Here is a 389,837-nt window from a genome sequence, read left to right on the forward strand (position 1 = left end):
CGCGACACCACTCAAGCATCGCTCACGCACCTCCCGTCATTTGGGAGACACGCCCTAGTCCCCCGTTCGCCGGACCCGGATCGGGCCCCGGGCGCGGCGGCGGTGGTGTGAACGGGTAGAAAACGCGGCATGGCCTTTCGGTTGACGCCTCACGAACGCGGCTTCTACCCGTTGTTCACCCGCGCCGCGGAGAACATCGTGGTCGCCGCGGACCAGCTGGCGGCCATGGTCGAGGCCGTGCCCGCGGACCGCCCCGCCATCGCCAAGCGGGTCAAGGAGGCGGAGAACGCCGGGGACGAGCTCACCCACGAGATCATGGTGAAGCTCAACTCGGTCTTCGTCACGCCCTTCGACCGCGAGGACATCTACCGGCTCGCCTCCTCCCTGGACGACTGCGTCGACCACATCGAGGAGGCCGCCGACCGGATCGTGCTGTACCGGCTCGAGCGGCTGCCCGCAGGCATCACCATGCAGGTGGACGTGCTGCGCCGCGCCGCAGCCGCGACCGCCGAGGCCATGCCGCGGCTGGAGCGGATGGCCGCGCTGCAGGACTACTGGATCCACGTGAACTCCCTCGAGGACGAGGCGGACGAGGCCTACCACGCCGTCCTCGCCGGCCTGCTCTCCCCCGCCGAGACCCCCACGGACCCGGCCGCGGTGCTGGAGATCATCAAGCTCAAGGAGGTCGTGGACACCCTGGAGGAGGCCGCGGACGCCTTCGAGACGGTGGCCAACACGGTTGAGAGCATCGCCGTGAAGGAAGCCTGATGCTCCTCGCGGCGGTCATCGTCGTGATCGCGGTGGCGGTGGTGTTCGACTACACCAACGGCTTCCACGACGCGGCGAACGCCATCGCCACCTCGGTGGCCACCCGGGCGCTCTCGCCCCGGGTCGCGCTGCTGATGGCGGCGGTGATGAACCTGATCGGGGCGTTCCTCGGCACCGAGGTGGCCTCCACCGTCGGCAGCGGGATCATCGAGGCGCCCCAGGGCATGGAGGGCCTGGCCGTGGTGCTCGCCGCACTCCTCGGGGCCATCGCGTGGAACCTGGTGACCTGGTGGTTCGGGCTGCCCAGCTCGTCGTCGCACGCCCTGATCGGCGGGCTCGTCGGGGCGGCCACCGCCTCGGCGGGCACCGTGAAGTGGGGCGGGGTCGTCGACAAGGTGCTGATCCCGATGGTGCTGTCCCCGGTCGTCGGGTTCGTGCTGGCCGGGCTGGTCATGATCGCGATCCTGTGGATCTTCAAGGACCGGCGGCCCGCCAAGCTGACCCGCGGGTTCCGCGTCGCCCAGACCGTGTCGGCCGCAGCCATGGCGCTGGGCCACGGCCTGCAGGACGCCCAGAAGACGATGGGCGTCATCGTGCTGGCGCTCATCGTCGGTGGCTTCCACCAGGGCACCGACGTCCCGTGGTGGGTCGTGCTGATCTCGGCGGGCGCCCTGTCCGCGGGCACCTACGCGGGCGGGTGGCGGATCATGCGCACCCTGGGCCGCCGGATCATCGACCTGGACCCGCCGCGCGGGTTCGCCGCCGAGCTCACGGCCTCCGCGGTGCTCTACACGACCGCCTTCGCGTTCGCGGCGCCGATCTCGACCACGCAGACGATCACGTCGTCCATCCTGGGGGTCGGCGCCACGAAGCGGCTCTCCGCCGTGCGCTGGAACGTCGCGGCCAACATCGCCGTGGCCTGGGTGGTCACCCTGCCCGCCGCCGCGCTGTGCGCGGCGCTGGCCTTCTGGGCGATCCACCCGCTGTTCACCTGACTCAGCGCACGACGGACTCCTTCAGCAGCGCCCGCTGCTCCTCCACGTCGAAGTCCGGCGCCGGGAAGACCGGGGCCATGTCCGCCAGGGTCTCGGCCAGGATCGCCGCGACGGCCCAGTTCCGGTACCACTTGCGGTCGCTCGGGATGACGTACCAGGGCGCGACGTCGGCGTCGCACCGCTCCAGGGCGGCCTCGTAGGCCTCCCGGTAGGCGGGCCACTTGGCGCGCGAGTCGAGGTCGCCGGGGTTGTACTTCCAGCGCTTCGCGGGCTCGTCCAGCCGGGCCAGCAGGCGCTCGGCCTGCTCCTCGGGCGAGATGTGCAGCATGCACTTGACGACCGTGACGCCCTGCTCCGAGAGCTCCCGCTCGAACGCGGAGATCCGGTCGTAGCGCGCCTCCCACACGTCCGGGGCCACGAGCGAGTCCACCCTGGCGACGAGGACGTCCTCGTAGTGCGACCGGTCGAACACGCCGATGCGGCCCGCGGGCGGCACCTGCCTGCGGATGCGCCACAGGAAGTCGTGCGCGAGCTCCTCGGCCGTGGGCCGCTTGAAGGAGGCGATGTGCACGCCCTGGGGGTTCACCAGCCCCACGACGTGCCCGATGACCCCGCCCTTGCCCGAGGTGTCCATGCCCTGCAGCACGAGCAGCAGGGAGCGGCGCCCGCCACCGGTGCCCTCGGCGTAGAGGGCCTCCTGCAGCGTGTCCAACCGGACGGCCAGCTCCGCCATCGCCTCCTCGGCCGCGTCCTTGTCCTTCGGCCCGGTCGGCCGGTCCCGCGGGTCGATCCCCGTCAGCTCGACGGGGCCCGCAGGCACCCGGAAGGTCTCGCGCACGTCATGGTCGGACGACATGCGCGAGACCATATCGATCAGTGCGGGCGGTCGGGGCCCGCGTTCTCCCCCTCCGCACCGAAGTCGAGGTCGCGGCGGTCGAGGGTGCCCACGACCACCCCCCGCAGCGCCTCGACGACGGCGAGCGCCGACCCGTCGATCAGGCGGTAGAACACCGCGGGCCCCTCCCGGCGCACGGTGACCAGGTCGGCATGGCGCAGCACCGCGAGGTGCGACGACAGCGTGGAGGCCACCTGCCCCGTACACGTCCGCAGGTCGGCGACGGACCGTTCGCCGTCCGCCAGCAGCTGCAGGATCCAGATGCGGTCCGGATGCGCCAGCGCCTTCGCGACGTCCGCCAGCACCCGGCGTGACCGTCCCGACGGCTCCGGGCCCACCTCGTGGAGCGACCCGACCTGCGGGATCACACGCACCACCTCACGTCGACTCCCCCTCTCGTGGACCGGGCCCGCATGGTGATAGTCATCACTCTGGTTTCCGAATCAACGAATTCGAGTAGGTCCGCCTCCGCTTTTTCGACGGCAGGCCCGTTCCATCCCCTGGCGCGGCGAGTGTATAACGACCCGTGCGCTCCGGAATGACCCGGTGACACACCGATACCGGTTCACGACGTTTCTCGAATCAGCGAATCGAGCCGGCATCGACCACGTGAATCCGGTTCGTCCACCGTGGAGGCCGTTTCCGGTCGAGCACCGCCCGAACCACGCCGGGTTCGGCTCTCCGCCGTGTCCCCTCGTCGTCGCCACGAATTCCGCCAGGGCCACCGAGGGGCAATGGGGGCTATTCAGTCCCTCTAGGACTACGTCGAACGGGGTAATCACCACCGGCACGGGTCGGTGGCGCCGTCCCCATCCTCCCCGTCCGCGCCGATCGGCGACCAGTCCCGGGGTCGCGAATCAACGGTCTCGACGGGTGCCGATCGGGACCACCATCGGCGTTCCGGCGACGGGGTCCGGGACGACCTTCGCCTCGAGCCCGAAGACCTCGCGGAGCAGCGGTTCGGTGACGACGTCCGCCGGGCGGCCCTGCGCCATGATCGCGCCGTTCTTCATCGCGACGAGCCGGTCGGCGTAGCGGGCGGCCAGGTTGAGGTCGTGCAGGACCATGACGACGGTGCGGCCGCGCTCGGTGTTCAGCCGGGTCACCAGCTCCAGCACCTCGACCTGGTGGGACAGGTCCAGGAAGGTGGTGGGCTCGTCCAGCAGCAGCAGCTCCGTGCCCTGGGCCAGGGCCATCGAGATCCACGCCCGCTGGCGCTGGCCGCCGGACAGCTCGTCCACCGGGCGCTCGGCCAGGTCCGCGATGCCCGTCCAGTCGAGGGCCTCGGCGACGGCCTCCTCGTCGTCCGCCGACCACTGCCGGTACCAGGCCTGGTGCGGGTGCCTGCCGCGGGCGACCAGGTCGCCGACGGTCAGTCCCTCCGGAGCCGTGGGGGCCTGCGGGAGCAGACCCAGCACCGCCGCGACCTCCTTCGTCGGCATCCGGTCGATGCGCTTGCCGTCCAGCAGCACCTGCCCCTTCGCGGGCGCCAGCAGCCGACCCAGCGCGCGCAGCAGCGTGGACTTGCCGCAGCCGTTGGGCCCGATGACCGCGGTGACCGTGCCCTGCACGATCTCCAGGTCCAGGTCGTCCACGATCGTCCGCTCGCCGTAGCCGAGCCGCACGGACTCCGCCGCGAGCCGCACCCGGCCCGCCTGCGCACCAGTCTCGGCGGGCTGGATGTCGGAGCGGGTCGTCATGCGCGGGCCTCCTGGCCTTGTCTGATCAGCAGGTAGAGCAGGTACGGGGCGCCGAGCACGGCGGTCACCACCCCGACGGGCAGCTCGACGGCGCCGAACGCCGTGCGGGCGATGACGTCCGAGATCACCGTCAGGGCGGCCCCGACCACCAGCGAGGCCCCGATCTGCGGGCGCGCCGAGCCCACCAGCCGCTGGGCGATCTGGGGCGACACCAGCGCCACGAAGGCGATCGGCCCGGCGCCCGCGGTGGCGACGGCGGCGAGGGCCACGCCGACGAGCAGCAGCGCGCTGCGCGCCGCGTTCACGCGCACGCCGAGGCCGGTCGCGGTGTCGTCCCCGTACTGCAGCGCGCCCATCACGAACGACAGCACCAGCGCCGCCGGGACCAGGACCACCAGCGCGATGCCCACCGGGACCACGTGCTCCCAGCCGCGGGCGTTGAGGCTGCCGTTGAGCCAGACCTGCGCCCGCGCGGCTTCGTAGACCTGCGCGACGATCAGCAGCCAGTTGACCAGCGCGGCGAGCATCGCGTTGATCCCGATGCCGACCAGCACCAGCCGGAAGCCCTGGATGCCCTTGCGCCAGGCCAGCGCGTAGATCAGGACCGCTGTGACGAGCCCGCCCACCAGCGCCGCGATCGGCAGCCCGACGGCGGCGAGCGAGCCCACCAGACCGGATCCGCCGAGCACGATCAGCGTCACGGCCGCCGCGCTCGCCCCCCAGGTGATCCCGATGATGTCCGGGCTGGCCAGCGGGTTGCGCGCGATCGACTGCATGATCGCCCCGGCGACCGCGAGCGCCCCGCCGACCAGCACGCCGGTCAGCGACCGCGGCAGCCGCAGCTCCAGCACGATGAACTGCTGCCCGGCGTCCCCGCCGCCGACGAGCACCGCCAGCACCTCGGGGATCGAGATCGGGAACTCGCCGCGGCCGATGTTCACCGCGAGCGCGAGCACCAGCACGACCAGCCCGCCGACGATCACCGCGGCGTTGCGCGGCCGCCAGACGCCGGAGACCGGGCCGCGACGCAGCGGACGCCGACCGGCGACCTTGACGGCGGGCGCGGCGGTGGCCGTCATCAGACCGCCGCCATCGTGCGGCGGCGCACCAGCGCGATGAAGAACGGCGCCCCGACGAACGCGAGCACGATCCCGACCTGCAGCTCGCCCGGCCGGGCGACGAGCCTGCCGACGACGTCCGCGGCGAGCAGCAGCACAGCGCCCAGCAGCCCGGACGCGGGCAGCAGCCAGCGGTGGTCCGGCCCGGTGAAGGTCCGGGCCACGTGCGGCACCACCAGACCGACGAAGCCGATCGGCCCGCACGCCGCGGTCGCCCCGCCCGCGAGCAGCGTGATGGCGACGATGCCCAGCGCGCGCGTGCGCCGGACGTCCTGCCCGAGCGAGCGGGCGACGTCCTCGCCGAGGGACAGCGCGTTGAGCGCGGGGGCACCGGCCAGCGCGATCAGCACCCCGGCCACGAGGAAGGGCGCGACCTGCCCCGCGACGGCCGCGTCCCGGCCCGCGAGCGAGCCCACGTTCCAGAAGCGGTAGGCGTCGAGTGTGTCCGTGTCGATCAGGATGATCGCCGAGACCAGGCCGCTGAGCAGGAAGGTCAGCGCGGCGCCCGCGAGCGCCAGGGTGACCGGTGTGGCGCCGCCGCGACCGCCCGCCGACCCGAGCAGGAACACCGCCGCGCTCGCCACCATCGCGCCGACGAAGGCGAACCAGACGTAGCCGAACAGCGTGGTCACGCCGAAGACGTAGATCCCGACGACCACGAGGAACGAGGCGCCCATGTTGACCCCCAGCAGGCCGGGATCGGCGAGCGGGTTGCGCGTGTGCCCCTGGATGAGCGCGCCTGCGAGACCGAGCGCGACGCCGACCAGGACGCCGAGGACCGTGCGCGGAATCCGCAGCGACCGGATGACGATGTCGTCCTCGGTGCCGGTGGGCGTCCACAGTGCGCTCCACACGTTCGCGAACGGGATCACCTTGGTACCCAGCGCGATGCTCGCGAACACCACGAGGACCAGGAGCACCGCGAGCAGGGTCAGCCCGGTGAGCCGGCGGGTGCGCATCGATCGGCCCCCCGGTGGTCGTCGCCGGGGCGCCCGCCCCACCTGCGCCGATCCCACCGCCACGCGCCACCTCCGCCGGGAAGAGAGGCGAGCCTGTGCGAAGTATGGGCCGCCTCGGTCCGGGTGAGGCTAACCTCAGCATCGGCGAGCCGAAACCCCTGTCGGATCACAGGACGTGCTGGGATGGGGCCCGTGCGCCGCCTGCTGCCCCCCGGACCGGACCTCTCCGACGACGACCTCCCGGGCGTCTACGCCTACCCCCCCGCGCTCGACCGGCCCTGGGTGCGGGTCAACTTCGTGTCCAGCCTGGACGGGGCGGTGTCCGTCGACGGGGCGTCCGCGGGTCTGGGCACCCCGGCCGACAAGGCCGTCTTCGGCGTGCTGCGCCGGCTGGCGGACGTGATCCTCGTCGGCTCCGGCACCGCCCGCGCCGAGCGCTACCGCGGGGCCCGCACGCCGACGATCGGCCGCGACGCTCCGCCGCCGATCGCCGTCGTCACCGGGTCGGCCGCGCTCGAGACCGATCTGGGGCTGTTCACCGACACGGCCGTGCCGACGATCGTGCTCACCACGGCCGAGGCCCCCGCGGACCGGCGGGCGGCGCTGCGCGAGGCGGGCGGGGACGTCGTCGAGCTCCCGGACCTGGAGCCGGCCACGATCCTGGGCGAGCTGGAGCGGCGGGGGCTGCGGCGGGTGCTCTGCGAGGGCGGGCCCGGGCTGCACGGCGACCTCGTGGCCGCGGGGGCGGTCGACGAGCTCTGTCTCACCCTCTCCCCGCTCCTCGCGGCGGGCGACGCGGGCCGGATCGCGCGCTCCGCCGGGGGCCACGACCCCGAGAGGATGGGGCTCGACCAGGTCCTCGAGTCCGACGGGACCCTCCTGCTGCGCTACCGCAACGGTGCCTGATGGTCTGCTCCGCACGCTCCGCATCCGTGCCCATGGTCTGCTCCGCACGCTCCGCATCCGTGCCCATGGTCTGCTCCGCACGCTCCGCATCCGCCGATCGGGTGAACGTCCGTGAGGCACGGCGGGGTCGGAGCGTCGGATCATGTGTACGGCGCCGGCGATCCGGCGCACGCGAGCTCCGAGGAGTACCCATGACCAGCAGCACCCCCGTCTCCACCTCCGCCGCGGCCACCACGACGGCGGCCACCGCCACCGGCACCGCGGGCAGCCCGGCCCGGCTCGCGGAGGAGACCACGCAGGGCAAGACCACCATCGCGGCCTCGGTCGTGCAGAAGATCGCAGGCATCGCGGCCCGCGAGATCTCCGGTGTGCACTCGATGGGCGGCGGCATCTCCCGCACCTTCGGCGCCATCCGCGAGCGGATCCCCGGCGGCGGCACCGGCGCGTCGAACATCGCGGGCGTGCAGGTCGAGGTCGGCGAGAAGCAGGCCGCCGTGGACCTGGACATCGTCGTCGAGTACGGCGCGTCCATCGTGGACCTGGCCCGCGCCGTGCGGCGCAACGTGATCACCGCCGTCGAGCGGATGACCGGGCTCGAGGTGATCGAGGTCAACATCGCCGTCAACGACATCCACCTGCCGGAGGAGGACGACCAGCCCACCCCGTCCCCGGCCGCGGTCCCGGCACCCTCGCGCGTCGAGTGAGCACTCCCTCCGACGACGACCTCGCCCGCACCCTGGTCGACGTGGTGACCGCGGACCCCGCGGTCGCCCGGCTGGACGCGGGCCTCTACGGGGCCGTCGCCACCCTGCTGCCCGGCGGGCGGCTGGTCGGGGTCCGGGTGGACCCCGACCCGGCCCGGCCCGTCGAGGTCGCGGTGGTGCTGTACCTGGGCGCGCCCATCCCCACGGTGGTCGCGGGCCTGCGGGCTCGGCTCGCCCGGGTGCTGGGCGACCGGCCGGTGGACCTCACGGTGGCCGACGTCGTCGCCGGACCGGTCGACGTCCAGGTGGAGATCTGAGTGACCCCCGAGGAGCGTGCGGAGTTCCGGGCCTTCGTCCGCGAACACCACCCGGACCGTGGTGGGGACCCCGAGGTCTTCGCCAGGGGTCTCGCACGGCTCCGCGCCTCCTCCCCCACCCCCCGGGAGGACGACCGGCGGTACGACGCCCCGGTCTCCTTCGTCGACCTGCCACCCCTGCCGGTCCGGATCGTCCTCGCGGCGGTCCGGACGGCGCGCCGCCGGGCACGCACCCGCGTCGACCGGCCCCATCCGTAGTTCCTGAGTAGTGGAGTGACCATGACTGCCACCCAGACCGGCCTGCTGGCCGGGCTCCTGTTGGGCCTCGCAGCCGCCTTCGGCGGGTTCGTCGCCTTCGTGATCGTGCTCGTCCTGGGCGCGCTCGGACTCGCCGTCGGCCGGTTCCTCGACGGGCAGCTCGACCTGTCCGGCGTCCTCGGCCGGGCCCGGGACAAGTGATCCCGCCCGCTCCGGCGTCGCGGTCGGCCGCCGAGGTCGCCCGGCCCGCCTGGGCGCCCGACGCCGACGACCGCGGCGCGCTGGACGTCGATCCCGTCGTGCTGCGCAAGATCGTGGAGTACGTCAGCGACCAGACCCCGGGGACCCTGCACCGCGAGCGCCGGGTCGCCGGGCTCGACGTCGGCGACGCGGGCCCGCGGGCCCGGGTCAGCGCGACCGTCGGCGAGAACCCGTCGGTCGACGTCCGCCTCGACCTCACCTGCGCCTATCCCACCCCGGTGCGGACCACGGTCGCCGCGGTGAAGGAGCGGATCACCACGGAGCTGGACCGGCTCGCCGGGTACCAGGTCCGCTCGCTCGCCGTCACCGTCTCCGGGCTCCGCCCTCCCACCGGGCCGGTCAAGCCCAGAATCCAGTAGGGAGACCGCCGTGCGCGTGTTGCTCCGCACCCTCTCGCCGCTGCTGGGGCTGGCCCTGGCCGCGGCCGGGGTGCTGCTCGTGATCGAGGTCGTGGCCGCCTGGGTGCGCCCCGGTGCCACCTCCGGCCTGGTCGTGCCCTGGCCGTCCTGGCAGGCCGCGCTCAGCGACCTCACCTGGTCGGACGGCCCCGTGCTGGTCGTGTCGGTCTGCGTGGGCGTGCTCGGGCTGCTCCTGCTGCTCGTCGCGCTGCTGGCCCGCCGCCACGACGTGGCGCTGACCTCCCCCACCCCCGCGATGACCGTGGCCACCACGCCGCGGGTGCTCGCCCGGATCGTCGGCAGGCACGTCCGGGAGTCCGACGACGTCGCCGCCGCCACCGTGTCCGCCTCGGCCCGCAAGGTCGTCGTCCGGGCGGAGGGCTGGCCCGAGTCCGACGGCGGGACCGGCTCGCTGCGCACCGACGTCCGCGCCCGCACCGAGGAGCTGCTGAGCACGCTGCCGCTCGCCCGCACCCCCCGCCTCGCCGTGACCACCCGCGGCCGGAAGGACCCCCGATGACCGCCCTCGAGACCGCGGCCCCGCCGAAGCGGGTCGTGCGGCGTTCCCGCAAGGCCGTCGCCCGCTCGGCGTTCGGCGACCGCAGCAGGCTGGCGCTGCTGGGACTCGTGCTGCTCGCCGCGGGCACCCTCGCGGCGCTGCTCGGCGCAGGCGTCTTCGGCAGCGGCCGGGCCGACCGTCCGCTGCTGGACCCGATGATCGTCGAAGCGCTGCGCGCGCAGCCGCTGCTCTGGCGGTGGGTCGCGATCGGGGTCGGCGTGGTGCTGGTCGTCGTCGGGCTCGTGTGGGCGGCGCGCTCGCTGCGCCCCGAACGCCGCCCCGACCTGCTGCTCGAGACCGCCCAGGACACGACGCTGCTGGTCACCGCAACCGCGGCCGCCGAGGCGGTCGCCGACCGGGCCGCCGAGCTGCCCGGGGTGTCCCGCGCCCGCGGCCGGATGGTGGGCAGGGACGACGATCCCGCCCTCCGGCTGACCGTGTGGCTCACCGACGAGGCGGACGTGGTCGCCGTCTGCCGGGCACTGGACGAGGAGATCGTCACCGAGGCCCGGGAGGCCCTGGGGGTGGCCCACCTGCCGGTCGCGGTGCGGCTGGAGCTGGACTCGGCCACCCACAGGCCCCGCGTGGCCTGAGAACCCTGTGCGCCCGCCCACGATCCCGTGGGTGGGCGGAGTCCCCACGGCCTAACCTCCACCCATGACGCTCTCCGGGAAGACCGCGCTGGTGACCGGTGCGGCCAGTGGGATCGGCGCGGCCATGGCGCGCAGGCTGGCCTCCGACGGGGCGAAGGTCTACGCCGTCGACGTGTCCGAGGCCGTGCACGAGCTGGCCGCCGATGTGCCCGGGGTCGAGGGCCTGACCTGCGATCTCACCGACCTCGCCGCCGTGGACGCGCTGCCGGGCGACGTGGACGTGCTCGTCAACAACGCGGGCCGCCAGCACGTCTCGCCCCTCGAGGACTTCGATCCGGCGCTGTTCCACCAGATCCTCACGATCATGCTCGAGGCGCCGTTCCGGCTGGTCCGACGGGTGCTGCCGCACATGTACGCGCAGGGGTGGGGGCGGATCGTCAACGTCTCCAGCGCGCACGGGCTGCGCGCCTCGCCGTTCAAGTCCGCCTACGTCTCCGCCAAGCACGGGCTCGAGGGACTGTCCAAGGTCACCGCGCTGGAGGGCGCCGCGCACGGGGTGACCAGCAACTGCGTCAACCCCGCGTACGTCCGGACACCGCTGGTGGAGAAGCAGATCGCCGACCAGGCCCGCACCCACGGCATCGGCGAGGACGAGGTCATCGAGAAGATCATGCTCACCCCCGTCGCGGTGAAGCGCCTGATCGAGCCCGCGGAGGTCGCGGAGTTCGCCTCCGTGCTCTGGGGACCGGCGTCGGCGTCGATCACCGGGGTCTCGCTGGTGCAGGACGGCGGCTGGACGGCCCACTAGGTCTTCACCCGGCGTCGGTCAGACTGTGCGGGTGGGGGTGTTCTGGCGGTCCGTCGTGCTCGGGGTGGTCGGCGTGCTCGTGCTCGCAGGCTGCGCGCTCGGGCCGTCCCAGCGCCCGCCGGTCGCCGTGCGCGGGGCCGCGGCCGCCGCCCCCGCGACCAGCGCGGCCGCCGCGCCCGCCGACCCGAACGCACTGCCCGCACCGGAGCCGCAGAACCCGCTGATCGAGTACTCGGACTGCACCGCGGACACCCTGGAGACCGTGGGGGCCGCCGGGTTCCCCGTCCCCGCGGGCCGGGTGCTGTCCGCGAGCTGCGGTCAGCTGGAGGTCGACAGCGACCCGCTGCGCCCGGCCGCCCGGACCACCCGGATCGGTGTGCTGCGGGTCTCCGCGGCGGACGCGCCGCGCAACCGGCCCGCGCTCGTCGTCGTCGGGGACAGTGCGGCGGGAGGCTCCGCGCGCCTCGCCGCCCGGCTCGCCACCCTGGTGTCCGACCCGGTGCTGGCGACCTACCAGCTCGTGGGGCTCGACCGGCGCGGGTCCGGTGCGGACCTGCTCGACTGCGCACCGCCGGAGTCCCGCACCGCCCTCACCGACACCCCGCCCGCGGCGGACGCCGTGATGCTGGACGGGGTCCTGGAGGACGCCCGCGCGGTCGTCCAGGACTGCTACCTGTTGCTGGACAGCGACATCGGGACCTACCGCACCGCCGCGACCGCCGCGGACCTGGAGACCCTGCGCACGCAGCTGCGGGTGACCCGGCTGAACGTCCTGGGCCTCGGCGACGGCGCCACCGCGGCGGCCGAGTGGGCGGCCGCGCACCCGCGCTCGGTCGGACGGCTGGTGCTGGACTCCCCCGTCGACCTCGCCTCCGCCGAGCCGGACCGCACCGAGGCCCGGACGGCCGCGGTGGAGGCCACGTTCGACGCCTTCGCCGCCGCCTGCCTCGCCCGGGGGAACTGCCCACTCGGTCCCGATCCGCGCGGGGCGGTCACCGCCGTCGTCGGGGGGTTGGGGCAGCGGCCGCTGGCGTCCGCCGACGGGGACCGGCTCACCGCGGGCGGGGCGCTGGCCGCGGTGCGCGCCGGGCTGCCCGAACCCGCGCGCTGGCCCGCGCTCGCGGCGGGGCTGGCCGCGGCGGGGGCGGGCGACCCGTCCGGGCTGATCACCTTCCTGGCCTCCGTGCTGGGGCCGGGCGGGACCTTCGACGGCGCGCTGGCCACCGCCTGCAACGACTCCGCCCAGCGCCTCGCGCCCCCGCAGGTGGCCCAGCTCGCCCAGCGCTGGGGCACGCGGTACCCGCTGTTCGGGGCCGCGGCGGCGCACGGCCTGCTGTCGTGCGGGCCCTGGCCCACCGCGCCGAGCGATCCGCCGATCGTGGCGCTGCCGCCCGAGACCCCGCCGGTGCTGGTGCTGGGCACGGCCGCGGACCCGCGCGCCCCGCTCACGGGTGCGCAGCGGGTCGCGCAGCTGTTGGGCCGCAGCGCCTTCGTCTCGTGGCAGGGGGCGGGCCAGGGCGCCTACCCCCGCAACGCCTGCGTCATCGCGCTGGTGGAGCAGACGGTGATCGGCGGCACCCTCCCGCGGGACGGCACCGTCTGCCCCGCGTGAGCCGACCGCCCGGGGCCCGGGCGGTCAGGCGGTGTCCGCGCCGATGAAGCCCTTCTCGACCATCCAGTCGCGGGCGACGATGCCGGGGTCCTCGCCGTCGACGTCCACCCGCTTGCCGAGCTCGATCATCTCCTTGTTGTTCAGCGCCTGCGCCACCGGCTGCACGACCTGCTCGATCTCCGGGTGCAGGCGGGCGAAGTCCTCGCGCAGCACCACCGAGATGTTGTACTGCGGGAAGAACTTCTTGTCGTCCTCGAGCACCCGCAGGTTCAGCCCGGCGATGCGGCCGTCCGTCGTGAAGATCTCGCCGAAGTTGCAGGTGCCGTTGGCGACGCCGGCGTAGATCGCGCCGGTGCCGAAGGTCTTCACGTCCGTCGTCGGGAAGCCGTAGGTCTTCTGGACCCCGGGCAGGCCGTCCTGACGGCTGGCGAACTCGGTCTCCACACAGAACACGGCCTGGTCGGGGTTCTGCAGCAGGAACCGCGTCATGTCCGAGGTCGTCTTCAGGCCGTGCTGTTGCGCGTAGGCCTCGGTGACGCCGAACGCGTAGGTGTTGTTCAGCTCCGAGTAGGGCAGCCAGCGGATCCCGTTCTGGGCCAGGTCCTCGTCCCGCACCGCCTCGTACTGGCCCTTCTCGTCCGGGATCGGGTCCGTGTGCCCGAGGTAGTTGATCCAGCCCGTGCCGGAGTACTCCCAGGTCAGGTCGATGTCCCCGGTCTTGAGGGCCAGGCGGGAGTTCGACGAGCCCTGGATGTTCGTGAGGTCCCGGACGTCCGCCCCCGCCGCGGACAGGGCCAGCTCGGCCATGTATCCGACGAGGATCTGCTCGGTGAAGTCCTTGGACCCCACCGTGATCGTGACACCCTCCAGCCCCGGGACGGGCGTGATCGAGCCGGGGGTGACGGTGAACGGGACGGCCGTGTTCGTCGAGAGGCCGCAGCCGGCGAGCAGGAGGGCGCCGGCGAGCAGCGCGGCGGCGAGCCGTGCCGAGGATCGGCTCACCATGCTCCGCCCCCGCCTCATCACTCGGCTCCCTTGGGGGCGAGCCACACCTCGGCCATGCCGCCGAGCCAGTCGACCAGCAGCGCCAACCCGATCGCCAGCACCGCTCCGACGTACATCACCGAGTTGAGCTGCAGCTTGTAACCGGTGTCGATCAGCTCGCCGAGCCCGCCGCCGTTGACGAAGAACGCCAATGTCGCGGTCCCGACCGCCAGCACCAGCGCCGTGCGCAGACCCGCCAGGATGAGCGGCACGGCGAGCGGCAGCTCCACCCGGAACAGCACGCCCGCGGCCGACATCCCGATGCCGCGGCCCGCGTCGATCAGCGACCTGTCGACCTGCTGGATGCCGACCATCGTGTTCCGCAGGACCGGCAGCAGCGTGTAGAAGATCAGCGGGATCGCCACGGCCCACAGGCCCTCGATGCCCGACCACAGGAAGAACAGCACGATCACGCCGAGCGCGGGCGCGGCCTGGCCGACGTTGGCGATGGCCAGGAAGACCGGGCTGAGCCACTTGAGCCCGGGCCGGGTCAGCGCGACGCCCAACGGCACCGCGATCGCCACCACCAGCACGCTCACCACCAGCGTGATCAGGATGTGCTGACCGGTGAGGGTCAGGATCGTCGGCAGGTTGAGGGTCTCCTGCTCGTTGGCGTTGAGGTTGCCGGACAGCACCCAGATGAGCACCGCCGCGACGATCACGACCACCGCGATGGGCTGGATGAACAGCCGGAGCCGGTCCGACCGGCGCGCGACGCTCGGGCGCTCCTGGACCGACCGGGTCCCGCTGACGCCCGCGAGGCCCTCCGCGACGGCCGTCATTCGGCGTGCTCCTCACGGACGGAGGCGATCACGCCCGTCACCGTGCCGATGTCGATGGTGCCCAGCAGCTCACCGCGCTGCCCGGTGACGACGGCGCGGCCGCCCTCGGTGAGGATCGCCTCGAGCGCGTCCTGCAGCGTCGACGCGGTGGACACCGAGTCCCCGACGGGCTTGCCGACGGTCGCCAGGTCCTGCCGTCCCGCCAGCTCGCGGATGTGCACCCACCGCTGCGGGCGGTTGCGCGCGTCGAGCACCAGCGCGAAGACCCGGCCCGACTTCTCCAGCTTCTCCGCGACGGCCGCGGGCCGCTCGTGGTCGCCGACCGCGAGCACCTCGTCGGTGTCGTACTCGACGTCCCGGACCCGCATCAGGGTGAGCTGCTTGAGGCTCGCGCCCGCGCCCACGAAACCGGCGACGGTGTCGTTGGCCGGGTTGGCGAGGATGGCGTCGGGGGTGTCGTACTGCTGGATGGACGACCGGTCCCCCAGCACGGCGATCTTGTCGCCGAGCTTCACAGCCTCGTCGAAGTCGTGGGTGACGAACACGATCGTCTTGCCCAGCTCGGACTGCAGGCGGAGCAGCTCGTCCTGCAGGTTGCCGCGGGTGATGGGGTCGACGGCGCCGAAGGGCTCGTCCATGAGCAGCACCGGCGGGTCCGCGGCGAGCGCCCGGGCCACCCCGACGCGCTGCTGCTGGCCGCCGGAGAGCTGGCGCGGCAGCCGGTGGGCGAAGGTGCCCGGGTCCAGGCCGACGAGGTCCATCATCTCCTCGACGCGGGCGTCGATCCGCTTCCTGTCCCACTTGAGCAGCCCGGGGACCACGGCGATGTTCTGCGCGACGGTGTAGTGCGGGAACAGGCCCGCCTGCTGGATCGCGTAGCCGATACCCCGGCGGAGCTCGTCCGGGTCCAGCTTGAGGGCGTCCTCGCCGCCGATGGTGATCACGCCGGAGGTCGGCTCGACCATCCGGTTGATCATCCGCATCGTCGTCGTCTTGCCGCAGCCGGACGGGCCGACGAACACCACGACCTTCCCCGCGGGGATGGTCATCGTGAACTCCTCGACCGCCGGGGCGGCGGTGTTCGGGTACTTCTTCGTCACCCGCTCGAGCTGGATCTCGGCGCCGGAGACGCTCTGTCCGGTGGGCTGGGAGATGGTCTCAGTCACGGATCCCCCTCGGGACGGTCAGACGGGAGATCAGCACGAAGATCCCGTCGAGGATCAGGGCCAGAATGACCACACCGAGGGTCCCGGCGAGCGCCTGGTTGAGCGAGTTGGCCGACCCGGCGCGGGTCAGGCCGGAGAAGACCTCGGAGCCGAGCCCGAAGCCCTTGGCGTAGGCGGCGATGACGGCGATGCCCATCAGCATCTGGGCCGACACCCGCATCCCCGTGAGGATCGCGGGCCAGGCCAGCCGCAGCTCGACGCGGGTCAGCACACCGGCGCGGCTCATCCCGATGCCCTTCGCGGCGTCGGAGACGGCCGGATCGACCCCGGCCAGCCCGACGATGGTGTTCCGCACGATCGGGAGCAGGCCGTAGAGGGTCAGCGCGATCACGCTGGGGGTCACCCCCAGTCCGACGATCGGGATCAGCAGACCCAGCAGGGCGAACGACGGGATCGTCAGGATCGTGCTGGACAGGGCCGTGGCGATGGCCGATCCCGCCGAGCTGCGGTAGACCAGGATCCCGACGCCCACCCCGATGATCGCGGCCAGGATGGTGCACTGCACGACCCCGCTGACGTGCAGCCATGCCTGCAGGGACAACCGGTCCCACCGTTCGGCGACGTACTGCCAGAGGCTCACCCTCGACCTCCTTCCCACCCGAACGCCCGCCGCGGATGGCTGAGCGGTTCGGGCGACCCTACGGGGGGTCGCAGCCCACCGCCCGCTCTACGGACGATCTCCCGCTCAGTCCTGGCTCCGCGCCCGGCTGGGCTGAACGCGCATCGGCTCGCCCGGCATCTTCGGGGTGCCGAGGGTCGAAACACTGTGCCTACCTGCGAGAACGCAGCTCCCGAGGAACCGTCTGTGCGCTGGTTATCAGGCGAATACAGGCGGCCCCGGAGGCATAGGAGGTGCCCCCGGGGCCCGGACGGAATCGAGGTCCGCCCATGTCCATCCTGCACCACGACTACCGACCCCGCGGGCGTATCGTCGCCCGCCGCCCCGGTGTCGACCCTGACGTCCTGCTGTCGTGCCCGCAGTGCGCCGCGGTGGTCGTCGAGGGCGACCAGCCGGTGCACGACGCGCACCACGAGCTGATCAACCGGACGCTTCGCGTCCTGACCGGGGAGGCGTGATGATGATCGACCACGACTCACCGCTGTGGCCGCGCGCTTGGGCCGCCCACCGCTGCTACGGGTGGCGGGGTGAGGTCCACCTGCGCCCGGCGGGGATCGAGCGCATGGCCGAGGGTTCACTCGGCCTGACCCCGGCGCAGCTCACGGCGCTCGCGGAGTTGGAGAACAGCCTCGACGTGAGCGAGAGCAGAGCGTCAGACTGACCCCGTTCACGGGCTGGACAGGCCCCGGAACGACCGAGACCCCCGACCGCCGGACAGGCGGATCGGGGGTCTCTTCGTTGTCCAGCAGTGCCCGTCAGCTCGGGGTCGGTACCGCGCTGGGATCAGAGACGTACTTGCGGAGAGCCACCATGTCGACGTGTCCGCGGTCCAGCTCCGGAAGCATGGCTCCGATGGCGTCGTAAGTGCTCCCCGGCACGGCGTCGGCCGCCACGGCGCGGTAGTCATGAAGGGCGTCGATCACGTTGCGGATGCTCCCCACGGCGACGTCCAGAGCGGCGACGAAGGCGAGGCGGTGTTCCTCGGTCGGATCCTGCTTCCATCGGGTGCCCGCATTGGTCGCGTCGAGGGCAATGTCGCGGTGCGCGAGATCGAGCCGCGTGAACTTCTCCTCGGCGGCTGCCAGCCGCGCGTTCGGAATGGACATGCCGCGGAGCCTACGAAGGGTCACCGACGAGTTCCGTCGACACCCTTCGGAGGGTAACCCTGAGTCGGTCCCACGCGGCGGATCGGATGATCTACAGGAACTCTCCGCGGCCATCGAGCAGCCACGCGCGGAACGCCTCGATAGCGGCGCCGAGCGCGGCTTCCGCCTCGGCAGTGTCCGTCTCGGACAAGCCGTGGGCGGCCAGGGCCTCGCGCTCGGCGTGAGCGCGCCCCTGCCAGCCCCCGTAGCCGGGGTGCTCGGCGTACCACTCGGTGCGGGCGAGATTCACCGCGGCGAGCCGGTCGCGGACCCGGGGGTCCGGGTCGAACTGTGCCGTCACGCCCTCGCCGGTGCGGCCTGCGAGGACCACGAACAGCGGGAGAGCGTCGGCGACGTCGCCGGGCTCGTCCGGCTCGCCGTCGAGCCACTCGATCATCCGCTCATACCCCAGCGGGCGTTGGCCGCCTTGCGGGCGTGCTCCGCCCGGTGCCGCTGCTCCGGAGTCTGCGGGCCGTTCTGCGTCGCCTTGGGCGGCGTCGTGAGCAGCGCCGTCAGCCTCGCGACCGCGAGCTGAGTCGCCCGCAGCTCCGCGACGGCTGGGTGTACCCGAGGCTGGCCCATGCTTCCTCGGGTCATCGTGCCTTCCGCCTCGATCACCTCGGCCAGCCGGTCAGCGAGGTCCAACGCGCGGCACAGCTCTAGCGCGATCTCCTCCGCCAGCGGGTTCAGCCGCGCCCTCGTGTGCAGCGTGGTCCACATCGCGGCGCCGCGCTTGCCCAGTCCCTCGGGGACCTCGGCGTTACTCTGCGTCATCAGCCCTCCTCGGGCCCTAGGTGAAAATCATGATCAGAATGCATGCCCGGTCTCGGAGCCCTCCCCAGCGGTCCCGCGCGAGGCTCGGAGGGGGTACCCCCCACCCCTCATGATCCACTGGCGTGGGGCGAGGTGACGCTGAGTAGCGGCCAACGGTGGTCGTTCCACGCGACCTGTAGCGCTGGCCGAGGCGTGCGCGATGATCAGAGCGTGATGCGCTTCGTACGACGTTGTGTGCTCGGTGTCCTGCTGGTCCCGCTCGCCCTGTCCGCCTGTGGTGGTACCTCGTCTTCGTATTCAGAGGGGTACACAGACGGCGCCTCACCTGCCGCGACAGCGCAAGCACCCGAGGCGTTGACCACGCAAGAGGCTGCGTTCGTGACGCAGGCTCGTGCGATCGCACCGCGCATCGTGGGGGATGACGAACGGCTGGCCGCTCGTGCGTCGAACACGTGCTCGTCGCTCACCGATGGGAAGTCGGACAGTCAGATCACGGACGTCGCCGTCGAGCGGTTCAGCTCGGGGTCGTATCAGGTCACCCGCACCGAGGCCGAGCAGCTCGTCGAGGCTGCTCGAACCACGGTGTGTGCGGCCGGGTGATCAGGTGTCGCCGGGGCGGTCCTGGCTCACGACCCGGACCTCGTAGTGGGTACCCGTGTCGCTGCTGGTCGTGACCGCCAGCACGGGCAGCCGCTTGCCGATGATCCACGCGTCGTCGGACGCGGTGACGACCACGGTGCCGTCCACGCGCACCGGGTCGTTCGCGCTGGCCTGGGCCCACGGTAGTTCCACGACCAGCTCACCGACTATCAGCTCACGCTCACCGGAGTCGGGGTCTCGGTACGCGCTGCCGGGCTGCTTGACCCGGCAGCGGCCTTCGTAGACCACGGCCTCATCCGGGGTCGTGTACTCCCCGGTGGCGGGGTCGAACACCGGGTCTCCGCCTGGGCGGAGGATGCGGCAGGTGGACCGCATGAGCTGCTCACGCTGCCGTCGCGCTCGGCGGAGGATGCTGTCGACGGTCATGGCTTGACCTCCGCGGCGTTGGCTTCGCGGCAGTGCCGCATTCCGGACCAAGTGGCGAGCTGGGCGGTGAGGGTCACTCCGCCTTCCCACGGGCAGGTCTGGCAGACGGCGCGGTACTGCTCCCCACCGCTGCGGTAGCGCTGGGCAGCGGTCCTGCCGACCGGGATGACCGGCAGGACCGTGAACGGGTGCTCCGCCATCATGGACGGCCGTGCGCGGCCTCGTGGGCCTCGCGGGCGATGGCCTTTCGGTAGGTCTCGCCCTGCTGGTCGTAGGACAGCGGACGACCGTTCGCGTCGACCCTGGGTCGCTTGTCCAGCTCCGACATGATCGAGGCGTGCACGGCGTTGCGGTGAGCGGCGACGTCGCCCGCGATAGACAGTTCCATGATCAGGATCCGATCTTCTCGGCGAGCGCAGCGAGCGCGCGGGCGACGATCTCGGTCGGGACGTCCCGCATGTGGGCGTGCTGCCCGACGGTCCCGATGCCGAGGGGGACGATGCCGGGGACGACCTCGGCCGGGTGGATGGTCGGCTCGTCGAGCGCGGGCATGCCCGCCGTCCGCACCCACTCGAAGGTCGAGCGGCGGGTCAGTTCGGCGGCCACCGCCTCACGGATCGAGGTCACCGCCTCGGTGGCCTTCGTCGTGATCACCGCGGCGGCGGCCTTGCGGTTCTCGTCCTCGGTCGCCTCCAGCGCGTGCTGGTGGGCGATGCGCAGTTCGTCGACGGCCCCGGCTGCCTCGGCGAGCGCGGCGGCGTAGGCGGCTGCCTCGCGGTTGGCCTTCTCGCGGTCGGCGGCGAGCTTCGGGACCGCGGTCGCAGCGGGGATGGGCTTGCCCTCGGTGGCTGCCTTCGCCGCTGCCTCACGGTCGGCGCGTTCGGCCATCGCGTCGGCGGACTGGTCGGCGAGGTTGCGCGCTGTGCTGTCGGCCAGGACCGCCTTCGCGAACAGCTCGTCGTGCTTGGCCAGCGCCTCGGCGATGTCGGCGGGCAGCTCGGTCGGGCGACGGCGCTGCGGCGGGTACGTGGTGGTGATCATGATCAGTCCTTTGTGGTGTCCCGCTCGGCCTTCGCGAACGGTGGAGTGGGGCCCCGGGGAGCGCGCGTGGAAGGCGGCACGGCGCTCTCCCGGGGGGATCGAGGGTCGGTCAGAGACCGGCGCCGCCGATTGCGAACTCAGTGCGCTGGTTGAACATGTCGACGTCGACCGCGGAGTCGAAGTGGTTCTCGTTGTCGATATTGACCGTCTTGCCGAGTAGGCCGTCGTTCGCGGCCTGCACGAGCCCGCGCTGTACGGCGGCTGCGAGGTCGCCGTCACGCCGTCCCTGGACGGGACGGGGACGCGCGAGGGTGTCGACCAGCGTCTCGAACGACCGGGTCTGCCGGGGGTCGAGGACGCGCTCCGCCTTGCCCGAGAGATTGGTCGCGGACATGCCGTGCCCGAGCACACCGCCGCGGTCGGCAACGAAGTGGTACCGCTCGTTGAACATGCGGTGCCCGGCGCCGACCGGCCCACCGACGCGGAAGCCGACGCCCCCGGCGGACTCGACGTTCACGCCGTTGATCGTCGCGGCCATGTGGCCCGGGTTGCCGCGGAACGACCCGATGTTGATCCCGGGACCGAATCCACGCTGGACGCCCGGCCAGGGCATCGAGCCGGTGCCGCCACGACGGCGGTAGGGGTTGAGTCCCTGGGCGACGTTGAGCAGCGCGGCGACCGCGCCCGAGCAGTCGTAGCCAGCGGGGCCACTGCCACCCCAGATGTATGGACGTCCGATCTGAGTCCGGGCCCAGGCCAACGCTCCGGCGGCCCCCGCTCCGCCGCCCCAGTTGCCCGCGTCGCCCGCGGCGGCCTGGGCCGCCTGGTAGCTCTTGATCCGCTCGGTGATCCTCGGCGCCATCTGCTCGGCGAGGCGTCCGGCGACGCTGCCGTGCAGGTCGGTGGCGATCCGCGGGTACGGGATCGTGCCTGCCTGGAACACTCCGCCGCTGCGGAACGCTGCGGCGTCACCGCGGCGTCCCTCGCCCGCGCGGACCCGGTATGCGTCGAGCACGCGAGCGGCGGCCGAGGTGCCGCCGGTGCGGGCGGCCCGGTTGATGGCGTCCACTCCGGCGATCCCGAGCGCACGGGTCGCCTCGGGACGGAGGATGGCCTCCCCTCCGGACAGGTGCAGTGCGCCCGCCGTCGGTGACCAGAAGTGGTGATCATCAACCCCGGGCGACCAGCCAGGCAGCACGCCGCCAGCGGCGCGCGTGACGCCGCCGCCGCCGATACGGGGGTCGATGTTGCGCACCACGCCGGAGCCGTCGGTCCAGGTGATGGTCCCGACCTTCCCCTCGCCCGTGACGGTGAAGTTGCCGTCCGGCAGGGTGCTCACCCGGTCGGCGAGGTTGATCAGCTCGGTGCGGAGCGGGTCCTTCGTTCGTGCCGCGAGCTCCAGGTACGTGTCCCGCTGAGCTCGTGCGGAGGCTGCCGCGCCGTCGGAGCGCCCGGCCGCCGTGGCGTCGGCCTCGGCCTTCTGACCGGCAGCCTCGGCGGCTCGCACCGCTGCCTCTCGCACCGAGAGGATGGCGTCGCGGCCTTCGAGCGATGATGCGCTGTGCGTGCGGAGGGTTTCGGTCGCGCGGGCGACGGCCTGGTCGTACGTGAGCTTCGCGCGCTGCGCCGCCATGTCGGCCGACACAGCGCCGTTCATCACGTCGTTCTGGTAGGTGACCGAGGCGGTCATGCGGTCCACGCCGTCGCGCGCCATGATCTGCGCGATCTCGACCTCGCGGGTAGCCGTCTGGTAGCGGCCGAGAGCGCCGACCGCCGCGTCGCTGGTGGCGCCGTGGCGTGCGACCTCACGCGTGTAGTCCTGCTGGGCGAGGTAGGCCTGTGCGGTAGCTCGCGTAACGGGATCGGTGGCCCACGTCTGAGCGAGGATCTTGCTGGTGACGTTGGCGACCGCCTCGGCGTGCTTGTCCGCCTCGCGGGCCCCGCTCGTCTCGGCCTCGATCTTGTCCAGCAGGGCGTCCCGGGACTCGCCGGAGGCCTCGCTCCGCTTGCGCTCGGCTGCCGTCCACTCGTCGATGGCACCGATCCATGCGGACTGCCGGTTCTGGAGCTGAGTCTGCTCCTCGCGGACCGCGTCCTCGAAGGTCTTCGAGCCCGCCACGACCGAGGTCGCGAGGTCGTCGGCCTTGGACTTCATCCTGTCGTACGCGGTTGCGCCGATCGCCAGCGCGGCCACCGCGCCGACCACGGCGGGATGGATACCGGCGAGGGCGCCGACAACGCCCCTCGTGCCCTTCTCCGCGCCGTTCGCGGCCTTCCCGATCCCGGTCAGCGCGGCGACCGCGGGCGCCGCGGAGACGGCGGTCAGGCCCTTGATCGCCAGGTTCACGGCTCCGAGCGTGGCGACCAGCGCCATCAGCGGAGTCCCGACCGGGCTGTTGGCGATCGCCGCGAGAACGTCGGCCAGGGTGCGGAGGATCGCCAGGGTCGGCCCCCCGAGCGGGGCTGCCGCCTCGGCCACCTCGATCAGCGCGCCCGCGATGGCGCCGATCGTCGCGAGCACCTGCGGGCCCATCTCCCGGCTGTAGGTGACGAACTCGCGGAACCCTCGGGTGTCGTCGAGCGTCTCGGCCCACCGAGCGAACCGATCGGTCATGCCGTCGAGCCCCGAAATCATGTCGCGGGCCAGCGGGTTGAACGCCATCTGGAGACCTGCGAAGCCGCGGGCGATGTTCCCGACCGAGGATCCCAGGTCGTCGATCGTGGCGCGGGCGTTCGCGCGCAGGAACGCGAAGTACCGGTTCCACGTGGGGTCGTCGAGCGCCGTCGCGCCCCGGTCGACCAGGTCACCGAGGGCGTCGGCCACCTCGTTGATCAGCGGGCCGACCGTCGGGGCCAGGGCCTTGAGCTGTCGCAGGCCGCGCTCCACACCCGGGAGCATCGCGTCCTGTGCGCCGTGCCGGAGGCGTTCCAGCGCCGGGTCCATCTCGCGGTTCCAGAACGTGACGAACGCGCGACCACTCGCAGACAGCTCGTCCAACGCGGCCTTCGCGGCCTTCGCGTTGGCCTTGGTCGGGTCCTCGGCGGCCTTCTGAGTCTTCTCGATCGCGTCGCCGATCCCAGTCAGAGCCAAAGCGGCCACACCCACTCCGGCCACCACGGTGCCCGCGGTCGCCCCGAGGGCACCGAGCGCGCCGACCCCGACCGCCGAGGCGGCCACCGCGGCCGGACCGAGTGCCGTGATGCTGGAAGCCAGCACGCGGATGTCACGCCCGGCGGTGTCGGTGTCGATCCGGGCCTGTGCCGTGGCGGTGGTCCGGTCGAACTTCGCGAGCCTGCGTTCGAGCTGCTCGATCTTCGCGGTTGCGGCCTTGTCGCCGGTTACGCCGATCTTGCCCTCGGCCTTCGTGCGATCGAACCGCTCGGCCTTGTTGCGCAGCTTGTCGGTGGCGTCCGCGGCCCGCTCGGCACCTCGCACGTAGTCGCGCGAGTCCATCTTGAGCTTCGTGTTGATGGTCCTATCGGCCACGGTTCACCACCCGACCCGCCCGACGGTCGATGCCGTCGTGCGATGACCGGCGGACCGGGAGGATCGCAACCTCGTCGAGGTCGATCACCATGCCGTCGTCGTCGAGGCGCACGAGCCCGACGGCGACCGCGGCGCGCACCTCCTCGAGTGGAAGGGCGAGGGCTCGAGCGGCGTGCTCGATCGAGCACGGGCTCGAGGTCTCGAGAGTGCGACGGATGACCGGCGACGGTGGCCGGTCGTCGAGGCAGGGGATGCGCATGAGTGGTGCTCCGTGATGTTCGTGGCGGTGGCGGTTACGTGCGAGCGGTGATCGGTTTCGTTGCCGTGCTGGGTCGTGCTGGTCGGTCAGGCTGGGTCGGGCACTTGAGCGGCGGCGCGTCGTCGAGCGCGCCATCCGCGGGTGTAGTGCCGCTGGTACTCGCGGTTCGCGATCGTGCAGTGCGCACACCGGCAGCGATGGCCGACGTAGTGCGAGCGGGTGCCGTGCGGCAGCTCGGCCGAGGGCTGGATCATGAGGGGGTCCCGGGAGTCGCGAGGGGATGGGGGCGCGGTGGCGGGCCCGGGGCGCGACCTCGGCGGTGGTGGCCCGCCGGGGGGAGAGGTCCCGGCGGGCCGAGGGCCGCCACAGCCGCGCATCGTCGGGGAGGAACCCGACTAGTTGACATGTTACTAGCGACCATTGACATGTCGTCAGGTCGCGTGCTAATAGGCTAGCTGTGCCGCGTGCACGAGCCCGCGGTGACGGGCTCGGCGAACAGGTCCAGCGACCGGCCGTCGCTGATCGAGATGCCGCCGCCGGCGGGCGAGCCGGGGACGGTCGTGATCATGAACCACGTCACCGCGCAACGCTCAGCCCACGCATCCGGCGTCCCCCAGCCCGCACGGCGCGCCACGGTGCCGGGGTCGGTGGCGGCCTCCAGGACGGCCAAGCGCCGCTCCACGAGCCAGCGCCAGGCATCCCGGGGGTCGTCGGCAGAGCCCACCTCCCGCACGGCCGCCCATCGGTCGCGGGAGTAGCGCCGCGGGTCGCCGGTGGCGTGCTCGTCGGCGACCAGGTGCCAGTGATCCACCCCGGCTGCGCGCCAGCGGCCGGGGTCGTCGAGCACGAGGCCGGGGACCTCGGTGGGGATGTAGGTGGTGGTCGTCGTCACGCGCGGATGGTGCCGCGAGGCACCGACAGTTCCGGGGTGCCAGCTAAGCGGCCCGGCCAGCCCACGGGGCCCCGCCAGGGAAGATGGCCTCGATCACGAGGCGAACGTCGCCGCCGTGCGGGTGTAGCTCCACGAGGTGTGTGCGGCTGACCGTGCCGTTCTCGAACAGCGGGGCATAGAGCCACTCGCCATCCATCGCGTCGTCCACGTGGCGGACCTCGGCGCCGCCACGACGCCACACCCGCCACGTCGGCGTGCCGTCCTCCTCGCGGAACCAGAAGGGCTCAACCGGTGGTGCGAGCACCTGGCGGCTTTCGGGGGGTGCCGGGCGGCGCGCTGCACCAGCGGGCGCGCCGGGCCGGGGTCGGATCGGCCGGGGTGCTGTCGCGGCCGGATCGGATGCGGCCCCCGGCCTCGCGGCCGGCGACGCCGCACGCGGCTTGCCGGGGTAGTCGATATCGGCCGCTGACCGGGGCCGTCCATTCGGCGGCCCCGGGTTGGTGATCAGTCGCCGGGGTCGGGTCGGAGCCTTGGCCGAAATGATCATGTCGTCCTCCCCGTCGTCAGGGTCGGCCGGGCCCGCCCCGAGCGGGGCCCGGTCCGTACCCTCCGCTTCGTCGTTCACCCCGGCATCGCGCGCGTGCGCGCGTTCGGAACGTTCGATCGGTACCGACTCGGTGGTGCCTCGTCGGTACGACTCGTCGGTACGGGGTCCCAGTTCGGGACCCCCGAGGGTCCCACTTCGGGACCCCTCTGACGCTGAATCGGGACCCCCGACGTCTCGGATCGGGACCCCGGCATCCGACCCCGCAGGGGTCCCACTTCGGGACCCCCCGCGGTCGCGGAGTCGGGCGTGTATCGCCCTCTCCTGGGCTACGAGTCGGGCGTCGTCGAGCGCCACCGGTGGCACGGCGAGGAAGTACACCTTGCACCCGCCCCGGGTCGCGCCGGTCGGCGCGAGGAACCCGGCGTCCACTAGCTCACGCCGAGCTACCTTGACGTGGTTGATGCCCTTGCCGACCTCCACCGCGATTGTCTCGGCGGAGAGGAAGATCGTGGCGTCGCGGGAGTGCGAGCGCAGGTGGATCGCGACGGCGACCGCGAGCACACGTGCCCTCTGCGGGAACCTGCGAACCACCGCCCGCAACCACTCGTCACGCCATGCGAGCCCGTGATTCACGTCTGCCGCCTCTCGGCACGCCAGGCGATCTCCGGCTCCCTACACCAGTACCCCTCCGTGAACCACCGCGGGATGCTCAGGAAAAGCTCGTCACCCGACGACGCGAGGAGTCCGGCGTCGTCTCGGAGCGACCGCAGGGCCGACCGGACCGCGGCGACCTGGACGCGCAGGCGGCGCGAGAGCGCGAGCTCGTCGAGCTTCACGCGGCCCGCGGCATCGGCCCCGGCGATGATCGCCCGCGCGGCCTCGATCGTGACCGCGGCCTCGGGGTGGCCGCGGTCGATGGCGAGGTTCGCGGCGTCGCGCCACGCGGTGTGAAGGGACCGCGCGGCGGCTCCCGGCCTGGTGATCATGGCGTCTCCTACCGTCAGTCGTCGGCGAGCAGGTCGCGCATGAACGCGGGCGCGACCATCGCGAGCAGCGGGCGGAGCGCGGCCTCCGGCGCGAGCTGCGCCAGCGCCTCGCCCGCGTCGGCGGCCGACACCGAGTTGTCAAACGGCCGGATGGCCGCGGTGATCGCCCGGTCGATGAGGATCATGGCCTCGGTGCGTGTGATCACGCCGCACCGCCGTCGCGACGCCTGCGGCGCGCCTGGGCGGAGCGCAGCGCCATCCGGGTCATGTGGGCGCGCCGGTAGTTCTCGACGGCGCGAGCCCGGTCCTGCGGGCTCATGACGCCGTCGGGGTCGACCCGGTCCTCGATCCGGCTGTCTCGTGCGGCGCGAGCTGCTGCGGTGGCTTCGGTCCGGTTCGGGCAGCGGGCCCATCGGGCGTGTGCGGCGGCGCGGGCCCGTAGGCTCCGCTCGGCCGGGGTGGAATCTGCTGGCATGCGTACAGCGTCCGAGGCCCCGGCGACGTGTCGTCACGCCGCGACACGTTCGCCTGACCAGCCGCAAGGCGTCTACGCAGGACGCGCCGCGGATTCGTGTCGCCCCCGGCGTGTCGCGCCACACGGCGACGCGCTGACAGCTACACCCGGTCGCCTCGGCGGAGCCGTTTGGCCGCCTCGCGGGCGCGCATGTCCGCGGCGGCCGACCCGTAGCGCTCCAGCATCGCATCCGACGACCACCCGGCAAGCCGCTTGAGGTCCCGTTCCTGGCCCCCGTTGAGGAGGAAGTCATGGGCGAAGGAGTGCCGGAACCGGTGCGGGTGAAGGTCAGGCACCCCGGCGGCCCTCCCCCGTACCGTCACCAGCTCACGCACCCCGTCCGGAGTGAGCGCGCCGCGCTCGCCGAGGAAGAACGCGTCGAGATGCGCCCACCGATGACGGCGGCGCTCACGCAGCCACCGGTCGAGCGCCCGCCCGGTGCGGGCGGCGAAGTACACCGGCCTGATCTTGCGGCCCTTGCCGAGGACCATCGCCATCTCGTGGTCGAGATCCACGTCGGCCACCGCGAGCCCGGTCAGCTCGGACACTCGGCACCCGGTGTCCAGCAGGAAGCGGATCACCGCCTCGTCGCGGCGCTCGTACCACCGGGTGCCCGCGCATGCCTTGAGCACCGCAGCGAGCTGATCATCGGTGAGGATCGGTACCGGCTTATCCGGCACCGCCGGCACGGCGAGGCCGTCCATCGGGTGCGCCGACAGCTCCCCCTCGGCCACCAACCACGTGCAGAACCGGTGCAGACCCTTCCATCGGGTCCGCACCGTGCCGGGGGCCTTGCCGGAGTCGACCAGCGCCGCGAGCCACTCACGGATGGCCACGCGGTTCAGCTCGTCGAGAGTGGCCGGTCTCCCCTGCTCGTCGAGCCACCGGGCGTAGAAGGTGACCGACTGCCCGTAGAGGCGGAGCGTCGAGTCACTCTTCCCCTCGGCGCGCAGATGCCGCCGGAAGCTGGACTCAAGATCGGAAAGTCGCTCGGCCACAGGTCTAGGTTATCGGGCGAGCATCCCTTATGCTAGACCGGCGCACAGCACCTCACGGGGCGTTGTCGCTGGTAGGACGCCGAGCCCGGCTCGGCTGGACCCGCATCGGCTCGCCGGGCATCTTCGGGTACTCGGGCGGGTAGGGCATCTCGCCCAGGCCGTCCTCCTCGTACCACTCCAGCGCGGTCCCGCAGCCGCCGCGCTCCGCGGTGTGCATCGCCGCGTGGGCGTCCCCCCGCTCGGCGAGCAGGCCGGGGACGGTGCGCAGGGTGAAGTCGTCCGGCTCGGCGCCCGCGAGATCGTCCCAGCTCAGCGGCATCGAGACGGTGGCGCGGGGCAGCCCGCGCACGGACCAGGCGCTGGCGATCGTGCGGTCCCGGGCGGCCTGGTTGAAGTCGAGGAACACGCGCTCGCCGCGCTCCTCCTTCCACCACGCGACCGTCGCCTTCTCCGGGATCCGGGCCGCCACCCGGCGCGCGATGGAGATCACCGCGCGGCGCACCTGGATGAAGTCCCACTCCGGGCGGATCGGCGCGAAGACGTGCAGCCCGCGCCCGCCCGAGGTCTTGGGCCACCCGGTCAGCCCGGCCTCGGTCAGCACCTCGCGCAGGACGCCCGCGACCGCCACCGCGTCGGCGAAGTCGGTGCCCGGCTGGGGGTCGAGGTCGATGCGGAGCTCGTCCGGGTGGTCGGTGTCCGGGCGGCGGACCGGCCACGGGTGGAAGTCCAGCGTGCCCATGTTGGCCGCCCATGCGATCGACGCGGGCTCGGTGGGGCAGAACGTGTCCGCGGTGCGGCCGCTGGGGAAGGTGACCTTCGCGGTTTCGATGAAGTCCGGGGCGCCCTTGGGCAGCCGCTTGGCGAAGAAGGGCTCGCCGTCCACCCCGTCCGGGTAGCGCTTGAGGTTGGTCGGCCGGTCCTTCAGCACCGCCAGCATCGGCGCGGAGACGGCGACGTAGTACTCCATCACCTCGCGCTTGGTGATCCCCGGCTCCGGGAAGACGACCTTGTCCGGGCTGGTCAGACGCACCTCGCGCCCGCCGACGTCCAGCAGGATGACCGACTTCGCCGCCATGGTCACCGAACCTACTACCCTCGGCCCCATGACCGAGGGCTGGACGCGTCGCTTCGACGACGATCTCGCAGGCCTCGATCCGGCGGACCCGGAGGCGCGGGCGTTCGCCCAGCACCTGGAGCGGATGCAGAAGGACCGGCCGTCGTTCACGGTCGAGGGGTACCTGGACGGCGTCTCCGACTTCGCCGAGTCGGCCACCCGCGCGCAGGGCGGGCGGTACTGGGCGGCGGTCCTGGTCGTCGTGTTGCTGCTGGTGGGCGTGGTGTGGGTGGTGGGGAACGCGCTGGTGATCATGGTCGGGGCATGGCTGTAGGCCGCCGCGCGTTGCACCCCACGGCAACCGATGCCGGGAAGGGTTAGCGTGAGCATCATGTCTTCATCAGTGGAGCCCGCCGCCAAGGTCGTCAAGAGCGACGAGGAGTGGCGGCAGCAGCTGACTCCGGCGGAGTACCAGGTCCTGCGGCAGGCGGGGACCGAGCGGCCGTTCGTCGGGGAGTACACCGACACGAAGACGGTCGGCGTCTACCACTGTCGGGCCTGCGGCGCGGAGCTGTTCAAGTCCGAGACCAAGTTCGAGTCGCACTGCGGCTGGCCGTCGTTCTACGCGCCGGAGGACGCCGCTGTGATCGAGAAGGTGGACACCTCACTCGGCATGCGCCGGGTCGAGGTGGTGTGCGCGAACTGCCACAGCCACCTCGGGCACGTGTTCGAGGGCGAGGGCTACCCCACGCCCACGGACCTGCGGTACTGCATCAACTCGATCTCGATGACGCTGGAGCCCGCGGAGTAGGCCCTACGGCAGTGTGGACACCAGGTCGCCGACCTGGACGCGGGGCCCCGTGTAGAAGGGGATCTCCTCGCGGACGTGTCGGCGGGCCTCGGTGCCGCGCAGGTGGCGCATGAGGTCGACGATCCGATGCAGCTCGTCCGCCTCGAACGCCAGGATCCACTCGTAGTCGCCGAGGGCGAAGGCGGGGACGGTGTTGGCGCGGACGTCCGGGTAGTCACGGGCCTCCTTGCCGTGGTCGGCGAGCATCGTCCGGCGCTCGTCGTCCGGCAGGAGGTACCACTCCAGCGACCGCACGAAGGGGTACACGCAGACGTACCGCTTCGGGTCCTCGCCCGCGAGGAACGCGGGGATGTGGCTCTTGTTGAACTCCGCGGGGCGGTGCAGCGCGACCTGGCTCCACACCGGCACGCTGGCGCGGCCGAGGGTGGTCTCGCGGCGGAGGTCGGCGTAGGCGGCCTGCAGGGCCTCCAGGTTGTCCGCGTGCCACCAGATCATGTAGTCCGCGTCCGCCCGGACACCCGCGAGGTCGTAGACCCCGCGCACCACGACACCCTTGCCCTGCAGCTGCTCCACGAACTCGGTCGCCTGCGTGGCCGCCGCGGCCCGGTCCTCCCCCAGCCTCCCGGGTTCCACCCGGAACACCGACCACATGGTGTAGCGGATCGTCGCGTTCAGCTCGGCGTAGTCGAGGCGGGCCATGGCATCCATGCTGCCACGCCCGACACCGCCCCCGACCGAGACCCACCCCACCCCCGCCCGCGAGTCCGACACCCCGCCGCGCGAGTCCCCCGTTTCCGCGCGCGAGTCCCCCACCTCCGACTCGCGAGTCCGACACGGGCCGATGCCCGGGTGCGGCGTTCGCCTCAGTCGGCGAGCAGGCCCGCCGCGATCCGGTCGGCCGCGGCGCGCGCGGTCTCGACGCAGGCGGGAACACCCACGCCGTGCAGGGCCGCGCCGACGAGCTCCAGCCCGGGCAGACCCGCCACCGCGGCCTCGATCGCCGCGACCCGCTCACCGTGGCCCACCGCGTACTGCGGCAGCCCGCCACCCCAACGCTGCACGTGCACCGCGACCGGCGCGGCCGCGATCCCGTGCAGAGTCTCGAGGTCCCGACGGGCGCGGGCGACGAGCTCGTCGTCGTCCACCTGCAGGGTCGCGGCCTCGCCGAACCTGCCCATCGACACGCGGAGCCGCAGCAGTCCGTCCGGCGAGACGTGCGCCCACTTGCTCGAGGAGTGCGTGGCCGCCTTGATCGCCAACGGCTCGTCCGCCGCGACGAGGACGCCCGAGGTGGCGGGCCCCGCGACTCCCTCGTACGCCAGTGCCACCACCACGGACGACGCGAGCTCGATCCCGCTCAGCGGTAGGGCGGCCGAGGTCCCGGCCAGCAGCCTCGCCGCCGCCGGTGCAGGCACGGCGAGCACCACGGCGTCGACGTCCAGCAGCTCGGGGGCGGTGGTCGGGCCGAGCAGCAGCCGCCACCCGGTCGCCGTCCGCTCCAGCCCCCGCACGGTCACCCCGAGCCGCAGCTCCGCCTTCGCCGCGGCGAGCAGCGCGTCGAGCAGGACGTGGTACCCCCCGCGCACCGCGCCGAACACCGGGCCCGCGACCGGGCCGGACACCCGGGGGCCGCCCGACCCCGTCCCGTCCTGTCCGACACGGGCGTCGGGGGTGGGGGACTCGCGCGCCGGAACCGGGGGACTCGCGGAGGGGTGGTGTCCGACCCGGGTGGTGGGGGTGGTGGCGGTGGTGGCCGCGGCGGTCAGGGACCCTGCGCCCTCGTCCAGGGCCCGGGCGAGGGTGGGGATGGTGGCCCTCAGGCCGAGGGAGTCGACCCGGCCCGCGTAGACGCCGCCCAGGAGGGGTTCGACCAGGCGCTCGGCGACCTCGTCGCCGAAGCGGGCCCGCAGGAGCCCGCCCAGGTTCGTGTCGGAGCCCCGCTCCCACACCAACGGGCGGTCGGGCTCCGCCGCGACGGCCGCGCGGGCCGAATCGGAGAGGACCGCGGACACGTCGGACCTCGCGGTCGGGACGCCCATGAGGGTCCCGGCGGGCATGCCGACCGTGCGGGCGCCCGCGCGGATCGTGGGCTTCGCGGCGGTGGGGTGCACGATCTCGGACGCGAGGCCCAGCTCGGTGAGCAGGGCCGGGACCTCGGGGCGGCGGGCGAGGAAGGCCTCGGCACCCACGTCGAACGGCTGTCCGGCGAGGTCGACGGTGTGCAGCACCCCGCCGACGCGGTCCCGCTGCTCCAGCAGGACGATCTCGGCGGCCGGGCCCAGCACGCTCCGCAGCCGGTGCGCGGCGGCGAGCCCGGAGACCCCCGCCCCGACCACGGCGACACGCATGCTCAGAGCGAGTGCACCAGCTCGACGGTCCGGGTGATCATGTCCGGGTCCGTGCCCGGCAGCACCCCGTGGCCGAGGTTGAACACGTGCGCGGGGGCGCGCCGTGCCTCGGCCGCGATCCGCCGGGTCTCGGCCTCGACCGAGGCGAAGTCCGCGAACAGCACGGCCGGGTCCAGGTTGCCCTGCACCGGCAGCCCGCCCGCGCGGTCCGACGCGACGTCCAGCGGGGTGCGCCAGTCGACACCGATGACGTCCGCCCCGGCCTCGGCCATGGCGCCGAGCAGCGAGCCCGTGCCCACGCCGAAGTGGAACCGCGGGACCTCGGTGATCCGGTCCAGCACCGACGCCGAGTGCGGCAGCACGAACCGCCGGTAGTCCCGCTCGGACAGCGCGCCCGCCCAGGAGTCGAACAGCTGCACCGCGTCCACCCCCGCGGCGATCTGCGCCTCGAGGAACGTGGCGGTGATCTGCGCGAGGTGCGCCATCAGCGCGTGCCAGACGTCCGGCGCGGAGTACATGAGCGCCTTGGTCCGCTCGTGGTTGCGGCTGGGGCCGCCCTCGATCAGATAGGACGCCAACGTGAACGGCGCGCCCGCGAACCCGATCAGCGGGGTCTCCCCCAGCTCGCGGACCAGCAGCCGCACCGCGTCCGTGACGTCCGACACCTGTGCCGCGGCCAGCGCGGGCAGGTTCGCCACGTCCCCCGCCGTGCGCACCGGGGAGGCCACGACGGGTCCCGTCCCCGACACGATGTCGACGCCGATACCCGCCGCGTACAGCGGGACGACGATGTCCGAGAACAGGATCGCCGCGTCCACCCCGTGCCTGCGGACCGGCTGCATCGTGATCTCGCACGTGAGCTCGGGGTCGAAGCAGGCCTGGAGCATGGAGGTGTCCGTGCGCAGCGCCCGGTACTCCGGCAGGGACCGCCCCGCCTGGCGCATGAACCACACCGGGAGGCGCGCGGGGCGCTCGCCCCGGGCCGCCGCGAGGAAGGGCGCGTCCGGCAGGGTCCGGCGGGCCAGAGCGGGGGTGTCGGCGGCGGGGTTCATCCGGGCCATTCTCCCACGTCCGGGCGACGGCACGCAGATCGACCCGATCGGAGCGCGGCGCGCCTGTCGCCGAGCCCCCGGCGCCCCACCTACAGTCCCGGCTCGTGCCAGATCCGTCCGTCCCGCCACCGGCGCCCGAGCCCTTCCGCAGTGCGGTCGCCGCGCTCGCCGCGCTGCGTCCCCGCCCCGAGCTGGTGGTGCGGCCGCTGGCGGCCCCGCCCCGGCTGGCCCCCTTCAGCTGGGCCATGAGCGTGGAGGCCGACATCGTCCACCGCGGGGACGGCACGGACGACCTCGACGAGCCGGACACCTCCGGCAGGCTGATCCTGCTCCACGACCCGGCGGGCCAGGAGGCGTGGGAGAGCACCTTCCGCTTCGTCTGCTTCGTCCAGGCGCGGCTGGAGTCCGAACAGCTGGGCGACGAGATGCTGCCCGTGGTCGCCTGGTCCTGGCTCACCGAGGCGCTCGGCGGCCTCGGGGCGGGGCACCGGGCGTTGGGCGGCACCGTGACCCAGACCTCGTCGGTCCGCTTCGGTGATCTGGCGGGCCCGGCGCGGGACGACGACGTCGAGCTGCGGGCCTCCTGGAGCCCGTCGCGCGAGACGGACGACATGGCCGCGCACGGCGCCGCGTTCCACCAGCTGGTGGCCACGGCCGCGGGGTTGCCCCCGGCGGGCGTGCCGAAGCTTGCGGAGCGAAGCAATGAGCGCCGAACGGTCGCAGAGAGTTTGCGACCGTGAACGCGCTGGTCACGAACCCGTGACGCAGCGTCGATCACCCGGATGGGGGCATCAGCGCCGACAACGCTGTAACTTTCCTCCGGAGAAGTTCGATCGGATACACGACGTTAGACCGCTTGGGGGGTACAGTTCCTCCACGACACCTCCTCGGGCGGGCGAGACACAACTCTCTGTCCGTCACCGGGGTGCCGGTGTTGGTCGGGGGGCAACGACCGACTCCAGGGAGGTAGTGACGTGGCCGTAGTAGGCCAGGGCACACCCTTGCGCGGCACTTCGGGTGCCGTGCTTCAGCCCGCGATGGTTCCTCATCCGCGGGAAGAGCAGTTCTCCGTGTTGGTCGTGGACGGCCACCCGCTCCTGCGGGAGGCCATCACCGCCCGCCTGCGCTCCATGGGCGCGGGCACGGTGCACGAGGCCGCGTCGGTGGCGGAGGCGAGGGCTCGGGCGCAGGCGAACGGGCCGTGCGACCTCGCGATCCTCGACCTCGGTCTGCCGGACGGCAGCGGCCTCGATCTCGTCACGGAGCTGCGCCAGCTCGGCTGGAACCGGCTCGTGGTGCTGGCCAGCTCGGACGACCCGTACGCGGTCCGATCGGCCTTCCAGGCGGGCGCTCAGGCCTACCTGCTGAAGTCCGCGTCGCCCGCCGTGGTGACCGACGGTGTCAAGCGGGTCCTCGACGGCGGCGTCTACGCCGACCCGACGGTGGCCCCGCTGCTCGCCACCGGCACCCGCGTCCCGGGGACGGACAACACCCCGCGTGAGCTGTCGGCGCGCGAGGTCGAGGTCCTGCAGCTGGTGGCGGACGGGCAGTCGAACAAGGAGATCGGCGAGGCGCTCAACCTCTCCGCGCTCACCGTCAAGAGCCACCTGTCCCGGATAGGGCGCAAGCTCGGCACCGGTGACCGGGCCCAGATGGTCGCGTTGGCCATGCGAGCGGGAGTCATCCGCTAGGTGAGCCGGCACGGCACGGGGGGCGGGCCGGATCCGCAGCACGACGATGCGGAGTCCGGCCCCTCCGCCGTGCCCTTGTTACGCCCCGCGGACGGTCTGCCCGAGGTCGTCGGGGACCGCGCGGGGCTGGACCGGACGGTCGCGGCGCTCGCCGCCGGGACCGGTCCGATCGCGGTCGACGCCGAGCGCGCCTCGGGCTTCCGCTACTCGCAGCGCGCCTACCTGGTGCAGCTGCGCCGCGCCGGGTCCGGGTCCGCGCTGGTCGACCCGGTCCCGTTGGGCGGGGACCTGTCCGGGCTGGCGGCCGCGATGGACGGGCCGGAGTGGGTGCTCCACGCCGCGTCCCAGGACCTGCCCTGTCTGGCCGAGGCGGGGCTGCGGCCCGCGTCGCTGTTCGACACGGAGCTGGCGGGGCGCCTGGCAGGCCTCCCCCGCGTCGGGCTGGGGCCGCTGACCGAGCGCATGCTCGGGCTCGCCCTGGAGAAGGGGCACGGCGCGGCGGACTGGTCCCGGCGCCCACTGCCCGAGGACTGGCTGGTGTACGCCGCGCTGGACGTCGAGGTGCTCGTCGAGCTCCGGGACGTACTGGCGGACCTGCTGGAGGAGCAGGGCAAGCTGGCGTGGGCCTACGAGGAGTTCGAGGCGGTCCGCACCGCCGGTCCCCCGCCGCCGCGTACCGATCCGTGGCGACGGACCTCCGGGATCCACAAGGTGCGCAGGCCCCGCGCGTTGGCCGCCGTCCGGGCACTGTGGGAGGCGCGGGACAGCCTCGCCGCCGAGCGGGACGTGGCCCCCGGGCGCGTCCTACCGGACGCCGCGATCATCGACGCGGCCACGACCAACCCCACGGACGTCCGGGCGCTCGCGCAGCTGCCGGTGTTCCGCGGGCGGGCCCAGCGCAGGCTGGAGTCCTACTGGTTCGCGGCGCTGCAGTCGGCGCAGGCGCTGCCGGACTCCGAGCTCCCCCGCGCCGTGGCCGCGACCGATGGCCCTCCCCCGGTCTCCCGCTGGGCGGACCGCGACCCGGCCGCGGCGGCCCGGCTCGCCGCCGCCCGGGCCGGACTGACCGAGCTCTCCGAACACTGGTCGATCCCGATGGAGAACCTGCTCCAGCCCGACCTCATGCGCCGACTCTGCTGGGCACCCCCGTCCGACGCGGACGTGGCCGGGTTCCTGAGCGCGGGCGGGGCCCGGAACTGGCAGATCGGCCTGACCACCCCGGTGCTCGAGAAGGCCCTGGCGGCGCGCCCGAGCTGAGGCACCCGCCCGGGCACGTGTCGTGCTCCCAGCGCGGCACGATCGCCGGAACCGTGCGCTCAGCGCTGCGACGACGACGCTGTGCGCACGAAACGTGCCCTCACCGGGGCGCTACTGGACGGCGCGCTCCCGCTTCACGGAGCGGGCGGTGCGGCGGAGGGTGGTGAGGCCGCCCCTGACCTTGCGCAGCGCCTCCACCTGCGTGGCCTTGTGCAGCTGGTAGCGCCAGGCCTCCGGGTGGTCGCCGCGGCGGTCCAGCAGGGTGTAGGCGAAGCGGATCGGGTCCTGGGTGTCCAGGTAGCGGTCCACCTCCTCGAACCAGGTCATGTTGCGCAGCGCCTGCGCCTGCACCCGGCCGACGTCGGCCCGGCGGACCGCGTCGTAGTCCCGCAGGGCGGCGGGCAGGTCGGCACCGAACAGCCGCACGGACTCCGCGAGCCGCACCGCGTCCTGCACCCCCAGGACCGTGCCGGAGCCGATGCCGAAGTGCGTGGTGTGCGCGGCGTCCCCGGCGAGCACGACGTTGTCCTGCACCCAGGTCTCGTTGCGGAGGTGGCGGAAGCGCAGCCACGGCTCCGCGGTGCCCGTGCCGCCCACAGCGCCCGGGGGGCGCAGCAGCGCCGCACCGTCCAGCGGGCCGGCGAAGATCTGCTCGAGGCGGCGGATGCCCGCGTCGACGTCCCCGTCCAGCCCGAGGCCCTGCCAGACCTCCGGCCCGCACTCGACGATGCACGTGCTGGTGCCGCCGGTCGACGGGTAGGCGTAGAACCAGATCCAGCCCGCGTCCGTGTGCTCGAAGGCGAAGGTGAAGCGCGGCAGGTACTTCTCGGTGCCGAGCCAGATGTACCGGTTGCGGCCGGTGGTGACCGACGTGCCGTACTCGCCGGCGCCCCGGATCCGGCTGCCCGCCCCGTCGGAGGCGATGACCAGGTCCGCCTCCGAGCCGATCCCCGCCGGGTCGTCGACGGGGGTCTCCCACGACAGCCGCACCCCCAGCTCGGCGGCGCGCGCCACCAGTACCTCCAGCAGCGCGGCGCGGCCCATCGAGAAGCCGTACTTGCCGCCGATGTGCACCGGCTCGCACCCGCCGATCCGGACGACCTGGTCGCGCCACAGGATGGCGGCGTCCCGGATCGCCCGGCCGGACTCGGGGTCGTGGCGGTAGAGGTCGTCCAGCAGGTCCTCGCCGAACGTGATGCCCCAGCCGTGCGTGGCCCCGGGAGCGTTGCGTTCCCTGACCTCGACCTCGAGGATCGGGTCGGCCCGCTTGAGCAGGACCGCCGCCGTCAGGCCCGCAGGCCCCCCGCCGATGCACAGGACCTTCCGCACGCGATCGCCTCCCGCACCCACGTCTGTAAGAACGACCCGGGAAGCGTAATGACACGTGTGTGGCTCATCGGAATCAGGTGGGGACGAGCGGCTCCCCGCGCCGCACGGCCCGCGCGGTCCGGCGCACCCGCGTCATCCCCTGCCGCACCCTGCGCAGGCCCGGGACCTGCGTCGCGAGGTGCACGCCGTAGCGCCAGGACTCGGAGTGGTCGCCGCGACGGTCCAGCAGGTCGTAGCCGAAACGCACCGGGTCGGCCTCCTCCAGCCGTTCGGGCAGGCCCTCGAACCAGGCCATGCTGCGGGCCGCGTCGAGCTGGATGCGGTCCACCTCCCGCCCGCGGACGGCGGCGTAGCCCGCCAGCGCGCCCGCCGGGTCGTCGTGGAACAGCGCGCGGGCCTCGGCGAGGCGGATCGCGTCCTGGATCGCCAGCGTGGTCCCGGAACCGATGGCGAAGTGCGTGGTGTGCGCCGCGTCCCCGACCAGCACGACGTTCCCGTCGACCCAGGACGACGTGCGCACGTGCCGGAACGTCTGCCACGGCGAGCCGGACCGGCCCGGCGGCAGCCGCAGCGGCCGCCCGTCGAGGTGCCGGGCGAAGATCCCGGCCAGCAGCTCCAGCCCCGCAGCGGTGTCGAGGGTGTCGAGCCCGAGGCCCGCCCAGGTCTCGGGGCTGCACTCGACGATGGACGTGCTGGTGCCGCCGCTGGACGGGTAGCCGTGGAACCAGATCCAGCCCGCGTCGGTGCGCTCGAACGCGAAGGTGAACGCCGCGAGCGGGTGGTCCGTGCCCAGCCAGGCGAAGCGGTTGCGCCCCGTGGTGACCGAGGTGTCGAAGGCACCCGCCGCCCGGATCCGGCTGCCCGCCCCGTCGGCGGCGACCACGATGTCGGCCTCGGAGCGCAGCGCGGCGAGGTCCGACGCGTCCGTCCCCCAGCCGATCCGCACGCCGACGGCCTCGGCGCGGGCGGAAAGGATCTCCAGCAGCCGCGCGCGGCCCATGCTGAACCCGTAGCGCCCGCCCAGGTGCACGGGCACGGCCGCGCCCACCCTGACGACCTGTCTGCTCCACACCGTCGCGGCCTCGCGCAGCAGCCTGCCGCCCTCCGGATCGTGCCGGTGCAGGTCGTCGAGCAGGTTCTCGCCGAAGACCACTCCCCAGCCGTGGGTCGCCGCGGGCGCGGTGCGCTCCCGGACCTCGACCTCGGCCGTCGGGTCGGCGCAGGCGGCCAGGATGGCGGTGTAGAGACCGGCGGGCCCGCCTCCCACACACAGCATCTTCACGGACTGCTCCTTCGCGTTCGCGCACCGTCGTTCTGTCCAACTGTGTCTACGTGTGTGACGGTTCGTCCGGTTCGATGAACACGAGGTATCGCCCGAGCGTGCGCCCGACGTCGACCGTTCGGTGTACGGATGACGGGACAGGGCCCCCAGACGGTGACCGGACGACTGCACTACCGTCGGCGCGGTCGCTGTTCGGGGGAGGCTCCAGCGGGGCCGCAGCAGGAGGAGGGCACGTGTTCGCACGGACGATCGCCGTCGTCGGGACCGGGTACGTGGGGCTCACCACCGGTGCGTGTCTCGCGTCGCTGGGGCACCGCGTGGTCTGCGCGGACATCGACCCGGCGAAGATCGAGGCGCTCTCCCGCGGCGAGATCGACATCCGCGAACCCGGGCTCGCCGAGCTGGTCGCCGAGGGCCTCGCGGCCGGGCGGCTGTCGTTCGTCCTGGGTGCGGCGCAGGCGCTGGCCGAGCTCGTGGACGAGGGCAGGCCCGTCGAGGTGATGTTCCTCTGCGTGCCGACGCCGATGGGCGTGGGCGGCGTGGCGGACCTGTCCGCCGTCGAGGCCGTCGTCGAGGAGGTCCGGGACGCCATGCCCGCCGGCTGCGTGGTGGTCAACAAATCCACCGTGCCGGTGGGGACCGCGGACCGCACCGCCGAGCTGCTCGGCCGGTCGGACGTGCAGGTGGCCAGCAACCCGGAGTTCCTGCGCGAGGGCTCCGCGGTGCACGACTTCCTCAACCCGGACCGGATCGTCGTCGGCTCGAACTCGTCGCCGGACGCCGCCGAGCGCGTCGCCGCGCTCTACGCCCGGCTCGGCGCCCCCACCGTGCTCACCGACGCCGCGAGCGCCGAGATGATCAAGTACGCGGCGAACTGCTTCCTCGCGATGAAGCTCTCCTACGTCAACGCCCTCGCCGAGCTGTGCGAGCGGGTGGACGCGGACGTCGCGGACGTCACCGAGGGCATGGGCTACGACCGACGGATCGGCCAGGCGTTCCTCTCCCCCGGCCCCGGCTGGGGCGGGTCCTGCCTGCCCAAGGACACCCACGCGCTGCTGCAGGTCGCGGACTCGGCGGACTTCGAGTTCCGGCTGGTCCGCGCGTCGATCGACACCAACACCCGGCAGTTCCGGCGGATGGTCGACAAGGTGCGCCTCGCCGTCACCGGCTCGCGCAACGGGTCGCTGTCGAAGGTGCGGCTGGCGCTGTTCGGGCTGACCTTCAAAGCCGGCACGGACGACCTGCGGGACTCCCCCGCCCTCGGCGTCGCCGCGCTGCTGCGCCAGGCCGGTGCCGAGCTCGTCGGGTTCGACCCGGGGCTGCCGGTGGGCTCCGCCGCCGCGAGCAGGCTGGACCCCCACCTGCTCACCCTGACCGACGACCCGTACGAGGCCGCCGCGGGCGCCGAGGCGGTCGTCGTGCTGACCGAGTGGCCGGAGTTCCGCAAGCTGGACTGGGCCCGGGTCGCCGACGCGACGAAGGGCGCCACCGTCGTGGACACGCGCAACCTGTTGGATCCGGCCGTCGTCCGGCGCGCGGGTCTGACCTGGACCGGCGTCGGCAGACCGACGATCGAGGCCGCATCGCGGTGACCACGCGGATCGCCTCGCTCCGCAGGGAGCTGTCCCTCCCGCTGTTCCGCAACACCTACGCGTTGATGCTGAACACCCTGCTCAACTCCGGGTTCGGGCTGGTGTACTGGGTCGTCGCGGCGCGCGCGTACCCCGAGGCGGAGGTGGGCCGCGGCAACGCGCTCACGTCGCTGATGCTGCTGGTCTCGATCCTGACCCAGCTCAACGTGGGCCAGGCGCTGGTCCGCTTCCTGCCGCGCGCGGGCACCGGCTCGTCCCGTCTGGTGTCGTCCGCCTACGGGATCTCGACGGGCTTCGGGCTGCTCGGGGCGAGCGGGGTCGCGGCGTACTGCCACCTGTTCCGGCCGGAGGGCGATCCGCTGCACATGTCGTGGGGCTTCGGGCTGTGGTTCGTCGTCTCGACCGTGCTGTGGTCGTTGTTCACCCTGCAGGACTCGGTGCTCACCGGGCTGCGCGAGTCGATGTGGATCCCCCTGGAGAACGGGGTCTACGGCGTGGTCAAGCTCGTCGTGCTGCTCGCGGTGGCGCAGACCTCGGTGTCCGACGGTGTGTTCACCTCGTGGACGCTCCCGGTCGTCGGCTTGATCGTCCCGGTCGCCCTGCTCGTGTTCCGCAGGCTGCTGCCCCGCCACGTCGCCGCCACCCGGGACGTGGAGGAACCGGTCGACCGCCGGGCGGTCTCGCGCTACGTGGCGGGTGACTACGCGGGCCAGGTGTTCGGCCAGGCCGGCTCGTCGTTCCTGCCGGTGTTGGTCGTGGCGCTGCTCGGGCCCGCGAGCGGAGCGTGGTTCCTCCCCGCCCAGACCGTGTTCGTGGCCATCAACCTGCTCACGCTGAGCATCACGTCCTCGCTGGTGGCCGAGGCCGCCCGGGACCCGGACCACGCCCACCTGCACGCCCGGGCCATCATCCGCAGGCTGGCGGTGACGGTCCTGCCCGCCGCCCTGGTGCTCGGCCTGGCCGCCCCCTGGGTGCTGCAGCTCTACGGGGACGCGTACCGCGCGAACGCCACGCTGCTGCTGCAGCTGTTCATGATCTCGATCCTGCCGCGCGTGGTGGTGGCGCTGTTCATGACGCTCAACCGGCTGCGCAACCGCACCTGGGTCCTGGCCACGCTGCAGCTCGTGCAGGCGGCCGCCCTGATCGGCGGGGTCGCCGCGCTGCACGGCACGCTCGGGCTCGACGCGGTGGGGTGGACGACCCTCGGCGTCGAGCTCCTGCTGGCCCTGGTGGTGCTCGGGCCGGTGATCCGCTGGCTGCGCGGGACCGGTCAGCCCGCCTGAGCCGGGCGCACGAACCGCTCGGGGACCGGCGTACCGGTCCGCCACATCTCCCCCAGCGCGAGATCGAACTCCCGCGGCTGCAGACGCACCAGCCCACCGCCCGGGTTATGCGTGATCTCTCCGAAGTAGATGCGACCGTCCACGTTGTACAGGTCGATTCGCACGAAGTCGAAATCCTTGCTCAGCGCCCGCGCGACGTCCTGCATCTCGGTGTAGTTCGCCGGTTGCGGCGGAAGGTCGTCCGCGAATGCGAATCGACCGCTCACCGCAAACTCACGCCATTCCGGCGTGAGCATCGTGGACGTGTGGCCGGCGAAACGGTCCTGGTCCACCACGACCATGCCGGGCTCGCCGCCGAACATGAAGAACTTGTAGTCGGTCGGCGGCGCGCCGTCCCCGATGAACTCCTCGATCACCGCGCGTGGCCGCAGCCCCCGATAGGGGGACTCGCGCCAGCCGTGGCGGTAGAAGTCCGTCCGCAGCCAGCGGCGGACCGTCTCGCGGATCGCGGCCCGGTCCGCGACGGCCGGGTCAGGCAGCAGCACAGTCATGTCGCAGCCGTGCGTCCCCTTGATCACGCACGGCCCCGGCAGCGCATCGAAGTCCAGGTCAGCGGCATCGGTCAGCAGCGCGTGCAGCGGGATGAGGTAGCGCTCGCCCACCTTCTCCGCGACGTAGGAGCGCACGTCGTACTTGTCCGACGTGCGGTGCACCAGCTCGCTCTGCGGGCCGAGGTTCTTCGCCGCCAGGAGCTGCGACCAGGTCCGCGGGCGACGCAGCGTGGTCAGCTCACCCTGGAAGATCGCGTGCTTGGCGAGCGCGAAGGGCCGATCGGGCAGGAACCGCAGACGACGTGCGAACAACACTCGGGCATCGATCGTCATCCTGCGACGATAGCGTGGCCGTATCCGGTTCTCGGTCGCAGTACCCGGTACGACCGTGCGTGACACCAATTCCGCCGCAATTCACCCACACACGCACATTTCCGTGTTTCCGCGCGGGTCGTCGCGCGGATCATGCAGCCCATTGCTAGTGTTTCGTCCGTGTCCAGGGAACCCGCAGTGGTGTCCGTCATCACCCCTGCGTACAACGTTGCGCCATGGATCGGGCAGGCCATCGACTCGGTCCGCACGCAGACCGAGGGGCGCTTCGAGTACGTGGTGGTCGACGACGGGTCGACGGACGACACCGCCGACATCGTCCGGGCCCGCGCCGCGGTGGACCCCCGGATCCGGATGATCTCCTCGCAGAACGCAGGCTCGGGCGCGGCCCGCAACCTCGGCATCACCGACACCACCTCGCCGTACATCGCGTTCCTCGACGGGGACGACCGCTGGCACCCCGATTTCCTCCGCAGGCTGCTGCACACCTTCACCCGCACGACCGCGCCCGTGGGCGCGGCGTTCTGCCACACCCGTGTGATGCTGGAGAGCGGCCGGGTGGTGGGGCCGCGCTGGCAGCCCGCAGGCCCCTGCGACATGGACCGGTTCCTGGCCGAGAACAACCCCACGCACAACGGCAGCTCGCTGGTCATCCGGCGCAGCTGCTTCGACGAGGTGGGCGTCTTCGACACCACCATCACCAGCGCCGTCGACCTCGAGATGTGGCTGCGGATCGGCGCCTGGTCCTCGACCCCGCTGTTCTGGGGCGTCCGCCGCTACCTGGTGGACATGCGGTTGATGCGCACCGGCAGCATCAGCGCCAACCGCGGCGCGCGGTACGAGTCGCTGGACAAGCTGCTCACCGAGTACGCACCGCTGATGTCCCGGCTGCCCGCAGGCCTGGCGTACGTCCAGCCCGCCGTGTTCGCCTTCCGGGACGGGTTCGACGAGATCGCCGAGCGGTGGGCCGAGACCGCCCTCGCCGCGGGCAGCGCCCGACTGGCCCGCAGCCGCTGGGGACAGGCGCTCCTGGCCTGGCACCGGGCGGGCCCCACGGGTCGCACCCGCATGCGCCAGGCGCGCGAGACCACGCGGGCGGGCGTCTACGGCAGCGTGGCGAAGCTCCTCCCCACCACCTGACCCCCCGCGGGCGGGAGGGTGACGGTCACGGTCAGCCCCCCGCCGGGAATCGGTTCGGCCGCCACCTCGCCGCCGTGGGCCGCCACGATCGCTCGCACGATCGACAGCCCCAGTCCCGACCCCGGGGTCGCTCCCGTGCGGGGCACCGGACCCCGCCGGAAGGGCTCGAACAGCTCGTCCACCTTCTCCGGGTCGACCTCGGCGCCGCTCGAGGAGATCCGCAGCTCGCCGGGCGCGGTGGAGACCTCCACCCAGCCGCCCTCGACGTTGTGCCGCACGGCGTTCTCCAGCAGGTTGCCCGCCACCCGCTCCAGCAACGCCGGATCCCCGACGACCGGCGCGGCCGTCCCGGTGCACCGCACCCGCAGCGCCCGGCCCGCCGCCTCCGCCGCGGTGACCCGGACGGCGTGCTCCGCCGCCTCCCGCAGGTCGACCGGGCGCGGGTCGGGCAGCCCGCCCAGGCTCTCGGTCCGGGCCAGGAACAGCAGGCCTGCCACCAGGTCGTCCGCCCGCCGGGTGGCGTCCCGGACCACCCCGCCCATCCGCCGCAGCTCCCCGACGTCCGCACCCGGGTCGGCCAGGGTCACGTCCACCTCGGTCCGCAGCACGGCCAGCGGGGTGCGCAGCTCGTGGCTGGCGTTGGCGACGAACCGGCGCTGCACCTCGAAGGCCCGCTGCAGCCGGTCGAGCATCGCGTCGAAGACCGCGGCCAGCTCGGCCAGCTCCCCACGGGCCGCGGGCAGGTCGAGGCGTTGGTCCAGGGACTCGGCGGACAACCGCCGCGCCGTCGCGGTGATCGAGTGCAGCGGCGCGAGCACCCGCCCGACGAGTACCCAGCTCACCAACCCGGCCGCCGCCACGACCAGCGGGAACGCGATCAACCCTGCTCGCAGCAGCTCCGCCCGCGCGGCGTGGCGGACGGCCGAGGTGACCTGCTCGGCGGGGACGTCCAGGTCCCCGACCCGCACCAGCGTGCCCGCAGGCAGGGTGGGCACCGACGAGGCGACCCCGCCCACCAGCAGCCAGCCCAGCCACAGCAGCAGCGCGCTGACCAGGGCGACCAGCGCGGTACCCAGGAGGGTCAGCTGCCAGCGCAGCGAGAGCCTGCGCATCCCTATCCGGCCGCGGGCACCCGGTACCCCGCTCCGACGACGGTCTCGATCACCCCGGGCTCACCGAGCTTCTTGCGCAGCGTCATCACCGTCACCCGGACGGTCGTGGTGAAGGGGTCGGCGTTCTCGTCCCAGACCCGCTCCAGGAGCTCCTCGCTGGACACCACCGCGCCGCCCGCGCCCATCAGCACCTCGAGCACGCCGAACTCCTTGCGGGTCAGCTCGATCGGCGCGTCGGCCCGCTGCACCGTGCGGCGGGCCGGGTCCAGCGCCACGTCCCCGGCGCGCAGCAGCGGCGGGACCGCGGGTGAGGCCCGGCGGGCCAGCGCGCGCACCCGCGCAACGAGCTCGGGGAAGTCGAAGGGCTTGGCGAGGTAGTCGTCCGCGCCCCGGGACAGGCCGTCGACCTTGTCCTCCAGGGTGCCGCTCGCGGTCAGCATGATGACCCGGGTCGTGGCGCCGGACGCGACGATGTCCGCGCACAGCTCGTCCCCGGACATCCCGGGCAGGTCGCGGTCGAGGACCACGACGTCGTACCGGGTGATGGAGGACTTCTCCTGCCCGGAGGGCCCGTCGAACGCCAGGTCGACGGCCATGCCCTCGCGGCGCAGCCCGCGGGCGACCGCCTCGGCGAGCGGCGCCTCGTCCTCGACGACCAGGACGCGCATCAGCCGGCCTGCGACGGGGCGGGCTCCGAGACGCCGGTGCTCGCCCCGGCCACCCACTCGGTGACCCGGCGCGCGACGTCCTGCGCGGTCAGCCCGACGGTCGTCAGGACGTCCGCGCGCGAGCCGTGCTCGAGGAACTCCTGGGGCAGCGCCACGTCCCGCTGCGGCACGTCCACCTCCGCCGAGCGCAGCGTGTCCGCCAGCGCGGAGCCGAAGCCGCCGTGCCGCCCGGCGTCCGCGACCGTGACGACGAGCTGGTGCCTGCGCGCGAGGTCGACCAGCGCGGTCGGCACGGGCAGCACCCACCGGGGGTCGACCACGGTGACCGCGACCCCCTGCTGTGCCAACCGGTCCGCCGCTGCGAGGCCGAGCTCGCCGAACGCGCCGACGCACACCATGAGCACCGCGGCGTTCCGGTCCTCGCGCAGCAGGTCGACGCCCTGCTTGTCACTGCCCTGCACCCGGCGCACCGCGGGCACCGCGTCGATCACCGGGCCCTTCGGGAAGCGCAGCGCGGTGGGCCCGTCCTCGACCGCGACGGCCTCGGCGAGCTCCTCGCGCAGGGTCCCGGCGTCCCGCGGAGCGGCGACCCGGATGCCCGGCACGATCCCGAGCACGGACAGGTCCCACATGCCGTTGTGCGACGGCCCGTCGTTGCCGGTCACACCGGCCCGGTCCAGCACCAGCGTGACGGCCTCGCGGTGTAGCGCGACGTCCATCAGCAGCTGGTCGAAGGCCCGGTTGAGGAAGGTCGAGTAGAGCGCGACGACGGGGTGCATCCCGCCGCGCGCGAGCCCGGCCGCCGAGGTCAGCGCGTGCTGCTCGGCGATCCCGACGTCGATGCAGCGCTCGGGGAACTCGGCCTGGAACTTCGCCAGCCCGGTCGGGCCGAGCATGGCGGCGGTCATCGCGACGACGTCCGGCCGCTCCGCCCCGATCCGCACCAGCTCGTCCGCGAACACCGAGGTCCAGCCGGTGGTCTTGGGGCCGGTGGGCAGCCCGGTCTCCGGGTCGAAGGCGGACGGGCTGTGCATCTGCTCGGCCTCGTCGTTCTCCGCCGGGGCGTAGCCGTTGCCCTTGCGGGTCACCGCGTGCACGACCACGGGGCCGCCGAAGTGCCGGGCGCGCCGCAGCGCGGACTCCATGGCGGCGACGTCGTGCCCGTCCACCGGGCCGAAGTACTTCAGACCCAGGTCGGCGAAGAGCTCCTGCGGGCTGATCGCGTCCTTGATGCCCGCCTTGAGCGCGTGCAGCCCCGCGTACACCGCGGGCCCGACGACCGGGGTGCCGCGCAGCGTGCTCTTGCCCGCCTCCAGCAGCCGCTCGTACCCGGGCTGCAGGCGCAGGGTGGCCAGCCGGTCCGCGAGCCCGCCGATCGTGGGCGCGTAGGAGCGGCCGTTGTCGTTCACCACGATCACGACGTTGCGGTCCTTGCCCGCGGCGATGTTGTTCAGCGCCTCCCAGGCCATCCCGCCGGTGAGCGCGCCGTCCCCGATCACGGCGACGACGTGGCGCTGCTGGCCGGTCAGCGCGTAGGCCCGCGCCAGCCCGTCCGCCCAGGACAGGGACGACGACGCGTGGGACGACTCCACGTGGTCGTGCACGCTCTCGGAACGCGAGGGGTAGCCGGAGAGCCCGCCGGTCTTCTTGAGGTTCTCCCAGCCCACCTGCCGCCCGGTGAGCAGCTTGTGCACGTAGGCCTGGTGCCCGGTGTCCCAGATCAGCGTGTCCCGCGGCGAGTCGAAGACCCGGTGGACGGCGATCGTGAGCTCGATGACGCCGAGGTTGGGGCCGAGGTGCCCGCCGGTGCGGGACACGCACGCGACGAGGAAGTCCCGGATCTCCGTGGCCAGCGAGGCCAGCGCCGCGGGACCCAGGCGCTTGAGGTCCGCGGGTCCCCGGACCGACGACAGGACGGAGGGCGGCTGAACGGTCACGGTCCTCACTGTACGAGCGTCGGCCCCGGCGGGCGCGGAGGACACCGGAACGTCACGTGCCCAGCAGGTCCGCCAGGTGGGCGATCTCGTTGACGGTTCGCGGCTTGCGCACCCCGTCGCGGCGCGCGACGACCCGGGTGATCCCGGCGTAGTCCAGCGGGAACGGCAGCGCGCGGCCGATCCCGAGGACGTGCGCGAGGTAGGCGTTGATCACCCCGGCGTGGGCGAACACCGCCACGGTGTCCCGCCCGGAGTGCACGCCGACGATCGTCTCCATCGCGGCGACGACCCGGCCGGTGAAGGCGGGCGCGTCGACGTAGGACGGCAGGTCCCCCGCCACCATCCGCGCCCACTCGTCCGGCCGTTCGGCGGCGAGCAGCTCGGTGGGCAGGTAGCTCGCCTGGTCGGAGTCGAACTCGCAGAGGTCCGCGACGGCCCCCACGTCCAGCCCGCGGTCCCGGGCGAGCGGTTCGGCCGTCTGCCGCGCGCGGGCCATCGTGCTGGCGTAGATCGCGTCGACCGCATCGGCGGCCAGGGCGTCCACCACCCGTTCGGCCTGCCTGAGCCCGACGTCGGTGAGCCCCGGATCGGCCCGGATGTCCCCGTGGACCTTCTCGGGCAGCCCGTGCCGGACCAGGATCAGCCTCATGCGGGGACGTGCTCGCCGTGGCCCGCCGCGCGCAGGGCCCCGCGCAGCCGCTCGGCGATCGCGTCCTGCTCCGCGCCGTCCACCTCGCGGGCGGCGTTGCGGAAGTCGAACGCCGCCATGTCCCAGGCCGGGTAGACGTGCAGGTGCAGGTGCGGCACCTCGAACCCGGCGACCAGGAACGCCACCCGCGGCGGCTGCCACAGCTCGCGCACCACGAGGGCGATGTCGTGGGACACGGCCGTGAGGTGGGCCAGCAGCTCGGGCGAGGCGTCCACCCACTGGTCGACCTCCTCGCGCGGCACGACCAGCGTGTGACCGGGGCCCAGCGGGTTGATGGACAGGAACGCGACGCAGCGCTCGTCCGACCAGACGAACCGGCCCGGGATCTCGCCGTCGATGATCTTCGTGAACAGGGTGCTCATCACGCGGGACACTAGCCGGTCCGGGACGCACCGCCGATCCTCCGGCCCTAAGGTTCTCCCCATGCCCCGCACGATCGCCACGAACACCGACGTGGACCGCGAGGAGCTCCTGGAGTTCCTGCGGCCCCGCCACAAGGTCGTCCTGCTCACCACCCGACGGGACGGGTCCGTCGTCGGCTCCCCCGTGACCGCGGGGGTCGACGGGCAGGGCCGGATCGTGGTGGCCACCTACCCGGAGCGCGCCAAGGCCCGCAACGTGGCCCGGACCGGCACCGCGTCGGTCGTCGTGCTGTCGGACGAGTTCAACGGCCCGTGGGTGCACGTGGACGGGACGGCCGAGCTGATCACCCTGCCCGAGGCGGTCGAGCCGCTGGTGGACTACTTCCGCGCGATCTCCGGCGAGCACTCGGACTGGGCGGAGTACCGCCAGGCCATGGTCGACCAGGGCAAGGCGCTGATCCGCGTCACGCCCACCCGGTGGAGCCCCGTCGCGACCGGCGGGTTCCCCGCCCGGCTCGCCGACTGACCACCCGTTCCAGAACTGCAGAGATGGGGATCACCATGCGTCCGTGGCCGGGCAGCGCCTACCCGCTGGGGGCCAGCTACGACGGGGCGGGCACGAACTTCGCGCTGTTCTCCGAGGTCGCCACGAAGGTCGAGCTGTGCACCTTCGGCCCGCGGGACAAGGAGACGCGCTACCCGCTGACCGAGGTCGACGGGTTCGTGTGGCACTGCTACCTGCCCGGCGTCGAGCCCGGGCAGCGCTACGGCTACCGGGTGCACGGCCCGTACGACCCGGGGCAGGGCCTGCGGTGCAACCCGAACAAGCTCCTCGTCGACCCCTACACCAAGGCCCTCGACGGGCCGGTGAAGTGGGACGAGGCCGTGTTCGGCTACAACTTCGGCGACCCGCTCTCGCGCAACGACCGGGACTCGGCGGCGTTCGTGCCCAAGTCGGTGGTGGTCAACCCGTACTTCGACTGGGGCTCGGACCGTCCGCCCAAGATCCCGTACCACGAGACCGTGATCTACGAGGCGCACGTCCGCGGGCTCACCATCGCGCACCCGGAGATCCCCGAGGAGCTGCGCGGCACCTACGCGGGCCTCGCGCACCCGGTGATGATCGAGCACCTGCAGCGCCTCGGGGTGACCGCCGTGGAGCTCATGCCGGTGCACGAGTTCCTCAACGACCACCACCTGCAGGAGAAGGGTCTCTCCAACTACTGGGGCTACAACACCCTGGCCTTCCTCGCCCCGCACCACGCGTACACGATGCGCGGCAGCCGCCCCGGCTCGGCGGTGCAGGAGTTCAAGGCGATGGTCCGGGACCTGCACGAGGCGGGCATCGAGGTGATCCTCGACGTCGTCTACAACCACACGGCCGAGGGCTCGGACATGGGCCCCACGCTGTCCATGCGCGGGATCGACAACCACGCCTACTACCGGCTCGTCGAGGACGACCCGCGCTACTACATGGACTACACGGGCACCGGGAACTCGCTCAACGTCCGCAACCCGCACACCCTGCAGCTGATCATGGACTCGCTGCGGTACTGGGTCACGGAGATGCACGTCGACGGGTTCCGGTTCGACCTCGCGTCCACACTGGCCCGCGAGTTCTACGACGTGGACCGGCTCTCGGTGTTCTTCGACCTCGTGCAGCAGGACCCGGTGATCTCGCAGGTCAAGCTGATCGCCGAGCCCTGGGACGTCGGGCCCGGCGGGTACCAGGTCGGCAACTTCCCGCCCCTGTGGACGGAGTGGAACGGCAAGTACCGGGACACCGTGCGGGACTTCTGGCGCGGCGAGCCCGGCACCCTCGGCGAGTTCGCCTCGCGGCTCACCGGCAGCTCCGACCTCTACCAGGAGGACGGCCGCCGCCCGTACGCCTCGATCAACTTCGCCACCGCGCACGACGGGTTCACCCTCGCCGACCTGGTCTCCTACAACGACAAGCACAACGACGCCAACGGCGAGGGCGGCAACGACGGCGAGAGCCACAACCGCTCCTGGAACTGCGGCGTCGAGGGCCCCACGGACGACGAGTCGGTGCTGGAGCTGCGCGCCCGCCAGCAGCGCAACTTCCTCACCACGCTGATGCTGTCCCAGGGCGTGCCGATGCTGCTGCACGGAGACGAGCTGGGCCGCACCCAGGACGGCAACAACAACGTCTACTGCCAGGACAACGAGCTGGCCTGGGTGGACTGGTCGCTGCTGGGCAAGAACGCCGGTCTGGTCGGGTTCACCGCGGGCGTCGCGGCGCTGCGCCACGCCCACCCGGTGTTCCGCCGCCGCCGGTTCTTCCAGGGCCGCCCCATCGCGCCGCGGCGGCGGGACTCGCTCGCCGACATCGCCTGGTTCACCCCGGACGGCCAGGAGATGACCGAGGGCGACTGGGACTCCGGCTTCGGCAAGTGCGTGATCGCCTTCCTCAACGGCGAGGGCATCTCGGACATCGACCCCCGAGGCGAACGGGTGCGGGACGACTCGTTCCTGCTCGCCTTCAACGCACACTGGGAGGACATCGAGGTGAGGCTGCCGCACGCCGACTACGGCAAGGAGTGGGCGATCGTCGTCGACACGGCGGCGGGTGAGGTCACCACGCTGTCCTCGGCCCCGGGCGTGGTCGCGGCGGAACCGCCGATCGTGCGCGCCGCGGCGGCGCACGTCGTCCCGGCCCGGTCCCTGCTCGTGTTCCAGCGGACCGTCTGATGGCCGCGCTCCCGTCCTCGACCTACCGGATCCAGTTCTCGAAGGACCAGACCTTCCAGACCGGGGCCGAGCTCGTCGCGTACCTGGACCAGCTGGGCATCGGCACGCTCTACTCGTCCCCGCTACTGGAGTCCGGCGCCGGGTCGAACCACGGGTACGACGTCGTCAACCCCGGCTGGATCTCCGTCGAGCGCGGCGGGATCGAGGGTCTCGACGCCCTGCTCGCCCGGCTGCGCGAGGCCGGCATGACGCTGCTGATCGACATCGTGCCCAACCACGTGGGCGTCGACGTGCCGAAGGCGAACCCCTGGTGGTGGGACGTCCTGCGCAACGGCCGGGGCTCCCGCTGGGCCGGGCACTTCGACATCGACTGGTCGGCCGGGCCGCTGCTGCTGCCGATCCTGGACGCGGACGAGTCCTCGGCGCTGGAGCAGCTCTCGGTGCAGGAGGGTTCCGACGGGCCCGAGCTGCGGTACTACGAGCACGCCCTCCCGCTCGCGCCCGGCACCGGCGAGGGCACCCCGCAGGAGGTCCACGAGCGCCAGCACTACCGGCTGGTCTCGTGGAAGCGCGGCGCCGCGGAGCTGACCTACCGGCGGTTCTTCGACGTCTCCACGCTGGCCGCGGTGCGCGTCGAGCTCCCCGAGGTCTTCGACGACGCCCACCGCGAGGTGCTGCGGTGGGTGCACTCGCACCCGGAGATCGTCGGGCTGCGGGTGGACCACCCGGACGGCCTGTCCGATCCCGGCGGGTACGCCCGCAGGCTGCGGGCGGCGCTCGGCCCGGACAGGTGGCTGCTGGTCGAGAAGATCACGCACATCGGCGAGGAGCTGCCGGTCTCCTGGCCGGTGGACGGGACCTCGGGCTACGAGGCGCTGGCGGACGTGCAGGGCGTGTTCGTCGATCCCTCGGGCGCCGGGCTGCTGACGCAGTTCGCCGCCGAGCACACCGGGGTCAAGCAGTCCTCGCACACCGCCGAGTACGAGGGCAGGCGCGAGGTCGCGGACACGATCCTGGCCGCGGAGGTGCGGCGGATCGCCGCACTCGTCCCGGTGCCCGAGACGGCCCCCTCCACCGAGGAGGAGCCCGGCGAGGCCGCGAACCGCGTCCGGGACGCGGTGGCGGAGTTCCTCTGCGCCTTCCCGGTGTACCGCTCCTACCTGCCCGAGGGCAGGCACTCGCTGGACACGGCGATCTCGGTGGCCCGCACCCGGCGCCCGGACCTGGCCCCGGTGCTCGAGACGATCTACTCCGCGATGCTCGCCGAGCCGCGGGGGGAGCTCGCCACCCGGATCCAGCAGACCTCCGGGATGGTGATGGCGAAGGGTGTCGAGGACACCGCCTTCTACCGCTGGAACCGGTTCGTCGCGCTGAACGAGGTGGGTGGGGACCCGGGCCGGTTCGGTCTGTCCCCCACCGGTTTCCACGCCGCGCTGGCCGCCCGCGAGGCGGGCTCGCCGCGGACGATGACCACGCTGTCGACGCACGACACCAAGCGGTCCGAGGACGTCCGGGCGAGGCTGGCCGTGCTGGCCGAGATCCCCGGCGAGTGGACCGACCTGCTGCGGGACTGGGCCGCCCGCTACCCGCTGCCGGACCGCTCACTGGAGCTGCTGGCCTGGCAGTGCCTGGTCGGCGCGTGGCCCGCGGCCGCGGACCTGCCGTCCTTCCAGGAGCGGATGGTCTCGTACCTGGGCAAGGCGTCGAAGGAGGCCAAGCTCGTCACGTCCCACGTCGACGCGGTGCCCGAGGTGGACGCCGCCATCGCCGCCTGGCCCGGCCGGGTGCTCGGCGACGCGGCGCTCGTCGCGCAGGTCCAGGCCTTCGTCGACCGGATCGCGCAGCCCGGCTGGGCGAACTCGCTGGGCCAGAAGCTCCTGCAGCTCGCCGGACCGGGCGTCCCGGACGTCTACCAGGGCACCGAGCTGTTCGAGTACTCGCTGGTGGACCCGGACAACCGACGCCCGGTCGACTGGGACCTGCGGCGCGCCCTGCTGGCCCGGCTCGACGAGGGCTGGCTGCCGGAGGTCGACGCCGAGGGCGCCGCGAAGCTGCTGGTCACCACCACGGCCGCCCGGTTGCGCCGCTACCGCCCCGAGCTGTTCCACGGCTACCGCGAGGTCCCCGCGGAGGGCCCGGCCGCCGAGCACGCGGTCGCCTTCGCCCGCACGGACAAGCTCGTCGCGGTGGCCACGAGACTGCCCGTCGGGTTGGCCGCGAAGGGCGGCTGGGGCGACACGGTCCTCCCGCTCCCGGGCGGGGCCGAGGACTGGCACGACATCCTCACCGACACCCCGGTGGACGGCAGCGCCCCCGCCCTGGGCACCCTGCTGTCCCGCTACCCGGTCGCCCTCCTGGTCCGGCCCGCCTGATCACGACCCGGCCGGTTGGATCACATTGCGCAGCGTGTTGCGCATGACGCTGCTCACCGCTGGAACCTCTCGGTAGATCGTGACGTTGAACAGACTGATATCTCGATGATCGAGTCACAAGCGCGATATCGGGACGAACACGAGAGGAGTCCCGTGAGTGAGATCGCAGTACGACTGAGGGACGTCGTGGCCGCGTCGGACGCCTACCGGCAGACCACGGCCCGGCTCCTGGGTCTCGGCGTGCCCGAGACCACCATCCTGGTGCACCTGCTCCACGACGGGCCGCGCACGCCCACCGCGCTCGCCCGTCGGGTCGGGGTCACCCCGGCCAGCGCCACCGCCCAGCTCGACCGCCTCGAGCTCGCGGGTCACGTGGTGCGCCAGGCCAACCCGCGGGACCGGCGCAGCGTCCTGGTCACCCTGACCCCGCAGGGCCGCGCCCTGGTGTCGCGGATCTTCGCGGTGTTCAGCGCGGACGTCGCGCGCGGCACGGGGGACGCCGATCCCGCGACCGTCGCCGAGGTGGGTCGGATTCTGGACGGGGTGTCGCAGGAATTGGAACGGCGCGCCCACGACGACCGGGGCATGGCTCGCGACCTGGGACTTCATTCGTCGAACAGATAGTTCGGATACCGTAAATCTCGATTCAGCGACATTCTTCTCAGAATGCGGCTGAATGGCCGATTACGCGCCGGTTCGACTTTCCTAGAGTCGGCACCGCAACGCATACGGACCGGGGTATCCCCCCACCCCACCGGTGCTCCGTTGCCGGGATCGCCGGTCGCACTCGTGCCCCCCGACCGGCCGGCGGTCCCGACCGGTCTCCCCGCAGGACGTGACGTGACCGCCCCGAGCGGGCGCGTCGGCTCCGCTACCGGCAGGATTCACGACCGTGGCTGAGTACGCGGTGTGGGCACCGGAGAAGGACAGGCTCCGGGTCCTGGTGGACGGCGAGACCTACGCGATGCGGCGCGCGCCCGGGGGCTGGTGGCGCGCGGACGTCGAGGACAACGGACCCGGCTCGGCGTACGCCTTCCTGGTGGACGACGATCCCACCCCGCTGCCGGACCCGCGGTCGCTGTGGCAGCCGAGCGGCGTCCACTCGGCCTCGCGGCGCTACGACCAGGACGCCTTCTGGTGGACCGACCAGGCGTGGACGGGCCGCACCCTGGCCGGGAGCGTCCTCTACGAGTGCCACATCGGCACCTTCACCGCGGAGGGCACCTTCGACTCCGCGATCGAGAAGCTGGACCACCTGGTCGGGCTCGGCATCGACATGGTCGAGCTGCTCCCGGTCAACGCCGTCGACGGGCCTCGCAACTGGGGCTACGACGGCGTCGGCTGGTACGCGGTCACCGAGAACTACGGCGGGCCGGACGGGCTCAAGCGGTTCGTCGACGCCGCGCACGCCCGCGGGCTCGGCGTGGTGCTGGACGTCGTCTACAACCACCTGGGCCCCTCGGGCGCCTACCTGGACCGCTTCGCTCCGTACTTCGCGGGCGCCAACATCTGGGGGCCGTCGCTCAACCTGGACGGCGCGTGGTCGGACGAGGTGCGCCGGTTCGCCATCGACAACGCGCTGATGTGGCTGCGGGACTTCCACATCGACGGGCTGCGGATCGACGCCGTGCACGCGCTGCGGGACACCCGCGCCCAGCACGTCCTCGAGCAGCTGTCGATCGAGGTCACCGCGCTCGAGGCGCATGTCGGGCGGCCGCTGTCGCTGATCGCGGAGTCGGACCTGAACGACCCGCGCATGATCACGAGCCGGGACGGCGGCGGGCTCGGGATGACCGGGCAGTGGACCGACGACATCCACCACACCCTGCACTCCGTGCTGACCGGTGAGGGCCAGGGCTACTACTCGGACTTCGCCGAGGCCGATCTCGCGGGCCTCGCGCACGTGCTCACCCGCGGTTTCCTGCACGAGGGCACCTGGTCGAGCTTCCGCAAGCGGCTGCACGGGGCGCCGGTGGACACCACCCGGATCCCCGGCCACCGCTTCGTCACCTACCTGCAGAACCACGACCAGATCGGCAACCGCGCCACCGGGGACCGGCTCACCCAGACCCTCTCCCCCGGCATCCTGGCGTGCGGCGCGGCCATCCTGTTCACCTCGCCGTTCACCCCGATGCTGTTCATGGGCGAGGAGTGGGGCGCGCGCACGCCATGGCAGTTCTTCTCCTACTTCCCGGACCCCGGACTGCGGGAGGCCGTCCGCAAGGGCCGGACCGCGGAGTTCGCCGACCACGGCTGGGGCGCGGACGTGGAGGTACCGGACCCGAACGCCGAGTCCACGTTCCTCGACTCCAAGCTGGACTGGACCGAGCAGGAGCAGGAGCCGCACACCACCCTGCTGGCGATGTACAGGGAGCTCATCGGCCTGCGCAAGGCGTGGCCGGAGCTCTCCGACCCGTGGCTGGACGAGGTCGCCGTGGACGTCCATCCGGAGGCCCGCACGCTGGTGATCCACCGCGGCAGGCTCCGCGTGCTGGTGAACCTGGGACCCGAGGAGGTCGCCCTCGACCTGGCGGCGACGGTCACGAGGATCCTGCTGGCGAGCGAGCCCACGGCGAGCGAGGGCCCGAACATCACCCTGCCCGCCGAGTCCTTCGCCATCGCCGTGCTGGAGGACTGACCACCCGGTGGTGGTAGCCCGTTCGGGGCGCCGACCACCGGAGATCACCTTCTGCTCACCTGACCTTGCGAGAGTCCGTCCGGCCGCGGATCCGCGGCCGCTCCCCGGCTCCGTGCGAGGTCTCCGTTGGCGTCCGCGACGCTCCACGCCCCACCCGAGGCGCCGCCGCCCCCGTCCCGGCGGCGCCGTCGGTTCACCGCCCGTGACCGCAGGGACGCGCTGGTCTTCCTCGCCCTCGCGCTACCGAACCTGCTGCTCATCGCGGTGTTCACGTACCGGCCGCTGCTGGCGAACCTGTACTACTCCACGCTCGACTGGACCCTCGGCTCCCCGACGGCGCGGGCGGTCGGCCTGGACAACTACGTCCGCTTCCTCACCAGCCCCGGTGCCTGGGAGATCCTCCGCACCACCCTGGTGTTCACCGTGGTCACCGTCGGCGGCTCGATGGTGCTCGGCCTCGGGATCGCCCTCGCGCTGAACCGGCGGGTGCGCGGTGCCGGGATCGCCCGCGCCGCGGTGTTCTCGCCGTACGTGCTGTCCGGCGTGGGCGTCGGGCTCGTGTGGCTGTTCCTCTTCGACCCGACGATCGGCGTGCTCGGTGCGGTGCTGCGGGCCTTCGGCGGGAGCTCGCCGGACTGGTTCAACGACCCCACGCTCAGCCTGGTCATGCTCTGCGTGGTCTACGTCTGGAAGAACATGGGCTACGCCGCGGTGATCTACCTCGCCGGCCTGCAGACCGTCCCGCGGGACCTGCTCGAGGCCGCCGCGCTCGACGGCGCGGGTCCCTGGCGGACGTTCCGCAGCGTGGTCCTACCCCTGCTCTCCCCCACGACGTTCTTCCTGCTGATCACGAGCGTGCTCAACACGCTGCAGGCCTTCGACCTGATCCGGATCATGACACCGCTCGGCCGGGGCACCACCACGCTGATCTACGAGGCGTACCTGCAGGCCTTCGGCGGCTACAACCGCGCGGGCTACTCGGCGGCCGTCTCGACGGTCCTGTTCGTGCTGCTGGTGCTGTTCACCCTGCTGCAGCTGCGGTTCCTGGAGCGGAAGGTCCACTACCGGTGAACCGGGGATCCGGCGGCGTCGGACGCGCCGTCTCCGCCTACACCCCGATCCTGCTGGCCACCCTCGTCGTGGTGTTCCCACTGCTCTGGATGCTGCTGACGTCGATCAAGCCGAACCCGGAGATCATCACCCAGGTCCCGGCGTTCCTCCCGCGCCGGCCCACCCTGGAGCACTACGCCGAGGCGGCCGAACGCGTCCCGTTCGGGAGGCTGTTCCTCAACTCGACGATCGTCACGGTGGTCGGCGCCGCCCTCAAGGTCGCGCTGGCCATCGCCACCGCCTACGCGCTGGTGTTCGTCCGGTTCCCCGGCCGCAACGTCGTGTTCGCGCTGCTGCTGGTCACCCTCATGGTCCCGCCGCAGGTCGCCGTCCTGCCCAACTACCTGCTGGTCACCGGACTGGGCGGGGCCGACACCTACTGGGGCATCATCCTGCCCGGACTCGGCACCGCACGTTCCTGCTCCGCCAGCACTTCCGGACGCTCCCCGCGAGCATCCTCGAGGCCGCGGAGATGGACGGGGCCGGGCACTGGCGGCGGCTGGTCCGGATCGTGGTGCCGATCTCCGCGCCGACCATCGCCACCGTCGCGCTCGTGACCATCGTTTACGAGTGGAACGAGTACCTCTGGCCGCTGGTCATCACGTCGGACCCGGACATGATGGCTCCCCGTCGGCCTCACCCTGCTGTCCAACGTGGACAACAAGGCCGCGGCGTACGGCCAGCTCATGGCGGGCTCGGTGGCCGTGATCGTGCCCGTCCTCGTCGTCTTCGTCGCACTGCAGCGGCACATCATCGCCGGCCTCACCCAGGGCGCGGTCAAGGACTAGTGAAAGGCTCACGCATGAACTCGCTCGACCGACGCGGTTTCCTGAAGATCGCCTCGGCCGCGGGTGCGGCCGCGGCCCTCGCCGCCTGCGGCGGCCCCTCCACGAGCGGTGGCCCCGCCGCCGCGGCGACCGTCGACTACACCGGCGTGACCCCGGCGCCCGAGATCACCTGGTGGTCGTCCAACCCGGGTGGCTCGGAGCCCGTCTCCCGCGAGATCATCGAGGCGTTCCACCGGTCGCAGAGCGGGATCCGGGTGAACCTCGTGACCGCGGGCGCCCACTACGAGGAGATCGCCCAGCGCTTCCAGACCGCGCAGGCGGGCGGGGCCGGGAACCTGCCGGACATCGTCCTGCTGTCGGACGTGTGGTGGTTCCGCTACTACATGCAGCGCTCCATCGTCGATCTCACCCCGCTCACCGCGGCGCTGGGCTGGGACCTGAGCGACTACCGCCAGGGCCTGGTCGACGACTACAGCTACGACGGCAAGCTGTGGGCCATCCCGTGGGCCCGCTCGACCCCGCTCTTCTACTACAACAAGGCGCACTGGGCCGCCGCCGGGCTGCCGGACCGCGCCCCCGAGACCTGGGCGGAGTTCGCCGAGTGGGGCCCGCGCCTGCAGGCCGCGGGCACCGGCGTCCAGAAGGCCTTCCAGAACCCCGCGCTCGCGGACTACGCGGGCTGGTCCTTCCAGAACAACCTCTGGGGCGAGGGCGGCGGCTGGAGCTCGGACTGGACCGTCACCACGGACGCCGCGGGCTCGGTGAAGGCGCTGCAGCACCTGCAGGACGCCGTGTACACCGGCGGGTGGGCGGGCGTCGCCTCGACCGACGGCGTCACCGACCTCGGCGCCGGTGCCGTCAGCTCCACCATCGGCTCGACGGGCAGCCTGGTCACCCTGCTCAAGGCCGCGACGTTCGACGTCGGCGCGGGGTTCCTGCCGAAGGGCCCGGTCACGGGCCCGGTCTGCCCGACCGGCGGCGCGGGGGTCGGGATCCCGGCGGCGATCACCCCCGAGCGCCAGCTGGCGGCGGCCACGTTCATCCGGTTCCTCACCACGCCGGAGAACACCGTGAAGATGTCCGCGGCCACCGGGTACATGCCGGTCCGGACCTCGGCGGACATCTCCTCGCTGGTCGCGACCGCCCCGCAGCGCCAGGTCGCGATCGACCAGCTCACGGTCACCCGGGTGCAGGACCGCGCGCGGGTCTTCCTGCCCGGCGCCGACCAGGAGATCGCCAGGTCGGCGGCGAACATCCTGACCCAGCGCGCGGACGTCGCGACCGAGATGGGGACGCTCGAGAAGACGCTGGAGGGCATCTACACCACCGACGTCCAGCCCAACATCTGATGGCGACGGTCACGTTCGAGGGCGCGAGCCGCGTCTACCCGGGCGCCGACCGCCCGGCCGTCGACGCCCTCGACCTGGAGATCGGCGACGGGGAGTTCCTGGTGCTCGTCGGCCCGTCGGGGTGCGGGAAGTCGACCTCGCTGCGGATGCTCGCCGGGCTGGAGGACGTCGACGCAGGCGCCATCCGGATCGGCGAGCGGGACGTCACCGACGTGCGGCCGAAGGACCGGGACATCGCCATGGTGTTCCAGAACTACGCGCTCTACCCGCACATGTCGGTCGCGGAGAACATGGCGTTCGCGCTGTCCATCGCGGGCAGGCCGAAGTCCGAGATCCGCGAGCGGATCGCCGAGGCGGCTCGGATCCTGGACCTCACGGAGTACCTGGACCGCAAGCCCCGCGCGCTCTCCGGCGGGCAGCGGCAGCGGGTCGCGATGGGCCGGGCGATCGTGCGCGAGCCCAGCGTGTTCTGCATGGACGAACCGCTGTCCAACCTGGACGCCAAGCTGCGGGTGTCCACCCGGACGCAGATCGCCTCGCTGCAGCGGCGGCTGGGGGTGACCACCGTGTACGTCACGCACGACCAGGTCGAGGCGATGACCATGGGCGACCGGGTCGCGGTGCTCGACGGCGGGGCGTTGCAGCAGGTCGCGACCCCGCGGGAGCTCTACGACCGGCCCGCCAACGCCTTCGTGGCCGGGTTCATCGGCTCCCCCGCGATGACTCTCGCGACGCTGCCGGTGGAGGACGGGTGCGTGGCGTTCGGGGCCGCCTCGGTGCGGGCCCCCGGTGCGTCCGTGCTGCTCGGTGTGCGCCCGGAGGACCTGCGTCGGGTCCCGGTCGGCGAAGGGCTCGCTGTGGAGGTGGAGGTCGTCGAGGAGCTGGGGTCCGACGCGTTCCTCTACGGCTCCGCTCTGCTCGGGGCCGAGCGCCGGACCGTGACGGCCCGCACGGACCCGCGGAACCCGCCGTCCCGGGGCGAGGCCGTCCACCTCGCCCCGGACCCGGCGCGGGTGCACCTCTTCGACCCCGCGACGGGCCGCAGGCTCTGAACCGACGAGAGGCCCCTCGCCTGCGCGGCGAGGGGCCTCTCGGAGTCGGGGTCAGATCAGGCCGAGGCCCTTGACGGCCTCGCGCTCCTCGACCAGCTCGGCCACGGAGGCGTCGATCTTCCCGCGGGAGAAGGCGTCGATCTCCAGGCCCTGGACGATCTCGTACTTCCCGTTCCTCACCGTGACCGGGAAGGAGGAGATGATGCCCTCGGCCACGCCGTAGGACCCGTCCGACGGGATGGCCATCGAGGTCCAGTCGCCCTCGGCGGTGCCGTTCGTCCAGGTGTGGACGTGGTCGATCGCCGCGGAGGCCGCGGAGGCGGCCGACGACGCGCCCCGGGCCTCGATGATCGCCGCGCCACGCTTGGCGACGGTCGGGATGAAGGTGTCCTTCAGCCAGGCGTCCTCCACCTGCTCGGCGGCGATCTTGCCGCCGACCTCGGCGTGGTAGAGGTCCGGGTACTGGGTGGCGGAGTGGTTGCCCCAGATCGTCATCTTCTTGATCTCGGTCACCGGCACCGACAGCTTCTGCGACAGCTGCGCGAGGGCGCGGTTGTGGTCCAGGCGAGTCATGGCGGTGAAGCGCTCGGCCGGGACGTCCGGCGCCGCGGACTGGGCGATCAGCGCGTTGGTGTTCGCCGGGTTGCCGACGACCAGGACGCGGATGTCGTCCGCCGCGCCCGCGTTGATGGCCTTGCCCTGCGGGGCGAAGATGCCGCCGTTGGCCTCGAGCAGGTCGCCGCGCTCCATGCCCTTGGTGCGCGGGCGCGCACCGACGAGCAGGGCGACGTTGGCGCCGTCGAAGGCCTTGGTGGCGTCGTCGAAGATGTCGACGCCGGCGAGCAGCGGGAAGGCCCCGTCGCTCAGCTCCATCGCGGTACCCTCGGCCGCCTTGACGGCCTGGGGGATCTCCAGCAGGTTCAGCTTCACCGGGGTGTCGGACCCCAGGAGCTGCCCGGAGGCGATCCGGAAGAGCAGCGCGTAACCGATCTGGCCAGCGGCTCCGGTGACAGTGACGGTGACAGGTGTGGACACGCGGTGAGGCTATCCCCCTCGTTCGCCCTGCGCCGCGACGGGGATCACCGAGGTGGCGCAGGTCTCGCACCGGCTGCCTCGACGCCGCCGGGCACGCTCTAGGCTCGGCGGCGTGGCGAAGCAGGAGCGGGGCGCGGCACCCGAGACGGACGTCCCCTACTACCGCGCCCTCTTCGGGGCGTTGGGCTGGGGCGTCGTCGCCTTCGCGATCCTGGTGCTGTTCGGCCGCGGCGAGGGCGAGGCGGACACCACCCGGCTGCTGGTCCAGATCGGCTGGATCCTCATCGCCTGCGTGCTGGCCGCCTGGCCCACCTGGTATGCCGCCCGCCATCGCGGCTGGTCCGAGCTGTGGAAGCTGTTCCTGCTGGCCGCGCCCGCCTTCTGGGTGCTCCGCGCGCTCACGCTGATCCTGGACGCCCTGCTGTTCCGCTAGCCCGCGAACCGGGCGTGCTCGACCTTCAGGCACCGGTCCATCACGACGGCGAGCCCCGCGGCCTCGGCACGGACGGCGAGGTCCTCCGCCCAGAGCCCGACCTGCAGCCACCAGGTCCGCACGCCGCCGAGGGCGAGCACGTCGTCCAGCACCGCGGGGAGGTCCTCCCGACGGCGGAAGGTGTCGACCAGGTCCGGGACGCCGGGGCAGTCCGCCAGGGTCGGGTAGGCGGGTCGGCCCAGGACCGAGTCGGCGCGGGGGTTGACGAACCAGACCTCGTAGTCGGTCGCGGTGAGCAGGTAGCGCGCCACGCCGTGCGACGGCCGGGCGGGGTTCGGCGAGGCGCCCACCACCGCGACGGTGCGGGTCTCCCGCAGGATCCGCCGCCGCTCGACCGGACCCGGGTTCCGCCACGCGGACGGGTCCTCCCGCAGGCTGCTCTCCGGGCTCATCGCTCGCCCGCCGAGCGCGGGAACCGCACCAGACCCTCCTGCATGGTGCTCGCGACCAGCACGCCCTCGCGGGTGAAGAACCGGCCCTGCGCCAGGCCGCGGCCGCCCGAGGCCGCCGGGCTCCAGCACTCGTAGAGCAGCCACTCGTCCGCGCGGAAGGGCTCGTGGAACCACATCGCGTGGTCCAGGCTCGCCATCTGCACCTGGGTGGTCGCCAGGTCGTGGCGGGCGACGACCGACCCGAGCAGCGTGAGGTCGGACAGGTAGGTGAGCAGGCAGACGTGGCGGACCGGGTCGTCCGGCAGCACCCCGTCCGCCTTCATCCACGCCCGCACGGGTTCCTCGGTGGCCAGCCGGTCCCGGGTCCAGACCGGCTCGTCCAGCAGTCGCACGTCCAGCGAGCGGGGCATCTGGGCCAGCCAGCCGCCGCCCCCGGTGAGCACCTGCGACCCGAGGTCCGGCAGGTCCTCCGGGGCGGGCACGCCCGCGGGCAGCGGGACGGTGTGCACCGGCCCGGACTGCGCCACCTGGAAGGACGCCGACAGCGCGAAGATCGCCTGGCCGTGCTGGATCGCCATCACCCGGCGCGTGGTGAACGAGCTGCCGTCCCGGACCCGCTCGACCTGGTACACGATCGGCCGGGTGGGGTCTCCCCCGCGCAGGAAGTAGGCGTGCAGCGAGTGCACGCTGCGGTCCCGCGCCACGGTCCGGGCCGCGGCGACCAACGCCTGCGCCGCGACCTGGCCGCCGAACACCCGCACCGGCGACGCGTCGGGGCTGGTGCCGCGGAAGAGGTCGACCTCCAGCTGCTCGAGGACGAGCAGGTCCATCAGCTCGTCCAGCACGGCCTGGCCGCGGGGGACGCCGTCGACGCTGAGTTCGGTCACGGCCGGGAGCCTAGGCGTGGTCCTCCTCGCCGAGGCGGTGGACGCGGATGAGGTTCGTCGAGCCGACGGTGGACGGGGGCGAGCCCGCCACGATCACGACGAGGTCCCCGGGCTGGAACCGGCCGATGGACAGCATCGCGTGGTCGACCTGGCGGACCATGGCGTCCGTCGAGTCCACCGCCTCGACCAGGAAGGTCTCGACGCCCCAGGTCATCGCGAGCTGGCTGCGCACGTCCGCGGCGGGGGTGAACGCCAGCAGCGGGAGCCGCGTGTGCAGCCGGGCGAGCCTGCGCACGGTGTCCCCGGACTGGGAGAACGCGACCAGCGCCCGCGCCGAGAGGCGCTCGCCGATGTCCCGGGCGGCGTAGGACAGCACGCCCCGCTTGGTCCGCGGCACGTGGTTGAGCGGCGGCACGTTCGTGGGCCCCGCCTCGACGGCCTCGATGATCGTGGCCATCGTGCGCACCGTCTTGATCGGGTAGCGGCCGACGCCGGTCTCCCCGGACAGCATCAGCGCGTCCGCGCCGTCCAGCACCGCGTTCGCGACGTCCGACGCCTCGGCGCGGGTCGGCCGCGAGTTGGTGATCATCGAGTCCAGCATCTGGGTCGCGACGATCACCGGCTTGGCGTTCTCCCGGGCGATCTGGATGGCCCGCTTCTGGACCAGCGGGACGTTCTCCAGCGGCAGCTCGACGCCGAGGTCGCCGCGGGCGACCATCACGCCGTCGAACGCCAGCACGATGGCCTCGAGGTTGTCGACGGCCTCCGGCTTCTCCAGCTTGGCGACGACCGGCAGCTTGACGCCGATCTTCTCCATGATCCGGTGCACGCCGTCGATGTCCGCCGGGCTGCGCACGAAGCTCAGCGCGATGATGTCCACCGACAGCTGGAGCGCGAACTCCAGGTCCGCGATGTCCTTCTCGCTCATCGCGGGCACCGAGACGTTCATCCCCGGCAGCGAGATGCCCTTGTTGTTGCTGACGGGGCCGCCCTCGGTGACCCGGCAGACGACGTCCGTCCCGTCCACCTCGACCACGCGGAGACCGACCTTGCCGTCGTCGACGAGCAGTCGGTCCCCGGCGCGCGCGTCCTGCGCGAGGCCCTTGTAGGTGGTGGAGACGCGGTCGTGGGTGCCCGCGCAGTCGTCCACGGTGATCCGCACCTCCTCACCGGTCTGCCACTCGGTGGGGCCGTCGGCGAAGGTGCCGAGGCGGATCTTGGGGCCCTGCAGGTCGGCCAGGATGCCGACGGCGCGGCCCTCGGCGTCCGCTGCGTCTCGGACCATCTGGAACACACGCTTGTGGTCGTCTCGCGTGCCGTGGCTGAAGTTCAGTCGCGCGACGTCCATCCCCGCCGCCACCAGCTCCCGGATACGGTCGGGTGTCGCGGTGGCCGGGCCGATGGTGCAGACGATCTTGGTGCGGCGAGTCACGGCGTCCAGCCTAGCGCGCTCTCTTTAACGATCAGGTTGGAGGAAGGCGAACAGTGGGTCGGCTGTGTTTCGGCGGTGCGGTGCTGGTCAGCCTGGTGGTCCTGTTCATGCCGGCCGACGGTGTGCCGTGGGCGCCCGCCGGGGTGGACAAGCTCGTCCATCTGGGCGTGTTCGCCCTCCTGGGTGCCACCGGTCGGTGGATCCGCATCCCGCCGCTGCCGCTCGTAGTGGCCCTGACGGCCTACGCGGTGCTCTCCGAGGTCCTGCAGGGCCTCCTGCCGATCGGCCGCAGCCCCGACGTGCTGGACGTCGTGGCGGACTGCGTGGGCGTCTCCCTCGGCATCCTGGCCCACGCCCTGCTGACCCGCGGGCCTACCGGCGGGGCTGCTCGCTAGGGCCAACGTGGTCCGCGAGCCACTCCGCGAGGGGGCGGCCTGCGCGCCAGACCTTCTGCACGCGGGTGAGGCAGGTGCGCTCGTGGAGGGCGTCGTCCGGGGGCCAGCGGCGGGAGACCATCAGGCCCTTGCGACGCAGCAGGTCCAGCCGCGGGTGCTCGGGGTCGGTGCCCTTGGGGCGGGTCTTGAGCTGCTCGCCGCCGACGGTCAGGCCTGCCTTCTCGGCCGTCTCCAGGATCGTCTCGAGTGCCGCGCCGCGGCGGTCGTCGTCCACGGCGGCGCGGAAGCGGGCGAGCTGGTCGGGGGCCATGCCGTAGTAGCCCGCGGCGGCCAGCAGGCCCTCGGGGCCGACCTGCACGTAGAACGGCGGAGCGAACCCGCCGCAGTGCGTCTTGTAGGGGGTCTTGTCCTTCGAGAACCGCACGTCCCGGTACGGCCGGAACACCTTCCCCGCGCCGAACTCCGGCTCCAGGTCGGCGAGCAGCGCGAGCATCGGCGCCTTGACGTGCTCCTCGTAGAGCGCGCGCTGGTCGGTCCAGTAGGCCTTGCTGTTGTCCGCGAGCAGGCCGTCGTAGAACTCGACGGCACCGTCTCCGAAGCCGGTGAAGCTCATGGACGGTCCGGGGTGTCGCCGTTCTCCTCGGCCCCGTCGGCCTCCTCGGGCGAGCGGTCCCCGACGGTCGCGGCGGCCCTGTCGTCCGCCGGTTCCGCCCCGGGCGGCTCCACCCCGGCCAGCACGAAGGCCTCGGGCGGCACCGTCTCGCGCGGCCCGCGCACGAACGCCACGTACGCGACCGCGGCCAGGAAGATCACCGCGGACACGACGACGTTGATCCGGATGTCGCCGAACACGCGGGTCGCGGGGTCGGTGCGCATGAGCTCGATGAAGAACCGGCCGAGCGTGTAGCCCGCCACGTACAGCGCGAAGACCCGGCCGCGGCCGAGCCGGAAGCGGCGGTCCGCCCACACGATCAGCGCGGCGACGGCCAGGTTCCAGATCAGCTCGTACAGGAACGTGGGGTGCACGACCGCGATCGGGTTCGCCGTGTCCACGGCGATGCCGCCCAGCGGGTCCGACGCCCCCGTGGACGGGTCCATCCGCTCGTAGATCTCCAGGCCCCACGGCAGCGTGGTCGGCCCGCCGTAGAGCTCCTGGTTGAAATAGTTGCCGAGCCGCCCGATCGCCTGCGCGGCGACGATCCCTGGGGCGACGGCGTCCGCGAAGAAGGGCAGCGGGATCCCGCGGCGGCGGCACCCGATCCACGCTCCGACGGCGCCGAGCGCGATGGCCCCCCAGATCCCGAGGCCGCCCTCCCAGATCTTCAGCGCCGCGACCGGGTCGCCGCCGGGGCCGAAGTAGGTCCGCCAGTCCGTGGCGAGGTGGTAGAGCCGTCCCCCGACGAGCCCGAACGGCACCGCCCACACGGCCACGTCCACCACCGTGCCCGCGGGCCCGCCGCGCGCGACGAACCGCTTCTCGCCCCACCAGATCGCCACGACGATGCCGGCGATGATGCACAGCGCGTACGCCCGCAGCGGGATCGGCCCGAGGTGCCAGACGCCCCGGTCGGGGCTGGGCAGGTAGGCCAGGAAGGCGGTGCTCACGCGCCCACCGTAGCGCGGCGCCACATCCCCACGGTCGGACGACCCCGGCACCGCCGCCGCACCACTTCGCCCCGCCCGCACGCCTGCGAGCGTGCGGCGTCCTCACCGATGCGGGCAGGGCAGAGGGGTGCGGGTGAAGCGCTCAGGCCGGGACGCCCGCCCGCGCCACACCCGCGGCCAGGTCCCGCGCCAGGGCGCGGACGCCCTCGGTGCCGCCCTGCTCCGCCGCCGTGACGAACGCCGAGCCCACGATCACCGCGTCGGCGAACGCCGCGATCTCCGCGGCCTGGTCGCCGTTGCGCACGCCCAGCCCGACCCCGATCGGGAGCGAGGTGTGCGGGCGGGTGCGGGCGACGATGTCCCCGGCCGCCGAGTTGACCGAGTCCCGCGCGCCCGTGACGCCCATGACCGAGGTGGCGTAGACGAACCCGCTGGAGGCGGCCGTGGTCGAGGCGATCCGCTCCTCGGTCGAGGACGGCGCGACCAGGAAGGTCCGGGCCAGCCCGTGCTTCTCCGACGCGGCCAGCCACTCGTCCGCCTCGTCCGGGATCAGGTCCGGGGTGATCATCCCGAGACCGCCCGCCGCGGCGAGGTCCGCGGCGAACCGCTCCACCCCGTACTTCATGACCGGGTTGAAATAGGTCATGACCACGCAGTTCCCGCCGGCCGCGGTGACCCGCGAGACCGTCTCGAACACGTCCCTGAGCCGGAACCCGTTCGTCAGTGCCTCGTCCGCGGCGGCCTGGATCGTGGGGCCGTCCATCACCGGGTCCGAGTACGGGACGCCGACCTCGAGCAGGTCGCAGCCGCCCTCACTCATCGCGGTCAGCAGCGCGACGCCCTCGTCCAGCGTCGGGTAGCCGGCGGGCAGGTACCCCACCAGCGCGCCCCGGCCCTCGGCCCGGCACCGCGCGAACACCTCGTCGACGCTCCGCGCCGCCGGTTCGCTCGCGAGCTCGCTCACGCCTGGATCCCCTCGGTCTCGCTGCCGGCGTCCGCGAAGGACCCCGCGGGCTCCTTGACCACGCCCTCGGCTATCGCGGTCCCGTCCGCGGACTCCGCCGACTCGTCCGAGCCGATCATGCCGAACCACTTCGCGGCGGTGTCGACGTCCTTGTCCCCGCGCCCGGACAGGTTGACCAGGATGACCGCGTCCGGCCCGAGCTCCTTGCCCAGCCGCAGCGCACCGGCCACGGCGTGCGCGGACTCGATCGCCGGGATGATCCCCTCGGTGCGGCAGAGCAGCGCGAACGCGTCCATCGCCTCGGCGTCCGTCACCGGCTGGTACTCGGCGCGGCCGATGTCCTTGAGCAGCGAGTGCTCCGGCCCGACGCCCGGGTAGTCCAGGCCCGCGGAGATCGAGTACGACTCGGCGGTCTGCCCGTCCTCGTCCTGCAGCAGGTAGCTCATGGCGCCGTGCAGGGCGCCGGGCGAGCCCGCGGACAGGGTGGCGCCGTGCCGACCGGTCTCGACGCCGTCCCCGCCGGGCTCGAATCCGACGAGCCGGACGCCCGGGTCGTCCAGGAAGGCGTGGAAGATCCCGATGGCGTTCGACCCGCCGCCGACGCAGGCGGCGATCGCGGTGGGCAGCCGACCGGTGCGCTCCAGCACCTGCTCGCGCGCCTCCAGCCCGATGATCCGGTGGAAGTCCCGCACGAGCTGCGGGAACGGGTGCGGGCCCGCCACCGTGCCCAGCAGGTAGTGGGTGGAGTCGACGTTCGTGACCCAGTCCCGGAGCGCCTCGTTGATCGCGTCCTTCAGCGTGCGCGACCCGGTCTTCACCGGGATCACGGTGGCACCGAGCAGCCGCATGCGGGCCACGTTGAGCGCCTGCCGACGGGTGTCGACCTCGCCCATGTAGACCACGCACTCGAGGTCCAGCAGCGCGCACGCGGTCGCGGTGGCGACGCCGTGCTGGCCCGCCCCGGTCTCGGCGATGACCCGCTTCTTGCCCATCCGCTTGGTGAGCAGCGCCTGGCCCAGCACGTTGTTGATCTTGTGCGAGCCGGTGTGGTTGAGGTCCTCGCGCTTGAGCAGGATCCGCGCGCCGCCCGCGTGCTGCGACAGCTTCGGGACGTCCGTGAGCGGCGAGGGCCGCCCGGTGTAGTCCCGGTGCAGCCGGTCGAGCTCGTTCAGGAACTCCGGGTCGTGGCGGGCCTTCTCGTAGGCCGCCTCGAGCTCGTCGAGCGCGGCGACCAGGGCCTCGGGCACCCATCGGCCCCCGTAGCGGCCGAAGTGGCCGCGCTCGTCGGGTTCATGTCCCGAAGGGGTCTCGATGCCCTGACTCGCCTGAACGCTCACCGCACCATTCTGGAGCACGACGGATGGAAGCCCGCAGCCACCAGGGCCCGCACGGCGGCGCCGGGGTCCCCGCTGGTCACCAGGCCCTCGCCGACGAGCACCGCGTCGGCGCCCCAGCCGGCGTAGGTCAGCAGGTCACCGGGCCCGCGGACGCCGGACTCGGCGACCCGCAGCACGTCGTTCGGCAGGCCGGGCGCCATCCGCCCGAACACGCCGCGGTCCACCTCGAGGGTGTGCAGGTTCCGCGCGTTGACGCCGATGAGCCGGGCCCCGGCCTCCAGCGCGCGGTCCGCCTCCTCCTCGTGGTGCACCTCGACCAGGGCGGTCATCCCGAGGGACTCCACCCGATCCAGCAGCGACTCGAGGACGTTCTGCTCCAACGCCGCGACGATCAGCAGCACGAGGTCCGCGCCGTACGCCCGGGCCTCGTGGACCTGGTACGGCGTGACGATGAAGTCCTTGCGCAGGACGCAGACGTCCACGGCGGCGCGCACGGCCGCCAGGTCGTCCAGCGAGCCGCCGAACCGGCGCTGCTCGGTGAGCACCGAGATCACCCGCGCGCCGTTGTCGGCGTAGGCCTTCGCCAGCACGGCGGGATCCGGGATCTGCGCCAGCGCGCCCTTCGACGGGCTGCGCCGCTTCACCTCGGCGATCACCCCGACGCCCGGCTCCTTCATGGTGGCCATGACGTCCTTCGGCGGGGCCGCCGCCGCGGCCCGCCGCTTGATCTCCGCGAAGTCCACCGCGGCCTCCCGGACCGCGAGATCCTCGCGCACTCCGTCCACGATGGAGTCGAGCACACTCTCGCCCACGGGGCGCACTCCCCTTCGGTGCCGTTGGTCGGGGTCGCCGGCTCCCCCTCCGGATCCGGGCCTACCAGGCGTCTCCCGCACTCTAATCAGCCCGTTCCGGGCGGGAGAACGCACCCTCGGTCGTCGGGTCGACGCCGGAGTCCAGCTCGTCCCACGCGGTGCGTTCGGGGTCCCGGGGGCGCCCGGCCCCAGGGGCGTCGTACTTCGCGCCCATCCGCGGCAGTCGCCGGTCCGCCACGGCCAGGACCACTCCGCCCACCGCCACGAGCAGCCCGCCGACGAGGGCCAGCAGGGGCGCCGCGGTGGTGCTCACCGTGGCGCCGGGGACCGCAGCCGCCCCGCCCGCCGCGCTGCCGACGAGGCCGGGCAGCTCCGCCGCGGACGGCGGGTCCAGCCAGGACACCAGCGCGACGACCAGGCCGCCGAGCCCGGCCGCGGCCACGAGCACGCCGAGGATCCGCCGGGCCACCCCGGCGAGCGCGACCGCCGCGGCGACCCCGGCCACCGCGACCACCGCCAGGCCGACGAGCACGGGCGCGACCTGCGCGCCGGTCACGGCCAGCGGGACGTCCCCGACCGCGCCGTGCCCCGTCACGGCGACCCGAGTCGAGGCCCAGTCCAGCCGGGTCGCGCCCCACAGCCCGCCCGCGCCGAGCAGCAGCGCGAGGGCGACGACGCCGAACAGCCCGCCCCGCGTCACGGGCGCCTCAGCGTGGCCGCGGTGGCCACCGCCGACAGCACCGCCCGCGCCTTGTTCAGGCACTCCGTGTCCTCGGCCTCCGGGTCGGAGTCCGCGACGATCCCGCCGCCCGCCTGCACGTACGCCCGCCCGTCCCGCACCAGCGCGGTCCGGATGGCGATGGCGGTGTCGGCGTTGCCCGCGAAGTCCAGGTAGCCCACGATGCCGCCGTAGAGGCCGCGCCGGGTGGGCTCCAGCTCGTCGATCACCTGCATGGCGCGGACCTTGGGGGCACCGGACAGGGTGCCCGCCGGGAAGCAGGACAACACCGCGTCGACGGCGTTGCGGTCCGCGCGCAGCCGCCCGGTGACCGTCGAGACCAGGTGCATGACGTGGCTGTACCGCTCCACGGAGAAGAAGTTGCGCACCTTCACCGTGCCCGGCTCGCAGACCCGGCCGAGGTCGTTGCGCCCCAGGTCGACGAGCATGACGTGCTCGGAGCGCTCCTTCTCGTCGTGCCGCAGGTCCTTCTCCAGCAGCTCGTCCTCCTCGTCCGTGGCCCCGCGCCAGCGCGTCCCCGCGATCGGGTGCGTGGTCGCCTGCCCGTCGACGACGGTGACGAGCGCCTCCGGGCTGGACCCGACGATCGTGAAGGGCGTGCCGCCGGACTCGTCGGAGAGGGTGAGCAGGTACATGTACGGGCTGGGGTTGGTGGTGCGCAGCACGCGGTAGACGTCCAGCGGGTCGGCGGCGCAGTCCATCTCGAAGCGCTGCGAGACCACGATCTGGAAGCACTCCCCCGCCCGGATCTGCTCCTTGGCGATCTCCACCGCGGCGAAGTGCTCGGCCCTCGTGCGCTTGCGCTCGAACCGCGGGGCCGCGGAGCTGTAGACCGCGACCGTCGACGGCGAGGGGGCCGCCAGCTCCGCGGTCATCCGGTCCAGCCGGGCGACGGCGTCGTCGTAGGCCTCGTCGACGCGCTCGTCCGAGGCGTCCCAGTTGATCGCGTTGGCGATCAGCAGGATCGCGCCCTCGTGGTGGTCGACGGCGGCGATGTCCGTGGCCAGCAGCAGGACGAGCTCGGGGATCCGCAGGTCGTCCACCGGAGGGTTCTCGGCGGAGCCGATCCGCTCGATCCGCCGGACGATGTCGTAGCCCATGTACCCGACGAGCCCGCCGGTCAGCGGCGGCATCCCGGGCAGCTGCTCGCTGCGCAGCTCCTCGACGACCGCGCGGACGGCGGCGAGCACGTCGCCCTCCGTCGGCAGGTGGTCCGGGACCTCGCCGGTCCAGCGGATCTCCCCGTCGACGGTGGTCAGCGTGGCGGCCGACCGGGCGCCGACGAAGGACCAGCGCGACCAGGACCGGCCGTTCTCCGCGGACTCGAACAGGAAGGTCCCGGTGCGGGCCACTCCGCTGTCGGTGCAGAGCTTGCGGTACACCCCGACGGGGGTCTCGTCGTCCGCCAGGAGCCGCCGGGTCACCGGGATGACCCGGTGGTTCTCGGCGAGCGCGCGGAACTCCTCGCGGGTCGGGGTGACCGCCCCGAGCTGGGCCGTCTGCGGTGCCGACGGGGAGGCGGACGGTGCGGAGGTGCCGGCGGTCATGGGTCCATTCTCCCGCGCGGCGCCGAGCGGGTGAAGATGGGGCCGTGAGCGAACCCTCGGCACGGAGTGGCTCCGAGCCCGAGCCCCGCCGCCGCGGCAGGCGCACGTCCGGCGAGGACACCCGGGCCGCGCTGCTCGCCGCGGCGCGCGCGGAGTTCACCGAACGCGGCTTCGAGGGCGCCACGGTCCGCCGGATCGCCGAGCGCGCCAGCGTCGACCCGGCCATGGTCAACCACTGGTTCGGGGGCAAGGAGGCGCTGTTCACGGCCACCCTCGAGCTCCCCGTCGATCCCGGCCCGCTCGTCCGGGCGGCCGCCGACGGGGACCCCGCGACCCTCGGTGAGCGGATCGTCGCGCTGTTCCTGCAGGTCTGGGACGTCGGACCGGGCGGGGGCCCGATGATCGCCCTGCTGCGCAGCGTCGCAGCGCACCCCTCGGCGGTGCGGATGATCCGGGAGTTCGTCAGCAGGACGATCCTGCGGCCCTTCGTGACGCCGGTCGCCCCGGACCGGGCGGACGAGCGGGCCGCGCTCGTGGCCTCGCAGATGCTGGGGCTCGGCATGATCCGGTACGTCGTGCAGCTGGAGCCGCTGGCCTCGGCGGACCACACCACGATCGTCGCGCTGATCGGACCGACCGTGCAGCGCTACCTCACCGGGCCGCTCCCGGAGGTGCGCGGGCGGGATCAGGGACCCACGAGGCCGGACTCGTAGGCGGCGACGACGGCCCGGGTCCGGTCCCGCGACCCGTCTTGGCCGGCAGGTTCCCGACACGGGTCTCGACGGGCCTGCCGCGTCCGGTGCCCAGCGACCGGGTGGCCGGGTTCCCGCGCCGACCGCATGATGGGGAACGTGGTGGTCATGGACAGGGTCTCGGCACTCCGGGCGCGGCTCGGGGCCGACGTCTTCCAGAAGGTCGCGGGGGACGAGGGGCCGAGCAGGCGCGAGCGGATCCACGCGGCCCCCGGCCCGCGGTGGTTCGCCGAGGACCGGCCCATCCGCGTGGTGCACGGGGACGCGTCGATGTTCGTCGGCGGGTTGCGGGCGCTGCTGTTGCAGTCCCTGCATCCGTTGGCGATGGCCGGGGTCGCGGGGCACTCCGGGTTCCGCGGCGACCCGTGGGGCAGGCTCGCGCGCACCAGCTACTTCCTGGCCAGCACGACGTTCGGCCCGGACGCCGAGGCCCGCGCGACCATCGACCGGATCAAGTCGGTGCACGAGCGCGTCCGCGGTGTCGCCCCGGACGGCCGCCCCTACTCGGCCGGCGACCCGCACCTGCTGGAGTGGGTGCACATCGCGGAGATCGACAGCTTCCTGCGGGCCCACCAGCGCTACGGCTCCCACCCGCTCGACCAGGAGGGTCGCGACGGGTACGTCGCCGACACCGCCCGCGTCGCCCGCGAGCTGGGCGTGCTCGACCCGCCGGAGACGGAGGCCGAGCTGGCCGCGCGGATCGAGCGGTTCCGCCCCGAGCTGGCAGGCACCGCGGAGGCGCGGTCGGCGGCGCGGTTCCTGCTGCTGAACCCGCCCCTGGCCCTGGTCGCCCGCGCCCCCTACGCGCTGCTGGCCGCCGCGGCGGTCGGGCTGCTGCCGAAGTGGGCGCGCAGCCCCCTCCGCCTGCCCTACCTCCCGCTCGTCGAGGCGACCTTCGTGCGGGGCGCGGGCCAGGCCGTGACCAGCGGCATCCGCTGGGTCATGGCCGGCTGACTAGAACAGCGAGTCGGCGTCGAAGCAGGTGCGGTCGCCGGTGTGGCAGGCCGCCCCCTCCTGGTCCACCAGGACCAGCAGGGTGTCCCCGTCGCAGTCCAGCCGGACGTCGTGGACGTACTGGGTGTGCCCGGACGTCTCGCCCTTGACCCAGTACTCCTGCCTGCTCCGCGACCAGTACGTGCCCCTGCGGGTGGTCAGGGTGCGGTGCAGGGCCTCGTCGTCCATCCAGGCGACCATCAGGACGTCCTTGCTGGCCACGTCCTGCACGACGGCGCAGACGAGCCCGTCCGCGTCCCGCTTGAGCATGGCGGCGATGGCCGGATCCAGCGCCGAGCTCTCCACCCGGGTCACCTGACCTCCACGTGGTCCGCGCGCAGCACGTCCTTGACCTCACCGATCCGCAGCTGTCCGAAGTGGAAGACGCTGGCCGCGAGCACCGCGTCCGCCCCCGCCCGGACCGCGGGCGGGAAGTGCTCCAGCGCCCCCGCGCCGCCGGACGCGATGACCGGCACGTCCACGACCCGGCGCACCTTCTCGATCAGCTCGAGGTCGAACCCGGCGCGGGTGCCGTCCGCGTCCATCGAGTTCAGCAGGATCTCCCCGACGCCCAGCTCCTGGCCGCGCGCCGCCCACTCGACGGCGTCGATCCCGGTGCCGGTGCGCCCACCGTGGGTGGTGACCTCGAACCCCGAGCTCGTCGCCGGGCCGTCCACCACGCGCCGCGCGTCGACGGACAGCACGATGCACTGCGACCCGAACCGCCGCGCCATCTCGCCCAGCAGCTCCGGCCGCGCGATCGCCGCGGTGTTGACCGACACCTTGTCCGCGCCGGCCCGCAGCATCCGGTCGACGTCGTCCGGCGTGCGGATGCCGCCCCCGACCGTCAGGGGGATGAAGACCTGCTCGGCGGTGCGGCGGACGACGTCGATCATCGTCTCCCGCTCCCCCGACGACGCCGTGACGTCCAGGAACGTGAGCTCGTCCGCGCCCTCGGCGTCGTAGACCGCGGCCATCTCGACCGGGTCCCCGGCGTCTCGCAGCTCCTGGAAGTTGACGCCCTTGACCACCCGCCCGGCGTCCACGTCCAGGCAGGGGATCACCCGCACCGCGACGCCCACTAGCGGACCGCCGCGAGCGCCTCGGGCAGCGTGAAGCGACCCGCGTAGAGCGCCTTCCCGACGATCGACCCCTCGATCACGCCGGTCTCGGCCAGCGCGACCAGGTCCTTCAGCTCCGAGATCCCGCCGGAGGCGACCACCGGTGCCGGGGTCTTCGCGGCGACCTGCGTGAGCAGCTCGACGTTCGGGCCGGTCAGCGTCCCGTCCCGCGAGACGTCCGTGACGATGTAGCGCGAGACACCGTCGCGGTCCATCCGCGCGAGGGTCTCCCAGAGGTCACCGCCGTCCTGCGTCCAGCCGCGGGCGGCCAGCCGGTGCGCCCCATCCTTGATCTTGACGTCCAGCCCGACGGCGATCTTCTCCCCGTGCTCCGCGCACACCTTCGCGCACCACTCGGGGTTCTCCAGGGCGGCGGTGCCGAGGTTGACCCGCGCACAGCCGGTGGCCAGGGCGCGGGCGAGCGACTCGTCGTCCCGGATGCCGCCGGACAGCTCGACCTCGACGTCCAGCTCCCCCACCACGGCGGCGAGCAGCTCGGCGTTCGAGCCCTTGCCGAACGCGGCGTCCAGGTCGACGAGGTGGATCCACTCCGCGCCGTCCTCCTGCCACCTCAGCGCGGCGTCTCGCGGCGCGCCGTAGGAGGTCTCGGTTCCGGCCTCGCCCTGGACCAGGCGCACGGCCCGGCCATCGGCGACGTCCACAGCGGGGAGAAGCGTGAAACTCACCGCACGAGCCTACCCAGCGCCCCCGGTCGACACGACGACCGGCACCGGCGACGGCGGCTGTCGCTCACCACCCGGCGCTCCACTGAGGAGTACGTGGCTAGTCTCCGCAGGTGGCCACCTCCCGCACGCGCGCGCGTGACGCCGACCGCGACGCCCTGTGCCGTGCCCTCGACAAGGCCTTCGAGGAGGGGCAGCTGGACGGCGCCGAGCACCGCGAGCGCACGGCGTCGGCGCTGCGGGCGCGCACGCTGGGCGAGCTGCGCGGCCTCATCGACGACCTGCAGCTCGCGGAGGCCCCGCGGCTCTCCGAGCCCGCACCGCCGCGCGCGCCGCGCCGCGGCTCGGCCCGCTGGGTCGGGCTCGTGGTGTCACTCGCCCTGCTGGGCGGCGGGTTCGTGGTCGGGCGGATCTCCGCGCCCTCGGGGCCGACGGCGACGAACGAGCAGGTGGCGCAGGACGGCGGCCCGGTCGCGGACGTCGCGCCGACGGTGGTGCGGCTGGAGGGGCTGCACACACCGGAGGGCTTCGCCCGGTTCGTCGCGGACGTGCGGGCGCGGCTCGGCACCACGGTCGTCTCGGACGCCACGATCTACCCCGGCTACGCCGTGTTCACGACCCCGCTCGCCGGGAACGCGGGCCGCGAGGAGCGCTGGTACTACCGCGGCGGCGTCGAGGGGCCGGACGACCCGGGCACCCGCGACCGGGACAAGGCGCTGGTCGACCTCGCCCTGTTCAGCCCCGAGATCCTGATGCCGCTCGTCGCGGGCGCCCCGCAGAGCGTGCAGGTGCCGGACGGGGTGGTCAGCCACCTGATCGTCGAGGACGAGGGCAGCGGGCCGCAGGTGCGCATCTACTCGGGCAACGAGGTGGGCGAGTCCGGTTACCTGGAGGTCCGCCCGGACGGCACGACCATCACCATCCGCCCGTTCGAGCCGAGCTGAGCCGCGCGGTCTGCCGGTGCCCGGCCCCGGCACCGCCGACGGGGCATCGGCGCGCGGACGGGCAGCGGAAGGGCGAGTTCGCCCGCCGCTGATCAGACGGGGTCCGTACCGGGGGGCGCGGGTTCGGTGTCGGTCTCCGGTCCGGCGGCGTTCCCGCGGGCCTTCGCCACGAGGAAGCCCACCGCGACCACGACCACCACCAGGATCAGCAGCACCCAGCCCCACCAGGGCAGACCCAGCAGCAGCGACACGATCACGCCCGCGACCGCGGCACCGACCGCGCCGCCGAGGGTGCTCGCGGTCGAGGTCCGCCTGCGGGCGGTGGTGCGGCGTCGGGTGGTGGTGCGGCGCCGGGTGGTGGTGCGCGCGGTGGTCCTCCGCTCGGCAGGCGTGCGCTTCCTCGCCGCGGCGGGCTTGCGCGCCGCGGGCCGGGGCTCGCTCACCCCACCACGTCCCGCAGCCAGTTCTGCAGCACCTGCGCCCCGGCGTCCCCGGACTTCTCCGGGTGGAACTGGGTCGCGGACAGCGCCCCGTTCTCGACGGCGGCGACGAAGTCCTCACCGTGGTGCGCCCAGGTCACCAGCGGCGGCCGGATCGCGTGGGACTCCTCGAGCTCCCAGCGCCGCACCCCGAAGGAGTGCACGAAGTAGAAGCGGGTGTCGGCGTCCAGCCCGTTGAACAGGGTGGAGCCCGCGGGGGCCGCGACGGTGTTCCAGCCCATGTGCGGCAACACGTCCGCCTTGATCCGCTCGACGGTGCCCGGCCACTCGCCGCAGCCGTCCGCCTCGACGCCGAACTCCACGCCGCGCTCGAACAGCACCTGCATCCCGACGCAGATGCCCAGCACGGGGCGCCCGCCCGCGAGCCTGCGCCCGATGATCTGCGGCCCGCGGACCGCGTTCAGCCCCTCCATGCAGTGCGCGAACGCGCCGACACCCGGGACCACCAGACCATCCGCCTCGCACGCCTCGTCGAAGTCCGGGGTGACGGTGACGTCCGCCCCCACCCGACGCAGCGCGCGTTCGGCAGAGCGGAGGTTCCCCGACCCGTAGTCCAGCACGACGATTCGCGACACACCCCCAGCCTACCGACCAGCACCTCCGGTGCTCGTGGCACCGCAATCCTCGTGCGCCGCCGGCGGGTCGCAGGATGGGCGCGGGCCAGCCGCTGGATGCTGTACAGCGTCGCGCGTCTGCCGTTCGGCCGGAGGTTCCCGGCGAATACGCCGCCCACGGTGGCGAGCAGCTCGGCGGTGCCGCGCCGGTCCCGCGCCCCACCGGCCGACCATCGAGCTCATGCCGAACCACACCAGCCGGCCGCAGGGACGCAACGCCCGCCAGGACGTCCGCACGGTGCCACCGACCCCGTCGTAAGCGCTGTCGACCCCGCGGCCGCCGGTGAGCTCCCGGCACCGCGCGAGGACGTCCTCGTGCTCGAAGACGATCAGTGTGGCGCCGTGGGCCTGGACGTGCTCACTCCCGCTCGCGCGGTCGGTGCCGAGCACCCGGATGCCGAGCTCGCGGGCGAGCTGCAGGAACACCCTCCCCGGCCGACGACGGACGCGGTGCCGCCCGGACCAGCACCGCGCTTCGCCGCTCGAGCCCGGCCGGCTGTCGCCCCGCCGAGCAGGGCCCTCCGACCCCCGAGCGACCGCCGAGCATCGAGCTCACGCAGGACGTGAGCCCCGAGACACCGCCGGCACGTCGATCTCGACGTGTCCCGGCACCGCGAAGGCGGCTAGAGCGCGCCCTTGGTGCTCGGGATCCCCGTGATCCGGGTGTCCGGCTCGGTCGCGGCGCGCAGGGCGCGGGCGACGGCCTTGAACTCGGCCTCGGTGATGTGGTGCGGGTCCCGGCCGTCCAGGACGCGGACGTGCAGGGCGAGGTGGCCGTGGAAGGCCAGGGACTCGAAGACGTGCCGGTTGAGCACCGTGGGGTAGTGCCCGCCGACCACGAAGCCCTGCATGACCTCGGGCTCGCCGGTGTGCACGGTGTACGGGCGGCCGCTCACGTCCACGACGGCCTGGGCCAGCGCCTCGTCCATCGGGATCCAGGAGTCGCCGAAGCGACGGATGCCCTTCTTGTCCCCCAGCGCCTGGCGCAGCGCCTGGCCCAGCACGATCGCGGTGTCCTCGACGGTGTGGTGGGCGTCCAGCTCGACGTCCCCCTCCGCGGCCACGGTGAGGTCGAAGGCGCCGTGCTTGCCGAAGGCGTCCAGCATGTGGTCGAAGAACGGGACGCCGGTGGACACCGACACCTGCCCGGTCCCGTCCAGGTCGATCTCGACGACGACCTTCGACTCCTTGGTGACGCGCTCGACGCGGCCGACCCTGCTCATGAAAGCTCCGTCCTCGCGACGTTCTCGGCGGCCGCCAGGAACGCGTCGTTCTCCTCGGGGGTGCCGATCGTGACCCGCAGGTACCCGGGGATACCCACGTCCCGGATCAGGACACCGTGGTCCAGGTAGGCCCGCCAGGCACGCGGGGCGTCCGCGAAGCGGCCGTAGAGCACGAAGTTCGCGTCGCTGGTGACGCAGTGATGGCCCATGGCCTCCAGCGCGGGCACGACTCGGTCCCGCTCGGCGGCCAGCAGCGCGACCGACCCCAGGGTGGCGTCCGCGTGGCGCAGCGCGGCCCGCGCCGCGGCCTGGGTGAGCACCGACAGGTGGTACGGCAGCCGGACCAGCAGCAACGCCTCGACCACGGCAGGCGCCGCGGCCAGGTACCCGAGCCGCCCCCCGGCGAAGGCGAAGGCCTTGCTCATCGTGCGGGACACGATCAGCTTGTGCCCGTGGGTGGCCAGCAGCGTGGTCGCCGACGGGTGCGACGAGAACTCGGCGTACGCCTCGTCCACCACGACGATCCCGGGAGCCGCGTCGATCAGCAGGGCGAGGTCCGCCGGGTCCAGGGACTGGCCGGTGGGGTTGTTGGGGCTGGTCAGGAACGTGACGTCCGGGGCGCGCTCCTTGAGCAGCAGCTGCGCGGCGTCCACGTCCACGGAGAAGTCCGCGGTGCGCGGGATCTCCAGCCAGTCCGTCTGCGTGCCCGAGGAGATGATCGGGTGCATCGAGTAGCTGGGCACGAACCCCAGCGCGGTGCGGCCCGGGCCGCCGAAGGCCTGCAGGACCTGCTGCAGGATCTCGTTCGACCCGTTGGCGGCCCAGAGGTTCTCGACGCCGAGCGGCACACCGGTCTGGCGGGTGAGGTACGCCGCGAGCTCGGTGCGCAGGGCGACCGCGTCCCGGTCCGGGTAGCGGTGCAGCTCCCGCGCCGCCTCCTCGCAGCCGGCCGCGACGTCCGCCACCAGCTCGGGCGGCGGCGGGTACGGGTTCTCGTTGGTGTTGAGCCGGACCGGCACGTCCAGCTGCGGCGCCCCGTACGGGCTCCTGCCGCGCAGCGACTCCCGGAGCGGGAGGTCCTCCAGCCCGACCTCGTTCACCGGGGGGACCCCGTCCCGAACCGAGCCGTGACCGCCTGCCCGTGGGCGGGCAGGTCCTCCGCGGTGGCCAGCGTGACCACCTGGTCCGCCACCTCGCGCAGCGCCTCCTCGGTGTACTCCACGACGTGGACGCCGCGCAGGAACGTGGCCGTGGACAGCCCGCCGGAGTGCCGCGCGCAACCGCCCGTGGGCAGCACGTGGTTCGAGCCCGCGCAGTAGTCCCCCAGCGAGACCGGCGCGTAGGGGCCGATGAAGATCGCGCCCGCGTTCCGCACCCGGGCGCCGACGGCCCGCGCGTCCGCGGTCTGGATCTCCAGGTGCTCGGCGGCGTAGGCGTCCACCACCGCGATCCCGTCCGCGGTGTCCCCCACCAGGATCGTGGCGGACTGGGGGCCGGAGAGCGCGGTGCGGACCCGCTCGGTGTGCTTGGTGGCCGCGACCTGGCGCTCCAGCTCGCCGTCCACCGCGTCCGCCAGCTCCGGCGACGTGGTGACCAGCACCGACGCCGCGTTCGGGTCGTGCTCGGCCTGCGAGATCAGGTCCGCCGCGACGTGCACCGGGTCCGCCCCGCCGTCCGCCAGGATCGCGATCTCGGTGGTGCCCGCCTCGGCGTCGATCCCGACCAGGCCGCGCAGCATGCGCTTGGCGGCGGTGAGGTAGATGTTGCCGGGCCCGGTGACCATGTCGACGGGCTCCAGGTCGGCGCCGTCCGTGTCGGTCCCGCCGTAGGCCAGCAGCGCGACGCACTGCGCCCCGCCCACCGCCCACACCTCGTCCACTCCGAGCAGCGCCGCGGCGGCCAGGATCGTGGGGTGCGGCAACCCGCCGAACTCGGCCTGCGGCGGGGAGGCCACCACCAGCGACTCGACCCCCGCGGCCTGCGCGGGCACCACGTTCATGATCACCGACGACGGGTACACCGCCAGCCCGCCCGGCGCGTACAGCCCGACCCGGCGGACCGGCACGAACCGCTCGGTGACGGTGCCGCCGGGCACCACCTGCGTGACGACGTCCGCCCGGCGCTGCTCCTCGTGGACCTTGCGGGCCCGCGCGATCGAGGTCTCCAGCGCCACCCGCACCGCGGGGTCGAGGTTCGCCAGCGCCTTCTCGATCTCGGCGACGGGCACCCGCACGGACGCGGGCCGCACCCGGTCGAACCGCTCGGTGGCCTCCAGCGCCGCCTCGACGCCCCTGTCCCGCACCGCGTGCACGATCGGCCGCACGGTCTCCAGTGCCGCGTCGACGTCCACCTCCGCGCGGGGCAGCATCCCGCGCAGCACGGCAGGTCGCGGCAGGGGGTCGGCACGCAGGTCGAGGCGCCTGAGGATCGGGCTGGGCATGACCCCAGGGTACGGGGCACCCCGCCCCGCGCCGCACCGTGGCGGGCTCAGGAGGCCGAGTTGTCCACAGGTGCGCCGAGGACGGCGGCCAGCAGCCCCGGGAAGCGCTCCTCCATGTCGTCGCGGCGCACGGAGATGATCCGCGACCGGCCCTCCGCGACCGTCCGGGTCAGCCCGGACTCCCGCAGCACCTTGTAGTGGTGCGACAGCGTGGGCGCGCTGAGCCCGCTCGCCACGCTGCGGTCCAGCGTCGCGCAGTCCCGCGGGCCGTCCGACCGGTGGAGCGCGCCCATCAGCGCGCGGCGGGTCGGGTCGGCGAGCGCGGAGAGCACGGCCGTGAGCTCGATCGACTCCACGGCGGGCTCGGGCAGCCGCTGTCCCATCCGACCTCCCCGGGAAACACTTTGACGAGAGTCGAACTGTATTCGTACCGTCTCCCCCGTGACACTTCGACAGCAGTCGAACAATCGGTTGACCCTGCAGCTGAGCCTGTGGTGGCGCTCCTGGTGTTCGGGGTGGCGTTCGTGGTGGGGAACCGGCTGGTGGGGTGGGCCACGGACCGGTTCGGCCCGGTCGCGGTGCAGGCGGTGGGGCTCGCGGGACTCCTCGCCCCCGCGGCGGCCGCGGTGGCCGCGGTCGCCCTCGGCGCCGTCGTCCTGACCCGGCGGGTGGACCGGACCGCAGTGATGGTCGGCCCCGCCTGAGAACATCCCCCGGTGCTCACGATCGACGCCGCCCAGCGGCGTGCGCGGCTGGTCGCCCGCCACCGCCTGACACCCGAGACCCGGACCGACGACCTCTCGGTGCTGGTCGACGACCTGGTCTGCCTGCACTCCACCGACCCCGTCTCGGTGTACCTGAGCGCGGCCGCGCGGATGGCGACCCCGGCGCTGGAGCCCCTCCACCGAGCGCTCTACGAGGACCGCACCCTGCTGCGCCACCACGCCATGCGCCGCACCCTGTGGGTCCTCGGCCCCGAGCACGCGCGGATCGCCCACCACGCCGCGACCGCGGACGTCGCCGCCGTGCAGCACCGGAACCTGATGAGGCAGCTCGCGGCCGGGGGGTACGCCGACCCGGAGGGCACCCTGCGGGACGCGCGGGCCGAGATCCACGACCTGCTGCGCGCCGAAGGCCCCCTGCCCGCCCGCGAGGTCGGCCTGCGGCTCCCCCACCTCACGACCCCCGTCCCCATCCAGGCCGCCGAGGTGCCCCTGCACTCGCGGGTGCTGCTGGTCATGGGGTTCGACGGCGAGGTCCTGCGCGCCCGCCCGACCGGCACCTGGATCAACGGCCAGTACCGCTGGGCCGCCGCCGACACATGGGTGCCCGGGGGACTCGGCGAGCCGCTGCCCAAGCGTGCGGCCGCGGCCGGGCTCGCCCGCGCCTACCTGCGCGCCTTCGGCCCCGCGACCCGCGAGGACCTCAAGTGGTGGGCGGGGTGGACCGTGGCGACCACGAAGGCCGCGCTCGCGGACGTCGGGGCCGTCGAGACCACCGCCGGCCTCGTCCTGCCGGACGACCTCGAGCCCGTCGAGCCCCGACCCTCCGTCGTCCTCCTCCCGGGCCTCGACCCGACGACCATGGGCTGGAAGCAGCGCGAGCACTACCTCGACCCGGCACTGGTTCCGCACCTGTTCGACCGCAACGGCAACGGCGGCCCGACGATCTGGGTGGACGGGGCGGTCGTCGGCGGCTGGGCGCAGCGCAAGGACGGGACGATCGCGCTCGGGCTGCTCGCGGACGTCGGATCCGAAGCGGCGCAGGAGATCGAGGCCGCCGCGCACCGGCTGGAGGCCCTGCTCGGCGACGTCCGGTTCACCGTCCGCTTCCCCGCGCCGATGCAGGCCGACCTCATCCGCCGGACACCCTCGCGATGACCACGGACTCGTGCCGGTCCGGCCGCGTGGCCACCCGCGCCCGTACCGCTCCGCGCGACGCGCAGGCGGCACAGACGCGGGAGACCGTGCTGCCGGCGCGCGGCAGCCCGTTGCGGCGCCTGGACCGAGGTCCCGGATAGCGTTCCCGGCATGAGCGACTGGTTCCTCGCACCGGAGTCCGACGCGGACGACCTCGTCGGCGGCGAGCGGTCCCTCGACGAGTGGCCGCACCTGTCGGTCCCCCTGCGCCGCAGCGAGCTGGCCGCGCTCTACACCGCGCTGACCGACGGCCCGGCGGACGACCCGAGGGCGCCCGCCGGGCTGCTCGCCGTCGAGGCGGAGGCCGGGCTGATCGTCACCCGGGTGCCCGCGGAGGCGGTCGAGGTGTTGGCCGAGCTGACCCCGCGCACCGCGGCGCCGGTCATGGCCCGCTGGTCCGAGGCCATAGCCCACGACGAGCCGGACGCGCTCGGGGAGATCCTCTCCGAGCTCGCCGCCTTCGCCCGGGACTCGACGACCGCGGGGCGCCCGATCCTGCAGCTCGCGGCGTACTGACCGCGCCTCACGGTCCGGCGGGGGGCCCGACCGGCTGGGACAGCAGGGCCGCGAGCACGGCGCCCGCGGAGGGGGCGGCGGCGATCTCCGCCGCCAGGACGCCCGCCGCGGCACGGAACGAGCGCTCGGCCAGCAGCCTGCCGAGTGCCGCGGCGACCGCGTCCGCGTCGGTCTCGGCGGGATCGAGGGCGAGTCCCGCGCCGGTGGGCAGCAGCGCGGCGACGTTCGCGGGCTGGTCGGTGCCCTGGGGCAGGCAGAGCTGGGGCAGGCCGTGGACGGCCGCGCCGAGCATCGTCCCCGCACCGCCGTGCGACACCACCGCCGCGCAGTGCGGCAGCACCCGCGCCTGGGGCAGGAACCGGGCGGCCCGGACGTGCGCCGGGAGCGGGCCGAGCCCGGCGGGGTCGACGTCCGGCCCCGTCGTCACGATCACGTTCACGGGCAGCCGCAGGCACCCGTCGAGTACTGCGCGGAAGACCTCGGGCGCCTGGTTGGTGACGGTGCCGAGCGTGACGTAGACGGTGTCCCGGTCCGGCAGCCCGGTGAGGTCGGGGGCCGGGCCGTCGAGCTCGCCCGCGGTGGCGCGCACCGGCCGGACGTCGGTGAACGGGGTCGGCTCGGGGCCGCGCAGCGCGGGCGGGCACGGCTCCAGGTACGGCGCGGCGAACACCGCGGGCACCGGGTCCGGCAGCCCCGCGGCCGCGATCGTCTCGCCGATCGCCCGGCCGAACTCCGCGGTGCCGGGGACCGTCGGGCCGTACCCGTGGGTGAGGTGCGGGATGCCGTGGGCCTGCGCGACCGTCGGACCGCCGAGCTCCAGGGTGTCGTGCACCACGAGATCGGGCCGCCAGTCCGCCAGCAACGCGGTGATGTCCCGCGCCCGGTCCACGGCCCCCGCTCCGAAGAAGTGACGGGCCGCGGCGAGTGGCTGCTCCGCGGGCGGGAGCCGGCCGATCGCCACCGGCACCCGGGCGTAGGACTCGGCCAGGGTCAGCCCGGACTGGTGCACCCGGACCCCCAGCCGCTCCGCGGTCGGGCCGAGGTCGGCGCCGGTGGACACCACCACCTCGACGCCCCGGGCCGTCGCCGCCCGGATCAGCGGCACCATCGGCAGCAGGTGCCCGAACCCGGGCCAGGAGCAGACGAGAAGTCGCATGGGGGACAGAGCATCCGCACGCGCCCGGGGATACCTACCCGAGCACCTCCGCGGCGAACGCCGCCGCCCGCTCCCGCAGGCCGGCCCGGCGCTCGTCGACCGACAGGCCCGGCGCGGGCCGCAGCGCCGCCGTCGCCTTCTCGACGCGGACGTGGTCGGCGCAGGCGAGATCGGCGCACACGTAGGTACCCACCGTGTCTCCCCCGCGACCGCGGGCACCCTTGCGGGCAGCGCTGAACAGCGCCGTCCCGCCGGGCCCGTGGGTCGTGCGGCACAACGCACACATCGCCGCGGATCCCACGGCGTTCGACGAGCTGCGCAGAGCGATCCCCACCGGCTCGCCGTCCGCGGGCACGAGCAGCACCGCGCGGTCGGGGGCCTTCGGGTCCCGCCACCCGACGACGTCCGCCAGTGCGTCCAGGTCCAGCTCGCGGACCTGCGGGGGCAGGGTCATCCGGGTGGCCTCGCCCTTGGAGCAGTTGGCCATGGCGCGACGGATCCGCACATCGGTACTCACGGCTCCCACGCTAGGCCGGCGCCACCACCCGTTTTCCCGGCGAGAGGAACCTCCACCTCGGCGTCAGAGGTCCAGGCCCAAGTCCAACGCTGTGACCGAGTGTGTGAGGGCGCCCACCGAGAGGAAGTCGACGCCCGTCTCGGCGTACTCGCGGGCGTTCGCCAGGACCAGGCCGCCGCTGCTCTCCAGCAGCGTGCCCGCGGATCCCCTGCGCCGCACGGCCTCCGCGGTCTGGGCGGGGGTGAAGTTGTCCAGCAGGACGAGCTCCGCGTGCAGCGCCAGCACCTCGTCCAGCTGGTCCAGCGAGTCCACCTCGACCTCGCACGGCAGGTCCGGGGCGTGGGCCCGCGCGGCCTCCAGCGCCGCCGTGACCGATCCCGCGGCGGCGACGTGGTTGTCCTTGATCAGGATCGCGTCCCCCAGCCCGAGCCGGTGGTTCACCCCGCCACCGCAGCGCACGGCGTACTTCTCCAGCAGCCGCAGACCCGGCAGCGTCTTGCGGGTGTCCCGGATCCGGGCGGGCGTCCCGGCGACGGCGTCCACCCACTCGGCGGTCGCCGTGGCGATCCCGGAGAGGTGGCAGAGCAGGTTCAGCGCGGTCCGTTCCGCGGTGAGCAGGGCGCGCACCGGAGCCTCGACGACGAGCGCGGGCTCCCCCGGGACGAGTCGGGACCCGTCCGACAGTGCGCTGACCAGCGTGTACCCGGGTACGACGAGGTCCAGGACCGCCCGGGCGACCGGGACTCCGGCCAGCACCCCGGCCTTGCGCGGGGTGAACGAGCCGACGGCCACGGCGTCCGCGGGTACGGTCGCCGCCGTGGTCGCGTCCGGGCCGTAGCGGAGGTCCTCGTCCAGCGCGGTCCGCACCACGCGGGCCAGGTCCTCGGGGTCCGGGACGCCGATCTCGGTCGCCCCGCCCACTCCCGCGGCGAGCGTCATGCGGCCACCGCCTGGGCCACGGCCGGGCGCCCGGCCTCGTCGAGGGTGATCACGAGGGACTCCTTCTGCCACACGTCGTCCCGCTCGGGGAAGTCCGTGCGGACGTGGCAGCCGCGCGTCTCGCGGCGGGTGCCCGCCGCGGCCAGCACGGCCTGCGCGATCAGGGTGAGTGCGGCGTCCTCGACGCCGGTGCGGTCCAGCGGGGTGGCGAGCAGCGTGGCGCTCTCGACCACGTCCGACGCCGTGGCCAGGCCGGTCGCGTCCCGCCCGATCGCGGCGAAGGCGCTCATGGCCCGCTGCACGATGCCGCGTTGCGCCACACCGACCGCGGGGGCCGGGACGACCAGCTCGGCACTGCGCGGCAGACCGCGGTCCTCGAGCACCGAGCGCACGGCCCGCTCGCCGGTGACCAGGCCCTCCAGCAGCGAGTTCGACGCCAGCCGGTTCGCCCCGTGCAGGCCCGTCCGGGCCACCTCGCCCGCGGCGTAGAGCCCGGGGACGGCGGTGCGCCCGTCCACCCCCGCGACCACGCCGCCGCACGCGTAGTGCGCCGCGGGGGTGACCGGGATCGGGTCGCGCACGGGGTCGATGCCCGCGGCGCGGCAGGAGGCGTAGACCGTGGGGAACCGCGCGGCGAACCCGTCCAGCCCGGTCGCGTCCAGGTACATGCAGTCCGCGCCGGTCTCCGCCATCCGACGGGTGATGGCGGCGGCCACGACGTCGCGCGGCGCGAGGTCCGCGAGCGGGTGCTGTCCGACCATGAACCGGGTGCCGGTGCGGTCCCGCAGCACGGCGCCCTCGCCGCGGACGGCCTCGGTGACCAGCGGACGGCGGCCGACCGCGGGTCCGGTGTAGAGGACGGTCGGGTGGAACTGCACGAACTCCAGGTCCGCCGCGGCGGCGCCCGCACGCAGGGCAAGGGCCACACCGTCCCCGGTCGACGTCGCCGGGTTGGTGGTGCTGGCGTAGAGCTGGCCGTAGCCGCCGCTGGCGAGGAGCACGGCAGGCGCGCGGAGCAGGCCGGGGCGGCCGCGGTCGTCCAGCACCTGGAGGCCGGCGACGGCGCCCGAGACGTCCCGCACCGCGTCGACGGCGACGTGCCCGGTCAGGATCGTCAGCGACCGCGCGGCCTCGACCAGGGCCCGCTCGATCTCCGCGCCCGTGGCGTCCCCGCCCGCGTGCACGACGCGGAAGGCCGAGTGCCCGCCCTCGCGGGTGCGGTCGAGCGTCGGCGAACCGTGCCGAGGGTCGACTCCACGGGCTCCGTCTCCGTCGAAGAGCGCGCCGCGGGCCCGGAGCCGCTGCACCGCAGCGGGTCCGGCCGCGATGATCTCCGCGACGGCGGCGGCGTCGTTCAGCCCGCCGCCCGCGGCGAGGGTGTCCGCGACGTGCGCCTCGATGCTGTCCCCGGCGATGTCACCGAGCACGACCGCGACGCCGCCCTGGGCCCAGCGGGTGCTGCCCTCGGCGACCCCGTCCTTGGTCACGACGACCACGCGCAGGCCCGCCTCGGCGGCGTCCAGCGCGGCGGTGAGCCCCGCGACGCCCGTGCCGACCACCACCAGGTCGGCGCCCGCCTCCCAGCGCGCGCTCACTCGCCACCCCCGGGCTGCCCGATCGCGATCATCCGCTCGACCGCGCGCCGCCCGCGCGCCGCCAGCTCCGGGTCCACGTGCACCTCGTCGGTGCCCTCGCGGACGCTGCGCAGCAGCGCCTCCGGCGTGATCATCTTCATGTAGGTGCAGCTCGCCCGGTCGTTCACGGCGCGGAAGTCGATCTCCGGGGCGGCCTTGCGGAGCTGGTGCAGCATCCCGATCTCGGTGGCGACGAGCACCGACTTGGCGTGCGTCTCCCGGGCGGCGTCGATCATCCCGCCCGTCGAGAGGATCTTGACCTTGTCCGCGGCGACGGCGCCCGAGCCCGCGAGGTAGAGCGCCGAGGTGGCGCAGCCGCACTCGGGGTGCACGAACAGGTCCGCCTCGGGGTCCTCCTCGGCGCGCTTGGTCAGCTCGGCGCCGTTGATGCCCGCATGGACGTGGCACTCCCCCGCCCAGACGTGCATGTTCTCCCGCCCGAGGGTCCGCCGGACGTGCGCACCGAGGAACTGGTCCGGCAGGAACAGCACCTCCTCGTCGTCCGGGATCGAGGCCACGACCTCCACCGCGTTCGACGACGTGCAGCAGATGTCGGTCTCCGCCTTCACCGCGGCGGTGGTGTTGACGTAGCTGACGACGACGGCGCCGGGGTGCTCGGCCTTCCACTCCACCAGCTGCTCGACGGTGATCGAGTCGGCGAGCGAGCAACCCGCCCGCTCGTCCGGGATCAGCACGGTCTTCTCCGGCGAGAGGATCTTCGCCGTCTCGGCCATGAAGTGGACGCCGCAGAAGACGATGGTGTCCGCCTCGACCTCGGCCGCGATGCGGGACAGCGCGAGGGAGTCGCCCACGAAGTCGGCGACGTCCTGGATCGCCGGGAGCTGGTAGTTGTGCGCCAGCAGCACCGCCCCGCGCTGCCGCGCGAGCTCGCGCACCTCGTCGGCCCAGCCGGGGAACGGCACGCCGGTTCCCTGCTGCAGGTCTGCCGTCACCGTCATCGCGTCCTCCTCGGTGTTTTCGCCTGTTGGTCGAAAACAGGTCGATCGTAGCACCGCGGGTCACCCGACGACACCGTTGACGTGACCCGGAACTCACCTGTACGTAACCTGCACGTCCGATTTCCGACGGTCCGCGACGCTCTACGATCGCCCCATGCCCGCCCCGACCGGTCACGAGGTGCTCGCGGCCGTCCTGCAGATCCGGGCGGGCACGCTGCAGGTCCTGCTGTGGCAGCGCGGGCGGGAGCCGGACCGCGGCCGCTGGGCGCTGCCGGGCGGGCGGCTCGGGGACACCGAGGACGTCGAGGAGTCCGTGCGCCGCCAGCTCGCCGAGAAGGTCGACGTCCGCGAGGTCGCCCACGTCGAGCAGCTCGGCGTGTTCAGCGCGCCGGACCGGGTCCCCGGCGCGCGGCTGGTCGCGACCTCGTTCCTGGGCCTGGTGCCGTCGGACGCCGACCCGGAGATCCCCGAGGACACCGCGTGGTATCCCGTCGACGATCTCCCCGCGACCGCGTTCGACCACGCCGAGATCGTCCGGGACGCGCGGGACCGCCTGCGCGCCAAGCTCTCCTACACGAACCTCGGCTTCGCGCTGGCGCCGCGGGAGTTCACGATCTCGGCGCTGCGCGAGCTCTACGCGGCCGCGCTCGGGCACCCGGTCTCGGCGACGAACCTGCAGCGCGTGCTGACCCGGCGCGGGGTGCTCGCCGCGACCGGCGAGACCGCGGCGCCGGGGCCCGCGGGTGGACGTCCGGCGGCGGTGTTCCGGTTCACCGAGCGCGCGTTGCGCGTCACGGACGCCTCCGCCGTCCTCCGGCCGCCGGGTGTGCGCGAGGGCGAGCGCGCCGAGCCCGCCGTCGGCGGCTGAGCCGGGGCGAAGTCGGCGGGCGGGTCGGAGCGGGGCCCCGTACCGTGACGGCGTGCCCGAGTCGATCCCCCTCTTCCCCCTGGGCACCGTGCTCATGCCCGGCGCGTCGCTGCCGCTGCACATCTTCGAGCCGCGCTACCGGCAGCTGACCGTCGACCTGGTGACGGGTGCGGTGCCGGGCAGGGAGTTCGGCGTGGTCGCGGTCCGGGAGGGGTTCGACCCGGACCGGCACGGCATCGACGCGCTCGCGCCGGTCGGGTGCACGGCCCGGCTGTTGGACGTGCGGCGGCTGCCGGACGGGCGCTACGACGTGGTCACCGAGGGAGCCCGCCGCTTCCGGCTGCTCGACCTGGACGACGAGTCGAAGTCCTACCTCTGCGGCACGGTCGACTGGCTGCCGGACACCTCGACCGTGGACGAGTCGGACCCGCTCACCCGCATGCTGGCGGGCTCCGCCCGGGTGGCGCACAAGGCCTACTGCGCCGCGGCGTGGAAGTCCGCGGACTGGACCGAGCCCGCGAAGGAGGTCGGACCCGCGGAGCTGGCGCACGTCCTGGCGAGCGACTGCCTGCTCCCGCTGGCCGACCGCCAGGCGCTGCTGGAGGAGCGGAACCCGCTGGAGCGCCTGCGGGTGATCCGCCGCTACCTCGCGCGCGAGCGGGGACTGCTGCAGACGCTGCACGCCGTCCCCACCCCGATGGCGGGCTACGTCGAGGACTTCGGGCCCAACTAGCTCCAGCCGAAGCGGCTCCGCAGCTCGTCCGCGACCCGGTCGAAGCGCCGCCTGTCCAGCACGGCACCCTCGCGGCGGATGTCGTGCTCGCCCACCTCGAGCACGCGGTCGAGGCGGATGAAGGACTCGCGGCCCTCGCGGTCCCACTCCCCCGCGCCGATCGCCACCCAGTCCGGGTCGCCGTCCCGCTTCTGCCGGCTGGACAGCATGAGCCCCAACAGGTCCCCGCCCCCGCGGCCGACCACCAACAGCGGACGGTCCTTGCCCTGGGAGGGGTCCTCCTCGAACGGCACCCAGGTCCAGACGATCTCGCCGGGGTCCGCCGCGCCGTCCATCTCGGGCGCGTAGACGATCTCGCGGGCGCGGTCCGCCGTCGGGGCCGTGCGCACACCGCCATGGTTCTCCGGCGCGGGCCGCGCGGGCTGGTCGTCCGCCTGCGAGAGCAGTGTCAGCCCGACGTCCACGGCCTGCTTCAGCAGGTTGCCCCAGTCCATGCGGCACACCCTGCCACGCCGGTCGTGGCCGAGCCCGCCCGACACCGGTGTGGCACGAGCGCCCTCGGGTGACGCTCGTGCCACCCGAGCGTCAGGCCCGGTCCTGCTCCTGCTGCTTCGCGACCTCGGCGCGCACCTGGTCCATGTCGACCTCGCGCACCTTGCCGATCAGCTCCTCCAGCGCCGGGGCGGGCAGGGCGCCCGGCTCGGCGTAGAGGACCACGCCGTCCCGTACCGCCATCAGCGTGGGGATCGACGAGATCCCGAACGCCTGCGCGAGCTCGGTCTGCGCCTCGGTGTCCACCTTGCCGAACGTGATGTCCGAATGGGTCTCCGCGGCGGCGTCGAACACGGGCGCGAACTGGCGGCAGGGTCCGCACCACGACGCCCAGAAGTCGACGAGGACGGTCCCACCGCCGCTCACGACCTCGTTGAAGTTGTCGGTCGTCAGTTCCACCGTTGCCATGGTCTCGTCAACTCCCCTCCGCGCCGAGATGTTCCGTCACCGCAGGGCGGCCGGGAGCTGCGCGAACGCCCGCTCGTGGGAGTGGAAGACGCGGTCGCGCTGGTCGTAGACGAGTACGCCCGCGGACTTGATGTCGTAGAACAGCCCCATGAGCTCGGCCTCGACGCCCATGTCCCGCAACCGGTCCAGCTGCATCGCCACGTTCACCATGGCCAGGCAGTCCGCCTGCGGGAACCCGTCCCGGGAGGCCGCCCGGCCCGCCGGGTGCCCCTGGATCCAGGCCTGCATCGTGGGCTCGCCGTTGCGCAGCCAGTCGTCGAGCGGGCCGCGGCCGCGCCCGCCGCTCAGCACCGCGTTCATCGCGCCGCAGCCGGAGTGCCCGCACACCGCGATCAGCGGCACGCGCAGCACCTCCTCGGCGTACTGCACGGCGGCCAGCGTGCCGGTGCCGGAGACGAAGTTGCCCACGTTCTGCACCGTGAACAGGTCCCCCGGGCCGCTCGAGGTGATCATGCTCGGCAGCACCCGGGAGTCCGCGCAGGTCAGCAGCAGGCCCGACGGGTTCTGCCCGGAGGCGAGCTCCGCCATCGTCGGGCGGACGTGCTCGGCGGTGTCGCGGTGGTAGGCGGTCAGCCCGGCCCGCATCCGGGCTCCCCCGGCCAGGTCCTCCGCGCGCCACTGCGACCAGGTGGCGAACCGGCCGTGCGGGGCGTCCCGGCGGGCCCTGGCCTGCTGCGGCTCGACGACCTCGACGTACCCCCCGCCCGCCCGGTGCCGCTTGGACCAGGTCTCGATGTGGTCGAACGCCGTGTGGTCCAGGTAGTCCACGACCAGGTCGACGCGGACGGGCTCACCCGCGGGCACCACCTGCAGGACCCGCGACAGCGACGGCACCGACAGGAAGCTGAGCGTCCCCTCGACCACGACCCGGCGCGGGGCGCCGTCGGCAGGCTCCTCCACGCGGACGCGGGCGCGCGCGGCCCGCCAGATCATCAGGACCGCGGCCAGCACCAGGCCGAGCGCGACACCCTCGAGCAGGTTGAGGAACACCACGCCGAGCACGGTCACGACGTACAGGGCCAGCTCGCCGTGCTTGCGCGCCACCCGGATGTCCGCGGGCTTGACCAGCTGCAACCCGACGACGACGAGCAGCCCGGAGAGCCCGGCGAGCGGGATCATCTCGATCGCGGAGACGAGCACGATGCCGAACAGGGCGATCCAGCAGCCGTGCAGGATCGTCGAGAGGCGGGACCGGGCGCCGACCCGGACGTTGGCCGAGCTCCGGACGATGACGCCGGTGATCGGCAGCCCGCCGAGCAGACCGGAGACCGCGTTGCCCGCGCCCTGGCCCAGCAGCTCGCGGTCGGCGTCGGTCCGGACGCTATCCCCGTCGCGGTCCTGCGCCATCCGGTCCGTCGCGACCGCGGACAGCAGGCTCTCCACGCTGGCGACCAGCGCGACCGTCAGCATCCCGCCGAGCACGCCCGCCCACAGGCCGGACTCGGGCAGCACGGGCAGCGCGATCGACTCGACCAGGTTGCCGGGCAGGTCGACCCGTGCGACGTCCGGCCACAGCAGCGCGAGCGCGGTCGCCGCGCCGACGGCGACGAGCGCGCCAGGGACCGCCTTCTGCGGGCCGGGGATCCGCGGCCAGACCAGCATGAGCCCGATCGCCGTGAGCCCGACGACCACGGCGTGGCCGTGCAGGTTCACGACCTGCGCCGGGAGCTCGAGGATGTTGTCCAGCGCGGCGGTCTGTGCGCTGCCGCCGAGCACCACGTGCAGCTGCGCGAGTGCGATCGTGATGCCGATGCCCGCGAGCATGCCGTGCACGATCGCAGGCGGGATGGCCTGGGTGAAGCGGGAGAGCCGGGTCAGCCCGAACAACACCTGCAGCAGGCCCGCGCCCACCGTGATCAGGCAGGTGACCTGCCAGCCGAACTGGTCGACGAGGCCGGCGACGATCACCGTCAGACCGGCGGCGGGCCCGCTGACCTGCAACGGCGACCCGCCGAGCAGGCCCGCCACGATCCCGCCGACGACGCCGGCGATGAGGCCGGCCATGATCGGCGCGTTCGAGGCGAGCGCGATGCCCAGGGAGAGCGGCACGGCCACCAGGAACACCACGAGCGAGGCGCCGAAGTCGGCACGCAGGGTGCGGGGATCGAAGCGGCGGGGCGGTCCGTGGGGCTTCTCACGGGCTCCCTCGGACGGGGAGCTCGAGGTCGTGTCCAGCACGCGGGGGTCCTCCGGTCAGTGGTCTGGCTGGGGGGCGCGACGCGCGGCGGTGCGGCCGTGCGGGGTGGTGCCCTGTCAGCAAACCGGACGAATGGGAGCGCTGGTTCCCGCCCGCTCGGTCCTGTACGTCCGGTTCGACTGAATCGATCACCCAGGGTGTCGGGAGGCCGTCGGGGCCGGCCGCCGACACCGGCGCGATCGAGTGACGCCGACACCGCCCGTCGTCGGCTCGCCGGAGGGCACCCCTTCCCGTTGCGACCATCGAGTGGATCATGGTGGTCGGCGCCACATCGCCACGACCGGGTGATGGCCGTGTGAACGGGCTGTTACCTGCGCGGCAGCTCGGGACGGTGCGCGGTGGCGACTATCCTGGTCCGACCATGACGGCCGAACTCTCGGGACCCGACTTCGACGCGGCGCACCCCGCCTTGTCCCGTCGGCGCGGGCTCGGCCAGACCAGCGCCCGGTCCCTGTTGCTGACCCTGCTCGGCGAGTGCGTCCTCCCCCGCGAGGAGCCGGTCTGGACCCAGGTGCTGATCGACGTCCTCAACGGGCTCGGCGTGGAGAACAAGTCCGCCCGGCAGGCCCTGGCCCGCACCGCCGCCGAGGGGCTGGTGACCTCCGACCGGGCGGGCAGGCGGGTCCGCTGGCGGCTCACCGACTCCGGCCGCACCCTGCTGTCGGACGGTGCCGAGCGGATCTACGGCTTCGGCAGGCCCGCCCCGGCGTGGGACGGGCGGTGGCTGGTGCTGCTCGTGTCGGTCCCGGAGACCCGGCGGCGGCTGCGGCACCGGCTGCGCACCCGGTTGGCCTGGGCCGGGCTCGGCTCCCCCGCCCCCGGCGTCTGGCTCACCCCGGACCCCGCCAAGGAGGCCGAGGTCGCGGACGTCGTCGCCGACCTCGAGCTCGACGCCGTGACCAGCAGCTTCGTCGGACCCTTCGGGGCGATCGGCGAGGAGGCCGAGGTCGTGCGGCAGGCCTGGGACCTCGCGGCCGTCGAGCAGGAGTACGAGGAGTTCCTCGCGGAGTTCGCCGACGCCGACCCGCGCACCCCCGCGGACGTCCTCACCCACCAGATCCTGCTGGTGCACGGCTGGCGCCGCTTCCCGTTCCTCGATCCGGAGCTCCCCGCCGAGCTGCTCCCGCAGGAGTGGGCGGGCACCCGCGCCGCCGCCCGCTTCACCGAGCTCCACGCCCGCTGGGCCGCCGCCGCCCAGGAGCACTGGGACACCCTGGTCCGCAGCACCCCCTGAGCCGCCGCCGTCAGGCCCGGTCGGCCGCCGCCTTCCCAGGACCATCCAGTCCACGCTGAACACGGACACCGCCGCCGCGACGAGCAAGGCCGCAGAGGAGGAGGACACCGCGGCCACCGCGCCGCCGGCCTGCGGGGCGACGACCCCGGCCACGTCGAACGCGATCTGGTGGAGCGCGATCGGGGTACCCGACCGGTGTGCTCCCCGGCCGCCGTGCGTTCGCCGTCATCGCTCAGAACTCACGGAGGGTCTCCCGGAGGGTGCCGCCGCCGTACTCGGTCCGGGTGAGCCCGCGCCGCTGCAGCGCGGGGACCAGGCCCTCGGTGATCTCGTCGACGAACCGGCGGGAGATGCTGCCGGTGATCAGGAAGCCGTCGCCGCCGACCTCCGCCATGACCTCGCCCATCTCGGCGGCCACCGAGTCCGGGGTGCCGACGAACCGGACGTTCTTCATCGACCAGCCCAGCGCCGCCTCACGCGGGGTCCGGCCCGCCCGCATGAAGTCCGCGAGCGTGCTGCGGTGGCCGTTGGTCGTCAGGTCGCCGAACTCCTCGTCCAGGCCCCAGGTCGACAGGTCGTTCTCGGTCAGCGCCGAGATGTGCCCGAGGCTCGACTCGATCCGGGCGTCGACGCCGGCGAGCATCCGCTGCCGCTTCGCCTCGGCCTGCGCGACGGTCCCGGCGAGCACGGGCTGCGTGATGAACATGATCTTCAGCTCGTCCGGGTCGCGGCCGTGGGCGACCATCCGGGCCCGGATGTCGTCCCGGAACGCCTTCATCGCCTCCACGGAGTGGGTCTCCGCGGTGAGCAGCGTGTCCGCGTAGCGGGCGGCGAAGTCGCGGCCCTTCGGCGAGCCGCCCGCCTGGCACAGCACCGGGTGCCGCTGCGGCGAGGAGAGCAGGTTCAGCGGCCCGCGGGAGCGGTGGAACCGACCCTCGAAGTCGATCGTGTGCACCTTCGTGTGGTCCACGTAGGTCCCGGTCGCCGCGTCCATGACCAGTGCGTCGGGTTCCCACGAGTCCCAGAGCCGCCGGGTGAGCTCGACGAACTCCCCCGCCCGCTCGTAGCGCAGGTCGTGCTCGGGCAGCTCGTCCATGCCGTAGTTCTGCGCGGCCCGGTCCTCGCTGGAGGTGACCATGTTCCAGCCGATCCGCCCGCCGCTCAGGTGATCGAGCGTGGAGAACCGGCGAGCGAGCAGCCACGGCGGGTAGAACGACGTCGAGCAGGTCGCGATGATCCCGATGTTCCGCGTGGCGTCGGCGAGCACCGGCGCGAGCATCATCGGGTCGTGCTTGGGTGCGTAGAGCCCGTACTTGAGGTCGACGCGCGAGGAGCCCTCGTAGGCGTCGGACACCATCGAGGAGTCCTCGAGCATCACGTAGTCGAAACAGGCCCGCTCGAGCGACCGGGTGAACTCGACGTGCGCCTCGCCGTCCGGCCAGGTGGCGCCCTCGGTGCCCGCGTACGGGGCGAGCCACGGCGGGTTGGAGAAGTTGGTGAACCAGCCCAGGTGGAACATGGTGCCGCCCTTCAGAAGGCCAGGAGGTTGTCCCGCAGGTGCGGGCCTGCGTACTCGGTGCGGGCCAGGCCCCGGCGCTGCGGCTCCGGCACCAGCCCGTCGACGATCTCGGCGATGTAGCGGCGGGTGAGCTGCCCGGAGCCGCTGTAGATCAGGAAGCCCCACCGTCCTCGGCCATGACCTCGGCCCTCTGCCCGGCGACGTCGTCGGGCGTCCCGACGAGCTCGAGCGACTCGGTCTGGTCGCCACCGCCGCCTCGCGCAGCGTCCTGCCCTGCGCGCGGTCGAGGAAGGTCTGCAGGAGCATCGGGAGGTCGACGCCGGCGCGGTCCAGCCGGCGGGCCGTGTCCACGTAGAAGTCGCCGCTCGCCCAGGACCGGCCCGCGTCCCCGGACCAGGGCTTGTTCCAGGCGGGGGGATGTAGTCGGTGAACCAGCCGAGATGGAGCATCAGCTCTCCTCCGTGCCGACGGTCGACTCCGCGAGCTCCGTCTCCTGCGGGGTCCGGCCACGCAGCGCCGACACGCAGACGGCGATCAGCGACAGGACCGCCAGCACGCCGATGGTCAGCGGGAAGGCGTCCGCGAACGCGTCCAGGTGGACCGGGTCGAAGCCCGCGACGTGGCCGGCGAGTGCCTCGGCCCGCAGCGCCTCGGGCAGGCCCGCGGTGAGCAGGACGAGCGCGACGGCCGAGCCGAGCAGCGCCGCCGAGTTGTCGATCATCACCCGGAAGCCGTTCGCCATCCCCCGCTCCCACGGCCGGACCCCGATGTTGATCACGGACGCGTTGGTGGTCTGGAAGATCCCGTTGCCGAGGCCCATCACGAACAGGGCCCCCGCGACCACGAGCCCGGAACCGCCCAGGGCGAACACGGTGGCCAGCAGCACCGCTCCGACGACGGCGATGAGCGCGCCCGCCGTGGCCAGCACCCTGGCCTCCATGTGCCCGGCCCAGCGCCCGGCCGTCGGACCGACCAGGATGTTGCCGCAGGCCTGCGCGGTGATGCAGAGCCCGGCCGACAGCGCCGTCAGCCCGTGCAGGCTCTGCAGGTACAGCGACACCAGCAGCGGTCCGGCGGACAATCCCAGGTTGAGCAGGGCCGTGGTGGCGTAGGCGGCCCCGCGGAAGCGGACCAGGACCAGCCGCAGGTCCAGGATCGGGTGCGCGACCCGCCGCTCGACCAGCACGAACGCCGTGATGCCGAGCACCGCGACCACCGCGGGCAGCAGGAACGACGGCGAGCCGACACCGTCGTCGACCCGGTTCACCGCGAGGACGATCCCGCCGATGCCGACGACCGAGAGCAGGGTGCCCGCGACGTCGGCGCCCGCCCGACCCAGCGTGACCGGCCGGGTGCGCCGCAGCGCGGCGGCCGACCAGAGCGTGCCCGCCAGCGCGAGCGGCACGGTGAGCGCGAAGACCGCCCGCCAGCCGAACGCCTCGGTGAGCAGTCCGCCGAGCAGTGGACCCAGCGCCACCGCCGAGGACATGATCGTGATGTTCCAGCCGATCCCTCGGGAGACGTGGTCGGCCGGGAACGCGTCGACCAGCAGCGCGGTGGTGTTGGTGATGACGGCCGCCGCCCCGATCCCCTGCACCGCCCGGAGCGCGATCACCGGCTCGGGGGCGGTGCAGAAGCAGATCGCGAGCGTCGCGGCCGTGACCAGGCCGAGCCCGCCGACGTACATCGTGCGCCTGCCCAGCACGTCGGACAGCCGACCCAGCGGGAGCATCGACACCGCCGTGACCAGCTGGTAGGCCAGCACGAACCAGTCCGCCTGACCCGGCCCGGCGCGCAGGTCGCCGACCATGTGCGGCAGGGCCAGCGGCACCATGCTGACGCTGGAGAAGGTGACCCACATACCCAGTCCGGTCACCGACAGCACGCGCCAGGCGTAGCGCAGGTCCGCAGGCGGGGTGTCCGGCGGGGTCGTGAGTGCCATCAGAACTCGAGCAGGTTCTCGCGCAGCGTCGAGCCCGCGTACCCGTCCCGCGTCAGGCCGCGCCTGCGCAGTGCCGCGCCCAGCCCGTCGGAGATCTCGCTGACGTACCGCCGGTTCAGCGAGCCCGAGATCAGGAACCCGTCGCCGCCGACTTCGTCCATGATCTCGCCCATCTGCCCGGCCACCGAGTCCGGCGTGCCGTACAGGTCGACCGACTTGCGGGTGTCCGACGTGGCGAACTCCCGCAGCGTCTTGCCCGCGGCCAGCTTCTTGAACAGCGCGAGCGAGCTCTGCGTGGCCTCGGTCTCGATGTCGGGGAACGGGGCGTCGAGGTCGAACTGCGCGAAGTCCAGGCCGGTCGCGTAGGACATCGAGGCCAGGTTGGCCTCCACCGAACCGGCCATGGCCTTCCGACCCCGCTCGAACCGGTCCCTCGCCTCGCCCTCGGTCTCGCCCAGCACCGGCGTGACGATGTAGAGGACCTTGCACTCCTTGGGGTCCCGGCCCGCAGCGATCATCAGCTCGCTGACCTCGTCGCGGTAGGCCTTCATGTCCTCGACCCCGTTGACCTGCGCGATGATCGTGTCGACGTTCCGGGCACCGAAGGCCCGGCCCGCCTTCGAGCCGCCTGCCTGGCACAGCGCGGGACGACCCTGCGGCGGGCGGGTCACGTTGAGCGGGCCGCGGCTGCGATACCACCGGCCCTCGAAGTCGATGGGGTGCACCTTCGACCCGTCGGCGAAGATCCCCCGCTCCTCGTCGAGCACCACGGCGTCGGGCTCCCAGGAGTCCCAGAGCCTGCGCACCAGGTCGATCCACTCGTCCGCCATCGCGTAGCGCTCGTCGTGGGCGAACAGCTCGTCGTACCCGAAGTTCTGCGCGGTCCGGGTGTTGTGGCTGGTCACGAGGTTGAGTCCGAACCGGCCGTCGGTGAGGTGGTCGATCGTGGCGGCGCTGCGGGCCGCCATGTAGGGCGGGTGGAAGGACGTCGTGACGGTGGCGAAGAACCCGATGTTGCGGGTGTGCTCGCCGAGGATCGGGATGAGCGCGAGCGGGTCCTGCTTCGGCGCGGAGCGGGCCGCCGCCAGCCACCAGTCGTGGTCGCCGCCGTAGGAGTCCGGGACGAACGCGCCGTCCTCGAACATCATGTAGTCGAACCCGGCACGCTCCAGCGCCCGCGCGGAGTCGACGTAGAGCTGCGGCTTGTTCCACTCCGTGCCGCCCGCGCCGGACCACATCTGGTTCCAGGACTGCACCTGGAAGGACAGGAACCATCCGAGGTGCAGCATCAGAACGCCAGCAGGTTGTCGCGGAGCAGCCGGTGCTCGAAGTGGTCGCGGATCAGGCCGCGCCTGCGCAGGGCCGGGGACAGACCGTCGGTGACCTCGGCGACGTAGCGCCGGTGCATCGGAGTGCCGACGATCAGGAACCCGTCTCCGCCCACCTCCTGCATGATCTCGTCCATCTGTGCGGCCACGGTGACCGGCGTGCCGCAGAGGTGGACCGCGTCCGTGGCGCTGTGCGCGAGGATGCGCTCGCGCAGCGTCTGGGTGCCGTCTCCCTTGAAGTTGGCGAAGCTGCTGCGGTGCCCGTTGGAGATCAGGTCGTCGGGCAGCGGCTCGTCGAGCGGGAACCGGGAGAGGTCGATGCTCGCCAGGTGCGAGCGGCCTGCGAGCAGGCCCTCGATGTTCGACTCCTTCGCCCGGTCGCGGCGGGCCAGCTTCTCCTCGGCCTCCGCGTCCGTCTCACCGAACACCGGCGAGACCAGGTACATCACCTTGATCGAGTCCGGGTCCCGACCGTGCTCGACGGCGCGCCGCCGGATGTCCTCGCGGTACGCCTTCATCTTCTCGACGCCGGGCGGGTTGGCGATGATCGCCTCGACGTACTTGGCGGCGAGGTCCTTGCCCTTCTCCGAGCCGCCCGCCTGCAGGAACACCGGCCGTCCCTGCGGCGACGGCGTCGTGTTGAGCGGGCCGCGCGAGGAGTAGAACTTGCCCTCGAAGTCCAGTGTGTGGACCTTGGTGTGGTCCGCGTAGACCCCCTTCTCGACGTCGGCGAGGACGGCGTCGGGCTCCCAGGAGTCCCAGAGCTTGCAGGCCAGCTCCACGAACTCGTCCGCCATCTCGTAGCGCAGGTCGTGCTCGGGCATGTCGAACCCGAAGTTCTTCGCCGCGTACGTGCTGGAGCCCGTGACGATGTTCCACCCGATCCGGCCCCGCGACACGTGGTCCAGGGTGGACATCATCCGGGCCACGGTGAACGGGTGGTAGAAGGTCGTGGTCAGGGTGGCCACGATCCCGACCTGGTCGGTGAACTGGGACAGGATCCCCGCGAGCACGGCCGGGTCCTGCTTCGGCGCCGCGCTGGCCGTCCGCAGGTAGTACTCGCTCGATCCCCGGTACGCGTTCGGGATCTGGACCGAGTCCTCCATCATCAGGAAGTCGAACCCACCGCGCTCGATCGACCGCGCCAGGTCGATGTACTGGTCCGGCATCATCCAGTCGGTGGCACCCGTGCCTGCCCACTCCTGGTTCCAGGCCTGCACGCCGAACCCGTTGCCCAGGAACCAGCCCAGGTGGAACATCCGCGAAGTCATCGCGCTACTCCTGTCAGAATTCGCGCAGGTGGTCCCGCAGCTGGGCCCCCGCGTACTCGGTGCGGACCAGGCCGCGACGTTGCAGCTCGGGGACCAGCCCCTCGGTGATCTCGTGGACGTACCGCCGGTTGGTCGGCCCCATGACCAGGAAGCCGTCGCCGCCCACGAACTCCATCGCCTCCTGGAGGGTGTCCGCGGCGGTCGCCGGGCTGCCGACGACCTCGATGGCCTCGGTGCGGTAGGCGGTGAACGCCTCCCGCAGGGTGCGGCCCGCCGCGAACCTCCGGAAGGTGGACAGGGTGCTCTGGTGTCCGTTGGTCGTCGCGTCGTCGGGCAGCGGGCGGTCGAGGTCGAACCTCGAGAAGTCGATCTCCATCGTGGCGGACCAGTTGACCATCTGGGCCTTGATCCCGGCCTCGACGTTCGCGTTCATGGCGGCCTGGATCTCGCGCGCCTCGTCGTCGGTGTCGGCGAGGATGGGCGAGATGATGTACATGACCTTGATGTCGTCCGGGTCCCGGCCCGCCTTCTCGGCCAGGTCCCGGATGTCGTCGCGGTAGCGCTTCATGTCCGCCAGGCCCTTGGGCAGGGACAGCAGCACGTCGGCGTTGCCCGCGGCGAACGCCTTGCCCGCCGGGGACCCGCCCGCCTGACAGATCACCGGGTGGCCCTGGGGCGGGCGGGGCAGGTTCAGCGGGCCGCGGCTGCGGTGCCAACGGCCCTCGAAGTGGATCGGGTGCACCTTCGTGTGGTCCACGTAGGTGTTCGACTCCTCGTCCATGACGACGGCGCCGTCCTCCCAGGAGTCCCACAGCTGCGTGACCAGGTCCACGTACTCGTGGGCGCGCTCGTAGCGCTCGTCGTGCGGCGGCAGGGCGTCCATGCCGAAGTTCTGCGCCGCCCGGTTCTCGCTGGAGGTCACGCAGTTCCAGCCGAACCGGCCGCCGGAGAGGTGGTCGATGGTCGCCGACATGCGCGCCAGCAGCCACGGCGGTACGAACGTGGACGACATCGTGGCGATCACGCCGATCCGCCGCGTCTCGCTGAGCAGCATCGACGCCAGCAGGGCCGGGTCGCCCTTGGGCGCGTAGCCGCCCTGCGCCAACGACGCCTCCGCCGTCCCCGCATAGGTGTCGGACACCATCAGCGAGTCCTCGAGCATGAGGAAGTCGAACCGGGCCCGCTCCAGGGCCTGCAGGAAGTCGACGTGCGAGTCGCCGTTCATCCAGTCCCGCTCCTCCGACCCGCTCCACGTCGAGCGCCAGTCGTGCGGGGTGAAGCTCTTGAACCAGGCGAGGTGGAACCGCTGGTCGACCGGGGTCGTCATCAGAACTCCAGCAGGTTGTCGCGGAAGTGCTCGTGCCCGTACCCGGTCCGCATCAGGCCGCGCTTCTGCAGAGCGGGCACCAGGCCGTCCGCGATCTCGCCGATGTAGCGGCGGTTGTGCGGCTGGTTCCAGATCAGGAAGCCGTCACCGCCGACCTCCTCCATCGCCTCGCCCATCTGGGCCGCGACCTCGTCCGGCGTGCCGATGAGCTCCATGGACTCGGTGCGGTAGGCCACGCAGGCCTCGCGCAGGGTCCGTCCGTTCGCCCACTTGCGGAAGTTCGCCAGGGTGCTCTGGTGGCCGTTGGTCTGCACGTCGTCCGGCAGCGGCTCGTCCAGGTCGAACGTCGAGAAGTCGATCTCCATGCTGCCCGACCAGCCGATCAGCTGGCCCTCCGGGTGCGCCCGGACGGCCGCGTCCTTCTGAGCCTTGCGGTCCAGCGCGTGCTGGTGGGTCTCGCCGAGGATGGGCGACACGACGTACATGACCTTCACCGAGTCGGGGTCCCGGCCCTCCGCGGCCGCACGGGCACGGATGTCGTCTCGGTACTCCTTCATCGCCGGGACGCCCTTGGGCAGCGCCATGACCATGTCCGCGTAGCGCGACGCGAACCGCCTGCCCGCCGGACTGCCGCCTGCCTGGGTGAGCACCGGGCGACCCTGCGGCGGGCGCAGTGTGTTGAGCGGGCCGCGGCTCCTGTAGTACTTGCCCACGAAGTCGATCGGCCGGACCTTGGTGTGGTCGACGTAGACCCCGCGCTCGCGGTCCATGACCAGCGCGTCGGCGTCCCAGGAGTCCCAGAGCCGGGTCACCAGGTCGACGTACTCGTCCGCGCGGGCGTAGCGCTCGTCGTGCGGGGGCAGGGCGTCCATACCGAAGTTCTTGGCCGCCAGGTCCTCCGACGAGGTCACGATGTTCCAGCCCACTCGGCCCCGGGAGAGGTGGTCCAACGTCGCGATGGACCGAGCGAGCATCCAGGGCGGGTAGAACGACGTCGACGCGGTGATCGAGATGCCGATCCGCTCGGTTGCCCGGGCCAGGATCGGGGCCAGCGCCATCGGGTCGCCCTTGGGCGCCCAGCCGCCCCGCTTGAGGGTGGCCTCGGAGCTGCCGCCGTAGGTGTCGGAGACCATCGACGAGTCCTCGAAGAGGATGAAGTCGAAGCAGGCCCGCTCGAGCGTGCGGACCTTGTCCACGTAGAACCTGCCGTTCAGCCAGTCGGCGGCGTCCGTGCCGTCCCAGCCGCTGGTCCAGGTCGTGGGGATGAAGCTGCCGAACCACCCGAGGTGGAACATGTCGCTCATGAGTTCGCCTCGCCTCCGATGCTGACGGCCGAGTAGTCGATGCGCCGGTCGGTGCGCTGTGCGTAGCCGTGGACGTCGGCCCGCATGGAATAGGGCGACATGACGCGGGCCAGGAAGATGTTGGCGCCGCTGTTCACCAGCATGGTCTCGGCCTGGCTCCACAGCGGGCCCGCCTCCGGGCCGATGGCGTCGGTGGACGCGAGGCCCTGCTTCATCACCGCGGCGAAGGCGTCGTAGTCCGGGCCGGACCAGAACGAGGTGTTGCTGCCGCCGCCGACCTGGGTCAGCAGGTTCAGCTCGTACGGCGGGGACATGGTCACCGCGGAACCGGTGCTCATGCTCGCCTGCAGCCGTCCGGCCAGGCCGTCGGAGAACAGCTGCGCCGCGGGCACCTGGTTGATCGTGATGTCGAACCCCGCGTCCTTCGCCGCGGCGGCGAGCACCACGACCGAGTCCTGCACCGACGGCGACGCGTTGCTGACCGTCATCGTGAACGCGACCGGGGTGGTGATCCCCGCCTGCGCGAGCAGATCCTTGGCCTTGGCCGGGTCGTAGGTGTACTTCGGCAGCTTCGAGCCGTCGTAGTACGGCTGCTTGTCGTCGAGCAGGTGCTGGTAGGCGTACGCGCGGCCCTTGTAGACGTCGTCGATGATCCGGTCGTACGGCACCGCGTAGGCCAGTGCGCGGCGGACCAGCACGTTGTCGAACGGCGCCCGCCTCGTGTTGAGCGTGATGCTCTGGTAGAGGTTCGACGTGGCCGTCGGGGTGAAGATGTCGGGGTTGGACGCCAGATCGGCCTGGTCGGTGGGTCGGAGGTCCAGCGCCACGTCGGCGTCGCCCTGCACGAGCATGTTCGCGCGGGTCGCGGCGTCGGGCACCACCCGGCGGATCATCGTCTTGATCGGCAGCGGCCCGAACACGTAGTTCGGGTTCGCCACCATCACGATCTCCTGGTTCGGGGTGATGCTCTGCAGCATGTAGGGCCCGAACCCGGAGTTGCCGTTCAGCATGCTCGAGACGCCCCAGTTGATCGCGTACGGGTCGTCCGCCGAGGCGTGCTGAGTGAGGTACGTGCTGTCGTAGATCGAGCCGATGTTCTCGGCCAGGTTGCCCAGCAGGGTGAAGCCGTAGCCGGGCTGGTCGATCGTGAACGTCACCGTGTACTTGTCGACGGCGACGACCTGCTTGTCGACGTCGGTCAGCATCGGGGCGTAGTAGCCCGGCATGCCGCCGCCCTTCGACGAGAACTTGCGCTCGAAGGACCAGACCACGTCGGCCGAGGTGAGCTCGTTGCCCTGCTGGCTCTTGAGGCCCTGGCGGAGGTGGAAGGTGAAGACCTTCCCGTCCTGGCTCACGTCGTAGCTCTGCGCCAGGAACGGCTCGAAGTGGTAGAGGTCCTGGACCTGCACGTTCGCGCCCTGCTCGGCGATGTACGGCTTGCGGATCAGCTGGGCGTGGATGCTATTGGTCACCTCCTGGTTGTCCGTGCCGTTGGTGAAGCCGTAGTCGCGGACGACGTTGGAGGCCTGGTCGCCGGTGACCACGACGACGGTGTCCTTGGCGGCGCCGCCGGAGCCGGAGCCACCGGAGTCGGCGCAGCCTGCGGCCAGCAGGGAGAGGGCGACCACGGAGACGACGGTGCGCGCCAGACGACGTCCGAGGCGGGGTGGAGCGGACATGGGGCTTCCCTGGGGTGTGGAGGGCGGGTGCGGGCAGGGCGGAGCGACGGGCGGCGGCGCTGCCGCCCGGACGGAGTGCGTGGAGCGGGGGCTAGCTGGTGCGGTCGACCGTGAGCCGGTGGGTGAGGACCGAGGAGGCGGCCACGGTGACGCAGAGGGCGGCGGCGGGGAAGGCGGCGGACCACCACTTCCCGACCGCGGCGTCGCCCGCCCCGTGGGCGATCATCGAGCCCCACTCGGGCGTGGGCGGCGGCAGCCCGACACCGAGGAAGCCGAGCGAGGCGGTCAGCACGATGCTGATGCCGAGGATGACCGAGACGTTGAGCAGCGCCGGTCGGACCGAGTTCGGCAGCACGTGCCGCACGATCAGCCGCAGCTCGTGCCGGCCCGCCTGGCGGGCGGCGTCGAGGTAGGCGTCGCCGCGCACCCGGAGCACCTCGCTGCGGGTCAGCCGGGCCTGGATCGGCATCAGGATGACGGCCAACGCGACGATCATGGTCGGGGTGCTCGTGCCGAAGAACGACACCACGACCAGCCCGATGATCACCACCGGGATCGCCTGCAGGAGGTCGAGCAGCCGGGACACCCCCCGGGCGAGCACGCCGACCGGACCGCGTCGGGACTCGTTCATCCCGACGCCGAGCCCGACGGCGATGCCGAGCACGGTGGCCAGCAGGGTCGCCATCGCCGCGATGACGACGTCGATCCGGGTCCCGGCGAGCGTCCGGGAGAACACGTCCATGCCGGTCGAGTCGGTCCCGCCCCAGTGCTCGGCGCTCGGCGCGCGGGACGGGAGTCCGACGACGTCCGTCGGGTCGTACGGGGTCAGGAGCGGGCCGACCAGCGCAGCGAGGAGGACCAGCGCGAGGATGCCCGTCGCGATCCAGCTGCCCACCCCGAGCCGCCGCGTCCGGGGCGCGACCGGGTCGGCGGTCGTGGTCGGGGCCGCCTGCGGCGGCAGTGTGGTGGTCACGATCCACTCCCCTGCACTCCGGGCCTGCGTCGCGGGTCGAGTGCCATCGTCACGACGTCGGCGAGCAGAAAGACGATCATGGAGATCGCGGCGACCAGGACGAGGGTGCCCTGCAGGGCGGTGAAGTCCAGCCCGGCCACCGAGGTGACGGCGAAGGTGCCCAGACCGCCCAGGCCGAACAGCTGCTCGATGATCACCGTGCCGCCGAGCAGCGTGCCGAAGATGGTGCCGAAGACCGCGATGGTGGGCGGCAGCGCACGCCGGTAGATGCTCACGAGGACCGTCCGACGCGGGGCGCCGGTGGCGATCCGGAAGAGCGTGGAGCGGTCCTCGGCGGCCGGCGCGAGTGCGCCCAGCAGTTGCTTGAGCAGCAGCGGGGCCAGGGACGCCACCAGCACGACGATCGGGAGCAGGTAGTGACTCATGATCGACGAGGTCACCGCGAACCTCCCGGACAGGACCGAGTCCAGCAGCGGGAGGTGGGTGATCGGCTCCGGCTCGGTGAGCCCGGGCCGGGTCCGCCCGTTCGGCGCGGGCACGATCCGCAGCGTCGCGTAGAACACGAAGATCCCGATCACGCCGACCACGAAGTCCGGCACCGCGCCCGCCGCCTGCGAGTACCCGTTCACGATCCGCGCCCCGAGGCTGCGGGGCGCGACGACCACCGCCACCGACAGCAGCAGTGTGACGACCACCAGGATCGCGAAGGAGACCACGGCCAACTCCACCGTGCCGGGAAGGCGGGCCATGATCTCGTCGAACACCGGCCTGCCGTTGGCGATCGAGGCGCCGAGGTCGAGGCGCGCCAGCCCGGCGACGTAGCGGCCGAGCTGGGTCCAGATGCTGCCGTCCAGCCCGAGCTGCACGCGCACGGCCTCGTACGTCTCGGGGGTGGCGTCCGGGCCCGCGACGGCCCGGGCGGGATCGCCGGGGATCAGCCGGACCAGGAAGAACGCGATCAGCGCGAACACCAGGATGTGCACCGGCAGGACCAGCACGCGCATCACCCACCAGCGCTGGCGGCGCAGTGCGGCGAGGGCCGCGCCGGTCCCGACGCCGGTCCGGACGGCGGCCACCGCGGCGGTCACGACGCCACCGCCCGCGGCCGGGCGGTGCCCCGCGCGGCGCCGACCAGGAACCGGGTGTACTCGTGCTGCGGACGATCGATCAGGTCGTCGGTCGGGCCACGCTCGACGATCACCCCGTCCCGCATGACGATCAGCTCCTCGACCAGGTACGCGGTGGCCGGGATCCCGTGCGAGACGAAGAACAGCCCGGCGGCGTTGTCGGTCGCGTAGTCCTTCAGCAGGTTCAACACCGCGCCCTGGACCGATACGTCGAGGGCCGAGACGACCTCGTCGCACAGCAGCAACCGGGGGCGGACGACGAGGGCGCGGGCGATCGCGAACCGCTGCCGCTGCCCGCCGGAGACCTCGTGAGGACGCCGGTCGGCGAGGGCCGGGTTCACCTCCAGGGTGTCGAGCACCTCGTCCACCCGCTCGTCGGCGGCGGCCCGATCGAGGTCGCAGAGCACCATCGCCGGGGTGCGCACGGCGTCCCGCAGCGTGCGCAGCGGGTCGAACGACGAGCTGACGTCCTGGCTCACCAGCTGGACCGCGCGGCGGAAGTCCCGCCGCCCCGCCCGCGAGACGAGGTGGTTCGCCAGCGGGACGCCGTTGTAGTGCAGCTCGCCGCCGTCGGGGTGCTGCAGCCCGGAGAGCATCCGGGCGAGCGTCGACTTGCCCGAGCCCGACTCGCCGATCACCCCGATCGTGCGGTCCGACCCGATCGTCACGTCCACGGCGTCGACGGCGCGGTGCCGCGCGCGGTTCACCACGAACGTCTTGGTGAGGGCCGAGCCCGTGATCTGGACCAGCCCGCGCTCCCCCAGCGGGTCGGCGAGGGAGGTGTCCCTCCCGAGCAGCCTCATCGCCGGCCTCCTCACGCGACGCCCCGGCCTGCCAGTGCGGCGGTCTCGGTGCGCACGGAGTCCAGGGTCGGCAGCCGGTCCGCGTGCCGGGCGTCGAGGTCCGGGACGCACCGCAGCAGGCCCCGGGTGTAGTCGTGGGTCGCGGTCGCCTCGAGCTGCGCCGACGGGCCCTCGTCGACGATCGCGCCGCGGTACATCACGATCATCCGGTCGGAGAACTCCTGGCAGAGCCGGATGTCGTGGGACACGATCAGCAGCGAGGTCCCGGTCTCGGCGGCGAGGTCGCGCAGCAGCTCCATCACCGCCCGCGACAGCGAGGCGTCCAGCGCGCTGGTCGGCTCGTCCGCGATCAGTAGCCGGGGTCCGGCGGCGAGCGCCAGCGCGAGCATCGCCCGCTGCCGCATCCCCCCGGACAGTTCGTACGGGCGGCTGCGCAGCACCCGGCGGGTGTCGGTCAGCCCGACGCGGACCAGCCAGGACCGTGCGGCGTCGGTGGCCTCGGACCTCGAGCACCGCGTGGCGCTGCGGATCACGGCGCGCAGTTGGCTGCCGACCGACCAGACCGGGTCGAGCGAGGTCATCGCGTCCTGGAAGACCACCGCCATCCCCGGCGTACGGTGCGGGACCCCGGCGCCGCCTGCGCGGTCGAGCGCCGTTCCGGCGAAGCTCAGCGTCTCCGCGGTGACCCTCGCCGAGGCGGGGAGGAACCCGGCGACCGCCATCGCCAGCGACGTCTTGCCCGACCCGGACTCGCCGACCAGCGCGACCTGCTCCCCCGCCGCGACCCGCAGGGTGGCGTCGAGCACCGCCGCGGACTCGCCCGTGGCGCTCGGGTAGGTCACGGACAGGCCGCGGACGTCGAGGAGCGGCTCGGGGCCGCCGAGGCGCTTCGGGTCTTCTGTCACGTTCTCGTCCTTCTCGCGGGGGGCAGAGGCTGGGCGGGGAAATGCCGGGGTTCGAGTCCGGCCGGGCGTCGTCGGCGGGCGGTGAGGCGAAGCCTGCGGACGAGATGTTTCGCCGACAAGCACGCAGGGGGTAACCGCCTTGTTGCGCCGCCCCGGCCCCGGGCTCATCCGCAGGTCAGAAGGTTGCGCTCGACCGGAGCGGGCCGAACACCGCCGATAACGCCGTCATGATCGAGGTCACATAGGGCCTCCGCGGGGTCGCCGCTAGCCTCGAAAGAAGGCCGATCCGTCACCGTCCGTCGCCGGTACCCCTCGTCCCTCGCGGAGGTTTCACCCGTGGCCCATCCCGTCCCCGTGCGCAAGGACGACGACGAGGGCCGCCGTGCCTACCGGACGGCGCGCGGTCGGCGAGACCGTCCCGCGGACACCTCGTCCCGCCGGATCTACGAGCTCCTCCGGGCCAGCATCCGGGACGGGTCGATCGGGGCGGGCGAACAGCTGGACGAGCAGCGGCTCGTGCGGGCCTACAACGGCAGCCGCAACTCCGTACGCCGGGCGCTGCAGGCGCTGGCCGAGGAGGGTCTGCTCGACCGCACCCGGCGGATCGGCACCAGCCTGTCCCACACGATCGTGCCCATCGCCCCGACGGACGTCGGCCCGCGGGTCTACGAGGGGACCGCCCACGAGGGCAGGCTCTTCGTGGAGACGCTGGAGTGCACCCGGGTGGTCGCGGGTCGCGAGGTGGCGCGCCGGTTGCAGATCGACCCCGCGCAGGAGGTGGTCCGCCTCGAGCAGGTGGGCCACTACGAGGGCGAGCCGCTCTACGTCCGCACCGGCTACCTGGTCACGGACCTCTCGGTGGACGCCTTCCTCGCCGTGCTCGACCGATGCCACGTCGACTACCCGCCGCTGCCGGTGGTCTTCGAGCGGGTCTTCGAGCGGCCCTACGGCGCCAGCATCTACTCGGTGGAGGCCGTCGCGGTGGAGGAGCGGATCGCCGCGCTGCTCGAGGTCGCTCCGGACACACCTACCCTGCTGCGCGAGCTGACGACGACGGACGAGGACGGCAGGCACTTCGAGCTCAGCTTCACCTATTTCCGCAGCGGACGCGTGGCGCTGTCCGGGATCGGCACGTTCACCGACTCCGGCTACCGCGTGAGCTGACCCGGCTCAGCTGAGGCAACCGGGGCCCAGCAGGGCCTTGAGGTCGCCCATCAACGCCGGGGTGTTGGTGACCTTCAGCTTCTCGTCCAGCCGCAGCAGGGTGGTCTTGCTGCCGTAGACCAGCTTGAGGTGCACCTCGGAGGTGCCCGGGTGGTGGGTCAGGACCTCCTTGAGCTGCGCGACCCGCTCCGGGGTGACGAGCTCGGTGCGGAGGCTGACCCGCAGTGGCAGCCCCGCCTCCCCCGCGGCCTGCAGCTCGGGGACCGCGAGGTCGTTGGCGATCAGGGAGACGCGGTCGTCCCGCTTGTTCACCCGCGCCTTCACCAGCACGATCGCGTCCTCCGCCACGTCCACGCCCACCACCTGGTAGGCGCGCGGGAAGAACAGCACCTCGATGCCGCCCGCGAGGTCCTCGATCTGGGCGCTGGCCCAGGGTTCGCCGTTCTTGTTCACCCGGCGGTTGACGTTCGTGAGGATGCCGCCGACGGTGACCTGCGCGCCCTCGCCGACGATGCCCTCCAGGATGGCGGGGATCGGGGTGTCCGACTTGGCCGCGAGGGCCTGCTCCATGCCGTCCAGCGGATGGCCGGAGACGTAGAGGCCCAGCATCTCCCGCTCCACGGCGAGCTTGTGCTTGGTGTCCCACTCGTCCTCGGGCACCTTGACGTCGAAGATCCCGCCGATACCGGAGTCGTCGGCGTCCCCGGGGCCGTCGAGGGAGCCGAAGAGGTCGAACTGGCCCATCGACGCGGCCTTCTTGCTGCTCATGATCGCGTCGATCGCGTCCGCGTGGACGAGCAGCAGGCCCTTGCGCGAGTGGCCCAGCGAGTCGAAGGCGCCCGCCTTGATCAGCGACTCGATGACCTTCTTGTTGCAGACGACGGCGTCCACCTTGCGCAGGAAGTCCGAGAAGTCGGTGAAGTTCCCCTTCTCCTTGCGCGCGGCGACGATCGCGTCGACGACGTTGAACCCGACGTTGCGGATCGCGCCGAGGCCGAACCGGATGTCGTCCCCGACGGGGGCGAAGTTGCGGACCGACTCGTTCACGTCCGGCGCGAGGACCTTGATCCCCAGCCTGCGGCACTCGCCGAGGTAGACGGCGGCCTTGTCCTTGTCGTCCCGCACCGAGGTGAGCACCGCGGCCATGTACTCGGCCTGGTAGTTCGCCTTGAGATACGCCGTCCAGTACGACACCACGCCGTACGCGGCGGAGTGCGCGCGGTTGAAGGCGTAGTCGGAGAAGGGCAGCAGGATGTCCCAGAGGGTCTTGACCGCGGCCTCGGAGTAGCCGTTGTCCTTCATCCCCTGGGCGAACCCGGCGTACTCCTTGTCCAGGATCTCCTTCTTCTTCTTGCCCATCGCCCGGCGGAGCAGGTCCGCCTTGCCGAGCGAGTAGCCCGCCAGCTTCTGGGCGATCGCCATGACCTGTTCCTGGTAGACGATCAGGCCGTAGGTCTCGCCGAGGATGTCCTTGAGGGGCTCCGCCAGCTCCGGGTGGATCGGCGTGACCTCCTGGCGCTTGTTCTTCCGGTCCGCGTAGTCGTTGTGCGCGTTGGCGCCCATCGGACCCGGCCGGTAGAGCGCGCCGACGGCCGAGATGTCGTCGAACTCGGTGGGCGCCATGCGGCGCAGCAGGTCCCGCATCGGACCGCCGTCCAGCTGGAACACCCCGAGGGTGTCCCCGCGGGCGAGCAGGTCGTAGGTGGGCTGGTCGTCCAGCTCGACGTCTTCGATGACGAGCTTCGGCTTGCCGTTGAGCTCGATGTTCTCCAGCGCGTCGTCGATGATCGTGAGGTTGCGCAGGCCGAGGAAGTCCATCTTCAGCAGCCCGAGCGTCTCGCAGACGCCCATGTCGAACTGCGTGATGATCGCGCCGTCCGACTCGCGGCGCTGGATCGGGATGACGTCGATCAGCGGCTTGCTGGACATGATCACGCCCGCGGCGTGCACGCCCCACTGCCGCTTGAGGCCCTCGAGGCCCCGCGCGGTGTCGATGATCTCGCGGACCTGCGGGTCCGCCTCGTAGAGCGCCCGGACCTCGGTGGCCTCCGAGTACCGCTTGTGCGACGGGTCGAACACGCCGGACAGCGGGATGTCCTTGCCCATGACGGCCGGGGGCATGGCCTTGGAGATCCGGTCCGCCACGGAGTAGCCGGGCTGGCCGAACAGCACGCGCGCGGAGTCCTTGATCGCGGCCTTCGCCTTGATCGTGGAGTACGTGATGATCTGCGCGATCCGGTCCTCGCCGTACTTCTCCGTGGTGTAGCGGATCATCTCGCCACGCCGACGCTCGTCGAAGTCCATGTCGATGTCCGGCATGGAGATGCGCTCGGGGTTGAGGAACCGCTCGAAGATCAGCTTGTGCCGGATGGGGTCCAGGTCGGTGATCTCGAGCGCGTAGGCGATCAGCGAGCCCGCCGCCGAGCCACGGCCGGGGCCGCAACGGATGCCGACGGACTTGGCGTGCTGGATGAGGTCCGCCGTCACGATGAAGTAGCCGGGGAAGCCCATCTGGATGATCACGCCGAGCTCGTACTCCGCCTGCCTGCGGTACTGCTCGGTGACACCGCCCGGGAAGCGCTTGTGCAGCCCCCGCTCGACCTCCTTGATCAGCCAGGACTCCTCCGTCTCCCCCTCGGGGACGGGCGCGCGCGGCATCAGGTCCTGGCTGGCGAAGGAGATCCCGACGCGCTCGGCGACCAGCAGCGTGTTGTCGCAGGCCTCGGGGTGGATCGGGTCCCACTGGGCGCGCATCTCGGCGGCGGACTTGAGGTAGAAGTCCTGCGCGTCGAACTTGAAGCGGTTGGGGTCGGCCAGGGTCTTGCCGGTCTGCACGCAGAGCAGCACCTCGTGCGGCTTCGTGTCGTCCGGGTAGGTGTAGTGCAGGTCGTTCGTGGCGAGACCGGGGAGGTCGAGCTTCTTCTTCAGCGCGAAGAGGTCCTCCTGGACCCGCTTCTCGATCTCGATCCCGTGGTCCATCAGCTCGCAGAAGAAGTTGTCCCTGCCGAAGATGTCCCGGTAGTCGCTCGCGGCCTGGCAGGCGTCGTCGAACCGGTCCTGCTGCAGCAGCCGCGCGACCTCACCGGACGGGCAGCCGGTGGTCGCGATGATCCCCTTGCCGTAGGTCTCCAGCAGCTCGCGGTCCATGCGGGGCTTGTAGTAGTAGCCCTCGAGGCTGGCCAGGCTGGAGAGCCGGAAGAGGTTGTGCATCCCCTCGTTGTTCTCGGCGAGCAGCGTCATGTGGGTGTACATCTCACCCGGGTTGTCCTCGCTGCGGGTCTGCCCGCCGAGGGTGGCGCGCTTGCGCTCGTGCCTGCTGCCCGGGGAGAGGTAGCCCTCCATGCCGATGATCGGCTTGACCCCGGCCGCGGTGGCCTTCTTCCAGAACTCGTAGGCGCCGTAGACGTTGCCGTGGTCCGTCATCGCCAGCGCGGGCATCTCCATCCGCGCGGCCTCTTTGAACAGGTCGTCGAGGCGCGCCGCACCGTCGAGCATCGAGAACTCGGTGTGCGTGTGGAGATGGACGAAGGAATCCTTGCTGTTCCCGCTGGTCGGGGCCATGAGACTGGTGGACTCCCTTCACGCGCTCACGCGCGGTGCTGCGGTACGGCCCGCCCGGTCGCGCCCGCGCCGGGGAGAGCGCGGCGGGTCCGGGGTGCGATCAGACTAGCCCCGGCCACCGACGGTTCCGCGTGCGGTCGCGGGGTGCACGACGAAGTCCCAGCTCACCGCGCCGGGGCGTGTCGCGGGCCCTCGTGTCGCACCTCCGGGCGTGTCGCGACCCCGTGACACTCGTGTGGCACGAGCGCCACCGAGTGACGCCTGTGCCCCACGAGCAGCACGGCTCAGGCGGCCACCGGAGCCGTCTCGACGCGGCGGGCGACCCGCGCGTACACGGCCTCGAAGGCGTCCAGGGTCGCGTCCAGCGAGTGGCCCGCGACGATCTCCCGGCTCGCCGCCCCCATCCGACGCCGGGTGCCCCCGTCCGCGAGGAGGGTCCGCAGGCTCGCGGCCAGGGCTTCGACGTCCCCGGGCGGGAAGAGCAGTCCGTTGCGGCCGGGGCGGACGAGGTGCGGCAGGGCCATCGCGTCCGCGGCGACGACCGGCTTGCCGGCCGCCATCGCCTCCAGCGTCACCAGACTCTGCAGCTCCGCGATCCCCGGCATGCAGAACACCGCGCAGCGGCGGTAGGCCGCGACGAGGTCCTCCTCGCTCACGAACCCGTGCCACACCACCCGGTCGGCGATCCCGAGCTCCCCCGCGAGCCGGTGCCAGGCCTCCCGTTCGGTGCCGTCCCCGACGACCTCCAGCCGAGCGCCGGGGACCGCGGCCATCGCGCGCAGCAGCTCGTCGACCCGCTTCTCCTGGTCCAGCCGCCCGACGAACAGCACCGTCCCCGGCGTCTCGACCCCGCCCGCATAGCGCGCGGCGTCGATGCCGCAGGAGATCGCGGTGGCGGGCAGGCCCGTGGACCCGGTCAGCAGCTCCACGGCCCGCGGGGTCGGGGCCGTCACGGCCCCCGCCCGGCCGAAGACTCCCCGCAGGTCACGCCAGGCCCACCGCGACGCGGCGGCCTGCAGGAACGCGGGCACCCGGCCGTGGGCGAACAGGTTCTCCGGCATGAAGTGGTTGGTCGCCACCAGCGGGGTCCCGCTCGCGGACGCGGCCACCGCCAGCCCCCGTCCGACGACGAAGTGGGCCTGCACGTGCGCGACCGCGGGCCGCACCTCGTCCAGGATCGCCGCGGTGGCGGGCCCGGCCTGCCAGGGCAGGCAGACCCGGAAGCTCTCGTGCAGCGGGTAGCGGTGCGACCGCACGCGGTGCACCGTCACGTCCCCGAAGGCGTGTGTGCCCGCGGCCCCATCGGGCGAGGGCGCCGCGACGTGCACCTCGTGCCCGCGCCCGGCCAGCCCGGTGGCGAGCCGCTCGGTGAACCGGGCGGCACCGTTGACGTCGGGCGCGAAGGTATCGGCGCCCAGCAGGATCCTCACGTCAGAACCTCTCTCTCCTCGGGGACCGGACGGGCGTCCGGGTGGAAGCGGGCCAGCAGCGCGACCCCGCAGGCCGCGGTGGCGCCGAACAGCACGAGCAGCAGGGTCGTCGGGGCGTCCAGCCCCGCGGCCTCGCCGAGCAGCGCCGCCCCGGCCCCGACGGCGACGAGCGGGTCGGCCACGGTCAGCACCGCCACCACCACCCCGGGCGGCCCGCAGGCGAAGGCCTGCTGCACGAGCCAGCCGCCCGCGGCGAGCGCGACGGCCACTCCCGCGGCGGCCCCCAGCAGCGCCGCCGGGGTGGCCCGGCCCGCCGCGACCTGCAGCGCCGTCGCCCGCAGCACCGCCGAGACCAGGCCGAACGCGATCGCCGCACCGGTGGCGCACGCGAGGCACCGCAGCCTGCCGGTGGCGCGGGCGGCGACCCCGGCCAGGGCGAGCACCGCGGCCGCCGCCGCGGCCGAGGCCAGCAGCACGGCCTGCCGGGAGTCGCTCGGCGGGGCGGTGGGCAGCGCCGAGATCACCCGGACGACCAGCGCGACGCCGCCCACGCACAGCCCGATCCCGACGAGGACTCGCCCCCGCGGCCGTCCGAGCGCGAGCACCACCGCCACCGGCACCGCCAGCACCCCCACCGGCTGCACCACGCTCACCGGCGCGAGCACGAGCGCGCCCACGTGCAGCCCCGCGCCCGCGGCGGCCAGGGCCGTGCCCGCGAGCCAGCGGGGCCGGGCGGCGAGGGCGCGCAGTCCGGTCGGGTCCAGGCGCCGCCCGTCGATCTCGCCGTGCTGCAGGACCGCGGCGCCCCCGAAGCAGGCCGCGCCGAGGACGGCGAGCGCCAGGGCGAGAGCGGTCACGGGGCCACCCCTGTCCGGATCGAGCGTGCGGTCACGACGAGCAGCACGGCCAGCACGCCGTACAGAACCCGTTCCACCCCACCCAGCAGGGGAAATGCGGGTGAACCGAACACGACGATCGGGACATGAGCGAGGAGGAACACCCCCGCCGACGCCCCGGCCGCCACCGCGAGGCCGGTCAGCCGCCGCCGGGCCGCGGCGTGCACGGCCGGACCGCGGGCGATCAGCAGGACCGCGACGGGCAGGACCGCGAACACCCAGGCCCCGGCGTAGCGGTGGACGGCGGCGGCGACGTCGGCCGGGGTGCCCGGCGGGTTGGTCGGGAAGATCCCGGCGACCGCCATCGCGACCGCCCAGCTGCCGAGCAGGAGCACCGGCAGGCGCCCGGTCCCCCGGCGGTGGCAGGCGGTCGCGAGCGCCGCGCCCGCGAGGGCCATCGCGGCCGCCGCGATGCCGAGCACGAGGTGGCCGCCCGGCAACACGACGTAGTCGGACACGGTGTGCCGCAGGGGATCCACCGCCCCCGCCACCCCGGCCACGTGCAGCACGGCGATCGCCCACACCGCCACCCCGACCGCGGCCTGCACCACGGTCCGCACCGCGGGCGGACCCGCCGCCACCGCCGTCCCGTCCGCCCCCGACCGCCGCTCACCGGCCACCGCTCCCGGCCCGCGGAGGACCGCGCCGCCCGCCCCGTCCACCCCTCGTTCCATGCCGATCACGCTCGCAGCGCGGGCGGGCCCCGGGAATCCGGTGATCCACCCAAGTCGGACCGGGGTATCCCCTACCCGGGCCAGGGTCACCCCGACCGGGATCGCCGCGCGTGCGCGGGTCGAGCGGTGGCCGGTCGGGCCTCAGACGGGCCCGTCGTCCGGCAGCGGGGTGGCGGCGGTCGTCTGGTCCGGCAGGAGCGGGGACAGCGCCAGCTCGGGGGCGGTCACACCCACCGGCGCCGCCTCCACCGCCCGGACGACCGGGGTGCCTGCGAGGCGGTCGAGGCCGGCGCGGTCCGCCTGCACCAGCAGCGCCAGGACGCACGCGCAGGGCTGCGAGTACCCCGCCGCCTCCGCGCGGGCGACGGCGGCGGGGCGGCCGCCGTCGAGGGTCGGCTCCGCCGCCGCCGACCGGGCGGCCTCCGCCGCGGCGGCGTACCCGGCCCGCTGCCGGGCGGTGTCCAGGGCCGCCGCGAGCGGGGCACCCGCCGGGATCGACTCGAACCGCAGGGCGGTCTGGACGCGCGGCAGCGGCAGCCGCAGGACCACCTGCGCCACCGGCGCCGTCCCGACCAGCGTCGCCGCCTGCGCGGTGGTGACCTCGGGGGCGAGCTGGACCAGCGCGAACGCCCGCTCCCCCGGCGCGGGCAGGGTCGCCGGGACTCGGGCCAGGTAGCCCTCCACGGCCTCCCCCGGCTCCGGTCCGAGCCGTACCTGGCCCGCCGCGACGGGCGGGGCCGCGGCAGGGGCGCGCAGGGCCTGCACCCCGGCCCAGACCAGCAGCATCAGCATCACCACGACCGACCCGAGGACCAGCACGCGCCGGCCGCGGGCGCCGAGGAGACCGTCCGGCTCCTCAGTCACGCAGCTTCTCGAGCGCCGACTCCAGGTCCGCCGGGTACTCGCTGGTGAACTCGACCCACCGCCCGTCCGCCGGGTGGTGGAAGCCCAGGGTGCGGGCGTGCAGCCACTGCCGGGTGAGGCCGAGCCGCTTGGCCAGCGTGGGATCGGCGCCGTAGGTGATGTCCCCGACGCACGGGTGCCGCAGGGCGGAGAAGTGCACCCGGATCTGGTGCGTGCGGCCGGTCTCCAGGTGGACGTCCAGCAGCGAGGCGGAGCGGAAGGCCTCGAGGGTGTCGTAGTGGGTGACCGACGGCTTGCCGTCCGCCACCACCGCGAACCGGTAGTCGTGCTTGGGGTGCCGGTCGATGGGGGCGTCGATCGTGCCGCTGCTCGGGTCCGGGTGCCCCTGCACGATCGCGTGGTAGCGCTTCTCGACCGTGCGCTCCTTGAACGCCCGCTTCAGCACCGTGTAGGCGTGCTCGGACTTCGCGACGACCATCACCCCGGTCGTCCCCACGTCCAGCCGGTGGACGATGCCCTGCCGCTCGGCCGCACCGGACGTCGAGACCCGGATGCCGAGCGCGGCGAGCCCGCCGATGACCGTGGGCCCGGTCCACCCGGGCGACGGGTGCGCGGCCACGCCGACGGGCTTGTCCACCACGACGATGTCGTCGTCCTCGTGGAGCACGACCATGCCGCCGACCAGCTCGGGGGCCGCGGTGATCTCCGTGGGGCCCTCGGGGTCCGGCAGGGCCACCTCCAGCCACGTGCCCGCGACGAGCCGGTCCGACTTGCCCGCGGCGCGCCCGTCGACCTCGATGCGGCCGTCCTCGGCCAGCGTGGCGACGACGGTGCGGGACAGTCCGAGCAACCGGGCGAGCCCGGCGTCCACCCGCATGCCGTCCAGCCCGTCCGGGACGGGGAGCTGCCGCAGGTCACTCACCGGCCTTCTCCTTCACCGCGCGGGAGCCGTCCAGCTCGCGGCCGGTCAGCGCGAGCAGGACCAGCAGGATCCCGCCGCACACCACGCCGGAGTCGGCGAGGTTGAACACCGGGAAGAAGGAGCCGTCCGTGCGGACGATCGAGACCATGTCCACCACGTGCCCCTGCAGCACCCCGGGGGCCCGGAAGATCCGGTCCAGCAGGTTGCCGACCGCGCCGCCGAGGATCAGCCCCAGGGCGATCGCCCAGCCGACGGAGCGCAGCTTCCGCGAGATCCGGATGATCACGACGACGACGGCGAGCGCGATCAGCGAGATGATCCACGTGTAGCCGGTGGCCATGGAGAACGCGGCGCCCGGGTTCCGGACCAGGACGAGGTTCACCAGCCCGCCGAAGAGCCGCACGGGCGGCTGGTCCTCGAGGTAGGCGACGGCGAGCGTCTTGGTCAACAGGTCAAGGCCGAGCACCAGCGGCGCGATCACCGCGGTGATCCAGACGGTGCGCGCCGGTGTTCCGGGGCTCTCGGGTGTCACCCCCCGATTATGCGGGGGCACCGGGGTTGTCCCGTGCCGACCCCGGATCGCCCTCGCGCCACCGGACCAGCGCACCGCCGCGGTCCACCGCGCGCAGCCGCTCCTCGGTGCGGTCCCGGGCCTCGGCGGTCGCCACCACGAGCAGCTGGTCGTGCTCGCGCAGCCGCGTCTGCCCGTTGGGGGTGAAGGCCTTCTCCTCCCGGACGACGAGGCTGACCTGGGCCCCGACCGGCAGCCGCAGCTCCCGGACGTAGACCCCGCGCAGCCGCGAGCCCGCCGGGATGCGGACCTGCAGCAGGTTCGCGCCGAGCTCGTCCAGCGGCGCGGCGTCGACCTCGACCTCGCGGGCCTCGGCCGAGCGGACGACCCGGAGCAGCCGCGCGACCCAGGGCAGGGTGGTGCCCTGCAGCAGCGTCAGGATCACGACGAGCACGAACACCACGTCGACGAGCTGCTCGGCCCCGGGCGCGCCCTCGACCAGGGCGATCAGGGCGAGCACGATCGGCACCGCGCCGCGCAGCCCGGCCCAGGACAGGAAGGCCTGTTCGCGCCAGGGCACCTTGAACGGCGTGGCCGCGGCGAGGACCGACAGCGGCCGGGCGAGCAGCAGCAGGACCGCGGCGGCGATCAGCGCGGGGATGATCGCGTCCACCAGGCGGGCGGGGCTGACGTAGAGCCCGAGCAGCACGAACAGCCCGATCTGGGCCAGCCAGCCGGTCCCCTCGGCGAAGGACAGCACACCGCCGCGGTGCGGGAGCCGCGAGTTGCCCAGCACCAGCGCGCAGACGTAGGTGGCCAGCAGCCCCGAGGCGTGCGCGAGCTGGCCGCCGGAGAAGCCGATCACGCACACCCCGAGCGCGGCGAGCGGGTAGAGACCGGTGGACGGGAGCGCGGCCCGGCGCAGCCCCCAGGCCCCCGCGAAGCCGAGCGCCAGGCCCATCGCGGCGCCCGCGACCAGCTCGTAGACCACCAGCAGCGGGGTCAGCCAGGTCAGCGGGTCGGTCGAGGCGAGCAGCAGCACGGCGAGGACGACCGGGGCGTCGTTCATCCCGGACTCCAGCTCCAGCGCCCCCGCGAGCCGGGGCGGCACCCCGACGCCGCGCAGCACCGAGAACACCGCCGCCGCGTCCGTGGACGACAGCACCGCGCCCCAGAGGAAGGCGGTGCGCCACTCCAGGTCCAGCAGGAAGTGCAGGCTCGTCGCGGCGACCGCGATGCTCACCACGACCGCGATCGTCGACAGCCCGATCCCGACGCCCAGCGACGGCCGCACGGCCTGCCACCGGGTCGTCAGGCCGCCCTCGACCAGGATCAGCACCAGCGCGGCGAGGCCGAGGTTCTCGGTGAGGGCGGCGTCGGAGAAGTGGACGCCGAGCACGGCCTCCCCGAGCAGGATGCCGATGCCCAGGTAGAGCAGCAGCGAGGGGAGCCCGAGCCGGACGGAGACGCGCACGGCGAGGACGCCGATCAGCACGACCGCCGCGACGACGCCGAGCAGGACCTCCAGACTCATCGCTCACCCCTCGGCACCAGCGTATCGGCGCGCCGATCAGCCGTCGGGCACGGGCGCGTGCGCGGTGCACCCGGGGGGTGGCCCCACCCGACCGCGGACGCGGCCCTGCACGCCGGCACCACCGGGGGCCGGGTCACCATCCGCCCCACCTGACCCGATCCCGTCCACGACGTCGCGTCGGGCCGGAGAAGCCGCTCAGGGACGCCAGACGAGGGTCGCGGCGGTGCGGGTGCGGGGCGGGATCTCGGCGACCGCCGCCGCGACCTCGGGGGCGCGCTCGGGCGGCAGACAGAGCCGACGCGTGATCCACTCCGGGGAGTGCGGGAGGCGGAGCTCCCGGTCCCACAGGGTCACCTCGGGCGCGACGCCCCGCTCCCGGAGCACCGCCACGGCATCGTCCACTGTGGCGGACGGGGGACGGTGCAGACCGTGGAACCGCTCCCAGAGGGGGTCGAGCCAGGCCATCGGGTGCTCGGCGAGCATCTCGACGACCACGCCCCTGCCCGCCGCCGCGGTCAGCGCGTCGACGAACGGGCCGAGGTCCACCACGTTGTGCAGGACGTGATGGGACACCACGACGTCCGCGGGCCCCGCGTCGGCCGCGACGTCCGGCCACGGCCCGAGGACGGTGCGGGCGGGCACACCGCGGACGTCCGCGGCGGCCTCGAACACGTCGAGCATGTCCTGCGCGACGTCCACACCGATCGCCTCGGTCAGCGGCCCGACCAGGGCGAACGCGGCGTCGCCGCCGCCGCACCCGACGTCGAGCACGGTGCCGGCGGGGGCCAGCAGGCTCAGCGCCGCGGCGCGCGACGGGGTGTCGGCGGGCTCGTCCGGCGGTGTGAAGTCCGCGGGATCGTGGCCCCAGGGACTCACCGGCGCCCGGGCCAGGATCTCGGGCGGGATCCCCCGACCCGACTGCAGCTCACTCCACCGCGCGGCAGCACTCCCCACGGTGGATCACCCTAGCGAGACCCCGGTGGGAGGGGCCGGCGCCGGGTGGCGCCCGCCCGCTCGCTCAGGCCTTCTCGACCGTCACCGTGACCTCGGAGGGCTTGCCCTCGGGATCGATCACGGAGCCCGTCTCGCCGGTGGTCTCGGCGTAGGTCACGGTCGTCGCCAGGACCTCGCCGGACACGAACGCCTCGTGGGTGCGGACCGCCTCCACCACCGCGGGCACGGCGGACAGGGTCAGGGCGATGCGGTCCGAGACCTCCAGCCCGGCGTCCCGGCGGGCCTGCTGCACCACGCGCACGAGATCACGCGCCGTGCCCTCCGCCGCCAACGCCGCTGTGACCTCGGTGTCCAGCACGACCAGCCCGGAGTTGCCCGGCAGCGCGCTGGTCGACTGCGGGTCCGCGGCCTGCAGGCGCTCGGAGAACTCGCCCTCGACCAGCCTGATCCCGCCCGCGGTCACGGTCCCGTCCGGGTTGGCCGACCAGTCCCCCGCCTTGACGGCCCTGATCGCCGTCTGGGTCTGCTTGCCCAGGCGGGGGCCGCAGGCGCGGGCGTTGACGGTCAGCTCGAACTCGCCGTAGGTCGAGACGTCCGTGGTCAGCACGACCTCCTTGACGTTCACCTCGTCCCGCAGGACGTCGACGAACGGCGCGAGGGTCTCCGCGTCCGCCGCCGCGACCGTCATCGAGGCCAGCGGCAGCCGGACACGCAGCTTGCGCGCCTTCCGCAGCGACAGCCCGGCCGACGCCACCTGCCGCACCCGGTCCATGGCGGCGACCAGCGCGTCGTCGTGCGGGAGCTCGCCCGAGGCGGGCCAGTCCGTCAGGTGCACGGATCGACCGCCCGTCAGCCCCTGCCACAGCTGCTCCATGGTGAGCGGCAGCAGCGGCGCGGCGACGCGGGCGGTCACCTCGAGCACGGTGTGCAGGGTGTCGATGGCCTCCTGGTCGCCGTCCCAGAACCGGTCCCGGGAGCGCCGGACGTACCAGTTCGTGAGCACCTCGGCGTGGTCGCGGATCTGCTCGCAGGCCCCGGCGATGTCGTAGGTGTCCAGGGCCGTGGTGACCCCGTCGACCAGCGCCGCGGTCTTGGCCAGCACGTACCGGTCCAGCACGTTGCCCGACCGCGTGGAGTGCTTCCCGGTGACCCCCGCCGCCCCGGCGTAGAGCGACAGGAAGTACCAGGTGTTCCACAGCGGCAGGATCGCCTGCCGGACCCCCTCGCGGATGCCCTGCTCGGTGACGACGAGGTTCCCGCCGCGCAGGATCGGCGAGGCCATGAGGAACCAGCGCATGGCGTCCGAGCCGTCTCGGTCGAAGACCTCGTTGACGTCCGGGTAGTTGCGCAGGGACTTCGACATCTTCGCGCCGTCGTCTCCGAGCACGATCCCGTGCGCCACGCAGCTCTCGAACGCCGGCCGGTCGAACAGGGCCGTGGCCAGCACGTGCAGCGTGTAGAACCAGCCGCGGGACTGCCCGTTGTACTCGACGATGAAGTCGCCCGGGTAGTGGTGTTCGAACCAGTCGGCATTCTCGAACGGGTAGTGCACCTGGGCGAACGGCATCGAGCCGGACTCGAACCAGCAGTCCAGTACCTCGGGCACCCGGCGCATGACCGACTTCCCCGTGGGGTCGTCCGGGTTGGGACGGGTGAGGTCGTCGATGTAGGGCCGGTGCAGGTCCGTGGGCCGGACGCCGAAGTCCCGCTCCAGCTCGTCCAGCGAGCCGTAGACGTCCGTGCGCGGGTAGCGCGGGTCGTCCGACTGCCAGACCGGGATCGGGCTGCCCCAGAAGCGGTTGCGGGAGATGCCCCAGTCCCGGGCACCCTCGAGCCACTTGCCGAACTGCCCGTCCTTGATGTTGCCGGGCACCCAGTTGATCTGCTGGTTGAGCTCGACCATCCGGTCCCGGAACGCCGTGACCTGCACGAACCACGAGTCCACCGCACGCTGGATGAGCGCGTTGCCGCAGCGCCAGCAGTGCGGGTACGGGTGGTCGTAGGTCTCATGACGCAGCAGGATCCCGCGCGTCTTCAGATCACGGATGATCACGGGGTTGGCGTCGAAGACCTGCATGCCCGCATACGGCGGCACCTCGACGGTGAACTCGCCGCGCGAGTCCACCGGCACGACGGCCTCGATGCCCGCCGCGTCCGTGACGACCTTGTCCTCCTCACCGAACGCGGGCGCGATGTGCACGATCCCGGTGCCGTCCTCGGTGGTGACGTAGTCCGCCTCGAGGACCCGGTGCGCGTTCTCCCGGCCGACGAAGAAGTCGAACGGCGGGGTGTAGCTCAGCCCGAGCAGCTCGCGGCCGAGGTAGGTGCGCAGGACCTGCGGCTCCTCCCCCAGCTCGCGGGCGTACGCGCCGACCCGGGCGGAGGCGAGCAGGTACTTCTCCCCGTCCACGCTCAGCAGCGAGTACTCGACGTCCGCGTTGACGGCCATGGCGAGGTTCGACGGCAGCGTCCACGGCGTGGTCGTCCAGATGAGGGCGAGCGCGTCGTTCAGGTCCGGGTCCTCGCTGGTCAGCCGCAGGCCCACGGTGACGGCCGGGTCCTGGCGGTCCCGGTAGACGTCGTCCAGCTTGGTCTCGGAGTTCGACAGCGGCGTCTCGCAGCGCCAGCAGTACCAGAGCACACGGAAGCCGGAGTAGACCAGACCCTTGTCCCACAGGGTCTTGAACGCCCACATGACGCTTTCCATGTAGTCCAGGTCGAGCGTCTTGTAGTCGTGGTCGAAGTCCACCCAGCGCGCCTGGCGGGTGACGTAGTCCCGCCACTCGCCGGTGTAGCGCAACACGGAGGTGCGGCACGCCTCGTTGAACTCGGCGATGCCCATCTGCTCGATCTCGGACTTGTGCGTGATCCCGAGCTGGCGCTCGGCCTCGACCTCGGCGGGCAGGCCGTGGGTGTCCCAGCCGAACCGGCGCTCGACGTGCCTGCCGCGCATCGTCTGGTAGCGCGGCACGACGTCCTTGACGTACCCGGTCAGCAGGTGGCCGTAGTGCGGGAGGCCGTTGGCGAAGGGGGGCCCGTCGTAGAAGACGAACTCGTTGGCCCCGTTCTCGCCCGCCGGGCGCGCCTCGACGGAGGCGGCGAACGTGTCGTCCGCCTCCCAGGCCTTGAGGACCTCGCGCTCCAGCTGCGGGAAGGACGGATGGGCGGGGACCTGCGGGTAGCTCACGGATCTGCTCCTCGTGCCGGCGTGTGCTCGTGCCTGCACGGGGACGACTCGATCCTGCTGAGCCGCGGTACCACCCCGCTTGCCCGGTCACCCGGGCCACTCGTTCAGCGGCGTTGACGGGCCGCACCCGTCCGGTTCTACTCCCGCCTCACGACGGTTTCCTCCGGAGGCTCCCCGGTGATGGCCGGATCGGTGCCTGTGTGCAGAAGCGTAGCGCGGCGGCGCCGGCGCTTATTCCGCGAGGCCCCCTAGTGCGCCGCGGGCTGGTGGCGGCCTGCCATCGTGCGGTCCGGCGTGCACCACCCGCACGGGGTGAAGCCCAGCTCCACGGCCTCCTTGGCCGGCAGCGGGATCACCGGGCGGCCGGGCAGCGACCGACAGCCCGCCAGGTGGTACCGGGGCTGCTCGTCCACCACGACGACCTCGTCGTCCAGCCCGGAGACGAGCGCGGCGACCTCGGCGTCTCGGGGCTCCTCCGGCGGCTCGCCGTGGGGGCCGGGGGCGTTCCCCGCGGGCGGCTGCCCGCCGGCGACCTGACCCACCGGTACACCGGCCGGGAACTGCGCCGCGGGCGGCGCGGCGTCGGCCCGCTCCGCCTGACCGTCCCGAGGGGCCTCGGTCCCCTGCGGGCGGTCCGGGTCGGCCCGGGTGGCGGCGGCGACCGGGGTGCCACCCTCCGCGCCCGCCGTCGACGAGACCGGGTCCTGGGACCCGTCTCCCGCCGCGGCCGGTCCGTTCGCGGACCGCTCGGGTGCCTCGTGCGCGCCATGGCCGCCGTGGCCGCCGTGTGACGGCGGCACCGCGGCATCCGGCACCGCTTCATCCGGCACCGCGGCATCCGACACCGCGGCACCCGGCGCCTCGTGGGCACCGTGGGACGCGGTCGCGGCGGGGGTGGCGACGGTGGGCCCGTCCACTGACCCGCCCGACCCGCCCGACACGTCCGCCGTGGTCGCCTCCGCGGGACTCCCGGCCGAGCCTGCTGCCGCCGAGCCGCCTGCCCGGCCGGGTCCCTGCTCGTCGCGAGGGGCCGCCCCCTCGAGCTCGGCCTCGGGGGCCGCGCTCTCGGGACGTCCCTCGCCCGCCTCGTGGGCGGGGTCGGCGGTGTCCGCCTCAGCGTCGGAATCAGTCACGCTGGGTGACGAAGAACCGCTCGATCGTGTAACCGTGTCCTCAGCGCCCGACGGTCGCCCGGCTGAGCCGGACGGTTCGACCAGCGGCATCACGGAGGTGGCCTCCGCGTCCGGGCCCGCACCCGTCGACGTGGTGTCCGGACCCGTCACGCCACCGGGTGTGGCGTGGGGCACGAGCGGGATCACCTCGGTGACCGGCTCGATGTCCGGGACACCCCGGTAGCTCGCGGGCGGGCCCACGGGAGCCTGCGACGGGGCGACGGACACCCGGTCCGGTTCCGCACCCGCCTTGACCGCCGACCGGCGTTGCAGCCAGTCGACGAGCAGGGCGACCGCAGCCGCCACCGAGACCGCCACCGAGATCCAGGCCCACATGACGCTGCCCGAGAGCAGCGCCACGACCAGGAGCCCGAAGGCGATCAGGACGAGTACGAGAACCAGCAGCAGCACGATTCACCCCGAGTTCAGCGGGCGGCTGTGCCGCCGCCCACCTGTTCGCTGGGACGACGAAGGATCCGTCAGCTTCCGGCGTCGGCGCGCTGGCCGTAGCCGGAGGCCGCGTAGCCGCCGCCGTTCGCGTTCTGACGGGCGGCGTCCGACGGCGCGGCCGAGCCCCGGCCCTCGAGGTCCCGCAGCTGGGACTCGAGGTAGGTCTTGAGCCGGGTGCGGTACTCACGCTCGAACGTGCGCAGCTCGTCGATCTTCTTCTCCAGCACCGACTTGTCGCGGGTGATGGTGCCGATGATCTCGGTCTGCTTCCGCTCGGCCTCGCTGACCAGCGAGGACGCCTTGTCGCGGCTCTGCCGCTCCAAGGTCTCCGCGCGGGTGCGGGCGTCGTTGAGCATCGTCTCGGCGCGGGCCCTGGCATCGTTCACCAGACCGTCCGACTTGGACCGGGCCTCGCTCAGCAGCTGCTCGGACTTGCTCCGGGCGTCGGCCAGCATCGAGTCGGCCTCGTTCTTGGCCTCGGCGGTGAGCCGGTCGGCCATCTCCTGGGCCAGGCCCAGGACCTTCGCGGCCTGGACGTGGTGGTCACCACCCCCGGAGTCCGCGTCCGACCCGCCCATGGCGGCCATGGGCCGCTGCGGGGGCTCGGGACGCGCCTGGGGCGGCGGCTCGACGGGCCGGATCTGCTGCGTGGGCGGCGGACCCTGCGGAGCCTGCGCACGCTGCTGGCGCGCATCCTCCAGCTCGGCCTGGCTCGAGTCGAGACGCTGTTCGAGCTGGCCGACCTGCTCGCGCAGATCGTCGTTCTCCTCGATCAGTCGGGCCAGCTCGGCCTCGACCAGGTCGAGGAAGGCGTCGACCTCGTCCTCGTTGTACCCCCGCTTCCCGATCGGGGGCTTGCTGAACGCGACGTTGTGGACGTCAGCGGGCGTCAGCGGCATCGGATCACCTCATGCACTCCTCGGCGGCAAACCGGCTGGCGGGTGACTGGGGCTCACCCCACCGCCGGTCTGGCAATGCTCATCAGTATGAACAGCACCAGCAGCAGAACCATAATCGACAGGTCCAGTCCCACGCCCCCGATACGGACGACGGGGATCACTCTCCGCAACAACTTGACGGGAGGATCGGTCACGCTGAACACCACTTCGAGCGCCGCAGCGGGTCGTCCGGCGGGCACCCACTCCCGCGCGAACGAGTGCACGAGCTCCACCACGATCCGCGCGACGAGCAGGAGCCAGAAGAAGAACAGGACGTAGTAGACGACGAACTGCAGGACGATCGGCACGAGCCCATCTTGCCCCACCCGGGGTCAGTCCTGGCGGAACAGGCCCCGCTCCGCCAGCCTCCGCGCGTCGTCCGCCGAGACCTCGACGTCCGCCGGGGTGAGCAGGAAGACGCGGGAGGTCACCTTGTCGATCGAGCCGCGCAGCGCGAACGCCAGACCTGCGGCGAAGTCGACCAGACGGCGTGCGGCGGCCTCGTCGAGATCGGTCAGGTTGATGATCACCGGGACGCCGTCGCGGTAGCGCTCGCCGATCGTGCGGGCCTCGGTGAAGCTGCTCGGCTGAAGCGTCGTGATGCGCGCCAGCGCGGCCGCCCCGCGGTCTCGCTGCTCGGGCACGCTCGACGGCGCCGGAGCGGCCGCGGGCGGGTCCGGGACGGGCCGCACGACGGGCTCCTCGCGGTCCATCGCGAGCGCTCCGCGGGTGACCGGCGCACCGCCCCCGAGACCGCCCTGGAGGCCTCCGGCGACCCGGACGGGCTCCCTCACGGGGCGCGACGGGCGGACGGATTCCCGCGCCGACCGGCCCGACCAGGCGTCCCCGGGGCGCCCGTCGAGGTCCGCGTGGCGGTCCTGACGGGGTTCGTCGTACTCCGTGTAGTCGTCCCGGGTTGCCTGCCGTGCGTCGAAACGGTCGTCCGGGTCCGACCAACGGTCGTTCCGCGCGACCCGCCGGGGCTCGGGGAAGGTGTCCGGCTCGTCGACGTAGTCCATCTCCTCGGCGGGCACCATGCCGAAGTAGGCCTTGAGCCGGTACATCGCGCTCATCCGCGCTCCCCAATCATCGCCCTCGACGCAGGCCCGCCCCCGCGGACCAGCGATCACCGGGAGGTTAACGTCCGGTCCCCCACAAGGGCCGTTCCGACACGCGCGACCGTCGAACCGTGACGGATCGCCACCTCCAGATCACCGCTCATCCCGGCCGACAGCACGCTCGCCGCGGGATGTTCGGTGCGCAATGATCTTCCCGCTTCGGCTATCGCCGCAAACGACTCCTCGTCGTCCGCACCCAGAGGTGCCACGCTGAGCAACCCTTCGAGAACGAGCCCGCGCGCCTCCGTGACCTGCGCGGCGAGCTCCAGTAGCCCCTCGTCCCCCACCCCGCCGCGGGCCGGGTCACCGTCCACGCTGTACTGGATCAGGACGGGCAGCCGGGTGCCGCGCCGGGCAGCCTGCTTGTCCAGTTCCGCGGCGAGCCGGGCGGAGTCGACGGTCTCGACCCGTGTCACCCACGGGACCACCAGCCTGGCCTTGTTCCGTTGCAGAGCGCCGATGAAGTGCCACCGCAGGTCGAGGTCCGGCCGGAGCTCGCGGATGCGCTCGACCTTGGCCGCGGCCTCCTGCGCCCGGTTCTCCCCGAAGTCCCGCAGCCCCAGGTCGGCGAGGGCGATCACGTCCGCCGCGGGGATGGTCTTGGTGACGGCGAGGAGCTCGACCTCCTCCGGTGCGCGACCCGCGGCGACGCAGGCGGCGGCGATCCGCTCCCGCACCCGATGGAGACGGCGTTCGAGCTCGGCGCGGCGTTCCGGGGAGACTTCGGCAGGCACGGCCCGAGCCTAGGTCAGCCCGCGTCCAGCCAGCTGATGCCCGCGTGGCGGCCCGTGCGCTGGTCCCGGCGGTGGCTGAACAGGGCCCGGTCCTCGAGGGTGCAGCGCGGGTCCCCGCCGATCCGCCCGACGCCCATGGCCCGCAGCTGACGGTAGAGCCCCGCGCGGACGTCGATCGACGGGGTTCCCCTGCGGCTCGTCGCCGCACTGCCCGGCAGCCGCGTCTCCACCTCGGCGCGCATGGCCTCCGGCACCTCGTAGCAGAGCCCGCAGACCGCCGGGCCGAGGAGCACCTCGATGTCCGAGACCCGCGACCCCAGCGCCACCATCGCCTCGACGGTCGCGGGGACCACCCCGGCCGCCGCCCCCACCCGTCCGGCGTGGGCGGCCCCGACGACGCCCGCGACGGAGTCCCCGAACAGCACCGGCGTGCAGTCCGCGGCCAGTACGACGAGCCCGACGCCCGGTTCCGCGGTCACCGCGGCGTCGGTGTCCGCGACGTCCGGGGCGGAGCGCTTGGGCACCGTGGTGACCGTCTCCACCCGCGTGCCGTGGATCTGCTTGAGGAACACCGCGCCGCGCAGGCCCAGCTCCTTGATCAGCCGGTAGCGGTTGGCGTCGACGTTGTCGGGATGGTCGCCGACCTCGCGGGAGAGGTTGAACGAGTCGAAGGGCGCGGACGAGCGGCCCCCGGCCCGGGTGGTCATGACCCGTCGGACCCGAACGGCCGTCTGCTGCACCATGAACCTCAGCGTAGTCCCGGCCGGGACCGCCCTTTCCGTGCTCTCAGCGCGGTGCGGGCAGCGCCGAGAGCACCGAAACGCTGATCGTGCCGCGCTGCGAGCACGAAACGTGCACGGCCCCGGACACGCCACGAGCCGCGATCCCACGGGATCGCGGCTCGTGAGGAGTGTGCTCAGCGGCGCATGAAGGGCGGGACGTCGACGTCGTCCTCGGCCACCGGACGCGCCTCCGCGGTCGCCGTGGTCGACGTGGCCGCGGCGGGCTCGGGGGCCGCGGGCGGGGTGCTGATCTCGGTCATCGCCGGGTTCTGCCGCTCGACCTCCGGCGCACGCGGCGCAGGCGGGCTGTAGGGCGCGACCGGGGGCAGGGTGCCCTGCTGGTTGGCCCCCGAGCCGAAGCCCGACGCCTGCTGCTGCCCACTCCCGTTCGACGACGGCGGCGGGGACTGCGGGGCGGGCGGCGGCGTGGCGGGCCGGGCCTGCTGCTGCTCCGCCTGCGGGCTGCGGAAGACCGACGGCTCGAGCTTCTTGTGCGTGGGCTGCCCGCCCTCGAAGCCTGCGGCGATGACCGTGACCCGGACCTCGTCGCCGAGCGAGTCGTCGATCACCGTGCCGAAGATGATGTTGGCCTCGGGATGCGCGGCCTCCTGGACCAGCGACGCGGCCTCGTTGATCTCGAACAGGCCGAGGTCCGAGCCGCCCGCGATCGACAGCAGCACGCCCTGCGCACCGTCCATCGACGCCTCGAGCAGCGGCGAGTTGATCGCCGACCCGGCCGCCTGCACCGCGCGCCCCTCACCGCGCGCCGACCCTATTCCCATCAGGGCCGAGCCCGCCCCGGACATCACCGACTTGACGTCCGCGAAGTCGAGGTTGATCAGGCCGGGGGTGGTGATCAGGTTCGTGATGCCCTGGACACCGGACAGGAGCACCTCGTCCGCCGAGCGGAAGGCGTCCATCAGCGATACGCCGACGTCACCGAGCTGCAGCAGCCGGTCGTTCGGGATGACGATCAGGGTGTCGCACTCGTTGCGCAGCTGCGTGATCCCGTCCTCCGCCTGGCCCGCGCGGCGGCGGCCCTCGAAGGTGAACGGGCGGGTCACGACGCCGATGGTCAGCGCGCCGAGCTTGCGGGCGATCGAGGCGACCACGGGGGCACCGCCGGTGCCCGTGCCGCCGCCCTCGCCCGCCGTCACGAAGACCATGTCGGCCCCCTTGAGGACCTCCTCGATCTCCTCGCGGTGGTCCTCGGCGGCCTTGCGGCCCACCTCGGGGTTCGCCCCGGCGCCGAGGCCCCGGGTCAGCTCGCGGCCGATGTCCAGCTTCACGTCCGCGTCGGACATGAGCAGGGCCTGGGCGTCGGTGTTCACCGCGATGAACTCGACACCCTTCAGACCCACCTCGATCATCCGGTTGACGGCGTTCACGCCGCCGCCTCCGATGCCGACCACCTTGATCACGGCGAGGTAGTTGTGCGGGGGCGTCATGAGCGGCACCTCTCGGGTTGGATCGGATCTCCGGTCAGCTCCGTCCAGCAGGGTCTGTCCGGGCCGTTCGCAGTCGAACGCTAGGTCCGTATGCAGGCCCGGTCCAGCAGGCGCGCCGCGCGTCGGCAACACCTCGATGGGGTGGACTCCGGTTCTCGTGACCGGTCCGTGACCTGCTGTTCATGCGTCCTGACGGCCAGTGACGAGTTGAGCCGAACGGCCCAGCCGACCCCTCAGTGCCCGGGTTCGTCTCCGCAGGCTGCTCTCAGCGCGTGATAGTCGGTAGGTCCGGGCTGGACACGTCGAACACGGTTCCGTCCTGGGTCAGCAGCGGGACCAGCACGGCGACCTTCTGCGCGGCGCGGTCGGTGGAGCCGAAGCGCACCTGCCGGTCCCCCAGCCCGAGGCGCACGGTGGGCTCGGTCGCCGGGCTGTCGACGTCCACGGTGGTCACCCGCGCCCGCAGGTCCTCCGGCAGCGCGGCGAGGACCGCGAGGGCCGCACGGGTAGCCGGGTCGTCCGGCCCGACCGCGCCGAACCCGAACATCGGCAGCGTGGGCGGCACCTCGGGGGCGGGCTGGTAGGCGACGCCGGTCGCGTCGACGAGCGTGACGCCCTGCGGCGTGCGGGCCAGGGCGACGGCCCGGCGCTCGGTCACCTCGATCGCGACCGTGTGCGGCCAGCCCCGGCTGACCTGCACCGTGCCGACGCCGGGCAGCTGGGCCACCCGCTGCGCCACGGCCCCGGTGTCCACCGTCGCCAGCGGCACCCCGGTCTCGACGGCGGCCGCGGCCAGCACGGAGTCGCGCGGGACGGCGAGGGTGCCGGTCACCTCGACCTGCTCGACCTCGGCGACCCCGGTGTAGAGCAGGACGGCCCAGAAACCCCCGCCCAGGGCCACCAGCACGGCCAGGACGGCCACCGCGAGCGCGATCCGGCGGCGGAGCTTGAAGCGGAGGTCGTTGCGGCGCGGCGGCCCGTCCCGTTTCTCCGGGCGCAGCCGGTCCCGCCGTGCCGCCCGCTCCTCGCGGATCCGGCGGGCGCGTTCGGCGGCGGCGGGGCGGGCGGGGGCGCGGTCGGCCACCGTGCCTCCGGGTGCACCGTTCGCGCGCGAACGGCCGCTCTCCCGCGTGCGGCCGGTGTCGGCGCGGGCGGCCCCGCTCCGGTCGGACGCGGCAAGGTCGGACGCGGCCCGGTCGGACGCGGCACGCTCCGGCGCGACCCGGTCCGGCGCGGCCCGGTCCGTCCCACCCCCCGGGCGCACCCGCCGACCCCGACCGTCCGTGGTCGGGGTGCGGCCGCCGCGCCGCGCCATCAGGCGGGGGCCCTGTCCAGCTCGAGCAGGATCTCGGGCCCGAGGACGGTCACGTCCCCGGCCCCCATCGTCAGCACGAGGTCGCCGGGGCGGGCCAGGCCCGCCAGCACCCGCGGCACGTCCGCCCAGGTCGGGACGAAGTGCACCCGGTCCGCGGGCAGCGGCACGGCGTCCGCGACCAGGCCACCGTTCACCCCGGGCTCGGGGTCCTCGCGGGCGCCGTAGACGTCCAGCACCACGACCTCGTCCGCGAGCCCGAGGGCCCGCCCGAACTCCGTCGCGAACATCCTCGTGCGCGAGTAGAGGTGCGGCTGGAACGCCACGAGCACGCGCCCGTTCTGCACCTCGCGGGCCGCGCGCAGGGTGGCGGCGACCTCGGTCGGGTGGTGGGCGTAGTCGTCGTACACCGCGACGCCGTTCGCCCGGCCCTTGAACTCGAACCGGCGCCGGACGCCGTCGAACGCCGCCAGGCCCGCCAGCAGCCCGTCGACCGGGGCTCCCAGCTCGACACCCGCCAGCAGCGCACCGAGGGCGTTGAGCGCCATGTGCTCGCCGGGGACGGACAGCCGCACGGTGAGGTCGACGCCCCCGTGCCGGGCGACCACCCGGGAACCGGCGCCGTCCGGGCGGAAGTCGACCAGGGTGGCGTCGGAACCGGTGCGGCCGTAGGAGCGGACCGGGATGCCGCGGGACTCCGCGACCGCGGCCAAGGCGGCCGCCCCGGGGTCGTCCGCGCCGCTCACGAGCGTCCCGCCGGGGGCGATGCGACCGAGGAACTCCTCGAACACCGCCCGGTAGGCCACCTCGCTGCCATGGTGGTCCAGATGGTCCGGCTCGACGTTCGTGACCACGGCGACGAGCGGCGCGTACGCGGTGAACGAGCCGTCCGACTCGTCCGCCTCGACGACGAAGACGTCCCCGGTTCCGTGGTGCGCCCCGGCCCCGGTGACGGTGAGGTCCCCGCCGATCGCGAACGACGGGTCCAGCCCGCAGTGCTGCAGCGCCACGGTGAGCATCGACGTGGTGGAGGTCTTGCCGTGCGTCCCGGCGATCGCCGCGACCCGGTAGCCCTGGGTCAGCGCGGCGAGGGCCTGCGCGCGGTGCACCACCGCGAGCCCGCGCGCCCGCGCCTCGACGAGCTCGGGATTGGTCTCCCGGATCGCCGTCGAGACGACGACCGTGGGCTCCCCGACGAGGTTCTCCGGCGCGTGCCCCACCGCGATCTCGGCCCCGAGGGCGCGCAGGGTGAGGACGGTGCGGGAGTCCTTGGCGTCCGACCCGGAGACGGACACGCCGCGGGCCAGCAGGATCCGCGCGATGCCGCTCATCCCGGCCCCGCCGATGCCGATCAGGTGGACGTGCGAGCCGAGCACCGGGGCACTCACGTGCGGATCACCCCGAGCACGACCTCGGCCAGCCGCTCGTCCGCGTCCGCGTGGCCGGAGCCGCGGGCCGCCTCCCCCATCGCGGCGAGGCGCGCGGGGTCCTTCAGCCACGGGACCAGCTCGGCCAGCACGCGGTCACCGGTCAGCTCGGCGTCCGGCACGATCACCCCGCCGCCCGCCGCGACGACGGGCTGGGCGTTGAGCGCCTGCTCGCCGTTGCCGATGGGCAGGGGGACGTAGACCGCGGGCAGCCCCACCGCCGACACCTCGGCGACGGTCATCGCGCCCGCGCGACAGAGCACCGCGTCGGCGGCCGCGTAGGCGAGGTGCATGTCGTCGATGTACGGCAGCCCGACGTAGCCCGCCTGCCCGCCCGCGGGGCCGTTCCCGGCACCGTGGGCGTGCAGCACGCCGACGCCCTCGCGCAGCAGCCCGGGCAGCGCGGCGGCCACGGCCGCGTTGAGCGACCGCGCGCCCTGGGAGCCGCCGAAGACCAGCAGCACCGGCCCGTCGGCGGGCAGCCCGAACCGGGCGCGGGCCTCGGCGCGCAGGGCGGCGCGGTCCAGCGTCGTGACGGCGTGCCGCAGCGGGATGCCGAGGATCTGGGCGTTCCGCAGCCCGGAACCCGGGACCGCGGCCACCACCCGGGCGGCGAACCGCGCCCCGACCTTGTTGGCCAGGCCCGCCCGCGCGTTCGCCTCGTGCACCACGATCGGCACCCGGCCGCGTGCCCCCAGGTACGCGGGCAGGGCGACGTACCCGCCGAACCCGACGACGACGTCCGCGTCCACCTTCTCCAGCACCTCCCGCACCCGCGCCACGGCCCCGCGGACCCGGCCGGGCAGCCGGAGCAGGTCGGCGGAGGGCTTGCGCGGCAGGGGCACCGGGGGGATCAGCTCGAGCGGGTAGCCGCGGGCCGGGATCAGCGTGCGGTCCAGGCCCTTCTCGGTGCCGAGGGCCGTGACGGTGGCGTCCGGCCGGAGCCGCTTGACGGCGTCGGCGAGGGCGAGGGCGGGCTCGATGTGCCCGGCCGTGCCGCCGCCTGCGATCACCACGGACGGGCCGGAGCCCATGCGCGGGAGGTACTGGGTGCCGTACTGACTCATGGCCCTTCTCAGCTATCGGCGCGCCGACCGCTGGGCGGGCGGACGCGAGACGGTGGTGCGCGACGACGTGCCCGTCGCACGGTAGGGCTCCGGCATCGGCAGACGCAGGAGCGTCGCGATGCGGCCCTGGCCGTTCGCCCGGAGCGCGGCGACCGCCTCCGGCTCGTGCCGGGCGGCACTGGTCAGGATGCCGAACACGAACATGGTCACCACCATCGAGGTGCCACCGGAGGAGATCAGCGGCAGTTGCAGACCGGTGACCGGCAGCAGCCCGACGACGTAGCCGATGTTGATCGCGGCCTGGATGACGAGCCACGCCGTGGACGTCGCGGTGACGAGCCGCAGCCACGGGTCGTTGCTGCGGCGGGCGATCCGCAGGCCGGTGTAGGCCAGCGTGGCGAACAGGCCGAGCACCGCGAAGGCACCGACCATGCCCAGCTCCTCGCCGATGATCGCGAAGATGAAGTCGTTGTGCGCGTTCGGCAGGTAGTCCCACTTGGCCCGGCCCTGGCCGAGCCCCACGCCGAACAGGCCGCCGTCCGCCAGTGAGTACAGCGCCTGGGTGGCCTGGTAGGCGGGGCCGAGCGCGTCCGGGCTGTCCGACAGGAACGCCGTGATCCGGCTGACCCGGTACCCGGCGGTCAGCCCCAGGATCACCGCGCCCGCGGCGCCGCCGACCGCCAGCGTGGCCAGGAGCCTCATCGGGGCGCCGCCGAAGTACAGCAGCGCGATCATGACGATCCCCACGGAGATCGTCATGCCCAGGTCGGGCTCGAGGACCAGCAGGGTGAGCACCAGCAGCGTGACCGGGACCAGCGGGTTCAGCGCGTGCTTCCAGCGGTGCATGACCTTGCGCCGCGCGACGAGCACGTGGGCGCCCCACAGCGTCAGCGCCACCTTGACCGCCTCGGAGGGCTGCACCGAGAAGCTGCCGACCGCGAACCACGCCCGCGAGCCGTTGCGCAGCACGCCGACGCCCGGGATCAGCACCGCGACGAGCGTGACGATGCCGACGAGCAGCAGCCAGGGGGCCATCGCGCGCAGCCGGACGGGCCGGATCCTCAGGCCCACCCAGAACAGCACCAGCCCGGCCGCGCAGAACCCCAGCTGGCGGATGAACACCGAGTAGCTCGACCCGCCCGCCGAGTAGGACTCGACCGCGCTCGCCGAGAGCACCATCACCAGGCCGAACAGGGTGAGCAGGCCGAACACGCCGAGGATCAGGTGCAGCGAGGTGAGCGGGCGGCGCAGCCAGGCGTCGAGCGCCCTGGCGCCCCGCCCGACGGTCGCCCTGGCGGGTCCGAACCGGCCATCGGGCTCCCTGGGGGTGCTGCGGCGGGTGCGGGACGAGCTGGGGCTCCGCGTGGCCATCAGCCCAGCTCCGCCACCGCGGCCGCGAAGGCCGAGCCCCGCGCCGCGTAGTCCCGGAACTGGTCCATCGAGGCGGCGGCGGGTGCGAGGAGTACGACGTCCCCCGGTCGGGCGAGTGCGGCGGCACGGCGGACGGCGGAACGCATGACCTCATCGTCGCCCTCGGTGACCTCCACCGCGGGGATCTCCGGGGCGTGTCGCGCCAGCGCCTCCACGATCTCCGCCCGGTCGGTGCCGATCACGACGACCCCGGCGAGCCTCCCGGCGTGGGTGGCGACGAGCTCCTCCACCCTGGCGCCCTTGAACAACCCCCCGACGATCCAGACGACGTGCCCGGCGGGCTGGGCGGCGAGCGCGGCGTCGGCGGCGTGCGGGTTGGTGGCCTTGGAGTCGTCGACGTAGCGCACCCCGTCCACGGTCCCCACCGGCGCGGACCGGTGCGGCCCGGGCCGGTAGGCGCGCAACCCCTCCCGAACGGCGTCCGCCGACACCCCGTACGCCCGCGCCAGCGCCGCGGCGGCCAGCGCGTCGGTCACCCCCGGCGGCCCCCCGGGCGTCACATCCCCGACCGCCGCGAGCACGACTCCCCCGCCCGACTCGGGCGCCGGAGCGTCGGACTCGCGGGCTGTGGTGTCGGACTCGTGGGCCGGGCGCGGGGGGAAGGCGCGGTCGACCAGGAGGCCGTCCTCGACACCCAGTTGGTGCGGTCCCGGGGCGTGCAGGGTGACGCCGACCTTGTGCGGTGACGTCGACTCGGCCAGGAGCCTCGAGGCGATCTCGTCGTCGATGCCTGCCACCGCGACCGCGCCGACCAGTGCCCGCGCCTTGGCCTGGGCGTAGGGCTCCAGGCCGCCGTGCCAGTCCAGGTGGTCCTCGGCGACGTTGAGCACCAGGCCTGCCGCCGGGACGATCGACGGCGACCAGTGCAGCTGGAAGCTCGACAGCTCCACCGCCAGCACCGCGTGCCCCGCCGCGACCGCGGACACGACCGGGTAGCCGATGTTCCCGCAGGCCACGGCGTCGAGGCCGGCGGCGCGCAGGATGGTGGCGAGCATGCCGGTGGTCGTGGTCTTGCCGTTGGTGCCGGTCACCACGAGCCACGCGGGCGGGGTCTCGGACGCCGCGCCCAGCCGCCAGGCCAGCTCCGGCTCGCCGACGACCTCGACCCCCCGGGCGGCGGCCTCCGCCACGAGCGGGTGGTCGGGACGGCGGCCGGGTCCGGTGACGATCAGCTCGACCCCGTCGGGCAGCCCCTCGGCCTGCGACGCGCCCGCGGGGAGGTCGGGGACGGCACGGTCGTCCGACACCAGGACCCGGGCCCCACGCGCCAGCAGCACCTCGGCGGCGGCGAGCCCGGAGATCCCGGCGCCCGCGACGAGCACGGTCCGGCCCGTGAGATCGGCACCGGCGTCGTCGGACCATGATCGAACAGCGCTGGTGCTCATCTCAGCCACCCGCCGACGCCGTCAGCCACTCCGAGTAGAAGATGCCCAGCCCCAGCGCCGCGCACATCGCCGCGAGCAGCCAGAACCGGATGATCACCGTGGTCTCGGCCCAGCCCGCGAGCTCGAAGTGGTGGTGGAACGGGGCCATCCGGAACAGCCGGCGGCGGGTGGTGCGAAAGACCAGGATCTGCAGGGCCACCGACAGCGTCTCGACGACGAACACCCCGCCGATCACCAGCAGCAACAGCTCGGTCTTCGTCACGATCGACAGCCCGGCCAGCAGCCCGCCGAGCGCCAGGGACCCGGTGTCGCCCATGAAGATCCGGGCGGGCGCGGCGTTCCACCACAGGAACCCGATGCAGCCCCCCATGGCCGCCGAGGCGACGATCGCGACGTCCAGCGGGTCCCGGACCTCGTAGCAGCCGGCGGCCGCGGCGATCGAGCACGAGTTGCGGAACTGCCAGAATCCGATGATCACGTAGCTGGCCAGGACCATGGCGGAGGTGCCCGCGGCGAGGCCGTCCAGCCCGTCGGTGAGGTTCACGCCGTTCGACCAGGCCGCGATGATCAGGTTGCAGAGCAGCACGAACCCGATCGCGCCGAACCCGAGCACCGTGATGTCCCGGATGAACGACAGGTACTCCGACGCCGGCGTGAGCGCGCGCTCGTTGGCGAACCGGAGCGCGAGGATGCCGAAGATGGTGGCGGTGAGCACCTGCCCGACGATCTTCGACGTCTTGTTCAGGCCGAGGTTGCGCCTGCGGCGCAGCTTCAGGAAGTCGTCGATGAACCCGACCAGGCCGAGCGCGGTGGTGAGGAAGAGGACCAGCAGCGCGGAGGCCGACATCGGCTCGCCGGTCAGCGCGTGCGCGATCAGGTAGCCGACCCAGATCGCGATCAGGATCGCGACGCCGCCCATGGTGGGGGTGCCGCGCTTGGTCTGGTGGCTCTTGGGACCGTCGGCGCGGATCTCCTGGCCGAAGCCCTGCCGGGCGAAGAAGCGGATCAGGTACGGGGTGAGCAGGATGGACAGCGCGAGCGCCACCCCGCCCGCGACGAAGATGCCTCTCACGGCGCGACCAGCTCCTGCTCGACGAGTGCCGCCGCGACCCGGTCCAGCCCGGCGGACCGGGAGGCCTTCACCAACACGACGTCCCCGGGCCGCAGCTCCGCGCGGAGCAGCGCCACCGCCGCGTCCCGATCGGCGACATGCACGACGGCCGTGTCCGACTCGCGGGCCGTGGTGTCGGACTCGCGGGTCCGGGGGTAGAGGTCGGTGCCCACCGTGACGAAATGGTCGATGCCCAGGGCCTCGACCGCCTGCGCCACCTGCTCGTGGGCCGCGGGGGCGGTGTCGCCCAGCTCGGCCATGGGGCCCAGGACCGCCCAGGTGCGGCGCCCGCCCTCGGCGCCGATCGCGGCCAGGGCGCGCAGGGCGGCGGTCATCGACTCCGGGTTGGCGTTGTAGGCGTCGTTGACCACGGTGACGCCGTCCGCGCGGTCGGTGACCTCCATCCGCCAGCGGGACGCGGGGCCCGCCTGCGAGAGCGCCTCGGCGATGCCCGCGGGGGTCCCGCCCAGCTCCAGCGCCACCGCGGCGGCGGCCAGGGCGTTGCCGACGTGGTGCTCGCCGACCAGCCGCAGGGACACCTCCGCCGAGCCCGCCGGGGTGACCAGCGTGAACGACGCGCGGCCCGCGACCAGGCGGACCTCGCGCGCGACGACGGCGGCCTCCGCCGAGCCCGCGGCCGAGTAGCCGACGACCCGGGCGGACGTGCGGGCGGCCATCGCGGCGACCCGGTGGTCGTCGAGGTTCAGGACCGCGACCCCGTCCGCGGGGAGCGCCTCGACGAGCTCGCCCTTGGCCTGCGCGATCGCCTCCGGCGAGCCGAACTCGCCGACGTGCGCGGAGCCCACGTTGAGCACCACCCCGATCCGGGGCGGCGCGATCCGGCAGAGCCGGGCGATGTGCCCCGACCCGCGGGCGGACAGCTCCAGCACCAGGTGCCGGGTGGACTCCCCCGCCCGCAGCGCGGTCCACGGGTGGCCCAGCTCGTTGTTGAAGGAGCCGGGCGGGGCCACGGTCTCCCCCAGCGGCGCGAGCACGGCCGCGACCAGGTCCTTCGTCGACGTCTTGCCCGAGCTCGCCGTGATCCCGACGACGGCGAGGCCCGCGCGGTCCCGCAGCGTGGTGACCGAGTGCCGGGCCAGCTTGCCGAGCGCGGTCAGCACGGCCGCACCGGCGCCGTCCGGGTCCGCCGCGCCCAGGTCCGTGCCCGCGTACGACTCGCCCGCGGGCGCGATCACCGCGGGCGCGTCGACGGGGCGGCCGGCCAGCACGCCCGCGGCCCCGGCGGCGACGGCCGCGGCGGCGAAGCCGTGCCCGTCCGCCCGCTCGCCGGGCAGCGCGAGGAACAGCGCGCCCGGGCCCACCTTCCGGGAGTCGAACTCCACCGACGACACGAGCTCCTCGCCCGTCGCCCGGTGGAGCTCGCCCCCGGTCACGGCGGCGACCTCGGCCAGCCGCATCTCGATCACGTCGTGTCTCGCCTCTCTAGTGCGCCGCGCGGATGGCCGCGGCGAGCTCGTGGACGTCGTCGAACGGGCGCTTGACGCCGTGGGAGTCCTGGCCCGTCTCGTGCCCCTTCCCCGCAACGACGACCACGTCCCCGGGTTTCGCCAACGAGACGGCCGCCGCGATCGCGGCCCGCCGGTCGCCGATCTCCACGATGTCCCCGCGGGCGGGCTCGGCCTCCGCACCTGCGCGCATGGCGGCGCGGATCTCGGCGGGGTCCTCCGTGCGGGGGTTGTCGTCGGTGACGATCAGCACGTCCGAGCGGGCGGCCGCGGCGGCCCCCATGATCGGGCGCTTGCCGGTGTCCCGGTCCCCGCCGCAGCCGAGCACGGTGAGGATGCGGGCCCTGGGCGCCTGCGCGCGCAGGGCGTCCAGCAGGGCGGCGACGGCGGCAGGCTTGTGGGCGTAGTCGACGACCGCCAGGAAGGGCTGGCCCGCCTCGACCCGCTGCATCCGCCCGGGCACCGCGAGCTGGGCGAACGCCGGGGCGGCGACCGCGGCGGGCACTCCCGCCGCGTCCAGCACGGCGAGCGCGACCAGGGCGTTCGCCACGTTGAAGGCCCCCGGCAGCTGCAGCCGCAGCGGGATCTCCCGCCCGTCCGGCGCGACGACCGTGGCGAACTGGCTCCCGTCCGGCTCCGTCCCGACGTCCAGGGCCCGCCAGTCCGCGGGCCCCGTCGTCGAGACCGTGACGACGTCCGCCAGGTCGGCCAGCCTGCGGCCCCACTCGTCGTCCACGCAGACCACGCCGTGCCCGGCGCGCAGCTCGGGATCGGTGAACAGCCGGGCCTTGGCCTGGAAGTACTCCTCCATGTCGTGGTGGAAGTCGAGATGGTCCTGCGAGAGGTTGGTGAACGCGCCGACGGCGAACCGGGTGCCCGCGACGCGGCCCATCGCCAACGCGTGCGACGACACCTCCATCGCGACGTCCGAGACCCCGCGCTCGCGCATCACCGCGAACAGCGCCTGCAGGTCCGGGGCCTCCGGGGTGGTGAACGCGCTGGGCAGCGCCTCGTCCCCGATCCGGGTGCCGACCGTGCCCAGCAGCCCGGACGACCGGCCCGCGGCGCGCAGGCCCGCCTCCACCAGGTGGGCGACGGTCGTCTTGCCGCTGGTGCCGGTGACGCCCAGGACGGTCAGCGCCGCCGTCGGGTCGCCGTACACGGTGGCCGCCAGGGCCCCCAGGACCGTGCGGGGGTGCGGGTGCACCAGCACGGCCACGCGGCCGCTCTCGGCGGCCTCACGGAGCTCGGGACGGGTCATCCCCGCGGCGTCGGTCAGCACGGCGACCGCGCCGGCGCGCATCGCCGCGCCCGCGTAGTCCGCGCCGTGCGCCTTCGCCCCCGGGAGGGCGGCGAACAGGTCGCCGGGCCGGACGTCCGACGTGCGGTGCGTGATGCCCGTGACGTCCGCGTCCCGCGCCCGGAACAGCTCGGCGGCCACCGGCGCACCGAGCGCGCTCAGCCGCACCGCCGGGAGGCCCGCCGGCCGGAGACCGGCGGGGGGCGCGACACCTTCGGGGGGAGCGAGAGGAACCACGTCCGGCAGGCTACCGAGACCCGCCGACCCGCCTCCGGGCAGGCTCAGGGCACGACCAGGGTCTGCACGGGCGCGGGCTCCCCCACCGGGATCCGCTCCTGCTGGCCCAGGTAGGAGGCGACCTCGTGGAACAGCGGGGCCGCGGAGGTGCCGCCGCCGGGGGCGTCGAGCATGATCCCCATGACGAAGCGCGGGTCCTGCGCGGGCATCATCCCGGCGAAGGTGATCCAGTACGTCGACGAGGCGTAGCAGCCGCAGTTCGGGTCGACCTGCTGGGCCGTGCCGGTCTTGCCCGCGACCTGGTAGCCGGGGACCTGCGCGGCGACCCCGGTGCCGGTGTTGCCCCCCGTCCCCTTCTGCGTGACGGCGGTGAGCATCGTCCGCAGCTGCGCCGCGGTCTGCGGCGAGACCACCCGCACGGGTTCGGGCGCGGGCTCGGCCGTGCGGCTACCGTCCGGCCCGATGGTGGCGGCGACGATACGCGGAGGGATGCGCACGCCGTCGTTCGCGACGGCCTGGTACATGCCCGCCATCTGCAGCACGGTCATCGACAGGCCCTGGCCGATCGGCAGGTTGCCGAAGGTCGAGCCGGACCAGGACTGCCGCGCGGGCACCGATCCGGCGCTCTCGCCGGGCAGCCCGACGTTCGTGCGCTGCCCGATCCCGAAGCGCGCCAACATCTCCGAGAACCGGTCGGCCCCCAGCTTCTCCGCCGTCATGATCGTGCCGACGTTGGAGGACTTCGCGAGCACCCCGGTCAGCGTGTAGTTGTCGACCCCGTGGTTCCAGGCGTCGTGGACCGTGCGGTCCGCGACGTCGATGCTGCCCGGGACCTGCAGGACGTCGTCCGGCTTGGCGAGGCCGTACTCCAGCGCCCCGGCCATCGTCACGACCTTGTTCACCGAACCGGGCTCGAACGGGCTGGACACCGCCGCGTTGCCGAGCGTGGCCGGATCGGCGGTGCCGAGCTGGCGCGGGTCGAAGGTGGTGCCGTTGGCCATCGCCCGGACCTCGCCGGTCCTGACGTCCAGCACCACGGCGGACCCGCCGCGCGCCCCGGTCTTCGCCACGTAGTCCTGGAGCTTCTGCTGCACCACGTACTGCAGGTCGGAGTCCAGCGTGAGCTCGACGTCCGAGCCCGGCACCGCGGGCTCCTGCGCCCGGGTGCTGCCCGGGATGACCGTGTCACTGCCCTCGGCGGTGTCGACGACCTGGTAGCCGTCCGTGCCGGCGAGGGCGCCGTCGTCGGAGGACTCGAGGCCCACCCTGCCGACGAGCTTGCGGTCGTCCGCGCTCCAGCTCGCCGCGCCGATCACGTTGGCGGCCAGGGTGCCCGCCGGGTACTGCCGCGCCTCGCGCTGCTCCTCGGCGATCTCGGGGAACCGCTCCCGCAGCGCCCGCGCGACGTCGGGGTCCGCGCTCGTGGTCAGCACCACGTACCCGCGGTCCGCGTCCAGCAGCGCCTTGAGCGCGTTCGGGTCACCGCCGGTCGCCGCGGCCACGGCCTGGGCCATCTCGGCCTTGTAGGCGGGCGCCTGCTCCTTGCGGTTCGCGGCGATCAGCCGCGGGTTGGTGACGAGGGCGCGCGCCTCGGTGGAGAAGGCCAGCCGGTTGCCGTTGCGGTCGAGGATCGCGCCGCGCTCGGCGGCGATCGTGATCCGGGTGGTGCGCTGCTTCGCCGCGCTGGCGGTGAGATCGCCCGACCGGACGGTCTGGATCAGCACGAGCTGCATCGCGCTCGCGAGCAGCAGCAGGCAGAGCACGATCCGGCCGACGCGGAAGCGGCGCGCGGCCATCCCCGCCGTGGAGGCGGGGAGGCGCGTCGGCGGGCGGCGGACCGGACCCCGGGCACGTCCGACGGGCCGGGCGCCCGGGCGCGCCCGGGGTGGGAGCAGGGCCATCAGGCGCCCCCGGGCTGGGCCGGGTTCCGGGCGGCGAGCCGGTCCGCCTCCGCCTGGGCCTGCTGCTGCGTGGCGGCCTCACCGGCGGCCTGGGCCGGGTCGGCGCCCTGTGCAGCGGGGTCGGTCGACTGCGCAGCGGTGGCCGGGGCGGCGGGATCGGTGGCCGGGGGCGCTGCGGCCTGCGCAGCGGGGTCGGTGGCTGCGGTCGGGGCCTGGGCGTCCGCCGGTGCGGGCGCAGGCGCGGCGGCGGGCGGCGCGGTCACGGGTGCCGCGGGCGGCGCCTTCCGGACGGCCGCGGTCGGCTGTCCGACGACGGTGACGGCCCCGTCCGGGGCGACCACCAGCCGTGCCGGGTCCTGCACCGGCACCATGCCCAGGTCGGTGGCGCGCTGCGCGAGCGCGGGCGCCGACTCGAGTGCGGCGACCTCGCGGTGCAGCCGCTCGGACTGCTCGGTCAGGTCGCGGGCCGCGGTGCGGGCCTCCTGCAGCGTGTAGGAGTCCGCGGCGGCCGCCGTGGACAGCCAGAGCGTGAGCACCAGGCCCGCCGTGAACAGCGCCATGATCAGCAGCACGAACTGGGCGCGGCCGGAGTGCGCGACCTGCGCCACCTTGCGGCGCGGCCCGCCGACGGCCCTGCGCGCCCGCTCGTCCCGCTTCGCGTAGGCCGCGGCGGAGGCCTTGCGCTGGGCGGGGACGGTGACGCTCCCCCGCTGCGCCGGCACCCGCCGGTCCCGGGTCTCCGTGCCGTGCCACTCGACGGAGACCTTCGGGCGCCTCCGGGTCGGCGTCGGCGTCTTGACTGGCGCGCTCATGCGGCCTCCCGGATTCGTTCTGCGGCCCGGCACCGCACCGAGGCGGCGCGCGGGTTGTCCTCGATCTCGTCGTCCGTCGCGGGTTCGGAGCCGCGGGTCAGCAGCCGCAGCTCCGGGCCGTGTCCCGGCAGCTCCACCGGGAGGTCGACCGGGGTGCGGGAGGCCGCCCCCGCGGCGAGCTCCCGCTTGACCATGCGGTCCTCGAGCGAGTGGTAGGAGAGCACGACGATCCGCCCGCCCACCGCCAGCGACCCGATCGCGGCGGGCAACGCCCCGCGCAGGGCCTCCAGCTCGCCGTTGACCTCGATCCGCAGCGCCTGGAACGTCCGCTTGGCCGGGTGTCCCCCGGTCCGCCGGGACGCCGCGGGCACTGCGGCGTACAGCAGCTCGACCAGGTCCGCGCTGCGCACGAAGGGCGTCTTCGCCCGCCGCTTCACCACCGCGGACACGATCCGGGTGGCGAACCGCTCCTCGCCGTACTCCCGCAGGATCCGGACGAGGTCGCCCGGGGCGTAGGTGTTCAGGACGTCCGCCGCGGTCGGGCCCCGGGTGGGGTCCATCCGCATGTCGAGGTCCGAGTCCCGGGAGTAGGAGAAGCCGCGCTCGTCCGCGTCCAGCTGCAGGGAGGAGACGCCGAGGTCGAACAGGACGCCCTGGACGGGAGCGAGCCCCAGGTCGTCCAGCACGTCCGCGACGCGGTCGTACACGGCGTGGACGAGGTGGATGCGGTCGCCGTACGCGACCAGCCTGCGGCCCGCCATCTCCAGCGCCTGCGGGTCCCGGTCGAGCCCCACCAGCGTGAGCCGGGGGTGCGCGGCCAACAGCGCCGCGGAGTGGCCGCCGAGCCCCAGCGTGGCGTCCACGACGACCGCGGGTCGCCCCTCCAGCGCAGGCGCCAGCAGCTCCAGCGTCCGGTTCAGCAACACCGGGACGTGCCGGTGGCCGCCGCCGTCCTCCTGCTCGGTGAGCACCCGCCCGTCACCTCCCACCTGGAGGACCGGCCCCCACAGCCTGGTCCTCCGTCGAGCCCCCACCTCGTGCCCGCACTCGAGGTGGTCATGCCGACGGCCCGGGACCGACCGGTCCCGAGCCGCCGTGGTTCCACCCGTCCCGGCTCCCCAGCCCGGCGGGTGTGATGCCGCCGCCCCCACCTCGGACGCCGCGTCCCACCTGCCCCGACGGACCTGGCACCGGGGAAGGTGCGCCAGGGCCGTCGGGCCGGGTGGTGCGCGACGTCCGGGTCGGGGCGGCGACGTGCACCGCACATGTCTGCGCTGCTCGTGTCCGTACTGCCTGTCTCCACTGCCTGTCTCCGGTGTCAGATGAGACCGGGCAGAACCTCCTCCTGCGCCTTGGCGTAGTCGTCCTCGTGCTGCTCCTGGTACGTCTGCCAGGCCTGTGCGTCCCAGATCTCGACGCGGGTGAACGCGCCGATCACCACACAGTCCTTGGACAGACCCGCGTACCGGCGCAGCTCCGGGGTGATCGCGATCCGGCCCTGACCGTCGGGGTTCTGCTCGTCGGTGCCCGAGAAGAGGTTGCGCTGGAAGGCTCGGGCCGACTCGGAAGTCAGCGGCGCCGCGGCGACCTTGGTGGCCATCTCCGTGAAGGCCTCACGGGTGAACACGTAGAGGCAGTGGTCCTGCCCTTTCGTGACCATGCACCCGCCCCGCAGTTCGTCTCGGAACTTCGCCGGCAGCGTGAGCCGCCCCTTGTCGTCCAGCCGGGGTGAGTAGGTGCCGAGGAACACCCACATCACCTCTTCTCGGAGCCCCGTCTCGCTCCAACGCGGCCCACATTACCCCACTTCGCACCACCGTCAACTCGAAACGATCGCTCCAATGGGGGTCTGGCGCACGTTTCAGCAGGTCGGATGATGGGGGGCGAGGTGGGGAGCGTTGCCGAACCGGCCTCCGGGGTCGGTGGGGCGCCACTGAGGCCCTAGAAGAATGCCCAGGTCAGAGCCTCACCCCTCGCGCGGTGGGGAGCGGTGGGGGACGCCGTGGGGAGGTGTGGGGGCGCGGGTGGGGAGGTGTGGGGAGCGGTCCGGGGACGCCGTCGGCGGGGTTTTGACAGACTGGGGGCCACGCCCGTCCCCCGCTGGACCCCGCCCCACCCCCGGAGCAGCCTTGACCACGACCAGCCGACCCGGCCCCACCCAGGGCGCAGGCGAGCCCGAGCCGCCCCCGCTCGGGGCCGTCGCGGACCTCACCGGGCGGATCGCCCAGAACGTCCAGCGGATCATCGTGGGCAAGCCGGACGTCGTCCGGCTCGCGCTGGTCACCCTGCTCGCCGAGGGGCACCTGCTGGTGGAGGACGTGCCGGGCGTCGGGAAGACGTCGCTGGCCAAGGCACTGGCCCGGTCGCTGGACTGCTCGGTCAGCCGGGTGCAGTTCACCCCGGACCTGCTGCCCGGCGACATCACCGGCATGTCCGTCTACAACCGACAGACGAACGAGTTCGAGTTCCGCCCCGGGCCGGTGTTCGCCAACGTCGTGATCGCGGACGAGATCAACCGCGCCTCGCCGAAGACGCAGTCCGCCCTGCTGGAGTGCATGGCCGAGCACCAGGTGACCGTGGACGGCGGGACCTACCAGCTCGCGAGCCCGTTCATGGTGATCGCCACCCAGAACCCGGTCGAGATGGACGGCACCTATCCCCTGCCGGAGGCCCAGCGGGACCGCTTCACCGCGCGGATCAGCGTGGGCTACCCGGACCCCGCCGCCGAGCTCGCCATGATCGACGAGCACTCCGGGGCCGATCCGCTGGAGATGCTGCGCCCCGTCGCGGACGCGCGGATGGTCCGGGCCGTCATCGAGGCCGTCCGACGGGTGCGGGTCGGCCCCGAGGTCCGGCAGTACTGCGTCGACCTGATCGGCGCCACGCGCCGCCAGCCCGAGGTGCGCCTCGGGGCCTCGCCGCGCGCCACCCTGCACCTGGTGCGGGCGGCGCGGGCGCACGCCGCGTTGGCGGGCCGCGGCTACGTCGTGCCGGACGACGTGCAGGCGATCGCCGTCCCCGTCCTCGCCCACCGGCTGTCGCTGGCCCCGGGCGGCGAGGGACGGACCACGGCGGCGGACGTCGTGCGGGGACTGCTGTCCCGGATCCCCGTGCGCGCGCCCTCCCGGGCGTGAGACGCCTGCGCCCGATGGCCGGCTCCGCGAGCTCCGCCTCCCGCCTCACCGTCCGCGGGCGCAGCCTGCTCGCGGGCGGCCTCGCGACGGCGGTCTGCGCACTGGTGCTGGACGAGCGGGACCTGCTGTCGGTCGGGCTGTTCGTCTGTCTGCTGCCGCTCGTCTCGCTGCTGCTGGCCGTGCGCACCCGGCGGTCGGTGCGGGTCGCGCGGTCGCTGCGCCCCGCGCGGGTCGCCGCGGGCACCGCCGCCGAGGTGGCGTTGGACCTCAGCGGCGGGCCGGTGTTCGGGGCCCTGCGGCTCGCGGACACCGTCCCGGACGCCGCGGGGCCCGTCCCGTCGACCCCGCCGCGGTTCACCGTGCACCGGATCGGCTCGCGGGGGGCCCGGGTGACCTATCCCCTGGCCCCGACGCTGCGCGGCGCCCACAGGATCGGGCCGCTGGCCGGACGGGCGGGCGGCGCGCTCGGGCTGGCGGAGTTCAGCCGCGAGATGATCGGTCCCGACCGGCTGCTGGTGGTGCCGCGCGTGGTGGGGCTCGGTGGGGCGCCGCGGGCGCTCGGCAGCGGTGAGGGCATCCCCGGGGCCGCCGCGCAGCAGGGGCAGGGCAGCCCGGACGTCATGGTCCGCACCTACCGCCAGGGGGACGAGCTGCGGCGTGTCCACTGGCGCAGCACCGCCCGGCACGACGAGCTGATGGTCCGGCTCGAGGAGCGGCCCTGGCATGCGGGGGTGACCGTGCTGCTCGACCGCCGGGACTCCGCGCACCGCGGGCACGGCCCCGGCGCGAGCCTGGAGTTCGCCGTCACCCTCGCCGCGAGCATCGGCGCGCACCTGCTCCGGCGCGGCGAGCCGGTGCAGCTCACCACCGAAGACGGCGTCCCGGTCACCACCGAGGAGGGCCTCGACCCGATGCTGGACGCGCTGGCGGTCCTGCGCCCCGTCGCGCGCCCCGACCTCGCGGGCCCGCCCACCGCACCGGGCAGGGACGTGGTCGCCGTGCTGGGCACGGTCTCCGCCGAGGACGCGGGCCGGTTGGCCGCCCGCCACCCCGGCGGCGGGTACGCGGTCCTGCTGGACGCCCCGACGTGGGAGGGCGCCCCGGCCACGGGCGTCCCCGCCGCGGAGGTCCTGCGGCGCGCGGGCTGGCACGTCACCGTCGCCACGGCCGCGCACACCCCCGAACAGGCCTGGTCCGCCCTGGTGGCGGGGGCTCCGGTGGGTGCGCGGTGAGCGCGCCCACCGCGGTACGGCCCCCGACCGGGACCTCCCCCGCCCCGCGCCCCGGCTTCCGGTGGGTCGCGCCCGTCGCCGGTGGGATCGCCGTGCTCCTGGCAGGCAGCTGCATGGTCGCCGTGGTGCAGGGGACGACCTGGCTCGCGGACTGCGCGCTCGCCGTGGCGGTGGTGGTCGCGATCGGCGTCGCCCTGCAGCGCCTGCCCGCCGTCGCAGTGCCGGTCGCCCAGGTCCTCGGACTGCTGCTCACCCTGACCGCTCTGTTCACGGACGGGTTCCTCCCCGGGCCCGAGGCGTTCCAGGCCTTCGGCGACCACGTCCGCGAGGCCGGGGCGCAGATCGACTCCGGGATCGCGCCCGTCGTCCCGACCCCGGGCATGCTCTTCCTCATCACGATGGCGTTCGGCGTGCTCGCGACCGCCGTGTACGCGATCGCGGTGTCCGCCGACGCCCCGGCGGCGGGCGGTGTCCCCCTGCTGGTCACGGTCGCGGTGCCCGCGGCGCTGTCGCCCGAGGCGCTGCCGTGGTGGACCCTCGTCCTGGCCGCGGCGGGATACGGGCTGCTGCTCGTGGCCCGGGAGGACGTCCTGCGCCGCGGCGGCGCGCTCGTCTCGGGCGGGATCGCCGTCGTCGCGGTGGCCGGCGTGCTGGGGTTGGCGCTCGGCGGGGCGGCCACGGTCGTCGGGACGCAGGGGCGGTTCGCGAGCGGCGGGAGCGGCGGGTCCGGCGGCGGGTCGATCGGGCTGAACCCGTTCACGTCCCTGCGCGGGCAGCTCACGCAGAACGAGCCCGTCGAGCTGTTCCGGACGACGGGCCTGCCCCGTCCCACCTACCTGCGCGCGCTGACCCTGTCGACCTACCGCCCGGACGTCGGGTGGGAGGCCGCCACCCCGCGCCCCGGGATCCCGCTCGCGGGCCCGCTCACCGCGGACGCCCCCGCCGGCGACCCGCTGCAGGTCACCGTCGAGAACGTCGGCTTCCGCGACTACTGGTTGCCGGTCTACGGCCAGCCGGGGGCGGTCACGGGGGTCGAGGCGGACCGGTGGGCCTACGACCAGTCGTCGGGCATCGCGTACAGCCAGCGCCCGCGCGAGGAGGAGACCTGGCAGCAGAGCGGGGTCCTGCCCGTGCCGTCGGCCGCCCAGCTGCGCGCGGCGACCGGGCCCAGTCGGGTCGACCCGGCCTACCGCGACACGACCGGCGTCGACCCGCGGGTCACCCAGCTGGCCGACCAGGTCACGCGGGGGGCGGCGACGCCGTTCGACCGGGCCGTCGCGCTGGTGGAGTTCTTCACCGGGCCGGACTCGCAGTTCCGCTACAGCCTGGAGACCGCGCCGGGCAGCGGCGGAGACGCCCTGGTCGACTTCCTCACCGTCGGCCGGGCGGGGTACTGCGAGCAGTACGCGTCGGCGATGGCGGTCATGCTGCGGACCCAGGGGGTGCCGGCGCGGGTCGCGGTCGGCTTCACCGCGGGGACCGAGGCGGACGGCTACCGCACCGTCACCACCCGGGACGCCCACGCCTGGGTCGAGGCCTGGTTCTCGGGCTGGGGCTGGACGACGTTCGACCCGACCCCGCTGACGGACGGCCGCACCGTCGTGCCGCCGTACGTACAGGAGGCGGTCGGCGACGGGCCCGCCGACGCCGCCGCGCCCGCCCCCGCCGAGGACGTGCCCCAGCCGCTGCCCGAGCCCGCCGCGCCCGAGGCCGCGCCGGTCCCGATCCCGGAGGACGCCGCGCAGCCGCAGGCGGCCGCGGACGAGGGTGGGGTCCCGATCGTCCTGCCGCTGGTCGGGCTGCTCGTGGTCGGGCTGCTCGCCGCGCCGTTCGTGGTGCGCCGGGTCCTCCACGGCAGGCGGCTGGCCGCGGCGACCGCCGGCGGGGTCGGCGCGGGCCGGGCCGCGTGGGACGAGCTGCTCGCCACCTCGCGCGACCACGGCGGCCGCCCGTCGGACGGGGACACGGTCCGGACGGGCGCCCGTGAGCTGGTCCGCACCCACGACCTGGACGACCGCACCCAGGACTCGCTGCGCGAGGTCGTCCAGCTCGTCGAGGCCGAGTGGTACGGGGACGAGCCGCCCGCGGCGGGGGCGTGGGAACGCCCACTCGGCGTGGTGCTCGGGGCGGTCGGGGCCTCGGGTGGGCAGGGGTGGCGAGCCAGGCTGTTCCCCCGCTCACTGCTGAGCGTGCGCCCGACCCGGCGCAACCGGGACCGGACACCGACGGCCTGAGCCGGGCCCGACTCGCGGGCGGTGGTGTCCGACTCGCGGGCCGCGGAAAGGGACGAGCCGCGGTGGTGGCCGCGGCTCGTCCTTCACGTCATGTTCTGCGCCGGATCACTCCTGTTCGAAGCGCCGGCGGAAGCGTTCCTCCATGCGACCGGTGAACCGGTTGCGATCCGTCTCGGACTGCTTGTCGCCCGACTGGGCGGAGCCGCCCTTCGTGGCGCCGCGGGCGCTGATCGCCAGCATGGTCCCGGCGAGCATGGCCAGGAACCCGACCACGCTGACGACGGGTACCGCACCCACGAGATCGCGCAACGGCGCGACCGCCACCCCGACGACCAGCAGCACCAGACCCACCGCGAACAACGCGATGCCCTGGAGCCGACGGCGGCGGCTCGGCTTGCGCAGCTTGGAGCCGCGCACGGTGGAGGCGAACTTGGGGTCCTCGGCGTAGAGAGCACGCTCGATCTGTTCGAGCAGGCGCTGCTCGTGCTCGGAGAGGGGCATGACGTCCTCCGGCACAACTCTCACGTGTGTCCCTCCACCCGGGTGCGTGGGGTGGCGGAACGAGCGCCCGGGATGGGCCTCACCGTTGAGGATACGAGGCAAAGCCCCGGCCGACTACCCGGAGGTCACATCCAGGACGTTTCGATCTCCGAACGGCAGCCGTCGACCCGCGAATGGTGACCGATATCACGCCTCGACGGCGCGGGCGAGGACGTGCAGCCGGGCCGCGACCTCCCGCAGGGCGGGATCCCCGGCGGCCAGCTCCTCCAGCTCGGCGGCGGCGCGGAGCGTGGCGGGACCACCGTCTCGCACCGCATGCGGCAGCCAGGCCTCCAGCACACCGTCCCCCTGCACGAGCTCGACCCGCAACCTGCCGGTGCCCTCGAGGAGGTCCCGCACCTGCTGCGCACCGAGCCTGCGCCGGAGCACGTCCTCCGGCCCGTAGCGCCCCGCCGGGTCGGTGAGGACCGCGCGGGCCTCCTCCAGCCGCCCCGCCAGGACGTGCCACAGCACCGAGGCCGAGCGGCTGGTGGTCAGGACCGAGACGGCGGCACCGGTCGCGGCGGTGGCGGCCAGGGCGGCGGCGGCGCGCACGGGATCGTCGACCAGCTCGAGCAGACCGTGCCCGAGGACGAGGTCGGCGCCGCCCGCCGCGGTCACCTCCGCGACGAGGCCGGGCAGCTGGTCCGCATCCCCCTGCACGGGTGTGACGAGGGCGTCCACCCCGGCCTCGCGCGCACGGCGCTGGAGCGCGGCGAGCGCGTTGGGGCTGACGTCCACGACGGTGACCGCACACCCGGCGGCGGCCAGCGGCACCGCCCAGGAGCCGCTCCCGCCGCCCACGTCCACCACCCGGGGCGGCACGTCCGGACGGGCGGCCCGGACGCGCGCGACCTCCGCGTCGAGGACACGGCGGACCGCACCACCGCCGACCGTCCCGGAAAGCTCACCCGCCGCCGTGCTCACGCGCCGCAGCCTAGTCGGGACACGGGTACCCCGGCGGGACCCGGCACCTCGGGTGCGCCTGCCACGACCGGGCGACCCGAGACGGTAGGTTGATCGCCGTGCAGGTCGTCGCCGTGTTGAGTCTGAAGGGCGGGGTCGGCAAGACCACCGTGTCCCTCGGTCTCGCCGGCGCCGCGCTCGCGCACGGCATCCCCACGCTGGTCGTCGACCTGGATCCGCAGGCCAACGCCACGATCGCGCTGGACGTGGCCCCCACGACGGGCACGATCGCCGATGTGCTGGACGAGCCCAGCCGCTCCGCCCTGCGCCGTGCGATCGCGACGAGCGCGTGGGGCGAGGGCCTGGACGTGCTGGTCGGCGCCGAGCAGAACGAGCGGCACAACCACCCGGACCCCAGCACCAAGCAGCTCGAACGGCTGCGGCGTGCGCTCTCCCGGCTGGACGACCCGGAGCTGGGCTCCAGCCTGGGCCGCACGGACACGACCCCCGGGGACCCCTACCAGCTGGTGATCATCGACTGCCCGCCCTCGCTGGGCCAGCTCACCCGCGGGGCCCTGGCGGCGGCGGACCGGGCCCTGCTGGTCACCGACCCCACCATGTTCGCGGTGTCCGGGGTCCAGCGTGCCTTCGACGCCGTGCAGGCCGAACGGGAGCGCGGCAACGAGGCGCTCCAACCGCTCGGGGTGCTGGTCAACCGGGTGCGACCGCGCAACGCCGAGCACGACTACCGGATCGCCGAGCTGCGCGAGCTGTTCGGCGCGCTGGTCTTCGGCGGCGTGCTGCCCGACCGCTCCGCGGTGCAGCAGGCGCAGGGCGCCTGTCTGCCCATCCAGTCCTGGGACACCCCGGGCGCCCGCGAGGTCGCGGCGGTGTTCACGGCCCTGCTGGGCAGGCTGCTCCGCTCCCGCTCGCGCACCTGAGCTACCGGTCGATCAGCAGCTCCCGCACGATCCCCACGAACTGCTCGGCCTGGCGCAGGAGGTCGTCCGCCTCCCGACGCCCGACCAGCCGGGCGATCCCCGCCTCGGCCGCGGCCCGGGTGTCCGAGCAGGAGGCGAAGAACGCCGCCCACTCCCCCAGCTCCGGCGCGACCTCGCCGAGCACCTGCCACACGCTGCGCGGCCTGCCGCGCCGCTGCTGCGGCACCGCGCGCACGGCCAGCACGGCCGCACCCGCCCGCAGCGCGGCCAGGTACGCGGCCGGGTAGCGGAGCAGCGGCTCCGGAGACCGGTGCCCCTCCGCCAGGCACTCCGCGGCCTGGCGCAACAGCGCCAGGGCCGACCTCGACACCGGGGCACCCGGCGCCCGCTCGCCCATCGTGATCGTCATAGCGACTCCTCTGCTCTCCTGCTCATCCCGCGTCCGGCACCCGGACCAGGTCCCACACCCCGGGCCCCGCCCGCATCCGCAGCACGAACTCGCGGGCGGGCTCCTGCGGGGACTCGGCCGACCGGGCCTCGACCCGCCAACACCGCATCCGGTCCCCGCCCACCGGCATCGGCGACGGGAACGGCCAGGGCGACTCCTCGATCCACTTCTCCCGGACCTCGGTGACCAGGAAGCGCGAACCGCGCCGCGCCGGGCGGCGTTCGAACTCGACGGGCTCCCCGCCCTGCCACCGGACGGAGACCGGGGCGGGCTCGCGCGGCCCGAACACACGGGAGAACGGGCTCATCGCGCACCACCGCCGCGCGGACGGGTCACTGGTTCGTTCACGGGACCGATCACTCCCCTTCCCGCCGGCTGGGACCCGGTAGGACGTGGGCACCGGTCCCCGCCCGTGCGGGCGGGCGGGGACCGGTACGGACAGCGCAGACCGACCCGGGAGCGGGATGCTTCCCCCACCCCGGACCCGGGACCGACCTGGATCGAACATGCGTTCGACTCCACCAGTAGAACCCGTTCGAACGCCGCCGTCAAGTCGGCCGTCCCGGAGCTCGCCACCGCTGTGCACAGGGCTGATCTACCAGGGGACACCGACAGGAACGGGCGGCTGCGGGAGACCCGCGACGGCGTTCCGTGGTGAGATGTGGCGGTGACCGGCTCGACGCCCACCGGATCCGCTCACCGCTCGTGGGCGGTGAGCCCGGCGTGACGGCCGCACCCGCCCGGCCGCGGCTGGTCCCGCTGTCCTCCGTCGAGCTCGCCGACCACCTCGGCGAGGCCCTCGACGTCTACGTCGCCGCGATGGGCTACCCGCCGGGTACGGCCCGCCAGCGGCGCAACCTCTGGCTGGAGCACTCGCGGCGGCCGGGCTGGCGCTGCACGGGCTGGCTGGACCCCGGCGGTCACCTCATCGGCGTCGCCTACGGCTACTCGGGCGGGTACGGGCAGTGGTGGTTCGAGGAGGTGCGGCGCGGCCTCGCCGCCCGCGGGATGTCCCGCGACATCGGCCAGCCGGACTGGCTGCGGGACTACTTCGAGCTGACCGAGCTGCACGTCCGGCCGGACGCGCAGGGCTCGCGGCTCGGCGAGGGCATGCTGCGCGCACTGCTCGACGGCGTCCGGCACGACATGGTCCTGCTCTCCACCCCCGAGCACGCCCCGCGCCCGCCCGGTCGCGCCTGGCGGCTCTACCGCCGCCTGGGCTTCGAGGACGTGCTGCGAGACCACCGGTTCACCGGCGACAGCCGTCCCTTCGCGGTCCTGGGCAGACGCCTCCCCCTCCCCCCGGAGTCCCCGCCCCGCGGCTGACCGCCCGCAGACCCGCGGGCAGAACAGGGCGCGGGCAGAACAGGGCGCGGGCGGAGCAGGGCGCGGGCGGAGCGAAGGGGGCGCCGCCGCGAGCCGTCTCCTCGATCCGCCGACCCAGCCGGCACGATGACGCCGTGCCTTCTCGCCCGCCCCATCGCCTGCGCCGTGCCGTGTCCCTGCTGCTCCTCGTGGTCCTGGCCGTGGCGGCGATGAGCGGGTGCGCCCGGGTCCGGGCCGCCCTGGCCGTGCAGCCGGACGACACCGTGGCGGGCGAGGTCGTCATCGCCACCCCGGACTCGGGCCCCGCGCCGCAGATCACCCTGCCGCCCGAGCTGGCGTCCGACGTGGACGTCTCGGAGTACCGCCAGGACGGCTACGCGGGCTCCGTCCTGCGCTTCTCCGGTCTGACCTTCGACCAGGTCGGCACGCTGACCTCGGTCGCGGGCACGGGCGGCGACCGCACGAAGCTCACCCTGCGCCGGGCGGGGAACCGGATCGTGCTGGAGGGCGCCGCGGACCTCACGACCGTGCCGGTCGACCGCGCCGACTTCCAGCTCAAGATCAGCTTCCCCGGCCAGGTGCTGGACACCAACGGCGACTCCGAGGCGGGCACGGTGAGCTGGACGTTCACCCCCGGCGAGGTCGGGGACGTGAGCGCCGTCGTGGCCTACGACGACCCGCAGGCCCCGTCGGCCACGGCGTGGACGCTGGGCCTGGCCGGGGTCGTCGCGCTCGTCGTCGCGGGGGTGGTCCTGCTGGCCCGCCGGACCCGCAACCCGCCCGTCAGGCGCTGACGGCGGTCCGGCCCAGACCCAGCCGACCCACCAGCTCGGCCGTGGCCGGGGAGCGGTTCAGCGTGTAGAAGTGCAGGCCCCGCACGCCCTCGGCGATCAGCCGCTCGCACAGCTCGGTCGTGAGGTCCATCCCCGCGGCGCGGAAGGCCTTCGCGTCCTCGGCGTACGGCGCCATCCGCTCCGCCAGGTGCGGCGGGAACGGAGCACCGGACAGCTCCGGGCCGCGCTGCATCGTCCGGGCGCTGAGCAGGGGCATGATCCCCGGCAGCAGCGGGACGTCGCAACCCGCCGCGGCGAGCCGGTCCCGCAGCCGCAGGAAGCCGTCCGGCTCCCAGAACATCTGGGTGACCGCGAAGTCGGCCCCGGCGCGGATCTTGCCGAGCAGCCGCTGCAGGTCCGAGTCGTCGTCCGCCGAGCGCGGGTGCCGGTACGGGAAGGCCGCCACGCCGACGCAGAAGTTGCCCGAGCCGCGCACGAGCCGGACCAGCTCGTCCGCGTACATCAGGCCCTCGGGGTGCGGCGTCCACTCCCCCAGCGGGTCCCCGGGCGGGTCCCCCCGGACCGCGAGCACGTTGGTGATCCCCGCCGCCGCGTACGAGCCGATGACGTGCCGCAGCTCGGCGCGGGAGTGCGAGACGGCCGTGAGGTGCGCCATCGGGACCAGCGTGGTGTCCGTGGCGATGCGGGCCGTGGTCCGGATCGTCCGGTCCCGGCTGCTCCCGCCCGCGCCGTAGGTGACCGACACGAACGCCGGGTCCAGGGGCTCCAGCCTGCGGATGGCCCGCCACAGCTCGGCCTCCCCGGCCTCGTCCTTGGGCGGGAAGAACTCGACCGAGAAGACGGGGCCCGAGGACCCGATCCGGTCGATCACGGAGGTGCGCGGCTGCGCGGTTCGCGTGGTCACCCGACCAGCGTACGGCCGGAGGCCACTCGACTCGACGCGCCGTCCCGCGGGACCGCCGATACGCTCGTCGCGTGGCGCACCCCTCGATGCAGGCCGACACCCGGACCCCCGGGCGTTCCCCCGGCGTTCTGCCGGACTTCACCGAGCCCGCGGAGCCGGAGGGATCGGTTGAGCTGCGAGAACGCGTCGAGCAGGAGCTCGCCCGCTATCTCGGCACCCGCCGCGGCGAGGCGGCCGCGATCGGCCCGGTCTTCGGCGAGGCCGTGGACGCGCTGTCCCGCTTCGTGCTCGGCGGCGGCAAGCGCATCCGGCCCACCTTCGCCTGGTGGGGCTGGCGCGGCGCGGGCGGCGACCCCGCCTCGGCCGAGGCGGACGGCGTGCTGCGCGCGCTGAGCGCGCTGGAGCTGATCCAGGCCTCCGCCCTGGTGCACGACGACCTGATCGACGCCTCGGCGACCCGGCGCGGCAGGCCGACGGTGCACGTCGAGTTCGCCGCCCGGCACGCGGACGCGGGGTGGTCCGGCCCACCCGCCCGCTTCGGCGCCGCCGCCGCCATCCTGCTCGGCGACCTGGCCCTGACCTGGGCGGACGACCTCTACTGGGACTCGGGCGTGGCCGTGGAGGCCCTCGCCCGCGGCGCCGAGGCCTGGCGCGGCATGCGCACCGAGGTGCTCGGCGGTCAGTTCCTGGACGTGCACACCCAGGCCACGGGGGACGAGTCCGCGGCCGCCGCGCTGCGCATCGACCGCTACAAGACCGCCGCGTACACGGTGGAGCGTCCGCTGCACCTCGGCGCGGCGCTGGCGGGCGCGGACGACACGCTCATCACCGCGTACCGGCGGTTCGGCGCGGACATCGGCGTCGCCTTCCAGCTGCGGGACGACCTGCTCGGCGTGTTCGGCGACCCCGAGGTCACCGGCAAGCCCGCCGGGGACGACCTGCGCGAGGGCAAGCGGACGCTGCTGCTCGCGCTCGCCCTGGAGAAGGCCGGGCCCGCGCGGGCGGAGATCACCGCCGCGCTGGGTGATCCCGAGCTGACCCCGGACACCGTCGAGCGGCTGCGCGGGCTGTTCCTCGAGCTCGGCGCGGTGCAGGCCGTGGAGCAGCGGATCGCCGCGCTGACCGGCGCCGCGCTGGACGCGCTGACCACGGCGGACATCGCCGAGCCCGCGTCGACCACGCTGCAGGAGCTGGCCGTCCGCGCGACCCGCCGCCACCGGTGAGAGTCATCCAGGGGCCCACCGACCACGTCGTCGTCGTGGGGGCGGGGCTCGCGGGGCTCTGCGCCGCGCTGCACCTGCTCGGGGCGGGTCGGCGCGTCACCATCGTGGAGCGCGGGTCGCACCCCGGCGGGCGCGCGGGCCGGCTGGACCTGCCGGGCGGCTACCGGGTCGACACCGGACCCACCGTGCTGACCATGCCCGGCCTGCTGGACGAGGCCCTGCACGCGGTCGGGGACTCGCTGGCGGACCGGCTCGACCTGGTCCGGCTGGACCCGGCCTACCGGACCACCTTCGCGGACGGCTCGACGATCGACGTCCACGACGACCCGGACGAGATGGAGGCCGAGGTCCGCAAGGTGTGCGGGCCCGAGGCCGCCGTCGGCTACCGGGACCTGCGCGGCTGGCTGAGCGAGCTCTACCGCACCGAGATCGACACCTTCATCGGTGCCAACCTCGACTCGCCGTTCTCCCTGGTCGGGCCGGACCTCCTGCGGCTGGCGCGGCTCGGCGGGTTCGGCAGGCTCGGGCCGCGCATCGCGCGCTTCCTCCCGGACGAGCGGCTGCAGCGGATCTTCTCCTTCCAGTCCCTGTACGCGGGGGTGGCGCCCGCGAAGGCGCTCGGCGCCTACGGCGTGATCGCCTACATGGACACCGTGGCCGGCGTGTGGTTTCCGAAGGGCGGCATGCGACGGGTCGGGGACGCGCTGGCCGCCGCGGCGGTCGACGCGGGCGCCGAGCTCGTCACCGAGCGCCGGGTCACCGGTCTCACCTGGCAGGGGGACCGGGTCACCGCCGTCCGGCACACCGGCGACGGGCAGGAGACCGAGTCCCTGCCGTGCGACGCGGTCGTGCTCACCGCCGACCTCCCGGAGGCCTACCGGCTGCTCGGCGGGGCCCCGCGGCGGCCGGTGCCGATCCGCTGGGCGCCGAGCGCGGTCGTCGCGCACCTGGCGGTGCAGGGTCCGCTGGACCTGGCCCACCACACGATCTCGTTCGGGGCGGCCTGGGAGCGGACCTTCGCCGAGATCATCGACGAGGGCACGCTGATGAGCGACCCCTCGCTGTTGCTCACCCGGCCCACCGCCACCGACCCGACGCTGGCGCCGGCGGGCCACGACCTGCTGTTCCTGTTGGCCCCGTGCCCCAACCTGGAGGTCGGTCCGCTGGACTGGGACCGCGTCGGGCCCGCGTACCTCGAGGAGCTGCTGCAGGTCCTGCGCAAGCGCGGCGTCGAGGTCGAGGTCGAGCAGTCCTCACTGGTCACCCCGGCGGACTGGGCGGCGCAGGGGATGGCCGCGGGCACCCCGTTCTCCGCGGCCCACACCTTCGCCCAGACCGGACCCTTCCGGCCCCGCAACCTGCCGCGCAGGCGCGGCAACGTGGTGCTGGCGGGCTGCGGGACCACCCCCGGCGTCGGCATCCCGCCGGTCGTCCTCTCCGGACGGCTGGCGGCCCAGCGGGTGACGGGTGTGGGGACGAGGCCGGGGACGAGCCGCTAGGGGGACCGTGCGAGCATGGGCGACGAGATGACCGCGCAGCCCACCCGACCGGCAGCCGGGTCGGGGACGACCGATCCCGTCGACCTCCCGGCGCCGACAGCGACCCCCGTCCCCTCCGCGCCCCCCGCGGAGCGCCCCGGCCTGTGGTCCCGGCTCGGGAACCCACCCCGCGACGCGCTGTGGCTCGGCTTCGGCGCGGCGGTACTGCTGCTGGTCGGCGGCACCGGCGGCGGCGGCACGCTGATCCACGACCCGATCCTCACCAACTCCCCGCTGGGCTTCTGGCGCTACGGGCACGGCCACGAGCTGGCCACCGCGCTGATGTACCTCGGCGTGATCCTCATGGCGTGGGCCTGGGTGAAGCTGGGTCGCGAGGTGCTGGCCCGCCGGGTCGGCGGCCGCGCGGTGCTGACCACCGCCTTCGCCTGGATGCTCCCGGTCCTGGTGGCGCCGCCGCTGTTCACCCGGGACATGTACAGCTACCTGGCCCAGGGTGCGCTGCCACTGTTCGGGTTCGACCCGTACGGGGTCGGCCCCGAGGCCATGCCGGGCGTGTTCACCGACAACGTGCACTACTTCTGGCAGGACACCCCCGCGCCGTACGGGCCGCTGTTCATCCTGGTGGCCAAGAGCTGGGCGTGGGTCACGATCCAGCTCGGGTCCAACATGGTCGTCGGGGTCATCGGCACGCGCCTGATCATGTGCATCGGGCTGGCCCTGCTGGTCTGGACGCTGCCCGAGCTGACCCGCCGCCTCGGCGGCCGCCCCGCCCTCGCGCTGTGGATCGTGGTCGCCAACCCGGTCACGGTGATCCACCTCGTCGGCGGCGGGCACAACGACCTGCTGCTGGTCGGGCTGCTGTCCGTCGGGTGCCTCGCGGCGCTGAACCGCAGGCACGTCGTCGCGATCGCGCTGGTCACCCTGGCCATGGCCACCAAGGCCTCGGCCGGGGTCGCGCTGCCGTTCCTCGTCCTGATCTGGGCCGGGCACCTCGAGGGCTCCTTCCCCCGACGGCTGGTCCGGGCCGGAGCGGCGGGCATCGGCGTGTTCCTCGTGGTCTTCACCGGGGTCACGCTGGCCGCCCAGGTGGACCTGGGCTGGCTCCCCGCGCTCAGCGCCCCGTCGATGATCGTGAACTGGCTGTCCGTCCCGACCGGGATCGGCGAGTTCCTGCACACCCTGCTCGCCGGCGTCGTGTCGGCGTCGAAGCAGCCCTTCATCAACGTCTCGCGGGTGATCGGCGGGATCGCGCTGGTCGCGATCATCGCCTGGCAGTGGTGGAAGGCCAGGGACGGCGAGGCGGACGCGGTGCGTCGCGCCGGGATCGCCCTGCTGGCCGTCGCCCTGCTCTCCCCCGCCACGCTGCCCTGGTACCTGAGCTGGGGCATGGCGATCCTGGCGATGGTCCCGTGGAGCGCCCGCGGCCTGCAGTGGCTGGTCTTCGGCTCGCTGTGGCTGATGATCGTCTACTACCCGAACGGCGAGGCGGCGCTCTACAACTGGCCGTACCTCATCGTCTGCGCGCTCTTCGCCGGGCTGGCCGCGCGGTCGCTGCTGCGGCCGGACCCGTTGGGGCTGCGGAGGAGCCGGCCGTCGGCCCCGTCGGTCGCCGCGCGTGCCGGCTGAGCTGGAGGCCGCCGGGATCACCGATCCCGGGCTGCGCGCCGCCTACCTCGCCTGCCGGGAGCTGAACGCCGCGCACGGGCGGACCTACTTCCTGGCCACCCGGCTGCTCAGCCCCGCCCGCAGGCCCGCGATCCACGCGCTCTACGGCTTCGCCCGGTATGCGGACGACATCGTGGACGACCTCGGCACCGCCCCCCTTGAGGTCCGGGAGGCGGCGCTGGACGAGCTCGGGGTGGCGCTGGTGGGCGCCCTGGACGGGGCGCCGTCGGCGCTGCCGGTGATCACCGCCGTCACCGACACGGTCCGCCGCTACGGCGTGGACGCCCGGCTGTTCGCCCCGTTCCTGACCTCGATGCGGATGGACCTGCGGGTCACCGAGTACGCCACCACCGCGGCGCTGGACGAGTACGTGTACGGCTCCGCCGCCGTCATCGGCCTGCAGGTGCTCCCCGTGCTCGGCACGGTCGGCCCCGGGGCCGAGGAGCCCGCCGAGGCGTTGGGCCGGGCCTTCCAGCTGACCAACTTCCTGCGCGACGTCGGCGAGGACCTCGACCGCGGCCGCGTCTACCTCCCGCTGGACGAGCTCGGCGCCTTCGGCGTGGACCGCGCGCTGCTGCGGTGGTGCCGGATCCGCCGCGTGCTCGACCCGCGGGTCCGCCGCGCGCTGGCGCATCTCGTGGCGCGCACCCGCGGGACCTACCGCCGGGCCGAGGCGGGCATCGCGCTGCTGGACCCCGAGTCCCGGGACTGCGTGCGGTGCGCCTTCACCCTCTACGGCGGCATCCTCGACGAGATCGTGAAGGCGGACTACGACGTGCTCTTCCGCCGCGTGAGGGTACCGCAGCGCCGCCGCCTGGCCGTGGCCGCGCCTGCCCTGCTCCGCGCGGTCGCCGCCCGCTCGAGAGGAACCTCGGTGTCGGTCAGGAGCATGATCGAACAGCACTGAGGTTCAGCTCGGCGGGGGTCAGAAGGCCATCGCCTGCGCGCGGCGCTTGATCTCGCGGTGGCGGCCCGCGCGCAGCGAGGCGATCGGGGTGCCGGGCAGGCTCTCGTCCTCGGTGAACAGCCACCGGAGGATCTCCTCGTCCGGGTAGCCACCGTCCCGGAGCACGATGATCGTGCCGGACAGGCCCTTGACGACCACGTCGCCGTCGAGGAAGTCGGCGGGGACGCACGTGGTGTCGTCCCGGCGGAAGCCCAGGAGCTGGCCGTCCTTGATCAGCTGGTGGACCCGGGTCCGGGGGACCGAGAGGATCTCGGCGACCTCCGTCGCGGAGAGGACGGCCACGTCGGACAGGACAGACTGCTCACTCACGGTGGGGAGGATGCCACAGCGCCGGCCCGCGCGGGGAGCCTCCGGGCGGGCGGTACCGTCGGGGGGTGAACGCCCCGACCGGACGAACCGCGCCGGCCGTGCTGCTGGACGGGCGGTACCGGGTCGGGGCGGTCCTCGCCCGCGGCGGCATGTCGGTCGTGCACCGGGGGCTCGACACACGGCTGGACCGGCCCGTCGCGATCAAGATCATGGACCCGCGGATGGCGGCCGACCCCGTGTTCCGCGGGCGCGTCGAGCGGGAGGCCCGCTCCGCCGCCCGGATCGACCATCCGCACGTGGTAGACGTCTTCGACCAGGGACGACACAGGGACACGCTGTTCCTGGTCATGGAGCTGGTCGAGGGCGGGACCCTGCGCGAGGTGCTGCGCCGCCGCGGCGCGCTGGGGGTGCCGGTGGCGTTCGCGGTGCTGGAGCCGGTGCTGGAGGGGCTGGCCCAGGCGCACGCGCTGGGCATGGTCCACCGGGACGTCAAGCCGGAGAACGTGCTGCTGGGCACGAACAACCCGGCTGGGGCGGGCGGTGTCGTCAAGGTCGCGGACTTCGGGTTGGTCACCGCGGCCGCCGAGGCGGGCGTGTCGCACGCCGGGATGATCCTCGGCACCATGGCGTACCTGTCCCCCGAGCAGGTCGCCACCGGTCAGGCGGACGCCCGCAGCGACGTCTACGCCGCGGGCGTCCTGCTCTACGAGCTGCTCACCGGCGCCCCGCCCTACACCGGTGACAACGCGCTGTCGGTCGCCTACCGGCACGTGAACGACGACGTCCCCGCACCGTCGCGGATCGCGGGCGACGTGCCGCCGGAGCTGGACGAGCTGGTCCAGCGCGCCACGTCCCGCGATCCCGCCCGCCGCCCGGCGGACGCCGCCGCGTTCCTGGCCGAGCTGCGCAGGCTCCGGATGGAGCTCGGGGTCCCGCGGGTCGCGGTCCCGCTGCCGCCGCCCCCGCCGGTCGACGAGCAGGACACGGTGCCCGCCGCGGTCGAGGGGCCGCGCGGCACCCGGGCCCTCGACCGCGCCCCGGGCTGGGACGAGCCGGGCGACGCGGGATGGTCCGGCCGGGCCGGTGCCGGTGGCGGCCGGGCCGGGAGCGAGCCCGAGACCGCGGTGATCGGGGACCCGCCCGGGCGCGGCAGGCACGGCACGGCCGCGGCCGCGCGCCCGGAGGATCTCCCGGACCACCGCGTCGCCCGGCGTCGCAGCCGCCGGGTGTTCGCGATCTGGATCGCGGTGCTGCTGGTCCTCGGCCTGCTGGTCGGGGGCACGGCCTGGTGGATGGGCTCCGGCCGATGGACGGCCATGCCGTCGGTCGTCGGTCTGGACCGCGCCGCGGCCGAGCGCCTGCTCGCCGACGCCGACCTCGCCGTCACGGTGACCGAGGAGCACCACGACGACGTCGCGGCGGACGTCGTCGCCGCCAGCGACCCCGTTGCCGAGGCGCGGTTGCTGCGGGGCGCCGGGGTGACCCTGCGGGTGTCCACGGGCCGCCCGGTCGTCCCGCCGATCGGGCCCGGCACGGCCGTGGCGGACGCCGAGCAGACGGTCCGCGCCGCCGAGCTCACCCCCGCGACGGGCGGGGCGGAGTTCAGCGACACGGTCCCGGAGGGCGCCGTGGTCCGCACCGATCCCGCGGCGGGCACCCCGCTGCCGCTGCGCGGCACCGTGACCCTCGTGCTGAGCAAGGGCGAGGCCCCGCCCCCGACGGTCCGGGTGCCGTTCCTCGTCGGCGAGCGGGCGGACGACGCGGAGGCGGCCCTGCGCGAGCTCGGCCTGAAGGTGAAGCGGGAGGAGGGTTTCCCCTTCCTCCGCTCCAACGGCCGGGTCGTCGGTCAGAGCCCGTCCGCGGGCGACACCGTCGACCGGGGCGGCACGGTCACCCTGACCGTGCTCTGACCACTCAGTGGCGGAGCATCTCCGCCACCAGGAACGCCAGCTCCAGGGACTGCTGGGTGTTCAACCGCGGGTCGCAGGCGGTCTCGTAGCGGCCCGCCAGGTCCGTGTCGCTGATCTCCTGGGCGCCGCCGAGGCACTCGGTGACGTCCTCGCCCGTGACCTCGACGTGGATGCCGCCCGGGTGCGTGCCGAGCGCGCCGTGGACCTCGAAGAAGCCCTGCACCTCGTCCACGATCCGGTCGAAGTGCCGGGTCTTGTAGCCCGTCGTGGACTCGTGGGTGTTCCCGTGCATCGGGTCGCACTGCCAGATGACCTTGTGCCCGCTCGCCGTGACCTTCTCGACGATCGGCGGCAGTGCATCCCGGATCCTGCTGTTGCCCATGCGCGAGATCAGCGTCAGCCTGCCCGGCTCGTTCCGCGGGTCCAGCCGCTCGACGTACTCGACGGCCTGCTCGGGCGTCGTCGTCGGGCCGATCTTGAGGCCGATCGGGTTGGACAGCAGCTCGGCGAAGGCGATGTGCGCGCCGTCCAGCTGGCGCGTGCGCTCCCCGATCCACAGGAAGTGCGCCGACAGGTCGTACAGGGCGGGCGTGTCGTTCTCCGCGCGGTCCAGGTCCAGCCGCAGCATGGCCCGCTCGTAGTCCACCAGCAGGGCCTCGTGCGAGGCGTAGAACTCGACCTCGCGCAGGTTGTGGTCCACGACCCCGCAGGCGTCCATGAACCGCACGGCCCGGTCGATCTCGGCGGCGACGGCCTCGTACCGCTCACCCGCCGCGGAGGTCCGGACGAAGTCCTTGTTCCAGTCGTGGACCATGGTCAGGTCGGCCATGCCGGTCGCGGTCAGCCCGCGGACGAGGTTCATCGCGGCCGACGCGTTCGCGTACGCGCGGATCATGCGCGACGGGTCCGGCGTGCGGGACCGCTCGTTCGGCGCCAGCCCGTTGACGATGTCCCCGCGGTAGGACGGCAGGCCGAGCGCGTCGATCGGCGAGCTGCGCGGCTTGGCGTACTGCCCCGCGATCCGGCCGACCTTGACCACCGGCAGGGACGCGCCGTAGGTCAGCACGACGGCCATCTGCAGCAGCGTGCGGATGGTCGCGCGGATGTGCGGCTCGGTGTTGTCGACGAAGGTCTCCGCGCAGTCCCCGCCCTGCAGCAGGAACGCCTTGCCGTTCGCCACGTCCGCGAGGCGGCCCTTGAGCCGGTCCACCTCCGGCGGCAGCACGACCGGGGGCACGGACTCCAGGACGGTCCGGGTGTGGGCGACCGCCGCGGCGTCCGGCCACTCGGGCTGCTGGGCGGTGGGGCGGGAGAGGGCGTCGTCCAGCCGGGCGCGCAGGTCCGCGGGAAGCGGCGGCAACTCGGGCAGGACGTCCACCGGGGCGTCGACGGACCAGTTCACGAGGACTCAGCCTAACGGGACGTCATGCGGCGGGGACGGCGGTCTCACGAACTGATGGTCGGCTCCGCACGCTTCGCCTCACGAACTGATGGTCGGCTCCGCAAGCTTCGCCTCCACGACCTGCCAGCGGCGCAGGTTGAGCCGGGCGTCGGCGAGGGCGTCGTGCGCGTCCGACGACGGCGGCGGGAGCTGCGGTTTGCCCGCGTCCTCCCAGCGCTGCCGCAGCTCACGGGTGAAGCGGGGCAGGGCGCGAGGCAGCGCGGGCATGGCGCCCCACAGCTGGCAGAGGGCCACGTGGTCGTACGCCGCGATCCAGGCCCACAGCTCGACCTCGCCGGGGGCGCCGGTGAGGAAGGCCAGCAGGTCCCGCTTGATCCGGTCCCGCGAGCGCCAGGCGGCATCGGCCGGGGAGGGCAGCTTGGGCAACACGTTGGCCCGGACCCAGGGGCCCGCACGGCCGGGATCGAACTCCGTGGACACGGCGTAGAACTCGCGGCCGTCCTCACCGACGACACCGATGGACACGAGCTCGATCGTGGTGCCGTCCTCGATGAACTCGGTGTCGTAGAAGAAACGCATGCCAACCCTTTCCGACCTCGCGCGAGCCTACGTCCCGGTAGCCTGACCCCGCGCGCGGGGACTGGGCCGGTCGGGCGAAACCCGGCCGGGGTCGTCACGTTTCGTGCGTCCGCAACGACAACACCAGCGATACCCCCTGCCCGCGAGGACCTCCCATGCCCCGCCGAGCGCTGCCCGCGCTGCTGATCGCCCTCGTCGCCGTGCTGGCTGCCGGCTGTGCCGCGCCCGCACGGACCCAGGTCACCACCGTCACCCTGCGCCTCTGGGACGACCAGGTGGCGAAGGCCTACGGGACCTCGTTCCAGGAGTTCGAGCGACAGAACCCGGACATCACGGTCGACCTGGACGTCGTGCCGTACGCGGACTACTTCGTCAGCCTGCCCGCCCAGCTCGAGCGCGGCGAGGGGGACGACATCTTCTGGCTCAACTCCGCCTACCTCGGGACGTTGGCGGACGCGGGCGCGCTGATGGACATCGAGCGGGTGCTGCCCGGCCGCAGCAGCCGGTGGGTCCCCGCGGCCGTGGACCAGTACAGCCGCGACGGCGGTCTCTGGGGCGTCCCCGCCCTGACCGACGGACGGATCGTCACCTACTACAACAAGGCCGTGCTGGCCGGGGCGGGCGTGGACCCGACGACGCTGGCGTGGAGCCCGGACCCGGCGAAGGACACCCTGCTGTCTGCCCTCCGCAGGCTCACCGTGGACGCCGCGGGCCGCACGGCGGACCAGCCGGGCTTCGACCCCGCGCACGTCGCCCGCTACGGCTTCAACGCAGGCCGCGACCTGCAGGCGATCTACTACGACTTCGTCGGGTCCAACGGGGGCCGGTTCCAGGCCCCGGACGGCACGTTCAGCTTCGCCGAGCCCGCGTCGGTCCAGGCATTCCAGTACCTGACCGACCTGATCAACGTCCACCACGTGGCGCCCCCGGCGGACGACACCAACGACAACGCCGACTACGCCCGGGACGCGTTCCTCTCCGGCAGGCTCGCGCTCTTCCAGTCCGGCACCTACAACCTGCGCAACGTCGCGGACGGCGCCGGGTTCGAGTGGGGCATCGCGCCGATGGTGGCGGGCCCTGCCGGGCGGGTGTCGGTGGTGAACAGCGTGGTCGCCGCGGGGAACGCCAAGACGCCGCACCCCGAGGCCGTCGTGCGCGTGCTGGACTGGATCGGCTCCGAGCCCGGCGCGAACCCGGTGGGCGGGCGCGGCGCGGCGCTGCCCGCGGTCACCGGCTCCCAGCAGAAGTTCTTCGACTACTGGCGCGAGCGCGGGGTCGAGACCGGCTACTTCGGCGCCCTCGGCGGCACGGCGACCATCGACCCGCCGATGGGTCCGCGCTTCGGCACGGCCTCCCGCGCGTTCAGCCCGATCCTGGGCGAGGTGTTCGCGGGCCGCGTCCCGGTCGCCCAGGGCCTCCAGCAGGCCCAGGACGCCGCCAACGCCGCCGTCCGCGCCGGGTGAGCCACCCGCGCGTCAGGCCGCCTCGTCCGCCTGCTCCGCCTTCCTCGCCTGCTCCGCCCTCTCCTTGACACTGGCCGCGTAGAGGTCCACGTAGGTCTGGCCGGAGAGCTCCATGAGCGAGTACATGATCTCGTCCGTCATCGAGCGCTCGATGAACCGGTCCCCCGCCATGCCCTCGTAGCGCGAGAAGTCCAGCGGCTCGCCGATCTTGACGTGCACGTGCCCCGGCCGCCACAGCGTGGAGCCGATGGGGTTGACCTTGTCCGTGCCGATCATCGCGACCGGGATCACGGGCACGCCCGCCTCCAGCGCCATCCGCGCGACGCCCGTCTTGCCCTTGTAGAGCCGCCCGTCCGGGCTGCGGGTGCCCTCCGGGTAGATGCCCAGCAGGTTGCCCTCGCGCAACAGCCGCACCGCGGTGTCCATCGCCGCCTGCGCGGCGTTGCCGCCGGACCGGTCGACGGGCACCTGCCCGACCCCGGTGAAGAACTGCTTCTTCAGGAAACCCTTGAACCCGGGCTCGGTGAAGTACTCGCTCTTCGCCAGGAACGTCATCCGCCGCCTGAGCTGCAACGGGAGCAGGAAGGAGTCGGCCACCGCGAGGTGGTTGCTCGCGAGGATCGCCCCACCGTGCTCGGGCACGTGCTCCACGCCCTCGATGGAGGGGCGGCAGTACAGCTTCAGCAACGGCCCGATGAGCACGAACTTCGACCACCAGTACAGCACCGAGTCGGGCCTCCTCACCGCGTGGGTGCTCAGCCTACGGAGCGGCTCATCCGCACGACAACAAGGGAGCCCGGGCCCCGTTCCGGCCCGGTCCGTGTCAGGATGCACCCGTCCCCTGCGGCGTCCGGCGAAAGGCCCCGTGCATGAGCAGCGAGCAGGACGGGAACGACCGCGCGACCGAGGCGGGCGACCAGGGTGGCGCCTCCTCGTTCGACGACATCGTCGCGTCCTGGCGGGCCGAGGGCACCGTCCCCGACTGGCCGACCGCCCCCACCGCTGTCGAACCCCCCGCGCCGGTCGCGCCCACGCGGCCCGGCCCCGCGGTCGACCCGCTGCGGGAGTCGGACGAGCACTACGTCCCGCCGGAGCCCCCGCCGCTGCCCCGCCTCGGCGCCGCGGCCGTCGTCGGGCTGGCGCTGGTGGCGATCGGGATCGTGCTGATCGCGGCGCCGCAGTGGCTGGGCATGTCGTCGCTCTACGGCCTGCCGCTCGGGCTGGTCGCCATCGCGGGCGGGCTCACGTGGCTGCTGATGCGCCTGTGGCAGCCCACCCCGGAGGACGACCCCTACTCCGAGGACGACGGGACCGTCTGACCCGTCGCCTGTTACCGCACGAACGGCACTCTTGTGCGGTAGGTCCGCACAAGAGTGCCGTTTGTGGGGTACGGGAGGCTCACGAGGGACGGGTGGCCACGGCCTCGCGGGCGAGCTCCGCGGACCCCACGACCGCCGCGGCCGACCCGAGCTGCGCGGTGCGGATGCGGGCGAGGGGGCGGTTGCCCGCGCCCGTGACGATCTTCGCGTAGTGCTCGCGGGCCTCGTCGAGGAACATCGGGGCCGAGGTGGAGACCCCACCACCGATCACGACCAGCTCGGGATCGAAGACGTCCGCGACGAGCGACAGCCCCTCCCCCAGCCAGCGGCCCATCTCGGCCAGCGCGCGCCGGGCGAGCCGGTCCCCGTCCCGCGCCGCGCCCGCGACCCGCTGCCCGGTGATCCGGCCCGGGTCGCGCGCGGCCTCGCGGTGCAGCACCGACGGCCCCTGGTCGGGGTCGGCGAGCATCTCCAGCGCGGTGGTGCCCAGCGCGGTGCCGCTGCAGTAGCGCTCCCAGCAGCCGCGCTTGCCGCACTCGCACGGCCGCCCGTCCGGCACCACCCGCAGGTGGCCCAGCTCGGGGGCGACGCCGTACGCGCCGCGGTACAACGCGCCGTCGAGCAGCAGGGCGCCGCCGATCCCGGTCCCGACCGCCACGAACACCACGGTGGACGCGCCCGCGGCCGCGCCGTAGCGGCGCTCGGCCAGGGCGGCGGCGTTCGCGTCGTGCTCGACGACGACCGGCAGCCCGATCCGCTCCGCCATGCGGTCGGCGACCGGCGCGTCCCGCCAGGACAGGTGCGGGGCGAACCGCACGATCCCGCGGTCGGCGTCGATGAAGCCGGCCAGCGCCAGCCCCACCGCCGACACCTCGTGTCGCGTGGTCAGCTCCGAGACACAGGAGGCGATCGCGTGTTCCAGCGCGTCGTCGCTCTTGGGCGTGGCCGTGCCCGCGCTGTCGATCACCTCGCCCTGCGCGTCCACCACGCCCGCCCGGACGCTGGTGCCGCCGACGTCGACCCCGACGGTGAGCACCTCAGACCCGGTGGACGGGAATGCGCTGGACCCGTCTGCCCGCCGGTGGTGCGTGGGTACCGACATCCGACCCTCCCTCGGCCGGACGCTCCGGCACCTCCTCCATCAACGTGCGCAGTGCCGCGACGACTCCCGCGGCGTGGTCCGCGAGCGTCACAGCCAGCTCGGGGCGCTCGCCGCGCAGCACGGCGAGCAGGGCGCACACCGGGCAGGACACGCAGCTCGACGGCGCGGGCTCCCCCGAGCGGGCGGCCTCGAGCAGCGGACCGAGCCGGTCCAGCGCCGCGACCGCCAACGCCTTGAGCTCACCGGTCAGGGTGTCGGAATGAGGGCAGCGCCGCGCCGATGATCCGGGCTCGCTCACCGCTGCATCCAGACGGCGGGATCGGGGACGAACGTCACGATCAGATCATCGTCCTCGAGCCGGGCACCGACCACTTCACACCGCCGCAGCACCGCGGGCAGGCTGACCCGCCGCCGCGTGACCCCCACCGTGACGACGAGCTCGTCCCCCACCCGGGTCAGGTCCAGCGGCCCGTGCGCGGCGCCGGGCAGGCGCAGCGCCAGCTCGAACTCCGAGTCCCGGGACGTCCCGGTGCCCGCCGTGCGCTCCACCCGCAGTCCCGGCTCGGTGTCCGGGCCGACCGCGACGGGATCGGCGGCCCCGTAGAGCGCCCCGGCCACCGCGAGCAGCGCCTCGGTCCCGACGGGCTCGGCGGCGGCGTACGGCACGGTCGCCATCGGCACCCCGGCCTCGCCGCGCACCTCCTCCAGCACCGCCTGCTGCTCGGTCCACCGCTCGCGCAGCCACCGCGCGGTCGGGCCGCGCAGCGACGGCGGCGGGGCCGGGACCAGCCGGTTCACCACCAGCCCGTCCACCCGCAGGTCGTGCAGGGCGAGCGCGGTGACCGTGCGGCGGGTCTCCGCGGCGACGACCCGTTCCGGGGTGAGGACGAGCCGGATCGAGGTGCTCGCACGGTCGCCGAGCATCGCCCGCAGGCCTGCGAGCTGCACCGCGAGCCCGTCGAGCGCGTCCACGGTGCGCTGCCAGCCCTCCTGGTTCGCGCCCGCGAGCCCGGCGATCACCCTGCGGTGCTTGGGGAACAGCCGCTCCAGGTAGCCCGAGAGCGCCTCGGGCAGGCCGAGCAGGCGCAGGGTCTCGGCGGTGGGCCCGCAGTCGACCACCACGACGTCCCACAGGCCGGAGGCCGCCAGGCGGTGCACCTCGGCCAGCGCGAGGAGGTCCTCGACGCCGGGCAGGACGGTCAGCTCGTCCGCCACGAGCTCGTCGATCCCCGCCCCGGACAGCAGGCTGCGCAGGTGGTCCTGCAGGCCCGCCCAGGCGCCCTCGAGCAGCACCCGGGTGTCGACGTGCCCGGCGAACAGCCCGTGCTCCAGCTCGACCGGGTCGCCGTCGAGCTCGGCGTCGAGGGCGTCCCCCAGCGAGTGGGCGGGGTCGGTGGAGACGACCAGGGTCTTGCGACCGGAGCGGGCCAGGCGCACGGCCGTGGCCGCCGCGAGCGTCGTCTTCCCGACGCCCCCCTTGCCGGTGAACAGCACGACCCGCACGGGCCGCACTGTATCGGTCCGCTAGGAGCGGCCCTCCACGCGCCGCTTCAAGCCCTTGAGCGCCGTGTCGATGATGACCTTCTCGGCCTTGCGGCGCAGCATCCCGATCATCGGGATGTTCAGGTCGACGGCGAGGCTGTAGGTGACCGTCGTCGGCGCGGACCCGGAGGACTCGAGCGTGTACGAGCCGGTCTGCGCCTTCTGCATCTGGCCCTTGACCAGCACCCACGACACCGAGCGGCCGTCCGCCGCCCAGTCGTAGTCCAGCGTGTACGTGTCCTTGATCGGACCGGCGTCCATCGAGAAGCGGACCTGGTCGGCGCGGTCGCCGTCGTGGGCGAGGATCTCCACCGTCTTGACCTGGTCGGCCCACTCGGGATAGGCCTCGAAGTCCGCGATGACCGCCATCACCGTGTCCGGGTCGGCGTCGATGGTGATCGAGGAGGTCGTCGCGTCGGCCATGCCGCGGAGGTTACCTCTCACCACCGCAGCACGTACGGCAGACCGGTCCGCCGGAAATGCCCGACGTTCACGCACTCCGTCGCCCCCACCCGGGCCCGCGCCGCCAACGGCTGGTGCACGTGCCCGAACAGCGCGTGGTGCGGCTGCTCGCGCCGGATCAGGTCGAGCAGCCCCAGCCCGGGCAGCTCCCGGCGCCGGGTGACGACGTCGTAGTGCAGCGCGGGGACCTCCGGCGGGGCGTGGCTGCAGAGGATGTCGACCTCCCCGATGCCGGCGACCGCGGCGAGGTACTCCTCGGCGACGACCATGTGCGGCCGCCACGGCCCCCCCGTCCGGGGCGGGAACCCGAGCGGCAGCGGCACCCCGCCCACGAACCCGACGCGCGCGCCGCCGATCTCGACCACCTCGCCGTCCGGCACCCGGATGCCGGGGTGCAGGTGGGCGGACCAACGCTCCGGCAGGTCGACGTTGCCGGGGATGGCCCAGGTGTCGTCCGGCAGCACCGCGAAGAGCTTGGCGTACTGCTCGTCCACGGCCTCGGAGATGACGGCGGCGGGATCGGGGATGCGCCCCCACGCCGTCCGGGCGAACGCGGCCAGCTCCCCCGGCCCGCCGGAGCGCCGGACCCGCCCGAACTCCCGGCTGACGTCCTCGCCCAGCACCCGCCCGAGGATCCCCGCCGTGGGGTCCGCGTAGTCCACGAAGTCGACCAGGTCGCCGAGCACGAACACCGCGTCGGCCCCGTCCGCCGCGCGGGCGAGCGCGTCGACGTTGCCGTGGACATCGGACACGACGTGGACGCGCATACCCCTTACGGTGCCTCACCCGGCGGGCGGCCGTCCTCCAGGTGTGACTTGAGCGCGAAGGCGATCCGCTTGGCGCGGTGCTGGCGGCGCCGTCGCTCCCGGGCCGCCCGACGGCCGGTGAGCGGGGCGGGGCGGCCGTCCGGGCCCACGGGGTCGGCGCGCAGGAAGTAGTGGAGGCACGTGCCGTCGAGCATGGGTTCGAGCCAGACCTCCATGCTCCCCGTCAGCGCGCCGCCGACGGTCCAGCGCACACCCTCGTCCCCGCGGTCGGTGATCACCTCGCACTCCAGGTCCGGCCAGAACCGCCGCCAGGCCGCCGGATCGGCGAAGACCGGCGCGACGCGCGCGGGCGGCACGGCCAGGAAGGTCTCGTCCACCACGTCCACACTGGGCACTCGGGGCCCCCTTCCTCGGCAGATCGGGATCTACCGGACGAACGGGACCTCGTCACCGTTCTCCCGACGCGGTATCTTTCCTCATCAGTAACCTGTCAACGCCGGCCAGGAGGTCGTCATCGTGCGTGAGTACAGCGTCCCCGCCACCGTGACGGTCGGTGCGGAGGAGAACCTCCTCGACGCCGTGTACGCGCACGAGGTGGAGCACCCCGGGGAGACCCTGCTCAAGATCCAGTCCAGCCCCGGGCAGTGGGACCCGGTCACCGCGGCGGAGTTCGCCGCGCGCGTCACCGCCGTGGCCCGCGGGCTGATCGCCTCGGGCGTCGGGGCCGGCGACCGGGTGGCGCTGCTGTCCCGCACCCGGTTCGAGTGGACACTGCTGGACTACGCGATCCTCGCCGTCGGCGCGGTGACCGTGCCGATCTACGAGACGTCGTCGGCGTCGCAGATCGCGTGGATCCTGGAGGACTCCGGGGCGGTCGGCATCGTCGTCGAGACCGCGCACCACGCGAGCCTGGTGAAGACGGACGGGTTCGTGAAGGTGATCGACGAGGGCGCGGTGGACTCGCTCGTCGAGGCCGGGTCCGCGGTGGCCGTCGAGGAGGTGCACGCGCGCCGCGCGGCCGTCGGGGCGGACCACCTGGCCACGCTGATCTACACCTCCGGCACCACGGGGCGACCCAAGGGCTGCGAGCTGAGCCACCGCAACCTGCTCACCGAGATCGCGGCGACCCGCGAGGTGCTGCACCAGCTGCTGGCCGCGGACGGGTCCGTGCTGCTGTTCCTGCCGCTCGCGCACGTGTTCGGCAAGGTCATCCAGTGCGGCGCGATCGCCTCGCGCACGGTCATCGGGCACACGCCGGACACCAGGAACCTGCTCGCGGACCTCGGCACCTTCCAGCCGACGTTCCTGCTCGCCGCACCGCGCGTGTTCGAGAAGGTCTACAACGGCGCCCGGCAGAAGGCGCACGACGGCGGCAAGGGCGGGATCTTCGACGCCGCCGCCGACGTGGCGATCGCCTGGTCCCGGGCGCAGGACACCGGCGGCGCCTCGTTCGCGCTCAAGCTGAAGCACGCGGTGTTCGACAAGCTCGTCTACGGCAGGCTGCGCGAGGCCACCGGCGGTCACGTGGTGGCCGCGGTGTCCGGGTCGGCGCCGCTGGGCGAGCGGCTCGGGCACTTCTTCCGCGGGGTCGGCATCCCGATCCTCGAGGGCTACGGGCTCACCGAGACCACCGCGGGCGTCACCGTCAACGCGCTCGGCGCGCAGCGGGTGGGGTCGGTCGGGCGGCCGGTGCCCGGGCACGCCGTCCGGATCGCGGAGGACGGCGAGATCCTGCTCTCCGGCGGCATCGTGTTCCGCGGGTACTGGAACAACCCGGCGGCCACCGCGGAGGCGATCGAGGACGGCTGGTTCCACAGCGGGGACATCGGCGCCCTGGACGACGCCGGGTTCCTCACGATCACCGGCCGGAAGAAGGAGATCCTGGTGACCGCGGGCGGCAAGAACGTCGCCCCCGCGGTGCTGGAGGACCGGCTGCGGGCACACGCGCTCGTCGGGCAGTGCATGGTCGTCGGGGACGGGCAGCCGTTCATCGCGGCACTGATCACCATCGACCCCGAGGCACTGCCGGGCTGGCGGGAGCGCAACGGCAAGGCCGCGGGCGAGGACCCGTCCTCGGCGGCGGACCTGGTGGACGACCCCGAGCTGCGCGGCGAGATCGCCGCCGCGGTCGAGGAGGCCAACCAGGCGGTCTCCCGCGCCGAGCAGATCCGCAAGTTCCGCATCCTCCCGGTGGACTTCACCGAGGGCGGCGGCGAGCTCACCCCGACGCTGAAGATCAAGCGGAGCGTGGTCGCGGACCGCTACGCCAAGGAGATCCAGGCCCTCTACTCCCCCGCGACGGACAAGCAGCCCGCCTGATCCGACCCCACGCGGTGATCAACAGACCCGGACGCAGGTTTCCGAGCCTCGAACCCTGCGCCGGGGTCTGCTGCTCTCCACCGGGCCTGATCATCAGACCCTGGCGCAGCCCGTCAGCAGGTGCTGGAGGCGGTCGACCTGGGTCGGCCAGGTCCAGGCCTGCTCCATCCACACGCGTCCCGCCGCCCCCATCGCGCGGGCGCGGTCGGGATCGGCCAGCAGGTCGGCGAGGGCCGCGACCAACGCGTCCCGGTCCCGCCCGTCGACGACGTGCCCCGTCTCCCCCGGCCGCACCGTCTCCGGTGCCCCGCCGCTGTCCCCCGCGACCACCGGCACCCCGCACGCCTGGGCCTCCAGCAGGACGATCCCCAGCCCCTCGACGTCCAGCCCGCCGCCGCGCGTCCGGCACGGGAGGGCGAACGCGTCCCCGACGGCCTGATGGGCGGCCAGCTCGTCCGCGGGCACGGCACCGGTGAACACCACGGCCTCGTCCCCCCGGGCCAACCGGCGCAGCCGGTCCCGGTCGGGCCCGTCCCCCACGATCAGCAGCCGGGCCCCCGGGATCCGCTCGCGCAGCGGTCCGAGCGCGCCGATCAGCGCGTCCTGCCCCTTCCGCGCGACCAGCCGGGACAGGCAGGTGACGACGGGAGCCTCCCCCAGCCGGTAGCGCGCCCGCAGCTCCGCGCGGGCGGCCGGATCGGGCCGGAAGACCTCCGGGTCGATCGCAGGCGGCACGTGCTCGAGCGCGGCCCGCGGCCCGAACGCCGCCGCGAACCGACCCCGGGTGTACCGCGAGACCACGGTGACGGCGTCGGCGTCGTCCCCGATCCGGCGCAGCGCCCGCCGTCCGCCCGGCACCATCGACCAGCCGACCTCGTGCCCGTGGGTACTGGCCACGATCCGCTCGACGCCCACGCCCCGCAGGTACGGCCCCAGCAGCGCGAGCGGGGCGGCCGCGCCGAACCACACCGTCGTCGCCCCGTGCTCCTCGACGAGCTCGGCGGCGGTCCGCGCGACGCTCGGCACCGGCAGCATCAGAGAGGTCGGATGGCGGTGCACCGGATAGCCGAGTCCGGCGTCGAACTCCGCGGCGCCCTCCCACGCCGGGGCGTACACGGCGAGCTCCCCGGGCGGCAGCCGGTCCGCGAGCGCCCGCAGGTAGTTCTGGATGCCCCCGCGGCGGGGCGGGAAGTCGTTCGTGACGAGGAGGGTGCGGGCCACCGACCGACCGTAGCGACCCCCCGGTGAGCTGCGCGGACCGACCGCCATGATCCACGGGTCGGGCGCGGAGGGGTCGGCGGGCGACCGCGGCGCTCCCCGACCGCGGATCACCGGGCCGGGTCAGACCCGGCGCGCACCGGTGAAGACGCTGCGGTTGACCTTCTGGTACTTCACCACGTCGCCGCTCTGCGGGGCGTTGATCATCGTGCCGTTGCCCGCGTAGATGCCGACGTGGCTCACCGGGGAGTAGTAGAAGACCAGGTCGCCGGGCTGCAGCTCGTTCCACGAGACCGCGCGGCCGACCGTGGACTGTGCGCTGGACGAGCGCGGCAGCGTGATGCCGGCCTGCCGGAACGCCCAGGACGTCAGCCCCGAACAGTCGAAGGAGTTCGGCCCGCCCGCACCCCACGAGTAGGGCTTGCCCAGCTTGGTCGCCGCGGCGCGCAGGGCGTCCGCGCCGACCCCGGAACCCCAGGCGACGTCCGGGGCCTCCTCGTCCGGGCCGTTGTGCAGGGCGCGGTCGCGCGGGCTGAGCTGCCGGAGCAGGTCCTCGGCCTCGTCGATCCGGCGCTCGGCGTCCGCCTTGCGCCCGGCGATCTCGTCCGCCGCGCGGTGGGCGGCGTCCGCGGCCGTCTGCGCCTCCGCGGTGGCCTGGTCGGCGTCCGCCTGGGTGCGGACGGCCCGGTCCACCTTGCCCTGCAGGTCCCGCAGCGCGACGAGCCGGTCCGCCGACAGGGTCTCCAGCGCGGACATCTGGTCCAGGTAGTCCTGCGGCGACGGACTGGAGAGCAGGGCGTTGAACTGGTCCAGCCTGCCGTTGTCGAAGAACGCGAGGGTGACGTCCTCCAGCGACCGCCGGTAGGTCTCCTCGTCCGCCCGGGCGGCGTCGGCCTCCCTGCGCAGCGGCTCGACGGCCTCGTTCCGCCGGTCCGCCTCCTCCTGCCTGGCCGTGAACTCGTCCGTGGCGGCGTGCCACTGCTCGGTCAGCGCCTCGGCCTCGTGCTGCACCTCGCCCAGCCGCTGCCGCGCCTCGTCCGCGGTGCGAGGTGGTTCCGGGGTGGGCGCGGCCTCGGCCGGACCCGGTGTCACACCCTCGGGAGCGGCCGGGAGGGGATCGGTGGCTCCGGGCACGGGTCCGACACCGGTCGGGGGCTCGGGTGCGGGGGCCGAGCCGGGGGTCGGGATCGCGGGAAGCGGGATGCCGGGCAGCCGCGGGTCCGCGGACGCCACACCCGCACCGAACGGAAGGGCCAGGAGGAGGACGACAGCGATCGGGAACAGCCCGCGGAGACGGCGTCCGCCTCGACCGTGGCCTGTTCGACCGTGGCCCGTCAGCCCCTCGCGGGGACTCGGCCGACGGTCGCGGTCCGGTTCGGCACGGCGCCGCACACCACGCGGGAGGTCGTCGGCGGCACCGGATCGGTGCGGGCCATCCTTCGACGGGTCTCGGGGTCCCACGTCGCGCGACTCCCTCCTCGGCACCGCCGCGCCCGGACGGGGAGCTCCGGGCAGCGCTGCGGGGGAAGCGCACCGGCGGTGGCGTTCCCGCGCGACCACCCTGGGGAGACGGCCCTCGAACACGGGAACGCGCTGGAGGTTACGAGCGTGTGATTCACCCGTCCAGCGCACGCCCGACCGGGAGCGCTGCGAGCGGTCTCCCCCACACGCTGCGACGACGACGCCCGATTCGCCCCGTGAGGACTACCCAGCGTTGCGCTGTTCGGCCTCCGCACCCCCGGTCCCGGTGACGGGGCGGCCGTCCATGGGGACCACGCGCAACCGCGGCACCAGTCCCTGGTCCGCCAGGATGGCCAACGCGCGCCGCTCGGCTGCGTCGAGCTGTACCTGCGGCGCGCCGGACGGCGACGGCTCACCCGCCTTCGGCACCTCGGGGACGCCCAACAGGACCCCGATCACGCACTCCCCGCAGGCCGCCCCACGGACCTCGCAGCTGTCGCAGTCGACGATCATCGTGCCCTCCTCGCGTCCGGTGACCTGATCTGCGGCGCACGCTAGAGCCCACCACCGACAGTTTCCGATGCCATGCCCTGACCTGCGCGAACCCGCTCCCGGGCCCGTACCCGCCTCCCTGTGGGCACAGCAGTCGAGCTGCGCCGCGCTGTCGCCCGCCCCGCGACCGCGGACGACGGGCCCGACGTTCAGCCCCGCAGACGACCCAGCAGGACCGAGGACGGCACCGCGTGCGCGCCCTTGCGGCGGACCGACTCCGCGACCGCCCGGTCGGAGGAGGCCACCAGCAGCGGCCTGCCCTGGGGCTCGGCGGCGACCAGGTCGCGGATCACGTCGTCCGCGATGACGCCGGCATCGCTGAACAGCACCCGCACCCCCCGCGCGCCGCGGGTCTGGGCGGCGGTGACGGCCGCGCCGTCGAACACCACGGTGACCTCGACCCCGGTGCGGGCCGCCAGCGCCCCCAGCTGCCCCACGAGCCTGCTGCGCTGATCCGCCAGCGGCAGCTCCGGATAGCCGGTCTTGCTGACGTTGTAGCCGTCCACGATCAGGTGCGCCGCAGGCAGGGCCAGCATCGCGTCGAGCGTGCTCAGGTTGACCACGGGCTGACCGCGCGTGACGGTGGGCCCGGCCACCAGGTCGGCGGGCCGCGGCCCGCCCCCGCCCACCGACAGCTCGCGCCGCAGCCCGGACACGGCCCCGCCCAGGGTCTCCAGCAGCAGGGCGAGACGCACCTCGTCCCCCTGCCTGGCCTCCTTGGCCGCCTGCCGTGCGGAGGCGACCTCGGCCGCCGCCCGCTGGGCGCGGGCGCGCTCCTCGTCCGCGCGGGCACGCTCCCGGTCCCGCTCGGCGAGCGCGGCGGCGAGCCGCTCGTCCGCCCCGGCGCGCAGCCGCGCGACCTCGCTCTCCAGCTCGACCCGGCCGTCCCGCGCGAAGCGCAGCTCGGTGCCCTGCTCGGAGACCTTGCGCCGCAGCCGCACGAACTCCTGCTCGCGCTCGGCCGCGGCCTCCCGGGCCCGGTCGCGGGCCTCCGCGAGCTCGTTGCGCAGCCGCTCGACCTCGATGGTCAGCTTGTCCGCCCGGGCCAGGGCCTCGTCCCGCTCGGCGCGGGCCTCCGCGGCGTCCCCCCGGCGGGCGACGGCGGCGACCGCGGCCCGGGCGCCCGGCGCGCCGGTGATCACCGCGGCGGCGGCCGAGGCGATCGGCTCGTCCGGGCCCGCGGCCAGCTCGCCGGGCCGGTGCTCCTCCCACCACGCGACGACCGCGGTACGGAAGGCACCGTCTCGCCGGAGCTCGCGCACCAGGGCGGAGCCACCGAGCCGGGCGCGCTTGGCGGGGGTGAACCGGGCGAAGGGCCGCAACGACCCGGGGATCTCCGGGCCCGGCATGTTCCCGACGGCCGTGGCCGCGACCTCGGCGAGCCGGTGCCGGACCGGGTCGGGCAGCAGGCCCCAGTCGAGGTCGGCCGGGTCCGCGGGCTCCGGAGGCACGACGGAACCCTCGACGGGCTCGGCGTCCTCCGGGTACATCGGACAAGGTTATCCCCGATCGACGCGGCCAGCCACGAGTTGCCCGACCGCCGCGCGGACTCCACTCGACCGCGCCACCGGGGCCGGTCGGAGCGCGACACGCTCGAACGGGTGTGCGAGAACTGTCGGTGGGTCGAACTAGTGTTCGGCCCGTGACCGCTCCCCAGCTGTCGTTCGACGAGCTCGGCACCCCGCTGCGCGAGGTGACCTTCGTGGTGCTGGACCTCGAGACCACCGGCGGCTCCCACCAGCGGGACGGGATCACCGAGGTCGGCGCCGTCAAGGTGCGAGGCGGCGAGCGGCTCGGCGAGCTGGCCACGCTGGTCGACCCGGGGACCGGCATCCCGCCGAACATCGTGGCGCTCACCGGGATCACCACGGCGATGGTGCGGGCCGCGCCGCGGATGGAGGCGGCGCTGCCGTCCGTCCTGGAGTTCCTGTCCGGAGCCGTCCTGGTGGCGCACAACGCCCCGTTCGACGCCGGGTTCCTCCGCTCGGCCTGCGAGCGCTACGGCCTGCCCTGGCCCAAGCCCCCGGTTCTGTGCACGGCGCGCCTCGCCCGCGCGGCGTTGACCCGGGACGAGTGTCCGAGCGTCCGGCTCGGCGCCCTGGCCAGACACTTCGGCACCCGGACCCGACCCGATCACCGCGCGTTGTCGGATGCGCGGGCCACCGTCGAGGTCCTCCACCACCTCCTGGAGCGCATCGGGAACCTCGGGGTGCAGAGCCTCGAGGAGCTGCTCGCCCTCACCCGCGAGGCCTCGGCCCACCGCCCCACCCAGCGGCAACGGCAGCAGCGGCACCTGGCCGCGGCCGTGCCCTCGGCGCCCGGGGTCTACCTGTTCCGTGGGCCGCGGGAGGAGGTGTTGTACGTCGGGACCAGCGGGGACCTGCACAGGCGGGTCCGCAGCTACTTCACCGCGGGCGAGCGGCGGCGGCGGATCCGGGACATGGTGGCCCTCGCCGAGCGGGTGGACTCCGTGGTCTGCGCACACGCGTTGGAGGCCGGGGTGCGCGAGCTGCGGCTGCTCGCGGCGCACAAGCCGAAGTACAACCGGCGCTCGCGCAATCCCGGGCGGGTGTGGTGGGTCGCGCCCACGGAGGAGGCCTTCCCCCGGCTGTCCGTCGTCACCTCGCCGAAGGAGGGGGCACTGGGGCCGTTCACCTCCCACCGGGCGGCGGAGTCCGCCGTCCACACGCTGTTGGACGCCGTGCCCCTACGGCGCTGCACGCAGCGGATCCCGGCCCGCGCGCCGTCGGCCACGCCGTGCATGCTCCACGAGCTGGGGCGCTGCGGGGCGCCCTGTGCCGGACTGCAGAGCCGGGAGGAGTACGCCCCGGCCGTCACGCGGTGGCGGGACCTCGTCGCGGGGCGGCGGGACGCGGAGCTGGCCGCGCTGGTCGGCGAGGTGGAGGTCCTGGCGGACCAGGAGCGGTACGAGGAGGCGGCGGGCGACCGGGACCGGCTCGTCGCGTTGATCGGGGCGCTGACCAGGCGCCAGAGCCTCGCCGAGCTGGCCGCGCAGCCCGAGCTGGTGGGCGCTCGGCCGGACGGGCGCGGGGGCTGGGAGCTCGCTGTCGTCCGGTACGGGCAGCTGGCGGCGGCGGACGTGGCGCGCCGCGGTGTGCGCCCGATGCCGGTGGTGGAGGCGATGCGCACCGGTGCGCAGACGATCCTGCCCGGGCCCGGGCCGCTGCACGGGGCGCCGCCCGAGGAGGTCCGGCTGCTCTACCGCTGGCTGACCAGCGGGGGGACCCGGCTCGTGTACTGCGAGCCGTGGGCCGAGCCCGCGTACGGGGCGGCGCGCTGGGGCGGATGGGCCGCCCGCGCGCGGGAGGGGACGGAGGCGGGCCGGGCCGCGGTGCACGCACTAGGTTGAGCGGACTCGTCGAAGTGAAGGAGAGCCCGTGATCACCGCGATCGTCCTGGTGCACACCGACGCCGATCGGATCCCCGAGACCGCACAGGCCATCGCGGACCTGGACGGGGTCGCCGAGGTCTACTCCTGCGCGGGGGACGTGGACCTGATCGCGATCGTCAAGGTCGAGCAGCACGAGCAGCTCGCGGACGTCATCGCCGGGCACGTGTCGAAGGTCGAGGGTGTGCAGCACACGGACACCCACATCGCCTTCCGCTCCTACTCCAGCGCGGACACCGACGCCGCCTTCGCCGTCGGCGGCTGACCGCGCCGGACGGCGCCCCCTCGGCGAGGGAGCGCCGTCCGTCCTCGTCGTGCGGAGCGGTCGGCCCCGTCGTGATCAGCCGACGGCCGCCGTCCGAGCGCCCGCGGGCTTCGCGGCCGTCGAGCCGGAACCGCTCGTGCCGTCCTCGGTCGCCGCGGCGGACGTGGGATCGGTCGCCGGGGAGTCCCCGGTCGGGGCGGTGCCGCTCGAGGCGGTCGACCCGGGCGGCGCGCCGGTCGTCGTTCCGGCCGGGCTGCCGGGAGCCGGGGTCGAACCCGACGGGGAGTCGGTGGTCGTGGCGGCCGGGGAGCCGGCGGTCGGGGTGCCGCCCGTCGGTGCCGCGGTCGTGGGGCCGGTGTCGCTCGGGGCGGGCGGGGTGGCACCCGTCGCCGCCGCGGCGCCGCCGGTCGACGCGCCGCCGGGCCCGGCCGTGGCCGCACCCGCACCGGCGTTCGCGCCGGGCTGGGGGTCCTTCGGGTCCAGGGTGTACATCCGGACCCAGTCGACCTCGTAGTTCGCCTCGCGCATGCCGCCGCCGTAGAAGTTGTCGAACTGGATCGTCAGGTGGCCCGACGGCATGTCCTGGATGTTCTTGCGCCCGCCCGGCCCGGCGCCGTTGGAGAGCGTGTACCACTCCTTGCCGTCGACGTAGCCGCGCACGTGGTCGGGGGTCCACTCGAACGCGATGGTGTGCCACTCGGACAGCGGCGCGCCGCAGTCCTTCTCCTCCTGGAACTCCTGCTGCACCGGCATGTTCGGATGCGGGTAGTGGATGAACGCGTTGGCGCACTCCTCCCCGGGGGCCTGGTTCTCCAGGAAGTCGTACTCGCCGTCCTGCGGCCAGCTGCCCGACTGCGGCCAGACGATGAGCAGTGGGTGGTACTCGTTGCCGCTGTCGCCGGTGTTGAACGAGCGGACCCTCGCCTCCCAGCGGCCGTACTGCTGGTCCAGCTTCGAGGCGAGCCAGCCGGTGTCGCCGTTCGCGCTCCCCTTCTGGATCAGCTTCTCCCCGTCGACGGTGCTGTTGGCCCCGCAGCGCTGTCCGTTGCCGTCGTGGCCCTTCCAGCAGCCGTCGATGGTCTCCCACTTCTCGGCGTTCGGGGTGCCGACGTAGTCGAACTCGTCCGACTGCGGCAACGGGGTGCCCCACCCGTAGCGCTCGGCTGCGGTGGCCACGCCGGCACCGGCCTGCGCCGTGGTGTCCCCGGCCTGCGCACCGGCGCCTCCCCCACCCGCGGTCGCGGAGGGATTCCCCCCGGGCGCCGCGGCGCCTGCCGCGGGCTTCGCGGCGGCGCCGTCGGCGGAGGAGCCACCGCCCGGAGCCGACTCACCCGTCTTCGCGTCACCGGCCGCGGGCTCCGCGGCCTCGTCCGTCCCGGACGCCGTGTCGCTGCCGGAGGTCGTGTCGCTGCCGGAGGTCGTGTCCGGACCCGAGGCCGTGTCGGAACCGGACGGATCGGCCTGCGCCGCGGCCGTCGGGATGTCCCCCAGCGACGGCGCCCCCGTCGCCTCGGCGGCGAGCAGGCCCGTCGCCGGGGCGTTCACGGTGCCCGCCGGGGTGGCGGTCAGGTTCGCGGCCAGGGCGACCCCGGGCCCGAGCAGGGCCAGGACGCCCACCGCCGCGAGGACGGTGAGGTGCTTGCGGGCTCGAAGCCTCATGGGTCAGTCGCCTTTCCGTGCACCACCCGCCGCCCCGGATGGGCGACGAGACCGCCTCGACCGCGACCCTCCGCGAGCGGAGCGCCACGGGCCGGTGGGCCGCGTGGTGTCAGTGGGGTAGGTGGTGCTGACGTGAATAGTGGTGCGTTTCGCAGCGGTCCGTCACCGGTTACGGCCCGAAGCCGCCCGATCGCGTGATGCGACCACCAGTCGGGCGTCACCCTGTGCAGCGACCCGGTCGGCGGCGCCGAGCACGTGTCACCACTCGTCCGAGCAGGCGTTCTCACGAGCCGTCACGACGACTGTGACGCGGCGTCACGACCCCGTCCGTGAGGGCCCCACGACGACGAAGGACCCGCCGCACACCGTGCGACGGGCCCTTCGGAGGAGCGTGCGGTCAGCCCTTGAGGCGCGTGGACACCTCGGCCCACCGCGCCAGCACCCGCTCCGCGGCGCCCGAGTCGATCGCCTCCGCCGCCCGTGAGAGGCAGGCCCGCAGCGCCGCCTCCAGGTCCGTGACCGGACCGTCGAAGGCCGCCAGTGCCCCCGCGGCGTTGAGCAGCACTGCATCCCGCACCGGACCGGCCTTGCCCGCGACGAGGTCACGGGCCACCTGGGCGTTCACCCCGGCGTCCCCGCCGCGCAGGTCCTCCCGGGTGGCGGGCTGGAGTCCCAGCACGGTCGGGTCGAGGGACGAGCGCGCGACCGCTCCCCCACCCGCGACCCAGACGGTGCTGGTGGTGGTCGTGGTCAGCTCGTCCAGCCCGTCGTCGCCCCGCACGACCAGCGCCGACGCCCCGCGCCCCGCCAGCACCTCGGCGATCACCGGAGCCAGCCGGGCGTCCGCGCAGCCCACCAGGCCCGCGGCGGGCTGGGCCGGGTTGGTCAGCGGGCCGAGGATGTTCATCGCGGTGGGCACGCCGAGCTCGCTGCGCACCGGGCCCGTGTAGCGCATCGCGGGATGGAAGACGGGCGCGAAGCAGAACGCGATCCCGGCCTCCGCGACGCAGGAGACGACGGAGGCGGGCGGCAGGTCGATCGCCACCCCGAGCGCCTCGAGCACGTCCGCCGCGCCCGACGCCGACGATGCCGCCCGGTTCCCGTGCTTCACCACCGGCACCCCGGCGGCGGCCACGACGACCGCGGCCATCGTGGAGATGTTGACCGTGTTCGCCTGGTCCCCGCCGGTCCCGACGACGTCCACGGAGCGGTCCGCCACCTCGATGCGGTTGGCGTGCGCCAGCATCGCCGCGGCGAGCCCGGTGATCTCCGCCGCCGTCTCCCCCTTCGCCCGCAGCGCGACGAGGAAGCCCGCCAGCCGGGCCGGGGTCACGCTGCCGGAGAGCACCTGGTCCATCACCCAGGCGGTGTCGTCCGCGGTGAGGTCCCGCCCGCCGATCAGCTGACCGAGCAGCGCGGGCCAGGTCTGGCCCGCCGTCACTGGACGGCGGGCGCCGGCAGGCCGCGCAGCACGTCCGCGACGGTCTCCGCGGCCGTCAGCGGGTCCAGCGGGTGCACGAGCACGGCGTCCGCGCGCGACCACGTGGCCAGCCACCGGTCGTCCGCGCGCCGCACCGCGACGACGATCGGCGGGCAGTCCGTGATCTCGTCCTTGAGCTGGCGGCACAGTCCGAGGCCGCCGGTCGGCTGGGCCTCGCCGTCCAGGATCGCGAGGTCCACCTCACCGGCGTCGCACGCGGCGAGGACCTCGGCGATCCCCCCGACCTCGAGGTAGCGGACCCGGCCGACGTCCGGTGCCGGGCGGCGCCCGATCGCGCTGACCAGACCCTCCCTGACCTCGGGACGATGGCTGAAGACGAGCACGGTCCTGGGCGTGGGGCTGGTCACGCGGAGCATCCTAGCCACCGGAACCCCGTCAGCCCGTCAGGCGTTCTCGAAGAACAAGACCGGGTCTGACGACACGTTGTAGAAGTTGTGGGTCATAATGCCCGGGTGACGACAGCGGCTCCCAACATCAGCGCGCGGATCCACTCGCTGAACCGACCGAACCTGGTCAGCATCGGCACCATCGTCTGGCTGTCCAGCGAGCTGATGTTCTTCGCCGGTCTGTTCGCGATCTACTTCACCGCGCGCGCCCAGAACGTCGGCGAGTGGCCCCCGCCGCCGACCCATCTCGACGTCCCCTACGCCCTGGTGGTGACGATCGTCCTCGTGGCGTCGTCGTTCACGTGCCAGTTCGGCGTGTTCGCAGCGGAGCGCGGCGACGTGTTCGGCCTGCGGCGCTGGTACCTGCTGACGCTGCTCATGGGCACGTTCTTCGTGCTCGGGCAGATCAACGAGTACCACACGCTGGTCACCGAGCACGAGACGACGATCTCGTCGAGCGCCTACGGCACCGTCTTCTACCTGGCGACCGGCTTCCACGGCCTGCACGTCACGGGCGGGCTGGTCGCGTTCATCTACCTGCTCATCCGCACGAAGCTCAGCAAGTTCACCCCGGCCCAGGCCACCGCGGCGATCGTCGTGTCGTACTACTGGCACTTCGTCGACGTGGTGTGGATCGGCCTGTTCGCCGTCATCTACTTCATCCGGTAGCGGGCGAGAAGCACTCCGTTGTCCCCGAACCGACAGCACGACCACCGTGAGGGTGAGACGCCGACGATGACCACCGAATCCACCACACGGCCCCCGCGCAGGCGGTGGGGCCACGGCAAGCTCAAGCGGCGCTTCGCCGCGGCCACGGCCCTCGGCGCCGCACTCGTCCTCACCGGCGGAATGGCCTACGCGTTCAGCGAGACGACCGGGACCGTGAACGAGGCCCAGGCGCAGCCGGACACCGCGCTGATCGCCAAGGGCGAGCAGCTCTACAACCAGGCCTGCATCACCTGCCACGGGTCGAACCTGCAGGGTGTGCAGGACCGCGGCGTCAGCCTCATCGGCGTCGGGGACGCGGCCGTCTACTTCCAGGTCTCCTCGGGCCGCATGCCGCTGGCCCGCCAGGAGGCGCAGGCCATGCGCAAGCCCCCGCTGCCCCAGTTCGACCCGGACACCGAGGAGGGTCGGGCCAACCTGGACGCGCTCGGCGCCTTCGTCCAGGCCAACGGCGGCGGCCCGGAGACCCCGGCGCAGACCGGGGCGGCCCTGCGCGGCGCCGACCCGGCCCGCGGCGGGCAGCTCTTCCGGCTGAACTGCGCGAGCTGCCACAACTTCACCGGTGTCGGTGGCGCCCTCTCGTCCGGCAAGTACGCGCCGAGCCTCGAGGCCCCCACCGAGGAGCAGATCTACACGGCGATGCTCACCGGCCCGCAGAACATGCCGAAGTTCGGCGACCGGCAGCTCACGCCGGAGGAGAAGCGGGACATCATCGCCTACGTCAAGTCGGTCACCGACGGCAACAACCAGGTGGGTGGCAACCCGCTCGGGGGCCTCGGCCCGACGACCGAGGGCGTCGTCATCTTCATCGTCGGCCTCACGTCGATCATCGGATTCGCCATGTGGTTGGGAGCGAAGAATTGAGCGCCACGGGCACGGGGCGGCCCACCCCCGAAGAGCTTGAGCGGATGTCGCCCGAGGAGCTCGAGCGGCTCGCGAGCAGCCTCGACGACGTCGAGGTGGTGCACAACGCTCCGAAGTGGCCGATCAAGGGCACGCGCGCGGAGAAGCGGGCCGAGCGGTCCGTCGCGACCTGGTTCGTGCTCTCCGCGCTCGCCGCGCTGGGCTTCATCGTCGCGTTCATCGCCTGGCCGCACGAGTACGTCGCGCCGGGTCAGCCGGGGTACGACTGGTACCACTTCTACACGCCGGTCGTCGGGTTCCTGTTCGGCTTCGCGGTGCTCGCGCTGGGCATCGGGGTCATCTCCTACGTGCGGAAGTTCTTCCCCGAGGAGGTCTCGGTCCAGCAGCGCCACGACGGCCGCTCGGACGAGGTCGACCGCAAGACGATCATGGTCCAGCTCGCGTCGGCGGGGCGGACCACCGACATCGCGCGCCGCAAGATGATCACTCGCTCGGCGGGTGCCGCCGCGGGCATCTTCGGCATCGGGCTCGGCATCGCGGCCCTCGGACCGCTGATCCGCAACCCGTGGAAGGGCGGCGACGACGCCGCGCTCTGGCACACCCCCTGGCGGCCGGAGAACGGCGAGACCGTCTACCTGCGCAGGGACACCGGCATCCTGGACGAGATCTCCCGGGTCCGCCCGGAGGACATGGAGCCCGGCTCCATGGAGACCGTGTTCCCGTTCCGGGAGAGCGACCGCGGCGACGAGGAGGCCCTGCTGCGCGCGCTGCGGGCCTCGGACGCCCCGGTCATGCTGATCCGGCTCCGGCCGGACACCCCCACCGTGAAGCGGCAGGGGCAGGAGAACTTCCACTACGGCGACTTCTACGCCTTCTCGAAGGTGTGCAGCCACCTGGGCTGCCCGACGTCGCTCTACCAGGCACAGGACAACAGGATCCTGTGCCCGTGCCACCAGTCGCAGTTCCTCGCGACCGAGTACGCACGTCCCGTCTTCGGTCCCGCGACGCGCGCACTTCCCCAGTTGCCCATTACCGTGGACAGTGAGGGCTACTTCGTGGCACGGAGCGACTTCATCGAGGCTGTCGGACCGGCATTCTGGGAGCGGAGGCCATGAGCGCCATCACCACACCCACGACGTCATCGGCGAGCAGGGCTGCGGCCGCGCTCGACGAGGCGGACGAGCGGTTCCACCCGGCCGCGGGGCTGCGCAAGCAGTTCAACAAGGTCTTCCCGACCCACTGGTCGTTCATGCTCGGCGAGGTCGCCCTCTACAGCTTCATCGTGCTGCTCCTCTCGGGCACGTACCTGGCGCTGTTCTTCGACCCGTCCATGACCGAGGTCGTGTACAACGGCCCGTTCGACAACATGCGCGGCATCCACATGTCCCGGGCCTTCGAGAGCGCGCTCGAGATCTCCCTGGAGGTCCGCGGCGGGCTGTTCGTGCGCCAGATCCACCACTGGGCCGCGCTGCTGTTCGTGGCCTCGATGGTCGCGCACATGTTCCGGGTCTACTTCACCGGCGCGTTCCGCAAGCCGCGTGAGACCAACTGGGTCATCGGCCTGGTGCTGATCCTGCTGGGCATGCTCGAGGGCTTCACCGGCTACTCGCTGCCGGACGACCTGCTCTCCGGTGTCGGCCTGCGCATCGCCTCGGGCTTCATCATGTCGATCCCGGTGATCGGCACCTGGGCACACTGGCTGCTCTTCGGCGGTGAGTTCCCGGGCACCGAGATCATCCCGCGGCTCTACATCGTCCACGTGCTGATCTTCCCGGGCATCCTGCTCGCGCTGATCGGCGTGCACCTGGGCCTGGTCTGGTACCAGAAGCACACCCAGTTCCCCGGACCGGGCCGCAAGGAGACCAACGTCGTCGGCGTCCGGATCCTCCCGGCGTTCGCGGCGAAGGGCGGCGCGTTCTTCGCCGTCGTCACCGGCGTTATCGGGATCATGGCGGGCGTCTTCCAGATCAACCCGATCTGGAACCTCGGCCCCTACGACCCCGCGCACATCTCGGCGGGCTCGCAGCCGGACTGGTACATGCTCTTCTCCGAGGGCATGGCGCGCATCTTCCCGCCGTGGGAGATCTACCTCTTCGGCACCTACACGATCCCGGCGGCGTTCTGGGCCACGGTGGCGTTCCTCCCGGTGCTGTTCGTGGTGGCGGGCTTCTACCCCGCCGTCGAGCGGCGGATGACGGGCGACACCGCGATCCACAACCTGCTGCAGCGTCCGCGGGACGTCCCGGTCCGCACCGCGCTCGGCGCCATGGGCATCTCGTTCTACGTGTGGCTGGTGCTCTGCGGCGTCAACGACTGGATCGCCTACTTCTTCCACATCTCGCTGAACGCGACGACGTGGGCGGGCCGCATCGGCCTGCTGGTGGTCCCGCCGATCGCCTACTGGGTGACCTACCGGCTGTGCATCGGGCTGCAGCGCGCCGACCGCGCGGTGCTGGAGCACGGCATCGAGACCGGCATCATCCGCAGGCTGCCGCACGGCGAGTTCATCGAGGTGCACCAGCCGCTGGCCGGTGTCGACTCGCACGGCCACGCCATCCCGCTGGACTACCAGGGCGCCCCGGTGCCCAAGCGGATGAACCAGCTGGGCTCGGCGGGCGAGCCCGTCGCGGGGTCGCTGCTCTCCCCGGACCCGGTCGACGAGACCGTGGCCCTGGAGCGGGCACGCGCCGAGAACCACCACCGCGAGCTCGAGGAGTCGGACGCCCGCTCCCAGCAGCTCGAGCTGGCCGGTCGCCCCGAGGCGGGTCGACCGAAGGACCAGACCGACTGATCCCGCGCTCCACGACAGGGCCCCGCCGGATTCGTTCGGCGGGGCCCTGTTCTCTTCTCGACCAGGACCGGGTGTCGCGTGGATCACGCCCGTGCTAGTGTCCTCGACGTGCGAATCGCAGCGATCCTCGTCGCCGCGCGTCTCGGGCTCGTAGTAGCCCGGCGCGCCGGCTGAACCAGGCCGCCGTCGCGCCCGCGGGACTCTCGCCCCGCCTTCTGAGAAGTCGAGAACCCTGCCGAGACCTGGCTCGCGTTCCCGCACGTCACGAACGCACCCCGGAGCACTCCCATGAGCATCACGATCGACCGCCCCACCACCGCCTCCCGCATCCTGCGCCGGCACACGATCATCACCACGCAGGGGATGGACGGCGTCCTGGCGGTCACCGCCGAGCTGCGCGCCTGCGCCACCCTGGTCAAGGAGATGGCGGTGGACGTCCGCGAGGGCGTCGGGTGCAGCGCGCTGACCTGCAGCGTCAGCATGACCGCGGAGGAGGCGGCGGACTTCGCCGCGCACCTTCGCACCCTGCCCGCCGTCGAGTCCGTCGACCCCTACTGATCGGTCGAGACCGAGGTCATCTCGACGGGGTGCGGCTGCGGCCTCGGGCCGCGGCCAGCATCTCGGCCAGCTCGGCGACCTTGACCCGCTCCGCGTCGCCCCGCGCGGCGCCGAGCCGGACCTCCTCGGCGTCCAGGCGCTCCCAGTCCGTCCAGGTGACGGGCTCGATTCCGTAGGCCTCCAGCACCTCGACCACGGACTCCGGCTCGGGATGCAGCGGGTCCGGCAGGGTGTGCAGGTCGTCCAGCAGGGCGGCGACGGTCTCGACGGCGTCTCCCTTGTTGGTCCCGATCACCCCGGTCGGCCCGCGCTTGATCCAACCGGTGACGTACGAGCCGGGCGCGACGCGACCGCCCTCGTTCGGCACGATCCCCGCGGCCTCGTCGTACGGCAGTCCGGGGATCGGCTCCCCGGCGTACCCGATCGCCCGCACCACGAGCCCGGCGTCCAGAATCTCCTCCGGTCCGCCGCCGGTGCGTTCGACGACCATCCCCGCGACCCTCCCACCCTCGGAGAGCAGCCGGACCGGGGTGCGGTGGAAGTGCAGGTGGATGCGCCGCGGCGCGGGCTCGCCGGGATCGGCCGCCCACTGCGTGAGCATGGCGATGTTCTGCTTCTGCCTGCGCTCCTCCGGTTCGGGGACGCCCGCGGCGAGCACGCCGTCGTCGTGCACCAGGACCTGCACCCCCGCCAGGTCGCCGATCTGGCGCAGCTCGGCGGGGGTGAACTTGACGTGCTCGGGACCGCGCCGGACGACGACGTGCACGTCCGTGACCCCGCTGCCCCGCAGCGCCTCCAGCACGCGGTCGGGGACGTCCGTGGCGGCCATCTCGACGTGCCCGCGGGCCAGCACCCGCGCGACGTCGAGCGCCACGTTCCCGGCCCCCACCACGACCACACCGGGGTGGTCCAGCGCGGGGTCCAGGTCGACGAAGTCCGGGTGTCCGCAGTACCAGCTGACGAACGCCCCGGAGCCGTGGCTGCCGGGCAGCTCCTCGCCGGGGATGCCCAGGCCGCGGTCCACCGAGCTGCCGGAGGCGTGCACGATCGCGTGGTAGTGCTCACGCAGCACGTCCAGCGGCACGCCCCCCTCGCCGACCCGGACGTTGCCCAGGAACCGGACCCGGGAGCCGTCGGCGAAGGGCTTCCGGAGCACCCGGATCACCGACTTCATCTTCACGTGGTCGGGGGCCACGCCGTAGCGGACCAGGCCGTACGGGGCGGGCAGCCGGTCCAGGACGTCGACGTCCACGGGGACGTCGGAGGTCGCCAGCGCGGCGGCGGCGTAGAGGCCGGACGGACCGGCACCGATGACCGCGACTCGGGGGTGGGCGGGCATGTGGGCGTCACTGCTCCTCGTACCCGGGATCGGCAGGGGTCCCGGATCGCGTGTGGTGGGCGCGTCCTCCGCAGTATCCCCCGAGATCACCCCGCGCGGGAGATCACCGCCGTCGACGTTCGCACGACCGCGCCCGTCCGCCCGTCCGGCAGCACGAGCTCGGTACGGTGCGACACGAACCGGCGCCCGGTCCGCTCGGCGGTGGACCGGCAGGTCAGGACCCCCTCGAGCGGCAGCGGGCGCAGGTACTCGACGACCGTGTCCAGTGCCTGCCGGCGATCCGGGCCGCGGGCGCGGAGTGCACCGCGATGCCGATCGCGGTGTCGGTCGCGACGCCCACCAGCACCGGGTACGACGCCCGCGAGCCGAGCGGGACCTCCAGCGTCAGCCGACCGCGTCCCAGCCGTACCGCCCGCAGCGCGACGCCGCCCTCCACCGGCGAGGCGGAGAACCGGCGGTTGGTCTGGGCCACCTCCGGGACGACGTCCTCGACCGGCTGGTCTCCCACGGGGAGTGCATCCATCCGGACATCGTCCGTGCTGAGCGTCCGTTCAGGAAAGTCCTCCGCGGCGTCCTCACACCACCGCGTTCTGGAAGGAGCGCCGGTAGTCGGCGGGAGCCACCCCCACGACCTGCCGGAAGTGGTGTCGGAGCAGGGTCGCCGAGCCGAACCCGCTGCGGGTGGCGACGGCGTCGACGGAGAGGTCGGTGTCCTCCAGCAGCCGCCGCGCGTGCAGGACCCGCTGCCGGGTGAGCCAGCGCAGCGGGCTGGTGCCGGTCTCGGCGGCGAACCGGCGGGCGAAGGTGCGCTCGGACATCGACGCGCGCCGCGCCAGGTCCGCGACGGTGTGCTCCTCGTGCAGGTGGCCGAGCAGCCAGTCCAGGATCGGCCCCAGGGAGTCCGCCGAGCACTCCGGCACCGGCCGCTCGATGAACTGGCGCTGCCCGCCCTCGCGCTGTGGCGGCACGACCATCCGGCGGGCGATCCCGTTGACCACCGCACTGCCCAGCTCGCGGCGGACCAGGTGCAGGCAGGCGTCGATACCCGCGGCGGTGCCCGCGCTGGTGATCAGGTTGCCGTCGTCCACGTAGAGCACGTCCTGGTCGACCTCGACGTCCGGGTAGGAGGCGCGCAGCTCGTCCGCGCTGTGCCAGTGGGTCGCCACCTTGCGCCCGCTCAGCAGCCCCGCCGCGGCCAGCACGAACACCCCGGAGCAGACGCTGAGCATCGTGGCGCCCGCGGCCTCGGCGTCCCGCAGCGCCTGCAGGGCGCCCTCCGGGTACTCGCGCAGCCGGGTGGCCGGGACGGCGACGAGGTCCGCGCCCGCCAGCCCGTCCAACCCGTGGTGGGGCACGATGTCCACCCCGCCGCTGGTGGTGACGGCCTTGCCCGCCTCCAGCCCGCAGACCCGGAAGTCGAGGACCGGGAGCCCGTCGTCGGAACGGTCGAGGCCGAAGACCTCGCACAGCACGCCGAACTCGAACACGGCCAGCTCGTCCAGCACGAGCACGGCGACACTCCGCAGCATGGCCGCCAGCGTACTGGCAGCATCTTTACGGGGGCTGTCTTCCATGCCACTTCTGGCGGGAACTGGACTACAGCACACTTCCTGCCATGACTTCTTCGATCCTCACCCTCGTCGCCGTCGTCGCGCTCGTCGCCTGGATCCTGGCGTGGACGCCGGTCCGCACCCGACGCGGCGGGCTGCACCCCGTCCGGGTCGGCAACGCCGTGCCGTTCCACCGCATCCCGCCCGAGGACGCCGACCACGCCCGCCTCCTGGCGGACCTGCGCGCCCTGCCCGACTCCCCCGCCGACGTGGAGACCCGGCTGCGGATCTAGATCAGGATCGGGTGGCGCCCTTGAGGTCCGCCTGGATCGCACCGGCGCAGGCGCGCAGGTGCAGGAGGGCCTCGTCCCGGAGCCAGGCCTTGGTGCCGCGGCTGGTGTGCGTGCTGACGTTCGCCGCCGCGACCACCCGGCCCATCGGGTCCTTGATCGGGACCGCGATGGAACGCAGGCCCTCCTCCAGCTCCTGGTCCACCAGGCAGTAGCCCGCCGCCCGGACGTCGCCGAGCAGGTCGCGGAGCGCGGCCGGGTCGGCGACGGTCCGGTCGGTGAAGGCGCGGGGCTCGCCGAGGCGCTGCTCCAGCTCGGCGGGCGGCAGCGCCGCGAGCAGCACGCGCCCCATCGACGTGGCGTAGGCCGGGAACCGGGTGCCGATCGTGACCGACACGGTCATGATCCGACTGGTGGCCACCCGGGCGACGTAGACGACGTCCGTGCCGTCGAGCACCGCGACCGAGGCCGACTCGTGCACCAGCTGCACCAGCTCCTCGAGGTGCGGCTCCGCGACCTCGGGCAGGGACAGGGCGGACAGGTACGAGTAGCCCAGCTCCAGCACCCGCGGGGTCAGCGTGAAGAGCCTGCCGTCCGTGCGGACGTAGCCCAGCTCGGCGAGCGTCAGGAGGAAGCGCCGGGCCGCGGCGCGGGTCAGCCCGGTCGACCGCGCGACGTCCGACAGGGTCTGTGCGGGATGCGCACCGTCGAAGGCCTTGATCACCGCGAGGCCGCGGGCCAGCGACTGGACGTGTTCGGGGCGCGGGGTGGCGGCGGTCATCGGGCGTCCCCCGCACGTGCGTCCAGGATGCGCGAGACCAGCGCGGCGGCGTGCCCGGTGTCCGGATCGGGCGTGGTCAGGTTGCGCCGCATGGCGTCCGGGTGCACCTTCAGCCCCGCCAGGCCGGTGCGCAGCCGCGCGGCCGCGCCGCCGGTGGTGGCCAGCAGGTCGGTCAGCGTGCCCCATTCCGCGTGCCAGGGCCCCGCTCCGCGTTGATGCTCGTGGTCCATGGCGGCGAGCAGCGTCGCGACCAGCCCGGGCGCCCGCCGGGCCGACGCCCGCGCGGTCACCGCCGCGATCGGGTTCCGCTTGTGCGGCATGGACGACGAGTCCCCCGGTGCCCCCTCCGACACCTCGCCGACCTCCGTCTGCGCCAGCAGCACGACGTCCGTCGCGACCTTCGCGCACGCCCCCGCCGCCACCCCCAGCGCACCCGCCAGGGCTCCGATCCGGGTGCGCTCGGTGTGCCACGGCACGCCCTGGGGGGCGAGCCCGAGCAGCTCGGCGAGGGTGTCCGCCACCGCGGGCGAGGACCCGGCCAGCGTGCCCGCCGCTCCCCCGAACTGCACCGGCAGCAGGGCGACCCGGGAGGCGAGGTCCCGCGCGGCGGCGTCCAGTCCGGCGGCCCAGCCCGCCGCGACCAGCCCGAACGTCGTGGGCAGCGCCTGCTGGGCGAGGGTGCGGGCCATCATCGGGGTGTCCCGGTGGGTGGCGGCGAGCCCGGCCGCGGCGTCCGCGGCCCCGCGCAGGTCCCCCAGCAGCGGACCGCTCGCGCCGCGCACCAGCAGCACGAGCGCGGTGTCCATCACGTCCTGGCTGGTGGCGCCCGGGTGTACCGCGGAGCCGGCCGCTCCCGCGGCCTCCCGCAGCAGCCTGACCAGCGGGATCACCGGGTTCCCACCCTCGACAGCGGCCCGGGCGAGCGCATCCGGGTCCACCGCGAGACCGTCGGCGGCCGCGGCGACCCGCTCGGCGTCCTCGCCCGCTACGAGGCCGTGCCGGGCGGCGGCGCGGGAGAGCGCGACCTCGACCGCGAGCAGCGCCCCGATCCAGGCCTCGTCCGTGAGCCGCTCCGCGACGGCGTCGGCACCGTACAGTGGGGTGAGGAGCCCGCTGTTCGTCATGCGGACAACCGTACGCCATGCGATCGGACACAATGCGCGGGTGACCCGAACCGTGCTCCTCGATCTCGACGGCACCCTCGTCGACTCCGCACCCGGCATCCTGGGGACCCTGCGCACCGCGTTCGACCAGGTCGGCGTGCCGTGGGACGACTCCGTCATCGGCCCACACCTGCTCGGCCCGCCGCTCTACGAGTCCCTGCCGCCGCTGGTCGGCGAGACCGCCGCCGAGCGGATCCTCACGCTCTACCGCCCGCTGTACCGGGATAGCGGCCTGCTCGAGTCCACTCCCTACCCGGGGATCGAGGACCTGCTGCACGCCCTGGTCGAGGCCGGAGCCCGGCTCGCCCTCGCCACCAGCAAGGCCGAGCCCGCGGCTCGGCAGATCCTGGAGAACCAGGGGTGGACCGCACTGTTCACCGAGATCGCGGGCGACACCGTGGACGCGCAGCTGCCGAGCAAGGCCGCCGTGGTCGGCGAGGTGCTGCGCAGGCTGGGCTCCCCCGACCCGGCGGACTGCGTGATGGTCGGCGACCGCAAGCACGACGTGCTCGGCTCGGCCGCCCACGGCATCCGCTGCCTGGGCGCGGGCTGGGGCTACAGCGAGCCCGGCGAGCTCACGGCGGCGGGCGCCGTCGAGATCCACCCGACCGCCCGGACCCTGCAGCGGGCCCTCCTCGGGTAGCCCTGTTCGCATTGCGAACTCTTGTGCGTTATACGAACTCGGCGTACGGTGCCCGGCATGGACAAGGTGGTGGAGTCGGCCGCGGAGGCGGTCGCCGACATCGGCGACGGGGCCTCCCTCGCCGTCGGCGGGTTCGGCATGTCCGGCGTCCCGACGGTGCTGATCGCCGCCCTGCTCGAGCAGGGCGCGACCGACCTGGAGACGATCAGCAACAACCTGGGGGTGGACGGCTTCGGCCTCGGCACCCTGTTGGCGGCCGGTCGGATCCGCCGCACCGTCGGGTCGTACGTGGGCAACAACAAGGAGTTCGCGCGCCAGTACCTGGCCGGTGAGCTCGAGCTGGAGCTCACCCCGCAGGGCACGCTCGCCGAGCGGCTCCGGGCGGGCGGCGCGGGCATCCCCGCGTTCTTCACCCCGGCCGGCGTCGGCACCCTGGTGGCGGACGGCGGGCTGCCCTGGCGGTACGCCGCGGACGGGTCCGTCGCGGTGATGTCGCCGCCGAAGGAGATCCGCGAGTTCGACGGCGTGCGGTACGTCCTCGAGCGCGCCCTCACCCCGGACTTCGCGCTGGTCCACGCCTGGAAGGGCGACCGGCACGGCAACCTGGTCTACCGGCGCAGCGCACGGAACTTCAACCCGGACTCCGCCGCGGCGGGCCGGATCACCATCGCGCAGGTCGAGCACCTCGTCGAGCCCGGCGAGATCGACCCGGACGCGGTGCACACCCCCGGCATCCACGTCCAGCGCGTCGTGCACGTGCCGGACGTGGAGAAGCCGGTCGAGTTCAGGACGGTGCAGAAGTGAGCCTCTCCCGCGCAGAGCTGGCCAAGCGGGTCGCCGACGAGCTGCCGGACGGGTCCTACGTCAACCTCGGCATCGGCATGCCCACCCTGGTCCCGGACCACATCCCGGCGGACCGGACCGTGGTGCTGCACAGCGAGAACGGCATCCTCGGCGTGGGCCCCTACCCGGGGGAGGACGAGGTGGACGCCGACCTGATCAACGCGGGCAAGGAGACCGTCACGGTCCTGCCCGGGGCGAGCTACTTCGGTTCGGCGGACAGCTTCGCGATGATCCGCGGCGCCCACCTGGACGTCGCCGTGCTGGGCGCGATGCAGGTCAGCGCCACCGGTGACCTCGCCAACTGGGCCATCCCCGGCAAGATGATCAAGGGCATGGGCGGGGCGATGGACCTGGTCCACGGCGCCCGCACGGTCATCGTGATGATGGACCACGTCTCCAAGGACGGGTCGCCCAAGATCCTCCCGCAGTGCACCCTGCCGCTCACCGGCGTGGGCTGCGTGACCCGGATCATCACCGACCTCGCGGTCATCGACGTGACCCCCGAGGGCCTGAGGCTGGTCGAGACCTTCGAGGTGAGCGAGGACGAGGTCCGGGAGAAGACGGGCGCCCCCCTGCTCTAGGTCCACGATCGTTCCGAACGTGCACCCCCACCGACCACGCCCCCGTCACGCTCGGAACGAACACGGTGGAGCGAGGGGGAAGCGATGCGGTCGTCGTCGCGTCACAGATCGAGGACGCGTTCCAGGTGGTCCAGGTCCTGGCGCAGCAGCTTCAGGGCCGCGGCGGGGCCCTCCGCCTCCGGCACCTGGTGGTCCGGCCGGACCAGCGCGCCGACGGCCATGTCGGCGAGCTGCGCCGTCACCCCCTCCGCGGAGTCCCGGCCGCCGGGGTGGAACCACCAGGCGACCCAGTTGCACATGCCGAGCACGCCCAACGCGGCCACCCGGGCGTCGACCGGGCGGAACCGGCCGCTGCGCACGCCGTCCTCGACCACCCCGGCGATGACCTTGAGGACGGCCCGGCGACCCTCGTCGTACGCCGCGGTGAGCTCGGCGGGCAGCTCCGCCTCGGACCGGATGAGCAGCCGGAACCGCTCGGGCTGGGTGGCCCGGCGCCCGACGATCACCTCCACGATCCCGCGCAGCAGGGCCTCGGCGTCCCCACCCCCCGCCACGAGGGCGTTCAGCTCGTCCAGCGGGCCGTGGGTGACCTCGGTGACCAGCGTGGCGAGCAGCTCGTCCTTGCTCTTGACGTAGTAGTAGAGCGCGGGTCGGGTGATGCCGAGCGCGTCCGCGATGTCCTGCAGGCTGGTGCCCGCGAACCCCCGCTCGGCGAAGAGCCGCGTGGCGTGCTCGTACAGCTCGTTCTCCACCAGCTCACGGCGGGCGGTCGCCTTGCGCTCGGGTCCGCTCATGGGCTGATCGTAGGGCCGAGCAGGCGGCCGGGGCATCGATCCGCGCTACCCGGTGTCGGCCCTGTGGCGGCGCGAGGAGCCGGACCGGACCCCGGGCCCGCGGCACTCAGCCGCGGGCCCAGGTCCAGGCGTAGTTCGGGTCCTCCGCGGCGATCCCGCCCTCCCCCAGGTCCAGCGGGCGGAAGGTGTCCACCATGATCGCCAGCTCCTCGAAGGACTCCGCCCCGAGCGACCGCTCGACGGCGCCGGGCTGCGGCCCGTGGCTGTGGCCGCCGGGGTGCAGGCTGATCGAGCCCTGAGCGATGCCGGAGCCCTTGCGCGCCTCGTAGTCCCCGCCGCAGTAGAACATCACCTCGTCGGAGTCCACGTTGGAGTGGTAGTACGGCACCGGGACCGACAGCGGGTGGTAGTCCACCTTGCGCGGCACGAAGTTGCAGATCACCAGGTTGTCGCCCTCGAAGACCTGGTGTACCGGCGGCGGCTGGTGCACGCGCCCGGTGATCGGCTCGAAGTCCGAGACGTGGAACGTGTACGGGTACAGGCAGCCGTCCCACCCGACGACGTCGAAGGGGTGCGTCGGGTGGACGTAGCGGGTGCCCGTGATCCCCCGGCCCCCGCGGTGCTTGACCAGCACCTCCACGTCCGTGCCCTCGACCAGCAGCGGCTCGGTGGGACCGTGCAGGTCCCGCTCGCAGTAGGGCGCGCTCTCCAGCAGCTGCCCGAACCGGGACAGGTAGCGCGCGGGCGGGGCGAGGTGGGAGTTCGCCTCGATCACGTACAGCCGCACCGGGTCCGGGCCCGTCGGGATCCAGCGGTGCGTCGTCGAGCGCGGGAGGAGGACGTAGTCGCCCGCCACCGCGTGCAGCACCCCGAACACGGTCTCGACGGTCGCGGTGCCCGCCTCCACGTACACGCATTCGTCCCCGACCGCGTTGCGGTACAGCGGCGACGCCTCGCCCGCGACGACGTAGGCGATCCGCACGTCCGCGTTGCCGAGCACCGTCCGCCGCCCGGTGACGGCGTCGGCGCGCTTGCCCTCGCCGTCCGGGAACAGGGTGTGCAGCCGCAGGTGCCGCGGCAGCAGCGGCCGGTTCTCCGTCAGCGCGGAGTCCGGCGGCTCCCACGGCTCGGCCGCGACGAGCGCCGACGGGATCCCGCGGTGGTAGAGCAGCGCGGAGTCCGCGGAGAACCCCTCCTCCCCCATCAGCTCCTCGGCGTACAGCCCACCGGAGGGGGTCCGGTGCTGGGTGTGCCGTTTCGGCGGCACGCTCCCGACGCTGCGGTAGTACGCCACGACGAGCCTCCTCGCTCCCGGGTTCGCCGACCAGGCTACCCAGCCGCGGCCGCCGCCGGCCGGAATCCGACGACGTGCGCCTGCGACATCGATCGCCGCCCCCGACGCCCAGCCGAGCCCCATTGCCCGAGGGCGTCACCGACCAGTCGCCTCCACGGCACAGCGATGTGTCTCAGGTCACACCATGGCCGTGTCGAGGAGCCCGGAGGGGCTCCGTCACCCCGATGAACGACACGACACCAGGAGTGACCATGACCGACGTCCTGCACACCCCGCTCGCGACGGAGCTGTTCGCCTCGGCGATCCCCGCGCGGTTCGCCTACACCGGCCTCGACGGCGACCCCTACGTCGTCCCGGTGGCCTTCCACTGGACCGGGAAGACCGTCATCGTCTGCACGGTGGAGAGGTCGGCCGAGGTCGCGGCGATCCGGGCCAACCCGCGGGTCGCCCTGACGATCGACACCGAGGGCTTCCCGGCGACGGTGCTGCCGGTGCGCGGCGCCGTGGCCGTCGAGACGGTCGAGGGGGTGCCGGACGAGGCCACCCTGCCGGACTTCGAGACCACCATCCCGAAGGCCGCGGCGGACCTCGTCGCGGCGGCCCGGTGAGAGAGGATCGCGCCATGCCCAGGTACCTGATCCTGACCACCCACGAGTCGACGAGCCGGGTGCCGCCGATGTCCGAGTGGGACCCGGCGGATGCGGAGGCCCACCTGGCGTGCCTGTCCGCGCTCAACGCCGAGCTGACCGAACACGGCGAGCTCGTCGAGTTCACCCCGCTCGTCGACCCCGTGCTGGCCCGGGTGGTGACAGCGGGTGGGCCCGCGGGCACCGTCGTCACCGACGGGCCGTTCGGCGAGACCAAGGAGGCGCTGGCGGGCTACCAGCTGGTGGACGTGGAGTCCGAGGAGCGCGCGCTGGAGATCGCCGCGCGGGTCTCCGCCGCGCCCGGGCCGGGCGGGGTGCCGCTGCGCCAGCACATCGAGGTCCGGCAGGTCCTGGAGTTGGGCTGATGGACCTGGCCGAGCTCGGCCCCCGGGCGGTGGGGATCATGGCGCGCAGGCACCGGGACTTCGCCGCCGCGGAGGACGCCGTCCAGGAGGCGCTGCTCGCCGCCGCCCGGCACTGGCCGGTCGACGGCGAGCCGGACAACCCGCTCGGCTGGCTGGTCCGCACGGCCGAGCGCCGGATGACCGACCGGTACCGGGCCGAGCGGGCGCGCCGGGAGCGCGAGGACGCGGCCGCCCGGCTCGAGACCGAGCCCGGGGACGTGCCCGCGGCGGACGACACCCTCACCCTGCTGCTGCTCTGCTGCCACCCGGTGCTCACGCCCGCCTCCGCGGTCGCGCTCACCCTGCGGGCCGTCGGGGGCCTCTCGACGGCGGCGGTGGCGGCCGCGTTCCTGGTCCCCGAGGCCACCATGGCCCAGCGGATCAGCCGGGCGAAGGCGAAGATCGCCGCGGCGGGTGGCCGGTTCGTCATGCCGGACGAGCCGGACCTCGCCTCGGTCCTGCACGTGCTGTACGTGATGTTCACCGAGGGCCACGTCACCGCGGTCGGGTCCACATTGGACCGACCCGACCTCGCCGCCGAAGCGATCCGGCTGACCCGTACGGTCCACGGCCTGCGGCCCGCGGATCCGGAGATCGCGGGCCTGCTGGCGCTGATGCTGCTCACCGAGGCGCGCAGGCCCGCGCGGACCACGGCGAGCGGCGAGCTGGTGGAGCTGGCGGACCAGGACCGCGCGCGCTGGGACCGGGAGCTGCTCGCGGAGGGGCTGCGGATCCTGGTCGCCGCGCGGTCCCGCGGGGTGGTCGGGGTCTACCAGCTGCAGGCCTCGATCGCCGCGGTGCACGCGGGCGAGCCCACGGACTGGGCCCAGATCCTGGGCCTGTACGACCTGCTGCTCCGGCTCGACGGCTCCCCCGTGGTCGCGCTGAACCGGGCCGTCGCCGTCGCGATGGTGCGCGGTCCGGAGGCGGGACTCGCGGCGGTCGAGGAGGTGGCGCCGTCGCTGCCGGGCCACTTCCGGGTGGACGCCGTCCGCGGGCACCTGCACGCGATGCGCGGGGACCGGGAGGCCGCGGCCCGACACTTCGCCGTGGCTGCCGCCCGGACCACGAACCTCGCCGAGCAGCGGCACCTGACGCTGCGAGCGGCGCGGGCGAACGCGCCTGGTGATCGGTCCCGATCCTGAATCGTCGTTGGACGCGGGCGGCGTGTGCGAGGTGCACTGGGGCGTGTTCCACAGCACGCACTGGGGGTCGTTCCGCGGCGAGGCCGACCCGAGCGGCCTGCGGGTGCGTCCCCGCCCCGCCGACCCGGACCCCTCGCCGCTGCTCGCCACCGTGCCGAGCGCGGTCGACCATCCCGCCCGGGTCCGCCGACCCGCGGTCCCGCGGGGCTGGTGGGAGGGCGGGCAGCCCGGCCCGGGTGGAACCCGTGCTGCCCTCCGGGGTCGGAAGGACGGAGGTGGCAGCCCCCTCCGGAGCGAGGCCCCCCGGAGGGCGTAGTCCATCACCCGGAGAGCCTTCACTCCCCCGAAGCGCGAGATCAGCCAGGGGACCAGCCCACAGCCGGAGCACCCGTCCGAGCGAGGTCGGTGATCAGACGAGTGTTCTGTTCCAGCGGACGGGAGGCGGCCATGCCCTGCGTGCGGCGTTCGTGGTCGTACGCGGCGTAGGCCTCGCGCAGCGCGGCCGAGGTGCCCGGCAGGATCGACGCCGCCGCGGCGTCCACAGCGGACTCGAGGCTCGCCGCGCCCCGCCGGAGCCGGGACCGCAGGCCGGGGCTGCGCGGGGTCACCCGCACCTCGGTCCCGACAGGTGCGCCCTGGCCCGGTCCGTCCACCGTGTGCAGGGACTTCCCGCCGACGGCCGCCAGGAACCGCGCCAACCGGCGCTTCGCCTCCGTCCGCGGATCGGACGTCGCCGCGCCGAACACCGGTCCCACAGCGCCGTGGAACCCGTCGCGAGGGCCAGGTCGAGCCGCCCGCCCACCAGCAGGTCCGTCGTCCCCGCGGCCTCGGCGAGCAGGATCGGGTCCTGGTAGCGCATCGGGATGACCGCCGACCCCAACCGGATCCTCGACGTGTGCTGGCCCACCGCCGCGAAGAACGGCAGCGGCGAGGACAGGTAGTGGTCGAAGTGCCGCTGGTAGGCCCAGCCCGCCTGGTACCCGAGCTCCTCGGCCGCCCGGTACAGCGCGACGCCGTCCCGCAGGCCCTGGCCGGGGTCGTCCGTCCAGGCCACCCGGGTGGTGAAACCGAGTGCCCTGGTCCCACCCCCGGCCTGCAACGCCGCGGTCACACCCAGGTCGGCGGGGATCACGCGGCGGGCTCCGCCCGTCGTCCCGGCACCGCGGCGATCAGCCCACGGGTGTAGTCCTCCCGCGGACGGCCGAACACGGCGGCGACCGCACCCTCCTCCACGATCCGGCCGCGGCGCAGAACCGTCACCGTGTGCGCGATCTGCGCGACCACGGCGAGGTCGTGGGACACGAAAAGGTAGGACAGGCCCAGCTGCTCCTGCAGCCGCGCGAGCAGGGCGAGGATCTGCTCCTGCACGGACACGTCGAGGGCCGAGACCGGCTCGTCGAGCAGCACGGTCCGCGGCGCCGGGGCCAGCGCGCGGGCGATCGCCACGCGCTGGCGCTGGCCGCCAGACAGCTCGGCGGGCAGCCGGTCCAGGTAGGACGCGGGCAGCGCGACCTGTTCCAGCAGCTCCAGGGCCCGAGCCGTGCGGGATCGGCGGTCCCCGATCCCGAACGACACCAGCGGCTCGGTGATGCTCTGCCCGATGGTGAACCGCGGGTCGAGGGAGGCGAACGGGTTCTGGTGCACGAGCTGCACGTCTCGGCGCAGCGGCCGAGTCTGCTTCCAGCCCAGGCCGGTCAGGTCCGTGCCCCCCAGCAGCACCCGGCCCGACGACGGCTGCTCCAGGCCGAGGGCCAGCCGCAGCGCGGTCGTCTTCCCCGACCCGGACTCGCCGACGAGCGCGTGGGTGCGCCCGGCCCGGAGGTCCAGGGAGACGTCGTCGAGCGCGGTGAGCGCGCCGGAGCCGTGCCCCCGTGGGAGGGCGTAGCGCTTCCCGACCCCGAGCAGCCGCAGCAGCGGCTCGGTCGTCGGCTCCCGCTTCTCCGGGTGCCGCGGCACGATCCGGCCGCCGTGGGCGAGGCCGGGCGCCGCGGCGATCAGCCGCCGGGTGTAGGCCTCGGCGGGCGCGACCAGGATCGACCGGGGGCTGCCCTGCTCCACGATCCGCCCGTGGGACAGCACCGCCACCCGGTCGCTGCGGTCCGCGGCCACGGCGAGATCGTGCGTGATCACCAGCAGCGAGATGCCGGAGTCCCGGACCAGGCCCTCCAGGTGGTCGAGAATCCGCCGCTGCACGGTGACGTCCAAGGCGCTGGTGGGCTCGTCCGCCACGATCAGCCGCGGCCGCCCGGCCAGCGCGATCGCGATCAGCACCCGCTGGCGCAGCCCGCCCGAGAGCTGGTGGGGGTACTGCCGGGCGCGCAGCACCGGTTGGTCGACGCCCGCCTGCTCCAGCGCCTCGACGACCTCGAGGTCGACCTGCGGCCCGCGGACCCCGCGCAGCCGGATCGGGCCCGCGACCTGGGCGCCGATCCGCATGGTCGGGTTCAGCCCGACCATCGGGTCCTGCGGCACCAGTCCCACGACGGAGCCGCGCAGGCCGCGCAGCACCCGCTCCTTCGCGCCGACGACCTCGGCCGGCCCGTCCGGCGCCGCGATGGTGACCGAGCCCGCGGTGACCCGGGCGTTGGCGGGCAGCAGGCCGAGCAGGGCGGTGCCGATCGTCGTCTTGCCCGAGCCGGACTCGCCCACGAGCGACACGACCTCGCCGGGGGCGATGTCCAGGTCCACCCCGCGCACGGCCGGTGCGACCCGGCCGCGGCGGGCGTAGCCGATCTCCAGGCCGCGGATCCGGACCAGCGGCTCGACGGTCGTCATCGCTCCAACTCCTGCAGGGTCTTCGACACGTGGTTGAGCGTCAGCACCGTCGCGGCGACGAACAGCCCCGGCAGCAGGGACACCCACGGTGCGGTGATCATGAACTTGCGGCCCGCGGAGATCAGGCTGCCCCACTCGGCGGCGGGCGGGGCGGCCCCGAAGCCGAGGAAGCTCAGCGAGGCGATCGCGATGATCGCCACGCCCGCGTCGAGCACCGCCAGCACGGCGACCGGCCCCCACGAGTTGGGCAGCAGGTGCCGAACCAGGATCCGGGGCCAGGACGCACCGCCGGTGCGGGCGGCCTCGACGTAGGGCAGGGTCCGGACGCGCAGCACCTCGGCCCGGGTGGTCCGGGCGAAGCCGGGCACGATCCCCACCCCGACGGCGACGGCCACCGGGATCGTGCCGAACCCCAGCGCCGTGACGATGGCGAGCGCGAGCAGCAGCCCCGGGATCGCCAGCAGGACGTCCGAGAACCGCATGATCAGCGAGTCGGTGAACCCGCCGAAGAAGCCGGACACCACCCCCAGCACGAGTCCGGCCACGATCGCGATGGCCAGCGCGATCAGCGTGGCCTTGATCGTCAGCTCGGAGCCGCTCAGCATCCGGGACCAGAGGTCGCGGCCGATGTCGTCGGTGCCGAAGGGGTGCGCGGCGCTCGGCGGGAGCAGCCGGTCCTTCGGTGCCGTGGCGTACGGGTCGTAGCCGCTGAACAGCTGCGGTACGAACGCCGAGGCCAGCACGAACAGCAGGAACAGCGCGGAGAGCAGGAACCCGGGGCGGCGGGCGAGGGTGCGTAGGGCGGACCACAGCGCCGCCCGACGACCGGTGGGCTCGGTGTCCGCGGCGAGCTCGTCCTCCTCCGGCGCCTCGAGGTCCCGGCTCAACGACAGGGTCATGGCGCGCTCACCTTCGGGGTGTGGATGATCCGCGGGTCGAGCAGGGGGTACAGCAGGTCGACGACCAGGTTCACCGTGACGAACAGCGCCGCGGCGAGGGTGACGACCCCGAGCACCACCGGCACGTCCTGGGCCAGCACGGCCTCCTGGGCGAGCCTGCCCACCCCGTTGCGGGTGAACACCGTCTCCACGACGATCGCGCTGGTCACGGTCTGCCCGACGAGCACGCCCAGGATGGTGACGGCGGGCAGCGCGGCGTTGCGGAAGGCGTGCACGAGCTGCACCGCCCCCCGCGACAGCCCGGTCGCCCGGGCCGTCGCGATGTAGGGCTGGCGGAGGGTCTCGTCGAAGCTGCGCATGAGCACCTGGGCCAGCACGGAACCGGTGAGCAGCGCGATCGTCAGCGACGGCATGACGAGCGTCTCCCAGCCCGCGTCCCCGGTGGCGGGCAGCCACGCGAGGGTGAAGGAGAGCAGCTGGATCAACAGCAGCGCGACGAAGAACTGCGGGAACGCCGCGCCGACGGACGGCAGCCTGGTCAGCAGCAGCCGCGCGGGCCGCCACCGGACGGCCGCGGCCAGGTACGCCAGGGCGGTCCCTGAGACCAGCGCCAGTGTCCCCGCCGCGAGGCTGAGCGTGAGGGTGGGGCCGATCCGCTCCGCGATCAGCTCCGCCACCGGCCTGCCCTGGGCGAACGAGGTGCCGAAGTCCCCGCGCACCGCGCCCGTGAGGTAGCCCCAGTACTGCGCGAGCACCGACCGGTCCAGCCCGAACTGTGCCTGCACCTGTGCCAGCTGCTCCGGGGTGAGCTTGTCCGTCTCGATCCCGGCCGCGCCGAGCTGCAGTGCGACCGGGTCGCTGGGCAGCAGGTAGAGCACCACGAACGTCACCGTGAACGCCGCCCAGAGCACACCGACCGCCTGGGCGACGCGTCCGAGCACGTACCGGACGGTGCGGTTCACGAGGTCTTCCAGACGTCGGCGAGCTTGAGGAAGCTCTCCGACGTGAACGCGAAGCCCTGCACCGCGTTGCTCACCCCGGCGTACTGCACCCGCTCGAACAGCGGGAACGTCACGCCCTGGTCGATCAGCAGGTTCTGCAGGTCGGCGTAGGCCCGGGTGGTCTGTGCCGGGTCGGTGGTCTGGATGGCCTGCGCGAACAGCTGCTTGACCTGGGCGCGGACCTCCGGGGTCATGGAGTTGGTGGCCAGCGCCTTGGAGTTCGCCAGGTCGGGGTCGAGCACGAACTGCAGGGCGCCCGGGTCCGCGCGGGTGAAGTAGGTCTGAGTGATGTCGTAGTCCCCGTTGGACAGCCTCGCGGGGATCTCGGCCTGAGTGACGGTGTCCAGCCGGACCTCGATGCCAACCTGCTTGAGCTGGTCCTGGAACAGCTCGGCGCCCACGTTGAACGCGGTCAGCGGGTAGACCAGGGTGAGCTTGGCGCCGTCCTTGTACCGGTACCCGTCCGGCCCGACGGTCCAGCCCGCGGCGTCGAGGTCCGCCTTCGCGCCCTCGGGGTCGTAGGCCAGCTTGCCCGCGACCGAGGAGAAGTACGGGGTGGTGGCGTCGTAGGCGCCCTCGACGACCGGGTACCCGTCGCCGAAGACCGTCTGAGCGTAGGTCGGCAGGTCGACGGCCTTGAAGAGTGCCTGGCGCACGGCCGGGTCGGACAGCGGCCTGCCCGCGCTGGTGTTCGCGAACTGGCTGTAGGAGACGCCCGGCAGCGAACGGGACTGCAGGGTCGCGTCGGAGCGGGAGATCAGCTCGCGGTCCTCGGCGGTGAACGGGTTGCGCGGCCACGCGATGTCCACGGCCTTGCTGACCAGGTTGCCCGTGCGGACGCCGTCCTCGGCGACGTAGCTGAACTCGACCTTGTCCAGGTAGGCCTCACCGGTGTTCCGCGACAGCGCGGAACCCCACGCGTACCCGGGGCGGCGGCTGATCGTCAGGCTCTGGCCGGGCGAGTACTGGTCGAGCACGAACTGGCCGGAGGCGACGAACTCGCCGAGGCAGCGGTCCTTGGTCGAGTTCTGGAACGAGGCCGGGCTGATCAGGGCCAGGTTGGTGGTCGAGGTGGCCTGCAGGAAGGACGAGTTCGGCTGCGCGAACGTCACCCGCACCGTCGTCGGGTCCACGACCTCGGACGCCGAGTACCCGAGGATGTAGCTGGAGCCGTACGCGGCGCCGCCGGTGGACTTGACCGTCTCCGCCCACCCGTCGAAGTTCGCCTTGACCGCGGCCGCGTCGAGCGGGGTCCCATCGCTGAAGGTGACGCCGTTCCGCAGGTGGAACGTGTACTCCCTGCCGTCCGGGGACACCTCCCAGCTCTGCGCGAGCCAGGGCTTGATCTCGTTGGTATCCGGGTCCTGGTCGGTCAGCGAGTCCGCGATGTTGCGGATCACCGAGCGGTGCTCGATCCAGTACGTCTGGAACGGGTCCACGCAGGAGAAGGCCGGATTGTCGGGGAAGAACGCGACCTTCAGCGTGCCGCCTCGCACGGGCGGGCCCGCGGCGGCGTCCCCACTCCCGGAGGCCGGGCCGGAGCAGGCGGCGAGGGCGAGCGTGGCCCCCGCGAGCAGGGCCGTCAGCCAGCGATGACGGGTGGGACGGGACATGGTGTTTCCTCTGGTGGATGGGACGTGTCGATCAGGGGGCGAGCAGGCCGCGGCCCGCGGCCAGGAGGGCGGCGTCCTCCTGCGGCGGGTGGACGCGGACGCAGAGGACGTCGCGCAGGTGCCGTTCGAAGGGCAGGTGACGGGTGAGTGCCGGGTTGCCGAGCGCGGCCACGGCGGTCTGCACCGCGGTGACGGCCGAGCGGGCGATCTGCACCTTGAGCAGCGACAGCTGCGCCAGGTGGGCGGTGTCTGTCCGCAGCAGGGCGCCGTGCAGGAGGGTCTCGGCCTGGGCGACCTGCGCGTCGATCTCCCCCGCTACGGACTGGATCCGCTCGGTCTCGGCGATCGGGCGGCCGAGCGCCGTCGGGATCCGCTCGCGGGCGTAGCGGACGAACGCGGCGCGCGCCGCGCGGGCCACGCCGACGTACAGCGCGGGGTGGCCGAAGCTCGTGAGGCCGGTCGCGGCGGCCGGGTCGCGGTACACCCCGTCCGGCCCGCGGGGGATCTCGACGAAGTTCTCCAGGGGCACCCGGACCTCGTCGTAGACGACATCGTGGGTGTTCGACGCCCGGAGGCCCAGATGGTCCCAGGTGTCGATCCAGCCGATGCCCGGGGAGTCGCCGGGGACGAGGAGGTGACCGACCCGGTCGTCGTCCGTCACGACCCACACGACGTGGTACGCCAGCGCGGACCCGCCGGTGGCGTAGGCCTTGTGGCCGTTGAGGATCCAGCCGTCCGCCCCGCGTCGCACGGCGGTCCTCGGCAGGCCGCCGCGGGCGGGGGCGCCGAGCTCCGGCTCGGCGCGGATCGCGTTCGCGAGGGCAGGGCCTGCGAGGCTGCGCCGCACCAGGTCCCCGTAGGCCGCCTCGGGCCAGTGCCCGGCTGCGCCCTGGCTCTGGTGGATGGCCAGGGTGTTCGCGGCGAGCAGCGCGACCGACGGGTCCCCCTCCCCCAGCGCGACGAGGATCCGCACCGCATCGAGCGGGCTGACCGCGGGGCCGCCGAAGCGCTCGGCGACGGTCGCGGTCAGCAGCCCGGCGCGGTGGGCGGCCTCGAGCCCGGCCACCGGGATCGCGCCGCTGCGGTCGTACTCCTCCGCGGTCTCGGCGACCTCGGCGGTCACCGCGGCCAACGCCTCGTCGGTGAGGTCGGGCACCGGGAGCGCCTGGACGGCGATCGTCATCGCACACCCGCCAGCGCGTCGGCGTCGAAGCCCGGGGCGAAGGCGCCCGGGTGCTCGGCCTGCAGGCTGCCGCGCTGCCCGGTGGCCTCGCGGTGCGCCAGCTCCTGGCGGACCAGGGGCAGCACCGTGCGGCCGTACTCGCGGGCGTCGGCGAGGGTGTCGTAGCCGCGGATCGAGACCAGGTCGGCGCCGACGTCGATGTAGTCGACGATCGCGGCCGCGACCGTCTCCGGCGTGCCGACCAGCGCGGTCGACGCGCCCCCCGCGTTCGTGACGGCGGCGGTCCGGGTCCACAGCGCCCGGTCGTAGACCTCGGAACGGGCGGCGAACTCCAGCGCCCGCTGCGACCCGACGTTCTGCGGCGTGCCCTTGCCGACCAGGTACTGCTTGCCGTATGCGGCCCGCTCGAAGGTCCGGCCGATCTGCTCCGCGTACTCGTAGGCCTTGCGCCAGGCCAGCTCGTCCGTGCGGTCGACGATCGGGCGGAAGGTGACCCAGATCCGCGGCCGCGGTCGACCGGCGGCGTCCGCGATCGCGTGCACGCGCTCGATCTGGGCGCGGATGTCCGCGAGCGGCTCACCCCAGAAGCTGAAGACGTCCGCCTGCCTGCCGCCGATCTCGAACGCCTCGTCCGACTGGCCGCCGATCGAGATCGGGATGGTGTCGCCATAGGGCCGGAAGCCCGGGCCGAAGTCGTCGAAGCGGTAGAACTCGCCCGCGTGGGAGAAGGCCTGCTCCTCGGTCCACGCCCGGCGGAGCAGGTCGACGAACTCGCTGGTCCGCGCGTAGCGCTTCGCCTTGGGCAGGTAGTCGCCCTGGCGGGCCTGCTCGGCGTCGTTGCCGCCGCTGATCAGGTGGACGACGGCGCGGCCCTCGGTGAGCTGGTCCAGTGTGGCGAGCTGCTGAGCCACGACCAGCGGGAACGCGGTGTTGGGCCGGACCGCGACGATCGGCCGGATCCGCTCGGTCAGCTGGCCCACCGCCGAGGCGACGACGAACGAGTCGGCGCTGCCGGAGCCGTAGGGCAGCAGGGTGTAGTCGTAGCCCGCCTCCTCCAGGGTCCGGACGTAGCGGCGGAAGTACGGGAGGTCGATGCCGCGGGACGCGACCGGCTCCAGCTCCGTCGACGGGTTGAGGTGCGACAGGCTGATGAACTCGACCCGGCGGGACGCGGTGTCGGGGATGGACGGGCTCATGGTGGGTCTCCTGGGGTGGTGCGCGGACGGGCGGCACGAATCGGCAGGGCGCACGCCGGTGGGCGCCCGGGGAGGGGTGGCCGGGTCAGGGCCGACAGCGGGCGGCGTTCACAACGCCTTGCCCGGGTTGAGCACCCGGGCGGGGTCGAAGACCGCCTTGAGGTCCCGTTGCAGAGCGAGCACGTCCGCGCCGAGCTCGGCGGCCAGCCAGCGGCGCTTGAGCAGGCCGACGCCGTGCTCGCCGGTGAGGGTCCCCCCGAGGCGCAGCGCGGTGGTGAACACCTCGCCCGCGGTGGCCCACACGTGCTCGTCCAGCGCGCGGCCCGGCTCGAGGACGAGGATCGGGTGCAGGTTGCCGTCCCCGGCGTGCGCCATGGTGGCGATCCGGATGCCGCTGCGCCGAGCGATCGCGGTGATCGCCGCGACCGCCTCGGGCAGCCGGGACCGCGGCACGGCGACGTCCTCCACCAGCACCCGGCCCAGCCGCTCCAGTGCGGGCAGGGCGGCCCGGCGGGTGGCCAGCAGGAGCTCGGCCCGCTCGGGGTCCGTCGCGAGGTCGATCCGCTCGGCGAGGGGCTCGACGACCGCGCGGACGGCGTCGATCTCCGCGTCCGCGCCGAACCCGTCCGTCTGGACCAGCAGGAACGCTCCGCCGCGGCGGCGGCCGTCTCGAAGTCGGCGAACCAGGCCGCCAGGGTGGCGGTGCGGACCGGGATCGGGCGCAGCCGCACGGTCGCGCCGACGATGACCCCGAGGGTGCCCTCGGACCCGACGAACAGGCTGGTCAGGTCGTAGCCCGCCACGCCCTTGACGGTCCGCCGCCCGGTCGCGACGCGCCGCCCGTCCGCCAGCACGACGTCCAGGCCCAACACCGAGTCCCGGGTGACGCCGTACTTCGCGCAGCGCAGCCCGCCCGCGTTCGTGGCGATGTTCCCGCCGATGGTCGAGATGGCCGCGCTGGCCGGGTCCGGGGCGTAGCGCAGGCCGTGCGCGGCCGCGGCGGCGTCCAGGTCCGCGGTCACGACCCCGGCCTCGACGACCGCGAGCTCGTCCGCCGCGGAGACCTCGAGGATCCGGTCCAGCCGGGTCAGGTCGAGGACCAGGCTGCCCTCACCCGCCACCGCCCCGCCGGACAGGCCGCTGCCCGCGCCGCGCACCACGACCGGGGTGCCGGAGGCGTGCGCGTGGCGCAGGGTCGCCGAGACGTCCGCGACGGACTCGGCGACCACGACGGCCGCCGGGCCGCCGCCGGGATCGAACCCGGACCGGTCGAGCCGGTGGGCCGCCAGGACGGCGGGATCGGTCGTCCAGCCGGCGAGGGCCGGGGGCGCCGACAGGGTGGGGTTGTTCATCGCTCTGCTTCCGGATCGTCCGCCCGACGCCGCGCAGGGCACGGCGGAGCGGCGGCGCCGCGTGGACGCGGGCCGGGCGAGGCGGGCCCCGGTGCGGGGCGCGCGTCAGATCTCAGCGGGGCGGCGGGCCGGTCCGGGGACGGACGCGGGCGCGCCGGGGCTCAGCAGGAGCGACAGCCGGTGGAGGTGACCGTGCCGTGGTCGATCACCCGGCGCTGGGTGAGGTCGACGCCGACGTGCACGCAGGGCGACGTCACCCGGGCCGGGCGGTCGCCCGGGCGGGGGGTCGGGATCTGGTGCGGCACACGCAGAGTCAAGCTCACGGGTGCCGCCCGGGTCAAAGGACGAAACGGGATCGGTACCGATCGCGTGGCGTGATCAGTCACGGAGACGGAGCCTGCGGAGTCGACCATCCGCACGGAGACGGAGCCTGCGGAGTCGACCATCCGCACGGAGACGGAGCCTGCGGAGTCGACCATCGGCACGCTCACGGCTCCGCGCCCGTGGCGACGGGTCGATCCGGGTCCGAGGACCAGGCCGACCAGGATCCCGGGAACAGCGCCGCGGTGATCCCGGCGGCGGCCAGGGCCGCGACCTGGTGCGCCGCGGTGACCCCGGAGCCGCAGTAGACGCCCACGGGTCCCTCGGCGGCGCCCAGGGCGGCGAAGCGCTCCCGCAGGTCCGCGCGGAAGCGGCCGTCGGCGGCGAGGTTCTCTCCGGTCGGCGCGCTGACCGCGCCCGGGACGTGCCCGGCCCGCGGGTCGATCGGCTCGACCTCACCGCGGTACCGCTCCGAGGCCCGGGCGTCGAGCAGCAGCCCGGTGCGGGCCAGGTCGGCGGCGGCGTCCGCGTCCAGGGTCGGCAGGTGGCCGGGGCTCAGCACGACGTCCCCGGGCTCGGGATCCGGCACCGGACCCGACTCCAGCGGGCCGTGCTGTGCCGTCCACGCGGCCAGGCCGCCGTCGAGCAGCCGGACGTCCGGGTGCCCGGCCCAGCGCAGCAGCCACCACGCGCGGCCCGCGGCGAGCCCGCCCGAGGCGTCGTAGACGACGACGGGTCGGTCCGCGCGCACCCCCCAGCGGCGGGCCGCGGCCTGCAGGTCCGCCACCGCGGGCAGCGGATGGCGGCCGTCCGTCGGGTCGTCGGTGTGCGCGGCCAGCTCGGCGTCCAGGTCCACGTAGACCGCGCCGGGCAGGTGGCCCTCGCGGTGGTGCTCGCGGCCGTGCGGGTCCCCGAGCGCCCACCGGACGTCCAGCAGCACGGGCGGCGTCGGGCCCGCCAGCTCGGCGGCCAGACCCGCGGGGTCGACCAGGACGTCCAGGTCGGGCAGGACCGCACGCAGGTCGGCCTCGTCCAGCGAGCCGACGGGCGAGCCCGCGCCGACCGCGCGCTGCAGCCGGGCCTGGACCGCGGCGTTGCGCGGGGCCGCGGTGCCGTGCAGCCGGGCGAGGAGCGCGATCTCGCCGTTGAGGAAGTCCGTCTCCGGCGACACTCCCCGGATGACGCTCTGCCAGGTCGAGCGGCCGGTCGGCGCCCGGCCGGGGAGGGGCTCGACGGCGAACCGGGTCAGGTCCAGCTCGGTCTCCGCCCGCAGGTCCGCCGCCGACACCCCGGCGGCCGCGTAGACCGCGCGGGCCTCGGCCCGGACCGCCGCCGCGGCGCGCTCGCGCAGCGGGCCCGCCGGGTAGAGCGCCTCGAGGGCGTTGCCGAGGATGGCCGGGAGCTTGCCCGCCTTCCACCGCGGGACGTCCTCCACGACCTCGGCGAGGTGTCGCGCCTTGCGCAGGTCCGCGGCGATCGACTCGGCCCGCTCGTCCCGGCCCGCCGGGTAGCGGCCCAGCCACAGCACGCCCACCGCGGGCGCGCCGGGGGACTCGATCTCCCCGGGGGTCACGTAGGTCGCGGGCGACCAGGACACGGCCCCGTAGACGGTGGCGAACCGGCGCAGCGCGACCCGCTCGGCATCCAGCCCGTTCTGCAGGGTGATCACCGGGAGGACCTCCGCCGCGGTCCGCTCCCCCACCGGGCGCCAGGCCCAGTCGGCGAGCGCGGCCTCGGCGTCCTGCGCCTTCGGGGCCAGGACGAGCACGTCCTCCGGATCCAGCGCCACCTCGTCCGGCGCGGCGACCGGCACGTCGATCCGCTGCTCGCCGTCCGGGCGGACGTAGCGCAGGCCGCCGCGCAGCGCCTCCAGGTGGGCGCCGCGGGCCACCAGCAGGGTGGACAGGCCCGCCAGGTGCAGCTCGGCGGCCAGTGTGCCGCCGACCGCCCCGGCACCGATCACGACGTAGCGGGTCATCGCCCTCCCCTTCCGCGGATGCCCATCACAGCATCTCGGTGTGCGCGATCGGGCCCTCGCCCAGCCGCAGCCGCTCCAGGAACAGGATCGCGGTGGCCGCGGCCGTGCGGTGGGTGGCGTCGTTGAGCGCGTCGTGCACGCCGCCCGCGATGCTCACCAGCTCACCCCTGGGCAGCTCGGCGTACCAGCTCCGGACGGCGTCCAGCGGGCTCAGCGCGTCCGCCGCGCCGTGCAGGCCCAGGACCGGCACCGCGATCGAGGCGGGCTGCGCGCCGTCCAGCCAGGCCGTGGGGACCGCGGCGGACAGCGCGCCGCGGCGCACCCCGTCGTCCGCGGTGAGCCTGCCGCGGTGGGTGGGGCACGAGGTCCGCAGGACCAGCTCGTCCGCCCAGTCCGCGGTCGAGCGGTCCCGGCCGGTCGGGAGGCCGGCGAGCACCAGCCCGTCGATCCCGGGGGTGGCCTCCGCGGCGAGCAGCGCGGCGAACAGGGCCCCGGTGTCCGAGCCGACGAGCACCCGCGGCGGCGGCCCCGCCTCGCCCGGCTCGTCCGACGGGGCGGTCTCCAGCAGCGCCCGGACCTGCGCCCGCGTGCGCGCTTCGTCGACGGTGGGGTCGGAGACCGCCCACACGCGGTAGGCGTCCGCGGCCAGCCGCCTGCCGAGGCGCTCGTAGACGCCCGCGTGCTCGCCGCGCCCCGGCACCACGACGACGGTGCCGCGGGGCTTCAGGCCCTCCGGCTCGGACCAGGACGCGACGACCGGGACTGCACCCGCGACGGTCATGCGGGATCACCTCTCTCGAGACGACGTGCGCGGACGACGTCGCGCACGGGGGAACGGACTGCGGGCGGGAGGGCGCCGCGCGGGCGGCGGGAGCTCAGCGACAGGCCGCGGAGAAGACGGTGCCGTGGTCGATGACCCGGCGCTGCGTCAGCGGGCGCGCGCACACCGGAGTCCGCCGGACGGCGGTCGGGAGGACGGGGCGGGCCACCCGGCGAGTCAAGACGACCGCGGCCGCGCTGTCCAACGACGAATGTTCATCACAAACGATCAGGGAACGCGATCGGTGCGCCGTATCGTCGATCCATGCCCGCCGTCCTGGACATCGTCGCGCTCCGCAGCGTGGTGGCCGTGGCCGACTGCGGCGGCTTCCACCGCGCCGCCGAGGCCCTGAACCTGTCCCAGTCCGCCGTCAGCCAGCACCTGCGGCGGCTGGAGAAGACCGTCGGCCGCCCGCTCGTCCGGCGCGAGGGCAGGCGGAGCCGGTTCACCGCGGAGGGCGAGGCGCTGGTCGGTGAGGCACGCCGGATCCTCGCGGCGCACGACGCCGCGCTGGGCAGGCTCGGCGTCGGGGATCCGCGGGACTCGCTGGTCCTGGGCTCCACCGAGCACGCCGCGGACGAGCTGCTCCCCCGGGTCATGGCGGCGCTGCAGGAGGTGTTCCCCGGCACGGCCGTCCGGTTCCGGCTGGACCGCTCCAGCAGGCTGAACGACGCCGTGGACCGCGGCACCCTCGACCTCGCCATGTACATCGGCGACGTGGTGGACGCGGACAGCATCTCCGTCGGCGCGGTGCCGCTGACCTGGTACGCCGCCCCCGGCTGGCGCCGCCCGCCCGGGGACGCCCCGATCCCGCTGGTCGTGATCGACAGCCCCTGCACCATCCGCCGCCGCGCGCTGCAGACCTTGTCGGACAACGGGTTGGCCGCCACCGTCGTCGGGGAGGCCGCCTATCTCGCCGGCGTGCTCAACGCCGCCCGCGGCGGCCTCGGCGTGGCCCTGCTCGCCGGGACCGGCGCCGTGCCGGAGGGCCTGCAGGCCCGCACCGACCTGCCGCCGGTCGCACCCGAGCAGCTGCACCTGCGGGTCCGCCCCGGTTCCGACCCCCGCCTCCTGGACACCGCCGCGAAGGCCCTGGACGCCGTCCTGACCCCCGTCACCGATCTCTGACCGAGGTCACAGCGAGCTCGCTTGCCCCTCCGATAGTAGGACGTCATACTAAAGGCGTCCATCGCTGTGCAGGAGGATCCGTGGCTGAGCTCTACGTGCCCAAGAACCCCATCCGCTTCGTCACTGCGGCGAGCCTGTTCGACGGGCACGACGCCGCGATCAACATCATGCGGCGCATCCTGCAGCGGCAGGGTGCCGAGGTGATCCACCTGGGGCACAACCGGTCCGTGGACGAGGTCGTCACCGCGGCCGTCCAGGAGGACGCACAGGGCATCGCGATCAGCTCGTACCAGGGCGGGCACGTCGAGTACTTCTCGTACCTCGTGGAGCTGCTGCGTGAGCGCGGCGCGGGGCACATCAAGGTCTACGGCGGTGGCGGCGGTGTCATCGTGGCCGAGGAGATCGAGCTGCTGCACAGCCGCGGCGTCTCCCGCATCTTCTCCCCCGACGACGGCCAGCGCCTCGGCCTGCCCGGCATGATCAACCTGATGATCCGGGAGACCGACCAGGACCTCTCGGAGCAGCCCCCGAGCAGCTACGACGGGCTCTTCACCGGCGAGACGGCCACCCTCGCCCGCGCGATCACCGTGGCCGAGGCCGGGAAGCTGCCCGCCTCGGTGCTCGAGTCCGCGCCCGAGCGGCACGTCCCGGTCCTGGGCATCACCGGCACCGGCGGCTCCGGCAAGTCCTCGCTGACCGACGAGCTGGTCCGCCGCTTCCGCCTGGACCAGGAGGACAAGCTCCGGATCGCCGTGCTGGCCGTGGACCCGACCCGGCGCAAGGGCGGCGGCGCGCTGCTCGGCGACCGGATCCGGATGAACGCGCTCAAGGGCGACCAGGTCTACTTCCGCTCGCTCGCCACCCGCGGGAACGACGGCGTGATCCCCGAGAACCTGGGCGACGTCATCTCGGTGTTGAAGTCGGCCGGGTTCGACCTGGTCATCGTGGAGACCCCCGGCATCGGCCAGGGTGACGCGGGCATCGTCCCGTTCGTCGACCGCTCGCTGTACGTGATGACGCCGGAGTTCGGCGCCGCGTCGCAGCTCGAGAAGATCGACATGCTGGACTTCGCGGACGTCGTCGCGATCAACAAGTTCGAGCGCCGCGGCGCCGAGGACGCGCGGCGAGACGTCGGGCGCCAGCTCGTGCGCAACCGCGAGGAGTTCGGCAAGGGCTGGGAGGACATGCCGGTCTTCGGCACCTCCGCCGCCACCTTCAACGACGACGGCGTCACCGCGCTCTACCAGGAGCTCTGCTCCCTGCTGAGCGCCGACGGGCTGACCCTGCACGACGGGCGCCTACCGAAGGTCTCCGGCAAGACCTCCACCGAGTACGCCGCGGTGATCCCGCCCGAGCGCGTCCGCTACCTCGCCGAGATCGCCGAGACCGTCCGCGGCTACCACGCCGAGACCGTCTCCGAGGCCACGAAGGCCCGCGTGCGCCAGCACCTGCGCACCGCCCGCGAGCTCGTCGGGGACGCCGGCGGATCTGCACTGGACGAGGCGCTCGGGAAGGCCGAGCAGGATCTCGCCCGCTCCTCGGCGGAGCTGCTGGACACCTGGCCCCAGGTGGTCGAGGACTACTCCGGGGACGAGCTCGTCGTGAAGGTGCGGGACAGGGAGCTGCGCACGCAGCTGACCCGGGAGACGCTGTCCGGCACCAAGATCCCGCGAGTGGCGCTGCCGCGCTACACCGAGGACGCGGAGCTGCTGCGCTTCCTGCGCAACGAGAACCTGCCCGGCCGGTTCCCCTTCACCGCAGGGGTCTTCCCGTTCAAGCGGGAGGGCGAGGACCCGGCCCGCATGTTCGCGGGCGAGGGCGATCCCTTCCGCACCAACCGCCGCTTCAAGCTCCTGAGCGCGGACTCGGACGCCAAGCGGCTCTCGACGGCCTTCGACTCGGTGACCCTCTACGGCCACGACCCGGCGACCCGCCCCGACATCTGGGGCAAGGTCGGCACGTCCGGCGTCTCCATCGCCACGCTGGACGACATGAAGGAGCTCTACGCGGGCTTCGACCTCTGCTCCCCCACCACGAGCGTGTCCATGACGATCAACGGCCCGGCGCCGACGATCCTCGCGTTCTTCCTCAACACCGCGGTGGACCAGCAGGTGGCCCGCTTCCGCGAGGAGGAGGGCCGCTCGCCGGACACCGCCGAGCTGGAGGAGCTGACGGCGTTCGCCTACGCGAACGTGCGCGGCACCGTGCAGGCGGACATCCTCAAGGAGGACCAGGGGCAGAACACCTGCATCTTCTCCACGGAGTTCTCGCTGCGGATGATGGCGGACATCCAGGAGTGGTTCATCCGCCACCGGGTGCGGAACTTCTACTCCGTCTCGATCTCCGGCTACCACATCGCCGAGGCCGGGGCGAACCCCATCAGCCAGCTCGCGTTCACGCTGTCCAACGGGTTCACCTTCGTGGAGAGCTATCTCGCGCGCGGCATGTCGATCGACGACTTCGCGCCGAACCTGTCCTTCTTCTTCTCCAACGGCATGGACGCCGAGTACACCGTGATCGGCCGGGTCGCGCGGCGCATCTGGGCCGTGGCGATGCGCGAGAAGTACGGCGCCAACGAGCGGTCGCAGAAGCTCAAGTACCACGTCCAGACCAGTGGGCGGTCCCTGCACGCGCAGGAGATGAACTTCAACGACATCCGCACCACGCTGCAGGCGCTCTGCGCGCTCTACGACAACGCGAACTCGTTGCACACCAACGCCTACGACGAGGCGATCACCACCCCCACCGAGTCCTCGGTGCGCCGCGCGATGGCCATCCAGATGATCATCAACAAGGAGTGGGGCCTGTCGATGAACGAGAACCCGCTCCAGGGGTCGTTCGTCGTGGACGAGCTGACCGACCTCGTCGAGGAGGCCGTGCTACAGGAGTTCGACCGCATCGCCGAGCGCGGCGGGGTGCTGGGCGCGATGGAGACCGGCTACCAGCGCGGCCGGATCCAGGACGAGTCGATGCTCTACGAGCACCGCAAGCACGACGGCACGCTGCCGATCGTCGGGGTGAACACCTTCGTCAAGGAGACCGACGAGGAGCCCGTCGAGATCGAGCTCGCCCGCGGGACCGAGGCGGAGAAGCAGTCCCAGCTGGACCGGCTCGCGGACTTCCAGGCGCGGCACAAGTCCGAGGCCGAGCAGGCGATCCGGCGGCTGCAGGACGTCGCCACCGGCGAGGGCAACGTGTTCGACGAGCTCATGAGGGCCGCCCGGGTCTGCTCGCTCGGACAGCTCACCGACGCGTTCTTCGAGGTCGGCGGCCAGTACCGACGCAACATGTAGACTGGGGGTGTCAGGTCGGGCACCTGTCGGCACCTCGTGGAGCAGTCGCTGCGCAGGTAGTCGGTGGGCAGCCGGCGCGCGGTCTCTCCACACCGCGTGTCCGCTCGGCCGACCGGAGGAGATTCGATGAGCTCGGTTCGGCACACCAACCCCGCGGACGCAGGCCTCGCCTGGTCGGACGCGCAGGACGCCTACGACACCCAGCGCAGAACGCAGAACTGGCAGGCCGCGCGCGTCGTCGCCGGACAGGCCACGGACCTCGCGGACTGCAACGAGCTGCTGGCCATGCTCGGCATCGACGCGGCGGCCCGTCGCCCCGCATGAGCTCGGCCGCGGGCTCCGGGTTGGCGCCGGGTGGCGCGGGCCGTCGTGGATCCGGCCTCTCGACGGTCCCCACGGGCACGTTCAGCTCCACCGCCGCCTCCCGATAGGTGCGCTCGCCCAGGATCATGACCGCCACCGCCGCGCGGTGGACGCCACTGATCCGGGTGAGCGCGTCGCCGATACCGAGCCGCAGCACCACCGCGGAGGACTCGTCGACCGCGCCCCTCGTGGGCGAGACCGTGGTCGTGGTCGCACCGTGGGCCCGCACGAGGCCGTCGAGGAGGCGCTGCGGACCGGCGTGGGGCATCTGTGAGCGGCCGCGCGCCGGGTATGTGTCACATCTGGTCCGCCCCGACCGGTTAGCGGTCCACGGGGCCTAGGGTCGACCCATGCCCTCCCGCAGCCCCGCGCTCGTCCCCACCCTCGTCGAGCCCTACCGGCTGGCGGCCGAGATGACCTGGTCCGTCCCGTTGGTGATCGGTGCCCGGCTGGTGCGGATCGCCCGCGGCGGGCCGCGGGGCAAGCACGAGACCCGGCGGATGGTCACCGAGAAGACCTCCGCCTTCGCCGCCGCGACGGTCGCCGCGGCGGTGGCGACGGTGACCGCCCCCACCGCCGTCCTGGCCCACGGGCTGGCGCCGATCCACCGCACGGTCCGCGCGAACCGGCGCCGCCTGCTCCGGCGCTGATCAGCGCGCCGGGACCCCGAGGGCCTTCCCGAGCCAGGCCGTGGCGTCCCGGACGTACCCTCGGCTCAGCGCGGCGTCGGCGGCCCAGCTCTCGAAGCCGTGCCAGCCGAACTCGTTGCTGCGGTTGTCCCGGACCCGGTGGCGCACCGCGTCCAGGTCGCGCGGGCCGCGGCGCAGTCGTCCAGACCGGCCGGGAACAATCCGCTCGAGGTCCACTACCGAGCAGGCGCCGCGGTCTTCAGGGCCGCGACGATGTCCTCGACGCGGTCCTTGGCGTCGCCGAACAGCATCGAGGTGTTCTCCCGGAAGAACAGCGGGTTCTGCACGCCCGCGTACCCCGCGGCCATGGACCGCTTGAACACGATCACCTGCCCGGCCTCCCAGACCCGCAGCACGGGCATGCCCGCGATCGGGCTGGTCGGGTCCTCCGACGCGGCCGGGTTGACCGTGTCGTTGGCCCCGATGACCAGCACGACGTCCGTGGACGCGAGGTCGTCGTTGATCTCGTCCATCTCCAGCACGATGTCGTACGGGACCTGGGCCTCGGCGAGCAGCACGTTCATGTGCCCGGGCAGCCGCCCGGCGACCGGATGCACCCCGAACCGCACCTCGACGCCGGACTCCCGCAGCTTGCGGGTCAGCTCGGCGACCGGGTACTGGGCCTGCGCGACGGCCATGCCGTAGCCGGGGGTGATGACCACCGAGCTCGCGCCCGCCAGCGCCTCGGCGACCGAGGCCGCGTCGATCTCGCGGTGCTCCCCGGTCACCTCCGCCCCGCCCGACGCGCTCGGCGCACCGAACCCGCCCGCGATGACGGAGATGAACGAGCGGTTCATCGCCTTGCACATCACGTAGGACAGGTAGGCACCGGACGACCCCACGAGCGCGCCCGTGATGATCAGCAGGTCGTTGGACAGCAGGAAACCCGACGCGGCCGCGGCCCAGCCGGAGTAGCTGTTGAGCATCGACACCACCACGGGCATGTCGCCGCCGCCGATCGAGGCCACCAGGTGCAACCCCAGCAGCAGCGCCAGCACGGTCACCGCGACCAACAGCCAGAGCGACGGGGAGAGCACGAAGAACACCGTGAGCACCACGAACGCCACCAGGGCGCCGAGGTTGAGCACGTTCTTGCCCGGCAGCGTCAGCGGCGCAGACTTGATCTTCGCCGACAGCTTCAGGTAGGCGATGATCGACCCGGTGAACGTCACCGCGCCGATGAACACCCCGACCACGACCTCGCCGTGGTGGATGCCCTCCAGCGACGGGTCCAGGGCGCCCGGCTCGAGGTAGCCGTTCCAGCCGACCAGCACCGCGGCCAGGCCGACGAAGCTGTGCATCAGCGCGATCAGCTCGGGCATGCCGGTCATCTCCACGACCCGGGCCCGCCAGAGCCCGATGGCACCGCCGACCACGACCGCGACCACGAGCAGCACGACCCCGAGCGCGCTCGCCCCCGCCACCGCGGTGACCACGACGGTGACCAGGGCGATCGCCATGCCGGCGATGCCGAAGCCGACCCCGGCGCGGGCGGTCTCGTGCCGGGACAGCCCCGCGAGGCTGACCACGAACAACAGGGCGGCGATCAGGTACGCCGCCAACGTCAACGAACTCGCAGTCATGGCGTCAGCTCCGGGAGAACATCGACAGCATGCGGCGGGTCACCGCGAAGCCACCGACGATGTTGATGGACGCGAGCAGGACCGCCACCGTCGCCAGGGCCATGACCACGGCGTCGTCCACGGCGATCTGCAGGACCGCGCCGACGACGATGATCCCGGAGATGGCGTTGGTGACCGACATCAGCGGCGTGTGCAGGGCGTGGTGCACGTTCCCGATCACGTAGAAGCCGATCACGATGGCCAGCAGGAACACCGTGAGGTGCGCGGCCAGCGCGGGCGGCGCCGCGGCCGTGACCGCGAACAACGCGACCCCCGCGGCGAGTCCGATGACGTGCCGGAACCGGGAGGGCTTCTTCGGCTCCTGCGGCTCCGCGGCGGGCGCGGCGGCCGCGGGCTGCACCGGCGCGCTCACCGACACCTCGGGCGGCGGCCACAGCGTCTCCCCCGCGTGCGCCACGGTCAGCCCGCGCTGCACGACGTCCTCCAGGTCGAGCGTGAGCCGCCCGTCCTTCTCCGGGGTCAGCAGCTTGAGCAGGTTGACGACGTTGGTGCCGTAGAGCTGCGAGGCCTGCGCAGGCAGCCGACCCGGCAGGTCGGTGTAGCCGATGAGGGTGACGCCGTTGTCCGTCGTCACGACCTCGCCCGCGACGGTCCCGGCCACGTTGCCGCCCTGTGCCGCGGCCATGTCCACGATCACGCTGCCCGGCTTCATCGACGCGACCTGCTCGGCCGAGAGCAGCTTCGGGGCCGGGCGGCCCGGGATCAGCGCGGTGGTGATGACGATGTCGACGTCCGCGGCCTGCTCGGAGTAGATCTCCGCGGCCCGGCGGTCGTACTCCTCCGACGTCGCCTTGGCGTAGCCGTCCGTCGAGGCCTCCTGGGCGACCTCGACGGGCAGGTACTCCCCGCCCAGCGACTTGACCTGGTCGGCGACCTCGGGCCGCGGGTCGGTGGCGCGCACGATCGCGCCGAGGCTGTTCGCCGCGCCGATCGCGGCCAGCCCCGCCACGCCCGCCCCGGCCACCAGCACCTTCGCGGGCGGGACCTTGCCCGCCGCGGTGATCTGCCCGGTCAGGAACCGGCCGAAGGCGTGCGCCGCCTCGATCACGGCCCGGTACCCGGCGATGTTCGCCATGGAGGACAGCACGTCCAGGGACTGGGCCCGGGAGATGCGCGGCACCGCGTCCATGGACAGCGCCGTGACCCCGTGCGCCGCGAGCGCCGCCACCCGCTCCGGCTCGAACCGCGGCGCGAGCATCGCGATGAGCGTCGCGCCCGGCTGCAGCTTCTCGATCTCGTCCGGCTCCGGCGCGTTGATGGCCAGCACGACCGCAGAGTCCCAGACCGGACCCTCGGAGATCTCGGCCCCGGCCTCGCGGTACGCGGAGTCCTCGAACCCGGCCCGCACCCCCGCCCCGGACTGCACGGTCACCGCGTAGCCCAGACCGATCAGCTTCCGCACCGACTCCGGCGTCGCGGCGACGCGGGTCTCGGACTTGGCCGTCTCCGCCACCACACCGATCCGCATCCCGGGCGGACCCTCGACGTCTGTCACGCAGTTCTCCTCACTGGCAGGCAACGTTGTCGCTCGTTCGGGAGCAGCCCGGATCGACCGGGCGGTGGGGTGCATCATGCCTGGTCGGCACCCGATGCTATGCGCTTGGCAAAGTTAACCGAGCGGGCGTCGAATCCGGTGGTCGAACTGGTCACACCGCGACCATCGGACAGGCTCCGCGGCCGTTGCGGCATTCCTGGGCGGGACGGACCGGGATCCTGTACCGCGACGCCGGCACCGGCCGGGTCGGCGCAGGGTGGCCACCGCGGTCGCCGCCGCGTCCCGGTCGACCGCTCTTAGTATGATCCGATACGCCTATTTCCTATCCTAGACGGAGGTGGTGTCGTGGACCGGATCGCCGACATGGGCGGCCGGGAGGGCCTGGGGGCCGTGGCGCCGCCGCGACCGGACGAGCCGGTGTTCGGGGAGGCCTGGGAGGGCCGTGCGTTCGCCCTCACCCTGCTCACCATGGGCCGCGTGTCCGGTCGCAACCTCGACGCGTTCCGGCACGCCCTCGAGCGGCTCGACGAGTCGGCCTATCTCGACGACGGCTACTACGGCCGCTGGCTGAACGCCGCCGAGCTGATGCTCCTCGACAGCGCGATCCTCGCCCCCGGCGCGGTCGACGCGCGCGCCCGCATCCTCGCGGGCGAGGACGCGGAGGAGCCTGCCGTGCCGGAGCCGGACAAGCCGGACTACGCCGCGACGGCGCCGGGCTCACTGCGGACCGTCGAGGTGGCGCCCGCCTTCGCCGTCGGGGACACCGTCCGCGCCAAGGAGATGTCCCCCGCCGGACACACGAAGCTGCCCGCCTACGTGCGCGGGCACACCGGGGTCGTCGAGCTGATCCAGCCCGCGCACCTGTTCCCGGACACCCACGCGCACTTCCTGGGCGAGAACCCGCAGCACGTCTACTCCGTGCGCTTCGACTCCCGCGAGCTCTGGGGGCCGGACGCCGAGACCTTCAGCCTGACCATCGAGCTGTTCGAGAGCTACCTGGAGCCCGCACCGTGACCACCCCCGACGCCGGGGCCGCCTCGCGCCCCTCCCCCGCCCTCCGGACCGAGGCCCTCGAGCAGCTGCTCACCGAGCGCGGGCTCGTCGACCCGGCCGTGATGGACGGGTTCATCGCGAACTACGAGACGAACGTGGGCCCGCTCAACGGCGCGAAGGTCGTCGCGAAGGCGTGGACCGATCCCGAGTACCGCGCGCGGTTGCTCGCGGAGGGCACGAGCGCCATCACGGAGCTCGGGTTCGCCGGGCCGCAGGGCGAGCACATCGTCGTGGTGGAGAACACGCCCACGCGGCACAACGTCACGGTGTGCACGCTGTGCTCCTGCTACCCCTGGCCGGTCCTGGGGCTGCCGCCGTCCTGGTACAAGGACCCGGCCTACCGGGCCCGGGTGGTCCGCGAGCCCCGGGCGGTGTTGGCCGAGATGGGCCTCGAGCTCGGGGACGACGTGGAGATCGTCGTCCGGGACTCCAGCAGCGAGGTCCGGTGGCTGGTCCTGCCCGAACGCCCCGCGGGCACCGAGGACATGACCGAGGAGGAGCTGGTCCCGCTGATCACGCGGGACGCCCTCGTCGGGGTGGCGAAGGTGCGGGTGCCGGAGTGACGGAGACCCTCGCCCCGCTGGCCGTCGACGGGCCCGCCGCACCCCCGCGCTCCAACGGCGAGCTCGTCTTCGCCGAGCCCTGGGAGGGCCGCGCCTTCGGGATGGCCGTCAGCCTGCACGCCGCGGGCGCCTTCGCGTGGGAGACGTTCCAGGCCGCGCTGATCCGGCGGATCGCCGCCTGGGAGGCAGGCCACCCCGAGGGTGAGTGCTGGAGCTACTACACCCAGTGGCTGGGCGCCCTCGAGGACGTGCTGACCTCGGACGGCACCGTGGGCACCGGCGAGGTCGCGACCCGGGCCGAGGCCCTGGCCGCGCGGCCCGCCGGGCACGACCACGGAGACCACCGGGACCACGGGGACCACGGCCACGGGCACTGACCCGCTCGGACCCCGAGCGCCCGACCGACCCGGGCGTACCCCTCGGTGTGCCGGTCGGCGCCGGCCTCCCACGAACCGGCAGCCCGGCCGCCATCGCCTCCACCTTCGCCGACATCACCGCGCTGTCGCCGGGCCGCGCGGCGGCGGTCGCGGTCGGGCGGCGGCCGTGCTCGAGCTAGGTGCGCAGGGTGTCCAGCAGCGGCACCCCGCTGACCCCCGCCGTCGCCGAGATGCACCGCGCCCTGCGCCGGGCGCTCGACCCGCACGGGATCCTCAACCCGGGCAAGGTCGTCCCCCGGACCACGTCGTGACCCCCGCCGGCAGCCCGGCGTGGACGAGCCGCCGCGCCGCCTGCCGGGCCACGACCTCCCTGCCGGCGCACCGTCAGACCCGCTCCCCCCGCGCGCGGATCCGGGCGACCGCGGCCTCGACCCCGATCCGGTCCACCAGCCTGATCGCCTTCGTCGACAGCCGCAGACGCACGTGCCTGCCCTCCGACGGCAACCAGTAGCGGCGGGCCTGGACGTTCGGGTCGAATCGGCGCGGGGTGCGCCGGTGCGAGTGCGACACCGTCTTGCCGAAGCCCGGCTCGCGCCCGGTCAGCTGACACCTGCGGGACATTCACCCTCCTCTTATCGGTAATGGTTGTCGTTTACGATACAGTCTCGACCCCATCACCCCGAGGAGGGCGCATGTCCCAGAACGAGCTGCTCATCGTCACGGGCCTCCACACCGACGGCGTCGAGCGCCTGCTCTCCCGCCTCCGCGAGGCGGACCCGGACGCGGTCGTCGTCCACCACGACCTGCGCGACATCGCGGCCGGGCGACTGCAGCGGCGCATCCGCGACCGGCGGTCCGACACGTGGACCGAGGTGCACCTGGCCCACGGCTGCGTCTCCTGCACGCTGCGCGAGGACCTGCTGCCCACCCTGCGCGCGCTCGCCGGGCGGGGCCGCCGGATCGTGCTCCACCTCGACCCGGCGCTCGAGCCCGACCAGGTCTGCTGGGCCCTCGACCACGTCGTCGTCGACGACCTCGTGCTGACCGACCTCGTCGACCTGCGGGGGGTGATCACCGCGGTCGACGCGGCCACGTGGCTGGACGACGCGACCGGCGACGAGACCGTCGCCGAACGTGGTCTCGCCTCCCTGCCGGACGACGAGCGCACGGTCGCCCAGGTCGCCGTCGCCCACGCCGAGTTCGCCGACCTGCTCGTCCACACCGGATCGGCCGGGGACCGCGACCGGGTCGACGCGGTCCTCGAACGCCTCGCTCCCCTGGCGATGCGATCCGACCTCCTCGACCTCGATGACGACGCCCTCCTGCTCCGCCGTGCCCACCCGCTGGCCCGCCGCGGCCGACCCGACGACGTCCACGCCCCCCTGCTCCGCGGCACGCCTCCCCTGGTCCCCGGCCACGGAGCACGCCTCCTCGTGTTCTCCGCCCGCCGCCCGTTCCATCCGGACCGGCTGCACACGGCGTTCGACCTGCTGCTCGACGGCGTCGTGCGGACCCGGGGGCGGATCTGGCTCGCCACCCGGCCGGACGACGTGATGTGGCTGGAGTCCGCGGGCGGTGGGTTGCGGATCGGGCGGACCGGGCGGTGGCTCGCCTCCCAGGCCCCCGCCGCCTGGGACCAGGTGTCCGAGGAACGGCGGGCCCTCGCCGCGCTCGGCTGGCACCCGCGCTTCGGTGACCGGGCCCAGGACCTCGTCGTCCTCGCCCACGCCCTCGACGACGACGGGATCGACGCCGTCGAGGCCGGGCTGCGCTCCGCACTGCTCGACGATGCCGAGCTCGCCGCGGGCGAGCAGGCCTGGCGGACCCTCCCGGACCCGTTCGGATCGCGGCACACCGACCCCTGCGACGACACCGGGACCGCCGACCTGACGGCGGAACGGTCCCGTGGGGAGGAGCACTGACGACCGGGAGGCAGCATCCGGGCACATCGCCCGGCACCGGGCCCCTGCACCGCTCGAAAGGCGATCAGCGCGGGCCTGCTCCACGCCGGGCCGCAGCACACGCTGCCGACCAGGAACGCGGCGATGCCGACGAGCCGGGCGGCCGCCGATCCGCTCAGCCGCCGGTCTCGACCGACAGCCCCCACCCGGCCGCCCTGGCCGCGGCGGCGGCACGGTTGCGGCACCCCGTCTTCCCCAACACGTGCTCGACGTGGGTCGCCACCGTGCGCGCCCCGATCCCCAGGTCCGCGCCGATCTCGCCGTTGCTCCTGCCCGCGGCGACTCCGGCGAGCACCTGCAGCTCGCGCGGGGTCAGCCCGTCCGGGGCCTGCACCTCGCGATGCAGGACGACGACGCCGGTGTCGGTGCGGTACAGGTCGACCTCGATCGCGGCGTCGCCCTGCACGACGAGGCGCCGGACCGGCCCGTGCACCCGGTCGAGCTCCGCCGCCAGCGGGGAGCCCGCCGCCACGAGCTCGGGCCGCGGGCGCGTCGACAGCGGCTGGACCCGACCACCCGGGCCGACGAGCAGGCCCTCGGTGGCCCCGTCGCCGAGCCGGGCGGCGAGCGACGGCGGTGGCGGCACGGGGTCCAGGGCCGCACCGAGGTCCGCGGCGAGCAGTCCGAGCAGGGCCACCGTGTCGTCGTCCGGGTGGCGGGCGTCCAGCGAGCTCGCGTTCAGCATGCCCACGTAGCGGCCGTCCGCGGCGAACAGGCACTGCGTGACGCCGTCCCGGAAACCGGAGGGCAGGATGATCATGTCGAAGATCCGGCCGATCCGCTCCCGCACGGGCAGGTCGCGGACCCTGACCGGCCCGCCGCCCGCCCTGACCGACGCGAACAGCGGGTCGGTGTGCATGCCCTCGTCGAGGTAGCCGGTGAGGGGCGTCGGGTAGGTCGACGCCAGCGTGCGGTGGCGGCCCAGCCCGGCGTCCCACACCGACAGCGCCAGGCAGTCCGAGGGGACGATCGACCGCAGGCACTCCGCGGCAGCCAGGGCCGAGCCCGGGGTGCGGCTCCCGTTGCGCCGCAGGAACGACCTCAGCTCCTGCGCCGCGGCCAGAGCGGTCATGGCCGAGAACGGTACCCGGATCGCGACATCCGTCAATCGACCGATGGCAGGGGGTCCGGGCGCCTCTAGGTTCCGTCTCCTCGACGACGACGGAAGGGCCATCCATGAAGCCCAGCGAGTACACCGACCTCGACGCGACCGCGCTCGCCGCGCTGATCCGGGACCGGGAGGTGAGCGCCGACGAGGTGCGCGAGGCCGCGGTCACCGCCCTCGCCGCCGCCCAGCAGACGACCAACGGGCTGGTCAGCGGCCCCTTCGACACCCCGCTCGACCACTCCGCCGACGGTCCGTTCGCCGGGGTCCCGTTCGCGATCAAGGACCTGATCACCCACGCCGCGGGAGTGCCCACCCGATCCGGGACCCGGATGCTCGGCGCGGGGGTCCCGATGCCCGCCGACACCGCCCTGATGCAGCGCTTCCGCCGCGCAGGCCTGGCGACGCTCGGCCTCACCGCGACGCCGGAGTTCGGCTTCAACGCCAACACCGAGGCGGTCGCGACCGGATCGGTCCGCAATCCGTGGGACCGCACCCGCAGCCCCGGCGGGTCCAGCGGGGGCTCGGCCGCGCTCGTCGCCGCGCGGGCCCTGCCCGTCGCCCACGGCAACGACGGCGGCGGCTCGATCCGCATCCCCGCGGCCGCGTGCGGCCTGGTCGGGCTCAAGCCCAGCCAGGGCCGGACCTCCCCCGGCCCGGACTACGCCGATCCCCTGCTCGGGCTCGGCGTCGAGTTCGTGCTCACCCGGACCGTGCGGGACTGCGCGGGGCTGCTCGACGCCGTCCACGGCTACGAGCCCGGCGACCGGTACCGCCTCCCCGACCCGGCCCGCAGCTACGCGGAGGACGCCCGCGCCGGCAGCCGGACGCTGCGGATCGCGCTCCACACCGAGCCCTTCTCCGGCGGGGGCGCCGTCGACCCGCGGTGCGTCGCGGTGGTCGAGTCCGTCGCCCGGACGCTGGAGGAGCTCGGACACCACGTGGAGCGGGCCGCCCCCGACCTGGACGCCACGGCCTTCGACGACGCCAACTTCGTGGCGTGGACCTCGTTCCTGGCCGACGGCGTCGACACCGTCGCCGCCGCGCTCGGGGTCACCCCCGGCCCCGACAGCCTCGAGGCGACCACCCGCGCCTGCGCCGACCACGGGCGCACGCTGCGTGCCGCCGACCTCTACGCCGCCGAACGAGTCTTCAACCTCAGCCGACGCGCGGTCGGTCTGTTCCACCGGACCTACGACCTGATCCTCACGCCGACCATGAACGTCCCCAACACCGCGGCCGGCTACCTGAACGCCGACGACCCCTCCCTCGACGCCCGGGGCTGGTACGACCACATCTTCAGCACCGCCGGCTTCACCGCCCTGTCCAACGTGACCGGCAACCCCGCACTCAGCCTGCCCCTGGGCCGGACCGACGAGGGGTGGCCGGTCGGAGTGCAGTTCATCGCCCCGTACGCGGACGAGTCGACCCTGCTCGCCCTGGCGGGCGACCTCGAACGCGCCCTCCCCTGGGCGGACCGCCGCCCCGCCGACCCCACCCTCTGACGGGGCGAAGGATTCGGGCTGGTTGTGTCCCTGAAGCGCCGCGACGTGGTGTGAGCTTCCTCGGCCTCCTGGCCTGGAGTCGAGGCGGTTAGGGTCGCGCCATGAGCGTCGACGACGCCCCCGGATCCGCGAAGCATCGTCTGCTGGTGCTGGGCAAGATCACCGAGATCCTGGACGCCTTCTCCCTCGACCGGCCCGTGCTGACCCTCGGTGAGATCCAGAGGCTGAGCGGCCTACCCGCCTCGACGGTCCAGCGTCTGGTGGCCAACATGGTGGCCGAGGGTCTGCTGGACAGGGCCGGGGACGGGATCCGGATCGGGGTGCGGATGGCGTACTGGGCGGCGCCCGCGACCCGGGACGTCGACGTCCTGGAGCTGGTGCAGCCGGTGCTGCGTGAGCTGCGGGACGAGACGGGTGAGACGGCGTGCTTCTTCCGTGCCGAACAGCGTCAGCGGGTGTGCGTCGCCATGGCGGAGACCCGCCATGCGCTGCGGCGTGAGATGTACGTGGGCAAGGTGATGCCGCTGCACGTCGGGTCGGCGGGACGGGTGATCCTCGCCTGGCGGCCAGATCTCGCCGAGGCGGTGCTGGAGGCGCCGATGCCCGCGTTCACCGAGGAGACGATCACCGACCCGGCCGAGCTGCGGGCCGCCGTGGACCAGACCCGTCGGGACGGGTTCGCGGTCACCGTGGGCGAGCGGGACGACGGGGCCTCCGGGCTCGCGGCGCCGGTCTTCGACTCGGCCGCGGAGCTGGTCGGGGCCCTCGCCCTGAGCGGGCCGACGTTCCGCATGCCCCGGGAACGCTGCGAGGAGTGGCTCGACGTCCTCGTGTCCCGTGCCGAGCAGGTGATCCGCACCCTCGGAGGTCGCCGCCCGCACTGACGCCGCGCCACCAGCGGCCCGTCGGGCGAGACGTCACACCGAGCGGTTGACTCACATCGTGGGTGTCTGCTCACATTGCAGGTATCGTTGGATTTCCCCCACGCGAGGAGAACCATGTCCGACCCCTTGCCCCTCCAGGGCGTGCGGGTGCTCGAGCTCGGCAACTACATCGCGGCGCCCACCGCGGGTCGACTGCTGGCCGACTTCGGCGCCGAGGTGATCAAGATCGAGCGTCCGCGGACCGGGGACGAGCTGCGCAACTGGCGCCTCTACGGCGGGACCACGTCGATGCTCTACCGCACCGTCAACCGCAACAAGAAGTCCGTGGTGCTGGACCTGCGCGAACCCGAGGGCCGCGAGGCGGCGCTGAGGCTGGTGGCGCGCTGCGACATCGTGCTGGAGAACTTCCGTCCCGGGACCCTGGAGAAGTGGGGCCTGGGCCCCTCGGAGCTCGACGCCGCCAATCCCGACGTGATCGTCTGCCGGATCTCGGCGTTCGGCCAGACCGGCCCGATGGCGCATCGGCCCGGGTTCGCCGCGGTGGCCGAGGCGATGGGCGGGCTGCGGGACCTGGTCGGCGAGCCGGACCGGCCGCCGTCGCGCACCGGAGTCTCCATCGGGGACTCCATCGCCGGGCTCTACGCGGCGTTCGGCGCCGCGATGGCCCTGTTCCAGCGCGAGGCCCGCCGCGGCGGGGAGCGTCCCGCGCTGGTGCAGCGCACGATCGACGTGGCGCTCAACGAGGCCGTCTTCTCCATGATGGAGTCCCTCGTGCCGGACCACCTGGCCTACGGCGTCGACCGGCAGCGCGTCGGGGGCCGGATGGAGGGCATCGCCCCGTCGAACGCCTACCCGTGCTCCGGGGGCGACTCCGTCGTCATCGCCGGGAACGGCGACGGCATCTACCGACGGCTGATGGAGGCCGTCGGCCGACCCGACCTCGGTGCCGATCCCGGCCTCGGGACCAACGCGGAGCGGTGGGCCCGCCGCGACGAGCTCGACGACGCGATCGGCGCCTGGACCTCCACCCTGCCGCGCGACGAGGTGCTCGCCCGGCTGGAGCAGGCCGCGGTGCCCGCGGGCCCGATCTACACCGCCGCCGACATCTGTGCGGACCCCCAGTTCACGGCGCGCAACATGATCCAGTACTTCGACGTCGACACCGGCGAGGCCGCTCCCCGCCGTGTCGGTTTCCCCGGCATCGTCCCCGTGATGGGCGAGGCCTCCCTCCCGGTCCGCAGCGTCGGACCCGACCTGGGCGAGCACACCGCCGAGGTGCTCGCCGCCCTCGACATCCCGGAGACGACCCGATGACCGGCCCGACTCCCGACGTGCTCCTGCGCGACGTGACCCTGCGCGACGGCCTACAGCTCACCGGCAAGCCGCTCCCCACCGAACGCAAGATCGAGATCGTCCGCGAGCTGCTCCGGCTCGGTGTGCCCAGCCTGGAGATCGGCTCGCTCGCCCGACCTGATCTCGTCCCGCCGCTGGCCGACACCCTCGACGTCGTCGCGGGCCTGACGGCTGCGGAGCTCGAGCGGTGCTGGGTCTGGGTGGCGACCCCGCGGCACGTCGCCCGGGCCGTCGAGGCCGGGGCACGCAACGTCCAGTACTGCCTGTCGGTCTCCGACGCCCACAACCGCGCCAACATCGGCCGCGACACCGAGACCAGCCTCGCGGCCATGCCCGAGGCGATCGCGACCGCGCTCGCGGCGGGCGGGCGCATCGAGCTCTGCCTGGCCACCGCGTTCACCTGCCCCTTCGACGGGCCGGTGGACCCGGACCGGGTCCTGCGCATCGTCGCCGACCCCCGCACCGCGGGCGCCGCGGACGTCGTCGTGTGCGACACCCTCGGCCAGGCCGCGCCCGGCGAGGTGTCCGCGCTGATCGGGCGGGTGCACCGGGAGCGCCCCGACGAGCGCGTCGTCTTCCACGGCCACGACACCTGGGGGCAGGGCGTGGCGAACACGCTCGCCGCCGTCGACGCGGGCGCCGGCATGGTCGACGGCGCGCTCGGCGGGCTCGGCGGCTGCCCGTTCGCGCCGGGAGCCAGCGGGAACACCGCGACCGAGGACCTGCTCTTCGCCCTCCGACCGAGCTGGCTCGACCCCGCCCGGCTGGTCGACCTCGCCGCGTTGTCCATCGAGCTGCTCGCCGAGCTCGACGAGCCGAACCGCTCCCGGACCCTGCAGGGCATCCGGTCCCCGGCGGCCGCGTTCCCCTGGACGGCGGCGCACCAGGGTGCACCCGCGCTCCGCGCCGAGCCCTGCTGACGCCTCCCTCCGCACGGTCAGCTGTGGGGCGATGGTGAACGCCCCGGCCCCGGTCTCGGAGTTCGACACGGCGATGTCCCGGCGGGGGTTTCACCGGAGGTCCGGTCGCAGCGGGCGTTCACGGCCTGGCCCCCGACTCCGAGCCCCCGCCCGACGGCCGGCTCGTACTACAGCGGGTCGACGGCGCCCCGGCGCTCGAGGAACACGGTGTCGCGCCAGACGCCGTGATGGCGCCCGATCCGTTCGCGGACGCCGAGTGTGCGGTAGCCCGCGGACTGGTGCAGCGCCAGGGAGGCGCGGTTCTCCGGGAAGATCGAGGTCTGCAGCGTCCAAATGGTGGTCGACTCGTCGGCGGCGGTGACCTGCTTGTGCAGCAACGCCTTCCCGACGCCACGGCCGCGGAACCCGTCACCGACGTAGACCGAGGTCTCCGCGACCCCGGCATAGACGGGCCGGGCAGAGGCGGGGGCGAGTGCGGTCCAGCCTGCGATCCGGCCGTCGACCTCGGCGACCCAGCGGTGGTCCGGAAGCCACGTGCGGTCCAGCTCGCGCCGTTCGGGGACCTCGGTCTCGAAGGTGGCGTGCCCGGTGGCGATGCCCTCGGCGTAGATGCGGCGGACGTCGGCCCAGTCACCGGGTTCGAGGGCGCGCACGGTGACGCCGATCGGAACGTCGGCGGGGCAACAGGGACGGGGGCCGAGCATGCCCATGACGGCGTCGGCGGCGTGCGGCAGGCCGGTGCAACACGCGGGGTTGACCGACACCAAGGTCGCCGTGCCCTCCTTGCGGAGAGTCACGAACCCGACGTCGGCGAGCTTGCGCAGGTGGTGGGAGGTGGTGGACTGGCTGATCCCGAGCTGGGAGTGCAGCTCCCCCACCGTCGTCGCGTGGCCGGCGACAGCGACGGCGTGCAGCAGCCGCACCCGGGTCGGGTCGGCGAGGCAGGCGAACCACTCGGCGTAGGTCGCCGCGTCCTGCGCCCCGAGCTGCGCCGGGGCCGGATCCGAGAGGTCCGTGAGCGGCACTGGGGGCATCGCGGTCGACGGACGAGGCGGAGCACTCATGGCTGCCATAGTATCGACGAACGTCGATGGTTGCATCCATCGACCGCCGTCGATACAGTTCGTACTCGAAGGATCGACGTTCATCGATGGAGGAGCCATGACCGAGCCCGTGTCCGAGACGTCCGAGCTGCCGGTGGTGGTCGTGGGTGCGGGCCCCGTGGGACTCGCCGCGGCCGCGCACCTGATCGAGCGGGGCATGACCCCGCTGGTACTCGAAGCCGGCGAGGTCGCAGGCGCGGCGGTGCGGCAGTGGCACCACGTGCGGCTGTTCTCCCGCTGGGGCGAGCTGATCGACCCGGCGGCGGAGAAGCTGCTGGCCCCGACCGGCTGGGTCGCCCCCGACCCCGACACTTATCCGACCGGCGCGGAGTGGGCGACGCGCTACCTGCAGCCTCTCGCCGATGCTCTGGGCGACACGGTCCGGTTCGGCGCGCGGGTGGTGGGAGTGGCCCGCCGTGGCCGGGACCGGGTCGTCGACGCAGGCCGTGACACCGAGCCGCTGACCGTGCACCTGGAGAACGAGCGGATCACCGCCCGCGCGGTCATCGACGCCTCGGGCACCTGGAGTGGTCCGAACCCGCTCGGCGGCGACGGGCTGCCCGCGGCAGGCGAGCAGACCGCGGGAGGGCGGATCAGCTATCGCGTCCCGGACCTGACCGACCCCGGCGTCCGAGCCGGGTACGCGGGCAAGCGGATCGCCGTCGCAGGGAGCGGCCACTCGGCGCTGACCGCGCTGGTGGCGTTCGCCGAGCTCGCCGAGGCCGAGTCCGGCACCCATGTCGTGTGGTTGCTGCGTCGAGGCCGGGTCGGCGACACGTTCGGCGGTGGGGACTCCGACCAGCTCCCCGCCCGCGGCGCCCTCGGCATTCGGGCCGCCGCGGCGTCGGAGGCCGGGCACATCTCCACGGTGACCGGGTTCCGCACCGCCGCCGTCGAGCAGACCGGCGGCGGTGTGGTCCTGGTGGCCGACGACGGCCGCCGCCTGGACCCCGTCGCGGAGGTCGTCGTGCTGACCGGGTTCCGCCCCGATCTGTCGTGGCTCTCGGAGATCCGCCTGGACCTCGACCCGGTCCTGCAGGCCCCGCGCGAGCTCGCTCCGTTGATCGACCCGAACGTGCACTCGTGCGGCACGGTCTACCCGCACGGGGCGCGTGAGCTGGCCCAGCCCGAGCCGGGGGTGTACCTGGTCGGGATGAAGTCCTACGGCCGGGCGCCGACGTTCCTGGCGATGACCGGTTACGAGCAGGTCCGATCCGTCGTCGCCGCCCTCGACGGGGACCGGGACGCGGCGGAACGCGTCGAGCTCGTGCTGCCCGAGACCGGCGTCTGCGGCGGCGCCGGAGTGTTCGACGACCCGGCCGGGGCCGCCGAGGGTGGGTGCTGCGGTGCACCGGCCGAGCCGGTCGCCGTCGGCTTCGGGCGCCCGCAGGACTGACCACGTGCGACCGACGAGCGCCCTGCCGCTGGCCTCGGGTGGCCTGCGGCGGGTGCTCGTCGTGCTCTGCGCGACCGAGATCGTCAGCTGGGGAGTCCTGTACTACGCCTTCCCGGTGCTGGCCCCGTCGATCTCCACGGACACCGGCCGCTCGGTCTCGACGATCACCGCCGCGTTCTCCGCGGGGCTGATCGTGTCCGCGCTGGTCGGCATCTGGACGGGGCGGCTGCTGGACCGGATCGGGCCGCGACCGGTGATGACGGCCGGGTCGGTGCTGGCCGTGCCCGCCGTCGTCGGGATCGCGCTCGCGCCGACGCTGCCACTGTTCTTCGCTGCATGGGTGCTGGCCGGGGTTGCCATGGCCGGCACCCTCTACCCGCCGGCGTTCGCCGCGCTGACCCGCTGGTGGGGGCCGCGGCGGGTGCGTGCGTTGACCGTGCTGACCCTGGTGGCCGGGTTGGCGAGCACGATCTTCGCCCCGCTGACCGCGGCGTTGGTGGGTCAGGTCGGCTGGCGGAACACCTACCTGGTCCTCGCCGTCGTCCTCGCCGTGATCACCATCCCCGGCCACGCCCTCGGGCTGCGTGGGTACTGGCCAGAGCCCCACGAGGCCGACGGTGAGGTCGACGCCGAGGTCGACGCCGCGGCCACGAGCGGCCACGCACCGCGGGAGATCGTGCGCAGCCGGGCGTTCGTCCTGCTCGTCCCGGCGATCGCGCTGGGAACGTTCAGCGCGTTCGCCGTCGTGGTCAACCAGGTCCCGCTGCTCATCGAGCGCGGCCTGTCCACCTCGACCGCCGCCTGGGCGCTCGGGCTGGGCGGGGTGGGGCAGGTCTGCGGGCGGCTGTTCTACGGACGCCTCGACCGACTGCTCGGCGTCCGCGCCCGCGGCGTCACCGTCCTCGGGCTCTCGGCACTGGCGACCGCGCTGCTCGCAGCGATACCCGGGCCGACCGGCCTCCTGGTCGCCGTGGCGATGCTGGCCGGTGCGGCTCGGGGCATCTTCACCCTGCTGCAGGCCACCGCGATCAGCGACCGCTGGGGCGCCTCGCACTACGGGCGCCTCAACGGCCTGCTCTCCGCCCCGTCCATGGTCGCGACCGCTGTGTCACCGTGGGCGGGCGCCGCTCTGGCCGCGACCCTGGGCGGCTACACGGCGGTGTTCTGGCTTCTCGCCGCAGTCGCCGCTGCCGCCGCGGCCCTGGCGTGGGGCACCGTCCCCGGCCGTCAATGAAGCCTGAGCGAGATGGCGAGGCGTTGGGGCGTCGCGCCGCCCTCCGCGGGCACCGACCCGGCCCCGGAGGTGCACCCCGGCGCCCTGGCCGTCGCCCGCCGCCGACACCTCGCCCTCGTGCCGACCCCACCGCGCGGTCTCGACGGCGTCCTCGCCCCGACGTCGACCTGAACAGCCGATGACGAGCCAGGATGAACGGTTGTCGACATCACCGGGCCCACTGTTGCTCTCATGGTTCGACAGTGATGAAGATAGAGGAGTGTCGAAACTGCTGCCCCTCCTCCCCTCCTCGACCACCCCGCGAGCGCCGCTGAGTGCCGAGGACGCCGTCGACCTTGCAGCGGCGTTCAAGGCCCTCGGCGACCCCGTGCGGCTGCGGCTGGTCTCCCTCATCGCCGCCCACGATGGCGGCGAAGCCTGCGTGTGCGACCTGACCGGAGCGTTCGACCTCACCGGCCCCACCATCAGCCACCACCTCAAAGTGCTGCGCCTGGCCGGCCTGATCACCGGTGAGCGCCGCGGCACCTGGATCTACTACCGCATCCAGACCGAGGTCATCGGCCACCTCGCCGAACTCCTCGCCCCCACCACGGCACCCCTGGCCCCCACCTGCACGCCCGAGGAAGGCGACCTCCCCGAATGAGCGCCACCCCCGACACGAGCAACTCCACCACCGACACCCCGGTCGCGAAGCAGCTCTCCACCCTCGACCGCTTCCTACCCGTCTGGATCATCGCCGCCATGGCGGCCGGGCTCGGCGCCGGACGCCTGATACCGGGCCTCGGCTCCGCGCTCGACGCGATCGCCATCGACGGCGTCTCCCTGCCCATCGCCCTCGGGCTGCTGATCATGATGTATCCCGTGCTGGCGAAGGTCCGCTACGACCGGCTCGGCACCGTCACCGGGGACCGCCGCCTGCTCATCAGCTCACTGATCCTGAACTGGATCCTCGGCCCGGCACTGATGTTCGCCCTGGCCTGGCTCATGCTTCCCGACCTGCCCGAGTACCGCACCGGCCTGATCATCGTTGGTCTCGCCCGCTGCATCGCCATGGTCATCATCTGGAACGACCTCGCCTGCGGCGACCGCGAGGCCGCCGCCGTCCTCGTCGCGATCAACTCGGTGTTCCAGGTGATCGCCTTCGCCGGGCTCGGCTGGTTCTACCTCTCGATCCTGCCCGGCCGGCTCGGACTCCCGCAGGCCGACCTCGACGTCTCCGCCTGGCAGATCGCCCGCTCCGTGCTGATCTTCCTCGGCATCCCGCTGGTCGCCGGCTACCTGACCCGTCGGTTCGGGGAGAAGGCCAAGGGCCGCGCCTGGTACGAGGAGAGGTTCATCCCCCGCATCGGCCCCTTCGCCCTCTACGGGCTGCTGTTCACCATCGTCATCCTCTTCGCCCTCCAGGGCGACGCCATCACCTCCCAGCCCCTCGACGTCGCCCGCATCGCCCTGCCGCTGCTGGCCTACTTCGCGATCATGTGGTTCGGCTCCCTAGCCCTGGCCAAGGCCGTCGGCCTGGGCTACGAACGCTCCGCGACGCTCGCGTTCACCGCGGCGGGCAACAACTTCGAGCTCGCCATCGCCGTCGCCATCGCCACCTTCGGCGTCACCTCCGGCCAGGCCCTCGCCGGGGTCGTCGGACCGCTGATCGAGGTCCCCGTCCTCGTCGGCCTGGTCTACGTCTCCCTCGCCCTGCGCCGCCGCTGGTGGCCCACCATTCGTCAGGAGAACCGATCGTGAGCATCCCCGAGGTGCTGTTCGTCTGCGTCCACAACGCGGGCCGCTCCCAGATGGCCGCCGCGCTACTGCAACACCACGCCGGCGGCGCGGTCACCGTCCGCTCCGCCGGGTCCGCCCCCGCGGAGTCGATCAACCCGGCCGTCCGCGAGGTCATGGCCGAGATCGGCATCGACCTCTCGCGTGAGGTGCCGAAGAAGCTGACCACGGACGCCGTCAAGGCGTCCGACGTCGTGATCACGATGGGCTGCGGCGACGCCTGCCCCGTCTTCCCCGGCAAGCGGTACCTCGACTGGGACCTCACCGACCCCGCCGGCAAGCCCGTCGAGGACGTCCGCCCGATTCGCGACGACATCGACCGCCGCGTCCGTGAGCTCCTCGCCGAACTCACGGCAACCACCGGATGACCGAACCCAAGCCGCCGAAGTCGGGGCCGACATGTCCGGCGAGACGCCCGAACCCTTCGACTCGGAGCTGCTGCGCCGCGTCGATCTGGTCATCACCCTCGGCCGCGAGGCCCAGGTCGACGTCCCGGACGGAGTCGAGCTGCGCAACTGGGACACCGACGAACCCTCCGAACGCGGCATCGACGGCATCGAACGCATGCGCCTGATCCGCGACGACATCGCAGGCCGCGTTGCCGGCCTGCTCATGGAACTCGGCGTGCAGGCCGGTCGATCTCGCTAGGGGTCTTCGAGAGCTTCGTCGCGGCGGGCGGCAAGCCGCCCGGGCGAGGCCCGCTTGCCGCGAAGGTGTTCCAGGGCGAGGTCCATACCCTCGAGCTCACCGAGGCATCGTTCTCGGCCGGCCTGCTCGCGGCGCCTCTTCAGGTCCCGTTCGAGATCGTCGAGGCGGAACAGCATGGTCGGGTGGACCTGCAGGCTCGGGCTGCGGAGGCAGGCGTGCTCGCGGGCGCAGGGTGTGGCGTAGGGGCGACCGCAGCCGCCAAGCTCGTCGGCCACCGCGGCTGATGTGCTGGAACAAGAACGGCGGCGCGCCGTCCGCTCTCGCTGTGGTGGGGTCCCAGCGGGGTTGATCGCGGGGATCGTGCCCGCCTGCGCGGTGTGGCGGACGAGCTCGGCGAAGACGTGCAGCAGCTCCGGCGACGGCCGAGCATCCCGGCGATCACATCGAGCTGGTCGCGGGCCATCTCGCGGGGCCGGGCGGCCCCGGTCATCCTCGGCCACGCCCAGATCGCGGTCACTCTCGGTGTCTCCAGCGTGGACTTCGACGACGAGTTCGAGCGCGATCTCGCTCGTGGAGACCGCTCTCGGCGGGGCCTCGGGACCCCGTCCAGCAGATGCCGAAGGAGGCTGAGGTGGGTCGAGTGTCGCGCGCGTTGCCGTCAAACCCGCGTCACACGCCCCGCACAACGCCGAAGGCCCCGGTCTCCGGCTCCTGTCGGAGCCCCTGACCAGGGCCTTCGGCGAGTGGGCGATACTGGGACCGGACGAGTGACCTCTTCGGTGTGAACCCGATCTTCCCCCAGGTCACAACCCTCTGAGCTGGGAAAACGTGGTCGTGGACGTGGTCTGAAGGCGGTCTGTGTCGGCTCCTGTTGTTGTCAGAACTGAGTCAGACGACGAGGTCGCGCCAGCAATGCTTCCTCCCGTCATCTCGGTGGCCACCCCTGACGACAGCGGGGACCTGACGTCGACTGTGCGGCGTGCACGCAGAGTGGTCGGATGCCGAACACCCCGGCATCCGACCACCCGCCGGATTCAGATCCGCCGACGTCACGGGAGGAGGGTGAACGCGTCCACATGCCGGGGCCGAACGACCCGGAAATGCCGGTGGTCGAGCGTGGCGACCTCGGTGACCCCGAGCCGCTCGGCGAGCGCGACCACGGAGGCGTCGCTCGTCCCGAGCGGAAGATCCGCGTACGTATCGACGAGATCCGCCATCCGCGCATAGTCCGCGGAGGTGAGCTCGACCGTCCGGAGAATCGCCCGCCGCGAGCGAGCGCAGGAACGACGACTCGGCCCGCGGGCTGCCCTTGTGATGGAGCAGATACCCGACCTCGGCCACGATCGGCGCGGTCACCAGCATCGGCCGTCCACTCATGTGCGGCGACGCGAACAGATCCACCGACGCCCGATGATCCGGATCCCTCGACAGGCCCGCCGCTACCAACGGCCCCGTGTCGCAGAGGATCACCTACCGGCCGAACCCCTCGGCCAGGACTTCGTCATGATCAGCCCCGACCCGGGTCCCGTCGCCCGGCTCGATCCCGAAGAACGCGGGCGGCCACGACCGAACACTCTCCAACCGGCGGCGCAGGTCCGAGAGCACAGCCGGGACATCCTCCCTGCGCTACTTCGCCCTCGACGGCAGCGACTACCCCTCCCACACCGCGCAGGAAGCCGCTATCGCCGGCTACGTCCGCTGGGCCAACCGCCACGCCCGACCCAAACGGCGCTTCGCGCCCGAGTCCACGATCCGCAGACCCGATTACCTACCGAACGTTGCCTGACGAGGCACTAGCTCCCCACCGACCGAGAGATCGCCAGGCTCGCCGTGCGCAGTGCGATCCGAGCAGCGACCTGGGATCTGCCCTCGTCCGGCGCCACCAGCGACAGGGCGCCCAGGCAGTCGCCGCGCCGGTTCAGGATCGGGGCCGCCACGGACACCATCGATGCGGGCCCGGCACCCACCGGGGCCGCGCCGGCGTGGAGGGGGTTCACCCCCGTCATGGCGCAGACACCCTCCCGGAGCACAGCAGCCATGAACCGGCGGACTCGGCTAGAGTCGGGTGCACCGTCCAACGCTTCGCGACGCACCTGCTCGGGAGCATGGGCCAGGAGGGCGATGCCGATGCCCGTCTGTGCCAGCGGCAGACGCCCGCCGACCCGGTACTTCACCGGTGCGGCGTCCCGCGCGGACAGCCGCTCGACGAGTACGGCGTCCTCCCCGTCGCGGACGGCGAGCAGGATGTGCTGGTGCGTGACGCGGTGGAGGTCCTCCATGTACGGAAGCGCCGCCGCCCGCAATCCGTGGCCCCGGGGGGCGAGCGAGGCGATCTCCAACAACTGAAGACCCACCACGAAGTCTCCGTTCTCCAGACGCTCAAGGGCGCCTACCGATCTCAGCTGGGCCGCGATCCGGTAGGTGGTGCTCTTCGACAGTCCTGCCCGCGCCGCGAGCAGGTGCAGCGGCAGACCCTCTCCGGCCTCGGCGAACGCACCGAGGATGCGGAACGCCCGCTCGACGATCGGCTCCCCCCGCACCGGTCGCCCGGAACGACCAGCCGACTCCGGTGTTCCACTCATCGAAATCCCCACTGTGCCTCGGCGATCACGGCCGCGACTCTAACGGCGTGACGGACCGCGAAGACGACGCGCCAGCGCGGGTGCTGATCGCCGGTGGTGGGCCGGCGGGCCTGGCGGCCGCGAGCGAACTCGCCCATCACGGCATCCACTCTGTGTTGCTCGAACCCCGTCGCGAGGTATCGCATCTCCGACCCCGTGCGAAGACGACCAGCGCTCGCACGATGGAGCTGTTCCGGCGTTGGGGCATCGCTGACGAGGTCCGGCGCGCCGCCCCGCTGTCGCACTCCTGGAGCCGACGGGTGGTGTTCTGCGCGGCACTCGACGCCGAACCGATCACGGAGTTCCGCGACGTCTTCGGCCTCAGTGCCGCGGAGGACGGGTTCACCGCCGAGGCGGGTCAGCAAGTGGCGCAGCCGGTGGTCGAGGAGGTCTTGCGCGCACACCTGGTTCGGAGCGGACTCGCCGAGCTCCGTCTGGGCGAGCGGCTGCTCGGCTTCACGGAGCGGCGGGACGGGGTCGTCTGCGAGGTCCTCCGCGCGGATGGATCGACCTACCGGCTGGCTACCGAGTACCTGCTCGGGTGCGACGGCGGCCGCAGCACCGTGCGTGAGGAGATCGGGGCGGTGCTGCACGGCAGCTCCGCTCCGCGGGCCAACCTCAACGCCGTCATCCGGGCGCCGGGGCTGCGACCCACCGCTGGCACCGCCCTCCATTACTGGGTGGTCGAGCCGGAGGTGCCCGGGGCTGTGGGGCCGTTGGATCGGGACGGGCTCTGGTGGGTCACCCTCGCCGACGTCGGCGAGTCGGCCGACGCCGCCCGTGCGGTCGAGTTGATCGAACGGCTCGCGGGCCGGACCGCCGCGGAGCTGGGAATCGAGGTGCTCTCCACCGACCCGTGGACACCCCGCATGATGCTGGCCGACCGGTTCGCCACCGACCGGGTCTTCCTGGTCGGCGAGAGCGCGCATGTCAACCCGCCGTTCGGCGGGCACGGCTTCAATACCTGTGTCGGGGACGCGGTGAACATCGGGTGGAAACTCGCCGCGGTCCTGCAGGGTTGGGCCGGGGTCGACCTGCTGGCCTCCTACGAGATCGAGCGGCGAGGCATCGCTGAGCTCACCCTCGCCTCGGCGGTCCGCAACCTGGAGGCCTCCGGACCGAACCGGGCGGTCACCGGCGCCCGGATTCAGCAGACCAAGGCGGAGGAGTTTCACTCCCTGGGGCTGGTGCTCGGCTACTCCTACGCGGGCTCACCAGTGATCGCCGACCACGCTGCGTCGCGAGCCGACGTCCAGACCTACGAACCGAGCATCGTGCCGGGTGGTCGGCTCCCGCATGCGTGGATCGCACCCGGGCACGCCCTGTACGACGATCTCGGACTCGGGATGACCCTCCTCGTGCCACCGGGCGCAGGCGGACGGGCGACAGCGGCCTTCGCCGAGCATGCCGGCGTCATCGGGATCCCGCTCACCCTCCTCGAGTCGCCCTTGCGGGCGTCGGACTACGTCCTCGTCCGACCGGACCAGCACGTCGCCTGGTGCGACCGCGACCTCGGAACCGCCGAGCTCGCCCGGTACTGCGGTGTCAGCCTGCCGGGGACGAGTCACCACGGAAAGGAGCACGCCCCGTGACCCTCCACAGACTGACCGGGATCACCCTGGGGGTACCCGATGTCGAGGCCGTCGCCGCCTACTACTCCGATTTCGGCCTCGTCTCGGTCGGTGGTCATCGTTTCGCGACAGCGGACGGCGGCGAACAGCTCACGCTGCGCCCGGCGACCCACAGGCGGCTGCTCGACCTCGGCATCGGAGTGGATGATCCGGACGACCTCGACCGCGTGACCCGGAGCCTGCGGAGGGTGGGTGCCGAGGTGCATCGGTCGGAGAACGCGGTGACGGCCCTCGACCCGGGTACCGGCGTACAGGTCCGCGTCGAGATCGCCCCACGCCTCGCGTCACAGCCCACACCCGCCCCGGCCTACAACCGTCCAGGCGACGTGCCGCGGCCTGGCCGGCGCGCCGACGCCGTGCTTCGCGATGCCCCGGTCCGGCCCCGCAAGCTCGGGCACGTCGTCCTGGGTTCCACCGACCAGGAAGCCTCGGAGCGCTTCTTCGCCGAGGGTGTCGGGCTCAAGGTCAGCGACACAGTCCCCGGCGTCGCGGCCTTCCTGAGGTGCTCCACCGACCACCACAACGTGTTGGTCCAGACCGCGCCCGTCGCCTTCCTGCACCACACCTCGTGGCAGGTCGACGACGTCGACGAGGTCGGGCGCGGCGCGACCGCCATGCTGGAGGCGGATCCGGATCGGCACGTGTGGGGTCTGGGCAGGCACGCCATCGGGTCCAACTTCTTCTGGTACCTGAAGGACCCGGCGGGCAACTTCTCCGAGTACCACGCCGACATCGACTGCATCGTCGACGACGCCCTGTGGACCCCACGCGTCTGGGAGGGCGCCCGAGCGCTCTACCAGTGGGGCCCTCCCCCACCGCCGTCCTTCCTCGCTCCCGACGACCTCGGCGCACTCATGACCGGCGCCCATTCCGCCTGATCCGTACCACCGAGACCCGACAGCCCGAGGAGACAGCAATGGCCGCTGACCCTGCCGCCCGCGACGTGTACGTCCACCACGCCTTCCCCGAGAAGCAGGCCGATCTCGGTGAGATCACCATGAACTACGCCGAGACCGGAGACCCGAGCAGACCAGCGGTTCTGTTGGTCCCCGAGCAGACCGGCTCATGGTGGGGCTACGAGGAGACGATGGCGCTGCTCGCCCAGGACTTCCACGTCTACGCCGTCGACCTGCGAGGCCAGGGGCGCAGCAGTTGGACGCCGAAGCGGTACAGCCTCGACAACTTCGGCAACGACCTCGTCCGCTTCATCGCACTGGTGGTGCAGCGCCCCGTCGTCGTCGCAGGCAACTCCTCCGGTGGCGTGCTCGCCGCCTGGCTGTCGGCCTACTCCATGCCCGGTCAGATCCGAGGCGCGTTATGCGAGGACGCCCCCTTCTTCTCCTCCGAGCTCGTCACCACGTGCGGCCACTCGATCCGACAGGCAGCCGGGCCGTTGTTCGACCTCTTCCGCACCTACCTCGGCGACCAATGGAGCGTCGGTGACTGGGCGGGCTATTGTCGAGCGGCTGCCGCGTCGTCGTCGCAGATGGCGGGCTACTTCTCCGCCGATGAGATCCCGCAGCACATGAAGGAGTACGACCCCGAGTGGGCGCGGGCCTTCTGGGAGGGCACCGTCGCTCTGCACTGCCCTCACGAGCGCATGCTCACCAAGGTCAAGACCCCGGTCCTGCTCACCCACCACATGCGGGGCATCGACCCGGAGACGGGGACCTTGATCGGCGCGATCTCCGACGAGCAGGCCGCCCGCGCCAGAGCTCTGATGGAGTCCGCGGGGGTGCCGGTCTCCTACGAGTCGATTCCTGACGCCCTGCACATGATGCACCAGTTCGACCCGGCCAGGTACGCCAAGATCCTCACGCACTGGGCGTCGTCTCTGCCCGCGTGAACATCCCCTCCAGAAAGGACGGTGCCGCATGCGCGTCGCCTCTCGGCACGGTCGTTCGGTCCTCGTCTCGCCGGACGTAACTCTCCTCATCGACGTCGCCGAGGCGAGCGGCGGCCGCTTCGGACCCGACCCGCGCCGCGTCTACGACGACTGGGATGAGTTCATCGCCTGGACCGGGACGGTCGATTTCGGGCAGGGCATCCCCGTCGTCCTCGCCGAGCTCGGCGCGCCGTCGCCCGACCCGCGGCAGGTCTTCGCGATCGGCCTGAACTATCGCGACCACGCCGACGAGTCGGGGTTCGACCATCCGACGTCGCCGCCGACCTTCACGAAGTTCGTAGGCGGCTTCACCGGTCCAGTCGGCGACCTGCCGCTACCGGCTGCGACGGTCGACTGGGAGGCCGAGCTCGTCGTCGTCATCGGCCGCCGGGCGCACCGCGTTGGCGCCTCCGAAGCCTGGTCCCACGTGGCCGGACTGACCGTCGGGCAGGACTACTCGGAGCGTGCTCTGCAGCTCGCAGGCCCCGCCCCGCAGTTCTCCCTCGGAAAGTCGTTCCCCGGGTTCGCCCCGCAGGGGCCCTGGCTGGTCACGATCGACGAGGTCGCAGATCCGGACGACCTCCCGATCGAGTGCCGGGTCGACGGGGAGGTGATGCAGCAGAGCTCGACCAAGCAGCTGATCTTCTCCGTTCCGCAGCTGATCGAGCACCTGTCGGCTGTCCTGCCACTCCTGCCCGGAGACGTCGTCTTCACCGGCACACCCGCCGGAGTCGGCGGGACCCGGACACCGCCCCGTTTCCTGCGTGCGGGTGACGTCGTGGAGACGATCATCGAGGGCATCGGGGAGCTCCGCCAGGTCTGCGTCGATGCCAGCTGACGGAGACATCGCTCCACCGAACCGGGAGGGGTCATGCGATTCGTCACCTACACCACCGCGGGTTCCGTCGACCGAGTCGGTGTGCTCAGCGGGACAGAGATCCACGGCCTCGACCCCGGTGTGACCCTGCGGGGTCTGCTGGGAGACGACGGGGAGCGCCTGCACCGCGCGGGGGAGCGAGCGCTGCGTGACCCACGCGAGGTCCTGGTGCTCGACGACGTCCGGCTCCGGGCGCCGCTTCCCGATCCACCCACCGTCCGCGACTTCATGACGTTCGAACGTCACGTCGAGGGAACAGCACTGCTGGCGGGCGTCGCAACCGGGATCCCGCCGCGCTGGTACGCCGCACCGACGTTCTACTTCACCAACCCCTACGCGGTGCTGGGTCCGCACGACGACGTCCCGGTCCCGCCGGGGAGCGAGCTTTTCGACTTCGAGCTGGAAGTCGCCGCCGTCGTCGGCCTCGGTGGGCGTGACATCGCAGCGTCCGACGCCGAGCGACACATCGTCGGGTACTGCCTGCTGAACGACTGGTCGGCGCGTGACCTGCAGTTCGACGAGATGTCTGTCAAGCTGGGGCCCGCCAAGGGCAAGGACACGTCGCTCACGCTCGGGCCCGTGCTCGTCACCGCCGACGAGCTCCTCCCCCACCGCTCGGGGACGGCCTATGACTTGGGCATGAGTGCCGCGGTCAACGGGGTGGTCGTCGGCACCGACCGGTGGGACTCGATGCACTTCTCCTACGCCGAGATGATCGAGTACGCGAGCCGGGGCACGGAGGTGAGGCCCGGTGACGTGTTGGGGTCCGGTACGTGTGGCGGCGGCTGCCTCGCCGAGTCGTGGGGCAGGGCAGGGTGGGCCGCTCACCCCTCGCTGCAACCCGGCGACACCGTGACGGTCTCCGTCGACATGCTCGGAACCCTCACTTCGCGGGTCGTCGCCTACGGCGACCGCCGCGACGACCAGGGCGTGTCCTGTCAGGGCTCTGAGCTGGTCTGATTGATCATGTTCAGGTGGTCGGTCGTGGTGAGCTGACAGACAGGGCGTGGGCTCGGATCGAGCCCTTGCTGCCGGCGGTGGCCGGGAACGGCCGCCGCCGGCGCGATCACCGCCAGGTGATCAACGCGATCCTCTGGAAACTGCGAACCGGAGCACCGTGGCGGGACCTGCCCGAGCGCTACGGACCCTGGAAGACCGCCCCCGAACGACTCCGCCGCTGGACCGCCGATGGAACCTGGGACCGCATCCTCGACGAGGCGGTCACCAAGGACGACTCCGTCGGAGCCGTCGAAAGGCCCACTCCCACCCCTCGACCCGGGCGGCGATGCGCCGAGGCGGGATCGGGTTCACCAGCCCCGAGCGCGAGGACCGGATCGCCCGCCGCGCCGCGAAAGGCTCACACGGCGGGCGCCCAGGTTCGACCCGGTCGTCTACGCAGGCCGCAACGTCGTCGAGCGCTGCTTCAACCCCACTTCCGTGCCGAGATCACCATCGCGGCCACGATCCTCTGGCTCCGCCAGGACTTGCGGGACACGCCCTTGTTGGGCCGGGACGGCACGGTTTATGACTTCGCTGCTGGGCAGCAGCGCTGTAAGCCTGCCCTGTCTGCCGAGAGGCGCCGTGTTCGGCACGTCCGCTTGTGGCCGGCCATCCCACCACCGGTTGCAGGGCTGGCCGTTCCGGTCGCGGTATCAGCCAGCCGGAACCTTCGGCCGGGGCGGAGGAGCGAGAGGGACGGATGCCGGCGCAGCGGCACTCGATTGCCGGAATGAGGCGTCAAGATGGCCTGCTTGAATGTGATCGATGACGAGCGTGGTTGTCCAAGTCGATCAAGATCATCTTGGACCTCGTTTCAGAAGTGGAGGCCCCGGTCCTGCCCGTGACGGCGGGCTGACAGCATCGAGGACATGCCCGCGCCGCGTGTGTCTGTGAGGACGAGGATCTTCGAGCTGGAGATGGTGTTGGCTGGAGCCCAGCCGCCGGTCCGGCGTCGTGTGCAGGTGCCGGGCGAGATCGACCTGGCGGTGTTGCACGAGGTGGTGCAGTCGGCGATGGGCTGGACGAACTCGCATCTACACGAGTTCGAGATCGCCGGGCGCCGGTACGGGATCCCGGACCCTGACTGGCCCAGCCAGGATGTCGTCGACGAGACGAAGGGCAAGCTGTTCCGGCTGGTCGAGCAGGGTGACCGGTTCGGCTACGTCTACGACTTCGGCGACAACTGGACCCACGAGATCACCGTGGAGAAGATCACCGGCGCCGAGCCGGGGGTGCGCTACCCGCGCTGCGTGTCCGGAGAGGGAGCGTGCCCGCCCGAGGACGTCGGCGGGATCTGGGGATACGAGGAGTTCCAGGCCGTCATGGCCGACCCCGCCCATCCCGACCACGACGAGCGCCTCGAGTGGGCCCGTGGGTCGTTCGACCCCCACCGCTTCGACCTCGACGAAACCGATCGGGCCCTGCAGTGGCTGGCTTGGCGACCGCTCGCCCCGGTCTCGTAGCGCACCTGGAGAACTCCTCGCCAGGCAAGAGAGGTCCAGGGCTTGGCTCGCGCGTCGTCAGGCCGGTCGCGGTCGGTGTCCGGCGAGGCGGCGGTGGCAGATCGGCGGTGGCAGATCAAGCCGCACGCCAGCGACAACAGGGCGGTGATCGTGGACTCGGCGCGGTCGTACCGCAGCGCGAGGCGGCGGAAGTCCAGCAGCCAGGACATCGTGCGCTCGACGACCCAGCGGACCCGCCCGAGGCGGGTGGAGTCCTCGATCCCGCGCCGGGCGATCCGCACCCCGATCCCGCGACAGGCGAGGTAGCGGCGGCATCGCGGGTAGTCGTAGCCCTGGTCGTCACTTGTCGGCGTGCAGAGTGTCCGGCCGCCGACGGGGACGACCCGGGCATCGGGCGTGTTCGCGCACGCCGGGGTCGGTGTCGAGCAGCGGGGCGAGCATGCGGCTGTCGTGGGTGTTCGCGCCGGTGACCAGCGCATGCAGCGGCAGCCCGTTGCGGTCGCACAGCATTGAGAGGACTGCCTGCGCCCTAGCCCGGGGCTTTCATCGCGGTTCGGCGCGTGGGGCGTGTCATGAGGCTGGAGGGTGCCGCTGACCAGCGAGGATAGGGATTTGCTGAGGTCCCGTATTCGCGCAAGGTAGGAGCACCCTCCAGGTGAAGAAGGCTATCGGGTTCTACCCGTGCCCGGACGTCGACACGGCCGCGTCCGCGGTGGTGTCTCATGCCGGGACGCTGCTGCTGACCGAGACCATCGGCAGGGTCGGTCTGGACAGGACGCTGTCGGCCGCGCTGGAGCCGTGGCGGCCCCGCTTCGCGGTGCACGACCCGGCCAAGATCCTGCTCGATCTCGCACTCGGACTCGCGGTGGGCGGGGACTGCCTGGCCGACGTCGCGCTGCTGCTGCGCGCCGAACCGACTCTGTTCGGTCCGGTCGCCTCGGATTCCGACGGTGTCACGCACGATCGACCGCCTCGCCACCGACGCCTCCACCGTCCTGGCGGCGATCGACACCGCTCGCGCCGCCGCCCGAGCGAGGGCCTGGGCGCTGGCCGGTGATCATGCCCCCGACCACGACACCCATACCGGATCACCGCTGGTCATCGACGTGGACGCCACCCTGGTCACCGCCCACTCGGAGAAGGAAGCAGCAGCGCCGACGTTCGAGAAGGGCTTCGGGCACCACCCGTTGTGGGCGTTCGTCGACCACGGCCCCGACGGCACCGGCGAACCCCTCGCGCAGCTGCTCCGCCCTGGGAACGCCGGGTCGAACACCGCCGCCGACCACATCACCGTGATCCGGGCGGCGCTGCGCCAGTTACGCGGCCACCGGCCCAGGGGCCGAGCCGGGCGGAAGGTCCTGATCCGTGTCGACGGCGCCGGAGCCTCCCACGAACTCCTCGGCCGGCTCGGCACTCAGCGTCTGTCCTATTCGGTCGGGTTCGGGCTCACCCAGCCGTCGTCGACCAGCTCGCCGCCCTCCCGACCCAGGACTGGCAGTCCGCCTACAACGCCGACGGCGAACCCCGCCCCGGGGCCTGGGTCATCGAAGCCACCGGCCTGATGAACCCCGCCACCTGGCCGGACGGGATGCGGGTGATCGTGCGCCGCGAACGGCCTCATCCGGGCGCGCAGCTGCGGTTCACCGACCCGGACGGGCTGCGCTACACCGCCTTCGCCACCAACACCCGCCCCGGCGGACCCGGGCGACAGCTCGCCGACCTCGAGCTGCGTCACCGCCGCCGCGCCCGCGCCGAGGACCGCATGTGACCGCGCCGGGCAGCTCCTCGAGCGGCGACAGCCTGGAGCGCCGGCGGGCGTGGGACGGTAGGCTGCTGCGCGGCATGGAGATGGAGGTCGTCGACGACGAGGGCGACCTGCTCCCCCCGGGCACCGTCGGCCGCCTCCGGATCCGTGGCCCGCAGCTGCTCGACGCCTACCCAGGCGCCGGCGGCCTCGCACCCGGGCGTACAGAAGGTTTTCACGACCTCCGGCGCCGGGGTTCGGATCGGACCACCCCAGCACGACGGCCGATTCGCTGGGCGCGGCCGTCGGCGTCGACTGACGCGGCCTCCGAGGCTCCTGCGCCCGTGCCGTGTCGTGTGGACCGGGACGGGCGCAGGCATCGTCAGGACGTGTGGACGATCACCACGTCGACCGTCGCGCGGCGCGCAACCTCGGGAGGGTACGGAGCCGAGCAGACCCCCGGTGAGCGTGCCGATCCCGCGGTTGCCCACGACGATCACGCCGGCATCCTGGCTGCGGGCAACGTCGACGAGCACCTCGATCGGCTCGCCCTGTACGGCGGTGGAGTCGATCCGGTCGCCCGGGAGCAACTTCCCGGCGCGGTCGGCGGCGGCGCGGAGGTCGTCCTCGGCGGGCCGAGACCCGTGGACGAGGTGCGACTCGCCTTTCAGTGCGTCGTCCGCCGCTCCCCCGCTCTCGCCCGCGCGGTAGGCCGTGGCGACGACGAGGCGCCCGCCGCCGTCCGCGGCGAGCCCTGCGACGCGGTCGACGGCGAGCATCGAGGTCTCGGAGCCGTCTGTCCCGACGACGATGGTGCGATAGCTCATGGTCGGTTCCTCTCGAGAGCCGGTCAGCGCGGCTGGTCGAACCGGTTCGGTGCCCCGACCCGCGGCAGGACCTCCGTGGGCGCCTCCCCGCCGGGACGGCCGTACGGCGCGGCACCGACAACGGTCTCACGCGGCTGCGCGTCAGCCACCTCCTGCTGGGAGCGGCGGATCGCCTCCTGCGCGGCCGGCGGGAGCGTGTGCAGCATGTCTCGGACCCGCTGCTGTCGACGCGCCACGGCCTTGCGCTCGGGCAGACCCTTCGTCGCCTCGATCTGGGGCTTGATCGGCGGCAGCCCGGACAGCTCGTCGATCTCGGCCATCTCGCGCTCGGCCTGGGCTGTGTCCTTCTCCTCCGACATGCCGATCGGGCCCTGGCGGCGGCCGTTGAGGAACTGGCTCACCACCGGGTCCTCCGAGGTCAACAGCACCTCACGAGGGCCGAACATGGCCAGGTGCTTGCGGTAGAGCATCCCGATGTTGTCCGGCACGGTCTGCGCGGTGTTGATGTCGTGGGTGACGATCAGGAACGTCGAGTCCGTCTGCGCGTTCAGGTCGATGATCAGCTGGTTCAGGTACGCCGTCCGCACCGGATCGAGACCGGAGTCCGGCTCGTCGAACAGGATGATCTCGGGGTCCAGCACCAGCGCCCGGGCCAGGCCCGCGCGCTTGCGCATCCCGCCGGAGATCTCGCCCGGCAGCTTGGACTCGTCGCCCTTGAGCCCCACCATGTCCATCTTCTCGGCCACGATGTCCCGGATCTCGGTCTCGGACTTCTTCGTGTGCTCGCGCAGCGGGAAGGCGATGTTGTCGTAGAGGTTCATCGACCCGAACAACGCGCCGTCCTGGAACAGCACGCCGAACAGCTTGCGGATGTCGTAGAGCCGGGACTCGTTGCAGCGCACCAGGTCCGTGTCGTGGATGACGATCGAGCCCTTCTCCGGCTTCAGCAGTCCGATCAAGGTCTTGAGGAACACCGACTTGCCGGTGCCCGACGGACCCAACAGCACGCTCACCTCACCGGGCGGCAGCGTCAACGACACGTCCGACCAGATGTTCGCCCGCCCGAAGGACTTGCTCAGTCCCTCGACCTTGACCTCGACACCGCTCATGACGTGACGTCCCTCCTGGACATGTGTGTGCCGAGCCCTTCGGCGGCCGGCTTCTTCGACGATGGAGCCGACGGCCGCCGACGATCACGGGTCCCGCCCCCTCAGCTCAACGACCAACACCGCGAGAAGTGACGTACACCGTGTTCGACCCGGTTCCCTCAGGAATGCTAGTCGGCGCGGCTCCGGAACAGTTCACGGAACGGGATGCAACCGCCGTCGACCACTCGAAAGAGAGCTGCCTCGACGCCCCCACCCTGACGGACCAACCGACCGCCTACAGTGACTCGTCCGCTGGCATCGCGGGTTCAGCGCATGCAGGCGGTGCGGACAGGAGGTTTCAGGGCGAATGACCGACAGTACGGAGTCAGCCGTGGAGAGGCGTCGCAGAACGATGCTCTCGCGCCTTCGGCCTGCCGTCTCCCACCTACTCACCACACATTCCGGCTTCGCCGACCTCAGTGTCGAGAAGATCATCTCGATCGCCGGGATAGCGCGATCCACCTTCTACGCCTATTTCGACGACAAGGGCCACCTCCTGCGATGGCTGGCCGCTGACGCGGCCGACGACGTCGTCGGTGCCGTCGAGCCGTGGAGGTGTCTACCGGACGACGCCGGCCGCGACGATCTGCGCAGCGCGATGCGCGTCCTGGCGTTGGCGTACCGAGAGCACTCGGCCACGATGTCGGCACTCGCCCAGATGGCGGCACTCGACGGCGGGGTGGCCGAGAGCTATCGGCAGTTCATGCACCGTGGTGCGGAGAAGATCGAGACACACGTCCGCGGCGGATACGAGCGCGGCGCCATCCGCGCGGAGATCGATCCCATCCGCACCGTCGACTGGCTCGTCACGATGCTCGAACGGGGCCTCTACCACCACCTCCGCGCCGCGGACGACGAAGAGCTCGCCCGCCACGTCGAGGTCCTGACCGACATCGTGTGGCAGACCCTCTACGCCGGGGTCCCCGGGCGGCCCACGGAGTGATCCGATTCAGCCCGCCTGCAATGATGCACACGCTTCCCCCGCCCATCATCTGACAGAGGCCGGTGCGCGCGCCATCCACCTGCCGCTCCCCCGCCTGAGCCCGTAGTTGCAGCGTGGTCTCCCAGATCTGCGCCGGCCCGGTCGGGCCGCCGGGGTGGCCACGACCGATCAGGCCGCCGTCGGTCGAGAAGGGGATCCGCCCACCGAGGCTGGTCGCGCCCTCGGCCACGAGCTCGTCGCCCCCGCCGTCGCCGCAGGTTCGGCGACTCCGTGTAGAAGGCGAGGGTCCGCTCCGCGCTCCCCACGTCGACGTCGACAGAACGTCTGATCAAGGCCTGCTCGGTCTGGACGTGGGCTGGTCCTCTTCGGACGGTCGCAGCCAGCCGCCGTCGGGCGCGACCGAGCCCAACGCAGGGGCTCCCGCCACCCCCTCCGGGACGCAGCCGAGCACCCGCATCGGCGCGGTGAGCATGTCGACGACGACGCCGGGGCCCACCTCGACCGGCCGGGCCCAGCCGTTGGCCGCCACCTGGGGGTCGGCGAGCACCTCGGCGGGTCTCGCCACGACCTGCCACCACACCCCAGCGGCGGCGAAGCGCTCGGCCCACCGGTCGAGGGTGTCGCCCGCGAACGCCTCGTCGAGCAGCGCGATCAGCTCGCGGCGGTGCCGCCGCATCGCGCCCGGGGAGGCGAACCGCTCGTCCGCGGCCAGCCAGGGCCGACCGATAGCCGTGCACACCGCGGGCAGGTGCCTGGCACCCTCCACACAGGTCAGGAAGAACCAGCGGTCGTCCGCGGTGCGGTAGCTGTTGACCAGCGGCATCACCGCGGAGCGTCGGTCGGCGACCGGGTGCACCTTGCCCAGCGTGGCCTGCACTGCGAGGTCCGGCCCGGCGATCCAGGTGGCGGTCTGCAGCAGCGAGGTCTCCACGAGCCCGCCCCGGCCGGTGCGCTCGCGCTCCAGCAGGGCGGCGAGCACGGCGGAGAACAACGCGAGCCCCGTCACGTGGTCGCCGTAGGCGCCGGGGGCGTGCAGCGGGCTGCCGCCCGCGAGCTGGTGAGACAGCCCGCTGCGGGCCCAGAAGGCGCCGACGTCGTAGCCCGGCTCGTCGGCATCGGGCCCGTCGAGGCCGTGGGCGGTGAGCGAGCCGTAGACCAGCCGCGGGAAGCGGGGGCACAGCTCCTCGGCGGTGAGCCCGAGCTTGCGCAGGGCCGCCTGCCGCAGGTTCACCACCAGCACATCGGCCTCGCCGAGCAGCTCCTCGAACCGGCCCCGTCCCGAGGGGTCGGCGAGATCGATCACGAGGCTGCGCTTTCCCCTGTTGTCCAGTGCGAACGTCGGCTGCACCGGCGCGTCCGTGCCGGTGGCGGCGAAGAACGCCCGGGCCGGGTCCCCCGCGGGCCCCTCCACCTTCACGACGTCGGCGCCCAGGTCCGCGAGCAACGCCGCCGTGGACGGCGCCGCCATCCACACCCCGAGCTCGAGGACCCGCAGGTCACGGAAGAAGGCCAGGTCCATGGGTCACGTCCTCGGGATCGGGGGGCGGGCCCGGCCGTGCGGGTCAGCCGGTGTTCTGCAGGTCCAGGAGCAGGTCGTTCTGGGAGATGAAGCGTTCGCACTCCGCGACGACCCGGTCGACGAGGTCGAAGCGGCCCTCCGCGTCGCCCTCGCGCAGCCGCACCGCGGACAGGGCGAAGGCGGCGAACTCGCGGGCGATCTGGACGGCGGTGAGCGAGCCGTCGGGCTTGTACCAGCGGCTGAAGGAGTTGACGACGCCCAGCACACCGAAGCTGGCCATCCGGGGGTCGGCCTCCGGATCGAGCAGGCCCGCCCGCTGGCCCGCGACGACCACCGACCGGAGGAACCGCTCGTACTCGTCCCGGCGGGCGATGAAGGCCTCCCGGCGGGCGGGCTGAAGGTTCTCCCCGTCGCGGAGGAACACGTTGCCGCGTTCGAGCCGCTCCGGCGTCGCGTTCAGCCGGACGTGGCCGTACGCGAACGCGACGAGCTGTTCCAGCGGCTCGCCGTCGAAGTGGGCGACGAGCTGGAGGTTCTCGCTCTGGCCGAGCTGGCCGATCCGGACGACCTCGGCCAGGAGGTCCTCCTTCGAGGTTATGTAGTGGTAGAGGCTGCCCTTGAGCACCCCGACCTCCACCGCGATGTCGGTCAGCGAGGTCCCGGCGAAGCCCTTCTCCGCGAACAGCCTGCCGGCGACCGCCACGATCTCGGCGTACTTCTGCTCGTTGACCGGGGACCGGCCGGGCCGGGGTCGGGGCGCCTGCACGGACCGCCGGGTCGCGGGGGGCATCTCAGGCACCCCCGGTGGCGGACCGGGCCGCCTCCGCGCGCCGCTCGGCCGCGGTGACCCCGCCCGCCATGAAGTCGTCCGCGGCGATCGGGGTCAGCCACACGCGGACCGACTGCCGGGCGACACCGAGGTGGGTGCAGGCCGCGTCGGTCACCGCGGCCAGGAACTCGCGGCGTTGCTCCGCTGTCGGCCCGTCGACGAGCTGCACGTGGATCAGTGGCATTGGCGTTCCCCCTACCTACCGGTTGGCTCCACACAGCGTAGCCAGGCCCGCGTGGCACGGCATCGCACCGTCCCTCCGGGCGCGTCACCCGAACCCCCGTCGGCCCGCCGCCGCCGCGGCTCCTTGCTGGGCGAGGGCCGCGACCGCCTGTTCCTCGGCGAGGAACCGGGTGAGGTCGGCTCCCTCGGCGGCGTGCAGCAACCGCTTCGTGAGGGTGACGGCGCCCGCGTCGGCCGCGGCGATCGCACCGGCCAGCTCCAGCGCGACGGACTCCGCCGATCCCGCGTCGCACAGCGTCGCGACCAGGCCGGACTCGTGCGCGGCCTGCGCGGACAGCCGCTCCCCCGCCAGCAGGATCGCCGACGCCCGGTGCCTGCCGAGGCGTTCGGTGAGGTACCAGGCGGCCCCGCCGTCGGGCACGACGCCGCGGGCGACGAACGGCGCCGCGAACATCGCCTCCCGGCTCGCGACGACGAGGTCGCAGGACAGCACGAGGCTCCAGCCCATGCCGATGGCACCGCCCTCGACGGCGGCGACCACCGGGACGGGGAACTCCCGGAGCCTGCGCAGCACGCGCTGGGCGCGGTCGAGCCGCGCCACCGGCGCCAACGGGCCCTCGCCCCGCGCGGGGGTGGTCTTGAGGTCCCCGCCGGAGCTGAAGTAGCCGCCGCACCCAACCAGCACCACGGCCCGGACCGAGGCCACGAGCGCCTCGTCGAGCGCCTCGTCGAGCCCCGCCCAGCTCTCCCAGACCAGGGAGTTCCGGCTCCGGGGGCGGTCCAGGGCCACCACCGCCACGGCGCCCACGAGGGTGCACCGGACCACGGCGGCCGCGGGCGCGCTCACGGCTGCGCCTCCCGGTCCAGGACGGCGAGTCCGTCGAGGGCGACGGCGCGTCCGTCGGGCCCGACGACGAGCGGGTTCACGTCGAGCTCGCAGAGCTCGGGCACCGCTGCGGCGAGTGCCCCGATCCGGTCCACGACCTCGACCAGCACCGTGACGAGCCGCTCGGCCGCGATCGGGTCCCGGTCGGCCGCGCGCCGCACGGTCCGCAGCCGTTCGACGGCCGCCCGCAGGCGCGCGGGACCGGGCCTGCCGACGACGTGCGTGACGTCGTCGATCAGCTCGACCGCACCGCCGCCCGCGCCCGCCACCACCACCGGCCCGAACACCGGGTCCCGGACCAGCCCGACCATCAGCTCGGTCCCCGCGGGGACCGCCTCGGCGACCAGCACGCCGGCGAGGCGGGCCTCGGGCCGCGCCGCGGAGACCGACGCGACGATGCGCCGGTACGCGGCCGCGACCGCGGCCCCGTCGGCGAGCCCGACGGCCACGCCGCCGACCGCCGCCTTGTGCGGCACGTCGTCGGACACGATCTTGGCCACGACCGGATGACCGATTTCCGCCGCGGCGGCCACCGCCTCCTCGGCCGAGCACACCACCCGGGCACGCGGCACCGCCAGGCCCGCGGCCTGCAGGAACGCCTGCGAGCGGACCTCATCCAGGGTCGTCCGCCCGGCGGGCTCGGCCGCGACGAGCTCCTGCAGCCGTGCCGCGGCGGCCGCGGACAGCTCCCCGGCGGCCTCGGCCGGGGCCGCACCACGCTCGTCGAGCCTGCGGTTCCACCGCTGCCAGGCCGCGACCGCGCGCATGCAGCGCGTCGCCGAGCGGAACAGCGGCAGCGTCGGCGCGGCGTCGAGCACCTCCGTGCCCGGCCCCTCCGCCCAGCTGGAGAGCCAGACGGCCGCCAGCGGCGTGTCCAGCCGGTCCGCGGCCGCGGCGACGGCGGCCGGCCGCCCCGCCGTCGACGGCCCGGTCATCGTGGCGGTCAGCACCACCGTCGCGGCGTACCCGGGGTCCTCGCCGACCGCCGTCACCACGTCGGTGAGCACCGGATCGGGCGGGGCCGCCGTGGTGTCGATCGGGTTGCCCACCGCGGCGAACGCGGGCAGCAGCGCGCCGAGCCGTTCGAGCGTCGCCGGACGCGGGGCGGGCAGCTCCACGCCGTTCTCCGCGGCCGCGTCGGCGGTGAGCACCCCGTGCCCACCCATCGTCGTGACCACGCCGACGCCGCCCGGACGCCGCACGCGGCCCGCCCACTTCGCGTACATCGTGACGGTCTCGATCAGGTCCTCGATCGTCGTCACCACCTGCAGACCCGCCTGCTCGGCGGCGGCGAGGAACACGCGGTGGTCCCCGGCGAGGCTCCCCGTGTGCGACACCGCGGCCCTCCCTCCCGCCGCCGTCCGCCCGGTCTTGAGCACCACCACCGGCTTGCCGGCGGCGAGCGACGCCGCCCCGAGCTCGGCGAACGCCGCCGCGTCGGCGACACCCTCCAGCGCGAGCGCCACGACGTCCGTGCCGTCGTCGTCGAGCAGGAAGCGGGTGTAGTCCAGGGCCGTGACGTCGACCGAGTTGCCCGTGGTGATCGTGTACGACATCCCGATCCCGCGGTGGCGGACGTGCCCGAGGTGGGTCGCGATCCCGCCGCTCTGCGAGACGATCCCGATCCGGCCGACCGGCAGGTCCAGGGCCAGGTCGGAGACGAACGTGAGCGGGACGCGGTCCCGGTAGTTCAGCACGCCCGCGGTGTTCGGCCCGCCGATGCGCAGCCCGCCGAGGCGGGCGGTGGCCAGGATGCGCTGCTGGGCTGCGAGCCCGTCCACACCGGACTCGCCGAAACCGGCCGAGAAGATGATCATTCCGCGGCAGCCCGCCGCCACGGCGTCCTCCACCACGCCCTCGACCGCCGCCGCGGGCACCGCGACGAGCACGCAGTCCACCCCGCCCGGAACGTCGACCAGCCGCGGGACGACGGGCACGCCGTGCAGCGTCCCGGCTGCCCGCGGGTGCACGGCGTGGGCCCGGACGCCCGCGGCGGTCAGCGTCCGCAGCGCCAGCGTGCCGAAGTTCTCGGCCGTCTGCGACGCACCGACCACAGCCACCGACGCAGGCCGCAGCAGCGGCTCGAGATCAGCGGGGGCGTACAGCCGGGGCCGGGACGCGTCGGTCGGCGGGGCCACGGCCGTCACGACGACTGCTCCGCCCACCGGGGCGCGCGCTTCTCGGTGAACGCCGCGACGCCCTCGGTGGCATCGGGATGGTGGAAGTACTCGTCCCAGGCGGGGTTGGCGGCCGTGAGCGCGCCCTCCTGCTCGGTGGTGGTGGCCACCCCGCGCAGCAGCCGGTGGGTGAGCGCGACGGCGGCGGGCGAGGCCTTCACGATCGCCCGGGCGAGTTCCACGGCGCGGGCCAGGGCCTCGGCGGGGGTGGCCCACAGCTCGTTGACCAGGCCGAGGGTGTGCGCGCGTTCCGCGTCGAGCCGACCGCCCGCCAGCGCGAGCCGGGTCGCCTCGCTCTGTCCGACGATCGAGACCAGCCGCAGCGCGCCGTACCCGCAGATCTGGCCGATGGACACGTGCGGGTCCATGAAGGTGGCGTTGCGGCTCGCCACCACGATGTCCCCGTCGGTGACGAAGCCGAGCCCGCCGCCGCCGACCAGGCCGTTCACCGCCACGACCACGGGCTTGGTGACCCCGGCCTGGCGCCAGGTCAGGGTGAACCGCTCCCCCGGCGTGCGCAGCGCGCCGCCCAGCGCGGAGACGTCCGCACCGGTGCAGAAGTGCCGCTCGCCGGTCGAGGTGAACACGACGACCCGGACGGCCGGGTCCTTCTCGACCCAGGTCCACGCCTCGTTGAGCTGCTCGTACATCGGTCGGGTCAACGCGTTGCCGCGGCCCGGGTTGACCAGGGTCACGGTGGCCACGCCCGCGGTGAGGTCGGTGGTGACCCGGGGCGGCCCCGCGGGGTCGGCGGTCTGGTCCGGCACTTCTCAGTCCTCCTTGAGCAGGGCGCGGCCGATGAGCGTGCGCTGGATCTCCGAGGTGCCCCCGGAGAGCCGCAGCACGCGCACGTCGCGGTAGATGCGGGAGACCGGCGACTCGGCCATGAAGCCCGCGCCGCCGAAGACCTGGACACAGCGGTCGGCCACCCGGCCCGCCATCTCCGCGGCGAAGAGCTTCACCACGGCGGCCTCGTGCGGCTGCACGACCCGGTCGGACAGCCGCCGTGCCAGGTCGTAGGTCAGGGCCCTGGCCGCCGCGAGCTCCGTCGCGCTGTCGGCGAGCGGGAACAGCACACCCTGGAAGTCGCCGATCCGGCTGCCGAACGCCGTCCGGTCGCGGGCGTAGGCAGTGGCGAGCTCGAGGGCCCGCTGCGCGGCGCCCAGCGCCGTGACCGACATCGAGATGCGTTCCTCGGCGAAGGTCGACAGGACCGTCGCCAGCCCCTTGCCGACCCCGCCGAGCACCCGGTCGTCGGCCACGAAGCAGTCGGTGAAGACCAGTTCGGTCTGCTCGTGCGGCGGGCCCGCCATGGTCTGCTGGTACCGCGCGACCCGATAGCCGGGGTTGCCCCGCTCGACCAGGAACAGGGTGAAGCGCTTGCGGTCGCCCTGGTCCTCCGACGGCGTGCGGGCCAGCACGAACAGCACGTCGGCCTGCCCGCCGAAGGTGATGTAGTGCTTGGTGCCGTCGAGCACCCAGCCGCCGTCGACGCGGCGAGCCGTGGTGCGCAGTCCCTGCACGTCCGAGCCCGCCTCCGGCTCGGTCACCGTGATCGACGGGCAGAGCTCGCCCGCGGCGAGCCGCGGCAGGAACGTCGCCCGCTGCTCGGCGGTCCCCTTGCGCGCCAACAGCCGCGAGGCCACCCCGTTCGCCACGTTGACGACGTTCCACACGGGTTTCGGCGCGCGGGCCAGCTCCTCGAGCACCGCGCAGTACGTCAGGTGGTCGACCCCGAGGCCGCCGTACTCCTCCGGCACGGTGAGGCCGTAGTAGCCGGTCTCCTTGAGCGTCTTGACGATCTCGTCCGGCACCTCACCGGTCAGCCCGATCTCGACCTCGTACGGCAGGATCCGGCGGTCCACCAGGGCCTGGGCCGCGCGCTTCATCTCGCGCGCGTCCTCGGGCAGGGTCGTCAGGTCGACGACGTCGCGGACTCCCACTGCGTCCCTCCTTCTCCGGTCGGCCGGCCCTGCTCGGTCACGAGCCCGGCGAGGACCGGGTCGCCCAAGCCGGGGCCGAGCCACTCCGGTGTGAGCAGGCCGTCCAGCTCGTCGACCTCGAGGCGGTGCCGTCCCGGCCGGGGCAGCGCGTACTCCCCGGTGGCCCACTGGGTGCACGGGGCGACCGCCCCGCCCACGGTCTGGAACAGCCGCCCGGTCACGCCGCGGGCCCGGCCCGACAGCAGCCACGCGACCAGCGGCGACGTCGCACCGGTCGCCCACGGGCCCTCCGTCTCGTCCGTGTCGACGCCGATCCGCATCCGGGTGGCGGCACGCGGGGCGTAGCCGTTGACCCGGACGCCGTACCGGGCGGCCTCCCGGCTCGCCGTCGTGGTGAGCTGGGCGATCGCGGCCTTGACCCCGCCGTACACCGTGTATCCCGGCAGGCTGACCACCGCGGCCTCCGAGAACGTCGTCACGACGGCGGCGTCGCGCGGCTCACCGCGCTCGTGCCGGTCCCGCCAGTACCGCAGCGCGTGCCGCAGGCAGGCCGCGGTCCCCCGCAGGTGCACGCCGACGAGCACGTCGAGGTCCTCCTCGGCCAGGTCCGCGAGCTCGACCTTGCGCAGCACGCCCGCGTTCGCCACCAGCCCGTCCAGGGCCCCGAACTCGGCGATCCCGCGGTCGACGGCGGCCGCGGCCCCCGCCCAGGTCGCGATGTCGTCGTGGCAGGCCACCGCCGTCCCGCCCGCCGCCCGGATCTCCGCGACGACGTCCGCGGCCGGGTCCTCCCCCGTGCGGCCGCCCGCGAGCGCGACGCCGATGTCGTTGACCACCACGCGGGCGCCGTGTCCCGCGAGCTCGAGGGCGTGCGCCCGGCCGAGCCCCCGCCCCGCCCCGGTGACGAGCACCACCCGGCCGTCGAGCAGCCCGGTCATGGCTGCCCGACGACGTTGCGCAGGACGCCGAGGCCCGCCGCCTCGATCTCCACGACGTCGCCGTCGGCGAGGAAGCGGTAGCGCTCCTCGCCGAGCTCCTTGTTCCGGGTGCGCAGCTCGAGCAGGCACCCGAAGCCGACCGTGCCGGAGCCGATCACGTCGCCGGGCACCAGCGTGGTGTTCGCCGAGGCCCTGGCGAGGATCCGGCGCCAGTCGAACGTCATGTCGCGGAAGGTGTTGTCCGTGTGCACCGCCCCGTTGACCCGGGCGACCACTGGGACGTCGACCACGCCGTCGACTATCGGCAGCTCGTCCGGGGTGACCAGCCACGGGCCCAGCGAGGTGGCGAAGTCCTTGCCCTTCACCGGCCCGAGGTGGTGGCGCATCTCCTTGGCCGCGAGGTCGCGCGCCGACCAGTCGTTCATCAGCGTGAAGCCGGCGAGGCAGTCCAGTGCCGCCGGGTCCTCCGCGTCGAGGTCGGCCGCCTCCCGCCCGACGACGGCGGCCAGCTCCACCTCGTAGTCCAGCTTGACCGACCCCCGCGGGCGGCGGACGGCGGCGCCGTGGCCGATGACCGCCGCGGGGTTGCTGAAGTAGAAGATCGGCTCCTCGTACCAGGAGGGGTGCGGGGTCTGGCCGAGCCCGGCGAGGCTGTTGATCAGGTGCGCGTCGTAGGCCATGAAGTCGCGCAGGCTCGCGGGCCGGGCGAGCGGCGGGTCGAGCTCCAGGTCGGCGAGCGCGATCGACTCGCCGCGCCCGGTGTACCGCTGCGGGTGCACCGCGACCTCGACGAGGTCGGCGGCGGCCGCGCCGACGACGACGGTCGCCTTCTCGCCGTCGACCTCGACGACGGTGGGGATCCGGTCGGCGCCGAGCCGCGCCACTGCGAGCTTCATCGTGGACCTTCGTGTGCCTCGGGCACCGAGACGGTGCGCTTGCCGGTCAGGAACATCTCCAGGCCCGCGAGGGCGAGCCCGTGCGACAGCTCCTCGGAGAACAGCCGCCGGTCCGGTGCCCGCAGCGCCGTCCGGGTGTACATCAGGGTCTCGACGGGCAGGGCCGCCATCGGGGCCGCCAGGGCGTGCGCCCTGGCCAGCAGCTCGGCCCGCGGGTGGATCTCGTGCACGACGCCGATCCGGCGGGCCTCGGCCGCGTCGAGCTCGGCCCCGGTGAGCAGGTGGTAGGTCGCACGGCTGGGGCCGACGAGGTTGCGCCACACCGTCTGCACGCCGTCGCCGGGCACGATGCCCTTGGTGAAGTGGGCGTGGTCGGCGAAGGTCGCCTCGGGGCAGGCCAGCACGATGTCGGCGAGCATCGGCAGCTCGGAGTGGTAGGTCGCGGGCCCGTTGACCGCGGCGATCATCGGGATGTCGAGGTCGAGCAGGCCCGCGGGCCCCCGCCTGCCCTCGACCCAGATCCGGTGCCAGCTCTCGCCGCGGTAGCTGTCGGTGTCGATCTCCGTGCAGAAGCGGTCGCCGGTGCCGCCGAACACGAGCACCCGCGTGGTCTCGTCGGTGCGCAGCCAGTCGGCGAGCTCCACGATCTCGCGGTGCACGGTGGCGCCGTAGACGAGTGGGCCGCCATCGGTGTGCACGAGCGCCTCGGTCACGGCACCGTGGCGGGTCACGGCGATGTTCTTCCACGGGGGCGGCGGCGCGCTCATCGCCTGCCGCCGATCACCTTGCGGGCGATGTTGCGGCGGAGGATCTCCGCACTGCCGTCGGCGATCCGGACGATCCGGGCCTGGTGCCAGCCGTCGTAGAGCCGCAGCTCGTTGGTCAGGCCCATGCCGCCGTGCACCTGCATGCACCGCTCGTAGACCCGCGAGCACATCTCGGTGGTGTAGACCTTGGTCATCGCGATCTCGTGGTGCGCGGCGCCGGTCGCCTCCAGGGTCCGGGCGCACTCGCGGGCCATGGCGTCCCCCGCGTAGATCTCCACGGCGCAGTCCGCAAGCGGGAAGCTGACCCCCTGGTAGTCCGCGATCCGCGTGCCGAAGGTGCGGCGTTCGGCCACGTAGGCTCCCGCCTGGCGCAGGGCCCAGTCCGCCAGCCCGACACAGCGTCCGGCGTTGTAGAGCCGCCCGGTGGACACCCCCTCCAGTGCCAGGTCGAACCCCTGGTGCAGCGCGCCGACCAGGGCGTGCGCGGGAACCCGGACGTCGGTGAGGCTGAGGATGCCCTCGTGCCCGCCCGCCTGCCCGAACAGCGCGATCACGCTGTCCACCGCGAAGCCGGGCGCGCTCGTGGGGACGAGGAAGCAGCTGATCCCGCCGCGGCGGGCCGCCCGCTGCTCCTCGTCGGTCACCGCGAAGACGAACGCCCAGTCCGCCTCCGGCGAGTTGGTGATCCACTGCTTGGTGCCGGTCAGCACCCAGTCCTCGCCGTCGCGGCGGGCGCGGGTGGTCATGGCCCAGGCATCCGACCCCGCGTCGGGTTCCGACATGGCGAAACAGCTGGTGGTCGTGCCGGCCAGGTAGGGCTCGAGCATCTCGTCCCGGGTGCGCGCCGACAGGTGCCGACACAGGCTGCTCGGGGCGTAGCTCCAGTGCGCCACGCTCGCGAACGGCAGGATCCGGGCGGGCCCGTAGCGGGAGTAGAGCCGCCGCCATACCTCGTAGAGGGTGACCGGGCCGAGCCCGCCGCCGCCGAGCTCCTCCGGCACGAACATCGTGTAGTAGCCCGCGGCGGCCGACCGCTCCCGGACCTGCAGCAGCAGTTCCCGGACCGGGTCGCTGTAGGCGCCGGACTCGGCGTAGAAGCGCCTGCCCTGGTCGAACAGCTCGGCGTGCCGCGCCTCCAGCGGGACGACGACCGAGTCGACGAAGTCCGTCAGGCCGCCGAGCAGGTCCTCGACGTCCGCGAGGACGGCGGAGTGGCGCGCGGTCACCGGCGCCGCCATCACGCCACCACCGGCAGCGCCCGCGGGCCGCGGATCCAGAACGACGGGACCCACTCGACCGGGTCGCCGCCGGCGGGCTTGAGGTTGGGCAGCCGGTCGAACACCGCCTCCAACACGATCCGGGCCTCCGAGCGGGCGAGCCCGGCGCCGAGGCAGAAGTGCGGGCCGAAGCCGAAGGCCTGGTGGCCGCCGCTGTCGCGGTGGATGTCGAAGCGGTCCGGCTCCGGGAAGTACTCCGGGTCCCGGTTGGCCGAGCTCCACACGCCGATCACCGCGTCCTCCGCCTTCAGGGTCACGCCGTCGAGGTCGACGTCGCGCGTGGTGGTCCAGAAGACCGTCTGCACCGGCGGCTCGTAGCGCAGCGACTCCTCGATCAGCCTGCCGATCAGCGACCGGTCGCGGCGCACCTCCTCCAGCTGCTCGGGGTGCTCCCACAGCGTGGCCACGGTGTTGGACAGCAGGTGGGCGGTGGTCGAGTCGCCGCCGACCAGCAGCAGGATGGCCAGGGCCAGGACCTCGTCGTCGGTCAGCGCGTCCTGCCCCTCGCGGGCCTGCATCCAGTCCGAGATCATGTCGTCGCCCGGGGTCCGCCGCTTCCGCGCGACGACGTCGGTGAAGTAGGCCCGCACCTCGTCGACCGAGGTGCGCAGCCGGGCCAGCTCCGCGGGGGCCATCGTGTGGCGGTTGGCCGCGCTGAGCACGTCGGCGGTCCAGCGGCGGAACGTCGGCCCGTCCTCGTGCGGCACGCCGAGCATCCGGGTGATCGCGTGGATCGGCACCCGGGAGGCCAGGTCCTGGTGGAAGTCGAAGGTCCCGCCCCGCTCGACCAGCGGGTCGAGGTAGCCGTGGGTGATCTCCGTGAGGGCCTCCTCCATCGCCCGGACCCGGCCCGGCCGGAAGGCGGCCGCGGCCAGCTTGCGCAGCCGCGTGTGCCGCGGCGGGTCCGTCGCGACGAGCTGGTCGACGCCGGGGGCGTAGTCGAACTCGCCCTTCGAGATCTCCGAGAACCGGCGGTTGGAGAAGGTCTTCGTGTCCATCGCCATGCGGCGGACATCGCGGTAGCGGCCCACGAACCAGGCGTTCAGCGGCTCCACCCAGACGGCGGGCTCCGCGCGCAGCGCCTCGAAGTGAGGGTAGGGGTCGATCTGGTAGTCGGGGTCCAAGGGATCGAACGTCATGGTCGTCATCTCCGACTTAACCGGCGGAAACCGTGCTTCCCAGCTGTCACCAAACGTTTGGTTCCACCCTAGGTGCAGGGGGAACCGGGGTCAAGGAGTGGCGGCGCCCTTCGGCGCCGCCGTGCCCAGGTAGACCCCGCGGACGGCGTCGCGGTCGATCGTCGCGGCGTCGCCGGAGCGGACCACCCGGCCGTCCTCGACCACGGACACCTCGTCCGCGATCGCCAGCGCCCGGTCCAGCGTCTGCTCCACCAGCAGCACGCCGAGCCCCGCGTCGGCCAGCCTGCGGATCTCCGCGAACACGGCCTCGACGACGATCGGGGCGAGCCCCGCGGAGGGCTCGTCGAGCATGAGCTGGCTCGGGCCGCCCATCAGCGCCTGCGCGATCGCGAGCATCTGCTGCTGGCCGCCGGACAGGTCGCCCGCCCGGCGTTCGCGGAACTCGCCGAGGATCGGGAAGCGGACGTACTGCTCCTCGATCCGCCTGCGGCGCAGCTCGTGGTCGCGGCGTACGGTGAACCCGCCGATGAGCAGGTTCTCCTCCACGGTGCGCTGGTGCAGGACGCGCTTGTTCTCCTGGACCAGCCCCAGGCCCGCCCCGACCCGGCGATGTGCCCGCAGCCGGGTCACGTCCCGGCCGTCGACGTGCACGGTGCCGCGGGTCGCCGGGATCAGCCCCGCGGCCGTCAGCACCGTCGTGGACTTCCCCGCGCCGTTGCGCCCCAGGACCAGGTGCACCGAACCGGGCCGCACGGTGAGCGAGAGGCCGTGCAGCACGCTCAGGTCGCGGTAGCCCGAGACCAACCGGTCGAGGACCAGACCGGTCGGGGTGGCGGTGCTCATGCCGGGTCCTCCGCGAGGATCGGGGTGGAGGTGCCGAGGTAGCTCTCGGCGACCCGTTCGGAGGTGCTGACCTCGTGCGGGGTGCCGCTGGCGAGTAGTCCGCCGAGCTCGAGCACGTGGATCCGGTCGGCCACCCGCAGCACCATCGGGAAGTTGTGCTCGACGAGCACGACGGTGGTGCCCGCCGCCCGCAGCAGGCCGAGCACTCGCTCGAGGTCGTGCACCTCGTCCTCGTGCAGCCCGGACGCGGGTTCGTCGAGCAGCAGCAGCGAGGGCCGCGCCGCGGCGGCGCGCGCCACCTCGAGCAGCCGTCTGCGTCCCAGCGGCAGCGACTCGGCGCGCTCGTCGGCCACGTCCGACAGCCCGACGTGGTGCAGCCACAGGTCTGCCTCGGCGCGGTCCTCGCGGCCACGTCTGCGCAGCGCGGGCAGCCGCAGCGCGGCCGCCCACATCGGCAGGTAGGGCCGGGCGAACCGGGCGGTCTCGACGACCTCGCGCACCGTGAGCCTGCGCGGGATCGAGGGGGTCTGGAAGGTGCGGGCCACCCCGGCGCGGGCGATCCGGGCTGCGCCGAGCGGGGTGAGGTCCGTCGCCCCCAACGTGATCCGCCCCTGCTCGGGGACGTAGAGGCCCGAGACGCAGTTGAGCAGGGTCGTCTTGCCCGAGCCGTTCGCGCCGATCAGCGCCGTGACCCGGCCCGGCTCCGCGCGCACGTCGACCCCGCGCAGCGCGATGTTGCCGCCGAAGGTCTTGCCGACGCCCGCCACCGTGAGCGGGAGCCCCGGCAGCTCCGGAACCTCGCCGACCTCCCCGACGGCCGCCCCCGTGTGGGGAGCGGGGGGAAGACGCCGGAGCAGCGCGGCGGTGAGCCGGGCGACGCCGCCCGCGATGCCATCGGCGAACAGGATGCCGAACAGCACCAGGACCAGCCCGTTGACGGCGAGGGCGAACTGGTCGAAGGCCGAGGACCGCAGCATGGTCACCTGGACCAGGAAGGCGGCGACGACCGCGCCGTAGAAGCTCTGGCTGCCCCCGACGATCGAGATGGCCAGCAGCGTGACGGCCAGGCCGAAGCCGAAGGACTCGGGGGCGATGAACCCGTCGAGGTAGGCGAACAGCCAGCCCGCCGTCGCGGCGGGCAGGGCCCCGACGGTCACCGCGGTGACCTTGAGCCGGAACGCCGACATCCCCAGGCTGCCCGCCAGCACCGGGCTCTGCTTGAGCACCAGCAGGGCGGCGCCGTGCCGCGACGTGGTGATGTTGCGCAGCAACGCCACCCAGACCACCACGGCTAGCACGACGACCACGTAGAGCGTCGCGTCGGCGACCTGCGTGCCGAACAGCGTGAGCTGCGGGATCCCGGACAGCCCCGCCGTCCCGCCGGTGACGTCGCCGAGGATCCGGACGAGGTCGGGGATGAGCAGGATCAGGAAGAACGACACCATGGCCAGCGACCAGCCGCCCAGGCGCAGGCCCGGGATCGAGGTGGCGAGCCCGATGAGGAACCCCGCCAGCAGGGTGACCAGCAGCGTGACGGTGCCGTCGAGCCCCGCCTTCGCCCCGATGCCCGTGGCGTAGGCGGCGCAGGCGAACACGGCGACGTGGCCGAGCGCGAGCACGCCCGCGTACCCCCAGGCCAGGTTCAGCCCGATCACGACCAGGCCGAACACCGCCGCCACCATGATCTGGCGGACCAGGAACGGCCCCGCGCCGAGCTGCGGGGCGAACAGCAGCAGGACCGCCGCGAGGGCCGCGAGCAGGTACCCGCGCCGGGTGACCCCGGCCACCAGGGCGCTCACGCGGGCCTCCCCGCGGCGTTGCCGAACATTCCGTTGGGCCGCACCAGCAACACGCCCAGCAGCAGGACGAAGACCGCCAGCAGCCCGAACTCCGTGCCCAGCCACCGGACCGTCGCGGCCTCGACGAGCCCGATGGCGAACCCGCCGAACAGCGCCCCCGCCTGGCTGCCGAAGCCGCCCAGGGCCAGCGCCACGAAGCTCTTCAGCGCGACCGCGGTCCCGAGGCTGAACACCGCCAGGGTCTTGCTCGCCACCAGCGGCCCCACCGCGAAGCCCAGTGCCCCCGCCAGCGCGAACGCGCCGACCGCGACGGTCCGCACGTCGATGCCGCGCAGCCGCGCGGCGTCGCGGTCCTCGGCGCACGCCAGGGCGGCGAGCCCCCAGGACGTCCGCCGCAGGAAGAGCGCGAGCGCGGCCGCGACCAGCACCGCCACCACGACGAGCGCGATCTCCACCGGCAGCACGGTGCCGCCGAGCAGCGTGATCGGCTGGGCCCCGCCGGGGAATGGGACCGACAGCGGGTCGGGCCCGAAGAACACCAGGACCAGTCCCTCGATCAGGACCGCGACCCCGATGGTGGTGATCAGCTCGTTGTGCCCGCCGCCGTCGCCGCCGCGGATCGGCCGGATGGTGAGCCGCTCCTGCAGGGCCCCGGCGAGCCCGCCGAGGACGGCGCCCGCGGGCACCACGACCCACATCGGCGCGCCGTGGGCGCCCGCGGCGACGGCGCCGACGAAGCCGCCGAGGGTGACGTACTGCGCCTGGGCGAAGTTGAACACGCCGGACGCGAGGAAGACGACGTTGTAACCCATCGCCACCAGCGCGTACACCGCGCCGATCGCGAGTCCGGAGTAGAGACTCGTCATGGAGCCTGCCTTCGGGTCGGCGCCACGGTCGACCACAGTGGATCGTCCTGCTGCGGTGGGGTGGCGGCGGTCGGTCGGGAGGACTGCGTCGTGCGGTAGTCGTCGAGCGCGGGCGCGCGGGCGGTCCCGGGCTCCCGGTGGCCGAACACCGACACCGGCGAGGTGAGCATCGGCACCGTGGTGCCCCCGCCGACGTCCACGGGCTCCAGCGCCCCGTCCTCGACGAGCTGGTCGTCGACGAGGACCTCCGCGGGGGTCTGCACCCGCTGCCACCAGACCCCGGTCGTCCGGAACCGTTCCGCCCAGTAGGACAGCGGCTCGGCCGCGAACGCCGCGTCCAGCTCGGCGATCAGCTCCCGGCGGTGCCGGTTCAGCGAGCGGGCGTCGGCGAAGCGAGGATCGGCGAGCAGCTCGGGGCGGTCGACGGCCTCGCAGACCCGGGCCAGGTGGCGCATGGCCTCGATACAGGTGAGGAAGAACCACCGGTCGTCCGCGGTCCGGTAGCTGTTCACCAGGGGGGTCGGCGCCGCCTCGCGGGCGGGCACGGCACGGACCCGCCCCAGCGTGCCGAGCACGGCGAGGTCGGGGCTGGCGACCCAGCTGCCCACGCGCAGCAGCGAGGTCTCGACCACCCCGCCGCGCCCGGTGACCTGGCGCTCGTGCAGGCCCGCCAGGATCGCCGCGAACAGCGCGAGCCCGGTGACGTGGTCGCCGTATCCGCCGGGCGCGTGCAGCGGGGCGGTCACCCCGAGCTGGTGGGCGAGCCCGCTGCGGGCCCAGAAGTGCCCGACGTCGTACCCGCGCTCGTCCGCCTCCTTCCCCCGCGACCCCGCGGCGGTGACGGTCGCGACCACCAGCCGCGGGTGCGCCTCGACCAGCTCGGCGGGCCCCAGGCCGAGCTCGCCCGCTCTACCGGGCCGCATGTTCGTCACCATGACGTCGGCCTCGCCGAGCAGCCCGTCGAGCTCCGCCCGCGCGGTCGGGTCGGTCAGGTCCAGCTCGATGCTTCGTTTACGCCGGTTGTCGAGCGCGAACGTCGGCTGGACCTCGTCGTCGCCGTCGGCGACGCCCATCGCGGCGAACCAGCGTCGGGCCGGATCGCCCGCGGGGGGCTCCACCTTCACGACGTCCGCGCCCAGGTCGGCGAGCAGGGCGGAGGCGACCGGGGCCGCGATCCAGGTGCCCAGCTCGACCACCCGCAGGGCCCGGAAGGACCGCAGCTCACCCGCCCCGGGACCGGCCGGAGCGGGGCCGGTCACGACGCGACCGGTGCGGCCAGCGGCAGACCCAGCGCCGTGGCGGTGTTGTCGTGCATGACCTTGAGCAGGTCGCCCTCGGGCAGCCTGCCCTCGATGCGAGCCACGTAGTCGCGCGGCACGACCTCGCCCTCGGGGTGCGGCCAGTCCGAGCCCGCCGCCACCGCGTCGGGCCCGAGGAGCTCGACCAGCCCGATGATGTCGTCCTCGGGGAACGGCGACACCAGCACGTGTCGCTTGAAGATCTCGCGCGGACGCTCGGTCACCACCCCGAACGGCCAGTCCTTCGGCCCGCACATCCGCGCCGCCCGGTCCATCTTCTTCAGCAGCGGCCGGACCCACTCCGAACCGTGCTCGATCGACATCACCTTGAGGTCGGGCACCCGGCCGAACAGGTTGTGGGTGACCAGGGCCAGCAGGGTGTCCCCGATCGCGCGCTCACCGAAGCTGGTCACCCGCTGGAACGGGCTGAACCGGTGCTGCGGGAGATCGCGGCGCTCGCCCCAGAGCCCGGAGTAGTAGTCTGTCTCACCGCTGTTGCCCAGGTGGAAGTCGACCGGGACGCCGGCCTCGGCGCACCGGGCCCAGAAGGGGTCGTGCACGGGATCGGCGGGCGAACGGGTCAGCCCGACCGGCCCGGGCCGCAGGTGCACGACCTTGGCCCCGCGCGCCAGCACCCGGTCGAGCTCCTCGAGGGCCCAGTCGAGGTCGGTGAGGTTCAGCAGCGGGGCGCAGTAGATCGGGCTCTCCGTGCTGCCGAAGCCCCAGTCGTCCTCCAACCACCGGTTGAACGCGGTCAGCGTCGCGTTCATCGCCTCCACGTCCGACTGGAGCTGATACTCCACGCCGACCGCGCTGGTCGGGAACATCAGGGTGCCCTCGACCCCCTGCTCGCGCAGCCAGGCGAGCCTGCGCGCCCGGTCCCGCGACTCGGGCAGGTCGTCGGCGTTCAGCACGCCCTTGTGGGTCAGTGCGTTGCCCGTGCCACCGCCCGAGCGGAAGTACTCCAGCAGGGCGCCGGGGTGCCCGGTCGTCTCGACCGGGTTGGTGCCGAAGAAGGTGATCTTCTGGTCGCCGAAGAAGATCCGGCCGTATTGCTTGTCCTCGCTGCGGACCACCCGCACGGCCCGGCCCTCGTCGAGGAACCGCTTCGGGAGGTAGCGCGTGTAGGCGTCGTCGGATTCGTAGTAGTGCTGGTCGGCGTCGAACATCGGAACGTTCATGATCACTCCACTGTGAGGAACCAACCGTTTGGCTACAGGGTAGGCCGGCCGGGGCCGAGTGGCCAGGACCCCGGCCGAGCCCTCCCGAGCACGGGCCTCAGGCCTGCGGGAACTGCCCGTTCTGCAGCTGCGCGGCCTGGGTCAGCACGAAGTCGCCCGGCTTGACGTCCGGGAAGTGACTGGTCCTCGAGTACGACATCGTCGGGTAGGTGACGTAGGGGCGCTCGCCCTCAGGCGGCTGTTGCAGCGACTCCAGCGCCGCCACGACCGCGTCCCGGTCGGTGGACTTCGCCTGGTCGGCCGCCAGCTTCACCATCTGGACCACGTCGTACTGGTGCGAGTAGAGGTTCAGCGCCGTGACGATCTGGCCCTGCGCCTTGATCGTGTCCATGAACGCCGTGTAGCCCTTGGTCTCGGTACCCGCGGGCGGCGGGACCATGATCGGTGTCGCGTAGACCTTCAGCCTGGCCACCGTCTCCGGCGAGACGCCGGTGATCGGTGCGGTGGCGACCTGGTTGTCGCCGATCAGCGGAACCTCCAGACCGGTCCGTTCGACCGCCTGCAGCACCAGCGACGACGAGGCGCCCAGCGCCGAGTAGAGGAAGATGTCCGGGTCGGCGGCCTTGAGCCGCTCCACCTGCGGGGTCAGGTCGACGTCGCTCGTCCGGAAGGACTCCGCCGCGTAGGGGACCCCCGCGGCGTCGAGCTCGCGCTTGATCGTGTTGCCGATCGTCGTGCCGAAGGCGTCGTCCGGGGTGAGGACGGCGACCTTCCGGGGCTTGAGGTCGACGACCACCTTGCTCACGCCCTCCGCCTGCACCGCCGAGGGCGCGTTCGCCCCGAAGGCGTACGGGAAGGCCTGCGGGTCGTTCACCCGGCTGTCCGACGGGAAGCTGACCGAGAGCACTCCGGCCCGGGTGAGCACCGGCAGCAGCGCGAGCGCCACGGTGCTCGTGGTGCCGTGCACGGCGAGGTCGGGCAGCGTCCCGCCCGCCAGCCGCTCCTGCAGCAGCGAGACCGCCTTGGTCGGGTCACCGCCGTCGTCGACCACGGTCGTCTCGATCCTCCGGCCCTGGATCCCACCCTCGGCGTTGATCACCTCCGCTGCGGCCTGCAGGCCCCGCTGCTGCGCGGTCCCGACGGATCCCGCGGGCCCGCTCAGGGAGATCACCGCCAGGATCTGGTACGGCTCGGCACTCGCGCCGTCGGCGGGAGCCGAGGGCGACGACCCGCATGCCGCCAGGCCCAGTACGGCTGCCACGGCGAGGGCCGGGAGACCGGCCCTCGACCGTCGTGCACGACTCCACATCATCGTGTCCTCGCGTTCCTCTTCGTCAGACGTCCCGGCGTGTCGCCGGGACGGTGGACCTCAGGGGTCCGGTTATGGGTGGTGCCCCCGAAGCCGGACACCGTGCCGTCCGCCGGGAGCCGTTCGGCCTGCTCGTCGGCCCGGCGCCGAGCGCTGCGCGGCCACCGCAAGGCCGCCGAACTCACGGAAGGTGTCTCCGCGACTCCCATGCCGGGCCTCAGCAGGCGGATGGTCGCAGGCGGATGGTCGACGGAAGGCATGGGCGGGCGGCGCGCCACGACGCACGACGGCCGGAACACGGGACTCGTCATCGAGCCTCTCCCTCGTCGAGGAGCGTGCTGGGCCGGGCCGGGCCGGGTGTCGCCCGGGAGGATGAACCAACTGTTTGGTTCCCGCAACCTAGCGCGAGTTCACCGCGAGGACAAGGCACTCTTCCGCAGCGTTGAACTCCACGAGAAGGGGCCACCTTGCCTAGTCCTGATTAACTGGATAGCGTCGGGTGCCACCCCGTTCGAGCCCATCCCCGCATCAGGAGCTCGTCGATGACGACAGAAGCGACCCCTGCGGGCCTCGCCACGCGGTACCGGCGTGCCGGCTACCGAGCTTCGGGTGTGGAGCGAGGCCGATCTGGCCCAGCTCCTTGTCGACTGCGCCACCGCCCATCCCGACCGGGAGCTGGTCCTGTTCGAGGGACGCCGCGTGACCTACGGCGAGTTCGAGCGCTGGACCCGCGCCGCGGCCCAGGACCCGGTCCGGCGCGGGGTCCCGCCCGGGGACCGGGTGTGCACAGAGGTCGGGACGTGCAGGATCCCCCCGCGGGAGTTCCACGTCCTCGTAGGGCTGCTCGTCGACGGCGCACTCCCAGCGGCGTGGGACGCGTCCTCACCGCCCCCATCGAGATCCGCCGGCATCCCCGAGCTCGCCGAGGGGCGCGCCTCGACGCGAAGGCTGCTGAGCGTCGTCGATACGATCTGCCGGACGTCCGACGACCTCGCGGTCCCGCCGGAGTTCGCAATAGGCGCGCTGGTGACCCTCGTCAACGGCATGGCCCGTCCGGCTGCCGCGCTCGAGACGGCGTAGTTCGCCGCCGTGGTCGACTCCGTCCGGATGCTCCCTCAGGGCACCCTGGCTCAGGCCTGACGGTTCGCGGCTCTGGTCGTTCCCCTCGGCCACAGGACGTCGGGCAAGGCTCGGCCCGCCACGCGAACATCGGAGCCCAGCATCCGTCGAGCCTGGTCGGCGTCGAGCTCGACCAGACTGGCCTCCGCCGAGGCCAGGACCACCTCGGGCTCGCTCTCCGCAAACGCCGTTCCGCGCACTTCCATGGTCCGCCCGTCGACGTTCTCGAGGACCGCCCGCAGGACCAGCGGCACGGACACCGGCACCGGCCTGCGAAACCTCACGACCAGCCGGCTCGTGACGCTCGGCCACACACGCAGGCAAGCCGTCGTGCCGAGCAGGTCGTCGAACAGCGCGGCGATGACACCGCCGTGCACCACCCCGACGTGGCCCTCGTGGACGACGTCGAGGGTCACCCGCAGGACGACCGCCCTGCCGCAGACCTCCATGGTCGAGCGGGGTGCGACCGGGCTGGCGGGGCCCACCACCGGGTTGAACATGCGCACGCCGGCGGCTGGATCGTCGACCGACCCGACGGTTCCCGACTCCCGCCGCCGAGCGGACAGATCGTCGGCGAGCGCCTCGACGAGCGCCGCCACCCGGTCCGTCTCGAGCGAGGACATCTCGCTGACGACCGCCGCGTGCGACAACCGCCGGACCGCGTCGGCGAGGCGGACGGCCGCGTCGCGACGGGGCTCAACGGCAGCGCACCGATCGGTCCCGGTCAGGTGCACGGCTCAGCCCCCGGGCCGGGGTTCGGCCACTGCGAGGGCCAGGAACGGCGCCAGAGACTCGGGGTCCTGGAGTGCCCCGGCGCTGATCGCGCGCTCCGGAGCCGTCCCCGCCAGGATCCTCTTGACCGGCACCTCGCACTTCTTGCCGTTCAGCGTGCGCGGCACCGCGTCGACCAGCAGGAACCGGTCCGGCACGTGCCGCGGCGACAGTTCGGCGCGCAGGGCCTTGCGCAGCCGAGGTTCGACGGCCTCCAGGGACGACCCGGCGCGGAGCACCAGGAAGCACAGCAGGGCTCCCTCACCGTCCTGGCCCAGGGTGGTCGTGTCGATCACCAACGAGTCGGTGACCTCCTCGAACCCCTCCACCACGGCGTAGAAGTCCGCGGTCCCCATCCGGACCCCACCGCGGTTGAGGGTGGAGTCGGAGCGGCCGTAGATCACGAACGAGCCTCTCGAGGTGGCCCGCACCCAATCCCCGTGCCGCCAGACGCCCGGGTAGAGGTCGTAGTAGGCCTCGCGCAGTCTGCTGCCGTCCGGGTCGTTCCACAGGCGCACCGGCATCGAGGGCATGGGCTGGGTGATCACCAGCTCGCCGACCTCGTCGATCAGAGACTCACCCGCTTCGTCGTACGCGTGGACGTCCACACCGAGGGCGGCGATCGACAGCTCGCCCAGCCAGACCGGCACCGTCGGGGCCGCACAGAGGAACCCCGCGCAGACGTCCGTCCCACCCGAGACCGAGCAGATCTGGATGTGCTCGCCCGCGGCGTCGGCGATCCAGCGGAAGCCGTCCGCGGACAGCGGCGACCCCGTGGAGCCCAACGCGCGCATCGCGGTGAGGTCGACGGTGTCCTTCGGGCGCAGCCCGGCCTTCAGGCACGAGTGCAGGTACGGCGCCGACACGCCGAAGACCGTGATCCGGTGCCGCTCGGCGAGCCGCCACAGGGCGCCGAGGTCCGGATGGCCGGGGCTGCCGTCGAAGAGCACGACCGTCGCGCCGACGAGCAGCCCGCCGACCAGGAAGTTCCACATCATCCAGCCGGTGGTGGTGAACCAGAAGAACCGCTCACCGGGCTGCAGGTCGTAGTGCAGCCGCAGCGACTTGAGGTGCTCCACCACGATGCCCCCGTGGGAGTGCACGATCCCCTTCGGCAGCCCGGTGGTGCCGGAGGAGTACAGCACCCACAACGGGTGGTCGAACGGCACCGGCTCGAAGGCCAGCGGTCCCGTCTGCGCGGTGAACTCGGCCCACCCCATGGTCCCGTCCAGCTCCGCCGCCGGGTCGAGGTGCGGCACCAGGACGGTCCGACGCAGGGTCGGCAGCCGCTCCACCAGCTCGGCCACGGTCGCCCGGACGTCGAAGGACCTCCCCCCGTAGCGGTAGCCGTCCACGGCCACCAGTACGACGGGCTCGATCTGGGCGAAGCGGTCGTGCACCGCCCGGGCGCCGAAGTCCGGGGAGCAGGAGGACCACACCGCACCGAGCGAGGCTGCGGCGAGGAACACGACCAGGGTCTCCACCGAGTTCGGGGCGAGGGCGACCACCCGGTCCCCGCGCTCGACACCCGCCGCCCGCAACCCGGTGCACGCCCGGGCGACCTGGTCCCGCAGCTCGGCGTGGGTCACGAGCCGCTCCCCTCCGTCCTCCTGGGCGAAGACGACGGCGAGGTCGGCGTCCGCACGCCCCGGACCCGGAGTAAGCGCGTGCTCCGCGTAGTTGAGCGTCGCCCCGGGGAACCATTCCGCCCCGGGCATCGTCCGGACCCCCAGTGTCACCGTCGGTCGATCGTGGAAGATCACTCCGAGGTACTCCGCCGCGGCGGCCCAGAACCCGTCCAGGTCGCCCACGGACCAGGCGTGCAGCGCGCCGTAGTCCGTGGCCGACGGCAGCTCGACACCCTTCTCCCACCGGGCCCAACGGGCGAAGTCCGCTATCGACGTGCGGTCCGCCCGCGCTCGCTCGGGCGACCAGATGGTCTCGACCTCGGGGTCGTCCGTCACAGGTTCCGCTCCTCCCGGGCGACCGCGGCCGCCCCGATCCCGCCCGCCGCCCCGATGACGACCGCCGTCCTGCTCTCGAGTCCCTTCACCACACGGCACCTCTCGTCGTTCTCTCCCGCGGACCGGTGGTGGTCAGCGGGTGAAGTCGAGCAGCACCCGACCGGACACCGCCCGTCCGCGCAGCGCCTCGGCCCCGCGCGGGATCTCGTCGGGCCCGATCACCAGCGCGACCCCGGCGTCGAGCTCGCCCTTGGCCAGCAGCCCGAGCACCCGCTGCCACGAGGGCTCCAGCAGCTCCGGCGAGCCGCCGAGCAGGTTCGCGATGTGCAGCCCGCCGACGGTCACCGAGCGCTGCCAGAGGAACGGCAGCTTGAGCCGCCGCGGCGGCACGCCCGCGGAGGCACCGATCGTCACCAACCTGCCGAACGGGGCGAGGGCCTCCGCGCTGCGGTCGAACACCTCGCCGCCGACCGACTCCAGCACGACGTCGACCCCGCGACCGCCGGTGAGCTCGCGGACGACCTCCGGGAACTCGTCGTAGCCGGTCACCCGCGTGGCGCCGAGCGCGACGGCCTCGGCCTGCCGCACCGGGCTGCCCGCCGTCGCGATGACCAGCTCGACGCCGACCGCACGGGCGAGCTGGACCGCCGCGCGGCCCACTCCGCCCGCCGCGGACTGGACCAGCACCGACTGGCCCGGCTCGAGCCGCCCGACGGTGAACAGCCCGACGTCCGCGGTGAGGAACGAGGTGGTGATCGCGGCGGCGTCGAGGTCGGTCAGCTCGTCCGGGATGCGCCGGACGAACGCCGAGGACGCCGCGACCCGCTCGGCGAACGCCCCCGGGCGGGGGAGGAACCCGAAGACCCGCTCCCCCACCGCGAACTCCGCCGCGGGCCCGGCCTCGACCACTACCCCGGCGAGCTCGTGCCCGGAGACGAAGGGCGGGGCGGGCACCGCGCCGACGTAGCCGCCGGTCTGCTGCAGCACGTCGCTCCAGGCCAGGGCCGCGGCCCGGGGCTCGACGACGACCCCGTCCGCCGGGCAGACCGGCTCGGGGTGGTCGGACTCCCAGGAGGCCGACCAGACGCCGTCGTGCTCCCGGACCACGTAGGCCCGCACGTCAGCGCCCCCAGGGCGCCAGCAGGTGGGTGTAGTCCTTGCCGGTCACCGCGCCCACGGTCAGGCAGGCACCGTGCCCGACACCGTCCGTCGCGATGCCCCACTGGGCCACGTTGTCGCCGGTGTGGAACAGGTTCTTCAGTGTGGGGTGCACGACCGGAAGCCGACGGTCGCCGAGCTGGCCGGGCGAGATCGACATGCCGTACATGTCCTTGGCCCGGGTGAAGTAGCCCCACTCGTAGACGTCGTCCCATTGCGGGTACTGCGCGCGGAAGAAGTCGTAGATCCGGTCGATCAGCGTGTTGATCAGGTCGTCGTTGTCGATCTCCGACGGCCCGAACGGGTTCTTCGGGTAGAGCGAGATCCACGTGTTGAGCAAGCACTTGCCCTCGGGCGCACGGGTCGGGTCCGCCTCCGAGGTCTGCTCGAACGAGAAGATCGACGCCTCGCCGATCACGCCGAGCTCCTCGGTGCCGGGCAGCCTGCGGATGCTGAAGTCGCCCGCCTTGCCGTCACCCTTCTCGATCGGCTCCCTGAGCCCCATGAAGCCGAGCAGCCCGGCGAGCGGGAACTGCGACTCGATGCGCTGGCGGAAGTCGAGCGGCCAGTACTGGTCCGGGAGCACCCGGCCGAGGTGGCGCGGTGGCACGTTGTTGATGATGACCGGGGCGCGCAGCTCCTTCTCGCCGCCCTCGGTCCTCACCCGCACGCCGACCGCGGTGTTGCCCTCGACCAGGATCTCGCGCACCGGCGAGGAGGTCAGGATCTCGCCGCCGTTCTCCGTGATGACCTCGGCGAAGATGTTGGCGACGTGCTTGAAGCCGCCGGTGACGACGCCGCCGCCGCCGCCCTTCTGGAAGTGCGTCCCGGCCATGTTGTTCATGTTGTTGACCCGGATGATCTCGCCCGCCGAGACGGTGCGCGGGTCGTTGAGCCCGGCCGAGTAGCAACCCATCAGGCCGTAGTAGTCGATGACCCGCTGGTCGGTGGTCAGCGACTTGAGGAAGGCGTCGTAGTCGACGTGGTCGTAGGCGTGCGACTCCTCCTTCGAGATCCGGGAGGTCTCCCAGGCGACGCGGCGGCGCTCGGCCTGCGACTCCTTGGGCCAGCCCGCGGCGATCGCGCTGATCTGCTGGAACCGGCCGTCCTCGTAGTAGAGGAAGCCGACCGTCGGCGAGATCGGGATCTTCTTGCCCAGCGCCTGGGCGATCTGGGCGAAGCGGTTGCGCGGCCCGACCGACATCTGGTGCCAGCCGGTGTCCACGATGTAGTTCTTGAACAGCCCGTGCTTCTCGACGATCGTGGAGAAGTCCGGGTCGGAGTACACGATCTTCGAGTGCCCGCACGCGGCGAGGCTCGTCTTGTACTCCTCCTCGGTGATGTCCGGGTCGTGGAGGTAGCCGTAGGACATGATCTTGCCGCCGATGTCGGCGTTGCGCTCCAGGACGAGGACCTTCCTGCCCTCCATGGCAGCGAGCATGGCCCCGCAGATCAGGCCACCGAGGCCTGATCCGATGATGATCACATCGTGGTCGGACATCGTCGTACTCTCCGTGTCGTCGGTGGGTCAGTGCGAGCAGGTCAGGACGCCGCGGAGGTTCTGGCCGTCCTTCATGTCCGCGTAGCCCTTGTTGATCTCGTCCAGCCGGTAGGACCGCGAGATCTGGTCGTCGAGGTTGAGCAGGCCCCGCTGGTAGAGGTCGAGCAGCCGCGGGACCTCCTCGTTGGGGTTGGCCGAGCCGGACAGCGACCCGACGAGCTGCTTCTCCCGCATCGTCAGGTCGAACAGGTTCAGCGTGAGCGGCTGCGGGCCCGCGGCGGCGAGGCTGCACAGCACGATCCGGCCGAGCTTTCCGGTCATCCGCAGGATCGGCTGCATGACCTCGCCGCGGGTGGCGTCCATCGTGACGATGACCCGCTGCGCGAGCCGACCCTTGGTCTCGGCCTTCACCAGGTCGTAGGCGGCATCGATGCTGTCCGCGACGTGGGTGGCCCCGAAGTGCAGGGCGAAGTCCCGCTTCGCCGCGACGGGGTCCACCCCGACGATCGTGCGGGCCCCGGCGAACCTCGCCGCCTGCACCGCGTTCACGCCGACGCCGCCGACGCCGATCACCACGACGTCGTCGCCGGGCTGGATGCCCGACGCGTGGATGACCGAGCCCCAGCCGGTGATCACGGCGCAGCTGACCAGACCGGCCTGGGCGAAGGGGATGCCCTTGTCGATCGGGATCGCCTGCGACTCGTGGATCACCGTGTGCCGGGAGAACGTGCCCAGCAGGCACATCAGCGCCAGGTCGTCGCCGCGAGCGTGGTGCCGGGCGGTCTGGTCCTCGATCTGGCGGCCCGACCCCATGACGCCGAGTCGGTCGCACTGGATCTGGTGCCCGGAGGCGCACGTCGGGCAGTGGCCGCAGGAGGGCACCGACGAGAACGTGACGTGGTCGCCGGGGGCGACCCGGGTCACGCCCTCCCCCACCCGCTCGACGACGCCCGCGCCCTCGTGCCCACCGATGATCGGGAGCGCCGAGGGCAACGCCCCGGTCGTCAGGTGGCCGTCGGAGTGGCACAGGCCGGTGGTCTCCATCCGGACCAGGACCTCGTTGCGCCGCGGGTCGTCGAGCTCGACGGACTCGACGCTCCACTCCTCGCCACGTGCCCAGAGCACCGCTGCTTCGGTCTGCACGTGTGCCTCCTAGAACCCGCGCGGCATGCCGAGCTTGCCGGCGATGAAGTTGCGGGACATCTCGCTGGTGATCGGCGCGATCTTCCAGAGCCGGGCGTCGCGCCAGTAGCGCTGCATGTCGGTCTCGGCCGAGTAGCCGAGCCCGCCGAGCATCTGCAGGCCGATGTCCGCGGCCTTCACCGCGTACTCGGAGCAGATCAGCTTCGCCATCGTGGCTTCGGTCTCGCACGGCGCACCCCTGGCGAGCAGCCACGCCGCGTGCAGGGAGACCAGCTCGGCGGTGTGCCGCCAGGCGGCGATGTCCACGATCTGGTGCTGTAGCACCTGGAAGTGGTCGATCGTCTTGCCGAAGGCCTCGCGCTCGGACAGGTAGCGCCGCGCGTCCTCCAGCACCCCGTCGAGGATGCCGGTGGAGCAGGACGCGAGCAGCACCTTGTCGGCGTTGAGCCCGGCCGCGATGCCCTTCCAGCCCTTCCCCCGCTCCCCGACGATGTTCTCGACGGGCACCCGGACGTCGTCCAGGAAGACCTCGTAGGAGGCCAGCGCCCGGACGCCGAGCTTCGGGATGTGCCGCTTGTCCAGGCCGGGGGTGTCCCCGGGCACCATGATCAGGTTGTAGCCCTTGGGCTCGCCGTCGTCGCCGACGTTGCGGGCCAGCACCATCAGCAGGTCGGCGTGGCCGGCGCCGGTCGACCACATCTTCTGGCCGTTGAGGACCCACTCGTCGCCGTCGAGCCGCGCGGTGGACCGCATGCCGCCCAACAGGTCCGTGCCGCCGCCGGGCTCGGTGATGGCGATGGCGAACTTGATCTCGCCGGTGGCCATCTTCGGGAGCAGTTCCTTCTTCTGCTCCTCGCTCGCGGCGGCCAGCAGCGTGAGCGTGCCGCCGACGGCGGGGGCGAGCCAGACCGCGATCAGTCCGCCGAGGTTGCGGGTGAGCTCCCGCGCCATCAGTGCCTGGGTGAACACGGTGCCGCCCTGGCCGCCGTACTGCTCAGGGATGCCGATGCCGTTGAAGCCCGCCTCCGACAGGTCCTCCCACAGCTGCCGGGGGAACTGCTCGCCGCTCGCCTCCAGCTCGCGGGCCTTGTCCTTCGGGTACTTCTTGTCGACCCACTCGCGGACGGAGTCCCGCCACGCGACGTCGGTGTCGTCCAGCTCGAAGTCCATGGTCGGTCTCCTAGTACGACTTCGGCAGGCCGAGCTTGCGCTCGGCGAGGTAACAGAGGATGAGCTCAGGGCTGACGGGCGCGATGCGAGTCAGCTTGACCTCTCGCCACAGCCGCTCGACGTGGTACTCCTTCGCGTAGGAGTAGCCGCCGAGCACCTGCATCGCCCGGTCCGCGGCCTCGAAGCCGTACTCGCCGCTCAGGTACTTGGCGCTGTTCGCCTCCGCGCCGCAGTCCAGGCCGCGGTCGTAGAGCGAGGCACCCCGCAGGATGGTCAGCCACGCGGACTCCAGCTTCGCGTAGCTCTGGGCGAGCGGGAACTGCACGCCCTGGTTCTGCCCGATCGGCCTGCCGAAGACGTGCCGCTCCTTGGCGTACTCGACGGCGATCTCCAGTGCCTTCCGGCCGATCCCGATAGCCTCCGAGGCCACCAGCAGCCGCTCCGGGTTGAGCCCGTCGAGGAGCAGCTTGAAGCCCCTGCCCTCCTCGCCGACCATGTCACGGTCCGGTACCCGCAGGTCGTCGATGAACAGCTCGTTGGAGTCGACGGCCTTGCGACCGAGCTTCTCGATCTCGTTGACCGTGATGTGGTCGCGGTCCAGGTCGGTGAAGAACAGCGTGAGGCCGTCGGCCTTGGACTTGCCCTCGGCCGGCTCGCGGGTCCGGGTGAGCAGCAGGATCTTGTCCGCGACCTGTGCGGTGCTGATCCACACCTTGCGGCCGTTGACCACCCAGTCCCCGCCGTCTTTGACGGCACGGGTGCGCAGGCTGGTCGTGTCGAGACCCGAGTCCGGCTCGCTGACGCCGAAGGCCACCTTCATCCGGCCCGCGATGATCTCGGGCAGGTAGGCCTGCTTCATCTCGTCCGAGCCGTGCTTGGTGACCACGTTCGTGCCGAACACGTTCATGTGCACCGTGCTCGCGGCGCTGAGCCCGCCACCTCGGGCGATGCCCTCCATCATCATCACCGCCTCGGAGATCCCGAGGCCGGCTCCGCCGTACTCGGTCGGCTGGGCGACGCCCAGCCAGCCCTGCTGGGCGGCGAACCCGAAGAACTCGTTCGGGAACTCACCCACCCGGTCGATCTCGAGCCAGTAGTCGAGCGGGAACTTCTTCATCCCGTCGTCGACGGCCTTCTTGATGGCCTCCTGGTCCTCGGACAGGTCCCACGGCGCCGTGTGCGCATCCGTCATGTCGTTCTCCCCTCGTGGCCTGCCAGGCCTGTGCCGGTCCGCTGGACCTGGCTGCGGCCGGGCGCCCCCTGGACCTGCTCGGCCAGCCGTCCGGCGGCCACCAGCCGATCCAGGTCGATCCCGGTCGTGACGCCGGCGCGCTCCATCAGCACGGCGATGTCCTCGGTACTGACGTTGCCGGTCTCCCCGGCATGGTTCTGCTCGACGGTCGGGGGCTCGCCGCCGATGCCTCCCAGGCTCGCGTCCACACAGGTCGCCCCGGCGAGGACCGCCGCCCAGGTGTTCGCCATCCCGGCACCGCGGGTGTCGTGGAAGTGGGCGATCCAACCGGTCTCCGGATGGGACTGCACGGCACGGGCGGTGTACGCCGCCGCCCGTGCCGGGTCCGCGAGTCCGGTGGTGTCGCTGAGCATGATCCGGTCCACGCCGATGTCGATCAGGCGGGCAGCCATCGCGAACACGGTCCCCTCGGGTACCTCGCCGGTGATCGGGCAGCCGTAGGCGGTGGCCACCGCCGACACCGTCTCCAGGCCTGCGGCGTGCGCGGCCGCGACCATCTCCTCGATCGCGCTCAGGTGCTCCGCATGCGTCCGTTTGAGGTTCGCGAGGTTGTGCGCCTCGGACGCGGAGATCGGGAAGCCGACCGCGCTGATCGCGCCCAGCTTCTCGTGCAGCTCCACGGCCCGCTGCACACCGCGCAGGTTGGGCGCGAGCACCCGGGAGTAGACACCTCGGCCCGCGACCGCGGCCAGGACGTCCTCGGCGTCGGCGAACTGCGGCGCGTACTTGGGCGGCACCAGCGAGGTGACGTCCAGTTCCCGCACTCCCGCGTCGATCACCGCGTCCAGCACGGCGATCTTGCGGTCGGTGGGCACGATCCCGGTCCACGACTGCAGGCCGTCGCGCGACCAGCACTCGCAGACCCCGACCTGCGCGGGGGGCGCGGGAACGACGGTCACCGGTCGTCCTTCCACACCGGCTTGCGCTTCTCGGCGAAGGCCGCGGTCCCCTCCGCGGCGTCGTCCGTGCCGGTGGCGACGCTGAGCATCGCCTGCAGCAAGGACAACGCCTCGTCGGGCTGGGAGGTGAGGACCTTGTAGAAGGTGCTGCGGCCGAGGCGGATCGCGGCCGGCGACTGGGCGGCGATCTGCTCGGCCCTACGGTCCACCGCGAGGTCCAGCTCGTCGGCGGGGACGACCTCGTTGACGAACCCGATCCGCTGTGCCTCCACGGTGTCCACCCGCCGCCCGGACATCATCAGCTCCAGGACGATCTTGGGCGGCATCGAGCGCAGCAGGGGCACCGTGATCATGTACGGCCAGAGCCCGACGGCGACCTCGGGCGTGCCGAAGGTCGCGTCCTCCGACGCCACCACGATGTCGCAGGCCATCGCGAGTCCGAAGCCACCGGCCAGGGCATAGCCGCGGACCTTCGCGATCGTCGGGAGACCGCTGGCCCACAATGTGCGGAAGAGGTCGGCGAGGTGGCCGCGCCCGGCGTGCGACTCCTCGGCGTCGAGCTCGGCGCCGCGCACCCCGCCGAGGTCGGCCCCCGCACAGAACGCCTTGTCGCCCGCACCGGTGAGCACCAGTACCCGGACGCCCGGCTCCGCCTTCGCGCGCAGCACGCCGTCCCGCAGGCTGGCGAGCGTCTCGAAGGTGAGCGAGTTCCGCCGCTCCGGCCGGTCGATGGTCAGGGTGACGACGTGACCGGCGCGGTCGTAGCGCACCGAACGCTCCACGGCGTCCCACTCCCCGGCGGTGGTCACGATCCCGCCTTCCGTACGTCCAGGGGCAGCTCGAGCAGGCACCGGAGCACCGCGTTGTCCTTGTACGCGGGCGTGAAGTCCGCGGGCATCTCGAACGAGTCGAGCCGGTCGAGCAGGTGCTCGAGCGCGATCGTGCCCTCCTGCCGGGAGAGCGCCGCCCCCAGGCACAGGTGGATGCCCTTGCCGAAGGAGAGGTGGTGACGCGAGTTGGGTCGGTCGACGTCGAACCGGTCCGGGTCGGGGAAGACCTCGGCGTCCCGGTTGGCGGCACCCGCCACGATGAGCACCCGCGACCCCTGCGGCACGGGGGTGCCCGCGATCTCGGTGTCCGCCTTGCAGAGCCGCACGCTGCCCTGCACCGGAGCCTCGAGCCGGAGCGCCTCCTCGACCGCGACCGGGATCTTGGTGCGGTCCGCGCGCAACCGGGCCAGCTGGTCGGGATTCTGCTGGAGCAACAGCATCATCCCCGAGATCAGGTTGACCGTCGTCTCGTTGCCGGCGACCAACGTGACGTAGGAGATGGCGAGCATCTCCTGCACGGTCAGGGGCTTCTCGTCCTTGTCAACAGCCTCGACCAGCATGGTGAGGAAGTCGTCCGCGGGGTCGAGCTTGCGCTCCGCGATCTTCTGGTCGAAGTAGCCCAGCAGTTCCTGGAGCGACTGCTGGCACTCCAGGGAACGCTCGGGGGTCAGCGTGCCCCCGAGCACCTCGGCGGCGTCGTCGGACCACTTCTCGAAGACGTCGAGATCGCTGCGGGGGACCCCCAGGAAGTCCGCGATCACGATGAGCGGCAACGGCTTCGCGAAGTCACGGACGAAGTCGACCCGCCCGTTCGCCGGGAACGCGTCGATCAGGTCGTCGACGATCCCCCGCATGGCGGGCTCGAGCGCCTTCACCCGGCGGGCGGTGAACGCCCTCGTGACCAGCTTGCGAAAGCGGCTGTGCGAGGGCGGGTCGTTCGTCAGCAGCGTGCGGACGACGCGGTACTTCGCATCCGGCAGGGCCGCCTCGGCGCCCATCAGCTTCTTCTGCCGCAGACCGGGACCGGCCTTGTTCGAGAAGTCGTCCACCCGGCTGAGCACTGCGTCGGCGTCCGCGTGCCTGGTCACGAGGAAGACGTCCTCGTCCTCGAGCTGGTGCACACCCTGCTCGGCGCGCAGCTGCTCGTAGTACGGGTAGGGGCACTGCACCGTGCTCGGTTCGTAGAAGCGGTCGACCATCGGGCCCTCCTTTCAGCGTGATGTCGGCGCGAGCGCGATCGGCGCCTCGCCGTCGCGGGCCGCCCGGAGCAGGTGCTTCTGCACCTTGCCCGAGGCGGTGCGCGGGATCTCCTCGGCGAAGTGCCACTCGGTGGGCACCTTCGCCTTGGCGATGTCCTGGGCGAGCATGAACTCGGCCAGCGCCTCGCCGGTGGGCGGCGTGGCGCCCGGGCGGGTCACCACATAGGCGCAGACGCTCTCGCCGAGCCGGTCGTGGGGCACGCCGAAGACCGCGGCCGCTGAGACGTCCGCGTGCCGGTGCAGCACGTGCTCGATGTCGGCGCTGGAGAACTTCTCGCCGCCCCGGTTGATGATGTCCTTCGTGCGCCCGGTGATCTGCATCCAGCCGTCGGCGGTGACGATGCCCAGGTCACCGGTGTCGAACCAGCCCTCGGCATCGATCTGCGCGGCGTTGAGCGCGGGGTCGGTGTAGCCGAGCAGCACCTGGACGCCGCGGATGGTGATCCGCCCCTCGGTGTCGACGGGCAGCGGGTTGCCGTCGGGGTCGAGGATCCGGCACTCGGCGTTGTCGGCGAGCTTGCCGTCCCAGAGCGAGCGGCGATCCACCGAGGACTCCCGCGGGGCGAGCGTGACGACCCCGGACATCTCGGTCATACCGTAGGTGCGGGCCGCCCACATACCGATGGCGTCCGCGCGTTCGATGAGGTCCGGCGCGGTGTTGGCACCCCCGCTGACGTAGTAGGTCAGCACGTGCAGGCCGTCACCCTTGCGGCGCTCGTACTCCTCGACCAGGTCCTTGAGGAACACCGCCGCACCCAGCGACCAGGTCACCTTGTGCTCGTCGATCACCCGCACGGCGTCCTCGACGTTCCACCGCGGCAGGATGACGGCACCCGCCCCGGTCGTGAGCGGCACGAGGCAGGCGGCGAGGAATCCCGCGATGTGCGCCACCGGCGCGAGCGCCAGGCCGGTGTCCGTCTCGTCGATCCCAAGCCGATAGTTGAACTGCCTGCCGCCGAAGATCACCGACGGCGAGTGGAGCCTGACGCCCTTCGGCGCCGAGGTGGAGCCCGAGGTGTAGAGCCGCAGGCACTCCTCGTGGGGGGCGGAGGGCTCCGGCAGAACCACGTTCCCGGTCGGCACGGTGTCCACCGGGGGCAGGGTGCCCCAGCCCTCGACCGACTCCGTCGCGTCGACCAGGTAGCGCGCCGCGGGCTCGACGCCGGCGCGGGCCAGGCAGCCGTCGAGCTCCTCGGCCAGCGCACGGGGCCCGAGCGACTGCGCGGTGACCACCGCCGCCGGGCGCGAGTCCTTGACGATCTCGTTCAGCTCGTGCGACCGGTAGATGGCGACGACGGGCACCGCGATCGCGCCGATCTTCCACGCCGCCACGGCGACCGGCAAGACCTCGAGCCGGTTCACCAGCAGCATCATCACCCGGTCGCCCGCACCCACGCCGCGGCGGACGAGGTCCTCAGCGAGGGCGTCCGACCACCGGTCCAGCTCGGTGAAGCTCACCGCGAGCTCACCGAACCGGGCGAACTCCTTGTCTCCCCACGCCTCGGCCGCAGCCGCGGCGAGATCACCGACGCGCTCGACGTCCTGGATCTTCATGTGTGGACCACCTCGTCCCGTCTCCGCTCAACCCCGACCGGTCAGCCGTACTCTCAGTCGAACTCAGGGAACCGGGAGATCGACACGTACGCCTCGACCCCCAGGCCCGTCATCAGGTCCTGCTCCAACGCACGACGGATCGGCCGCTGCAACAGCTGCCGGGTGTGCGTCATCACCAGCCGGTCGACACCGGCCAGCTGGTGGGCGATCTCCGCCGCCCGCTTCTCCACGTCGGCAGCGGCGGGCAGTACCTCGCCCACCACCCCGAGCGACAGAGCCTCCGCCGCGCCGATCTTCTGCGCGGTCAGCAGGAAGTGCTTGCCTCGCACCGGCCCGAGCACCATCGGCCAGAGCACCTGCACCCCGTCGCCGGGCACCAGCCCGCCGGGCAGGTGCGCGAGGTCCTGGAAGTAGGAGTCCTCGGTGCACACCACCGCGTCGCACAGCAGCACGAGCTCGGCGTGCCCGGTGACCGGGCCGTTCACCGCGGCGACGACCGGGATCTCGAGGTCGAGGAAGCCGAACAGCATCCGACGCGCCTCGCCGAGGCCCCGCTCCCAGTCCGAGGGCTTGACCTTGCCGCTGCGATAGACGTCTCCGTAGCCCTCGGGGGTGCGAATGAACGCCTCCCCGGTTCCCGCGAGGACGACGACCCGGTTCTCCGGGTCCGACCGCACCGCGTCGAGCAGGCGCGGCATCTCCTTGTGCGCGAGAGCGGTCCAGACCATGGCCTCGTCGCGGTAGTGCATGCGGACGGTGAGCACGCCGCCGTCACGGGACAGCCGGAACACCTTGAACGTGTCCGCATAGTCCTCGAACCTCATCCGGTCTCTCCTTCGTGACGCGGCGACTGGCGGCGCCCTGCGCACGCTACCCGAGTTAACATTAACTAGGCAACCCGGGCGGGCGTGGCAGCATCACACGGCTCACCGCGACCTGCCGCACGACTCAGCGCGGCGGAGCGACGAGGGCAGCTCGCGCACGTCGCGGCACGACGGTTCCACCGGCTCGGATACCACCGGGTCTCGTTGGCGGACGTCGCCACCGAGGCCGGCGTCACCGGTCCCGCCGTGTACCGCCACTTTTTCAACAAGGAGGCTCTGCTCGCCGCAGCGATCTCCAGTGGGCTCGACGAGGTCGAGCTGGCCGTCATCACGGCGCCCGGCGCGGGGCTGGACCCGCTCGTCCGCGCGGTCGCCGCGGTCGGGCTGCGAAGACCGGACATGTGGGTGCTGCTCCAGCGTGAGTCGCGCTTCCTCTCCCCCGAGCTCCGCGGCCCGGTCCAGGACCAGTTCGGCCGGGTCGTCGACGGCTTCTCCCGTCGGCTGCGGCGCGAGCGCCCCACGTCACGCCCGAGGACGCGCGGTTGCTCGTGACCGCAGCGACCGCGGTGCTCTCCCTGCCGTCGACCACCCACACCAGCCTGACCTCGCCCGAGTTCCGCCGGGTGCTCACCGACGCGGCGCTGACGTGCCTGCGCACGACCCTCGGCGGGAGTCCCCACGTGCCCGCCGCGGAGGAGACGGCCCACGCGCGGACCGAGCCGCCGTCGTCCCGGCGCGAACAGGTCGTCGAGACCGCCAGGGCTGTTCGCCCGCCGCGCGCCCGGCCGCTGCCCAGGACGTCCACGCGGTGGCGCTCGCCGCGCTCCACACCCCATGGCGCCGGCCGGGGCGGCCGACCGCGCCGCCCACCGGCCGCCGTCAGCTCTCGGCCGCGGCACCCGACTCGAGCAGCGGTGCCGGGTCGACGCCCCACTCCCCCAGGACGGCGACCGTGTCCCGACCGAACGGCACGGGGGCGGCCGGTCTCACGTCGGGGTGGTGCGAGAACCGCGGCGCGACACCGGGTTCGATCCGATCTCCGCGGCGGACGACCGCACCGCGGGCCGCGACGTGCGGGTGGTCTGCGGCCTCGGCCATCCCGATCACGGGCGCGACGCAGGCGTCAGAGGTACCGAACACCTCGATCCACTCCTGCTGTGTACGCGAGGCGAACGCCGCGGCGATCCGCTTCCGCAGGCCCGGCCAGCCCTCCTGGTCGTGCTGGTCGGCGAGCTGCTCGTCGGTGAGCCCGAGGCCCGCGAGCAGGGCTGCGTAGAACTTCGGCTCCAGCGCCCCCGCTGCCATGTACCTGCCGTCGGAGGTCTCGTAGACGGCGTAGAACGGTGCCCCGCCGTCGAGCAGGTTGCTGCCGCGCTCATCGACCCAGGTTCCGGCGTTGACCAGCGCGTGGGTGCCGGTGAGGAGATGGGCGGTGCCGTCGACGATCGCGGCGTCGACCACCTGCCCCCGGCCGGTGCGATCCGCCTCGCGGAGCGCGGCGAGCAGGCCCGCGACCAGGTACATCCCGCCGCCGCCGTAGTCGCCGAGCAGGTTGACCGGAACCTGCGGCGGGCCGCCCGCGTCGCCGATCGCGTGCAGGGCGCCTGTGATGGCGATGTAGCTGATGTCGTGGCCCGCGGTCTGCGCGAGCGGGCCGGTCTGTCCCCAACCCGTCATCCGGCCGTAGACGAGCTTCGGGTTGCGCTCCCAGCAGACAGCCGGACCGATGCCCAGCCGCTCGGCCACGCCGGGGCGGTACCCCTCGATGAGCGCGTCGGCCCGCTCGGTCAGGGACAGCAGCGCGTCGACGGCACCGGGCTTCTTGAGGTCCAGCACGACCGAGCGCTTGCCGCGGTTCACGATGTCCGCGGTCGGCGGCCCCGGGAAGATGCCGGGGCCACCCGGTCGCTCGATGCGCACGACCTCGGCGCCCATGTCGGCGAGGGTCATGCCGGCGAAGGGCCCCGGCCCCATCCCGCCGATCTCGAGGACACGCAGCCCCTCGAGCGGCCCGGATCCCACCTTGCTCATGCGCTCACCCTTCGCCCCACACGTCCGTCCACGGCATAACCTAGTCGACATTAACAGTGCATTCCGTGTCCCGATCGACCCTGCGCCACACAACGGGGCAGGATGTGCGGGACGGTTCGGGAGGGAGCGACATGGCGGCACCACGGGGACCGCTGCCGAGAACGGCGCGGCTGAATGCCGATGAGCGTCGCGATCAGCTGGCCCGAATGGCGGCTCACCGATTCCATCAGCTCGGATACCACCGCGTGTCGCTGGGCGACGTGGCTGCGGACGCCGGGGTGACGGGGCCCGCGGTCTATCGGCACTTCCGGAACAAGGAGGCGCTGCTCGCGGCAGCGATCGCGGGAGGCCTGGAGGAGGTCGAGGTGGCCGTCGCCGGTGCCTCGGCAGGGTCGCTCGAAGACCTGGTCGCGGCGGTCGCCGAGGTCGGGCTGCACCGTCCGGACATGTGGGTGCTGCTGCAGCGCGAGTCGCGGTTCCTCTCCCCCGAGCTGCTCACACCGATCCAGGAGCAGTTCGGCGGTGTCGTCGACGCGTTCTCGCGGCGTCTGCGCCGGGAGAATCCCGGGCTGGCGGCCGACGACGCTCGGCTGCTGGTGACAGCGGCCACCGCGGTGCTCTCGCTGCCGTCCACCACGCGCACCAGCCTCTCGCCCGAGCAGTACCGCCGGGAGCTGGCGGCGGCCGCGCTCCGCTGCCTGCGCGCCGACCTGTCGACGGCCAGGGCGGACACGGTCGAGCCACAGCGAGGCGGGCCGACGGACCCGGCGCTGTCCGCTCGTCGCGAGCAGATCGTCGACAGCGCGATCGCCTTGTTCTTCTCCCGCGGCTACAGCGGGGTGAGCCTGGACGACATCGGGGCCGCGATCGGCATCGCGGGGCCGAGCATCCTGCACCACTTCGCCACGAAGGCCGACATCCTGGTCACCGCCTTCGACCGCGCCTCCACGAGCCTCGCCGAGGCGCAGAGCCGCCGCCGGGAGTCGGGCGGCGCCCCCGACCTGCAAGGTCTCGTCGCGGCGTACATCGCGTTCTGCCTGGACAACAGGAGCATGTTGGGCGTTTACGTCTCCGAGCCGATGCACCTTCCGGCGGACGCGCTCGCCCGGACCCAGGAGACGATCCGCACCGAGCTGCGCGACTGGACCCGGGCGCTGCTCGCCACGTCGTGGGACCTCGACGAGGCCGTCGCGAGGGTCCGCGTCCGGGCGGCCGTCGTCGCGATCAACGACCTGGTCCGGCTGGGCCATTTCGCCGACCGGCCGAGGATCGGCACGGAGATCCTCGCGGTCGCTCTGTCCATCCTGAAGGGGTGACGCTGTATTCGGCGGCCCGTCGAGGCGATCGACCAGGCCGCCGAATGCCTCGGCTTGCTAGGCGGTTCGCAGGTCCGAGATCAGCCAGCGGCCGTCGACGTCGGTCATCGTGACCAGCGCTTTGCTCGCGTTCGCGGTGGGCTGGGTGTCGGGACGGGTGGTCCGCTGCTCCAGGTAGAGCAGGACCTGCACCTGCGAGGGGGATGCCTCCACGACACCCGCCCGGGTCGCCGTGGTGGTCGTGGTGAGCCCCTGGGTCACCGCGGGCTGCACGAGACTGCCGAGCAGCCCGTTGAACTCGGTGGCGAAGTCGCCGGTCACGTTCTCCCGGGCCCGGGCCATGTCGGCGTCGACGGTCTGCGGCGAGTAGCTCAGGACCTGCGCGACGGAAGTTCTCGCCGCCTCGGTCGCCTCGGTCCGCGCCGTGTCCGTGATGTGCGACCGGTAGGCGGTCAACGCCGCGAACGTCACAGCGGCGATCACGGCCAGCGCGGCCACCAGCGCGGCGATGACCAGCAACAGTCTCCTGCTGCGGCCCGGCATCCGCTCGACCTTCGCCACCACCGGGGCGGGCATGCGGGGGCGCACCGCGGTCGCGGCACCGCCCACTTTCGTCATGAGGCTCACGGCGCGACCTCCACCGACGAGGCCATCCACTGCCCGTCCTGTCGCTGCAGCTCGACCACCATCCGGTAGTTGCGCTGGGCACCATGGGGGATCTCGGTGTTGCTCACGACCGTGTTGGCCGTGACCAGCACGGTGGCCCGGTCCCCGTCGAGGGTCTCGACGCCCGCGGAGCCGATCGTCCCCGCCGACTTGACCGCGCCCTGTTGCAGGATCGCGCGGAAGGCCCCCGAGACCTTTGTGAGCTGGTCACGGAACTCGCCGGTGGACAGTCCGAGCAGGGCGTCGATGTTGCCCTGCGAGTTCTGTCCGTCGATCGTGACCAGGTTCTGCACAGCCTGGCGCGCCACGTCGGACACGGCGGCGCGGTCGGTGTCGCGCCCCGCGACCAGGCCGTTCTGCACGGCCACGACGACCGTCAGGGCGATCGCGGTCAGCACCAGCAGCACGGCGACCGCCATCCCGGCCCACCAGCCGCGTCCGACCGGGGTCCGCCCGGCAGGCACAGCCGGTTCGGTGCCGGACACCTCGAGAGCGGGAGCGAGCTCCTCGGCGACGTCGTCCGCGGTCGAGCTCTCCACAGTGGTCTCTTCTGGGCTCGCCTCTGCGGCCTCGTCGGCCACCGGATCCTCCGTTCGCGCCGTCATCACACCTGGTCCAATCCGCTCACGAGCCACGCCCCGTCGACACGGCTCATCGTCACCCTCGCCTGGACGGTGTCGATGCGTTCGCCGACCAGCTTCTGGCTGGTGGTGCGCTGGTCGAGCAGCAGGAGCACCGTCGCGTCGTCGCCGTTCACGGTGAGCCACGAGGCGGAGGCGACCGTCGCGGTGCTCGACGCCTGCTGCGCCACCGCGTTGGGCTGGATGAGCTGGTCGAACGTGGCGTGGAAGACGTCCCGGAACTGGCCGGTGGTCAGCTGGTCGGTCAGGGCCGGGATCTGCCCGAGCGTGTTCTGGTCGTAGGACAGCAGCCGCGGCACGGCGTCGGATGCCGCGGCGACGGCCTCCGTCTTCGCCGTCGCGTCGGACTGCGCCGAGACGACCGACCAGCCGAGCCATCCGGACACCCCGGCCAGGACGACCGCGACGGCCGTCAGCGCGATGGTCACGGTCCTGCGCGCCCGCCCCGTCGGGTGCGGGAGGGGAATCCGCGGCAGCCGGGACGCGCGCCGACCGCGGTCAGGACCCACCTCCTGCTCCTCGGCGACGGCGGGGAGCTCACGGGTCTGGCCGTCGAGTCGTTCGTCGATCGGGGTGCTCATGCCACGAAGTCCAATCCGGAGACCAGCCACTGGGCATCCGACTGCCGCTGCAGGTCCATGTGCATGCGCCACTGGCGCGGCTCGCCGTCGGGGGTTCGGATGTTCTTGACCGTCGCGTCGACCACGACCACGACCTCGGCGTGGTCACCGTCGAGGCGCTGAATGCCCGCCTCGGAGACCGTGCCGGTGGAGTTCACCCCCGCGCTCTGGATGACCCGTACGAACGACTCGGCCTGCGCCGAGAGGTCCGCGGCGAACCGGCCGGTCGCGGCCTCCTGCAGGTGTGCGAAGCCGGCGTTGGCGTTGGCGGGGTCGGTGCTCGTGAGGTTCAGCGCGGTCTGTCGCGCCATCGCCAGCACCTGCGCCTCGTCGTCCGCGCGGCGGTCCGCCGACGCCGCGGCGACGGCGAGGACGCCGGTCAGCACGGCCAGCACGGCCACCACCGCGACCAGCGTGGGGAGCAGCGGGGGCCGGCGCCGCCATCGGGGAGTGGTGTCCTCTCGGGGGGCCGCGGCCTCCCCGGTGTCGGACGGCCGCTCGTCGACCTCGATCATCGATCCTCCTTCGATCATGGTCATCACGTCGTCACCCCCAGTGGGTCGAGGAAGATCCCCTGCCAGTCCTTGGGCCCGGCGGGCAGTGCGTCACCGAAGATCATCGGCCCGCCCGCGCCTGGGGCCAGGAACACGCCGGTGGCCAGGTCGTACGGGGCCTGGGACAGCGCCTGCGGGCGTCCTGCGGTCTCCGGGTCGGTATTGGTCCTGCCGGGGGGCACGCGGCCGGACTCGACCACCGACCTCGGGTTGGTCGCGTAGATCTGCTTCTGGAACTCGATTGCCTCGGCGGCCGCGGCGTCGTCCTCCTCCTTGCTCTGGAAGTCCCACCCGCAGTCGCGGGCGTTGGCTGCCCGCGCGGCGTCCGGCGAGCCCTCGGGGCACGGCGCGTTGCGCGCACCGCGGACCGCCTGGGGGTTGTCCTGGGCGACCTTGCAGTAGACGTCCTTGCCGGGCGGGGCGTAGCTGTAGTCCGTCGGCGCGCGGCGCTCCTGGATGAAGCCCGTCGTGCAGGACGGCGGGTCGTTGACGACCAGGTCGAAGTCGATCCGGGTGGTGCCCGGGACCCGGCTGGACGCGACGGCGCCCGCCGGGTTGTTGATCGTGCTCGGCAGGATCGTCAGGGTCTGTGCGAGGTGCGGGATGTAGACCCTCGTGACCTGGCCCACGGACGTCAGGTCGGTGAGCAGGCCCGGCAGCGTCGGCCGCAGGTCGTCGAACAGGCCACTGACCTCATCGAGGAACGGCGGCGCCTTGTCGAGGGTGCCCCGAAGCGCCGGGTCGCTCTCCTGGAGCTGCGTGGTGAAGTCCGCCAGGTTCCGCACGGCCGACTGGAGGTCGTCGCCGGTCCGGGTCTGGGTCTCCAGCACGCCCTCGGCGTCGTCGATCAGGCCGAGGGTCTCCGGCAGTGCCTGCTCGGCGGACTCGGTGAGGCCCCCGGCGGAGTCGATCAGCCTGCGGATGTCCGGGCCCGCACCGTTCAGCGCGGCGTAGAGCTCGTCGACGGTGGTGTTGAGCTTGTCGGCGGGGACGCTCTGCACGAGGTTGTCGACCTTCGCGAGGACGCCGCCGATGGGATCGGGCAGGGTGACCGCCGCCGCCGGGATCACCGTGTCGTCGGCGACGAACGGACCGGCCTGCTTGCGCGGCTCGAAGTTGATGTACTGCTCACCGACCGCGGACGTGCTGCGGACCTCGACGAGGCTGTCCTCCGGGATGTCGTAGTCGTCGCTGATCTGGATGTGCGCGACGGCTCCGGTGTCGGTCAGGGCGACGTCGTCCACCTGCCCGATGGTGACGCCCCGCAGAGTGACGATTCCGTTGGGGTACAGCCCGGCGCCGTCGGGCAGCTCGACGGACACGGCGTGCCTGCCGATTCCCAGGAGCCGTGGCACGTTGAGGTAGGCGATGGCCCCGTAGGTGACCATGACCGCGGCGATCACGACGAACGCCACCAGCTGGAAGCGAGTCAGCCTGCTGATCATCGGTTTCCTCCCCCGAGGATCGGGCCGAGCAGCCCACCCGGTTCCTTGGCGGGTTCACCGGGCTGTGCCCCGGTCCGCGGGTCGGTGACCGGCGGCCCTGGATTCGCGGGCGCCGGCTTCGGGATCACGTCGACGAGCGGCGCGAGCGGTCGGTCCGTCCCGTTCGTGCCGTTGCCGAAGACGTTGAGCGGGTCGGGCAGGACCTGACCGGCACCCAACGGCGGCGCGTTGAGCACCTGCGGCCCGCCTCCCGCGCCGAGCGAGAACCCTCCCAGCAGGTTCTCGGCCAGGACCTGGGGCGTGATGTCGACGACGACGAAGAGGTTGCCGTAGTCGCCCCGGAACATCGATGGGAATGCCGTGGTAGCCGGGAACGGGAAGGTCAGGATCTCGGGCAGCGACTCGGTGACGTCGGCACCGGACTCGTTGAGCTTCTCCAGCGCGGGCCGCAGGTCGGCCAGGTTCCCCAGCAGGTCACCGCGGATCGCGTCCACCGTGTCCGAGGTCCTGGTCGAGAAGTCCCCGAAGTTCCGCAGGGTGTCGATCAGCTGGGCGCGGTCGTCGTTCAGCGCCTCGAGCGCGGGGGGCACGCGGTCGATCGCCGAGGCGAGCGCCTCGTTGTCGGCCGCCACCGTCGCGCTCAGGGTGTTCAGCCCGTCGACCGCCCGGACGATGTCGCCCTTCTGGTCGTCGAGCGCTCCGACGAGCTCCTGCAGGTTGTCGAGCAGCGCCCGCAGATCCTGCTCGCGACCGCCGAGCACGTTGTTCAGCTCGGTGGTCACGGTCTTGACCTGCTGCAGCCCACTGCCGTTGAGCACGACCGACAGCGCACCGAGGACCTCCTCGGTCTCGGGGTAGCGGTTGGTCCGCTCCAGCCCGATCCGGTCCCCGTCCCGCAGCTGCCCGGCGGGGGGCTCCTCGCTCGGCGGCGCGAGCTCGAGGTACTCCGCGCCGAGCAGCGACTTCTGGGCGACCCGCGCGATCGCGTTGGCGGGCAGCTGCGTGCCCTCGTTCAGCCCGACGGTCAGCACCGCGTGCCAGTCGTCCACATCGGTCTTGACGACCGAGCCGACGGTCACGTCGTTGACCTTGACCTCGGCGTTGGGCACGAGGTTGGACACCTGGGCCATGTCGATGGTGACCCGCATGGCCGAGCTGCCGCCGCCCTCGCGCAGCGGGAGCGGGAGCGACCCCACCCCGGTGAAGTCGCACGCCGTGAGCGCCACCGCGCAGACCGCGGTGGCCGCGGTCGTCCGCAGCACACGGTGCACCGTTGCCCGCCTCATCAGTTGGCCTCCGGGATCGGGACGAGCAGCTGGGGAAGGCCCGAGTTCGCCGGTCCCCCGCCGCGCTGCAGCGGGTTGGCCTGCACGGGCAGGTTGGGCATCCGGAACACGTCGAGCATGCCGCCGAGGGAGTTGCGGCACGCGTTCGCCGCCGTGGGGTCGGCCGGTCCCCCGGGCGCCACCGCCGCCGCCGCGTCGCAGACGAACGCGGCCGGGTCCTGCAGGTTCGTCACGCCCAGGGCGCCGGTGACGGCGCCCGACTGGTCGTCGACGATGTTGGCGAAGTTCGACACCGCACCCGGCGCCACCTGGAGGATGTCGGCCAGCGCCTGCCGGTGGTCGGAGACCTCCTTGGCGACCACGCCCAGGGTCTTGAGGTTGTCCTGCAGCGGGCCGCGCACGTCGGACACGAAGCCCTCGATGATCGGGACCGTCCGGTCGATCGTGGCGAGTGTGACACCGAGTGACTCCCGGTTGTCGGCGAGCACCTGGGACACGTCGGAGAGCTGGGTGTTGAACCGGCCCACCTGCTCGTCGGCGTCCCGCAGGGCCGTGACGAAGGTGCCCAGGTTGCGGACCGTGCCGAACAGGTCCTCACGGCCGTCGGACAGCGTCGTGATCGCCCCGGACAGCGAGGTCAGCGTGTCGTTGATCGCCTGACCCTGGCCGTCGAGGTTCGCGGTGGTGGTGTCCAGCGCCCGGGTGACCGGGCCGGTCAGTGGGTTCTCGCCATCCGGCTGCGGGCCGAGGGCCTCCGCGACCGCGGTGAGCTGGTTCTTGATCCGGTCCCACTCGACGGGGCTGACGGTGCGGGACAGGGGGATCTCCGCGCCGTCGGCCAGCGCCGGGCCGCCGGTGTAGGCCGGGGTCAGCTGGATGTAGCGGATCCCGACGAGGCTGGGGGCGATGACCGCGGCCTGCGCCGTGTCGGGCAGGTCGATCCCGGAGTCGTAGGACATGGTCACTCTGACCTTGTCCGGGAGGGCCTCCACGTCGTCGATCGTGCCGACCTGGACGCCGAGGACCCTGACCTCGTCCCCCGCATACAGGCTCACGGTCTGGTCGAAGTCGGCGACGACGGTCTTGGTGCCGGCTTGGGTCAGCACCAGCGCGACCGACGCGACCAGGACGACCGCGACGGCGACCGCGGCCCACTTCAGGGAGCGAGAGGTGCCGCTCATCGGGGCTGGTCTCCTTCCGCGGGGGCCGTCAGACCCGGCGGGGTGGCCGAGTCGAGGAGCGACGGCAGCGTCTGTTGGGCGAGGTTCGTCGGGGCGAGGTTCGGGACCAGCGCGTAGAACCACGGGCCCGACGCGATGGCCTCACCGAGCGACGTCACGTAGGTACGCAGACCCTCGATCGTGGCGCCCAGGCTGCGCTGGTTGCTCGCGAGGATCCCCACTGCCCGGTTGAGCTCGTCGAGAGCGGGCAGGATCTGCTCGCGGTTGTCGTCGACGACCCCGTTGAGCTGGTTGAGCACGCTCGTGAGGTTCACCAGCAGCGACTGGATGTCGTCGCGGCGCTGGTAGAGCTCGGCGAGCAGCTGGTTGCCGTCGCTCATCAACGTCGTGATCTGGCTGCTCCGCTGGGCCAGGATCCCCGTCACGCCGTTCGCGTTGGCGAGCAGTCCCCGCAGCGACTCGTCGCGGGTCGCGATCGTCTGCGACAGCCTGCCGAGGCCCTGGACGGCCCCGGCGAGCGGAGCGGGGGTGTCCTGGAAGGTGTCGGAGACCGTGTCGAGGGCGCCCGCGAGCTGGTCGAGGTCGACCTCCTCGGTGGTCCGGGTCAGCCGCTCGATCAGCTGCTGGACGTCGTAGGCGGACGTCGTCCGCTCGATCGGGAACTCACTGCCCGCCTCCATCTCGCCCGTGCCCATCGGCTCGATGTCGAGGAACTTGGTGCCCAGCGGGGTCGCCGTCTTCACGGCGGCCCGCGAGTCCTGCCCGATCCGGGGGCCGTTCTCCACGGTGAAGGTCGCGACCACCCGCGCGCCGTCCAGCTCCACCGAGCTGACCTTGCCCAGCGCCACCCCACCGATGCGGACCTCGTCGCCGGAACGCATCCCGCCCGCCTCGGAGAAGACCGCCGTATACGAGCGGGCGGAGAGCGCCCGGTAGATCCCGCCGGAGTTGGTGGCCAGCAGGATCGCCGCGGCGATCAGCGCGATGCTGACGATCCCGACGTAGAGCGGGTTCATCTCGGAGACGCGTTTGCCCCTCAGAACTGGCACCGTTCCTCCTGGCTCGCGATGGTGTCGGACATGACGGCGGGGACGCCCGGCAGCTCGAGGCGGACCTGCACACCGCACAGGTAGAACTGGAAGGACGACTGGTAGGAGCCGACCCGATCGAGGTTCACGTAGTAGCCGGGGACCTTCTGCAGCAGACCGTCGATGTCCGCCTGGTCGGCGTTGACGGTGCTCGCCAGGGTCCGGATCTCGGCGACGTCGGCCCGCACGTCCGGCCGGGCCTGCGCCAGCAGCGAGTCCACGGTGCCGGTGACGCGGCTGAACTTCTCGATGGCGTCACCCAGCGGCTTCCGGTCGGCCGCCAGGCCGCTGACCAGCTTCTGGAGCTGGTCGACGAGGCCGGTGACCTGTTGGCTGCGGCCGTTCACCGTGCCGAGCACCGTGTTCAGGTTGGTGATCAGCTCGCCGATGACCTGGTCCCGGTCGGCGAGGGTGGAGGTCAGCGACCCGACCTGGGTGAGCAGGTTGGTCACCGCCCCGCCCTGCCCCTGCATCACCGAGATCAGCGAGCTGGACAGCTCGTTGACCTGGTCCGGCTGCAGACCTTCGAACAGCGGCGCGAAGCCGTTGTAGAGCTGGTCGAGGTCCAGCGCGGGCGTCGTCCGGTCCACCGGGATGACGCCGCCCGCCTCGAGCGGGGTCGGCGCTCCCGCACCCTCACCGATCTCCAGGAAGCGCTGTCCGACGAGGTTCTTGTAGCGGATCGTGCCCGTCGAGCCGGACATGAGGGGCGTCCGGGTCTGCACGGTGAACGCGACCTGCGCGATTCCCGCTTCGGAGACCGTGACGTCGCTGACCTTGCCCACCGTCACGCCGGCGACCCGGACGTCGTCGTCGGGCCGCAGCCCGGACACGTCGGTGAACTCGGCCGTGTACGGCGTGCTGTCCTGGAAGCGCACCCGTCCGTAGGTGATGATCACCGCGGCCGCGAACACGACCGAGACGAGCGCGAGGACGGAGAGCCGGAGAACCGGTCCGAACGTCTTCATCGGCCCTCCTCCTGCACTGCGTCGCCGAACAGCAGTACCGCGAGCGGCGGGTTGCCGATCGTCGTCGGCTCCTCCTGCGTGTTCAGCGTCGGCGAGCCGTCGTCGTAGGTGACGTGCCGCGGCGCCTCGGTGCCGGTGGGGACGTCCGGGGCGCAGCCGGGCTGGTCGACGCCGAGCGTCGGCAGGTTGTCCGGGTGGCGGTAGCCGCGCTGGCCGGGGCCGAACGAGGTGAAGATCCGCAGGCCCGGCTGGTTCCCGCCGAAGGACGGCTCGGTGATCTTGCGCAGGTTGTTGAAGCTCGCGAACAGGCAGGGGAACATCGTCGAGTAGCGAGCGGCCAGGGCTGTGGTCGGGCGCAGTGTGTCGAGCGACTCGCGCAGCGGCTGGTCGTTGTCGTCGAGGAAGCCCTTGCCACTGTCCGCCAGGCCCGAGAGGCTGACCATGAACGCGTCGAACGCCGCGCTCTTCTCCATGAGCGTGTCCGCGGTGGTCGGGAAGGTCTTCAGGAGCCGAACCAGGTCCGGCGAGAGTCCGGCCAGCACGTCGGTCTCCTGCCCGAAGAGCGCCAGGTCCCGTTTCAGGGTCGGCAGCGAGGGGTTGAAGCTGTCCAGGTACGTGTTCAACCGGACGAGGTAGTCACCGATCTGGTCGCCCTGACCGCTCAGCGACGTGGAGAGGGCGCCGAGCGCGGAGTTGACCTTCGCGGGCTGGACCGTCGTCAGCACGGACATCAGGTTGTCGAAGACCGTGTTGACCTCGATCTGCGTCTGTGCCCGGTTGACCGTCTCGCCCGCGGCGAGCCTGCGGACGGTGGGCTGCTCAGGGATCAACAGGTCGACGTACTTGGGCCCGAAGACCGTGGGCGCGACGAGCTGGGCGGCCACGTTCGCGGGGAGCCGCTCCATCTGGTCCGAGTCGATCCGGACGTCGATCAGCGCCCCGTCCGCGCCGTCCGGGGAGACCTTGTCGACCTTGCCGATCTGGACGCTGCGCAGCGACACGTCCGAACCCTCGCCGAGCAGCAGCCCGGCCCGGTCGGCCCGGACGGTCACGGGGACGCCGGGGCTGAACACGTTGAGGTAGGCGGCGAGCACGGCCGCCACGGCGAGCAGGGCGACGACGATGCCGATCAGCCCGAGCGCCTCGAGGCGCACCTTGTTCCAGGTCATCCCGCTCACCTCGACAGGTGGAGCGTGTCGGAGTCGCCGTAGAGGATCAGGCTGGTGGCGAGGGCGGTGAACATGACGGCGACCAGGGAGAGACGCACGGCTCGACCGACCGCGACCCCCACACCGGCGGGACCGCCGCTGGCGTTGAAGCCGTAGTACGTGTGGATGGACATGACGACGATGACGATCACGATGATCTCGATGAAGGAGTACATGACGTCCGCGGGGATGAGGAACGTCGAGAAGTAGTGGTCGTAGGTGCCCGGGGACTGGCCGAAGCCGAGCACGACGAGCAGCTTCGTCACCCCGAACGCGGAGAACAGGGCCACGGCGTAGAGCGGGATGATCGCGACGGCGCCGGAGATGATCCGCGTCGTGACCAGGAAGGGGATGGACCGGATGGCCATCACCTCGAGGGCGTCGATCTCCTCGCTGATGCGCTGGGAACCGATCTCCGCGGTGAAGCCCGCCCCGACCGTCGCGACCAGGCCGACGCCCGCGATGAGCGGGGCGGCCAGCCGGACGTTCACGAAGCCGGTGATGAAGCCGGTGAGCGTATCCACACCGATGGCGTTGAGCGCCTGGTAGCCCTGCAGGCCACCCTCGATGCCCGCGCTCGCGGTCAGCACCGAGATGATCACGACCGTCCCGCCGACCGCGGCGAGGCCACCGGCGCCGAAGCTCACGGTGCCGAGCTGGCGCAGCACCTCCTTGCGGTACCGGGTCAGGACGAAGCCGATGTAGCCGAAGGCCTTCAGATAGAACGAGACCTGATGGCCGACCGTGCGCAGACCCGACCGCGGGGCGGCGGCTATCCGCGCGGCTCGGGTGCCGTCGACGAGCACTGTGTTTCCCCTCTCCGCGATCAGAGCTTGGTGTTGCCGAGCTGGAGGTACGTGGTCGAGATGATCACGTTGATGATGAAGAGCAGGACGAAGGCGAGGACGACGGTCTCGTTGACCGCCTCGCCGACGCCCTTCGAGCCGCCGCGGACGTTCAGCCCGCGGTAGCAGGCGACCAGACCGGCCACACCACCGAAGACGAAGGCCTTCACGAGGCTCACATAGAAGTCCGCGTCGGTCGTGAGGACGGTCAGCACCGCCACGAACTGGCCGGGGGCCGATCCCTGCAGACCCACCGAGATGAAGTAGCTCGTCAGCACGCCGACGACGCTGATCATGGCGGTGAGGCAGAGTGAGACGAAGATCGACGCGAGTACGCGCGGGAGGACGAGGCGCTGGATCGGGTCGATGCCCAGCACCTTCATCGCGTCGATCTCCTCCCGGACGGTGCGCGCGCCGAGGTCGGCGGCGATCGCTGTGGCGCCTGCGCCCGCCGTCACGAGCACCGCGGCCAGCGGGCCGATCTCTCGGACCACCGCCAGCCCCGTGACCGTGCCCGCGAGGTCGATCGCGCCGATCTCGGCGAGCAGCTGGTTCAGCAGGAAGATCACGACGCCGACGAACGGGAACGTGATCATGATGGCGGGCAGGAGCGAGACACCCGCGATGAAGGAGGTCTGCTGGATGAGCTCCCGGTAGGCGAACGGCCGGCGCCCGAGTGCCCGGACGGTCTCGACCGTCATGGCGCTGAAGCCGCCGACGGCCTTCGTCGCTCCTGTCACGGTGGGCGGCATGAGTCATGAACTCCGGTCGTCGTCATTGATCGAACTCGCACCACACGAGAGGCGCTCGACGAGTACAACGACGGTCCTCGAAATTGGTGACGTACACCGTGTACGACAACACCGACAGGTGCGAAGGTGCTCACCGGGCGGCAGGATCGAGCACTCAGTGTGATCGACCCAGGAGGCTACGGGACAGGCACCGCCACCAACGTGGACGCCTCCCCCGAGAAGAGGACGGCAGGCAACGTACAGCGATATGCAAAAGCATGCCGAGAACAGAAAAACTCCCACCGCTGCGTGCAGTGGGAGCAATTCTGAGATGCGTTCGAGCGTCAGAAGAACCGCCGCATCAGTTTCTTCTTGGACTCGGTGTAGGGCGGGTACATGACCGACGGGTCCGGCTTCGCGGGCTTGACCAGCACCGCCTTGCGATGGCTGAAGGTCTCGAACCCCCAGCGGCCGTGGTAGGCACCCATTCCGCTGTTGCCCACTCCACCGAACGGGAGCTGCGGCACGAGGCAGTGCATGGCCGCGTGGTTGATGACGACGCCACCCGAGCTCGTCTCGTCGATCAGCCGTTCCCGGTCCGTCTTCGAGGATCCGAAGAGATACGCTGCCAACGGCTTGGGACCGCTGTTGATGCGCCGGATCGCCTCGTCGAGCGAGCTGACGGTCACCACGGGCAGGACCGGGCCGAAGATCTCCTCCTGCATCAGCGGGGAGTCAGGACTCGGATCGAGCACGACGACCGGGTCGATCTTCAGAGACTCGCGATCCTCCGCACCGCCCCGGACGACGGTGCCGCCGTGCGAGCCGAGCAGCCTGCTCACCCGGTCGAACTGCCGCTCATCGATGACGCGCCCGGCGGGTTCGCCGACCTGGAACTCCTCGATCGTCCTCTGCAGGGCGGCCAGGAACTCGTCCCGGACCGCGACGTCGACCAGCGCGTAGTCCGGCGCGATGCAGGTCTGGCCCGAGTTGAGCAGCTTCATCCAGGCGATGCGGCGGGCCGCCACCTCGATGTCCGCGTCGGCGGTCACCACGGCGGGGCTCTTGCCACCCAGCTCGAGGGTCACGGGCGTGAGGTGCGGAGCCGCACCCTCCAGCACGCGCTTGCCGATCTCCGGGCCACCGGTGAACAGGACATGGTCCATCGCCTGCGCGAGCAGAGCCTGCGTCGCGTCCGCCGCCCCCTCGACGACCGCCACGGCCGCGGGATCGAGGTACTGCGGGACCAGTCGAGCCAGCAGCGCGGAGGTCTCCGGGGTGTGCTCGGACGGCTTGAGCACCGCGCAGTTGCCTGCCGAGACCGCCGCGACCAGTGGGCTGAGAGTGAGGTAGACCGGGTAGTTCCACGGCCCGATCACCAGCACGACGCCCAGCGGCTCGTAGCGGTACTCCGCGCGACCCGGCAGCATCGTCAGCGGCAGCCCGGTCCGCCGGGTCCGCATCCACTTCTTGAGGTTCCTCCGTGCGAAGGCGGCCTCGGCCACCGTCGGCGCCACCTCGCCGAGCCACGCGTAGTGCGCGCTCCGGCCCTGGTCCTCGGCCAGTGCGGCGGCGATCTCCGCCTCGCGCTCAACGACCAGCCGCTCGATTCCGGCGAGCTGCTCGAGCCGCCACTCGAGGCTTCGTGTGCGACCGCCTGCGAAGGTCCGCCGCAACCGGGCGACCACCTCCGGCACACCCTCGACCCCCGACGCCGCCTCTCCGGACAACACCGACGTCATGACCGTGACCTCCTCGTCGACGGCTGCTGCGGTCCGCTCACCGCGGCGTGAACTCGCACCGCTGCTCCTGGATCCCGTTGATGAACGTACTCACGAGGTACTTCGGCTCGCCCACCGCCCGGATGTCCGGCAGCTGGGTGTAGATCTCGCGGAAGATCGAGCGCAGCTGCGCCTTCGCGAGATGGCTGCCCAGGCAGTAGTGCGGACCTCCCCCGCCGAAGGCCACGTGCGGCCCCGGCTTGCGGGTGATGTCGAACTCGCGAGGGCGGTCGATGGTCGCCTCGTCCCGGTTGCCGGAGCTGTAGAACAGTGCGACCTTGTCACCCGGCTCGATGACCGAGCCACCCAGCTCGAAGCGCTCCAGCGCGGTGCGTCGGAACGTCATCACCGGTGTGGCCCAGCGGACGAACTCCTCGATCGCGCCACCGATGCGGGTGTCGTAGTCCTCGAACAGCCAGTCTCGCTGGTCGGGATGCTCGGTCAGGGCCCGCAGCGTGTGTGTGGTGGTCTGCTTGGTGGTGTCGTTGCCCGCCACACAGAGCAGGACGAAGAAGGCCCGGATCTCGTCGTCCGTGAGGTGCTGCCCGTCGACCTCGGCAGCGATCAGGGCGGAGATCAGGTCGTTCTGCGGCGTCTCCCGCCGCTCGTCGATGACGTCCTGGCAGGCGCCGTGCAGGGCCACGATCCCGTTGAGCATGACCGTTGCCGAGTCGGAGTCCGCGATCGTCTCGTCGTCACCCCAGCCGATCATGGCGTTCGCCGCGGCGACGACCTCCTGACGGCGGTCCTCCGGGATGCCGATCATCTCTGAGATGGTCCACAGTGGCAGGCGGGCCGACACCGCGTGGACGAACTCGGCCTCACCCTTGTCCTTGATGGACTCGACGATCAGCCTGGCCTGGTTGGCGATCTGCTCCTCGATCAGCTTCACGCGCTTGGGCGTGAAGGTCGAGCTGATCAGCTTGCGGATCTGGTGGTGGCGAGGGTCGTCCATCGTGAGGATGGAGCTCGCCATCTCGAGGATCTCCTCGGGCATCTCCTCGAACGTCACCCCGCCGGAGGCGGAGGAGAAGACGTCCGCCCGCCTGCTCACGGTGGTGATGTCCGCGGCCCGGACGACGGCCCAGTAGCCCGGGGAGCCGTCGTCCCCGCCCATGATCGGGCTGTAGATCGGGCGCTGCCACGACACGGGCGCCTCGGCGCGCAGCCGGGCGAAGGTCTGCTCGCGGGCGTCCGGCGTGAGCCGCCAGAACTCGTCGGCGGAGATGTCGATCGGGTGGTGGGTCCGGTTCTCGGCTACCGATGTCATGGTCGCCTCAGCTCACGATGAGGTCGGAACGACCGTTGTCCGCCAGCATCTTCACGTAGCGCGGGTACAGGTCCTTGGCGACCGGGGCCAGCTTGAGCAGCTGCGACGCGGACCCACCGATCTTGACCTTTCCGCGCGCCATCGCCAACGGCAGGCTGACCTTGCCCTGCCAGTACTGGTTCGCGGTGTCGGCGGTCATGCTCAGCGACGCGTCGGAGTCGATCGCGGCCGCCTCGCCGACCAGGATCTCCTTCGTCGCGAAGTCGACCCGCACCGTGGTGTCCGGATCCGTGTAGTCCATCCGCAGACTCATCCCGGTGCTCGCGAGCTTGGGGCCGATCGACTCGTCGGCGAGAGCCTCTTCGAAGATTCCACCGAGGAACTGGTGAACTTCGTCCGCAGCACGAAACCCGCCCATGACTTCTCCTTTGAAAGTTCGGCGTCCCGGGTGGCGCTCCAACGAGGGAACCACCAACCGAATCGAGAGTAACATAGAACAGTCTATGAAGGAACGGATTGCACCGATCCCGTCACGGAGCGTGCGAACATCAGCCGCCCTCGGCGGCCAGCACCCCTCGCTTGAGCTCCCCCTTCACCAACTTGCCGGTCTCGGTTCGCGGCAGGGAGTCGACGAAGCGGACCGCCTTCGGTGCCTTGTAGGACGCGATCCTCGACTTGACGAAGGTGATGATCTCGGCCTCGAGGTCGGGCCCGGTCACCACGCCCTGTTGCGGCTGCACGAAGGCGGCAACGTATTCCCCCATCTCCGGGTCGGGCAGCCCGATCACGGCCACGTCGTGGACGGCCGGATGGAGCGCGAGTACGTTCTCGGTCTCCTGGGGGTAGATGTTCACCCCGCCCGAGATGATCATGAAAGCCTTGCGGTCGGTGAGAAAGAGGAACCCGTCGTCGTCGACGTGCCCGATGTCGCCCAGCGTCGTCCAGTTCTCGTGGTCGGGATGCTGGCCGGCCTTCGTCTTCTCGGGGTCGTTGTGGTAGGTGAACACGATCCCCTCGCGCTCGACGAAGACGGCGCCGTCCTCCCCCACGGGAAGCTCCCGCCCCTCGTCGTCGCAGACGTGCAGCACACCGATCGCGGGCTTGCCCACGGTGCCCGGCTTCCGCAGCCAGGTCGGGCTGTCCACCATGGTCATGGTGTTGCCTTCGGTGGCCCCGTAGTACTCGACCAGGATCGGGCCCCACCAGTCGATCATCCGTTGCTTGACCTCGACGGGGCACGGCGCCGCGGCGTGGACCGCGAGCTTGAGGCTCGACACGTCGTAGCCACTCCGGACCTCGTCGGGCAGCTGCAACATCCGGACGAACATCGTCGGTACGAACTGGGCGTGGGTGACCCGGTGCTCCTGAATCGCCCCCAGGCAGCCCTCGGCGTCGAACTTGCGCTGCACCAGCACGGTCCCGCCCCCCGCTTGCACCGCGGCGCACCAGCGCAGCGGCGCGGCGTGGTACAGCGGCGCCGGGCTCAGGTAGACGGTGTCCGGAGTCATCCCGAAGGACTTGACCAGCAGAGCCATCATCGGGTCGCCGACATCGGTGATCTGCGCGTCCGGTAGGGCGGGCCGCACTCCCTTGGGCCGCCCGGTGGTGCCCGACGAGTACAGCATCGGCATGCCGTGTGGCTGGTCAGCGGGCGCGACGTCGGACGCGGCGGCCAACACGTCCTCGTAGGAGTCGAAGCCGCCGACCGCTCCGCCGAAGGCCAGCCGCAGCCGCACGTTCGGCGTAGCGGCCAGGACCTTCTCCGCCACCTCGGCCTTGTTGGCGCTGACGATCAGCGCGGTGGCGCCGGAGTCGTCGACGATGTACGCGACCTCCTCCGGCGCGAGATTGTGGTTGATCGACGTGATGTAGCAGCCGGTGCGCAGGGCCGCCCAGAACACGACGAAGGCCCGAAGGTCGTTGTCGGTCAGCAGCGCGACCACGTCGCCGCGGCGCAGTCCGGCGTCGCGCAGCACGTTCGCGAGTCGCACGGACTGTTCCTCGAGGGTGCCGTAGGTCAGCTGCTCGCCGGTGTCGAGCAGCTGCGCAGCCACTCGGTCAGGGGCTGTGGCCGCATGGGTGCCGGGGTACATCGATGTTCCCTCCACGGGTCGACATGTCGAGTGACTGATTACTAGGCGGGTTGGGAGCTGAGCGTCCACGTAGGGAACGGAGTGGTCGACGGGCCGGTCAGTGCAATCGGAGCCGGAGCTCGGTGCGAATGCGGCAGCCGGTCGCGGCCGCCGCGCTCACATCCTTCGTCACGGTGTCCTCGGCCGGGCCGAGCGTGCGGGCGATGTCCGCGTTCATGGCGCCCCAGCAGACTGCGGCCTTCCCACAGATGGGCGTCCGGGGCGACACCCTCGCGGAGACGGTCTCCTTCATCAACGACTTCGGCGTAGGGGTCATCGGCACCCCCGAGCAGGCTCGCGACCAGGTCGCCCGGCTGGTCGAGCAGTCCGGCGGCTTCGGCACCCTGCTCCTGATGGGCCACGACTGGGCCACACCAGAGCGCACCCGGCGCTCCGACGAGCTCGTCGCCGAGGAGGTCGCAGCCCATTTCCAGAGCCAGGCGACGGCGACCGTCGAGACAGCCGCCCTGGCGGGCAAGGTGCGGGAGGGACACAACGGCGGCAAGCTCGCCGCGATCGCCCACATGACCGAGAAGTACCAGGCGGAGGTCACAGCCAAAGGCTGACGAGGAGTACTCGGCGGTGAGCGGAACCGGTCGCCCAGGTCCGCTCACCGCGTTCCACGTCGACGTCATGTGCCGCGCCGGAACCGGTACCAGAGCGTGTGCCAGCGCGCCGCCCACCACCGGACCCGCGCCGTCCAGAGGTGCTCGCTGCGGGGGTCGGGCATCACGCGGGTAGGGCGTCGAAGGAGTCGTTCCGCAGCACCTGGTCCGCGTGCCCGCGCAGCATCGTCGAGGTCATCGCGTCGCCGCGCTCGGTCAGCTCGACCTGCACCGCGGAGATCAGCGTGACGACGAACCCCGCGAACGCCTGGGCCCGATGTGTAGTCAGGCAGTCCTCCCAGCTGCAGTCCTCGACCCCGCCGGCCTGCAGCGCCTGGTGGTAGTACTCGCGAGGCAGGTCCCGCTCGTGGACCTCGGCGTCCTCCGTCGTGAGACCGTTGCCGAGGAGGTGGCTGACGTCCGCGACCGGGGGGCCGGGAATGATGCCCTGCCAGTCGACGACCACCAGCGGGTCCTTCTCGTCGCCGGGCCGGAACAGCATGGTGTCCAGCCGGTTGTCGCCGTGCCACAGACACAGCGGCCAGGCGACGTCCCGGTAGAAGTCGACCTCGACCGCGCCGAGCCGAGCGGCCCTGGCGAACTCGAGGCTCGCAGGGTTCGTCGAGGGCAGCGTCGCGACGAGGCTCTCCGGGGCGGTCCCGCGGTCGCCACGATAGGCCGGAGAGAGCCGATGGGCCTCACCGATCCGACCGGTTCCGATCTTCTCCGTGCGCAGGTCCACCACGGCCGACTCGGCGGGCAGGCCCGAGTGGTGGAGCACCTCGGTCAACCAGTCGGGGGTCATCGCCTCGGTGCTGGACACCGCATGCGCGGCGCCGACCGGAGCAGGGGAATTCATCGTTGAATCTCCTCGGGGGGCGAAGGTGGCGTGGACTCAGTCCACGAGCCTGAGTGCCGCGGTCGGGCAGCCGCTGACGGCGGCCTCGACCGCGTCGAGGTCGTCCTCGGACACGTTCTCCTCGAGGACCACGAGCTCGGCTTCGTCGTCGACCTCGAAGTGGTCGGGAGCGAGTGACTCACAGACTCCCAGGGACGTGCACAGCGACCTGTCGACGACGATCTTCACGATGCTCCTCTCCACCGGCCGGGCCGGGCTTCGACGTGGTGTCCTGTGGTCGCGGTCAGCGCCGCGACGCGGCGTACTCCTTGACGAGCGGACCGAGCTCCTGCGGGGTGACGCCGTGCAGGATCACATCGGCCGCGCCCAGCTCGAACTGGTGCCGGACCGCGGCCGCGCACTCCGCCGGGCTGCCGGTCACGGACGGGGCGAGCCAGATGAATGCCGATCCCAGGCCGAGCTGCTCCGCGTAGCTCACCTCGTCAATCAGATCGCGGGGTGAGCGAGGCGCCCCCGCGTGCAAGGTAACAGCCCAGCTCAGGGCACGCGGGAGGATCGAGCGACGGGTTGTGCTGCACCTCTTCCACCCCCCTGACGACGACGTCGAAGAAACGGAATCATGAATTGCGACCGGATCGGTCACACAGTATTGCATAAGGTCGAACAGCGTGTTCGATAGAGTAACATAGACTGCTCTATCATCCAACCTCGGACCACGGCGGGCCTCGGCTGACATGATGGAACCGTCCACCGCGGTCCGATGGAGGTCTGCTTTGCCGCACTACGTCAGCCGTGAGGACTACTTCGAGGCGGCGACCGCGATCCTGTCGGAGGTCGGCTTCAAAGCCCTCAAGATGACGACCCTCCACCAACGGCTGGGCGTCACCAGCGGGTCCTTCTACAACTACTTCCGCAACTGGCCCGACTTCGTCGCGCAGTTCCTCGAGCACTGGGTCGGCCGCACCGATCGGATCGCCGAGCAGGCCGCGCAGCCCGGAGACCCGCTGGACCGGCTCGTCCTCCTGCGGAAGCTCTCTCGCACCGTCCCGCACGACGCCGAGGCCGCCATCCGCATCTGGAGCGCGATGGACCCGGCGGTGGCGAAGATCCAGGCCGACGTGGACGCGCGGCGGCTCGCGCTGATCCGCCGCGCGGTGGCCGAGGTGCAGGGCCACGAGGAGGACGCCGAGGACCTGGCCCGATACTGCCTCTCGCTCGTCGTCGGGGTCCAGCAGCTGACCCGGCCCGTCGACCTCGACCTGTTGGACGACCACCTGGATCGCTTCATCCGGCAGGTCGTCGCCGAGGGCCGCGAGCGACCGCTCACAGGCCGAGGTCGCGCCCGATGATCTCCTTCATGATCTCGGTCGTCCCGCCGTAGATCGTCTGGATCCGGGCGTCGGCGAACGAACGCGCGATCGGGTACTCCCGCATGTAGCCGTAGCCGCCGTGCAGCTGCAGGCAGCGGTCCGCCACCCGGACCTGCAGCTCGGTGGTCCACCACTTCGCCTTCGCCGCCTGGACCGCCGTCAGCTCGCCGTGGGCGTGCAGGCCGACGCAGTGGTCGACGTAGACCCTCGCGATGTCGACCTCGGTGTGCAACTCGGCCAACAGGAACCTGCTGTTCTGAAATGTCCCGATGGGCTTGCCGAACGCCTTGCGCTCGGTCACGTACTCCAGCGTGCGTGCGAGGATCCCCTCGCACGCGGCGACCGCGGTCGTGGCCAGCGAGAGGCGCTCCTGCGGCAGGTTGCGCATGAGCTGGAAGAAGCCCTCGCCCTCTGCGCCCAGCCGGTGGGCGGCGGGCACCCGGACATCGGTGAAGTGGAGCTCACTGGTGTCCTGCCCGTGGAGACCAAGTTTGTCCAGGTTGCGTCCGCGCTCGAACCCGGGGCTGTCGGTCTCGACTACCAGCAGCGTGAGCCCCCGGTGCCGATCCTCGGACGTCCGGGTGGCGACGACGACCAGATCCGCGTTCTGCCCGTTGGAGATGAAGGTCTTGGAACCGTTGACGACGTAGTCGGCGTCCTCGCCCTCCCCGTCCCGCACCGCGCGGGTGGCGATGCCGGACAGGTCGCTTCCGGTGCCGGGCTCCGTCATCGCGATGGCGCCGATGAGCTCGCCCGAGGTCAGGCCCGGCAGCCAGCGCTTCTTCTGGTCCTCGGTCGTGAGATCGAGCAGGTAGGGGCCGACGACGTCGTTCTGCAGTGCCAGGCCGAGGCCCGCCGAGGCGTACCCGGAGCGGCCGAACTCCTCGTTCATCACCGCGTTGAAGCGCCAGTCGTCGATCCCGGGGCCGCCGAACCGCTCCGGCGTCGGGAACAGCAACATGCCGCTCTCCCCCGCCTTCGTGAACAGCGAGCGGTCGGGTCTCTTCGCCGCCTCCCAGTCGTCGTGGTGCGGCGCGACCCCGGTCTTGATGAAGGACCTGACGGTCTCCCGGAACAACTCGTGGTCCGCGTCGTAGACCGGACGCGTCGGGCTACCAGTCACCTTCGCCCCCGGGGAGGAAGAGATCGATCTTCAGGTCGTCGTCTGAACCGGCGGAGCCGTAGCGGTAGGCACTGAGGTCGGACACCCCCGCGTCCCGGAGCACGTCCTCGTCGAGGAGGGTCTGCCCGGTCACCTCGCCCGCCTTCCGGCTGAGGATCGCGTGCGCGGCGTCGGCCATGATCTCCGGCTTGCGCGAGACCGCCATCGCCGCGTCACCGCCCACGATGTTCTGTACGGCGGCCGTGGCGATGGTCGTCCGGGGCCAGAGGCAGTTCGCGCTGAGCGGCACGGGATGCTCCTGGTGCGCCAGGCCGACCGTCAGGATCGTCATCGCGTACTTGCTCACCGTGTAGGGCGCATGCCTGCCGAACCACACCGGATCGAGGTTGAGCGGTGGTGACAGGGTCAGCACCTGCGCGTTCTCGGATCGGTGCAGGTGCGGCAGCGCTGCACTCGTCAGGGCGAAGGTTCCGCGGGCGTTGATGTCCAGCATCAGGTCGTACTGCTTCATCGAGACCGCGCCGATCGGAGCGAGCGCGATGGCCGACGCGTTGTTGACCAGGAGGTCGATCCCGCCGAAGGTGTCGACGGTGAGTACCACCGCGCCGGCTACGCTCTCCGCGTCCCGCACATCACCGACGATCGCCAGGCCGTTGCCCCCCGCCGCCCGGATCTCCTCCACCGCGGTGTGCACGGTGCCGGGCAGGCGGGGGTCGGGTTCGTCCGTCTTGGCCAGGATCGCGACATTGGCGCCGTCACGCGCCGCCCGGACGGCGATCGCCAGGCCGATGCCGCGACTGCCGCCGGACATCAGCATGGTGCGCCCCGCGAGGGGGCCGCCGCCGGTCACGTGTACTCCTCCCCGCTCTCGGCGCGACGCACGAGGGACTCCGGTGGGGAGAAGCGGTTCCCGTAGCGGTCCGCCAGCTCACGTGCCCGCGTGACGAAGCCGGCCGCCCCGCCCTTGTACTGGTTGACGTACTGCAGGACACCGCCGGTCCAGGCGGGGAAGCCGATGCCCAGGATCGACCCGACGTTGGCGTCGGCGACCGAGCGCAGGACGCCCTCGTCCAGGCACCGGACCGCGTCGATCGCCTCGGCGAACAACATCCTCTCCTGCATGTCCAGCAACGGAACCTCGGTGTTCGAGGCGCCGAAGTGCTCGGCGAGGCCACCCCAGAGGCCGGTCCTGCGACCGTCGGCGTACTCGTAGAAGCCACCGCCCGCCAGCCGGCCGCCACGCCCGAACTCGTCGACCATCCGGTCCACGACCGCGGCTGCGGGGTGCAACGGCTTCTCCTTGCCCTCCGCCGCCAGGCCGGCGATCGTCTCCTCGCGGATCCTGCGGTTCAGCGTCAGGCTGATCTCGTCCATCAGCGCTAGCGCGCCGACGGGGTAGCCGGCCTGCGTCGCGGCCTGCTCGACCGACGCCGCGGGAATGCCCTCGCCGACCATCGCGATGGCCTCATTGATGAACTCCACGATGACCCGGCTGGTGAAGAAGCCCCGGCTGTCGTTGACGACGATGGGGGTCTTGCCGATCTGCCGGGCGATGTCGATGGTCTTCGCCAGCGTGACGTCGCTGGTCTTCGCGCCGACGACGATCTCCAGCAGCGCCATCTTGTCGACGGGCGAGAAGAAGTGCGTGCCGATGAAGTCCTCGGGCCGTGGCACCCCGTCCGCCAGGCCGGTGATCGGCAGAGTCGAGGTGTTGCTGGCCAGGACAGCGTCCGATGCGAGGTAGGGCAGTACCTCGGCGACGACCTTCTTCTTCAGCTCCGGGTCCTCGAACACCGCCTCGATCACGACGTCGGCGCCCGCGGCGTCCGCCGGGTCGGTCGTCGGATGGATGCGGGCGAGGATCTCGTCCCGCTTCTCCGGGGTGCTCCGGCCCTTGGCCAGTGCCTTCTCCAGGATGCCCGCGCTGTAGGCCTTGCCCTTCTCCGCGGCCTCGAGGGTGACGTCCTTGAGCACGACGTCGAGGCCTGCCTTGGCGCTGACGTACGCGATCCCGGCGCCCATCATCCCTGCGCCGAGGACCACGATCCTCTTCGCGGTGTGGGCGGGCACGCCCTCCGGGCGGTTCGCGCCGCGGTTGATCGCCTGCATGTCGTAGAACATCGACTTGATGATGTTCGTGGACTCCTGGCCGCAGATCAGCTCGGTGATGGCGCGGGACTCGATCAGCAGGGCGTTGTCCAGGTCGACCTGGGCGCCCTCGACCGCGGCCGCGAGGATGGCGGCCTGCGCGGTGGCGGGGGCCCCGCGGGTCTGCTTGCGCAGCACAGCGGGCAGGCTCGGCAGCACCGCGGCCACCTTCGGCGAGGCGGGGGTGCCGCCCGGGATGGCGAAACCCTTCCGGTCCCAGGGCTGGGCGGGCTCCGGGTTCGCGGCGATCCACGCGCGCGCGGCGGCGAGTCCTTCGTCCACGGTCGCGACGACCTCGTCGACCATGCCCTTCTCGAGGGCTGCGGCGGGCCGGAACCGTGCACCGGTCAGCAGGATGTCCTGCAGCGCGGTCAGCAGTCCGAACATCCGCACGCTTCGCACCACACCGCCGCCGCCGGGAAGCAGCCCCAGGGTGACCTCGGGAAGCCCCACCACAGTGCCCGGTGCGTCCACCGCGACACGGTGGTGGGTGGCGAGGGTGAGCTCGTAGCCGCCGCCGAGCGCAGCGCCCGACACCACGGAGACGACCGGTCTGCCGAGCGTCTCCAACCGACGCAGCTGCTGCTTGGAACCGTCCAGCAGCGCGCGGATCCGGGGCCGGTCGGAGTCGTTGGCCCGCATCATCATGCCGAGGTCTCCCCCGGCGAGAAAGGTCTTCTTCGCCGAGGTCAGGATCACCCCGGTGATCGACTCACGCTCGGCGTACAGGTGGTCGACCAGGACGGGCAGCTCGGCGGAGAAACGGTCGTTGAGGGTGTTGGCCGACTGGTCGGGGTCGTCCATGGTCACGGTGACGACGCCCTCGCCGTCACGGTCCCAGCGGAACATCGGGTGGTCGAAGTCGCTCATGGTGAGAGTCCGTCCTCAGGTTCGTGGTCGCGTGGGTCAGAGGCGCTCGACGAGCGTGGCCACGCCCATGCCGCCACCGATGCAGAGGGTGACGACGGCGCGGCGCGCCTGACGGCGCTCGAGCTCGTCGAGGACGGTGCCGACCAGCATGGCGCCGGTCGCCCCGAGCGGGTGCCCCATCGCGATGGCCCCACCGTTGACGTTGGTCTTCTCGACGGGCAGACCCAGGTCCTTCATGTACTTGAGCACGACGGAGGCGAAGGCCTCGTTGATCTCGAAGAGGTCGATGTCGTCGATGGTGAGGCCGGTGCGGTCCAGCAGCTTGCGCGTTGCGGGGGTCGGGCCGGTCAGCATGATCGTCGGATCCGCCCCCGACGTCGCCGTGGCGACGATCCGCCCACGCGGGGCCATGCCCAGGCGGCTGCCGATCTCCTCGCTGCCGATCAGGACGAGTGCGGCGCCGTCGACGATCCCGGACGAGTTGCCGGCGTGGTGGACGTGCTCGATCCGCTCGATCCAGTGGTAGTTCTGCAGGGCGACGGCGTCGAAGCCGCCCTGCGAGCCCATCGTCGCGAAGGAGGGCTTGAGCGAACCGAGGGTCTCGACCGTCGTGCTGGGCCGCATGAACTCGTCCCGGTCGAGCACGACGGACCCGTTCTGGTCACGCACCGGCACGATCGACTTCTCGAAGTACCCACCCGACCAGGCCGCGGCCGCGCGCTGCTGGCTCTGCACCGCGTACGCGTCGACGTCGTCACGGGTGAAGCCCTCGGTGGTGGCGATGAGATCGGCACTCACGCCCTGTGGGATGAACGAGGTGGCGTAGTTCGTGGCCGGGTCGTTCATCCACGCCCCGCCGTCGGCGCCGAGCGGGCACCGCGACATCGACTCGACGCCACCCGCGAGTACCAGGTCGTCCCAGCCGGACCGGACCTTCTGGGCCGACGTGTTGACCGCCTCCAGCCCGGAGCCGCAGAAGCGATTGAGCTGGAGCCCGCCGACGGTCTCCGGGAGTCCGGCCGCCAACGCCACCGTACGCGGCAGGACCGAACCCTGGTCGCCGACGGGGGTGACGATGCCGAGCACGATGTCGTCGATCAGCGCCGGGTCGAGACCCGGGTGGCGGGCGCGCAACTCCTCGACCAGCCCGACCACCAGCGAGACCGGCTTCACGGAGTGCAGGGAGCCGGAGCTCTTGCCTCGTCCACGGGGGGTCCGGATGGCGTCGTAGATCAGCGCCTCCGAGGAGGGCGAGGAGGGTACGGACATCATTGCTCCGTCCTAGCGGGTTCACGGTGCAGCGCACCGTCGCGACCCGTCGTACGCTAACCTAGGGAATGTTCACTAGGCAAGTTGCGCGAGGCAGCTCACCCTGGGCCCGAGGCAGGAGCAGGCGGCGATGACGGCGGCACGGGCAGCTCGGCGGACGGCGCGGCGCCGCCTCCCCGAGCGGGGGGCGCAGCTCGCGGACTCCGCGGCCGAGCTCTTCTCGCGGCGTGGCTACCACGGCGTGTCCCTGGCCGACGTCGCCACCGCCGTGGGTGTGACGGCGCCTGCGGTGTACCGCCATCACCGGGGGAAGGAGGCTCTCCTCGCGGCGGCACTACACCGCGGCCTCGACGTCGCCGTGGAGGCTGTCGGCCCGGCCGGAGACCTCGAGGAGCGCCTCGACCGGCTCGCCGGTGCGGCGCTGGAGCGTCGCGAGGTATGGGTGCTCCTCCATCGCGAGCTGCGCTTCCTGTCGCCGGAGCCGCGCGAAGGTGTGTACCGCCGGTTCGACGACCTGGTCTCAGCCCTCGACGCGTCGGTGGCGGCGGATCGACCCTCGCTGCGGCGCGCCGACCGGAGGCTGCTGGTCGCCGCCGCACTCGCCGCCCTCTCGGCGCCCTCGCTGCTGCGAGCACCACTGCCCAAGGCCGACTACCGCGCCGAGCTGGCCGCTGCGGCGCTCAGCGTCTGCCGCGCCGAGCTCGAGACGGCGCGGCCGGTCGCACCGCGGGTGCCGCCTCGGTCCGCGCGCAACCGTGGCGAGCAGCTGCTCGGGGTGGCGATCGAGCTGTTCCACGAGCGGGGGTTCAACGCGGTCAGCCTCGACGACATCGGCGCGGCCGTGGGCATCGCGGGACCGAGCATCTACCACCACTTCTCCACGAAGGCCGAACTGCTCGTCGCGGCGTTCAGCCGTGCCGCGGACCGCCTCGTGGCCGGCCCTGGCGACGCCGGCGAGCCGATCTCCGCCCTCGAGCGGCGCGTGGCGGACTACGTCGACCTCGGGATCGACAATCGCGCGTTGTTCGGTGTGTACGTGACCGAGGCCATCCATCTGCCGCCCGAGGCGGGCGGACGGATCCGCGCCACGCTGCGCACGGACTTCGGTGACTGGGTCACCGCACTCGAGCCCTGCCGTCCCGATCTGACGAAGGCGCAGTGCACGGTGCGGGTCGGCGCAGCCCGCAGCATCGTGAACGACCTGGTCCGGCTCGGAGGCTTCCACACTCGCACCGCGATCGCGGACGAGATCCGGCAGCTGGCGTCGGCGGTACTGTTCACCGGTCCGACGGGCGTGGCGGCCAGGGCCTCGCGGTGACCGTGGCCCGGATGCAGGTCCGGTCGTCCGAATCGAGACAACGGACCTCGGCGACGCCCAGGCTGCGGCCCCGCTGCACCTGCTCGGCGTCGCGCATGGTCGCGTCGCGCGGTCGCGGTGACGACTCCCCCGCGCCATGGCGGGGGGACCAGCACGTCGAGAGCCGGCTCGACGGTCAGCTCGCCCTGGCGGACTCGCGGGTGCGTGCGAACTCGAGAGCCTCGGACCAGGTCGCACGCTTGGCGATCTGCGTGCGGTACTTCATGACGTCCGACTGCCGGTCGAGGGTCAGCGCGCCGGTCAGCCGATCCGCGGTGCGGTAGAGCGCCACGAACTGTCCCTGCTCCACCGCGCCGGAGACGACCTCGACGTCGTCCCCGCCGGGGATGCCGACGAACTGGATGCGACTGTCGTACCAGTCCGACCAGAAGTACGGGACCGTCGAGTAGGGCTTGGCCGCCGAGGTGTCCAGCGCGTTGCGGGCGGCTCTGCCCCCCTGCTCGGCGGCACAGGTCCAGTGCTCGATGCGCATCACCGCATCGAACTGCGGGTTGCGCCAGCGAGCCACGTCCCCCGCCGCGAAGACGCCTGCCACGCCGGTCCACAGGGTCTCGTCGCAGACGATCCCGTTGTCCACCGTGATCCCCGAGGACTCCAGCCAGTCCGTCTCGGGAACCGCCCCGATGCCGACGACGACCAGGTCGGCCGGGATCACCGTGCCGTCCACGAGCCGGACTCCCGTCACCCGGTCCGTGCCCTCGAGCCCGTCCACCGCTGTGCCACAGCGCATCTCGGTTCCGTGTGCACGGTGCAGGTCGGTCAGGGCATCGCCCATCACGGTCCCGATGGAGCGGACGAGCGGGGTGGGCTGGGCCTCCACGATCGTGGCGGACAGGCCCCGCTTGCGGGCCGCCGACGCGACCTCGGACCCGATGAACCCCGCGCCGATGACGACGGTGCGGGCGCCCGCGTCGAGCGCCGCACGGATCTCCCGCGCGTCGTCCAGGGTGCGCAGGGTGTGGACCCCGGCGAGGTGTCCGGTGTCCGGCAGGCTGCGCGCCCGCGCACCGGTGGCGAGCACCACGGAGTCGAACAGGATCTCGCGGTCGCCCACCAGCACCGCCCGCCGCTGCGGGTCCAGCGCCGAGGCGGGCTCGCCGAGGACCAGGTCCACCTCGAGCTCGGCGAGCTTGTCCTCCTCGCGGTAGACGACGGCGGGCGGCTCGGCCTCGTCCAAGTACGCCTTGGACAGCGGTGGCCGGTCGTAGGGCAGATGCGGCTCCGATCCGACCAGGGTGACCGGTCCGGTGAATCCCGTCCTGCGAGCGGACTCGACGGCGCGGAGCCCCGCCAGGGAGGCCCCCACGACGACCAGTCCCCGTTGTGTCTCGGTGGCGCCCGTCATGCTCTCCCCGCTCCGTCGCGTGTGCTCGTTTTCCCGGGTTAGTTAATCACGACTAGCCTGCTGCAGGAACCGACGAGTGCCGAGACTCACCCCGGTGTCCCGACGAGGGGGAACGGTCATGGATCCGGTCGACGAGGACTTCTGCAGGACTTCGCCACCCGCTGGCTTGCGGCGTGGAACTCCCACGACACCGAACGAGTACTGGAACTCCTGCACGGCGACATCGAGTGGGAGGACATCGTCTTCTGGCCCGGGGTCATCCATGGCCGCGAGGGTGTTCGGACGTACACCGAGAGGATCTGGGACGTGATGCCGGACGTGCGGCCCGGCGAAGGCAGCACCCGACGCCACCTTCAGCACGTACGGGTGCGACATCTTCCTCGAGGTCCGCGAGGAGCTGCTGGCCCGCTACCTCGGCCAGTACGAGATCACCGAGATGATGCGCCAGCTCGGCTTGCTCCCGCCCCGGGACGGCCGGGTCGGCGGTTCCTACCTGATGTCACTGCTGGGCCGCGGGCGGACCGCACCAGCCTGAGCCCCTCAGCCCGCCGCGGACCGCTCGGCCCGCACCGACCCGGCGTGATGGTGTGCGCACCAGATCCGGTTCGTCGATCATCGGAACGTGACACCGCCGAGCCGGACGAGCTGGGCGCCGGGCACGGCCTCGAGCATCGGGACGCCGTAGCCCGCGAACGGGATCACCCGGTCCTCCATCGGCCAGACGATGGTGGTCGGGCACGACGCGGGCTCCGGACGATCGTTCCGGTCCGCACCGCGTCGGCCGGCAGCTCGCCGACGATCCGGCAGCCATCCCATGTCGTCGATGACCGCCCCGCGGTCTCGGCGTCGTATCGGGGCCGTGCTCGCAGAACCCGCGCAGCAGGAAGCAGCGCAGCGCCGGATGCACGCACGACCCGGCCAGACCCGGGATCGCGAGCGCCGCCGATCCGGCCCGGAACGGCGCAACCAGGCGGAGCGCGAGGGACGCCCAGGCGCCGGCGGGCGACAGCGCGACGACCGTCTGCGCCCTGCCCCGACGGGACAGCTCGATCGCGACCCACGCGCCGAGCGAGTACCCGGCGAGGTGCACCGGCCCGACGATGCCCAGCTCCGTCAGCTGCCGGTCGACCGAGTCGACCACTCCCGCCAAGGTCGCGCGATCCGGGGGCGTGACGGCTGGACCGCCGGCATGCCCCGGCAGGGTGGGCGCCACGACCGTGAACGACCGTTCGAGGTGCGGCGACACCGGCTCCCATGCGTGCCGGACATTCCCAGTCCGTGCAACTGGACGAGTACGGGCCCGGCTCCTCCACGATGAACGTCGGTCGCCATCTGGACTTCCCCTCGTCGGCCGCGGACGATGATCGAGTCGAACCCTCACCCGAGCCTTCGTTCGGGGCACGACCATGGAAACGCGTCGGACACCATGTTCCACTCTCCGTGTCCATTGTGGCGAACAGCGTGTTCGACCGCACGATCCGCCGGGGAGGACCTGCTCGACAACCTGCACGCCAGAATGACGGACACCGGTCGGCTCACGCGGGCCTTCCGCCGCAGGCCCTCCCGCTCGCTGCGTTCCGCGGGCCGGTTCGTCTGGGAGGAGGCGGAGGTCGATCTGGGGCCCACCGCCGACTCGCCGTCTCCACTCGATCTCGTCCGACGGGTGGCGGACGGCGTGCCGGGAGTGACCCGCTCACTGCCGTCGCTGGTCCGCGCGGGGATCTCGGCGGCCACGGGGGCCCCCTTCCCGATCGCTGCCACGGTGCCAGACACCTCGTGCCGAGATCGTCCTGGCGAACGTCCCCTTTGCCGTGATAAACCCACGCGTGCATCGACGTCTCGCCCTTCGTCGGGAAGACGGAACATAATGGCGACGGCGCCGGGGCAGAATGCACGAAGGTGCAGTGGACCCTCCTTGACCGTCGACATAGACTAGTCTATGTTGCGGACGACTGTTCGAGTCCTTCCCGTTCGGCGTCGAACCGTGATGACGTCCCCTTGCACCGGGCAACGCTGCCGACGGATGAGAAACCGCGCTGTCCGCGCGGGAGAGGATGTCCATGGACGTACAGGGACTGCGCTGCCTCGTGACCGGCAGCGCGTCAGGCATCGGCGACGCGGTGGTGCGGCAGCTGACAGCGGGCGGCGCCGAGGTCGTGAGCCTGGACCGCAACAAGCCGACGGCCGACGTGTCACAGCACGTCGAGGTCGACCTCGCCGATCCGGCGAGCATCGACTCTGCGCTCGCTCAGATCGAGGGCGACTTCGACGTCCTGGCGAACGTCGCAGGCATTCCGGGCACTCTGCCCGGTGACCTCGTGTTCAAGGTGAACTTCCTCGGGATGCGGCACCTGGTCGAGTCGATGTTCACCCGGCTCCGGACCGGCGGCTCCATCGTGCTGGTGTCATCGACGGCAGGCTTCCAATGGGCCGAGCGCACCGAGCTCTACAAGGACCTGCTCGGGCACGTGAGCTTCGACGAGGGCGTCGCCTGGTACGCCGAGCACCCGCCGCCCGGCAACGCCTACAACTATTCCAAGGAGGCGGCGACCTTCTACACGCTGGCGATGGGCGGCGCGGTCCGGGACATCAACGAGCTCCGGATCAACGCCGTCCTGCCCGGTCCGGTCGAGACGCCCATCCTCGTCGACTTCGAGGCGTCGATGGGCAAGGACACCCTCGACGGAGTGCGGAACTTCCTCGGCAGGCATGCCACGGCCGAGGACATCGCCCCCGCGATCGTGTTCCTGGCCTCGCGCGACTCGCGTTGGATCAACGGCACGACAGTGGTCGCCGACGGCGGGATCTCCGGGGCGCTGCTCACCGGCCTGGTCCCACCGCCGGAGGACTTCTAGTGTCCATTCACTGAAGCCACGGAACCCGGAGGACGACGTGCCCGAGTACAAGTACCTGCTCACCTCCGTCGAGGACGGGGTGGGGATCCTGCAGCTCAACCATCCCGAGAAGCGCAACGCGCTGGGATGGGAGCTGCACCACGAGATCATCGACGCGCTGAACGCCTGGGCCGAGGACGACACGGTCGCCGCCGTTCTCATGATCGGCAACGAGAGGTACTTCTGTGCGGGCTGGGCACTGGACGTCCTGCAGGAGACCAGTGGAGACGACCGGACCCGCTTCACCGATCTCGCCTACAAGCTCATGATCACGATCTACGACTTCCGCAAGCCCACGGTCGCGGCCGTGGCGGGGGTGGCGCCCGGCTACGGGATGGACCTGGCCAACATGTGCGACATCACCATCGCCTCGGAGAACGCGGCATTCGGGTCGACACAGGTCAAGTATGCGATGAACGGCTTCTACCACGGCATGCTGCGCAAGACGAACACGCAGCGGGCTCGCCGGATGTTCTTCACCGGCGACCCGATCGACGCTCACGAGGCTCAGCGGTGCGGTCTGGTGGACGAGGTCGTTCCGGTGGGCGAGCTGCGCGAGTCGGCGCTGGGCCTCGCCAAGCAGATCGCGGAGAACGGCGCCGAGCTGACGACGGTGCTGAAGGAGGTCGCGCTGCGTGCCTCCAACATGGACCACGTCGGCGCCACCGCCTACGAGCTGCGGGTCACCCACGACCTGCTGCAGCGCGGACTGTTCACCCGGCAGATCGCTGAGGGGCTCGAGCGGCTCAAGGCCGGGACGAGCAAGGCCACCGAGCGGTTGGCGCCCAAGGCCTGACAGGCCCCGACCTCCCGATCGTCGCGGGGCGGTGGACCACCGCCCCACCGCCCCGCGACACCCTCAGTCGCGAGACCGACCGGTCACCGTGGCTGTGACGCACGGCCGACCGTCCGCGTCGATACCGTCCACCTCGACCTCGCCGAACGACCGTCCCTGGTGCCGTCTCCTGGCCACCGCGGAGACCGTCCCCGGGACCGCCCTGCGCAGGTAGCTCACATGCACGTGTGAGGTGACGAGCTCCGACCGGCCGCGGGCGAACGTCTCCGTCGCGGCCAGCTCGGCGAGGACCGCCCAGATCCCCCCGTGCAGTACTCCGTAGTCGTTCGTCCACGACCCGGCGTCGGGCAACGCGACCGCCAGCCCGTCCGGCACGTCCTGCACCCGGTAGCCGAGCAGCTCCTGCAACGACCCCGCCACCGGCATCGGCCGAGGGGCACCGTCCGGAGCCGGACTGCCGACGCCGTCGTCGCCGGCCACGTACCGCGCCCAGGTCGTGGCCATCACCAGCGGTCGGCCGTCGTCGTCTACCAGGGTCCCGCGGGCGAACCCGCCACTGCCGTCCCGGCGCTCGATGACCGACTCGACGTGCAAGTCCACGGTGGTCCACGGCGGTGGGACGAGGACGTCGTAGGCCAGCTCGGTGGTCAGCGACCACTGCCCGGGCGCTCGGTGCACGAACAGCGTCTCGCCCAGTGCGTGGTCCAGCAGGACCCCGATGGCCCCGGTCTGGATGAGCCCGGGGCTCCTCGCCAACCAGGGACCGGTGCGCGCGGTGGTCCACAACGCCCGGTCCTGCCTGCAGCCGAGGACACCGAACCGCTGCTCAACCACCGGGAGGATGCACGCGGTCGGCGCGCCCGCCGATGTGGTGTCGTCGAGGGGAAGGGAGGTCACCACCCTAGTGAAGCACAACTAGGCACCACCCACGCACGCGGATGCACCGTGGCGCCGTGCGTGAGCAGGTCCGAGACCAGCAGGTCCACCGCCTGCATCGTGCCGTCCATGGGTTCCTCTCAGTCGAGCGCGGGCTGGGCGTCGGGCGGCGAGCCCGCCGTGCCGACGTCGACGGTCAGCGCGCCGGCGCACCGCCCGCAGAAGTACTCCCGCAGCAGCACCGCGGGCTCCTCCAGCCGCTCCTTCACGTACACGTCCAGCTCGCGGAACCGCTCGTGGACCGGGGTCTCCCGGAGCACGGCCGCTCCCCCGGTCCGCCAGTTCTCCCCGCCGGGCGCGAGGACGGCGCCGCAGTAGCCGCAGCCCCAGTCCGCCCCCGCCCGGACGACGGCCACGCCGACGTCCGCGGGTAGCCGCTGCTCGGCCTGCCGCACACCGCCGATCCGGGCCTCGCGCACCGCCGCGCGGCTGCGTGCCGTGGCCTCGGCGTCCACTCGCCCGTCCGGCCCGATGACGACGCCGTACGCGGCCTCCGCGTGCCGCGCCGTGACGTAGCCGTGCCGCAGGTCACGCTCGACGCGCTCGACCTCGCGCAGCAGCGGGTCGCCGAGCCCGCCGCCGCCACCGCTCGTCCACAGTTCGACGTCACCGCGGTCGAAGTGCCGGCGGCCGATCGACGACCGCACCCGGCCGGGTGCCGCGATGGCCTCGAGAGTGGGCGAGCGCCGGTCGGCGATCACCCGCTCCGCGTGGTGCTCGTCGAGCGGGCAGTGGTTGCTGGTGGCGCCGGGGTAGCCGCCGCCGAACCCGCGCGAGGGCACCTCGGCGCTGCTGTTGAAGCCGGGGCCGTCGAGAGCGTCGCCGTAGCGCAGCTGCCACGCCTGCTCCAAGCCCTGGCCGCCGCGGTGGTAGCCGGGGCCGCCGGTGTTGGGCTTGACCGAGCGCCACAGGGTGAGGATGGGGTCCAACGACTCGTGGGTCTCGACCTCACCGATGCCGCAGCCGGTCTGCGCGGTCGCCCCGTAGGCGTCCTGCCCGTCGCCGATGGACTGCGCCGCACCGCCCGGGTGATCTTGCAGGCGCGGGTGCCGATCTCGGCGTGGGCGTTGCTGCACGGCGCCGGGTCCGTCGAGTTGACGACGGTGCCGGGCTCGCCGACCGAGATCGTCACCGGCCACAGGTCCGCGTTGACCGGGAAGTCGCCGTAGACCATGGACGTCATCACCGAGTCCATGAAGTTCGCCTCCATGGCCGACGGGGCCGAGTTGACGAACGCGTCCACCTGCGAGGTGCCGGTGAAGGCGAAGCGCAGATCGCTGCCGGACACCGTCATCGTGCCGGTGACCTCGAGCAACCGGTCCGGACCGTCGTGGCCGTCGAACTCGTGCCAGTCGGTGACCCGGTAGACGCCGTCGGGCATCCGCTCCACGCGCTGGCGCATCACCTGCTCGGACAGCGCCTTGTTGACGACCGTCAGCTCGCGGTAGATGTCCAGGCCGAACTCGTCGATGATCGCGACGAGCCGCTCGGCGGCGACCCCGGTGTTGGCCGCGATCATGCCCCGGATGTCGTTGAGCACCGGGTCGGGGGTGCGGACGTTGGCCGCGATGAACCGCTCCCACTCGCGGTCGAGCCGCCCGTCGCGGATGACCTTGACCGGCGGGAACCGCAGGCCCTCCTCGTAGACGTCGTGCGCGCCGGGGGCGAAGCCGGACACGCCGACCCCGCCGATGTCGAGCACGTGCATGTTGGAGAAGCTCCAGCCGACCAGCTCGTCCCGGTAGAAGGTCGGGGTGATCAGCGCGACGTCCGCCTGGTGCATCGCGCCGCCGTAGCGCGGGTCGTTGGTGAGGAAGCCGTCCCCGGGCCGCAGCGCGTCCATGTCGACGATGTCGGTGATGGCGCGGACCCCGCCCAGCGACGAGGCCAGGTGCATCAGGACGTACCCCGAGAACCCGAGCTGCTCGGGCACCGCGTCGAACAGCGAGGTGCAGAAGTCCGTTGGCCTCGTAGACGATCGGGGACCGGGAGGTCCGGACCATCGTTGTGGCCATCTCCTCGGTGAGGTGCTCGAGAGCCTTGCGGTGCAGCTCGGCGGCGACGAGGTCGGCGCCCGAGAACGCCTGCAGAGATCGTGGCGGTCATCGGGTGACACCTTCCCGGGAGAGGACGTAGTTGAAGAAGCGGTCGCGGCGCAGCCCGTGCCCGGGCGGGGTGAAGATCGTGGTGTCGCCCTCGTCGACGATCTCCGGGCCCTGTGCGCGGGCGCCGGGGGTGAGGTCCGCGGCGGAGTACACCGGGACCTGCGCCTGCTGCCCGGTCATCGGCAGGTGCACCGTGCGCGTGGCCACCGGCTCCGGGGCGAACGGCTCCGCCTCGGCCTCCTGCTCGCGGAACGGGCTGCGGTGCTCCCGGCGGCCGACCACGGTCACCGACACGTTGAGCATCAGCACGCCGGCGCCGCGCCACACGGTGCCCGCGCCGTAGGTCTCCTCGTAGAGCGCGTGGAAGTCCGCCGCGATCCCCGGCAGGTCCTCCACGGTCAGCGGGCGGTCCGGCAGCGGCAGGCTCAGCTCGAAGATCTGGCCCTGGAACCGCAGGTCCGCGGACCGCCGGAAGCCGATGTCGGAGTCCGCGAAGCCCTCGGACCGGATGGCCGAGCGGGCCTCCTCGGCCAGCGCGTCGACCGTCGCGTTGATCTCCGCGATCCGCCCGGTGTCCGCCAGCGGCCAGCCCACGGTGCGGTCGGACTTGAGCAGGAAGTCCGCCCCGTGCAGGCCCAGCGCCGAGAAGGCCGAGCTGTTCTCCGGGATCACCACCTCGGGGATGTCGAGCCGGTCCGCGATCTGCCCGGCCAGCAGCGGCAGGGTGCCGCCGTAGGCCACGAACACGAAGGACCGCGGGTCCAGCCCAGGCCCCACGCTGACCGGCCGGACCGCGTTGGCCATGTTCGCCACCACGATGTCGTGGATCCCCGAGGCCGACGCGGTCACGTCCCAGCCGAGGGTGTCGGCCACCTTCTCGGTGACCGCGGCGCGCGCGAGCGCCGGGTCGATGGACTGGCGTCCGCCCAGGTAGTTGGCCGGGTCGATGAGACCCAGGATCAGCAGCGCGTCAGTGACCGTGGGATCGGTGCCACCCCGCCCGAGCGCCGCCGGTCCCGGCGTGGAGGACGCGCTGTGCGGGCCCACCTGCGGCGTACCCCACCCACGCGATGCTGCCGCCGCCCGCGCCGACCGACACCACGTCGACCAGGTTCACCCCGGTCAGGAACGGCCCGATCTCGATGTTCTTCGTGGTCCGCACCTCGTTGCCGACGATCACGCCAGTGTCGAAGCCGGCCCCGCCCATGTCCCCGACCAACACCCGGTCGACGCCCATCCGGCGGGCCAGCGCGTTGGCCCCGTTGGCACCCGCGGCGGGCCCGGACCCGAGCAGGGCCAGCGGGGCGTCGCCGGCACGCTCCCGGGAGATGCCGCCGCCGACGCCCTGGAAGAACACCGGCTCGGACCGCAGGCCCGCCGCGCGCAGGTTGCGCGACACCGAATCCAGGTACCCCCGGGCCTCGGAGTGCACGAAGCAGTTCAGGACCGCGGTGGTCCAGCGCCGGGTCTCCCCGCGCACCGGGAACACGTCCGAGCCGGAGCAGGTGAACAGGTCGGGGTACTGCGCCCCCACGATCTGCCGCGCCCGCCGCTCGTGCTCCGGGTTGAGGTGGCTGTTGAGGAAGCACAGGGCGATCGCCTCGATCCCCTCCTCCTCCACGAGCCGCTTGGCCGCCGAAGCCACCGCCGCCTCGTCGAGCGGCACCACCACGCTCCCGGCGTGGTCCACCCGCTCGTCGATCTCCACGAGCGCCTGCCGCGGCACCAGGTCGGACACGTTGCGCTGCTCGATGCCGGCGAGGATCCCCCGGCTGAAGTCGTCGTAGGTGGTCAGGGCCTTGCCGCGCACCGTCCGGTCGGGCGCGACCACGACGACGTCGGTGTGGTGCCCCCGACGTCGACGCCGACGACGAAGATCGAGGGCCTGGCATCGTTATTCATCCGCTCCTCCAACTGAAGAGTCCGATCGATGTCGGACGACGGACCGGCGGCGCGGACGCCCGTCATGCGCCCCGTCACTCAGCGTCTTCTCGCGCCACGCCTGCAGCTCGTGCTTGCGGACCTTCCCCGAGGCGGTCATCGGCAGGGCGTCGAGCACGTGCCACTCCACCGGGATCTTCTGCTTGGCCAGCTGCACGGACTCCAGGTGCACGACCACCGTCTCCGGCCCCGTCCACGGCACGCCCTCGGCGGGCACCACGAAGGCGCAGACCTGCTCGCCCAGCCGCGGCTCCGGCACCCCGAGGACCGCGGCCCTGGCCACGCCCGGGAACGAGGTCAGGGCCTCCTCGATGTCCTTGCAGGGCAGCTTCTCCCCGCCGCGGTTGATGATGTCCTTGATCCGGCCGTCGATCCGGACCCAGCCCTCGGCGTCGACCACGCCGACGTCGCCGGTGCTGAAGAAGCCCTCGGCGTCGACCTGCTCGGCGGTCAGCGCGGGATCGGTATAGCCGATCATCAGCTGGGGGCTGCGGATCCACAGCTCGCCGAGCGAGCCCGGGGGCAGCGCGGTGCCGTCCTCGTCGCGTGCCTCGATCTCCGAGCCGGGGAAGATCCGGCCCTCGAAGTCGGCGGCCCGCGCGGGCGGGGTGTCCGGCGGCACGACGACGACGGTGCCGGAGAGCTCCGTCATCCCATACCCCCGGCCCGCCGAGATGCCCAGTGCGGCGGCCCGTTCGAGCAGGTGCCCGGGGGTCGACGAGCCGCCGCTGATGTAGTTCGTCAGCCGGTACCCCGGCGAGCGGCCCGCCTCGTACAGGTCGACCATCTCCTGCAGGAACACCGGCACGCCGTGCGAGTACGTGCCGCCCTCCTGCTCGGCGAGCGCGACCACGGCCTCGGCGTCCCACTTGCGCAGCAGCACGACCCGGCACCCGGTCACCAGCGGGACCACGCAGGCGCACAGGAAGCCCGACAGGTGCGAGACCGGGGCGCCGTTGACGATGACGTCACCCAGGTGGAAGCCCTGCACCCGGCGCATCGAGTGCACCGTGGCCAGCACTCCCCGTCCGCTCAGCTGGGCGCCCTTGGGAGCAGCGGTGGTGCCGGAGGTGTAAAGGATCGTGCAGCAGTCGGTGGCCGCGCCGGGCTCGGGCAGCGCGATCTCGTCGGCGGCCTCGTTGAGGGACTGGGGCACGGGGTCCCAGCCGGGCACCTCACCGTCCACGATGTACCGGGCAACGGGCTCGACTCCGGTGTCCGACAGCACCCGCTCCATCTCCGCGACCAGACCGCGGCTGCCCTGCGCGGCGGCGGTGACCAGCGCGGCGGGCCTGCAGTCCGCGACGATCTGGCGCATCTCGTGCTCGCGGTAGATGGTGATCACCGGGACGGCGACGGCGCCGATCCGCCAGGCCGCGAGCTGGGCGACGATCGACTCCAGGGTGTTCGGCAGGTACACCAGCACCCGGTCGCCGTGCCCGATCCCGCGGGCCACCAGGTCCGCCCCCACCGTCCAGACCCACCGGGCGAGCTCCCGGTAGGTCAGCCTGCGCCCCTCGAAGAGTAGAAACTCCTGGTCCGGCCAGGTCGCGGCCGCAGCGTCGAGCAGCAGCCCGATGCGCTGGTCGGTCCAGAGACCGAGATCGCGGTAGCGGGCGGCCCGCGCGTCGGCGCCAGCGGTCGCGGAGGAAGTCATCGGTGGCTCCTGCGGGGGATCGGGGGGGAACTGCCCGGGGGCTAACCCGCGACGGCACGGAAGCGGCCCGGCTCGGTCTCCGCGACGGCGCCGCGGTGCACGAGCCGGGCGAGGTGCTGCTCGGCCGTGCGTGCCTCGACCGTCGGAACATACGGCTCGTCGACGTGCGGGCGGTAGACGAAACGATGGTCCACCACGTCCGCGAGCGTGCGCGGCTCGCTCAGGAACTCGACGAGTGCGGCGTCCCGGCGCACCAGCACGTCCCGGTAGGCGTCCAGCCTGCCGCGGAACTCCGCGACCCCCTCCACGACGCCCTTCTGGTGGTAGGTCCCGTACCAGCGCGCCTCGATCCCCGCGCAGGTCGCGATGGACCGCTCGAAGCCCTCCAGGCTGCTGCCGACGTCGCCGTAGAACGGCCCGAACGACGTCAGGTCGATGTCCGCGACGAAGAAGAACCCGTCCGGCTCGACCAGCAGCCCGCTGTGGCCCGCCGTGTGCCCCGGCAGGTGCACGACGGTGGCCGTGCGGTCGCCGAGGTCGAAGACGTGACCGTCCGGGACGCCCACGGCGTCGGGCCTGCTGCCGACGTGGAAGTCGGCGGCGAGCGTCTCGCCGAACGCGGCGGCCGCGTTCGCGGGCAGTCCGTAGCCCGCGAGCAGGACCTCGCTGGACCGGACGGCCGCCGCGTCGGCCTCGTGCACGTGCACCGGCGCCGCGAGTCCCGCGACCCCCACCAGGTGGTCCTCGTGCGCATGGCTGACCAGCACCGCGTCCGCGCCGGGAACCCCGCCCCCGACGAGCGCGAGGGAGGGGTCGACCAGCAGCGTGGCCGCGGTGCCGCGGACCAGCAGCGAGTTCCCGTACGGGTACCCGCCACCGTTCGCCGCCCGGAGCACGGTGACCGCCCCGTAGTCCTCGGGAGTCCATCCGGGCGTCGTCATCGTGTTACTCCGGTGCTCAGAGTTCTCGCTGATACGGGGGCAGGACCTGCTCCAGGTAGTTCTTCCCGGTCACGGCGTCGGTGGTCAACAGCGCGGTGTAGGCGACGCCGTCCATGAACTGCCCGTAGTTCTTCACCGAGTCGCCGACGAAGTACAGCCCCTCGATCCCGGGGCACTTCGGGTCGAGCATGCCGTCCCACGCCTGCTCCGGCGTGGGCTGCACCGAGGTGACCCCGTCGATCGCCGGGAACAGCGCCCACTCCAAGGCCTCGGCGAAGCCGGGGTGGCTCGCCTTCATGAAGTCGGTGATGGTCTCCGCGAGCATCGGGAGCTTGCCGTCCCGCTCGAGCTGTCCGAGCTCCTCGGTCGAGAGCCCGATCCAGCATTCGATGATCTCCTTGCCGGTCGGGGCCTTGCCCTCGACGAACAGAGAGTGCGCCTCGTAGCCGAGCATCACCCCGTCCGGCAGCGCCGGGTCGTCGACCGGGACCTTGGTGAACAGCATGCCCGGCAGGTCGATCACGGACTTGCTCAAGCCGTAGATCGGGACGAACGCGCCACCGGACTTCAGCCCGCGCACGTGCTCCACGAACTCGGCGGGCAGGGCCTCGTGCGGGATGAGCCGCTCGACCGCGAGGACCGCGGGCACGTTGAGGATCACGGTGTCCGCCAGCAGGTCCCGGGTCTCGCCCGAGGCATCGGTGACCCGCAGGCCCTTCGCGACCCCGTCCTCGACCAGCACGGTCTGCACCGTCTGTCCGGTGCGGACGTCCCCGCCGTGCTCCCGGATGACGTCAGCGAGGTTGTATGCCATCTGCATGAAGCTCTCCCCGCCCATCTGGCCGAGGGTGCCGTCCGCGAAGTGCAGGCCGGCGTTCATCGGCATCCGGGTGGCGAGGATGAACTCGCCCGCCGACAGCTCGCGTGCCGAGTTCATCCCCACCGTGAACGCGCCGAGGATGTCGAAGAACTCCAGGACGGTCTCGTTCTGGGTGCGCGGGGACACGAAGTCGAGCAGCGAGATCCGGTTCGCCTCGCGCACGTCCTCGATGGGCATCCGCAGCATCTCGCCGAGGATCTGCTTCATCTCGAGGTGGTCCTGCTCGTCGAACCACGGGAAGCTGCCCCGCTTGAGCTCGTGCAGCACCCCGTCGTGCCAGAAGCCGCAGGCCTTGAGGGGCACGATCTCCACGGGCACACCGAGGTGCTCCAGCACGTGCGCCATCCGGGAGTGGGCGCCGTTGACGATGTCGTGCATGCCCAGCTCGAACGCGTAGCCGGCGAGGAGCTTGTCGTCGACGATCGTCTCGATGTCCGGGATGGAGTGTCCCAGCCGACCCCGCGACGCACGCAGCGGACCGAGGTAGTCCTCCACGGTGGTGATCTCGTCGCCCTTGTAGTGGTGGATCCGGCCGCCGGTACCGCTCTCGCGCTCCACGACCAGCACCCGCTTGCCCTCGTCCTTGGCCAGCAAGGCCGCCGCGCTGAGGCCACCGAGGCCCGCACCCGCCACCAGGACATCGAACTTCTCTTGCGCCATCGGAACTCCTTCGTGCCGCCGCTTCGAACCACCCTAGTGATAACTCACTAGGGAGGGTAGCGGTCAGCGCAGATAGTCGGGGAGCAGCGGCAGGAAGTCGCGTCCAGCCACCGCGTTGGCGCACAGGATGGCGCCGTGCGCGGCGCCGTTCGTCCCCACGTCGGTCTGGGTCACCGTGTCGCCGGTGAAGAACAGGTTGGACACGAGCGGATGCTGCACCGGCGGGCGCCGGTCGCCGCCGATGCCCGGGGCGGGCGCGGCCCCGTAGATGCGGTCGGCCTGCGTGAAGATCGCCCACTCCACGTTGTCGTCCCAGCCCGGGTAGCGACTCCGGAAGAACTCCAGGTGGGCGTCGGAGATCCGGCGGAGCAGGTCGTCGTCGGTCGCCTCGCCCTTCGCGTGCAGCACCGTCCAGGTCTGCAGGTAGTGGCCTTCCGCAGCGCCCACGCGTCGGGTCGGGTCCAACGCGGTGGTCTGTTCGAACGCCAGCCAGGCGTCCCCGCCCTTGAGCGGGATGTGCTGGGGCAGCGGGTCGACGAGGAACACCCCGGTCGGCCGGTCCGGCTCGATGAGCTCCTTCACCCCGATGAAGCCGGTCATGCCCACGGCCGAGTACAGCTTGCCGATCCGCTCACGCAGCTCGGCGGGGAACGACTCGATCGGGACGACCTTGCCGACGGCGTCCATCGGCAGGTTGACGATCACCGTCTCGGCGTCGATCCGCTCCGGACCGGCGGGCCCCTCGACCTCCACCCCGGTCGCTCGGTTCCGGTCCAGCAGCACCTGGCGCACCGCGGCGCCCGTGCGGATCTCGCCCCCGTTCTCCCGGATGATCTCCGCGAAGACGTCGGCGATGGTCTTGAACCCGCGGCAGACCTCGCCGTTGCCGCCGCCGTGCGACAGGTGCATTCCCGCCGCGACCGGCATGTTGTTGGTCCGGATGAACTCCCCTGCGGAGCCCTCGGTCGGGTCGTTGAGCGCCAGCACGAACCGGCCGAGCCAGAGGTAGTAGTCCCGGACCAGCTGGTCCTCGGTGACCATGTTGACGTAGGACAGCAGGTCGATGTGGTCGTACCGGGCCGACTCCGCGGGCGAGATCGCCACCCGCTCCGCGGCCACGCGGCGATGCTCGCGACGCGACGCCTCGGGCCAGGTGGCGCTGACGTCCTTGAGGTCGACGAAACCCGCACCGGAGTCGAAGTAGAAGCCGATCTGCGGCGCCACCGGGATCGACTTGCCCAACGCCTTGGCCAACAGCGAGAACCGGTTCCTGTTGGTGGCGCCGACCGTGTGCCACCCGGGGTCCAGGATGAACCGGTCGAAGATCTTGTGGTCGTCGACGATCTCGTCGAGACCCGGCTCCGTGTGCACGATCCGGACGTTCGCCGCGCCCCGCAGCGTGTTCCGGTACTCCTCGGCCGACGGGCTGCCGTGGTGCCCGCCGAAGGACATCACGCGACCCCCGACCGCGTTCTCCTTCTCCAGCACCAGGACCGAGCGGCGGTCCTTCGCGGCCAGCAGTGCACCGGTGATCAGGCCACCGATGCCGCCTCCGACGATGATCGTGTCGTGCGACATGCAGGACTTCCCTTCCTTCGACTGCGAGGCTCAGGCGGACGCGGGCTCGGACTCCGCCAGCTCCGCCCTGAGCACCCGCTTGAGCACCTTCCCCGTGGAGTTGCGCGGCAGCGCCTCGACGAACGCGAACGAACGCGGCTGCTTGTATCGGGCGAGCCTGTCCGCGACGTGCTCCAGCAGCTCCGACTCGGTCACCGTGGATCCCGCGGCCCGCACGACGACGGCGTGCACCGCCTCACCCCACCGTTCGTCCGCCCGGCCGATCACCGCGCTCTCCGCCACTCCCGGATGGCTGGCGAGCGCGGCCTCGACCTCGCCGGTCGCGACGTTCAGGCCCCCGGTGATGATGATGTCCTTCAACCGGTCGACGACGGTGACGAACCCGTCCGCGTCGACGACCGCCACGTCCCCGGTGCGCAACCAGTCCCCCGCGCGGGACGCCGCGGTCTCCTCGGGCATCGCGTAGTAGCCCGCAGAGACGGACCCGCCGCGGAACCACAGCTCCCCCGGGGTGGTGCCGTCCCGGGGGACGTCCACGCCCTCGGCGTCGACCAACCGGGCGTCGAGGTGGCAGTGCGGGCGGCCGAGCGAGCCGAGCTGCCGCACCTGGTCCGGGGTGCCGTCCGGATGCTGGTTCTGGGGGCTGAGCACCAACCCGCACGAGAAGGTCTCGGCCATGCCCAGGGTCGGGTAGAGGCAGTCCCCCAGCGACGCGCGAGCCGCCAGCACGAGCTCGCGGGTGACCGGTGCGCCGCCGAGCACGATCGCGCGCAGGCTGGAGGTGTCCAGATCGCCGATCCTCGGATGCGCCAGGACGGCGTTGACCATGGTCGGGACGGCCACCGTGTGGGTCACCCGGTAGTCGGCCACGGCGCGCACGAAGGAGTCCGGGTCGAAGCCCGGCAACACGACGGTTCGGCCGCCCTTCAGGAACACCGGAGAGACGTGTGCGGGCCCGCCCGCGTTGAGGTACTGCGGGATGCACTGGAGGTTCGTGTCCCACTCCAGGACCGGGTACTCCGCCGCCCAGGCGAAGATCGCCGACATCGCATTGTCCTGGGTGAGCACCGCCGCCTTGAGCCGCCCGGTCGTGCCCGAGGTGGGACACAGCATGTACGGCGCGTCCGAGCGCGGCAGCGGGGCGGGCGGGGTCCCCTCCTCCGCGGCCAGGATCGTCTCGAGGTCCAGCTCGAAGGAGTGCGGACCGCCGAACCCGACGACGTGGCGGACCGACGGCGTCTTCTCCAACCACTGCGCGGCGGCCTCCGCCTGGTGCGCGTGCACGAGAAGAGCCACCGGCTCCACGTAGTTCACGTACTCGATCTGCTCGTGGGCGGAGTGCCGCAGGTTGAGCGGAGCACCGGCCACACCGCTGCGGGCACAACCGAAGAAGAACTCGACGAACTCCGCACAGTTCTCGGAGAGCATCGCCACCCGGTCCCCCGCGCCGAGACCCAGGCGCGCCATCGCGCTCGCCCATCGCTCGGTCCGGGCGTGGAGGCTCGCCCACGTCTCGGTCCGCACACCTGGGACGACCACGGCGTCCCTGTCTGCGTAGTACTCGGCGTTTCGTCTTGCGAGATCGCTGACCAGCACGTCGACCTCCTCGTCGAGGGCATGCCCTGCCTCTGTCGATCACGTGCCTTCGTTGATGTGATCTACGACCACTCTAGTGAATTATCACTAGAGTGACAAGTCCCAGCGGGCCGAACGATGAAGGACGATGCCGCTCCGGGCGTCTTATGGTTCAACTCCACAACTGGCAAGTGGTCATGCGTGACTCCCCGAACAGGTGAAGGAGGCAGGTCTGTGACCTGCCGACCACGAGTACGCTCACCTGCCGAGGCCCTTCCATCACGTGAATTTCGAGGTACTCGTGTCCGTCGAACACCGCTCTGTCGCCGCTCCCGCCGATGCGGAGGAGGCGCGCCTGGCCGTGCGGAGGCCGGCTCGTCACGCAGCGGGGCGAAAGGCCGTCAAGGTGTCGATGACCCCGGCGCTGAAGCAGATGGGCGTGGTCAAGAGCGCGCGCAACCTGCTGACGCTCAACCAGGTCGACGGGTTCGACTGCAAGTCGTGCGCCTGGCCGGACCCGCAGGACCACCGGCACACCGCCGAGTTCTGCGAGAACGGCGCCAAGGCGGTGTCGTGGGTGGGGCAGCGCGAGACCGTCGGGGCGGAGTTCTTCGCCGCGCACCCGATCTCCGCGCTCGAGCGGCAGACCGAGTACTGGCTGGAGCGGCAGGCAGGCTGACCGAGCCGATGGTGCGCCGCGACGGGTCCGACCACTACGAGCCCATCTCGTGGGACGGCGCGTTCGACCTGGTCGCGGAGCACCTCGACGCGGGCGCCGACCACGTCGCCGTCCAGGCCCTGCAGGTGGACAAGCGGGGCGTGCCCGAGGATCAGTGGCGCGCCCTGGCCGAGCCCTTGACGGCCCTGACCCGCTGAGTCGACTGCAGCACCCGAATCCGCTGCCCGCCCGTCGCCGACGAGCTGTAGCCGTGCAGCGTCTATGTGATCACCCCGGAGGAGGGTGCCCCGAAACGTCGCGAGGACCACCAGCTACCCCGGTCCGCCTGGACAGGGAAACCTACTGTCGATAGATTCAAGAGGCAGTCCCGAGATCGCGAGGGAAGTGCGCTGCGATTCGGAGACAGGCGGGCGACGACGAGCAGGCACAGCTCGCGCCCGATGAGCCGAGGCCGAGGTGCCCGCCGTGTACTCGGGCGCGTCGCCGAGCCACCGAGCTGAGGAGAACGCCATGGAGCCAGGCCGCCACCCGCTGACGATGCCCGGCGCCGCCGGAAGACTCGCCGCCGATCGCTGGGCCCCGCCGTCGCGCCCCCGCCGCGGCAGCGTGGTGTTGCTCCACGGCGGCGGGCAGACCCGACACTCCTGGCGACACACCGGGAGCAGGCTGGCCGCCGAGGGCTGGACGGCCATCGCCTACGACCTGCGCGGACACGGCGACAGCGACTGGGCCGAGGACGGCGACTACACGCTGGACGCGCACGTAGCCGACCTGCGCGGTGCACTCTCCACCCTGGATGATCCACCGGTGTTGGTCGGGGCGTCGCTGGGCGGCATGACGTCACTGCTCGCCCTGGCCGTCGAGCCGGACCTGGCCCGCGGACTGGTCCTGGTCGACGTCACACCGACCACCGAGCGGGCCGGCACCGCGGAGATCACCGAGTTCATGCGCTCGGGCGTCGGCGGCTTCGACACACTGGACGAGGCAGCAGCTGCCGTGGCCGCGTACAACCCGTTGCGCACCCGCCCGCCCCGCCCCGAGGGGCTGCAGAAGAACCTGCGCCGTCGAGACGGCCGCTGGTACTGGCACTGGGACCCCCGCCTGCTCGAACAGCGCCAGACCGACCCCGATGTCCAAGAGCAGAACGCCCGCCGGGCGCGAGCGGCGGCTCGCGGACTGACCGTGCCGACCCTGCTGGTGCGCGGCAGGCAGTCCCGCGTCGTCAGCACGGCCGGCGCGCAGGAGCTCCTGAGCCTCGTCCCGTCCGCCCGACTCGTCGACGTCGAGGGCGCGGGCCACATGGTCGCCGGAGACGACAACGACGTGTTCGGCGAGCACCTCCAGGAGTTCCTCGAGGGCCCCGTACAGCTCGCCGGGTGACCGCCGGAGCGGGCCGGCCTCGGTTGACCACCCACGAGCACTCACCTACTGTCATTAGGTAGAGGCGAGGAGGCCTGATGACGAGTGACGCCGCCACCCGACCCACCACCACCGATGCTCTGCCGCTGCGCACCGTCGCCCGTGGGTGCCCGCTGTGCGAGGCGATGTGCGGACTGTCGGTGACCCTGGACGCGGACGACCGGGTGGTCTCCGTGCGCGGCGACGAGGACGACGTGTACAGCAAGGGCTTCCTCTGCCCCAAGGGTGCGTCGCTGGGCGCCGTGGACGACGACCCGGACCGGCTGACCCGTCCGCTCGTCCGGCGCGACGGGGCGCTGGTCGAGACGACCTGGGACGAGGCGTTCGCGGAGGTCGAGCGCCTGCTGGCGCCGATCCTCGCCGAGGACCGCAACGGGGTGGCGGCCTACACCGGCAACCCGACCGGCCACAACGTCGCGTTCACGCTGCTCGCGGGCAGGCTCGCACGGTCGCTGGGCACCATCCAGAACTACTCGCCCGCCACCATGGACCAACTGCCGCAGAACGTCACCGCGGCCCTGCTCTTCGGCGAGCCCAGCAGCATCCCGGTGCCGGACCTCGACACCACCGAGCTGCTCGTGATCGTCGGCGGGAACCCGCTGGTGTCCAACGGCAGCGTCGGCGCCTCCCCCGACTACCGCGGGAAGCTCAAGGCGCTCAAGGCCCGCGGTGGGCGCCTCGTCGTCGTCGACCCGGCACGCACGGCGACAGCCGCCGTCGCCGACGAGCACCTTCAGGTCCGGCCGGGCACCGACCTGTTCCTCTTCCTCGGCATCCTCCACGTGCTGTTCGCCGAAGACCTGGTCCGCCCGCGTGCCGCGCAGGGAAAGCTGAGCGGGCTGGACGAGCTGCGCGTCGCCGTCGCCCCGTACCCGCCCGCCGTCGCGGCGGAGGCCTGCGGCATCGAGCAGGAGGCCATCCTCCGGCTGGCCCGGGCGCTCGCGGCAGCGGACAGAGCGGCCGTGTACGGCAGGCTCGGCACCACTCTGAACCGCCACGGCACGCTGACCTGCTGGGCCCTGCAGGCCGTCAACATCCTGTGTGGACACCTCGACCGGCCGGGCGGGCTGCTGTTCACCCGCCCCGTGACCGGCTCGCCGACCACTCGCAAGGCGACGAAGCAGGCCCGACCCTTCGCCGTCGGGCGGTACCGGACCCGGGTCAGCGGCCATCCCGAGGTGATCGGGGAGTTCCCGGTCGCCGCGCTGGCGGAGGAGATCCTGACCCCCGGGCCGGGTCGGGTCCGCGGCCTGGTGATCTACGGCGGCAACCTCGCGCGCTCGATGCCGGACTCCGCGCGGATGCAGCGGGCGCTGGCCGAGGTCGAGGCCGTGGTCTGTGTGGATCCGTACCTGAACGAGACCACCCGGTACGCCGATGTGATCCTGCCGCCGCCGGGCTCGCTGACCCGGGACCACTTCGACCTCGTGCTCTACCAGTTCGCCCAGCGCAACCACGCCCGCTTCTCGACACCCGCGCGCCCCGTCCCGGACGGGATGCTGTCCGAGTGGGAGATCCTCCTGCGGCTCATCGCGATCTTCGAGGGCTCCCGCGAGACTCCGGACGAGATCGACGACGAGCTCGCCGCCGCACTGCGCCGCTCGATCGCGAGGAACCTGGGCGCGGAGCCGGCGGAGGTCACCGCCGGGGTCTCGGGCCGGGGACCGCGTCGCCTGCTGGACCTGCGCATCCGCTCCGGCCCCTACGGCGACCTGTTCGGCCGCCGCCCCGGCGGGCTGACGTTGTCGCGGCTGCTGGAGTTCCCGCACGGGATCGACCTCGGCCCTCTGGAGCCGCGGCTGGACGAGGTGATCCGCACGCCCTCGGACACGGTCGAGCTCGCCCCACCGATGATCCTCGACGCGCTCGCGCGCGTCGAGGTGCCACGGTCCGAGCCCGGCACGCTGCTGCTGATCGGTCGTCGAGACCTGCGCTCCAAGAACTCGTGGCTGCACAACGTCACGCCGCTGGCCAAGGGCAAGGACCGCTCGGCCCTGCACGTCTCCCCCGCCGACGCGCAGACCTACGAAGTGGTGGACGGCGACCACGCCGTACTCCGCTCGGCTACCGGAGAGATCCGGGTCCCGGTGAAGGTGACGGACGAGGTCGCCGCGGGCGTGGTGTCACTGGGCCACGGCTTCGGCCACGACGACCCGCACGCGCGGCTGCGGGTGGCGGCGCAGAAGCCGGGCGTGAACAGCAACACCCTCACGGACGGCACCGTCCTGGACCCGCTGTCCGGCACGGTCCAGATGAACGCCATCCCCGTCCGTCTCACCCCAGCCTGACACCGCGGGGAGCCGCCGCCGTGCCTCGCGGACGACGGCGGCTCCCCGCGATCAGAGCAGGGCGCTCAGAGCAGGGTCACGCCCGCCAGGTCACCCTCGGCCCGCCAGTCCCGCAGGAGGCGGTCGAAGGCGTAGAAGCCGCCTCCGTAACGTTCGCCGGTGGCGGCGCGGATGCCGCCGTTGCCGCCGCCCTCGTTGTTGTAGTAGCCCGGGGTGCACTGTTCGAGGAAGGTCTTCGGGGCGGCGAGGGCGTGGATCGTCCGGACCCACTCGTCCTGCGCCTCCTTCGTCGGCTCCACCGTCGCGGCGCCCCGCGCGGTGGCCTCGGCGATGAGGTAGGCGATGTGCTCACCCTGCTGCACGTAGTTCGCCGTCACGCTGGCGTTGCCGCCGCCCTGGGTGTTCCCCATGAAGAACAGGCCGGGGAAGCCGTGGCTCGTCATGCCGTGCAACGTCTGGAAACCGTCTCGCCAGTGGTCGTAGAGCGAGAGTCCGCCGCGGCCGTCGATCGCCTCGATCCCCGAGGCCAGCCGAGTGTCCTGGGCGGAGATCTCGAAGCCGCTGGCGAAGATCACGCAGTCGACCTCGTACTCGCGTCCACCCGCCACCAGGCCTCGCTCGGTCATCCGCTCGACGCCCTTGGTGCCCGAGACGTCGACCAGGGTCACGTTCGGCCGGTTGAAGGTCTCCAGGTAGTCGTTGCTGGAACACGGTCGCTTGCACAGGTAGCGGTAGTAGGGCTTGAGCGCCTCGGCCGTCTCGGGGTCCGCCACGATCTCGTCGACCCGGCGGCGGACGCGCTCCATGACGCCGTAGTCCTCCTCCTCGCGGATCGCCGCGAGCTCGGTCGGCGACAGCGACCGGCCTGCGATGCGGGCGGAGACGTTGCGGCCCACCTCGGTGAAGAAGTCGCAGGCGACGTCCTCCGACGCGGGCCGGGTCGGGAAGGGCTCCGACGCGAACGCGTGGAACGCGGCCTGCCGCTCCTTCTGCCACCCGGGTCGGAGCGAGGCCGCCCACTCGGGGTCGGTCGGCGGGTTGCGCCGGGCGTCCACAGCGGACGGTGTGCGCTGGAAGACGTGCACGTGCTCGGCGTACCGGCCGAGGTACGGCACGATCTGGATCGCCGTGGCCCCGGTCCCGACGACCGCGACGCGCTTGTCCGCCAGCTTGTCCAGCACCGTGTCCGAGGCGCTGCCGCCGGTGTAGGCGTAGTCCCAGCGCGCCGAGTGGAAGGTGTGGCCTGCGAAGCCGTCGAGGCCCGGGATCCCGGGCAGCTTCGGTTTGCTCCAGGGCCCGGTCGCCATCACGACGTAGCGGGCGTGGAGCTCGTCGTCGTGGTTCGTGGTGACGGTCCAGCGCCGGGTCGCCTCGTCCCACACCAGGGCGCGGATCATCGTGCCGAACAGGGCGCCGTCGTACAGGCCGAAGTGCTTGCCGATGTTGCGGCAGTGCTGGTGGATCTCGACACCGTCCGGGAACCGCTTGGACGGCATGTAGTCCAGCTCTTCGAGCAGCGGGATGTAGCAGTACGCCTCGTTGTCGCACTGGATCCCGGGGTACCGGTTCCAGTACCAGACCCCGCCGAAGTCGCCGCCCATCTCCAGGATCCGCACGTCCTCGACGCCGGCCTTCTTCAGGTGCGCCCCGGCGAGCAGACCGGCGAACCCGCCACCGATCACCACGACCTCGACGTCGCTGACCAGCGGGTCCCGCTCGACCGGTGGGGTGTGCGGGTCCGCCTCCCACGACTCGCTCCGCTCCCCGGGTCCGGTGTGGACGTACTGCGCGGAGCCGTCCGAGCGCAGCCGCCTGTCGCGCTCGGCGGCGTAGCGCTCCCGCATCGCGGGGAGGTCGAAGTCGGTCGGGGTGGACGAGGGTCCACAGGTCGTCACGAGCACTCTCCTTCGGTCGGGCGGAGCCCGCGCCGCAGCACGGCGAGGCGGCTCCGCTTGAAGTCGTCGGCGATGCGCGCCGTGCCCACGTCGAAGCCGTGGAAGGCCCGCGGGTAGACCTCGACCTGCGTCGGGACGCCCGCCGCGATCAGCCGCTTCGCGTAGTCGAGGTTCTGGTGGACGAGCAGGTCGAGTCCCGCGGCGCCGATGTAGGTGGGCGGCAGCCCGGACAGGTCGGTGGCGCGGGCCGGAGCCGCGTACGGCGACACGTCCGGCCCGCCCACGGCGTCCTCGCCCAGCAGCGACGCCCAGCCGAACGCGTTGCTCTCCCGGAACCAGGCGATCGTGCCGGTGACCCCGTCCGGCACCGTCGCGGCGGGGCGGTCGTCGAGCATCGGGTAGATCAGCGACTGCAGGGCGAGCGAGAGCTCACCCCGGTCGCGCACCAGCAACGCGAGGGCCGCCGCCAGCGCCCCGCCCGCGCTCATGCCCTCGACGCCGATCCGTCCCGGGTCGACGCCGAGGTCGTCCGCACCGTCGTGGAGCCAGCGCAGGGCCGCGTAACAGTCCTCGACCTGCGCCGGGTAGCGGTGCTCGGGTGCGAGCCGGTAGTCGACGGACACCACGACGACGCCCAGCTCGGCGACGATCCGCCGGTTGAGGGGCGCACCGTTGTCCGCTGTGCCGCCGACGAAACCGCCGCCGTGGACGAACAGCAGCGCGGGCACCGCCCCGTCGGCGCGCTCCCGCGGAGCGAAGATCACCACGCGCACGTCGGTGCCCGGCACCGTGCGCTCGCTGCGGGTCACCCCGTCCTCGGGCGGCGGACCGGCGGCGGCCCAGACCCCCCGCATCGCCGCCCGGTCGGACTCGAGCGTGGCGGCGCCGAGCGGGCGGGTGGGCATGCGCTCCAGCAGCGGCCGCAGCTCCGGGTCCACCTCGGCCGCCGTCACCAGCGGCTCCGGGCGCTGACCAGGGAGATGCCTCCGTCGCTGACCAGGTGGGCGCCGGTGACGTTGGCGGCCAGGTCCGACAGCAGGAACCCGATGCAGTCCGCCATCTCCTCCGGCCGGGCCCACCGGCCGCGCGGGGTGTTGAGCGCGCCGACCCGGGCCACGACCGCGGCACGGTCCTCGCCGCTGTCCGCCACCGCCTGGCGGAACACCTCCTGGGCGTCCCAGATGCCGGTGTCCACACTGCCCGGGACGACGACGTTGACGCGGATGTCCGCCGCGGCGTTCTCCAACGCCGCGACCTTCGCCAGGTGCCCCAGGCCCGCCTTCGCGGTGCCGTAGTCCGCGGTCGACTCCATCGGCCTGATGCCGGCGACGGACGAGGTCAGGACGATGCTGCCGCCCGCACCACGGAGCAGCCGCAGCGCGCAGCGCAGGCCGTAGAACACGCCGTCCAGGTTGGTGCCCAGGACCCGGCGCCACTGCTCCGCGGACATGTCGGCGACGGGGACCCCCGAGGGCGGCACCCCGGCGTTGAGCACAGCGTGATCCAGACGCGGGGTCTCGGCCTCGATCCGCTCCCACAGCTCCGGATCGCCGACGTCCCCGACCACCCGCCGCACCTCGCACGCGAGCTCGACGGCGGAGAGGCCGTCCGCGTCGGTGTCCACGAGGACCAGACCGGTGATGCCGGCGTCGGCCAGCCACCGGGCCGTCGCACGGCCGATGCCGGACGCCGCTCCGGTGACCAGCGCGTACCGGCCCGTGAAGTCGATCCTCATGCGGGCGTGAACCGCAGCGGGAGGTGTTCGAGGCCGCGGACCTGGCTGTGGTGGAAGACCGGGTCGCCGTCGAGCGCGTAGTCGGGCATCCGGCGGTGGATCTCCTCGAGGGCCACCCGGATCTCGATGCGGGCCAGGTGCGAGCCGACGCAGCGGTGCACGCCCGCGCCGAAGGCCAGGTGCCGGTTCACCGACCGGTCCAGCCGCAGCGCGTGCGGCTCGTCGAAGACCTCGCCGTCCCGCCCCGCCGCCGAGGACATCAGCAGCACCCGGTCGCCCGGTTCGAGCGTGACCCCGCGCAGCTCGGTCCGCTTCGCCACCAGCCGCCCCAGCGCCACGGGCGAGTCGATCCGCAGCAGCTCCTCCGCAGCCGCGGTCGACAGGCTCGGGTCGGCGGTCAACGCCGCCCGCTGCGCCGGGTCCTTGATCAGGTGCAGCATGCCGAAGGACAGCACCCCGCGGACGGTGTGCAGCCCACCGACCATGAGCAGCCACAGCATCTTGCGCAGCTCGTCGTCCGTGAGCGGGCGCTCGCCCTCGTAGCGGGCGGCGAAGAGCAGCTTCATCACGTCGTCGGCGCGGGGGTCGTCCCGGCGGGCGATCATGTCCCCGAAGTAGCCGAAGACGGCATCGTTCGCCGCACCCCGCACCGCCGCGTCCTCCTCCGGGGTACCGCCCGGCTTGCCGACGAGAAGGTCGGTGGTCCAGCGGTCGAACATCGCAGCGTGCTCAGCGGGCCACCCCATGAGCGCGACGAAGGTGCCCGCGGTGATCGGCTGCGCGAACTCCGTCACGAAGTCACACGTGCCACGGGCGGCGAACGCGTCGATCAGCTCGACCGCCACCCGCCGGATCTGCTCCTCCAGCGCCTTCATCCGGCGCGGGCTGAACAGGGGGTTGAGGATCTCCCGGTAGGACTTGTGCGCGGGCGGGTCGATCTCGTTGGGGATCGACGGCTCGGTGGTGATCCGCGGGACCTGGGCGTTGGCGACCGAGAAGGTCTCCCAGTCGCGGCAGGCGTCGTAACAGTCGGCGTAGCGGGTCAGGATCCAGTGCCCGCCGTGCAGCGGGGACCAGGCCACAGGGGTCTTCTCCTGCAGTGCGGACAACATCTCGTGGGGTACGGCGAGCGCCGGGTCGGTGATGTCGAAGTCGACGACGAGCTCGGAGGGGACGTCAGCGGTCTGCGTGGGCATGGTGGTGGTACTCCGTTCGACGGTGAGTGCGGAGTCGTGCGTCAGCGGGGGTCGGCGCTCCACCGGCGCCAGGTCAGTTCGTCGTAGAGGGCGCGTCCGGAGCGGGTCCGGCGCTCCTCGGTGCGCAGGACGAGTCGCTCGCCCTCCCGTCGGGCGATGCGCACGAGGTCGGTCCCGGGGTGCTCCGGGTAGAGCGAAATGTCGAGTCGGTGGGTGACGACGTCCCCGCTAACGGAGAAGGTTCCGCCGTAGCCGACGAAGCCGAGCGCGGCGGCGCCGCGGGTGGGGTCGTCGGCCTGCAGGAAGTCGCCGTCGGCCGGCCATGGCCGGTCACGTTGCATGAGTAGGGCGGTGACCCGGCCGTCCGGCTGGTACCCGATCCGGCCGACGGGTTCGGGGCCGAGAACGTCCCCGATGACCTCGTCCTCGACCAGCCGGACGAAGGAGACGAGCTCCCAGGTGCCGTAGAGGTCGTCGGGCTTCACGCGGTGGCCACCTGGGGGTCCGTCGCGACGGTCCGCTTGTCCGACAGCCCGGTCCGCGGCATGAGGGAGACGAGCACCGCGGCCGTCACGCCGACCGCGCAGAACGCCCAGAACACACCGGTCGCACCGACGGAGGTCGACATGATCAGGCCGACCATGATCGGCCCGACGACGCCGCCGAGGCGGCCCAGCCCCGTGCAGAGCCCGAGCACCGTGCCGCGCGCGGCAGCCGGGAAGTACACGCCGGCGAACCCGTAGACCGCGGTCTGCGAGGAGGCGCAGAACCCGATGACCAGCACCAGCGTGAAGACGAGGGCCTGCGCGGGGCCCAGGGTCAGGGTGGCCACCGCGAGTGCGCCCAGGACGAAGCCGGTGGAGATGACGCGCCGTGAGCCGAACCGGTCGGCGAGACCGGTCAGCACGACCATGCCGATGGCGCTGCCGATGTTGAACGCCAGCAGGAACGACAGCGCCGAGCCCAGGTCGTAGCCGGTGGAGCGCAGGATCTGCGGGATCCAGGTGTTCATGCCGTAGGACACGAGCAGCCCGAAGAAGCTGATCACCGGGAAGAGGACCACCGCGACGCGGAGGCCGGGCACGAACATGATGCGGAAGGCGGAGCGCTTCTCGACCGGCCCGGCGTCCGCCTGCTTGAGCGCGAGCGAGGACTCCGCGCCCTCGCCGACGTCGTACCGCTCGGCCAACGCGCGCGCCTCGTCCACCCGGCCGCGGGCCACCAGGAAGGCCATCGACTCCGGGAGGTTGCGGTAGGCCACGAAGAACAGGACGGCCCCGATGGCAGCGGCGGCCGCGAACAGCACGTGCCACCCGAGGGCGGGGATGACGAAGATCGCCACGACGGAGATGATCGCGCCGCCGATCGGGAAGCCGGTCTGGATCAGGCCGTTGGCGAACTGCCGACGCTCGATCTTGACGTACTCCATGGTCAGCGCGATGACCGTGGGCAGCGCGCCGCCGAAGCCGAGTCCGGCCAGGAAGCGGAAGATCGCGAACATCTCCAGGCTCGTCGCGATCGCGCAGACCCCGGTGAAGAGCGAGAACAGCGCGACGCAGCCCAGCACGATCGGCCGCCTGCCGACGATGTCGGTGAGGTACCCCGCCACCGTCGCGCCGATCATCATGCCGAACAGGGACAGGCTGCCGACGACGCCGGCGGTCACGGCGGTGATGCCCCACTCGCCGTTCTGGATCAGCACGGGCAGCACGGCGCCGAACATCAGGAGGTCGATGCCGTCGATGATCGTGACCGCGAGGCAGGTCAACACGACCGCCCGGGATCCCGCGGTGCGTACAGCGGACATGATGGGTCCTCTCAGGACTCGTCAGTGAGGGAAGAGGGTGTGCGGGTGCCCCCGACGATCGTCGAGAGCACCCGCACGGGCTCCGACGACCTGTTCTGCCAGGCGTGTCTACTGCCGTTGACGACGACGAGGTCCCCCGCGCGCAGGGTGACCTCGCCCTCGTCGAGCTCCAGCACGACCTCACCGGAGAGCACCACGTTCACGTCGACGGACTCCGTCGAGTGGAACCCGGGACGCTCCCCGGTGCTCGCCACGATGTCGTCCGGGTCCTCCCCGGTGGTGCCCGCCGGGATGGTCCAGGTGATGACCCAGACCCCGCCGGGCGGCGGGAAGGAGACCTCGGTCGGAACCTCCGTGTCCGCCGGGAGAGCGGGCACGGCGTCGTTGCGCCACAACAGGTCCAGGTCCATGGTCCCGACCTCGGCGGTGGCGGCCGCGCCGTCGGAGAGGATGTAGGAGCGGCCGTCGTGGCCTTCGGTCGTGACCACGCGACGCATCTAGAGGGCCGCCGATCCGGCGAGCAGGGCGGTGGAGACGACCGGATCTCCGGGGCCGCCGGTCATGAGCGACAGGGTCGCGTCCGGCACCTGGTTGCTCGAGGTGCCCCGGATCTGGCGCACCGCCTCGCCGACCAGGCTCATGCCGTGCACGAAGCCCTCGGCCAGGTTGCCGCCGGAGGTGTTCACCGGCAGCGTCCCCGTGGGCGCCACGAGGTTGTCGAAGGTGACGAACTCGCCCGCGCCCTCGAGGGTGCAGAACCCGTGCTCGATCAGCGCGGACACGCCCATCCCCGTCATGTTCTCGTAGATCTGGGCGACGTCGACGTCCCCCGGGCCGTAGCCGGTCTCCCGCCAGAGCCGGTCCGCCACGCCCTGGAAGCCTGCGGACCAGTAGGGGTCCGCGGCCTCCTCCCGCATCCCCCAGCTCCCCGCCGCGCCCATCGGGGCACCGAGGAGGTAGGCGGGAGCCTGACGGAGGTCCTTCGCACGCTCCGCGGACACCATGATCACCGCGGAGCCCGCGTCGTTCTCCCGGGAGCAGTCGTAGAGCCGGTAGGGCTCGGAGATCCAACGGGAGGCGTCGTAGGTCTCCACGTCCAGGCCGCCGCGTCCCACGGCCCGCGGGTTGTTGGCGGCGTGGTGGTACGACACCAACGCCATGTCTCGCAGGGTCCGTGCCGGCACGCCTTCGGCCTCGATCAACCGCATGGACCGCAGGGCGCACATCTGCACGGGCACCTCGATGCCGTTGACCAGCTGCTGGGCCGGGGTGTCCCCCTGCCCGACGTCGACGTTCCCGCGGCTGCCCCGGTACTCCGACATGGCCCGGTACACAGCGACGACCTCGGCCTGGCCGGTGACGATCGCCGTGGCGGCGAGCCCGAGAGCGCCCGGGATCCCGCCGCCGTGGGTCCAGGCCAGCGCGCCGAAGCGCAGCTCCTTGGTGCCCAGCGCGGCCATCATCCGCTGCCCCTCGGCGCGTTCGGCGCCGTAGGACACGAACCCGTCGATGTCCGCCGGGTCGATCCCGGCGTCCTCGGCCGCGGCCACGATGGCCCGCAGCGCCAGCTTGAGCGCGGGCTCACCGCTGGTCCCGCGCTTGTGGAAGGGCGTGTCGCCGAGTCCGACGACCGCCGTGGTCCCCCTCAGCATCAGTGCTCCCCCAGCGTCCACCGCACGGCCGCGTACCCGCGCGACCGCACCGACGGCGGGTCGATGTGCCCGGTCAACGGCGCGCCGATCCGGACGTCGACGTCCGGCCCGGCCAGCTTCCCGAGGACCCGGGCTCCCGCCGCGGCGGGCAGCTCGGCGACGACCACGACGTAGGGCAGCTCGGGAGCACCCTCTCGGGCCTGGTCGACCCCGGCGTGCACGCGGGTCCACGAGAACACCCGGCCTGCCATCGCCGTGTGCTCCCAGCGCTGTTCCCAGCTCCCACAGGTCGGACAGCGGTGGTGCGCGGGCCACATCCAGCGTTCGCAGTCCGCGCAGCGCGCCAGCCGGAACTCCCCGTCCTCGAGGGACTCCCAGAAGCCGTCGTCGGCGCCGATCCCTCCGGGGATACGGTGGTCGTGGAAGGAGTAGCCCATGGTCAGCCCCAGTGCCGGGGGTCGGCGAGCGCGGCGGCCATCCAGCGGTGGAAGTGCTGGTTCGCGATCTCGTTGCGGCCGAGGTAGAGCGGCCCGAGATCGGCGTTCGACACCGCCTTCTGCAGTCCCTCGTTGACCACGATGTCCTCGTCCTGCAGGACCGCCTGGAGGATGTTCCAGTTCTTCTCCCAGCGGGCCGTCAGCTCGTCGGTGGTGGCGGGCTCGCGGGTCAGGATCCGCATCTGCATCCGGGTGCCGACCGCGGTGTGTGGCGCGGGCACGAAGTTGAGCACCTCGAGGTGGTCCGGCTGCCGCAACACGGTCATGTTCGGCATGAGGAAGTGCGCGACCGTGATGTGGCGGTTCACGTCCACGGTGGCCGGGTCCTGCCCGCGGATCGTGTCGATGCTCTTGCGTGCGGAGACCATCCGCCCGTGGCGGCCCATCGGCTGCCAGGTCTGGGCGTTGTTGTGGAAATAGGGCGCAACGGTGCCGGTGTGGGCGTAGGCGATGTGGTAGCCGTCCAGGAAGGCGTCCATCAGGACCTTCCAGTTGATCTCCAGGTCGAAGTCGCCGACCCGGTGGCAGTGGTAGCGGTCCATCTCCATCGCGCCCAGCGAGGCGTCGAAGTCCGGACCGAGCCACTCGCCGACGTCGATCTTGCGGTCGGGGGCGGCGGAGTCCACCGCCCAGACGAACCCGTGCCGCTCCTCGACCGGGACCTCCTTGAGCCCGAGGCAGGACTTGTCCATCGCGCCGAACGTCGGCTCGTCCGCGATGGCGCGCAGGCTGCCGTCCCCGCCGTAGGACCAGCCGTGGTAGCGGCAGGAGAAGAACCGACGGTTGCCCGAGTCCTCGTTGACGAGCCGGGCGCCGCGGTGGCGGCAGGTGTTGACGAAGCCGCGGACCAGCCCGTCCCGCTGGCGCACCAGGACGACCTCGTTGTTGGGCAGCTGCACCGTCAGGTAGTCGTTCGGCTTCGGCAGCTCGGTGCCGTGCGCGGCGACGATCGGGACGTAGCCGAACAGCTCGGCGCGCTCGCGGGCAGCGAGCTCGGGATCGCGGTAGACGCGGGGATCGATCTCCAGTACCTCGGGCGCCATGTCGGTCGTGCCGTTGTCCAGGTGGTCGAACATCGTGCGGGCGAAGCCCGTCGCGGTCTCCGCGTCGTAGGGGAAGGGCGGGTAGAGCCCGGGGTCGGCCATGGTGGTGGGTCCTCTGTCGGTTCAGGACGCGGGGCGGAACTGCATGCTCTTGATCTCGACGAACTCCTCCAGCCCGAACGCGCCGCCCTCGCGGCCGTGCCCGGACTGCTTGAACCCGCCGAACGGCGCGGCGCCGTTGAAGCCGCCGCCGTTGATCTCGATCTGGGTGGCCCGGATGCGTCGGGCGACGGCCTCCGCGTGGGCGGCGTCGGTGGACCAGACAGCACCCGCGATCCCGAAGATCGTGCCGTTCGCGATGGCGACGGCCTCGTCCTCGGTGTCGAACGGGATGATCGACAGGACCGGTCCGAAGATCTCCTCCTGTGCCACGGTCGCCTCCGGGGAGACGTCCGACAGCACGGTGGGAGCCACGAAGTAACCTGGCCCGTCCCACGCCTCGGTCGAGCCGGTGACCAGGCGGGCACCTTCGCTCAGACCGGTGCGGACGTAGCCGAGGACCTTGTCGCGCTGCGCTTCGGTGACCATCGGACCGAGCCTGGTGCCGTCCGCGGTCGGGTCCCCGAGGGTGTAGGACTCGGCCGCCCGCTTCGCCAGCTCCTCGGCGGCGCCGAGCCGCTCGCGCGGCACGAGCATCCGGGTCTGCGCGTTACAGGACTGGCCGCCGTTCATGTAGCAGGCACGTACGGTGTGCGGCACCGCCTTGGCGAACTCCTCGTCCGTGAGGTCCGCCAGCAGCACCGCGGCGCTCTTGCCGCCGAGCTCCAGCGACACCCGCTTCACCGTGCCCGCGGAGAGCTCGATGATCCGCTTGCCGACGGCGTTGGACCCGGTGAAGCTGACCATGTCGACGTCGGGGTGTGCCGCCAGCGCCTCGCCGACCGTCCACCCGTGGCCGTGGACGAGGTTGAACACCCCGGCGGGCACACCGACGGCGTGCACGGCCTCGGCCAGCAGGTTCGCGGTGAGCGGGGCGACCTCGCTGGCCTTGACGACGACGGTGCACCCCGCGGCGAACGCGGCACCGATCTTGGCGGTGATCTGGTGGAGGGGATAGTTCCAGGGCGTGATCGCACCGACGACGCCGACGGGCTCGCGCACGATCACCGAGTTGCGCAACGGTTCCTCCCACGGGAAGTCCGCGGCGGCCGCCGCAGCCTCCCGGAGGTCGAGGATGCCGAGTCCGACCTGGGCCCAGCGCGCGGTCCGGCGCGGTGTACCGACCTCCGCGACCACGAGGTCGGTCAGCTCGTCCTGGCGACGCTCGAGCTCGTCCGCCAATCGGGACACGAGCTTCGCGCGCTCGCCGGGATCGGTCGCCGCCCACCCCTCCCGGGCGCGGGCGGCCGCCTCGACGGCACGATCGACATCGGCGGCGGCACCGGCCGGGACCTGCGCGATGCGCTCCCCCGTCGCCGGGTTCAGCACCTCGATCAGGTCGGTGGTGACCGACGGGATCCATGCCCCGTCGACGTACAGATCGAGAACCACGATGCGCACTCCCCCTCGTCGGGCAGTCGGTCCGGTGGAAGGAAGGGACCGCGAGGGCAGATCGCCGCGCGGACGGCCACCCGAACCGGGCGACGATTTTTACCTTACGAGTGTAGGTAGAGAGGTGTCAACCGGCTCTTCAGCGGACCCCGCCGGACACGGGCAGGGTGTGCCCGGTGACCATGGCCGCCGCAGGTGAGCACAGGTACACGACGGCCGCCGCGACCTCTGCGGGCAGCGCCGCCCGCGCCACGAACTGGCTGTCGGCGACCTCCTCAGCGATCGCGTCGGCGTCGAACCAGGCCTCCACCCGACGGGTCAGCGTGAGGCCGGGTGCGACCGCGTTGACCCGTACGCCGACGTCCGCGTACTGGCGTGCGGCGTACCGAGTCAGGTGGACGACACCCGCCTTGGCTGCGGCGTAGGCGGGCGAGGCGGTGACCTGCGGACTGACCCCGGCGCTCGAGGCCATGTTGACGATGGCACCGCCACCCCGTTCGACCATCGCCGGGATCTCGTGCTTGCACGCCAGCCAGGTCGAGGTCAGGGACAGCCCGAGGATCGCGTTCCAGCTCTCCAGGGTGGTGGTCGTGACCGTTCGTCCCAGCTCGCCGCGGCCGACGTTGTTCAGAGCCAGGTCCAGCCCGCCCAGATCGGCGACGGTTCGCGCAACCAGCTCGGCGACCTGCTCCTCGTCCGTCGCATCGGTGGCGATGAACAGGCTCTGCCGCCCCAGTCCGACGATCCGCTCGCGCGCCTCCGCGCCCGCCTCCGCGTTCAGGTCACCGATCACCACGTCGGCGCCCGCCTCGGCGAGGGCGAGCGCCGAGGCGAGCCCGATGCCGGCGGCCCCACCCGTGACCAGAGCGACCCTGCCGTCCAGCACACCCATGTGCCTCACCCCTCTCGAGCGGACCGTACCTTAGGGCGATAGGTGCGGAATTACTTCAAAGAATGCGCCATACTGGCGATCATGCCGCGCCCCGCCCAGCCACTACTGAGCCCGACGTCCATCGTCGACGCCGCTCTGGCGATCATCGATGCCGAAGGCCTGGAGGCCTTCAGCCTCAAGCGGCTGGCCCGGGACATGAACGTGCAGGCGCCCTCGCTCTACTACCATTTCCCGGACAAGGCCTCGATCCTCGAGGCGGTCGCTCGCGCGATCGTGCTGGAGACCCCGCGCCCGCGCCGACGAGACCCGGAGCGGTGGATCGAGTACTTCGTCACCCAGAGCCTGAACTTCCGCCGGACGATCCTGCGCCATGCGAACGCCGCGCCCGTCCTCCTGCAGTTCATGCCCCGCGAGGTGTTCGGCCCGGTCTACGAGGTGGGGGCCGCGTTCCTCGCCGAGGTCGGTGTGCCCGAGCACCTGCAGGTCCTGGTACTCGACGGACTGGACCGCTTCACCCTCGGCGCCGCGCTGACCGAGGCCATGAAACGCCCCGCCTCTCGGCGCGAGATCTTCCCGCACCTCGACCCGGCGGAGGACCCCTCGCTCACCCGCGCGGTCGAGGCGAACCGGTTCGAGCCCGAGGAGCTGTGGGCCGAGTCGATCCGCACGTTCCTGCGCGGGGTCGCGGACACCCGAATCGCCCCGGTCGCGCCCGCCCGGGACAGCGCCCGACCCTTGACACCCTCTCACCTACCGTCGTAAGGTATCGATTCGTTCGGCAGTTCACTGCTTTTCTCGTGCCTTTCCGTGCCGCCTTGAATTCTTGTCAACGCAGACAGGAGTGCGGACGAATGCCGCCGTCGATCCCGACCGCCTGCGGATGTCGCCGCGCTCTCCTGACCGCCACCGGGAGATATGCATGATCACAGACGGCGTCAGCTGGTGGGCTCGCAACAACCCCGACCGCCCCGCCATCGTGTTCGACGGCGTCGACGAGGTCGACTACGCCACCCTGCACGGATGGACCGACTCGACCGCCCGTCGACTGGCCGATCTCGGGATCCGCGCCGGTGACCGCGTCGGGTTCGTCGGCGCCAACAGCCTCGAGTGGATCGCCGCCGCCATCGGGGCGCTCAAGCTCGGTGCGATCGCAGTGCCCTTCAACAACCGATTCACCGCCGCCGAGTTCCGCAGGCAGATCGACGACGCCGAGCCGGTCGCCGTCGTCGCCGACGAGGCCTCCACAGCGAGCATGAGCGCCGCGATCGGCGAGAACCGGATCCAGCTGCTGTCGATGGAGTCCTTCGCCGCGCAGCGCCTCGCGCCCCGCACCCCGCTGCCGCCCCCGGCCGTCGAGCCGGACGACGTGGCGATCATCGTCTACACCAGCGGGACCACCTCGAAGCCCAAGGGCGTCACGATCTCCCATCGCAGCTTCGTCAGCTTCGTCACCGAGTTCGCCGTCACCGAGCCGGTGATGCGACCAGGCGGTCGAATGATCTTCGTCCTCTCAATGTCCGGAATGCCCGGGCTGCCCTGGCACGTGTTGCACCCGCTCACTCGTGGGATGACCCTGTTCTACGAGCGAGGCTTCGACGCGAAGGCGATGCTCACGCGGATCACCGAGCAGCGGGTCGAGGTCGCGTGCGGCGTCCCGCTGCTCTTCGAGCAGATGTCCGCGCTCCCCGAGTTCGCCGACGCCGACCTGTCCTGCATCCAGCTGGCGACCGTGGCGGGTGCCCGGGTCTCGCCGGACAACCTCCAGGTCTGGCTGGACAAGGGGGTCGTGCTCCGCCAGTCCTACGGCATGACCGAACTGCACGGGCTGTCGTCCATGAACCCGGTCGACGAGGCGGTCCGCCACCCGGAGGCCGTCGGGCGCGGGTCGATCCACACACCGCACCGGGTCGTGAGGCCGGACGGGAGCGACTGTGCCCCGGGCGAGGAAGGCGAGATCGTGGCCCGCGGGCCGTCGATCACCCCCGGCTACTGGCGCAACCCCGAGGCGACCGCCGAGGCCTGGCGGGACGGCTGGTTCCACACCGGCGACGTGGGGGTCGCGGACGAGTCCGGGTTGATCCGAATGGTCGACCGACTGAAGGACCTCATCATCTCGGGCGGGTACAACATCGCCCCTTCGGAGATCGAGAACGTGATCGCCACGCTGCCCGGAGTCGAGGAGGTGTGCGTGGTCCCTGTTCCCGACGCGCGGTTCGGCGAGACGCCGGCCGCGATCGTGTACGGCGCCGCCGCCCCACCCGTGGATGTGATCGTCGAGCACTGCCGGGCACAGCTGGCGGGTTACAAGATCCCACGCCACGTCGTACACGTCGCGGAGCCGTTGCCGCGCATGGCGAGCGGCAAGATCGCCCGCCGCGAGATCCGCGGTCTGTACACCCCGTCCAGATCCGCCCAGGAGGCGTCGTGAAGTCCCGTGCAGCGCTGCTCATGGAGGTACCAGGGAAATGGGAGGTCGTCGAGGTCGACGTCGACGAGCCCCGCGCGAACGAGGTCCTGCTGCGCTACGCCGCGAGCGGGCTCTGCCACTCCGACGAGCACCACGCCACCGGTGACAGCGGCACCCAGGTCCTGCCCTACTGCGGCGGACACGAGGGTGCGGGGGTCGTGGAGGCGGTGGGCCCCGGCGTCACCACCCTGGCGGTCGGCGACCACGTCGTCACCTCCTTCCTCCCCGGCTGCGGGCGCTGTCGCTGGTGCGCGGGCGGGATGCAGAACCTGTGCGACCTCGGCGCGCTGATCGGGCGGGGCGCCATGCTGGACGGCACCTTCCGGATGCACCAGGACGGCAGACCGGTCGCGCAGGCCTCCTTCGTCGGAACGTTCTCGGAGTACAGCGTGGTGCCCGAGCTCTGCTGCATCCCGATCGGGAAGGACATCCCCCTGACGACGGCGGCGCTGGTCGGCTGCGGTGTCCCCACCGGCTGGGGATCCGCGGTCAACGCCGGCGGGGTGCGGCCGGGAGACGTCGTGATCGTGATGGGCACGGGCGGGCTCGGCATCAACGCGGTCCAGGGCGCGGCGCACGCGGGTGCCGTCCGGGTGGTCGCCGTCGACCCGCTGCCGTTCCGGCGCAGCAGCGCACTCGAGTTCGGCGCCACGGACGCCGTGGAGACCATCGAGGAGGCCACCGACCTCGCGCGCTCGCTGACCAACGGGCAGGGCGCGGACGTCGCGATCGTCACGACCAGCACGCTCAAGGGCTCCTACATCGCGCAGGCCTTCGACGCCGTCCGCAAGAACGGCACCGTCGTCGCGACGGCCGTCCCCGGTCGGGACGCCGGACAGGTCCCGCTGGACCTCGTCCAGCTGCCGATGTACCAGAAGCGGATCCAGGGCTGCCTGTACGGCAGTTGGTCGCCCACCGAGGCCGTCCCCGCGCTGCTGGACCTCTACCGTGCCGGCGTCCTCAAGCTGGACGAGCTCGTCACCCGCACCTTCACCCTCGACGAGATCAACGACGGCTACGCGGCGATGTACCAGGGCAGCACCCTGCGCAGCGTCGTGGTGCATGGGAGCTGACCGACCGACCTCACCTCGCGCGCACGGGTGGGGCGAGCAGACCCTTCGGGATCGGACACATGTACGGGGTCTGCGCGATGACCTCGGCGTGCTCGGCGCGCGCCGCGGCGAGCAGGTCGGGCCGGGTGAGCAGGTCGAGGCCCGTCGTGGCGATCACCGTGGCGGCGTGGGTGAGTGCCTTGTGGGCGGCGGGCAGCTTGCCCTGCGCGACGTACTGCCAGGTGTGCCAGGGGGTGCCGAACGCCACCGCGCAGCTGAGGATCTGCACCGTCGGGGTGATCCAGCTGACGTCGCCGACGTCGCTGGACCCCGAGTTCAGGTGCCGGTGCTCGGGTGCCGCGAGTGGGGGGACGCCGTCGTCGAGACACCGCGGATCGTCGGCGGCGAGCCCGGCGGCGATCCGGGTCCGGCGGACCTCGTCGGGGGCGAACCCGGCGCTGAACGTCGCGGCGAGTGCCTGGTCCGCGGCGTCGAACGGCACGCCGCCGATCCGGACGAGATTCGCGTGCAACGCCTCCTCCAGGACCTGGTTCGGCAGGATCTCCGCGCTGGCGCCGTCGAAGCGCACCTCGAGGGTGGTCGAGGTCATGAGGGCGGCGCCCTCTGCGACGGCGACCACTCGGTCGTAGAGCTCCTGCATGGCGGGCACGGTCTCCGCACGCACGAGGTAGTAGACCTCGGACGACGCGGGGACGACGTTCGGGGAGGCCCCGCCCGCGTCGGTGAACGCGTAGTGGATCCGCGCGGTGTCCGGCATGTGCTCGCGCAGGAAGTTCACCCCGACGTTCATCAGCTCGGCGGCGTCGAGGGCGCTGCGTCCGAGATGCGGCGAGACGCCGGCGTGGCTCGCCCGACCGGTGAAACGGAAGTGTGCCTGGGCGTAGGCCAGGCAGCGCCCCTGGGTGGAGACGGTGCCGGTGCCGCCCGCGGGGTGCCAGGTCAGGGCGGCGTCCACGTCGTCGAACGCGCCGGCGGCGGCCATGAACGACTTACCGGCCGCGGCCTCCTCGGCAGGGCAGCCGTAGTAGCGCACTCGGCCGGGGAGGCCGTTCGCGCGCAGGTGACGGGCCAGGGCCACTGCCGCGAGCAGAGAGCCGGCGCCCAGGAGGTGGTGACCGCAGCCGTGGCCGTCCCGTCCCTCGCCGTCCGGCGTGCAGGTGGTGGCACCGGACTCCTGGCTGAGGCCCGCGAGCGCGTCGTACTCGCCGAGGAAGACGATCAGCGGTCCGCCGGATCCCGTCTCCGCCTGGAACGCGGTGGGGATGCCGGCGATCTCGCGGGTGACCGTGAACCCCTCAGCCTCGGCGACGGCGATCTGGCGGGCAGTCGCGTCGTGCTCCTGCCAGCGGAGCTGGGGGGCGTCCCAGATCGCGTCGCTGAGGGCATGGAAGGTCGGGGCGAGGCTCTCGACAAGCTCGGTCAGGGACATCAGGCCTCCAGGGTGGTGCGGGTCGCGCCTGCCGGACGGCTGCGTTGCCTGTCGAGCAGCTCGGCCCGCAGGGCGGGGTCCAGTGCGGCTTCGACGACGGTCAAGGCCAGCGCCTTCGCCCCGTCGAGCACGGCGGCGTCGGCCTGCGGCGTGGCCGCGGCAGCCGTGAAGTCGGCGTGGTGCGGCACGGAGTCGTTGCCCAGCACCGAGACCAGCGGGTGGATGGCCGGCAGCACCTGCGACACGTTGCCCATGTCCGTGGAGCCGCCGCCGAGCACGCGGCTCGGGTCGAGGACGCGGCCGAGCCCCTGGATCGTCCGGTTCCAGACCTCCGCCAGCCCGGCGTGCGGGGCCAGCGGCGCGTACGGGTGCTCGGTGCGGCGGTGCGCCCAGGAACAGCCGGTGGCGACGGCGCCCGCCTCGAAGCAGGCCAGGACGCGGCGCCGCAGGTCGCGCCATTCGTCGAGGTCGTAGGCCCGGATCTCCAGTTGGACGACGGCGCGTTCCGGGATGATGTTGGTGGCCTCGCCGCCGTGCGAGACGAAGGCGTTGACGTTGACCTCGGGACTGAGCTGCTGGCGCAACAGGCCGAGGGCGGTCAACGCGACCGTGGCCGCGGCGCCCGCGTTGACCCCCTTCGTCGGCGCGCCCGCGGCGTGGGCGGCGCGGCCGGTGTAGGTGATCTCCAGGCGCTCGACGGCGGTGCTGCGCATGGCATCGCACGGAGCGTCCGCCCCGGTGCCGCCGTGGGCCATCAGGGAGAAGGTCACGTCCTCCCACGCTCCCGCGAGCAGCAGGTCGACCTTGCCCCCGCCGTGTTCCTCGGCAGGCGTGCCGAGCAGCTTCACGCGCAGGTCCAGCTCGTCGGCGACCTCGGCGAGCGCGGCGGAGGCCCCGACGGCCATCGCGGCGATCATGTTGTGTCCACAGGCGTGCCCGATGTCCGGCAGCGCGTCGTACTCGGCGCACACCGCGACCGTCAGCTCGCCGACGCCCGCCACGGCCTCCACCGCGGTGGGGATCCCGTACGCACCCAGCTCGGTGGCGAACCCGGCCGCCTCGGCCGACCGGGCGACCAGGGCCGCGGCGGCGTGCTCGGCGTAGGAGACCTCGGGGTTCGCGTGGATGGCGTGGCTGAGCGCGATCAGCTCGTCGGCCCGGGCGTCGACGGAGGCGGTGACCCTGTCCTGCAGGGTCTTCACAGCGGTGGTCATGGCAGGTCTCCGATCAGCAGTAGGGAACGGTCACGGCGAGACCTCCGTCGGAGGTCTCCTTGTAGCGGGAGGACATGTCCCGACCCGTGCGACGCACGGTCTCGATCACGACGTCGAGCGACACGACATGGGAACCGTGGTCCCGCAGGGCCATCCGGGCGGCCGAGACGGCCGTCCCCGCGGCGATCGCGTTGCGCTCGATGCAGGGCACCTGGACCAGCCCCGCGACGGGGTCGCACGTCAGGCCGAGGTGGTGTTCCAGGGCGATCTCGGCGGCGTTCTCGACCGCGGCGGGTGATCCGCCCAGAACGGCGCAGTACCCGGCCGCGGCCATCGCCGCGGCCGACCCGACCTCGCCCTGACAGCCGACATCGGCCCCGGAGATCGACGCGTTGCGCGCGACGACCCCGCCGACGGCCGCAGCGGTGAGCAGGAAGCGGGGAACGGCCGCGCCGTCCCCGGTCGACGTGACGTGGTGGTAGAGCACCGCGGGCACGATCCCCGCCGCCCCGTTGGTGGGAGCGGTGACGACGCGGTGGCCCGCGGCGTTCTCCTCGTTGACGGCCATCGCGTACGGCTGCAGCCACTCCGGGGAGTCCAGGGGGACGGCGGCCGCGCGCAGCGCCGCGGCGAGGATGCCCGCCCGTCGTCGGGTGCCGAGCCCGCCGGGCAGCACGCCCCGGCCCACCAGTCCCGCCTCGAGGCAGGCCCGCATCGCGGCCCACCGGTGGGCGAGGCCGCGGTCGAGAGCCGCGCCACCGTGGCGGGCCGTCTCGTTGGCCCGCATGAGATCGGCGATGTCGCAGCCCTCCCGCGCGCAGAGCGCGAGCAGCTCGTCCGCGGAGGCGTACGGGTACGGGACCGGCGGCCCGGCGGGCTCCTCGCCGATCTCACCGTCGACGACCACGGCCCCGCCGCCGACTGAATAGGCGACGGTCTCGGCGAGCCGGGTCTCCCCCGCCCATGCCCGCATCCGCAGTGCGTTGGGGTGGCCCGGCAGACGCTCGCCTGGCACGAGCCGGACATCGGCGGTGCGGACCCGCACGGTCGGTCCCTCGACCAGGCCGACAGGCGCACCGGAGCCGAGCGCCGCCCAGCTCCCCCGGACCTCGGCCGGGTCGCACGTGGCGGGGTCGAGGCCGCGGAGCCCGGCCACGACGGCGTCGGGCGTGCCGTGGCCGAGTCCGGTCGACCCGAGGGAGCCCAGCAGCTCGATCTCGAGCCGGTCGACGGCGTCCTCGAGTGTCCGGGCGAAGGCGGTCGCCGCCCGCATCGGCCCCACCGTGTGCGACGAGGAGGGCCCGATCCCGACGGAGAAGAGGTCCAGCACCGAGCGCAGACCCGCGGTGGTCACGCCGACTCGCGGGACCGGGTCACGAACACCGCGAGGACGGCGACGATCAGCGCGAGACAGGCACAGATCACCCAGACCGCCACGTAGGCGGACTCCGCGGCGACGGTCTTCGGGCCCATCTGGAGCACCAGGGCGGACATGACCGCGGCGAACACGGCGCCCGCGACCGAACCCGCCGCCGTGCGGGCGGTGTTGTAGAGCCCCGAGGCGATCCCGACGGAGTCCGCGGGCGCCCGCGCCACGACGATCGTCGGCAACGTGGCCGCGACCAACCCGCCGCCGAGGCCGAGCCCGGCCTGCCAGACGAGGAAGGCCACGAGATCGTGGTGGAAGACCGCGGTCGCCAGATAGGAGGCCGCGGACAGCACGGCGCCGGTGATCAACGTCCCCGCCGCGCCGATCCGGGCGGTCGTCCGAGCCGCGAGCGTCGTCCCCAGGAACATCGCCGCGCCCAGCACCACCAGGGCCCCGCCGAGCGCCGTCCCGGACAGTCCCAGCCCGAACCCGACGGTTCCGGGATCGGTGCCGAGGAAGACGGCGTTGGGCGCCGAGCTGCCGAACAGGTGGGCGCCGAAGACGAACGCCGCGAGCAGCGGCAGGCCCTGGGCTCCGTCGCGGATCATGTCCAACGGGACGAGCGGGTGCGCTGCCCCGGCGTTCTCCCCCGCTCGCTCCCGGACGATCGCGAACTCCAGCGGGAGGAACGCGGTGATCGCGCCCTGCAGGACCCGCCCGACCAACAGCAGGGTGAACGACGGGGCCAGCGCCACGATCACCGAACCCGGGGCGACCAGGGAGGCGGCCACCACGAGGAGCCGCTGGTGGCCGTAGACGTCACCGAGCTTCGACAGCAGCGGCACGCAGACGACGGTCGAGAGCAGCGCGGACGCCGTGATCCAGTTGGCGTCGGCCGACGTCAGGCCGTACCGCTCGACGAAGCTCGGCAGCAGGAGCGAGATCCAGCCCTGCGTGATCCCGGACGCGAGCTCCATGACGACCAGGAAACCGACGACCGAGGCGACGCGGGCGGGCCTCGGGGCGGGTAGTGCGACAGTGGGACCGCTGGACATCCCGACACACTCCAAGGGGGTCTGACGACGGGGACGGAGAGATCGTGGGGTTCTCACCGCAGAGTTCGCACTCATGCGCAGATTTCGACCCGGATAGGGTGTTCCCGTGCAGGATCCGGTTGCTCTCGACGAGGTGGACCGCCGAGTCGTCCACGCACTGCAGGTCAGCCCGCGAGCCTCCTGGTCGCAGGTCGGCGCCGTGCTCGGCATCGACCCCGTGACGGTCGCCCGCCGCTGGGAGCGGCTGCGCGACGGCGGAGCCGCGTGGGTCACCGCGTACGCCGCCGCTCCTCGCAGCCCCTTCGCGCTCGTCGAGATCGACAGCGCCGGCCACTCACAGGACATCGCCGCGCTCCTGGCGGACGACCCACAATGCGCCACGATCGACATCACCTCCGGCGGCCGCGACCTGCTCCTGACAGTCACCTCCCGGACGATGGCCGAGCTGACCGAGTACCTCCTGGGCCGGCTCGGTGCGCTGGCCCACACTCGCGCGGTGCGCACCCACCTCGTCACCCGGGTGATCGCCGAGGGTGCGAGCTGGCGGCTCGCGGCGCTCACCGAGACCGAGACCGCCCGGCTCCGCGAGCCGCCGATGCCACCCGCACGGGCCCGCGCAGGCCTGAACGCGGACGAGCAAGCCGTGCTTGATGCGCTGGTCCACGACGGGCGTGCGCCCACCGCCGACCTGGCCGCCCGTACCGGGCTGGGCCCACGGCGAGTCCGTGACCTGCTGCGCGACCTGCTCCGTTCGGGCCGGGTGACGCTGCGGACCGAACTGCAGGCCGGGAGCAGCGGCTGGCCGATCTACGCCTGGTTCTTCCTGCGCACGCCCGCCGCGGCGGCCGCCGTGATCAGCCCCAGGCTCGGCTCGCTGCCCGAGATCAGGACGGTGCTGGAGATCGCGGGCCCCAGCAACGTGATCATGGCGGTGTGGCTGCGGGAGCTCACCGACGTCGGCAGGCTGGAGGCCGCGATCGAGAGCCAGCTGCCAGAGGTCCAGATCGTCGACCGCTCCGTGGTTCTGCGGACGACCAAGCGGGTCGGGGTCGTGCTCGACTCGGCGGGTCGACGGCTGCGCACCGTCCCGATGCAGCGCTGATCGCGGCTACGACGTGAGGCGTCGACGTTTGGGTCAGGCGGTGACGGGCTGAGTTGCCCTGCGGCGGGCGCGGTGGACGCGGGTCACGAGGATCGCCACTGTGATCGCTCCGAGCACGGTGGGCACTGCCACCAGGCGGAAGATCACCTCACTCGCCACGCCCTGAGTGAGCAGCAGCCCGCCGACGAGCGGGGCGACGAGGGACCCGACGCGGCCCGCCCCGAAGGCCCAGCCCACCCCCGTCGCACGGACCTCCGCCGGGTACAGCGCCGCGGTGACGGTCGACAGGGCCTGGTTCACCCCGATGGCCAGGAACCCGATCGCGCAGATCAGCACCACCAGCAGCCACGACTTCGCGAACACGGCGGGCACGATCAGGATGAGCACGGCGGCCACGGGCAGGCCGATGGTGAGGGAGGCGAAGTCCCCGCGCCGGTCCACCAGCCAACCCTGCGTCAACCCGCCGACGGTGTTGGCGAGCAGGCAGAGCGACATCGCGAGGATGGCGACGTGCTGCGGCACGCCGACCTGGGTGAGCAGGGTCGGCAGCCAGCTGTAGAGGAAGTAGACGATCACGAATGTGGCGAACCAGCTCAACCACAGCAGCACGGTGTCGACCGCGCGACCCTCGCCGAATAGCCGACCGACCGGGATCCGGGGCGCTTTCCGCTCGGGCACCGCGTCGGACAGGTCGATCTCAGCGGTCGACAGTGCCGGATCGATCCGGCCCAGGCTGCGCCGAACCTGCTCGACACGTCCGCGGACCGCGAGATACATCAGCGACTCCGGCAGCGCACGCAGCGCGACGGCGACCAGTACCAGCGGGAACGCGACGCCGACGAGGTAGACGGACCGCCAGCCGAACGCAGGCACCATCACCGCGGCGACCTGACCGCACAGGAACCCGCCCAACGTGGTGCCCGCCAGCACGACCAGGATGGCGCGGCCACGCGCTCGGGTGGGCATGAACTCCCCGGCAACGGCGACGAGGTTCGGGATGACCGCCCCCAGCCCGATCCCTGCGACGAACCGGACCACGGCCAGCATCTCGACCGACGAGACCAGCACGATCGTGGCGGTGGCCAGCGAGTAGACGACCGTGGCGATCAGTAGCACGGTGCGGCGGCCGATCCGGTCGGCCAGTGGGCCGAGGGTCGTGGTGCCGACCAGCATGCCGACCAGTCCGACGGTCAGCGCGGGCCCGAACTCGCCGGCGGGGACTCCCCAGTCCGCCGACATGGCGGGCAGCAGGTAACCGATGGCGAGGGCGTCGAACCCATCGGCGACACCCAGGAGGAGACAGAGCAGCACGACCCGGCGTTGGAACCGGGACACGGGGGCGGAGTCGATCAGCTGGCGTACCGAGGGCGCTGCGGTGGGCCCCATGGCGATGTCCTCTCGAGAGTCAGAGGTTGATGAAGGTCGGGAGGCGCTTCTCCAGGAGAACCGACACGGCCTCCTGATGGTCACGGGTGAGGGCGGCGGGGATCTGGGTGCGGTTCTCCAACTCGACGGCCGCCTGGAAGCTCGGGACCAAGAGGCTCCTTCCGGCAGCACGGAGGACACACTGTTCCTCCACGGCGGGATGCCTCCGCGATCCTGACACGTGATACGAAATACGTCTACCGTCTCAATACGTCGAACGAAGGAGCTCTCGATGGAGCTTGGCCTGCACGTCGGGTATTGGTCGGCAGGGCCCCCACCGACTGCCGCCGAGGCGGTGATCGCGGCCGAGCGACTCGGCTTCGAGTCGGTCTGGACCGCCGAGGCCTACGGCTCGGACTGTCTGACGCCGCTCGCCTGGTGGGGCTCGGCCACCGACTGGATCACACTGGGCACCAACATCCTCCAGATGGCGGCGCGCACGCCCACCGCCACCGCGATGGCGGCGTTGACCCTGGACCACCTCTCCGCCGGACGGTTCGTCCTCGGTCTGGGCGCCTCGGGACCACAGGTAGTGGAAGGCTGGTACGGGAGCGCTTACCCGCGCCCGCTCGCCCGCACCCGCGAGTACGTCGACATCGTGCGGAAGGTGTGGGCGCGCGACAAGCCGGTGAGCTTCGACGGGGACTTCTACACGCTGCCGTACCCGGGCGGCGCCGGGCTGGGTAAGGCGCTGAAGTCCACCGTTCACCCGCTCCGCACCGACATCCCGATCCACCTCGCCGCGGAGGGCCCGAAGAACGTCGCGCTGGCCGCCGAGATCGCCGACGGGTGGCTCCCGCTGTTCTTCTCTCCCAGGGCCGACGGCTTCTACCGGGAGGCGCTGGCCGAGGGGTTCGACCGCCCTGGGGCGCGCCGGACACCCGCGGACTTCCAGGTCTCCGCGACCGTTCCGGTCATCGTGGACGACGACGTCGAGCGGGCCGCCGACCGCGTCCGGCCGATGCTGGCGCTCTACATCGGCGGGATGGGCGCGAAGGAGGCCAATTTCCACAATCAGGTCTTCGTGCGACTGGGCTACGAAGAGGCCTGCGTCCGGATCCAGGAGCTCTTCCTGAACGGGCAGCGTCAAGACGCCGCAGCGGCCGTTCCCACCGCGCTGGTCGAGGACGTCGCACTGGTCGGACCGGCGGGCAAGGTCCGGGAGGAGCTGGCGCGCTGGGAGCAGACGGTGGTCGACACGCTGATCGTCTCCGGCGGGCCGGACTCCCTGGAGGCCATCGCCCGCGTGGTCCGGGGGTGATCAGCCGGTCGTATGCTCCCGGCATGGTTGCGCCCTCGCCCGCCGTCGAGCGGATCCTGGACGCGGCGGACGCCTGCTACGCCCGCTTCGGGATCGCGAAGACGACCATGGAGGACGTGGCCTCGGCCGCCGGCATCTCCCGAGCCACCCTCTACCGGACCTTCGCGGACCGCGAGGCGCTGCTCACCGCGCTGGTCAGGCGGCGGGCCAAGCAGAACATGACGCGCACGCGGCCGCGGCTGCTCACGCTGCCCACCCTCGCCGAACGCGTCGTCGAGGGCATCGTGCTCAACGTCAAGGTCGGGCACCGGGACCCGCTGGTCCACGTGCTGGTCTCGCCGGAGCAGATGGCGCTGGCCACCTCCTTGCTCAGCACGACCGGCCTGGCGACCGAGCTGACCCGTGAGTTCTGGGAGCCGATCCTCCTCGCGGCTCGGGAGTCCGGCGAGCTCCGGGCGGGGATCGATGTCGAGGCGCTCTGCACCTGGTTCTCCCACCTGGAGATCATGTTCATCACTCAGCTGGACGACTCGGCGGACTCCCTCGCGAGAGTCCGTCGGATGGTCGCCGAGTTCGTGGTCCCCGCCCTGACCTAGTCTCCGCGCCGGCCTAGTCTCCGAGGTCCGCCGCCAGCTCGCGGTGCAGGTGCTGGCAGGACTGCTCGTTGCGGCCGTAGAGGAACGTGCCCTCGGGATGTGCCTTCGCGTTCTGCTGGATGGTGACCTCCATCGGCCAGTCCTCCTTCGACGCGGCCTCCTCCAGGATCTCCCAGCTGCGCATGATCCGGCCCTCGATCCGCTCGGTCCGCTTCTCCGGGCGGACCAGGAAGCGGATCTGCGTGGTCGAGCGGCCCGCGGTCTCGAGATCGGGCCAGACCGTCCAGAACTCGACGTGGTCGGGCGTGGAGATGACCATCGAGTTCGGGTAGAGCATGAGGTTGCTGCCCATGTAGCGGAAGCTCGCGTCGACCTCGTCACCGGCGCGTGCGGCGTCCCCCATGCGGGTCCGCGGACTGAACGACTGGCCGTGCCTTCCGTACTGGCGCCACACGCTGGTGTTGGTCTCGATCAGCTTGCCGACGCCGGTGGGATGCAGGAACTTCGGGTGCAGGACGTCGATCGCGCCGTCGAGCACGATCTTCCAGTTGATGTCGAGGGTGAAGGTCTTGTCGAGGAAGATCTCCGCGCCGTCCAACCCGAACGGGACGAGCTGCTCGTCGACCTCCGGACCCAGCCAGTCGTCGATGTCCCAGTCCTGTGCGCCCGAGAGGTCGGCGAACAGGAAGCCGTGGCGCTCCTCCACGCGGACGGTGTGCAGGCCGTGCCTGTCCTTCTCGACGTGGGTGTAGAAGTCGTCGTAGGGGACGCCGCGCAGCGTGCCGTCCTCCCGGCCGTAGCTCCACCCGTGGTAGTGGCAGGTGAAGACGCGCTTCTTGCCGCACGGCTCGTCCTCGACCCGGCCGCCACGGTGGCGACAGATGTTGAGGTAGCCGTTGACCGTGCCGTCGGACCGCCGGACGACGATCAGGGGGATCCCGAGCACGACCCGGGTCATGAAGGAGCCTCGCTCGGCGATCTCCGAACCGTGCCCGATGATCACCGGCAGCCGCGTGAGCAGGTCCCGCTCGCGCGCCGCGCGCTCCTCACTGACGAAGTGCGAGATGGGGACCCGCAGATCCGTCGGGGACATCTCCGTGGTGCCTGCGCGCAGGTGCGTGACGAGCAGGTCGGCGACGTCGCTGTTCAGCAGGGTCATGACTCGGTCCCCCGGGTGGTGGTCAGCGGCACCGCGTCCGGCGGCACCTCGGGATAGGACGCGCGGATGTCGCGCTTGAGGATCTTGCCGCCGAGCGTGCGCGGCAGCGGCGCACCCGTCCCGACGATCCACTTCGGACGGCGGTAGTCGGCGAGCACCTCGCCGACGTGGGCGGCGAGCTCGGCGACGTCCACCCGGGAGACATCCGGGACGACGAGCATCGGGACCTCGCCCCATCGGGCGTGCGGCACGCCGACGACGGCGCACTCCTCCAGGCCCGGCCGACCGGCGAGCACCGTCTCGATCTCCGCCGGATAGACGTTGAGCCCGCCGGAGATGAGCATGTCCTTGGCCCGGTCGACGAGGGTGAGGAACCCGTCCGCGTCGAGCCTGCCGATGTCGCCGGTGTGCAGCCAGCCGCCGGCGAGCGCCTCGGCCGTCGCCTCGGGTCGCTTCCAGTAACCGGACATGACCGACGGGCCGCGCAGCAGGACCTGGCCTGCCTCGCCGACCGGGACGTCCCGGTCCGCGCTGTCGACGACCCGGATCTCGTGGCCGAGTAGGACGCGCCCGACCGATCCCACGTGTTCGGCGGCCTCGTCCTCGTAGAGCAGGGTGGCGTATCCGCCTGCGAACTCGGTCTGCCCGTAGCCCTGCCGCATCCCGACGCCCAGTCGCTGCCAGGCCCGGATCACCTCGATCGGCATGGGCGCGCCCGCACCGACCCCCGCCCGCAACGCGGACAGGTCCGCCCGCGCGAGATCCGGGAGCGCCAGCACGCCCTCCCACACGACCGGGACGGCCGAGCAGACGGTGATCTGCTCGCGTTCGAGCAGCTCCAGGATGCGGGGCGGGTCGAAGGTGCCCTGCACGATCGCGGGCGCGCCGGTGGTCAACGACTCCCGCAGGTAGCTCGACGTGCCGCCGGTGAAGGCCAGCGGGATGATGATCAGCACGCGGTCGCGCCAGGTCAGCGCGTCCGCCACCGCACGGGCGGACCCGCTCGCGACGATCGCGCGGTGCGAGAGCATCGCCCCCTTCGGCACGCCGGTGGTGCCGGAGGTGTAGGCGAGCAGCGCGACCTCCTCCGGATCGAAGGACCGGGCCGGCGGGGCGTGGCCCGGCTGCCGCCAGTCGTCCAGGAGCAGGCAGCCCTCGACCGGCTCGGTGGTGATCACGGTGAGGCCCGGGACCGCGGGCAGGACCGACACGAAGGCGGCTTCGGTCACGACGAAGCGGGTTCCCGCGTCCGTGACGGGGTGGACCATCTCGGCGGCGGTGAACCGGATGTTGAGCAGCTCGACGGTGGCCCCGACTCGGAACGCGGCGTGCATCGCCTCCACGAACTGGACCCGGTTGGTCATCAGGATCCCGAGCACGTCGCCCGGGCGCAGGCCCGCCTCGTACAGGCCCGCGGCCAGCTCGTCGGTCGCCCGGTCCAACCCGGCCCACGTGTACTCGCGCTCGGCGAACCGGACCGCGAGTCGGTCCGGCAGTCGCCGGGCCCAGAAGCTCAGGAGCCGGGAGGCGTGCATCCGAGCACCTCCTCGGTGTGCTCTCCCAGGCCGGGGGCGAGTGTGGGGGCGAAGTCCTCGCCGACGACACGGATCGGGCTGGCGGCGAAGCGCAGCCCGTCGACCTCGTAGGTGGACGCGCGGGCGGTGAAGTGGGGGTCGTCGAGCAGGTCCGCGGGCGTGTTGACCGGTCCACCCGCCACGTCGTGGGCGAGGAACAGGTCCGTCCACTCGGTCCGGGTCCGGGTCCGGAACAGCGCGTCGAGCTCCCGCCAGACGTGCAGGGCGCGTTCCTCGACGCCCTCGTCCACGGTGGCGAGGTCGACCTCCAGCAGGTCCGGGCGATCCACCGCCGTGCAGAAGTGCTGCCAGAACTTGGTGGTGTGCGACCCGAAGACCATCGCACCACCGTCCTTCGTGGCGTACGCGTCCAGCAGCGGCCAGTCCGGGAGGCGGCCGTCGACAGTCCAGCCGGGCCGTGGCACGGTGCGATCGACGTTGAGCGCGGCGTCGATCCTGTCCGGCATCCAGGCGGTGGCCACGTCCACGCTGCTGACCTGGACCCGGACGGGCTCGCCGGTCGAGCGAGCCTTGATCACACCGGCCAGGACCGCCATCGCCCCGTAGGCGCCCACCGCGTACATGGCCTGCGGGGTCTCCCCCGAACCGCCCATGACTCCCGGCGGCGACGGGTGGTCGGTGTCGACCGTGCGCAGGCCCGCGTAGGCGTCGAACCACATCCCACCGGTCGCGAGATCTCGGTAGGGACCGTCCGCTCCGGTCCCGGAGACCTCGCACAGCACCGTCTGTGGCCGGACCCGGCGCAGGACCTCGAAGCCCAGGCCCAGGCGCTCCAGATAGCCGTGTCGGGTGCCTTCGACCACAGCGTCCGATTCCGCGGCGAGCCGCAGGAAGGCCTGCCGACCGGTGGCCGAGCGCAGGTCCAGCTCGATGCTGCGTTTGCCCCGGTTCCAGCGCAGGTGCATGAACCCCGGCCCCTCCGGCCCGTCGACGGCGCGAGCTCCGGCGAACCGGACGCCCTCACCCCGTCCCGGGGTCTCGACCTTGATCACGTCCGCACCGAGGTCGGCGAGGTGACCCCCCACCGACGAAGGCGCCAACTGCGCGACCTCGAGGATTCGGACGCCACTCAACAACGAGTACCCGCTCACCCGTCCACCGTGACACGTGAGACAGATTCCGTCAAGCGTCTCAGACGTCGAGCAGGCCCTGGAGCTCGCGGTGAAAGATCTGGTTGACCACCTCGTTGCGGCCCAGCAGCATGCCGCCCGCGCTCGCGCTGGCCAGGCCGATCTGCGCGGACCGCAGCAGCGGGAAGTCCTCCTGGTGCAGTACCGCCAGCAGGATCTCCCAGTTCTTGTCCCAGGTGGCCTGCCACTTCTCCTGCGTCAGCCCGCTGGCCTCGACGCTCGGCACGAGCAGCCGCATCTCCATCCGGCACCAGGCGGGGTCGGACGGGTGCGGACGGAAGGTGAGGAGCTCGAAGTGGTCGTCCGGCTGCCGCAGCAGGGTGCTGTTGGGCAGCAGGAAGTGTCCGTCGATGACGTACCGGCCGAGATCCCGGTCGCCCGCGTCCTCCTCCAGCCACCGGTCGATCTTCTTGCGCGGGGAGAGCATCCGGGCATGCCTGCCGAAGTCCTCCACGACCTGCACGTTGGTGTGCACGTGCTTTCCCGCGGTGTTCGGGTGGGCGTATTGGATGTGGTAGTTGTCGGTGAACGCATCCTGCATGAGCTTCCAGTTCGCGGGCTCGTCGAAGCCCTCGGACCGGATCGCCCGCAGGTCCTCGAGCCCGTAGCCGGCGAGGATCGCGTCCACCTCGGGGCCGAGCCAGTCCGCGACGTCGATCGGCACGCCCACGGCATCGACCATCCAGACCAGGCCGTGCCGCTCCTGCGTCGGCAGGGCCGGACCCCGCCTGCCGCCGACCTCGACGAAGACCTGCGCCGAGCCGTCGTCCTGGCGCTCGACCCTCACGAGGTTGCGCGGCATCCGCACGGTCAGGACGTCTCCCGCGGCCGCGATCTCGGACCCATGGGCGACGATCGACGGGACCCGACCGAACACCAGGTCACGTTCGCGGCGGGCGATCTCGGGATCGCGGTACTGCTCGGGTCCGAAGGGGACGACCGACGCGAACTCCTCGGTCGTGCCCTCGCGCAGGTGGTCCAACGCCCGCTGGATCCGGTCACGGCGCGGCGTACTGGTCATCGCGAACCCCCTCGTTCGACGTTATCTATGCCATCTAGGTTTACACCCTGCGTCTGCCGAGCGGAAGCCGGGCGGATAATGGCCGTTATGCCACGCCCGGCGAAGCCGCTGATCCGCTACGACGCGGTGATCGAGACGTCCTTGCGGATCATCGACACCGAGGGGCTCGACGCGTTCAGCCTGCCCCGACTCGCTCGCGAGCTGAACGTGCGCGCCCCGTCGCTCTACCACCACTTCGCCGACAAGGCGGAGATTCTGCGCGGAATCGCTCGAGCGATCGTCCTCGAGACCCGCCTGCCGGACCCGGCCACGACACCGACGTGGATCGAGTGGTTCGTCGGCCTGAGCCTGAACTTCCGCGAGGTGGTGCTGCGCCACCGCAACGCCGCGCCGGTCCTGCTGCAGTTCATGCCGCGGGATGTACTGATCCAGACCTACGACAACAGCGCGCGGGTTCTGGCGGAGCTGGGCGTCCCGCCCGCACAGCAAGTGCTCCTCCTCGACGGGATGGACAAGCTGACACTCGGCGCCTCGATCACCGAGGCCGCCCGGGACCCCGAGGACGCCGACCAGGTCTTCAGCCGGGTGGACCCGGACCGGGAGCCGACGCTCGCCCTCGCGGTCCAGGAGAGTGGACTTTCCCCCGACCAGGTGTTCGCCGAGTCCATCCGGGCGTTCCTGCGCGGGGCGGCACCCGAGGTCCCTGCCGACGCGCCGCCGCCCGGCCTGCTCCTGCGGGACGGCACGGTCGGCGATCTCGACACCCCTACCGCCTCCTGAACCTATAGCCATAAGGTGCAGGGATGCACCCGTTCCGCTTCGGACTGACCAGCACCGGCGCGAGCGGGCCGTGGCTCCCCTTCGCCCGTCGTGTGGAGTCCCTCGGGTTCTCGACGCTGCAGGTGCCGCAGCATTTCAGCATGGCGTCGGTGCCGCCGGTGGTCGCACTCGCCATGGCCGCGGGGGCCACCGAGTCGCTGCGCGTCGGCACCCTGGTGCTGGACAACGAGGCGGCCCACCCCGCCGTCGTCGCCCGCGACGCCGCGTGGCTGGCCCGGGAGACCGGCGGGCGGTTCGAGCTCGGGATCGGGGCGGGCTGGCTCGCCGCTGACCACACGATGCTGGGCGGGACGTGGCGGGACGCCGCCGAGCGGGTGGATCGTCTCGCCGAGGCGCTGGAGCTCATCCGGGCCTGTTGGGCGGGCTCCGCGAGCCACGACGGCACGCACTACACACTGTCCGACCTCCCCTCCGGCACGGCGACGGATGGTCCGCCGCCGGTCCTGGTCGGCGGTGGCGGAGCCCGGGTGCTGGCGCTCGCGGCGCGTCACGCGGACATCGTCGGGATCGCGCCGATCATGCGCACGGGCCGGATCGGCAGGGCCGCCGCGCGCACCACAACGCGGGACCTCGTGGCGGAGAAGGCCGCTCGCGTGCGGGCCACTGCGGATCGCCCCGTCGAGCTCCAGGTCACGGTCACCGCCGTGATCGACGGCGACGACACGGCCAGACTGGAGCGCACCGCCGCGACCTTCGACGTCAGCCCGGACCGGGTACGCGGCCTGCCGTCGGTCCTGGTCGGTTCGACCGCCGAGATCGCGGACACCCTCCGCGCTCGCCGGGAGGAGACCGGGATCAGCTACATCTCGGTCAACGAGGGGGTACTCGAGCGGATCGCACCCGTGGTGGCCGCGCTTGCGGGCACCTGAGCGGAGACGCCCGCGAGGTACGTCCGGACCGCCCGCTCGACCAGGTCCTCCCCCGCCGCGCCCCCGGACTCGATCGCCTCGACGAGATAGGGGTAGCGCTCCCGCTCCACACCGCGCGGGACGTGGGTGCGTCCGTGCACCGCGTCCCCCGCGTCGGCGAAGGCCATTCCGAAGACGAGCTTCTCCAGGCCGCGCATCACCAGCCACCGGTCCGCGGCAGGCAGGCCCGCCTCGGCGAGCACCCGCGCGCCGCGCTCGTGCGAGGGCATGATCACCGTGTTGGGAAAGAATCCGAAGAGCAGCCCCGCCGCTCGCGGGTGGGCCATGATCAGCCGGTAGGTGCCCAGGCAGAGCCGGGTGAACCAGTCGTGCCACTCCCCCGGCGCCGGGTCCGGCCCCGTGGAGACCTGTGAAAGCAGCGTCCGTGCGGCCTCGGTGAGCAGGTCCGAGCGGTTCGCGAAGTGGTGGTAGAGCGACGGGCTGCGCACCCCCATCGCCCGGGCCAGCTTCTCCAGCGAGAAGGACTCGTAGCCCTCCTCGTCGATCAGCCGGAGCGCGGCGTCGACCGCCGCCTCACGGCTGATCAGTGGCTGTTTCGGACGAGGCACCCGATCAGCCTAGTGCGCAGCCCAGGATCGGTTGGCGCTCATCCGAGCGAGCCCGCGACCGAACGCAGCTCGGGGTGCTCGTCGAGGATCCGGCGGCGAGCGATCTTGCCACTCGCCATGCGGGTGAGCGGCGTCCGCTGGACCACGACGTGCCGCGGGACCTTGTACCCCGCGAGCCGCTCCCGACAGAAGGCGGTGACCAGGTCGGGATCCAGGTGCGCCTCGGCGTAGACGATCGCGGCGGGCGTCTCGCCGAACCTGGGGTCGTCCGCGGCGACGACGCAGACCTCGATCACCTCCGGGATCTCCGCCACCACCGCCTCGATCTCGGACGGCGCCACGTTGTACCCACCGGTGATGATGATGTCCTTGAGCCTGTCGACCACGCGGATGTAGCCCTCCGAGTCCATGATCCCGACGTCGCCGCTGTGGAACCAGCCGTCCCGCATGGCGTCGGCGTAGGCGTCGTCGTTGCGCCAGTAGCCGGGCGTGACCCCGGGTCCCGACACGATGATCTCGCCGGGCTCCTCCGGGTCGCAGTCCGTGCCGTCCGCCCGGACGGCCCGGTGTCGGGTGAACACGGTGCCGCGGCCGATCGACTCGGGCCGCCGCTGCGCCTCTTCCGCCGGGTTGAGGGTGGACAGCCCGCCGAGTTCGGTCATCCCGTAGGCCTGCCGCAGCAGGACCCCCTTGTCCACCCAGGACCGCAGCGTCGAGACGGACGTGCGGGCACCCGCCACCGACATCGGCTCCACAGCCGACAGGTCGGCCTCGGCGAACGCGGGCAGCGCCGCCATCTGTTCGTAGAGCATCGGGACGCCGGTCATGACCTGGATGCGCTCCTCGACGAGCCTGCGCAGGGTGGTCTCGGGGTGGAAACCCTTCTCGTAGTACATCGTGACCCCGCGAGTGAGCGGGTGCACGAAGTGCCACAGCAGGCCGGGCGCCCCGGCCATCGAGAGGACGTAGATCATCCGGGCGCCGGGCCGGATCGCGGGCTCGGCCATGGCGATCTCGGCGATGAGATTGAAGGTGCTGCGGTGGGTGAAGATCACGCCCTTCGGCTTCGAGCTCGTGCCGCTGGTGTAGACGATCTGCGTGACGTCGTCCGGGCCCGCCGCCGGCCGGGGCACCGGCGGCGGATCCGCGTCACGTGGAGCGGTAAACTCCGCGAGCCCGTGCAGCGCCTCATCGACGATCGCCGCGGCGATCCGTGGGCGGTGCGCCTCGTCGGTGAGGATCACCCGGGGCTCGGAGTCCTGCAGCAGGTAGCGCAGTTCGTCGCTGGTGAACCGGTTGTTGAGTGGCACGACGACCGCCCCGAGCTTGAGCGCTCCGAACCCGGCGACGACCCATTCGAGGGCGTTGTCGCCGATGATCGCGACCCGGTCGCCGACGCCCACACCCCAGTCCGCCAAGCGGTGCGCCGCGGCGTCCGTCCAGCGGTCGAGGGTGCGGTAGTCGACGACGTCCGTCCCGTCGAACACGATCGCGGGGCGGTCCGGAGCCGCCTGCGCCCAGTACCTCGGACCGTCCATCACCAGCTGAGCCATCGCGCTAGGCCTCCGGAGTGAACAGGATCGGCAGGTCCAGGACCCCCCGCACCTGGCTGGCGTGCGACACGACCTGCTTGGCCGGGTCGACGCGGTAGTCCGGGATCCGCTTGTGCAGCTCCTCGAAGACCAACGAGATCTCGATCCGGGCGAGGTGGGAACCCAGGCAGCGATGCGGGCCGGAGCCGAACGAGAGATGCCGGTTCGGCGTGCGGTCGACCTTGACGACGTCCGGGTCCGGGAACTCCCGCCCGTCCCGGTTGGCCCCGTGGAGGACCAGCAGCAGCTGGTCGCCCTCCTTGAGGTCGACGCCGCCGAGTGTGACGTCATGGCGCACGCGCCGCCCCATCGAGACCGCCGCCTCCATGCGGAGCATCTCCTCCACCGCGGCCGGGACGAGCGACGGGTCGTCGATCAGCCGCTGTCGCTCGTCGGGCCGATCCGCGAGATGCATGACCGACCAGGCCAGGGTGCCGGTCACGGTGTGCAGACCCGCGATGAGCAGGAGGAAGAACATGTTGCACAGTTCCTCGTCCGACAGCGGCCTGCTCACGCCGTCGAGCTCGATCTCCTGGTGGACGATCTGCGAGGTGATGTCGCTCGCCTCGGCCCCCCGGGCGCGCCGGTCCGCGACGATGCCGCCGAAGTAGCCGAAGAGCTGCCCGGCGGCCGCCTCCCGTGCCGCGTTGCTCTCCTCCTCGGTACCCCCCGGGACGCCGCGCAGGGTCGTGTCGGTGGCCTGGGTGAACATCGGTGCGTCGTCGAGCGGCCACTCCATCAGCGCGAGGAACACCCGGGCGGGCAGCTCGTGGGCGAACTCCGAGATGTACTCGGCCGATCCGCGGGAGGTGAACCCGTCGAGCAGCTCGTTGATGATCGCGCGGATCCGCGGCTCGAGCGCCCGCATCCGGGTGGGGCTGAACAGCGGCTGCAGCGCCTTGCGGAACGCTGTGTGGTCCGGCGGGTCGATCTCCAGCGGGATGAACCTCCCGGCACCGTGCGGGACCAGGTTGTTCGGGAAGCTGGAGTAGGTCTCCGGGTTCCGCAGCACCTCGTGGACCTCGTCGTAGCGGGTGACGACCCAGTGGCCGCCGTACTTCTCGGAGTACATCAGCGGTGACTGCTCGGCGAGCGCCTGGACCGCGTCCCCGACCCGGTCCACAGGATGGGTCAGCGCGGGGTCGTAGATGTCGAAGTCCGTCCGGAGGTGCTCCGGCACGGATCGGAGGCTCGTGGTCATGTGGCGGGACTCCTGTCGACGTTGATCAGGAAGAACGATCGAGCATCAAAACCTTATTGTCCTAGGTTTTGGGGTGTCAACAGGCGGCCGCCTGGCCGGTTGCCGTACCCGCCCCGGAAGCCACCTGACAGATGACGCGACAGGTCACTCTGTATCATCCAGTGCGTCAGCGCACCTTCTCGTAGCGGTCCGCGACGTCGGTGTACTCGTCCCGGATCGCCCGCTTGCTGAGCTTGCCGCTCGGCAGCCGGGGCAGTTCGGTGGAGCGGAGCACCACGTAGCGCGGGACCTTGTAGTCCGCCATCTGGCGCCCGCAGTGCTCCACGATCGCCTCCGCCGTGACGCCCTCGTCCGCGGTGACGATCGCGGCCGGGGTCTCGCCGAACCGGTCGTCCTTGGCCGCGATCACCGAGACCTCACGGACCCCGGGGATCGCGCTGATCACGGCCTCGATCTCCACCGGGGACAGGTTGATCCCGCCGGAGATGATCAGGTCCTTCATCCGGTCGACGAACGTCAGCCTGCCCTCGGCGTCGCACACGCCGAGGTCACCGCTGTAGAGCCAGCCGTCCTGGAAGGCGCGGCCGGTGGTCTCCGCGTCCTGCCAGTACCCCGGGGCGACACCGGGCCCGCGCAGCAGGATCTCGCCCCGCTCGCCCGGGTCGCACTCGCTGCCATCCGGCCGGACGACCTTCACCTCGGTGAACGCCGAGCCGCTGCCGCAGGAGTCCGGGTGGGTCTCCGCCTCCGAGGGCCAGGTCGCCGTGGCGACCCCACCCGCCTCGGTCATGCCGTAGATCTGGCGCAGCTTCACGCCCTTGGAGCCCCAGGCCTCCAGCAGCGGCACGGAGACCGCCGCCCCGCCGACCACCGCGGTCTTGAGATTCGACAGGTCCGCCCCGGCGAACTCCGGGGCCTTCGACATGACCTCGTAGATCAGTGGGACGCCGAAGATCGTCTCGATCCGGTGCTCGTCGAGCGCACGCACCGCCCGCGAGGGATCCAGCTGGGCCTCGACGACCAAGGTGCCGCCCAGCACGACCTGCATGACCAGGCCCCACACCAGGCCCGGGGTGAAGCAGAGCGGCAGGAGTAGCAGGCTGCTGCCGCCCGGGCGCAGCCCCTCCTCGCACAGCGAGGCCTCGAACACGATGTCCAGCAGGGTGCGGTTGGTGCAGATGACACCCTTGGACAGCCCGGTCGACCCGCTGGTGAACAGCAACGCGACCGGCTCCTGGGGATCCCGGTCGACCCGGAACCCCTCGGTGCTCCCGCCGCGCAGTGCCGCGAGCTCCGGCAGCGGGATGGTGTCGACCTCGCTGCCCAGCTCACGTGCCTGCGCGATCCCCGCCTCGAAGGCCGGGTCGGCCACGACCAGCCGTGCGCCGGAGTCGCCGAGCAGTGTGTGCAGCTCGGGGCCGACCAGCCGCGGGTTCAGCGGCACGAGCACGCCCCCGGCCTTCATCACCCCGAGGGCGACCGCGGCCCATTCGGGAGTGTTGCCCCCGAGGAGACCGACCCGGTCCCCCTCGGCGACGCCCCGCTCGTGCAGGGTGCGGGCGACGGCACCGGACCAGTCCCGCAAGGTGCGGTAGTCGACGACGTCCTCGCCGAAGACCAGGGCGGCCTGGTCACCCTTCGTCCGTGCCCACCAGTGGAGGGCGGAACCGACCGATGTGGCCATGGTGGGTCCTCTCACGCGTCGTCGCGTATGTCCGGGTTGTCAGTTCTTACAGGACGGAGTCGGCACCGAACAGCGTGGCGCTGACGAGCGGGGCCATCGGTCCCCCGAGCAGCAGAGACAGGGCGGCATCGGGCACCTGGTTGGGTGAGCTGCCCCGGATCTGGCGCACGGCCTCGACGATCAGGCCGAACCCGTGCACGAACCCCTCGGCGATGTTGCCGCCGGCGGTGTTGAGCGGCAGCGAGCCCGACGGGGCGATGAGGTTCTCGAACCTCATCACCCGCGCCGCGTCCGGGCCGGGCGGGACGAGACCGAGGTCGATCAGCGACGCGACGGCGGGGCCCGAGAAGTTCTCGTAGACCTGCACCACGTCGACCTCGCCGGGCTTGACACCCGCGCCCTCCCACAGCCGCCGCACCATCGCGGGATGGAAGCCGGCGCTCGTGTAGGCGGTCTCGTTCTCGACGGACTCGGTCCACTCCGGACCCCCGCCCTGGACGGCGGAGAGGACGTAGGCGGGCTTCTGCCGCAGCTCGCGGGCCCGCTCGGCCGTGGTCACGATCACGGCACCCGCCGCGTCGTTCTCCCGGGAGCAGTCGTAGAGCCGCAGCGGCTCGGAGATCATCCGCGAGTCCGCGTAGACCTCCGGGTCCAGCGGCTTGCCGTACGCCACGGCGTCGGGGTTGTTCTGCGCGTGGTGGTAGGCGGCGGCGACCAGCGCCTCGAGGGCCGAGGCGGGCACTCCGTCGACCTCGATCAGGCGCTGGGTGCGCATGGCGCAGACCTGGGCGGGCGCGAACATCCCGTGGCCGGCCAGCAACGGGCCCATGTGCCCCTTGCTGTAGCTCTGCCTGCCCGCGTCCGCCTCGGAGATGCCGCGGTAGACGCAGACCATGTCCGCCTGGCCGGTCGCGACCGCCGCCGACGCGGCGTTCACGGCCGCGGCGACGCCACCGCCGCCGCCCCCCCACACCATGCTCGACCAGCGGATCTCATGGACACCGAGAGCCGCGCCGATCGCCAGGCCCTCGTTGTCGTCGTTGGCGTAGGAGGAGAACCCGTCGATGTCGTGCGCGTCGATGCCCGCGTCCGCGGCGGCGGCGAGGATGGCCTCGAGGGTCAGCTGCGCGGAGCTCTGTGTCGCCGAGCCTCGCTTGTGGAACGGCGTGTTCGCGATCCCGACGACGGCGGTCGAACCACGGAACGCCCGGTCTCTCGTGGTCATGCGAGCCTCCAGCGCAGGACGGGGTAGTTCGCCGGATCGGTGGGCTGCTCGATCTCGCCCTTGACCTCGGCGCCGATCCGGACGTCCGCGCCGTCGCCGTCCTGCAGGACGCCGAGGATGCGGCGGTTCCCGGCGGCGGGCAGCTCGACGTTCACCACGACGTAGGGCAGGTGTCCGGTGGCCTCCGGTGAGAACGGCTGCCAGGTGCGGGTCCAGGAGAAGATCCGGCCACTGGGCTCGACCACCGGCCAGTCCAGCTCGGGCGAGTGACAGCCCGGGCAGATCGGGCGCGGCGACCAGGTCCAGCGGTCGCAGCGTGGGCAGTGCTGGATCCGCAGCTCTCCCCGGCGCAGGCCCTCCCAGTGCGGGGCGTCGACCCCGTCGTCGGAGGGGTGGGCGGCGGAGGTCTGCGGCGGGGTGTCCGGCACGTTGCGCACCTGGGTGACGTACCAGGTGCCGTCCAGCTCGATCCATCGCGAGCGGAAGACCGCCTCGGTCTCGGTGCCGGTGTAGCGGATGTGGGCCTCGTACAGTCCGTCCGAGCCGGGTTCGAGGCTCAGCAGCTTCGCGGAGTGCATGCCCGCGGGCGGGCGGGCGGACGCCAGCAGCTGGCCGACGCGGTCGGCGCGGAAGTCCGCGAGGACCGTTGCGTTGTCGCCCGCGGCGGTCGCCTGGCCGTGTCGCTCGACGACCTCCGCCAGGTCCTGTGGCACCCCAGGGAACTCATTCACCAGCGCCTCCTTGCGCACTCCATGGTCATTCGGCACTCAGCGCACGGCCGGCAGCGGCTCGATCGTGCTGTTGCGCACCGTGTACTGCACGTCCGTCTGGTCGTGCATCAGGCCGAGACTGCGGGCCTCGTGGACCACCGGCCGGTCCTGGGAGTCGACGGTGATGATGCCTGCTCGCACGCCGCCGTCCCGGAGCTGCTCCAGCCCGGCCACCAGCAACGCCCGCACGAGCGGGTCGTCCTCGTGGTCGCGGTCGGCGTCCCGGGTCAGGACCGCGACGAGCCTGCCCGCCACGCCCCACTCGGTCGGCTCACCGGACTCCGGGTCGATCCACACCGCCCCGTCGGGGGCCTCGGCAGGGCCGCTGACCAGCAGCGTCGCGTCCGCGGGCGGCTGGTGGCGGGGGCCGTTCGCCGTCCACAGGTCCGCGGCCGCGAGACGCTCGGCCGTGCTCTGCGCCGCGCGCACCGCGATCCCGCCCGGCTCCGCGCCGGGGTCGATCTCCCGGCCCACCTTGAGGGGGACGACCAACTGCCAGCGGCGCAGCGCGGTCCTGATGCCGTAGCGCCGGAAGCGCAGCGACATGCGCAGCGCTGCCGGATGGTTGCCCCGCGCCCACACGCGCAGCGCCCGGACGCCGGTGCCGCACCAGCCCTCCGCCGACCCGAGCTCCAGGCCGATCTTCTCCACCAGCATCGTGGTGATCCCGCGGGAGCGGTACTCCGGCCGCACGACGTAGGAGACCTCGGCGGTCCCGGTGAGATCTCCGTCCTCGCCGTGCAGCGGCTCGATCCGCAGATAGCCGGCCAGGCTCGGGGCCAGTGGCACCGTGCGCCCCGACCGGTCGTCCGGCAGCAGCCAGACGAGCAGGCGGGTGGTGTCCGACTCCGGTTCGTCGTCGAGCGAGAGCTGCGGGAATCCCGCTTCGGCGTCCGCCTCGGCGGCGTCGCGCAGCATCTCGCGCAGCTCGGCCTCGACGTCCGACGGGAGACCCTGTCCGGGCGGGTACCAGTCGAAGTCGATCACTGGGCCAGCTTCTTCAGCTCACGGTGGAAGATCTGGTTGACGACCTCGTTGCGCCCCAGCAGCATCCCGCCCGCGTTGGCGCTGTTCATGCCGATCTGCGAGCTGCGCAGCAGCGGGAAGTCCTCCTGGTGCAGCACGGCGAGCAGGATCTTCCAGTTCTTCTCCCAGACCCGGTTCCAGCGCTCCTCGTCCCAGCCGGAGTCCTCGACCGTCGGGACCACCAGGCGCATCTCCATCCGGCAGCGGCCGGGGTCGGTCGGGTGCGGCCGGAAGGTGAGCAGCTCGAAGTGGTCCGGCTGGCGCAGCAACGTGCTGTTGGGCAGCAGGAAGTGGGTCTCGGTGACGTACTTCGACAGGTCCTCGTCCGCGGCGGGCGGCTCCTCGAGGTACTTGTCGATCGTCTTGCGAGGGGCGATGAAGCGGGCGTGGCGGCCGAAGTCCTCCACTGCCATGACGTTCGTGTGGATGTGCTTCGCCGCGGTGTTCGGATGCGCGTACTGGATGTGGTAACCGTCCAGGAACGCGTCCTGCATGATCTTCCAGTTCACCGGCTCGTCGAAGCCCTCGGACTGCGCCGAGACCAGCTTCTCCATGCCGTAGCCGGCGAGGATGTCGTCCATCTCCTTGCCGAGCCACGCGGCGACGTCGATGTCGGCCTCAGCGTCGTCGACGACCCACACGAAGCCGTGGCGCTCCTCGGTGGGGAGCTCGACCAGGCCGAACTTCGTGCGGTCGATCTCGCCGAACGTGTTGTCCCGGGTGATCGCGCGCAGCGAGCCGTCGATGTCGTAGGACCAGCGGTGGTAGCCGCAGGAGAACAGCCGGCAGCGCCCCTTCTCCTGCTCCTCCAGCATCGCGCCGCGGTGGCGGCAGAGGTTGACGAACGTCTTCACCGAGCCGTCCTTCTGCCGCACGATGATCACGTTGTTGCGCGGCAGCTGCAGCGTCATGAAGTCGTTCGGCTTGGGGATCTCGCTGCCGTGGCACACGATCGACGGCACCCGGCCGAAGACGAGGTCTCGCTCGTGCCGGGCGACGTCCGGGTCGATGAACTCGCTCGCCGTGAACCCGTTGATCCCGTCGAACTCGTCCGTCGAGTCGTTGCGGATGTGGTCCAGTGCCCGACGGATGCGATCGTTGCGGTACGCGAGGTCGGTGCCCTCCGCGTCGGGCGGGGTCTCGGTGGTCATCGCCGCCTCCTGGTGCTCCGCGCGCCCTCGCGCGTCGGCTCGGAAACTCGTTCGGGACTTATCCTACAGGCTCTAGGTTTATGGCGCGACCACTGGCGCGCCCACCTCTAGGCATCCAGCGTGAGCGTCGCCGACACCGCGCGCGACACGCACGGGAACATCACGTCGTTCTCGGCCTGCTCCTCGGGCGTGAGCAGGGAGTCCCGGTGCTCGGGGACACCGCCCAGCACGGTCGTCTCGCAGGTCCCGCATGTGCCCTCGCGACACGAGGTCTCGATGGTCACGCCCACCTCGGCGGCCGCGTCGACGATGCTCACCCCCGGCGCCACGGCGACCGTGACCCCGGATCCGGCGAACTCCACCTCGAAGGATCGGTCCTCGGCGGTCGCCGGGATCTCCTTGGGCGCGAACCGTTCCAGGTGCAGAGCACCCTTCGGCCACGGTGCGCAGCGTTCCTCGACCGCCTTGAGCAGCCCCTCGGGCCCGCAGCAGTAGACGAGGGTGTCCTCCGCGGGCGTGCCGAGCAGGGACCCCAGGTCCAGCAGGCCGACCTCGTCCTGCGGCGCCAGGGTGACCCGATCGCCGTAGCGCTCGGTCAGCTCCTCGGTGAACGCCATCGACGCCCGGGTACGGCCGCCGTAGGTGAGCGTCCAGTCCGCGCCCGCCTTCTCGGCCGCCGCGATCATCGGGATGATCGGCGTGATGCCGATGCCGCCCGCGACGAAGCGGTACGAGCCCGCCGGATCGAGGGCGAAGTTGTTGCGCGGCCCCTTGACGCGGACCGCGTGCCCGACTTCGAGGGCATCGTGCACGTGGGTGGAGCCGCCGCGGCTCCGCGGCTCCCGCAGCACGGCGACCTGGTAGCAGGTCCGATCCTGCCGGTCGCCACACAGCGAGTACTGCCGCACGAGGTCCGGCCCGAGGTGGAGGTCGAGGTGCGCCCCCGGGTCCCACTCGGGCAGGTCCTCGCCGGACACGGCCCGCAGGGTGAGCCGGACGACCCCGTCGGCGACCGCGTCGCGCGCGGTGACCTCCACGTCGATCTCGCGCTCGACTCCGCTACTCGTCCTGCTCACGGTCTCCCCTCACGGGACCGGACCGCCCCGCGGGGCGGTCCGGCCGTTGCTCGCGCCCGACTCAGACCCCGCCCTCGGAGTCGAGCGGCGACTCCGCACGCTCCGTCTCCAGGGCCAGCGCCCGTTCCGGGCAGATCTCCACGACGTGCCTGGCCCGGTCGACCTGCTCCGACGGCACCGGGTCCGCCAGGACGACCGGATCACCCTGGTCGTCGCAGTCCACGATCTCCGGCGCCGCTCCGTAGCAGAGGCCGTGACCGGCGCAGGCGCCCCGATCGACGGTCAGATGGACCACGGCTCAGCCCTGCCCGAGGTCCTCGGGGAACCAGATGGCGACCCGGCCCATGGTGCCGCCGTCCCCGGACGAGATGGTCTGACCCGAGGTGTACGCCGCGTCGTCGGACACCAGGAACAGCGCGATCTTCGCGTTGTCGATCAGCGACGGCGGACGGTCCAGCTTGAGCGGGATCGGGGTCACGCTCTTGTCCCACGGACCGGCGACCTCTTCGTAGGACTGGCCGACCACCGGCGCGCCCGCCTCCATGAGGAAGTTCGGGGACATGCCGTGGGTCGGCGCGATCGCGTTGACCCGGATGCCGTACTTGCCCAGATCCAGGGCGAGGCCGCGGACCATCGCGTTGATCCCGGCCTTGCTGGCCGAGTAGGACGGGATCTGGTGGTAGGCCTGCAGCGAGGCCGCCGAGGACGTCATGAGGATGACGCCGGCGCCCCTCTCGCGGAAGTGCTTGGTGACGTGCTTGGCGCACAGGAACGGCCCGGTGAGGTTCGTGGTGAGGACGTGGTTCCAGTCCTCGAGGTCGTAGTCCTCGAACTCGACGGCCTCACCGCCCATGACGCCGGGCACGCCGCCGCGGGAGACGATGCCCGCGTTGGCCCACATGATGTCGATCTTGCCGAACTCGTCCAGCGCCGTCTGCACGGTGCGCGCCACGTCGGCCTCGACCGTGGTGTCCGCCTGCACCGCGATCGCGGTCCCGCCCTGTTCGGAGACCAGCTTGGCGGTCCCCTCCGCGCGGTCCCCGTCGATGTCCATCACGACGATCGTGGCGCCTTCTGCGGCGAACAGCTGGGACGACTGGCGGCCCAGCCCGGACCCCGCGCCCGTGATGATCGCGACCTTGTTCTCGAGTCTGCCCATCGGGCGTCTCCTCTCTGAGACCGGTACGGACCAGCCGTACCTTATAGCTTTAGGTTAATCCTGTCGAGCGTCGTTCAGGACTTCGCGACCGGGGTGAAGAGCAGTGGCAGCCGGGCGAACCCGCGGACCTGGCTGGGCAGCACGACCGCCGGGTCCGCCGGGTCGAGGCGGTAGTCCGGGATCCGCTTGTGGATCTCCTCCATCGCGATCTTGAGCTCGATCCGCGCGAGGTGGGAGCCGATGCAGCGGTGCGGCCCGGACCCGAAGGTCAGGTGCCGGTTGGGCGTCCGCGCGACGTCCAGGGACGCCGGGTCGGCGAACTGGGAGTCGTCCCGGTTCGCCGAGCAGAGCAGCACGAGCACCTGGTCGTCCGCCTTGATGGTGACGCCACCGAGCTCGACGTCCTTCGTCGCCCGGCGACCCATCGCCACCTGGGCCTCGAAGCGCAGGACCTCCTCGACCGCCGCCGGGATGGCGCCCGGGTCCGCGATGATGCGGTCCCGCTGGTCGGGGTCGGCCGAGAGGTGGGTCACCATCCAGCACAGCGTCCCCTGGACCGTGTGCAGACCGGCGATGAGCAGCAGGAAGAACATCCGCGCCAGCTCTTCGTCGGTCAGGTTCCGCTCGACGCCCTCGGCGTCCTTGATCGGGGTGTTGATGATGGCCGTGGTGACGTCGTCGAAGGACTCCCCCTTGGCCTGCGCCTCCTTGCGCGCCCCGATGACCTGCATGAAATAACCGAACATCTGCATCGCAGCCTCGGTACGCGACTGGACGGCCTGCTCGGGGGTGTCCCCCGGCTTGCCGTTCATCGCGATCTCGGTCGCGGTGGTGAACGTCGGCGCGTCCTCCAGTGGCCATCCCATCAGCGCGAGGAAGACCGTGGTGGGCAGCTCGTGGGCGAACTGCTCCACGAACTCGACCTCGCCGTCCGACTCGAACCTCTCGATCAGCTCGACGACCAGCTCGCGGATGCGCGGCTCGAGGGCCTTCATCCGGCTCGGGTTGAACAGCGGCTGAAGCACCTGGCGGTACGAGGTGTGCTCCGGCGGGTCGAGCTCGATCGGCAGGAACTTCCCCTGACCGGCGTCGACCAGGTTGTTGGGGTAGCTGGAGAAGGTCTCGGGGTCGCGGAGCACGGCGTGGGCCTCGTCGTACGCGGTGACGAGCCAGTGGCCGTCGTAGCTGGGTGACCAGACGACGGGGCCGATCTTGCGCAGCTCCCCGGTCCGCTCCTGCATCCGGTCCACCGGCATCGTGAGCGCCGGGTCGTAGATGTCGAACTCCACGACCAGATCCGGTCTGATGTCAGCCTTCGTGGTGGGCATGGCACTCTCCTGTCCGGTCGACTGTGACCTGCGACTTTACAAACGACGTAAAGTGTCCGTTGGTAACGTAGCCAACCGGGTGAACGCCCGTACAGCCCCCATCGGAGGATGCCGTGCCTGATTCCGGACCGACCGTGGTCGACCTCTTCCGGCTGGACCACCGGGTCGCGCTGGTCAGTGGGGCCAGCGGCGGGCTCGGCGCCGGGTTCGCCCTGGCCCTTGCCGAGGCCGGCGCCGACGTGGTGCTCGCCGCGCGCAGGCTCGACGGACTGGAGAAGACAGCCGCAGCCGTGCGCGAGCGGGGCCGCCGTGCGCTGCCGGTGGCCACGGACGTCACGGACCCGGCGGCGTGCCAGGCCGTCGCGCAGGCCGCGATCGCGGAGTTCGGCCGCTTGGACGTGCTCGTCAACAACGCGGGGATCACCAGCGTGGTCCCCGCACTCAAGGAGGACCCGGCGGAGTTCCGCCGGGTGGTCGACGTCAACCTCGTCGCGGCCTACCAGCTGGCCACGGCGTGCGCGCGCGTCATGGAGCACGGCGGGAGCATCGTCAACGTCGCGAGCGTCCTCGGCCTGGTCAAGTCGGTGCTGCCACAGGCCGCGTACGCCGCCAGCAAGGCGGGCATGATCGGGTTGACCCGCGACCTCGCCCACCAGTGGACCGAGCGCAGGGGCATCCGGGTGAACGCCCTGGCGCCCGGTTTCGTCACCACCGACATGACGTCCCGGATGCCGCCGGAGATCCTCGACCGCTTCCTGGCGACGGCCTCGATGCCCCGGCTCGGTACCCAGCGCGAGATCGACGCGCCCCTGATCTTCCTCGCCTCGCCCGCATCGAGCTACATCACCGGGATCACGGTGGCGGTGGACGGCGGGATGTCCGGGCACTGACCACTATTCCCCCGTGGGGGGTTGCAGGACGGCGGAGCGCACCAGCCCCTCGATCTCGCCGTCGGTGAGAGCCCACTGCACGCGGGCGATCTCGCGGGTGTGTTCGCCCGCCATCGGGGCCGGCTCCAGCGGCGAGTCCGGGATCGACGAGAACCGGGCGGCCCTCGCCATGGCCGGGATCGGGCGCTTCAGCAGCGGGTGCGCCATCTCGTGGAACGAGTCCCGGTCGACCAGCTGGGGATGGGTGAGCTCGTCGGGCAGCCGGAGCATGCCCGCGGCGGGAACGCCCGCCGCCTGCAGCAGGTCGGCCACCTCGTCGGGGCCTCGCTCCGCGGTCCATTCACCGAGTCGCTTCTCGAGTTCGCCCCGCCGCTCCAGCCTGCCCTCGAGGGTGCGAAGACCCTCGTCCGCGGGCAGACCGGTGACCTCGGCGAGCCGCTCCCAGTCCGCGTCGTCCCGCGCGACGACGACACACCACTCGTCTTCCCCTGCACAGGGGAAGACCCCGGCAGGCGCGACCCCGGCACGACGGTTGCCCTCCGGCCCGACGCTCGCCGAGTCGAGCGAGGCCCGCGCCAGCGTGGGCCCGAGCGCCACGATCGCGGTGTCCGCCTGGGCGATCTCGATCGACCGCCCGGGCCCGTCCGCGCCGCGGCCGATCAGCACGGCCAGCGCAGCCACGGCCGCGACCTGGCCCGCGACGTGATCGGGGTACACGGTGGAGCCGTCGCAGAAGTCGTCCGTGGCGGGGTCCTGCCACAGGGCCGACACCCCGCACGACGCCCGCACCAGCGGGCCGTATCCCATCCGGGTCCGCCAGGGCCCGTGGCTGCCGAACGCGCTGCTGTCCGAGACCACGATGCGCGGGTTGATCTCGACGAGGTCGGCGTGGGAGAAGCCGAGCGACTCCAGCGTGCCGGGTTTGAAGTTGGCGACCACTAGGTCCGCCTCGCCGACCAGCCGTCGGAACAGCGCCCTGCCCTGGTCACTGCGCAGGTCCAGCCCCAGGCCGCGCTTGTTGCGTCCGCCCCAGGCGAACGAGGCGTTCATGCCGCCGCCCCTGCGGGTCTGGCGGAGTCCGTCGGGGAAGGCGGAGTTCTCGATCTTGATGACCTCCGCGCCCTGGTCGGCGAACGCCCGGCCCAGCTCGGCGCCGAACACGATGACTCCGAGGTCGAGGACCCGTAGCCCGGCGAGCGGCCGCTCCCCCGGCTCCTGGCGGGCGAGCCCCAGGTCGGGCGCGTCGCGCTCGACCGCGACGGGCAGGTCGTCGTGCTCGCCGGGCCGGGGCGCTCGCACGCGCAGGCCCGCCCGCTCGCCGTCGATCGACACGTAGCCGGTGGGCACCGTCGCCCGGAGCCCGTCGGCGATCTCGGCGGTGACCAGCGTGCCGGTGCTGCGCAGGTGCTCGGCCTCCAGCACCTCGGCGACGGTGAGCATCCCGCCGACGGGGACGCCGCGCCTGCTGCCCTCCAGGGTCAGCTCCTCGCGGGTCCGGCCGGCGAAGAGAGCCGTGATCAGCGGGTTCAGCCGGTCGGCGGCGTCGAAGCGAGCAGGGATGGCGTCGTAGCGGGGATCGGCGAACTCCTCCGGCTCGCCGAGCCACTCGAACATGGCCCTCCACTGGCGCTTGGCGAGCAGGCAGATGCGGACGTCGCCGTCTGCGCAGGGGAAGACGGGATAGAAGTTCGCGGCGTCCGGGCGGTCGCGAGGGAAGGACTCCGACCGACCCGCGGCCGCCGAGCCCTGGGCGCCGAACCCGGGGTCGAACCCGTGCACCACGGCTTCGAACGCCGAGACGTCCACGTGTTCCCCGACGCCGGTCCGCACCCGCTTCACGTAAGCGACCAGGGCGGCCCACGCGGCATGGACCCCGACTGTCTGCCCGACGAGTCCGGCGGGCGGCAGCAGCGGGGTGCCACCGGGCAGACCGGACCGGGACAACACGCCTCCGGCCGCGGCGAGCACGTCCTCGGTGGCGACGCGGTCCGCCCACGGGCCGGTCCGCCCGAAGTCGGTCACGGAGACCACGACCAGGGCGGGGTTCGCCGCCAGCAGGCCTGCGGGGGTGAGGCCGAGCGACGCCGCCTCGGCCGCGCCGAAGGACTCGAGCAGGACGTCGACGTGCCGCACCCGGCTCAGGAGGGCGGCCCGCCCGGACTCGTCGGCGAGGTCCAGCGTCAGACCGCGCTTGTTGGCGTTCCGCAGGGCGAAGCCGACCGCGTCGCTGCGGCCGGGCGACCCGCCCGGAGGCTCGACGCGCAGGACCTCGGCCCCGAGGTCGGCCAGGAACCGACCACAGGACTCGGCAGGACCCTCGCTGAGATCGAGCACACGGAGCGCGTGCAGGGGGAGCGTCATGGGCGTTCCCTTCTCTCGGGCTCCTCGGTGGAGCGCATGCCGCGCCGTGCCTCGTCGCCGGCGGGGACCGTGCCCACACGCCGGCCAGACCCGACCGGTCACCGACACGGCGTTCCGACCCAGGAGGCGCAGGAGTGAGCGATACAGCGTGACCACGGCCATCTCCTCGTCGTTGAGACAGATGACGTAATCTGTACCTAAAGGTACTAGGTTGAGGATCCGAAGGACAGCCGCACCCGTCGAGGAGGACGTGAGACTCGTGACGATCGAGGTACAGCAGACCGGTCCCGAGGTCCGCAGCCGGGACCGGGTGGTCATCCGGTTCGCGGGCGACTCCGGTGACGGTATGCAGCTCACGGGTGACCGTTTCACCTCCGAGACCGCGACGTTCGGCAACGACCTGTCGACGCTGCCGAACTTCCCGGCGGAGATCCGGGCTCCTGCCGGGACCCTGCCCGGGGTGAGCTCGTTCCAGCTGCACTTCGCCAACTACGACATCCTCACCCCCGGCGACCGACCCGACGTGCTGGTGGCGATGAACCCCGCCGCGCTCAAGGCGAACATCGCCGACCTGCCCAAGGGCGGGGTGTTGATCGTCAACACCGACGAGTTCACCAA

Annotated in this window: 378 protein-coding genes and 10 pseudogenes; 127 read left to right on the plus strand and 261 right to left on the minus strand. The window is 72.7% G+C overall.

Annotated elements, in window-relative coordinates; all coding sequences use genetic code 11:
- The first annotated feature begins 129 nt into the window (after positions 1-129).
- On the plus strand, positions 130-768 hold the full coding sequence (locus tag ABD993_RS12925) for a DUF47 domain-containing protein (RefSeq protein WP_345416551.1): 639 nt from the start codon (positions 130-132) through the stop codon (positions 766-768).
- On the plus strand, positions 768-1,763 hold the full coding sequence (locus ABD993_RS12930) for an inorganic phosphate transporter (RefSeq protein ID WP_345416554.1): 996 nt from the start codon (positions 768-770) through the stop codon (positions 1,761-1,763). Before ABD993_RS12925 ends, ABD993_RS12930 begins: the two co-directional genes overlap by 1 nt.
- Before the next feature lies 1 nt (position 1,764).
- On the opposite strand, the gene ABD993_RS12935 is transcribed toward ABD993_RS12930, so the two are convergent.
- From ABD993_RS12935 to ABD993_RS12955, 5 genes are all read right to left on the minus strand, one after another.
- Positions 1,765-2,619, minus strand: a complete 855-nt coding sequence (locus tag ABD993_RS12935; RefSeq protein ID WP_345416557.1) for a PPK2 family polyphosphate kinase — start codon at positions 2,617-2,619, stop codon at positions 1,765-1,767.
- 17 nt (positions 2,620-2,636) lie between these two features.
- On the minus strand, positions 2,637-3,026 hold the full coding sequence (locus ABD993_RS12940) for an ArsR/SmtB family transcription factor (RefSeq protein WP_345416560.1): 390 nt from the start codon (positions 3,024-3,026) through the stop codon (positions 2,637-2,639).
- 489 nt (positions 3,027-3,515) lie between these two features.
- A complete protein-coding gene (locus ABD993_RS12945) occupies positions 3,516-4,358 on the minus strand; it encodes an ABC transporter ATP-binding protein (protein WP_345416563.1) in 843 nt (280 codons plus the stop codon).
- Positions 4,355-5,437 (minus strand): FecCD family ABC transporter permease, encoded by a 1,083-nt coding sequence (locus ABD993_RS12950; RefSeq protein WP_345416565.1) that lies wholly within the window; start codon positions 5,435-5,437, stop codon positions 4,355-4,357. Before ABD993_RS12950 ends, ABD993_RS12945 begins: the two co-directional genes overlap by 4 nt.
- Positions 5,437-6,435 carry a FecCD family ABC transporter permease gene (locus ABD993_RS12955; RefSeq protein WP_345416568.1) on the minus strand — a complete coding sequence of 333 codons (999 nt, stop codon included), beginning with the start codon at positions 6,433-6,435 and terminating at the stop codon, positions 5,437-5,439. The genes ABD993_RS12950 and ABD993_RS12955 overlap by 1 nt, the downstream gene beginning before the upstream one ends.
- A gap of 183 nt (positions 6,436-6,618) precedes the next feature.
- Here ABD993_RS12955 and ABD993_RS12960 point away from each other — a divergent pair, with 183 nt between their 5' ends.
- The 10 genes from ABD993_RS12960 to ABD993_RS13005 all read left to right on the plus strand — a co-directional run bounded on the left by ABD993_RS12960 (position 6,619) and on the right by ABD993_RS13005 (position 12,851).
- Positions 6,619-7,341, plus strand: coding sequence for a pyrimidine reductase family protein (locus tag ABD993_RS12960; protein WP_345416571.1), 723 nt, complete (start codon positions 6,619-6,621; stop codon positions 7,339-7,341).
- 191 nt (positions 7,342-7,532) lie between these two features.
- Positions 7,533-8,045, plus strand: coding sequence for an Asp23/Gls24 family envelope stress response protein (locus ABD993_RS12965; protein WP_345416574.1), 513 nt, complete (start codon positions 7,533-7,535; stop codon positions 8,043-8,045).
- Positions 8,042-8,362, plus strand: coding sequence for a hypothetical protein (locus tag ABD993_RS12970; protein WP_345416576.1), 321 nt, complete (start codon positions 8,042-8,044; stop codon positions 8,360-8,362). Before ABD993_RS12965 ends, ABD993_RS12970 begins: the two co-directional genes overlap by 4 nt.
- Positions 8,363-8,620 (plus strand): hypothetical protein, encoded by a 258-nt coding sequence (locus ABD993_RS12975; RefSeq protein ID WP_345416578.1) that lies wholly within the window; start codon positions 8,363-8,365, stop codon positions 8,618-8,620. It abuts the gene before it with no gap.
- A gap of 21 nt (positions 8,621-8,641) precedes the next feature.
- Complete coding sequence (locus tag ABD993_RS12980) at positions 8,642-8,821, plus strand: hypothetical protein (RefSeq protein WP_345416581.1); 180 nt, start codon at positions 8,642-8,644, stop codon at positions 8,819-8,821.
- A complete protein-coding gene (locus ABD993_RS12985; protein WP_345416584.1) occupies positions 8,818-9,240 on the plus strand; it encodes an Asp23/Gls24 family envelope stress response protein in 423 nt (140 codons plus the stop codon). Before ABD993_RS12980 ends, ABD993_RS12985 begins: the two co-directional genes overlap by 4 nt.
- Positions 9,241-9,250: 10 nt before the next feature.
- A complete protein-coding gene (locus ABD993_RS12990) occupies positions 9,251-9,799 on the plus strand; it encodes a DUF6286 domain-containing protein (protein WP_345416586.1) in 549 nt (182 codons plus the stop codon).
- Positions 9,796-10,431: an alkaline shock response membrane anchor protein AmaP gene (locus ABD993_RS12995; RefSeq protein ID WP_345416589.1), complete on the plus strand. Its 636-nt coding sequence runs from the start codon at positions 9,796-9,798 to the stop codon at positions 10,429-10,431. Before ABD993_RS12990 ends, ABD993_RS12995 begins: the two co-directional genes overlap by 4 nt.
- Before the next feature lie 64 nt (positions 10,432-10,495).
- Positions 10,496-11,239, plus strand: coding sequence for a 3-hydroxybutyrate dehydrogenase (locus tag ABD993_RS13000; RefSeq protein WP_345416592.1), 744 nt, complete (start codon positions 10,496-10,498; stop codon positions 11,237-11,239).
- Between the two features lie 31 nt (positions 11,240-11,270).
- On the plus strand, positions 11,271-12,851 hold the full coding sequence (locus tag ABD993_RS13005) for an alpha/beta hydrolase (protein WP_345416593.1): 1,581 nt from the start codon (positions 11,271-11,273) through the stop codon (positions 12,849-12,851).
- Positions 12,852-12,875: 24 nt separating this feature from the next.
- On the opposite strand, the gene ABD993_RS13010 is transcribed toward ABD993_RS13005, so the two are convergent.
- From ABD993_RS13010 to ABD993_RS13025, 4 genes are read right to left on the minus strand one after another with little or no spacing between them, the layout of a single operon-like run.
- Positions 12,876-13,856, minus strand: coding sequence for a glycine betaine ABC transporter substrate-binding protein (locus tag ABD993_RS13010; RefSeq protein WP_345416594.1), 981 nt, complete (start codon positions 13,854-13,856; stop codon positions 12,876-12,878).
- A gap of 17 nt (positions 13,857-13,873) precedes the next feature.
- A complete protein-coding gene (locus tag ABD993_RS13015; protein WP_345416597.1) occupies positions 13,874-14,677 on the minus strand; it encodes an ABC transporter permease in 804 nt (267 codons plus the stop codon).
- Positions 14,674-15,843, minus strand: coding sequence for an ABC transporter ATP-binding protein (locus ABD993_RS13020; RefSeq protein WP_345416599.1), 1,170 nt, complete (start codon positions 15,841-15,843; stop codon positions 14,674-14,676). Before ABD993_RS13020 ends, ABD993_RS13015 begins: the two co-directional genes overlap by 4 nt.
- Entirely contained in the window at positions 15,836-16,483 is a 648-nt protein-coding gene (locus ABD993_RS13025) for an ABC transporter permease (RefSeq protein ID WP_345416600.1), read from the minus strand. Before ABD993_RS13025 ends, ABD993_RS13020 begins: the two co-directional genes overlap by 8 nt.
- 308 nt (positions 16,484-16,791) lie before the next feature.
- Between ABD993_RS13025 and ABD993_RS13030 the strand changes: the two genes are divergently transcribed.
- Both ABD993_RS13030 and ABD993_RS13035 read left to right on the plus strand, forming a co-directional pair.
- The gene (locus ABD993_RS13030; protein WP_345416603.1) at positions 16,792-16,980 is read left to right on the plus strand and encodes a hypothetical protein; all 189 of its coding nucleotides are present in this window, start codon (positions 16,792-16,794) and stop codon (positions 16,978-16,980) included.
- Positions 16,980-17,183, plus strand: coding sequence for a hypothetical protein (locus ABD993_RS13035; protein WP_345416605.1), 204 nt, complete (start codon positions 16,980-16,982; stop codon positions 17,181-17,183). The genes ABD993_RS13030 and ABD993_RS13035 overlap by 1 nt, the downstream gene beginning before the upstream one ends.
- A 94-nt stretch (positions 17,184-17,277) precedes the next feature.
- Here the strand turns inward: ABD993_RS13035 and ABD993_RS13040 are convergent, their stop codons facing one another.
- From ABD993_RS13040 to ABD993_RS13050, 3 genes are all read right to left on the minus strand, one after another.
- Positions 17,278-17,628, minus strand: a complete 351-nt coding sequence (locus ABD993_RS13040) for a hypothetical protein (RefSeq protein ID WP_345416608.1) — start codon at positions 17,626-17,628, stop codon at positions 17,278-17,280.
- A 91-nt stretch (positions 17,629-17,719) separates the two neighbouring features.
- A complete protein-coding gene (locus tag ABD993_RS13045; protein ID WP_345416610.1) occupies positions 17,720-18,064 on the minus strand; it encodes a hypothetical protein in 345 nt (114 codons plus the stop codon).
- The gene (locus tag ABD993_RS13050; protein ID WP_345416613.1) at positions 18,061-18,441 is read right to left on the minus strand and encodes a P27 family phage terminase small subunit; all 381 of its coding nucleotides are present in this window, start codon (positions 18,439-18,441) and stop codon (positions 18,061-18,063) included. The genes ABD993_RS13045 and ABD993_RS13050 overlap by 4 nt, the downstream gene beginning before the upstream one ends.
- Before the next feature lie 213 nt (positions 18,442-18,654).
- Here ABD993_RS13050 and ABD993_RS13055 point away from each other — a divergent pair, with 213 nt between their 5' ends.
- The gene (locus ABD993_RS13055) at positions 18,655-19,041 is read left to right on the plus strand and encodes a DUF732 domain-containing protein (RefSeq protein WP_345417590.1); all 387 of its coding nucleotides are present in this window, start codon (positions 18,655-18,657) and stop codon (positions 19,039-19,041) included.
- Here the strand turns inward: ABD993_RS13055 and ABD993_RS13060 are convergent, their stop codons facing one another.
- The 13 genes from ABD993_RS13060 to ligD all read right to left on the minus strand — a co-directional run bounded on the left by ABD993_RS13060 (position 19,042) and on the right by ligD (position 29,266).
- Positions 19,042-19,467: a DUF6093 family protein gene (locus ABD993_RS13060; protein WP_345416616.1), complete on the minus strand. Its 426-nt coding sequence runs from the start codon at positions 19,465-19,467 to the stop codon at positions 19,042-19,044.
- The gene (locus ABD993_RS13065) at positions 19,464-19,667 is read right to left on the minus strand and encodes a hypothetical protein (RefSeq protein WP_345416618.1); all 204 of its coding nucleotides are present in this window, start codon (positions 19,665-19,667) and stop codon (positions 19,464-19,466) included. The genes ABD993_RS13060 and ABD993_RS13065 overlap by 4 nt, the downstream gene beginning before the upstream one ends.
- The gene (locus tag ABD993_RS13070) at positions 19,667-19,855 is read right to left on the minus strand and encodes a hypothetical protein (protein WP_345416621.1); all 189 of its coding nucleotides are present in this window, start codon (positions 19,853-19,855) and stop codon (positions 19,667-19,669) included. Before ABD993_RS13070 ends, ABD993_RS13065 begins: the two co-directional genes overlap by 1 nt.
- Positions 19,856-19,857: 2 nt before the next feature.
- Positions 19,858-20,508 (minus strand): hypothetical protein, encoded by a 651-nt coding sequence (locus tag ABD993_RS13075; RefSeq protein WP_345416624.1) that lies wholly within the window; start codon positions 20,506-20,508, stop codon positions 19,858-19,860.
- A gap of 109 nt (positions 20,509-20,617) precedes the next feature.
- Positions 20,618-23,995, minus strand: a complete 3,378-nt coding sequence (locus tag ABD993_RS13080; protein ID WP_345416627.1) for a hypothetical protein — start codon at positions 23,993-23,995, stop codon at positions 20,618-20,620.
- Positions 23,985-24,254, minus strand: a complete 270-nt coding sequence (locus ABD993_RS13085; RefSeq protein WP_345416630.1) for a hypothetical protein — start codon at positions 24,252-24,254, stop codon at positions 23,985-23,987. The genes ABD993_RS13080 and ABD993_RS13085 overlap by 11 nt, the downstream gene beginning before the upstream one ends.
- A 451-nt stretch (positions 24,255-24,705) precedes the next feature.
- Complete coding sequence (locus tag ABD993_RS13090) at positions 24,706-25,146, minus strand: hypothetical protein (protein ID WP_345416633.1); 441 nt, start codon at positions 25,144-25,146, stop codon at positions 24,706-24,708.
- 43 nt (positions 25,147-25,189) lie between these two features.
- Positions 25,190-25,771: a hypothetical protein gene (locus ABD993_RS13095; RefSeq protein ID WP_345416636.1), complete on the minus strand. Its 582-nt coding sequence runs from the start codon at positions 25,769-25,771 to the stop codon at positions 25,190-25,192.
- A gap of 551 nt (positions 25,772-26,322) precedes the next feature.
- Positions 26,323-26,679 carry a hypothetical protein gene (locus ABD993_RS13100; protein WP_345416639.1) on the minus strand — a complete coding sequence of 119 codons (357 nt, stop codon included), beginning with the start codon at positions 26,677-26,679 and terminating at the stop codon, positions 26,323-26,325.
- Positions 26,680-26,693: 14 nt separating this feature from the next.
- On the minus strand, positions 26,694-26,885 hold the full coding sequence (locus ABD993_RS13105) for a hypothetical protein (RefSeq protein ID WP_345416642.1): 192 nt from the start codon (positions 26,883-26,885) through the stop codon (positions 26,694-26,696).
- Positions 26,882-27,154 carry a hypothetical protein gene (locus ABD993_RS13110; RefSeq protein WP_345416645.1) on the minus strand — a complete coding sequence of 91 codons (273 nt, stop codon included), beginning with the start codon at positions 27,152-27,154 and terminating at the stop codon, positions 26,882-26,884. Before ABD993_RS13110 ends, ABD993_RS13105 begins: the two co-directional genes overlap by 4 nt.
- A 140-nt stretch (positions 27,155-27,294) precedes the next feature.
- Complete coding sequence (locus ABD993_RS13115) at positions 27,295-28,191, minus strand: tyrosine-type recombinase/integrase (RefSeq protein WP_345416648.1); 897 nt, start codon at positions 28,189-28,191, stop codon at positions 27,295-27,297.
- Positions 28,192-28,243: 52 nt separating this feature from the next.
- The gene (gene ligD / locus ABD993_RS13120; RefSeq protein ID WP_345416651.1) at positions 28,244-29,266 is read right to left on the minus strand and encodes a non-homologous end-joining DNA ligase; all 1,023 of its coding nucleotides are present in this window, start codon (positions 29,264-29,266) and stop codon (positions 28,244-28,246) included.
- Between the two features lie 28 nt (positions 29,267-29,294).
- On the opposite strand from ligD, the gene ABD993_RS13125 reads away from it, so the two are divergent.
- Positions 29,295-29,579, plus strand: coding sequence for a hypothetical protein (locus tag ABD993_RS13125; RefSeq protein WP_345416654.1), 285 nt, complete (start codon positions 29,295-29,297; stop codon positions 29,577-29,579).
- Positions 29,580-29,636: 57 nt separating this feature from the next.
- Positions 29,637-30,056 carry a peptide-methionine (R)-S-oxide reductase MsrB gene (gene msrB / locus ABD993_RS13130; protein WP_345416657.1) on the plus strand — a complete coding sequence of 140 codons (420 nt, stop codon included), beginning with the start codon at positions 29,637-29,639 and terminating at the stop codon, positions 30,054-30,056.
- A gap of 3 nt (positions 30,057-30,059) precedes the next feature.
- Here the strand turns inward: msrB and hemQ are convergent, their stop codons facing one another.
- The 3 genes from hemQ to hemE all read right to left on the minus strand — a co-directional run bounded on the left by hemQ (position 30,060) and on the right by hemE (position 33,465).
- Positions 30,060-30,755 carry a hydrogen peroxide-dependent heme synthase gene (gene hemQ / locus ABD993_RS13135; RefSeq protein ID WP_345416660.1) on the minus strand — a complete coding sequence of 232 codons (696 nt, stop codon included), beginning with the start codon at positions 30,753-30,755 and terminating at the stop codon, positions 30,060-30,062.
- Positions 30,756-30,919: 164 nt separating this feature from the next.
- Entirely contained in the window at positions 30,920-32,404 is a 1,485-nt protein-coding gene (hemG, locus tag ABD993_RS13140; protein WP_345416663.1) for a protoporphyrinogen oxidase, read from the minus strand.
- 2 nt (positions 32,405-32,406) lie between these two features.
- Entirely contained in the window at positions 32,407-33,465 is a 1,059-nt protein-coding gene (hemE, locus tag ABD993_RS13145) for a uroporphyrinogen decarboxylase (RefSeq protein WP_345416666.1), read from the minus strand.
- A 95-nt stretch (positions 33,466-33,560) separates the two neighbouring features.
- On the opposite strand from hemE, the gene ABD993_RS13150 reads away from it, so the two are divergent.
- The 3 genes from ABD993_RS13150 to ABD993_RS13160 all read left to right on the plus strand — a co-directional run bounded on the left by ABD993_RS13150 (position 33,561) and on the right by ABD993_RS13160 (position 36,404).
- Positions 33,561-34,196, plus strand: a complete 636-nt coding sequence (locus ABD993_RS13150) for a DUF3000 domain-containing protein (protein ID WP_345416669.1) — start codon at positions 33,561-33,563, stop codon at positions 34,194-34,196.
- Positions 34,197-34,493: 297 nt separating this feature from the next.
- Positions 34,494-35,147, plus strand: coding sequence for a LuxR C-terminal-related transcriptional regulator (locus tag ABD993_RS13155; protein ID WP_345416672.1), 654 nt, complete (start codon positions 34,494-34,496; stop codon positions 35,145-35,147).
- Between the two features lie 69 nt (positions 35,148-35,216).
- Positions 35,217-36,404: an HRDC domain-containing protein gene (locus tag ABD993_RS13160; RefSeq protein WP_345416673.1), complete on the plus strand. Its 1,188-nt coding sequence runs from the start codon at positions 35,217-35,219 to the stop codon at positions 36,402-36,404.
- A 111-nt stretch (positions 36,405-36,515) separates the two neighbouring features.
- Here the strand turns inward: ABD993_RS13160 and ABD993_RS13165 are convergent, their stop codons facing one another.
- On the minus strand, positions 36,516-37,733 hold the full coding sequence (locus tag ABD993_RS13165) for an FAD-dependent monooxygenase (protein WP_345416676.1): 1,218 nt from the start codon (positions 37,731-37,733) through the stop codon (positions 36,516-36,518).
- Positions 37,734-37,806: 73 nt separating this feature from the next.
- A complete protein-coding gene (locus tag ABD993_RS13170) occupies positions 37,807-39,009 on the minus strand; it encodes an FAD-dependent monooxygenase (protein WP_345417593.1) in 1,203 nt (400 codons plus the stop codon).
- A 239-nt stretch (positions 39,010-39,248) separates the two neighbouring features.
- Here ABD993_RS13170 and ABD993_RS13175 point away from each other — a divergent pair, with 239 nt between their 5' ends.
- Both ABD993_RS13175 and ABD993_RS13180 read left to right on the plus strand, forming a co-directional pair.
- Positions 39,249-40,607, plus strand: a complete 1,359-nt coding sequence (locus ABD993_RS13175) for a UDP-glucose dehydrogenase family protein (protein WP_345416679.1) — start codon at positions 39,249-39,251, stop codon at positions 40,605-40,607.
- Positions 40,604-41,890: a lipopolysaccharide biosynthesis protein gene (locus ABD993_RS13180; protein ID WP_345416682.1), complete on the plus strand. Its 1,287-nt coding sequence runs from the start codon at positions 40,604-40,606 to the stop codon at positions 41,888-41,890. Before ABD993_RS13175 ends, ABD993_RS13180 begins: the two co-directional genes overlap by 4 nt.
- On the opposite strand, the gene ABD993_RS13185 is transcribed toward ABD993_RS13180, so the two are convergent.
- The gene (locus tag ABD993_RS13185) at positions 41,878-42,774 is read right to left on the minus strand and encodes an ATP-grasp fold amidoligase family protein (RefSeq protein ID WP_345416685.1); all 897 of its coding nucleotides are present in this window, start codon (positions 42,772-42,774) and stop codon (positions 41,878-41,880) included. The genes ABD993_RS13180 and ABD993_RS13185 overlap by 13 nt on opposite strands.
- Positions 42,775-42,933: 159 nt before the next feature.
- Between ABD993_RS13185 and ABD993_RS13190 the strand changes: the two genes are divergently transcribed.
- Complete coding sequence (locus tag ABD993_RS13190) at positions 42,934-43,911, plus strand: glycosyltransferase family 2 protein (RefSeq protein ID WP_345416688.1); 978 nt, start codon at positions 42,934-42,936, stop codon at positions 43,909-43,911.
- On the opposite strand, the gene ABD993_RS13195 is transcribed toward ABD993_RS13190, so the two are convergent.
- From ABD993_RS13195 to ABD993_RS13215, 5 genes are read right to left on the minus strand one after another with little or no spacing between them, the layout of a single operon-like run.
- Positions 43,875-45,023, minus strand: coding sequence for a sensor histidine kinase (locus ABD993_RS13195; protein WP_345416691.1), 1,149 nt, complete (start codon positions 45,021-45,023; stop codon positions 43,875-43,877). The genes ABD993_RS13190 and ABD993_RS13195 overlap by 37 nt on opposite strands.
- Positions 45,024-45,025: 2 nt before the next feature.
- Positions 45,026-45,691, minus strand: coding sequence for a response regulator transcription factor (locus tag ABD993_RS13200; RefSeq protein ID WP_345416693.1), 666 nt, complete (start codon positions 45,689-45,691; stop codon positions 45,026-45,028).
- Positions 45,691-47,628: a 1-deoxy-D-xylulose-5-phosphate synthase gene (gene dxs, locus ABD993_RS13205; RefSeq protein WP_345416696.1), complete on the minus strand. Its 1,938-nt coding sequence runs from the start codon at positions 47,626-47,628 to the stop codon at positions 45,691-45,693. The genes ABD993_RS13200 and dxs overlap by 1 nt, the downstream gene beginning before the upstream one ends.
- A 52-nt stretch (positions 47,629-47,680) precedes the next feature.
- Complete coding sequence (locus ABD993_RS13210) at positions 47,681-48,277, minus strand: histidine phosphatase family protein (RefSeq protein WP_345416699.1); 597 nt, start codon at positions 48,275-48,277, stop codon at positions 47,681-47,683.
- Positions 48,274-48,699 carry an HIT family protein gene (locus tag ABD993_RS13215; protein WP_345416702.1) on the minus strand — a complete coding sequence of 142 codons (426 nt, stop codon included), beginning with the start codon at positions 48,697-48,699 and terminating at the stop codon, positions 48,274-48,276. Before ABD993_RS13215 ends, ABD993_RS13210 begins: the two co-directional genes overlap by 4 nt.
- Positions 48,700-48,760: 61 nt before the next feature.
- Between ABD993_RS13215 and ABD993_RS13220 the strand changes: the two genes are divergently transcribed.
- From ABD993_RS13220 to ABD993_RS13265, 10 genes and pseudogenes are all read left to right on the plus strand, one after another.
- The gene (locus ABD993_RS13220) at positions 48,761-49,225 is read left to right on the plus strand and encodes a PPOX class F420-dependent oxidoreductase (RefSeq protein WP_345416705.1); all 465 of its coding nucleotides are present in this window, start codon (positions 48,761-48,763) and stop codon (positions 49,223-49,225) included.
- A gap of 35 nt (positions 49,226-49,260) precedes the next feature.
- Entirely contained in the window at positions 49,261-51,411 is a 2,151-nt protein-coding gene (glgX, locus tag ABD993_RS13225; RefSeq protein ID WP_345417596.1) for a glycogen debranching protein GlgX, read from the plus strand.
- Entirely contained in the window at positions 51,411-53,783 is a 2,373-nt protein-coding gene (treY, locus tag ABD993_RS13230) for a malto-oligosyltrehalose synthase (RefSeq protein WP_345416708.1), read from the plus strand. The genes glgX and treY overlap by 1 nt, the downstream gene beginning before the upstream one ends.
- A gap of 153 nt (positions 53,784-53,936) precedes the next feature.
- Entirely contained in the window at positions 53,937-54,407 is a 471-nt protein-coding gene (locus ABD993_RS13235; protein ID WP_345416710.1) for a MarR family winged helix-turn-helix transcriptional regulator, read from the plus strand.
- Positions 54,408-54,675: 268 nt separating this feature from the next.
- Positions 54,676-56,421 (plus strand): malto-oligosyltrehalose trehalohydrolase, encoded by a 1,746-nt coding sequence (gene treZ, locus ABD993_RS13240; RefSeq protein WP_345416713.1) that lies wholly within the window; start codon positions 54,676-54,678, stop codon positions 56,419-56,421.
- A gap of 126 nt (positions 56,422-56,547) precedes the next feature.
- Positions 56,548-57,492, plus strand: coding sequence for a carbohydrate ABC transporter permease (locus ABD993_RS13245; protein ID WP_345416716.1), 945 nt, complete (start codon positions 56,548-56,550; stop codon positions 57,490-57,492).
- A 511-nt stretch (positions 57,493-58,003) separates the two neighbouring features.
- A pseudogene (locus ABD993_RS36710) lies at positions 58,004-58,093 on the plus strand (carbohydrate ABC transporter permease); the annotation flags it as partial.
- 91 nt (positions 58,094-58,184) lie between these two features.
- Complete coding sequence (locus tag ABD993_RS13255; RefSeq protein ID WP_345416722.1) at positions 58,185-58,319, plus strand: hypothetical protein; 135 nt, start codon at positions 58,185-58,187, stop codon at positions 58,317-58,319.
- A 14-nt stretch (positions 58,320-58,333) separates the two neighbouring features.
- Positions 58,334-59,668 carry an ABC transporter substrate-binding protein gene (locus ABD993_RS13260; protein WP_345416725.1) on the plus strand — a complete coding sequence of 445 codons (1,335 nt, stop codon included), beginning with the start codon at positions 58,334-58,336 and terminating at the stop codon, positions 59,666-59,668.
- Positions 59,668-60,720 carry an ABC transporter ATP-binding protein gene (locus ABD993_RS13265; protein WP_345416727.1) on the plus strand — a complete coding sequence of 351 codons (1,053 nt, stop codon included), beginning with the start codon at positions 59,668-59,670 and terminating at the stop codon, positions 60,718-60,720. The genes ABD993_RS13260 and ABD993_RS13265 overlap by 1 nt, the downstream gene beginning before the upstream one ends.
- Positions 60,721-60,771: 51 nt before the next feature.
- Here the strand turns inward: ABD993_RS13265 and ABD993_RS13270 are convergent, their stop codons facing one another.
- Entirely contained in the window at positions 60,772-61,755 is a 984-nt protein-coding gene (locus tag ABD993_RS13270; RefSeq protein ID WP_345416729.1) for a malate dehydrogenase, read from the minus strand.
- Between the two features lie 112 nt (positions 61,756-61,867).
- On the opposite strand from ABD993_RS13270, the gene ABD993_RS13275 reads away from it, so the two are divergent.
- Positions 61,868-62,188 (plus strand): hypothetical protein, encoded by a 321-nt coding sequence (locus ABD993_RS13275; protein WP_345416732.1) that lies wholly within the window; start codon positions 61,868-61,870, stop codon positions 62,186-62,188.
- On the opposite strand, the gene ABD993_RS13280 is transcribed toward ABD993_RS13275, so the two are convergent.
- The 3 genes from ABD993_RS13280 to pyk all read right to left on the minus strand — a co-directional run bounded on the left by ABD993_RS13280 (position 62,185) and on the right by pyk (position 64,959).
- Positions 62,185-62,640 (minus strand): CoA-binding protein, encoded by a 456-nt coding sequence (locus ABD993_RS13280; RefSeq protein ID WP_345416735.1) that lies wholly within the window; start codon positions 62,638-62,640, stop codon positions 62,185-62,187. The two genes, ABD993_RS13275 and ABD993_RS13280, sit on opposite strands and share 4 nt — an antisense overlap.
- Positions 62,637-63,470, minus strand: a complete 834-nt coding sequence (locus tag ABD993_RS13285; protein WP_345417599.1) for an acyl-CoA thioesterase — start codon at positions 63,468-63,470, stop codon at positions 62,637-62,639. The genes ABD993_RS13280 and ABD993_RS13285 overlap by 4 nt, the downstream gene beginning before the upstream one ends.
- Positions 63,471-63,537: 67 nt before the next feature.
- A complete protein-coding gene (pyk, locus tag ABD993_RS13290; RefSeq protein WP_345416738.1) occupies positions 63,538-64,959 on the minus strand; it encodes a pyruvate kinase in 1,422 nt (473 codons plus the stop codon).
- 53 nt (positions 64,960-65,012) lie between these two features.
- Here pyk and ABD993_RS13295 point away from each other — a divergent pair, with 53 nt between their 5' ends.
- On the plus strand, positions 65,013-65,354 hold the full coding sequence (locus ABD993_RS13295; RefSeq protein ID WP_345416741.1) for a VanZ family protein: 342 nt from the start codon (positions 65,013-65,015) through the stop codon (positions 65,352-65,354).
- Here ABD993_RS13295 and ABD993_RS13300 read toward each other — a convergent pair.
- The 7 genes from ABD993_RS13300 to ABD993_RS13330 form a co-directional block, all read right to left on the minus strand.
- Positions 65,332-65,967, minus strand: a complete 636-nt coding sequence (locus ABD993_RS13300; RefSeq protein ID WP_345416744.1) for a DUF2461 domain-containing protein — start codon at positions 65,965-65,967, stop codon at positions 65,332-65,334. The genes ABD993_RS13295 and ABD993_RS13300 overlap by 23 nt on opposite strands.
- On the minus strand, positions 65,964-66,959 hold the full coding sequence (gene lgt / locus ABD993_RS13305; RefSeq protein ID WP_345416747.1) for a prolipoprotein diacylglyceryl transferase: 996 nt from the start codon (positions 66,957-66,959) through the stop codon (positions 65,964-65,966). The genes ABD993_RS13300 and lgt overlap by 4 nt, the downstream gene beginning before the upstream one ends.
- A 142-nt stretch (positions 66,960-67,101) precedes the next feature.
- Entirely contained in the window at positions 67,102-67,923 is an 822-nt protein-coding gene (gene trpA, locus ABD993_RS13310) for a tryptophan synthase subunit alpha (protein WP_345416750.1), read from the minus strand.
- Positions 67,920-69,260, minus strand: a complete 1,341-nt coding sequence (trpB, locus tag ABD993_RS13315) for a tryptophan synthase subunit beta (protein WP_345416753.1) — start codon at positions 69,258-69,260, stop codon at positions 67,920-67,922. Before trpB ends, trpA begins: the two co-directional genes overlap by 4 nt.
- On the minus strand, positions 69,257-70,072 hold the full coding sequence (gene trpC / locus ABD993_RS13320) for an indole-3-glycerol phosphate synthase TrpC (RefSeq protein WP_345416756.1): 816 nt from the start codon (positions 70,070-70,072) through the stop codon (positions 69,257-69,259). The genes trpB and trpC overlap by 4 nt, the downstream gene beginning before the upstream one ends.
- Positions 70,073-70,154: 82 nt before the next feature.
- On the minus strand, positions 70,155-70,772 hold the full coding sequence (locus ABD993_RS13325; protein ID WP_345416759.1) for a Trp biosynthesis-associated membrane protein: 618 nt from the start codon (positions 70,770-70,772) through the stop codon (positions 70,155-70,157).
- Complete coding sequence (locus ABD993_RS13330) at positions 70,769-72,358, minus strand: anthranilate synthase component I (protein ID WP_345416762.1); 1,590 nt, start codon at positions 72,356-72,358, stop codon at positions 70,769-70,771. Before ABD993_RS13330 ends, ABD993_RS13325 begins: the two co-directional genes overlap by 4 nt.
- A gap of 44 nt (positions 72,359-72,402) precedes the next feature.
- Here ABD993_RS13330 and ABD993_RS13335 point away from each other — a divergent pair, with 44 nt between their 5' ends.
- The gene (locus ABD993_RS13335) at positions 72,403-73,071 is read left to right on the plus strand and encodes a TetR/AcrR family transcriptional regulator (RefSeq protein ID WP_345416765.1); all 669 of its coding nucleotides are present in this window, start codon (positions 72,403-72,405) and stop codon (positions 73,069-73,071) included.
- A gap of 147 nt (positions 73,072-73,218) precedes the next feature.
- On the plus strand, positions 73,219-74,064 hold the full coding sequence (locus ABD993_RS13340) for an oxygenase MpaB family protein (protein ID WP_345416768.1): 846 nt from the start codon (positions 73,219-73,221) through the stop codon (positions 74,062-74,064).
- On the opposite strand, the gene hisI is transcribed toward ABD993_RS13340, so the two are convergent.
- Genes hisI through priA form a run of 3 tightly spaced genes read right to left on the minus strand, consistent with a single transcriptional unit; the run spans position 74,065 to position 75,910 of the window.
- The gene (hisI, locus tag ABD993_RS13345; protein ID WP_345416771.1) at positions 74,065-74,418 is read right to left on the minus strand and encodes a phosphoribosyl-AMP cyclohydrolase; all 354 of its coding nucleotides are present in this window, start codon (positions 74,416-74,418) and stop codon (positions 74,065-74,067) included.
- On the minus strand, positions 74,415-75,185 hold the full coding sequence (gene hisF, locus ABD993_RS13350) for an imidazole glycerol phosphate synthase subunit HisF (protein ID WP_345416774.1): 771 nt from the start codon (positions 75,183-75,185) through the stop codon (positions 74,415-74,417). Before hisF ends, hisI begins: the two co-directional genes overlap by 4 nt.
- Positions 75,185-75,910: a bifunctional 1-(5-phosphoribosyl)-5-((5-phosphoribosylamino)methylideneamino)imidazole-4-carboxamide isomerase/phosphoribosylanthranilate isomerase PriA gene (priA, locus tag ABD993_RS13355; RefSeq protein ID WP_345416777.1), complete on the minus strand. Its 726-nt coding sequence runs from the start codon at positions 75,908-75,910 to the stop codon at positions 75,185-75,187. The genes hisF and priA overlap by 1 nt, the downstream gene beginning before the upstream one ends.
- A 110-nt stretch (positions 75,911-76,020) precedes the next feature.
- Between priA and ABD993_RS13360 the strand changes: the two genes are divergently transcribed.
- Complete coding sequence (locus ABD993_RS13360; protein ID WP_345416780.1) at positions 76,021-76,851, plus strand: DUF1707 SHOCT-like domain-containing protein; 831 nt, start codon at positions 76,021-76,023, stop codon at positions 76,849-76,851.
- A 92-nt stretch (positions 76,852-76,943) separates the two neighbouring features.
- Here the strand turns inward: ABD993_RS13360 and ABD993_RS13365 are convergent, their stop codons facing one another.
- The 7 genes from ABD993_RS13365 to ABD993_RS13395 all read right to left on the minus strand — a co-directional run bounded on the left by ABD993_RS13365 (position 76,944) and on the right by ABD993_RS13395 (position 82,011).
- The gene (locus ABD993_RS13365) at positions 76,944-77,294 is read right to left on the minus strand and encodes a hypothetical protein (protein ID WP_345416783.1); all 351 of its coding nucleotides are present in this window, start codon (positions 77,292-77,294) and stop codon (positions 76,944-76,946) included.
- Positions 77,291-77,926 (minus strand): imidazole glycerol phosphate synthase subunit HisH, encoded by a 636-nt coding sequence (gene hisH / locus ABD993_RS13370; protein WP_345416786.1) that lies wholly within the window; start codon positions 77,924-77,926, stop codon positions 77,291-77,293. Before hisH ends, ABD993_RS13365 begins: the two co-directional genes overlap by 4 nt.
- Before the next feature lie 9 nt (positions 77,927-77,935).
- On the minus strand, positions 77,936-78,391 hold the full coding sequence (locus ABD993_RS13375) for a zinc-binding dehydrogenase (protein ID WP_345416789.1): 456 nt from the start codon (positions 78,389-78,391) through the stop codon (positions 77,936-77,938).
- A gap of 197 nt (positions 78,392-78,588) precedes the next feature.
- The gene (hisB, locus tag ABD993_RS13380) at positions 78,589-79,188 is read right to left on the minus strand and encodes an imidazoleglycerol-phosphate dehydratase HisB (RefSeq protein ID WP_345416792.1); all 600 of its coding nucleotides are present in this window, start codon (positions 79,186-79,188) and stop codon (positions 78,589-78,591) included.
- Positions 79,185-80,288, minus strand: coding sequence for a histidinol-phosphate transaminase (locus tag ABD993_RS13385; RefSeq protein ID WP_345416795.1), 1,104 nt, complete (start codon positions 80,286-80,288; stop codon positions 79,185-79,187). Before ABD993_RS13385 ends, hisB begins: the two co-directional genes overlap by 4 nt.
- Positions 80,285-81,616: a histidinol dehydrogenase gene (gene hisD / locus ABD993_RS13390; RefSeq protein ID WP_345417602.1), complete on the minus strand. Its 1,332-nt coding sequence runs from the start codon at positions 81,614-81,616 to the stop codon at positions 80,285-80,287. The genes ABD993_RS13385 and hisD overlap by 4 nt, the downstream gene beginning before the upstream one ends.
- A gap of 59 nt (positions 81,617-81,675) precedes the next feature.
- Positions 81,676-82,011, minus strand: a complete 336-nt coding sequence (locus ABD993_RS13395) for an ArsR/SmtB family transcription factor (RefSeq protein ID WP_345416798.1) — start codon at positions 82,009-82,011, stop codon at positions 81,676-81,678.
- A 111-nt stretch (positions 82,012-82,122) separates the two neighbouring features.
- Here ABD993_RS13395 and ABD993_RS13400 point away from each other — a divergent pair, with 111 nt between their 5' ends.
- The 3 genes from ABD993_RS13400 (at position 82,123) to ABD993_RS13410 (ending at position 84,063) form a co-directional block, all read left to right on the plus strand.
- Complete coding sequence (locus tag ABD993_RS13400; protein ID WP_345416800.1) at positions 82,123-82,332, plus strand: hypothetical protein; 210 nt, start codon at positions 82,123-82,125, stop codon at positions 82,330-82,332.
- Between the two features lie 12 nt (positions 82,333-82,344).
- Positions 82,345-83,508, plus strand: a complete 1,164-nt coding sequence (locus ABD993_RS13405; protein ID WP_345416803.1) for a winged helix DNA-binding domain-containing protein — start codon at positions 82,345-82,347, stop codon at positions 83,506-83,508.
- 150 nt (positions 83,509-83,658) lie between these two features.
- The gene (locus ABD993_RS13410; RefSeq protein WP_345416806.1) at positions 83,659-84,063 is read left to right on the plus strand and encodes a hypothetical protein; all 405 of its coding nucleotides are present in this window, start codon (positions 83,659-83,661) and stop codon (positions 84,061-84,063) included.
- A 7-nt stretch (positions 84,064-84,070) separates the two neighbouring features.
- Here the strand turns inward: ABD993_RS13410 and ABD993_RS13415 are convergent, their stop codons facing one another.
- The 5 genes from ABD993_RS13415 to nadA form a co-directional block, all read right to left on the minus strand.
- Positions 84,071-85,219: a glycosyltransferase gene (locus ABD993_RS13415; protein ID WP_345416809.1), complete on the minus strand. Its 1,149-nt coding sequence runs from the start codon at positions 85,217-85,219 to the stop codon at positions 84,071-84,073.
- A gap of 34 nt (positions 85,220-85,253) precedes the next feature.
- On the minus strand, positions 85,254-85,736 hold the full coding sequence (locus ABD993_RS13420) for an FBP domain-containing protein (protein WP_345416813.1): 483 nt from the start codon (positions 85,734-85,736) through the stop codon (positions 85,254-85,256).
- A 63-nt stretch (positions 85,737-85,799) separates the two neighbouring features.
- Positions 85,800-86,675, minus strand: a complete 876-nt coding sequence (nadC, locus tag ABD993_RS13425; protein ID WP_345416816.1) for a carboxylating nicotinate-nucleotide diphosphorylase — start codon at positions 86,673-86,675, stop codon at positions 85,800-85,802.
- Complete coding sequence (locus ABD993_RS13430; RefSeq protein ID WP_345416819.1) at positions 86,672-88,270, minus strand: L-aspartate oxidase; 1,599 nt, start codon at positions 88,268-88,270, stop codon at positions 86,672-86,674. Before ABD993_RS13430 ends, nadC begins: the two co-directional genes overlap by 4 nt.
- Positions 88,267-89,268, minus strand: a complete 1,002-nt coding sequence (gene nadA, locus ABD993_RS13435; RefSeq protein ID WP_345416822.1) for a quinolinate synthase NadA — start codon at positions 89,266-89,268, stop codon at positions 88,267-88,269. The genes ABD993_RS13430 and nadA overlap by 4 nt, the downstream gene beginning before the upstream one ends.
- Positions 89,269-89,422: 154 nt before the next feature.
- Here nadA and ABD993_RS13440 point away from each other — a divergent pair, with 154 nt between their 5' ends.
- The gene (locus tag ABD993_RS13440) at positions 89,423-90,136 is read left to right on the plus strand and encodes an NUDIX hydrolase (protein WP_345416825.1); all 714 of its coding nucleotides are present in this window, start codon (positions 89,423-89,425) and stop codon (positions 90,134-90,136) included.
- A gap of 52 nt (positions 90,137-90,188) precedes the next feature.
- Entirely contained in the window at positions 90,189-90,869 is a 681-nt protein-coding gene (locus ABD993_RS13445; protein ID WP_345416827.1) for an LON peptidase substrate-binding domain-containing protein, read from the plus strand.
- Here the strand turns inward: ABD993_RS13445 and ABD993_RS13450 are convergent.
- The 3 genes from ABD993_RS13450 to ABD993_RS13460 form a co-directional block, all read right to left on the minus strand.
- Positions 90,866-91,363: a type II toxin-antitoxin system PemK/MazF family toxin gene (locus ABD993_RS13450; RefSeq protein ID WP_345416830.1), complete on the minus strand. Its 498-nt coding sequence runs from the start codon at positions 91,361-91,363 to the stop codon at positions 90,866-90,868. The two genes, ABD993_RS13445 and ABD993_RS13450, sit on opposite strands and share 4 nt — an antisense overlap.
- Positions 91,364-91,454: 91 nt before the next feature.
- Positions 91,455-91,829 carry a thioredoxin gene (gene trxA / locus ABD993_RS13455; RefSeq protein WP_345416833.1) on the minus strand — a complete coding sequence of 125 codons (375 nt, stop codon included), beginning with the start codon at positions 91,827-91,829 and terminating at the stop codon, positions 91,455-91,457.
- Positions 91,830-91,865: 36 nt separating this feature from the next.
- Entirely contained in the window at positions 91,866-94,067 is a 2,202-nt protein-coding gene (locus ABD993_RS13460) for a SulP family inorganic anion transporter (protein ID WP_345416836.1), read from the minus strand.
- Positions 94,068-94,447: 380 nt separating this feature from the next.
- On the opposite strand from ABD993_RS13460, the gene ABD993_RS13465 reads away from it, so the two are divergent.
- Positions 94,448-95,320 carry a PaaX family transcriptional regulator gene (locus ABD993_RS13465; RefSeq protein ID WP_345416839.1) on the plus strand — a complete coding sequence of 291 codons (873 nt, stop codon included), beginning with the start codon at positions 94,448-94,450 and terminating at the stop codon, positions 95,318-95,320.
- Positions 95,321-95,552: 232 nt separating this feature from the next.
- On the opposite strand, the gene ABD993_RS13470 is transcribed toward ABD993_RS13465, so the two are convergent.
- The 11 genes from ABD993_RS13470 to ABD993_RS13520 form a co-directional block, all read right to left on the minus strand.
- Positions 95,553-96,839: an NtaA/DmoA family FMN-dependent monooxygenase gene (locus ABD993_RS13470; RefSeq protein ID WP_345416842.1), complete on the minus strand. Its 1,287-nt coding sequence runs from the start codon at positions 96,837-96,839 to the stop codon at positions 95,553-95,555.
- 448 nt (positions 96,840-97,287) lie between these two features.
- Positions 97,288-98,781: an MFS transporter gene (locus ABD993_RS13475; RefSeq protein WP_345416845.1), complete on the minus strand. Its 1,494-nt coding sequence runs from the start codon at positions 98,779-98,781 to the stop codon at positions 97,288-97,290.
- The gene (locus tag ABD993_RS13480; protein WP_345416848.1) at positions 98,781-100,070 is read right to left on the minus strand and encodes an NtaA/DmoA family FMN-dependent monooxygenase; all 1,290 of its coding nucleotides are present in this window, start codon (positions 100,068-100,070) and stop codon (positions 98,781-98,783) included. Before ABD993_RS13480 ends, ABD993_RS13475 begins: the two co-directional genes overlap by 1 nt.
- A complete protein-coding gene (locus ABD993_RS13485; protein WP_345416850.1) occupies positions 100,070-101,380 on the minus strand; it encodes an NtaA/DmoA family FMN-dependent monooxygenase in 1,311 nt (436 codons plus the stop codon). The genes ABD993_RS13480 and ABD993_RS13485 overlap by 1 nt, the downstream gene beginning before the upstream one ends.
- Positions 101,381-101,393: 13 nt before the next feature.
- Positions 101,394-102,707 carry an NtaA/DmoA family FMN-dependent monooxygenase gene (locus tag ABD993_RS13490; protein ID WP_345416852.1) on the minus strand — a complete coding sequence of 438 codons (1,314 nt, stop codon included), beginning with the start codon at positions 102,705-102,707 and terminating at the stop codon, positions 101,394-101,396.
- Positions 102,707-104,011 (minus strand): NtaA/DmoA family FMN-dependent monooxygenase, encoded by a 1,305-nt coding sequence (locus tag ABD993_RS13495; RefSeq protein ID WP_345416855.1) that lies wholly within the window; start codon positions 104,009-104,011, stop codon positions 102,707-102,709. Before ABD993_RS13495 ends, ABD993_RS13490 begins: the two co-directional genes overlap by 1 nt.
- Positions 104,008-105,690, minus strand: a complete 1,683-nt coding sequence (locus tag ABD993_RS13500; protein WP_345416858.1) for an ABC transporter substrate-binding protein — start codon at positions 105,688-105,690, stop codon at positions 104,008-104,010. The genes ABD993_RS13495 and ABD993_RS13500 overlap by 4 nt, the downstream gene beginning before the upstream one ends.
- Positions 105,691-105,781: 91 nt before the next feature.
- Positions 105,782-106,663: an ABC transporter permease gene (locus ABD993_RS13505; RefSeq protein WP_345416860.1), complete on the minus strand. Its 882-nt coding sequence runs from the start codon at positions 106,661-106,663 to the stop codon at positions 105,782-105,784.
- Complete coding sequence (locus ABD993_RS13510) at positions 106,660-107,751, minus strand: ABC transporter permease (protein ID WP_345416863.1); 1,092 nt, start codon at positions 107,749-107,751, stop codon at positions 106,660-106,662. The genes ABD993_RS13505 and ABD993_RS13510 overlap by 4 nt, the downstream gene beginning before the upstream one ends.
- Positions 107,748-108,593: an ABC transporter ATP-binding protein gene (locus ABD993_RS13515; protein ID WP_345416866.1), complete on the minus strand. Its 846-nt coding sequence runs from the start codon at positions 108,591-108,593 to the stop codon at positions 107,748-107,750. Before ABD993_RS13515 ends, ABD993_RS13510 begins: the two co-directional genes overlap by 4 nt.
- Positions 108,594-108,604: 11 nt before the next feature.
- On the minus strand, positions 108,605-109,498 hold the full coding sequence (locus ABD993_RS13520) for an ATP-binding cassette domain-containing protein (protein ID WP_345416868.1): 894 nt from the start codon (positions 109,496-109,498) through the stop codon (positions 108,605-108,607).
- A gap of 336 nt (positions 109,499-109,834) precedes the next feature.
- On the opposite strand from ABD993_RS13520, the gene ABD993_RS13525 reads away from it, so the two are divergent.
- The gene (locus ABD993_RS13525; RefSeq protein ID WP_345416870.1) at positions 109,835-110,662 is read left to right on the plus strand and encodes a GntR family transcriptional regulator; all 828 of its coding nucleotides are present in this window, start codon (positions 109,835-109,837) and stop codon (positions 110,660-110,662) included.
- Positions 110,663-110,668: 6 nt separating this feature from the next.
- Here the strand turns inward: ABD993_RS13525 and dnaE are convergent, their stop codons facing one another.
- The 29 genes from dnaE to mraZ form a co-directional block, all read right to left on the minus strand.
- Entirely contained in the window at positions 110,669-114,223 is a 3,555-nt protein-coding gene (gene dnaE, locus ABD993_RS13530; protein ID WP_345416873.1) for a DNA polymerase III subunit alpha, read from the minus strand.
- A 284-nt stretch (positions 114,224-114,507) separates the two neighbouring features.
- Positions 114,508-115,653, minus strand: coding sequence for a glycosyltransferase (locus ABD993_RS13535; protein ID WP_345416876.1), 1,146 nt, complete (start codon positions 115,651-115,653; stop codon positions 114,508-114,510).
- On the minus strand, positions 115,650-116,510 hold the full coding sequence (locus tag ABD993_RS13540) for a hypothetical protein (RefSeq protein WP_345416879.1): 861 nt from the start codon (positions 116,508-116,510) through the stop codon (positions 115,650-115,652). Before ABD993_RS13540 ends, ABD993_RS13535 begins: the two co-directional genes overlap by 4 nt.
- Complete coding sequence (locus ABD993_RS13545; RefSeq protein ID WP_345416882.1) at positions 116,507-117,223, minus strand: DUF998 domain-containing protein; 717 nt, start codon at positions 117,221-117,223, stop codon at positions 116,507-116,509. Before ABD993_RS13545 ends, ABD993_RS13540 begins: the two co-directional genes overlap by 4 nt.
- A 141-nt stretch (positions 117,224-117,364) precedes the next feature.
- A complete protein-coding gene (locus tag ABD993_RS13550) occupies positions 117,365-118,087 on the minus strand; it encodes a hypothetical protein (RefSeq protein ID WP_345416885.1) in 723 nt (240 codons plus the stop codon).
- Positions 118,080-118,964 carry an RluA family pseudouridine synthase gene (locus tag ABD993_RS13555; protein WP_345417605.1) on the minus strand — a complete coding sequence of 295 codons (885 nt, stop codon included), beginning with the start codon at positions 118,962-118,964 and terminating at the stop codon, positions 118,080-118,082. Before ABD993_RS13555 ends, ABD993_RS13550 begins: the two co-directional genes overlap by 8 nt.
- A 37-nt stretch (positions 118,965-119,001) precedes the next feature.
- Positions 119,002-119,541, minus strand: coding sequence for a signal peptidase II (gene lspA, locus ABD993_RS13560; protein WP_345416888.1), 540 nt, complete (start codon positions 119,539-119,541; stop codon positions 119,002-119,004).
- 7 nt (positions 119,542-119,548) lie between these two features.
- Complete coding sequence (locus ABD993_RS13565; protein ID WP_345416891.1) at positions 119,549-121,054, minus strand: potassium/proton antiporter; 1,506 nt, start codon at positions 121,052-121,054, stop codon at positions 119,549-119,551.
- A gap of 195 nt (positions 121,055-121,249) precedes the next feature.
- Positions 121,250-122,008, minus strand: a complete 759-nt coding sequence (locus ABD993_RS13570; protein ID WP_345416894.1) for a class I SAM-dependent methyltransferase — start codon at positions 122,006-122,008, stop codon at positions 121,250-121,252.
- Positions 122,009-122,072: 64 nt separating this feature from the next.
- Entirely contained in the window at positions 122,073-125,195 is a 3,123-nt protein-coding gene (ileS, locus tag ABD993_RS13575) for an isoleucine--tRNA ligase (RefSeq protein WP_345416897.1), read from the minus strand.
- A 248-nt stretch (positions 125,196-125,443) separates the two neighbouring features.
- Positions 125,444-126,778, minus strand: a complete 1,335-nt coding sequence (locus tag ABD993_RS13580) for a hypothetical protein (RefSeq protein WP_345416900.1) — start codon at positions 126,776-126,778, stop codon at positions 125,444-125,446.
- Between the two features lie 68 nt (positions 126,779-126,846).
- Complete coding sequence (gene wag31, locus ABD993_RS13585) at positions 126,847-127,716, minus strand: DivIVA-like cell division protein Wag31 (protein WP_345416903.1); 870 nt, start codon at positions 127,714-127,716, stop codon at positions 126,847-126,849.
- Positions 127,717-127,769: 53 nt separating this feature from the next.
- Positions 127,770-128,063 (minus strand): YggT family protein, encoded by a 294-nt coding sequence (locus ABD993_RS13590; protein WP_345416906.1) that lies wholly within the window; start codon positions 128,061-128,063, stop codon positions 127,770-127,772.
- Positions 128,064-128,087: 24 nt separating this feature from the next.
- Positions 128,088-128,828 (minus strand): cell division protein SepF, encoded by a 741-nt coding sequence (locus ABD993_RS13595; RefSeq protein WP_345416909.1) that lies wholly within the window; start codon positions 128,826-128,828, stop codon positions 128,088-128,090.
- A 53-nt stretch (positions 128,829-128,881) separates the two neighbouring features.
- The gene (locus ABD993_RS13600) at positions 128,882-129,607 is read right to left on the minus strand and encodes a YggS family pyridoxal phosphate-dependent enzyme (protein WP_345416912.1); all 726 of its coding nucleotides are present in this window, start codon (positions 129,605-129,607) and stop codon (positions 128,882-128,884) included.
- A 14-nt stretch (positions 129,608-129,621) separates the two neighbouring features.
- Positions 129,622-130,350, minus strand: a complete 729-nt coding sequence (pgeF, locus tag ABD993_RS13605) for a peptidoglycan editing factor PgeF (protein ID WP_345416915.1) — start codon at positions 130,348-130,350, stop codon at positions 129,622-129,624.
- 173 nt (positions 130,351-130,523) lie between these two features.
- Positions 130,524-131,837 carry a cell division protein FtsZ gene (gene ftsZ, locus ABD993_RS13610; RefSeq protein ID WP_345416918.1) on the minus strand — a complete coding sequence of 438 codons (1,314 nt, stop codon included), beginning with the start codon at positions 131,835-131,837 and terminating at the stop codon, positions 130,524-130,526.
- A 265-nt stretch (positions 131,838-132,102) separates the two neighbouring features.
- Entirely contained in the window at positions 132,103-132,921 is an 819-nt protein-coding gene (locus ABD993_RS13615; protein WP_345416921.1) for a cell division protein FtsQ/DivIB, read from the minus strand.
- A gap of 230 nt (positions 132,922-133,151) precedes the next feature.
- Positions 133,152-134,480 carry a UDP-N-acetylmuramate--L-alanine ligase gene (murC, locus tag ABD993_RS13620; RefSeq protein WP_425569003.1) on the minus strand — a complete coding sequence of 443 codons (1,329 nt, stop codon included), beginning with the start codon at positions 134,478-134,480 and terminating at the stop codon, positions 133,152-133,154.
- 53 nt (positions 134,481-134,533) lie between these two features.
- A complete protein-coding gene (gene murG, locus ABD993_RS13625) occupies positions 134,534-135,643 on the minus strand; it encodes an undecaprenyldiphospho-muramoylpentapeptide beta-N-acetylglucosaminyltransferase (RefSeq protein ID WP_345416927.1) in 1,110 nt (369 codons plus the stop codon).
- Positions 135,644-135,655: 12 nt separating this feature from the next.
- Complete coding sequence (ftsW, locus tag ABD993_RS13630) at positions 135,656-137,014, minus strand: putative lipid II flippase FtsW (protein WP_345416930.1); 1,359 nt, start codon at positions 137,012-137,014, stop codon at positions 135,656-135,658.
- Positions 137,014-138,459 (minus strand): UDP-N-acetylmuramoyl-L-alanine--D-glutamate ligase, encoded by a 1,446-nt coding sequence (gene murD, locus ABD993_RS13635; RefSeq protein ID WP_345416933.1) that lies wholly within the window; start codon positions 138,457-138,459, stop codon positions 137,014-137,016. Before murD ends, ftsW begins: the two co-directional genes overlap by 1 nt.
- A gap of 1 nt (position 138,460) precedes the next feature.
- Positions 138,461-139,531: a phospho-N-acetylmuramoyl-pentapeptide-transferase gene (gene mraY / locus ABD993_RS13640; protein ID WP_345416936.1), complete on the minus strand. Its 1,071-nt coding sequence runs from the start codon at positions 139,529-139,531 to the stop codon at positions 138,461-138,463.
- Positions 139,528-140,997, minus strand: a complete 1,470-nt coding sequence (locus ABD993_RS13645; protein WP_345416939.1) for a UDP-N-acetylmuramoyl-tripeptide--D-alanyl-D-alanine ligase — start codon at positions 140,995-140,997, stop codon at positions 139,528-139,530. The genes mraY and ABD993_RS13645 overlap by 4 nt, the downstream gene beginning before the upstream one ends.
- Positions 140,998-141,013: 16 nt before the next feature.
- Entirely contained in the window at positions 141,014-142,573 is a 1,560-nt protein-coding gene (locus ABD993_RS13650) for a UDP-N-acetylmuramoyl-L-alanyl-D-glutamate--2,6-diaminopimelate ligase (protein WP_425568984.1), read from the minus strand.
- 44 nt (positions 142,574-142,617) lie between these two features.
- A complete protein-coding gene (locus tag ABD993_RS13655) occupies positions 142,618-144,369 on the minus strand; it encodes a peptidoglycan D,D-transpeptidase FtsI family protein (RefSeq protein ID WP_345416941.1) in 1,752 nt (583 codons plus the stop codon).
- A gap of 104 nt (positions 144,370-144,473) precedes the next feature.
- Complete coding sequence (gene ftsL, locus ABD993_RS13660) at positions 144,474-145,286, minus strand: cell division protein FtsL (protein WP_345416944.1); 813 nt, start codon at positions 145,284-145,286, stop codon at positions 144,474-144,476.
- On the minus strand, positions 145,283-146,257 hold the full coding sequence (gene rsmH, locus ABD993_RS13665; RefSeq protein WP_345416947.1) for a 16S rRNA (cytosine(1402)-N(4))-methyltransferase RsmH: 975 nt from the start codon (positions 146,255-146,257) through the stop codon (positions 145,283-145,285). Before rsmH ends, ftsL begins: the two co-directional genes overlap by 4 nt.
- Before the next feature lie 347 nt (positions 146,258-146,604).
- Positions 146,605-147,036 (minus strand): division/cell wall cluster transcriptional repressor MraZ, encoded by a 432-nt coding sequence (gene mraZ / locus ABD993_RS13670; protein ID WP_345416950.1) that lies wholly within the window; start codon positions 147,034-147,036, stop codon positions 146,605-146,607.
- Between the two features lie 469 nt (positions 147,037-147,505).
- On the opposite strand from mraZ, the gene ABD993_RS13675 reads away from it, so the two are divergent.
- From ABD993_RS13675 to ABD993_RS13685, 3 genes are read left to right on the plus strand one after another with little or no spacing between them, the layout of a single operon-like run.
- Positions 147,506-148,420: an AAA family ATPase gene (locus ABD993_RS13675; protein ID WP_345417610.1), complete on the plus strand. Its 915-nt coding sequence runs from the start codon at positions 147,506-147,508 to the stop codon at positions 148,418-148,420.
- The gene (locus ABD993_RS13680) at positions 148,417-149,652 is read left to right on the plus strand and encodes a DUF58 domain-containing protein (protein WP_345416952.1); all 1,236 of its coding nucleotides are present in this window, start codon (positions 148,417-148,419) and stop codon (positions 149,650-149,652) included. Before ABD993_RS13675 ends, ABD993_RS13680 begins: the two co-directional genes overlap by 4 nt.
- Entirely contained in the window at positions 149,649-151,886 is a 2,238-nt protein-coding gene (locus ABD993_RS13685) for a transglutaminase TgpA family protein (RefSeq protein WP_345416955.1), read from the plus strand. Before ABD993_RS13680 ends, ABD993_RS13685 begins: the two co-directional genes overlap by 4 nt.
- A 105-nt stretch (positions 151,887-151,991) precedes the next feature.
- On the opposite strand, the gene ABD993_RS13690 is transcribed toward ABD993_RS13685, so the two are convergent.
- Both ABD993_RS13690 and ABD993_RS13695 read right to left on the minus strand, forming a co-directional pair.
- Positions 151,992-152,387: a DUF3040 domain-containing protein gene (locus ABD993_RS13690; RefSeq protein WP_345416958.1), complete on the minus strand. Its 396-nt coding sequence runs from the start codon at positions 152,385-152,387 to the stop codon at positions 151,992-151,994.
- A gap of 186 nt (positions 152,388-152,573) precedes the next feature.
- On the minus strand, positions 152,574-153,353 hold the full coding sequence (locus ABD993_RS13695) for a class I SAM-dependent methyltransferase (RefSeq protein ID WP_345416961.1): 780 nt from the start codon (positions 153,351-153,353) through the stop codon (positions 152,574-152,576).
- 98 nt (positions 153,354-153,451) lie between these two features.
- On the opposite strand from ABD993_RS13695, the gene ABD993_RS13700 reads away from it, so the two are divergent.
- The gene (locus ABD993_RS13700) at positions 153,452-154,273 is read left to right on the plus strand and encodes a ParA family protein (protein WP_345416964.1); all 822 of its coding nucleotides are present in this window, start codon (positions 153,452-153,454) and stop codon (positions 154,271-154,273) included.
- Between the two features lies 1 nt (position 154,274).
- On the opposite strand, the gene ABD993_RS13705 is transcribed toward ABD993_RS13700, so the two are convergent.
- Positions 154,275-154,682 (minus strand): SAV_6107 family HEPN domain-containing protein, encoded by a 408-nt coding sequence (locus ABD993_RS13705; protein ID WP_345416967.1) that lies wholly within the window; start codon positions 154,680-154,682, stop codon positions 154,275-154,277.
- A gap of 22 nt (positions 154,683-154,704) precedes the next feature.
- Positions 154,705-155,028: a hypothetical protein gene (locus tag ABD993_RS13710; protein ID WP_345416970.1), complete on the minus strand. Its 324-nt coding sequence runs from the start codon at positions 155,026-155,028 to the stop codon at positions 154,705-154,707.
- 416 nt (positions 155,029-155,444) lie between these two features.
- Between ABD993_RS13710 and ABD993_RS13715 the strand changes: the two genes are divergently transcribed.
- Complete coding sequence (locus ABD993_RS13715) at positions 155,445-156,047, plus strand: GNAT family N-acetyltransferase (protein WP_345416973.1); 603 nt, start codon at positions 155,445-155,447, stop codon at positions 156,045-156,047.
- Between the two features lie 134 nt (positions 156,048-156,181).
- Entirely contained in the window at positions 156,182-156,841 is a 660-nt protein-coding gene (locus ABD993_RS13720; protein ID WP_345416976.1) for an LppM family (lipo)protein, read from the plus strand.
- On the opposite strand, the gene metF is transcribed toward ABD993_RS13720, so the two are convergent.
- Entirely contained in the window at positions 156,831-157,745 is a 915-nt protein-coding gene (gene metF, locus ABD993_RS13725) for a methylenetetrahydrofolate reductase [NAD(P)H] (RefSeq protein WP_345416979.1), read from the minus strand. The genes ABD993_RS13720 and metF overlap by 11 nt on opposite strands.
- Before the next feature lie 71 nt (positions 157,746-157,816).
- Between metF and ABD993_RS13730 the strand changes: the two genes are divergently transcribed.
- From ABD993_RS13730 to ABD993_RS13745, 4 genes are read left to right on the plus strand one after another with little or no spacing between them, the layout of a single operon-like run.
- A complete protein-coding gene (locus tag ABD993_RS13730) occupies positions 157,817-158,968 on the plus strand; it encodes a polyprenyl synthetase family protein (RefSeq protein WP_345416981.1) in 1,152 nt (383 codons plus the stop codon).
- On the plus strand, positions 158,965-160,467 hold the full coding sequence (gene crtI / locus ABD993_RS13735; RefSeq protein ID WP_345416984.1) for a phytoene desaturase family protein: 1,503 nt from the start codon (positions 158,965-158,967) through the stop codon (positions 160,465-160,467). Before ABD993_RS13730 ends, crtI begins: the two co-directional genes overlap by 4 nt.
- A gap of 15 nt (positions 160,468-160,482) precedes the next feature.
- Positions 160,483-162,093 (plus strand): polyprenol phosphomannose-dependent alpha 1,6 mannosyltransferase MptB, encoded by a 1,611-nt coding sequence (mptB, locus tag ABD993_RS13740; RefSeq protein ID WP_345416987.1) that lies wholly within the window; start codon positions 160,483-160,485, stop codon positions 162,091-162,093.
- Positions 162,083-163,039, plus strand: coding sequence for a phytoene/squalene synthase family protein (locus ABD993_RS13745; RefSeq protein ID WP_345416990.1), 957 nt, complete (start codon positions 162,083-162,085; stop codon positions 163,037-163,039). Before mptB ends, ABD993_RS13745 begins: the two co-directional genes overlap by 11 nt.
- 18 nt (positions 163,040-163,057) lie before the next feature.
- On the opposite strand, the gene ABD993_RS13750 is transcribed toward ABD993_RS13745, so the two are convergent.
- Positions 163,058-163,408, minus strand: coding sequence for an Rv2175c family DNA-binding protein (locus ABD993_RS13750; protein WP_345416993.1), 351 nt, complete (start codon positions 163,406-163,408; stop codon positions 163,058-163,060).
- 65 nt (positions 163,409-163,473) lie between these two features.
- On the opposite strand from ABD993_RS13750, the gene pknB reads away from it, so the two are divergent.
- A complete protein-coding gene (pknB, locus tag ABD993_RS13755; protein ID WP_345416995.1) occupies positions 163,474-165,318 on the plus strand; it encodes a Stk1 family PASTA domain-containing Ser/Thr kinase in 1,845 nt (614 codons plus the stop codon).
- 4 nt (positions 165,319-165,322) lie between these two features.
- Here pknB and ABD993_RS13760 read toward each other — a convergent pair whose 3' ends face one another.
- Together ABD993_RS13760 and ABD993_RS13765 are read right to left on the minus strand one after the other, a co-directional pair.
- Entirely contained in the window at positions 165,323-166,720 is a 1,398-nt protein-coding gene (locus ABD993_RS13760) for a class II 3-deoxy-7-phosphoheptulonate synthase (RefSeq protein ID WP_345416997.1), read from the minus strand.
- A gap of 78 nt (positions 166,721-166,798) precedes the next feature.
- Positions 166,799-167,299 (minus strand): polyadenylate-specific 3'-exoribonuclease AS, encoded by a 501-nt coding sequence (locus ABD993_RS13765; RefSeq protein WP_345416999.1) that lies wholly within the window; start codon positions 167,297-167,299, stop codon positions 166,799-166,801.
- A gap of 155 nt (positions 167,300-167,454) precedes the next feature.
- Here ABD993_RS13765 and ABD993_RS13770 point away from each other — a divergent pair, with 155 nt between their 5' ends.
- Positions 167,455-168,762: an ABC transporter substrate-binding protein gene (locus tag ABD993_RS13770; RefSeq protein WP_345417001.1), complete on the plus strand. Its 1,308-nt coding sequence runs from the start codon at positions 167,455-167,457 to the stop codon at positions 168,760-168,762.
- Between the two features lie 12 nt (positions 168,763-168,774).
- Here ABD993_RS13770 and ABD993_RS13775 read toward each other — a convergent pair whose 3' ends face one another.
- The gene (locus ABD993_RS13775; RefSeq protein ID WP_345417613.1) at positions 168,775-169,488 is read right to left on the minus strand and encodes a lysophospholipid acyltransferase family protein; all 714 of its coding nucleotides are present in this window, start codon (positions 169,486-169,488) and stop codon (positions 168,775-168,777) included.
- 143 nt (positions 169,489-169,631) lie between these two features.
- Between ABD993_RS13775 and ABD993_RS13780 the strand changes: the two genes are divergently transcribed.
- Positions 169,632-170,081 carry a hypothetical protein gene (locus ABD993_RS13780; RefSeq protein ID WP_345417003.1) on the plus strand — a complete coding sequence of 150 codons (450 nt, stop codon included), beginning with the start codon at positions 169,632-169,634 and terminating at the stop codon, positions 170,079-170,081.
- 79 nt (positions 170,082-170,160) lie between these two features.
- Here the strand turns inward: ABD993_RS13780 and ABD993_RS13785 are convergent, their stop codons facing one another.
- The 6 genes from ABD993_RS13785 to ABD993_RS13810 are packed head-to-tail and all read right to left on the minus strand — an operon-like array spanning position 170,161 to position 174,349.
- Positions 170,161-171,117, minus strand: coding sequence for an ROK family glucokinase (locus ABD993_RS13785; RefSeq protein ID WP_345417006.1), 957 nt, complete (start codon positions 171,115-171,117; stop codon positions 170,161-170,163).
- Position 171,118: 1 nt separating this feature from the next.
- Positions 171,119-171,481 (minus strand): hypothetical protein, encoded by a 363-nt coding sequence (locus tag ABD993_RS13790; RefSeq protein WP_345417009.1) that lies wholly within the window; start codon positions 171,479-171,481, stop codon positions 171,119-171,121.
- Positions 171,478-172,686, minus strand: a complete 1,209-nt coding sequence (locus ABD993_RS13795) for an ArsA family ATPase (RefSeq protein ID WP_345417012.1) — start codon at positions 172,684-172,686, stop codon at positions 171,478-171,480. Before ABD993_RS13795 ends, ABD993_RS13790 begins: the two co-directional genes overlap by 4 nt.
- 21 nt (positions 172,687-172,707) lie before the next feature.
- Positions 172,708-173,148: an SRPBCC family protein gene (locus tag ABD993_RS13800; RefSeq protein WP_345417015.1), complete on the minus strand. Its 441-nt coding sequence runs from the start codon at positions 173,146-173,148 to the stop codon at positions 172,708-172,710.
- 17 nt (positions 173,149-173,165) lie between these two features.
- Positions 173,166-173,954 carry a metallophosphoesterase family protein gene (locus ABD993_RS13805; RefSeq protein WP_345417017.1) on the minus strand — a complete coding sequence of 263 codons (789 nt, stop codon included), beginning with the start codon at positions 173,952-173,954 and terminating at the stop codon, positions 173,166-173,168.
- Positions 173,955-173,959: 5 nt separating this feature from the next.
- Positions 173,960-174,349: a polyketide cyclase / dehydrase and lipid transport gene (locus tag ABD993_RS13810; protein WP_345417020.1), complete on the minus strand. Its 390-nt coding sequence runs from the start codon at positions 174,347-174,349 to the stop codon at positions 173,960-173,962.
- A gap of 121 nt (positions 174,350-174,470) precedes the next feature.
- Here ABD993_RS13810 and ABD993_RS13815 point away from each other — a divergent pair, with 121 nt between their 5' ends.
- Complete coding sequence (locus tag ABD993_RS13815; RefSeq protein ID WP_345417022.1) at positions 174,471-176,273, plus strand: AMP-dependent synthetase/ligase; 1,803 nt, start codon at positions 174,471-174,473, stop codon at positions 176,271-176,273.
- Between the two features lie 93 nt (positions 176,274-176,366).
- Here ABD993_RS13815 and ABD993_RS13820 read toward each other — a convergent pair whose 3' ends face one another.
- From ABD993_RS13820 to ABD993_RS13835, 4 genes are all read right to left on the minus strand, one after another.
- A complete protein-coding gene (locus tag ABD993_RS13820) occupies positions 176,367-177,494 on the minus strand; it encodes a glycosyltransferase family 4 protein (protein ID WP_345417025.1) in 1,128 nt (375 codons plus the stop codon).
- Positions 177,495-177,614: 120 nt separating this feature from the next.
- Positions 177,615-178,724, minus strand: coding sequence for an NlpC/P60 family protein (locus tag ABD993_RS13825; protein ID WP_345417028.1), 1,110 nt, complete (start codon positions 178,722-178,724; stop codon positions 177,615-177,617).
- A 471-nt stretch (positions 178,725-179,195) separates the two neighbouring features.
- Complete coding sequence (locus tag ABD993_RS13830) at positions 179,196-179,465, minus strand: hypothetical protein (RefSeq protein ID WP_345417031.1); 270 nt, start codon at positions 179,463-179,465, stop codon at positions 179,196-179,198.
- A 188-nt stretch (positions 179,466-179,653) separates the two neighbouring features.
- Positions 179,654-180,994 (minus strand): NYN domain-containing protein, encoded by a 1,341-nt coding sequence (locus tag ABD993_RS13835; RefSeq protein WP_345417034.1) that lies wholly within the window; start codon positions 180,992-180,994, stop codon positions 179,654-179,656.
- 152 nt (positions 180,995-181,146) lie between these two features.
- Between ABD993_RS13835 and ABD993_RS13840 the strand changes: the two genes are divergently transcribed.
- Both ABD993_RS13840 and ABD993_RS13845 read left to right on the plus strand, forming a co-directional pair.
- Entirely contained in the window at positions 181,147-182,874 is a 1,728-nt protein-coding gene (locus ABD993_RS13840) for a DEDD exonuclease domain-containing protein (RefSeq protein WP_345417037.1), read from the plus strand.
- A gap of 28 nt (positions 182,875-182,902) precedes the next feature.
- Positions 182,903-183,178, plus strand: coding sequence for an Lrp/AsnC family transcriptional regulator (locus ABD993_RS13845; protein ID WP_345417040.1), 276 nt, complete (start codon positions 182,903-182,905; stop codon positions 183,176-183,178).
- A gap of 75 nt (positions 183,179-183,253) precedes the next feature.
- Here the strand turns inward: ABD993_RS13845 and ABD993_RS13850 are convergent, their stop codons facing one another.
- The 3 genes from ABD993_RS13850 to ABD993_RS13860 form a co-directional block, all read right to left on the minus strand.
- Positions 183,254-184,837 carry a glycoside hydrolase family 16 protein gene (locus tag ABD993_RS13850; protein WP_345417043.1) on the minus strand — a complete coding sequence of 528 codons (1,584 nt, stop codon included), beginning with the start codon at positions 184,835-184,837 and terminating at the stop codon, positions 183,254-183,256.
- Positions 184,838-185,234: 397 nt separating this feature from the next.
- On the minus strand, positions 185,235-186,278 hold the full coding sequence (trpD, locus tag ABD993_RS13855) for an anthranilate phosphoribosyltransferase (protein WP_345417045.1): 1,044 nt from the start codon (positions 186,276-186,278) through the stop codon (positions 185,235-185,237).
- Positions 186,275-186,694, minus strand: coding sequence for a response regulator (locus ABD993_RS13860; protein ID WP_345417047.1), 420 nt, complete (start codon positions 186,692-186,694; stop codon positions 186,275-186,277). The genes trpD and ABD993_RS13860 overlap by 4 nt, the downstream gene beginning before the upstream one ends.
- A gap of 96 nt (positions 186,695-186,790) precedes the next feature.
- On the opposite strand from ABD993_RS13860, the gene ctaE reads away from it, so the two are divergent.
- The 5 genes from ctaE (at position 186,791) to ABD993_RS13885 (ending at position 191,663) form a co-directional block, all read left to right on the plus strand.
- Positions 186,791-187,393: an aa3-type cytochrome oxidase subunit III gene (gene ctaE, locus ABD993_RS13865; RefSeq protein WP_345417050.1), complete on the plus strand. Its 603-nt coding sequence runs from the start codon at positions 186,791-186,793 to the stop codon at positions 187,391-187,393.
- A gap of 66 nt (positions 187,394-187,459) precedes the next feature.
- Positions 187,460-188,314, plus strand: a complete 855-nt coding sequence (gene qcrC / locus ABD993_RS13870; RefSeq protein WP_345417052.1) for a cytochrome bc1 complex diheme cytochrome c subunit — start codon at positions 187,460-187,462, stop codon at positions 188,312-188,314.
- Entirely contained in the window at positions 188,311-189,429 is a 1,119-nt protein-coding gene (gene qcrA / locus ABD993_RS13875) for a cytochrome bc1 complex Rieske iron-sulfur subunit (RefSeq protein WP_345417055.1), read from the plus strand. The genes qcrC and qcrA overlap by 4 nt, the downstream gene beginning before the upstream one ends.
- The gene (gene qcrB, locus ABD993_RS13880) at positions 189,426-191,105 is read left to right on the plus strand and encodes a cytochrome bc1 complex cytochrome b subunit (protein ID WP_345417058.1); all 1,680 of its coding nucleotides are present in this window, start codon (positions 189,426-189,428) and stop codon (positions 191,103-191,105) included. Before qcrA ends, qcrB begins: the two co-directional genes overlap by 4 nt.
- A 288-nt stretch (positions 191,106-191,393) precedes the next feature.
- Positions 191,394-191,663 carry a hypothetical protein gene (locus ABD993_RS13885; RefSeq protein WP_345417061.1) on the plus strand — a complete coding sequence of 90 codons (270 nt, stop codon included), beginning with the start codon at positions 191,394-191,396 and terminating at the stop codon, positions 191,661-191,663.
- A 16-nt stretch (positions 191,664-191,679) separates the two neighbouring features.
- Here the strand turns inward: ABD993_RS13885 and ABD993_RS13890 are convergent, their stop codons facing one another.
- The 3 genes from ABD993_RS13890 to ABD993_RS13900 all read right to left on the minus strand — a co-directional run bounded on the left by ABD993_RS13890 (position 191,680) and on the right by ABD993_RS13900 (position 194,531).
- On the minus strand, positions 191,680-193,002 hold the full coding sequence (locus ABD993_RS13890; RefSeq protein ID WP_345417064.1) for an FAD-dependent oxidoreductase: 1,323 nt from the start codon (positions 193,000-193,002) through the stop codon (positions 191,680-191,682).
- A 214-nt stretch (positions 193,003-193,216) separates the two neighbouring features.
- A complete protein-coding gene (locus ABD993_RS13895; protein ID WP_345417066.1) occupies positions 193,217-193,525 on the minus strand; it encodes a hypothetical protein in 309 nt (102 codons plus the stop codon).
- A 52-nt stretch (positions 193,526-193,577) separates the two neighbouring features.
- Complete coding sequence (locus ABD993_RS13900) at positions 193,578-194,531, minus strand: helix-turn-helix domain-containing protein (RefSeq protein ID WP_345417069.1); 954 nt, start codon at positions 194,529-194,531, stop codon at positions 193,578-193,580.
- Between the two features lie 86 nt (positions 194,532-194,617).
- Between ABD993_RS13900 and ABD993_RS13905 the strand changes: the two genes are divergently transcribed.
- Positions 194,618-194,845 (plus strand): hypothetical protein, encoded by a 228-nt coding sequence (locus ABD993_RS13905; RefSeq protein ID WP_345417072.1) that lies wholly within the window; start codon positions 194,618-194,620, stop codon positions 194,843-194,845.
- 1 nt (position 194,846) lies between these two features.
- Here ABD993_RS13905 and ABD993_RS13910 read toward each other — a convergent pair whose 3' ends face one another.
- Complete coding sequence (locus ABD993_RS13910; RefSeq protein ID WP_345417075.1) at positions 194,847-195,623, minus strand: IclR family transcriptional regulator domain-containing protein; 777 nt, start codon at positions 195,621-195,623, stop codon at positions 194,847-194,849.
- Positions 195,620-196,747 carry a lyase family protein gene (locus ABD993_RS13915; protein WP_345417078.1) on the minus strand — a complete coding sequence of 376 codons (1,128 nt, stop codon included), beginning with the start codon at positions 196,745-196,747 and terminating at the stop codon, positions 195,620-195,622. Before ABD993_RS13915 ends, ABD993_RS13910 begins: the two co-directional genes overlap by 4 nt.
- Before the next feature lie 40 nt (positions 196,748-196,787).
- On the opposite strand from ABD993_RS13915, the gene ABD993_RS13920 reads away from it, so the two are divergent.
- The 3 genes from ABD993_RS13920 to ABD993_RS13930 are packed head-to-tail and all read left to right on the plus strand — an operon-like array spanning position 196,788 to position 198,853.
- A complete protein-coding gene (locus ABD993_RS13920) occupies positions 196,788-197,429 on the plus strand; it encodes an HAD hydrolase-like protein (protein WP_345417081.1) in 642 nt (213 codons plus the stop codon).
- Positions 197,430-197,486: 57 nt separating this feature from the next.
- Positions 197,487-198,233 carry a CoA transferase subunit A gene (locus ABD993_RS13925; protein ID WP_345417084.1) on the plus strand — a complete coding sequence of 249 codons (747 nt, stop codon included), beginning with the start codon at positions 197,487-197,489 and terminating at the stop codon, positions 198,231-198,233.
- Complete coding sequence (locus tag ABD993_RS13930) at positions 198,230-198,853, plus strand: CoA transferase subunit B (RefSeq protein ID WP_345417087.1); 624 nt, start codon at positions 198,230-198,232, stop codon at positions 198,851-198,853. Before ABD993_RS13925 ends, ABD993_RS13930 begins: the two co-directional genes overlap by 4 nt.
- A 101-nt stretch (positions 198,854-198,954) precedes the next feature.
- Here ABD993_RS13930 and ABD993_RS13935 read toward each other — a convergent pair whose 3' ends face one another.
- Positions 198,955-199,647, minus strand: coding sequence for a TetR/AcrR family transcriptional regulator (locus ABD993_RS13935; protein WP_345417090.1), 693 nt, complete (start codon positions 199,645-199,647; stop codon positions 198,955-198,957).
- Between the two features lie 106 nt (positions 199,648-199,753).
- On the minus strand, positions 199,754-200,941 hold the full coding sequence (locus ABD993_RS13940; protein WP_345417093.1) for a homogentisate 1,2-dioxygenase: 1,188 nt from the start codon (positions 200,939-200,941) through the stop codon (positions 199,754-199,756).
- 251 nt (positions 200,942-201,192) lie between these two features.
- Between ABD993_RS13940 and ABD993_RS13945 the strand changes: the two genes are divergently transcribed.
- From ABD993_RS13945 to ABD993_RS13960, 4 genes are read left to right on the plus strand one after another with little or no spacing between them, the layout of a single operon-like run.
- Positions 201,193-201,549 (plus strand): pyridoxamine 5'-phosphate oxidase family protein, encoded by a 357-nt coding sequence (locus ABD993_RS13945; RefSeq protein WP_345417096.1) that lies wholly within the window; start codon positions 201,193-201,195, stop codon positions 201,547-201,549.
- Positions 201,550-201,563: 14 nt separating this feature from the next.
- The gene (locus ABD993_RS13950) at positions 201,564-201,953 is read left to right on the plus strand and encodes a YciI family protein (protein ID WP_345417099.1); all 390 of its coding nucleotides are present in this window, start codon (positions 201,564-201,566) and stop codon (positions 201,951-201,953) included.
- Positions 201,953-203,137: an RNA polymerase sigma factor gene (locus ABD993_RS13955; RefSeq protein WP_345417102.1), complete on the plus strand. Its 1,185-nt coding sequence runs from the start codon at positions 201,953-201,955 to the stop codon at positions 203,135-203,137. Before ABD993_RS13950 ends, ABD993_RS13955 begins: the two co-directional genes overlap by 1 nt.
- Before the next feature lie 43 nt (positions 203,138-203,180).
- Positions 203,181-203,453, plus strand: a complete 273-nt coding sequence (locus tag ABD993_RS13960; protein ID WP_425568989.1) for a hypothetical protein — start codon at positions 203,181-203,183, stop codon at positions 203,451-203,453.
- Between the two features lie 40 nt (positions 203,454-203,493).
- On the opposite strand, the gene ABD993_RS13965 is transcribed toward ABD993_RS13960, so the two are convergent.
- The 13 genes and pseudogenes from ABD993_RS13965 to ABD993_RS14030 all read right to left on the minus strand — a co-directional run bounded on the left by ABD993_RS13965 (position 203,494) and on the right by ABD993_RS14030 (position 216,236).
- Positions 203,494-203,745, minus strand: a complete 252-nt coding sequence (locus ABD993_RS13965) for a hypothetical protein (protein ID WP_345417105.1) — start codon at positions 203,743-203,745, stop codon at positions 203,494-203,496.
- Entirely contained in the window at positions 203,742-204,269 is a 528-nt protein-coding gene (locus tag ABD993_RS13970; protein WP_345417108.1) for an LLM class flavin-dependent oxidoreductase, read from the minus strand. The genes ABD993_RS13965 and ABD993_RS13970 overlap by 4 nt, the downstream gene beginning before the upstream one ends.
- Complete coding sequence (locus tag ABD993_RS13975) at positions 204,266-205,912, minus strand: ATP-binding cassette domain-containing protein (RefSeq protein ID WP_345417111.1); 1,647 nt, start codon at positions 205,910-205,912, stop codon at positions 204,266-204,268. The genes ABD993_RS13970 and ABD993_RS13975 overlap by 4 nt, the downstream gene beginning before the upstream one ends.
- Positions 205,909-206,811, minus strand: a complete 903-nt coding sequence (locus ABD993_RS13980) for an ABC transporter permease (protein ID WP_345417114.1) — start codon at positions 206,809-206,811, stop codon at positions 205,909-205,911. Before ABD993_RS13980 ends, ABD993_RS13975 begins: the two co-directional genes overlap by 4 nt.
- The gene (locus ABD993_RS13985) at positions 206,808-207,773 is read right to left on the minus strand and encodes an ABC transporter permease (RefSeq protein WP_345417117.1); all 966 of its coding nucleotides are present in this window, start codon (positions 207,771-207,773) and stop codon (positions 206,808-206,810) included. The genes ABD993_RS13980 and ABD993_RS13985 overlap by 4 nt, the downstream gene beginning before the upstream one ends.
- Positions 207,770-209,425 carry an ABC transporter substrate-binding protein gene (locus tag ABD993_RS13990; protein ID WP_345417120.1) on the minus strand — a complete coding sequence of 552 codons (1,656 nt, stop codon included), beginning with the start codon at positions 209,423-209,425 and terminating at the stop codon, positions 207,770-207,772. The genes ABD993_RS13985 and ABD993_RS13990 overlap by 4 nt, the downstream gene beginning before the upstream one ends.
- Positions 209,426-209,456: 31 nt before the next feature.
- Positions 209,457-210,608, minus strand: coding sequence for an acyl-CoA dehydrogenase family protein (locus ABD993_RS13995; protein ID WP_345417123.1), 1,152 nt, complete (start codon positions 210,606-210,608; stop codon positions 209,457-209,459).
- Positions 210,605-211,804 carry an LLM class flavin-dependent oxidoreductase gene (locus tag ABD993_RS14000; RefSeq protein WP_345417126.1) on the minus strand — a complete coding sequence of 400 codons (1,200 nt, stop codon included), beginning with the start codon at positions 211,802-211,804 and terminating at the stop codon, positions 210,605-210,607. Before ABD993_RS14000 ends, ABD993_RS13995 begins: the two co-directional genes overlap by 4 nt.
- Before the next feature lie 108 nt (positions 211,805-211,912).
- Positions 211,913-212,707, minus strand: coding sequence for an FAD-binding oxidoreductase (locus ABD993_RS14005; protein WP_345417619.1), 795 nt, complete (start codon positions 212,705-212,707; stop codon positions 211,913-211,915).
- Positions 212,689-213,156: pseudogene (locus ABD993_RS14010) on the minus strand (FAD-binding oxidoreductase); the annotation flags it as partial. The pseudogene ABD993_RS14010 and the gene ABD993_RS14005, both read right to left, overlap by 19 nt.
- Positions 213,157-213,317: 161 nt before the next feature.
- Complete coding sequence (locus tag ABD993_RS14015; protein ID WP_345417128.1) at positions 213,318-213,479, minus strand: hypothetical protein; 162 nt, start codon at positions 213,477-213,479, stop codon at positions 213,318-213,320.
- Positions 213,480-213,643: 164 nt separating this feature from the next.
- Positions 213,644-215,455 (minus strand): rhodanese-like domain-containing protein, encoded by a 1,812-nt coding sequence (locus ABD993_RS36715; RefSeq protein ID WP_425568990.1) that lies wholly within the window; start codon positions 215,453-215,455, stop codon positions 213,644-213,646.
- A 25-nt stretch (positions 215,456-215,480) separates the two neighbouring features.
- The gene (locus tag ABD993_RS14030) at positions 215,481-216,236 is read right to left on the minus strand and encodes an alpha/beta hydrolase (RefSeq protein WP_345417130.1); all 756 of its coding nucleotides are present in this window, start codon (positions 216,234-216,236) and stop codon (positions 215,481-215,483) included.
- Positions 216,237-216,539: 303 nt separating this feature from the next.
- On the opposite strand from ABD993_RS14030, the gene ABD993_RS14035 reads away from it, so the two are divergent.
- The 4 genes from ABD993_RS14035 (at position 216,540) to ABD993_RS14050 (ending at position 221,709) form a co-directional block, all read left to right on the plus strand.
- A complete protein-coding gene (locus ABD993_RS14035) occupies positions 216,540-217,403 on the plus strand; it encodes a LysR family transcriptional regulator (protein ID WP_345417133.1) in 864 nt (287 codons plus the stop codon).
- An 80-nt stretch (positions 217,404-217,483) separates the two neighbouring features.
- Entirely contained in the window at positions 217,484-220,696 is a 3,213-nt protein-coding gene (gene icmF / locus ABD993_RS14040) for a fused isobutyryl-CoA mutase/GTPase IcmF (RefSeq protein ID WP_345417136.1), read from the plus strand.
- 126 nt (positions 220,697-220,822) lie between these two features.
- The gene (locus ABD993_RS14045; RefSeq protein ID WP_345417139.1) at positions 220,823-221,020 is read left to right on the plus strand and encodes a hypothetical protein; all 198 of its coding nucleotides are present in this window, start codon (positions 220,823-220,825) and stop codon (positions 221,018-221,020) included.
- Between the two features lie 389 nt (positions 221,021-221,409).
- Positions 221,410-221,709, plus strand: a complete 300-nt coding sequence (locus ABD993_RS14050; protein WP_345417142.1) for a hypothetical protein — start codon at positions 221,410-221,412, stop codon at positions 221,707-221,709.
- Here ABD993_RS14050 and ABD993_RS14055 read toward each other — a convergent pair whose 3' ends face one another.
- From ABD993_RS14055 to ABD993_RS14065, 3 genes are read right to left on the minus strand one after another with little or no spacing between them, the layout of a single operon-like run.
- Complete coding sequence (locus tag ABD993_RS14055) at positions 221,710-221,925, minus strand: hypothetical protein (protein ID WP_345417144.1); 216 nt, start codon at positions 221,923-221,925, stop codon at positions 221,710-221,712.
- Positions 221,925-223,331 (minus strand): Re/Si-specific NAD(P)(+) transhydrogenase subunit beta, encoded by a 1,407-nt coding sequence (gene pntB / locus ABD993_RS14060; RefSeq protein ID WP_345417147.1) that lies wholly within the window; start codon positions 223,329-223,331, stop codon positions 221,925-221,927. The genes ABD993_RS14055 and pntB overlap by 1 nt, the downstream gene beginning before the upstream one ends.
- A gap of 4 nt (positions 223,332-223,335) precedes the next feature.
- Positions 223,336-224,886 (minus strand): Re/Si-specific NAD(P)(+) transhydrogenase subunit alpha, encoded by a 1,551-nt coding sequence (locus ABD993_RS14065; RefSeq protein ID WP_345417149.1) that lies wholly within the window; start codon positions 224,884-224,886, stop codon positions 223,336-223,338.
- A gap of 345 nt (positions 224,887-225,231) precedes the next feature.
- On the opposite strand from ABD993_RS14065, the gene nthB reads away from it, so the two are divergent.
- The 4 genes from nthB to ABD993_RS14085 all read left to right on the plus strand — a co-directional run bounded on the left by nthB (position 225,232) and on the right by ABD993_RS14085 (position 227,190).
- Positions 225,232-225,900 (plus strand): nitrile hydratase subunit beta, encoded by a 669-nt coding sequence (gene nthB / locus ABD993_RS14070; RefSeq protein WP_345417152.1) that lies wholly within the window; start codon positions 225,232-225,234, stop codon positions 225,898-225,900.
- Complete coding sequence (gene nthA / locus ABD993_RS14075) at positions 225,897-226,502, plus strand: nitrile hydratase subunit alpha (protein ID WP_345417154.1); 606 nt, start codon at positions 225,897-225,899, stop codon at positions 226,500-226,502. The genes nthB and nthA overlap by 4 nt, the downstream gene beginning before the upstream one ends.
- Positions 226,499-226,879 (plus strand): nitrile hydratase accessory protein, encoded by a 381-nt coding sequence (locus ABD993_RS14080; protein WP_345417157.1) that lies wholly within the window; start codon positions 226,499-226,501, stop codon positions 226,877-226,879. The genes nthA and ABD993_RS14080 overlap by 4 nt, the downstream gene beginning before the upstream one ends.
- A gap of 188 nt (positions 226,880-227,067) precedes the next feature.
- Positions 227,068-227,190 (plus strand): FAD-linked oxidase C-terminal domain-containing protein, encoded by a 123-nt coding sequence (locus tag ABD993_RS14085; RefSeq protein ID WP_345417160.1) that lies wholly within the window; start codon positions 227,068-227,070, stop codon positions 227,188-227,190.
- Positions 227,191-227,263: 73 nt separating this feature from the next.
- Here the strand turns inward: ABD993_RS14085 and rpmB are convergent, their stop codons facing one another.
- The gene (gene rpmB, locus ABD993_RS14090; protein ID WP_345417163.1) at positions 227,264-227,500 is read right to left on the minus strand and encodes a 50S ribosomal protein L28; all 237 of its coding nucleotides are present in this window, start codon (positions 227,498-227,500) and stop codon (positions 227,264-227,266) included.
- A 71-nt stretch (positions 227,501-227,571) separates the two neighbouring features.
- Between rpmB and mrf the strand changes: the two genes are divergently transcribed.
- Entirely contained in the window at positions 227,572-228,801 is a 1,230-nt protein-coding gene (gene mrf / locus ABD993_RS14095; protein ID WP_345417165.1) for a ribosome hibernation factor-recruiting GTPase MRF, read from the plus strand.
- Between the two features lie 154 nt (positions 228,802-228,955).
- Here the strand turns inward: mrf and ABD993_RS14100 are convergent, their stop codons facing one another.
- A complete protein-coding gene (locus tag ABD993_RS14100; protein ID WP_345417168.1) occupies positions 228,956-229,912 on the minus strand; it encodes a response regulator transcription factor in 957 nt (318 codons plus the stop codon).
- A 104-nt stretch (positions 229,913-230,016) separates the two neighbouring features.
- Here ABD993_RS14100 and ABD993_RS14105 point away from each other — a divergent pair, with 104 nt between their 5' ends.
- The 4 genes from ABD993_RS14105 to ABD993_RS14120 all read left to right on the plus strand — a co-directional run bounded on the left by ABD993_RS14105 (position 230,017) and on the right by ABD993_RS14120 (position 234,607).
- On the plus strand, positions 230,017-231,450 hold the full coding sequence (locus ABD993_RS14105) for an amidase (RefSeq protein WP_345417171.1): 1,434 nt from the start codon (positions 230,017-230,019) through the stop codon (positions 231,448-231,450).
- 101 nt (positions 231,451-231,551) lie between these two features.
- Positions 231,552-232,334, plus strand: coding sequence for an IclR family transcriptional regulator (locus ABD993_RS14110; RefSeq protein WP_345417174.1), 783 nt, complete (start codon positions 231,552-231,554; stop codon positions 232,332-232,334).
- Positions 232,335-232,448: 114 nt separating this feature from the next.
- On the plus strand, positions 232,449-233,648 hold the full coding sequence (locus tag ABD993_RS14115) for a CaiB/BaiF CoA transferase family protein (RefSeq protein WP_345417177.1): 1,200 nt from the start codon (positions 232,449-232,451) through the stop codon (positions 233,646-233,648).
- Positions 233,645-234,607, plus strand: a complete 963-nt coding sequence (locus ABD993_RS14120; protein WP_345417180.1) for a hydroxymethylglutaryl-CoA lyase — start codon at positions 233,645-233,647, stop codon at positions 234,605-234,607. Before ABD993_RS14115 ends, ABD993_RS14120 begins: the two co-directional genes overlap by 4 nt.
- 167 nt (positions 234,608-234,774) lie before the next feature.
- Here ABD993_RS14120 and ABD993_RS14125 read toward each other — a convergent pair whose 3' ends face one another.
- Positions 234,775-235,641, minus strand: a complete 867-nt coding sequence (locus ABD993_RS14125) for a helix-turn-helix domain-containing GNAT family N-acetyltransferase (RefSeq protein ID WP_345417625.1) — start codon at positions 235,639-235,641, stop codon at positions 234,775-234,777.
- A gap of 127 nt (positions 235,642-235,768) precedes the next feature.
- On the opposite strand from ABD993_RS14125, the gene ABD993_RS14130 reads away from it, so the two are divergent.
- The 7 genes from ABD993_RS14130 to ABD993_RS14160 all read left to right on the plus strand — a co-directional run bounded on the left by ABD993_RS14130 (position 235,769) and on the right by ABD993_RS14160 (position 240,764).
- Positions 235,769-237,106 (plus strand): NAD(P)-binding domain-containing protein, encoded by a 1,338-nt coding sequence (locus tag ABD993_RS14130; protein WP_345417183.1) that lies wholly within the window; start codon positions 235,769-235,771, stop codon positions 237,104-237,106.
- A 4-nt stretch (positions 237,107-237,110) separates the two neighbouring features.
- Positions 237,111-238,340 (plus strand): MFS transporter, encoded by a 1,230-nt coding sequence (locus ABD993_RS14135; protein WP_345417186.1) that lies wholly within the window; start codon positions 237,111-237,113, stop codon positions 238,338-238,340.
- Positions 238,341-238,352: 12 nt separating this feature from the next.
- Entirely contained in the window at positions 238,353-238,511 is a 159-nt protein-coding gene (locus ABD993_RS14140) for a hypothetical protein (protein ID WP_345417189.1), read from the plus strand.
- Between the two features lie 88 nt (positions 238,512-238,599).
- Positions 238,600-238,983, plus strand: a complete 384-nt coding sequence (locus tag ABD993_RS14145) for an ArsR/SmtB family transcription factor (protein ID WP_345417192.1) — start codon at positions 238,600-238,602, stop codon at positions 238,981-238,983.
- Positions 238,980-240,080, plus strand: coding sequence for an ACR3 family arsenite efflux transporter (gene arsB / locus ABD993_RS14150; protein WP_345417195.1), 1,101 nt, complete (start codon positions 238,980-238,982; stop codon positions 240,078-240,080). The genes ABD993_RS14145 and arsB overlap by 4 nt, the downstream gene beginning before the upstream one ends.
- Positions 240,077-240,484, plus strand: coding sequence for an arsenate reductase ArsC (locus ABD993_RS14155; RefSeq protein ID WP_345417198.1), 408 nt, complete (start codon positions 240,077-240,079; stop codon positions 240,482-240,484). The genes arsB and ABD993_RS14155 overlap by 4 nt, the downstream gene beginning before the upstream one ends.
- Before the next feature lie 31 nt (positions 240,485-240,515).
- Positions 240,516-240,764 (plus strand): hypothetical protein, encoded by a 249-nt coding sequence (locus ABD993_RS14160; RefSeq protein ID WP_345417201.1) that lies wholly within the window; start codon positions 240,516-240,518, stop codon positions 240,762-240,764.
- Here the strand turns inward: ABD993_RS14160 and ABD993_RS14165 are convergent.
- The 3 genes from ABD993_RS14165 to ABD993_RS14175 all read right to left on the minus strand — a co-directional run bounded on the left by ABD993_RS14165 (position 240,761) and on the right by ABD993_RS14175 (position 243,346).
- On the minus strand, positions 240,761-241,039 hold the full coding sequence (locus ABD993_RS14165) for a hypothetical protein (protein ID WP_345417204.1): 279 nt from the start codon (positions 241,037-241,039) through the stop codon (positions 240,761-240,763). The genes ABD993_RS14160 and ABD993_RS14165 overlap by 4 nt on opposite strands.
- A gap of 774 nt (positions 241,040-241,813) precedes the next feature.
- Positions 241,814-241,981 carry a hypothetical protein gene (locus tag ABD993_RS14170; RefSeq protein WP_345417206.1) on the minus strand — a complete coding sequence of 56 codons (168 nt, stop codon included), beginning with the start codon at positions 241,979-241,981 and terminating at the stop codon, positions 241,814-241,816.
- Between the two features lie 576 nt (positions 241,982-242,557).
- Complete coding sequence (locus ABD993_RS14175; RefSeq protein ID WP_345417209.1) at positions 242,558-243,346, minus strand: IclR family transcriptional regulator; 789 nt, start codon at positions 243,344-243,346, stop codon at positions 242,558-242,560.
- Positions 243,347-243,426: 80 nt separating this feature from the next.
- Between ABD993_RS14175 and ABD993_RS14180 the strand changes: the two genes are divergently transcribed.
- The 8 genes and pseudogenes from ABD993_RS14180 (at position 243,427) to ABD993_RS14210 (ending at position 250,240) form a co-directional block, all read left to right on the plus strand.
- Complete coding sequence (locus ABD993_RS14180) at positions 243,427-244,977, plus strand: FAD-dependent monooxygenase (RefSeq protein WP_345417628.1); 1,551 nt, start codon at positions 243,427-243,429, stop codon at positions 244,975-244,977.
- The gene (locus tag ABD993_RS14185) at positions 244,974-245,894 is read left to right on the plus strand and encodes a VOC family protein (protein ID WP_345417212.1); all 921 of its coding nucleotides are present in this window, start codon (positions 244,974-244,976) and stop codon (positions 245,892-245,894) included. Before ABD993_RS14180 ends, ABD993_RS14185 begins: the two co-directional genes overlap by 4 nt.
- Positions 245,895-245,932: 38 nt before the next feature.
- Complete coding sequence (locus ABD993_RS14190; RefSeq protein ID WP_345417215.1) at positions 245,933-246,862, plus strand: alpha/beta fold hydrolase; 930 nt, start codon at positions 245,933-245,935, stop codon at positions 246,860-246,862.
- Positions 246,863-246,890: 28 nt separating this feature from the next.
- Positions 246,891-247,739, plus strand: a complete 849-nt coding sequence (locus ABD993_RS14195) for a fumarylacetoacetate hydrolase family protein (RefSeq protein WP_345417218.1) — start codon at positions 246,891-246,893, stop codon at positions 247,737-247,739.
- A 33-nt stretch (positions 247,740-247,772) separates the two neighbouring features.
- Positions 247,773-248,738: a fumarylacetoacetate hydrolase family protein gene (locus ABD993_RS14200; RefSeq protein ID WP_345417221.1), complete on the plus strand. Its 966-nt coding sequence runs from the start codon at positions 247,773-247,775 to the stop codon at positions 248,736-248,738.
- Positions 248,735-249,031 (plus strand): annotated as a pseudogene (locus tag ABD993_RS14205) (transposase); the annotation flags it as partial. The gene ABD993_RS14200 and the pseudogene ABD993_RS14205, both read left to right, overlap by 4 nt.
- Positions 249,031-249,206 (plus strand): annotated as a pseudogene (locus ABD993_RS36720) (IS5-like element ISMt1 family transposase); the annotation flags it as partial. The pseudogenes ABD993_RS14205 and ABD993_RS36720, both read left to right, overlap by 1 nt.
- Before the next feature lie 461 nt (positions 249,207-249,667).
- Positions 249,668-250,240: a plasmid pRiA4b ORF-3 family protein gene (locus ABD993_RS14210; RefSeq protein ID WP_345417224.1), complete on the plus strand. Its 573-nt coding sequence runs from the start codon at positions 249,668-249,670 to the stop codon at positions 250,238-250,240.
- A gap of 92 nt (positions 250,241-250,332) precedes the next feature.
- Here ABD993_RS14210 and ABD993_RS14215 read toward each other — a convergent pair.
- Positions 250,333-250,741 (minus strand): annotated as a pseudogene (locus ABD993_RS14215) (transposase); the annotation flags it as partial.
- A 154-nt stretch (positions 250,742-250,895) separates the two neighbouring features.
- Between ABD993_RS14215 and ABD993_RS14220 the strand changes: the two are divergent.
- A pseudogene (locus ABD993_RS14220) lies at positions 250,896-252,005 on the plus strand (IS1380 family transposase); the annotation flags it as partial.
- 361 nt (positions 252,006-252,366) lie between these two features.
- Here ABD993_RS14220 and ABD993_RS14225 read toward each other — a convergent pair.
- Both ABD993_RS14225 and ABD993_RS14230 read right to left on the minus strand, forming a co-directional pair.
- Positions 252,367-252,811: pseudogene (locus ABD993_RS14225) on the minus strand (universal stress protein).
- 23 nt (positions 252,812-252,834) lie between these two features.
- Positions 252,835-253,920, minus strand: coding sequence for an ABC transporter ATP-binding protein (locus ABD993_RS14230; RefSeq protein ID WP_345417226.1), 1,086 nt, complete (start codon positions 253,918-253,920; stop codon positions 252,835-252,837).
- A gap of 391 nt (positions 253,921-254,311) precedes the next feature.
- On the opposite strand from ABD993_RS14230, the gene ABD993_RS14235 reads away from it, so the two are divergent.
- The gene (locus ABD993_RS14235) at positions 254,312-254,902 is read left to right on the plus strand and encodes a TetR/AcrR family transcriptional regulator (RefSeq protein ID WP_345417229.1); all 591 of its coding nucleotides are present in this window, start codon (positions 254,312-254,314) and stop codon (positions 254,900-254,902) included.
- A 49-nt stretch (positions 254,903-254,951) separates the two neighbouring features.
- On the opposite strand, the pseudogene ABD993_RS36725 reads toward ABD993_RS14235, so the two are convergent.
- From ABD993_RS36725 to ABD993_RS14325, 19 genes and pseudogenes are all read right to left on the minus strand, one after another.
- A pseudogene (locus tag ABD993_RS36725) lies at positions 254,952-255,221 on the minus strand (thiolase C-terminal domain-containing protein); the annotation flags it as partial.
- 9 nt (positions 255,222-255,230) lie between these two features.
- Positions 255,231-256,421, minus strand: a complete 1,191-nt coding sequence (locus ABD993_RS14240) for a CaiB/BaiF CoA transferase family protein (RefSeq protein WP_345417232.1) — start codon at positions 256,419-256,421, stop codon at positions 255,231-255,233.
- A 43-nt stretch (positions 256,422-256,464) separates the two neighbouring features.
- Positions 256,465-257,211, minus strand: coding sequence for a TetR/AcrR family transcriptional regulator (locus ABD993_RS14245; RefSeq protein WP_345417235.1), 747 nt, complete (start codon positions 257,209-257,211; stop codon positions 256,465-256,467).
- 1 nt (position 257,212) lies between these two features.
- The gene (locus ABD993_RS14250) at positions 257,213-257,434 is read right to left on the minus strand and encodes a tautomerase family protein (protein WP_345417238.1); all 222 of its coding nucleotides are present in this window, start codon (positions 257,432-257,434) and stop codon (positions 257,213-257,215) included.
- 84 nt (positions 257,435-257,518) lie between these two features.
- A complete protein-coding gene (locus ABD993_RS14255) occupies positions 257,519-258,280 on the minus strand; it encodes an enoyl-CoA hydratase/isomerase family protein (RefSeq protein ID WP_345417241.1) in 762 nt (253 codons plus the stop codon).
- The gene (locus tag ABD993_RS14260; RefSeq protein ID WP_345417244.1) at positions 258,277-260,466 is read right to left on the minus strand and encodes an acetate--CoA ligase family protein; all 2,190 of its coding nucleotides are present in this window, start codon (positions 260,464-260,466) and stop codon (positions 258,277-258,279) included. The genes ABD993_RS14255 and ABD993_RS14260 overlap by 4 nt, the downstream gene beginning before the upstream one ends.
- The gene (locus ABD993_RS14265) at positions 260,463-261,263 is read right to left on the minus strand and encodes an enoyl-CoA hydratase/isomerase family protein (RefSeq protein WP_345417247.1); all 801 of its coding nucleotides are present in this window, start codon (positions 261,261-261,263) and stop codon (positions 260,463-260,465) included. The genes ABD993_RS14260 and ABD993_RS14265 overlap by 4 nt, the downstream gene beginning before the upstream one ends.
- Positions 261,264-261,266: 3 nt before the next feature.
- Positions 261,267-262,439, minus strand: coding sequence for an acyl-CoA dehydrogenase family protein (locus tag ABD993_RS14270; protein ID WP_345417250.1), 1,173 nt, complete (start codon positions 262,437-262,439; stop codon positions 261,267-261,269).
- Positions 262,412-263,377, minus strand: a complete 966-nt coding sequence (locus ABD993_RS14275) for an SDR family NAD(P)-dependent oxidoreductase (protein WP_345417253.1) — start codon at positions 263,375-263,377, stop codon at positions 262,412-262,414. Before ABD993_RS14275 ends, ABD993_RS14270 begins: the two co-directional genes overlap by 28 nt.
- Positions 263,374-264,273: a fumarylacetoacetate hydrolase family protein gene (locus ABD993_RS14280; RefSeq protein WP_345417256.1), complete on the minus strand. Its 900-nt coding sequence runs from the start codon at positions 264,271-264,273 to the stop codon at positions 263,374-263,376. Before ABD993_RS14280 ends, ABD993_RS14275 begins: the two co-directional genes overlap by 4 nt.
- A complete protein-coding gene (locus ABD993_RS14285; protein ID WP_345417259.1) occupies positions 264,270-265,040 on the minus strand; it encodes an enoyl-CoA hydratase/isomerase family protein in 771 nt (256 codons plus the stop codon). Before ABD993_RS14285 ends, ABD993_RS14280 begins: the two co-directional genes overlap by 4 nt.
- Positions 265,037-266,278, minus strand: a complete 1,242-nt coding sequence (locus tag ABD993_RS14290; protein WP_345417262.1) for an acyl-CoA dehydrogenase family protein — start codon at positions 266,276-266,278, stop codon at positions 265,037-265,039. The genes ABD993_RS14285 and ABD993_RS14290 overlap by 4 nt, the downstream gene beginning before the upstream one ends.
- Complete coding sequence (locus ABD993_RS14295) at positions 266,278-267,456, minus strand: cytochrome P450 (protein WP_345417265.1); 1,179 nt, start codon at positions 267,454-267,456, stop codon at positions 266,278-266,280. The genes ABD993_RS14290 and ABD993_RS14295 overlap by 1 nt, the downstream gene beginning before the upstream one ends.
- A gap of 90 nt (positions 267,457-267,546) precedes the next feature.
- Positions 267,547-268,299, minus strand: a complete 753-nt coding sequence (locus tag ABD993_RS14300) for an ABC transporter ATP-binding protein (RefSeq protein WP_345417268.1) — start codon at positions 268,297-268,299, stop codon at positions 267,547-267,549.
- The gene (locus ABD993_RS14305; protein ID WP_345417271.1) at positions 268,296-270,098 is read right to left on the minus strand and encodes a branched-chain amino acid ABC transporter ATP-binding protein/permease; all 1,803 of its coding nucleotides are present in this window, start codon (positions 270,096-270,098) and stop codon (positions 268,296-268,298) included. The genes ABD993_RS14300 and ABD993_RS14305 overlap by 4 nt, the downstream gene beginning before the upstream one ends.
- Positions 270,095-270,964 carry a branched-chain amino acid ABC transporter permease gene (locus ABD993_RS14310; RefSeq protein ID WP_345417274.1) on the minus strand — a complete coding sequence of 290 codons (870 nt, stop codon included), beginning with the start codon at positions 270,962-270,964 and terminating at the stop codon, positions 270,095-270,097. Before ABD993_RS14310 ends, ABD993_RS14305 begins: the two co-directional genes overlap by 4 nt.
- Positions 270,961-272,223, minus strand: coding sequence for a CaiB/BaiF CoA transferase family protein (locus ABD993_RS14315; protein WP_345417277.1), 1,263 nt, complete (start codon positions 272,221-272,223; stop codon positions 270,961-270,963). The genes ABD993_RS14310 and ABD993_RS14315 overlap by 4 nt, the downstream gene beginning before the upstream one ends.
- The gene (locus tag ABD993_RS14320) at positions 272,220-273,443 is read right to left on the minus strand and encodes an amidohydrolase family protein (protein ID WP_345417280.1); all 1,224 of its coding nucleotides are present in this window, start codon (positions 273,441-273,443) and stop codon (positions 272,220-272,222) included. The genes ABD993_RS14315 and ABD993_RS14320 overlap by 4 nt, the downstream gene beginning before the upstream one ends.
- Positions 273,444-273,540: 97 nt before the next feature.
- Positions 273,541-274,704, minus strand: a complete 1,164-nt coding sequence (locus ABD993_RS14325; RefSeq protein WP_345417283.1) for an ABC transporter substrate-binding protein — start codon at positions 274,702-274,704, stop codon at positions 273,541-273,543.
- A gap of 657 nt (positions 274,705-275,361) precedes the next feature.
- On the opposite strand from ABD993_RS14325, the gene ABD993_RS14330 reads away from it, so the two are divergent.
- Entirely contained in the window at positions 275,362-275,832 is a 471-nt protein-coding gene (locus ABD993_RS14330) for an acyl-CoA synthetase family protein (RefSeq protein ID WP_345417286.1), read from the plus strand.
- 50 nt (positions 275,833-275,882) lie between these two features.
- Here the strand turns inward: ABD993_RS14330 and ABD993_RS14335 are convergent, their stop codons facing one another.
- The 12 genes from ABD993_RS14335 to ABD993_RS14390 all read right to left on the minus strand — a co-directional run bounded on the left by ABD993_RS14335 (position 275,883) and on the right by ABD993_RS14390 (position 290,196).
- On the minus strand, positions 275,883-276,494 hold the full coding sequence (locus ABD993_RS14335; protein ID WP_345417289.1) for a hotdog fold domain-containing protein: 612 nt from the start codon (positions 276,492-276,494) through the stop codon (positions 275,883-275,885).
- 114 nt (positions 276,495-276,608) lie between these two features.
- Entirely contained in the window at positions 276,609-278,606 is a 1,998-nt protein-coding gene (locus ABD993_RS14340; protein WP_345417292.1) for an acetoacetate--CoA ligase, read from the minus strand.
- Between the two features lie 132 nt (positions 278,607-278,738).
- Positions 278,739-279,725 (minus strand): quinone oxidoreductase family protein, encoded by a 987-nt coding sequence (locus tag ABD993_RS14345; RefSeq protein ID WP_345417295.1) that lies wholly within the window; start codon positions 279,723-279,725, stop codon positions 278,739-278,741.
- Position 279,726: 1 nt separating this feature from the next.
- Complete coding sequence (locus ABD993_RS14350) at positions 279,727-281,265, minus strand: phytoene desaturase family protein (protein WP_345417298.1); 1,539 nt, start codon at positions 281,263-281,265, stop codon at positions 279,727-279,729.
- A gap of 27 nt (positions 281,266-281,292) precedes the next feature.
- Positions 281,293-282,408, minus strand: a complete 1,116-nt coding sequence (locus ABD993_RS14355) for an NDMA-dependent alcohol dehydrogenase (RefSeq protein ID WP_345417303.1) — start codon at positions 282,406-282,408, stop codon at positions 281,293-281,295.
- A 9-nt stretch (positions 282,409-282,417) separates the two neighbouring features.
- A complete protein-coding gene (locus ABD993_RS14360; protein ID WP_345417306.1) occupies positions 282,418-283,578 on the minus strand; it encodes an acyl-CoA dehydrogenase family protein in 1,161 nt (386 codons plus the stop codon).
- Between the two features lie 10 nt (positions 283,579-283,588).
- A complete protein-coding gene (locus tag ABD993_RS14365; RefSeq protein ID WP_345417309.1) occupies positions 283,589-284,770 on the minus strand; it encodes an acyl-CoA dehydrogenase family protein in 1,182 nt (393 codons plus the stop codon).
- Entirely contained in the window at positions 284,767-285,729 is a 963-nt protein-coding gene (locus tag ABD993_RS14370; RefSeq protein WP_345417313.1) for a hydroxymethylglutaryl-CoA lyase, read from the minus strand. The genes ABD993_RS14365 and ABD993_RS14370 overlap by 4 nt, the downstream gene beginning before the upstream one ends.
- Positions 285,726-286,538 (minus strand): enoyl-CoA hydratase/isomerase family protein, encoded by an 813-nt coding sequence (locus tag ABD993_RS14375; RefSeq protein WP_345417316.1) that lies wholly within the window; start codon positions 286,536-286,538, stop codon positions 285,726-285,728. The genes ABD993_RS14370 and ABD993_RS14375 overlap by 4 nt, the downstream gene beginning before the upstream one ends.
- The gene (locus tag ABD993_RS14380) at positions 286,535-287,758 is read right to left on the minus strand and encodes a cytochrome P450 (RefSeq protein ID WP_345417319.1); all 1,224 of its coding nucleotides are present in this window, start codon (positions 287,756-287,758) and stop codon (positions 286,535-286,537) included. The genes ABD993_RS14375 and ABD993_RS14380 overlap by 4 nt, the downstream gene beginning before the upstream one ends.
- A 12-nt stretch (positions 287,759-287,770) precedes the next feature.
- Positions 287,771-289,372, minus strand: a complete 1,602-nt coding sequence (locus ABD993_RS14385) for a class I adenylate-forming enzyme family protein (RefSeq protein WP_345417322.1) — start codon at positions 289,370-289,372, stop codon at positions 287,771-287,773.
- A 53-nt stretch (positions 289,373-289,425) separates the two neighbouring features.
- Complete coding sequence (locus ABD993_RS14390; protein WP_345417325.1) at positions 289,426-290,196, minus strand: enoyl-CoA hydratase/isomerase family protein; 771 nt, start codon at positions 290,194-290,196, stop codon at positions 289,426-289,428.
- Positions 290,197-290,280: 84 nt separating this feature from the next.
- Between ABD993_RS14390 and ABD993_RS14395 the strand changes: the two genes are divergently transcribed.
- Positions 290,281-290,748, plus strand: coding sequence for a TetR/AcrR family transcriptional regulator (locus ABD993_RS14395; protein ID WP_345417329.1), 468 nt, complete (start codon positions 290,281-290,283; stop codon positions 290,746-290,748).
- Positions 290,749-291,075: 327 nt separating this feature from the next.
- On the opposite strand, the gene ABD993_RS14400 is transcribed toward ABD993_RS14395, so the two are convergent.
- Positions 291,076-292,227, minus strand: a complete 1,152-nt coding sequence (locus ABD993_RS14400) for a CaiB/BaiF CoA transferase family protein (RefSeq protein ID WP_345417333.1) — start codon at positions 292,225-292,227, stop codon at positions 291,076-291,078.
- A 206-nt stretch (positions 292,228-292,433) separates the two neighbouring features.
- Here ABD993_RS14400 and ABD993_RS14405 point away from each other — a divergent pair, with 206 nt between their 5' ends.
- A complete protein-coding gene (locus ABD993_RS14405) occupies positions 292,434-293,543 on the plus strand; it encodes a TetR/AcrR family transcriptional regulator (RefSeq protein ID WP_345417336.1) in 1,110 nt (369 codons plus the stop codon).
- Positions 293,544-293,600: 57 nt separating this feature from the next.
- On the opposite strand, the gene ABD993_RS14410 is transcribed toward ABD993_RS14405, so the two are convergent.
- The 16 genes from ABD993_RS14410 to ABD993_RS14485 all read right to left on the minus strand — a co-directional run bounded on the left by ABD993_RS14410 (position 293,601) and on the right by ABD993_RS14485 (position 309,920).
- Positions 293,601-294,170 (minus strand): hypothetical protein, encoded by a 570-nt coding sequence (locus ABD993_RS14410; RefSeq protein WP_345417339.1) that lies wholly within the window; start codon positions 294,168-294,170, stop codon positions 293,601-293,603.
- Entirely contained in the window at positions 294,167-294,748 is a 582-nt protein-coding gene (locus tag ABD993_RS14415; protein ID WP_345417342.1) for a hypothetical protein, read from the minus strand. The genes ABD993_RS14410 and ABD993_RS14415 overlap by 4 nt, the downstream gene beginning before the upstream one ends.
- Before the next feature lie 65 nt (positions 294,749-294,813).
- Positions 294,814-295,431 (minus strand): hypothetical protein, encoded by a 618-nt coding sequence (locus tag ABD993_RS14420; RefSeq protein ID WP_345417345.1) that lies wholly within the window; start codon positions 295,429-295,431, stop codon positions 294,814-294,816.
- A complete protein-coding gene (locus tag ABD993_RS14425; protein ID WP_345417347.1) occupies positions 295,428-295,985 on the minus strand; it encodes a hypothetical protein in 558 nt (185 codons plus the stop codon). Before ABD993_RS14425 ends, ABD993_RS14420 begins: the two co-directional genes overlap by 4 nt.
- A 23-nt stretch (positions 295,986-296,008) precedes the next feature.
- On the minus strand, positions 296,009-297,469 hold the full coding sequence (locus ABD993_RS14430) for an MCE family protein (RefSeq protein ID WP_345417350.1): 1,461 nt from the start codon (positions 297,467-297,469) through the stop codon (positions 296,009-296,011).
- Positions 297,466-298,755: an MCE family protein gene (locus tag ABD993_RS14435; protein ID WP_345417353.1), complete on the minus strand. Its 1,290-nt coding sequence runs from the start codon at positions 298,753-298,755 to the stop codon at positions 297,466-297,468. The genes ABD993_RS14430 and ABD993_RS14435 overlap by 4 nt, the downstream gene beginning before the upstream one ends.
- Positions 298,755-299,936 (minus strand): MCE family protein, encoded by a 1,182-nt coding sequence (locus ABD993_RS14440; protein WP_345417356.1) that lies wholly within the window; start codon positions 299,934-299,936, stop codon positions 298,755-298,757. The genes ABD993_RS14435 and ABD993_RS14440 overlap by 1 nt, the downstream gene beginning before the upstream one ends.
- Positions 299,933-300,985: an MCE family protein gene (locus ABD993_RS14445; RefSeq protein ID WP_345417359.1), complete on the minus strand. Its 1,053-nt coding sequence runs from the start codon at positions 300,983-300,985 to the stop codon at positions 299,933-299,935. The genes ABD993_RS14440 and ABD993_RS14445 overlap by 4 nt, the downstream gene beginning before the upstream one ends.
- Positions 300,973-301,992 carry an MCE family protein gene (locus ABD993_RS14450; protein WP_345417362.1) on the minus strand — a complete coding sequence of 340 codons (1,020 nt, stop codon included), beginning with the start codon at positions 301,990-301,992 and terminating at the stop codon, positions 300,973-300,975. Before ABD993_RS14450 ends, ABD993_RS14445 begins: the two co-directional genes overlap by 13 nt.
- Positions 301,989-303,161 (minus strand): MCE family protein, encoded by a 1,173-nt coding sequence (locus tag ABD993_RS14455; RefSeq protein WP_345417364.1) that lies wholly within the window; start codon positions 303,159-303,161, stop codon positions 301,989-301,991. The genes ABD993_RS14450 and ABD993_RS14455 overlap by 4 nt, the downstream gene beginning before the upstream one ends.
- Before the next feature lie 5 nt (positions 303,162-303,166).
- A complete protein-coding gene (locus tag ABD993_RS14460) occupies positions 303,167-304,006 on the minus strand; it encodes an ABC transporter permease (protein WP_345417366.1) in 840 nt (279 codons plus the stop codon).
- Positions 304,007-304,026: 20 nt separating this feature from the next.
- Positions 304,027-304,785, minus strand: a complete 759-nt coding sequence (locus ABD993_RS14465; RefSeq protein WP_345417369.1) for an MlaE family ABC transporter permease — start codon at positions 304,783-304,785, stop codon at positions 304,027-304,029.
- 335 nt (positions 304,786-305,120) lie between these two features.
- Positions 305,121-306,518: an aldehyde dehydrogenase family protein gene (locus ABD993_RS14470; RefSeq protein WP_345417372.1), complete on the minus strand. Its 1,398-nt coding sequence runs from the start codon at positions 306,516-306,518 to the stop codon at positions 305,121-305,123.
- 37 nt (positions 306,519-306,555) lie between these two features.
- Positions 306,556-307,827, minus strand: a complete 1,272-nt coding sequence (locus ABD993_RS14475; RefSeq protein WP_345417375.1) for a cytochrome P450 — start codon at positions 307,825-307,827, stop codon at positions 306,556-306,558.
- Positions 307,828-307,834: 7 nt separating this feature from the next.
- Positions 307,835-308,245 (minus strand): SCP2 sterol-binding domain-containing protein, encoded by a 411-nt coding sequence (locus ABD993_RS14480; RefSeq protein ID WP_345417378.1) that lies wholly within the window; start codon positions 308,243-308,245, stop codon positions 307,835-307,837.
- Positions 308,246-308,375: 130 nt separating this feature from the next.
- Positions 308,376-309,920, minus strand: a complete 1,545-nt coding sequence (locus ABD993_RS14485; protein ID WP_345417382.1) for an acyl-CoA synthetase — start codon at positions 309,918-309,920, stop codon at positions 308,376-308,378.
- A 128-nt stretch (positions 309,921-310,048) separates the two neighbouring features.
- Here ABD993_RS14485 and ABD993_RS14490 point away from each other — a divergent pair, with 128 nt between their 5' ends.
- Positions 310,049-310,525, plus strand: a complete 477-nt coding sequence (locus tag ABD993_RS14490; protein ID WP_345417384.1) for a hypothetical protein — start codon at positions 310,049-310,051, stop codon at positions 310,523-310,525.
- A 163-nt stretch (positions 310,526-310,688) separates the two neighbouring features.
- Here ABD993_RS14490 and ABD993_RS14495 read toward each other — a convergent pair whose 3' ends face one another.
- The 3 genes from ABD993_RS14495 to ABD993_RS14505 are packed head-to-tail and all read right to left on the minus strand — an operon-like array spanning position 310,689 to position 311,901.
- Positions 310,689-311,423, minus strand: a complete 735-nt coding sequence (locus tag ABD993_RS14495; protein WP_345417387.1) for a phosphotransferase — start codon at positions 311,421-311,423, stop codon at positions 310,689-310,691.
- 36 nt (positions 311,424-311,459) lie between these two features.
- Positions 311,460-311,651 carry a ferredoxin gene (locus ABD993_RS14500; RefSeq protein ID WP_345417390.1) on the minus strand — a complete coding sequence of 64 codons (192 nt, stop codon included), beginning with the start codon at positions 311,649-311,651 and terminating at the stop codon, positions 311,460-311,462.
- A 55-nt stretch (positions 311,652-311,706) separates the two neighbouring features.
- Positions 311,707-311,901, minus strand: a complete 195-nt coding sequence (locus tag ABD993_RS14505; RefSeq protein WP_345417393.1) for a hypothetical protein — start codon at positions 311,899-311,901, stop codon at positions 311,707-311,709.
- A gap of 295 nt (positions 311,902-312,196) precedes the next feature.
- Here ABD993_RS14505 and ABD993_RS14510 point away from each other — a divergent pair, with 295 nt between their 5' ends.
- Entirely contained in the window at positions 312,197-312,772 is a 576-nt protein-coding gene (locus ABD993_RS14510; protein WP_345417396.1) for a TetR/AcrR family transcriptional regulator, read from the plus strand.
- On the opposite strand, the gene ABD993_RS14515 is transcribed toward ABD993_RS14510, so the two are convergent.
- The 4 genes from ABD993_RS14515 to ABD993_RS14530 are packed head-to-tail and all read right to left on the minus strand — an operon-like array spanning position 312,747 to position 318,203.
- Positions 312,747-313,916: an acyl-CoA dehydrogenase family protein gene (locus tag ABD993_RS14515; RefSeq protein WP_345417399.1), complete on the minus strand. Its 1,170-nt coding sequence runs from the start codon at positions 313,914-313,916 to the stop codon at positions 312,747-312,749. The two genes, ABD993_RS14510 and ABD993_RS14515, sit on opposite strands and share 26 nt — an antisense overlap.
- Positions 313,906-314,766 carry an SDR family oxidoreductase gene (locus ABD993_RS14520; protein WP_345417402.1) on the minus strand — a complete coding sequence of 287 codons (861 nt, stop codon included), beginning with the start codon at positions 314,764-314,766 and terminating at the stop codon, positions 313,906-313,908. Before ABD993_RS14520 ends, ABD993_RS14515 begins: the two co-directional genes overlap by 11 nt.
- On the minus strand, positions 314,763-316,934 hold the full coding sequence (locus ABD993_RS14525; protein ID WP_345417405.1) for a 3-hydroxyacyl-CoA dehydrogenase NAD-binding domain-containing protein: 2,172 nt from the start codon (positions 316,932-316,934) through the stop codon (positions 314,763-314,765). The genes ABD993_RS14520 and ABD993_RS14525 overlap by 4 nt, the downstream gene beginning before the upstream one ends.
- A gap of 36 nt (positions 316,935-316,970) precedes the next feature.
- On the minus strand, positions 316,971-318,203 hold the full coding sequence (locus ABD993_RS14530) for an acetyl-CoA C-acetyltransferase (RefSeq protein WP_425568994.1): 1,233 nt from the start codon (positions 318,201-318,203) through the stop codon (positions 316,971-316,973).
- A 130-nt stretch (positions 318,204-318,333) separates the two neighbouring features.
- Between ABD993_RS14530 and ABD993_RS14535 the strand changes: the two genes are divergently transcribed.
- Entirely contained in the window at positions 318,334-319,521 is a 1,188-nt protein-coding gene (locus tag ABD993_RS14535; RefSeq protein ID WP_345417411.1) for a TetR/AcrR family transcriptional regulator, read from the plus strand.
- 175 nt (positions 319,522-319,696) lie between these two features.
- Here the strand turns inward: ABD993_RS14535 and ABD993_RS14540 are convergent, their stop codons facing one another.
- The gene (locus ABD993_RS14540; protein WP_345417414.1) at positions 319,697-320,926 is read right to left on the minus strand and encodes an NAD(P)/FAD-dependent oxidoreductase; all 1,230 of its coding nucleotides are present in this window, start codon (positions 320,924-320,926) and stop codon (positions 319,697-319,699) included.
- 210 nt (positions 320,927-321,136) lie between these two features.
- Between ABD993_RS14540 and ABD993_RS36730 the strand changes: the two are divergent.
- A pseudogene (locus ABD993_RS36730) lies at positions 321,137-321,190 on the plus strand (hypothetical protein); the annotation flags it as partial.
- Between the two features lie 235 nt (positions 321,191-321,425).
- Here the strand turns inward: ABD993_RS36730 and ABD993_RS36735 are convergent.
- Positions 321,426-322,334 (minus strand): alpha/beta fold hydrolase, encoded by a 909-nt coding sequence (locus ABD993_RS36735; protein WP_425568995.1) that lies wholly within the window; start codon positions 322,332-322,334, stop codon positions 321,426-321,428.
- Between the two features lie 652 nt (positions 322,335-322,986).
- Here ABD993_RS36735 and ABD993_RS14545 point away from each other — a divergent pair.
- Both ABD993_RS14545 and ABD993_RS14550 read left to right on the plus strand, forming a co-directional pair.
- Positions 322,987-323,781, plus strand: a complete 795-nt coding sequence (locus ABD993_RS14545) for a coniferyl-alcohol dehydrogenase (RefSeq protein ID WP_345417417.1) — start codon at positions 322,987-322,989, stop codon at positions 323,779-323,781.
- A 37-nt stretch (positions 323,782-323,818) separates the two neighbouring features.
- Positions 323,819-324,616: an enoyl-CoA hydratase/isomerase family protein gene (locus ABD993_RS14550; RefSeq protein WP_345417420.1), complete on the plus strand. Its 798-nt coding sequence runs from the start codon at positions 323,819-323,821 to the stop codon at positions 324,614-324,616.
- Positions 324,617-324,679: 63 nt separating this feature from the next.
- Here the strand turns inward: ABD993_RS14550 and ABD993_RS14555 are convergent, their stop codons facing one another.
- From ABD993_RS14555 to ABD993_RS14600, 10 genes and pseudogenes are all read right to left on the minus strand, one after another.
- Positions 324,680-325,513: a PaaI family thioesterase gene (locus tag ABD993_RS14555; RefSeq protein WP_345417422.1), complete on the minus strand. Its 834-nt coding sequence runs from the start codon at positions 325,511-325,513 to the stop codon at positions 324,680-324,682.
- A gap of 119 nt (positions 325,514-325,632) precedes the next feature.
- Positions 325,633-326,691 (minus strand): hydantoinase B/oxoprolinase family protein, encoded by a 1,059-nt coding sequence (locus tag ABD993_RS14560; protein ID WP_345417425.1) that lies wholly within the window; start codon positions 326,689-326,691, stop codon positions 325,633-325,635.
- Positions 326,592-327,668, minus strand: a pseudogene (locus tag ABD993_RS14565) (hydantoinase B/oxoprolinase family protein); the annotation flags it as partial. The gene ABD993_RS14560 and the pseudogene ABD993_RS14565, both read right to left, overlap by 100 nt.
- Positions 327,655-328,704, minus strand: a complete 1,050-nt coding sequence (locus ABD993_RS14570) for a hydantoinase/oxoprolinase family protein (protein ID WP_345417428.1) — start codon at positions 328,702-328,704, stop codon at positions 327,655-327,657. The gene ABD993_RS14570 and the pseudogene ABD993_RS14565, both read right to left, overlap by 14 nt.
- Positions 328,628-329,488, minus strand: a complete 861-nt coding sequence (locus ABD993_RS14575; protein WP_345417431.1) for a hydantoinase/oxoprolinase family protein — start codon at positions 329,486-329,488, stop codon at positions 328,628-328,630. Before ABD993_RS14575 ends, ABD993_RS14570 begins: the two co-directional genes overlap by 77 nt.
- Positions 329,489-329,551: 63 nt before the next feature.
- Positions 329,552-331,255 carry a class I adenylate-forming enzyme family protein gene (locus tag ABD993_RS14580; protein ID WP_345417434.1) on the minus strand — a complete coding sequence of 568 codons (1,704 nt, stop codon included), beginning with the start codon at positions 331,253-331,255 and terminating at the stop codon, positions 329,552-329,554.
- 41 nt (positions 331,256-331,296) lie between these two features.
- On the minus strand, positions 331,297-332,196 hold the full coding sequence (locus ABD993_RS14585; RefSeq protein WP_345417437.1) for an MBL fold metallo-hydrolase: 900 nt from the start codon (positions 332,194-332,196) through the stop codon (positions 331,297-331,299).
- A 16-nt stretch (positions 332,197-332,212) separates the two neighbouring features.
- A complete protein-coding gene (locus tag ABD993_RS14590) occupies positions 332,213-333,736 on the minus strand; it encodes a phytoene desaturase family protein (protein ID WP_345417440.1) in 1,524 nt (507 codons plus the stop codon).
- Positions 333,737-333,799: 63 nt separating this feature from the next.
- Positions 333,800-335,314 carry a phytoene desaturase family protein gene (locus ABD993_RS14595; RefSeq protein WP_345417443.1) on the minus strand — a complete coding sequence of 505 codons (1,515 nt, stop codon included), beginning with the start codon at positions 335,312-335,314 and terminating at the stop codon, positions 333,800-333,802.
- Positions 335,315-335,344: 30 nt separating this feature from the next.
- The gene (locus ABD993_RS14600) at positions 335,345-336,910 is read right to left on the minus strand and encodes a class I adenylate-forming enzyme family protein (protein ID WP_345417446.1); all 1,566 of its coding nucleotides are present in this window, start codon (positions 336,908-336,910) and stop codon (positions 335,345-335,347) included.
- Between the two features lie 391 nt (positions 336,911-337,301).
- Here ABD993_RS14600 and ABD993_RS14605 point away from each other — a divergent pair, with 391 nt between their 5' ends.
- From ABD993_RS14605 to ABD993_RS14620, 4 genes are all read left to right on the plus strand, one after another.
- Complete coding sequence (locus ABD993_RS14605; protein WP_345417449.1) at positions 337,302-337,568, plus strand: hypothetical protein; 267 nt, start codon at positions 337,302-337,304, stop codon at positions 337,566-337,568.
- Positions 337,569-337,576: 8 nt separating this feature from the next.
- Positions 337,577-337,765: a hypothetical protein gene (locus ABD993_RS14610; RefSeq protein ID WP_345417452.1), complete on the plus strand. Its 189-nt coding sequence runs from the start codon at positions 337,577-337,579 to the stop codon at positions 337,763-337,765.
- A gap of 313 nt (positions 337,766-338,078) precedes the next feature.
- Complete coding sequence (locus ABD993_RS14615) at positions 338,079-338,948, plus strand: alpha/beta fold hydrolase (RefSeq protein WP_345417455.1); 870 nt, start codon at positions 338,079-338,081, stop codon at positions 338,946-338,948.
- A gap of 77 nt (positions 338,949-339,025) precedes the next feature.
- Entirely contained in the window at positions 339,026-341,275 is a 2,250-nt protein-coding gene (locus ABD993_RS14620) for a molybdopterin-dependent oxidoreductase (RefSeq protein ID WP_345417458.1), read from the plus strand.
- A 65-nt stretch (positions 341,276-341,340) separates the two neighbouring features.
- Here ABD993_RS14620 and ABD993_RS14625 read toward each other — a convergent pair whose 3' ends face one another.
- From ABD993_RS14625 to ABD993_RS14680, 12 genes are all read right to left on the minus strand, one after another.
- Positions 341,341-343,170, minus strand: a complete 1,830-nt coding sequence (locus tag ABD993_RS14625; protein WP_345417461.1) for a flavin-containing monooxygenase — start codon at positions 343,168-343,170, stop codon at positions 341,341-341,343.
- Complete coding sequence (locus ABD993_RS14630; RefSeq protein ID WP_345417464.1) at positions 343,167-344,123, minus strand: alpha/beta hydrolase; 957 nt, start codon at positions 344,121-344,123, stop codon at positions 343,167-343,169. The genes ABD993_RS14625 and ABD993_RS14630 overlap by 4 nt, the downstream gene beginning before the upstream one ends.
- Positions 344,120-344,905 (minus strand): SDR family NAD(P)-dependent oxidoreductase, encoded by a 786-nt coding sequence (locus ABD993_RS14635; RefSeq protein ID WP_345417467.1) that lies wholly within the window; start codon positions 344,903-344,905, stop codon positions 344,120-344,122. Before ABD993_RS14635 ends, ABD993_RS14630 begins: the two co-directional genes overlap by 4 nt.
- Complete coding sequence (locus ABD993_RS14640; RefSeq protein ID WP_345417470.1) at positions 344,902-346,101, minus strand: cytochrome P450; 1,200 nt, start codon at positions 346,099-346,101, stop codon at positions 344,902-344,904. Before ABD993_RS14640 ends, ABD993_RS14635 begins: the two co-directional genes overlap by 4 nt.
- A gap of 41 nt (positions 346,102-346,142) precedes the next feature.
- Positions 346,143-346,586: a lipocalin-like domain-containing protein gene (locus ABD993_RS14645; RefSeq protein ID WP_345417473.1), complete on the minus strand. Its 444-nt coding sequence runs from the start codon at positions 346,584-346,586 to the stop codon at positions 346,143-346,145.
- Positions 346,583-347,908: an MFS transporter gene (locus ABD993_RS14650; protein WP_345417477.1), complete on the minus strand. Its 1,326-nt coding sequence runs from the start codon at positions 347,906-347,908 to the stop codon at positions 346,583-346,585. Before ABD993_RS14650 ends, ABD993_RS14645 begins: the two co-directional genes overlap by 4 nt.
- 11 nt (positions 347,909-347,919) lie before the next feature.
- A complete protein-coding gene (locus ABD993_RS14655; protein WP_345417480.1) occupies positions 347,920-348,396 on the minus strand; it encodes a cupin domain-containing protein in 477 nt (158 codons plus the stop codon).
- Between the two features lie 9 nt (positions 348,397-348,405).
- Entirely contained in the window at positions 348,406-349,560 is a 1,155-nt protein-coding gene (locus tag ABD993_RS14660; RefSeq protein WP_345417483.1) for a thiolase C-terminal domain-containing protein, read from the minus strand.
- Entirely contained in the window at positions 349,560-349,997 is a 438-nt protein-coding gene (locus ABD993_RS14665; RefSeq protein WP_345417486.1) for a Zn-ribbon domain-containing OB-fold protein, read from the minus strand. The genes ABD993_RS14660 and ABD993_RS14665 overlap by 1 nt, the downstream gene beginning before the upstream one ends.
- 2 nt (positions 349,998-349,999) lie before the next feature.
- Positions 350,000-351,202, minus strand: coding sequence for an aromatic ring-hydroxylating oxygenase subunit alpha (locus ABD993_RS14670; protein WP_345417489.1), 1,203 nt, complete (start codon positions 351,200-351,202; stop codon positions 350,000-350,002).
- Positions 351,203-351,223: 21 nt separating this feature from the next.
- A complete protein-coding gene (locus tag ABD993_RS14675; RefSeq protein WP_345417491.1) occupies positions 351,224-352,651 on the minus strand; it encodes an aldehyde dehydrogenase family protein in 1,428 nt (475 codons plus the stop codon).
- A 139-nt stretch (positions 352,652-352,790) separates the two neighbouring features.
- Positions 352,791-353,543, minus strand: coding sequence for an SDR family NAD(P)-dependent oxidoreductase (locus ABD993_RS14680; RefSeq protein WP_345417494.1), 753 nt, complete (start codon positions 353,541-353,543; stop codon positions 352,791-352,793).
- An 81-nt stretch (positions 353,544-353,624) separates the two neighbouring features.
- Between ABD993_RS14680 and ABD993_RS14685 the strand changes: the two genes are divergently transcribed.
- From ABD993_RS14685 to ABD993_RS14695, 3 genes are all read left to right on the plus strand, one after another.
- Positions 353,625-354,305 (plus strand): TetR family transcriptional regulator, encoded by a 681-nt coding sequence (locus ABD993_RS14685; protein WP_345417497.1) that lies wholly within the window; start codon positions 353,625-353,627, stop codon positions 354,303-354,305.
- A gap of 157 nt (positions 354,306-354,462) precedes the next feature.
- Positions 354,463-355,971: a class I adenylate-forming enzyme family protein gene (locus ABD993_RS14690; protein ID WP_345417500.1), complete on the plus strand. Its 1,509-nt coding sequence runs from the start codon at positions 354,463-354,465 to the stop codon at positions 355,969-355,971.
- Positions 355,968-357,083 (plus strand): NDMA-dependent alcohol dehydrogenase, encoded by a 1,116-nt coding sequence (locus ABD993_RS14695; protein WP_345417503.1) that lies wholly within the window; start codon positions 355,968-355,970, stop codon positions 357,081-357,083. The genes ABD993_RS14690 and ABD993_RS14695 overlap by 4 nt, the downstream gene beginning before the upstream one ends.
- A gap of 10 nt (positions 357,084-357,093) precedes the next feature.
- On the opposite strand, the gene ABD993_RS14700 is transcribed toward ABD993_RS14695, so the two are convergent.
- From ABD993_RS14700 to ABD993_RS14715, 4 genes are read right to left on the minus strand one after another with little or no spacing between them, the layout of a single operon-like run.
- Positions 357,094-358,512, minus strand: coding sequence for an amidohydrolase (locus ABD993_RS14700; protein WP_345417505.1), 1,419 nt, complete (start codon positions 358,510-358,512; stop codon positions 357,094-357,096).
- Positions 358,512-359,726: an amidohydrolase gene (locus tag ABD993_RS14705; RefSeq protein WP_345417508.1), complete on the minus strand. Its 1,215-nt coding sequence runs from the start codon at positions 359,724-359,726 to the stop codon at positions 358,512-358,514. The genes ABD993_RS14700 and ABD993_RS14705 overlap by 1 nt, the downstream gene beginning before the upstream one ends.
- A 13-nt stretch (positions 359,727-359,739) precedes the next feature.
- Positions 359,740-361,080 (minus strand): L-serine ammonia-lyase, encoded by a 1,341-nt coding sequence (locus ABD993_RS14710; RefSeq protein ID WP_345417511.1) that lies wholly within the window; start codon positions 361,078-361,080, stop codon positions 359,740-359,742.
- Complete coding sequence (locus ABD993_RS14715) at positions 361,077-362,150, minus strand: MFS transporter (protein ID WP_345417513.1); 1,074 nt, start codon at positions 362,148-362,150, stop codon at positions 361,077-361,079. Before ABD993_RS14715 ends, ABD993_RS14710 begins: the two co-directional genes overlap by 4 nt.
- A gap of 106 nt (positions 362,151-362,256) precedes the next feature.
- On the opposite strand from ABD993_RS14715, the gene ABD993_RS14720 reads away from it, so the two are divergent.
- Positions 362,257-363,252, plus strand: coding sequence for an Lrp/AsnC family transcriptional regulator (locus tag ABD993_RS14720; RefSeq protein WP_345417515.1), 996 nt, complete (start codon positions 362,257-362,259; stop codon positions 363,250-363,252).
- 33 nt (positions 363,253-363,285) lie between these two features.
- Here ABD993_RS14720 and ABD993_RS14725 read toward each other — a convergent pair whose 3' ends face one another.
- A complete protein-coding gene (locus ABD993_RS14725; protein ID WP_345417517.1) occupies positions 363,286-364,638 on the minus strand; it encodes an MFS transporter in 1,353 nt (450 codons plus the stop codon).
- Positions 364,639-364,657: 19 nt separating this feature from the next.
- Positions 364,658-364,789 carry a hypothetical protein gene (locus tag ABD993_RS14730; protein ID WP_345417520.1) on the minus strand — a complete coding sequence of 44 codons (132 nt, stop codon included), beginning with the start codon at positions 364,787-364,789 and terminating at the stop codon, positions 364,658-364,660.
- Positions 364,790-364,909: 120 nt separating this feature from the next.
- Here ABD993_RS14730 and ABD993_RS14735 point away from each other — a divergent pair, with 120 nt between their 5' ends.
- Positions 364,910-365,938, plus strand: coding sequence for an LLM class F420-dependent oxidoreductase (locus ABD993_RS14735; protein WP_345417523.1), 1,029 nt, complete (start codon positions 364,910-364,912; stop codon positions 365,936-365,938).
- Positions 365,939-365,961: 23 nt separating this feature from the next.
- Positions 365,962-366,534: a TetR/AcrR family transcriptional regulator gene (locus tag ABD993_RS14740; RefSeq protein ID WP_345417526.1), complete on the plus strand. Its 573-nt coding sequence runs from the start codon at positions 365,962-365,964 to the stop codon at positions 366,532-366,534.
- A 13-nt stretch (positions 366,535-366,547) separates the two neighbouring features.
- Here the strand turns inward: ABD993_RS14740 and ABD993_RS14745 are convergent, their stop codons facing one another.
- Genes ABD993_RS14745 through ABD993_RS14760 form a run of 4 tightly spaced genes read right to left on the minus strand, consistent with a single transcriptional unit; the run spans position 366,548 to position 371,439 of the window.
- The gene (locus tag ABD993_RS14745; protein WP_345417529.1) at positions 366,548-367,693 is read right to left on the minus strand and encodes an aromatic ring-hydroxylating oxygenase subunit alpha; all 1,146 of its coding nucleotides are present in this window, start codon (positions 367,691-367,693) and stop codon (positions 366,548-366,550) included.
- Positions 367,690-369,228: a class I adenylate-forming enzyme family protein gene (locus ABD993_RS14750; RefSeq protein ID WP_345417532.1), complete on the minus strand. Its 1,539-nt coding sequence runs from the start codon at positions 369,226-369,228 to the stop codon at positions 367,690-367,692. Before ABD993_RS14750 ends, ABD993_RS14745 begins: the two co-directional genes overlap by 4 nt.
- Positions 369,207-370,379, minus strand: a complete 1,173-nt coding sequence (locus ABD993_RS14755; RefSeq protein ID WP_345417534.1) for a CaiB/BaiF CoA transferase family protein — start codon at positions 370,377-370,379, stop codon at positions 369,207-369,209. The genes ABD993_RS14750 and ABD993_RS14755 overlap by 22 nt, the downstream gene beginning before the upstream one ends.
- Before the next feature lie 40 nt (positions 370,380-370,419).
- Positions 370,420-371,439: an SRPBCC family protein gene (locus ABD993_RS14760; protein ID WP_345417537.1), complete on the minus strand. Its 1,020-nt coding sequence runs from the start codon at positions 371,437-371,439 to the stop codon at positions 370,420-370,422.
- Positions 371,440-371,526: 87 nt separating this feature from the next.
- On the opposite strand from ABD993_RS14760, the gene ABD993_RS14765 reads away from it, so the two are divergent.
- Together ABD993_RS14765 and ABD993_RS14770 are read left to right on the plus strand one after the other, a co-directional pair.
- The gene (locus ABD993_RS14765; RefSeq protein WP_345417540.1) at positions 371,527-372,219 is read left to right on the plus strand and encodes a TetR/AcrR family transcriptional regulator; all 693 of its coding nucleotides are present in this window, start codon (positions 371,527-371,529) and stop codon (positions 372,217-372,219) included.
- 23 nt (positions 372,220-372,242) lie between these two features.
- Positions 372,243-373,148: a TIGR03621 family F420-dependent LLM class oxidoreductase gene (locus ABD993_RS14770; RefSeq protein WP_345417543.1), complete on the plus strand. Its 906-nt coding sequence runs from the start codon at positions 372,243-372,245 to the stop codon at positions 373,146-373,148.
- Here the strand turns inward: ABD993_RS14770 and ABD993_RS14775 are convergent.
- The 12 genes from ABD993_RS14775 to ABD993_RS14830 form a co-directional block, all read right to left on the minus strand.
- On the minus strand, positions 373,079-373,756 hold the full coding sequence (locus ABD993_RS14775; protein ID WP_345417546.1) for a TetR/AcrR family transcriptional regulator: 678 nt from the start codon (positions 373,754-373,756) through the stop codon (positions 373,079-373,081). The genes ABD993_RS14770 and ABD993_RS14775 overlap by 70 nt on opposite strands.
- Before the next feature lie 38 nt (positions 373,757-373,794).
- Positions 373,795-375,309, minus strand: coding sequence for a class I adenylate-forming enzyme family protein (locus ABD993_RS14780; protein ID WP_345417549.1), 1,515 nt, complete (start codon positions 375,307-375,309; stop codon positions 373,795-373,797).
- A gap of 4 nt (positions 375,310-375,313) precedes the next feature.
- A complete protein-coding gene (locus tag ABD993_RS14785; RefSeq protein WP_345417552.1) occupies positions 375,314-376,549 on the minus strand; it encodes a cytochrome P450 in 1,236 nt (411 codons plus the stop codon).
- A gap of 166 nt (positions 376,550-376,715) precedes the next feature.
- Entirely contained in the window at positions 376,716-378,233 is a 1,518-nt protein-coding gene (locus ABD993_RS14790) for a class I adenylate-forming enzyme family protein (protein WP_345417555.1), read from the minus strand.
- Between the two features lie 46 nt (positions 378,234-378,279).
- On the minus strand, positions 378,280-379,458 hold the full coding sequence (locus ABD993_RS14795; protein WP_345417558.1) for a thiolase C-terminal domain-containing protein: 1,179 nt from the start codon (positions 379,456-379,458) through the stop codon (positions 378,280-378,282).
- Entirely contained in the window at positions 379,455-380,189 is a 735-nt protein-coding gene (locus ABD993_RS14800; RefSeq protein WP_345417561.1) for a Zn-ribbon domain-containing OB-fold protein, read from the minus strand. Before ABD993_RS14800 ends, ABD993_RS14795 begins: the two co-directional genes overlap by 4 nt.
- Before the next feature lie 36 nt (positions 380,190-380,225).
- A complete protein-coding gene (locus ABD993_RS14805) occupies positions 380,226-381,215 on the minus strand; it encodes a GNAT family N-acetyltransferase (protein WP_345417564.1) in 990 nt (329 codons plus the stop codon).
- Entirely contained in the window at positions 381,212-382,405 is a 1,194-nt protein-coding gene (locus ABD993_RS14810; RefSeq protein WP_345417567.1) for an aromatic ring-hydroxylating oxygenase subunit alpha, read from the minus strand. Before ABD993_RS14810 ends, ABD993_RS14805 begins: the two co-directional genes overlap by 4 nt.
- Positions 382,406-382,512: 107 nt before the next feature.
- Positions 382,513-383,481 (minus strand): PDR/VanB family oxidoreductase, encoded by a 969-nt coding sequence (locus ABD993_RS14815; RefSeq protein ID WP_345417570.1) that lies wholly within the window; start codon positions 383,479-383,481, stop codon positions 382,513-382,515.
- Positions 383,482-383,542: 61 nt separating this feature from the next.
- On the minus strand, positions 383,543-383,776 hold the full coding sequence (locus ABD993_RS14820) for a ferredoxin (RefSeq protein ID WP_345417573.1): 234 nt from the start codon (positions 383,774-383,776) through the stop codon (positions 383,543-383,545).
- Positions 383,777-383,779: 3 nt separating this feature from the next.
- Positions 383,780-384,640, minus strand: coding sequence for an SDR family NAD(P)-dependent oxidoreductase (locus ABD993_RS14825; protein ID WP_345417576.1), 861 nt, complete (start codon positions 384,638-384,640; stop codon positions 383,780-383,782).
- Between the two features lie 74 nt (positions 384,641-384,714).
- On the minus strand, positions 384,715-385,968 hold the full coding sequence (locus tag ABD993_RS14830; protein WP_345417579.1) for a cytochrome P450: 1,254 nt from the start codon (positions 385,966-385,968) through the stop codon (positions 384,715-384,717).
- A gap of 113 nt (positions 385,969-386,081) precedes the next feature.
- Here ABD993_RS14830 and ABD993_RS14835 point away from each other — a divergent pair, with 113 nt between their 5' ends.
- Positions 386,082-386,858, plus strand: a complete 777-nt coding sequence (locus ABD993_RS14835; RefSeq protein WP_345417582.1) for an SDR family NAD(P)-dependent oxidoreductase — start codon at positions 386,082-386,084, stop codon at positions 386,856-386,858.
- Between the two features lie 3 nt (positions 386,859-386,861).
- On the opposite strand, the gene ABD993_RS14840 is transcribed toward ABD993_RS14835, so the two are convergent.
- Positions 386,862-389,219 (minus strand): CaiB/BaiF CoA transferase family protein, encoded by a 2,358-nt coding sequence (locus tag ABD993_RS14840; protein ID WP_345417584.1) that lies wholly within the window; start codon positions 389,217-389,219, stop codon positions 386,862-386,864.
- Positions 389,220-389,469: 250 nt separating this feature from the next.
- On the opposite strand from ABD993_RS14840, the gene ABD993_RS14845 reads away from it, so the two are divergent.
- On the plus strand, positions 389,470-389,837 hold a 368-nt coding region (locus ABD993_RS14845), incomplete at its 3' end, for a 2-oxoacid:acceptor oxidoreductase family protein (RefSeq protein ID WP_345417587.1).

This window comes from Pseudonocardia xishanensis (genome assembly GCF_039541715.1).
Lineage (GTDB): Bacteria > Actinomycetota > Actinomycetes > Mycobacteriales > Pseudonocardiaceae > Pseudonocardia > Pseudonocardia xishanensis.

Excerpts from the sequence above, each read along its gene's own strand:
- ABD993_RS12925 (WP_345416551.1), top strand. The coding sequence starts at position 130 with ATGGCCTTTCGGTTGACGCCTCACGAACGCGGCTTCTACCCGTTGTTC.
- ABD993_RS12930 (WP_345416554.1), top strand. The coding sequence starts at position 768 with ATGCTCCTCGCGGCGGTCATCGTCGTGATCGCGGTGGCGGTGGTGTTC.
- ABD993_RS12935 (WP_345416557.1), bottom strand. The coding sequence starts at position 2,619 with ATGTCGTCCGACCATGACGTGCGCGAGACCTTCCGGGTGCCTGCGGGC.
- ABD993_RS12945 (WP_345416563.1), bottom strand. The coding sequence starts at position 4,358 with ATGACGACCCGCTCCGACATCCAGCCCGCCGAGACTGGTGCGCAGGCG.
- ABD993_RS12950 (WP_345416565.1), bottom strand. The coding sequence starts at position 5,437 with ATGACGGCCACCGCCGCGCCCGCCGTCAAGGTCGCCGGTCGGCGTCCG.
- ABD993_RS12955 (WP_345416568.1), bottom strand. The coding sequence starts at position 6,435 with ATGCGCACCCGCCGGCTCACCGGGCTGACCCTGCTCGCGGTGCTCCTG.
- ABD993_RS12960 (WP_345416571.1), top strand. The coding sequence starts at position 6,619 with ATGGGGCCCGTGCGCCGCCTGCTGCCCCCCGGACCGGACCTCTCCGAC.
- ABD993_RS12965 (WP_345416574.1), top strand. The coding sequence starts at position 7,533 with ATGACCAGCAGCACCCCCGTCTCCACCTCCGCCGCGGCCACCACGACG.
- ABD993_RS12980 (WP_345416581.1), top strand. The coding sequence starts at position 8,642 with ATGACTGCCACCCAGACCGGCCTGCTGGCCGGGCTCCTGTTGGGCCTC.
- ABD993_RS12995 (WP_345416589.1), top strand. The coding sequence starts at position 9,796 with ATGACCGCCCTCGAGACCGCGGCCCCGCCGAAGCGGGTCGTGCGGCGT.
- ABD993_RS13000 (WP_345416592.1), top strand. The coding sequence starts at position 10,496 with ATGACGCTCTCCGGGAAGACCGCGCTGGTGACCGGTGCGGCCAGTGGG.
- ABD993_RS13010 (WP_345416594.1), bottom strand. The coding sequence starts at position 13,856 with ATGGTGAGCCGATCCTCGGCACGGCTCGCCGCCGCGCTGCTCGCCGGC.
- ABD993_RS13015 (WP_345416597.1), bottom strand. The coding sequence starts at position 14,677 with ATGACGGCCGTCGCGGAGGGCCTCGCGGGCGTCAGCGGGACCCGGTCG.
- ABD993_RS13030 (WP_345416603.1), top strand. The coding sequence starts at position 16,792 with ATGTCCATCCTGCACCACGACTACCGACCCCGCGGGCGTATCGTCGCC.
- ABD993_RS13035 (WP_345416605.1), top strand. The coding sequence starts at position 16,980 with ATGATGATCGACCACGACTCACCGCTGTGGCCGCGCGCTTGGGCCGCC.
- ABD993_RS13040 (WP_345416608.1), bottom strand. The coding sequence starts at position 17,628 with ATGTCCATTCCGAACGCGCGGCTGGCAGCCGCCGAGGAGAAGTTCACG.
- ABD993_RS13045 (WP_345416610.1), bottom strand. The coding sequence starts at position 18,064 with ATGATCGAGTGGCTCGACGGCGAGCCGGACGAGCCCGGCGACGTCGCC.
- ABD993_RS13050 (WP_345416613.1), bottom strand. The coding sequence starts at position 18,441 with ATGACGCAGAGTAACGCCGAGGTCCCCGAGGGACTGGGCAAGCGCGGC.
- ABD993_RS13055 (WP_345417590.1), top strand. The coding sequence starts at position 18,655 with ATGCGCTTCGTACGACGTTGTGTGCTCGGTGTCCTGCTGGTCCCGCTC.
- ABD993_RS13060 (WP_345416616.1), bottom strand. The coding sequence starts at position 19,467 with ATGACCGTCGACAGCATCCTCCGCCGAGCGCGACGGCAGCGTGAGCAG.
- ABD993_RS13065 (WP_345416618.1), bottom strand. The coding sequence starts at position 19,667 with ATGGCGGAGCACCCGTTCACGGTCCTGCCGGTCATCCCGGTCGGCAGG.
- ABD993_RS13070 (WP_345416621.1), bottom strand. The coding sequence starts at position 19,855 with ATGGAACTGTCTATCGCGGGCGACGTCGCCGCTCACCGCAACGCCGTG.
- ABD993_RS13075 (WP_345416624.1), bottom strand. The coding sequence starts at position 20,508 with ATGATCACCACCACGTACCCGCCGCAGCGCCGTCGCCCGACCGAGCTG.
- ABD993_RS13085 (WP_345416630.1), bottom strand. The coding sequence starts at position 24,254 with ATGCGCATCCCCTGCCTCGACGACCGGCCACCGTCGCCGGTCATCCGT.
- ABD993_RS13100 (WP_345416639.1), bottom strand. The coding sequence starts at position 26,679 with ATGATCACCAGGCCGGGAGCCGCCGCGCGGTCCCTTCACACCGCGTGG.
- ABD993_RS13110 (WP_345416645.1), bottom strand. The coding sequence starts at position 27,154 with ATGCCAGCAGATTCCACCCCGGCCGAGCGGAGCCTACGGGCCCGCGCC.
- ligD (WP_345416651.1), bottom strand. The coding sequence starts at position 29,266 with ATGGCGGCGAAGTCGGTCATCCTGCTGGACGTCGGCGGGCGCGAGGTG.
- ABD993_RS13125 (WP_345416654.1), top strand. The coding sequence starts at position 29,295 with ATGACCGAGGGCTGGACGCGTCGCTTCGACGACGATCTCGCAGGCCTC.
- msrB (WP_345416657.1), top strand. The coding sequence starts at position 29,637 with ATGTCTTCATCAGTGGAGCCCGCCGCCAAGGTCGTCAAGAGCGACGAG.
- hemQ (WP_345416660.1), bottom strand. The coding sequence starts at position 30,755 with ATGGCCCGCCTCGACTACGCCGAGCTGAACGCGACGATCCGCTACACC.
- hemG (WP_345416663.1), bottom strand. The coding sequence starts at position 32,404 with ATGCGTGTCGCCGTGGTCGGGGCGGGGGTCTCCGGGCTCGCCGCCGCG.
- hemE (WP_345416666.1), bottom strand. The coding sequence starts at position 33,465 with ATGGCCCGGATGAACCCCGCCGCCGACACCCCCGCTCTGGCCCGCCGG.
- ABD993_RS13155 (WP_345416672.1), top strand. The coding sequence starts at position 34,494 with ATGGTTCCTCATCCGCGGGAAGAGCAGTTCTCCGTGTTGGTCGTGGAC.
- ABD993_RS13170 (WP_345417593.1), bottom strand. The coding sequence starts at position 39,009 with ATGCTGTGTGTGGGAGGCGGGCCCGCCGGTCTCTACACCGCCATCCTG.
- ABD993_RS13185 (WP_345416685.1), bottom strand. The coding sequence starts at position 42,774 with ATGACGATCGATGCCCGAGTGTTGTTCGCACGTCGTCTGCGGTTCCTG.
- ABD993_RS13195 (WP_345416691.1), bottom strand. The coding sequence starts at position 45,023 with ATGCGCAGGCTCTCGCTGCGCTGGCAGCTGACCCTCCTGGGTACCGCG.
- ABD993_RS13200 (WP_345416693.1), bottom strand. The coding sequence starts at position 45,691 with ATGCGCGTCCTGGTCGTCGAGGACGAGGCGCCGCTCGCCGAGGCGGTC.
- ABD993_RS13210 (WP_345416699.1), bottom strand. The coding sequence starts at position 48,277 with ATGAGGCTGATCCTGGTCCGGCACGGGCTGCCCGAGAAGGTCCACGGG.
- ABD993_RS13215 (WP_345416702.1), bottom strand. The coding sequence starts at position 48,699 with ATGAGCACCCTGTTCACGAAGATCATCGACGGCGAGATCCCGGGCCGG.
- ABD993_RS13220 (WP_345416705.1), top strand. The coding sequence starts at position 48,761 with ATGCCCCGCACGATCGCCACGAACACCGACGTGGACCGCGAGGAGCTC.
- glgX (WP_345417596.1), top strand. The coding sequence starts at position 49,261 with ATGCGTCCGTGGCCGGGCAGCGCCTACCCGCTGGGGGCCAGCTACGAC.
- treY (WP_345416708.1), top strand. The coding sequence starts at position 51,411 with ATGGCCGCGCTCCCGTCCTCGACCTACCGGATCCAGTTCTCGAAGGAC.
- ABD993_RS13260 (WP_345416725.1), top strand. The coding sequence starts at position 58,334 with ATGAACTCGCTCGACCGACGCGGTTTCCTGAAGATCGCCTCGGCCGCG.
- ABD993_RS13265 (WP_345416727.1), top strand. The coding sequence starts at position 59,668 with ATGGCGACGGTCACGTTCGAGGGCGCGAGCCGCGTCTACCCGGGCGCC.
- ABD993_RS13280 (WP_345416735.1), bottom strand. The coding sequence starts at position 62,640 with ATGAGCCCGGAGAGCAGCCTGCGGGAGGACCCGTCCGCGTGGCGGAAC.
- ABD993_RS13285 (WP_345417599.1), bottom strand. The coding sequence starts at position 63,470 with ATGGACCTGCTCGTCCTCGAGCAGCTGGAGGTCGACCTCTTCCGCGGC.
- ABD993_RS13300 (WP_345416744.1), bottom strand. The coding sequence starts at position 65,967 with ATGAGCTTCACCGGCTTCGGAGACGGTGCCGTCGAGTTCTACGACGGC.
- ABD993_RS13330 (WP_345416762.1), bottom strand. The coding sequence starts at position 72,358 with ATGACCGCCGGCACCTCCGCACCGTCCGCCTCCCCGTCGGCACCGCAG.
- ABD993_RS13340 (WP_345416768.1), top strand. The coding sequence starts at position 73,219 with ATGGACAGGGTCTCGGCACTCCGGGCGCGGCTCGGGGCCGACGTCTTC.
- hisB (WP_345416792.1), bottom strand. The coding sequence starts at position 79,188 with ATGAGCAGGGTCGGCCGCGTCGAGCGCGTCACCAAGGAGTCGAAGGTC.
- ABD993_RS13395 (WP_345416798.1), bottom strand. The coding sequence starts at position 82,011 with ATGGGACAGCGGCTGCCCGAGCCCGCCGTGGAGTCGATCGAGCTCACG.
- ABD993_RS13410 (WP_345416806.1), top strand. The coding sequence starts at position 83,659 with ATGAGCGACTGGTTCCTCGCACCGGAGTCCGACGCGGACGACCTCGTC.
- ABD993_RS13415 (WP_345416809.1), bottom strand. The coding sequence starts at position 85,219 with ATGCGACTTCTCGTCTGCTCCTGGCCCGGGTTCGGGCACCTGCTGCCG.
- nadC (WP_345416816.1), bottom strand. The coding sequence starts at position 86,675 with ATGACGCTCGCCGCGGGAGTGGGCGGGGCGACCGAGATCGGCGTCCCG.
- nadA (WP_345416822.1), bottom strand. The coding sequence starts at position 89,268 with ATGACGGTGACGGCAGACCTGCAGCAGGGAACCGGCGTGCCGTTCCCC.
- ABD993_RS13440 (WP_345416825.1), top strand. The coding sequence starts at position 89,423 with ATGCCCGCCCCGACCGGTCACGAGGTGCTCGCGGCCGTCCTGCAGATC.
- ABD993_RS13450 (WP_345416830.1), bottom strand. The coding sequence starts at position 91,363 with ATGGACTGGGGCAACCTGCTGAAGCAGGCCGTGGACGTCGGGCTGACA.
- trxA (WP_345416833.1), bottom strand. The coding sequence starts at position 91,829 with ATGGCAACGGTGGAACTGACGACCGACAACTTCAACGAGGTCGTGAGC.
- ABD993_RS13465 (WP_345416839.1), top strand. The coding sequence starts at position 94,448 with ATGACGGCCGAACTCTCGGGACCCGACTTCGACGCGGCGCACCCCGCC.
- ABD993_RS13470 (WP_345416842.1), bottom strand. The coding sequence starts at position 96,839 with ATGTTCCACCTGGGCTGGTTCACCAACTTCTCCAACCCGCCGTGGCTC.
- ABD993_RS13475 (WP_345416845.1), bottom strand. The coding sequence starts at position 98,781 with ATGGCACTCACGACCCCGCCGGACACCCCGCCTGCGGACCTGCGCTAC.
- ABD993_RS13480 (WP_345416848.1), bottom strand. The coding sequence starts at position 100,070 with ATGCTGCACCTCGGATGGTTCCTGTCCTTCCAGGTGCAGTCCTGGAAC.
- ABD993_RS13485 (WP_345416850.1), bottom strand. The coding sequence starts at position 101,380 with ATGACTTCGCGGATGTTCCACCTGGGCTGGTTCCTGGGCAACGGGTTC.
- ABD993_RS13490 (WP_345416852.1), bottom strand. The coding sequence starts at position 102,707 with ATGACGACCCCGGTCGACCAGCGGTTCCACCTCGCCTGGTTCAAGAGC.
- ABD993_RS13495 (WP_345416855.1), bottom strand. The coding sequence starts at position 104,011 with ATGAGCGACATGTTCCACCTCGGGTGGTTCGGCAGCTTCATCCCCACG.
- ABD993_RS13500 (WP_345416858.1), bottom strand. The coding sequence starts at position 105,690 with ATGTCCGCTCCACCCCGCCTCGGACGTCGTCTGGCGCGCACCGTCGTC.
- ABD993_RS13515 (WP_345416866.1), bottom strand. The coding sequence starts at position 108,593 with ATGAGGCTGCTCGGGAGGGACACCTCCCTCGCCGACCCGCTGGGGGAG.
- dnaE (WP_345416873.1), bottom strand. The coding sequence starts at position 114,223 with ATGGCCCCGACCAGCGGGAACAGCAAGGATTCCTTCGTCCATCTCCAC.
- ABD993_RS13545 (WP_345416882.1), bottom strand. The coding sequence starts at position 117,223 with ATGGAACGAGGGGTGGACGGGGCGGGCGGCGCGGTCCTCCGCGGGCCG.
- ABD993_RS13555 (WP_345417605.1), bottom strand. The coding sequence starts at position 118,964 with ATGCGGGTGGACGCCGGGCTCGCCCGGTTGCTCGGACTGTCCCGCACC.
- ABD993_RS13565 (WP_345416891.1), bottom strand. The coding sequence starts at position 121,054 with ATGAGTCTGGAGGTCCTGCTCGGCGTCGTCGCGGCGGTCGTGCTGATC.
- wag31 (WP_345416903.1), bottom strand. The coding sequence starts at position 127,716 with ATGCCGCTGACGCCCGCTGACGTCCACAACGTCGCGTTCAGCAAGCCC.
- ABD993_RS13595 (WP_345416909.1), bottom strand. The coding sequence starts at position 128,828 with ATGAGCGCGATGTACCGGCTCAAGGCCTACTTCGGCATGGTGCCCGCC.
- pgeF (WP_345416915.1), bottom strand. The coding sequence starts at position 130,350 with ATGGTGCAGCAGACGGCCGTTCGGGTCCGACGGGTCATGACCACCCGG.
- ftsZ (WP_345416918.1), bottom strand. The coding sequence starts at position 131,837 with ATGACGCCCCCGCACAACTACCTCGCCGTGATCAAGGTGGTCGGCATC.
- murC (WP_425569003.1), bottom strand. The coding sequence starts at position 134,480 with ATGAGCGGCATCGCGCGGATCCTGCTGGCCCGCGGCGTGTCCGTCTCC.
- murG (WP_345416927.1), bottom strand. The coding sequence starts at position 135,643 with ATGAGTCAGTACGGCACCCAGTACCTCCCGCGCATGGGCTCCGGCCCG.
- ftsW (WP_345416930.1), bottom strand. The coding sequence starts at position 137,014 with ATGGCCACGCGGAGCCCCAGCTCGTCCCGCACCCGCCGCAGCACCCCC.
- murD (WP_345416933.1), bottom strand. The coding sequence starts at position 138,459 with ATGAGCACCAGCGCTGTTCGATCATGGTCCGACGACGCCGGTGCCGAT.
- ABD993_RS13655 (WP_345416941.1), bottom strand. The coding sequence starts at position 144,369 with ATGGCCGCGCGCCGCTTCCGCGTCGGCCGGATCGTGCTCTGCCTGCTG.
- ftsL (WP_345416944.1), bottom strand. The coding sequence starts at position 145,286 with ATGAGCGCGCCAGTCAAGACGCCGACGCCGACCCGGAGGCGCCCGAAG.
- ABD993_RS13690 (WP_345416958.1), bottom strand. The coding sequence starts at position 152,387 with ATGCCCCTCTCCGAGCACGAGCAGCGCCTGCTCGAACAGATCGAGCGT.
- ABD993_RS13705 (WP_345416967.1), bottom strand. The coding sequence starts at position 154,682 with ATGACGATCACGATGGGCGAGCGGGCGCCGGGTGCCCCGGTGTCGAGG.
- ABD993_RS13710 (WP_345416970.1), bottom strand. The coding sequence starts at position 155,028 with ATGAGCCCGTTCTCCCGTGTGTTCGGGCCGCGCGAGCCCGCCCCGGTC.
- mptB (WP_345416987.1), top strand. The coding sequence starts at position 160,483 with ATGGGCGACGAGATGACCGCGCAGCCCACCCGACCGGCAGCCGGGTCG.
- ABD993_RS13765 (WP_345416999.1), bottom strand. The coding sequence starts at position 167,299 with ATGCGTTTCTTCTACGACACCGAGTTCATCGAGGACGGCACCACGATC.
- ABD993_RS13770 (WP_345417001.1), top strand. The coding sequence starts at position 167,455 with ATGCCCCGCCGAGCGCTGCCCGCGCTGCTGATCGCCCTCGTCGCCGTG.
- ABD993_RS13780 (WP_345417003.1), top strand. The coding sequence starts at position 169,632 with ATGAGCAGCGAGCAGGACGGGAACGACCGCGCGACCGAGGCGGGCGAC.
- ABD993_RS13800 (WP_345417015.1), bottom strand. The coding sequence starts at position 173,148 with ATGGCCGACGCGACGACCTCCTCGATCACCATCGACGCCGACCCGGAC.
- ABD993_RS13805 (WP_345417017.1), bottom strand. The coding sequence starts at position 173,954 with ATGCGCGTCCACGTCGTGTCCGATGTCCACGGCAACGTCGACGCGCTC.
- ABD993_RS13830 (WP_345417031.1), bottom strand. The coding sequence starts at position 179,465 with ATGATCGTCGACTGCGACAGCTGCGAGGTCCGTGGGGCGGCCTGCGGG.
- ABD993_RS13835 (WP_345417034.1), bottom strand. The coding sequence starts at position 180,994 with ATGTACCCGGAGGACGCCGAGCCCGTCGAGGGTTCCGTCGTGCCTCCG.
- ABD993_RS13850 (WP_345417043.1), bottom strand. The coding sequence starts at position 184,837 with ATGAGGCTTCGAGCCCGCAAGCACCTCACCGTCCTCGCGGCGGTGGGC.
- ABD993_RS13860 (WP_345417047.1), bottom strand. The coding sequence starts at position 186,694 with ATGCTCCGCGTGACCAGCCCCACGCCCAGGACCGTGCTCGTCTTCAGC.
- qcrC (WP_345417052.1), top strand. The coding sequence starts at position 187,460 with ATGACCACCGAATCCACCACACGGCCCCCGCGCAGGCGGTGGGGCCAC.
- qcrB (WP_345417058.1), top strand. The coding sequence starts at position 189,426 with ATGAGCGCCATCACCACACCCACGACGTCATCGGCGAGCAGGGCTGCG.
- ABD993_RS13885 (WP_345417061.1), top strand. The coding sequence starts at position 191,394 with ATGAGCATCACGATCGACCGCCCCACCACCGCCTCCCGCATCCTGCGC.
- ABD993_RS13890 (WP_345417064.1), bottom strand. The coding sequence starts at position 193,002 with ATGCCCGCCCACCCCCGAGTCGCGGTCATCGGTGCCGGTCCGTCCGGC.
- ABD993_RS13895 (WP_345417066.1), bottom strand. The coding sequence starts at position 193,525 with ATGGATGCACTCCCCGTGGGAGACCAGCCGGTCGAGGACGTCGTCCCG.
- ABD993_RS13900 (WP_345417069.1), bottom strand. The coding sequence starts at position 194,531 with ATGCTGCGGAGTGTCGCCGTGCTCGTGCTGGACGAGCTGGCCGTGTTC.
- ABD993_RS13905 (WP_345417072.1), top strand. The coding sequence starts at position 194,618 with ATGACTTCTTCGATCCTCACCCTCGTCGCCGTCGTCGCGCTCGTCGCC.
- ABD993_RS13910 (WP_345417075.1), bottom strand. The coding sequence starts at position 195,623 with ATGACCGCCGCCACCCCGCGCCCCGAACACGTCCAGTCGCTGGCCCGC.
- ABD993_RS13915 (WP_345417078.1), bottom strand. The coding sequence starts at position 196,747 with ATGACGAACAGCGGGCTCCTCACCCCACTGTACGGTGCCGACGCCGTC.
- ABD993_RS13925 (WP_345417084.1), top strand. The coding sequence starts at position 197,487 with ATGGACAAGGTGGTGGAGTCGGCCGCGGAGGCGGTCGCCGACATCGGC.
- ABD993_RS13935 (WP_345417090.1), bottom strand. The coding sequence starts at position 199,647 with ATGAGCGGACCCGAGCGCAAGGCGACCGCCCGCCGTGAGCTGGTGGAG.
- ABD993_RS13945 (WP_345417096.1), top strand. The coding sequence starts at position 201,193 with ATGACCGACGTCCTGCACACCCCGCTCGCGACGGAGCTGTTCGCCTCG.
- ABD993_RS13950 (WP_345417099.1), top strand. The coding sequence starts at position 201,564 with ATGCCCAGGTACCTGATCCTGACCACCCACGAGTCGACGAGCCGGGTG.
- ABD993_RS13955 (WP_345417102.1), top strand. The coding sequence starts at position 201,953 with ATGGACCTGGCCGAGCTCGGCCCCCGGGCGGTGGGGATCATGGCGCGC.
- ABD993_RS13975 (WP_345417111.1), bottom strand. The coding sequence starts at position 205,912 with ATGACGACCGTCGAGCCGCTGGTCCGGATCCGCGGCCTGGAGATCGGC.
- ABD993_RS13980 (WP_345417114.1), bottom strand. The coding sequence starts at position 206,811 with ATGACCCTGTCGTTGAGCCGGGACCTCGAGGCGCCGGAGGAGGACGAG.
- ABD993_RS13990 (WP_345417120.1), bottom strand. The coding sequence starts at position 209,425 with ATGTCCCGTCCCACCCGTCATCGCTGGCTGACGGCCCTGCTCGCGGGG.
- ABD993_RS13995 (WP_345417123.1), bottom strand. The coding sequence starts at position 210,608 with ATGACGATCGCCGTCCAGGCGCTCCCGGTGCCCGACCTCACCGACGAG.
- ABD993_RS14000 (WP_345417126.1), bottom strand. The coding sequence starts at position 211,804 with ATGAGCCCGTCCATCCCCGACACCGCGTCCCGCCGGGTCGAGTTCATC.
- ABD993_RS36715 (WP_425568990.1), bottom strand. The coding sequence starts at position 215,455 with ATGACCCGCTACGTCGTGATCGGTGCCGGGGCGGTCGGCGGCACACTG.
- ABD993_RS14030 (WP_345417130.1), bottom strand. The coding sequence starts at position 216,236 with ATGACCGTCGCGGGTGCAGTCCCGGTCGTCGCGTCCTGGTCCGAGCCG.
- ABD993_RS14035 (WP_345417133.1), top strand. The coding sequence starts at position 216,540 with ATGCCCGCCGTCCTGGACATCGTCGCGCTCCGCAGCGTGGTGGCCGTG.
- ABD993_RS14045 (WP_345417139.1), top strand. The coding sequence starts at position 220,823 with ATGAGCTCGGTTCGGCACACCAACCCCGCGGACGCAGGCCTCGCCTGG.
- ABD993_RS14050 (WP_345417142.1), top strand. The coding sequence starts at position 221,410 with ATGCCCTCCCGCAGCCCCGCGCTCGTCCCCACCCTCGTCGAGCCCTAC.
- pntB (WP_345417147.1), bottom strand. The coding sequence starts at position 223,331 with ATGACTGCGAGTTCGTTGACGTTGGCGGCGTACCTGATCGCCGCCCTG.
- rpmB (WP_345417163.1), bottom strand. The coding sequence starts at position 227,500 with ATGTCCCGCAGGTGTCAGCTGACCGGGCGCGAGCCGGGCTTCGGCAAG.
- mrf (WP_345417165.1), top strand. The coding sequence starts at position 227,572 with ATGTCCCAGAACGAGCTGCTCATCGTCACGGGCCTCCACACCGACGGC.
- ABD993_RS14100 (WP_345417168.1), bottom strand. The coding sequence starts at position 229,912 with ATGACCGCTCTGGCCGCGGCGCAGGAGCTGAGGTCGTTCCTGCGGCGC.
- ABD993_RS14105 (WP_345417171.1), top strand. The coding sequence starts at position 230,017 with ATGAAGCCCAGCGAGTACACCGACCTCGACGCGACCGCGCTCGCCGCG.
- ABD993_RS14110 (WP_345417174.1), top strand. The coding sequence starts at position 231,552 with ATGAGCGTCGACGACGCCCCCGGATCCGCGAAGCATCGTCTGCTGGTG.
- ABD993_RS14115 (WP_345417177.1), top strand. The coding sequence starts at position 232,449 with ATGTCCGACCCCTTGCCCCTCCAGGGCGTGCGGGTGCTCGAGCTCGGC.
- ABD993_RS14120 (WP_345417180.1), top strand. The coding sequence starts at position 233,645 with ATGACCGGCCCGACTCCCGACGTGCTCCTGCGCGACGTGACCCTGCGC.
- ABD993_RS14125 (WP_345417625.1), bottom strand. The coding sequence starts at position 235,641 with ATGCCCCCAGTGCCGCTCACGGACCTCTCGGATCCGGCCCCGGCGCAG.
- ABD993_RS14130 (WP_345417183.1), top strand. The coding sequence starts at position 235,769 with ATGACCGAGCCCGTGTCCGAGACGTCCGAGCTGCCGGTGGTGGTCGTG.
- ABD993_RS14140 (WP_345417189.1), top strand. The coding sequence starts at position 238,353 with ATGGCGAGGCGTTGGGGCGTCGCGCCGCCCTCCGCGGGCACCGACCCG.
- arsB (WP_345417195.1), top strand. The coding sequence starts at position 238,980 with ATGAGCGCCACCCCCGACACGAGCAACTCCACCACCGACACCCCGGTC.
- ABD993_RS14160 (WP_345417201.1), top strand. The coding sequence starts at position 240,516 with ATGTCCGGCGAGACGCCCGAACCCTTCGACTCGGAGCTGCTGCGCCGC.
- ABD993_RS14170 (WP_345417206.1), bottom strand. The coding sequence starts at position 241,981 with ATGGCGGATCTCGTCGATACGTACGCGGATCTTCCGCTCGGGACGAGC.
- ABD993_RS14175 (WP_345417209.1), bottom strand. The coding sequence starts at position 243,346 with ATGAGTGGAACACCGGAGTCGGCTGGTCGTTCCGGGCGACCGGTGCGG.
- ABD993_RS14190 (WP_345417215.1), top strand. The coding sequence starts at position 245,933 with ATGGCCGCTGACCCTGCCGCCCGCGACGTGTACGTCCACCACGCCTTC.
- ABD993_RS14195 (WP_345417218.1), top strand. The coding sequence starts at position 246,891 with ATGCGCGTCGCCTCTCGGCACGGTCGTTCGGTCCTCGTCTCGCCGGAC.
- ABD993_RS14200 (WP_345417221.1), top strand. The coding sequence starts at position 247,773 with ATGCGATTCGTCACCTACACCACCGCGGGTTCCGTCGACCGAGTCGGT.
- ABD993_RS14230 (WP_345417226.1), bottom strand. The coding sequence starts at position 253,920 with ATGAGCGGTGTCGAGGTCAAGGTCGAGGGACTGAGCAAGTCCTTCGGG.
- ABD993_RS14235 (WP_345417229.1), top strand. The coding sequence starts at position 254,312 with ATGCTCTCGCGCCTTCGGCCTGCCGTCTCCCACCTACTCACCACACAT.
- ABD993_RS14240 (WP_345417232.1), bottom strand. The coding sequence starts at position 256,421 with ATGGACCTGGCCTTCTTCCGTGACCTGCGGGTCCTCGAGCTCGGGGTG.
- ABD993_RS14245 (WP_345417235.1), bottom strand. The coding sequence starts at position 257,211 with ATGCCCCCCGCGACCCGGCGGTCCGTGCAGGCGCCCCGACCCCGGCCC.
- ABD993_RS14250 (WP_345417238.1), bottom strand. The coding sequence starts at position 257,434 with ATGCCACTGATCCACGTGCAGCTCGTCGACGGGCCGACAGCGGAGCAA.
- ABD993_RS14275 (WP_345417253.1), bottom strand. The coding sequence starts at position 263,377 with ATGACCGGGCTGCTCGACGGCCGGGTGGTGCTCGTCACCGGGGCGGGG.
- ABD993_RS14280 (WP_345417256.1), bottom strand. The coding sequence starts at position 264,273 with ATGAAGCTCGCAGTGGCGCGGCTCGGCGCCGACCGGATCCCCACCGTC.
- ABD993_RS14285 (WP_345417259.1), bottom strand. The coding sequence starts at position 265,040 with ATGAGCGCGCCGCCGCCCCCGTGGAAGAACATCGCCGTGACCCGCCAC.
- ABD993_RS14290 (WP_345417262.1), bottom strand. The coding sequence starts at position 266,278 with ATGGCGGCGCCGGTGACCGCGCGCCACTCCGCCGTCCTCGCGGACGTC.
- ABD993_RS14295 (WP_345417265.1), bottom strand. The coding sequence starts at position 267,456 with ATGACGTTCGATCCCTTGGACCCCGACTACCAGATCGACCCCTACCCT.
- ABD993_RS14300 (WP_345417268.1), bottom strand. The coding sequence starts at position 268,299 with ATGAGCACCGCCACCCCGACCGGTCTGGTCCTCGACCGGTTGGTCTCG.
- ABD993_RS14310 (WP_345417274.1), bottom strand. The coding sequence starts at position 270,964 with ATGACGAGTCTCTACTCCGGACTCGCGATCGGCGCGGTGTACGCGCTG.
- ABD993_RS14320 (WP_345417280.1), bottom strand. The coding sequence starts at position 273,443 with ATGAACGTTCCGATGTTCGACGCCGACCAGCACTACTACGAATCCGAC.
- ABD993_RS14335 (WP_345417289.1), bottom strand. The coding sequence starts at position 276,494 with ATGTCCTCGCTCGAGACGGACCGGGTGGCGGCGCTCGTCGAGGCGCTC.
- ABD993_RS14350 (WP_345417298.1), bottom strand. The coding sequence starts at position 281,265 with ATGTCCGACCACGATGTGATCATCATCGGATCAGGCCTCGGTGGCCTG.
- ABD993_RS14360 (WP_345417306.1), bottom strand. The coding sequence starts at position 283,578 with ATGGACTTCGAGCTGGACGACACCGACGTCGCGTGGCGGGACTCCGTC.
- ABD993_RS14365 (WP_345417309.1), bottom strand. The coding sequence starts at position 284,770 with ATGACGGATGCGCACACGGCGCCGTGGGACCTGTCCGAGGACCAGGAG.
- ABD993_RS14380 (WP_345417319.1), bottom strand. The coding sequence starts at position 287,758 with ATGGTCGACCGCTTCTACGAACCGAGCACGGTGCAGTGCCCCTACCCG.
- ABD993_RS14385 (WP_345417322.1), bottom strand. The coding sequence starts at position 289,372 with ATGAAGATCCAGGACGTCGAGCGCGTCGGTGATCTCGCCGCGGCTGCG.
- ABD993_RS14390 (WP_345417325.1), bottom strand. The coding sequence starts at position 290,196 with ATGAGGTTCGAGGACTATGCGGACACGTTCAAGGTGTTCCGGCTGTCC.
- ABD993_RS14400 (WP_345417333.1), bottom strand. The coding sequence starts at position 292,227 with ATGAGCAAGGTGGGATCCGGGCCGCTCGAGGGGCTGCGTGTCCTCGAG.
- ABD993_RS14405 (WP_345417336.1), top strand. The coding sequence starts at position 292,434 with ATGGCGGCTCACCGATTCCATCAGCTCGGATACCACCGCGTGTCGCTG.
- ABD993_RS14420 (WP_345417345.1), bottom strand. The coding sequence starts at position 295,431 with ATGAGCACCCCGATCGACGAACGACTCGACGGCCAGACCCGTGAGCTC.
- ABD993_RS14425 (WP_345417347.1), bottom strand. The coding sequence starts at position 295,985 with ATGATCGAGGTCGACGAGCGGCCGTCCGACACCGGGGAGGCCGCGGCC.
- ABD993_RS14430 (WP_345417350.1), bottom strand. The coding sequence starts at position 297,469 with ATGATCAGCAGGCTGACTCGCTTCCAGCTGGTGGCGTTCGTCGTGATC.
- ABD993_RS14435 (WP_345417353.1), bottom strand. The coding sequence starts at position 298,755 with ATGAGGCGGGCAACGGTGCACCGTGTGCTGCGGACGACCGCGGCCACC.
- ABD993_RS14440 (WP_345417356.1), bottom strand. The coding sequence starts at position 299,936 with ATGAGCGGCACCTCTCGCTCCCTGAAGTGGGCCGCGGTCGCCGTCGCG.
- ABD993_RS14450 (WP_345417362.1), bottom strand. The coding sequence starts at position 301,992 with ATGAAGACGTTCGGACCGGTTCTCCGGCTCTCCGTCCTCGCGCTCGTC.
- ABD993_RS14455 (WP_345417364.1), bottom strand. The coding sequence starts at position 303,161 with ATGACCTGGAACAAGGTGCGCCTCGAGGCGCTCGGGCTGATCGGCATC.
- ABD993_RS14470 (WP_345417372.1), bottom strand. The coding sequence starts at position 306,518 with ATGACGTCGGTGTTGTCCGGAGAGGCGGCGTCGGGGGTCGAGGGTGTG.
- ABD993_RS14475 (WP_345417375.1), bottom strand. The coding sequence starts at position 307,827 with ATGACATCGGTAGCCGAGAACCGGACCCACCACCCGATCGACATCTCC.
- ABD993_RS14480 (WP_345417378.1), bottom strand. The coding sequence starts at position 308,245 with ATGGGCGGGTTTCGTGCTGCGGACGAAGTTCACCAGTTCCTCGGTGGA.
- ABD993_RS14485 (WP_345417382.1), bottom strand. The coding sequence starts at position 309,920 with ATGTACCCCGGCACCCATGCGGCCACAGCCCCTGACCGAGTGGCTGCG.
- ABD993_RS14490 (WP_345417384.1), top strand. The coding sequence starts at position 310,049 with ATGCGGCAGCCGGTCGCGGCCGCCGCGCTCACATCCTTCGTCACGGTG.
- ABD993_RS14495 (WP_345417387.1), bottom strand. The coding sequence starts at position 311,423 with ATGAATTCCCCTGCTCCGGTCGGCGCCGCGCATGCGGTGTCCAGCACC.
- ABD993_RS14525 (WP_345417405.1), bottom strand. The coding sequence starts at position 316,934 with ATGAGCGACTTCGACCACCCGATGTTCCGCTGGGACCGTGACGGCGAG.
- ABD993_RS14530 (WP_425568994.1), bottom strand. The coding sequence starts at position 318,203 with ATGTCCGTACCCTCCTCGCCCTCCTCGGAGGCGCTGATCTACGACGCC.
- ABD993_RS14535 (WP_345417411.1), top strand. The coding sequence starts at position 318,334 with ATGACGGCGGCACGGGCAGCTCGGCGGACGGCGCGGCGCCGCCTCCCC.
- ABD993_RS14540 (WP_345417414.1), bottom strand. The coding sequence starts at position 320,926 with ATGACGGGCGCCACCGAGACACAACGGGGACTGGTCGTCGTGGGGGCC.
- ABD993_RS36735 (WP_425568995.1), bottom strand. The coding sequence starts at position 322,334 with ATGGTCGTGCCCCGAACGAAGGCTCGGGTGAGGGTTCGACTCGATCAT.
- ABD993_RS14545 (WP_345417417.1), top strand. The coding sequence starts at position 322,987 with ATGGACGTACAGGGACTGCGCTGCCTCGTGACCGGCAGCGCGTCAGGC.
- ABD993_RS14580 (WP_345417434.1), bottom strand. The coding sequence starts at position 331,255 with ATGACTTCCTCCGCGACCGCTGGCGCCGACGCGCGGGCCGCCCGCTAC.
- ABD993_RS14585 (WP_345417437.1), bottom strand. The coding sequence starts at position 332,196 with ATGACGACGCCCGGATGGACTCCCGAGGACTACGGGGCGGTCACCGTG.
- ABD993_RS14590 (WP_345417440.1), bottom strand. The coding sequence starts at position 333,736 with ATGGCGCAAGAGAAGTTCGATGTCCTGGTGGCGGGTGCGGGCCTCGGT.
- ABD993_RS14595 (WP_345417443.1), bottom strand. The coding sequence starts at position 335,314 with ATGTCGCACGACACGATCATCGTCGGAGGCGGCATCGGTGGCCTGATC.
- ABD993_RS14605 (WP_345417449.1), top strand. The coding sequence starts at position 337,302 with ATGACCCCGGCGCTGAAGCAGATGGGCGTGGTCAAGAGCGCGCGCAAC.
- ABD993_RS14610 (WP_345417452.1), top strand. The coding sequence starts at position 337,577 with ATGGTGCGCCGCGACGGGTCCGACCACTACGAGCCCATCTCGTGGGAC.
- ABD993_RS14615 (WP_345417455.1), top strand. The coding sequence starts at position 338,079 with ATGGAGCCAGGCCGCCACCCGCTGACGATGCCCGGCGCCGCCGGAAGA.
- ABD993_RS14620 (WP_345417458.1), top strand. The coding sequence starts at position 339,026 with ATGACGAGTGACGCCGCCACCCGACCCACCACCACCGATGCTCTGCCG.
- ABD993_RS14635 (WP_345417467.1), bottom strand. The coding sequence starts at position 344,905 with ATGAGGATCGACTTCACGGGCCGGTACGCGCTGGTCACCGGAGCGGCG.
- ABD993_RS14640 (WP_345417470.1), bottom strand. The coding sequence starts at position 346,101 with ATGCCCACGCAGACCGCTGACGTCCCCTCCGAGCTCGTCGTCGACTTC.
- ABD993_RS14650 (WP_345417477.1), bottom strand. The coding sequence starts at position 347,908 with ATGTCCGCTGTACGCACCGCGGGATCCCGGGCGGTCGTGTTGACCTGC.
- ABD993_RS14660 (WP_345417483.1), bottom strand. The coding sequence starts at position 349,560 with ATGCTGAGGGGGACCACGGCGGTCGTCGGACTCGGCGACACGCCCTTC.
- ABD993_RS14665 (WP_345417486.1), bottom strand. The coding sequence starts at position 349,997 with ATGGGCTACTCCTTCCACGACCACCGTATCCCCGGAGGGATCGGCGCC.
- ABD993_RS14670 (WP_345417489.1), bottom strand. The coding sequence starts at position 351,202 with ATGGCCGACCCCGGGCTCTACCCGCCCTTCCCCTACGACGCGGAGACC.
- ABD993_RS14680 (WP_345417494.1), bottom strand. The coding sequence starts at position 353,543 with ATGGGTGTGCTGGACGGCAGGGTCGCTCTGGTCACGGGTGGGGCCGCC.
- ABD993_RS14685 (WP_345417497.1), top strand. The coding sequence starts at position 353,625 with ATGCCGCGCCCCGCCCAGCCACTACTGAGCCCGACGTCCATCGTCGAC.
- ABD993_RS14690 (WP_345417500.1), top strand. The coding sequence starts at position 354,463 with ATGATCACAGACGGCGTCAGCTGGTGGGCTCGCAACAACCCCGACCGC.
- ABD993_RS14700 (WP_345417505.1), bottom strand. The coding sequence starts at position 358,512 with ATGTCCCTGACCGAGCTTGTCGAGAGCCTCGCCCCGACCTTCCATGCC.
- ABD993_RS14705 (WP_345417508.1), bottom strand. The coding sequence starts at position 359,726 with ATGACCACCGCTGTGAAGACCCTGCAGGACAGGGTCACCGCCTCCGTC.
- ABD993_RS14715 (WP_345417513.1), bottom strand. The coding sequence starts at position 362,150 with ATGTCCAGCGGTCCCACTGTCGCACTACCCGCCCCGAGGCCCGCCCGC.
- ABD993_RS14725 (WP_345417517.1), bottom strand. The coding sequence starts at position 364,638 with ATGGGGCCCACCGCAGCGCCCTCGGTACGCCAGCTGATCGACTCCGCC.
- ABD993_RS14735 (WP_345417523.1), top strand. The coding sequence starts at position 364,910 with ATGGAGCTTGGCCTGCACGTCGGGTATTGGTCGGCAGGGCCCCCACCG.
- ABD993_RS14740 (WP_345417526.1), top strand. The coding sequence starts at position 365,962 with ATGGTTGCGCCCTCGCCCGCCGTCGAGCGGATCCTGGACGCGGCGGAC.
- ABD993_RS14745 (WP_345417529.1), bottom strand. The coding sequence starts at position 367,693 with ATGACCCTGCTGAACAGCGACGTCGCCGACCTGCTCGTCACGCACCTG.
- ABD993_RS14750 (WP_345417532.1), bottom strand. The coding sequence starts at position 369,228 with ATGCACGCCTCCCGGCTCCTGAGCTTCTGGGCCCGGCGACTGCCGGAC.
- ABD993_RS14760 (WP_345417537.1), bottom strand. The coding sequence starts at position 371,439 with ATGACCAGTACGCCGCGCCGTGACCGGATCCAGCGGGCGTTGGACCAC.
- ABD993_RS14765 (WP_345417540.1), top strand. The coding sequence starts at position 371,527 with ATGCCACGCCCGGCGAAGCCGCTGATCCGCTACGACGCGGTGATCGAG.
- ABD993_RS14770 (WP_345417543.1), top strand. The coding sequence starts at position 372,243 with ATGCACCCGTTCCGCTTCGGACTGACCAGCACCGGCGCGAGCGGGCCG.
- ABD993_RS14780 (WP_345417549.1), bottom strand. The coding sequence starts at position 375,309 with ATGGCTCAGCTGGTGATGGACGGTCCGAGGTACTGGGCGCAGGCGGCT.
- ABD993_RS14785 (WP_345417552.1), bottom strand. The coding sequence starts at position 376,549 with ATGACCACGAGCCTCCGATCCGTGCCGGAGCACCTCCGGACGGACTTC.
- ABD993_RS14790 (WP_345417555.1), bottom strand. The coding sequence starts at position 378,233 with ATGGCCACATCGGTCGGTTCCGCCCTCCACTGGTGGGCACGGACGAAG.
- ABD993_RS14795 (WP_345417558.1), bottom strand. The coding sequence starts at position 379,458 with ATGACCACGAGAGACCGGGCGTTCCGTGGTTCGACCGCCGTCGTCGGG.
- ABD993_RS14810 (WP_345417567.1), bottom strand. The coding sequence starts at position 382,405 with ATGACCACCGAGACCCCGCCCGACGCGGAGGGCACCGACCTCGCGTAC.
- ABD993_RS14825 (WP_345417576.1), bottom strand. The coding sequence starts at position 384,640 with ATGGGCAGACTCGAGAACAAGGTCGCGATCATCACGGGCGCGGGGTCC.
- ABD993_RS14830 (WP_345417579.1), bottom strand. The coding sequence starts at position 385,968 with ATGCCCACCACGAAGGCTGACATCAGACCGGATCTGGTCGTGGAGTTC.
- ABD993_RS14840 (WP_345417584.1), bottom strand. The coding sequence starts at position 389,219 with ATGACGCTCCCCCTGCACGCGCTCCGTGTGCTCGATCTCAGCGAGGGT.